This window comes from Bdellovibrio sp. KM01 (assembly GCF_013752535.1).
In the GTDB taxonomy this organism is placed as follows: Bacteria; Bdellovibrionota; Bdellovibrionia; order Bdellovibrionales; family Bdellovibrionaceae; genus Bdellovibrio.
Genome location: NZ_CP058348.1, coordinates 1,259,297 through 1,720,669 on the forward strand (window position 1 = coordinate 1,259,297; position 461,373 = coordinate 1,720,669).

Genomic DNA, 461,373 nt, shown 5'->3' on the forward strand with positions numbered 1-461,373 from the left:
TTGCGGCTTTAAGTGCGCAGGTGACATATTATTTAATTCATACAAAGCATTGGCCCACAGTGCGCGCATCCGCTTTGCCGACGTTGATATTCGTCGTGATTTTGCAACATTCTGGTATTAATTGGGACGGAGCTTTACAGGCCGCATTTTTCGGGGCCACCTTTGTCGGAATGACTGATAAATCCCGCCTGGGCTGGCGAAGAGTGCTAATTGCCAGTTTGATTTTTTCTATCGTGTTCACTTTCCTGATTCCTTACGCGAAAGGCATCGGTGGAGGTTTAGGAGCTGCGGCTTTTGCATCGTGCTCTGTGGTTTATTTTTTAACAAACGCTGTAAAGAAGATGGTGAAGTTCGTCATGCCTTAAGAGACGCTTAAGGCATGAGTAACAATTATTTTTCTTCACCATTTGCAGGCAAGTCTTTAAAAGAACAAACGACCAATCCTAATATTATCGTCGGCGAGTACAGTTACTATTCGGGCTATTACCATGGCCATTCCTTTGACGATTGTGCTTGGTATTTACCAAATGACCGCTCAGATGTGGATAAGCTTTATATCGGAAAGTTCTGTTCCATCGGATCGGGGGCAAGTTTTTTGATGGGTGGCAATCAAGGACATCGCAAAGAATGGGTTTCGACTTATCCCTTTGCCTTTATTACGCAGGATCCTACTTTTCAAAAAGCTCAAAATTCTTATCGTCCTGCTGGGGACACAGTTATTGGGAATGATGTTTGGATTGGTGCCGAAGCGATGATCATGCCGGGAGTTCGTGTAGGAAATGGCTGCGTAATCGGTGCTCGCACCATGGTTACTAAAAATATCGAACCCTATACGATTGTTGTCGGTGGCGGAGAAGTCGTGCGCAAAAGATTCTCGGATCCGGAGATTTCCATGCTGATGGAAATGAATTGGTGGGATTGGTCCAAAGAAGCCTTGGCTGATGCGATGCCACTGCTAACTAGCAATGACATCGTGGCCCTTTATCGCTTTTGGGAAAAACGTAAAACTCAGTCACCGGCGATTTTGTAGGCGCCTTTTCTTAAATTGATTCCATATTCCAGATAAGCCTTCATGGCGCAGATCATCTGCGACCATCCCATGCAGTTGCCATAGGAATTTTTGATGTCAGTTTCGTTTTCTTTCCAGCCTGTTTCAGAGACTTTTACTTTGGTTTCGTTGGCATTCAGGGCTTCAAATTGAAACTCTACCGTATTGTCGCCTTGGCCAGAAGGGTTTCCCCATTCAAAGATAATGGTTTGGTTGGTGATGACCTGTTTTGATTTAACAGGAAAAGGCCCTGGAAAATCGGCAAATTCCCATTGCACAGTGGTTCCTTCTTTCAAGGGAGCTGAAGCGCCGGCTGTTGTGAAGTACTTACTAATTTGGTTGTTGTCGTAAACCGCGTTGAAAACTTCCTGGATGGGTTTTTGAATGATGATCCAGACTTCAAATTTAGGAATCATGGTGGCCTCCCATTTTCGATTTAGAGCTGATTCGCGAGTGTTTCATGCTTTCATATTTAGCGGCATTTTAGATTCTTTAATGATTGATCGAAGTGCATTTCATTGTAAAGTGTTTGTATGACGTCATTTGAGAAACAAATTGAATGGATTGAAAAAAACTTTCGTGAAATCAAAGAATCCGAGCAGGTTTCTTTGGAGCTTAAGTACGCAACGGCTGATAACTTTATGAACTTTGATGTCTATCAAGGGTTCAATCGCTGTTTTGTTTCGCCTGTGGCTTATGAAATGTTCATGCGGGCTTGTGAAGAGTTGAAACGCAAACATCCACGTTTGAAATTTTTGATTTGGGACGCTCTTCGTCCGCGCTCGATTCAAGCTTTGTTTTACAAACATTTGGAAGGGACCCCCTTTCAAAATTACGTCGCGCCTCCAGTTCCGGGTTCTTTGCATAATTTCGGCATGGCGATGGATCTGACTTTGAAAGAACGTGACGGGGATTATTTGGACATGGGCACGGACTTTGATGATTTCAGGGATCTTGCTCAGCCAAAACTTGAATCTGAATTTTTGAAGTCCGGAGAATTGACTCAGCTTCAGTATAGCAATCGCATGATTTTGCGAACTTTACTTGAGGATCAGGGATTCAAGGTTCTTGAACACGAGTGGTGGCATTTCAATGCTCTTCCTAAAGACCAAGTCCATGGCAAGCATCCGATTTTGGAGTAGTTCGGCTGGCAGAGGGCCAGCTTAGAAAATTCCGTCAGCTAAAACGCAGGAAGTCCCCGCACGCCACCTCATTTCAGACTTCACCGAATTCGAATTTCCTCCGCGCTACCAGGGAAAGCTGTGTCATTTTAATTAATGTAACAGTGAATTTGTTTGACGTGATTTCGTGATTTCTTATGGGCTTTGTCAGAGCGTTTTATCGTTATCGCGAGACGCTTGGTAAATTCTGAAAAATATATTTCAGGAGAGGCTAATACGGCGAATACGAGTGCTTTTGAGTGCTTTTGTAAACTAAGGTAGCCCCTTCAATTTGCCGAAAAATTCGTTTTTAAAACCCATGCTATAAATCCTCAAGCAAAAGCAAAAGCAAAAGCAAAAGCAAAAGCAAAAGCAAAAGCAAAAGCAAAAGCAAAAGGAGGAAATTGTGGATTTAACTTCAGTATCAAATGTGGAGCTTTTGAATAGAGTTGAAAAGTTGGCTCAGAGTGAACGTAAGATCACCCATTTGATTTTGTGGCATCTAGTTGAAGTCGAAACTCGTCGATTGTATCTGGATTTGGGATTTACTTCTTTGTTTAAATATATGACCAGCCAATTACAATACTCCGAAGATGCAGCCTATCGTCGGATTCAGGCTGCGCGCCTTTTAAAGAAAGTTCCTCAGCTGAATCACGCGATTGAAAACGGCGATCTTAATTTGACTCAGCTTCACCGGGTGCAGAAGTGCCTAACCAAAGAGCTTGAAAATGGTAATCCCGTCTCATTGGAAAAAACTGAAGGTGTGCTTGAGTTGATTCAAAATAAATCCAGTATGGAAACTCAGAAAATTCTGGCAATTGAATTTAACCAGCCCATTCAAATGCATGAAACAATCAAACCACAACGTGATGATTCGATCCGCATGGAAATCAGTGTTTCGCCAGAGCAAATGGCTGATCTTGAACACGCCAAAGATTTGCTATCACACGCATTGCCGAACCCAACATGGGCAGAGTTATTTGCTTATTTGGCGAAAAAGCACATCCAAACGAAACTGGGTAAAGAGAATCGCAAGGACCTAAACTTCGTGAAACCTAATATTGCTAAGAAAAGCAGGCAACGCGATTCAGTGGCCTTAGCCACGAAAGATTCTAATTCCGCAGATTCCGTTCTTAAGAACAATGCAAACGAAGCCGAGAGAATTCATAAACGCAAGCACATCAAAACAACCCTTCGTCGAACGCTCTTAGTAAAATCAAATCATCATTGCGAATATCTGCAATCTGATGGGCGGCGCTGTTTAAGCACGTATCAACTTCAAGTTGATCACAAGCTGCCTCTGGCAATGGGAGGGGCAAATGATATACAGAATTTCCGCATTTTGTGCCGAACGCACAATCTGTCGGAGGCCCGTAGGCTAAGAATATCAAAATATTGATGCGGTATTTCTGGGTAGCGCGGAAAAATGGCCCTGGGAATGAAGGGTTTCACCAGGGCCTAGAGGGACTCTTTTTCTTAAGGAACTTGTATTTTTAAGGGAAGAGCGAAGGACCATAATTACTCAAGGTGCGCGGTAACACGAGTTAAAAGTCCGTAAGCTTTTGCCAAATATAATTAAAAATACGTCATCAAAATCGCTTTCCTAGGATTGAACCCAAAGGATATCATTGGCCATGCTTTTAAAATTTATCAGCAGCTTACTGCTGTTCTTCGCTGGAGCAGTGGCTGGAGCTGAAACACCTCCACCCACTAAAACCTTGGTGATATTGTTCGCGAACTCAGGCAATGCACTTATGGTGAAAGAAAATACGACTATGGTCGTTCGCGCTTTGAATGCCTTGGGTTACCAAGTAGAGTTCCGTTCTGTACCCTTGAGCCGCGGAACCGCTGTAATCTATAAAGAAGCCATCGACGGGGAACTCGTGCGAGTCCGCGAGTACGGTGACTTTCATCCTGAACTTGTTCGCGTGGAAGAGCCGATTGCGACAGCTAACTTTTCCATTTATTCAAAACCGGGAAAGAAAATTCCCTGCGCTTGGGATGAGTTGATTCGCTCCAATCTGCGTATCGATTATCAGAGAGGAGTTTTCTATTTGGAAATGAATCTGAAAAAGTATCTTTCGGATCGCATTCGAGGAATTGATTACCCAGAGCAGATGTTTCAACGTCTGCGCAGCAATCGATCGGATTTATTCTTGCTGGACAAGCAGAGCGCCGACAATATTCTCAACAATTCCAAAGAAAAATGGGACATGGAGCGAGTTTGCGACATTCACACAGCACCCACTTATATGTACTTGAAGGCCCAGCATGCTGAGTTGGCCAAAAAGTTACCTGCTGAATTGCGTCGCATTAAAAAGGAATCACCTGCAGTCAGAATGAAATGATGTTTTGCGTTAGAAGGTCTCTGCTCCTGGATGTGTGGCTAGGGCTGTCTACTAGCATTAAACGTGCAGTTTCTAAGTCATTGATTATACACGGCAAAAATAACTGATTCAGAGACTTGAAAAAAAGTAATCGGGTAGCTTGACGGAATGCCATCCGAACCCACATTTATCCTGTGTTATTCAAGCTTTAAACCACGGTTGCCTACAGCAGAAGAAGTTCCAAAGTAGGCTGTTATTCAAGGAGATTCAAACATGGGTAAAATCATTGGTATCGACTTAGGGACGACTAACTCATGCGTCGCTATTATGGAAGGCGGAGAAGCCAAAGTTCTTGTGAACGAAGAAGGCGCCCGCACGACTCCCTCAGTTGTCGCATACACTAAAGACGGTGATCGTCTTGTAGGTCAAATCGCTAAACGTCAGGCTGTGACGAATCCAGAGAACACAATCTACTCTGCGAAACGTTTCATCGGTCGTCGTTTCGAAGAAATCGCTGAAGAAATCAAACTTGTTCCATACACTGTTGTAGCTAAAGGCAATGACTGTGCATTCAAAGTTCAAGGGAAAAACGTATCTCCAGAGGAGATCGGTGCGGCAGTTCTTGCGAAACTTAAAAAAGTTGCGGAAGACTATTTGGGCGAGCCGGTAACTGAAGCAGTTGTCACTGTTCCAGCGTACTTCAACGATGCTCAACGCCAAGCTACTAAAGACGCGGGTCGTATCGCAGGTCTTGAAATTAAACGTATCATCAATGAGCCAACAGCGGCGGCATTGGCGTACGGTATGGATAAGAAAAAAGAAGAGAAAATCGCTATCTTCGACTTCGGTGGTGGTACATTCGATATCTCCATCCTAGAAGTCGGTGACGGTGTTGTCGAAGTTCGTTCTACGAACGGTGACACTCACTTGGGTGGTGACAACTTCGATACAGTTATCTTGGAATGGTTGATCACTGAGTTCAAAAAAGACCAAGGTATCGATTTGAAAAACGATAAAATGGCTCTTCAACGTTTGAAAGAAGCAGCTGAGAAAGCGAAAATCGAACTTTCATCTGCTCAAGAAACTGAAATCAATCTTCCGTTCATCACGGCAGACCAAACAGGTCCTAAGCATTTGCAAACGAAATTGTCTCGCGCAAAATTCGATCAAATGACTGAAGATCTGGTAAAACGCTCTATGGAGCCTTGCCGCAAAGCTTTGGCGGATGCTGGCTTGAAAGCTTCTGAAATCGATGAAGTTGTATTGGTGGGTGGTTCGACTCGTATTCCTTCTATCCAAAAAGCAGTTAAAGACTTCTTCGGTAAAGAGCCAAACCGCACAGTGAACCCGGATGAAGTTGTTGCGATCGGTGCAGCAGTTCAAGGGGGCGTCCTTGCAGGTGACGTGAAAGACGTATTGTTGCTAGACGTAACTCCGCTTTCACTTGGTATCGAAACTTTGGGTGGTGTGATGACTCCGCTTATCGAGCGCAACACAGCGATTCCTACTAAGAAATCACAAGTGTTCTCGACAGCAGCAGATAACCAACCAGCAGTGGACATCCACGTTCTTCAAGGTGAGCGTAAGATGGCTGGCGACAATAAAACACTAGGTCGTTTCGAACTAGTGGGTATTCCACCAGCTCCACGTGGCGTTCCTCAAGTCGAAGTAACATTCGACATGGACGCGAACGGTATCTTGCACGTATCTGCGAAAGATATGTCTTCTGGTAAAACTCAGCAGATCAAAATCACGGCACAAAGTGGTTTGTCTGAAGAGGAAATCAAAAAGGCCGTAGCAGATGCTGAAGGTCATGCTGACGAAGATAAAAAGAAAGCGGAAGCAGTGACTCACAGAAACAACTTGGACAACTTGGTTTACCAAACTGAGAAATTGATCAAGGATTCTGGATCTCAATTGCCTGAGGCTGAAGTTAAAACTGCGAACGATGCGATCGCTGATGCTAAAAAAGTTCTTGAGAACAAAGGTGCATCTGCTGACGAATTGAAAGCAGCTTTCGACAAGCTTCAATCTTTGACTCACACAATGACTTCTGAGCTTTACAAAAAGCAAGGAGCTCAAGGTGGTGATGCTGGTCAAGGTGGCGCAGCAGGTGCTGAAGCCGGTGGCGAGAAAAAAGCTGACGGCGACGACGTGATCGACGCTGATTACAAAGATGTGAACTAATCGTTCCTCCCGTAATTACTTGTAAAAAACCACTAAGCCCCCGGCGGAAACTCCGGGGGCTTTTTTTTGGTGCCAGGTCCTGTTTCTTGTTGCATCGCAAAGATATGTCCTTCCTTGCTTAGGTAAGTCCGTACCTTTTAAAATAGGTCTATGGAATTGATTCAGGTCTTTCAAGATGCTCGTGTTGAAAAATTCAAACGAGGCGATGTGATTTATAAGATGGGTGAAAATCCCCAAAACATCTATTTTTTGAAAGAAGGGTTGGTCGGCCTGGTAGTGTGGGGTGAGTCTGGTAAAGATCATCTGCTGCGCTTATTTAAGAAGAATCAAATTTTCGGACATCGTAGTTTTTTTGCACAAGAACCTTACCATGCTTCCGCGACAGTTCTGGACGATACCACCGTCTTGGTTTTTTCAAAGGATGAGATGCGCGCGCGTATGAAGGGAAACTGTGATCTGGCGGAGAAGCTGTTGCAAACGCTGGCCACAGAGCTTCGTCGTTCTGAAGAAAAACAAGTGGTATTGACTGAAAAAGATGTGACGGCACGGATTGCAGAGTCCGTGGTCTATTTCAAAGATCTTCATCCCACGCATTCATGGACTCGCCAGGAAATCGCCGACTTCTGTGGCACCACAGTCGCTACTGTCATTCGCACTCTGGCAAAATTTGTGGAAGACGGCCTCATTGAACAACGAGGCCGTGAAATTGTGATTTTGAAAAAAGAAGAGCTACTGTCTCAAGGGTAGCTTAATATAGCTGGTTCCGTTGTCTTCGGGGGCTGGCAAGTGACCTGCGCGAATGTTAATTTGAATACTTGGTAGCAATAGCTTTGGCGCACTTAACGTGGCGTCGCGCTTGGTTCTGAACTCTACAAATTGATCTTTTGTGGTCTCTGCTTTCAGTTGAATGTTCTTAGCTTTTTCCTCGCCCACGGTTGTTTGATACTGCAGCTCGCGACCTTGCGGTTGATAGTCGTGACAAACAAAAATGCGGGTTTCGTCAGGCAACGTGTAAATTTTCTTAGTGATCGAATCAAACAAAGCCTCGGCGCTGCCGGCTGGGAAGTCACAGCGGCCAGTTCCAGAGTCCGGCATAAAAAGCGCGTCCCCCGTGAACAATGCATCTTCTATCAAATAAGAAGCGCAGGCGGGAGTGTGGCCTGGAGTGAAAAATGTTTTGATGCGAATCGATCCGGCGTTTAAAACTTCATTCTCTTTCATCAAGATATCAAAGTCGGCCCCAAATACGTTAAAGTCTTTGGGCATGTTAAAGACCGGCTTAAATAGCTTTTGCACCTCAGTGATTCGTTCGCCAATCGCTACTTTGATTCCGGGAAAAATATTTTTAAACAGTTGGGAGCTGGACAGGTGATCCGCGTGTGCATGTGTTTCTAGCACGAAGTGGGGAGTCAGCTTATTTTCTTTAATATAAGCGACGACCTGATCCATGGATTGTGTGGAGAGCTTTGATGATGCAGGATCATAGTCCCATACGGGATCGATAATAACGGCATCTAGGGTGTTTGGGTCGTGAACGACATAGGTCAGTGTAAATGTCGCCGAGTCAAAGAAGTGTTGAATACGGATCTTGTTCATAATGAGACTCCTTTTTTGTGCCTTGGCTCAGATCCCACAATATTCCAAACCGAATGGGGTTCGTTATGTCGGTCATCATAATGGGTCTGCCAAGAATAGCTTTAGGATGTCTGCATGTGAAGGAGAAAAAATATGCGCGAAATCACATGTGAGGATCTGCATAAAATGCTCAAAAAGATCAGAATCATCGATGTGCGTACACCCGAGGAGTATCGGGGTGAGCTAGGGCATATCGCGGGCTCGGAGCTTGTCACGTTGGGGCCAGCATTGGAGACCTTTTTAAAGACTCAAAGACATGATCAGGAAATGGTGTTTGTGTGTCGCAGTGGGGCTCGCTCTGGACAGACGACTCTGGCAAGTGAAGAGTTAGGCTATAGAAACACCTACAACCTGGTCGGTGGGATGATTCGCTGGAATGAACTGGGTTACGAAAAGGAGAATCAATAACATGATGCAATCAATTCTTATGGCGCTTGCGGGCGGTGCTTTGATCGGACTCGCAGCTTCGTTGATGCTGATTTTAAATGGCCGAGTAACGGGAATCAGCGGTATTGCGAACGGGCTTTTAACTTTGCAAAAAGGCGACTACCTGTGGAGAGCCACCTTTATCATCGGCTTGATTCTGGGTGGTGTGATATTGGCGCATTTCCAACCTGAGTTGTTTGCGAACACCAGTGCGCGTACCGAGGTGATGATCGCAATCGCTGGCGTGATTGTGGGTTTCGGTACAGTGTTGGGAAGCGGCTGCACCAGCGGGCATGGCGTTTGTGGAATTTCCAGGTTATCCCCACGGTCGTTGGTCGCAACGATTATTTTTATGTTGGTGGGTATGGTTTCGGCGACGATTTTAAAGTCGCTCTTGGAGGTGTAAAGTGAAGCGACAACATGTTCAAGCGGGAGCTTCTTTTATCGTCGGATTGATTTTCGCATTGGGATTGGGAATCTCTGGCATGACTCAACCTCAAAAGGTCATCGGATTTCTGCAGTTAGGACAAGGCTGGGACCCCTCGTTGATGTTTGTGATGCTGGGAGCGATTCCGGTGAATGCGGTGGTGTATTTTTTAATCAGAAGAAAAACCTCTCCTTTGTTGGATACTCGATGGCATGTTCCGACCTCTCGTGAAATTACCAAGCCGTTGATGATCGGAAGTGCCTTGTTTGGTTTTGGCTGGGCCCTCGGTGGATATTGTCCTGGGCCCGCTCTGACATCGTTAGGTGCCGGCTCAAGGAGTGCGATTTTATTTGTCGTATTTATGTTTTTAGGAATGATTTTGCAGCGTGGATATCAGCGCTGGATCAAGTCTTAAGGTCAAGGGAGGTCCTCATGGAACTGCTCGGATACTTTGGCGCAACTCTTATTGGGGTGTCTTTAGGATTTCTTGGGGGTGGGGGCTCGATTTTGGCTGTTCCCTTGTTAGTGTATATGTTTAAACTGCCGGCTGCGACCGCCACATTGTATTCTCTTTTTATTGTCGGTTTGACAAGTTTAGTGGGCTTTGTGCGCGCGGCCCGTCTTAAACAAGTAAGCTTTGCTGCAATGATGAGTTTTGCGATTCCAAGTCTTGCGGGTGTTCTTTTAGTTCGTCGAGTGTTCCTTCCTCTTATGCCAGGTCTTTTGGATTTTGGCTTTATGACTCTCAGTAAAGACACGTTGATAATGACAGCCTTCGCGCTGGTCATGTTATTGGCGTCGATTGCGATGATTCGCCCCGGTAAAAAAGACGTGGAACAAAAACTTCAGGATCCTTGGTGGCTTTCCGCTTTGAAAGCATTAGGTGTCGGGGCAGTGACTGGATTTGTGGGGGCCGGCGGAGGATTTCTGATAGTGCCAGCCTTGGTCGTTATGAGTCGCTTGCCAATGAAGATTGCTGTCGGTACTTCGTTGGGCGTGATCGCCTTCAATTCACTGTTTGGATTCTTAAGCGACGCCATCAGTGGTGTGGCGATGGATTTTGTTTTTGTATTGAAGATTTCAGTCCTGGCAATTGCCGGAATCATCGTAGGATTAAAGTGGGGACAAAATACTTCTGATGCAAAATTAAAACCTCTCTTTGGGTACTTTGTTCTTATTGTCGGTGCGTTGATTTTTCTGTCGCAGTTTTCTTATTGACCTCACTCTCGAGGGGAATAGGATAAATATTCGAGAGGTTTCTATGCACAATGAAGTTTATCCCATCAATCCTTCTTTAGAAAAAAACGCGATCATCACACCAGAAAAATACAAAAGCATGTATCAGAAATCCGTTCAGGATCCTGAGGGCTTTTGGGCCGAGCAAGCCGAGCGTCTGCACTGGTTTAAAAAATGGGACAAAGTTAAAAACACTTCTTTCAAAAAGCCCGTTAGCATCAAGTGGTTCGAAGGTGGGAAACTGAATGTTGCCTACAACTGTATCGATCGTCATCTGGCAACCAAAGGCGACAAAGTCGCTTTGATCTGGGAAGCGGATGATATCAATACAGCCGCTAAAAAAATCACCTATAAACAACTCCATCAGGAAGTCTGCCGCTTTTCCAACGTCCTAAAAAAGATGGGCGTTAAAAAAGGTGATGTTGTCACGATCTACATGCCGATGATTTTGGAAACGGTTTACGCAATGCTAGCGTGCGCACGTATTGGTGCTGTTCACTCCGTGGTCTTTGGTGGTTTTGCACCAGATTCAATTAGCGATCGCCTGTTGGATGGAAAATCTAAATTCATCATCACGGCGGATTCTGGATTCCGCGGTGGTAAATCAGTTCCACTAAAAGACAACGTAGATAAAGCGGTGGCAAAAGCGGGGATCGTTGAAAAAGTTTTGGTGGTGAAGTACTCAAATGCTCCTGTGCAAATGAGTTCGGTGGATGTTTGGTATCACGACATGGTTCAAGGTGTGAGTGACCAGTGTGAAGCCGAACAAATGGATGCGGAAGATCCTCTGTTCATTCTTTATACTTCCGGCTCCACAGGCAAACCTAAAGGTGTGTTGCACACGACAGGTGGCTACTTGCTGTGGGCAAGCACCACTCACCAATACGTATTCGATTATCATGATAAAGATATTTACTGGTGCTCGGCCGATGTAGGTTGGGTGACGGGTCACAGCTATATTGTGTATGGGCCGCTCGCGAATGCCGCGACGACACTGTTCTTTGAAGGTGTTCCCAACTATCCAACACCGTCACGTTTTTGGCAGATCATTGAAAAACATAAAGTAAATTTATTCTATACTTCTCCAACAGCTCTTCGTTCTTTGATGCGCGAAGGAGATAAATGGGTGCAGGACTGTGATCGTTCGTCCTTAAGAATTTTAGGAACGGTGGGTGAGCCGATTAATCCCGAGGCTTGGATTTGGTATTACGAAGTGGTGGGTGACAAACGTTGCCCGATCATGGATACTTGGTGGCAAACGGAAACCGGTGGTTTCATGATCACACCGTTCCCGGGAGCAACGCCCCTAAAACCAGGTTCTGCAACTTTGCCATTCTTTGGTGTGCAGCCTCATCTGCTGACACCTGAAGGTAAAAAAATTGACGGTGCTGGCGAAGGTGTTTTAGCGATTGCTGATTCTTGGCCCGGTCAAATGCGTACGGTGTATGGCGATCATAAACGCTTTGAAGAAACTTATTTCTCGGCTTATCCAGGATACTATTTCACGGGTGATGGATGTCGTCGCGACGAAGATGGATATTACTGGATCACAGGACGCGTGGATGACGTGATCAATGTTTCGGGCCATCGCATGGGGACTGCGGAAGTTGAGTCCGCGTTGGTTGCCAATCATCATGTCGCAGAGGCTGCTGTTGTGGGGTATCCTCACGATATCAAAGGCCAAGGGATTTACGCTTTCGTGACCCTGAAAACTGGAATCACACCCTCAGAAGACTTGCGTAAAGAGCTGATTCAAACGGTTCGTAAAGAGATTGGACCCATCGCCACACCGGATTTAATCCAGTGGGCACCACGTTTGCCAAAGACCCGTTCGGGCAAAATCATGCGTCGAATTTTGCGAAAAATCGCGGAAAATCAACCAGATCAGCTAGGTGACATAACCACGCTTTCTGAGCCAGGAGTGGTTCAGGAGCTTGTAGACAACCGAATGAACAAGTGATAGGTTCCTGGGCATGACTACACGCATGATCACTCTTATCGTAATGGTTTTGGGCGCGGCATTTTCTCGTATTATCCCGCACCCGTGGAATTTCACTGCAATCGGGGCCATGGCTTTGTTCGGTGGCGCTTATTTCTCTGACAAAAGATTGTCGATGGCGGTTCCATTGGCAGCTTTGATGTTGAGCGATTTGTTCTTGGGTGGTTTTCACTCCACGACACTCTTTGTCTATGCCGCTTTCGCGTTGATCGTGATGATGGGCTGGTATTTGACCGAGAAAAAATCAGTGGCCCGCATTGGTGGTTTGTCTTTGGTGGCAAGCTCGGTATTTTTCCTGGTTTCAAACTTTGGTGTTTGGATCATGGATGGCATGTACGCTCCGACTTTCAAAGGTTTGGTTGAGTGCTACGTAGCTGCGATTCCATTCTTTGGTTATCAAGTGGCAGGGGACTTGTTCTTCTCTGCGGTGATGTTCGGTGGTTATGAGTTGGTGAAAAAGTACGCTTTCTCTCCAGCTGGAAAATTGGCGTAAAGCTGAGTTACCCAAATTCGAGTATTTTTTAAAGACTCCCGCTGGGGAGTCTTTTTGTTTGTGGCGGTTATGAGTTCTGTGAAATTAGGTCTGCATAGACCGATTCTAAATGGCAAAGTTAATTTCCCTCTGTGCTTGGCGCCGATGGTGGGACTGACTCACGTGGCATTACGTGAAGTGATGCGCGAGTATTTGCCCCAAGGTGCTTACACGATCTGGCCGACTGAAATGTTAAACTCCCGCCGTATTCCTGATGAAAATCTGGAAACAACTCCTGAAACCATGCGTGCAGCGCACGAGCCCGGCCTGGTTCCACAAATCCTGGGTAACGAAGAGCAAGCCATCGCCGACAGCGTTAAGCGTCTGATCGAGTGGGGTGCGGAAGCTATCGATATCAACATGGGTTGTCCCGTGCAGAAAGCTTTAAAGCATAATTACGGAGTGGCCCTGATGGGGGATCCAAATTATGCAGCCGAAGTCGTGCGCATGACTGTCAAAAATTCCACAGTTCCTGTCAGTGTGAAGCTTCGTGCTGTGGGTTCGACCAAAGAGTTGGATGAATTGCTAACCTTTGTGGGTGGCTTAAGAAATTCTGGCGCTTCGTGGGTGTGTTTGCATCCGCGCACGGCCGCGCAAAAGCGTCGTGGCTGGGCTGATTGGGATCAGATTAAACTTTTGCATGCAGCGGTGGATTTCCCCGTGATCGGCAACGGTGACGTGCAAACTGTTGAAGACGCCATCTTGATGTTAACTGAAACCGGCTGTGACATGGCGATGTCGGGGCGTGCATTGGCCGCTCGTCCGTGGATGTTGTGGCAATTGGGTGAGCAGCTGGGCTTTGCAGCTCCGGCTGGTAAAGAAGGCCTTAAAGCTCCGCGCACCGCTGAAGAAGAAGGTGCTGAATACGGTCGCGTGTTAGTGAAGTTGATCGAACGCAGTCGTCATTATTTTGGCGAAGAACGCGCGATGAGAAAAGTGCGCTTCTATGTGCGCACCACAAGTGTGTGGTTGGCGTTTGGTAATGCGTTAACCGGGGTGTGCGCGAAGGCACGTAATGTTGACGAGATGCTCGAAGGGGTGGCGAAGTTTTTCTCAGTCCCGCATGAGATGTCTTTAAGAACAGAACTCCGTCAGTAATTCCTGTCTCAAATTGAGATCTCACGTACCCTGAATTTGTATAACCTGAAAATCCCTTTTAAGCTTATCAAGCGGGGGATTGATGACATCTAATCGTTTCACTTTGTCTGATCAAGTATTCACTGCCAGAGCTTTTTTCGGCAGTGCTGTTTTACCTATTTTTCTTATATATTTCTCGGCTCTTTTTCTTTACGAGGTTATTCAAAAGCCCGATCTTGAGAGCATCTTGGTTTTCAGTGGTTTTCTCCTGGTGACTGGCTTTTCCATAGCAGTATTGAAGCGTAGTTTAGAGCCAACTGTTGCCGTTTTCGAAAACGACACTTTGAACATTCAAGCGCACAGGCTAAAAAGCTTTTCAATTGCAGTTCATTCAATTAAATCAGTTTCGTTTTTCCAAGGCTCCAATCTTCAGTTCAGATTAGAGAATGGAAGAAAATACTTGTTAGCTCGAATGCTTTATAGTCCGGAGGCGCTTGCATTTATGCAGGAGTTATTACGTCGCAACCCTTCCATTGACGCTGAAGAAGTAATGCGGAGACTTGTTGAGGCACAACCTAAGATTGCGCCGAAAGGGCAGTATTCCAAGCAAATAGCCAGTCTCACGCGCATGGTATCGGTGGTCTTTTTCGTCAACTTGGTTGCCTTCATTTTATTTTTTACTATTTTCCCTTTTACGGTCGGCGCGACGGTTGAAAAATTGCATCGGTTCACATCGTGTACTTGGGCGAAAATGCTTTTAGGAACTTGGGGTGCTTGCTTGATGGCCTGTACTGGCACAGTCATGTTAGGAATGATCACAGTCTCTTTAGAAGATATTCTGTATTGGCGCCGATCGTGGGCCGATAAGGCGCGCGCCATCGTTCAGCTCATATTGCAGCCAAAGAACTTCACTTATTTTTATATTGGCATCTTTTTCGTTAGCATGCTGACATTTCTTGCGCAGGTTGATTCGTCAAAACCGTCAAGAAACGTCGCGACTTCGTTTTCTGCATCTTCCTCTTCAACTGAGGTCTGCAAAAAATAATCTGTTGGGGTTTTGGAGCGGTCGAATTACTTCTTGAAGACCCAATAAGGGCTTTTCGCCTTCACCGTTTTTAAATTATATTTATGCGCTACCCACTGCATGGTCTTTTCAGAAAAGAACGACACGTGAGTCAGGTCACGGCGATAGTGCCAATCATGAAAGTGAGCTTCGCCTTTGTGGGCCGAGGTCATCACCGCCAGAATGCCGCCATTTTTTAACATGCGCAGTTGTTGCTCGATATCGATTTTAGGATTGTGCAGATGCTCCCACACTTCAGTGGAAGTCACGATGCTGTAGGATTTTTTTAAAGCGTCTTGGTCTGGCTGATAGTACAAGTCGTAGTTCGTGACTTGATAATCTTTGGAAACAAAATAAGCCCCCAGAAAAGCCGTGGGACCACAGCCGTAATCCAGAAGTTGCAGATCACTGGCCGATTTTCCAGATTTTGCGGTGTACTCTTCGACGTCTTTCATCAATGGTGACAGAAAAGCGCGATAACCAGCTTGGTCTTCATTTTGATGAAAATCGTATCGGGCTTTTTCCTCGATCGCAGTCATGCGTTCCTCAGGAGCCATAAATATCAAGTCGCAGAGCGCGCAATGATAATAGCTACGCTCAGGTTTTTTTATCACCTTGAAACGGGCTGAATCTGGGTTTTCGCAGAGAAGGCATTTCATCTCCAAGACCTTGTCCTTTTATGCAAATTATGTCAAAAAGAAACTGGAAAGAGGTGTCACATGGCTAAAGTGCTTATGTATAAAAAGAATCCCTGCCCATACTGTGATCGCGCAACAACCTTTATGACAAATAAAGGAATCGATTTCGAAGTGATCGACCTCACTGATAAACCTGAAGAAATTGATCGCATCAAAAATGAAACCGGTTGGAGAACCGTTCCAATCATCTTGATCAACGGCAAACTTGTCGGTGGCTACACGGATTTGAAAGCTCTCGATGAAGAGGGCAAGCTTGATGAAATGTTAAAAGGCTAATCTCATCCTACTTAAGACTGGGTTTCACTCGGGAGTCCTTACGATTCTCTTGTGAAACAAGTCTAGTTCCCATCTTCCTCTCAGTTAGATTTTCTCCAACTGAGACACCCGCGCTAAACTATAAAAGTGTCTAGAGTTTACATCAGTTGCAAAGTTCTTTCGCAACTGCCGCCAATCTAGAGCAGGTAGGACGGGTCCCTAACTTGCAGTACTTTGTTGAATGCTAAAGGGAAGATTTCTTATGAAGTCCATTCTAACGATTTTAGTTGCTATTTTTGCGGGTGAGTCTGCTTTGGCTCTTTGCCCGGGTAATATCGCGACCACAACTCTGTACAATATGGATGGGCTTTCACGTCAGGGTTGCAAAACTGGCAGAGGTAAAGCTGGGACCTGCATTATTCCCTTTATTTCTATTGCTGCCGATGAAGACTTTAACAGGATGGGGACTGTGATCTCTATGCCTGCAATGCACGGGAAAAAGGTGAAATTGCCCAATGGAAAAATCGTATCTCATCCAGGATATTTTCTGATCGAAGATACGGGGGGTGCTGTTCAGGGTCGCAATAAATTTGATTTCTTTGTCGGCAATCCTCCTGTCAATGCGACTTCCTTTGGTAACGTCGAAAATCAAGATGTTCCGTTGGTGGACAAAACAGTTTGTATCGATGCTAAAAAGTTTGTGAAAATTCCCAAGTATAAACCTTCTGAGATGAAAAAGAGAGAAGAGGACCGCGTGATCAATCCAGAATATAAAAGAGCTGTGCGCAAAATGGAGGTTTTCTGGAAAGCTGCCAAGCTGAAGCGCCCAGATCTGGAAGAAATCATTCAAAGTGGCGGTTCTGATGCGGCTCCAACTCAGTCGGGCCAAGGGGTGCAATAATGAAAAAGTTTATTAGCCTCATGATGATTTTGAATTTTAGTGTCATCGCCCACGCGGTCCCTCCCGCTGAAGAAGAAGGCGTTGAGCCTCAAGACGGTCCATTTTATGTGATGGATTATGATGAATTTAGAAATATCACAAAAGAACAAAAGGCTTATTACCTGGGAAAACTCATTGTCGAGATTCCAAAAGTTTCTGCGCTGAATGATATTTCCAAGGATGATATTTTGGCTGCAGGCAAAAGCCTGCAAAAGTGGAGTGATATGTCCCAGAAGATTGGCAAGGTATGCTATGGCAAATCGGCCCCAGCTTCGTGCCAAGGCCTCCGCAAAGCTCGTAACGATGCCTTCCACCAGGGTGAAAAGCGCTAGTTCTAGAACTGCGATTTTCTTTCCAGTACATACAAATAAGTTCCCGTACCAAAATCATCACCGCCACCGGTACAGATGCGGATATCTTCGTCCACATAAGTGTTAGCTAAAAATCCTTTTTTACCAATCGGACCCGGAGTTGGAATTTTATCGTAAGTTCCAACTTCCGCGCGCATTGCCAGCAAATAGGACTCGGTTCCCGCGGCTACCCATTTTGGTGAGCCCACAGATTTGGTGAATTCAATGTTCAGCTTGTCGGTATCAATTGCAAATTTCCCACGCAAAAATCCCATCGCTTCAATGCCAGCAAATTTATTTTTTGCTACATTCCAATAGTAACCGTCGGGAAAAACCACTTGGAAAACGGCATTTGCCAAAGCTCCGGCGCCAGGCACTCCTCCACCAGGGCCATCTGACCAAACTTGTTGCCACGATCCTACAACTTGTGGAAGTTTTTCTGTTTCTGTGCGCGCAGGGACAAGGCTCACAAGTTCTGTGACGAGTGGATCTAATTGCGCACGTACCTCGGCGCTGTTGTCGTCGCCATCGTACTCTCCTTGAGCCGCGTGGGAGATCTCGAGGATCTGTTGTTTGAGTTCAGTCACGCGATCGCGACTGCCGCCAGCCAAGGCGTGCGATGTGATTCCCCAGGAAAGGGGCAATAGGATCAGTGCAACAAAGCGTCTCATTTTCATACAGGACCTCCTGGAATTCTGAGTATGAAGTCTCTAATTGAGGCTGAAAAGTGAAGTTCAATTGTATTCCCGCACTCTGAACACATGTTTGGATTCGTATCAAAGAGTTTTGACAGTTTCCCTCTGAGAATCGCTATATTTCATCTCACAAATTGCCGATCAATATGTAATCAAAAAGTATTCAAGGAAGTTGATTGCAAGTGCGCGTTTTGGTCCTGATCTTCATAATTCTGTTCGGCAAGCATACGTCGGCTGTCGCCAACGTGGGTGTACTCGCTGCGTGCACAAACGTGACGTGCTCGTCACAATCCTCTTCGTCCAGTGTTCTTACACAATTTGCCAATCAGTGTGCGATTGAAAGTAAAGCGTTAAAATGTGATGAACTCGCGTTGGAAAACTCTGCGCACGTTGGATTGATCCGCAAGTGTGGTGTTTCTGAATTATGTGCGCAAGCGGAGGAAAACACAGCGACGGAAGAAATTAAATCTTGTCTTCGTGGTTACACAAACTCCTTGATCGACACGGGTGTGGCTTTGAAGGACATGGTCGTCGGACTTGGCAATCAGATTGACGCCGCATGGGAAAATATTAAAACCAACGAAAAACTTCGTTCGGAATTTGTCTCGCAGTGCAATCAGTCTTTGGCTTGTAAAAAGGATTTGGTAAAGGATGATCCACGTTACGCCTCGATGTCCGATGAGGAATTAGGAAGGATCTCTGCAACGGCTTTGTTTGTTCAAGTTCAGGATCGCAAGGCCTATTTGCAATCTATGCACAGAAGCGTGCCGAATTCGAAACCACCAGAAATGCATCCCAAGGACAATGAGCTAACCGAGTCGCAAAAGGCAAAGCTTGCAGATTTGTCTGCGATCATCAAAGCGAAGTTGAAAAAAGAATACCAGAAATTCAATTGCTATACTTCCAAGGCACAAGCCGAGATGGCCTGTTATGCTGTGGGGCAGGTGATTGATCCCACTTTGTTAGCGGGCGCTGCCTTCAAGGGTGCTCGAGCAGTTAAAGCTTTAAGCAAAATGGAAGCACTCGATGCGGAAGCTGTAAAAGTAAGTGCTTTGGCGGGTCGTACGGAGTTTATCAAAAAGTACGTGGACTATAATCCGACGACCGTTGCCCAGAATGAAAAATTCATCGCCTTGGCTGAAAAAGGCAAAGACGCCAACGCCTATTTCGTGAATATCGAAAACAGTCAGATGAAATATCTAAATGACAATCTGAAGGACAAGAATCTTGTGACCAGTTTAACGAACTATCACAAGGACCTCGTCTTAAAACGCATGGAAGAGCTGCAAAAAGAATTCCCGGATTTAAAAATTTCCGAGTATTCCGATTTCAAGTCTTTGCGCTTTGCCTTTGAGGGGAAAGTTCCTAAAGATTTGGAAAAGCGCCTGGCGACTGTTTTCAAAGAATCCAATGACGAGTTTTCGAAGTACATGAAGGACAACAACCTTTTGCGTTCAAGCGATAAGCCGCAGGACTATTTCAAAGCAGGTTTCGGCAAAACCGCAGATGAGGCCGGAATCGCCGCTCGCTATGCCAGAAAAACAGAACCGGGCGAGCTGGTTTCGTATAGTGATTCAAAATTGAAATCAGACTTAAACGCCAAAGTTCAAGCCGTTGAGCAAGACCGTGTTTCTTTGCAGCAGCAGCTGCGGCAGACGAAATTGGTGGAGGGTGATACCTTTAAGCCCGAGGTCTTTGATATCGTTCGTAAGAACATGGGGGACTCTGCGACAATTAAGTCAGCATTGTCAAATCGCTATAAGCTTGCAACTCTTTCCGATAAAACCGTTGAAGATCTGCAGCGCTATGTGAAAACCAGCGATGAATTTTCACCGGGCCTGATGATCGCCAAACGTGAAAATGCCAATTTGAACGATGCGGCTCAGGGCGGATTCACGATGGATTTTGTGGGCTTGGGTGCTTCCAATATGAAGGGCACCGCGGATGCGTTGGCTAAATCCAAGGATTTGGATACGGCGTTAAGCGAAGCACGTAAGGCCGAAAAAGCCGTGACCCATGACGTAAACACTCAAAAACAGTTTTTTACGAAAGTTGTTACCGAATCCGTTGAGCCAGGCAAAATCAAGTCCGTCTGTTCAGGGGATGACTGCGTTGCGATTGCTACGAAGCCTTTAAATGAGCAAGAAAAAGTCAAAGTCCTCAGTCGAGTGGCCGATAGCAAGTACGCCTCCAAGATGCGTTTTGCTTTTGTGAATGATGGTGTTAAGTCTGCAGAAACCAGAAGTTCACTCAGTACGCACGGGGAGTCGATTGAAAAGCTGCTGCGTAAAAATTTGGGATCGGTCATGGATCCAAATAAGCTCGAAGGTGTTACATTCGGCATCGATATGCGTACGGATACACTTAATCAGGGCTCCGTAAAACTGCTGATGGGGCAAAGCCCTGACCTTTATCTAACCAAGCTTGAGCAAAAGCGAATCAAAGAAGTCTTCCAGCAATCCGTCGCTGAGTTCAATAAGACCGCCTATAAAAAAGGACCTGCGGCTCGATACGAGGCGTCTCCTTAATCTTTACACAATTCTTCTATACTCTAACTATAAGCTTCGGAACACTGCGGGAAGTTTGACTTCCCCTCGTATTCCAGAGCTAATGGTAAGAGGAAAGAGGATCTGCTATGCGTACTTGCAGAGTGTTTTTCATCACGATTTCAATGACGGTCTGCTCGTCACTTGTGTGGGCGCAGCAACCTTTGACATATCAAGAGGCTCTTAATCTTGTTAAAAAGAATAACGCCGATTTGCAGTTTTCTGAAGAGTCTTTGAATGCCAGCAAGTACACCGTTGAAAGTAATAAGAGCGGATATTTCCCGCAACTTTCAGCGAATCTGGGGTATGCGCAAACGGGAACTACGGACAACAGCACTGGAGCAGATTCCTCTTCTGGAGGAGCTTACTCTGCCTATTTAAGTGCATCGCAAAATGTGTTTAAGGGATTTGCAGATTCATCTAAGGTTGAACAAGCTCGTGGACAAATGAAGGTTTCAGACGCCGCTTTGCGTACGACACGTTCGCAAGTGAGCTATGATCTTAAGTCTGCTTTTGCGTCTGCCATTTTCGCGACAGATTCCATTAAGATTTCTGAAGAAATCGTAAAGCGCCGTAACGACAATTTGCGTATTGTTCAACTGCGCTATGAAAGCGGTCGCGAGAACAAAGGTTCCTTGCTTTTATCGCAAGCGAACTACAAGCAAGCGCAATTGGATAATTTGAAAGCCAAGCATGACCGAGATACCAGCGAAGCGGATCTTAAAAAAGTGATCGGTTTCGATGGCGAGGAACCACTCAACATTAAAGAAGAAATTCCTTTGGCAAGTCCGCCTTCAAAAGAGCCGGATTTCAAATCGATCGCGGCGACAACGCCGGATCGTCAAACTTACCAAGCTCAAGTGGAAGTTTCAGAGGCTTCGGTTAAAAATGCGCGCTCAGGATTTTTCCCAAGCTTGGATCTGTCAGCAACAATGGGTGATTACGGTAATAACTTTTATCCGAACAACCAGGATCGTTGGACGTTGGGAGCAACTTTGACTTTGCCCTTGTTTAACGGTGGCCGTGATTACTATGCGACGAAAAGTCAGACGTCCCAGTTGTATGCTGCGAAAAGCAACCTGGCGGGTATTGATCGCACGCTGCTTTCCAGTTTAAAGAAAGCTTACAAAGACTATGTCGAAGCCGTTGAGCAATTGTCGGTCTATGAAGCTTTTGTGCAAGCGGCGCGTACGCGTGCTGATATTGCACGCGCCAAATACAATAACGGTCTGATGTCATTTGAAGACTGGGACAATATCGAAACAGATCTGATCAATAAAACCAAACTGTATCTAACCTCGAAACGCGATCGCATTGTTGCTGAAGCCGCGTGGGAAAGAGCTCAAGGTGTGGGAGCGTTGCTATGAAGAATCTAATAAGAAACAAAATCACCTGGGCAGTTGTCGCTGTGCTAGTTCTGGGCGGTGGTGGATACTACTACTGGAATCAAAGTAAGCAAAATGAAGTGACATACAAACGCCTGCCTCTAAAAAAAGGCAATATCGAAGTTACGATTTTGGCGACAGGAACGGTTCAACCCGAAAACCGTCTTGAGATCAAAGCTCCGGTGGCGGGGCGTATGGAGCAAGTCCTGGTTCGTGAGGGACAAAAGGTCGTGAAAGGTCAAACCATCGCGATCATGAGTTCGACGGAAAGAGCGGCGATGCTGGATGCGGCTCGAGCGAAAGGTGCTGAAGAATACAAGCGTTGGGCGGATCTTTATCTGGCCACTCCGATCATGGCGCCGATTTCAGGAACAATCATTTTAAGAAGTGTCGAGCCCGGTCAAACTTTCACCACGGCTGACGCGATTTTGACGATGTCAGATCGTTTAACCGTCAAAGCCCAGGTGGACGAGACGGATATTTCCCAAATCAAATTGAAAGAACAGGCCGAAATCGTTTTGGATGCTTATCCAGGCGAAAAAATCAAAGCGACGGCAGATCAAATCGCTTTTGATTCGAAAACCGTCAACAGTGTGACGACTTATATCGTTGATGCTTTGCCGGAAGGTAAAACGCCTGAGTTCATGCGCTCGGGGATGACTGCGAACGTCACTTTCTATGTGAAAAACAAAAAAGACATCCTGGTTGTGGCTAGCGAAGCCTTGCGTGTGCAAAGTGGAACTACTTACCTGATGATCCAAGGAGCTGACGGCAAACCGCAGAACCGCGAAGTTAAAGTCGGTATCACTGACGGAAAATTGACGGAAATCCTAGAGGGGGCAGAAGAGGGCGAGATTGCCATGGTTCAGGAAGTGAAATTGTCTTCCGGTGGCAAACAAGGTTCAAATCCCTTTTCACCATTCGGGAGCAAAGGTGGCGGCACTCGTAAATCCGGTGGTGCCGGCGGTCCTCCAAGATAGTTTTAAGCCATTAAACGTTTGATTGTGAGCAGATTATGATTGAAATCAGCGGCATAAAAAAATCATACAAAATGGGAGACAACATCGTCGAGGCTCTTCGCGATGTGACTTTGACCATTGAGGATGGCGACTTTGTGGCAATCATGGGGCCTTCGGGCTCTGGTAAGTCGACGTTGATGCATATTTTGGGTTTATTGGACGTGCCGACGGCGGGCTCCTATAAACTTCATGGGCGCGAGGTTTCAAAACTTTCTGAAGACGAGCTTGCGATCTTACGTCGCGATGAAATCGGATTTATTTTTCAGCAGTTCAATCTGCTGCCAAGAATGCCGGCGTGGCAAAACGTATCTTTGCCGCTTTTATACTCTGAAAAGAAATTTGATTTTTCAAAAGCTGAAGTGCTTTTGGGAAAGGTGGGCCTGGGGAGTCGTGGTGATCATAAACCGAACGAGTTGTCGGGTGGTCAGCAGCAACGTGTCGCCATCGCACGTTCGTTGATTAATAATCCGCGTATCGTTTTCGCCGATGAGCCCACGGGAAACTTGGACTCGAAAAGTGAAAAAGAGATCATGGATATTTTAAAATCCCTCAATGCTCAAGGTATCACGGTCGTGATCGTAACCCACGAAGAAGAAATTGGGGCACAAGCAAACCGTCTGATCCGTATGCGTGACGGTGTCGTGCAAAGTGACGAGCGTAAAGTGCCTTTGAATAAAAGCAACGCCCACTTGTCGGATCAGTCCTTGGATTCTGCTTTTCACTTTGGGGAGTTGATTGAGCACTTCCACCAGGGTTGGAAAACGTTGGCAGCGAACAAAGTTCGTTCAGGACTTTCCATGCTGGGTATTTTGATTGGTGTCGCAGCGGTCGTCACTATGCTGGCATTGGGGGCGGGAGCACAGCAGTCGATCGAAAAACAGTTGGCATCTATGGGCTCGAATCTTTTGATTTTGCGTGCGGGGAATGTGCGTGTGGCGGGGGTTGCCCAGGAATCGGGTGTAAGGATTCGTATCACCACCGATGACGTGGCAGCCTTGAAAGCCCAAATCCCTTCGATTAAAAATATCGTTTCGAATGTAAATGGCCGGGGCCAAGTTACTTACCTTAATAAAAACTGGAACACCTCAGTTGCAGGCGTATCGACGTCATTTGTCGAGGTCAGAAACGCAGAACCCGTGTTGGGCCGTTTCTTTTCTGATGATGAAAACCAACGCCGCGCCTTGGTGGCGGTCATCGGCAGAACTGTTTCCAGAGAGCTGTTCGGCGATAAATCCCCGATTGGCGAAGTGATCAAAATTAATAAAATCAATTTCACCGTGATCGGAATGCTCCCAGAAAAAGGCGCGCAGGGTCCGAATGACCAAGATGATCGCATCATCATTCCCGTGCAAACCGCAATGTATCGCATGTTTGGTAAGAACTACGTGGACTCTGTCGACGTTGAGGTCGCGCAAAAAGAACTGATCGACGAAACTCAAGACTCACTGAAAGAAGTTTTAAATAAACGCCATCGTGTGCCTTTGTCTGCTCAAGACGATGCATTCCAAATCTTCAACATGGCCGACCTTCAACAAGCAATCGAAAGCAGCAGTAAAACCATGTCGATGCTTTTAAGCTCCATTGCGGCGATCTCGTTGCTGGTCGGTGGTATCGGGATCATGAACATCATGCTGGTATCGGTTACAGAAAGAACCCGCGAGATCGGTCTGCGTAAAGCCATCGGTGGCCGTAAGATAGATATCTTAATGCAATTCCTGGCTGAATCCGTCGTGGTTTCCGTTATCGGCGGTTTGTTGGGTATTGCCCTTGCGTGGGGAGTCACCGCAGGCTTATCGGCCGCGATGGGTTGGCCGATGTCCATCTCCGCAAACGCCGTGGGCCTGTCGTTCTTTTTCTCTGCGTTCATCGGTATCGTCTTCGGACTTTACCCCGCCAAAAAGGCTTCAGAACTTCACCCCATCGATGCCCTTCGCTACGAGTAGTAAAAGGTGCCAGGTCCTATTTCTTGGTGCATTTCGCCAAGAAATAGGACCTGGCACCTTTTATTCGGTTACTTTTAAAAGTTGAGAGTGGAACTCTTGGGGTTTTTTCAGGATTTTGATCTGGTCGAAAACTTCTTTGGCTTCGATGTTTTTCAAAGACAAAGCCTTCAACCACTGCTTCGTGCGGGAAACCGCGAAATAGTCATTGATGTACTCTGTACTGGCAGCAAAGAATTGCGGAAGCAAAGGCTTCGCACGTTGCCAGGTCATTTCTTCGACAGTCTCTTGTTTTAAGCTCTGTTTGATCTGTTTAAAGATAAACGGGTTGCTCATCACTCCGCGGCCGATCATGTAATCTTCGCAGCCGGTGACTTCCACGCAGCGATGGAAATCATGAACATTCCAGATTTCGCCGTTCGCGATAATCTTGATCTTGGTTTTTTCTTTAATACGCGGGATCCATTCCCAATAAGCAGGTGGTTTGTAACCATCTGTTTTGGTACGGCAGTGGATTGTCAGCCACGAGGCGTTCGCAGCTTCAACGGCTTGAGCGATGTCGATACATTTTGTGGGATCATCAAAACCCAGACGGATTTTAGCAGTCACAGGCACATGCGCAGGAACCGCTTTACGAACTGTATCCACAATTGTATGAACACGGTCGCATGACTTTAGCAACGAAGCACCACCATCGTGACGATTCACAGTTTTAGCCGGGCAGCCGAAATTCAAATCGATACCCAAAGCTCCCAGTTTTACGGCGCGTTCAGCATTCAAAGCCAATGGCTCTGCTTGGCCCCCTAAAAGCTGAACGAACACCGGCGTGCCCCAGCGAGTGCGGGAGCCCGTGCGAAGTTCAGGACAGTTTTTTAGGAAAACGCTCTCGGGATGCAGGCGATCTGTTACGCGCAGGAATTCTGTCACGCACTGATCAACGCCACCGATCTGGGTCAGAGTATCTCTCATCACCCAGTCGACAACACCTTCCATCGGAGCCAAGAATAGCTTCATGACTAGATTCCGCCCATCTTTTTTACGATATCAAAATGCTTTTTATCCACGGGCTGTACGGAAAGGCGGGAACCTTTGGCTAAAACCAGCATGTCTGACAATTTCGGGTTGTCGCGAAGATCTTGCAAAGAAACGATCTCAGAAAACTTCTGAACGTATTCCACTTGCGTGCAATACCAGATGGGTTTTTCTTTGGTCGCTTTCGCATCAAAGTATTCAGATTTTTTATCAAATTGCGCTTTATCGGGTTCTGCCACGCGAGAAATACGGGCAAGTCCCGCCACACCAGGCGGTTCGGCGTTGGAGTGATAGAACAAAACCATATCGCCGACTTGCATATCTTTTTGCATAAAGTTGCGTGCTTGGTAATTGCGCACACCTTCCCACCAAGTCGTTGAATCTTTTTTCAACTGATCGATGGAGTAAACGTCAGGCTCAGATTTCATCAACCAATATTTCATGATTGCGCCTCTTTGGTTTCTTTCACTTTGCCAGATTTAAAGAACCATTGGCCCTCTTGACGGCGGAAAGTGGAAACTTCGTGATGAACGTATTCTTCGTCATCAACAGAATAGAAAGCTTTAAACTCAACGATACCTTTGTTGGCTTTTTCTTCAGCTTTTACGATTTCAAGCTTTAAGAATTTCGCGCGTTCCGCCCATTCTTGGTTCGCTTCATCATCGATGTCGCCCAAAGATTGAGGGTCGGTTGTATCGCGCAAGTACTGCATTTGATTTTTTGCAAAGGCAGCATAACGAGATCGCATCAAGGCTTCCGCCGTTGGAGCATTCGCTTTTCCAGAGTGGTAGATACCACAACATTCACTATAATTTTTGTCGGATCCGCATGGGCATTTCATAGCCAGCCACCCTAACACACCGCACCCCCAAAAGGTACGCCGTACCTCCGAAGAAACGCGCTGCATCCCCGAAAGGTACGGCGTACCTTTTATTTGGGGGTGGGGATAGAATTTATTTCATTGTGAGGTGCGTATGCAAAGATGGGCTCTGATTACGGGGGCAACGGCAGGTATTGGTTGGGCGACGGCGGAGGCTTTGGCGGCTCAACATTTTTCATTAATTATCACGGGTCGCCGTATGGACAGACTCGATGAATTGGAAGCCACTCTTCATAAAAAATTCCCTCAGATCAAAGTCATCAAAGCCAGCTTCGACGTTTCTGATCGTTTTGAAGTGAGTGAATTCATGAAAGCCCACCAAGCGGATTTGCAAAACGTCGAAGTGCTTGTGAACAATGCCGGTCTTGCGAAAGGCACCGACAAAATGCAAGACGGCTCCTTGGATGATTGGGAAACGATGATCGATACCAACATCAAAGGTTTGCTTTTCATCACCCGCGGTGTGGTTGAACACATGGTCAAAAAAAATTCCGGCCATATCGTAAACTTGGGATCTGTCGCTGGCCGATGGACATATCCAGGTGGGGGAGTGTATTGCGCAACAAAATTTGCAGTGCGTGCACTGTCAGAGGGCCTGCGTATGGATTTGCTGGGCACGAAAGTACGCGTGACCAACATTGAACCCGGCATGGTTCACACTGAGTTTTCATTTGTACGATTTGATGATCAAAAGAAGGCAGACAAAGTTTACGAAGGTATGATGCCACTTGAACCCAAGGACGTGGCCGAAACAATTGCTTGGTGCGTGGCTCGTCCTGCGCATGTGAACATACAAGAACTTGTGATTTACCCAACGGACCAAGCCCATGTTGGAATGGTCAACAGGAGGTCGTAAATGAGTTTCCGTACAGAGAAAGACACCATGGGGGACGTGCAAGTCCCAGCTGATAAATTTTGGGGAGCACAAACCCAACGTTCGACAGAAAATTTCAAGATCGGTGGCGATAGATTTCCGCGCGAGATGATTCGTGCCTTGGGTATCCTTAAAAAAAGTGCTGCCCTGACAAATCAAAAGCTGGGCATTTTGGATGCGAAGAAAGCGGACGTTATCGTCAAAGCCGCTGATGAAGTGATCTCTGGAAAACTCGATGCGCATTTTCCATTGGTCGTGTGGCAAACAGGTTCGGGCACTCAGACCAATATGAATGCCAATGAAGTTATCGCCAATCGCGCAATGGATATGATGGGCGTAAAACTTCCATCAAAAGATATCCACCCGAACGACGACGTGAACAAAGGCCAATCCTCGAATGATACTTTCCCAACAGCGATGCACATTGCGGTGGGAGAGCAGGTTTATCATCGTCTGATTCCGATGATGGAAAAACTTTATCTGGCTCTTTCGGCCAAACAAAAGGAATTCAATGACATCGTTAAGATCGGTCGCACGCATTTGATGGATGCAACTCCGCTTACGTTAGGACAAGAGTTTTCGGGCTACTCGACACAAATAAAGCACGGCATTCACCGAATCAAAAACACTCTGCCGCATCTTCATGAGCTGGCATTGGGTGGAACGGCCGTTGGAACGGGGCTTAATACTCATCCAAAATTCGCCGTCGAAGCCGCTGCCGAAATTGCGCGCGAGACGAAAATTCCATTCGTATCTGCAGAAAATAAATTTGAAGCCTTGGCAAGTCATGATGCCTTGGTTGAAGTGAGCGGGGCATTAAACACCATCGCCGTTTCATTGATGAAAATCGCGAATGACATTCGCTTGTTGGGTTCTGGACCGCGATGTGGTATTGGAGAGCTACATTTACCAGAAAACGAGCCTGGCAGTTCGATTATGCCGGGCAAAGTGAATCCCACTCAGTGCGAGGCCATGACTATGGTCTGTGCGCAGGTGATGGGAAATCACGTCGCTGTGACTATCGGAGGAGCGACGGGGCACTTTGAATTGAACGTGTTTAAGCCTGTGATCGTGTTTAACGTATTAAACTCAATACGTTTGATCTCAGATGCCTGTGAGTCGTTTGTCGATCACTGTGTCTCGGGAATTGAAGCGAATCAGAAGCAAATAAAAAAGCACCTCGACAATTCGTTGATGCTGGTAACGGCGCTGAATCCTAAGATTGGGTACGACAACTCGGCGAAAATCGCCAAAACTGCCCACAAAAATGGCACTACGCTGCGCGAAGAAGCCATCAATCTTGGACTCCTCAGCGGCGAAGAATTTGATAAACTAGTTAGACCTGAAGATATGGTCGGCCGATAGGCCCCCTAAGACCGGAGTACGTAGTTGATTAATGAGTTACTGAAGAAAGCAAGTTGGTTGAGCAATGAGGACATCCGTCCTTACGTGTTCGTGCGTGAAGAAAATGAAATTGCTCAGCCCGGCTCTTTTCATAAACTTGATTGGTTCAAACAAAGCCCGATCTTCAAAGATCCTCTCGATATCACCGAGATCGCTTTTGCCGATCGTATTTTATCCATCGAAGAGCGCGCATTTGGTCCTTCCAATATGGCGATGCCTCGTTGGGTTTTCTATGACTGCGCGGTGATGCCAGGGTTTGTTGCGGGCTTTGCGGCTCGTCCAAAGGTGCTTTCCAAGCTGGTTCGCGAGGTTTTGGATCCAAAAAAATACCCTGCGTCACTAAGTCCGATCAAAGCTTCCAAAGTTTTAAAGGAGATCGAATCCCTCGACGAGATGGATTGGGTCCCACTTTCATTGTTTATTATTATCCCCACTATGCACAAAGGGGAGTGGGTGGCTCACAACCTATGCTCGGTTAATTCGTTATTACCGAAGGAAGAGCAGTTTTACGGTCTGGGTTTCCTCTCGAAAGCTTTCGGTTTGTGGTATGCCAATGTCGAGCAGTGCTCTGGGATGACTCAATGGGGCAGCCCAGCATTGAAGCTTCATTCGCATTATGGACATTTAGAGGTGATTGGGGCTTACGCTCCGGTGCATTCTCATGCTAAAACTATAACTTACCGTGTTCGAGTCAATACTCATTGTTGGGAGAAGTTTTTCAATAAAGAGGAAGACTTGGCGTTTTTGGAACACTACGGACCTACGGGGACGTTCATTGACCCTAAAAACGAAGAAAGCATGTTGGAATTCCAACAACGTATCGAACGCGAAGAGGGTCCTTTCTTTTTAAGCGCCGGTGAAATTGCGCAGAAAAAGTTAGAGGACAAGCTAATGATTTATCAATTGAAACAACAATACTAGAATAGGAATAGAAATGACGATGAATACTCTGCCGCCAGTAGCGAAATCCTTTTTTGCATTCTGTAAAAAATGTGATGCTGATAGATACCATGTAGTCTTGGCGCATACGTCGGCAACTTCTGCAAAAATCAAATGTGAGATTTGCGGTTCTCAAAAAACATATTCTCTTCCTAAGGCTCAGACTAAAACTGGCAAACCTTTGACAGGTGCTGCCGCTAAAAAACGCGAACAAACTTTGAACTCGCGCAAATCTTCCCATAAAAACGAATACGAAATGTTGATGGCGAACGGTGGCTCCACTGCGACTTACAACATGAAGGGCAAATTCGAGAAAAACACGAAATTGCAACATCCTAAATTCGGTTTGGGTTTCATCAAAGATGCAGCTTCGGATAAAATCGAAGTAGTATTCGAAGATGAAGTTAGAACTCTTATTCACAACCGCGTATAGTCGTCGGCCGCGCGAAAAAGTCCATCCGACTGCGTTGTCGGCCCTGGTCCTCGCTCCGACGTGCCTGCAGCACGCCTGCGCTGCGGGCCAGAACCTCCGCGTGGGCCGTATCGGCCCCCTTCGGGTGACGGCTGAACCTTTTGGCGCAGCCTCATTGACAATCAGGGATCATTTTTTTATTTTTCTGATGCGTCGTACGGAAGTACGACGTTTTGTTTTTCTGAGATAGACTGGATTTCATGGATTGGTTGAAGGGGTTGAACCCTGAACAGCAAAAAGCTGTTAAACATAACTTCGGTCCCTTGCTGATTCTGGCGGGGGCGGGTTCCGGCAAAACGACGGTGTTGGTTTCACGTACAGGAAGAATGATTTCTGAACGTGTGGCGCAATCATCGGAGATCTGCGTTTTGACCTTCACCAATAAAGCCGCACGTGAATTAAAGCATCGTGTGAAACAAAAGTTGGGCGGAGCAGGGGACGGTCTGTGGGCTGGTACCTTCCACTCCTTTGGTTTGCAAATTCTGCGTCGCTTTCATAAACACGCAGGTCTTTCTCCACATTTCGGTATCGTCGATCAAACGGACTGCAATGCTGTTTTAAAAGAGCTCATCAAAAACATCGCAAATTCTGGCAAAGACAAATTCGACATCGATAAAATTTTATCGATGATCAATGATCGTCGTACGGGAGTGGCACACACTCACGAAGGCTTTGACGAGTACCACGAGATGGTGGAAATGCTGGCACCAAAATTCGAAAAACGCTTGGAGCATTTGGGCGTGGTGGATTTTGAAGGTTTGTTGATCAAGCCGTTGCAGCTTTTCAAACAGCATCCGGAAATTTTAGAAAAAGTCCAAAGTCAGTTCTCTCAAGTCATGGTCGATGAGTTTCAGGATACGAATCGCATGCAAATGGATTTGATCCAGCAAATCGTTAAGCCTCACAGCAACATTACGGTTGTGGGTGACGACGATCAATCGATCTATGGTTGGCGTGGAGCCGAGATCAAAAACATTTTGAATTTTCCGCATGAGCACAAAAAATGTGAAGTCATTATGCTGGAGCGTAATTACCGTTCGTCGGGGGAAATCCTGGCGGTAGCCAATGCGGCGATCTCTAAAAATAAAAATCGTCACGGTAAAGTTCTGCGCGCTGAAGCCGCTAAAGACACGGGTGTTTTGCCGGAGGTCTTTATTCTGGAGCGCGAGGAAGATGAATGTGAATTCGTCGTTCAGGAAATCCAGCACTTCCTAAAAGAGGGTTATAGGCTGAAAGACTTTGCGGTTTTGTATCGATCCAACACGCAAGGTGGTTTGATCGAGGCTTCCTTAAGACGTGCCAATATTTCGTATAATATTTCCGGTGGGACTTCGATCTTTGATCGTAAAGAGATTAAAGACATCATGGCTTACTTAAAACAGTCATTCTCTCCGAATGAAGTTTCCCTTCGTCGTATTATCAATGTCCCTAATCGCGGGGTGGGTGATACGACGATTGAAAAGCTGACGGAGTTTTCGCAAAAACGCAGAGTCAGTTTCCTGGACGCTTGTCGTCTGTGGAGAGATGCCGAAATCCCGGAAAAAACGGGAGAGGCGATCGAAGACCTTTTGGGGTTCATCGAATATCTGCCAACGCATATTTTGGATTTCAGTGTCGGCTCGTCCCCAGGTGGTAAGCTTGTCGAGTTGTTCGATCAACTGGGATATAAAGAATACGTGATGAATACGGCGGCAGATCCGGCTTCTGCCGAGAAAAAGTGGATTGTGGTCGAAATCCTGGGGCGTATTTTAGATGCGTACTTGGGGCGTCGTGCTCATGAAGTTGAATACATCAAATCTTTCGTCGATTCGATGATGCTTCGAGAAGACCACAACGAAGAAGAAGATCAAAACAAAGTTCAGCTAATGACATTGCACGCCTCCAAAGGTTTGGAATTCCCTGTTGTTATTTTGGCGGGGATTGAGGAAGACCTTCTTCCACATAAAAACCTGGGCTCTGATATCGACGAAGAACGTCGTTTGTTCTATGTCGGTGTTACGCGCGCGAAAAACCGTCTGGTGATGTCTCGCTGTCAGCAACGTAAAAAGAACGGTGTGGTTCGTCCCTCAGTTCCCTCGCGCTTCTTGTTGGAAATCCCGACGGAACTTTACAAAGAATACCCATTGGGTGCTCGCCCGGTGAGTGGCCAAGCCCGCGACGACTTAGTCGCAAGCTTCTTATCAAAATTAGATAGTAAAATTGGAAAATAGACACCTTTTAGAATTCGCGGGGCGCTTCGAAGGTGTGTTCTTTTCCACTGATGGAAATTTTTAGTTTTCCCGCGTGCAGGAACATTCTGTCGGTTTTGTAAATCTCGGCGATGCGCTTATTGAATTTTGGGTCGCCGTAACGGGTGTCACCTAAGATCGCGTGTTTGGCGATGGCGGCGTGTTTACGGATTTGATGTTGGCGGCCCGTGAATAATCGAACCTCAATCAACGATGTGTACTGATCTGATTTAATAACTTTAAAATCCGTCCGTGCTTCCACGCGGTCCTTGGCAAGTCCTTGGGGATTGTTGCGCCCCTCGGCCTTGTCGGAAATCGGCGTGTTCCAGTTTTGCCAGTCTTCAGAGAGGGGCATCGAACCACGCAACAAAGCATAGTAATATTTTTCACAGGTGCGGGCTTGAAACTGCTCGGCCAATTCTTTGGCCATGCGTGTGTTTAAGGCTAATAGCAACAAGCCGCTGGTTTCTTTATCCAGACGGTGAACCGGGTGAATGCCTTCAAAAGTTCCGGGAATTAATTGTTTTTCCAGTATGTGAACGACATCGCGAGGGTCGTTGTGCACGGAAACTCCGGGAGGTTTGTTGATCACCACCCAGCCTTCACCGCGAGCGATAATGTCTAAAGGTGTCACGCTTCGCAATCCTTTAGGATCACTTCGATTTCTGCGGCAGAAAGATTCTTGGTGCAAAGTTCAGAAGCAAAGATCTTTTGTTCAAAGCGGGAAATTGCCAGTTTGCGAGTCGACGCCAGAACGATCATGTTAAACATGAATCCCACCCAACTTAAAAACGCAAACAGTGAACCCATGATGTACAGACTGGTTTTAAAAGCCTCGTGATCTTGCGCTCGAGAGTTTTCTTCTAAGGGCAAAATGCGGCTTTGAGATTCACACCAGTACTTTTGCACGGTCGCCAGATTCTTTTGCAGTTGTTGGAATGCAGAGCTTTTTGTTTTCTTTTGATGAAACCAATAGTGCGCACCCGTCGTGGCCAAAGAGGGGAAGATTCCGATGATATAGCTTGCTGCCATTTCAGGAGCCATGGTTTTCCTTTGTAATAAAGAGTCCTCATTATAGGTCCTTGCAATGATTTTTGGCAAGATTGCCCAGAGAATCTCGAGACCAGGGCCCTGAAGTTTTAAAATAAGCCTCAGGAGGAAACATGAATTCGGATATTCAGGAGTTTTTGGTGTTTTTAAAGAATGAAGACGATTTGGACTATGGTGACTTCAAAAGAGAAGTGGATCTTCACCTGATGCGCCTAATTGAGAGCTTAAGGCCCCTTAGTCGGGAACAGCAGCTGCGCCTGGCCAGAGTTCGAGAAGAGCTTCTGTGGATGTATAACGACGATATCGAAGACATGAGAGCCTATTTGGCGGACGAAATCTCCCGCCTAGACCCAGAGCGAGTTCGTAGGGTAAGCGACGCGCCTTTTCAATTGTGACAGGGACTTCCCAAGCCCCGGTAAAAGGCGCTACGCTTAAAGAACGTCAGAGGAGGACTTATGTCCAAAAAGCACCATCATAAATCTTCGCATAAAAATTCTTCTCCATCGACACCAACTAACAGTGTGGGGCAAGAGATGCATCCATCCGAAGTGGAATATGATTCTGCAGTGGAAAATACTATCGAGAAAGCGGATGAGATCGCTGTTTCCCAGTCTGACGAAATTAATACAGAAGCCCAAAATGAGGGCGTCCCTCATCCAGTTCACGAGCCACATCATGACAGTGGCACTTTCAATGCTGGATCCGCTAATGATGAATTGGCTCCAGAGGAAATGTCCTATGAAGGCGGTCCTACGGAAGAGCCCCATGAAAAATCCCATGTGGAATTTTATGGGTCTGAAATTATTCGTATGAAAGCTCCAAAAGTTATGGAGATCGCGGACACGGTTGTGGACGAGTGGAAAAAAGACGGCGACTTTGAATCCCTGCCAGTGGGGCATCCACTGGCTGCGATGGCAGCAGGTCGTGCTCTTCGTAAAGCCAAAGAAGTGGAAAAGAAGCTGGAAGAAAAAGGTGTCTTTGCTATGGCGAAAATGGGCTTGGATTACGTAAAATCTGAAATTGAAAAACGTAAGAAGCAGTAATCCCCAGTGAATCGCGAAGCACGTATTTTCGATTTTTTGACAAAGGCCCTTGCCCCTTCGGTTCTAGAAATCGAAAACGAAAGTCATATGCACTCCGGTCCCGCGAGTGAATCGCATTATAAAGTTTTGATCGTCTCGGCTGCCTTCGAGGGAAAATCTCGTGTGGATCGTCAACGGAGTGTCAATGATGCTTTGAAACCTGAGTTTAGTGCGGGTTTGCATGCACTCACACAGAAAGCCCTGACTCCTGCGGAGTTCGAAGTGCAAAAAGACGCGCTTAATTTTATTTCTCCTGAGTGTCGCGGTGGTTCCAAAAGACTTCCCAAGTAGCATCTGCTCCTGATCTAATATTCCAGATGAAATTTATTTTTCTGTTTCTGGTTTTTTTCAGTCTGTCATCCCCAGCGCGAGAACTGCTAAGAGTGGCTGCAGTTCAGGGGCCGCCTCATGTGGTGAATGCGGAGGCGAATCCTCCACAAGGATCAGGCCCGGATTTCATGGTTAAATATATTTTTCCGGAGTTAAAAAAGAAGTTCAAAATCAATGTGGTGTGGAAAAGTTCTCCTTTTAAAAGAGAACTCCGCGATTTGGAAAACAATCAAATCGATGTTTTGTTTTTTATCGTCAAGACTCCAGAGCGAGAAAAGATTTTTGATTATTCAGCAGAACCATTCATTTCTGAGCACGCTGGAATCATCGTACATAAAGATTTTCATAAAGGTAAAAACTCTGCGTCGATGAGTGATTTCGCCGGTAAGACGGTGGGCCTGATGGCCGGGGCTTCAATGCCCCCAGAATTTAAACAATATAAAATAAAGACGATCACATTATCGGGAGTTGATCTCGGGGAGCGTCTTTCAAATCTAGTGGAAACGAATCGAATCGATGGCGTTTTTGTTCATCTTTCGTCGGTGACTCGGGAAATGGTTGAAACAAACAAGTACCCTAACTTAAAGAGTATCGAAATCACGGATATCCCTATGTACAAAGTGTACGTTGCTTTTAGTAAAAAGCTTTCCCCTGAAATCAAAAATGAAATTGATAGCCTGCTTAAGGCGAATCGCAAATATTACCGTGCAAAAAACTAAGCGCGGCCCCAGATAAAGATGCGTTTGAACGGATAAAAGAACGGTTTGTCGTCGGGAAGAATTTGAAACAGGCGTTCCCGGTACTCTTGCATAAAGGCCGCGAAATCCTCTTTACTCATATGTTTTTCAAAGTATGTCAGCATCGAGCCACGCACCCATTCAATTACGCCTTCGCGCGACTCCAGGACATGGCCGTACACTTTGAGCTCAACACGTTGTTCTTTAAAACCCAGGTTGAACATCAACAAGGCATAGTCCTCGACGGAAAGCATGGTCTTTGGTTTATCGTAAACCCTGCCACCCAGGGCCTTTTTCCAGCGAACTTCATGAGACATGGCACTGGAAAGAACATGAGTGGGGTAGTCGTGATTCATCGGCATTTGGATGGCCATCTGGCCGCCGCGGCGCAAAGAGCGATGCAATCTTGCAAAAAGATCTTTGTGTTGCGGGCTCCACTGAAGAGCTGCATTGGAGATGATCAGATCATAACCCTGGGGTTTTTCCCAAATATCAATGTCACCTTGAGCGAATTTTAAATTCTCGGTCAGAAATGCCGCCGTTCTTGCCAGCATCGCTTCCGAAGAATCCAAACCCGTCGTGGCGGCAGGCTTAAACCGATCGTGCATGATTCGGGTTAGCTCCCCGGTGCCGCAACCCAGATCGATCGCAGTTTCAAATTTTTCGGGTATGATGAATTCCAAAAGATCCAAAAAGGGTTGTGATCTTTCGCTTTTAAACTTCTCGTATTGGTTGGGATTCCATGAGTCGCTCATGGATTGATTTTAGCGCAATTGAATCAATTAGTCTTCAAATTGTGCGAGCTTGGCTTTGAGGTCGCCCAGGAGTTTTTTGACTTCCTGCAGCTGTTCCTGCTCGGGGGAGACTTTGTTGGTCATTGTCTCGGTGATAACATCCCACGTATCCAGAGCCTGTTTAAGGTCTGCATTGAGATTGCCAAAGAGGCTTTTTTTGCCTGTCTCTTTAGCAGTTGAAGCAGTCGTTGCCTCTTTCTCAGTTGTGTTAGCACGCGTCGTACGTGCTGTTTCAATGATGTCGTTACTCATGAACCAATTCTGTAAAAATTTAATGTATCGTACGTGCATCATGCACGAAGGCGATAGTGTTATCGTAGGAACTCCATTTGACAAGCATTTTCACTCTTAATAAATTGGCGCTTTCAAACGGGGTGACATCATGTCTCAAGAGATTATCTACACAATGAAAGGTGTAAGTAAAGTATATCCTCCAAATCGTTACGTTTTGAAGGACATTTACCTTTCTTACTTCTACGGAGCAAAAATCGGTGTTCTAGGTCTGAATGGATCTGGTAAATCCACTTTGCTTAGAATCATGGCAGGAACAGACAAAGACTTTTTAGGGGAAGCTTTCCCTTCTAAAACCATGAAAGTGGGGTACTTCGAACAAGAACCTCAATTGGATGATTCTTTGACTGTTAAAGAAAACATCTTTGCAGGCATGGGCGAACTTCCTAAGGTGATGGCGGAATACAACGCGATCAACGACAAATTCGCAGATCCAGATTTGGATCCAGATGAGATGAACAAACTCATCGATAAACAGGGTGCTCTTCAAGAAAAATTGGATGCTTTGGGCGCATGGGATGTCGATCAAAAGATCGAAATCGTGATGGATGCTCTTCGCTGTCCAGATGGTGATATGGGTGTGACAAAGCTTTCAGGTGGTGAAAAACGCCGCGTGGCTTTGGCTCGTTTGATCATGTCGGAGCCAGATATTTTGCTTTTGGATGAGCCAACGAATCACTTGGACGCAGAATCTGTGGCATGGCTTGAACAATATCTTTCCAAGTTCCCAGGAACGGTCATCGCCGTTACCCATGACCGTTATTTCTTGGATAACGTTGCTGGTTGGATTTTGGAGTTGGACCGTGGTGAGGGTATTCCTTGGAAAGGGAACTACACATCTTGGTTGGAGCAAAAAGATAAGCGCACAGCGAACGAACAAAAAGATCAGGCTCGCAAAGCTAAAACTTTGGAAAAAGAGTTGGATTGGATTCGTCAGGGAGCTAAGGCTCGTCAGGCGAAATCTAAAGCGCGCATTTCTAATTACGAAAACCTGCTGAAGGAAGCATCTCCAGAGAAAATTCAAGAGATGTCTATCTACATCCCGCCAGGGCCTCGTTTGGGTGATATCGTGGTTGAAGCCAAAGGTATTACCAAGGCTTATGATCACAAAGTTCTTTTGGATGACGTTAGCTTCACGATTCCCCGTGGTGCGATCGTGGGTGTTATCGGGCCGAACGGCGTCGGTAAATCCACTTTGTTCCGTATGATCACCGGCAAAGAGTCTCCAGATTCCGGAACTTTCAAAGTCGGTGAAACAGTGAAGATTTCATACGTGGACCAAACACGTGAGACCTTGGATCCGAACAAAACAATCTTTGAAGAGCTTTCGGGTGGCGCAGATGTGATCCAATTGGGAACACGTGAGATTCCATCTCGTCAGTACGTTTCATGGTTTAACTTCTCTGGTTCTGACCAACAAAAGAAAGTCGGTCAGTTGTCAGGTGGTGAGCGCAACCGTGTGAACATGGCGAAAATCCTTAAAGAGGGTGGAAACCTTTTGCTTCTGGATGAGCCGACGAATGATTTGGACGTGAATACAATGCGTGCCCTTGAGGAAGCTCTTTTAGAGTTTGGTGGATCTGTTGTGGTGATTTCGCATGATCGTTGGTTCTTGGACCGCGTCTGCACTCACATCATGGCGTTCGAAGGGGATTCAAAAATTGAATTCTACCCTGGAAACTTCACTGAATACGAAGAAGACCGCAAAAAACGCCTGGGCGAAAATGCAGGTCCAAAACGTATCAGATTTAAAATGGTTTAAATTAAGAACGAAGCTCTCACTCCGCGAGTGGGAGCTTCAGCGTGACTCTTGTTCCTTGGGGGTGAGAGTCGGTCACGGTCTCGGCGGATGTGACTATGATCGATCCGCCTAGCATTTGAATGTATTCTTTTACTAAAGGCATACCATAGCCAGTGCCTTTTTCTCCATGAGTTCCCGCGCGATTCGTCTGACTGGCAATATTGAACAGATTTTCCAGAATCTCCGGTGGGATGCCCACGCCATAATCTTGAATAACAATAGAAACGACTTGTTCCTCTGTAAACGCGCGAATATCGATACGATCCCCTGAATGAGAGAACTTAACGGCATTGCTGATGATGTTTAAAAGCACCACGTTCCCCAGAATCGTTTTTTCGGCGTTCACCAGCATCTTGTCTCGGGACATATCTAAAGAGAGCTTAATACCCTTTGGGGCCGCCAAGGCTTCGGCATTTTCATAGATGTCGTTCAGGATTTTTGCCAAAGACATCGGGCGCAGGGGAAGTTTCGCTTTTCCATCTTTGATAGATTTTAAGTGGCGCACTTGATTCAGGAGATTGTTGATCTCCTGAACTGCACGTTCCATCTTTTCCAGCTCATTACCGCCCGTAGACTGTTCCTCTTTGGCGCGAATCAACTGCAGGGTCATAGACGACAGGGTGTTAGCGATATCGTGCAAAAGCACGCGCAATAGGTTTTCCACATCGTTGTGTTTTTCGCGCAAATTTTGGGTGTAAGCTGCTTCGTTACGCAAATAGACATGGGTCGTAAAGCTGGTGAACCCAATAAAGACGATCAGATTCAGAATCAATTCTTCCCGGAACACCTCGGGGGAGGGAATCAGATTCGGGCCCGTTTGCATATTGTGGTTTAGCCAAAATACTGTGAAGGTGGCCGCGACACAAAAGTATCCCGAGATCGCACCACGTGTTCCAAAAAGAATGGCCGTCGCCAGTGGAACGACCGCCAACCAATAAATCCCCGGAGCAAACAGTCCCCCGGTCAGATGAATCAGCATAATCATAACGAACACTAAACAGAGCAACAGCAGGACAGCAGCGTGGGCATAGAGCTTAAAGCGGTACCACAGCAGTGGTGGTCCCAGCAGGATCGTCACAAACAGCGGAACCAGGATGTCATTATATTGAGGAGCGGCAAAAGCGTAAGAGAAACGATAGATATAGAACAAAGACATGAGGGAGCCCACGAAGTACATAATCTTCAAATAGAGCAGGCGTTTGCGATGGTCCTCGAATGGGAGTGAAGTAAATACCTTCATGTGTATTTAAAGTTTCGGATTAACGTAAGTTATTCTTAAGACTGGAAAACGGATCTAAGAGATTCGAAATGTTCCTTCAGCTCCATGAACTGCTGAGCGTTTCCGCCGTGGTCGGGGTGGAGTCTTAAAGCGGCCTGACGAAAGGCTTTTCTCAATTCAGTCTCAGTAAAACCCTCTGACAAACCATGGATCCAGCATTTGAAAAACTCAAAAGCTTGGCGTTGTGCCGGGGAGAAACAGTGAGGTTTACGCTGTGGACGAACTGCTGGGCGAGGATATTGTCCACGTGGAGTTTGCAGTTCTGTCTTATTAATCTGACCTAAAAGATAGGCTAAATGGATCGGATCGGAGTCCATGACAGAAGAGTAATTTGCTTGATTCGTAGGGGTCTCACCCATCTTTTCACGCAAAATTTGTTTGAAACTCGACTGAAAACTCATGCCTTTCTATTCGGAAAACCATGGATTTCAAGGAGTCTAGAGGTTTGAAGTGGATCAAAATTAGACCTTTTTCCCTCGAGAAAAGGCGGTTTCTCGAGGGAAAAAGGGTGTTTTCCGACGTGAAAAGGCCGTCTTCAGAGGGAAAAATGCGGTTTTTAGAGGGGGTGCGAAAAAAAATGGGGGTCCTGCATTTTTTTTTGGACAAACGCCTAGACTTGGATACACACTTAACTCATTCGAGATAAACAAGACAATAATCCTAACGGAGGAATTAACAATGGCAAAAGCTACTAAAAAAGCTACTACTAAGAAAGCTGCTCCAAAAAAAGCTGCAGCTAAAAAAGCAACTACTAAAAAAGCTGCTCCAAAAGCAAAAGCTACTACTAAAAAAGCAGCTCCTAAAGCTAAAGCAGCAAAAGCTCCTAAAGCTAAATCTGCTCGCAAACCAAATGCAGCATTCATGAAAGCTTTGACTCCATCTGCAGCTTTGGCAGCAGTTGTTGGTGCTTCTCCACTTCCACGTACTGAAGTTGTTAAAAAACTTTGGGCTTACATCAAGAAGAACAATCTTCAAGATTCTAAAAACAAACGTAACATCAATGCAGACGCAAAACTTAAAGAAGTTTTCGGTGGCAAAACTCAAGTTAGCATGTTCGACATGACTAAACTAGTTTCTAAGCATCTTAAATAGATCTTAGTTATCTAAGAGTGAAAAAAGCCTGGGGTGACCCAGGCTTTTTTTTTGCCTTCGTGTCGGAATGGTTGAAAAGCGGCCATCTGCTGCGTTGGAGCGGGCCGTCCTCGCTCCAGCGTACATTGAGTACGCCTGCGCTGCGGGCGGCCCGCTCCGCCTTGCAGCTGACCACTTTTGAACCATCCCTCGGGCCAGTGTTTTACGATCCCGGTGTTTTCTTGCTGGCTGGCCCTTTCGGGCGCCGCTGTTTTGGCTGGTCGTCGCCTTTGGCGACTTGGCGCCGCTGGTTTGGGGGCGGGCTCGGGTTTTGGTTTCGTTTGGGTAATCCTTGGCTTGGAAGTGGGAGGGGGGTGTGTTATACCTTTTTCCTATGGGAATTAAGCCTCTTTCTCTTGAAGAGATCAAAAAAATGACTGTGGCCTGCAGGATTGCGGCCGATACTCTGACTTATCTTGAAAAGTATGTGAAAATCGGGATCTCTACTCAGGAGATTGATGAGCTTGCTAATGATTTTATGCAAACTCGTGGGGCTAAGTCGGCGTGTTTGGGGTATCATGGGTATCCTAAGTATACTTGTACTTCTGTGAATGAAGTTGTTTGTCATGGTCTTCCAGATCCTGCGGTTGTTCTTAAGAATGGTGACATCATTAATGTGGATGTGACGGCTTGGATTGATGGATTCTTTGGGGATACTTCACGTATGTACATGATTGGTGATGTTTCTGATGAAGCTCGCGATCTTGTGGAGACGGCGCAGTTGGCTCGTGACAAGGGGATTGAGGCGATCACTCCTCGTGGATATACAGGTGATATTGGATTTGAAACTTATAAGTATGTGACTCGCAAAGGCTACACGGTTGTTAAAGAGATCGGTGGTCATGGTGTCGGTCGTACTTTCCACGATGAACCTTTTGTTCCTGCGTTTGGAAAAAAGGGTAAGGGCGAGCGCCTGGTGCCTTTCCACTGTATCACGGTGGAACCGATGGTGAATCAAGGTGTTGAGGATGTGGTGGAATTTGCTATTCCGGGCTCTTCTATCAAGTACTACAACACGGCGGATGGGAAATTGTCGGCTCAGTATGAGCATACAGTTTTGGTAACTGATACGGGTTACGAAATCCTGACTCTGCCATAAATTTATTTTTTAATATTTTTTTAATTAACAAAGGACGTTTCAAAATGGCTCTTACAACGACGAATGGAAAAGCGATGAAAAAGAACGCAAAAGCTGCTGTAGCGGTGAATTCTAAAACAACAACTTCTAAAAACAACCGTGACTTCATGGTTTGCAAAGAGGCTATGGAAAACCCAGAGGTTTTCGCTAAGCTTGCGAAATGGGGTCGTGAAGAGATCTCTATTGCTGAAACTGAAATGCCAGGTTTGATGGCCCTTCGTAAAGAGTACGGAAAACAAAAACCATTCAAAGGTGCAAAAATCGCTGGTTGCTTGCACATGACCATCCAAACTGCCGTGTTGATCGAAACACTTGTAGAGCTTGGTGCAGAAATCCGTTGGTCTTCTTGCAATATCTTCTCGACTCAAGATCACGCAGCCGTTGCGATCGCTGCCGCTGGTATCCCAGTATTTGCTTGGAAAGGTCTAACTGAGACTGAGTTCAACTGGTGTATCGAACAAACTATCACTGGCTGGGGTAAAGATGGTTTCAACTTGATCCTGGACGACGGTGGTGATTTGACGAACATGATGCATGAACCACGCTTCGCTAAAGAATTGAAGAAAATCATTGGTATCTCTGAAGAGACAACTACGGGCGTTCACAATCTTGAAGTTATGTTGAAAGCTGGCAAATTGAAAGTTCCAGCAATCAACATCAATGACTCTGTGACTAAATCCAAATTTGACAACTTGTACGGTTGCCGCGAATCACTTGCTGACGGTATCAAACGTGCGACTGACGTTATGATCGCTGGTAAAGTATGTGTGGTTGCTGGCTACGGTGACGTAGGTAAAGGTTCTGCGCACTCTATGCGTGGTTTGGGCGCTCGTGTTCTAGTAACTGAAATCGATCCTATCTGCGCATTGCAAGCAGCTATGGAAGGTTTCGAAGTTGTGACTATGGAAGAAGCAGCTCCATTGGGCGATATCTTTGTAACTGCAACTGGTTGCTGCGATATCATCACTGAAAAGCACTTCACTAAAATGAAAAACAACGCGATCGTTTGTAACATTGGTCACTTCGACATCGAAATCGATATGGCTTGGATGAATAAAAATTCAAAAATCCGCGAAGTTAAGCCACAAGTGGACATCCACACTTTGAAAAACGGCAACCAAATCATCATCCTTGCAAAAGGTCGTTTGGTGAATTTGGGCTGTGCTACTGGTCACCCAAGCTTCGTAATGTCGAACTCATTCACGAACCAAGTTTTGGCTCAGTTGGAACTTTACACAAATCGCGACAAATATCAGGAGATCGCTGTTTATCGTTTGCCTAAGCACTTGGACGAAAAAGTGGCAGCTCTTCACCTTGGTAAATTGGGTGTGAAGCTGACGAAGCTTTCTCAAAAACAAGCTAAGTACTTGCACATGAACCCATCGGGTCCATTCAAACCAGACCACTATCGTTACTAAGTTCTTTTTTATACAAAAGAATCAAAGCCTCGCTGGAAACAGCGGGGCTTTTTTAATTTAAGGGTTCGTATTCAAAGCGGGGCGGATGTTGGGATATTTGCTCAAATCACCGTGGAGGAGCACCTTAAGGGCCGCTTCAAATTTGGGAAGATCTTTTTCGAATTTCTTTTTCATAGAAACGTAAACAGGCACTTTTACAAAGGGCTTTTCCATTGCCAGGATGGTGCCCCTTGCTTCGGGGTTGGCGTTGACGGTGGCTTTGCCGACCTCTCTGATGGTAATGCAATAGTCGGCCTTTTTTTCGATGACGGTTTGAATGCAGTGAAATGGATTTGATGTTTGAATGAACTTCAAACTCTGTTTTTTTGCCTCACGAATAATGGCGGCATTGTTTTTAGAGATCGCACCACGATATTTACTGAGGTTTTTTTCTGTTATTGGGCGAACTTTGGAATAAAAGATGGCCCCTTCCGCTAACGCCACTGGAAATGACGTCGTAATGATGGCATCGCGACCATCTTGGTCGGCTAAGTCATCATAAGCGACCGTGTCCACACTTCCGGATTTCAGCATCTCGTAGGAGCTGTGAATCGGTATTGGAGTTATCACTACTTTATAACCGATATCGGAAAATGCCTGAATCAGAATGTCGTGATACTCCACCAAAGCTTGATTGCGCGTGTATTTGTATGGGGTGCCCATGGAGACCTCTTGCACAGGTTCCGCACTGGCAGCGAATGCCGTAGTCACAAATAGGGATAAGAGCCAATTCAAAATAGGCGCGCCTCTGAGTATGAAGTTTTAAGATATTTGGAATTTACTAAAGGAAGAGGCGTTTACAAGATTTTTTTGAATCTTAACCGAATCGTCATGAAGTGGGGAGAGAAATAAGGAACGGGCAGCCCGGCTCAACGAAGCTGCCCGCAGTGTGAAGGGAGTTTAGAGATTGACAGGGAAGGACAGGCTTACGATGTAGCTCTTGTTGTGTCCGTCGATGCCATCTAGGTTCCCAGAAAGGGGACCGGCTTTTTCAATTGTAGTTTTGTCATAAGTTGCGTCTTGATACTCAAGGTTGATGCTGACGCTTTTTACGTAAATACCAGCGCCAATGCGGTAACCTTTAAGATCAGAGAACTTCGCGTCAACGCTATTGATCTCTTCTGGATTCAAAGCGCCCGTCATGATGTAAGTACCCCAAACGCGGATACCAGCCAGTGGTGTTTGCACACCCAAAGTCAAACCAGCATCATAAGCATCTGAAGATCCATCTCCATTCAATGCTGAAGAGTCATATGTCGGTTTTGAATAACGACCATCTACACCCAAGAAAAGTGATTCATAGACATGCACACCAAAGCGCAGACCTAAACCGAACCCTTTAAGGTCTTCTTTGGATTCATTTAGTGGTGATGGCCATTTTACTGTCACGTCTCCAGTTTGGTATGTCAGCATTGGTTCGATGAACATGCCACCTGGTTTGATATCGCTTGAAGATGAAGATTCAGTCGTTGTTTCAGTGGTCGTTTTATCTTGAGCATATACGGAAGGGGTTGCCAAGATAGCGATCGCTGCAATGCTAAGTGCTCTTTTGAAATTCATGTTGTGCTCCTAAAAAAAGTCCTGAAAAAATTGAATCGGAAGCGAAACTAGTTCGCCATGTCTTTTACTTCTTCTTTAACTTCGCCGGCGCGATTTTTAAGCTTTTTGCCAGCGCATTCCATTTTTCCATTCACCATTTCGCAACCAGCTTCTTCAACGCGGTTGGCACCTTTTTTTATATTTTTCTTGGTGTCTTGCGCTGCTTCTTTTGCGGTGTCTTTGATGTCGTTCGCGAAGCTGTAAGATGTGCCAAACAACAAGCCAGCCATTACAAGTGAAGTGAAAAATTTCATAAACATTCTCCTTTATCTCAATTAAACGGGGATATTTTCCCGTGCATGTTTCATACAGAATGGATATTGCAACTGGGATGCCGAGTGTGAAATGCAAATTAAATCGATTTTAAACCCAGGATGCTAAATGACGGGGCAAGATTCCACAGTGCGAGGTAAAATTGTCGCTCCAAATAGGGCCTTGATGAATTCTGGGACTTTCATTTAGAATGTGTGCATATAAACATGTGGGGTGCATTGTGAGTGATGATGATTTCAAAGTTTCACCCGAAGACCAAATTCGTTATTTGCTTCGTCGCATAGGCGAGTTGTCCCGTATCGAAGAGGGTGGAGTGATTGATTTTGAATTGGCAAAAAAGCTGGGACATCAAATTAAAGGGAATGCTGATACGTTTGAATTTCCCAATTTGACGGCGACAGCGAAAGAGTTGGAAGCGATGGCTCTGAGCCAGAATGATTTAGGAGTTAAGAACGTAACTCGCACGCTTTTGAATTCTATGCGCGAACATTTGAAACAGCTTGCGCCTTAAAAAAGAAAAAGCCACGGTATCGAGTCTTCAGGTGACACCGTGGCTTTAAAAGTTTTGATCAATGATTAGTTCTTGCGATTTCCGCGCATCAATAAACCACCAATAAGTAGACCCAAGCCAGCGGCGCCAGCGGCAACGTAAAGTGGATTTTTCTTGGCAATTTTCACGGCTTTATCAGCATATTCCATCGCGGAATCTTTCAAATCAGCTGCGTAATCACTTGCAGCTTGTTTCGCATCATTGAAATCAACGCTATTCACTGCATCTTTAGTTTTATTAAATGTCGATTTACCTGTTGATACCATTTGGTCTGTAGTTTGTGCCATGTGGCCTCCTTGTTGAATCGTCATGGTTGAGAGAGAGACCGCCCCCTTGTTTTCTCGGCGGAGAAATCCAAAGGGGCGGCGGAGAACCCGTGACCGCTGAAGGATCCAGTCACGGCGAACAATAACTTTACTTAGTGATTGCGTTTGCGTTCTGCTTCGTCACGTCCTTGACGAAGTGAATCCTTGGTGGATTCCGCATATCGGCTCATCAATGTCGATACTTTTTCAGATGCATCTTCTTTCGCCAGGCCGTAACGTTGTTGTACGATACCAGCGATCGCTTGAGCATCACCTTTTGTTTTTTCAAATTCGTCGTCAGTGATATTGCCCCACGTTTTGCGAAGCTCACCTTTGATTTCGTTCCATTTTCCTTGGATGACGTCTTTATTCATAACTACCTCCTGGTTTGGTTATTCGTATTTTACTAGGACTACAGCTTTAGAAGCTTTGTTTCCTACCAATGCTTGGCGGTTGCCAACGTCATTTGGTGCAGCCCCGATGTTTTCAAATGTCGATTTTGTTTTGTTGTCCTCTGAATTTACTAGCTCAGAGAAAAAGCCTGGGCGTTTAGCCATATTGTGACCGTCGATATCAGCGTCTGATTGAAGATCTTTTTTAAAGAAATCTTTCACTGCCGCTACACGATCGTCTGCCAGCTTTTTGTCGTTGCTCGCAACTTTTTGCCCCTCAGCAGGGTATTCGCGGTCAGCCCAAGCCAAAACTTGGATCTCTTTCACTTCGCCGCGAGCATTTGCTACGCCAGCAAGCTGACGAAGTTTTTGCTTCTCAGTGTCTGTCACAGTGTTTTTGCCTTGCGGAAAATCGATCACTGTATAGTAAGTCGCGCCGACTTCAGCAGCTGCTTGAGAAACTTTAGATAGAGTTTCTTGTTTTGCTTCTTTAGGTTCCGATGTTGCGCAACCTACTGCGAATGCTGCTGTAGCTGCCAACGCCGCCGTTCCGAAAAGCACTTTTTTATGCAACATAATCGTTATCTCCTTCTTGTCATTTACAGGGCTTAACGCCCCGGACAAAATATCAATATGCATTTCGAGGGCCACTCGACTTTTCTGCTCAAATCAAAATTATCGATAACAGAATCTGTACAACATTACGTTTGGGGCAGAAACGGACTTTTGAGTTGTAGCTAAATGCCTCATGGGTTTTTAATTGGCTCATCAACTGGGGGTACAAAAGTTATGAATTCTCCAAAACATATTCTACTTATTGAAGACGATTTGGATCTTGCGGAACTGGCGGTTGCTTACTTTAGACAGAAAGATATTGCCGTTCATCATTGTTCTGAACCGCTTGAGGCACTTCAAAAAATTAAATCTGGCAAAGTCGCGCCCGATGCGATTATCACCGATTTAAATTTGCCACAAATGTCGGGTGTGGATTTCATTCGCCAGATGCGCAATGAAGGTTTGATGGTGCCGATTATTTTGGTCACCGTTTCAAACGACGTCGACACAGCCGTGTCAGCAATCGAAGCGGGCGCTTACGACTTCGTGGTAAAACCAATTCATTTCCCGCAATTATTGATCTCTGCCCAGCGCGCATTTAAGTATAACTATTTAAATCGCGAAAATAAAAACTTGCGTGATGCCATTGACCAATCGAAAGGTTTAAGTCCTGACGGTATCATCGGAAAAAGCGAAGGCATTCGTCGCATCATCGAGCTTTCAAAACGTGTCGCAAAAAGTACTGCGACAGTTTCTATTACGGGTGAGTCAGGTACAGGGAAAGAGGTCTTCGCAAAAGCCATCCATAAATGGAGCAATCGCGCTGACAAACCTTTTGTTGCAATCAACTGTTCGGCTATTCCTGAAAACTTGCTGGAATCTGAACTTTTTGGTCATGCCAAAGGTTCGTTCACCGGAGCTCACGATAAAAAGTTGGGCTTATTCGAAGAAGCTGATGGTGGAACTTTGTTCCTGGATGAAATCGGTGACTTAAATCTTTCACTTCAAGCAAAGCTTTTACGCGTGCTTCAGGAAAAAGAAATTAAAAGAGTCGGTGAAAATCAATCTCGTTCTATTGATGTGCGCGTAGTGACGGCCACTCACAAGGACTTACGGGCTGAAGTTCAAGCCAAACGTTTCCGCGAGGACTTGTTTTTCCGTTTGAATGTCATTCCCATCACGATTCCACCTTTGCGCGAGCGCCGCGAAGACATTTTGCCATTGGCCGAGTTTTTCCTGAAAAAATTTGCAGATCTAAATAACTCCGGCATCACTGGCTTTAAAAAATCTGCGAAGGAATTCCTGCTAACACAAAATTGGCGCGGGAATGTCCGTGAGCTGGAAAATGCGGTTGAACGTGCTGTGGTCCTAAGCTCCGGTCCCGAGATCGACGTTTCTGCCTTCCTATTATTTGATGACGGTCCGATTCAACAGGAAGATGAAGTGGATGATCGTAAAAATGCGTTTGTCTTCCGTTACGGTGAGACGGTGGCACCTTTGCAGGAGCTTGAGAAAAAGTACATTCAGTTCGTCTATGAAAAATGCGACCGAGTCAAAGACTTGACGGCAAAGACCTTGGGGATTGACCGGAAGACCTTGTATCGCAAACTTCAAGATGAAGTTGGCGCCGAGTTATCGCACTAAAAAAAAAGCCGGGGAGACCCGGCTTTTTTTATTTCGTATTTGCTTCTGACACTTGGGAGTTCAGCGTCCAGAAATCCCAAAGGGAACCGATTCCAAAAAGGCCTACGGTCAGTAACCAGATGATTCCAGTGACCCATTTGCCCAGGTAAAAGCGGTGAAGACCGAGATATCCCAAGAAGGTCAAAAGGATCCACGCAACGGTGTAATCATTTTTTCCGCTGCGATAATTTTTCGCCGCATCTTTGCTCATGCCGGGAATCAGAAAGATATCAATTAGCCAACCTATGCCTGCCAAACCTAACGTCAAAAACCAGATGGTTCCGGTGATCGGTCTGCCATAGTAAAAACGATGAGACCCGGTAAATCCAAAAATCCACAGAATATAACCGATGGTTTTAGAGTGAGTTGGGGTTGGCACCAGAAGCTCCTATCAAATTGAAGAAACTATTTTTTAAAACTTAAATTGTCGCAGTAATGACGAAGTTCTTGGATGCTTTCGCGGATATCATCCAAAGCGCGGTGGCTGTTCGTTTTTTGATAAACGTATTTGAACTTGTTATTGATGATCACTTTCCATGAAGACACATCGACCTGACGGTAGTGCAGGCGGCCCGCAAGATCTGGCATGTACTTATTAATAAACAGACGATCTTGCATGATCGAGTTACCGCCCATGACCGGGCGGTCTTTGGGATCTGGCCAATGTTTTTTCACTAAATCGACAAGCTTGGCTTCGGCTTGGTCCTCAGGCATTCCATTTGGAACCTTGGCAGTCAGGCCGGATTTCTTATGGTGCTCTGTATTCCAGGCATCCATGCTATCCAAGAATTTTTGCGGTTGCTTCACAACGGTTTCAAAAACATCCAGCTCTTTAAAGTTTAAGTCTGTGACGATTGCTGCGACTTCGATGATGCGCTCTTTCTCAACATCAAGTCCCGTCATCTCCATATCAAGCCAAAAAATTTTGTCCATTTGATTTCCCGTCGTTAAAACTTATTTTGGCGTAGCCGTGCCAGTTTGCAAAGCTGTTTCAACCGTCTTGATCAGCTTTTTCTCGTCCCAGGGTTTATCGATCAGTGCGAAGACACCCAGCTTTTGTGCCTCTTGCATGATGTCCTTTTGGCCGTATCCTGTGTGCATAATGAACGGCGTGTTCATACCGTTCTCACGCATCCATTTAAGGACCTCAAGTCCGCTTTTCTTAGGCATTTTTTCGTCAGATAAAACGGCATCGTAGTGGCCTGATTTCAGCTTTTCGATACCTTCAATGCCATTGGCTGCGGTATCGATGGATTGGGCTGAGTCTTCTAAAATAGCGGCCAGAACTTCGCGAAGATCTTCTTCGTCATCAATGATGAGGAGTTTGCCGGTACGTGCAGGTGCTTGAATAATCATGGGACAAGTATGTCTGAAATAAACGGGGGAGTCATCGGATGAGCCCCGCAAAATCGTGGTTATCAGCTGTATAGTTGCACAGAAAAGCCTGAGATTTCCTATGTTTGCACAAAAATGCAGCATCCAGCCCCGAATCGGTGTCTATTGTGCATCAGTGAAAGGGCAGAACCAAAAGAATCATTAAAATATTTAAAATTAATGTTGATCTGCTGGGGCCGAGTAGCTATAACAAGTCTTCCAAAACACCACTGGGGTGGTAGTTAAGTTGGTTATAACGTCCGCCTGTCACGCGGAAGGCCGCGGGTTCGAGTCCCGTCCACCCCGCCATTTTTTCTCTGAAAACATGGCCAAAATCACCGAAGCTGAGTCTTCGGTTTTTTTATGCCTTTCGCCAGGATCAAATTTCAAAGTTTTAGTCAGAAAGAATGAACTTACTAGTGGGGTCTTTTTTTGCTTCTGCAAATTTCACGTGCAGCAGCTTCATGGCAAGATCTAATTTTGCATATGCACCATGATCTCTGATACCCAAGTCGTTATTAAGAATGTGCCACGAGATAGATTCCCATTGTGTAAAATAGTATATTGAACATTCAGTTTGAGGGTCAATCTCTTGGAAATGCTGAATAGATTTTTCGATAGTATCCAGTAGAGCTCTAGCCTCGGATGAAATCTCCATTTTTTTACTTAATGAGATTGTCTGCATTTGCTTTTGAATCGATTTAATTTCTTCATAATAGATTCCAGATTCACACTTGTTATTGAGTTTTCTGAAATTATCGTTACAGCTGTAATACTTGATAGTTTGATCTGCATTGCCTATGTAGAGCGAGGTTTTTAGATTTCTTATTGCGTAGTAAGTGTACGGCAGAGCAATCTGGCGATATTCCTCGGTGAACTTTTCAGTGGAGTAGAGGGCCGTGGGAGAGCCTTTTTCAAATATCGTTTCATTCTCAAGAAGTACTGCTGCATGCACAAATGATTGTTCGAAATTTGAATTGGAGTTGGCGATGATCAGTATATCTCCGGGTACTGGATTCCCTTTGTTTTCGTGACAGGAGAGACTGAGATAGTACTTTAATTCCATCGTACTTGTTTGATAAAGATAGTCTGTAAAGCCTGTCACAAATGCCGTGGCGTTATAGCAGTTCGGCCCAGGATGAAATGTCTGATGCCCTTCTAGCGAATGAATCCTCCTGTTTTGCATATCACTCAGTGAAGCCGCAGAGTAATCAGGAGTTATGAAAACAAAGAACGAAATAGCCACTGTACAGGTTATAGACAGGGACGGAAATAGGGCTGCCATTATTGAAAATAACGCTCTCAAAATCAACGTATTGAGTCCCTGAGGTAAGTTTTTAAATAAATGAGCCATCAGTTGAGGTGTTACAAATGTCGTTCCAAGAATTGCGAAATCAGGTTAGTCGATGTAGGAGCTGCCGTATTTTCGAAATATGGCCTTCAATTTGCCCGAAGTTTTGATTTCGTTGATGGCTTTGTCCAAATCTGCTTTTTTTACACGACCTTTTCGACTGACAGAGCAGACTATAGGGTAATCGCGCAGGAAAAGCTCTTCTCTGTCCTTAGTGATGTTGGGATTATCCATGCGGAAATAATCGATAAATATTTGATCCGTAACGACGTACTGGATACGCCCACTCATAAGCTTCTTTAGATTGCCTTCTTCAGATACGTTGTCGTCACGTTTGATTTTACCGGATTCAAAATAAGGGTCCAGGGAGGGATAGACATATTGCAGGATCGTTCCGATGGTTTTGCCCTCTAAACCACTTACTTTTTTCGGCATTGGTGCGGGGCCTAAGATAATTTCTCTTTTAATAAAAAGCGTTTTTGAAAAATCATGCTTACCAACGGCATCATCCCACACTGTGCTTGTATAGCAGAGGATATCTAATTTGCCCTTGAGCAAATAGCTATTAAGTCGATAGTGAGTCACCATACTAAAACTTGCTTTGCGGTCCATGGCCTCGGCCAAGGCGTTGACATAATCGACAACAAGACCTTCGTACTTTCCTCTATTTGCAAATACCAAAGGAGGAGCAAGTCCCTCCGGAATTGCCGCACGAATTTCAGTCTTATCTTCCGCTAGCACTGTCTGTGAGTGCATCAGAAAGAAAAAAAACAACAGGAAAATATGTTTCATTTATGGTGTTCATTTTATGTGACTTCAAAATGAATCGCAACAAATGACAAAGTCGAGGCAAGTTTCCAAGCGCATTTGTAATTTTCGAGAAATGAAAGAGACAGTCTCAAGGCGATGGGGTCCTTATGAATTCAAGCAAGATATGTAATTTAAAATGTTAAGCCAGTAGTCGTATTACAAATGGGATTGATCTGATCGACTGTCTTTAGATGGGAAAAATGCTGTTGGAACAAATTGAAATCTTATATTCTATACCTCTGGTGTTGGTTTCGGTTTATATCACCTTAATTTTTTGGATGGCAGCGGCGATTGGAAAGTGGATCGGAAATAAAAGAAAGTCCGTGAAGGCGCCGGCTGATGGCTCCAATTTTGTTCCGACGACAATCCTGGGATTGATGGCGCTGGTCCTGGGGTTTACTTTTTCAATGGCAGTTTCTAGATTTGATCAAAGAAAAAACGCCTTGGTTCAAGAAGCGAATGCTATCGGCACCGCTTATTTGCGGGCGCAGCTTTTGCCACCACAGTTTGGAAACAATTTGCAAAGTCTGTTGAAAGAATACGTCGACGTGCGGATTTCGTTTCATCAGACAAAGGCAGACCGATTGAAGCAGAACGAAGTGGACGAACGAACTTCCCGGTTACAAGATCAAATATGGAAGTCGTTAATTCCCCTGACCAGCCAACATAAAGATCCTATTGTCGCTTTGACTGTGGCATCTGTAAATGACGTCTTCGATAGAACTTCTGAAAGGAAAAGTACATCACTCAACAGAATTCCGGAGTTGGTATACTTTATTTTGATATCCATCGGTGTGTTCGGTGTTTTCTCGATGGGTTATGTGGATGGCCGAAGCAAGAATGGGACAGTATTCAATATTATTGTTCTATCATTTCTTTTTTCATTGGTAATTAGTCTTGTCTTGGATATCGATCGACCTCAGCGAGGTCTTATCCAAAACGATCAACGCCCTTTATTGGAACTGAAGGAAAGTTTTCGTTAAGTCAATAGCCATAAGCAAAGGTTCAGGTAGTTGGTGCCAACGCCGCCAGAGCGTTCATTGCTTAGATTAACCCGCCCTCAGTTAGCAGCGCGGCTCCAGAAATCCCGGGCAGCTCTTCCGTCAGATTTTTTACCAAGAATTCAAAGCGTTCGATGGCTTGCTCTTTGCGAGCGGTATCGGTGCCTTCTAAGCCGTCTGCGAGCTCACGCCATTCAGGAGAGCGCAACAATACCTCTTGCAGGGATTTAGTAAATACATCAGCCCAGGTCGGTTGGCTGAAAGTAAAATTCAAAGACAAAGAGTCCTCTTCGGTTGTGGTTTCGTGCCAGTAACCGCGCGGAACGAATAAAACGCAGCCGGGTTTCATGACACAAGTCATGCTGTCATCCGGTAACTCTTCAATCAGATGGGCGTGACATTGCTTTTCAAGGGCCGCAGGCATTTCCAAGGAACCCGTGGTGAAGCGCTCGGTAGGGAAATCGACGGATTCATTCGGAGCCAAACGCCAAGTTTTTGTGCCCTGAATTTGAATCACGAAATTGGCATTGGCATCGAAATGCAGACGAGTTCCACAACCTGCTGGTGTTGCATAGGCGATCGAGCGCGCTTTGCACAGATCATTTTCCTCTCCGCCCGTGACCAATCCCAAATCCTGGCGGATTTGTTTTAACGAAGCGGCAATGGTCGCATCCTGACTTTGCATGGAATCAAAAACCAGGGTCATATTGTTGCGATAAGCCTTTAAAGCGTCGGAGGGCTCCAAGTGAATCGAACTGTATTCGTCATCAAAATCCGGCAGGCACGCACGAACTTTGCGTTGGCGGGCCGCGATTAACAGTTCCAGATCTTGCAATTGCGGCAGATCAAAGATGGTTTGAAGCTTGCCGGGAGTGGGTTGAAGGAACAAAGGCTCCAGGGGCCAGTTGGAGCTAAAGAATTCTTGAATACTAATAGGAGCTATAAGATCTGCCAGGCCGATTTTTTTCATGGACTGACTGTAGCAAATTGCTGATGGGGCTTCAATAAAAAGCCCATCCATTATAAAATCTGGTATGAGCTAATAACAAAGGACACCGACGATGGACGCCCACTACGGCAAAGTGATGCAAGCAAGAGATCAAATTAAAGATAACGGTAGCAGACTGTATTTTGCCTATTCGGGAGTATTGGATCGCGAAGCTTTTGAAGTTTGGCTGGAAGAACACAGCTATCAGTTTTTCAACCTACCTGAAGGCCAAGTGGCCGAAGCGAAGGGTGTCGATTTGATTTTTGACTTTCCCTCGCGCTGGTGGGGAGGGCGAGTTGCTGGCTTGGTCGAAAAAGAAGGCTCTTCTGTTTTTGGAAGGCTTTTTGAAATTCCCGCGAAAGAATGGCCTATTGTTCAACACAAAGAAGGTGTTGTGACGGGGATGTCCGTGGAAACGACTTTGCGGGTTTCAGTTAATGGGCAAGAGTTTGAAGCAACGGCCTTTGTCACTTCGCCAAATCGACGCAGTCTTGAGGGACCTGTTAGTGAACGCTATGTGGAAGCATTGGTGCGAGGCGCACGAGCTTCGGGATTGCCCGAAGAATACATAGCTTCATTACCTGGTAAAGCTCGATAACCCCTCCACGGCCGTCCGCATTTATTTAAGTGCGTTTTCGATCGCTTCGATCAGCATCGGATCATCAGGGGTTACATTGGGTGCAAAGCGGTCGATGATTTTGCCGTCACGACCGATCAAGAACTTTTCAAAATTCCACAGGATGTCGTTTTTGTTTTCCCGGTGAATGCCGTAACCTTTAAGAACTTCTTCAAAGTCTTCGCCAGCTTTCTTACGAGCATTGGGCTCGGTCTCCGTCAGAAATTTATAAAGCGGGTGCTGACCTTCGCCTTTTACCACGATCTTTTCAAACATCGGAAATTTGACGCCGAAGTTGGCACGACAGAATTCTTGAATCTCGGTGTTTGTGCCGGGCTCTTGCCCTTCGAATTCGTTCGCTGGAAAACCCAGAACCACAAAGTTTTGTGATTGATATTTTTGAAAAACTTTTTCCATAGCCTCATACTGAGGTGTGAGGCCGCATTGAGAAGCCACGTTTACCACTAACAAAACTTTGCCTTTGTATTCGCCCAGATTGGTATGGATACCGTTGATATTTTTTAACGAAAAATCATAGATAGAATTCATGGCCTAGCTCCTTAGGTCAGCGATGCGCGGATTTTCTATGATTATGCAGTACGATTTATTCCGTACAAGAACATGCTATGTCGCAGGCAGTTACCGAAGCGGAGAAGGACGCGTGCAAGAGTAGCCTCGTGTAATCTAATGTGCCGGGATTTATAAAGTATTTTTAAAGTTAGCGTACTTGTCTTTGATCTTTTTCCAGGTGCCATCGGCAACGACTTCATTCACGGCCTGAGTGATGGCGGCAAGGTCTTCAGACCTTATGCTGGAACGGTAGTAAATGACGATGTCATAATTTTTTGATTGATCCGCAATGCGTATGAAGTCTGATTTCATATCCAACGTATTTTGAAAGTATTGATTTACGAAATCGGTATGTATCACCGCCAAGTTCTTTGTCCGTTTCAAAAGTTGGAAAGTGTTTTGAATGGTGGGGGCCGTTACAAATCGCTGCTCGCGTTGCAGTTTTTCAGTTTCTTCTGGCGTAAAGTAGATTGTCACGGCGGGAAGTACAAGAAAGCGGATAGAGGGATCATTGATGGCCCCTTCAATACTCTTAATTTTATTCTTAAGAGAAGAAGAGATCAGCATTTCTCTGGGTATTGACTCAATTTTTATGGACTTGGCTGCTCGATCAAAGGTGGGATTTTTTACGGTCATAACCACCAAATCCACACGATGTGCTTTTAGCTCTATCAGCAGTCGGGAGCGGTTTAACGGGCTTGACGTAAATTTGCAATGTGTTCGTTTAACCAGTTCATCAAGGAATTCGACACTGACCCCAGTGTCCCGTCGGTTCGCGCTATCGCGCATATACAGAGGTTCTGATTCATTTAACGCCACTTTATAGGATCCGATACAAGAAGTCGGGGAGCCTTGAGCAAAACAACAGGTCAAAAATGATAGAACGAAGGCAAACCTCATGAGATCAGTCTATCATCCGTCCAACTTGGTTCTAACTGTCTTTCAACAACTCTTTCTTTTCTGATTCGAGTACTTTGGTCTTGGCAGGAATTTGGTCAGCAAAAAGCTCTGCCACTGCCGCAATCGTTAAGGAAGGATTCGTGCCCGTCGATGTGGGCAGAATACTTCCGTCGACGACATAAAGCCCTTCATAACCAAAAACCTCACCACGAGTATTAACCAAGCCTGTTTCCTCGCTGTCACCCATAGGGCAACCACCTAAAGGGTGAACGGCAATAACTTTATCCAAATGAGTCAGGGGGTTGTCCAGGAAAGTTCCTCCCAGATTTTCTGCGACCTTTTTCATTTCCTCGCGCATGCGATTGAAATGTAAAGAACTGGTTTTTATGTCCCAGTTGATGACGGTCTGGCCATCCTCTTGAAGGGAAACCACGCCATCGGAACGATCGCGACCCATTCCCAAAAGAACCATCGCTTTACGCGTAAATGATCCGCGATCCAAGGCCGATGCAAAATCATCACCGACATTGATTTCAGTGTTTGTTTTTAGACCCAGAATTTTGCGGAAATATTTTTTCAAAGTGCTTCCCATAAGGCAAAGCGCGCCGATCATACCAGAGATTTGCGGGACCTTGCCGGAAATATACCAAGCGATAGCATTGGGAAAGCCGGCGTCTTCCAGATACATTCCATGCGGAAATCCGTCTGGATAGTTCTTTAAAGAGTATTTGATGGCACCCGTGATAACCGGTCCGTTTGTGGGATCCAAGTTTTCTTTCGTGTTTAAGACCATCCCCAACAAATCACCATTGCCACACCACTTTTGACCCAACCAACGATTGAGTTTTGGAAGACTGCCGCTCTTTTTCATTTTCAGTAACAGGGACGTCGAGCCCACCGAGCCTGCAGACAACACCACCTTTTTGGCCGTCAAAACGATTTCCTGGGCAGGAAACTGCGGCACATGAAAGGTGATTTTATAGTGATCATTGATGTATTCGATCTTGCTAACCTCCGCCTGAGTTCTGACGTCAAGGCTGCCGGCATTCGACTTTAGATTTCGTGCGCGGAAAATATAGTTTAAGTCTAAAGTGTTTTTTGCGTGGATATTGCAACCCAGATCACATTCGCCACACTTGTTACATTTAGATTGAATAGCACCGTGGGAGTTCAAGGTCTGATGACCCGGGAATTCACCCTCAAAGCGCACAGCCAAAGGCGGCAATTGAAACTCTGCCGGAGTCAGCGCTGCGGGATTCTGCTGCATTTGCAGGGAGGCCTGTCGAAGGGCCGCGGTTTTTGGAGTGTCCTGATAATAGGGGTCACGGTTAAAAGGATAGGGGCGAGCTTCCATCATCGAAATGACTTTGTCGTAGTAGGGTTCTAGCTTCTGTCTGGTAAATCCACCAGGCCAGCCAGCGAAAAATTCTTCAGGCATGCGATACAGGACATTCGCGTAAATCAAACTGCCGCCGCCCAGGCCACTTGCCGTCAAGGTCATGACGTCACTGCCCGGAGTATCCCGAAACTCCATCAAACCGAATTTGCCGTCTTCGGGATCCCAAAACATATTTTCCTGAATTTCGTTCGGGCGACGTGGGAATTCGTGCATTTTCCATTGGCGACCACGTTCCAATAAGCAAACGTTGTATCCTTTTTCCACCAGACGACATGACATCACCGAGCCGCCAAAACCAGAACCAATCACCACATAGTCGAAATCAAGCTTCATATAGATAAATCCTTACGCGACACAAATTTGATATTTAGGCAAAACGTCATGCAGAACCGTAAAGCGATAGAATAACAAAGCATCATGCATCAGCTTCCAGTTTGATTTTAAAAAATCCTCTTTGTAGGGAACATTGGTAAATTCAAAATCGTCATTCAGCTCAAAGTCCTCAAAGGCTTCGGCGAGCCAACTTTCGGGACCTTCGGGAGAATACTTCCACGTGTCGGTGCCGAACTGAAAGCTTCCGCATTGAATATGCTCGCGCCATTTTTCCAGACGCTCATCACCTTCTTCGCTGTCGATGCTTTCAAGCAGTTCCTGCACTTTGCGAAGATCCTGATCAAAAATTTTTACGATGGGGAGATTGTTGGCCTTGCGCACTTCCTGATAAAATTCCAGAACGTGTTTTACGGCGAGCATATAGTCAGCAGGATTATTGCGTTGTACTGTATGCCCTTGCCAGTCTTGATAGCTCCAGCGCAAATAGGGGAGATCCGGATAGGAAAGTACCGTTCCGTGACCGATGGGATTGTACTCGCCCACAAAAAATGAACGAACCCAATCATAAAATCTGCGAAAAGGATTCCTGCGATAAAACTTTTTCCGATAGTTCATCATCCCTGTATCCAAAGCACCTTCACCATCATAGATATCGCCCACTTTGTTGATCTTATGGGTGATGCCTGCAAAGCCCTGGTGAGCCCAGGTATCAACAAAGGCATGGGTGGTGACACCCAACAGGTGATAACCGAAAGTCTTATTAAAATTTTGAACACAGCTTTTAACGACGTCCTGAGCAATCGCGCTGTTGGGGCGGCAGACTAATTTTTGCGCCAGGGGATCAACGCTGGAATCACGAACTTCATTGCCGGGTATAAAGTGAAAGGGAATCCACACGTGATGGTTGGCCAATTCTTTAAAATTTCGATAGTCCAGCATCTTGTGGGCACTGGCGCGAAATTCATAGGCGGAGCAGTTCTGAAATAAAATTGTGCCGGAATTGACGGCATCATCGACATACTGTGAACTGCTGGCGATGGTATTGGCTTCAAAAGGGGTAAAGCCACTCATTCGAGCCAAGATGTAAGTAACTCCCAGATGAAAATCGATTTGCATATTAGACCTTTTGTTTTTTTAAGAATGCCAGAATTTTTGGAAAGACTTCGATGTGGGCATACTGGCCCATGAAAGTATCTTGATGTCCATAACCTGGAACTTCGAAATACTCGACGGCGGCCTCGTTTCTGCCTTTCTTTAAAGCTTCATAGGTCATTTTGTTTGAGCCGGGAAAAATATTGTTCTCGGCTCCGCTGATAAATAGTGTCGGCGGCATGTCTCTTTTTTGACATTCTTGCAGATAGTTTTTCGACTTATCAAAAGAGACGGAAGCTTTCGCGAAAAGCATTTTTCGAATGTGTCGATAGTAGTGAAAGCTGGTACCACCAAATAAGTCCACCAAGCGACGGTGAGTCGTTGGATGGATATTTCGATGAACGTAGGCCGCTGGATATCCCCAGCCCCACATGAAGCTGACCAAATGACATGCGGGCTCTTTGCATTCATGACGAATCCCGCGCTCCATCCAGTAAAGCCATTTCCCAAATCCCGGTCCCGGGAAGTAAGCCATGCGCGGGCTGACGTAAGCATATCCAAAAACATACTCCAAAACTTCGGGCCCAAAGAGCATTTTGATAAATGCCTGCCAGCGAACTTTGGGGGTGAGGGACACGCTGTTTGAAACGATACTGGAAATACCTGTGACGTGTCCACCGGCCAAGGAAGCCATGAATGAAATTGAACCGACGCAGTGACAGACCACGTGAATCTTTGTGTCTTCGCCGACCTGTTTGCGGATAAATTCCACAGCAGTGGGGATGTCATTTTTAGCGATATCGTCGAGGTTATAGCGATGAGGGCCTAGATTATAAGTGAACCGACCGCTGCCTCGCCAATCCAGCGACCATACATCGGTAAAGCCATTGCTGTGGAGGTAGTTTACGAAGTTTTGATGCTCGGGCATGATGAACATATCTGTAGAGGTGGTCAGTCCATGCAGGAGGAGAACTATGTTTTTCGATTCTTTGACTTTAAAGCGCTGAACAGAAATCGTCAGGCCATCCGGAGTGTCTAACGGATAAAGATTTTTCTCTCCCATAACCACACCTTGAGTGGTGTTCATAGGATAAATGTGTTCATTCCACCTTGCTGCGGTCGTGGTGAAAATAAATGGCGCATAGGACTGCCAAAGGTTTTTCGCAAAAACATTCAGAAACTTTACCATGGCCTCTTGCTCTGCGAGAGCTGAGGGAGCGTTACTTTTAAAGGTCGTCAATTGCTTGATAAAGTCGCTGACTGAGATGCGCAGAATTCCCACGCCATTGACGTTCTTGGTTTCGCCTGGATTATAATCAGAGTGTCCTTCCCAGATATAATAATACAATGTCGTTGTTTGCGACCACATCTCGAAGGAATCCTCTTTGATCACTTCCTTAAAACCAAAGAATGTCCAAGGTTTCCCCTGTTTGTCTTTCAGGAAAAGCGTGTAGTGCATTTCTTTTGCCGTGTCCCTGTCTGAACTTGCCTCGGGGCGTACGAAAAGATTGAACAGTCCTTTTTCAATGTTGAAATCAGTAATCGTACCCATGGCTCCGGCTTGCAGCTGGGGATCGGCAATAAAAGAATCCACATCTGAAACTTGAATTGTCAGGGTGAATTCAAACGGTACTCGAGGCGAGGACTCTTCCAGAGTTTCAAAGTCAGATTTTTTTAAAGGGTTTTGAGTTGAGAGAACGAATGGTTTGGCCATGAAATGGCCAGCCATTCTCTCGGTGAATTCGAGAGTGGTTTTTGAAAGAGTCATCACAATCCTTTGTTTATGTCAGAATAGGGGGATTGGAATTTTCAGTAAATCAACAAAAGCGAATGAGGACCAATGGGCGGTGGGCGAAAGTTGCAGGCAAAAGTACGCATCGGGGGCTAGAGAAAAGTCGGTGCTGTTTACCTACGGTTTTGTAAGAAACTATACGGTGAGAGGAATTTTTACGACGACCTTGGTGCCACGAGGGTGATGAGGCACAGCTTCTTCCTGCGAAGTGATTACAATGCTTCCACCCATCATCGTCAGATATTCTTTTACCAGCGGCATTCCGTAACCAGTGCCTTTTTCTCCGTGAGTTCCTTCACGTGTTGTGGCGGCATCCAAATGGAAAATCTTATTCAGTAGATTTTCGGGCATACCGATTCCATAATCCTGAATCTCGATGACGGCCATTGATTCTGTGGAATACGCCCGTAAGTCAATGCGATCGCCTGGCAACGAAAACTTCACGGCGTTACTAAGGAGGTTCGCCAGGACGACGTTATTCAGAATCGTTTTTTCACTGTTGACGACCATTTTGTCGCGGCTTAAATCCAAAGCGATTTTGATTCCTTTTTGGGTCGCCAGAGCTTCTGATTTCTCCATGACTTCATTCAGCACAATCGCAATAGAGATTGGAGTTAGCGGCATGGATGCCTTGCCATCTTTAACCGATTTAAGGTGACGAACTTGATGTAAGAGATTGTTGATGTCGCTGACCGCTCTCTCCATTTTATCCAGTTGTTGTGCCATAGGAGCTTCTTGTTCTTGGTCTTCGCGGGCTTTGATAAGGTTGTATGTCATTGACGACAAAGTGTTGGCGACATCATGTAAAAGCACGCGCAACAGGTTTTCCACGTCCCAATGCTTTTCCTGCAGTCTTTTGGTATATTTTTGCTCGCCTTTTAAATAGAGGTGAGTCGTGATGCCTGCGAACATCAAAAAGGTGCAGACGTTAAAACTTTTTTCAAAATCATAATCCCCATAGGCTGCTATGATATTCACGCTGCCACCTTGAAGTTTTAAAATCCAGAACCACACCATGGTGGCAAAGACAATTGTGTACCCGATAAATGCGCCGGCGGTGCTTAACAGAACTCCAAAGCCGAAGGGAACGATTGCCAGCCAAAAGATCCCAGGTGCTGCGACTCCACCAGAGAGATAAAGCAGATATACCAAGACCGCTGTTGCGAGCAGACCGCAAGACAAAGCGGCGAGTCTATAGTTCTTGAAGCGATAAAGAATAATTGGGGGGACAAGGGCGGTTCCAATCCAAAATGAAAATAAGCCAGGATTGTAGGTAGACACGCGATACTCGAAATTAAACTTGAAGAGGTAAATAGCGGACATAGCCAGGCTGACGAAATAAATCATCTTTAAATAAAACAGTCGCTTTTGCTGGGCTTCCTCAGCTGTCTCTTTAGGCTCGAACATACCGGATAGTTTCTACCTCTTGATTTGTTTACTTGTCGGCCTAAGTACAAATGAACGGTAGGACACTACGCAAATGTAATAAACATACTAGACTTTACTACGGGGGCGCCTGTGTTCCCCTCTTACAATAGGCGTTAACATTATGAGAATGTCTCCCGCCGCACAAATTTTACGAGATATTTTTAGCTTAATAAGCAACCTATGCGATCCTAGGCCGATTTCTTCGAATCTTGTCGATTGGTAAGTAAACAAGGAGCTATTCTTCTTGCCCGGGAAAACCTTCCGTACTAAGCGTACCAAAAAAACAGGAGTATCCTATGAAACTATTGATCGCATTGGCTTTGGCTTTTCCGATGTTTGCATTCGCATATGGCGAAAAATATCAAAATCGTTCTCAAAATCCATTCGTACCTGAAAAAGGTATCGTAACTGCAAAGCAAATTTGCGTTGACGAAAAAAATGAAAAATTCCGCGTGTTCGTTCCTGCACACAAACAAGAGTTCTGCAAATCATACAAATGGGACCATTCAGACTCTCATTACCCGAAAAAAGTTTGCGTAGGTCGCACAGTTAAAGACATCCCAGCTCAAACTGTTTCTGTATCACCATTCTATCAACAACTTGTTTGCGTAAAATACGATCGCAAAGATTCAACACGTCCAACGTGTGTAAAATCTGAAGTTCGCACTTTGCAATACCCAACAAGCTACATCCAATACACTTACGAAGCTGCTGACTGGCGCCAAGAGCGTCCGATTCGTGTTCAAGAAAAACAGATCGAAAGCTGCAAATAATAAGAAAGGGACCGACAAGGTCCCTTTTTTTTATTAGTGAAGGACCCAGTCCCTGGCTTCTTCAAGTTGCGCAGGTTGAAAGACTTTGATTTCGGGTTTGAATAAAGGATCGATCGAGTCAGCAAGTACGCGAATCCATTTTTGATCAGCGACCACCGCACATTTCTCCAGACGATTGAATAAGCTCCAATTTTTTAAACCGAACTGGATATCTTTCATCAGTGCGGAGATTTCCACGCCGTCAAGATTCTCGATGACTTCAACTAAACGTATGCCTTTCCACTTTTCTAAGCGAGGTTGAATTTTTTCCGTGAAGGCCTCGAATTCTTCCCTGGTGACTTTTCCTGATACTTTAAATTCGATGAATTTCTGATTGTGGTCTTCGCGAGGGTGTTGAAATTTTCGAGCGGATTTGTTAAATTGGTAAGTGCAGTGGCGCTGCGGGCTTTAAAGTTCTTTTAGCTCTCCAAATTTATGCTCCTAACAGGTCAGGTAGACCTAACAAGGAGTATCTATGTCTGAAAATCGAAAAAATGCGCATAACGTTCAAGATGGTTACGACATCTGGGCCGCTCATTACGATCATTATCCCAATCCAACGGTGGCCACTGACGAAATGGGATTTCCAAACTTTTGGTGTCATCACTCTGGTAAGAAGGTGCTTGAGATTGGATGTGGAACAGGCCGACATACCAAGAAATGGTTAGAGGCTGGCAACTCAGTCACAGCGATCGATATCTCTCCAAAAATGCTTGCTGTCGCTCGCGGTAAAATACCATCTTCCCAGGTTAATTTTGTTGAGGGAGACTTCTTGCTTCAAAAAGATCTGCCTCATGATTTTGATATCTTGGTGGAAAGCCTGATGCTGGAACATATACAGGACCTCAGTGCATTTTTTAAGCAGTGTGTGTCTGTTTTAAAAACCGGTGGCGATCTTTATTTATCTGAGATTCATCCAGAACGAACGCAGGCTGGAATCGGAGCTCATTTTAAAGTTCAAGATTCCGAAATGGAAATTCATTTGGTGAGTTTCGCACATACTGAAAACGAAATTGTAAGTTGGGGAGATAAGACAGGATTCAAATTAGTAAACAGCAAAGATCTATTGGGTGATAAGAAACTCTCCGAATTAAATCCTAAATGGGAAAGACACATGAATCGTCCCATGGTGAGGATATGGCACTTTGTTAAGCGATAGTTTAATAGGACATTCTCTAATCATCGTTTAAAGCGAATATCTTGATTAAAATTATCGATTATTTCGATCAGTGCACTGCTGATAGTCTTTTTCCAGTGAAAGGAAGAGATTATGAAATGCCCACATTGCAAAGATAAAGATCTCGTCATGAGTGAACGCAAAGGTGTTGAAATTGATTATTGTCCCGAATGCCGTGGCATCTGGTTGGATAAAGGGGAGCTGGATAAAATTTTAGAAAGATCGCAGAAAGAAGAAATGAGCTCTGCAAATCCTCCACAGGATTTTTATTCCAATCCCTCGCACGGTGGAAATTACAGTCACAAACCCTATAAGAAAAGAAAATCTTTTTTCGAAGAGTTGTTTGATTAGCTTTCAAAAGAGCGCTCCTGAGGGGCGCTTTGAACTGTTCCCATAAGAGTTTTCAGAGTGAGTTACTGATTGCTGGTTCGTAGACCAAATCGACTGTTTCCTAAGTGTTAATGGGGAAACTACTGAGCAAGAGGTCTCGTTTTGACCATCGTTAAATGTCGGATGCTGAGTTCCTTTTTGTATCTGATATTCTGAATCAGATGAAATTCAGAACGTTTGCGATTCCATTTTTTTTGTTATCTGTGTTTACAGCTGTAAACGCTCGCGCCGATGAAAGTTGGACGGGTGTCACTAAAACACCGGGCGACTATACCTCGGCGGGAGTCGTCACTATCACGGGTGCCGTGACTCTGAATCCCGGCACCTATATCTTTACCTCATTGATCGTCAATTCCACTCTTACAATCAATGGCGACACGACCAACAACTCCGGCGTTATCATTACTTCACCGACCCTAACTGTGGGCGCCAGTGGAAGTATCAATGCCAATGCCAAGGGCTATGCCGGGAATGCTGGCATCGGCAAAGGTTCCGAATCGATGGGTGGTTGTCACGGTGGCTTCGGCGGCTGGGGCGGGACTCTGGGGGAGTTTTGCACTCCTTATGCGGCAACTCTCACGCCGACAACTTTAGGTTCCGGTGGAGGTATTGGTGGTTCCAATACTCCGGGTGCGGGCGGGGGAGCGATCAAGCTTGAAGTTTCAGGGACGTTGACTGTGACTGGAAGTATCACCGCCAATGGTGGTGCATCTTCTGGCTCGTCGGGCGCTACGAAGGCCGGAGGTGGTGCTGGTGGAAGTATTTGGATTGTGGCCGGCACCATCACTGGAGCAGGTCCGATCAGGGCCAACGGGGGAAATGGAACTTCTGGTTATTCTGGAGGCGGTGGTGGAGGCGCAATCTTAGTCTCATACGTCACAAGCACATATTCCGGAACCATTTCCGCGGTGGGTGGAACTGGAGGTGGCAGTTATAACGGTTACTCTGGATCGGCCTTATTAGTCGACTCATTGAACAACGATCTTTATGTAAATAGCATGGCGATGGTTGCAAACGGAACCTACTCCTTTCATGACATTACAATTGCCTCCACTGGAGGAATTACAGCTCAAGGCCTGGGCTCCAAAGCCAATAATGGAACTGGTAAAGGACTTTGTAACACCACTGTATGTGCGGGGGGAAGTTACGGGGGGCGCGGTGGGGGAGCTGGATCTGGTTTAACTCAGATAAATAGTTCTGCAGTCTATGGTTCAACGATTGAGCCCACGGACACGGGATCTGGTGCGGGAGTTTCCGGAAGCTATTCTGTCGGCGGTGAGGGCGGTGGTGCCATTAAACTTGTCGCTACTGGAACGATTACCATCAATGGACCGATTGATGCTGATGGTATGCCTGGGCAAATCAGTGCTGGTACAGCAGACCCGGGCGGAGGTTCCGGAGGCAGTGTTTGGATTGTGGCCGGCAACGTCGCCGGTAATTCAACTGTGCAAGCTGTCGGCGGAACGGGCGAGGGCGGAGCTGGTGGTGGTGGAAGAATCGCAATCCATTATTCTGGCACACTAAGTTCGTCGCTGACTTACGATGTGTCTGTCGGGGGCGGAACCTTCACTCAGAATTCGACGGTGGGTTCAGTGGCGATTGTCGATACCACAAATAACAATCTTTATTTCCCGGTGACGTCCTCAATAACCAGTGGAACGTATACCTACAACAATATAACCATCGCTGCTTCAGTCAAAGTGTCTGCGAATGATGGACCTTTAACCGGAGCCGGTGACAGGCCTGGCGGCAGTGCTGCGACAACAAGTGGTGGTGGCGGTGGTGGTCACGGTGGCGCCGGAGCTGCGGGTACTGGCGGAGCGGGTGGAGCCACGATCGGAACCAACCTTGAGCCGATCACCTCTGGATCTGGTGGTGGTACTAATACCGCTGGGCGTGGCTTTGGAGGTAATGGTGGTGGAGTTTTACGTCTGATCATCGCGAATAACCTGACTATTGGTACGGGCGGAAATCTAAATGCGGATGGCGGTCCCTTCGTCGTGCAATATGGTGGTGGCGGTTCGGGTGGAAGTATTTGGATCACAGCAAAAAACATTTCTTCAGTCACAACCGGTATTACTGCAAAAGGTGGTAATGGAGATTCCAGCGTCGGTGGTGGAGGCGGTGGTGGTCGTATTGCCGTTTACTGTTCTGGGTCTTACTCGGGTACACTGAGTGTGGCAGGCGGCACAGGAAAAAATCCCGCAGGTTCAGCCGGAACAACCTATGTCAAATGCACCGGTTCCCCTTGGTTTTTCCGCGGCTACTAAAAACTTAGTTTTTTTGCAGTCCTTATCAGGAAGTTTTGATTTGCATTCTAAATCCTCCTTCAATGAGTTCATAAGGGGGAAAGATGCTTAAATTATTTATTGCTCTTGGCTTGATGATTCCAGTTTATTCTTTTGCCGCTGATGAGGCGGATCATGTGATGATGACACCGGACCAGATGAAGTGGGTAGAGGCGCCACCGTCATTACCTAAAGGTGCCAAAGTGGCGATCATGTATGGTGATCCCTCGGTGGCCGGCCCATTCGGCATGCGTTTAAAGATGCCGGCAAAGTATATGATTCCACCGCATTTCCATCCGCAGGATGAGAATGTCACGGTTATCTCTGGGAAATTTTGGATGGGGACTGGTGATGATGCGAAGGCCAAGATGATGAAGCTTCCGCCAGGAAGTTTTGCGCGCATGAATGCGGGCACACATCACTTTGCTCGGGGTGATGGTGCCGTGGTGCAGATCAACGGCATTGGGCCTTGGGGGATTACTTATATCAACCCCGCAGACGATCCACGTAAAACAAAGGATCTGACTCAACGTTAAAGCAAAAAAAAGGGTCTCGTGAAGAGACCCTTTTTAATTCAAAATGTGAATTTAGAATTACAGCATTGAAGCGACTGCGTCTTTTTCTTCAGTCAATTCTTTCAATGTGTTGTTCATTTTCTCGCGAGAGAAAGCGTCGATTTCAAGACCTTTTACGATCTCGTACTCGCCGTTTTTGCAAGTAACTGGGAAGCCGTACATGATACCTTCTGGGATGTCGTAAGAACCGTCAGAAGGGATACCCATTGTAACCCACTCACCATTCGTTCCCAACCACCAGTCGTGCATGTGATCAACTGCTGCAGAGGCTGCAGAAGCTGCAGAAGACAAACCGCGTGCTTCGATGATCGCTGCACCACGTTTACCTACTGTAGGGATGAAAGTGTCTTTGTTCCAAGTGTCACCTTCAGCAGTTCCAAGTTTTAGCAACTCAGGAACTTTTGCGCCGTCAGCTGTTGCGAAGCGAACATCTGGGTACATCGTCGGGCTGTGGTTACCCCAAACCGCTACTTTCTTGAAAGAAGCAACCGGTTTGCCAGTTTTAGTAGCTAGTTGAGACAACGCACGGTTGTGGTCCAAACGAAGCATTGCTGTGAAGTTTTTCGCTTTTACGCGACCGTGCTTCATTGCCGATTTCATTGCGATGTAAGCGTTGGTGTTTGCGGGGTTACCAACAACCAAAACTTTTACATTTGGATTTGCGTATTTACCGATCGCTTCACCTTGAACAGTGAAGATTTGACCGTTTGCAGTTAGAAGATCTTTACGTTCCATACCCGGGCCACGAGGACGTGCGCCAACCAAAAGAGCCACGTCAGCATCTTTGAATGCCACAGCTGGATCGCCAGTCGCGATCATGGAGTGCAATAGAGGGAACGCACAGTCATCAAGCTCCATCATCACGCCTTTCAGCGCTTTTTGAGCTTTTTCGTCTGGGATCTCTAGAAGTTGAAGAATAACTGGTTGGTCTGCACCAAGCATCGCGCCACTTGCGATACGGAATAGAAGTGCGTAACCGATTTGTCCTGCAGCGCCTGTGACTGCAACACGTACTGGAGCTTTCATAGTTGGAATCCTTTCGAGTTGAGCTAACTCAAAGAATTTAGACCTCTCCGCAGACGTCGTCACGATTCAGTTCGATTTATTTGACTTTTGACTGGTGGCGAAAAATAGACAGGGGCTGCTTTGATATTGTTAAGTAATTGAAAATACTTGTGTTTAAAGGATTTTGAAAACTTTTTGAAAGAGAGGGCGGCGGTGCTGACATAAGCAAGCCCCTTCGTTATTCGTTGCCCTCAGAACTAATTTTAATTGGACAGTTCGTTACGCATTTCGTGCCAGAAGGATAAGGAACGCCATTTTGAAAGTGAGAAAGATCCAGCTCTCCGTTTTTGCCTTTTCTGATTTTCGCAAACTGAGGAACTGTTTTAACAGGCTTTGCTGAAGCGATCGTGCGAACTTTTGGCAAAGTTTTGCGACTTGCGACTGCCGCAGATTTTTTGCCAGTCGCGGAAGACGCGGCCGTGCCAGCGGGTGCAGCTGCGGGTTGTTGGAAGCTCATACGAAGCTTTTGAATCTGTTCTGATGTTAGTTGAGGTACATCAGCGTCGACTATCAGAGCAGGTCTTTTTTCTCCAAATCTGATTTTTCCAAAAGTGATAGCACCAATTAGCAAAACCACAAATGAAACCGAGAATATCTTTACAAAACTTGTGGCTGTCGATGGCTTCGGTTGTGGTGCGTGACGCATTTTCGGAAATTGATAAAAAGGCATCACGGCGATAGCCTCAGCTGGAGGCTTCGGCTTTGCTCCTAAACCCCACATGTCTGGCGCTGGTTTCATTACCGTTGACGGAACAGGGCAGGTGATATCAGTCAGTTTTTCCAGGGTAATCCCTGAATGGTAAGAGCCTTCCGCAATTTTAATTTCGAATTCATCAAGCTCGCCATATTGATCAGTGGTCGTAATGTCTGTGGCTGCAACAGCCATGGTTTTTTCATCTTCAGCTACCGAGGCGCGAATCTGTTCCATGTTGGCGTTATACTCTGCTGAAAAAACATCTCTTAAATAATCCGCCAAAGCGAGGGCCGAGAAATCGGGGTGAAGTGTCGACAACACGGTCCCAAGTAAGCGTGCTAGCTCGTTGGCATCACCGGCACGTTTAGCAAGATCCTGGTGCAGCATGATAGGTAAAATTCCTATCAATTCCTCAGAGCGATCTTCCATGTTGGCGTGGCTTAATTTGTCGATATCAAAATTTGAAACTGCTTGTTTAACGTCTTGGACTGTCGTTTGGGAATAGAAGCGGCGATTCGCCATCAACTCCCAAAGAATGACTCCCAAAGCAAAAATATCAGAAGCACTGTTAACGTCTTTACCCTGAACTTGCTCGGGACTCATATAGGCGACTTTGCCTTTTACTTGTCCGTTCTCCAAGTCCTTGTCTTTTGTCGCCGTCGCGATTCCGAAGTCGATGATTTTTACTTCACCTTCAAAGGAGATCAAAATGTTGTGGGGACTGATATCGCGATGAATGAGTTTTAACTGACGCCCTGTTTGCGGATCGACGGATTGATAGGCGTATGCCAGGCCCAAAGAGACCTGGTGAATTATATAAAGAATAAATGAGGAGCTTAGGCGCACTTGTTTTTCGTGCAGGTAAGTCATCAATTGGCGAAGTGTGACACCATTGATGTATTCCATCGCCATATAACCGCGATTGTTGAACTCACCAAAGTCATAGATCTTAACGATGTTCTGATGACTTAAATTCGCACTCATGCGGATTTCATTAAAGAACATCTCTTTAAGTTGTTCGGGATTTCCTGTTTGCAGAGTCGTCTTGATGGCAACAAGTTTGCTTACGCCAAAGCGGGCCTCAGTTTTTCCCAAAAAGACTTCTGCCATACCGCCTTCAGCGATACGTTTAATAATTTGATAAGGTCCAATTTTCTTTAGCGTGTCCATCTCGGTATTACTATTCGGCCTATTTCCCTAGACACATGATGGGCATTTTGTGTTTCATAATGAGTTTTCTAGAGGCAAATTCCTCGTATGCAAAGAGGGAGCAAGCATAACTTCGCGGCATTCAAGGGGAAAAACAACCCATTGTTGGTTTTTGAGGTAACCAGAGCGTTGATAATTAAAAAAATGCGGATTCTGAACTTCAAAAACTTTGAAAAACATTTCGACGAAATTCCCTCGGAAACTGTCATCAGAAAATTCAAAATTTCATTCTTTGGGAGCATCCCATTTGCGCGGGAAACTCCCAGTCTTTTTCTTTTTATAAATGGGGAACATCATCTGCCTGTTTTGTCATCAGTGATACATAACTGGTGGCTCTTCGTGGCGATCTTTTCGCTCGATGCGCTGCTGGATTTCTGCTTGTTCGTGGTCCATGGTCACGCCGACTTTGTGAATGCCGATCATCACCCAACCATAAAAGCCCGCTCCTAAAAGTGTCAGACAACCGACACCAGTGAGTACCAAAGAAGTTACGGATGCATAGGCCGGTGGTGCCTCCCAAGTGCCGTTAATGATCGTACCGTTGATAGCAAAAAATCCTAACGTCACCAGATTCAGCACCATGTGAATCAGGCCGTCGCGCTTTGCCGCAGTTTTGGTCGGAATGGCAAAGGCCCAGTCAATGAATCCCGGAATCGCGGCGATTAAAGCGGTTCCCACCGCAGCCACATTCGAAAAAAATCCCAGTCGATACCAAAAAGTATCGGCATTGCCATAGTTGTAAACCGCAAAAGCGATAAAGGTCACAAGATAAAAGGTGATAGGGAAGGCAACCAGCATCGGATGAAGGGGATGATTCTTGATACTTGCTTTACTGTACATGTTTCCTCCTCTGAACAGTTCAATTATAGAGCCTAATCCAGAGGCGGAAACCCTAATGAGCGAAACTTGTGCGCTCACATGAATTTAGTGATCAGTTTGGCTAAAGGTAGAGGGTATTTTTTAACAATGCTCTTTTGATACTCTCCGATTCTTTGTTGAGGATTGATAAAATAAAGCAAAACAATGCAGGGGAGATTTTCTATGAGCTCGCTGCTTATATATTTTGTCTTGTTTTTTTCTACGCCCTTATTCGCTGCGAAGTGGGGCCCCACGATGGGGACTAATGGCAAGACATTAGCAAAACCCGTGGTCTGTTCGGCACCCCAAGGCCAGGTTTGGGTCTTTGCAGTTCGAAGTAACAATTCACTTTATGATTCTGTCGTCTTTAGGTCGTTATCTGATACGTCAGAAAATCCTTGGGCCTTTGTGACTCGTATACGCAAGGGGACAGCTCCTGCTGCCGCATGCTGGAGTTCTTTTGATCTTCACGTGTTCTATTTGGAATTGGATGGCAGTGTTTGGCAGAAAAGCTGGGTGCCATATCAGGGATGGGGAGACTCCCACTCTGTGGCGGGTTATCGAATTCAAAGCATCGCGACGGCTGTTCGACCGGGCGGGCGTATCGACCTGTTTGCCCGAGGCAATGATAATTCTTTATGGTGGCGGGCCTACCATAGTGGACATTGGGACAGTTGGAAGACATTGGGAGGTCTAATGGATTCAGAACCTGCAGCGACGGGCCGAAAAAATTCCTCAACCGTCGATGTGTTTTACCGCGGACTCAACAATGGATTGTGGCAGTTGACGAATCGATTGGATCACTGGGGAGTCTGGCAGGGATTGTTAGGTTCCTTCGATACAGGTCCGGGAGCGTGCTCGTGGGGGGATAATCGGGTCGATCTTTTTTCAAGAACCTGGAATAAGACCATACAACACTCGTATTTCAATGGTGTGAGCTGGTCTGCTTGGGAAACTCTTACGCAGATGGTTTTTTCTGCACCCGCCGCAACAGCCATCGGCCCTGATCATATGTACTTATTTTTTAACGATGACCAGGGTGTTATTTTATACAAGGAATATCGTTGAGGCTTTACTTGGATTTTGCCGCCAGCAGGCAAATCTGCTCTGTCAGTTCGTAGGATTTTACGAATGAGTTGACAGGCAAAAATTCATATTTTGAATGAAAATTCAAAGCGCCGGTGAAATAATTTGGTGTCAAAATTCCCTTGGCGGAAAGAGCAGCACCGTCAGTTCCTCCGCGCATGGGGATGACCTTGGGCTCGACGCCGATTTTTTCTAGGCCTGCGAAAATCAAATCAATGGCGCGGCGATCTTTACCGATGGCGCTGCTGATATTGCTATAAGTGTCAGTGATTTTCAAAGAAACTTTCGCTGTTGGATACTTGGCGGTGATTGCTTGGGCCGCCGCTTCGATTCTCTTTTTTCGAGCCTCAAAACTTGTTAGATCAAAATCACGAATGGAGGCGGTAAGCTTTGCCTCCTGTTGAGTTGCCGTCATTCCATTAAACCAGATATAGCCTTCGCGACCCGCGGTGTTTTCGGGAGTTTCTGAGCGATCAAAAAGACTGATAAAATCTTGTGCCATCAAAATGGGATTTACTAAAACCCCTTTGGCAGACATCGGGTGAGCGGTAACTCCCGTGAACGTTAAATCAGCCGTCGCGGCATTGAAGTTTTCATAAACGACTTCACCGAGCTCGCAACAGTCAATGGTGTAGGCAAAATCCACATCAAAGCGCGAAAGGTCCAGGGCCTTTGCACCTAAAAGTCCGATTTCTTCGTCTGGCACAAAGGCCACGACGATATCGCCGTACTCTTGATCGGCGCGAAGATTTGCCAGCAAAGTCATAACGACCGTAACTGCGGATTTATTGTCGGCCCCTAAAACACTGGTGCCATCACTAAAGATAATCTCTTGTCCTTTGTAAGGCAGAATTTCAGGATGTTCGGATACTCGCAGCCAGATGTTTTCTTTTTTATTCAAGCATACGTCTTCGCCAGTGAAGGTAATAATTTGCGGATGAATGTGGGGGCTTAATCCCACGTCGACTGTGTCGATATGAGTGATAAAGCCAATGCGCGGTCCACCTTTTTTAGTTCCAGGTTTTACGGCAGTGACAGTGGCGTGTTGATCGAGCTGAATATTGTGAAGACCCAACGCTTTTAATTCTTCAGCTAACAACTCGGCCAGTTTTTGTTGGCCCGGCGTGCTGGGTAGCGCAGCAACCTCGTCATTGCTTTGCGAGCTTACGGACAAATATTTAAAGAAACGTTCTATCAGTTGTTTTTCAATTGCCTTCATGGAGTCAGCATACATGAAGGCAATTGAAAACGCATTGATAAGTTTTGCCGTCTTGTTTGTCATTTCCGTGGGTCTGTGACATTCAAACTTCCTCTTGGAGGACTTATGCGTTCATTTCAATTTGGAATTTTGTTTCTGTTTGTAGCTTTTTTCAGCTCTCAAGCTTTTGCGTCTTACAATGTTCAAGATGTCGGCGTGATTGGTTTGATGTCTCATGACGTGTTCTCCTGGGATCATAAAAAAGAAGTGAATGTGGAAAATGGACGTTTGGATCTAAGCACTATCTTTGATTATGAGGGCGGACACAGATGGTATTTGGGTGGTAATCCCAAGAACTCCGAAAACGCAGCTGTATACACAGTGGCGATGAAACTTGTGAATCACTACACGCAATTGATGTCAGAGGGGCTTTCGTCGCTGGAAGCAAGACAGCAGACTGTGGCCGAGTTTCATTCTATGATTCGTGAATTTTATGAACGTGCCTTGCAAGAAAGGTTTCCTGAAAGAGCTCTAAAAGCTCTTCCAACGAATATGGAGCAAGCAGCGATCCGTGGGTTTCATGATCTTCTTCCTGGCCGTATCAAACTATACGGTCGCGTTCGCAGTGAGCTAAAATTAACAAGTATCTTTACCGCAAAAACGGTTTTGAACGAGCGCGAGTTGGCTCAGCCCCTAAAACCATTCGATGGTGATTATGATCCTGAATACAAAGCGATCAAAATTCCATTCACGAAAGTTGTTTTGAATCTGAAAGAAATCGACAGAAAGTTTATCGAAAAATACAGCGACTTTAAACAAGCGGACATGCTGGCGCAGTTAGCGAAAGTTGGCAAAGGCGAGATGACAGTTCATGAGCTTTCCTTTGCAGCTCCGGTTCGTGAGCTTTTCAGAAAAGCAATGTGCGGTGAGGGCAATCGTTACATGTCACAAGAGATGGTCTGCGAATAGATAATAACGCGGGGCGCGACTGCATTGCGAGGCATCTTTTCGTTGCGCTTAGCGCGCCATCACTGGGCACTTATTGACAACACTTTAGCAAAGAATTAACCCGTGCGGATGCATAAAATACTACTGAATCTGTTTATTATTTCTCTTTCGATTCCTGCCTTTGCCTGCCCTGAATTAGCGGGTAATTTTGACTGCGTTTCTGACTCAGGCCCGGTGAATTCATTCATCATTAGTAAGGGTGTTGAGGCGAATCAGGTCATTTATCAAATCAACGGAACTAAGCTTGTTGCCAATGGAATTCCTGAAACTCGCTCGAAAGGCGATGGTTTCCCGACGACTTATACAACCAGCTGCGAAGGCGAAAGTTTGCGCGCCAGAATGCAGACCCATGTGTCTTCTGCGATCTGTCCTTCTTTGCCGTTGGATGTGGACTCCATCACTTTGTTCAGCAAATCTGGCAGCGATATCATCATGGATGACCAGACGATTTTGAATTGCCCGGATAAAGCTCCGATGAACATTCGTCACAAATACATTTGCAAAAAGAAATAAGGTATTGAAATGAAACTTCAAAGATTTTCGACTCTGATCGCAGTAGGTACTTTGTCTTTGTTTGCTACATCTGCAAACGCTGCAAAGTTTTTGATTTCTTTTAAAGATCAAAACCAGGCTCATGCTTTTAAAACTCAGGTGCAAACTCACCCAGCCCCAGGACTTCGTATTGCTGATGACTTGGCTGAAGTTAAAGTGATGATCATCGAAGCACAAAGCCAGGATCAAATTTTAAGCATGGTGGACGTCAAAGATTTGAACTTTATCGAAACGCAAAAGACGTATCCAACTCCGCGAGCGCAAGTCATGCCGACATTGACTTCAAATATGCCGCGCATGTCTTTGTTCAATGGCCAGCTTCCAGTGTCCCAAGGACTAAAAATGATCAGTGTTCCACAGGCGTGGACGATGACCAAAGGGGCCGGCGCCCGTGTGATGGTGATTGATTCTGGTATTGATAAAAATCATCCGGTATTTGCGGGTCGTATCGAAAAGGTACAAAACTTTACTGAAGATGGCGGTCCCCAGGACGTAACGGATACAGAAGGACATGGAACCCACGTAGCCGGCATTATCGCAGCTCAGGCAGCTTTGGAAGAGGTGGGTGTTGCACCCGAAGCCAAGCTTTTAATCGCCAAGGTGTGCGGCTCTAAGGGCTGCAATAATGATGCTGTTGCGAAAGCCTTGCTATGGGCTTTGCGTGAAAAAGTCGACGTCGTAAACATGTCATTGGGTGGTGGCGGAAGTGTCCCAGAGCAATTCATGATCAAGCAACTGGACGGGGAGCAAATCCCAGTGGTGGCCGCGATGGGTAACAACGGAATGGAAGCCACTCCCATGCCGGCAGGTTATATTTCTGTAACTGCTGTGGGTGCCGTGGATATGAATGGCAAACGCGCAGCCTTTTCTAACTGGAGTCCCGCACTGGACTTGATGGCACCGGGTGTAAGCATCCGTTCCTCTGTTCCTCGTGGTACGGGTCGAATCGCAGTTGCCAGTTTCCAAAATGCGGCGGGCGAGTTTAAAGCTTTGCCGGCAGTGACTTATGCAAATGTACCTGTGAAGTCATTAAATGAATCCGCGGTGTTTGGTGAATTCGGTGCGGTGGGTGACCTTGCAAACCTGGCAGTGACTGGAAAAGTTCTGGTGGTTAAGCGTGGCAACCTGCCACTTCTTGAAAAGATTAAAAATGCTCAGACGGCAGGGGCTGCGGCTTTGGTTATTTGTAATAACGACGGTGCCTTGGTGAGCGGTTCTTTAAGCGAAGACCCTAACGATATCAAAATCCCAGTGATCATGGTGGAAACAACTTCAGGTGAGGATTTGATTCTGAACCTGCTTAAGACAGAAACTTTGGTTGTTCGTATGGAAATCCAAGGTGCGGACTATGCTGAGTTCAGCGGAACTTCGATGTCATCTCCTTACGTAGCAGGCGTGGTGGCTTTAATGAGATCTGTGGTGCCGGGAATCACTGCGTGGAAGATTCGTGAAATCATGAATGGTTCAGCAACTCCAATCAAGACAGAGATTGCAAACCAAACGGGCAAAGGTCTGGTGAATGCTAAAGCGTCGGTTGACGGAGCTTATGCAGTTCGTAAGAAATATAAGAAGATCAAATAAAGTAAAAAGCCACTGAGAAGTCAGTGGCTTTTTACTTTGTATTTGCGATCTAAGTTTAAGAAGGATTTTGAATTTTGCTGCGAATTTTGTTCGCGCGAATTTCATCCTTAGTTAAGCCAGCTGCTTTTTTGTAAAGCTGCTGGGCTTTTTCAGTTTGTGATTGCATCGAGTAGGCATCAGCCAAATGCTCAGCAATGATGCTCGCGGAAGGTTGATATTCATAAGCTTTCTCCAGAACTTTGATGGCTTCAGAGAACTTCTTTTGTTTAAACAAGACCCAGCCAAATGTATCTAGGACGTAACCGTCTTTCGGGGATAACTCCGAAGCCCGACGAGCCATGTCTTCTGCTTCCGTCAGCTGTTGATTCATCTCTGCCAGGGAAAATGCCAGATAGCTCAGGCTTTGAACGTGAAAAGGTTCCTGCGCCAAAACTTTTTTCAGCTGAGTGATCATGGGTTCTTTTTTACCCATACGGTCCAACATGATCGCCTGTTGAAAGCGCATTTCTGTGTTTTCGGAATATTTAGTAAGACCTTTTTCAAGGACGTCAGCAGCCGTGGCATAGTCTTTCTTAGCTTCCAGCAGGGAAGCATGCATGATGTAGACTTGCGGATCTGAATTCTCATTCAGAACTTTAGTGGTCAAACTCAGGGCTTGTTTGATTTTTCCTTGGCCTTTTAAAAGGAAAGCCGCATGCACCATCGCTTCACCATAGTGTTCGCTCTTAGCTGGAATTTGCAGGTAATTTTGGATAGCATTTTTCGCATCACCCGATTCTTCGTTTACTGCCGCCAAATAATAGCGGGCAGAATCCTCTGTTGGGAATTTAGTGACAAGGTCATTTAGTTTTTCCGCAGCCAAAGAAAGCTTTTTGTTTTTGATCAGAATAAGAGCCATTTTAAGCTCAGCATCAAATGTGCTTTCAGCGTTGCTAGAGATATAGTCAAGCTGGCCATAGGCTTTATTCAAATCGCCATCATCGATGTAAATTTGCGCGATCATCTCGGACACTTTGGTGCTGAAGCGTTGATTCTTTTGGAAGTCCTCGCACACGGCCAGTGCTTTGCGGGTGTTGTTTTGTTGTAAATAAAGGTTTGCCAGGGAAATCAAAGCGTCTTCGAAATCAGGTTTAACTTTCAAAGATTTTTTGAATGCAGTTTCTGCCGCGAGTTCATACTTAGATGCTTTTTGATCAATACGCATCAAGCCCACATAGTAGTGAACCAGGTAAGGGATTTCGAACTTTGGATTTTTCAAAAGGGTGTCGAAGTACTGCTCCGCTTTTCTAAAGTCCTTTTGAATCGCATATAAAGATCCTACGTTAATGGCTGCATCACTGTTTGTAGGTTGCAGTCGAAGGACGGAATTGTATTGAGCGATCGCCTTATCGTAAGACTTTTCTGCTGAATACAGATCACCCAAAACGAAATGCGCTTCGATGTTTTTTGGATCTTTCTCGATGGCTTTCTCCGCGTTCAGCATCGCCTCTTTGGTTTTCTTTAGCTTTTTGTATTCCGCAGACAAGCGCATATAGACTGTCACTGCATTGGGATCAAGCTTTGCCACTTTTTCAAAGTGCTCAATCGCGCGCGCAGGTTTTCCTTCGCGGCTAAAGACGTCGCCTTGGATAAAATGGAAGTCAGCCTCGGCGCGCATATTCAATGGGTCGGAGACGGCGGAGGGAACGACGATGCTTTGCAATTGCTCAGGATTTGTTTTCTCTTTTGTTGCCTGACTTGCGCAGGCTGAGAGGGCTAGCAAAAGGCCAATACTTGTCGTTGTCTTTAGAAGCATCGAGTTCTCCTTGTCAGTCTGCATTGTAGAGAACTTTGCCAAGTTTTAATGAAATACTTGATGAATCCTAAAAGGACTCGTCCTTGATCTTAATTTCTTCAGGTCTTAGATGGAGTTCAAATCCTTTGCTGTCATGTGTTTGGGAGATTTGTTCAGATTTACTTTCACAAAGCTGAGAATACTTTGTTTGCAATTTGATGGCCTTGAGAGATTCTAAATACATGAGCAAGTGGCACGTTCGCGTTTGGACTTATTTTCTCTGCGTCATTTGCGCACACGGGACGGCCCAAGCTGCTTTTCAGTTACGAGACGTCGATGTGCAAAAAATGGCGAACTCCGTTGTCGCCCTGATGTCTTACTCGGCTATTCCTGATCTTGCTTCCAGTTCACTTTCGATTAATAACGCGCAAACTGGAAATCCCTCGATTGCGATGACTCAATTTGGTGGGGGATTTACGATTAGCAAATCCACACCTGTCTATCTCGAAGGCGCCGCTGCTTACAGCCGCTATGATCCCAAATTTATTGCCAGTGATGGAGCTCAAGAAAGATCGGTGCCTTTAAAGTGGAATGCAGGCACGGTGCAAGGTGGAGTGGGGTGGGATTTTGAAATCTACCGTCGCTGGGTGATCCGGCCTATTTTCAATTTCTCATTCAGCATGCTCTTTAGTGATACTGAAATCGGTGCCGCTCTTATAGCAGATTACAAGGATTTGGAAAATATTGATTTCCTGGATAACGGCAATATCAGTATCGGTGGATTGGGCAGCGCTTTGATGCTGGCTTATGAGTTTCATGACGACGTGATCGGAACAGATGTGGACTTGCAGTTGCGCTATTCCTTCATACATTTGCAAAGCATGGGCGGCAGTCGTTCCATCAGTGGCTATTCGGATTCAAGCACCGCGAATGTGTATTACCGATTCCGTGCGCCGATGGGGGATTTGCGAGCGTTGGGGGAGCCGTTTCGTTACGTGCTGGAGGGCTCGGCCTCCCAATACTTTGGTGATCAGGTGGGTGTTTTGGGATTTCATTATCTGGCGACAGCAGGCTTAGGAATTGAATTGGACTCATCGGACTATAACGTATGGGTCACACGCACCCGTCTTGTGGGACGCTACATGTTTGGGGATAACGTCAGTGGTTACTCTGTCGGTCTGGCTTGTTCTTTCTAATGTATCGTTGCACGGCCTTACCAATATTCTTTTGAATCGTCCACACAGAGCTAAAATGGCCTAAGGAGGACCCTATGGCTCAAAAGAATTCAATCAAGATACTATCCGTTTTAATTCTGAGTATGTTTGTCAGTTCGGCCCATGCGGGACGGCAGACGAAGGCACCACAGACGCCCCAAGAGGAGCTGATGGCCCTGAAGGAAGGCAATGAGAGATTTATGAGTGGCGAAAAAGCCGGGCACGATTTTCACTATCAAATAAATAAAACCAAAGACGGTCAGAAGCCCTATGCGGTGATCTTAAGCTGTCTTGATTCACGGGTGCCGCCGGAAATTGTTTTTGACCAAGGTATCGGTGAACTGTTTGTGGCTCGTGTCGCGGGAAATGTTGAAAACGATGATATTCTTGGCAGCATGGAGTTTGGTACCGCGGTGATGGGTGCAAAACTCGTGGTGGTGATGGGACATACCAAATGCGGCGCGATCAAGGGAGCCTGTCAGAATGTGAAGCTGGGTCATTTGACGGGAGTGCTGGATAAAATTCAACCAGCCGTGGCTCAAGTTAAAAAGTCTAATCCCAAATTCAATACTGAATCCTATGATGACCTTGATCATGTTTCGCAGGCGCACGTGATGCTGACTGTAGAAGAAATCAGAAAGAAAAGTAAAATCATTCGTGATCTGGAAGCTCAGAATAAAATTCGCCTGGTGGGAGCCATGTATGACATCTCTACTGGTAAAGTGACTTTCTTGGACGATGTGGCCTCTAAATCCGGAGTCGCTAAAAATTGGTAAACTGTTTTATCAGGCCCTGTCACCAGAAGTTATTGATGGGGCCATTGAGTTTCTGTTTTTAAATGAATCTCTTTTAAAACGGGTCCGGTCTTCATGGTAAATCCAATGGAATAACTTCCTTTTTCGGAAGTGGCGACGTTGGCCAGCTCTTCGATGATGCTTTGAATGTCAGGCCGTGTTTCGCCAATTCGGACTTGAGTTTTGCCGTCAAGCTCCCAACAAAATCGAATCAGCATGGCTTCTTCCAAAATCTTATCGGGGTTGATTCTGTGAGGGAAACCTTTTTGATCCATACGTTCATGACTTTGCAGAATCATCATTTTCATAGGTTCACTTAATGGAATTTTACGGGCCAGGCACTGATTCAAGCTATAGATGGGATGCTTTTGGTATTCCATAAGTTCTTCGCCGTGCATGGCTTCGATTTCATGGTTACGTAATTTTGCAGATGTTGAAGGCGAGAGTTCAAGATAACCAATATCAGAAAGAAGGGCTGCGATCATTACTTCTAAGGGCGTTCCAATCTTAGCTTCCTGGCTCAGCACCGCGGCATAGGCGGCGATAGCGGGAGCTCGTTCCAAAGACCCGAAGTCACCCACGGAGGAACTGTTGATTACATCAAAAGGATTTTTGACTTCGCCTAAAGAAGTGAGGAGTGATTTAGCAAAACTCTCGCATGTTCCATAGAGCTCTTTTCCCAAGGCAAACGATGCTGCTGAACTTTGATCACTGATCATAAGGGCCAGAGCTAAAAAGGACTGACTCATTTGTAAAAATTGAAGACGGCAGCGGCGCAGGGCACTCGCCTCATCGTTTGAATTAAAACTGCGACTGTACTCCACCCAGTTCTTTAAATCCTGCCTTCGCAAATAAAGCTCACCCATTTCGGAAAACTTTTTTAAGAAGGTGGAATTGAGCTTGGTTGCAGGTTTGGCGACCTTTAGGAATTTCTTGTTTGCAGGCATCATGTAAAATAACGGAAAGGCGGTTTCCGTATCAGGCATCAAATCATAGACTTTGATGGGTATAAATGCGGAACGAATCACCTGAGTGGTTACGAACTCTAGTTTGCTGGTGGAATAGAATTCATTTTCCATCAGGACCAAAGATGCTCCAGATGTTTTTACGATGCGGGCGTCTTCTGGTTTAAGTTTAGAGTTCACCGCCGCGATTATATAACTTTCAGCAGCCACCTGACAGGCGACTTGCACCATTCCGGCAGCTTCATTGGGTTTTTCAATTTTTGAACAATCCAATAAAATACAAGTGATGGATTTATAGGATTCGGTTTTTTCAAAGAAGGTGTCAGGACTATCGAAGCTTTCAAATTCAAACGAGAAAAGCTGCGCAAGCTCTGTGGCTCTTTTGGTGAATCTTGGATCTTGAGAGACCGCTGCTAAGTCGAGACTTCTCATTGTGAAGCCTCCCTCTGCTATAAGGGTCACTCTAACTTAAAGTCATTTCAATATGTCATTAGAAAGCGTCGGTATCGGCGTCCCAGTCGGCTGTTAGTCCAACTACGGCGACTTCTTTGGAGTAGGGATTCAGTTCAGAATCCTTCATAGCATTAGCAAAGTACTTTTGTGCTAAACGTACGTGTTGGCTGTAATAAAGGGGTACGAGTTCTTTCCCGCAGTTATCACAATCAATTAGCAACTCGTCTTCTTGTTTATGAGTCGTGCCGCAATGTTGGCAACGACGATAGTGTGTTTTTTGGCTCATGAACGTACCTACCTCTAAGTATGATACATCTATGATAATGCGAGCAAAGCTGACTCACAATTGACAGTCTCATTTAAAGCTAGCTAAATCGCTCAAGATTTCTTAAGAAGTGAGTTCCGAGAAATTCTTATGTGGTCATATTGGTGACCATCTCATATCTATTTTTAACTTTTCGTCGCTTATGGAGTGATCCCGACACATTATCAATTACTAATGAATCGGGACCTTTTACGATTGTTCTATTTTGAGAGAACCAGTGTCGTCACACTCATAGCTGGCATAGTGTAGTAAACATCAGAGCCCGAGACGGCGATGCTGCCTAATGATTTCGGCGTGGGGCTCCCGTCAGCAATCTGGTATGCGGCTCCTTGGGTATAACCACTACTGTTGGCAATGGCGATTTTAGTGGAAAGGGCCGTGGACGTTTTGTTTAAGATAACCAGATAAATCTTAGAAGAATCCTTCGAGGATTGCATCGCATACACAGACGTTTTTTCGTTATTCGTTGAAACAGCGCGAACCGAAATATCACCCACGCGGCCACCAGCGCCATCGTAATTCACGAAAAGCTTCATTGCGCCATATATGTAAGGGGAGTCTTCCCGGTCCCAATGAGTCGCAAAGAACACGTCCTCGCGACCAAAGATTCCCAAAACATCGGCTTCGGCGATACCCCCAGAAATTGTTTGGCCGCCGCCGTGATTGTATTCCGAGAACGAAATTTTAGTTCCTGGATAATACTTATTAATTCGATCTTTCAAGCGTGGGATCCATTGGATAGGTGCATTTAAATAGTCATCCGCAATCCAGCTGGTTTCTTTATAAGTCGGGTCCCACAAAGAGCGAGGCGCTTGCAAGCGAGCCGCAATCACCGCTGGTGTTTGCGGAGCTGTCTCGTCAAGCACGCGATAACCATCACCACGGGCTTCAGATCCCCAGTGCATGTCTATCACATCCACCAGACGCTTGCCGTATGATTTTTCAGCGGCCGCCATTTGTTGCAAGAACCACGACATGTATTCACCATTCGAGCGGTCCGGAGCATCCTGCAAGCTCATCATTTCATTAAAGCCGTATGCCACTGCACCAAACACCATAGAATCTGGCGCTTGCTCTTTGATCATACTCGCAAAGCGAATGGTTTTTTCTTTCATTTCCGCATAGGTCGTTTTTGCAGGATGGATCAAAGGGTGAGTCGATTTCCAAATGCCGGGTTCATTGTCCAAGCTATAGAAAATCTTGCGACCCGAAGACAAATCTGTTTTGAAAGTATCCTGGAAAAATTTAAGAGCTTCGTCTTGATAAACGTAATTGTCGGACAGGCTCGCAACGGCAGAGCTCACGCTGCTTGGTTTACGGTCCAAATTTTGACGGAAGCGGGTGTTCGTCGCACTAGCCGCCTGTGAGATCGTACCGTTTTTGTCGGCAGCGATGTAATCTACAATTGGAATTGTCACAAGTGGTGTCGCTTCGTATGAGTAAGCTAATTTGACACCCAGGCGAACGGCCTCTCCTGCAACCTCGCTGCGACTGCCGCAATTTACGAGGTCGCAAACACGGTTACCGCTTGTATTGTTATAGTCGGTACCACTATTCGTGGCGTTGTTTTCCCAGTTATAAGTCGTCCAGCGATTTCCGCCCATACGGAAAGATCCAATACCCTTCATCATGCTGGTCTCATAGTTCGTACCATAGATATAAGGCGAGATCGCATGACGATCCAAATTCACGTCAACATTGAATGTGACATCTGTCGCAGAAGGTGTGGGTGAAGGAGAAGGCGATGGCGATGGCGTCACCGTTGGCGACGGGTTCACTGTTGGTGATGGTGACACTGTCGGAGAAGGCGAAACTGTAGGTCTTGGTTTTGGACGGCGTTTGCCGCCGGCGAGATTGCTTTGAATTTCCAGATCACCACTGGTGGCCTGTGAAGAAAGGTCTGCCTGAGAGCAGTTTTGGAATAGCAGCATCATTAAAAGCGCAGATAGAACCGTCGCGATCTTTTTACGCTTACGCCAAAGTGTTTTCATATATCCCCCATCAACAATGATGCTAGCATTCTTGTTTTCAAGCACTGAATCCTAGGGAAACGGCTCACTTTTGTTCAAATTTCATTCGCGAAATCTGAACGAGCGGGCGGAATCGTCAAACTTTTTTTCGTCTGAATAATCGTCAAACAGTGATGAATTGCCAATGTGTCATAAAGCTGGACCTGTTCCCCGGAGAGTGATGAGATAGAATGATGGAAGGGGGTCGTATGGTGAAAATTCTTGGACTGATCTTAACAACGCTTATGTTTGCGGGCTCTTTATCGGCTAAAGAAGGCGACTATAAAAAACCCTCGGATGCTGAGTTAAAGAAAAGGCTGACTCCCATGCAGTATCAGTGCACGCAACAAGCTGCGACCGAAAGACCGTTTAATAATGCCTATTGGGATAATAAAAAAGAAGGGATCTATGTCGATATCGTCAGTGGTGAACCTCTTTTTAGTTCGACAGATAAGTATGATTCGGGCACCGGTTGGCCCAGCTTCACCAAAGCCATTGATGATAATGCGGTGGTGACTAAGCCCGATCATGAAATGTCTGTGGAAAGAACAGAGCTTCGTTCCAAAGGCGCAGACTCTCACTTAGGACATCTATTTGACGACGGCCCTGCGGATAAAGGCGGCAAACGCTATTGCATTAATTCTGCCGCCCTAAAATTTATCCCGAAAGAGGAAATGGAAGCTAAAGGATATGGCCGCTATCTAAAACTCTTTCCTAAAAAGTCCAAATAGATCAAAAAAACGTCAGTGAACTTTTGCTGTCTTTGTGGCAACACTGGTGAGAGTCGCTGACGTGCTTGCCTCAATCAATTTCACATCGAAATGTTTTTCCACCAAAATTTGTCGCAACTCTGCTTCGGAATAGAAGTGTGTTGTACCGGCACTGGTTGTCACTTCGCCGGCCCCCAGGGGAAGACTTAAAAATAAGGCTCCTTCTTCCGGCAGCATCAAGTGAATCAGTTCCAGATTGTGTTCTAATTGATCCTCGGGCATGTGTTCAAAGGCGGCTCCGCCCCAAATTCCTTGCAGGTTTTTTGGGACTTTGAGGGATGCGAGGTTTTTGACTGTGCCCTCGATCATTTCAATGCCTTCTTGTTTCCACTTTTTAACAAGGTCCGCATTTTCTTCGATGCAAACGACATTGAATCCATTCGTCTTAAATTTGCTTAAAAGCTCGGTTGCACCAGCTCCCAGAATCAATACTGTCGAGGCCGGTTCAAGTAGCGATAAAAATGTGGTCACGCTGTTTAGATACTCCGGCGGAATGATCGCGTTACTTACGAGTTCCATAGGTCCTCCGGCACCAGACGAACTTTTCCGTGATAGTTGCTTTCATATTTGATTTTTCTTTTCGGAAGTTCGATGGGCTTTTCTTTAATGTTTTTATAATCAATCTGACTCAGAATATGTTTGATGATATTCAGCCGAACGCTTTTTTTGTCCTCGGAAATCGCAAAATACCAAGGGGCCCAGGTGGAGTTGGTCTTTTTAAACATTTCATCGCGGGCTTTGGTATAATCATCCCACCGATCATAGGATTTCAAATCCATTTCGGAAAGCTTCCAGGTTTTTCGGCCGTCTTTAATTCGGTCCTTTAAACGGCGCTCTTGTTCCTTGGGGCTTACCTCCAACCAGTATTTCAGTAAAATGATCCCCGAATCCACCATGGTTTTTTCTAGTAGGGGAGCATTCTGTAAAAACACTTCCACTTGTTCCTCGGGGCACCAACCCATGACTCGTTCCACGCCGGCGCGGTTGTACCAGCTTCGGTCAAAGATCACGATCTCGCCAGCCGCCGGGAAGTGCGGAACATAGCGCTGCAGGTACATCTGACTTTTTTCCCTCTCCGTCGGAGCGGGCAGGGCAACGACGCGAAAGACTCGCGGGTTGACTCTCTCCGTAAGAGCTTTAATGGTACCTCCCTTTCCTGCGCCATCGCGGCCTTCAAAGACGATGCAGATCCGGAGGCCCTTGTGCACCACCCAACGTTGCAGTTTTACAAGCTCGACGTGTAATTTCCTAATTTCGGCCTTAAAGACTTTAGAGGTGAGAGGTTCTGAAGGGTGTTTGTTCAGAGCGGTCACATTTCGTTTTTTAGTCATTTACTTCTCCGAAGGTCAGTATTTTTAAGTTTAGGAATGATCCCGTTTGATGAAAACAAGGGAAGACCTTTTCTGCCAAGAATCGTCACTCGTCTGAAACTTACACTGGACTCCGCCTGTGAAGAGACACTTGATTTGAGTTCAGTCCGGTATGAAACTCGCATTTTTCCGAAGAAACTCTTCAGGAGAAATTCCAGTGTCTAATAATCATTCAGCACGTTTGTTGATTGGTGCCGCGCTTGTGGCCGGGGCAAGCCTTCTCGGCAACCCAGCCCGGGCGGCTCGCCGCTCTTGCATTGAAAGCCAGGCATTGGATAAAGTTTTGACGAATTTCATGTTTGTCCAAAATGATGACGAGCAAACGCCAATAAAGCGTTATTCCGCAAAAGATGCCTGTGATACGCGTGACTTTCGTGGTGTTGTCGATGCGATTCTTTTCATGAAGAATCTGCCTGCCTTTAAAAGTATTCCTGAAAAATTCAAAACTGTCCTCAGTGAACAAGGCCCCACAAGATTTTTGAAAACGCGAATTGAAAATATCGTTCTCGAGACCGAAAACAATCAAGTCTGTGCGGGTGGGGCTGGGGCCTATGTTAATCAAAGTGAACATGATACTAAAATTATGCACGTGTGCCCGGTGCTGGTTTCGGATCGATCGACACCTTTGATGGCGGCGGCTGGTCTTTTACATGAAGCTCGTCATATTGATGGATTTGAACATGTGGACTGTGACCACGGCGAATTTTTGGGCACGGCCTATCCCGCTTGCGACACCACCTTCGAAGAGCAGGGGTCCTATGGAATCGGTACGGCCTTTCATTTGTATGTCTATCTTGGCACTAAGAACGAGGCCCTACGAGATGAGGCTCGCGCCAATGTGGCGATCGAGTTGGTTAGACGCTTTAATAAGGCTCCGCTTGGAATCAAACAAGGTGCCCTGATTCAGTCGAATGATAATAAAATTTCATTTTATGATGGGACAAAAGTTTCCTTGCTGGTGGAGTTGCGCTTAGACGTCGCAGCTTCCACGGTGAAAAGGGGATTTCCCTATTTTTTCTTTAAAAATGGGCAAGTTGCGAAATACGATTTCACTTCCGACTGGCCGATGGTGGAAGGTCCCTTAGTGGATACCTATAATAAACTGAGTGAAGACGAAATAGCCGACGTTCGTGATATCACCGTGGGCTCGGTCTATTGTATTTTGCTTTCCAAAAGAGTCACCTGCTATGAAAAGGGTGGCATGTTTGGATTTAGGTTGTATCAAGTGAATCCCGTGAATTTTTATCTAAGGCCCGAGTGGGGGCCTGACTGGATCGCTGTTCGTGGCAGTGATGGAAAGATCAGTCGCTTGCCGGATGACCCATCGGAGTTTGCAAATACCAGTGAGGCAGATTTGGAAACCATTGAAAATCCTTATCCTGCTGTCAGTTCCTTCGCAAAGCTTGCAGGGAAGGTTGTAGGAGTCTCTCCGAAGGGCAACATCGTGGAATCCACGGACGGGACCAACTGGAGTCAAGTGAAACCGTACACTGGATTTAAGTTCAAAAAACTTTATCCATTCTATTGGTCAAAAAAACTGGAAGATTTATAGACTAAAAAAGCGCAGTCAGAAAACTGCGCTTTTTAGTTTTAGGCGGCCTTGTTCGATCCCGCTGAATCCTTCATCGAGCTTACCAGCTCTGTCAAAATCTGAGCATCTGACAAAAGCTGCGCGGAAGTTTCATTTAGGTTTTGGGCATAACCAGTGTTCTGTGCAGTCAGTGCTTCCACAGAATGAATCGTCTGAGTTACATTGCCGAGCTCTTGACCTTGGGCCACGCTGGAAGTCGCGATCTCTTTATTCAAAGTTTGCACTCGCTCAATGGAACTTAGGATTTCGCTTAAAGACTTATTGCTAAGGTCCGCGCTCTTTTCTCCGGCCTTAATCGTATCGACATTTCCTTTAACCAAAATCGAAATATCTTTGGCAGAGCTGGAACAACGTTGTGCCAGTGTACGCACTGCTTCTGCAACCACGCCGAAACCACGACCGTGCTCGCCAGCACGTGCCGCTTCTACGGAAGCATTCAAAGCCAGTAAGTTTGTTTGAAAAGCAATGTCTTCAATTACCGTCACGATGTTATTAATCTCGTTGGCACTTGAAGAGATCTTTTTAATTGAGTCGATAAGTTCCCGGATGTGTTTTGCACCATCGGTCGCAACTTCACGAGAAGTCGTGGAAAGCGACTCAGCTTCCTTCGCAGATGTCGTATTTAATGTCACCTGTGACGTCAGGTCTTGAAGCATTTTCAGAGAGTTTTCCAGACCACGACTGACACTGCCAGCGGACTCATCCAATTTTTTACCGGTGTCTTCAATGGTCGTACAGCCTTCAAAGTTTTTTCCGGAAATATTGGTTAACTGGGCGATCGTTGTATCTTGCAAAGAAATGAAGGCGCCGTAACGGCGAGCAATCAACATCAACGGAATTGCTTCCAGAATCACGAAAGTCGCATGCAAAAGCACGATGCCGAAGCCGGCTTCGTAATTAAAGACACTCTTAGGCAACCACATAAAGAAGGCCAAATGGTGAACTGCAATTGTTGCTGCCGCTGTTAGAATCGCACTCATCATACCAAAACTTAAACAGAAGGCCAGGGCGACAAATACGTGAAAGTGCATTTCAATCATGCCATTACCCAGATGGATCAACATTCCCGAAAAACACATGATCGTCATCGCCAGCAAATTTGGCAGAAGGGCAGAGGCATTACCCATTAAGTAAAGCGCCGTCGGCACAGATAAAATAAAAAGACTGCCACCCCAAGCAAGCCACTGACTGTGTCCATTGGTTGCAGCTAAGTACGAAAACACCGGAAGGTGCAAGTACAAGCTTATTAAAAACATCCATGAGCGACTGCGGGTAAATGATTGTCTAAAGTTCATCTTTAACCTGACCTGTGTATTTCATCGAAAAAGGATCAACAATTTTTTGAAGTTTACGGCTGACAGCGCATCCAAAAATTGGAAAGTTTGCAACGGTTCCCGTGCCTTGCAAACTGCGCAGAATTTCCAAGTCCCTGATGGGGCTGCCATCTTGAACTGATTTTTCGGAGTAACCACCGGCATAGACGGTGTCTCCTTTGGGAGTCGTAATTAATAAGAAGGGCACTCCCAATTTAGAAATGTCTTCTTTTAAATCATCGGGTTCCAGCGTACGGGTTTTAAAACCTTTTTGATGCAGCTCCGTGATTTGCGGAGGATGACCGATCACCAGAATTTCTTCGTTCACGTCTTTTTCGGGTCCACGCGCTACCAAATATTCCACAACTTTTGCGGAGCATTTGCAGGACTCACTTACGACGTGAGTCAGTGTCCACTGGCCGCCCTGACTCTGGGCCAAGGACGGGAGCGCAGAGAAGCTCATCAAGTGCCAGCCATAAAACTGCGACACCATGAAGAGGCTTCCTGTAGCCCAGAACATTAAAATGGAGGTCAAAAAAAACTTTTTGATCATTAAGGAGTGCTTCGGGTTTTCTTCACCATATTTTGATAAGTGCGAGGTCACGTTTTCATGAATTCTCAGCGAATTAGACAATGATCCTGCCGCGAAAGACCGGAAAACTGCGATAATAAGATAGCAATTCATTTATTAAAGGAGTTTTTATGCAAATCTCCCAACAGAAAAGCAACTCTCCCTCAGTTCATAAGCATTCCACCCCACAATCCAGACTCTTGATGCTGGATCGTGCGTTTGATGTTCCCGTCGCAGAACTATTTAAGGCTTTTAGCACCTCTGAAGCTTTAAAAGCCTGGTGGTGGCCTCAAGGCTTGTATGCAGATCGTGTTGATATTGATTTCCGCGTCGGCGGCCGGGTTTTCATTAACATGAAAGGGTACGAGAAAGGCGGCGGAGGAATGACCAGCACCTACGAAGAAATCGTCGAAAACAAACGCATCGTTATGACGGACCAGTTCGCAGATGAAACTGGGAAAGCCATTACTCCTCAAGAAGCGCAAATGCCGGGGGAATGGCCAGAAATGGGTTACATCACGCTGGAATTTTTAGCGGAAGGCGCAGATGACAGTCGCTTGGCCCTTTATCAAGAAGGTATGCCAAACGAACTACAAGAGGACTGCGTGCAGGGCTGGATGCAATCCTTCGATAAGCTCGAAAAATTCCTGCACGAGAAAAAACATTAGTGAAGGTTGCAGTATAAATCTGCAGTGGACTTACCGCCCTCGGCATCAGTCAGAACCAATTTGCTGTTGCCGTAGGATTGGTTCACCACCAGATAAAACTCATGATCAGCGCTTTCATAAGCCGTGTATCCATTGGCGTAAACGGAATGAACTTCTTTATCAGATTCGATGCGGTTGCCGCGACTGTCTGTGATGATGGTGTGCGCTGTTCGGGTGCCATCGTCAGTAATTGAAACTTGTAACCTTTTACTGCCATTTTGTGGGGAGCAGGTCACAAGAGTCGTGTCGGCGAAGGCGGGCAAAGTCATAGATACCAAAGCGATGGATAATAGGAATTTCATAAATTCTCCCGAAGAAGTTTCTGGATTTGCAGACGGGTATAGCAAAAACTCCGTCTTTTGTGAATGTCTTGAGCTTTAATAATCCGTAATGCATAACTTTTCAAAGTGATGATGCGGGCTGCATATCATCGGCTGGAACATAATGCGGCATCGTGCCTATATATAGAATTCAGGGGCTAGACTTGAATTATTTGAATGTGGAGCTTTGAAACACGACCTTGTACTTAAATTTTCTCCTTTTCTTGAGTCTGAATGCCATCGATTACAAAATGACGACTCAAGCAACTAAGGAGAAACACCATGCAAAAATATATCGTGGGCCTTTCAGCGGCTCTATTGGTTACAGGTTGTGTAACAAAATCTAAATACACAGCAGACATCAACGCGCGCGATGGCGCTTTGGCTCAAGAAAAAGCTGCGGTGACAGCTTTAACAACAGAAAAGCAACAACTGACAGGCGAAAAGCAACAGCTTGAACAAAAATTGATCGTGGTCACAAAAGACCGTGGTCAGTTGAAAACTTCTTTGGACGAAATGAAGCAGGCGATGGCTGAAATGAGAGCTCGCCAGGCTGAAGAAAGAAAACGTCTTAAAGAATTCGAAGACCTGACAAAGCGTTTCCAAAAGTTGGTCGACACAGGAAATATCTCGGTTAAAGTTATCGATGGCAAAATGGTTGTGAGCTTGGGCTCTGACGTTTTGTTCGGTTCTGGCTCTGCGAAACTTTCACCAGCAGGTTTGGAAGCGATCAAAGAAGTTACCAACCAACTTAAAACGATCCCAGGCAAGTCTTACCAAGTTGAAGGTCACACAGACAACTTGAAAATCGCGACAGCCGTTTTCCCTTCTAACTGGGAATTGGCTTCGGCTCGTGCCTTGAACGTAACTCGTGCGATGATCGACGCGGGAATGCCTGCTGCGAACGTCAGTGCGGCAAGCTTCGGTGATACTCACCCGGTGCAATCGAATGACACTCCAGAAGGTAAAGCAGCGAATCGTCGTATTGCGATCGTGGTCGTACCGGATCTTTCGACAATGCCAGGTTATGAAGAGCTTAATAAAATGAGCTCTAAACAAGAAGCGGCAGCAGCTGCTCCGGCGAAATAATCTGATCTGATTCAGAATCTAAAAAGGGAGCCCCTAGGCTCCCTTTTTTTAAGCTTCTTCTTGATTCAAAGCTTCCAGTAAGTTTGCGAAGCAACCACGAAGTTCGTCTTCAGAGTGCTGTTGACGGATCAATTCACTCAATATCACGTCGCTGTTCAGAGCTTCTTGCAGGGCGCTTTTAAATTTTTCAACGGAATGATTGCCTGGATTCAAAAGTTGTTTATCCATGACTTTGACTAGAACCGCCGTGCTTTTAGGGCTGGAGGGTTTTTTATGTTGTTTCACGAGTTCGATCAGACGAAGCACCAGGGGATTAGCAGTTGTACTCACAGGGTTCCTTTACGGGTTAAATAAAAAAATTAAGCAAATGCTCCGGCATCAGCTAAGGTTTGCAAGGACTTCAGATCCTGCTTCAGCGTTGCGCCTTTTAAGTAGCTGCTCACTGTACATGTCTTTCCATCATTGATTGCCTTGACCAATTTTAAAAGGCCGGCAGGCTTTGAAGTTTCAACTAAAGCGCCACCAAAGCTAAAATAGTATTTATCTTTGGCAGTCTGACTTTGTTGCCACAGGATGAGTGCGTTTGGATTGCGTAATTGAATACGAGACTTTGCAGACAATTTGAAATCAATCTGCGGAATGGATTTAAAGCCCTGCAATGAAATATGCTGCATCCAGGATTTCAAGAATGTCTCTTGAATTTCCGCAGCCGAAAGTTTCTGCAAAGATGCAATCGATTGCTGGTATGCTTCGGGAAGCTCACTCACTTCACCAGTCTTGCTGTGCAAAGTTTTAAACTTTGTCGTTGGCGCAGAAGCCAAGGCTCCACCCTTAGAATCCAAAAGATCTTTCAAAGAGTCCGAGAAAAGCTGTTTGTGGGGTTGATCTACCCACACACCCAAGCTCCAGGTGGCACTAAAGGATCCATCAGACTCCGCGATATGCCAATCGGCCGAGGGCCAATAAGTCATGTCGCCGGGACCCGCCTCAAGCAGGACAGAGGCTTTTTTGTGCTTATCGTATTTGAAAGCTCGATCCAAAGAGGGGTTCTTACGAACATAGTCCTGACTCCACAGGCGGAATTTTTTTATGCCCGCCACGGGAAAGCTAAAGACACCACAGGAATCCACGTGAACGCCAAATGGCGTCTTACGGTAGTTCCCAAGATAAAGTCCCATTTCAGAAAAGCGATTGGGGAAGCCCACGTGACGATACAGTTCGTCCGTAAAGTCGGTCAGCAGATGCTGCTTTTTAAGGTTCACTTTCAAAAGTTCATCGCAAACCAGGCAGTAATCGGGGAAGAGCTTTTTCATACGCTCATGATACCCCAGCAAAGACTGGTCCCTTTTTTCAGGTAAAACCTGCAGAACGTCTTCGGCATCCGCTTTAAAGCCATCGATATAGAATTTAAACCCGTCAGGATTGTTCAATTGTCGGCAGCGATCGCTATAAAGCACCAAAAGATCAAAGATCTCAGCAGCGCTGATTTCCTGTAAAGATGATTGGACGTTTTTCAGGGACAGGGCCTTTTTTTCCCAATGGTTTTTGGCGAAGTTTTTCCAAAACTTTTGATCGAGTTTTACGGGTGTCGCCAAGGAAGCTCCAATATTAGTAGATGCAGGAAATCAGGTTCCCGCAAGATTCGTTTAGAAACCATTTTGAGTCAAATAAACCACTCTAAAAACTGTCTGGGATCCGAGGGGCTTGTAAATTTATCAACGAGATCTGAAGGGGTGCATAAGGCCTTGTGGGCTATCGGGAATTAGCTTAAAAAAGACCATCTCTGGAGACCCTTAAATGAACCTAGCCGCCGTCACATTTCAAGATGAAATCAAAACTATTGAGCTTAAACGTGACGTGACCAAGCACATGAAGCAGGGGCACCGCTGGCTCTTTGCCAACTGCTTTGACGACGCCAAATCCATCAAATCAGGCATTCATCTTTTGAACTTTAAGGGCGAAACTTTGGCCCTGGGTATCTGGCAGGCTGATACTCAGCTGCGCTTCCGCGTGTTGGTTTTAGCAGACGAGCCTATTTTTCGTCGCAATAACATGAAACGCACATTAGAGCTTTATTTTGAAAGCCAGTGGCGTAAGGCCGTTGAAATCCGCAGAACCTTCGATTTGTCAGTTACGAACTCCTTTCGTTTGATCAACGGGGAGGGCGATGGTTTGCCAGGTTTGATCGTGGATATTTACAACGACACGGCGGTTATTAAGCATGACCACGCGATCATGGAAAAGACTTGGAATGCTCCTGTGATCGCTCAAAAAATCCAGGAGGCATTTCCGCAAATTAAATGCGTGTATCTAAAGCGCCGTAATGATGCTGAAGAGAAGGGGACCAACATCGTTGGAACATTGGCGCCTGAGACTCAGTTCTTGGAAAATGGCGTTCTTTTTGCCTCGAACATCCGTGATGCTGCAAAGACCGGGTTCTTTCTGGATCAACGTGATAACCGTAAGATGATCCAAAACTTTGCCGAAGGAAAAACAGTCCTCAATCTTTTTAGTTACACGGGTGGTTTTTCTATTTTCGCCGCTAAAGGTGGTGCGACAGAAGTGACCAGCGTAGATATCGCCAAAGTCGCTATTCAAGCCGTTGCTCGTAATTTCGAGATCAATGACCTAGCGACGATCCACCACGATGTGGCCACGGATGCCTTTGCCTATCTTGAGCAACTGAATGCTGAAAAGAAAAAATACGACATCGTGATCACCGATCCTCCAAGCTTTGCACCGAATGAAAAGTCCGTGGAGCAGGCGAAAGCGGCATATACCAAGGTCTTTTCGAATTCGATTAAACTGGTAAACCCTGAAGGACTTTTTGCTGCGAGCTCGTGTTCAAGCCATATTTCCACGAAAGAATTCATGGATATTTGCCAGGAGGCTTTTTCTCGCGCACGTAAAAAGGCGACATTGGTTTACATCGGTGGACAGCCGGTTGACCATCCTTATCCCTTGGCAATGGAAGAGCTTCGTTATCTGAAGTTCGCCCTGTTCCGTTTGGATTAGTCTTTAAAAGGATCAGAAATGAAAACAATTGCCAGCCTTCGCCAGGAAATTGATCAGGTTCATAAAGAGCTCCATGCACTGTTATTGCGTCGTCGTGAGTTGACCATGGCAGTTTGGGAGATCAAAAAGCAAGAAGGGCAGCCATTTTTTAATGCCGCTCGTGAAGAACAAATTCTCCATGACTTCTTAAACATGGATGGCAAGCAAGGACAAGATCCCCAATTTGATGAGCTTTTAAAAGGGGTGATGAGTTCGGTCTTGCGAGAGTACGAGAAATATTTGAAATTTCATTACGATAAATAAATAAAAACCGGCTCCAGGCCGGTTTTTATGACTTCCCCTCAACTCCGTCCAGTTAGCCAATTAAGAGTCGGTAAGGTAAGCAACAATTCAAAGTTTAGCCCTATAAGGAAACGCTGAGGCACCCGTTACATATGGTGTATCCAGAGATTAGTGTTTTAAATTTAGAGGTAACTATGACTATTGGGCGTAAATTGGTGAGTCTAGGAATCGGGATGAGTTTGGTGTCTGTCTGCGTGGCTGCTTTTGCATATTGGGGACAGGCCCGCACCCAGGACAAATATGAGAATGTGGCCCGGGGAGTTTTAGATGATGTCATTACCACGGACTCAGTCTTTTTGGGCTTTAAACAAGTTCGAATTTCGATCAGGACTTTAGGCCTTGAAGGCATTACCCCAGCTCAGGAAGAGCAAGCCATTAAAGAAACGATGGCCGCCATTAAAGATGTCGACACCGAATTAGCAAAGTTTGAAAGATCTAATCTTCTTCCGGGAGAGAAAGAACTTGTCACTCCGCTGTTGGCAAGATGGAAGGAATTCAAAGCCATTGGTGGTAACATTTTAAATTTCCAAAAGATAGGAACCGCAGAAGGTCGCAAGAATATGACGGCGATCTTCTATAAAGAGTGTCCCGAAAGTGCACAAGCGTTTATGAGCGCGGCGATTGAACTCAGGGCATTTCTAACTCATCAACAAAAGGTATGGGTGGATGACGCGCGCGAAACGGCCAAGGCAAACAACGTTATGCTGATGGTTATTTCGGCTGTGGGAATTTTTCTGGGTCTTGCGGTAAGTATTGGTTTCTCATCTAAACTTTCTAAAGATCTTTTGAGTGTCAGCGATGACCTGGCACAGGGATCTTCGCAAGTTTCTTCCGCGTCTCAACAAATCGCACAAACCGCAGCAACTTTATCCGAGGCTTCCAGTAAGCAAGCCGCCTCTTTAGAGGAGACCGTTGCGACAGTTGAGGAATTGACCTCGATGGTTCGTTTAAACATGGACAATGCGAAGCAAGCCGCAGCACTGGCCGGTTCAACTCGAGATATTGCCATCAAAGGCGAGCAAGAAATTAAGACTCTGATTTCCTCTATTCAAAGTATTACCGCGGATTCCAAAAAGATCGCAGAAATTACAACAGTCATTGATGATATCGCATTTCAGACGAATCTTTTGGCTTTGAACGCTGCGGTCGAAGCCGCCCGCGCGGGAGAGCAAGGTAAGGGATTCGCTGTTGTTGCAGAGGCAGTTCGTAACTTGGCACAACGAAGTTCGGAATCTGCCAAAGGAATTACGACACTTATTAGTGAAAGTGTTGAAAAAATAGAGCGCAGTTCTAAACAGGCTTCAATCGGAGGCAGTGTGCTGGCTGAAATCGTCTTGTCGGTGCGTAAGGTCTCGGAAATTAATGATGAGATCGCGCACGCAAGCGAAGAGCAGTCTTCTGGTATCGTGCAAATAGGTCAAGTGATGAACCAGTTGGATCAAGTGACTCAACAGAATGCGGCCTCTTCGGAAGAAGCAGCCGCTTCCGCCGAAGAGCTGTCTGCTCAATCAAAATCGCTGATGAGTGGAGTCGGCAATTTGACGGGGATGGTGTCGGGTAAACAGCAGGGTGACAGCGTTAAAGTTGCAGCCTAAAACGGATTAAATTTCGAATGGCTGTCCCGTGTTTCGGGGGACAGCTATTTTTTACGACTTTGATATTCTTTTTCTCTGCCGAAATGGCTTTCAGAAAGACCATAGCTTTCGACATTACCCAGGTCTTTAATCAAAGAGTCCAGATCTGTTTTCCCCTGGATGAAATCAAGATGTGCTTTGATCTTGGTGATCAATTCAGAACCGCGTTCTTTTAAAGCCTCGTAACGAATAAAGCCCAGACCGTGAGATTCCCATTCTTTGACGTAACGAGCAGCTGATTGAGATTTACCATTGTACATCGTATTACGGCACTCTTGATCTGGCTTGATTTGGTGCCAGTTGCCAAATTGGTCTTTCAATTTCACATCGTGCTTCTCACAAGGCTTGCCGCAGTCTTTAAAGCTCGTACCCTTACTTAGGAACGCAGCGAACACGCAGTGCTCCATGTGGAAACTTGGCATGTATTGATAAGCGGTTACTTCAAAGCGCTCTGCTTGACCAGCTTGAATCAATTCGCTGACCTGAACGTGGTTTAGGTCGTAACCCAAGCACACGCTAGAAAGGCCCTTGTCGAGCAAGTATTGCGCTGTCAAATGATTGGCAACGTTCAAGCTGAAATCACCCAGGATTTGACCTTGGAAGTTATTGGCTTGCAAGTATTGAACAGCCCCCAGGTTGCGAGCCAGGATGGCGTCAGGGTTTAGGTTCAACAAGTGTTTGATGTTACGTTGTTCGTTTGGCTTTAAAATACGAGTTGTGGCAACGCCGACTCTGACATTTTGAGCTCTTAAAACATTCAAGCTGGGTTCGAAATCCAAACCGAATTCAAAATCCAAGATCGCAAGGTTGATATCCGAGGCTTGCAGTTCTCCGTTTTTAACAGCATTCGCAACGTCCTCAACCTGACCCTTGTCACGAAGAAGCAAGTTTAGTTTAAGGCCTTCCACAGTGCGAGATGTGATTTTTTTGCTGGAAATCCATTCCATGACTTGAGCGTCAGGCGTGACAGCCGGAGCTGCGCCATTTTGAATGCGCAAGTCGGTTAATTCTTTGATTAGTTTTTGGCGAAGTTCTTTTACTTGTTTGTTTGGCAAGAACAGGGGAGTTGTTGAATCCAATTCAGATTCAAAACCCTCACCACGGAAAGGGCTTCCCATCAAAGCGAAAAGCTCTTCACGCAAATCAAGAGAGTTAAGTCCCTTGTTTTTTGCGGGCTCACAGATGTTTTCGGAAGTTCCGACCACGGTATACTTGCCATCAGAATATTGAACTTTCAAAGGCTGGCCTAAAGAGGCTTCCGCACGCACAGTCACGGGCAGGCGTTTTTTTCTTTGTTTGTCTTCAACACTCAAGGAGACATCTTTTTTAAGATCTTTATCGTGGTTATAGAAAACACGAGCGCCGTTATAGAAACTTTCCATCGCGATGTCTCTTGAAAACTCCAGCGCAAAACGGCGAGGGGAAAGCGATTTAACCGCGAATACAAAGCCGCCTTTTTCAGCGTCTTGACCATTGCGATCTTTATAAACCCACAAGATTCCGTCACCGGCTTGGATGAAGTCAGCTTTAAGACCCTGTTGAGCATTGTCTTCAGTGATTTCAACTTCCAAAGAGGTCGGGTTCACTTTTATGATTTTACCGAATTCAAAACCGCGATGGGCGCTGAATGTACCTTCAACCAGTTCCTGGTGATTCACACCATGGAACCAGCCGCTGTAAAAACCGCGGGAGAAAGCCGTCGCCATTTGTTTTTTAAGCAGAATCGGATTTTGAAGGGATTGGCCATTTTGTGCCGAAGTGATCGCTTCATCGAAGCTGCGGGCAGCGGTTGCCACGTATTCAGGAGTTTTTAGACGGCCTTCAACTTTGAAACAATCTACACCCGCTTCAAGCAAACTTGGAACTTCGTTGATACCGCAAAGATCTTGTGGAGAAACCAGGAAGGACTTGCCACCCAGGTCACGCTTTTCTCCATCGACATGCATTTCGTAAGTAAAGCGGCAGCTTTGCGCGCACTGACCACGATTGGCAGAACGACCACCGATACCTTCAGAAGTAAAGCATTGGCCCGAATAGCTTACGCACAAAGCACCATGCACGAAGACCTCAATTTCTTTCTTCGTGTTTTGTTTGATGGCGTGAATTTCTTTAAGAGAGTTTTCGCGGGCTAGAACAAAACGTTGAATGCCCAAGTCATCAAGCCAGGTGATAGCTTCAGCGTTGGTGACACTCATTTGCGTCGAACCATGTATGCGTTGCTCGGGAGCCATTTGACGAATCAAACGTATCAAACCCAAGTCTTGAACGATGAAAGCATCTGGTTTTAGGGGAAGGATTTTTTGCAGAACTTCAACGGCTCCGCGAAGCTCGTTTTGAAAAATCAGGATGTTGAAAGCCAGGTTTACCTTCACGCCATGAAGGTGGCAAGTATCGATGATGTCTTTGACCTCTTCGATTTGAAAGTCGTGACTTCTGCCGCGGGCATTAAAGCCGGGCACGCCCATAAAAATAGCGTCGGCACCGTTATGGATAGCGGCCAAAGCCATATCCTTTGTACCAACCGGAAGAAGCAGTTCGGGGCGTTTCAAATCTGTTATTTGCATGGGGGCGTTTTTACCAGATTTGGCCTTTTTAGCATAGGGGGGAAGTGCCTTTTGCGCAAAAAAGTACTGCTTCCAGCCCCTTAGAATGTATAGCCAATATGCAGTCGTAGGCCCATTGCCGTCGTATTGGTTACCAGAGGAATATTTACATCCCCCCACCCAGTCACCACCGAGCCCAGGTGAGATTCCCTGGGGCGATGCTTGTGGAATTTGCAGAGGATGTGACAATTTTCTTTAGTCCGACTTGATTTCCATTTGGGGAGCCCAAATTTGTCAGAGCTTCAAAACAATTACAGCACTCTGTTTTCACACTCATCTTTTTTGGTTTCCTGAAATAGGGTCGGCGAAGAAGGAGTTTCAAGATGAAGACGCTGAAGTTTCAATTGCCGACGATTTTCTTTTTATTGATCACATTTGCTTTTCAAACGCGAAGCCTTGCCGTTGTCGAGGGTGTGATTGGAAATGTACCGCTCGAGAAAAACGTCAATCTTGCTCTGCAATTGCCCGCGACCAATGCACCGGAGATTATCATTTCCAGAAAACAATATGTCATTTCATATAACAAACAGAATCGCTCGCTCAATTGGGCCGCTTGGGAATTGGATCCTTCGCGCTTGGGAAATGCCGATCGCACCAATGGCTTTTCTCAAGATTCAGAACTTGAAGCTTTTCTGGAAAAACAAGGCGGCAATTATCGGGCGGTGACTTCGACCGAATATCGCGGCACTTGTTTTGATCGGGGCCACCAGGTGCCCTCTGCCGACAGAACGGATAGTGCCCGGGACAATGAAGCGACATTTGCGATGAGTAATATGATTCCACAAACGGCGTTTTTAAATCGTGTGCTGTGGGAAAATTTGGAGCGCTATACCCGCGATCTTGTTTCCCTCAAAAAGAAAAAGGCCTACATCATGGCGGGTCCTATTTATGATCAAAATTTTGGCTCGATCGGACCGAATAATGACATTCCCGTGCCGTCTAAAAATTTTAAAATCATATTTTTATTGGAGCCTCACGAGACGGCGAAAGATATCACGAAAAACACACCGGCTTTGGCGGTAATTTTACCCAACACTCTTCCAGATGGAAGTGCCGCCCCTGTCGGGGAGTCGACTGATTGTGCAAAGGCCTCTGACATTTCTTCAGACAACGCGGATTGGAATCAGTACCGCTCGACTATTGATCAGGTAGAACACCTCACTGGACTTCGTATTCTTTAAATCACAAAGATGGAAACTACGGGTTTATGTGAGAATACTCTGAAATTTTATGAGTTAATTCATACTGTTAAATTGTGCTTAAGAATCTGTGGAAGAATCACGATACTCTATTACTCAAGAAATTTTGATGGAGATCTAGATGAATATTGCAATTTGGTTTAAAGGCATACGCGGACGCCTCTTATTTTCAACGATGCTGCCGGTATTGGCAGTAGGTATAATGACTTGGATCGGTTTTTCAGTGACGGACAATCTGGGTAAGAGATTGGATTCTGCGTATGAAAACACGATTCCAAATATGGATGCACTGAGTATCGCAATGGAAGCTCGCGCGAGCATGGGTTACCGAATCTGGATGGTCCTTGGGGTCGATTTGGCAGACACTGAATTCAGAAATACAAATATTCAGAACTTGGAAGGCCACTTAAAAGAATTCCGCGAAGGTCTAAAAAGATACGAAGCGGCTCCATTCTCTCCTGGTGAAATGGAACTTTATGCTCCGTTTAAAGAGAAAAGCGAAGCCTACTTTTCAATCAACGAGCAAATTATCAAAGACCTCAAGTTGGGGACGAAGGAAGGCAATGAACGCGTCATGAAGCAAATGCGTGGAGGCGAATGGCAAACCATAGGTGCTATCGCTAGAAAGTCTTTTGATAAAATCACAGATTTTTACTCAGAAAATAGCGCCAAGTTCAATGCTCAGCAAAAGCAGGAGCGCGCGGATGCTCGCATGTGGACTGGTATTGTGGGGGCGTCATCTTGCGGACTTTTATTCTTCGTGTTGATGTTTATTGCTCATAAGCTTGCTAGCTCCGTTGGTAGTATCTCAGGCAAAATCAGCGAAGCAGGTGCTCAAGTGACTGCGGCTATTGAACAGCTTTCAGCAGCGGGTCAATCTTTGTCTCAATCTTCAACTGAAGCTGCGGCAAGTTTAGAAGAAACAGTGGCAAGTCTTGAAGAAATGACTTCGATGGTGAATTTGAATGCTGATAACGCGAAACAAGCCGCAGGTCTTTCTACGGTTTCTCGCGAATCGGCAGAACGTGGCCAATCAGAAATTCATGTTCTGGTCAGCTCAATGTCTGATATCTCTGCGTCTTCCCGCAAGATCGAAGAAATTATTAACGTTATTGACGATATTGCATTCCAAACAAATCTTTTGGCCCTGAATGCGGCAGTTGAAGCTGCTCGTGCGGGTGAACAAGGTAAGGGATTTGCGGTTGTGGCCGAGGCAGTTCGTACTCTGGCACAAAGATCTGCTGAAGCGGCGAAAGATATCACAGGTCTGATCAAAGACTCTGTGGATAAAATTGAACGCGGAACTCAAGTTGCCGATAAATCTGGTGCCGTAATGGCGGATATCGTCACCTCGGTTAAAAAGGTTTCTGATCTGGCGGCAGAAATTTCTTCTGGTTCCGGTGAACAATCGACAGGTATTCAGCAGATTTCCAAAGCCATGAATCAACTGGATTCAAGTTCCCAGTCGAATGCGGCTTCATCTGAAGAAATCGCATCCACGGCAGAGGAAATTTCCGCTCAATCAACACAAATGCAAAGAATGATGGAAGACTTAAGCTTCTTGATTTCAGGTGAGCGTGCGGTGCCGGTTGCGGCCCCTGCAGCAACAGCAGTGGTTAAAAAAATCCACAGTTTGAAGCGCGGCCCATCAAAGTCCAAAGCCCAGGCTTCTGCAGAATTTCTGCCACTGGATGAAAATGAAGAAAGCGGACGCGGTACCCTGGGTAAAGCGTCAAGTTTCTAACAGTCAGGTAGCACATTGAATAGAACCCTGATCACTGAAAGTGACCGGGTTTTTTTATTTTCTCGCCGAGCGAGATTTTGGTTTTGGTGCTGATTTGGTCATCGGCTTTCCAGGTCGACTGCCTGGTTTGCTGAGCTTGTTGCCACCCGTTTTTTTCACAGAAGCTTTCACCGGCGGTTTCGCACGGGAATTGAATTTAGTTTTATCCCGGTCTTCCGGAAGTTTTCTGCCTTCAAGATCTGCGATAAAGCGTTCGTCACGTTCCGTCACAAAGTTAATCACCACACCTTTACGACCGGCACGGGCGGTGCGGCCTGCGCGGTGCAGATAATTTTCTTTTTGCTTCGGCAGATGATAGTTGATCACGCGATCCACATTTGGAATATCCAAACCCCGACCGGCTAGATCTGTTGCCACCAACAGCTTCACTTTGCCGTCAGTGAATTTTTTTAGATTCGAACGGCGTTCGGCCTTTTCCATTTCCCCGCGATAAATCACAGCGGCATAACCGTTATCAGAAAGCTCTTGGGCCAGTTTGTCGCATTGCTCACGAGTGTTGGCGAACAGAATCGTTCCGCCTTCAGCAGGTTCTTTCAAAATCTTTTCTAATAGAGGCCAGCGACGGCCGTCTTTCACAATACGATTTTGTGTCACTAAAGTTTTGACCGTTTTTCCGGCGCCCGCACTGCGGTAAAGTTCAGCTTTCGCGAACATCCCGTTAATCAGTTCTTGGACGGCGGGGGAGACAGTCGCTGAAAACAGAGCTAATTGAACCTCGGTCGGGCAGGCATAATAGATATTATTTGAGTCAGAAATAAATCCTTTATCCAGCATTTGATCGGCTTCGTCAAACACCAGCATGCGTACATCCGTCAAATCAATGTATTTAAGATTCATCATTTGAATCAGACGACCGGGAGTTGCAAGCAAGATCTCAAAGGGGCCGGAGGTGTTACGACGAGCTTGCTCCATCGCCATACCACCCAAAGCAGGGCGGACGCGCAAGCGAGTATCATGGGTCAAAGTTTTAAAAACTTTGGAAACCTGCTCCCCCAGTTCGCGCGTTGGGACCATTACTACGGCGCGCGGACGGGAGTTTTCTGTCACCTCTTGGCCTGCGTCCTCAAGGGACTTCAATGCGTGTAGCAAAGGCAGTGCATAAGCCAAGGTTTTACCGCTTCCAGTTTCGGCAACACCCACCACAGATTGTCCCCCCATCAAGGTGGGAATCGCGTTGCTTTGAATTTCCGTGGGATTCGTAATTTGATTCGATTTTAATGTCTTAACCAATGAGCCTAAGAGGCCATAATCAGAGAATTTCGCCATGGTGTTTGTCCTTATTGACAGCGTTGTTGAATGATAGATTTGATCACACGAAGTTTTTCAGTTGGATTTTTGACGTCCCAGATCCACTTGAAATCGCGACAGTCTTGCCAGCCTGGGAAAACCATCTTACCAAAAGTTTCGTCGCCATCATCCTTCATTAATCTCTTATAGACAATGTCTTGAATCTGCAAATATGAACTTTTTGGCAAGATATTGCGCGAGATCAAATCAATAACAACTTCAACACTCGTCACAAAACCGATTTGCCCTGGCATCGTAGGATGTTTGGATTCGCCACGACTGGAGTAAGCCTCACGAATGTAAGTAAGTGCAGGAATACGACTGAATTCTTTCGCCATCTGATCATAGACGATGGCGTCGAATTGACCGTTGTCGCCGAAGTATAAAACCAGCTCCGGCTTTTTATCCAATAAGAGCCGACGAATTACTTTTTGTTTTAATTCGGGGTCTTGCTTGATGCCCTTATTCATATGAAGTTCAGTGACCGGAAAGTGGTTTTCCTCGAGGAAATCTTCGTGCTGCTCGCCCATCAAAACCTGGGGAGCCAGGCTTACATAATGAAATTCTATATCACTATGTGAGGACTCAAGATCCTGAAAGATCTCGGCCATACCCACGAACTTACTGTCATCGTCAAAAGCGGAAGTTGCGGAGCCTAATTTAGACAGAATGTGGGAGACCTTTAAGGTGTCATCGATATCGGAAATAACCAGGATTTTGGCCTCTGACGTCGCTGTCAAAAACAGTACTAGGATCATTCCCATCAGATTTTTCATACATCACTCCTCGAAAGACACCACCGTCTAAAACATAAACAAGGCTGTAAAATTGCCCTGAAGTCCGAATTCAGCACTCATATGTTTAGTGTCAGTAAGTTCCTTCAGGAAATAGCAACATAGATGCCATGGTCTTGCCTGAGATATAACAAACCCGTCGCAAATCGCTTCACCCAATCCGTTCTCCAGAAAAGAATATTTTCTACAAGGAGAACTTATGAGCAGAAACCGAGCAACCTGGGACGCCAGCGAGTGTGCCCTTATATTGATTGATTATCAACCTGAGATGTTTAAAGGTATTGGTTCCAGCGATCCACATATGGTTGAAACTAATGTCTGTGCTCTTACAAAGGCCGCTGTGGCGTTTGATATTCCGGTGATACTAAGCACAGTGGGCGTAAAAATGGGAGTCAATCAACCGACTATCAAATCATTGCGCGCAGAACTTCCTGAGTTGCAAGAGATCGATCGCTCCAGCATGAATGCCTGGGAAGACGAATCTTTTCTGAAAGCAGTGAAAACCACGGGTCGCAAAAGACTGGTGTTTTGTGCCCTGTGGACTGAAATCTGTCTGGCTTACCCAGTTCTTGAAGCTTTGCGAGACGAGTATGAGGTGACTTTTGTTGCAGATGCTGTCGCTGGACAATCCAAAGAAGAACATGAAATGGCCATTGAGCGCATGATTCAAGCCGGAGCCATTCCAAATACTACGATTGCCATGGTCGCAGAGTGGTTCCGTGACTGGAAGTCACCGCTGGCAGCAAAAGGCCGCGAAGTGTTTTCGTCCCTGATTCGCGAGCATCGCGCGACTCACGCAAATTCTCGCTATCAGCCGGCACCAGATTCCTATTCCAGTCAGTCCGAAATGATGTAGTTCGAAAGCGAAAGTTGTCCAATATCGTGATTGAGGTCGCCGCGTGGGACAACTTTCTTATTTTAGTCACGGATATTCGCGGAATTATTTGCGCGAGAGTTGTCATTGCAGTTTGTGGAATTTGCAAAGCAGCCTCTGTACTCGAATCTGGTACCAGTACAGAATGAAAACGACAATTCACGCTGCGTTTTAAAAATAAATTTAGTGCCGCAGGAAAAAATCCCCACTCAAAAAAAACGGCGCTATAAAGCCACCACCAAAGCGAGTTTGGTAAAACAAATTCGAAAAACTAAATTTGGAAAAGGTGGTAATTATGAATTCCGTAAAATCTTTATCAGTGATCGCAGCAATCTCTTTCGCACTCGCTGCTTGTAGCTCTAGCAAAAGTGAAGATAAAAACAGTGAAGCCGTTGCCCAGGCAGAATCTTTGAACGGTGAAAACATTCACTGTGAAAACGTGGAGGTTATTTCCATTCCGGAAACCAAAGAGACTCCAGCAGTGAAGATGAAATATGAAACAATCATCGACTCTGTTCGTTCTGCCTCTAAAGACGGCGTGGTCGAAAAGATCTCCGATAAAGGTACGAAAGTATTCAAAGTCTATATGCAAAACAAGAACGGTGAATACGAATTGAGTTCTTCTCAAGACAGTACTTTCGAATCCGATGAAGCAAAAACTGTGACGACCTTGGAAAATGGTGATGTTAAGGAAGTTGGTACTTTGAAAGTATCTAGCGCTTCCGGGAGTGAACCCCAGCTCTCTGAAAATTCCTACGACCAGATCTCAAGATCAAAAGATGGCGTTAAGAAGATTGTTTATAAACTAGTAAACGGTGTTGAAGTTCCTGTTTATGACTTCGAAACGACTGAACAGGAAGTCGATGGCGTAAAAACGATCACGACTCTTTTGAAAACTCCTTATATTCAAGAATCTAATGGAGTTAAGTCCTCAATTGAAAGCTCCCAAAGCACTTGCACGATTTCCAAAAAATAGTTCTCCCCAGAACAAGCCGTGCAAACCCATAGTCCCTTGGGCATCCTCTGCGGAGGATGCCCATCTTTTATTTAAGCGCGAGCGACGGAGACCACGCGAATGCGTTTAACTTTACCGTCTGCCAACGGCCAGTCGATAGTTTGTCCCACACGAAGTCCGATCAGGGCCGCACCCACGGGGGCCAGGATCGAAACTTTGCCCATTTCCATGTTGGCATCATGGGGATAACTTAACGTCAAGGCCTGTTCCTTGCCGGAATCCAAATCAGTAAAGGTCACTGTGGAATTCATCGCTACAACATCGTTTTCAAGTTGGTCAGCCGAAACAAGTTGGGCACGGCCTAATTCTTCTTCCAGAAGTTCTGCCACTTCAATTTTTGCAAATGAAAGAATGGCGGATATTTTTTCGTAGTCCTCGCGTGAAATGACTAATGATGGAAGTTTCTCCATAAACGGTCTCCTTTAGTAAGGGTGTATTTAATTTTTATATTTTAAATGCGACTAGATAGCGATAGCAGCCACAGAGCAGACTCTGCGGCTTAAGAAATAAACTTCAAAACCAAACCACACTGAGGTGGCAGCATTTTGGAAAAAGAATGGCTGCTAATGATCGTAAATATCATGATTCCGGCAGGGTATCATAAGTTACAGATAAGTGCTACTGAGTTTTGCTTTCTGACATAGGCGCCTTTGATTTTAAGCATGCAAGTCAATCTTCATTCGAGATTTTCTCTTTTAGAGATTCAAATCATCACTCAGACGTAAGTCGAGAGAACGAGGATCATTCATAAACTGAAAGGAAACTACTATGGATCGTCATTTGGCGAAGCGAGTGTTAACGTCCGCGCTGCTACTGCAAGTTCCCATGCTGGCAAAAGCAGAAACATCAATCTTTAATTCATTTGAAAAGGTCTCTGTGTTAGCGACACAGAACAAATTCGAAGGAGCTGTTCGTATCAACGATATCTCCCGTAAAAACGGGGGAGACCTTTATGCTCTGGATTTAGCAAAACCCCTCCCACTGACTTTCATTAAAGCGAAACCAAAATCTGGCAAAGTGAAAATCATCAGCGTGAATCTGATCACGGATAAGAGCGAACGCATCATCGTAAAAGCTTTTAATGGCGTTACTATCAGTGACAATGACAAAGAGTTGTCCTCCGAAAATCTGAATTCCGCTTCTCTGATCTCAGCTATCGAAATTCAAGCCGAAGCCATGGGCGGAAGTGCCGTATTGGATTTCAATGCGATCTCCACTCAAGAAGCACCAAAGCTGGCACTGCGTGAAAGTGGTAACAGCCCTGTTCCTCCAGGTAACGACAACGGAAGCTCTTGTAATAAGAAATTCGATGCTGTTTTGAAAGAGAAACTGGATATCGTACAGCTTTGGGCTTCTCGTGCTGAAGGCAGTACGCAGGGATCTTGGCAGGAAAAATATGCGACGAAGGAGTTTAATAAATTCGTTGCTGATTTTATTGTGACATTGAAAGCTGATAAAACAACTTTCGCTTCGACTGATTATACTCTGACACTTTTGAATTTCTTTGCTGAGCGTCACAATTCCAGTCGTGCAGATGGGGCATTGGAGCAAGGGTATAAATTGATGGCAGACGAAACATTCGATGTGTTTATGCTATCTTTGCAAAGTGATCAAATCTGCCGTCCTGTGACGAGTGAATCTTTGATCAAGATTGCGTTGGATTTCCAAAAACGTCAGGAGGCCAACAAACCTGATAGCCGTGCGAGAAAGCTTTATGAGTCAATGATTGCCAAAATCGGTAAGCTGATTCCAACTCACTACCGCAGAGAATTGACAGCGAAAAATCTGTCTTTCCGCGCAGCCGACTCAGAAGGTTATAAAAATCACAAACTTTTCGTAACTAGCAAAGCCGAAAGCTTCCTAAAAGGAACTTACCAGGAAATGAGCTTGAGCGCTTATGGTATTGCAGAGCAGGCTTTGTTGCGTGAAGTGAAAGACCTCAATAACGAACAGACTTATCAGCTGATCGTGGAGTTCCAGACAAAGTACAATGATACGGCAAACTATCCTCAGGAAGTGATGCTGAAGTATCTAACGATTCTCTCAGAGCACAGCAATTTCTTGAAATTGAACCAACGAATGTAGTGATAAAAAAAAGCCAGTGGGAGTTAACTCACTGGCTTTTTGCTTTTTAGAATCCCACACCGGCCGAGATGGTATTTTGGACGTCGCTTTTATCCCAATCGTTGTCGCGAAAGACAACCGTCGAGCTCAAGTTAATAGAAACCGGTCCGAAGTTAACCCCGATGGAAGCACCCGCATAGGGATTGTATTGAATCGGGCGCTTATCTGTCGTCATCACACCACCGGACGTGGTTTCACGAATCGTTTGCGTGGCTTGCGCACCGGCGCGACCCGTCATATGAAACCATTCCACACGGTAGGTGGAGGAAATCCCGAGCTTTAAACGCTCATCATCGGTTTTAACTTTTTCAGGAGCTGTCGAGTAGTCTTCGGTATCAGAGGCTTTGGAGTATTCTGTTTCTAAAGAAAGCAAATCCACACCCAGGCTAAGTCGAAGACCGTACATGGATCTTGTTTGCAAATGGGCTGTAGGATAATCGCGGTAAACTGTTTCAATACCATAGACAGGCTCGATGCGATAACCCGTACCTTGAGCCAGAGTAAATCGTGCGGCCAGAGCTGAGTTAGTACCTATGCAAGTGCCAAGTACTACGATCCACTTCAGTGTAGATAACTTCATTAGTCCTCCATGAACCTTGTTAGTTTACACAAAAAATAAGGGGGATACCCAGGCCTTTTTAAAAAAAGAGATGTTTTGGACTAGTTTGAGTCATTGCTGCTATACTGATGTTATGAAAACTACAAAATCTGCTTTGACACTCTGGACCCTTATAACCTTTCTGGCATTTGGCGCTTTTGCAAAAACGGCAGAAAAAGCAAAGCCCAAGGCGAATGCTCCAACTGAAGTTTCCTACCTTGCCGGAGGATGTTTTTGGGGGATGGAAGAGTTGCTTCGCAAACTCCCGGGTGTGACACATATTGAAGTGGGTTACATGGGAGGTAAGATTCCGAATGCGAATTACAATATTGTGCATACGGGTACTTCCAATCATGCAGAGACCGTGAAAGTCGAATTCAATCCACAGCAGTTGAGTTATGAAAATTTGCTGCTTTATTTTTTCAAAATTCACGATCCCACCACTTTAAATCGTCAAGGCAATGACATCGGCACTCAGTATCGCAGCGCGATTTTTTACACGTCTGATCAGCAGAAAGAAACTGCTCACAAAGTGATCGCTCGGGTCGATAAATCCAAAGCGTGGGGTAAACCTGTCACCACGGTTCTGGAAAAAGCCGGGGAATTTTGGAAGGCCGAAGAAGAACACCAAGATTATCTGCAGAAAAATCCCGAAGGTTATACTTGTCACTTTGTGCGTAAGGTGGATTTCTAACGCCGCGTCCGGTGCAAAGTGTTTCTAAAATCTTCGGCACAGCAATTGCTATCTTTCTTCCTCAAGGAAGGTGAATGCCATGATTACTTCAGCACGGGTTAAGCAACGTCACATCGCATCTTTTTTCATTCTAACCGTTCTCTTGGGAGCTCACTCCGCCGAGGCGAAGTCCTGCGGTTCCCGTCAGAAAGTCGTCTGCTCGGGGATTGTGACAGGGGAGAGTTCCAGTGGGAATATAACCTATGTTTTAAATCGCGTGGTTTATAATTCTTGTGGCAAAGTGGTGTCAGATAAATTCCACCGGTTGATGGGTTCTCCTGCAGACGTGGAAAATGAACTGCGCAAAGCCCGTTGTCCTGCAGACAGTTTCTAAAGAAAAATTCCCCCTTTTTTAGGGGAGTTTTGGGACATTGCTTTCGTGTTTTGGCAACTTCTCGCTAATTCCGAACATATATGCTAGTGTTTTTAGGAAAGCCGGTTTTGCCGGCTTTTCCATTTAAGTGGCAAAGGTGGGCTAGTGCTCTATCGCTTTCAAATTGAACTTTCCGACATTGATCGTGGTGTGTACGAGTCCTTGGATTTTCGCGTGGCCCAGCATCCTTCGGAAACATATCCCTATATGTTAAGCCGGGTTCTGGCGTACTGCCTGTCCTATGAAGAACGTTTGGAGTTTACTCCAGGGGGCTTGGCCGATCCTGAAGCTCCCGCCTTGCGTAAGCTGGGACTTCAAAACTCTGTGAACCTGTGGATTGAAATTGGGAATCCTTCAGCACGCAAGCTGCATAAGGCTTCGAAAGTTGCAAAGCTTGTCAAAGTATATACTTATAAAAATCCCGAAGTTCTTTTGACGGAAGTTCGTGGCGGAGAAGTTCATCGCGCCCAGGAACTTGAAATGTTTGCCTTTGATCCTAAGTTTTTGGAAGCGGCCGCTGAAAAAATTGAAAAGAACAATCGTTGGACATTGTTGGTTCAACAGGGGACTTTAGATTTAACCATCGGTCAGGAAACTCTGACCGGTGAAGTAAAGCCCGCGATTTTATAGGTTCTCGGGATACTGTAGGCGCGGGAATGATTTCACAGCGCTTCCGCTAAAGCCATCATCGCAATTATACACGTTGTAGGTCGTCTGCAGGTCGCCACCGTCAACCAGTGACAAAGCGAATTGCTTGTGTGCGCATAGTCCATGCTCTTTGATTTTTACGTAACCTTCATAATTTAAACTAAAGATCACACTGTCAACCGTGGCTTTCGCTGTTTGACAGCGTTCTTTCGTGCAAACGGGGGATCCATCAAATTGAAAGACTTGTTTTTCCGGAGAGATCACGATCTCGCCCTTTTTGGTTGTAAAACCATTCCAGCGAATCAAACGAGTGCACTCATCACTTTGAAATTGAACCACAGCTCCCTCAGCCATTTGATAGAGACCTGTCAAATCAGGGCAATTGTTAGCAAAAGCAGTAGTGGAAGTCAGAAGTCCGAAGGTGAAAATTATATTTCGCATCATGAGTCCTCCGTTTAAGCCTGACACAGTGGAAATTCGCTGGCTACACTTATTATTTTAAGAAATGGGGGAGTCATGCGAAATATCTTGGTGTTAGCGGCATTGCTTTTCGTCGATGGAGCTGCAGAAGCTTGCGTTGGCTTTACGGGATCCTATTCCATGTTTCGTCCTGTTGCCGGGAAATATCATGTCTTGGTGCTTGATCAAAATGATTGCAAGGCGGTGGCGGCGGGTTCTTTTCAGTTAGACGAAAAAACCAGTGCCGTTACCGACGAAGTCGAACCCAAAGTATTTTATGTCGAAAAAAACCATACCAAGCTGTGTGAACTATCGGCTTGTCGAGTATTTACAACAACAGCAAGTGGTTTGGAGTTTGCGGAAAGCGCTTCGATATATATCGATGGAATAACGTGCCGATATGATCGTGTTTCCTGGTCGCGCCAAGATACTTGGGATTTAAAGGTCACTTACCGAATTACAGACTCCTCGTCAGCTTGTCGCAAATACCGGGGCGCTGCGAGTGTCATTCTAAAAGATATCAAACACTAGTTGAGCGGCAGATTTTTTAAGTTTGCAGAAATATTTTCGTAAAGCTTTGGCACCCAGGGTTTAAAAATTTTGGGTTCCGGCGCCGTTGTGACCTTTCTGAAGTCCACGGGCGATAAGATCACCTTCCAGTTTTTATAGTTACTTTGTGCCGCCAGAACGAAAAGTTCTTCGATGGCTTCATCACCTATTGCGATACATCCAATCGAAACACTTTTCCCATGGATCATAATGTCAGAACCAAGCTTTTTTCGACCTTCCTCTTTGGCCATCTGTTTATCGAAATCTGTCGGGTAGTTAATTCGCAATGCCAGGTGATAGGCGCTATTGGGGTTGAGACTTTCAATTCCATAAAGGCCTTCAGGAACTTGGTTATCGCCTTCCTGTAGTTTTGGTCCGGATTTTCCGCTGGCAGCATACACGGGATAGCTTTTAATGAATTTTGGATTTCCATTTTGATCGGTTGAAAATAAGGATAAATTTTTTTGCGCTTTAATATAAAGCAGAGTGATATCTTTGGGTGGGTAGATCACTCCCTTTGCGAGGAATAAAGGTTTCAGGTTCGCATTTACTTTGGGGCCGTATTCTTTTAGTCGTTTTTGCACGGTGGATTTGCCGAGCAGTTGGAGTTTGATGCTATTGAAGAGCGGCAATTCCAGCGTGATATAAGCGACGGTCAGCAAAGCGCAGCCGTAGAAAAGTCCCTTTGCGACATTCATTATTGAGACTTTTAAATTGAATTTCATGAAGCTCCCACCCCAATTCATTGTATAGACTCACATTAGGATTGGCGAGAGTAAATCAATGCGAACAATTGCTCGGGATCTGTTCCGCAATTTTTTTGGAGTCACTGCGCTCGTGAATACTCTGAATAAACCGCAAATGGTCGTTCATACTCCAAATGAAAGTCTTGAACTTCGAAAACGGATTAAAAGCTTATTGCGACCAATGTATTCGAATACAGGAATCGCAAGATCAAGGTAGTGCCTTTTCGATCTCTTAATGTCTTTTCGAGACAGCCGTAAAAGGCCGAGGAAAATTCCACATTTTGGATTCAATAATTGCTCAGCTTCTATCGCGAAATTTACTCCTAGGGCCGATAGGAAAGGCATGGGAACGCACGTACGTACTGGAAAACCATCGCTACTGCGCGCACGATCAAATACATGGATCGTGGCGATTTCCCTATTTCTATCCGCATGTTCTATGGATGCGGTGATTGGTGATTTCAATAAGATCTCCACCAACAGTATCACGGGTTACATCGCGAACTATTCTGCAAATTCCAGCCAAGCGTCGGCGCAAAGTCTAACGACTTGTACAACGCCCGTTGTGAATCTTTATAAATTGGATTCGAATGGGGAGAGAATTCAACCTGCCGCTGCCTCCACGGGAGTAGATGCATCCGGTGCCTATACAATTAATCTTCAAAGTGCGGGTTTTGAAACCGAGGCGTTAAAGTCAAATCCGATGCTTATTGAAGTGAATGGATGTGCGGCGGGAGTTTTCTTTAGACCCATCACGGGATACTCCGAGCAAAACGTCAATATGTCGTCGTCCCTGTTAGGCTTCATGGTTAACACGGATTACAAAGCAAAGCTTTCAGCTGCACTTCAGGATAATGCCGCTGATTTGCAATCGTTGATGCTGATTTTAGGTTCGCCAGATACAATGCAGAAGTCCTATGACATCTTGGTGGCGAACACCGAGGCCACTGATAAATTTACGCAGATCTTTGGCGTGGGGCCTGAGGCCTTGTTGGATGCCTCACCTGAAGTGACTTATGTGAATGTGCCATCTTTGCTGCAGGAGCGTGTCTCCTATCAGCTGGAAGCAGATTCGTCGCATTGGTCGCAAACGTATACCACGATATATGAATGGAAAAGGAATGCTTCAGTCCTTGGGGCCGGGAAGTCCTTTTCTTTTGCTCCGGGTGGAAATGCGCAAGGAAACCATACGGTGACATTGTTAGTGGGGCAGGATGATGGTTCCGGTCATGTGAATACGGCAAAGCCAAACAAAGTCTTTACTGTTCCACTGGAGATTACGAACAACATTCCTCCGCAGCCACCGAACTTTACGGTGACGTCTCCGTCGATCGCAGGTGGGCAACCTGTGAATACGCGCAATTTGGTGATTGGTATTCAAACGGGCGCTTCCCTTGCAAACTGCGATACTTTTAGTTCCTTGTTAATGACTGAAAGTTCAGCGATGCCAAGTGAATCTACGAACTTCCCGATTGTGTGTACTCAAAATGTCACGCAAAGTTTGAATTTTACTCTGTCCGCTGGTGAAGGTACAAAAACACTTTATTTATGGGCAAAAGACGCTTCAGGATTGATTTCGACAGTTCCAACCACATTGACGGGTGTTCTGGATACGGTAGCACCGACGGTTGCGATTTCAACTCAACCCTTGACGCAAAGTAAATCCAGCTCTCAAGTCTTTGCTTTCACGGGCAATGATGGCAGCGGCTCAATCGATCACTTTGAGTGCAAGCTCGATGCAGATGTCTGGGCTTCATGTTCAAGTCCTTTGTCGCTTGCGGGTTTAACGGAAGGCGATCACACCTTTAATGTCAGAGCGGTCGATACGGCGGGGAATATTTCCACTCCGGATTCTAAAACGTGGCATATCGATTTAACGGCACCGACTTTGATGCTGGCAGGACCTTCGGCAATTACTAATTCTTTGTCCTCGGTTTTCACTCTGACAGGAGTGGATACGGGGGGCTCTGGCATGGGCGGCTATCAATGCAGTTTGGATTCTGGTGCCTATGCAAGCTGTACTGCCGTGATTAACTATGTCTTGGCAGCAGGCAGTCACACGTTTAAAGCGCGAGCCTATGATGTCGCCGGAAATGTTTCTAACATTCTGACTCACTCGTGGACTATCGATACAACTCCACCGACTGTGACTATTACTTCGAAACCTTCAGCGACGACCAATGCCACAACGGCGGTTTTTGGTTTTGTCGGTACGGATTCGGGTGGTGCAAGTATATCGGGTTACGAGTGTGAACTTGATGCCGCGGGCTTTACAGCTTGTACAACAGGTAAAACTTATTCCGCATTGGCTGATGGCAGCCATACGTTTAAAGTTCGTGCAACAGACACTGCGGGAAATATGAGTGCTGTCACGACATATACGTGGGTAATTAATACTGTCACTCCGATGGCTTCCATTACGTCATCACCAGACAGTATTACGAATCAAACTTCAGCGACTTTCGCCTTCTTTGCCACTCCGCCATCGGGCGGTTCGATCGCAAGTTATCAGTGTAAATTGGATGGTGGTGCCTTCAGTGCTTGTACTTCTCCACACACTTATAATGGATTGGTGCAGGGAACTCATACCTTCACGGTTCACTCCGTGGATAATCTGGGTAATGACAGTGATGATACATCCTATACTTGGGTTATCGATACCACGAATCCGACTTTAACTATTACCGATCAACCTGCTTCAAGTACAAACTCTGCGACGGCGCAGTTTAAATTTACGGGTGTCGATACGGGTGGCGGCGCCATTGAGAAGTACTACTGTGATATCGATGGTGGTGGCTTTGCAGAATGCGCAAGCCCTAAGAATTTGACGTCATTGACTGAGGGCTCCCATACGTTCCAAGTGAAAGTCATGGATACGGCGGGTAATACGTCGGCAGTGGCAAGTTATACGTGGTCGGTGGATTTAACTCCGCCGACACTGACGCTGCTTACGAAACCAACCAGTTTAACGAATCAAACGACCGCGGCGTTTACGTTCAGTGGCGCTGATGCCGGAACTATTGCAGGCTATGAATGTAAAATTGACGGTGGAGCGGCGAGCTCATGCGTATCGGGTGTATCTTATTCTTCTTTGACCGCCGGCGCACACAGTTTTGAAGTGGTTGCGATTGATGATGCCGGAAATTATTCGTCTTCGATTTCCTATTCTTGGACGATTGACTTAACTCCACCGACAGTGACGATCACAGCGAAACCCGCAACTAATTCGAACTCGTCGACCGCGACATTCAGCTTCACGGGTATGGATACGGGTGGTGGTGCAGTTGCCGGCTTTAAATGTAAACTTGATGGTGGGGCTTATTCGTCTTGTCTGTCGGGTGGATCATACAACTCGCTTTCTGAAGGCAGCCATACTGTTTATATTTATGCGACAGACACTGCTGGTAACGACGGTACGCCACTTTCTTACACGTTCACGGTAGATACCGTTGTTCCGACGTTGACGATTACGACACCCGCAAGCAATGGCTATGTGATTCCGGTTGGAAATATTTCTGCTGTTACTTTCAGTGGTGCTTGTTCTGAAGAAGGACTTGCAGTTACTTTGACTGGCGTCAGTGTGGTCCCAGTTTTGTGCTCTGGTGGCGCCTACACGATTGTTGCCAATATGTCTTCGCTGCCAGATGGTACTTATACGATCGCCGCAGTCCAAGTCGATGCCGCTGGAAATAGTGGTGCATCTTCCAGCCGTACTGTTATCAAAGATGCGACAGCACCCACGATCACGGTGACAACTCCGAGTGTGGTTAAAGGCGGGGGAGTCATCTCTGCAACTTGGACGAACACAGAAGCGAATGTGGCTAGTGGTTCTTCGTTCACAGTGGAACTTTATGATGGCACCACATGGACAAGTGTGGGGACTAAAACTGCGACAGCAGGGGCAAACAGCTCTGTGAGCTATTCGCTGTCGGGAATTGTGGTTCCCGTTGTCAATACGGGTGTGGCAAAAATTCGTGTTTCTTTAACGGATGCTGCGGGCAATTCAAAAACTTCGACTTCGGGTTCTTTTGCTATCGACAGCAGTGCACCCACGCTTTCAAGTTTCACTGTAAACGGTGGGGCCGCATCAACAAGTAATAACAACGTCTTGATCGGTTTTAATGGTACGGACAGCTACAGTAATATCTCAAAAATCTGTATGCAAATATCTGCAACGGCGCCGACGGCCTCCAGCAGTTGCTGGATCCCGGTGAGCTCTTATGGTCTGACGGCAGCGAAAAGTCTGGTGACCTCTTCGATTTACTATAACGTGGGTTTAGTTTCTGGAACATATACCATCTATATCTGGTTAATGGATGCCGTAGGCAATATGTCGACGAATGCTTCCACCGCTGGTGTCGACAAGGGCACAGTGGTTTATAACTCACCAAACCCTCCGTCGATCAGTGCGATTCAATTAACTTCGACCGATACACCTAATTCACCTCCGTCAGGAGCTGATCTGGTAGTGGGTTCGGGTCAGGCAATTTACTTGAAATGGAATATTACAAGTACAACAGGACTCGCCACGAATCCAATCAAAGTGACTTATACTACGGACGACGCCACAGAGGGTGGAGTGCTTTCTTCAGGGCTGGCAAATGCCGGCAACGGTGGTTGTAACGTCACTGCAGGTTACACAGGTTGTGCTGTGTTCACTGCTCCGGTGGGTACATACTTCCGTTTAAAAATTCAGGCGACGGATTCTCAAGGTTTCTTTACGACGATTGCAAGCAATCCGCTGAATTCCGGTAAGATTAATTTCTTAGCGGGCAATACAGATTTGGGCCTTAACTCCAGTGCGAAATCCGCAATTATCAAGCCAACAGGGACTTTCTCTCTGGCAGTTCTTGATGATGGTCGCATCTTTGTGATCGATACACGCGGTCTTGCATGGGTAAATCCGACGACGGGTGTGTATGAGATTTTGGCGACGACGGCAGCCTCGTCTTCGGGTGACGGTGGTGCCTTGACCAGTGCCAAGTTCAAATCTCTGAATGGTATCTGGGTTGATAATAACAATGACGTGCTTGTTGCAGATAATAACTACATCAGAAAGATAAACACCAAAGTGAGTCCAATGACGATCTCTCGCTTTATCGGGGGCGGAACTGATACAAGTTCCTATGTCGCGGTGGCGACAAACTATAAAGCGAGTGTGATGAGACATCTGACCGTGGCTTCGAATGGTGATATCTATTTCACCGGTGAAAATGGCTTGAAAGTGCGCAAGTACACGGCGGCCACAGGTGCGATCAGTCTGATCACTCTGTCCGGTACTGGTAATAGCAGTTCCTCCACTCAGAATAATGCCCTTTGTACTTTCAGTAATTACTTTGTGAGTTTCGATTCTTCCGGTATTGCGGAAAGAATGGGTTGGTCAATGGCTTCGGGTAATGCCTCTTCATCTTGTCCATTGGGTTCAACATCAGAAACAAGAGCCTACGCCCAAGTGGACCCAACGACAGGTGTGTCGCAGCTGCCAGCCCCATCCCGCGTGAACTCTTCAACGGGTTACCGCGAGTATGTTGACTTCTATAATGATAAGAGCGGCAACCTGTATACCGGCTACTCCAATTCGACCAATGCGCAGGGCATTTTTAAGTTTGAGCCTGTTTCAATGACATGGACTCGTATCTATGGCAGCACCAATTTCGGAACTTGTGCTGATGGGACCGCTCATGAAAATTGTGGTATCGTAGCGGCTTCTATCGCCTTTAACAGTCAAGGACAGCTATTCTACATCGATGGTAAATCTAATGCGGTTCGGACTATTGACTATGAAGGCAAGGTCAGAACTCTGGTGGGGGACCGTCTGGGATCTGATGACGGAAAAAATGCCTTAGTCAGCCGTTTTGCAAATTTGACGGATGTGAAGGGTTGGACGTCATCTGGTACGAACTATATTACGATGTATGACTTTGATGACGTGCGCATCCGCGAGTTCACTCCTGGTGGATCTTTAACGACGCTTGCGGGCCTGCAGTATTCAAAAATGCCGACCAATGGATCGACCGCAGCCACGAATCCGCTAACGAATGTGTATGATGCCGCTCCGACGCGATTTGTGTTAGGCGCGAACGGAGACATTTACATGCCGAGAACCGCTGCGACTATCGCGAAGATTTCGCGTGCCACCGGTAATTGGGAAGACATCAATACGAATGGAGTTTACGGACCGGGTCCTGTGGCTCTGAGCGGAAACAAACTTCTGGTATCGACGTTTTCTTATAACGGAACTCTAAATGCCCTGGTGGATTCGCGTTTAAGTATCGTGGATACCGTTGCGAAAACAATTGGTCGTGCTGCTTATGACGGCAGTACAACGATTGGAAATACGATTTGCGCCGATGGTTCCCTTGTAAAGGGCGGATGTGCTGTTACCGGGCTTGCGAACGATAACGGTTATCAGGGCGCTTTCGACGTGGCCACGAACAGCTGGGTCGTCGCGGATACCAATGGCTACCGTATTGCCAGTTTTGCCTTAGATGCTTCAGGCAATATGGGCACCCTGTTTACGGCTCCGCGCGCGTTCTCCAAATTTGCGATCAACCGCACCTCCAACTTGTCTGTGAATCACGTCTATATCTGCTCTGGCGGTTCACTATATAAATACGACTTGAATAATGCCGGAGCCGAGACGTTGTTGGCACTGCCAAATTCGACATTTACCTGTGATGGACCGATCTCTTACGATAGCAACCGCAATAGCTTGCTTTTCGTCTATAAGCAAAATGGCCTTCAGGGTGTGGCTGAAGTCGTAAGCCCTTAGATCATTTTCTAAAGCGTAATTTTCTCGACTGAATCAGTACTTTTCAATGGCGCCTCTGGGGGTAGACTTAAGCTGCATCCATGTAAGGAGGTCTTATGAATGCCCAAGCACAACAGGACACCTTAGCTGTCGGTAAGAAACTCGTCGATTACTGTAAACGCAATAAAGTGGTCGAAGCCATTAACGACCTTTATGGAAAAGACATTGAAAGCCGGGAAGCATTCGAAACACCTGGCATGCCCGCGGAATCCCGAGGGATAGAAAATGCGCTTAAAAAAAACAAACAGTGGGAAGAAACTATGGAGGTTCATTCCTCCCAAATTGATGGGCCATTTCCTTTAGATGATCGATTCGCAGTCCATTTTAAATATGATGTTACAGATAAAAAAACTCAAAAAAAATGGGCAATGGAAGAAGTGGGAGTCTATACAGTGAAAGACGGAAAAATTGTGAAAGAGGAATTCTTTTACTCAATGTAGGTTTCTGATATTTAGAAATAAAAAAGGCTGCATTGAAAGGCAGCCTTTTTTTATTTCAAATTTTTCTTTGATTAATGGTGGTCAAGTCCACCCAGTTGAGTCGGCGTGTGAGTTTCTTCGCGAACGGTGCAATTTGAATAAAACAAGCAAATGAAGAGATAAATTGCAGATAGAGTTAGAAAACCTTTTACTCGGATTTTAGCCATTCCATAATCTCCCATGCGGCCAGTTCTTTAATATTCTCGTCTTTTTTGCGTCATTTAACGATAGCTAAAGATGCAAAACTGCTCCGTATTCTCAAACTGAAACGTACGAGTGTTAAATGCGATTTGCTTTCGAATTTCATTTAAGCAATTTCGCGTAGATAGAAAATACTTACGTGTCACAAAATTTTAGCAACGACGATTCGTGATGAGAATGCTTAGTGACATATTCCAGAGCAAGGTCCAGTTAATTTTTAGGAAAATGACGACGAATTTTACAGCTTCTTCATGAGAGCTGCGCGGGGAGCTGAAAAGCTGTCGGATGTTGCGTGTAACGAAATAAAAAAAAGCCGAGTGCAGGGACTCGGCTTTTTTATCTATTTATGGGGATAGAACAAAGTCTAGCGGCAGATCATTTTGGAAACAGTGTTGCTGTATTCGTAACCAGAGTCGTTCTCGTCGTACTCTAGAGTCGAATTAGCTTTTCCCAAATCGCCCAGAGAAAGTTTCGCCCATTTCTCGGCACGTGAACCTAAAGAACCCGTGATAGATTTGTCACCAGAAGATTCGCCCAGGTTGTAGGAGCCAACATCGGCAGTCCACACATCAGTGTAGTCTTCAGAATTTTTGGACTTCGTTTTCTCTGTTTTATAGTCGAAGGACACGCCGTTGTTTAAAGAAACTTGTACATTCACTTTGCTGCCATTTTTATCGATTCCCGTGCAAGAAATTGTTCTGGCTTGGGAAGTCGCTACGGCAAGGAGAGTTGTGGCAACTAAAAGAGATTTCATTTTCATATACACCTCGAAGAATAAGTTCGAAAAAGATGCGTTGTTATACTGCGAATTAAAAAAAAAGTGGGGGACGATAAGTGCCAAGTGAAAAACTGGTAGGAGTGTCGCAAAAATTGACACCTTTTCAGGGTGATCCCTAAGGCCTTATTAGTCCTATTTCTAGAAACGCCCTTTTTGGATCAGAACAAGACTCGACACTCACATCAGTAGTAAATAGCGTCTTGTTAAAGCACAATTGTTAATAGGGGATGCACACATATGAAATCTATCTGGAAAAAACGCCAACGTATAATGTCGTATACGGCACTTCTTGCGCTGATGCTCCTGTTCCAAAACTGCTCCAGTACAGGTTTCGAAACACCGGCTAGCACCACAGGCAGCCAATCAACGCCAGGGACAACTCCCAGCCCCTCTCCTACCGTAACCCCTTCGCCGACGGCAAGTGCTTCGCCAACGGTTTCTCCTACAGTAAGTCCTACTGTCAGCCCGACAGTGTCGCCAACCGTGAGTCCGTCACCAACGACAACACCGCTTCCAGCTGCCGATGTGACCTTTAATATTGATGTGAACTTAAATCGTCACACGATTTCTCCTTATATCTATGGTTCAAATTATGAAACCAGCTTGTTCAATAATATTGGTTCCTTCCGCATGGGGGGGAATCGATGGACGACTTATAACTGGGAGAATAACGCGACCAATGGTGGTACCGACTATAACAACTCCAGCGGTAACCGCGTTTGTGAACTTGTGAACTGCGGTAATAACAGTGAGGTTCCGGGTGAGGCTGTGCGCCTGGGTGTTTTGTTGGCCTATAAATATGGAGCCGCTCCGGTTGTGACGATTCCGATCGTTGACTATGTGGCTGCGGATAAAAATGGGACGATCACAGCGCCAGCCTCGGATACGAATACACGCTTTAGAAGAAATCTAGATCGTAAGCCTTCATCGGTGACGACTCCCGTAGCAAGCCTTAATGATAACTTCGTTTATCAAGACGAGGCCGTGACCTACTTTCAGAATGCTTTTAAAGCGGAGCTAGCGGCGGGCAAGAAAATCCACTATATGCTCGATAATGAACCGGCAATTTGGAAAACCACTCATCCGTTGATTCATCCGCAAAAAACTTCCTATGCGGAGATGAAAGAAAAGACGATTCGTTTTGCTAGCATGATTAAAGAAAAAGCCCCGAACGCGATGGTGTTTGGTCCTGTGGCTTATGGCTTTAACGAAATGATGAGCTTGCAAGACGCCGACGATCGCAGCAATGGCGAATACATGTCCTGGTACTTGCAACAATTGGCAGCAGCAGAGAAAACTTACGGCAAACGCCTGGTGGATGTTTTGGATATGCACTGGGGTTCTGAGGCTCGCGGTGATGGCAATCGAGTGCTTGATGAGACGGTCGCGCAGACGGCGGGCTTGATTGCGGCACGCTTGCAGGCTCCGCGTTCTTTGTGGGATCCCAACTATAAAGAGACTTCCTGGATTGTAGATGACTATTTAAAGGCGCCTCTCAAGTGGATTCCACGCTTAAAAGAGCGTATTGCAACTTATTACCCGGGCACAAAGATTTCTTTTTCTGAATACAATCACGGTGGTGGCGGCATCATCTCTGGTGGTATCGCGGAAGCTGATGTGTTGGGTATCTTTGGTCGTGAAGATGTATATCTTGCGACTCACTGGGACCGGGAAGATTCACCATACATTTACGGTGCGATGAGATTATTCGTGAATTACGACGGAGCGGGTGCCCGCGTTGGTGATATCTCGGTAAAAGCTGTTTCTACAAGTGATGACAAGTCTTCGGTGTATGCGATGCAGTCATCCACAGACAGCAAGAAGCTTTACATTGTGGCGATCAATAAAACATCCGCAGCGCTAAGTACGAATATCAGTATAGCGAACGCCGGCTCCTTTACCAAATACTCGCGCTATATGATCTATGACGGTGTCTCCACTCCTAAGAGCATGGGTGACACGCCAATCAGTGGCAGCGCTTTTAATTATTCGATGCCGGCGATGAGTGTGACGACGATGGTTCTGTCGGCACCGTAAAGACGGGTTTATCTGACATCCCTAAACGCCCGACAAATGGCAACTTCAAAGCCGGTCGGGCAAAGTCGATTCCAAAATTCATTCCTAAAAGATTGATTTCTATTCCCTCGGCGAGTCCCACCGTGGCTCCCAGCATTCCAAATAATGAAAGCTGCACACCCGTACCGGATTCGGTGATGCCCACCGGTTGGGCGCGACCGATCCAGTCCTTGCCAATCGCGTGCGGGGGCAAGTCGGTATAAATGCCCGGAGTATTTCTCATTACATAAGACACAAAGGTGTTGCTGTTGGGGCCGGGATAAACGCGGTAAGAGTCCGGGTAAGGATAGCTTTCCACGGCTTTCAAAATATTCGGAATCATCTCAGTCGCGGCGTCTCCACGGATATCCAAATGCAAAGTCGGCTCATTGCCAAACCATCTTTCGTCAGGTTGACGGTGAGTCAACCGCACCACAGGCCATCCACGATTCGCGTAGTAGCCAATGACCTCATAGATACTCCACTGACGGGCATCTTTTTCTTTATAGGCGATCCACGAGTGGACGGCGAGATTGCCTTTCCATCCATAAGTTCGTGCAGAATAGATCTGCACAACCGCGCGGGATTCTTGTTGTGGAGTCGGAGCTATGCCGATCGAGCTGCGATCTGCAGTACGCCAGTCGCTGGCAGCGGCTAAGAAAGATTTAAAAAACAAAATACTTACTAGTAACAGCGATTTTTTTTTCATGCTGATCAGAATAACTGATAACTGCGGAAAGGGACAGCCATGGAGTGCCATGGGACAGACCAAGGTAGGCTGCGAGATCCGCGCCCACCTTGAAAATCAAGTGATTCTATTGTTCCGGCATTATTCAGGGCGTGGAGTTTTTTGTAAATTGCAACCACCAACGAGTTGGTCATTCCAAACTCCTTCGTACTGATAAACAGTGTCTGACATACCATCACTGCCTTTTTTATTCAGTTGAATGCGAAGCTTCGCCTCTCCATTTATGGATTTGGCAGTTAGGAAATTTCCCATTTTGGTGTGAGTAGACGGCCAAGTCACAAGCTCCTCATTTGGACGAGTCAGAGCCAACTCATGCATCTCGGTGTCGTAAGTGACCTGTTGAAAGGGCTCCGTAAAATTACACCAATATGTGGTCGCAAAAGCTGTTGGTGCAAAGATGATGGTCATAAATCCGGCTAGGATATGCTTCATAGGTTCTCCTTTTTGTATTTGTTGTAGGAGGAGATTAAGGGCAGAGTCCTTGTTTGGTGTACTAACAACTCGGTAATCCGGTCTTTAAGTGCTGAGAATCATAGGGCCTCGTGGGGCATTTAATGGATGGCAAACAGGGGGTGCCTATTTTGTCGTTTGTTTTGGAAAGGATTTCCCGGTTTATGGGGGTGGAAACTGGTCAGCTCGAATTTAGACGGACAAGACCTCTCGGCATAGAAAATGGATAGTGGTCTCTATCAACCTTAATAAGGAACCATTTATGTCTAAACGTTATACAAAAATCTTTGCAGCTTCTGTTTTGATGATGATTATGGGTCTTTCCAATGCGCATGCGGCGATGGATAAAGACAATGCGATCGACGCTCAATCTGATGTTGAAAGCGCTTTTGCAAATCTAGATGAAGCTCAAGGTGGCTTTGATGAATCCGTATCTGAGCTTGGTACTGCGAAAGCTGATTTGGCGGATCGCACTCGTGAACATAAAGACACAACTCAACGCACTCGCCGCGAAATCAAACGCTTGCAAATGGAAGCAGATCGTAACTCCAAACAAACGACTCGTTTGATTAGTGAAGCGATCACTTTGCGTAAGCAAATTGAAAAAATGGACTCCCAAGAAAACGATGCTCGCAATAAATTGGCGCGTATCAATGAAAAATTGAATAAGGCCAAGGCCGATCGCGATCAGTCTCAAGACAGAAAAATGCAGATGACGGCTCAGATCAATGCAACTCGTAACGAAACAGCTCGTACGAATGCGGCTTTGAAAACAGAGCAAGCCAAATTGGCTCGTGCTAAAAATGAAGAGCGTCAATCAGCAGCGATGCTTAAGAAAACGGATGCTGATTTCTTGAAGGCTCGTGCAGCTTATGAACGTGAATCTAAAAAGCTTGAGCAACAAACGATGGCGGCTTTATCAAACGCTGACAAGCACAACAGAAAAGCTCAACAAAACATCGAAAAAAGAAAACAGCTACAAGATAAATTGAATCAAAAACGTCAGAAGTTGAGTGAAGCGAAACAAAAGCAAAAACAAGCTTTGGCCCGCTTAAGCACATTGAACTAAAACAAACTGGCCCCTCACTGTGTGGTGGCCAGACGTCTATTATGCTCCAAAGCATACAGCGCAATATGCCCGGCTAACTCGCCGGGCTTTTTCGTTGTGCACCACGTTTTTCTTATCAATCGATTAATATTTGCCCGCAACATTGCAAACGTATGATTTAGCGAGAATATCGGATCCCACTTTAACTTTTTCAATTCTCCCTGGCCAACTACTGCTCCTCGGCCACCCAAAACAGTTTCGTGTCTCGCATAGGGAAAGAATCTTTTTACATCTGCGGGATATGAAGGATTAGAATCCGATCTTATTACGGCGTATGGATGAACGAATTCTTGCACATCTTGAAAGAGCTTCGCCCTCGCTAGGGGGCGGTGATCCGTTCGAAGGCCGTACTTCTTTTTTGCGTAATGAACGATACGGCCCTTAGGGGGCATTTGGGCAACCTCGAATCCCAAAATTCTGCGCGTGGAATACTCCACTATTAAGGTTACTGAAAGAGGCTTGTACTTCGTGTGTTCGAAGGTTTCAAGATCGTCGAACTCCACCTCTGTGGAAGGCCCGAAATTTTTATTCCAGTTAGCGAGCTCGGTTTTTGCTGTGGCGGTCGCAAAACGAAATTTTCTAACAACCGTTTTCCGATTGATCTTCAGTACTCGCGCGATTTCACGTTGACTCATTTCGCCTGTTAAAAGATCGCGTATGAGCTTATTTAAATGTCGTTTTTTTTGCCATTTTGCTCGGCTCGTTGTAGCTGCAGAAAAGCTTTTGCCGCAGCGAACACACCAGAATCTGGTGAGGTATTGACCGTCGGACTTGCGATAATACTTTCCAAGTTTACGAATCGTCCGAACGGCGTTTTGAGGATCTCTTTGCAGATGGCAATGTGGGCATTTTAGTTTCATGCCTCTTGTCTAAGGCAATTCCAGGGCCACCAGAGAGCATCAACTAGACACAATTTGGTGGGCCAGGTTGATTTTTATTCGTAGTGGTGATATTTTTTGCGGAACTCAGATTCGATTTTTTGATAAGTTCCATTGGCAATGATGGTTTGCATACCCTTTTCAAAGACAGCTGCATATTTAGAACCGTCTTTGTGTTTTTTCGAGAAGTTTACGTACAAGGAATCTCGGGAAACTCTTCCCAAGGCTTTTACTTTCTGCCTTAGTTCTGGGTTCTTTTCCAGAATCGACTCTCCCGTTAAGCCCCACAGGACGGCGTATTGAATGCGACCGGCTGCTACTTTTTGCAGCTGGGATTTTTCATTCGGCCCGTTTTCCGTTTTGATGCTCTTGTTCGCGATAAATTCTGAAGGGTACGTGTAACCAATTGTGGTTCCAACCACTTTACCCTGAAGATCCGAAAGCTTTAAGCCAGCTTTTTCATTTTGGCGGCCATAAATAAGCATATCCGCTTGGAACAAGGGGGTCTCATGAAAGATATAATTATCTTTGGTGTTCTGATTGATAAGAGTGTCAAAGCAGCCAATAGAATTGCCTTTGTCGACTTCCATCATACAGCGAGTAAAAGGCATAGGGCGTATGATTGCCGTCACACCTTGTGACTTAAAAGCTGCACGCACGATGTCGGGAGCAAGGCCCTGAACATCTTTATAATCCTGAGTGGCAGAGGAATATGGTGCCCAGTCGTCTTCGCCCACCAGAGTGATGGTTTCGGCCTGGGAAGGTCCCGAAAAAAGCAATGCAAGAAGAAATATCCAACGAGAAGAGATCATCAAAATAAACTACCTCAAAAATAGAACTAATCATACTAGAATTTGTTCATGTCCAGTTATACGAGACATCATCATCTTTATAACTGATGTACAAGCGGTTGCCTTCGTAATAAGATGCCCCCATGGACACAGACAACTCCCAGAAACGACCGGTTTATATTCCTTATTCAGGAACTTTTCTTTTGGACATTTCTTTACTGAACAAAGGAAGCGCATTTTCTGAAGAAGAAAGAGGTAACCTCAATCTTCATGGACTTTTGCCTGAACACATCGAAACTATTGAAGAGCAGGCAGCTCGTGCTTACAGTCAATTTTCGCTGATCAAAAACAATCTTGATCGCCATGTTTTTCTACGACACTTGCAAGACACTAATGAAACTCTGTTCTATTACTTGGTTGTTAGGCACATCACTGAAATGTTGCCCGTGATTTACACTCCCGTGGTGGGGGAAGCCTGCGAGCACTTTTCAGAAATCTATCGTGCGCACCGCGGTTTATTTATTTCTTACTCACACCGGGATCGTATTGATGAAATGCTTCGCAACGTAACGAAGCAAAAAGTAAAAGTGATCGTGGTCACAGATGGTGAACGAATTTTAGGTCTAGGCGATCAAGGCATCGGCGGAATGGGAATTCCAATTGGAAAGTTATCCCTGTACACGGCGTGCGGCGGAATTAGTCCTGCGTACACTTTGCCTGTGGTTTTAGATGTCGGGACGAACAATCAAACATTAATCAACGATCCACTTTATATGGGTTGGAAACATCCACGTATTTCTGGTGATGAGTATTATCAGTTCGTGGATGAGTTCATTGAAGCCGTCAAACGTCGTTGGCCCGATGTGCTTTTGCAGTTCGAAGATTTCGCGCAGAAAAACGCTTCGCCACTTTTGAAAAGATATCGTGACGAGATTTGCTGCTTTAATGACGACATTCAAGGGACAGCCTCTGTTGTCGTGGGCAGTTTGATTGCTGCCAGTCGCGCAGCCGGTGGTCAACTTCGTGATCAAAAAGTAGTATTCCTGGGTGCCGGTTCCGCGGGATGCGGAATTGCGGAGCAAATCGTGGCACGCATGAAGCAAGAAGGACTTTCTGAACAAGAAGCCCGTGCCCGTGTCTTTATGGTGGATCGTTACGGTCTTTTGACAGACAAAATGCCAAATCTTTTAGAGTTCCAGGCTCCTTTGGTGCAACCAACTGAATCTCTGCAATCCTGGGGGCTTCCTGAGGGCGAGATTTCTTTATTGGAAACTGTACGTCATGCCAAACCGACTGTGTTGATCGGTGCCTCGGCTCAGCCGGGATTATTTACCGAAGAAATCATTCGCTTGATGCACAGTCATTGTGCTCGTCCGATCGTGATGCCTTTGTCGAATCCGACATCTCGTGTGGAGGCTTTGCCAGAAGATATTATTCGTTGGACCGAGGGGGCGGCATTGGTTGCAACCGGCAGTCCTTTTGCGCCAGTGGCTTTTAACGATAAAATCTATCCTATTGCTCAATGTAACAACTCATACATTTTCCCGGGAGTGGGGTTGGGGGTGATCGCTTCGGGGGCTCGTCGTGTGACGGATTCAATGATGATGGCGGCAAGCGAAGCTTTGGCAGATTGCTCTCCGATGGCTATTTCTGGAGAGGGTGTTTTATTGCCTGAACTGAAAGACATTTCTTCTGTTTCAGTTGAGATCGCTTTCCGAGTGGGTAAGGCTGCTCAAACCGATGGCGTTGCCGTTAAAATGACGGATGACGAGCTATTGGCAGCGATCCAGCATAACTTCTGGAAGCCGGAATACCGCATATACCGCCACAGAGCTGCTACTTAAGGGGATCAATTTAAATAGCTGTCTAAAAAATAGTCGAAAAACAGAATTCAGAAATTTCTGATAAGAACGAGTAAACTAAGTTCTATGATTCAGGAACTTTGGCACTCATTCCCCAGAACGTTAGTCGAAAGAATTAATTCCCTGCTGGACGAGGCTGAACCTAGCCAGGCCAAAGCATTTCAGCTCTATAAAAGCTGTCAAGCCGACGGCCTGTGGGACGAGTCGTTTGAAAAGTTTCAGAAAAAACTAAATGCCTTTTACTCACTGCCGAAACACGATCGTCGCAAAAGCGCCATGGATCAGGTCTTGAACGGCCCCCTGCCTTCAGCGACCTTTGCAGATTTTCATCTGAACTTTAGAAATGCCGCCATCGATAATCGTTCTTTGCAAACGCTGGCAAGTTGGACACATCATCTTTTGCGCGTGGGTGGCAAATATACCAGTGTCGTGATTGCCGAAGATATTATTTCCAAGACTTTGAATTATATCACTCAGCCGCCGGCGTTTGAAAAATCCTCGAACATTGATTTCGATGATTTTTGCGAAGCCTGGAGAAAAACGGTTTTTAAAAATTATGGAAAGTCTCATGACGCCGAGCTGACTCGGATTGTGGGGGAGTTGCGTTATTTAAACAGTCAGCTCTTGATTGAAGAACAGCAACGCCGGGACCGTCCGGTGATGATACCCACGATCTATCTGACTCAGACAGAAATCGATTGGACCATGGCCGTGATGGAGGCCGCGGAAGAAAACTTGGAAATGCCCAAGTATCCACTTTCAAAAGGTCCACAGAAGCCGCGTCTGATTGAGCTCTTGCGTGTGGTGCAGCTGTATAAAATCGTCCAAAACACGCAGCTTCCAGAGTTTGTGAAACACCGTGAAAGCATTCGAGCGACGATCCTGGATCGCTGTCAGCGACTGCTTGTCGACAAAGCAAGTTAGCGATTTCAATCCTCTAATCTATCCAATAGCACTTGGTAAACCTCGGGCCGTTGTCGCCTGAAGTCATGCCTATCTCTCCTCTAGAACCTGTGCTCTATTTTTGAGACCTGACTATCAGTTTCTCGAGGGGGAATCGTGACTAAAAAGTCCGCTCGTAAAAAGTTATCGCCACGCACGCAAGCCATTCATGGTGAGGCACTTTCAAAATCCTGGGAGTTCTCGCATCACTTGATTCCGCCAATGACGGCATCAACAACATTCCGCTTGGGTTCTTTAACTCGTGGTGCAGAAGGCTTTAGCACTTTCGCCGGACCACAAAATTCTGATCAGCCTATTTGGATTTACGATCGCCTGGAAGAGCCAACGACCAAAATGCTTGAAGACCAACTCGCTATTTTAGAAAAAGGTGATTGTGCCGTGACGTTTGGTAGCGGCATGGGCGCGATCTCTGCGACCTTGATGACTTTGATGAAAACGGGTCAGAAAGTGGTTTCTCATAAAACTCTTTATGGTTGCACGTACAGTTTGATCACGAACTGGTTGCCACGTTTTGGTATCGAACATTCCTTGATTGATGTGAATAACTTTAAAACTCTGGAACAAGAACTGAAAGATCCAAAAACGCGCGTGGTGTATTTTGAATCTGTTTCGAATCCTATTCTGGAAGTCGCTGATTTGGAAAAAATTGCGGAGCTGGTGAAAGCTGCCAATAAAAAACGGAAGGCCGACGATCGCATCTACACGGTGGTGGATAATACTTTCGCGACGCCGTGGTCTTTGCGTCCCATCGAATGGGGAATTGATTTCGTTATTCAAAGTTTGACTAAAAATATCTCGGGTTTCGGGACCGAGATGGGTGGGGCCGTGATCTGTCCTAAAGCTTTCGATGGCCAACTGCGTGTGGCTCGTAAAGACTTTGGCGCGATCATTCATCCATACTCTGCTTGGCATATCCTGGTTTACGGGATCTCGACGCAAGCGATTCGCTTTGAACAACAACAGGCGACAGCTTTGAAAGTCGCTCAGTTTCTGGAAAAACATCCAAAAGTTGAGAGCGTGACTTATCCGGGCTTAAAGTCTCATCCACAAAGCAAATTGGCTCGTAAATATCTGGTGTCTCCAGAAAACAACTTTGCTCCGGGCACGATGATCTCCTTTAGACTTAAAGGCGATATGAAGCGTTGTCAGAAGTTTGTCGACGATGTTGCGCAAAATTCTTATTCGATTACTTTGGCGGTTTCCTTGGGGCTTACGAAAACTTTGATCGAAGTTCCCGGATTCATGACTCATTCAGCGATTCCGGAAAACAAGCGTGGAGAAAGTAAAATTGACCCGCGTGCGATCCGCCTCAGTATCGGTCTTGAAAGTGTGAAGGATATTATTGGGGACCTTGAAGCCTCGTTGAAACAAGTCTAAGAAATCCTATTGACCTGACTTCCTGATTGCGACATAAAGCTCAGCACAACTAGGGGTGCTGCTATTCGTTGTTGAATGGCGGCTGAGAAATACCCTTTGAACCTGTTTGAGTTAGAACTCGCGTAGGGAAGTCACATGAAAATACCCGTTCTCTTGGTGTCCGCTATTCTTGGTGGATTAAGTTTTGAAGCCCGCGGGCAGGAATCCTCTGCCGCCATCCAATTACAAACCGTTTTAGTGAATGAGACTGCAGATACAGATGCTTCTGTGCTGGGGTTTCCTGGATTTTCTTTGCAGGAAATTCCACTGTCGGCCTCGAGTTACGATGAGGGTGAGCTTCAAAAAAATCGGATTCATCGTCTTTCGGATTTGACGACTTTAGACGCATCTCTGACGGATAGTTACAATGCCACGGGTTACTGGGACATGGTTTCTATTCGGGGTTACACCCTGGACAATCGCAATAACTTTCGCCGGGAAGGTTTGCCGATCAATGCCGAAACCTCCATCCCTTTGGACAATAAGGCTAACGTGCAAGTATTAAAAGGTCTTTCAGGAGTGCAGGCGGGCATCAGTGCTCCCGGCGGCATGATCAATTATCTGGTCAAGCGTCCCACGGAAAAAAGATTTATCAATCTGCGCTCTGATGTCAGTGATTCTGGAGATTTCCTGGTATCGGCTGATGCGGGCGGGGCGTCTGCAGAGAATTTAAGTTACCGGGTCAATGTCGCGCAGGAGTACCTGTCGCCACATTTAGATAACGCCAAGGGCTCAAGAACGTTGCTTGCCGGGGCGGTCAGCTATCGGCTTTTTAACGCAAGTTTATTGGACCTGGAATTAGAGTGGTCCCAGCGCTCGCAACCCAGTCAGGCCGGGATGAGTTTATTGGGGGCAAGTCTGCCAGCGGTGTCTGATCCAAATATCAACTTGAACAATCAGTCTTGGTCTCAACCGGTGGAGTTTACGGCACTCACAGGGACTTTGCGTTACAGTCAGACTTTCGCTGAAAATTTAAATTGGGTGACATCACTGGGTGGCCAGAGCCTGCTTAGCGGAGATCATTTGGCTTATCCATTCGGTTGCACGAAAGAGGGAAATTTTGATCGCTATTGTTCGGATGGAACTTTTGATTTCTATGACTTTCGCAGTGACGATGAAAAGCGCGATACTCTAGCTCTGCGCACATCCTTGGATGGAAAGCTACAAGCGGGCGCTTTGGTGCACTCTTGGAACTTGGGAATAATGGGATGGAAATCTAAAGAGCGGTATCAAAAACAAGCCTATAATTTTGTGGGCGAGGGGAAAGTTGATGGTTCGGCTGTCGTTCCTGCCGATCCATCCTTGACGGATGAAAGTACGAATCGTGACTCTGATAATCTTCAGATTTTTGTATCTGATTCGATTCAACGGGATAAGTGGACGGGATGGTTAGGGGGCAGTTGGAATGGCATCGAGCGCAGCACTGTGCGCACTGACGGTTCGCGCCCCACAAACTATTATCAAAGTTTTGTCCTGCCGTGGGCGGCCTTGTCTTATCAGTTTGAACAATTGATGGCTTACGCCAGTTATGCCGAAGGTATGGAGTCTTTTGTCACTCCAAACCGAAACACTTATACTCGTCCAGGTGAATTTTTGGCGGATGTGAAATCCCATCAATACGAAATTGGATTGCGCGGGGGACGAGATATTCGCTGGGGTTCGGTGCTATTTGAAATTCATCGGCCCGTCGTGATCGACCAGGCACCACTTTATCAAGTGGATGGAAGTGATGTCCATCGCGGGATTGAGGTGGATTTGCTGCAAGATCTGCAAAGATGGAGCTGGAATTTTAGCAGCCTACTTTTGGAAACGAAGCGCGAAGGCAGCGCTGTGAATCCTGTGCTGAATGGAAAAAAGGCCGTCAATGTTCCAGAGGCAACTGCGCGCCTAAGGGTGCAATATCATCTGGTAAGCGTGACCGGTATGTCCATAGGTGGGCGTATGGTTTATGAGGGTCCTCGAGCCGTCTTGCCCGATAACTCGATCATGTTGCCGGGCTGGGTGCGCTGGGATGCGGGGGTGAGCCTTCAGAAAAATTGGGGATCCATACCGGTGAAGGCGGAAGTCTTGGTCGAGAATTTGCTGGATCGGAAATATTGGAGAGAATCTCCCACGCAGTATGGCCACGTGTATTTGTATCCCGGAGCTGAAAGGCTTTTTACTTTGAGTTTTCTGGCGGAAATCTAAAAAAGGAAAGGACGGCGAGAACCGTCCTTTCTTGTATGAATTATTCGTTTACGTTCGCCATGCGATCGTCTTTGGTTGTTTTTTCTTCGACGGGGGTGACCAGATTGAAACCAGGGTCAAATGTGTCGAGCATGGCAACTAAATCGCCCATGGCCTTGGCTTGTCCGTCATACTTAACTCGTCCAGAGCGTTTTAATTCCTCCGTTGTTGTGAGCCCACCCAATAGAGACCCCAGATCTGCTGAACTCATCGAGTAAGAAGCATCCACCTTTTCACCGCTATTCATTTTACGAAGATGCAAAACGGAATTGTTAAGCTCCAGAACTTGCTTGTCTTTGGTTCCACTTACAGTAAGTCCAAGTTTCATGGATTTGCCTTGGGTTTTTTCTGGATTTAAGCGAAGGCCCGTATAGTCGATCAGCATCGCCAAAGGTAAAGATCTTGGATCCAGTAGTGGAGGTGTTGCGATACTATCACCGGTTCTAAGTTCAGCAGCGCCGGATAAATAAACATCACGCCATGGGCCGCTTTCGGCTTGAAATCCTAATTGTTCCAAAGCCGCGGCTTGCAGTTTTTTAGCCTCCTTGTTGCCAGGCTCTGCGTAAACCAGATGATTGACCAATTCAGCGGTCCAACGATAATCGCCCTTGTCGAAGGACTCGCGGCCCATTTTTAGGACCTTGCTTGCTCCACCCATTGCGGTGACATAGCGTTTGGAGGATTCAACGCGAGGATGTCGGTGAAGAGTTGCTGGATTTCCGTTATAAAATCCTAGATATAATTGAAAAGTCGCTTTCACATTGTGACTTAAAGTTCCGTAGTAGCCGCGATTATAAAATTCTTTGGCCAAAGTATCAGGCAGCTTCATTTTTTCCGCTATTTCCTCAGCATCGTAACCTTGATTGGCAAGACGCAAAGTTTGGTCATTAATGAATTTGTACATGTCGCGTTGCTTAGTCAGATGCTCCGTAACTTTTGCATTTCCCCATCTTGGCCAGTGATGAGAGGCAAAACTTACGTCAGTTTTATCTCCAAACATGTCCAAAGTTGTATTAAGCGCTGTCGACCAGACGAGGGGGCTGCGTACCTTTGCACCACGAAGCGTGTAGAGATTGTGCATCGTCGAGGTCGCATCTTCGGAAAGACACAATGCTTTCATCTGAGGGAAATAGAAAAGCATTTCGGATGGAGCTTCGGTACCAGGAGCCATTTGGAAGACAATGTCGATGCCGTCGACATTCATTTTTTCGCCGGTCTTAGTAATTATTTTGGTCGGAGGAATGAGATTTGAAGTTCCCAACGAAGTACCAGGCCCCAGCCCGGTGCCCAAATTGCCGATCGGAGAGTTTGTCATGACTCTGCCGTACATGTAGATCGCTCGGCGACCCATGGCGTTTCCTGCATACAGATTTTCGCTTGTCGCTTCCTCCATAAATCCATCAGGTGCTATGATTTGAGTTTTTTTTGCTTTGATATCTGCTTCCGAAGTCACTCCTAAAACTCCGCCAAAGTGATCGATGTGACTGTGGGTATAGATCACCGCTTTGACGGGTCGTTTGCCAAGTTTTTCGTTCGCTAATTTTAAGCCGGCGGCTGCGGTTTCAGAAGAGATCAGCGGATCGATAACAATCCAGCCGGATTTGCCTTCGATCAATGTCATGTTGGAAATATCAAAGCCGCGGATTTGATAGATTTTGTCTGTTACTTTAAACAATCCATGAATGCGCGTGAGTTGCGATTGTCTCCATAAACTTGGATTCGCAGTGTCGGGTGCTTCAGTGTCTTTAACAAAATTAAAGGCGTTCAGATTGTAAACTGTTTTGCCTTCGGCATCTTTGATCATTGGATTATCAAGTGTCGCAATGAAGCCTTTTTGCGCAAACTCGAAATCTTCTTTATTCGAAAAATCTAACATCTTACTATAGCTTTGGTTGATTCTTCTAGTAGTTTCAGTAGCTTTTCCTTCAGGTAAATCTGCTGCAGACGCGACAGAGGCCGTGAAAGCGAATACAGTCGCGCTGAGAGCAGTGCTGCTCAAAAAATTCTTCATAATTTCCTCCTGGATAATCAATTATGGTTTAGTGTCGGTCAGAGAGCCAATCTGCTATGGACAATGTGCGAAAAATCACCCATAATGTTCGATGCCCATTCAAGTGGTCATACTGACAAAGGACAAAGCGTGTTTCTTGCTCCTCTGAGTCTTCAAAATGTTGCTCAACTTCGCCATCCGAGTGAGCGTGTTCCCGTAGGTGAGCAGCGTGAATTCGCCGAAGGCTTGGAACTGATCGCCGATAATGGATTTGATGGTTATGAAATGCACCAAAGTCCCAGCGGTTCCATGCAGCTTAAAATCTTCATGGATGACAAAAAGGACGCGGGTCGTTGCACTGTCAAAGTTTTGCAGGACGAGACATCCGGCGTACTGGATTTTCGTTGTGACCAATGTGGCACCCGCGGCGATACTAAAATCACTTGTTCTCACCAATTTGCGGCCTATGTGATCTTGTGGCAGGCGCTGACTTTGGAAGAAGATGCTCCGGCAGATCCACGCATTGAAAAACTCGCCGAAGACCTAAGAGGCCCCAGTCAACGTTCGCGCCATGGCGTCACTCCCGGTTTGGAAGCGGAAGCGACGGGATTTCTTCAATCAATCACACTTTATTCCGAGGAAGCACCGGTTCTTCGCGGGGAGACTTTAAGTTCTCTGCTCAATGAGACCGAGAAACCACATCGCCTGATTGATGTTTCTAAGGAGCAAGAAAGCCTGGCGCCTTCTTTGTGGAATTTGCCAGATGTGTTTCGCAGAAAGCTGACAGCTTATTCTGAAAATTATTTTAACGAAGTAAATGAACAAAACCGCATTGCCGGGATGGTTCGTTATAACTTTAGCAATGGTGTGCAGATTTCTGCCAAAGATATCCTGCGCCATCCGCTGTATAAAAGTGTTCCCAAAGATTTATTGCCGCAACCGCGTAAGCCAGATTCTGCATTTGATAAATGGCCTCTGACGTTACAGCGTGACAGCCTTTTCATCAGTCAAGGCTTACGTGAAGTTGAAGAGATCATGCAAGTGGTTCTTTCTAATGTGGCGACGAAGCTGAATCAGGGACAGCTTGAAGTTTACATTCAAGGCAAGAACTCTCAAAAAACATTGCCGGTACGTTATATCGATTTCGATATGAGCCGGGAATTCGAGTGGCGCGTGGATTTTACCGACAAAGAAACGCTGACTGCTCGCTTTGCTTTGACCAGTCCCGAGCGCAAAAAGCCTTTTGCCTTTTTCGAGTCTTTTGCCTTTGAGGCAGAAGAGGGCGTTTTGGCCGTACATCCCTGGTACCGCGAGTGGAGTCAATTCGTTCAGGTTCTGACGGATATCTATGACGATGCTTTGCAATTTAGCCTGAGCTCTCAAGATTATCCACGGGTGGAGATCGAAGGGGAGCTTGAAGCGAAACGTATGGTGAAACACCTGCGTTCGCGCACGATCCCTTTGCATATCACCGGGGAAACAAAAGTTCTGCCGGAGTCGCAAAGTATCACAGGTATTTATTTAACTGAAAACGGTAGCTTTCATTTGCAACATGAAGCTCGTGTTGTGGGACAAAAGGATCTAGCCCGTGCGGGTTGGACAGCGCGTTCCTCTTTATACCTTCATGTCTTGTCTGAAGGCCTGCCATACTTTCTGGGTGCAGATGCCAAAGATGTGGCGACCCGTGCTCGTGGAAAAAGAGACTGGGATCTAAAACTTCTTCGTCACTTGGGTGTGCTTCAATATCTGACTTTGGAAACCTTGAACTGGCACTTTGCGGGTGAGCTGACCGATGGTCGTATCGTCGAGGAAGACGAAATCTTTAAAATGGTTCAAGACAACATCCAGGCCCTGTTAGTCAGTGGTACGGGCGTTGTTCTGGCTCGTGATATGTCTTTGCAGGAGCTTTGCTCGCGTAACGTTCTGGTTTATTTCGATGACTACGTTTCTAAAACTCTCGCAGCCTTAAAATCCAGCGAATCCTTTTATTCTGAATCCGGCGAAGTGATTTTAGAAGGCGCTGTCGAGCGCGAGTTCCGCCTGATCTATGAAATGCTGAAGCGTCTGGTGTCGACGACAAACGGGGATGCCTTTAAGAAATCTCGCACGTCATTCCTGTCAAAAATCTGGAATGGTGAACCCGAGAAGGATCCAACTTTGCGCACGGGATTGTTCCAATTCCCGAATGTGCGCAAAGAGGGATCTCATACGCATGATACTATTGAATCTCTTCAGGCACTTTTGCCATTCGGCTTTAAGATTTACTACAAAGGCCAGGCTCTTCAGGAATTGAATGAAGATGACTTCCAAGTGGATTTCCTTTTAACCAGCGATGCTTCCGAAAAGTATTTCAACTGGTTTGAACTTAATCCAAAGTTCTTCCTGAAAGGTCAGGAGATCGACGCTCAAGCCATGACCGGTTTCGGCGGCGGAGGAGTGATCGAGTACGACGGTAAGCTTTATCTGGTGCCTAAAAAACAAATGCCAAGCCTGCGTCGTCTGGAAAACTTCTGGCGCAAACTTCAGGGCGGCAAAACAGATGCAAAAGCCAAAGGTGGCATCGGAGAAAGAGTTTACAAACTGCCACGCCATCAGATTTTGGAACTGTTGGCATTGCGTGCTTCCGGTGTTGCAATTCGTGGGGATCACGAATGGAAAAAGATTTGCGATTTCTATGATGGATTGGGGCAGGGGCCTCGCCCGGTACATATTCCTAAGACGGTGAAGGCGGAGCTTAAACAGTATCAGGAATACGGCGTGCAGTGGTTGCAGGATCTTTATAATCTGCGCCTGGGAGCTTTGCTGGCAGACGATATGGGGTTGGGTAAAACATTGCAGACTCTGACCTTCCTGGAAGATCTGCGCGTTAAAGAAGAGCTGGGGCAGGTATTGATCGTTGTCCCATCATCCTTGATCTTTAACTGGCAAAGTGAAGTGCAAAAATTCGTTCCAGATTTGCCTTTGGAGGTCTTTACCAATAAAGACCGCGATCGCTTGGGTAAGAAACTTTTCACCAAGCAGGATTGTGTCCTGATCACAACTTACGGTCTTTTGATGGAGCACGAGGACTTCTTGTCCCAAGTTCACTGGAAGACTTTGATCTTCGATGAGGCGCAAAATCTTAAAAATATCACGACGAAACGCACCAGTGCGGCTCGTTCTTTGAATGCGCAATTTAAAGTCTGCCTGACTGGTACGCCGATGGAAAATCACTATGGCGAGTTCTATTCTTTGGTGGATATTCTGGTTCCGGGCAGCCTTGGTAAAATTGAAGACTTCCGTCGTCAGTTCGTAAATACCGAGATGGTCACGCGTGAAGAGATGGATGATCTGAAACTAAAGATCAAACCTTTGCTTCTTCGCCGTACTAAAAAAGAAATCCTGGATCAGCTTCCAGAAAAACAAGAAACTAAGATGAGCATCGCTTTTGAAGACAAGCAGATGGAAATCTATCGTGACATCGCACTGTCTTATAACCAAAAGGTTCAAGAGGCGATGACGACAAATGGTGAAGCAAGCGTGCAACTGCAAATGTTGACGGCTCTTCTTCGTTTACGTCAGGCGTGTTCGGATCCTGCAGGCTTGCCAAATGTTCGTTACGAAAAAGTCCCACCGAAATTGGAAACTTTACTGGAATCTATCAGTGAGATCGTGGAATCCGGCGAAAGTGCTTTGGTATTCACACAGTTCCTGCAAACCCTGGAACACACAGCCAGACTTCTGCATGAGGCAGGAATCCCAGTCTTTGTGCTTCACGGTGGAGTACCAACAGCACAGCGCCAAAAGATTTTGGCCGAGTTCAATGCGACGAAAGGTGGCGCCGTATTGGTGATGACTTTGAAAACGGGTGGTGTGGGTTTGAATTTGACCAAAGCCAGCTACGTCTTCCATTTAGAACCATGGTGGAATCCGTCAGTGGAAAACCAAGCAACGGACCGTGCGCACCGTTTAGGGCAAAGCAAAGCCGTTCAGGTCTTCCGCTATATCATGCATGAATCTTTAGAAGAAAAAATCGAAGTTCTGAAAAACCGCAAGGGCGTTAAATTCCAAAACCTGTTCGGCAATGCAGAATCAACAACAGATTTAGGCGGCAGCGCAAGCGGCGCTCTAAGCAAAGAGGATTTCGATATCTTATTAGGACTGAAATAATCAAAAGGTACGCCGTACCTTTTGGGGGTGCGGCGCAGAATCGAATTATACTATTTTACGATTTTAACTTGGAACTTTTGCGCTTTGATTTTGCCGTTGCGAAGGCTGTTTAAAGCGTGATTTGCTTGATCCGTTCGGATCGCAACGTATGTATAGGTATCGTACATTTCGATTTTGCCGATATCGCCGGCTTGCAAACCGCCGGAAGCACCGGTCAAGGCACCCAGAATATCTCCCGGACGGATTTTGTTCTTGCGACCGCCAGAAATCATCAGTGTTTGCATCGGGGCTTGTTTCCATTCCCAGTTCAAACCGAATTGGTTTTTGAAACCTAAGTTAGGTTTTTGGAATTTACGACCCGTGATGTTTTCAATTTCAATCAATTTCAAAGTATCGCGAGCTGATAGCAATGTCACAGCTACACCGGACTTACCAGCGCGACCCGTACGACCGACACGATGAACGTAGGTTTCTGGCTGCAGAGGGAAGTCATAATTCACCACCAGTTCAAGATTTTCAATATCCAATCCGCGGGCGGCAACATCGGTGGCTACCAAAATTTTGGCGCTGCCATTTTTAAACAAAGCCATAACGCGTTCGCGATCTTTTTGCTCAAGGTCGCCATGCAGGCAGGTGGCGCTGGCTTTTAGTTCCGCGAACTTCGTCATCAAATCATTGACGGTGTTTTTAGTATTACAAAAGACGATGCAAGACTCAGCTTGATGCTGTTGTAAAACGCGCATCAGGTTTCCGGCTTTGTCTTTTTCTTCCGAGTCATAAGTGACTTCTTCGATTTGTAAAGCCTCGGCGCCTTCTTCGATGGATACTTTTTGCGGATTTTTTTGATAGCGTTTGCTTAAATCTAAAACGGCATCGGTGAAAGTCGCTGAAAACAAAACTGTTTGGCGATTCACGGGAAGCTCTCGCATAAGATTTTTAATTTCGACAATAAAGCCCATATCAAACATCTTATCGGCTTCATCAAGCACGACAGTTTTGACATCATCCAAGAACAAGCGCTCCTTCGAGGCCAGATCTAAGATACGCCCTGGAGTTCCGACAGCGATCTGTACGCCTTTTTCAAGTTCAAGCTGTTGTTCGCGACCTGTTTGACCTCCGCCAGTCAGAGCAATCGTTTGTAAGCCAGGAAGCCCACGGCCCAACTTACGGACCTCGGCAAGTACCTGGATCGCCAGTTCGCGAGTCGGGCAGATGATGAGGGCTTGCAAAGTCTTTTGGTTGATTTCCAGTTGTTGCAAAATCGGCAATAAGAATGCCGCCGTTTTTCCACTGCCAGTTTTGGATTGGCCGATGACATCTTTGCCCGCCAGAAGCACCGGAATACTCTTTTCTTGAATAGGAGTCATAGAGCTAAAACCCAGTTCTTCGACGACAGTCAAAAGCTCAGGTTTTAAATTTAAAGCGGAAAAAGAATTCGTCGTATTCAATGAAGGCTCCCGGAATGGAGCCTAATATAGCAGAACTTAAGGGGAAATTCTAGTACGCACTAGTTTTGAAGGCCACTCAGGGCTTGCAGCCAAGGGCTCGTAATCTTTGACAATTGTACATTGCTCTCGACCGGGAGGTGAGGCGCAAGCTCCATTAATGCCAAAAGAGTGACGACTTTTTGAGGGAAATCCAGGGTTGTCCCGTCGCCATTCACGTAGAACTGCTCCTTGGTGCTAAAGAGCTGTTTGTTCATGGCATAATAGATTTCCTGGGCACTCCAAAGGTAAGCATCAATCTTAGTCAGCTTCCAGGCCGCCAAGAGCGCACGAATAGCATAAGCTTGCTCGTAAGCTCGGTAAGGAACCTCGGCAGAGCGCTTAAATTCTTTAAGCTTATATTGCGACTGAACCAAAGAGTCTTCGTTGATCAGTTGATTGGAAATAAAGTTCGCTAAAGACACAATCAAAAGTTTCAGGTCCCGACGGCCCTCAATTAAGTCATCCAAGTTCGAGCGACCGTTGCTGTCTTTTTCAAGCAGGATGCTGGACTTTGTTTTTTCAACTCCATCGGTCGCCACTAAGAACTCATTCAATGAAAGCAAAAACTTCGCGACATCGACAGATCGAACGATGTTGGATTTCACACCGTCTTTCATGTCGACAATGCCACCCATAATGGCAGTTTCATTGCTGGTGGAGTATTGGTCTGCCCAAATGATGTTATCATCCAAAGTCACCAAAAAGACCGGAGTGGCTTTCTTTGTAATGTCTTTCAAAAGAACCGCAACATCACCCACGTTCAAGGCAAAGAACATGTCTTTCGGAAACAGGGGACGCGCGAATTCTGAAGACTGAATGTCTTCGATTAATTCCTGGGCTTTAATATTTCCCAAGTACTTATCAAAGCTGCTGACTTTCCAGTCCGCAGTGATTTTCAGCATCTGACTTAAGCCATCGATCTGTTCGGCAAAGGATGCCGCTGAAAAATCTTTGGCGTAATCCATTCCAGGATTCACGTGGAAAGGATCCTGAAGAGTCACTTGATCAGGGATGCGGTACGAATACGGCATCTCGGAAAGTTTCATTATGTCCAAAGGATGTTTTACTTTCTCAACTGGAGAAAGCAACGCGGGCACCAAGCGGTCATTGATGTCACGGTACCCACCGATAGTGATAAGCTTATTTATTTGAGAAAGAGCCGTTTGCAGCCCCAGACTTGCGTCGTCGGTATTTTCCATCAGTAGGGATCGCGCCATCACTGAAGAACCCGCCGTATTGGCTCTTAGAGATGCCGGGGAGCCCACACCTTGAATTTGCAAAGGTGATTTCTTAGTCAGTTGCAGTTGAATAGAAGGCGTCTCAAAGCCCGCAACTTTACCGTCATAAGAGTTCATTTTCCTAACTGACCACTTATGCAAAAGATCTTTTACGTAAGGTTCATAGTTGTTTTGAACGTCACGAATATCCGCGGCTTTCTTTGTGATGCCGTTATCAATGTTATCAGCGAAGATACCTGGGATTTCATGTACGAAGCCCAAAGCAAAATTCTCAACCACGCCGATCAGAAATTTTAATGCCGTGTCGTTTAAAGTATCGCGGATTTTCAAAACACCGAATTTTTCGATCTTAGGAAGGATAAAGACTTTTTTAGTAATACCATCAATCAGGCCACCACGGCAGCCGGGTGTGCGCAGGCAATCCAGATCTTTTTCATTTTGCTTACGAAGAAAATCATAAAGCGTTTCATTAGCCGACCCATAGTACTTCTCTCGCTCTTCGGGGGTCAGTGTTCTCCATACATCCACCAGAACCGTCAAGGCGCCTTGAGCGTCACTAATGACTTCAATGCCATGACCGATTTGCAAACCTTGGTTCAGCTGTTTGCTGTACTCGTCAGGCAAAGTGACTTCGAACTCTTTAAGAAGTTGTTGAATCAGGCCTAAGTTTTTATAGAAGTTCGTGGATTCGTAAAAGGACTTGGTAAAAGCCGCCATTTTCGAAAAATAAGGCCTAGTCTGAGCCGAGATTTCACTGATCAGGCCTTCTTCCACAGGGGCGCTTAATCCCAACGAAGGAATTTGCGCGAGGAAAGTCTCGGTGAAGTTTTCGACTTCCTTAATTAAAATCTCCACGCGAACCTGACGAGTGGCCCACGGAAACTGCTTACCAATAGTCATCAATCTTTCGCGAAGTTGCACTTTGGCGCGGCTTAAATCACTTTGAATAGTTTCAAGGCTGGACGTGACTTCCGTCTTTGTCTGCGCAATTGCGAGTCCCGCATAGGGTGCGAGTGCCAATGCCTGATAGGACGTCGTTTTTGGTTGAGAATAAAATTTCTTAATCCAAGTCAGACCCTTTTGGCGCAAAGTAGGATTGTTCGTTAATAAACCCAAATTATAAACATTTTGGGCCTGGCGAAAGAAATTTGAAGTCGCAACTTCACCTTGCCAGGAGATGTCTAGTTTCGTGGCATCAGATTCACGCAAACCTTCGCGCAAATTCACATCTGAAAAACGGGGACCGAAATTTTGAGTTCCACCACCCAGGCTTGGCGATTGAACTTTAGGAGCGCACGCGGCTAAAAGCAGAGTCATCGCTAAGGAAAGGCATAATGTTTTTTTCATCAAACCCTCCTAAAAGAAAAGCATCAGGTTTAATTCCTGAGCCAGTTGACGTTCCACATTTACACCCGCGACATAATCAGAAATTTCCAAAGAAGCGATCATCGGGAGCAGAGATTTCTTTTTAAAATAAGATGAGACTGTCGAATACACAATCTGCGCTTTCACTTTATGAAAGTTCGATGCTGTGTATTTGGAAAGCATGTCGTAACGAAGACCGCGGGAACCACTGAAGGAATCGGCCTCTTTATTTCCGTACTCGTATCCTGTTCCTAGGCTTAGCTGATCATTCCAATCATAAAACAGATTGCTGCCCACGATTTGAGAATTTCCAATTTGACGATGAATGCGTTCTTTGTTGACTGCATCGGGCAACGTGTCGTCTTCATTTGAGGGAACACGCTCCGTGATTTGATCTGGAACGTTCAAGATATAACTTGCGAATGGAACGGCCGTCATTTTCCAGAACTTGTACGAGTAGGCAATGGTGTTATTGATATTCGTACGACCAAAGTTATTCAATGCCGCCAAGTCATCACAATCATATTGTGGACCTGTCGGTAAATTGATTTGCGCCTGATAGATCAAGGCGGTTCGAGAATCATCAAAGAATTTGTAGATGCTGACCAATTGAACGTCTCCCACAAAGGAATCGTTATGGTCTTCAAGTTTCTTATAGCCTTTTTGCGCTAAAGTATCGTTGGTCGCTTTTCCCAAATCTGTATTAAGAGCTTCATCCAGTTCCGGGCTTAAGCCAGAAAATTGACTGCGGTAATAATCGATATTTGAAAATTGCTGGGACAACTTAATACGATTTGTGTAGTTCACGAACGGAACACCGGCCGCCACGGTCCACTTGGACGTCACTCCACGGGCAAAAACGGGTGCGAAATAGTTCACATGGGGTTGAGTGTCGACGTGTAAGACACCCAGGTTAAATTTATCACCCAAACCAGAGGCACCGAATTTGTTTAAAGCCGTGATCAGCTTACGGGCATCGGCATTGAATTTTTGCAGGGTTTTCGCGTCGAAGTTAACAGACTTATAGTCACCCAAAGTGATAAGGCTGCCGTCGTCTGTATATCTTTCACCAATGCCGTCAAGATTGCCATAGCGGAAGGAGGGACTATTGATGCCCTCTGGGAGAGTCTCTGTCGATAGCAGAGCGAAGGCACGGGAGGCACCCAAGAAAAGGCTACTTGCTATGAGTAGAATGATCACTACTTTCACTTTTATCCTCACCAGAATGCGACTTGGGTGTTATAGCCGGATTGCATAAAAAAGTCTTGTAGAAAGGTATCTTTTTACAGAATGTAAACTATGAGTTCCCACTGTGCTGGCTTAAACGCAGAATTTCTGCTAGAGTCCGTACACTATGACGACACTTAAGGTATTTCTTTCCGACTCATTTCATCCGCAACTAAATCTTGCGACTGAGGAATGGATTTTCCATAACCTGGATCCTTCCAGTCAGATTTTATTTTTGTGGAGGAACGAAGAGACTGTCGTCATCGGTCGCAATCAAAATCCCTGGTCGGAGTGCAATCTGGCACAAATGAAAAACGATAATGTTCACTTGGCTCGTCGAACGACGGGCGGTGGCGCTGTATTCCATGATTTGGGAAACACTAACTTTACTTTTCTATCTCCCAAAGATGGCTACCGCCGCGAGAACAACATTCAGATTATCTTTGATGCTTTGAAAGAGTTCGGCATCCAGGCCGAGGCGTCAGGTCGTAACGACTTGACGGTACCTTTCCATGATGGCCCCCGTAAATTCAGCGGCAGTGCTTATCGTGAAAAGAAAGACCGCGCTTTCCATCATGGTACTTTGCTTTTGCATGCCGACCTCACGCGCCTGGGGAATTACCTGACCCCGAATCCTAAAAAGCTTCAGGCCAAGGGTAAAGAATCAGTTCGCGCGCGCGTGACGAATTTGAATGAGCTTTATAAAGACATCAACCATGACAAAGTGTCAGAGGCGATGATTCGTTCTTTTGAAAAGTTCTATGGCGCTAAAGCTGAAGTGATCATGCTGAACCTTGAAAGTCTGCCTAAGATTCCGGAATTGAAAGAGCAATATGATATTCTTTCTTCCTGGGAGTGGTTGTACGGATCGACTTTGGAGTTCACTCACAAAATGGATGAGTACCTGAGCCTGGGATTCTTTGATTTTCATTTTATCGTCGATGATGGTGTCATTAAAGATCTAAAGATTTATACGGATTGCCTGTATCCGGCACTTATCGAAAGCATGCAACACTCGCTGATTGCAAAACACTATTCCGGTAACAGCGTAAAAAACGCCTTCACAGAAGTCGTTCAAAAGTTTCCGGACCTTGAGCCACAGATCAATGAACTTGAATCGTGGCTTGTAAAGAATATTGAAATTTAAGGATGTCCCTGTGCAAGTTGATATTGGTAAACTAAATAAATTAAAAGCCGTAAAAAAAGCTGAATTCGGAATGTTTCTGGATGGCGGTGATGATGGGGAGATTCTATTGCCTCGTCGTTATGTCCCTGACGATTTGAAAGTCGACGATGAGATCGAAGTGTTTGTGCATTTCGATTCCGAGGACCGCCTTATTGCTACGACTGAAAAACCGAAAGCCATGGTGGGGGAGTTTGCCCATTTGATGGTAAAGTCCGTGGAAAATGTCGGTGCCTTCCTGGATTGGGGCTTGGGTAAAGATCTTTTTCTGCCTTATGCGGAAATGACCCGTGACCTTCGCGCGGGTCAAGCGGTGGTTGTGTTTGTTTATTTAGATAAATCAGATCGTATCGCTTCCTCCATGCGTCTGGATCGCTATATCTCCAAAGAGCCAGGTGATTACAAAGAAGGCCAACAGGTCGATTTATTCATCGGCGCAGAGACGGACCTGGGCTTTAAGGCCATCATAAATGGCAAGCACTGGGGTATGATCTATGCCAATGAAATCTTTGATCGTCTGGTGCATGGTCAAAAGCTCAAAGGTTATATCAAGAAAGTCCGTGAAGACGGAAAAATTGATTTAAGCCTGCAAAAGATGGGGCATCAAAGTTCTGAAGATATCGGTCCTTTGATTTTGCAACGCCTTCGTGAAGAGGGGGGATTTTTGCCGATCAATGATAAAACCGCAGCCGAACTTATTTATGACATGTTCGGCGTCAGCAAAAAGAAGTATAAAATGGCCTTGGGTGATCTCTATAAAAAACGTGTGATCACAGTGAAGGACGACGGAATCTATCTTAATAAATAGATTCCGAATCGACTTTGGCCAATGACGGTTGTTTCACCAATCCCGGTGGAAAATAGTTGCCTTTTACGACCTCCTTGGTGGGACCATAGAATCTGAAAGTTAGACTGTAATTACCGGCGGCTGGTGTCGGCAGCCAGTTCTCTTGTGGTACACCCTGCGGTAACTTGCTCGCAAAATACAACGTCACAGATCCATCCGAATTTGGTTTTACGTTCGTTTGATTGTTGATTACGAACTTGTTCGCGGGATTCGGGATCACCCTATAGTTTTTTGAATCCACATTGGTAATGCTCCAGAAATATTTCGCGCGAGTAGAGGGAAGTTTATCTTTGGGAAAAGTCACAGTGTAAACCGCACTGCCATCTAAAAGCTCTCCCTTGGCATCGTTTCGAGTCGCATAATAGACGGCCTCCTTATTGTTATTAGCCCAGATTCCACCATAGTTAACGAAAGCCCGAGCCTGATAGTCGTTTCCGTAGTTCCCAAATCGTCGCACCAAGGCCCAACCATTTTTCGTCCGTTCGACTTTTTCTCTGAGGCCAAAGAATGCTGGAATGGCTTTTTCCTTGATAATTTTCGCTGTGGCTTCACGGGAGTTCTCATGTTTAGCAGTCCTTTCCACAGCTAGAACTTTTATTTGCAGCCCCCCCATATTCGGATTTATGTCTTTTTCAGAAGCTAAAATCGATGCCGCGTTGTCAAAGATTTCAATGCCTGGAAGCTGATCGTGCTCAAAGTCAACGACCTTGGGGGAGTCGGTGATATCCGGTTTTCCAGTCGGGTACATTTTAATCTGTCGTTGCAGTCTCACTGCCTCCGTCGGATCTTTTCCCAGTTCCACGCGCGCCAGTACCCGAGATTTTTTCGATGGCAGAATCACCTTTTGTACATCAGGTGCCAAGGTCACTTGCGAGTCCTTTAAACACACAGCGAACTTTCCAAATGGATGCTGGGGATAAGTTCGTTCATTCAGATTGGCTGTGGTTTCACCCCAACCATTTAAAAATTGGACCGTGTAATAGCGGCCTTTGATTTCAGGAATTTCCACCATCGTGCAACTGTTTTCGTCAATTGCCACCCAGGCTTCACTGTAGGCGACGTCCAAATTAGGATTAGCCCACTGAACTCCTCCTACATCGCGATGTTTTATTTCATTCCACTGCATGTCCTCTTTGCTGAAATCCAAATTTTCCTGACGCAGCACTAGAACTCTGGTCATCAGATACTGATAGGCATCGATGACCTCTTTGTCGGTGATGTTTTTTACAGGACGAGCCAGGGATGGTGTGGTGAATAGCAATGATGAAGCGACAAAAATCATCGATACAGTTTTCATAAAAAAGGTCTCTCCTTAATTGATTACACCGTTTATTGTAAAAAATGATCTCGCATTTACCTACATGCTTATTGGCAACGCTAAACAGTTCTAAGTGCACTTGACGCGCAAAATTTATCATCATGTATTTCAGAATAAACGGGAGGATTTTATGAATCGCATTTTGCTGGTCGTCTGCATTTTTTTACAGGCTTGGTTCGCGATGGCCGAGGTCACCAGCGAAGATATGAATAAATCCAACAGTCCTTTGACGCCGTTGGCGGCTGTGAATCTTCATGATTATGTACAAAGCTCGGTCTACTCCACGGATGAGACACTGAATACAGCGTATCTGCGAATCGCTTCGCCATTAATGTTAGGAGGTCATGCGCAGTTGGCGCGCATGACAATTCCATATTCCGTTTCCGCTTTAGAAACTCCGACCACGACAACTTCGGGGGTGGGGGACGTCAGTATTTTTGACTTATTCTTACTTAAAGGAAGGGGCACCATGGAATTCGGTGTAGGGCCCTTGTTGGTTCTGCCTACGGCTTCGAAAGATGAGACCGGTGCTGGCAAATGGCAGATTGGGGCTGCGGGAGTCGTCATGGCTCCACAGTTTTGGGGCCTCTTAGGAGCTTTGATAACTTATCAACATGATTTCGCTGGGGACAGTGATCGTCCGACACAAAATCTGGCAACTGCCCAGCCCTTCGTGATTTGGAATATGCCCGCCGGGTTCTATTTAAGATCCGCGGGTATTATGCTCTTTAACTGGGAAACCGGGGATTACAATATACCGTTGGGTGCTGGGCTTGGTAAGGTTTGGAAGCTTCAGGGGGGAACTACTATAAATTTTTTCGCGGAACCTCAGTGGACGGTGGCTCATGTGGGAGATTATACCCCAAACTTTCAAACGTTTGTTGGTTTGAACTTCCAGTTCCCTTTGAAATAATCAGTAATTCACAGATGACGAATACATAAAACCCAAGGTGTCGGAGTTGCTCGCTCCGACTTCGTCATTTTTTGAGTACTTGTAATATAATCCGAAATTAGCTTCATAGGTTCTGTTGTTATAGTTGATACCTGTTGAAAACATCGAAATGGATTGATTCGACATTTGCGTAAAACTTCCTCCGCCCATGAAGCGAACACTTCTGAAGGGTATTTTAATTCCCGTCGAAATATTGAAGAGGCTAAGATCAGATTCTTGTTGAATCGGAGTCGAGGGCAGTGCGTATTGAGGTGCATAACTTAGATCCAACAGAAAAGTCTTATCATTGAAATGAAAGACCTGACCGACTGTCACTCCCAGTATAGGATCGGTATGGGGAGTGTAGCGGCCAAAAGTTTCTGTGGCTAGCGTGTCCCCCGTACTTAATTGATTCTGATAGAGGTCTCCTTCGGAATACAGATTCAAAGCACGCCATTGTACAGTTGCACCGATGCTATAGTCATCCCGGGCGCGCCAAACGAATCCGGGATTTAAAGCGATATAGTTTTGTTGCTCGAATCTTTTTTGATTTAAAGACGTGGTCGTTCCCGCCGAAACCGTATTGGTGATCGAATCCGATGTTAGTTCATTCCAGGTAAAGGCGATGGAAAATCCCCAGGCCAAGGACTCATCAATCAAGCCGCCATAGGAAAGCCCTCCTTGAGCAAACTGAAAGCGCACATCTTTGGCTGTCACTCCCCCTGAGGCATCTTGTATCCGAAAGGTGTTGTCGACATTGGCGGGATAGGAATAGAAAAACCCTGTTTTAATTTTTTCATCAACACTGAAGACAGCTGACGTCATTAAAGTCGAAGAAGTGAAGGAGCCCGTTTGATTGTGAAATGCCGGGTCCTGCATTTCTTGGTAGGCAATACCAGTGCCGGAAACAGTCAGGTTCAGTTCATATTCACAAAACCCCAAGCCTGCGGGATTATACAGGGGGCTGCCGGCAGAGCATAAAAGCCCCACGCCAGCATTTCCCAGAAAAGCTTCCTGACTGCCCACAGGGGAGAAAGAGTAAGAAGCCCGACTGAAAGCGGGACTTAGGAATAAAAAAAGTAAAATGAAATACTTCATTCCAAGTCCCGCATTCTTAAACTAATCCAGTGAGAACATCAGGTTAAGACCCACGGATTTATAATCAGCAAGTCCTTTTGCCATCGCTGAGTTGTTGGCATCAAAATAAAGATCCAATCCCCAGCGGGAATTGAATTTAAATGTTGAACCAAAAATGAACGGAAATGATGGCGTATCAATGCTTGATATTTTGCAGTTCGGATCCCCTGAACAAGAGCTGGCAATATTGATCGAGGCAATAAAGCCCAGATAGATTCCAAATTTTTCCTGTGGCTTAAACAGGATTGTGATTGGAATGTCCAGATAGTCCAAATTGAAATCAATCTTAGTTCCCGAGTCACTTTCCGTTTGCAGGGGTCTTTGTGTGTACAGAAGACCTGAGCGGAAGTGGGCGATATTTCCCTCTAAGGGCATGTGCACAAAGGCGCCAGCCTGCAAACCGGTGCGAGCATGTGTCGAGATGCCGGGACCATAGGCATAGCCGTTTTGTTGACGAGCCCCTAATTCAAGTCCGTAATCCAAAGCGGCTTGAGCCGTGGATGTAAATATGAAAGCAGCAACGAGCGAAATAAAATACTTTTGCATGAATGTTCTCCTTTGGTTAATTAACGACGAAAGCCACCACCGCCACCACGAAATCCACCGCTTGCACGCATGCCGCCACCTCCGTGCAGGGCTGGAGCACCACCAGTGCGTTGCATGTCAGCCGCTGGTTGGCGAGGCTGTGGTTGAGGCGCACGGCCTTCATGGGAACGTTCCAAATTTTGAATGTTGTCGGGTTTGCTGACGGGAGTCCAAGTGTCGGGACCATTGTATTTGGACCAGTCGCCTTTGCCATTTCGACGATATACGCTGCCATCATGTCCCGCATAGACCGTGTTACTATCAAGACCCCGGGCAAACTTGGTATTGCCGATCGTATTGATGGCAACTCCATGACCGCCGGAACCCGTGATCACCGTGCGTTTGCCCCAGTTGTGATAGGTGTTGTCGACATTGATGTTCACATAGGTCGGACCCCAGCAGCAGGATCCCCAACCCCACGGATACATCACGGCACCCATGGAAAAGCCCATGTAAAATCCTGCATCATATCCCCAGCCATATCCCACGCCAAATCCGTAAGTGTAGGGTGGAGGATACCAGGCAGACGAAGACGTATAGGCGCTATAAGCATAACCAGTTCCATACACGATTGTGCCATCAGCAGAGACGAACGTGCCGTGATAACCTGGCGTATAGCCAACAATCACATACTCTCCGTTCGTGCCGTAAACACGCACGTAAGTGACGTAATATAACGGTGATGACGGAGGAATTTGATAAATCTGATCAGGAACTGCGATTGAAACGTCCCAAGGTCCCTTCGCCGTCGTTGAGTTAAACCAAACACCATCTTGAACCACATAGAACAAACTTGGATTCAACATCAGCATCGGAGTGTTGCAATTTTCTGCATACTGCATTGAAGTCCCAGAAATCTTTTGCCATTTGATTTCGCCATCACACACCAAGTTCTTTGGTTTTAGCGTACGAGGCACCTGTGCTGTTTGGGGAATTTGGCTGGTAATCAAAGCTTCTTTGGCTTGCGGAGTTCCTGGTACTGAAACCAAAACCTCGGCGACCTGACTGGTCACAGGAATTTTCGCAAAATCCTTCGGCAGATCTTTGCCTGTCGCAAAACTCCAGGGTCCTTCCAGAGATTTCGCCGTGAACCAACGACCAGAAATCAAAGTGTAAAACTGTTGTGAAGAAGATTCCAGAAAGATGGAGTTAGGGGAGTTCGAAACATAAAGCAGGCCCGTGTTTTCAACCGCCGAATATTTTGGTGTGCCTTCGGACTGCAAAAGCTCCGTCGGGCGAGTCGCGATAAAGACTTTAGGAATGACTCCCGGTGGGAAGATCGAATTGCCATCCGCTGTTCTGCCTTCCAATGGATCAACGGTTTTTGCCTTTAGCAACTCCTCTTTTGCCAGCACAAATTTTGACGAGGGCTCAGACTTGGTCACATTAAAAGGACCGGTCGCACTCGGTGCAGAGAACCATTTCCCCAAAGCCCAGAGGTAATATTCCTTGTCGCTGTTTTTTAAAATCAGCGCGCTCGTATTTACCACACGCTGTACGTTTTTTTCTTTGCCAGCAGGCCCAATAACCGGCTCACCGGAAATCATGATTAAAAGGCTTGGCTGAGTCGCAAAAATCACCTGTGGTGGATCGTTTTTTAATTCTGGAGATTTTCTTTTTTTACTCGAAGAAAAGACTTCTAAATTTGAAACCACATTGTGATAGGGGATTACATAGTTTTTGCCGTTCAGTGATTTCTCAAGTCGTCCTTTAAGCTCCTCGCGTTTGGCGGCGTTATCGGGAAACTGCAGGTCCGTGACTTTGATCGTTTGCATCGTCAGGGTGTCGTCGCCCTTGTCGATCAGTGTGCTGGCCTTTAATTGGAAAGACCCATATGAATCTTTGCCGTCTTTTTGGTACTTAAAGGCAGCACGGGCAGTGATGACGTTGTTATCAAGGGATTCGACTTGCGGCTGAAAGACAGTGATTTTTTCTTTCGCTGCTGTCTCTACATCACGCGGCCAGGTGACCGTCGTCGCGGCAGGAGGCGTTTGTGCTTTGGTGTTTTTAGCTTCAGGAGCTGCACGAGTGGCCAGTCCAATTAAAAGTACAATGCAAACAGCAGCTGAAAACTCCAGTCTCATCGCGTCCTCCTGATCTTATTTCAATCAGGATAGGGGATCAGACCGGAATTAGGGCGGTCCTGTGGTAATAAACACATGAGTGTCGCCAGATAAGTTTTCTCTGCGTTGCTGCGTCTTCGCTGTACTGTTAGTACAGCTTCATCCTGGCGCCTTGATAAAACTTATCTGGCGACGCTCATGCTTAAGGGGACGGGGTTAGGAGATTTCTTCGAATGTGCCTTTTTCGCGGTTTTTGCGAACGTTCGGAACTTTGAAAATCTGATTATGGAAGGAGATATAGAATCCTGGCGGCAAAAGTTTGGCAGCTAGCATAGCTTCCGTCACATTTTGTGTGGCATCACTGTCATCAAAGCCCATCGGAATCATGGCGCCTGTGAAAACCACGGGAACTTTCGGTGTGCCGATTTCTTTAAAGCAGTATTCAGCTGACACATGCATCGTGTCTGTTCCGTGCAATAGAACGATCGGGCAGCCACGTTGCATTTGATCTTTGACTGTGACCGCAATCAGGGCGCGGTCTTCATCGTTCATGTAAAGTGAATCTTTGCTGAGTAGGGGGTAAACCAAAATATTGGTGTAAGGCAAACGCAGCTTGGAAAGAATGCGATTTTTGATGCTGGTGCCACGATTTTCCAACGAGCCATCAAACTCGTTGTAGGTTTTTTCAATCGTGCCACCGGTAGTGATAATGACGACGTCTTGTACTGGAGTTCCCATATGTCGGAGATCCTATGCTAAGATCTCCGAACTAGCTACTAATTTTCGCTAACTTGCTGACCACAAGCTTCGTCCAAGCTGATGGAATCTTTTTTAGGATTAAAGATACGACCCAATTTACCAGTCAAACCGCCAGTGCCCTTTTTGTAGACTTGGCATTTTTTGATCAAACCGAAGTGGTCAGAAATCATCATGCGGTGCAAACCAACACGCAATGTATCAAGGCTTGTTTGAGCTTTTACGCGATTAGTGTACGCTGCCGTCAAAGAGTTGCCCGCATTCAAAACGTGTAACAAATCTGTCATACCCATTTTGAATTTTTTAACTTCATTTTCGTACAAAGCTTCCAAGTTGGCCTCTGCCTGGCGAGCCAAGTTTAACTGCATTTGGCTTTCACGCAAAGAACCCACAGTCGTCTCTACGATCTTAATTTGATCCTGATCAATTTGCTTTTTCTGCAAACGAATCGCATCAAGTTCGCGGTTTCCGATTTTCAAAATCAAGAAGTTACCGAAGTTAAAGTTTGCAGAGCCTGCACCCTCAGCATCAGAGAATGCACCCGTTGGTCCACGAGAGGCACCCAAAGTTGCTCCCGTCAGGAAAGACCAGAACGCACTCCATTTCGCGGCTTCAGTTGCTTTCAACATGGAAGCCAGCTGACGCAGCTCTGGAGATTTGGCCAGGGATTGGTCGATCGTCGTTTGCATGGATTGTTCTTCTGCCGGAGAAGAACCAATATGGAAAGCTTCGATTTTGATATCCGTGGAAAGAGGCAACGCCAACATATCGCGAATCGCCGCTTTTTCCTGAAGAATCAAAACGTCCATTTGTGAAACTTGGATCTTAGACAATTGAGTTTGTGCCTCAGCCTGCAGAAGCTCTGCTTTTTCTCTCATCCCGGCATTCACTGCCATCCGGATCATGTCTTCAATACGTTTGTAGTTTTCATATTGGTATTGAATGATCGCGCGAAGTTCCATATCGCCCTGGATGGTGGAGTACAGTGCGTAAGCTGACGAATACGTATTCAACTGAGCGATGTAGTACGCTTCACCTTGAGCATTCAAAAGATGTTGGTTTTCACGAAGATCCAACCATTTGCTTGGAAGCAAGAATGGCAAAAGCATCGTTACAGACGCCAACGAAAAGCTGAATGTGCTGTCGATGGCCGCTCCAAGGTTGATCCCTGGAAGCAGATTTCTGCGGGCGCGGTCGACGCTGTCTTTCGCTTTGTAAACGTTGTTCAATTGAACAGCCAATTCGATATTGCTTTCGAGCAGGCGTGTTTTCAAGGTGCGTGGATTGATCGTGATTGTAGTTGGTGCAGGTGCAGCTTTTGGAGCGGCAACAGCTGTTGCGGTCATGATAGTTGCAAGAGCAAGCGCCGCCAAATTTCTCATTTTGAACTGAAACATTTGAGTTCCCCTTCGAATGGGTGAAAAATTATTCGGCGCCTAACTATAAGTCAAATCTTCTCTGAAAAATAAGAACTAAACGGCCCTAAACATCATAAGTCATTCGCGTTTACGTACCCCTTTGAGAACCGCTTCGGGGAAGACTTTTAAAGAGAAAATGAGCTGCTAAAATGACCTTAGGAAAACATCGATTTCGAGGAGCGGTACGTTGGAAGATCAGAAGTCGTTTAATTACAGTATAAGTCATAAAAACAAGATGCTTGTTGTTTCCTTTACCGGAGAAGAAATGAGTTCCGTCGTGGTCCCAGCTTTGGAGGCCGTACGAGCTGAAATTCTTGCTAAAGAGGAAGTCGTTCAGGTCGTGTTTTATTTTCAAAATATCGATCGCATATCAAACGAGGCGCTGGCCAGTTTTGCCCAACTACAAAGAGATGTGCGCGCCAAACCTGCAGATCTAAGGCTCTGTTCCCTTAAAGAGTCCTTGCGTGAAAAGCTGTTGAGAATGGGTGTGGTCCGCGGGCTTGAGGTTGCAGAAGATTTAAAGAGTGCCCTCTTGTCTTTCCCACGGTCAGCCTGATACTGTTGACTCCTTCCCTGAAGGAGTCAGCTGCTTATGAACGAAACTACCTATAGCTTTAGAAAGTACCAGCCTGCCAGCTTGCGCTGGTGGCATTGGTTGAATGCTTTGGCGATCCTGGCTTTGCTGGGAACGGTACTGTTGCGCAAAACCTTTTTAAGCTGGCGCACGAATGCCGCCTTCATTAAAGCCAAAGTTGAAGAAGGTGCGGGTTCCGTAACACCGGAAGTGGCAGAATCTATCGCCAAGGGGCTTCGCGATGTGATGTGGCAATGGCATTACTGGATCGGCTTCGCGTTGGGAGCTTTATTACTTGCCCGCATTCTGATTGGTTTGTTCGTCGTTAAAAAATGCCCAGCAACCCAAGCCGTGCAAAGTGCCGTGGGTCTTAAAGAGGTCCCAAAAACAAAGAGAATCGGCGCTGTTCACTATACGTTGGTGAAAACCGGTTACGCGCTTTTTTACCTGATCACTTTGTACATGGTGCTTTCAGGTATTCTTTTGTATTTCAAGAAAGACCTAGGGTTGGTTAAGGATCTAGCAGAATTCCTTAAAGAAGTGCATGAATGGCTGATGTGGTTCTTCGTGGCATTCGTGGTCGGTCATATCGCCGGCATCTTCATCGCAGAAAACCGCGGTGACAAAGGCCTCACCTCAGACATGATCAATGGTGGGGAATAAAGGGCTTCGCTGTATAACTTAAAGTGAAAGTTCAAATAAAAAAGGCTGTCTGGAAGACAGCCTTTTTTGCGTTTTAGAATCTGAGATTACTTATTTGGAGCGCAATAGTCGCGAATCGCGATTTTGATCAGACTGGCTCCATTAGCTTTGTTGGCGCGAATATGGCTGCGAAGCACCGTCGGAACTTGTTGCTTGGGTTTTGCGTTGTTTTGCAAAGTCTCCCAGTATGTTTCACCATTTCCCCTGTTTGGAAACAGCTTGTTGCTGATTTCAACGTAGCGGTTCAAAGTCGACAAAGTACATTGCATCATACGACCATTTTTTGGATTTGAATCGCCCGGTCGACAAACGCGGCCCTCATCGTAATCAGGCTCTTTACCTTTATGAAGTTGGAAAAATCCAAAAAGAGTTCCGTTCGGTCCTTGAGCTTTGACGTATTCGCGGCAAGTGCTTTCATAGAAAGCCATGCCCCCTAATATGACAGTGTACAGTTCTACTTTTTCGTCATTTCTCATTTGATCAAAGCGTGGGCACACTTTTCTTAAGTCAGCAGTACCTTTGAGTAAACTATCAAAGTTATTACCTTGGAAGGCACGTTTAATTTCCTCGCCATATTTACCCAGGCCATTTTGGGTGGCGAACTTGCTGCATGCCTTGTCAGCATCGAGGATCGCCAATGCATCAGCCACGTCTTGAGCTGCAGCTTCTTCTTCGCTGGTTTCAGTGCGTTCAAATTTACGATCCACGATCGTAGTCGCTTTGAAAGACGTCGCCTGAGCATAAGCCGTTGTTCCCAAAAGGGAAGTTAAAAGGGAAGCTGCCAGAATGATAGTTTTGGTGTTCAAACTTTTCATGTTTGGATTCATTTGCAGAGAAAATGCCACCCTAAACAGGTTTGTATGAGCCCGAGGATTGAGAAGGGCTGTCTAAGTTTGAGACACCGACAAACTTTGCGTTACCGGTCCCTTGGAGTCAAAAAACAAAGGGCCAGTGATTACTCACCGACCCTCGAAGTCGCCCACATAGTTGACTTGAAATATCTAATTAATCACGGAAACGACGGGGAGCTGAAGAGCCGCCACCTGGGCGAGATCTTTTGATCCCTGGGTGATCCGCGCGCTCAGAACGCTCAGGGCGGTTGCCACGATTTTCATCGCGGTCGCTGCTGAATGAACGTTTGCGGAAAGAACGTTCGCCGCCACCGTTGTCACCAGCAGGTGCGCGGTTACCACGGCCTTCTTCACGGTCATAACGTTCCGTGCGTGCGCTGCTACTGCGTTCTGCACGAACTTCACCACCAGCATCAGCACTGCGGAATGCACTGCTTGCGCCAGGAGCACGGCGCGGAGCCGAAGCACCTTTACCGTTGTTGTCATGTTGGTAACCACCGTCGTTAAAACGAGGACGGTCGCCATCATCACGACGGTTGCTACGGAAACCACCACGGTCACCACGGTAGCCGCCACCAGTGCGAGGACGGTCACGGTAACCACCACGATCACCACCACCGTCACGGTTAGAAGTGAAGCGGTTGTTGTTCGGGTCACGAGGCAACAATTCACGAGGGATGCGGTCGCCCATGTAATCAAGGATCAAATCTTTTTTAACAAATACGTCTGGGAAGTAAGCCACGATAAAGCGAGCTAGCAAATCCTCAGTTGAAAGATCCTTGAAGTTAATGTCATCAGCTTGAACCAAGTCCTGGATCAAATCCGCTGCTAAAAGCAAAGATGGATTGGCAACGTCCATTGAACCAACTTTGTCCAATACGTTTTTGATTTTAAGACCAGCAACTTCATCAGCAGAAGGTACAACACCCTTCGTGAAAGTCGCTTTCGTCGTATTCATGATACGGCGAAGAAGAGTCAATTGATCAGAGTTCACCAAAGTGATCGCTGTTCCTTTTTGACCGTTACGACCTGTACGACCGATACGGTGAACATAAGATTCAGCATCCCATGGCAAGTTGTAGTTTACCACGTGAGTAAGGTCTTTGATGTCCAAACCACGAGCGGCTACGTCTGTTGCAACGATGACTTTGACTTGTTTAGATTTGAATTTTTTCAAAGTCGCTTCGCGCTCTTGCTGGGATTTATCACCATGCAAAGAGTCTGTTGGAAATCCACGTTGAGCTAAAATGTCAGAAAGTTCAGCAACTTCCATTTTAGTTTGGCAGAAGATGATACCGTAGAATTCAGGCAAAGTTTGCAACAAGCGAGAGATAACCTCTGTTTTGTGCATGTTCTTAACCGTGTAGTAAACTTGGTCAATAGTGTCAGCCGTAGAGCCGACTTTGTTCACAGCCACTGTTTCTGGATTTTCCAAATACTTTTCAGTGATACGGCGAACTTCAGTGGACATCGTTGCAGAGAACAACCAAGTTCTGCATGCTGCGCGCTCATTTGAAGCAGCGTCGTCTGGATGTGTTGCAGACAAGATGAAATCCAAAGCGTCTTTGAAACCCATCGAAAGCATTTCGTCAGCTTCGTCAAGGATCACAGTTTGAACTTTAGAAAGTTTCAACATTTTTTGTTCAAGGAAATCAACCAAACGGCCTGGTGTCGCTACCACGATGTGGGCGCCACGTTTGATGCCATCGATCTGTGTGCGGTAGGAAGCACCACCGTAGATTGTGACTACGCGGATGCCTTTTTTCTTACCAAGCAAAGCCAATTGCTCTGCCACTTGCAGCGCCAACTCACGAGTTGGAGAAAGAACAAGAGCTTGAGTGTCTTTGATTGTAGCGTCTAGATTTTCGATAAGAGGAATACCGAACGCAGCAGTTTTACCAGTCCCTGTAGATGCAAGACCGATGAAATCGTTCGCACCGCCTAATAGCAAAGGAATAGCTTGTTTTTGAATGGGCGTCGGAGTTGAGAAGCCCATGTCTTTCATCGCGTCCATCAACGGAGCGCTAAGACCAAAGCTTTCAAATGTATCGACAGTAGTTAAAGGAGGAGTCACGAGTAGCCTTTCAGTTAGTGGAGCACTTAACCAAAGGGCCAAATTCGTTTGGGGTATTGGTATATGCTCTAGGAATGGCGCAAGATACACGATGTTAGGGGTAAAAGCTCAGGATATATTCCAGCTCTGTAAGAATAATGAACTATTTGCAGAAACTGAGAGTATTTCAGACACTTACATTGCTCTCGTCAATTATAGCGCTCCTCGGGGAATTCCAGTATCTAAGGGCCACTCGCGATAGGTGATTCCATTCTGGCACTCTCCTTCAAGGCTAGATCTGGCGCGACCTTCAGGGGGCTTGGACTTTAGAGTTCTAAAGAATCTCAAAATTTCAGATATACTTTTGGAGTTGCCTAAATTCCTGGCAGGGAGCCTGTGGTTGCCCCCTCGGTGTAAATAATTAAAAATTTTGGCGCATCTGGTGAAAAATCGCGATATACAGGGGACCATGATTCATTTATCCAACATCACAAAGCAGCAGGGGAACAAAGTTCTCTATCGTAACGGTTCATTCCAAATCAACGACGGCGAAAAAATCGGTCTGGTCGGTTTGAATGGTACTGGAAAAACCACTATCTTCCGCATCATCACAGGTGAGGAAGGTTACGATGGAACAGTTTCTAAATCCGATAAAACTGTGATCGGATACTTCTCTCAAAATATCGAAGATATGCGTGGCAGATCTGCCATCGAGGAAGTGAAATCTGCAATCGGCAATATCGGTAACATGCAGGTGAAAATGCAGGAGTACGAAGCAAAGCTTTCCGACCCTGATTTGGATCCAGATGAAATGATGAAGATCCTGGAAATTTATGGGGAGATGCAAGGGGAGTTCGAACGCCTGGGTGGCTACGATCTGGAATCCCGTGCCGCAGAGATCCTGACAGGTCTGGGGATCGGTCCTGAGGACTATCATCGTCCGACTGAGAGTTTCTCGGGCGGTTGGAAAATGCGTATCGCTTTGGCGAAAATCCTGGTGTTGAATCCGCAAGTCTTGCTGATGGACGAGCCGACGAATCACTTGGACGTGGAATCCATCATCTGGCTTGAAGAGTGGCTGGTGAATTTCAAAGGCGCGATTTTGATGACGTCGCATGACCGTGACTTTATGAATCGCATCGTTGGTAAAATCGTAGAGATCGCGAATAAAACGATCACAGTCTACGGTGGTAACTATGACTTCTATGAAAAGGAGCGCGACATCCGCAAAGAGCAGTTGATCGCAGCTGCAAAACGTCAGGAAGACATGTTGGCCAAGGAAGAAGAGTTCATCGCTCGCTTCGCAGCCCGTGCCTCCCATGCGGCACAAGTTCAATCCCGTGTTAAAAAACTAGAAAAAATTGATCGCATCGAAATTCCTGAAGAGGAATCTGAAATCAAGTTCGTATGGCCCGTGCCTCCACGTGGTGGGGATGAGGTTGTACGTTTTGAAGGCCTTTCCAAAGTTTGGAAACGCGATGATGGCAAAGAGAAACAAGTGTTCTCGGGGGCTCAGGCCTTGGTAAAACGCATGGACCGCATTGCGGTGGTCGGCGTGAATGGTGCGGGTAAATCGACATTGCTTAAAATTATCGCGGGTGAGGTTGAACCTACCGCTGGTACTTGCACTTTGGGGGCCTCCATCAATCTGGGGTACTTCTCTCAGAACTCTTTGGATGTCTTGGATCCTAAAATGACTATCGTGGACGAGGTGCATTCACGTATGCCGACAGCCGGTATGGGAACGGTGCGCTCGCTTTTGGGAGCATTTAAGTTTTCCGGCGAAGAAGCTGAAAAGAAAATCTCGATCCTTTCCGGTGGTGAGAAGTCCCGTGTTGTTTTGGCGACAATCCTGGCGCAACCCGTGAATCTTTTGATCCTGGATGAGCCGACGAATCACTTGGACATCGTTTCTCGTGAAGTTTTGCTGGACGCTATCAAGCAGTTCCCGGGAACTGTGATGATCGTATCGCATGATCGCCACTTTTTGCGTGAAGTGACGACTCGTGTATTCGAAGTTGATAAAAATCAACTGCGTATCTACGAAGGTGATTACGATTACTATATCCACAAAAAGAAATTAGAAGCAGCCGGAAAATAAGGCTGACAAGCAATGAAGCTCGCCTTTGATTTGCGCGATTTTAAAATTCCTGTGGACCGACTGGCTCCGCAGGAAGCTTTTCGCACCCGTCAAAAGGATGTCCTCTCCTATCGATTCTATCCCACGCGTTCTGAAAATTTGGTGATCTTGTATCATGGTGTTGGAGGTGACAGTCGCTATCTGTGTGCTTTGGCGAGTGCTATTGCCAAGGCGGGTATTGCCCAGGTGGTCACTCCCGATTTTCGCTGTCATGGGGTAAGTCTTGGCGCTTCTGACGTCATTGCTGCCAATCAACTTGAAATCGACCTCGAAGAACTCATTATACACTTGAAGATGAAGTTTTCGATTAAGAGCATGATTCTTTCCGGTCATTCCTTGGGTGGTGGTTTTGCATTAAGAGTTGCCGCATCGGATGTCGGCAGGCAGTTCTCTAAATTTGTGGCCTTAGCGCCTTATCTGCCGGAATCGTTCCATGCTCTGACGCCTGATTTGGGTGGCTGGATTTTTATGGATAAAGACGGCGAAGGCATTAACGTCAATTACCCCGAGATCTTTAAATCCGGTGAGGAAAAGACTCATTACAGTTCTGAATTTGTTCGGGCAGCTGTGGTTCCTGAGGATTTACTATTTCGTCTTCATAAAGAAAACGTTTCCCTTTGCATTGCGACCGGGGACAGAGACGAGGTGGTCATTGGGTCTCGACATGTAGAGATCTTTGAAGGAATCGCCTCTGGCGTCGTTTTAGAGAAGGGTTTGAACCATCTTACGATTGTCTCAAAACCATCAGTCATCTTGTCCCTGTATGAGTCGTAATTGCGACCGTAAATATGATTAATTTCACTTAAGCTGAGAAAAGTCCTGCCGATAAGTTCAACAGAAAATTGAAGATTACAGAACTTATATAACCAAATCTTGAACGTAGGCGGGGGTTATGAATTCTGAACTGGGAGTGTTCGCACTCCGTCAGATTGTTTCGTCCATGGTAGTGCTGGGGCCACTGATTGTGATTGCAGGGGCCTTTAGTTACGTCTTTAATCAAAATCGCAAAGCCGTGATAGCTTATGTCGTGATAGGTTGTATTCTGACCATCATCGGCGGTCTGAATCTCTATCATGATTTCGCTGCCAAGAAGACTGGTGAAATAGCACGCGAAAAAGAATAGTGGTGGGAAAAGGCTCGCAACGATGCGAGCCTTTTTTATGACACGATGTGGGTTCCCATTCGATAGCAAACTATGGTCTTCTTTTGTTATGGAAAATCGCAAAAAGAAAATCCTTAGTTGGGCCCTGTATGATTGGGCGAACAGCACCTACTCCACCACGGTGATGGCGGGATTTTTCCCGGTCTTTTTCAAAATGTATTGGAGCCAAGGCGTGGATGCGACGGTCTCCACGGCACGTCTGGGAACGGCAATTTCCATTTCCAGTCTGGTGATCGCATTTATGAGTCCTACTTTGGGAGTCGTGGCCGATCTTCGCGGGCTAAAAAAACTTTTCTGTCTTTCCTTTATGTTGATCGGGGTTATCGCTTGCGGGTGGATGACTTTCATTCCGTTGGGAGATTGGTGGAATGCGATCATGGCGTACAGTATCGCAATGATGGCCTTTAATGCGAGCTGCGTATTTTATGAATCCCTTATGCCTTTCGTCGCTGAACCCAAGGAAATGGATTACGTGTCCTCGTTAGGATATGCCCTGGGGTACCTGGGTGGCGGTATTTTATTTTTGATCAATGTTCTGATGCATCTTTTCCCGGAATGGTTTGGATTGCGAGACGGTGTTCAGGCCGTGCAGGTTTCCTTTATGACCGTGGCCGTGTGGTGGTTCGTGTTTTCGATTCCTCTCGCGCGGAATGTTCCAGAACCAGCGGTGCCAGTTTCCAAAGACAACATCTGGAAACTTACCAATCGCAGTATTCTGACGTTACAGGCGACCTTTAAGGAGCTGATGACGAAAGAGCGCAATCTGCTGATCTTTATGATCGCCTATTGGATGTATATCGATGGTGTTTACACGGTCATGACGATGGCAGTGGATTACGGAATGTCGATTGGCTTGGGCTCGAAAGATTTGATAGCGGCCCTTTTGATCACGCAGTTTATCGGATTTCCCTGTGCTTACTATTTTGGAACGGTGACCAAGCGTTTTGGCGCAAAGTTACCGGTCCTGGTGTGCATCGGAATTTACTCCGTCACGGTGGTTGCTGCCATGTGGATGAGCCAGGCTTGGCATTTCTATTTACTGGCGGTGATTATCGGAATGGTTCAAGGAGGCGTGCAGTCTTTGAGTCGTTCATTGTTTGGAAAGATGGCGCCGAAACATCAAAGTGGTGAGTACTTTGGTTTGTTCAATCTGGTGGGCCGATTTGCCTCGATCCTGGGGCCACTGATTGTTGCCTTTACGGTGACGATAACTGGGAATTCTCGTGTGGGAATGGTGGGCTTGCTATTGCTGTTTATAGTGGGGGGAGGACTCCTTATGAAAGTTAAGGAGCCTCAAGAGCACGGTTAGTGCTTATTGTTGGAATCAGCTTTGGATTCGTCTGAAGCTGAATGCTGCTCGGAAGGGGGAGATTGTTGCTCTTCGATGATTTTTTTGGCTTTTTTGCCAGTGATACCCATCCATTCCGGCAAAAAGACGGCAACGGCCACAAAAATCATGGTGATAATAACGAAGAAAATGCTCATGCTAAGAATGAGTTCCATGTGGGCCTCCAAAGAATGTATCTTTTCTAGTCCATTCGCGCCCAAAAGGGAATGTGAAATTTAATAATGGACTTTGCCCTCTGAACACGACATAAACCTTCGATATGACTTACAATCCACGCGATAGATACTTTAAAAAAGCAAAAGAAGAGGGCTTTGCGGCTCGTTCTGTTTTTAAGCTTGAAGAGATCGACAAGAAATACAAAATTTTTAAAGGCAGTGGCCAGACCGTTTTGGATTTGGGTGCTTCACCAGGCTCCTGGTCTCAGTATGCTTCCAAAGTGGTCGGTGCCAAGGGGCGCGTTTTGGGTGTGGATTTAAGCCCGGTGACAGTGAAATTGCCAAACGCGGTGTTCATTCAAGCCGATCTTCGTGACTTGAACCTTGAAGACACATTCAGAGATCATGGCTTTCATCCTCCGTTTGATATCGTCATGTCAGACATGGCGCCTAAAACTACGGGTATTCGCATGACTGACCAGGCTCGTTCGATGGAGTTGTGTGAACTGGCGTTGGACGTGGCTCGCAAATTCTTAAAAAAAGACGGGCACTTTGTCTGCAAGCTTTTCCATAGCGATGACTTTGCCAAGCTTCGTGATGAAATCAAAAAGTCCTTTGCTAAATGCGAAGTGATGAAACCTGATTCCACACGCAAAATTTCTAAAGAAATCTTTTTGATCGGTCTTAATAAAAAATGATTCGAATCGTTTTTGAAAATTCCCATTTCGTGATCTGCGATAAACCGGCAGGGGTGCTTTCCACTCCCAGCCGTATGGGAGCTGAAGACGAGCGCAATTGCCTGGGGATTGCCTTACAAAAGCAATTGGGTCTGCAAATCTATCCCGTGCATCGTCTGGATTTTGAAGTGTCAGGTTTGGTGATGTATGCGAAAACAGCGGAAGCACATCGTAAAGCCAATGCCTGGTTTGAACACAAGCAAGTCAGCAAAACTTATCGTGCTTTGACAACCTCTCAAGATTTTTCCCATATTCCGGTGAACGTTAAAAACTCCCGCGAAAAATTCTCGATAGTTGCCGGTCAGAAGTTTGCATGGAAGTCGCGCATCTTGCGTGGCAAGCGCCGTGCCTTTGAAAGCCCCGAGGGTAAAGACTCTTTGACCCTGGCAGAGTACTTAGGAACGAATGCTGACGGCTTGTTACAATGGGATCTGCAACCTGTGACGGGTCGTTCGCATCAATTGCGTTTTGATTTAAGCCGTCATGGTTTTCCGATTGTGGGCGATGCTTTGTATGGATCTAAAGTTCCAGGCGAAGGCAAAGACGCGATCGCCTTACGAGCGTATAAGATTGATTTTAGTAAAGCCCCGGGTCACCAGGAGCTTCAACTGCCCAACGTTATTCAATTGCCCTGAGAGATTGGCGCCACGGCTTTCTTAGGATGGCCGTCGACTCGGAACTGGAACAAGAAATACGGCGGAACACACGAACCGCGATTGCTTTCAAAACTTTCCGCACAAATATAATCATCACGGCAAGGGTTTAGTTGGTCACAACCACGAAGTCCCACACCCAAAGAGTACTCTTTTAAACAAGCATCAAAGTTTTTAGTCCCGATACAAGCATTGAACCCCGGGCGAGCGGCTGGCAAGGGGCCACAGCTGGCTTCCGCAGGCAAATTGTCGCAGCTAAGCGTTCTGACGTTCCCGTTCAAGAAGCCACCGGTGCGCGTGCCTGGCATTTGGCTTTGTGGCGAGCACATTGCGTTTGGAAGTGTCACAGTCAGTTTGTCAGAAGTACGGATGTACTTATCCTTACCGAAAGCGGACGTTACGATCTTACCCATTTCGCAAGGGTCACCGACTTGTTGAGTTTCAGCCAAGCAAATGCCTAAGCCTAAGCTGTCCTCTTTTTCCAAAAGTGTTTTGCACGTAAGTCCCTGGGCGCATGTCCAACCACTGAAGGATGGATCTTTACCTGTCGAACAATGTGCACCCCAACCGTTCATTAAGCCCGTGCCGATAAGTTTTTGAGAACGGCGCTCCTGAGGGCGGGCGGCAAAGCCGCGGGAGTAGTCGATCTTTTCGTTTCGCGCAAAAGCATCGACGATTTCGCGACGACGAGCCAAGTCCCCCATAAAATGGGCTGAACCGGGAAGGAAGACCGAGTTGCCAGCATATTTTCCTTGAGGGTCACGGCCGGTGAAATGAAAGCCACCAATGGCCCGTGTTTGATGGCAGCCCACGCAAGTGGATTCATTTAGACGGCGTAAAAGTGCGGTGCTGGATTTGATGTTCTCAAGATTTTGCGAATGAATTGAATCTGTTGCTGCAGATGGGAGCAAGCCATAGAACAGACGGTTGCCGGAACGGTTGATGCCACCTGGGGCAATGGAAATAGCGCTTTTTGCGAGGAATTTTTTAGGCAGAATCATCGTGCCGTCATCAATCGTTTTTAGATTTTGTGGGTCCTTGATCCAGGCCACAAGTTCGCTCATAAGGGAGGGCTCAGCTTGCAAACGAGCGCGGTCGATTTGGTTTTCCAAAGTCGTTTCTGCGAAACCTTTGCCAGTCCATTCGTAAGCTTTAAGCAGGTATTCTGCATGGCCACCAAAATCGGGACGCTCAGAAGCGGCCATTCGAGAGATCTGCATATTGATCTCTAGATCTTTTAACTGGGCAGGATTGAATACGGCCGGATTCAATGGGCCAGACGTCAAAATATCCTGAGCCGTGGATTCAGAAGTCACAGTCTGCCAACGTTGAGCGATACCCAAGCAACCTTGCTGAGAATTTCTGCTGCCTTGGTGAAGAAGCAAATTGATGGTGATCGGCAGACGAGAAGCGACGTTCACGCCTTGGCTTTCCACCATATAGGCCAAGCGATAGATGAAACGAATTTCGCCACAGTAGTTTGGATTTTTATAACCCACATCCATGCGATTGATCACGCCGACCAAAGCAAAACGGGCGCGAGCATGGGTGAGATAATTTAAATCAAAAAGTCTTTGTCCAAACGCCAAACCCACACCAGAGGTGGGGTTGTTTTTTTGATAGATATCCATTTCAGTTCTTAAACTATCCAAAATCACTTTGAAGTTGGTTTTAGAAAGAACTGAATTATCGACCACGCCTAATTTTTGACCTGGATTGACCAAATCAGCCAAAGCGAATCCTTGGGACTCGAGAGATTTTAAAACCTCGGGCTTAGAAATGCTGAGTGCATTTTCTAAATTTTCGGCGGCCTGAACCGTTGCCGAAAATAAAAGGATCGTAAAAAGGCGAAGAAGTGAGTGAGTCATATTACAAACCATCCGCTTGCAGGGCTCTGAATCCATTTAAAAGGTGCAAGTATTCCTGTGCCAACGTGCTGGAGTTTTTAGATACCCGGTTCGTCACTTGGCACGTGTGATCATCACAAGTCATCACCGACTGACAAGACTTCATGGAACAGCTTAACTGAGCATCGTTTACCACGAAGGAAATCAGCATATTGCCACGGCCCGCTTCGATTTCATCAAGGGCTTTGTAACACTCGTCCACAGTTTTTCTGGTTTTATAAACGGGGCACAACCACTCTTTGGCTACTTGGCTAAATTCAGCTGCACTGGAGTTGCGTTGCAGAGATCTTTCTGCCAGGAAACCGTAAAGGGATGCTGCCATCGCTTTTTGACAGTCTCTTTCGTTCAATTGGCAGAAGAATTTGTAATGGCTAAGCAGAGGGCCCTGGAAATTGCCCCATTTGCCAGCATAGTGTGAAAACATCGTCCGCATACGAAGGCAGCCACCTTCGGAACATTTCACATTAAAATCAGGATTGAAAGTGGCCCAGTCTTGATTGGGGGCGCGGTTTTCCTCGTCGACATAAAAATGACCGTCGCTGTGCAGGCGTTCAAAGCGAGTCCCGGTGAAAGACCCCGCGACGGCGATGTTCCATTTGTGTGAAAGATTCTGCGCATTCAGCCAACCGCTGTTGCAACCATGAATGATGGCAAAAGCATCAGGAGCAAAGTGGCTGGCAATGGATGCCACGATTGGCTCACGGAAATCAAAACGGAATCCCAAACCATCCGCTTGAGTGCCCAGTGAAGGGGAGTTGTGACCAAAGAATTCCAAGGAACGGATGTTATTGAACTTAAGAATCTCTTTCGAGCCTGATTGTGTTTCAAGTTTTACGTCATTGCTGATTACAAACGTCCAACCACTTTTTGAAAGGGCCGCGGCGTTGTAAGCATTTTCCAGAACTGAAATCAAAACGATTTGATCTTGCGGGAAGTTTCGTTTGTAAAGCTGGGCGCGTCCCAAAGCTGTTAATTGGGGCTGAATCCCTAAATCAGTTCCACGACCCGATAACAAAATTCTGACGCTTTTATTATAGTCGATGGAACCTTGCTGTGTCGGCACCGCTATAAAGTACGCTTGAGCCTGGGAAAGCGTCGTCAAAGAAATAATGAATGCGAAAAAAGCGAAGATGGTTTTCATATATGTTCCTTTGCCGCTTGTTTGCGAAGAGTTGCCAAAGTCATAGGGGAGGCCGAGATTATAAAGTTGTGCACGTAGTTTCCGCTCGCTGAGATCACGCGGATTTCGACATTTTTTTCACCAGCCGCAATAGCCAAAAGTTTGGCTTGGCTGATTTTGACATTGTGGGAATGAGTGCTCAGGGCTTTGGGATCCAAACGGGTTTGTTCAATAAAGGCTTTAAAGCCTTCAGCGTCATATGAATCCTGATCCACTGGAGTTGTCTTTAAAATGATTCCTTCAGCAGGTGGCTGGAGCAGTGTCTTGATCGGGATCGTCAAGGAATGGAAATGTTCAAAAAACGGGGAGTCTTGAGTCTCAAAAGAGAACTCACCCAAGTGAGCAACGCAAAGAGAACCCAATTCAGCCGAAAGGGCTGTGAAGTTGTTCCAACTAAGGAAGTCGCGACGTGAAAGACCCATATTATTTTCCTGCGCGACCGCGTTGGATTTTAACTTGGGCAGAGCGCGAGGCCGTAAAGTAGAAGTAGTGGGCAATATTGCCCTTCGGGGTCATGACGGTGATTTTGACTTCTTTTTCGCCGCTGGCGATGCGCTCAAGTTCATCCTTTGTGAAAATAACTGCGTGGGAGTGAACTCGAAGGCTGGCACCATCAAGCCCGGTTTCTTTGATAAATTCATTAAAGGCTTTTTCATCTAATGAAGCCTGATCAAGTACACTTGTACGTGTCGTGTAGCCATTTTCTGGCGGTGCAATCAAAACAGAAACCGGAATTGCCAGGATATGAAAATGTTCATAACGGGCAAAGTAAGTTGCTTCGGCCGTTACCTGGTCCATGCGAACGAGGCACGTGTCATCGGCTTTTGCTGCTTCCAACGCAAGTGACTTATTGGACAAGGCTAAGGCTGCGCCCGCCACTGTGGTATTTTTTAAAAAGTTACGTCTGTTCATAGGAAGGTTTTTACCAGACACCCTAGGAATCAGATAATTGTTTCAGTTTATAGTGGTGCCCAATGGTTACCACGAAAGAAGTACAAGGTGGTGACTAAGACTTTAACACTTAGATTTCGCGCTTTATCTGCGCCAGGTACGATTTGATAAAGGCCACCCGATGTTCGGCTTCTTTTTTTGCGGTGTCAGTGTTCAGGTGGTCCATCAGTTTAAATAGTTTTTGATAGAAGTGGTCGATGCCATAGTTCTTGTCATCCAGATCACGTTTTTCAGCCCAAGGGTCCTCTTCAGAATAGAAAGGGCGACTCATCAGGGAGCTCGTCGCAAAACAACGGGCAATTCCAATTGCTCCCAAGGAGTCCAGGCGGTCGGCATCTTGAACGATTTTAGCCTCGAGTGTTGTGGGCTTAATGTTAGCACTATAGCTGTGGGCTTCAATCGCATGACGAATGTCTTCGAGATACTGTTCAGGATATTCCACAGACTTTAGGTATTCGACAGTTGCTTCGGCGGAAAGGGCTGAGGCATAGGGTCTGCGCGGATCGCCTTTGGGCACATTGATAAAGTCATGAAAGAAAGCTGCCGGCATGACTATTTCCCAGCGACCTTTCTCGGCGTCGCACAAAGTTTTTGCGGTATTTACGACACGTTGAATGTGCAGGAAGTCGTGTGCAGGATCGGAATGGGGGTAAAGCACTCGGGCCTTATTTTTAAAGAGATGGAACCATTTATTTTCGTCAAAGTCTGAATGCTTTTGATTCATGATTTCCATCTCTTAAGTTTGAATTACGGATTCACACGTTTCACGGAAGGAGAGGTAAACTTGTCAAAATACGCGTACAGAGGTTGATCTGAGAACTCGTCGACATGGTCAAAAGTCACGTATCCGTAACCTCGGTCACCCCATTTTGGTCCCCACGAGTTTTTGAACATAAATGCGCGTCTTTCCGTGTTGTATCCAACTAGCAAGACAGCGTGACCCGCGCAAGCAATTTGGCCACTGGCGCATTGCTCAGCGATTTCTTTATTCATCGTGAATGTACCTTTGGTATCGTTGATATGAGGGATGGCAACGTTCAAAGTAATGACCACAGAACGGTTTTGTTTAATTTGTTCCATCGCCAGTTCGGACCATGAACGCGATGAGTGTCTTTTGGAAATTTCTTTGAACTTCAAACTTCGGTAACTGACCTTTGGAATTTTCTTTTGGCGCAAATCATAGAAGGACATTTGACCGGCACTGAATGGCTGGGTGAAATTCAGACTTTCTTTTTGATATGGCAATTGGTCTTCTTCATAAAGGTAAAGATCGTTTTGCAAGCTCGCCATAATGTCGTAAGTGTTTCCAAATTCAACTTCCGGGCGCCAGGCATTGATGATTTTATGACGGAAGATTTCGAACTCTTCGGAAATGTCATAGTCCTCACCCGTTAATGTTTTAAATGCACTTTCCACGGCCGCAGAGACAGCAAAGTAAGCGCAAGTATTACGTCTTTCCTGGTCCTTAACGGGAGTCTGCAAGTGAGTCAGAATAGTTTCTTCGGCTTTGGCGTCTTTGACATAAACCGAACACAGCAAAGCTGCCGTAAAAAAGAGAGTGCGAATCACAAATGTCATTTTAATTCCTTCGTATTAAATAATCGCCGAGTGATTTTGCAAACTTGCTGCCAGATGAAGGCGAATTGAGAGGGCTCTGACAAAGGAAATCACATTTGTGAAGATAATTATTACCTGTGTGTTTAAGGTTTCACCACGAGGGAAATTATTCGGCCTCCGGTAGATTGACCAGGCTTTGCGACTCATCCCATGGCTGCCACAGAGCGACTTTGTGTCCATCCGGATCATAAATCCACGCGAATTTTCCGCGTTCATTTTCGTCGACGTAGTCAATGATGCGAACACCAGCCTCTGCCAGGGAGCCGATCAGGGGAGCCAGGTTTTGAATGCGAAATATTGTAGTTTCGGGTAGGTCTTCATTCTCCTGAAAATGTTCTTCCATAAATCCGCCATTGAGATCACGATGAAGATGAAGTTTTTCTTCGTACCAACGATTCAATGCTTCGGGTCTTTGAATGAAGTTTTCCATATGGATCTATTTTCCGTCACGGATTTGTGGTGAACAAGACCAGTCTTTGCTGCATGCTTAGTGGCAAGATTAAGACCTAAAAATTGTGAAATGATCAAAGACTTGAGGCTCGTTTATTTCAGAAAGCCAAGGATGAGATTGAAAAATGCGGTGGCGAATATAACGTCCTCGTGCCACCACTTGAATGCTGCGTTTTTTAGCGATTTGCTTCAGATCTTCCAAAGTTTTGTCGACTGCTGGAGCGCTGCCAAAATCGAAAATAAAATAATAGTCTGCAAGGACCGGTACAAACTGGGGATCCGTCAGATCTTGGGTTTTAATAGCCGCGAGAGGGTAATTGAATTTTTTTAAGATTCGATTGCCTTCATCCACACGCTCGGCCACCAGTTCGTACCCGGTGAATTTTACGCCGGGATAATGTTTGCCCACCACAAAAGCCATGCGACCATACCCACATCCAAGATCCACGATGTGCTGGCCGTCTTGAGGTTTCAATAGTTCTAAAATCGTTCGTATTTCAGTGTAAGGTGTCTGCAGAGCCTGAACCGGAAGTCCTCGCCAAAAATTCACCGGGATGTTTTCATCCGCTTGAACATTGTAGTCCTGAGATTTCAGCAAAGCTTGTTCAATTTCTGCGGTTTTAAATCCCAACCACTCATCAACGACGACTGAATGTTCCTGAGCTTCTTGATAAGTGTGCTCGTCATCGGTGATCAGTGGGTAGGGCCCGTCAGGGTTGAAATCAATCTTGCTCAATAACTCCGTTATAGGCTTGAGATATCATTCTGTAAAGCGGTAATCCTGACGTTGGATTTCAGCTTGCCTGCCAAGGACCGATCGCGAATACCTTCTGTTTCTAATTTCAATTTAATCAATTCAGGATCGCGCAAAGTTGGGTTTTGCAACATGAGGGCGGCAGCAAGTCCGGTCACCCAAGCCGTCGCCTGCGAAGTTCCTGTCATCATCCCAAATTGGCCACCGGGCAGGGAAGAGTATACGTTCTTGCCCGGGGCCGCGATATCTACACTTTGCGAACCATAATTACTGCTGTCGATAAGATGACGATCCGAATCCATGGCTGCGACAGAGATAATATTTTTAAGCTTATAGCCAGCAGGATAGTAACCCAATTTATCGGTATCACGACCGTCATTACCGGCGGCAGCGACAAAGAGAATTCCTTTCTCTTGAGCTTCACGGATAGCCTGCTCTTCCAGAGCACTGCGTGTGTCCCCGCCGCCGGAGTAGTTGATAATATCGGCCTTCATTTTGATCGCATACCGAATTGCACGAACGGTATTGAGCAAGTTGACTCGGCCACTTTGTTCTGGATCGTAATATTTTAAGACCATGAATTTCACTCGCGAAGACAGGGTCCTTTGGCGAATAATACCCGCGATATGCGTGCCATGCCCGTGACTGTCACTGACATCGCTATTTTCAGAAACAAAATTCCATCCATGGAGGTCCCCGGCATATCCGTTGCCATCGTTATCTAAGCCATTGGTTTTTTCTTTGGGATTCACCCACAAGTTGTCTTTAATAAGTGGGTGATTGACATCGATTCCGGTGTCGATGATTGCGATGACGATGTCTTTATCAGGGTCGGTCGTGCGGGGTTGAGCAACGGAAGACCATAAAAATGGTGTTGCTGAGAGAATTCCAAAAAATGATTTCTGAAGTAAGTTAAGTGATCTCATGTCTGCCCCCGTGAATAGGGACATTGCATTTGGCGGGCCAGGTATAAGCAAATCTAATGCGGTCTCATCCGGAGATTTGTCACTTGTGTTTAGAAATCGCTATACAGGGTCTGAGGGCGTTTCAGGTGTCTAAAAGGCGACATACATAGACAACTTTTATACAGGGGTTCATAAGTTCGTCTTTTTCGACCCCTAGAATTGCTTATGATGGAACAGTCTTTATCGCGGGGATTGAAGTCCCCCTTGGATCTGTCTTAGTCCCATCCGCCTGGGGATGCTCACTTCGCGACACGCCATCCGGGCTCAGCCGTGGCCCGCCAGCGGCGGGTGCGCGCCATCGTGGCGCCCACGGAGGTCGCTTCGTGGGCATCCCCAGTCGGCTGTGCCTAAGCCAGCTCCAAGGGGGCCTTCAATTTCGTAATTGCGTTGTTCATTCTCTTGGAGATTGTGGTAGAACGGCTGGTATGGAAGCATCTACTGTTCGTATTTCTTATCAGGATAAAGTTAAGTTTTATAAAGAATTGAATTCTGAAGCTGCGGGTATTGCGGAGCGGGAGTGGTTTGTTAATTTGGCTAATTTTTCTGCGCTTTTGAATCAGCATTTGCCGGAGATTAATTGGGTTGGTTTTTACCTGAACCATAATGGGGAGCTTTTGCTTTCGTCATTTCAAGGCCTGCCGGCTTGTACTCGTATTAAGATGGGGAAGGGTGTTTGTGGGACTGCTGCGCAGACTTTACAAAGTCAGCTAGTGCCGGATGTTCATCAGTTTCCGGGGCATATAGCTTGTGATGCTCGGTCGCGTAGCGAGGTTGTGATTCCACTAGTCTTGGGGGATCGTCTGTTGGGTGTGCTTGATATTGATTCGCCTCATTTGAATCGTTTTGATTTGGAAGATGTGAAGGGACTTGAGGATTTTGCTCGCATCTTGCTTGAGAAGACGGTGTGGCCGATTTCGTTTGCTTAAATGTTGAAATAAAAAAGGCCGGTTTGTACCGGCCTTTTTTTTGAGTTATGCGACTCTTTTGATTCCTGGAGGGTTTGCGACAGTGTATTTGTTGCGGCCCGTTTGTTTCGAGGCATAAAGGGCCTCGTCGACTCTTTTATACCAGCCGTCGGGAGTTTCTCCGGCTTCAAGTTGGGCTATTCCTAAAGACACTGTAAAGCGGATTTCTAGGTTTCCGTGAACAAAAACTTCCTTGCGGATTCTTGCCATGCATTCATCGACCATTTTGATCGCTTGTTGGGTGTCACAGCCAGGAAGGATCACAGCGAATTCTTCACCGCCCAGGCGGGCTACGAAGTCTTCTTCGCGGGCGAAGCTTTCTTGTAGCAGGCGCACGCATTGTTGAAGAACGAAGTCTCCGATATCATGGCCATAGGCATCGTTAATTTTTTTAAAGAAGTCGATATCGAATAGCAGCATCGTCACCGGATCGTGGTCCAGCTGATTGATCTGGATGTAGCGTTTTACTTGCTCATCGAAACTTTTACGATTGTGGGCTCCTGTTAAATGGTCAGAGCGCATGGTGCGATTTGCTTCCATCAATTGCTTTTTTACTGTGGAAAGGCTTTTCTTAACCGTTTCCATACGTTTTGAACGGCGTTCGTTCGAAGACGTTTGATGCTTTAAATAAAAATCGATAAATTCGCGGGATTTTGCGCGCAAGTCTTCAATAGAATTTGATTCTACGGCCTCACGCAGTTGTGCCAGGCTGTTGTTCACTTGCCCTTCAGATGTGGCTTCGGCAGCGACCTCTTCACCAAGATTATCTGCGAAGTCCCAGATGATGCGCTTAAAATCATCAAAGGTGTTTTGCACGTAGGTCGTTTCATCAATACGATAGCTTGAAATGAACTGACGGAAACGGAAAAGAGCGCTTTCCAGTTCTTCACCTTCCAAAGTCATGAGCTCTTTGGCAACGGTATCCAGCTTCGCGCGCACTTTGCGAATCGAGTGATTTTGCACTTCGAATAAGTTTTTGTTATAGACATCCAAGATGTACAACAACGTCGCGCGATCTTCGGATAACGTTGGCTTATGGTCACTTTTGGTTTTAGCGTGACCCTCAGAGCCCCAGTCCATGTCCAACTGATCAACCAGCTTTTTCATCCACTGTTTCAACTTGCGCCTCCGCTTACACTCCGACTCCCGTCGGAATAAATATCATCATTTCTATTTCGGAAAATACGAGCCGAATATTAACGATTTCCCGACGCTGGTCCGGCAGATTCTCACAATGATACAGGTCTGGTTGGTGCTTTTTCGCAACGATGTGAAGCTTTGCTCAAGTCCTTACAACAAGAAGTCTAAAGTAATCTGGAACTGACAAAAAAGGAGTCACTTCATGGGAACAAGTGCGCAGGTTTCCGGCCCTGATTTTACCAAAGGTGTTTCAGCTGAAGTTCTGAAAGATGGAGAAACTCTGTTGGGACACGTTGGTGATAAGGCGGTTCTTTTAGTAAAGGTGGAGGGCGAGGTCTACGCCATCGGTGCTAACTGCACCCATTACGGAGGGCCGTTAAATCAAGGACTCCTTTACGGTCATCATATTCACTGTCCCTGGCATCATTCCAGCTTCAATGTGAAAACAGGCGAGGCTGAAAAAGCGCCTGCTCTTGTTCCGCTTTCATGTTGGAGCACGGAAGTCCGTGATGACAAGGTTTTTGTGACTGGCAAAAAAACCATTCCTCACCCGGTATTGCGGGGAACTGAAAGTCAGCACATCGTGATCATCGGTGCTGGTGCTGCTGGCACGGCTTGCGCAGTGATGCTTCGTCGTCAGGGATTTGCCGGGACCATTCAAATGGTCAGTCATGATGATTCACTTCCTTACGATCGTCCAAATTTATCCAAAGACTATTTGGCCGGCACGGCCCCTGAAGAGTGGTTGCCGATTATAAAGAGTTCGTTTTTTGATAAAAATAAAATTCAGCTCAATCTCAATGTTTCTGCCGTTGAGATTGATGTGGATCAAAAGGCGGTGCAGTTGTCAGATGGTCGCACGCTTTACTTTGATAAACTTTTGCTGGCAACAGGAGGGGAGCCTATTGCACCACCGATTGTGGGAATAGAAAGCAAGAATGTATTCATGCTTAGAACTTTGAAAGACTGCCGTCGCATTATTGAGAAATGTGGGGAATCAAAATCCGTGGCGGTGGTGGGAGCAGGATTCATTGGTCTGGAAGTTGCGGCTTCATTAAAGCAGCGGGGTATTGATGTTCATGTTATTGCTCCTGAAGAAATGCCTTTGATGAAAACTTTGGGAATTCACGTCGGAAGCTATCTGAAAAAAGCCCATGAATCCCATGGTGTGCATTTTCATTTGGGAAAAACTGTCAAGGAAGTCAAAGAAGACTCTGTGATATTGGATGATGGTTCGACTATTGCCTGTGATTTTGTTGTCGTGGGAGTGGGGATTAAACCCAATTTATCGTTGGCTCGACAAGCTGGATGTGAGATTGAGCAAGGTGTATTGGTGAATGAATATTTAGAAACCAGTGTTCCCGGAATCTATGCCGCCGGAGATATCGCGCGATGGCCGGACCCTCGCAGTCTGCGTCCCATCCGTGTGGAACATTGGGAGGTCGCTGAACGTCACGGTCAGGTTGTTGCCTCCAATATGCTGGGAGCTCGAAGTAAATATCTGGATGTGCCGTTTTTCTGGACTCAGCAGTATGACAAAATCGTCTGTTATATTGGTTTTTCTGATCGTTTTGATCGCATGGAACTTTTAGGTGATCCGGGCAAAGACGATTTTGCGGTGATTTACTATGAAGATGATCGGGTCGCAGCCTTTATGACCGTGGGGCGTGATTTGGAAAATCTCAAAGTCGAGCAAGCTTTGCAGCGGATTGACTATCGCAAGGTGGAAGAGCTTATCGCCGATTACGAACATCACCTGAAAAAACCACAAAAGCCTTTGCCCAACTATTTCGAGCCAAGTCCTTAAAGATGTTTCAGTTCCTTTTTAATTTTCGCCAGAGTTTTTCCGTCAAAGACTGGTAAGACCGGATTTAGTTTTTCCAGCCTTTCGAGCAAAATCGAGGAGATAATAAGATTTCTTAAATTCTTATCATCTGCCGGTACGATAAACCAGGGGCGGTCGGTGTGGTGAGTGTCCTGAATCACTTCACCGTAGGCTGTTTGATAATCGCTCCAATGGCGTCTTTCTGTTAAATCGCTCAGTTCAAACTTCCAGTGCTTTTCGGGGTTTTCGATTCGCTCGCGCAGCCGCAATGCCTGTTCCTTGCGGCTGATATGCAGAAAGAACTTTAAAATGGTGACACCTTCACGAACCAGCATTTTTTCAAAGGCATTCACATCGGAAATGCGATCTTTAACTTGTTTAAGTGGGATGGTTTTATGAACCAAAGGCACGATCAGGTCTTCGTAATGGCTGCGGTTAAAAATCACCATTTCCCCGCGCTCCGGAGTCTGTTTGTGAACGCGCCACAAATAGTCGTGGCGCATTTCGATTTCAGTCGGTCTTTTAAAGGACACAACACGCAATCCTTGAGGATTTGTGGCAGAAAAAACGTGCTTAACGGTGCCATCTTTACCCGACGTGTCCAGCCCCTGCAAAATGATCAAAACCTTGTGCTTTGATTCTGCAAAAATCAACTCCTGCACGCGTCCGAGTTTTTCACTGATCAATTCAAATTCTGACTTTAAAGCCTTGTTTGAAACTTCCTTGGCTTCCCCAGTCGAGACTTTGGCAAGATTTTTTGATGTCGGGTAAAAATGCTTTTCTTTTATCATTTATCTAGTGTGTGGCGCGCATTTCACCTTCGTCAAGTGTTGCATCTAAAGAGATTTCTGTATCAAGCAAACGGGAAACCGGGCAGTTGTTTTTGGCATCTTCGGCAATGGTTTTAAATTGGTTTTGATCGATACCCGGAATTTTAGCGCGCAACACTAGGTTGGAATGAGTGATCACCCAGTCGCTGCCATTTTTTTCGATGCTAACAGCGGCGTTGACGTTGATAGTCTCTGCGTTGAATCCTTTTTGGCCTAAAGCAGCACTAAACGCCATCGCAAAACAGGAGGAATGGGCGGCGGCGATCAATTCCTCGGGATTTGTCCCTTTTTCGGTTCCGAAACGACGACCGAAGGAATAGGGTGTTTTATTAAGAGCGCCACTTTCAGTGGAGATCTCACCCAGTCCCTGTTGAATATTACCCTTCCATTGAACCGATGCTTTTCTTTCCATATTAAACCTCCTGTTGTGATCCTCAAGAATAAAAGGGAAAGGGGGAGACGTTGACCGCTGCCTGAACTATTTGTTAAAGATCAATCCATGACAGGAACACCAAGAAAAATTGCAGTGATCGGAAATGCGGGAGCAGGTAAAACTGTATTGTCGCGTCGATTAGCACAGCTTTATCACATTCCAATCACGCATGTGGATTCTATCCAGTTTGTGGAGGGAATGAAGATTCGACCTCATAAGGAATCTATTGCTCTTTTGTCCGATATTCAAAATCAACTGACCTGGATCATCGATGGATATGGTCCTTTGGATATCATCGAAAAGCGTTTTCAGTTGGCTGATAAAATTGTTTTGATCGATTTTCCGTTGTGGCGTCATTATTGGTGGGCGACAAAACGCCAAATTCAAAACCTCTGGTCTCCACGTAAAGAATTGCCCCTGGGATGTTCAGAGCTTTCCTGGGAACACACCAAGAAACTTTATAAAACCATCGGTAACGTGCACCGCTTAATGCGACCCGAGCTTTTGCGAATTTTGAGTCGCGAGCAGCATCAAGGAAAAGTCGTGGTGATCCGTAATCTTTCTCAACTAAAACGTATTTCCCAATTCGGTTTTGTTGAGGGTGGCCTTTGACATCACTCCCTTAAGGAAGTTTGAATTCATTTGGGTAGGGAGTTTCTGACGCGTACACTGGTTGTATGAGCCCAAACTTATACATTGTTGTCCTGGTTTTTTCCGGCACCATGCTGGTGAATGTCTTAACCTCTGCCGCCCTCTGGTACATCCATGGGAATCGCATCTTTGGCTATATTACTTTAAGCTGGGTGATCACTTCGATTAACTTTTTCCTGCAAAGCCAGTTCGTGGGTTACGACTATAAAATGCTTTTAGCATTTAGTTTTTATTTATTGGCTAGTTGGGTCTATTACGAAATCACATCGGCTCTTTTAGTAAAACCCGATCGGCGCTCCTGGGTTTATACCATACCGGTGACACTGGTGATTCTGGGGCTTGTCACGTTACGCCTTACTCATTCCTTCCGTTTTGCTTCGATCTTTTCTGCCATTGCGATTGCAATGCCGCTTCTTTGTGCTGCGCTGAAAGCCCGTAACGCCAAGGAGTCCCGTGGGGACACCAAGGGGTTTAAAATTCTTGCTTTGCTTTTAGTCTTGCTGGCCATTCACTATCTGGACTATCCGTTCCTGCGACAAAGTGAAACCGGCGCGGTCTTTGGATTTACGTTTGCCTTTCTGTTAACTTTCGCGTTTTCCATCTTTTTTCCCAGTTTCCTTTTATGGCAGTTGGCGGCGGAGTACAGTGGTCGTTTACAAGGGGAAGTGACCAAGCAAACCAAAGAGCTGGTTGATTTGGATAATCGCAATAAGGCTCTGATTTCCATTTTAATTCACGATCTTGCGACTCCCGTCACCACGGCGATGATGTCGTTAAATAAAATTGAAGACGGCGATGCCCCGGTGATGCAAAGACTTAGCAAATCCTTGCGCTATATCATGACGACGATTGAAAAAGTTCGTGAACTTCAAGCGGTCACTTCAGGTAAAAAGAATTTGGATCTGAAAGTGGCAGATCCTGCGATTGCCGCCCACAACGCCGTTCAATATTATGCCGAGCAATTGGCTGCGCAAAATTTGACGGTGCGCTTTATGGATGAGCGCAAAAATCCACAATCAGCGGTGATGATTGACTCGCAGTTATTGCAGGCTCAGATTATTGGCAACCTGATCAGTAATGCGATCAAATTCTCTCCGCGCGGGGAAGAAATTGTCGTCAGATTCAGCGATGATTTTCGCTATGTCTATATCGAAGTTATAGATTTCGGTATTGGAATCCCAGCAAACATCGCCCCGAAAATATTCTCTTTCAGTGGGGCTACGACTCGTATTGGGCTTCATAACGAAAAAGGAACGGGTTTTGGCCTTCCTTTGGTGAAGGCCTATGTGGATATGATGAATGGGCGTATCGAATTTAAAACGAGCTACAAGGACCCATCGTTTTCGCGCACCGTGGGGGTTTGTATGCGTGTTAGATTTCCTTTGGTCGTGCAGCAACCGCTTCTTTCGGAACGACGGGAGAGGGAGTTGTAAAGATCGCGCGCTGTTTGTACCAGGACGTAAACATCAAATGGAACCACTCAAAAACCTCCAGCACAATCATGGCTGCAACTTTAGTCTCCTCTGGGGTTAAATCTAATTCATTTAGGTTTAACTGATGTGTCTCATCGATCCAGCTGCCTTGAGCATGGCTGGCTTCCTCAAAGAAGTGATGATCACCAAAGTATTTCAGTGCTTCCGGTGAATGTGAATCAGAGGCCCGAACTGCTTCAATAAATACCGCAAAGGCGAGCTCCAGGCATTCGATCATCAGGAGACGCACACCGGGGCTGGTTTTTTGAAACGTTAGTGACATTAGCTTATAAGTTGCCTGACGTACACGCCAATTGTCGTTGGACCAAATTTGCCGAAGAGCTGTGGTGGTCTTTGTACCCCAGGCACTTTGGCCGATATTCAAAGTTTCTAAGTCCTCTAAAAAAAGTTGCCAGTGTTCCAAGTCTTCTTTGCAGTGATGATTGACAGCTTTTTCCAAAGTTGTGGTGGCTTGGGGATATTCCAGATTTAAGAGCAAATCCTTGAATCCCAGGACGAAGAAACTCATCGCGGGCGCAAAGGAGAGAGGTGTCTGAGAAGAGCGTATCCAGTGTATCAATACATGCTCATTCAATTTACTTTTTTCCGCGAACAGCATTTTGTTAAAATCCATTTGTACTCCGGTTGCAAAGTGAAAGTGTTCAGATCAATCTAGTGTGTAACTCCTTAAAGGATGCAACATATGCCGCAGAAAATGAATCTCCTGGTGGTCGAGGATGATCGGGACCTGGGAGAGATGATCGTCGATTCTTTGAAGGACCTTTTTCAAAGGGTTGAATTCACAACGAACTTTGAAAAGGCTTTGGAGATCCTTATAGCCTTACAACCTGACGTCATTGTTACAGATCAAAATATCGAAGGCGGCTTTGGTATTGCCTTGGTTGCGCATGCGAAAGAAAAAAATATGAACACTGTTGCCATTATACAAACTGGGAACCCGTCTTTGGAATTGCAGTCGGAGGCGGCGCGCTTGGGAGGGGTTGAAATTATTGAAAAGCCTTTCGATGCGCAACTTTTACATCTGCGCGTTTCGCAATTGATTATGGTCGAAGGCATGCGTCGGGAAATGGAGAAATCTTCTGACAATGTGATCCGGGGATTTCAATAGAATGTGTAATTAAATTAAATAAGTGATTGTGTATTTTGTTAGGAGCCAGACATTGTAACTGGCGGGCGAAAAATTCCTCTGTCAATTTATATGACAGGAGACGATTCATGGAAACTAATAGAGAATCTGTTGCTCGCACCGAAAACATCAATTTCAAATCCGACAACACAAAATTCAATATTATCGTGGATTCGGTTCCTAACGGACTGATCGTTGTCGATATCCGTGGTGAAATTCTGATGTGTAATTCAGAGATGGAAAAAATGTTTGGTTATGACAATGGTGAATTGATTGGACAAAGCCTTGAGATTCTTGTGCCGCGCGAAGTGAGGACAAATCATGTTGGTTTGCGCAGCGGATTTTTTGAACATCCCTCGAAACGTCAAATGGGTGCCGGACGAGACCTTCGTGGCGTGCGCAAGGACGGAAGTGAGATTCCGGTTGAAATTGGTTTAAATCCTCTTGCGACCGAACAGGGAAATTTCGTCGTTGCGTCTGTCGTAGATATTACGGAACGAAAAAAATTAGATTTGATGTTGATTAAGGCTTACGAAGAGGTGCAGCAAAAAAATCTTGAGATGGAGCAATTTGTTTATACGGTTTCCCATGATCTGAAGGCACCTTTGGTCACAAGCAGTTCATATATTTCTTTTTTGCGAGAAGATCTTCAGGCGGGAAGATATAAAGACTTAATGGATTCATTGGAACGGGTTGAGAAAGCCAATAAAAAGATGCATGAATTGATTTACGACCTTTTACAGCTTTCACGCACCTCGCGCATGGAACTACGGGTATCCTCAATTAATTTGTCTCAATTAATCAATGAAATAAAAAAAGATTTGCGTGATCAACTTGCAGAAAGAATAACAGATTTAATTGTTCCCGAAAATCTACCAGTGGTTCAAGGGGATCCTAAACGTATTGCCCAGGTTTTTGAAAATCTGATTATTAATGGTTTAAAGTATGCAGCACTGAATGATCACAATGTGATCGAGATCCTTTATAAGGAAACGGAGAGTGAATGGCAGGTCGGCGTCAAAGACAATGGCCCCGGAATCCCTGCGCAATATCATAAAAAGATTTTTGCCCTCTTTCAGCGTTTAGATAATCAAAAGGAAGGGACGGGGGTTGGTTTGACGATTGTCTCTCGAATAATGGGTTTGCATGGGGGGCACGCCTGGGTTGAATCCGAACCCGGCCAGGGCGCAACATTTTGGGTGAGTTTTCCAAAAAATCCGACGTTCCCCAAGGAGAACCATGATGGAATCCACTGAGCACAATGAACCTAGATCCTTAGCAATTCACTTGATTGAAGATGATGATGATCATGCGGGAATTGTCGTACGCCTGCTGGCGAGGGCAGCTTCGAGCAGCAAGGTGGAACGTTCAAAAGATGGAGCCGAAGCTATTGAGTACCTGGAACAAAAAAAACAAGAGGAAACAAGAAAACTTCCGGATCTTATTTTGTTGGATCTAAAGCTTCCCAAAAAAGACGGGCATGAAGTTTTGCAGTATATAAAAGAAGATCCAATTCTGCATTCAATACCCGTGGTGATTTTGTCGACTTCGGATGCGGAGTCTGATCGGACCAAAGCTTATGAACTTTACGCCAATAGCTATTTAGTCAAACCGCTAGAGCTCAGCAGCTTTAAGGATTTGACAGATGAAATCATCAGATATTGGGGTTTTTGGAATATCCCAGCAACGGAAAAAAAAGATGCGTCTGTTCCGGCCAGGAGGTTGAGTGAGACCAGCCCCTAAACGACTTAGTATCTTATTGATCGAGGACAATGACGAGCACGCTGAAATAGTTGAGCGTCACTTGCGTCGTATTGATTCAATGAGCATTGTTGTTACGAGAGAGTCATTTCTTTCGAAGGGGCTAGAACAATTAGGCGAGAGAAAATTCGATGCAGTTTTGTTGGATTTGCATTTGCCGGACAGTAGTTTTATGGAGACCCTGCCACGAGTCAGTAAGGTCGCCAGTGAAACTCCGGTCATCGTTTTATCCGCTTTAGACGATCGCAGTAGTACCATTAAAGCGGCACAAGATGGGGCCTCTGATTTTTTGAATAAGGCGCACCTGTCATCTGAGCTTCTTGCGCGCACAATTTTAAGTTCCATAGAGCGCAAAGAGTCCGAAATAAAAATTAAACATCAGTTGCATCAAACCGCTTTGCTTTCCGAGCTCAGTCAATTCTCTTTGAAAGAAGTTAATATTGAAAAAGTGAAGCTGCGCTGTCGGGAAGTCCTGATCAATGCTTTGTTGGTCGATTACGTTCAATTTATGGAACCACCGGAAGGTGGAAAGGAATCGTTGGCGCAGCGACCGCGCGATGGAGTTCCGTTTTTGTTCAGTGAACTTGAATTTTTGGGCATGGAGAAGCAGAAGGAGAATTTACTTAGATCGGGATTGAAGTCCGGTATAAATGTCGTGATCACCACGAGGGATGTCGACAGTCCGCCCATTGTTATGATGATCTATGATCACCGCGAGAGAACCTTCAAATTCGATGAGATTGAATTTGTAAAAGCTGTCGCCAATATTTTGTCGTCAGTTGTGACCCACGCCTATTTGGAAAAGCTTCTTCAGCAGAAAATTGAAAGTTTAAAACAGGCTCACCAAAAGAAAGATGAGTTTTTGGCGACTCTTTCCCATGAGTTACGAACTCCATTGAATGTAATAGCGGGATATTTGGAAATACTTCGTGATGCCCAACCGGAGTCTGAAGAATATTTCAATGCATTGCAGATTATTGATGCCAATCTAAAAATCGAGACGCGGCTGATTGGCGAAATATTAGATATGTCCCGTATTATTACCGGAAAAATGAAATTGGATCTGAACTTTTATGCGTTGGATGAAATGATTGACTCAAGTATTGAATCGCTAAGCGTCGCCCTGGCAGCCAAAAAAATTAATTTGGAAATGCATGTGGCACCTCATCTGGGAAGAATGTGGGGCGATCGAGATCGTATGCGCCAGGTAATCTGGAATCTGGTTTCAAATGCCGTAAAGTTCACTCCTTTGGGTGGGACCATTAAGATTTTCGCAAGCAAAGTAAATGACGTCTTTGAATTTTCCATTGAAGACAATGGAGTGGGTATTGTTGCCGAAAATCAAGAGGATGTTTTTAATCGATTCTGGCAGGAAGATTCGGCTATCACGCGACAGCACATGGGATTGGGGCTGGGATTAGGAATTGTCAGACATATTGTTGAACTCCACGGCGGGACGGTGGAAGTTTTCAGTGCAGGAAGAAATAAAGGTGCTCGGTTCACGATTCACGTTCCTATTCAACAGGTTCGTGCGGTGGATTCACATCCGGTAGAAAAATCGGTTGAATCCGATAGACCTGTGGCAAATCAAAACTTGCAAGGAATGCATTTATTAGCAATCGATGACTCGGAAGACTCCCTCAATCTATTAAAACATCTGCTAAAAAAGTCAGGAGCTAACGTTGAAGGGACAAGTGACCCACAGCAAGGCTTGGATATGGCAAAAAGAGATGGATACGATGTCATCATTTGCGATATCGGAATGCCGGTTTTAGATGGATATGCCCTGATAAGTAAGCTCAGGGAGTGGGAAGAAGAAAAGGGCTTGCCTTTGACTTCTGCTATAGCCTTGACAGCTTATGTTGGCAAAGAAGATGTGGATAAAGCCCTGTCGGTCGGGTTTCAAGCTCACCTGCCTAAGCCTTTAGATCTGCCCTTATTAAAACAAAAAATAGTGGAATTGGCCCCGTCGGGCGATGAATCCTCCGTCGCTAGTATTTAATTGGATCTAAGTACATCCCCTGATCAAATAGAGTATCAAAAGGATCGGAACTGGAATTCCAATCAGCCACAGAAAGATCCATCCCATTTTACCAGCCGTGTCTTTTATTGATGGTTTCATGATGTCCTCCTCTTTACATATGATAACTATATGATGATTCTAAAAGCTTATTAGTTTCGAGTGGTCTTTGGTGTTTCTTTGCAGCCAGCGAGAGTTTTTTCTCTGGAGGAAAGTCGTATTTATTTCAAGTTAAGCAATGTTGGGATCCAGCTTGACCAGTGTAAAACGACAGTTGGATAATTTTCGAGGATGGCAAAGTTAGGAAGAGTTTTCATTCTGTGGGTGCTGGTTTTCCTGGCTTTTTCTGCTCGAGCCTCGTCATGGGATTTAACTTCCAATGTCAGGCTCGGGATGTCTTCTCCCGGCGTCAGCGATTTTTCGACCATCGAGTTTAATACTTTATCAACCGGTACTCTGACTCAGGTTTATTCCGATAAAGATCCCTGGTTTCAAATTCACATTCAAAATTCCAGTGACGAACCTTTACAAAAGATTTTGTATTTTGATTCACCTCAAATAGGACGCCTGACTTTGTGGCAAGATGGGAAGTATCGCCCCATTTATTCAGGACCGGGATATCCTTTGGAAGAAAGAGCTTATCCCTCACGCCTTGGAGCATTTCTAATTCAATTGGCACCTCAGGAAAATGGAGTCTTTTATATTAAGCGCGACATTCACCATGCGTTGAACTCCAAAGTCTTTTTGACAGATGAAAGTGATTTTTTAAAGCAGGAAAACTCCGCACGGATGATTTTCTTTTTCTATATAGGTGGAATTGTCGCCCTGGTTCTTTATAATTTTCTGCTGGGTGTGTTCACGACCGAAAAGGATTATCTGCTTTACTCCTTGTTTGCGGGAAGTTTTGGTGCCACAGCCTTGGTTCTGCACGGTGTGGTGGACACCTATCTTTTACCAAATCGTTTCATCGTTTTTTCGAATTATTTGATGTTCTTTTCCTCTCTGACACTGCTATCCGCCTGTTTTTTTGTCGAACGGTTTTTAGGAATCACCCGTGAGTTCAAACTGGGTTTTAATGGCATTCGGATTTTTAAATGTCTGGCTGCAGTTCCGCTGATCGGGAGTTTTGTGGTCCCCGAGCACCGCGAGCTGTTTTTCCTGGGATTCTGGATTGATATTGCCATTGCTGCGGCGATTTTATTTTTCATTTTTTGCGGCTTTTATATGTTGCTGCGGCACGCTCATCAATTGGCGACATATTTCCTATTTAGCTGGGTGGTGGTTTTGCTTGGAACCTTCGTTTGGCTTGCGGCATTCTATGGCATTATTCCCAACAGTACTTTCACGCAGTATTCGCTGCTATTTGCGAACCTTGGTGAAATGGTGGTGCTATCCCTGGGGCTTGCCTATAAAATTCGTGTCTTAGACGAGCAAAAGCGCCGTGCCTTGCGCGCGGCAGAGGATAAGGACCGATATCATCGCTTGGTTCGAGTGTTATCCCATGATGTGGCAAATACTGTATCGGGTCTTCTGTATCACTCAGAAATGCTAAAGTCCCACGTCGAATCAGGACCTGCTGATATTCATCTGGACCGTATTCATAATTCAACAGGACAGTTGATTCAGATTTTAAAAGCGGTTCGTCACGAAGAAGTCTTTCACATCTTCCGTGAGCATGCCGAGATGGAGTTGGTGGATCTTAAATCCGTCTGTGAAGAGTTGGTGAATCACTATTCTTGGCAGTTGCGTGAAAAGCATTTAACGGCGGAAGTGAATATTTCTGCCAATCTGAAGGTTCGCGCGGATCGTTCGGCGTTGTTGAATCAGGTGCTTTCAAATATATTCTCGAATGCCATTAAGTTCAGTGACGAACATAAAAAAGTGTCATTCGAGGTGTTGGAGGAAGGCGCCTTCCGCATCTTGCAGATCACTGACGAGGGTGTGGGCATTTTGCCAGAAGAAATTGATTTGATTTTCTTCAGTAAAAAAATTGTCAGCCATCGTGGTACAGTCAATGAATCGGGTACCGGTCTGGGAACTTCATTGATTTCAGAGTATATGAAACTATTTGGCGGCCGTATTGAAGTTCAATCTCGGCACCACAGTAAACACGACGTTTCTGGAACCACGGTGCGATTGCTTTTCCCAAATATTGAGTGACGCTGAGACTTGCGGGCGCTTCAGAATTACGATAACGTTTGTTCAATGAATTCTATTTCTATTGCTTCCTTCTATCATTATGTTTTCGTTTGTCTGGTGGCTTTGTTTCCACCGGTGAATCCCTTCGGTACTGCTTTTATCGTTGGACCCTTTCTAAAAGGACTTTCCACCAGGCGCCGTATGCAATCGGCGGCAGCCATTGCGATTTATTGCCTGGGAATTTGCATTACCTTTACCTTGCTGGGTGGGTTTTTCTTTAAGCTTTTCGGAATCTCGGTGCCTGTGGTGCAGATTGCCGGGGGCATGTTGATTGCGCGCATGGGTTTTTCAATTTTGTCAGCGACCGATCCCCAGGAGGATCAAGAAAAAGTCGTGGACAATGACAATGCCGCTCGTAATAAATCTTTGAAGTCAATGCTGTTTTATCCGCTGGCATTTCCAACGACTACGGGTGGTGGGACGATCTCTGTTCTGATGGCGTTAAGTGCGAATAGTTATCATGAAAATCACGCCATCCATATGTTCAACCTTCTTGCGACTTCCGTCGCGTGCGTGATTTTGGCTCTGATCATTTTTGCCTGTTATTCACTGACTCCAACTATTCTGGACCGTTTAAATCTGCAGGCACTTCAGGTGGCAAACAAATTCAGCGGATTTTTGACGTTTTGTGTGGGAATCCAGATTATGGTGGATGGCGTCTTGGGAGTCGCAAAAATTCTTATCAAAGGCTGAAATTAGGGCTATCGTTTTTCTTATGAAAAAAAGAACAACGACCCAGATTCTAGTAAGCACATTATTAACGGGAACTTTGCTTGGCTGCGCAGGGGGTGGTTCCACTTCGACTTCTTCCAATGCGCCCCAAAAAAAAATCCACGAAAGTATCGTTCTTAAAGGTGTGACCATCGTCAACACACAAAATGGTCAGTTGCTGCCGAATATGGCGGTGATGATTGACTCGGGAAAAATCTCAAAAATTATTTCTGTCGAAGCCGTGGGGGAACAGGGTAGCAAGCGTATCATCGATGCGACGGGAAAATATCTGGTTCCGGGATATTTGGATATGCATGCACATATCCTGGATGATTCCTCATCTGCCGAGATGGGGGCCATTATGCTCGCACACGGCATCACGGGTTATCGTCAGATGTCCGGAACTGACGAAATGCTTTTGCAACGTAAAGACGGTAAGTTGAAATTCTCCGAAGACTCTCCGGAGCTTTTAGGAATGCCAGGTCCGGTCCTTTTACGTTCGAATGCAAGCTCTCCAGATACGGCTGTGGAACTTGTTCGAAAACAGCGCTCTGAAGGTGCCGACTTTATTAAAGTTGTCGATGTGGCTCCAAATGTATTTTTTGCGGCTTTGGCGGAAGCTAAAAAAGAGGGGGAGTATTTCGCAGGTCATATCCCGGCAGGGGTTGATGCGGTTCAAGCATCGAAAGCAGGAATGCTTTCGATCGAGCATCTAGGGCCTGTTGATTCGGTGTTGATCAGTTGCTCCACTAATGAAGCCAGTGTTCGTAAAGCCATTGGTTCTGAAGCGACAGTGAACATGTCAGCAGAAGTCGGTAAGCTCACGGTCGCAAATCCCTTGTTGGTGCGTTTGATGGCCAATCAAAATGCCTTTTTGAAAACCCGCACGATCATTGATACCTATAGTGATTCAAAATGTAAAAAAGTTGCCGAGACATTTGCGAATTTCAAAACTTGGCATGTGCCGACGTTGATTCGTAACGTCACTATGCAACAGGCCGATAAAGCCGAATACACGAACTCTGCAAACCTTCAGTACGTATCCCGCGGGATGCGCGAATACTGGGATGGAGTTTCTAAGCAGTTTACTAAAACTGTAAAACCGGTGGCTCGCGAAACTCTTCGTCAGTTGGGTGCGATGGACATGAAGCTGGTAAAACTATTTGATCAGCAGGGTGTGAAAATGATGACGGGAACTGATGTGGGTGGCATGTGGGTCGTGCCTGGAGTTTCTTTGCATCAAGAGTTCGATCTTTTAGCGAAAGCCGGATTGTCGCCATTAAAAGTTTTGCAGATGACAACTTTAAATGGAGCAGAATTCTTGGGTAAGCGCTCCACAATGGGAACTGTGGAAGTCGGCAAAGATGCGAATTTGGTTTTGCTTGATGCAAACCCAATTGTCAGCGTTACGAATCTTCATAAAATCAACGCTGTTATCAGAGACGGGAAATACTATTCTGAAGCGATGCTAAATTCCCTTAAGCAAGAAGCGGCAAAAAAGCTTTCGACAGCTGAAAAGTCCAGCGATAGCGCCCACGTGTATTAATAATGTTCGAGGGAAAATGATTCTTAATTTGTCAGCAGCGATGGTTGCTGGCAAACTTTCGCTATGAATGAGCTTTTTCGCCAGGTTTCAAATAAAATTGCACATTGGGTAGGGACGCCCGGAGCGTTTGCTATCGCGGTTCTTGGTATTGTTGTGTGGGCGATGTGTGGACCGCTCTTTCATTTTTCAGACACCTGGCAGCTGGTGATAAACACGACAACCACGATCATCACTTTTCTTATGGTATTCTTAATTCAAAATACCCAAAATCGGGATGCTCGGGCCATTCACTTAAAGTTGGATGAATTGATTCGCGCCACAACGGGGGCTCGTAATTCCTTGATTGATTTGGAAGAAATGTCGGATGAGCTGTTAGATCAAGTACACGAAGACTTTAAAGCCTCGCACGAACACATTACATCTATTATTGAAGAAATCGAAAAGCAGAAGGAAAAACGGGCCCAGGATTAATTTTCATCGGAGACTTTTTGATGATCCAAAGCCCAACGATATAAAGAGTCCGGCGACAATCCCGGCGTCCCATCAAGGTCCCAATAATTTTTTGGCCAAACTTTTTTATTAAAGATCATCGGGTGAGTGGGGACATTTAAAAGTTTACCGATGATTTCAGAGCAATACATCGCGCTGTCATCCCAGGAATACCAAAAATCAAAAGGCAAACCCAAGTACTGCGTGATCTGCGTGGCATTCAATTCAGGTGTGACTTCGACGATCGCGGTGATCGTGCCGTGCTGATTTAAGCGCTCTTCGCTAATCACCGCGACGCCTTCGCCAGGATAAGCATTCAGCCAAAGGGGAGCTATATCATCAAATTGAATGGCCGTATGAGAGAAACGAGCGCCGGGCTCGTATTCAACTCGCTCACCGCGGGAGTTAAAAGTTTCCAGAAATGCGATGCGCGTAACTGCCTCAGCAGGAGGCTGCGATAAAAGAGAGATGAATAGTAAGGTTAAACTGAATCCCAAGCGCATGGTAGGGGTTGTCCTCCTTTGAGATGTGCCAGTCAAAATATTTCTGTTTGAAAAGTGACCGTGATCATTGTGTAGACTCCGGGGCCTTGCTATTTTTAATTGAGAATGCCGCATGGAGGCCGTTAGTGAATAAAAATCAATCAACACCCCTGGTATGCCTGCATGGGTTCCTATGTGATCCCAGACTGTGGCAAGATGTTATGGCCATTCATTCCTTTGCTGGTCCGGTGCATCTCATTGATTTTAAATTCTGCAAAACCCTGGAAGACATGCTCGGGCAAATTGAAAAATTGGCAGATTCTCGCTTCCATCTGGTGGGCTTTTCCATGGGCGGGTATATTGCCGAACTTTTTGCGACCAGATTTCCAGAGCGTATCGAGTCTCTGACTTTGATTGCCGCAAACGTGGGGGCGTTAAGTCAAAGAGACATCACCACGCGCATGAAAATGGCCGAGATGCTTTTAAATGTGCAGTACAAAGGCATGTCGGAAAAAGAAGTCGCCAAATTCATTCATCCCGAGTCAGCAAAAAATCTCCATGTTGTGGAGGCGATCATCGAAATGAGTCGCGCTTATACATCCGAGATGTATGTGAACCAAATGCGTGCGACCTTGCACCGCGAAGATCTAACTGAGGCTTTGGATGCTCTTGAATTTCCCATCTCCATTATTGCCGGCAGGGAAGATCGTGTGGTCTCTTATGACTCTCTTAAGACCTTTCACGAAGCGATCTCCCGCTCGGACTTTCAGGTGATAGAGGAGAGTGGACATTACCTTCCACTGGAGAAACCCGATGATGTTAGTCGAGCTATTTTGCGAGTAATTTCTAGATAACTCTTTTCGAAACGCAATAAATCGGGACTAAGGAAGGCATCGTATTTAGGACATTTGAATATCTGACAAAGAACATTTAGCATTTTTTGTATGACAACAATCAAATCTATGTTCGCGCTCGCTATCCTTTTGCTTTCTGCAAACCTCTCATTTGCTGCTAATGAAATACCTGTGAACGGAAGGCTGTTCATCGGTTCCACGGCAGTGTCACCTTCAGATTTAAATACCTCGCTTGAATCGCAAAACATGAAGAAAGTTGAAAACATCACTCAGTATGGTGTCGAAATAGTCTATCCAGCATTTCGTTATCTGGATGTGGGGATTCGCTATACTCACAGAACATTGAGTAACGATGAAAATCCATCGAACACAAGCACAGATTATTGGGCAAAGCTTGATCAGGACACGTACATGTTTCTGGCAAGATTCCCTTTCCTAAAAACCGATATTGTCAGACTTGATGCTTTTGCGGGGGCCGGAGGGAGTAACACCACTTACACCATTAAGTCCGCGACTGAAGATGGTTCTTTAACGAAAAAAGCCAGTGGGTCCTTCTTTGCCACGCCATACGCGGCCGCGGGAGCCTCGGTGGCTGTGGGTTTCAAGTGGATTTACTTTGTGATGGAGTTGGGTATGGAGAGCAATAAGCCTGATTCTTTCGATCGCGCTGGAACTGTCAGCAGCAATATCAATAATATCGATCTTTCTGGTTCCTATTTGACGATCGGAATTCTATTCACCGGAGTTCCCGGCACTCTTGGAAAATAATTCGGCTAAATTTAGGGCTCGCAGTGAAAACATTGCCTAAAAATTCATCTTTTTAGGGAGTGATATTGCGAGCTTAGCTATATTCCGCGCGGCTTTGCTGAGATCTTGTGCAAACTCTCGCCGCACCCCAAAAAACTCTTAAATATTTTTAAAATACTGCAAGATTTCGTATTGACTTTAACCCCCGCTTAGAACAAATTAGCACTTCCTCAAACGGACAGTGGTTCGCTAGCTCAGCTGGTAGAGCACTTCACTTTTAATGAAGGGGTCGATGGTTCGAATCCATCGCGAGCCACCATTTTTTGTTCATTTGATTTTCCCTGTACGTTCCCATCGTCTAGGGGCCTAGGACACCTCCCTTTCACGGAGGATACAGGGGTTCAAATCCCCTTGGGAACGCCAACTTTTCTCACTGATCATGCTTCGCTTTCGCTTCGCCTGATTTCGAAAAGTTCCTGATTCACTTCGGCTCCGCCGAAGTAGTATTAAAACCGATCTGACGATCGGTTTTTTTATTTTCTGCATCTGCTTTTTAAAGCATCAAACCTAGACAAAAAAACATCTGCAAATAAACTGTCCTCTTAGCAAAGGACATAAAATGAAACTACTTTCTCAAATCATCATCCTTATCGCCATTGCGGTTCCGGCTTTTGCATTAACTACGGGTGAAACGCTGCCTGCGTTCCAAATCCAAAATCAATTTGAAGAACCGGCGGAATTAAATAAAGAAACCAAATGGATTCTTTTTAGTAGTGATATGAACGCTGCTAAGATGCTATCAGAGTACTTAAATGAAAATGCATCAAAGCTCGATCTGACGAAAACCCTCATTATCTCTGACATTTCTAAAATGCCGGGGCTTGTTTCTAAGATGTTCGCGATTCCGAAAATGAAAAAGTATAATTTCAAATTAGCTTTAGACAAAACCGGGGAGACAACTAAAGAATGGCCTCGTAAAGAAGGCCATCTGGTCATCATCAAAATGTCGGAGTTGAAAATTGAATCAATAGAAGAGCTCAATTCCAAAGAAGCCATCGCCACTTTCTTCAAAGAAAAGATCCCTGCAAGGTAGCCTTAACAACTAGATTAAAAAAAACCTGTGATGAGCAGGGGAATTCTTTAGTTCTTTTCGCAAGACATCCGCGCGACTTTACAAAACGATATGACAGTCTGATCCTGACAGCGGGCGATTGCTTCCTCACGGGCCTCGGCTTCGCTCTTAGCTGTCGCATACACTCTCTTGCCATTTGAGCCCACCATCGTGCATGTATAGGTGCCCACAAGCTTCGGAGTGTCTCCGGACCAGTCTACCGCCAAAGTGCCTTTTGTATCTGGCTTGTTGGGATCGATGACCTTCATGCCTGCGCAACCCATAAGTAAATTAGACAGAATAAAAACAACCAGCGACGCTTTCACCATTCCGTGCCCCTTAATCCGTTGTTGGCGTGAAGTCCTAAGTATAGGGGAGTCTTGTGTGCTTCTCAAATGAAACGGCCCTGGATCCAGGGGGGGAAATTTAATGAGACGGTTATATAAAAAAAGCCCACGTTTAGGGTGGGCTTTTTGATTTAGATTTTTAAATAAACTCTAGTTGTTGAACAATGGTTTCACCCATAGAGTTTGCTCGCGACCCGGACCTACGGAGATCACATCGATCGGAGTGCCTAACTGCGACCCCACGTAATCGATAAAGTTCGTTGTTGGGCGAGGCAGGTCCGACAATGTCTTAACCTTCGTCAAATCTTCTTTCCAGCCGGTCATCCATTCAACCACAGGTTCTACTTTTTCCAGCTCATATGGAGAAGTCGGAAGCTCGTTGATGATTTCTCCATTGATTTTATAAGCCGTGCAAACACCGATGCGGTCATGACCCGACAAAACGTCGATCTTCATCATCGCCAGGTTTGTAATTCCGTTCACGCGGATCGCGTATTTCAAGGCAACCAGGTCCAACCAGCCACAACGGCGGGCACGGCCAGTGGTCGCACCGAACTCATGACCATCGGCCTGAATTTTTTGACCCACTTCATCGTGAAGTTCCGTTGGGAAAGGACCTGAACCCACACGAGTTGTGTAAGCTTTAAATACACCGATTACTTTTTGAATGTTGGTAGGACCCACACCCGCACTCACGCAAGCATTTGCGGAAAGTGTGGATGAAGAAGTCACGTAAGGGTAAGTACCGTGCAGGATATCCAACATCGTTCCTTGAGCACCTTCGAACATCACGCGTTTGTTGGCTTTCAAAGCTTTAGAAATAAACAGGGAGGTATCTTTCGCGCGGTAAGGCGCCAAGTCTTCAGCCACTTCTTTTAGCTGTGTCAGCAACTCATCCAATTTGAAAGTGGAAGATTTGTAGTAGTTCTCAAGCATGAAGTTTTTTTCACGCAGAGCCAGTTCCAATTTTTCTTTCAAAGATTTTAGATCAAAGATATCGCCGAACAAAACCGCACGGCGCGAAGCGCGGTCTTCGTAAGCAGGGCCGATACCTTTACCCGTTGTTCCGATTTTGCCACCCTGAAGAGCTGCTTCACGAGCTGAATCCAAGGCTTTGTGGTAAGGAAGGATGATCGTTGCGGTATCCGAAATCAAAAGCTGTTTTGGATTTTGCAAGTAACCGCCTGCGATCAGGCGTTTGATTTCATCGCGGATGCTGAACACGTCGATAACCACGCCTGAAGTGATCACGCAAGTCGTGTCTGGGCGTAAGATACCACTTGGAACCAAGTGCAAAACTGTTTTTTGGCCATTCACCACCAACGTGTGACCTGCATTGGCGCCGCCTTGATAGCGCACCACCATGTCTGCTTTTTCCGCAAACACGTCGACCAATTTACCTTTACCCTCGTCGCCCCATTGAGCGCCGACAACCACGATTCCTGACATACTTCGATCCCTTCAAAAGCGCGATGAGCGCCCGGGACATGACGATAGGAAGCCGGGGTTTAAATGTCAAATTTTCTATTTGTCAAAAGGCGTAGCCCCGTACCAAGGCGCTCTTGGCGGGAGAGTGTCAGAGGTGCTGCCGTCCACAAAAAAGGCCATGAGCTTATTTGCTGCAACCTGACTCGCTTTAAAGAACGCATCTTCCGTATTTGCTCCAATGTGCGGAGTCACCACCACTTTCGGGTAACCAAGCAAATTGGACGTCTTAGAAAGAGGCTCCTTCTCGAAGACATCCAAGCCTACCGAGCGCAACCAGCCGTTTCCTAAAGCCTCACACAGGTCATTCTCATTAATAACCGATCCGCGAGACGTGTTTACCAGAACAATGCCGCGGTGAATGTATTCAAAGTGTGAACGGTCCAGCATATGCTCAGTTTCCAAAGTTTTTGGAACGTGAAAGCTTATAACATCTGCTGACTTCAAAACTTCTTCATAGCTTAAACGCGGGATGTTCAAGCGCTCAAAATTTTCATCCGCAGCGTAAGGATCGAAAGCCACGACATTCATGCCGAAAGCTTGAGCAAACTCTGCAACGCGGGAGCCAATTCTTCCTAAGCCGATAATTCCATAGGTGCGACCAGAAAGTTCTATTCCTGTGATGAGATCGCGTTTCCATTCGCCATCTTTGACCATTTTTTGAGCAGGAATAAGGTTGTTCACACAAGCAAGCACCAAACCCCAAGTCAGTTGCGCTGCAGATTGAACGTTCGCAGTGGGAGTGTGCATCACGGTGATGCCCCATTTTTCGGTGGCAGCCAGATCGATATGATCAAAGCCGCTGGTGCAAGTGATGATCAGTTGCAGTTGACGGGCTTTTTGTAAAAGCTCGTCGTTAATAACAGTGCGACTGCGGATGATTAAAGCGTGGGCAGAAACCAAATGCTCCAAAGGCAGATGAATATGACTGTCGCTGCGAATGACTTCGAAGTTTTCATTCTGTTGTAAGTAAAGGAAGCTATCTTGAGCGAAGCGATCTGTGATTAAGATTTTTTTCTTCATGGATTTTGCTCCAACCACTGTTTGCCTTCATCCACCACGACGGAAATTTGTTCCAGAGTCAAAGAGCCTGGATCGAACTTACGTAAAACCTGTCCCAAATTGTCGATCAGCTTTAAAAGCTCGTGATCTTGAATATATCCCATGTGACCCACGCGAATAATTTTACCCTTCGCTTGATCTTGGCCACCCATGATCGTGATGTTGTGGGATTGCTCAAGCTCCAAGCGAATTTTTTGGCCATCCATGGATTGCGGAACGACCAGGGCCGTCACTGAATCACTTGGAGATTTTGCATACAGAGTGAAACCCAATTTCTGAGCGAAAATACGGGTAAATTCAGCTCTGCGGTGAATGGTGTGGAACAAACTTTCCAAGCCTTGCTTGTTGATCAAATTTAAAACCACATCCAAGGCACGAGTGATCGCCACATTCGAAGAAAAGAAAGTTTCGCCAGCCGCATTGGCCTTTTTTTCTTTGCGTACGTCATAGTAAAATCTGGGGCATTTTGCCGAATCAAAATAGCCTTGAGCTTTTTTAGAAAAAGAAATGAAAGCCATGCCTGTTGGAAGCATAAAGGCTTTTTGTGAGCCCGCGACCAAACCGTCAATTTTCCACGCATCCATCGGCAGGGGATAGGCTCCCAAAGCCGTGATCGCATCCACCAGGAACAGCGTTTGAGAATGCTGGGAAACGATTTCAGAAATTTCCTTGATCGGGTGAGCGACCGCTGTCGAGGTTTCGCAGGCCTGGCACAGAACCGCACGAGTCTCTGGGAAACGTTTCAAGTGATCGGCGACGGATTCAGGCTTTACAGCCTCGCCCCAGGGAACATTGATGATAGAAACTTCGGCGCCAAATGTTTTCGCCATTTCTGCCCAACGCTCACCAAATTTTCCAGACACGATTGCCAATACTTTATCACCCGGAGAGATCACGTTGACGAGCAGTGCTTCCATACCGCCAGAACCTGTGCAGCTTAAAAGATAAACATCTTCTTTCGTTTGGAAAATCTGGCGAATGCCCTCTAAAACGCGTTTCAAAATCACGTCAAATTCAGGAGTGCGATGATGAATCATCGGCAATGCCAAGGCTTTACGCACCTCAGGATGAAGGTTTACGGGACCCGGCGCCAACAAGCTGTATTCATCATTGAAAGTAGTCATTTTTCTTCCTTGATCTCTTCCTTAATTTATACTCAACTGGGTCGGTGGACGCAATATTTAAAGGCTCTCGCAGCATTCTGATTCTCTCTCTACTTTGCCTACAGCTTCTTTCGGGTTGTGCTTATCATTTGGGCGTGGCCAGCAGAACAATTCCGGGCGGGTACAAACAGATTTCTGTTCCAGTTTTCAAAAATAAATCTCAAGAACCGGGACTTGAAGTCGCGTTTACCAATGGTTTGATTCACGAATTTCAGCGCTCTCGTGTGGCACGTGTTGTGGACAACTCACTTTCAGAAGTGGCTGTGATGGGAACCATCGACAATGTCAGTTATTTGCCTGGCGCAAAACGAGTAGCTGGTGACTCTTCGACTTTTCTTCCTAAAGGAACAGTTGTCGCATCAGAGTATCGTATTCTTCTGACAGTAACTGTCAAAGTTGTGAGACAAGCTGATGGTACGCAGTTGTGGGCGGGAAGCTTCACGGGTGAGCGTACTTATGCAGCACCTCAGGTAACGCTTGCTGGCGTAAACTCGGTGGATCCTCTTTACAATCTGTCAGCCCGAAGGCAAAACATTGACCTTATGGCGAACGATCTCATGCTTGAAGCTCACGATCGTATTACAGAGAATTTTTAGACGATGGCATTAATTGATTCACAAAAATTTTATAAGGACTTGGAAAAGGGCAACCTTGCTCCAATGTACTTCTTGTTCGGTGAAGAACCGTATTTGTTGAATCAAAGTGTCGAACGTTTCAAATACGCTGTGCTGACTGAAGGCGCGATCGATTTCAATTACAGCCTGTTTTACGCAAGTGACGCTGATATCGTTCAAGTTCGTGACGCTGTTGAAACTCTGCCGATGATGGCGCCACGTCGTTTGGTGATCCTGAAGGAAGCGCAAGAACTCACCGACAAAGAATGGTCGCAACTGGAACCCTTGATCGAGGAGCCAGTGGATAGCACGTGCTTTGTGATCTTAGCTTCACGCGTGGATAAGCGTAAAAAACAAATCCGCCAACTTTTGGACAAAGCCGAATGTGTCGAGTTCAAGAAACCTTACGAAAACCAAGTTCCTTCGTGGATCAACTACATCGCTGAAACTTTGGGTTTGAAAATCTCCAACGACGCAATTCATTTGCTGCACAAATTGGTCGGACATCACCTGACTGAAATCGAAGCCGAGTTGAAAAAGCTGGGGGAGTTCGTCGAAGGTGCTCGCCGTATCGAAGTGCAAGATGTCGCGCAAGTGGTGTCTCGCTCTAAAGAAGAAAGTGTTTTTGATTTCACCAAAGCTGTGGGTCTGAATGATCGCGTGAAGGCACTCGAGTACCTGGTTCATCTTTTGGATCAAGGGCAAAACGAAATCGGTATTATCTCTTTGGTGGCCCGCCATATTCGTATTTTGCTTGCGGTTAAGAAGGGGATGGAGGAAGGCCTGCACGGAGCAAAGCTTGCTCACTATGCCCAGGTTCCTCCCTATTTCCTTGAGAACTACAGCGAGCAAGCTCGCCTGTGGACTGCAAAAAAATTAGAGCAAACCATGGTCGTTTTGTCTGAGACTGACAAGGCTCTAAAATCATCACCACTTTCCAGCCACATTTGGCTAGAGAATATGGTCCTAAAAACCTGCACGGCTTAATTTCAGTGAAAAAGGTCCAACTGCTGCGTTGTCGGGCGGCTTTCTCGCTTCAGCGTGCCTGGGGCACGCCTGCGCGGCGCGTGCCTTCTCCGCCTTGCATTTGGGCCTTTTTGACTGAAATTACCTTTTTAGTTTGTGCGGTGTAGACACCGAAGCGGTGTTTTGATTTATTCTCATTTTGAGACGTCAAATAACTAGTGGTCGCAGTGACACCTTTTGTTCTTCCATGAAGTTCTTCTGTTTATATTCATTCTGGTTTGATTAGCACGGCATAGCTCTTGAAATGAAGCCTCACTATATGGAGGCTTCTATGAAACAGGTTATTGCTGCTATCGTTATGGTTTTATCTGTACCGACAATCTCAATGGCAACGGCGATGTCTCCAGAAAGATCCAGATGCTGGTCGATGGAAACATCGTTAGATAGTTATAAGGCCTGGAGTAAATCCTACAGTAAGTTTAAGGCCGAGGAACTGAACCTTGATGAGGCGACGCGATTTGATCTAAAGCAAAAGGCCTTAACAAAGGTTGTGATGTTAACTGAAGACTTCGCTAAACAAGCCCAAGTGAAAGCGCCCGTGAATTTAATTACTCAAGCAAAAGATCTGATCACAGAGACCAAAGCTGGTCACATTCCGCGGGCTTCAGCCGTAAAAATTATGACTTCAGGCTTAGAGCGATTTGAAGAAAAAATGGGTGAGATGATCAATAGAGCTGAAACTGACAATCAAGAGTGTTTCATGAAAGAAAGAGTCATTTATACCGAAAAAGATTCTGCTATAAAGTCTTCCAAAGCTGTTAACTAGGATTAAAAGTTATTCTTAATTTAAAGTTATTCCTTTTATTGATTACATCAGTAGCGGTTTCCCACTCGGAAGCCGCAATGCCTATTTTAATAGATCAATCCGGCCTATTTCCCCAAATCGAATGCTCAATCCAAGAGATCCGTGGATTGTGCGCTCTGGATTTAGGAGCAGAAAACACTTTCATTTCAGCGAGAGCCGCCAAAGGCTTAAAAATCACCGGCGAGCAATCCATGCAAACCCTTGGCGGGATCGAAACATATCCCACAGTAGAAATTAAATCGTTAAAAATAGGCGGCGAACAGCTAGCCCAAAACTTTAAATCTTTAGTGCAACTAGAAATCCCAACAACCTCAGGCCAAGAACTGATCGGCACCATTGGAGCCGATGCCATCAAAGACAAAACCCTCATCATCGATAACGTTAGAATCCTGTCAACATCAGCAGCAATTTACATCAACCCAACCCAAGAACAATTGAAGCCTTTCAAAACCACAGGCAAATTGATCCCGGCAAAACGTCCCATCATAGAAATCAAAATAGGCAACAAAATCGCTAAAGCCTTAATAGACACCCACGCCCAAAGCGCAGTAACCGGTACCTTCGTAAAAAACAACCCCGAGCTATTCCAACTATTAGGCCGCGAGCAAAAAACCGACATAGCAGGCTTCACAAAGTCCTATATGATGGCCCAACCCACAGCACAAATCTGCATCCAAAACCAATGCACAAAAAACCTATGGCCCTACATGGTCATACCACCCCAAGAAAACATAGATATCATCCTAGGCATAGACTACATCCAACAATACACCTGGCTCCTATCTCCAAGGAACGCCACCTTTTCCGCAATCATAAAGAAAAAATAGATCCTCTTAATTCATTTCCCAAAAATTGAAATCAGAACTTCGAACCTAGCAAAGCAGCCGAAGTTCATTTCCACTTTGAACAAGAATCCTGTTCTTGGGCTTGGCTGTGGGGAGGGACGCGTGTGCAGCGACCTCCGTCGGCGCAGGATGCGCGAACCCGCCAAAGGCGGGCGACGGTGAGCCCGGATGGCGTGTCGCGGAACACGCGTCCCTCCCCACAGCCAAACCCAAGCACCGCGAACCACCGTCTCAAAGTGAGACAAAGAAACAAGACTGCATTGAAAGAGTCAAAATTCCGATAAGCACTCCATGGCAGCAGACTTTCAGAAAATCAACATTCCAACGATAGAGGACAAAGCCGGTGGCTTCCGCCGTCAGTATCCGCGTCGTGTGATGAAACGCAAAATAGGCGTCCTGTGTGACGGTTCCTATTTTATCGTGGAATCTGGAGAGATCGGTGAAGGTGGTATGTCGATTATTTCCGATTATCTGCTCAATGAAGGTGACGAAGTCGTCGTGAGCTTTCAAATCCCTCAGGGGGATTTCGTGTTTCTGCGTGGGGTGGTTCGTTCCACACAAAAAAAGCAGGGTGACGCGACGGTCACCCATGGTCTTAGCTTTAGCAATATTAACTTTGCTACTAAAAGACAAATTCGCGCCTTTGTATCAGCGCGAACTCATTCCTCTTCTCAAGCTGCTTAAATAGAAAAGGGCGACTCAAAGGTCACCCAATTTCTAACTCAAAATTTTAAGCCGGAATTACTTCGCAGTTGCGCGAGTAGAAAGACGGCTGATTTTGCGAGAAGCAGTTTCTTTTTTGATAACGCCAGTTTTAGCAGCTTTCATCACTTGAGAAGTGAAGTTTTTCAACAACTCAGGAAGAGCTTTCACGTCTTTAGCTTCGATAGCTTTAACTAGTTTTTTTTCAGCTGTTTTTACAGTGCTTTTACGAGCATTGTTTACTGCTGTTTTACGGATAGATTGACGAGCTCTTTTTGCTGCTGACTTATGATTTGCCAAGGTATAGCCTCCACTTAATCTTTATAAACGAACCAAAGGGATTAACATAGGGTGTCTGTGGAGGCAAGCGGATTAAAAGAAGATCGCAAAAAGGTCTTCAAAAGAGCCTTTTTCATGGCGGGCGGGACCCTAACGAGCCGCGTTTTGGGGTTATTCCGCGATATGGCCCTGGCAGCCCTCTTTGATCGTACGGTCACCGATGCGTGGACCGCGGCGTTTCGCTTGCCCAACCTTTTCCGTCGGCTTTTTGGCGAAGGCTCCCTCTCTGTGAGCTTTATTCCCGTTTTTATTGAAGCTCAGGCTGAAGATGTCTCCGGCAAAAGATCCCGAAATCTTATAAATGCCATTTACACGTTGTTACTGATCGTTCTGGGGGGACTGACCTTGTGGGGGATTATCAGCATGGAGCCGCTGTTAAAGCTGCTTTTAGCGGATAATTATGTGCTCGATGTTCAAAAATGGAATCTGACCGTGCGAATGGCGCGAATTATGTTTGGTTTCGTGTTCTTCGTTTGCTCCTACGCTTATTTCATGGGCATTTTGAATGCTCTGGGGAGCTTTGCTTTGCCGGCCTTGGCACCCGCTCTTTTGAATATTTCGATGCTGGTTTTTACCTTTATGCCGGGAACGTGGTTTCGTGACATGGGGGACGGCCTCGCTTGGGGTGTATTTATCGGTGGGTTGCTGCAAGCGGTGATTTTATGGTGGGCCCTGCGCGAGAAAAACTATCTGCCGCGGTTCACTCGCCAATTGTGGAGTTCGGATGTCCGCCTGGTTTTAAAAAACATGGTGCCGGGTCTTTTAGGGGCGGGACTGTTGCAACTAGCGACCTTAGTGAACTTGCATTTTGCGAGTGGCTTGGGTGAGGGGGCTCTATCTTATATTTACTGGGCCGATCGACTGCTTGAGCTTCCGTTGTCATTGGTGGCGGTGAGTATTGGAACCGCTTTGTTGCCGACATTAAGTGATCTCGCTCAACGAAAACAAAAAGAGCAGTTTCAGTCTGTTCTTCAGGAACACTTTTTAATGAATCTGTATTTGGCCTGGCCTGCGGCAGTGGGGTTGTTTTGTCTGGCTCAGCCGATTGTGGAAGTGCTTTTTTATCGCGGACATTTCAGTGCCGCTGATGCTGTGGCTACCACGATGGTTCTTAAAATTTATGCGATCAGTTTGATTTTGGTTTCCTCGGTCCGAGTTTTGGTTCCTGCATTTTATGCTGTGAAAAACACCTGGGTGCCGGCAGTGACTTCTTTGCTGGGCTTGGCTCTGCATATTGGGATGGCGCCGCTTTGGATTCAGTCTTTGGGACTGCAGGGGTTGGTGGTTTCAAGTTTGGTTGCCGCCGCAGTACAGCTCATCATGATTTTAGGTTTGATGAGGTTGTATTCAGTCGGGATGAATTGGTGGGCGATGGCTAAAGAGCTTGTGAAAATTCTGGTGGCGGGTTTGATGATGGCGGTCGTTGCTGGAAACCTGGGTGATACGGTAACGGCTACTTCATCAAGTTTGCTTAAGACGGTATTTTTGGTGGGTGTTATTTCCGTCTGTGTTCTGGTGTATGGCTACACGTCTATGAAAATGAAAGTCGAGCAGGGGAGGTTCCTGCTCGACTTTGTGAAATGTAAAAAATCTTAAGCTTCAATCATTGATTTATCGACACCCAATACCAATTTATTCAACTCCACAGTCAAACCCTGAGCCGTAGTAGCAAGACCATTGATCTCGGCACCTGTTGCTGCGATTTCTTCAGAAGAAGCGGCATTTGATTGAGAAGCCTGATCCAATTGGTTCATCGCTTTGCTGATTTGTTGAATGCCGGTTGTTTGCTCACCGCTGGCGGCGGCGATTTCATTGTTCAAGTCAGAAACCTTTTTGATCGAGTTTACGATGTTTGCAAGGACGGTTCCGCTTTGGTCAGCAATCTCACTTCCGCGCTCAATCTGAGAAACCGATTCCTTAATCAATGAAGAAATATCTTTTGCAGAGGAAGCACTTCTTTGCGCCAAAGCCCGAACGGCTTCTGCTACGACCGCAAAGCCTTTGCCTTGTTCGCCGGCACGAGCGGCTTCGACCGCTGCGTTTAAGGCCAGCAGATTCGTTTGAAAGGCAATATCATCGATAACTGAAATGATCTCTTCGATTTTTCTGGATGATTGGGAGATTTGGGTCATTGCTGTGATCAGATTCTTGATGTCCGTTTCGCCTTCTTCAGCGGCCTGTCGTGAAGAGCCGGAAAGACTTGCCGCTTGTTTGGCATTGTCAGAGTTCATTTGCACCATGGATGTCAATTCCTCAAGAGCCGCAACTGTTTCTTCAAGGGAAGCCGCAGCTTCTGTCGAGGAATGGGAAAGACTGTTACTGGCTTCGCTGAGTTGCTCGACCGAAGAAGCCACATTAGAGCTCGCATCTGTTAAGCGGCTCGCAATTGAAGCGACAGCTCCTGACATCCGCGCAGCGAACAGGCAAAGGATTGAAAAGATAGCGATACCGGCCACGACTGAGGTTGCAATGAGCATGTTCGCGGCTTCTTTTTGAAGAGCTTTAGCCTCGAGTTGCTGTTTTTCAGATGTTTCCTCATAAAGTTTTGCAACGTCACGATTGAAGTTACGAACGATACCGCCGAATTTCGTGTAGGGACCCTTTAAAAGTTTACGCGCTTCATTTATTTTTTCAGGATCGTTTGTTTTAACCAGTTCAAGGATAGAGTCCATGGCCTTATAGAAGTCGCCAATGACAACCTTAGCTGGCTCGAACATCTGAGCTTCCGTAGGCAAAAAGGGTGCTTCTGCGTAAGACTTGTAGTTGGATTTAAATTCTTCAACACCTTCCATCGCTGAAGCAATGGATTTTGCTCGATCTGTGTCGTTATCAGCATCCATCGCTGCAAGAGCTTGATAAGCGAACTTGTTGCGGGACTGGCGCATTTCGCCAATATACTGAAGATTCGGCACGATCGTGTTGCTATAGACTGTCAGCATGGCATTGTAACGGTTGACCGTCACCGTCGACACTCCAAACAAAATGGCAAACCCGATAATGGGGAGGATCGCCGTAAACATCAGACGACCTTTAATACCTCTGAACCAACTTGAAATACCCTGTGATTTCATATGAACCCTCTATGGTCTTTCGGGGAGTAGTCCCCACCTTAAGTTACGTATTAAAATCCGTCAGTGGTGCCTACTTTGCGATCTGATTCCTCATCAAAGGGGATCATATCAGATGCAGTTGACGGAGCTGGCGCACTCTTTTTGGAAGCGGCCATCGCCGTTGCGGGCTTTTTGAAAGGAATGACCTTTTTCGAAGCCGTTGCAGTAGTGGACTTTTTCACGGGACTCTCTGTATGAGTCATAACCGGAATGTCGGAATTTCCATAGATCACTTGGCCCAGTTCCACCGTCAGATTCTGAGTCGTCATTGCAAGATTATTAATCTCACCACTAGTTGCGGCTATTTCCTCTGCAGAAGCGGCATTAGACTGAGAAGACTGATCCAATTGATTCATGGCTTTACTGATTTGCTGAATTCCGGTTGTTTGCTCGGAACTTGCCGCTGCGATCTCGTTATTCAAATCGGAAACCTTTTTGATCGAGCTTACGATGTTTGAGAGGACGGCGCCGCTTTCATCAGCGATTCTGCTGCCATTTTCAATTTGCGAAACGGAGTCTTTGATTAATGAAGAGATGTCTTTGGCTGAAGAAGCACTTCTTTGTGCCAGAGCACGAACTGCTTCAGCAACTACGGCAAAACCTTTGCCTTGTTCACCGGCACGAGCTGCCTCAACCGCTGCATTCAGTGCCAACAAGTTTGTTTGGAAGGCGATGTCATCAATAACAGAGATAATTTCTTCAATTTTACGTGAAGATTGAGAGATCTCTGTCATAGCTGTGATCAAGCTCTTAATATCGTTTTCACCGGCTTCAGCATTTTGACGGGAAGTGGCTGAAAGACCGGCCGCTTGCTTCGCATTGTCTGAATTCATTTGTACCATCGACGTCAATTCTTCAAGAGCCGCAACGGTTTCTTCCAGGGATGCAGCAGCTTCAGTTGAGGATTGGGAAAGGCTGTTGCCGGCTTCATTGAGTTGTTCAACGGCGGTTGCGACCTGTGCCGAAGACTCTGACAAACTGGACGCAACGTGACCCACAGATTTTGAAAGTCGGATAGCAATGAATAAAAGGATTGAGAAAATCGCCAGGCAGGAAACACCTGTTGTCATTAGAATGATAGTACTGGACTTGGCAATAGTGCTTTTGGCTTCAGCAGAGTTTGCTTGCGCTGTTTTGTCATAGTACTTCATGGCAGAGCCTGCCATTTGATGCATGATTTTTCCAAGCTCCCACAGACGTCCATCCATCAGGTCTTGAACTTGTTTATGGTCTTCTGGTTTATTGGAGTCTGCTAAGTTTGCGACTTTATCCAAAAGGCCCAGATATTCATCAAGGACTGCATAGGCTTTCTTGTCAGTTTCTTGTAACTCTGGAGCGGCAGGAGCATTTTTGTAAAGCTCCATGTTCTCTTTAAATTCTTTGATACCCTCGCGGGCAAGCTTGATGCGCTCATGACGCTTTTCTTCAGTCTCCATGGCTAAGGCTGCAAAAATCTGATATCCGAATTTATTACGAGCTTGGCGCATTTCACCAACAGCTGTGAGGTTCGGAATTGTATCTCCGTTTGCGATATTCAGCAAAGTTCCTAAGCTATTCATGCTCGAGCTAGAAATGACGTAATTGATTGCAAATCCTACCATTGGCAGGCAGGCAGCGAATAACAGTTTACCTTTGATTCCACGGAACCACGATGACAGTGATGTCTGATTCATGTCAGCAATCCTTTAATTTTTTATGAAGTTGCACGAGGAGAAGGTGCCTGAGTGAAATTATTTTCGGCTTTATTCAAGGAAACTTGAAGTCTAGTTTCGCATGCCGAAGTAGATTTAATAAAAAAAGAGATGAAACGGGTGAGGTTTCATCTCTTTTTAAAGTTTATTTTAATTTGAATGACTAAAAGCCGTCAGTTGTTCCTACTTTACGGTCGTCTTCGTCGAAGGGAATCAGATCTGCAGAAGTGGAAGGTTGGGCTTTCGCGGCCGCTTTGGGAGCTGACTTTTTCATTGCGATCACCTTAGCTGACTTTGGCATCGGGGAGCTCTTGACAACTTTCTTGTGTGTCGTTGCTTGCGGTTCGTGATGGAATTCAGTTGTGCCATTTGATTTACCCATCACAACTTCCGTCAATTCGACAGTCAAAGCCTGAGTCGTTGTTGCCAAATTGTTGATTTCGCCACTTGTTGCTGCAATTTCTTCAGCAGAAGCAGCATTCGACTGGGACGATTGATCTAATTGATTCATGGCTTTGCTGATCTGCTGGATGCCTGTTGTTTGCTCGGAGCTTGCTGCCGCGATTTCATTATTTAGATCAGAAACCTTCTTAATTGAGTTCACAATATTCGATAGAACGGCGCCGCTTTGGTCTGCGATTTCGCTACCGTTTTCGATCTGAGAAACGGAGTCTTTGATAAGTGTGGAGATATCTTTGGCAGAAGCTGCACTTCTTTGTGCCAAGGCCCGAACGGCCTCAGCGACGACCGCGAAACCTTTACCTTGCTCACCGGCACGTGCTGCCTCGACGGCAGCGTTTAGTGCCAACAAATTCGTTTGGAAAGCGATATCGTCGATCACAGAGATAATCTCTTCGATTTTTTTAGAAGATTGGGATATTTCTGTCATTGCGGTGATTAAAGTTTTAATATCATTCTCACCAGCTTCAGCTGATTGACGGGAAGTTGATGCCAAGCTTGCGGCTTGTTTTGCATTGTCAGAATTCATTTGCACCATGGAAGTTAATTCTTCCAAAGCTGCTACAGTTTCCTCCAAAGAAGCCGCAGCTTCAGTCGAAGATTGGGAAAGGTTATTGCCGGCGCTGTTCAATTGAACTACAGCCGCAGAAACTTGATGGCTGGATTCAGTCAGACGAGAAGCGACCCCACCGATAGTTTTAGAAAGTCGGATGGCGATGAACATCAGCAAAGAAAAAATGATCAAGCAGGTAGCCGTTGTCGTTGCGACGATGATTGTTGTTGCTTGTGACATTTTTGCTGTAGCAATTTTCGTATCGTTGATAGATTGATTCTCGAAGTATTTTACCGCGGCCGTTGTCATGGCTCTTAGAACTTTGGCATGCTCTTTCACGGGACCATGAAGTAGAACAATAGCTGCCTTATCAGATTCAGGTGTGTTTTTTTCCAACAGCGCGACGGTCTCTTGCATAGCGGCCTTGAAGAGAGGAGCTGCTTTGTCACCAGCATCATCGGTTGCTGCGATTTCTTGTGGGCTTGGAAGTTTGGTATAGTTTGTAAAGGCCTCGAAATACTCTGTGATGGATTTGCGGGCTTCTTCGATGTCTTCCTGGCGTTCTTTGGCGTCGGCGGAATAGATTGCTGCAAGAACCATATAATTGAATTTATTGCGAGCCTGGCGCATTTCACCGACTTCAATCAGATTAGGTGTGGTTTCCGTGTTTGCCTTTTTCAACATGCCACCGATGGTATGGAGGCTGCTGAAAGCAATGACAAAGATGATACTAAAACCGACAAGGGGCAGAAACGCTGCGAAAAGAAGTTTGCCTTTAATGCCGCGGAACCAAGAGCTCGTAGATGCGTCGTTCATAGGAAGTTTCCTGTTTATTCATTTGCTGACGGGGAGCCAGCGATGTTGTTTGTCTTCTTTTCGGCTGACATGTGTAGGGTATAAAGGACTCTTAACAGGTTATATGAGGCTTAGACAAATCTGGACGTAAACAGAAATAAAAAGAGATCAAGCCGGGGGACCTGATCTCTTAATGTTTCTTACGAAACTTTATTTAAATATGAATTAACTCGGAACTACTTCACTTCGGCTAAAGAGTTGTAAGAGTCGCTGATCTTTTGTTGGCGCTCTACTTCCTTAGTCCAGCGATTCACTTCGCCTTTGTATCCTTGCTCTTTGCCTTTCCATTCTTTTTCTTCGGAAGCAAGCTCACGGATTTTTTTGTTCACACTGTCGTATTGCTCTTTCAGAGTGTCACGACGGGACTGCCATACCTTTTTCTCTTCGCCCAATTGGGACAATTGGTTTTGGTAGTCTTGAACGTTGTTTTCGCGTTTCTTTTGGTTTTCTTTGATCTTAGCGATCATCGCTTCCAATTCAGCGATTTTTTGGTTCTCTGCGGTTGTTTTGGATTGTTCGTCTTTGATCAAGCCTTGCAGCTCCATTTCCTGCTTACCCAGCTTTTGCATAGACTTCGTGTTTTCTTCAGCTTGGGCAGCTACTTCTTTTTGCTGACTTTCTACTGAAGATTTAGCCTTGGCAACTTCGTTCAAGTTACCTTCCACTGTTTTTAGATTCTTTTGGTACTCAGACAAATTTGATTTTGAATTGTTCAAGTTTGTTTTTATGCGCTCCAAGCCGTCTTTCGCTGTATTTTGTGCGAATGCAGCAGTGGAGAAGCTTAAAAGTACCGTCATTGTTGTTAATTTAAGAGATGTTTTCATAAGTATTTCCTTCCTTAGTGCTCATTCATGCCAGCAACAGAGTTATCCTGAGGGCATACGTTTTTCAAAGATGAACGGTAGTGACCAACTTCGTCTTCCCAGATTTCACCTTTAAATTTCCAATTGAGGCTCTTTTCTTTTGCTACTTTCAGTTCTGGACGTTCTTTTTCGTTCACTTCGCCACCAGCCATTTGATAGCGGATGTGCTCTCCCGCGCCCGAATATAATTCGTATTGAAGAACGTCATTTTGATCCAGAACGCGGTTCAAGTTGGCAACCATGTTTTTATAGTTGTCTTGAAGGGCTTTACCCGCATCGACGCGAAGCACGTCTTTTTCTTTCTCAATACGTGCGATACCTTGAGTACGCAGGTTTTTGATCGAGGTACGGGCTTTGTTAGCAATGTGGTACTGAATCGAATAGCTCAAAAGTTTTTTATCGGCGTCAATCACAGCAGATGATGGAGCCGCACCGGGCTTCATTTTAGCTTTCGCTGCCGCTAAAGCTTTGTTGGCTTCATTTTTCTTAGTCAGGAAATCTTTTTCCATCTTGATCAAGGTGAAAGAGATCTTGTTGAACTTGGTAATTTCGTCTTCATAGTTATTGATCTGTTTTTGAACAGATACGAAACCAGGGTGACGAGCCAGCTCCACGATGAAGGCACGAGGCAAACCATCAACTTCTTTCAAGTCGGAGTTTTTTGCCCAGTTTTTCACAGTGTCATAGTAGTCCAAAGATTTCTTGTGGGAAGTTTTATACTCTTCCAATTTCTTTTTCCATGGGCCGTATTTGCCACGCATCTCTTCAAGGACTTGAACACCGTCACCATATTGGCAAAGATTCAAGTAGCCCACCGTACGAACCACGAAGGATTCTGGGTTGAAAGCATTTTTAAAGAAGTCCGTGTGCAACGAGAACATGTTACCGGCAGCACCTTCATAGTCCTCAGACAAGATCTGAGTCCAGGCGCTTTCCGTCATAGCTTGCAACCAAAGTGGGCTGGAACGGTCTACCTTCAGGTAAGACTGGAACGCCTCTTTGTACATGCTTTTTTGGAACTGGATACGAGCCATAGTGATCGCACCCACGTTTCTGATTTGAGATTTTTTGTCGTCTTCAGTCGCTTTCAACAATTTCTCGATGTTGATAACAGCTTCGTCAACTTTGTTTTGACGATAATTGAATAGACCTGAAAGCAACAAAGCCTCTGGATACTTTTTGGATTTTTCATCGATGTACATCAATGCGTCTTCCATCAGACCCAGATTACCGATTGAAGAGTAGTACTTCGCACGAGTAATTTGGTACTCATCGTTTTTAGTCACATCGATTTCATATTTAGCAACCAAAGGATCGATCAAAGAGATGTCAGTCAGCTCCAGAACCTTGATTCCTTCAACCAGGGCTTTTGTTGCTCTTTCCTGCCATTCTTTGTTCTTAGTCTCCTGGGAAACTTTGATCATATAAGTTCTGAACTCTGTATTTAGCCCCATGCCTTTTGCCGTCATCGCATAGTTATAAAGAGCTTCCAAACGGTGCTCTTTATCGTCCATCAATTCAGCAAACAGACCCATTGCCAACTCATAGTTCTGTTGGATCTCAAGGAAGATCAAAGCTTGAAGTAATTTATAATCATTTGGACCCATTTCATCCATTTTCTGCAACGTCACTTGTGGTTCCGTCGTCGATGGATCTTTAACTGGGCTCAACATTTTAACATCCGGGATTTTTGTAAATGCCTCGGGAGTTGTTAAAATCTTAGGAGGATTGACCACGGCAGTGTAAGGCGGAACCTTAATCTGCATCGGGTCAATGGAAGGAGATTTTTTGATTTCCTTCACGACCAATTCACGAGAAGCGGGCAGGCGAAGAGGGCTGAGTGGAATCGCTTCCACCTGGCGCTCCATGCCGATATTCAACTCTGGAATGGCTTTGACTTTGAAAGTTTCCGTTTTCCCTTTAACTACTTTCTTTTGATAGATTTCGTAGGTCGGAACCAGACTGGATTTCACGCGCAGATTTGCAGCTGCGGGTGCACCCTGATTTTTTACGTTCAGCGCCTTATGCTGAACTTCCTGTGCGAAAGCGGCACTGCACAGAAAGGGCAGTACCATCATTGCTTTCATTGGCTTTTTCATAAAGACCCCCCGGCCTTGGAAGACGGTAAACTAAATTAATGCCAATAAGTTAAACCGAACATCAACGACGTATCGTTGACCATTTTATCACCCAATACGCGCGGGCTGTTCGCTGTGTATGGTTTTTGCGATTCACTAGCCCATGTGTTGATCAAATCTGCGCGCAAGGCAAAGTGCTCAGAGAAAAAGATCTGCTGGAAAACACCCAGTTTGTAACCGATCGAAGATTTCGCTTCGTTGCCAGTTGATCTTGCAATCTCATAATTTACGTTACCTAGACCTACCGACACACCCATGTCGAAATAGATGATGGCTTTATCCAGAGCAGACATTTTCGCATAGAACGGAACCCAGATCGCAGAAGCGAAATACGATGATTTCAAAATATTGTGATCGGGCATTGCACCGTTCTGAGTATGGAACTGCTCAGTACTGTCATTTTCTGAAAGGTTTGCGTTGTTGTAAGAAACTTCCACGCCCCAACGTTCGTTGAAGAAGTAACCTACGTCAGCACCCATGATCGTACCTTCACTGAAGGCGTCGTTCACTGGGATACCTGCGCGAGCCGTCAAATAAAAGCGCTCTGCTTTTACGTAACGACGATTTTGTACCACGCCAAAGTCTTCGTCCTTAGCGGCCCAGTACTTGTTTTCTAGTTTTTTGATGTCAAGCTTGTCGCTGCCACGTTGTTCTGTTGGTGCAGATGGTGCAGGCGCTGGCTGTTTTGCTGTTTGTGCAAAAGCTTGAGCTGTCATCAAGATGAAAATTAATAGTGATTTCTTAAACATTTCGGTCCCCCGTCCTAGTTGGTACTTTTAAACAAAAATGGATATGTAACTAGCACGCGCGTTCCGCCTTGTGGGGCAGGGAACTTCCATGCGGCTACACGATTCAAAATACAGCCTTCAACAGTTGAGTTTTTCAAAGTTGTATCGCCAATGATCTGTTGTTCAACTTGACCAGTACCACCGATCGTAAATTTAACAGCGACCTTACCGAACAAATCTGGATTCGCACTCAACTGTCTTTCATAACAGTAAAGGATCTGACCTAATTTGGATTTGATATACTGAGCGATGACCTCACGGTCTAAACCACCCGTAATTTCAGATTCCTCTTCGATCAAACCAACACCGGCATTACCAGTGCCACCAGCGGCCATCCCACCCATGCCGGAAGCGTTTTTACCGCCACCTTTACCATTTGTGGAAATCAACACGCCACTGCCGTTACCTGCAGCACCCCAGTCACGACCAGAGCGTTCGATGTTGCCGACAGCTGCCAAGCCACGACCGGATGGACCGGAACCAGCTTTTACACCTTGAGCAAACATAACGTTCGCACTTTTCGCGCCTTGCGCTGAGACCTTACCAATCAATTTAGAAATACGACCGTCAGAGATCGATTTCATCATGTTGGCAAGTTTGCCTCCGCCACCAGCAGCAGGCGTATCGTTTTTCGGAGTAGCGGCAGCCGGAGCTGCTGCAACTTGCTGCTGTTTAGCTGTTTCGGATTTTTTGCGCTTTGGTTTAATCTCTGTTTTAACAATGATCTTTTGCGCGACTTTAGGCTGTTCCGCCGCCATCGAGTGAACATCCGTTTTAGGTCCGAACAAAGCGGCTGTTACAAACAGGGCCGCAGCACCCAGCATCAAGATCACACCTTTTTTGGAGTCTTCGTCCACCAGGGAAGAAGTGCTGAAGCGGCCCATAGCCGCGGCATCGTCCATAGAAAGCGTTCTTTGCGATACTTCGACATCACCCAGCAACTGACGGTGCCAATCCTGAGATGGCACGCAGGCCACTTTGGTGTTGCTGAAATCCGGTTTGAATGCTTTGTTCAAGGGCTGGATTTTAGTCTGTAACACGCGGCCATGTTGTTTTACCATGAACAATTGGAATTTCTTACCAACAGATTCATCACGGCCGGCTTTATCCAGGCGGGTGTATAGATCTACTTCTTTTTTGATTGGATCAAATTGCAATGTGCATTCATCCAAAGTCACAGTCGTGTCTTTGTTCAAGGCGATGGCTGGGGATTGTTTCAATCCGCTGGAGGTAGCCATATCCATATCGACATAGAACCATTGACCGTTACGATATTCAAATACACCTTGAATACCTTTTGTCTTTGGAGAAATGGAAATAATATCCGCAAGGCGGGAAGAACCAAACGTCTGAGTTTCATTCGTTGGTCTTAATTTCCAGGTTTTTGCAGTCCCATCTTTTAGAGACTGACGTACAATCAACGTGAGCATAATACACCTCTAAGTAAAAATAATCTTAGTTATTCAAATACAGCGCTGATTCCCTGATACGGCCGTCCATATCTTTTTGTACGTCATACAACGGCATAAATTTAATACCGCGTTTTTGTACTAGATATGCGCCATCAGGGTTACGAACTGTACCCTTGAGGTTCATGTCACCGAAATTTACTTCCTGGACTTTACGAACTGTTCTTTGCTTAGCAAAGGCAGTCGATGACCCCAGAAGAAGAAAAACTGTCATCAATTGGATGAAAGCTTTCACTTGTACCCTCCATACTACAAGTCTCCCGAAGTTACGTGCTGACCGACTTTGTTTTGATTTTTGATAAATTGAATTTTCTTGCTTAACCATTCACGCAAATCTGCTTGCGCGCTGCTGGCTTTGAATGCCTTTTCATAGGAATCCAACGCTAGCGTGGGGCTTCCTTTGAAAGTCTCAAGGATATGAGCTTGTTCCAGAAGGTAGTCGATATTGTCTTTTTTGTTCGCAGCGATCAAATCTTTGATCATTGCTAGAGCTTTATCGACCTGACCCTTTTGAGCATAAGATTCACTCAAAAGCGTTCCCACGTTTAAAGTATACAACTGATCTTTTTGGAGTGTAGAAAATTTTTCGACAGCGCGAGAGAAATCTCCCTCTGAGAAAGCTTTCACTCCAGCGAAAGTTTCCATTTCTGTCGAAGGCATTTGCATGTTCAAAACCTTCTCAAAATACTGCATCGCGGATTTGATGCCATCTTCTTTATAAGTTAAACGGGCCTTTTGATATACAAAAGGAGACGCTTCAGGTTGAGCCTTCAATGCCGCATCAATTAACCACATCGCTTTGTCGCTATAGCCTTTACCTTCGCTTCCTACGCTCGCATAGAAAAGACCAAGGGCTCTTGTTTCTTTGCTCTTAGCGAGTTCCAAGCCCAGTTTTTCCACGATATCGAACTGTCTAGAACCATAACAATTTCCAGCAACTTCGAACGTGTTTACTTTTGAAATATCACCAGTCATTACAGCAGTTTTGTTACATGTCTTATTGGGACGAATCTCATAACGAGACACTTTACCAATCGTCATGTCCGAAGAAGCCGGCAGGAATACTCCCAGTTTTTCCGGAGCAGGGAATTGAGCAATCGGCGTGATCGTTTTATCAGCGCCAATGCTTGTGTAAGAGCGTGTCGTCGTCGCAGATTGACCAACTGTTGCTGCCAAAGCTTTTAACTTCGCGTCGTTGTCGTTCTTTTTATCCTGGATAGGATTCGTCAGCTTCGCAAGCTCTCCACGCAGTTGTTTTTGGTCATCCGGACTCAAAGAAGCGGGAAGTGGCATAGAAGTTAAGCTATCAATGTAGTTGCCATAGACACGGTCGATACCGCGCAAAGCATCCAACTGTTGATATGGATCTTTGGACATTTTCAAAGCAGTGACATAAGCCGTTTGCGCTTTATCAAGTTTCTCCGTCTTGATTGCCAGAACCGTCGCGAATTTTTCTTCACGAGCTTTTACGCTTTGAGCGATGAATTCTCTTTCCAAAACTGCCGCTTGAATCAGGCGGGCAGCGGCACGAGTTTCAGCAGGGACAGAGCGACCGTTCGCTTTCATTGAAAGATCAAACGCCGCCGTCATTTTACCCGCATCAAGCAAGGCTTGAGCTTTTTCAATCATCGCTTCAGTTGTGTAAGGTTCGATTCCTTTGGCAGAGATTTGATTTAAAAGCTTATCGTACTCCGGGGACTTCTTGTCATTCTTAAATGAATCAAGAAGTTTACCGTAAATACGCTCCGTCGTTTTGCTGTCAGCTGCAGACAGAATTCCCATATAAGAGGCGCGAGCGTCTTTCACGCGTTTTTCCATCAGATAAATATCAGCTGCCGCTTCCAGATATTGGTTGCGACCTTTTTTATCCAGGTCCGCCACTTTTGCCAATGTATCAGCGGCTTTTGCCGTCTGACCGATGTCAGCGTAAGCTTTTGCGGAGTCTTTCAAAGCATCCAGGTTCTTTTTATCGTCTGGATATTTTTGCACGTATTTCAAAGACATCTCAGCGGCATCATAGACTTTGCCTTCAGTATAAAGAATACCGATAGCCTGCCACAACGCATCTTGAGAAAGCTTGGAGTTGTCATGCTCCTTTGCGTAAGCAATCAACTTTTGCGCTGCTTGGTCTTTGTCACCAGTTTTTGCAAACTCCTGAATTTCAGTGAAGTGAGCTTCTTCCTGGATCTTGTTCATGTTTTTCTTACGAGAAGCATCTGTTGTTGAATTCGCGATTTGTTTCGAAAACTCTTTGATACCCACGAAGTCTTTTTTGATGTTAAGCATATCCAAAACCAGGTCTTCTGATTTTCTGCGGATTTCGTCGTTGCCTTTCAACGTCGTCAAAGGCTTCAACCATTTTTCGGCTTCAGGGTAGTTGTTTTCTTCGTAAGCGATGTGACCAATTTTGAATTTAACCGCAATAGCGTATTTCCCAGTCGGGTGTTTCGCGAGATAGTTTGCCGCCAATTCTTTACGCTCAGATTCCTTCAAAGGCTCTGATTTTTTCTCGATAGATTTTTCTTTCGAGAATAGAGCAGCGTAGTTTGCATCATGGCGAAGGATATCATCAGTGGATTTGTCACCCACGATTTTATACTGCGTCGAGGCCTCATCGAATTTACCCAATTGGAAAAGAAGTTCAGCATAAGCAAAACGAGTTTTCAAATCCGGTTTCGCAGGATCCTCGATATCAAGCATCAATTTAAACAGTTGCTGAGTCAGGTTAGAGAACTCAGTGTTTTGTTTGTTCTTAAGCCAGATCTCCCACCATTTTTTCGCCATATCCAGGCTGGTGCGGCGGAAACCTTCATCACATGAAGTGATAACGGCGTCTTTTTTCTGTTCTTTTTTCCAAGACGAATCAGCACGGCAAAGATCCGAAGCAAATTGCATGTGCTTCAAAACCAAATCACGTTTTTTCAACGTCTCATTGGCTTCAACCAGCAAAAGGTGGGATTTAACCACATCGGGACCGGTTGGATGTTTGTCGATGTATTCTTCCAGGAAAACGTTCATTTCTTTTTGACGGCTGTGCGATTCGTAAAGTTTCGCCAGGTTCATCATCGACTCGCCCAACTCTTCAGTTGTCGTGATGTCTTCAAAGAAAGAATAAAGTTTGTTTGCAGGGTAGGAGTCACCAATAAAGATTGTCAAATCGCGCAAAGCCTCTTTGCGAAGATTGTGGCGGTTTGTTGGAACTTCTCCATCTTGAAGTGGAGGATTGTTTTTTACGACCTGCACCAGTTTCTTGATGCCGCATTCGCTATCACGCATGTTATAGCAGGCCCAAGCGGCTTTATACATACCGTAAGAATAAACACGGCTGTTTGGGAATTTTTCAAGTCTTTCAAACTGCTCTAATGCCGCAGCGAATTTACCTTGGTCATAAAGCAATTCACCCAAAGCCAAAGTTCCATCTGGAACCAAAGGTGATTTTGGGAAGTTCGTCAAAAGACGTTGGTAAAGTTCGTTCGAGCCTTTCATTTGACCCACTTGTTGGTGAGCGAAGGCGTTGTTGAACAGAACTTCGTCCATGAAACGGAATCTTGGAAAGTCCGATTCGATTTTTGAGTAGATCTTCATCGCGCGTTTAACTGACTCAGTTCCTTTTTCATTTGGAATCGGGAACGGGGAGAGCTTCATCATTGGATTGTCACGGTTCAAGTCAAAGAAACGACCGGACTTAGAACGGCGCATGTAAAGCTCCGCAAGGCGGTACCATAAGTCCGCCTCGTTTGAAGAGCCTTTTTGTTTTTTGATAACAGCTTGAAGAGAGTCGATCGCTTTATTTTCCGAGCGAGTGATCATCAACTCGGAACGAAGAGCTTTCTTTTCGTTCTCACCTTCATCGTTAGACATACGGACTTCTGGGATCAGTCCTTTTTCATTCTTTTCTGCAAAGCACAACAACGAGAATAAATGTATTGCCAGAATTAGTGTTAGCGTCTGCAGTTTCATAGGGCTATTCTCCGACCATTGTCACCAATTTCAACTGAGGAAAGCCTGCCATAGATGCTGTATACATCACTTTGCGAAGAGTCGCATAAGGAAGGTCTTTGTCAGCCTGTAAAAGAATTTTTCCTTCTTTTACCCACTTTTCCTTTTCGGTTGAATTTTTGGCCATGTGGTCCAGTTTTTCAAACAGAGGTTTAATAAAGTTCGCATCAGTAGACTCAAGGTCCTGGGCCAGGAAGTCTTCATTTCTAACATCTGCAATTTTGTCTTTATCGATTTTTAACGCTTCCTTCGATAATGAAATTTTAACTGCTTCTACGGGATTTGCAGTTGTAGCCGAAGTAGGCAAACGCAAACCGGATTCAGGAAGAATTTCAACTTGCGAAGTTGAATAGGATTGAAGCAAGAATACCAGCAGGATCGTGAACATGTCAGTCATGGAAGTAATGTTCAGTGTGAACGTGGAATTCTTTTTAATATTAGGATCAAAACGACGACGGCGTGACATAGTCTAGCCCTCCATCATGTTCGAGAAGACAACTTCTGGAAACATATATTTGGTTTCGACGGTCTTACCTTGTTTTGTATCGAAAACAGGGAAAGTGACCTTCGTATCATGCGCCTGACGAGCTTCATCCATCACTTTGACGATGTCATTGTAAGGAACTTTCGAATCAGGGCTCAGTTCAATTTTGAAAACTTCCGGGTTGGCCTTTTTCACTTCCACAAGTTTTTGGTGCAGAGATGAAAGGTCAAACTTTCCATCCTTAAGAGGGATAGTTTCCGAGTTTTCCTTACCGGCTTTGTTAACCACGATCGTGAAGCCTTCTTTCAGGTCCACTTCAAGGTTTACCACCGTCGGAGTTTTTTCTTGATCGTTACGTTGAATGGCTTCGGAAACCACTTGAGGCAGTTCCGTTTCAATCACCATCATTTGCACGAATGCGGATGATAACAGTAGTACTGGAACCAGTTTTACCATCACGGCAAGCAGGGGTGCTAAATCCAGCTCGAACTCACTGTTGTGATTGATTTTGATTTTTTTAGCGCGTCTCATATACCCACCCAATAAGAATTAAAGTTCCATCTTGGAAAATGCCCGAAGGCTTCAATTAAGAAGCCTTACCTGGAGCTGATGGAGGAGTTACAGTCGGAGCTGCAACGTGATCAGGGAATACATTTTGACGAGAAAGATTTGGAATGTGTGCGCTTGTCAGCAACTCTGCCAATTTACCGCATTTTTCCATCATCTCTTCCATCAATTCATTTTGACGGGAAGTCAGGATTGAGAAGAACACCATCGCAGGGATCGCAACCGCAAGACCCAGCGCTGTTGTATACATGGATACTGAGATACCTTGCGCCAACAATTGTTGTTTCATCGCAGGGTCAGCAGATGCGACCGCTTGGAACGACAAGATAAGACCGTGGATCGTACCCAAAAGACCCATCAACGTAGCAACGTTGGCTAGCATTGAAAGATAGTGAAGGCGTTTTGTGTACAAAGGTACGTTTTCAGACAAGGCGATATCGTGTGCTTGGAAGATTGTGTCGTCATCACGATCCGCTTTTTCAAGGATCGTTTTGAATGCCGCAGCTAGAGGTTTTTTCTCCAGTTGAGCACAAAGCAACAATGCTTCATCAAGTTTTTTAGCTAATACAAGAGTTTGGACTTTGCCCATGAACTCGTCCACATTCATGCCATACTCTTTGTAAAGCATTTTTGCGCGTTCTGCGACAAGTACTAATGAACCGATACCTGTTAGAAGAATCAACCAGCCTACGACGCCAGATTCATTCATGAACTTTAAGAATGCCATTTGTTTCCCCCTTGGAGCCGCCACCGCGAGCCCATTTAGTTAATTGAACCGAACCAGCTTCTGGCACTTGGAGGAAACGAACAGCATAGTGCAAGCCGGATTTCACGTTAAGTCTTTGTTTCGAATAATTCTTTCGGACGATTTCGCATAGAACATTAAATTCTACAGGATTTACATCCGAACTTCTGAAATGAAGCATAATTTTTTGACCTAAGTAGAGGAGGGGATCGTTCAACAGAACTAAAGCCCCGTTCTCACTTACGGACAAGGTGTGACCATCAAAAAATGAATGATCATTGTGTGCGTAGATAGGAGTTTTCAAATCTCTACGCGGAAATTTTCTTTCAATGAAAGCGCCAGATAAGTGATCCTTCGTTTGGATCAGACGCGCCAAGCGGTCTTTCGAGAATTCTGGAAGCTCGCCAACGAGTGTCCAGTTTTCAAGATGCGGAGCCCAAGCATAGTTATAATCTTGAAGCTCAGCGTTTTGGATCATTGAGATCATGGATCTGTATTCGTAGGGACCGTATTTCATGTCCCCGCGAAGTATGTACCATTGCTCAAGATTTGCTGCTGCAGATTGTTCCCCACCCATTACACAATCCTTTTCTTAGATCTTGATCGATTTCGGATCGAAGTTGATTTTCACGTTAGAGTTCGCGTTCGGTACAGAGCTGCCGTGGAAAGTGATTGTCAAAGTTGCGGCATCATAAGTCCAACCGTTAACGGAGTCTTGTGGAACCACTGTGCCATCAACTGTCACAACGATCGATTCTGGAATCGGTTCGCGAGTCAGTTTGAAAGAGCTCGACAACTGGATGATTGAATCAGAGATCAACTCAAGAGTTGTACCGAAGTTTGAGCACAAGGAACCGTTGATACCACCAGTTTTGTTAGTGATTTCATGGTAACGAGTCGGGAACTTGTCAGTTTTCAATTGGTCGCGGCAAGCTGTGTCTTGGATCGCGATGTTGGAAACAGAATAGTTTCTGCCACCAGCTGTACCACCCGTATAAGTATCCAAGAAGTCGATGTAGTTTTGTACTGGATACAATTTACTGTTCGTGTAGCTTTCGCTGAAAGTGCTTACTGACTGAGAGAAGTCCTCTTCGTCAGATACGATGATGATTGCAAGTGTTGCGTCTGGACGACGGAAGCCAGCGTTGAATGGATCTTGAAGAATCTGTTTGATACTTTCAAAAGCGCGTTCGTCACCGTTACCATTGATGCCTTGTTTTACGTTAGTAATGAAGACATTGCTTAGGTTAGGAGTGTTTTTATCCATAACAAACACACCCGAGTGAGTGGAATCAACACCATCTCTAAGTCTGGCTTTAAGTGAGTTTGAGTTGAATTGTTTTTCCCAAGCATCAGTCGTACCCACAGCCATGTGGAAGTCACTGTTGTTTTGGTTAAAGCGAGAGATGAAGGACTGGAAGTTCGCAGCCAAGTTGTCTTGAGATGTTTTCATGGAACCAGAGTTGTCGATCACCCAAAGGATATCGATTTTCTTTGGAACGTAGACAGCTTCCTGCTTATACGAATCTGAATCAGCGAGGATCGAGTATGTTCCTCCACTTTTTCCGCAACCAGCTAGCATTGTTAGCGCTGAAGCAACTACTACTGATTTGCGAGCGATTTGATTGATCATACGGTTTGCCCTCCTGAGCCCCACCATGTTCGTGATGGATTCAGTTTCGTTTAATTAGTGACAAAACTGAAATTGACCGCAACCTAGTGATTTTATTTTTTTATTCAAAAACGGTTTCAATATGAGACGCGGTAAAGTATTGAAATCATAGATGGTGATCGCGAACACCACGGCAAAAATATTTTTCAGTCGTCAACATTTTGGACGTTTTGCGGGAAATATTTCTTGAGAACTCGGGGTAAGTCTGTGTTTTTTTAGGAAGTTCCTCGAATATGACGAACTTTTTGACGAATTTCACTTACATTTTTTGAGGTGGGTTGCGGGTAACGGCGATGTATTTTTGCTGAAAACGGTCGACCTTGTTTTCACTCGTACGGAATGTGGACGTAAATTTCCGCGGAAGTGGAAAGTCTTTCTGCATGTGTTCAGTTTGTTGATGTGGAGTTTTTGTGTTCTTCGGACAAAGAGTTCGACAGAAATTGGATTTTGTTTTTAGTGTCGAATGGGATCATTATATTTCATTTTGTGGGTTTTATTTTTTTGCAGATTGTGAGATGGAGAACTCACTCACTCACTCACCCTATATACTATTTTTGAAATAATCGATCTTCGTTCTATTCGGTTGTCTGTCAGTAAGTTCTATTTTCAATTTGTAGTCGTCGCTTGAACGTTCTGATGAGTGCGATCTGCATCTTTCTATTTCGTAGCTCTCTTGGCTGTATTTGTTTATGTCTTTATATTTGAAATATTTTTTGTAAGCCGCCGGGGCGGGAGAGGATTAATACCGAAACGGTGTCTACACGATGTCATTGAAAAAGTTGTAACATAAATATTGTTGACGGGATTTTCCTCATTCGAGGATTGGCTTGTTCGTTCGATTTCTTTGTTGAATTTGAAAAACACAAAATGCCTGTTTATCCCTCTAGGAAAGGCTTTTAACGCTTTTTATGGCCGGTTTAAATTTGATCTCAAGGCCACTGTAAAATTCCTCCGAAAAACCCGTGCTATAAGAATCTCATCGAAAGGACTTACATGAACAAACTTTCTAAGATGAATAATGATGAGCTCGAAGCTAGCTTTAAAACATTCGTAAAGAATGAGCGTAAGATTTTGCACATCATTCTTGAGCACGTAAAAGAAATCGATTCCCGCCGATTGTTCCTTGACCGTGGTTTTGATTCTACATTGAGCTATCTGATTCACACGCATGGTTACAGTAAAACTGCCGCTGAAAAAAGGCTGTATGCTGCTCGCTTATTAAGAGACGTACCAGAAATGGCGGGAAAGGTCGAAGAGGGCCGATTGAATCTGTCACAATTGTGCCAGGTCTCAAGCGCTATTAAACAAAAGGAACGGGTTCAGAAAACGGGTGTCTCCATTGAAGAAAAAGCTTCCTTGCTTGCCTTGGTCGATGGCAAGAATTGTTGGGATACGCAGAAGGAGCTTTCATCTGCATTAGATTTACCTTTAAAGCCAACCGATAAGCAGATGGTTCAAAAAGATGAATCGGTTCATTTACAATTAACGCTTTCCAAAGAGCAGTACGAACTGTTGATGAAGTCTCAGCATCTTGGATTTCATTTGCTGCAGCAGAATCATGATCATTCACTTGCGGGCTTGATCGAAATCCTTTGCACCCAATTCATCAGATTGAAAGAGGTGGGTGTGAAAGGAGCAGCTGAAATGAAGGATATTGTCACGAAGAAACAGTATGATGGCTTATCAACTTACAACGAGGGGTTCCGGGATGTTCAGGTAGCGGCGAATCGCAAAAACACCGCAGCGGTGTCTATGGTGAGTCAAAATACAACGCTAACACCAAAAACGCGTCGATTTGTTTTAATGCGTGATCGCTGTTGCCAGTATGTCGATAAAAAGACGGGTTTGATTTGTGAAAGCAAAACCGGTTTGCAGGTTGATCATATTATCCCTCGCTGGGCAGGAGGAGATAATTCGGAAGCAAACTTGCAGGTACTCTGCGGTCAGCATAATCGACTTCGCTATCGACACCAGGCCGGTGTTGTTGTTAGCTAATATTGGATTCTGCGCTTTTATATGGAGCGCAGAGTCCCGGAGAATTTATACTGTAAACGTTAGAGTAGAGATTGCCTTGAATATTGAGGAATGAGAACCGATAAGGGTTGAATTAAGAATAAAGAATTAAGTGATGTGAACGAGAAGCATTTAGAAAATGCTCTCGATAAATCTACTTTTTAAGAGCCGCCTTAGCTTTCAACCAAAACTGCTCTTTCTCTTCGACATTCAAGGCGCCCCAGTCTTTGCCATCTGCCGAAGCGAATTTAACCATCTTATTAAAGCGCTCCTCAAAGCGAGCGTTGCCTTTACGAAGAACCTGCTCGGGTTCCATACCCAAATGGCGGCCCAGCTGCGCTAAAGAGAATAAAACATCCCCGAGCTCGTGCTCGATTTCAGAATCCACGTCATTATCCAAAGCTTCACGCAATTCATCGAATTCTTCTTCGACCTTCAACATCACGCCTTCGACATTTTCCCAGTCGAATTTGTATTTCTCAGTGCGTTTGCCTATTTTATAGGCGCGCTGCAAAGCGGGAAGGGGGGGGACTTTTAATGCGTAATCCGGTGTTGCGCCGCTAACGCCATCACCGCCAATACCAGATTCCTTCTTTTTAATCTCGTCCCAGTTTTTAACGACCTCAGCGGAATCAGCAACCTTCACATCGCCAAACACATGGGGATGGCGGCGCACCAATTTTTCTGCCACATTTTCAATCACGTCAGCCAGAGTAAATGCTCCACGTTCGGAAGCTAATTGTGAGTGAAGAACCACTTGGAAAAGCACATCCCCCAATTCATCTTTCATCTTGCGATCGCGCTGGGCAGGAGCACTCTCAATAGCTTCCACCAATTCAAAAGTTTCCTCGATTGCATACTGGGTCAAAGACTCATGAGTCTGCTCTTTGTCCCAAGGACAGCCGTCGGGGCCGCGAAGACTTGCGACGATCTCGACCAAGGACTCAATATTACGTAATTCAGCAGGAGTTTTTGCCATACAGCGCCTCGACTTTTTGATGGAATCCGCTCTATCTTAGCGCAAACACAGAGTGATTTCGACAATTAAGTTAATTAGCGATACGCTAATCGGGATAAGGACAACAGTCTGTAATATGCCTCAGCGTGGTAAAGGTTCAAAAAAAAATGAGAGTCATGCGACTCGGGTTAATTACGAAGATCACAGTCTAAAGTTTTTGGACTGGGTTGATTCCATTGGCCTCGAAAAAACTTTCTTCGGGCGTGCATTGCATATGCTGGAAGAAAAGCTTTTCGTGCGCAGAGCGGCCTTTATTTTCCTGTACTGTGTTCTTTTGTCTTACACCATCTTTTATCAATTCGATGTGCCTTATAACTTCAATGTCGGGGATGTCGCAAAATACGACGTAACATCTCCTATCGGTTTCGAAATGACCGACGAAGTAACGACAGAAGAAAAGCGCATGAAGGCCGAGTACGCCGTCCCGGTCGTTTATGATTTTGATACGAGTGTTTTCGAAAGAGTCTCCCTGGGGCTGATTCATTCATTCCGCACCATGCGAAACTATCAGCGCGAAGTGGTCTGGCCCAAACAGCCCGCAGCCCAAAGAGCCAAAGTAAAAGAATTTTTCCAATACAAAAAAGAATTTGAATCAGAGCTCGGGGTGAGTGTTTCTGATTTCATGTACGAGTGGCTGATCGATAACAAGTTCAGCGCCCGTATCGAAGCGATCATGATTCGTAATCTGGAAAACTGGTACGAACAAAAAATCGCCGAAGCCCCAGATCGCTTTATCCCCGCAGGGCAGTCCACAGTGGTGGCTCGCGTCGTTCATCGTAATAATCTGGGCCGTGAATTTAATATCTCTCGTGGCGAAATCGTGGATATCCAGGATCCCGATCACTTCACTCTGGAAGATCGCAAAGAGCTGGATCGTTTTCAAGAAGGGGATCGCGCAAATATTCTGTATTTTGCAAGATCGCTTCTGGTACCAAACCTCACGCTGAACAAACAAGAAACAGCCAGCCGCAAACAAGCCTCCCGCGATGCCGTGATTCCAGTGAATATCACGATCAAAAAGAATCAAGTGATCGTGGCTCAGGGCTCCGTCGTCCAGCCTTTCCATATGGCGGTTGTTAAGCAAATCGAAAACATCCGTTCTGATAAACGTAAGGATCTGACGGCGCTCGCAATGGCGTTGATGCTTTCCATGGCCATCATCGTTTTCTTTTCGTACTTAAAACGTTTCAGCCTCAACAGAGTGAAAGTGGACTTCAAAGACCTGATGGTCATGATGCTGATCACTTTCGGCACGATCCTTTTCACCAAAGTCTATCTGTTCGTGATAGACGCGGCCTTCGTTTCAAAACTAGGACATCTTTTGCCGGCAACATTCTTCCTTTATGCAGCTCCGATTGCGGCGGGGCCCATGCTTGTTGGTCTTCTAATTACATCTGGCGAGATCGTTTGGTTGTACACGGCTTTCGTGTCCCTGTGTCTGGGAATCATGGTCGATTACAACTATGCCCTGATGCTTTTCAGTATGATCGGCGGTATCGCCGCCGCCCGGGGCGTGTTTAATTGTAAAACGAGGAATGATATTTACTTTGCCGGGGTCAGAACCGGGGTCGTGAATGCCTTGGTGATCGCCTTCGTTTTAACGATGACTCGTTTTGATCAAGAGGGTGCTTTAAGAGAAATTCTTTTCGCCATTCCAGCAGGTTTCATCGGTGGTATCTTAAGTTCTTTGTGCGCGATGATGTTCATTCCGCTTTTGGAGTCCATCTTCAATTATACGACAGACGTAAAACTCCTGGAGCTTTCAAACCTCAATCATCCTCTTTTAAAAGACATGATCGTAAAAGCACCCGGAACATACCACCATTCCATGATGGTGGGTTCCATGGTGGAGGCTGCAGCCGAGGAAATCGGTGCGAACTCGCTCCTGGGTAAAGTTATGTGCTATTACCACGACATCGGTAAAATGGAGCACGCGAACTACTTTATTGAAAATCAAAAACCAGGCAATAACCCGCACGATCATATCTCGCCATTTATGAGCAAAACACTCCTGATCGCCCACGTAAAAGACGGGGTGGAGATGGGTGTGGCTTATAAGCTGGGTAAGCCTATTATCGACGGTATTATTCAGCATCACGGAACAACGTTGATCTCTTATTTCTATAATAAAGCTTTGGATCTTAAAAAAGAAGAAGACCCAGAAATCAGCGATCAAGACTTCCGTTACCCAGGTCCGAAACCGCAATTTCGTGAGGCCGCCTTGTGTATGTTGGCGGATTCCATCGAGGCGGCGGCAAGATCTTTGGATGAGCCAACTCCAGCGCGCCTGCAAAATATCGTTAGAAATATTGTGCAAAGAAAATTCTCCGACGGGCAGTTGGATGAGTGTAATTTGACCCTGAAAGATATTTCCAAAGTTGAAGCCGCTTTCATTCGCATTCTTTTGGGTATATACCATCAGCGTATTGATTACCCACGCTCTGCCGGTGGCCAGTTGGGTGAATCCACGCCAACGACAAAACAAGGATAGTATGCAGGTTCTGATTATCAATGAGTCGAAACACACGGTGCCTCGCAAGTTCATTCAGGAATGGATGGATCAAGTGGTGGCGGAGCTTAAAAAGCGTAAAGTACTAAACGCTGAAAAAGCCCGTCGTGAATTGACGTTGGTGTTCTTAGATAAAAAACCCGCACAAAAGATCAATAACGAATTCCGTGGGAAAGACTATGCCACGGATGTTTTGTCATTTGACTCGATGGATCCCTCCAGTTTTGGCGAACTTATTTTGTGCCCTGAAGTGCTGAAAAAACAAGCGAAGGAACACAAGCTGACTTTCCAAAAAGAGCTGGGTTACATGCTGTTGCACGGAACACTGCATCTCTTGGGGTACGATCACGAGACGAATGAAAAAGACGCGAAAAAGATGTTCGATCTGCAAGATGCGATCTTTGAGCGTTTGCTGCGTAGCCCCACTTGACACCCTGACATTTAGAAATAACTATAATCGGGTCCAGGATCACTGGATCAGAAGTAGGAATATAAATGTCGATTATTACTGAATCCTCAGACGTTAAAAAACGTATCAACGAACTCGAAAGCTTCGCCAAGGAGCTTCGGGGGTATCTTTGACCTAGATAAAAAGAAAAAGCGCCTTGATGAGCTGGCAATTCAGGCGGAAAACCCCGCATTGTGGGGGAAGCCCGATGAAATGCAAAAGCTCAATAAGGAAAAAAGCCTGCTGGATAAAGCCGTGGGTGAGTTTGATTCTTTTACGAGTCGTTTGAGTGATGCTTCAGTCCTACTGGAAATGGCAGCAGAAGCCACCGATGAGGGCAGTTTTACCGAAGTTAAAACTGAAGTCTCTTCCTTGGAAAAATTAGCTCAAGAATTAGAATTGAAACGAGTTCTTAACGGAGAACTTGATGGCAATAGCACGTACCTTTCCATTAACTCGGGTGCCGGTGGGACCGAGTCTTGCGATTGGGCGGAAATGCTTTTGCGTATGTACACGCGTTACGCGGATAAACACGGTTATAAAACTCAAGTGATCGAGATGACCGAGGGCGAGGGTGCTGGGATTAAATCCTGCACGCTTTTGATTGAAGGCCCGTATGCTTATGGATATTTAAAAGCGGAATCAGGCGTGCATCGTCTGGTGCGAATTTCTCCATTTGATTCGAATGCTCGTCGTCACACATCGTTTTCGTCTGTGTTTGCGTGGGCGGAAGTTGATGACGATATCAATATCGAAATTCGTCCAGAAGATTTGAAAGTAGATACCTATCGCTCCAGCGGCGCCGGTGGTCAGCACGTCAATAAAACGGACTCTGCAGTTCGTATGACCCACATCCCGACGGGTGTGATCGTATCTTGCCAAATTGAACGTTCCCAAGTGCAAAATCGTGAAAAAGCTTTGAAGATGTTGAAAGCAAAACTTTACGAAATTGAACTTGAAAAACGCAATGCCGAAAAAGATGCGATGAACTCCTCTAAAAAAGCCAATGAATGGGGCTCGCAAATTCGTTCTTACGTGATGCACCCTTATCAAATGGTGAAAGATCACCGTACAGATTATGAAACCAATCAGGTCGATGACGTGATGGACGGTGATTTGGATGGCTTTATCATGGCTTACCTAAAAGAACAGGTGAACCAGGAAGTGAAGCCCTCGTGAATAGAAACTCCCTGGTCTGGATTGCCTGGAAATTGCTGAATTCAAAAAGAACCTTGTTCGGGGGGGCTGCTCCCTTGGCATTATTTGGTTTGGTTTTGGGTGTGGCATCTTTGGTTGTGTCCATGGCCGTGATGAGTGGTTTTGAAACGACTTTGCAAAAAGCCATGACCGATGTTTCGGGTTATGTGCAAGTGGTAAAGCGTTCGCGCTTTCCGGATGACTGGCGTGAACTTGAAGAAAAAATCCGTAAAGCCGATCCCAAATTGGTGAGTGCTGCACGCTTTGTTTTCGTAGAAGGCATCATGGCCCACAACGGGCAAATTTCCGGTGTGCTTTTAGAGGGAATCGATAAAGACAGAGTGAACGAAACATTGAATCTGGGAAGCCGGGTGAAAGAGGGCTCTGCTGATTTGTCAGCACCATCCGACGTCCCCCTGGCTTTGATTGGTTCCGGCCTTGCTAAAAAAATGGGTCTTAACATTGGCGATCAATTTCGCGTGGTTTTACCCATTGCAGATTCCTCTGATCCATCAAGCTTTAACAGAAAAGTCGGGACATTTAAGCTGCAAGGTGTGGTGGAGCTAGGAAAATACGAGTGGAATGAACGCTTTATTATGATCGATCTGAAGGTCGCTCAGGATGTGGCTGCCATCGGTGATCGTTATACAGGCTTGATGTTGAAATTTGATGACGCCGCCTATGCTCGCGAGGCGGGCTTTCGCATTAGTACGGCATTGGGCTCGCCGTATTGGGTTCGCGACTGGCGTGATTCGAATGAAAACCTTTTCGATGCAGTGGCGGTCGAAAGACCCGTCATTTTCTTTGTCGTTTCCATCATTATTTTCGTGGCAGCCTTTAATATCTCGTCCTCGTTATTTGTGAATGTGATGCAAAGATTTAAAGACATCGCGATTTTAAAAACCGTGGGTGTCAGTCGTAAAGACGTGATTAAAATTTTCGCGGCCCAAGGACTTATCCTGGGGGCTGCGGGCTTGATCCTGGGTTTTATTTTGGGTTTGATATTGTGCGTACTCTTCAATTGGGCTCAAGGTCGCCTGGGTTTGATCTCCGGCGCGGTTTACCGAGTTGATTCTATCCAAGTTAATATCCGCTTTTTAGATACAATTGCTATTTGTGTCGCAACGATGTTGATTTGTTTTCTGGCGACACTGGCTCCGGCAAAACGTGGGGCTGATCTCAATCCTATGGAAGGACTGCGAAATGAATAATCCAACCAGCCATTTTCTTTCCGTTCGCAATATTCACAAGTCATATCCCAGTGGTAATGGCGAATTAGAAATCCTTCGCGGTGTTAGCATGGACATTCATGGCGGTGAAGCTTTAGCGATCTTAGGTTCGTCCGGAGCGGGGAAAAGTACGCTTTTGCAGATCATGGGAACTCTGGATCGTCCGACGATGGGTGAGGTGACTTTTGAAGGTCGTAATTTGCTCGCGATGAATGATGAAGAGCTTTCAAAGTTTCGTAATGCAGAAATGGGCTTCGTTTTTCAATTCCATCACTTGTTAAGTGAATTCAATGCGGTGGAAAATGTGATGATTCCGTGCCGAGTGGCAGGCGAAGCACCCAAGGCCGCGAAAGAAAAGGCTTTGCATTTGTTAGAGTTCATGGGGCTTGCGGATCGTGCTGAGCACTATCCGAATCAATTATCAGGTGGGGAGCTGCAGCGTGTGGCGATTGCTCGGGCCCTGGTTCGTCACCCTAAAATTCTGTTTGCGGATGAGCCGACGGGGAACTTGGATTCAAATACCAGCGGAAAAATTCAGGAATTGTTTTTCCGCTTGAAAGAAGAAATGAAATTGGCGTTGGTTATCGTGACTCATGATTTGACATTTGCGACACGCTTTCCAAAAGTCTACAGAATGAAAGACGGTCTTTGGGTCTAAAGGAAACGGCGCTTATCGATTTAAAAGCGGCTTGTTTTTTTCGATCCAAGGAATAAAATCTGGAACATACATCGCTTTCACGATGCCGTGACAAAATGTCATCGCATCGGGACCAAAAGTGGTGGAGATCACGGCTGCTAATTGAACCTGCTTGTTTACTTCGTAAAACACCGGTCCACCGGAATCACCTTCGCAAGCGCCCTTAACGTCACCATTGGTTAAATACATCGCGCCCTTTTCGCCTTTGTAGTTCACTAAAACATCTTTGATGCTTTTTGTGGTAAAGCGCAGATAGCTGGAATCGCGGGATGTCTCACTTGTTCGGCCGTAACCTGCCAATGTGACTTCCTGACTCGAAAGTTTTGCTTTGCCATCATACAATGGAATCGGTTCATAATCGCCGGGGACGGGTCTTTCCAATTTCAACAGAGCGACGTCATTGAATTGTTTATTTCCCTCGTCGACATAGTCTTCATGGGTGATCCACTTCGTAACTAAAATGGAATCTCTGACGCGGTCATAGCCTGATTCTGGAGACATATCGATATGTGGAATGACGTAGTATTTGACGATTGCGGGATTGATACAATGAGCAGCGGTGAGGATAACGTCTTTGTCGATAACGATGCCCGTGCAATATCCTCTGCCACCCATTTGAGTTGTGCCTAAAATTAGGACAACTTTCTTTGCCAGCAAGTGATCAGCTGAGACCTCAGTTCCGCCTACAATGTTTGGATAGCGATCGATGTTTTTAAGAGACACTGAGCTGCAGGCCCCAAGACATGCAAAGAAAACTAATGCTGATAGTCGTGCCATAAATGTCATCAAATCACCTCTGACGGATTAACTTTTTATCGGTATAAGAGGCGGTGTTTTGAAGTGATTAATTGTCCTCAAGTCAGTTAGCGTTAATTAGCTTCAAGATCTCGACCACTGTGCCGCCGCTAGTCACTCGGTCGCTTTTTTATGTACTAGACTTCGGTCGTGGGCTACGATTTTCGAGTTTAAAAGGTAACTATCGAGAAATCTTTGAGATTTTTGAAAATTGAGACCGTGAAAGGTCCCTCTCGGTTGGAGATTCGAACTTGATTAAGCTTCTGTGTACTTTGTTATTAGTTACTGCCACATCGACTGCGATGGCGGCTCCCAAGAAAAAAACTCCCAAGAAGAATGGGCCGACGGCGTCTGCGCCAGCTCAACCCGCGTCTTCTGGTATCACGATTAAATCCATCGAAGTAGCGGGCAATCGCAAAATCGAAAAAGATGCCATTCTGACTAAGATCGCTTCAAAAGCGGGAGCGGAATATAGCGCGGCAACTGTTCGTGCAGATGTAGAAGCTCTTTTCAAACTTGGTTTTTTCAATAACATCGAAGTTGATCGTCAAGTCACAGGCAAAGAAGCCGTGTTGACGTATAAAGTTTTGGAAAAACCATCCATCACTGAAATCACTTACGAAGGTAACAGTGAAATCAAATCCGAAGATATCGCAGATGCCACAGGTATCAAAGCATACCAGCTGTTAAACATGTCTAAAGTAAAAGAAGCCGTCGAGAAAGTTCAAAAACTTTACGAAGACAAAGGTTTCTTCCTGGCTCGTGTGGAAGCCGAAGTTCAAAACATCACTCAAGATGAAACAGTGCGCCTGGTTTTCAAAATTCGTGAAAATGACAAGGTAAAAGTTCGCAAGGTGACATTCCTTGGAGCTAAAAATCTGACAGAGGCCGAGCTTAAAAGCAAAATGATCACTCAAGAGGGTGGTTTCTTCTCGGCGATGTCGGGCTCGGGTCAATATAAGCAAGAAGCTTTCGACCGTGACGTTCAGATCATTCGTTTCATGTACTACAACCAAGGTTACGTACAGGCGAAAGTCGATCGTCCCCAAGTGACAGTGACTCCGGATAAGAAAAATATCTATATCACTTTCCACGTGGAAGAGGGTGAACAGTATTCCGTCGGTGATGTTGATTTCGCGGGCGACTTGTTGTTCCCTAAAGCTGAACTTTTCGAAGCCATCAAGATCGATAAAAACGGCGTTTTCTCTTATGAAGTTTTGCAAAAAGACATCAGCGAGTTGACGGCGAAATACGGTGACTTGGGTTACGCTTTTGCCAACGTCATCCCGCGCACGCGGGCTAATGATAAAGAACGCAAGATGGACTTGGTCTTCGAGTTCGACAAAGGCTCCAAAGTTTACTTCGGTAAAATCAACGTTGTTGGGAACTCCAAAACCCGTGACAAGGTGGTTCGTCGTGAGTTGAAAGTTCACGAGGGTGAGCTTTACAACGAAACTCGTCGTCGTCAGTCCTTGGAAAATATCCAACGTCTGGGCTTCTTTGAGGATGTGAACTTTAAAACATCTGTGGATCCAGAAAAAACAGACGTGATGAATGTCGATATCGCCGTTAAAGAACGTAATACAGGACAAATTCAATTGGGTGCTGGTTACGGAACGTCTCAAGGTTTCACGTTGCAAGGTTCGGTTCAGCAATCGAATTTCTTGGGCCGTGGTCAAAACTTGGGTGCGAATGTTAACTTAAGCGGAACGGGCAGCTACTATAGCTTGTCTTTCACAGAACCCTACTTCAATGACACTGAATGGTCTTTGGGTGGCGATCTCTATCGAAGCCAAAATACGGGTCGTGTGGACTACGATGAGGCTCACACGGGTATGTCGCTTCGTATGGGACATCCCATTGCGGAATTCACTCGTGGCTTCTTGCGCGCAAAATACGATAAGTCAGAATTGACGGAACGTAAGGATTCAACTGGTAAAGTGATCACGGACGAAGACTTGTTCCCATTGGCGACAGCCTCGGGTGAAACGATTTCTTTGACGGGGACTTTGGAATACGACACACGTAATGACCGATTCTCTCCAACAAAAGGTATCTTTGCTTCGGCATCTTATGAATATGCGGGTTTCGGTCAGCTGAAGTACAACCGTGCCAGCACAAGATTCAACTATTTCAAAAACATCTTCTGGGATGTGGTTTGGAGAAATGATCTTCAGTACGCACGTATCGATGGAATTGATGGTCAGGATGTTCCTTTCAATGAATTGTACTTATTGGGTGGACCGTACTCACTACGTGGTTTCCGTTCTTACCGTGTTGGTAAAATGAAAAGATCTCAAAAAATCTATAACGATTTAACGAATCCGGCTGTGACTAATCCGCCACTATCTGCTGAACAAGCCGAAATTCAGGCGATGCGTTTCTATGGTGGTACTCAGCAGGCAATGGCTCGTACTGAATTGCAGTTCCCTTTGGTGAAAGATGCTGGCATCATGGGTGCAGGATTCTTTGACGTGGGTGCCGCTGATGACGTCTTGACCAGTGACAGCTGGTTTGCAGACGTGGGCTTCGGTCTTCGTTGGTATTCACCGATCGGGGTGTTGAGATTCGAGTGGGGCTTCCCGCTGAACCGCGATCCGAATTACCACGACGCTTCGGTGTTCGAGTTCTCGATTGGTCCAAGTTTCTAATTTGATTTTGAATGTTTAAAATTTTATGGAGGAATTTTTTATGAGAAAAATGATTATCGCAGCGACTGTGTTCATGATGACAGTGGCGGCTCAAGCGGCTGAAAACAGCAAAGTAGGCTTCGTAGACATGCAGAAAGCTATCCAAGCAACTTCTGCAGGTAAAAAAGCCAAAGCTGAACTTGAATCTGAGTTCAACAAAAAGAAAAAAGATCTTGAGAAAAAAGAAGCTGATCTGAAAAAGATGGGTGAAGATCTTGAAAAGAAAAAATCAGTTCTTTCTGAAGATGCTCTTGGTAAAAAACAAGCAGAATTTCAGGAAGAAATGATCAAGTACCGTGATATCGTAGGCAAAAGCCAGATGGAAATTCAAAAGAAAGAGCGCGAGCTAACGGCTCCAATTTTGACTAAAATGAAAACAGTTATTGGAAAATTGGCAAAGGACAAAGGTTACACTTTGGTTCTTGAGAACAACCAAGGTGTTTTGTACTCCACTCCGGACTCTGACCTTACAGACGAAGTGATTAAGGCCTACGAGAAAGAAAAATAGTTTTGAAAAACTCAAAGGGCCCTCAACGGGGCCCTTTTTAAATTCAAGCATAGCAAAGTTGCATTTAGGATACAGTTTACATGGCAAATTATAAAGTACACCCTACAAGCGTCCTTTCCCCAGATGTTGAGTTAGCCGATGATGTTGAAATCGGACCTTACTGCCTTATTCAAGGTAAAGTAAAAATCGGAAAGGGTACCTATGTAGAAGGTCACGTCACTTTGGGATCTCGTTACGGGATTTTGGAAATCGGCGAGAACAATCATTTCTGTCCAGGTGCCGTTATCGGTGGTGCTCCTCAAGACGTTTCTTATAAAAATGAACCGACATATCTTATCATTGGGAACAACAATATGTTCCGTGAATTCACGACTGTGAATTTGGCGACCTCTAAAGGTGATAAGAAAACTGAAATCGGTAACAACTGTTACTTTATGGCGTACACTCACGTGGGTCATGATTGCAAGTTGGGCAATAATGTCATCATGGCGAATAACACTCATTTGGGTGGCCACTGTGAAATTGCTGACGGCGTTTTCATCGGTGGTATGAGCGCTCTTAATCAATTTACTAAAGTCGGCAAAATGGCCTTCATCGCAGGCAGCAGTATCGTCAACAAAGACATTCTGCCGTTCTGTCGTGCTCAAGGGACTTATGCGACGATTCGTGCGACCAACAAAATTGGTTTGGCACGTAAAGGTTACGACCGTGCCGAAATCACCAACGTGCATAAAGCGATTCGTATCTTGATCATGGGTTCCCACACTGTGGAAGAAGGCATTCAACGTATTCAGGAAGAATGCACGATGAGCCCGAACATTGAATATTTCATTAACTTTATCCGTTCTTCTAAACGCGGTATCGCGGTGAACAGAACTCCTAAAGGCTGGCAAGAAGATGAGTAAGAAATTGCGTGGCGCCGTAGTGGGCGTGGGTTACCTGGGTAACTTTCATGCTCAAAAATACAAAAATAATCCCCATGTTGAACTGGTGGGAGTTTGTGATCATTTCCCGGCGCAAGCTGATAAAATCGCAGCAGAACTTGGTGTACAAAGTTTCCACCGTCCTCAGGACCTTATCGGTCAAGTGGACCTGGTGACGATTGCAGCCAGCACTCAAAGCCACTATGAAGTGGCCAAATTGTTTTTGCAAAACGGTATTCACGTCAATGTTGAAAAGCCAATCACGGCGACGGTTCCTCAAGCTGAAGAATTGTTGACCTTGGCTGAAAAACACAAAGTGAAATTGGCTGTGGGGCATATCGAAAGATTCAACCCGTCAGTGAATGAACTTAAAAAGCATATGAAGAATGTCAGCACGATTGAGCTGATCAGAACGGCTCCTTACAAAGCGCGCGGTGCTGATGTCAGCGTTCTTCATGATCTGGCCATTCACGATATGGATTTGCTGTTCTGGTTGACGGGCAGTGAAATCGAATCCTTCGTGGCTTCTGGTTCGAAACTGGTTTCTCCGGAACTGGACACAGCTTCGATTTCTTTCAAAATGAAAAATGGTATTCACGCGATTATCACGGTCAGCCGTATTGCGCCGGTGGCTCAACGCTCGGTTCGCGTCGTTCAAGACGACTGCACTCTGTTTGCGAACACTGGCATCCATGAACTTGAAAAAGTTGAAAAGGGTCCTGGCGGCGATGAGCTGACGAAAGTGACAAAGTGGACTGTTGAAAAAGCCGATGCTCTTCAGAAAGAAACTGACGCTTTCGTCGACGCTGTTTTGAACGATAAAGCTCCTGTAGTGACAGGACTTGATGGTTTGAAAGCCTTGCGTGCGATTGAAGACATTCAAAAAATGATTGGTAAATAAATGGATCAAGTATTGTTCGTGGCCGCCGAGGCCTCCAGCGTCACTTATGCTCAAAGAATTCTTGAGACCTGGAAAAAGCAGGGTCGTAAGATCCATGCTTTTGGTGTCGGCAGTCAGGACATGGAAAACCTGGGCTTTGAACGCCTGGGTAAATCCGAAGAGATGGCCGTGGTGGGTGCTGCTGAAATTATCGCAGCCTACAAGCCTCTGAAAGCGGTTTTTGACAGCTTGGTTCGCGAAGCTGAAAAGCGTCGCCCTAAAGTGGCCGTGGTTATGGATTATCCGGAATTCAATCTGATGCTTGCTAAGAAATTGCACGCCATGGGGATTCCGGTTGTTTATTATATTTCTCCACAAGTCTGGGCATGGCGTAAAGGCCGTGTTCACACGATTAAAAAATACTGCAAAAAAGTTTTCGTTCTTTTCCCGTTCGAAGTTCCTTTTTACGAAGAGCATGGTGTACCGGTGGATTTCGTGGGCCATCCATTATTGGATGAGTTGGACGAACGCCTGATTGATGATCCGTCTTATCTTAAGATTCATCGCAATCAAGTTGGTATCCGTGACGATGAAATCGTTTTGGGTCTGATGCCGGGCAGCCGTCGTCTGGAACTTAAACAGCATTTCCAAATTCAATTGGATGCCGCACGTATTTTATCCAAGAAACATCCGAATTTAAAAATTGTCATCCTGACAGCTCCGACGTTCTCGAAAGAGAAAATGCAGGACTATCTGGAAGACTTCCGCCTGCCATACATTCTTTTGAAGGATGAACCCTTCCGCATGATCCATTTGGTGGATATGATGCTTGTTGCTTCGGGAACAGCGACGTTGCAGGTCGGACTTTTGCAAAAACCGATGGTCATCATGTACAAAATGAAGTGGTTGACCGGAATCTTTGCACGTCTTTTGGTTCGTGGAACCAAGTACTATGGTCTTGTGAATTTGATTTTGGGCAAAGAAGCAGTTCCGGAACGATTCCAGGGTGATGTGACTGCGGAAAATATGGCGGCCTTATTGGATCGTTATATTACCGATGCAGCTTACAAAGCTTCTGTAAAAAAAGATCTCGCGTCCCTGCGCTCTCATTTGGGTGATAAAGGTGCCACCAACCGCGTGGTCAAAGCATTGGATGAGTATCTGACAGTATGAAGCCCTATTTGAAACCGCTTTCTTATCTTTACGAACGAGTCGTGAGTATTAAGAACTCAATGTACGATCGTGGAATGATCGGTGCATACAAAGCGCCGGTGAAAGTGATCAGTATTGGAAATTTGACAGTGGGCGGGACGGGGAAAACTCCGATCACGGATTTCTGTTTAAAAGCTTTGGTGCGAGATGGAAAAAGAGTCGCCGTGGTCAGTCGTTCTTATCGCGCAGATGCCTCGGCTTCTGTGCGTGTGGATGTCACTCATCCCCATGCGGCCCGCTATTACGGTGATGAGCCGGTATTGCTTGCACAGGCCAATCCCGAAGTGACAGTCTTTGTTGGAGACAGCAAGTGGCGTACGGCAGAGTACTCAACCAGAAATCATGGGCCTTTTGATGTGATCGTGGTCGATGATGGTTTTCAGCATCGTAAACTTCACCGTGATTTTAATATCGTGATTCTGGATGCAACAGAACCTTGGGCGAACTATCAAGTTGTTCCTGAAGGTCGCGGTCGTGAATCCTGGGATGGGTTGCAACGTGCCGATTTAATTTTGTTCACAAAGTGCAATCTTGCAGACGAGCAGAGTTTAAAGCAGGTGCAAAGTCATTTGCCTCCGGGTAAAGAAGTTTTGTATTTCGGTTATGACATTGTCGATATCCATAACGGAGAGCTGACTCTGCCGACGGAAACTTTGCGTGGAAAAAAACTTTTCCTGGTCTCTGCCATCGCTCGCCCCGACGTGTTTGAAAAGATGATGCGTACTTACGGTGAGATCTCAAAAAAGAGTCTGCATTATCGTGACCATCACCAGTATTCAAATGAAGATGCACAAAAGATTGCCGCTGAATTTGGCAAGTCCGGCTGCGACTACTTAGTGACGACTTCCAAAGATGCCGTCAAACTTCGTCGACTTTTGCAGGATCCTAAACTGCTTTGGAGCACCAATCTTCAGGTGGAAGAATTCGGAGACAAAGGACGTCTGCATGAGATTATTGGTCAGCTTTTTAGCTAAAATCGGAATATTCTTTAGCAGTATTTTGCCGCGGAAAGTTCAAAGACTTTCGGGTTCTTGGATTGGCTTTCTGTGGTGGGACGTCTTTGGATTTCGCAAAAAAATCGTGCTCGGTAATTTGCACATTGCCTATCCTGAGTGGACCGAGGAACAACGCAAAAAAGTCGGTCGCGAATCAGTTTACCAATTGGGTTATAACTTTGGGGAATTCTTTTTTATTCCCAACATGACCCGCCAATGGGTTGATCAGAATGTGGTTTTTGAAGGTCTGGAAAACTATGAAAAGGCCAAAGCCCTGGGTAAAGGATTCTTTTATCTGACTTTGCATCTGGGGAACGGGGATTTGGCGGCGAACGCATTATCCGTTATCGGCCAGGATATCAGCATTATTACCAAACGTTTTAAAACCCAGTGGTTCAATGACCTTTGGTTTTCCATTCGCGGTGCGGGTGGTGTGAAGTACATAGATGCCCATGGGCCAACGAATGCTTTTGATATTCTGAAAGCACTTAAACGCAACTCAGGCCTTGTATTCGTTCTAGATCAATACATGGGAAAACCCTTTGGTGTAGCAACGACGTTTTTTGGGAAGCGCACGGGTACAGCCTATGGTCTGGCTTTGTTTGCGCAGAAAACCAAAGCACCGGTTCTGCCTATCTACACCTACGAGGGAAATGATGGGAAAGTTCATGTCGTCATCGAGCCAGCTATGGACTTGAGCGTCTCTATCGTTGAAGATAAGGACCAGAGCATTGTGAATCTGACACAGTCTTTTTCTGATAAATTGGAAGAGATCGTGCGAAAACATCCTGAACAATGGATGTGGGTTCATAGACGATGGAAGGACTTTTAGTGAATAAGTGTTCGTTGCTTGCAGGCATTGTTGTACTTTCTCTTTTGACTGCGTGTTCGACTTCGTTTTTGAAGTACGAAAAGCAAGATCAATTAAAAAAGATCGACGAATTCGAAAAAGCCGTAAAAATTGAAGAGCCTTCTGCGCCGGCTGAAACTAGCGAAGCGACTTCTGCGACAAAACCTGCCGAAGTTGCAAAACGTGAATCGGCAGCACCGGCGAAATCTTCCAAAGACTCTAAGTCTGCGAAAGTGACAGCACCTTCGCCTTTAATTAAAGACGCAAAAAAGGCTCCAGCCAAAACCAAAAAAGGTTCTAAGGTGGCAGCGGCACCAGCGGCTGTTGAATCCACTCGTCGTCAGCCGGAAATCGAAGACGATGCAGGATTTAATGGTCGTCGTCCTGTGGTCGATCCGTTCCGCGTGGGTGAGGAAGTTGTTCATAACGTTTCTTACTTTAAAATGTCAGCGGGGGAGTTGCGTTTTAAAACTTTACCGATGGCCACAGTAAACGGTCGTAAATCTTATAAGCACAATATCGCGATTAAAACTATCTCTTTGTTCGCATCCGTTTATACAGTGGAAGATAGCGTGGATATTTTCATGGATTACGAAACTGTGACACCAACAGTGTTTGAGCTTCACGTGAAAGAATCCGGTCAGTTGCGCGAAGCTAAGATGCTTTTTGATAGCGTTAATAAGATGGCGACTTACTGGGAAAAGAAAGTCACCAAGCAAGACGGCGAAGAAGAAAAAAGAGAACAGTGGGAGCTTGAGGAGTACGCGCAAAACGTTTACAGCGCGATCTTTTATATGCGCATGTTCCAATGGGAAATCGGTAAAGAGTACGCTTTCCGTGTTTCCAACGATAAAGAAAACCTGGTCTTCTCTGGTAAAGCTATTCGTAAAGAAGTTTTGGATACAGAGTTAGGTCCGATGAAAGCCATCGTGATGCAGCCAAATATCACTCTTAAAGGAAAGTTTAAACCGATCGGTGAAAACTTGATCTGGCTTTCTGATGACGAGCACAAGTACATCTTGCGTATCGAAGCTAAAATCAAAATCGGAACTTTAGTTTCTGAAGTCGTTTCAATTAAACCAGGAAAGGCTCCTTAGAGCTTTTCCCGCATTCAGGTAAAGTCCTTAGAGTCATGAAACTCCAAATTCGCAAAGCTGTAAAATCTGACGTTCCAGCAATTTTAAATTTCATCAAACTGTTGGCGGAATATGAAAAGCTGTCCCACGAAGTTATCGCGACACTAAAACTTCTTGAAGAACAAATCTTTGGTGATAAATCTCCAGTACAAGTTCTGATTGCAGAACTTGATGCTAAGCCTGTGGGCTTCGCCCTGTATTTCTATAACTTCAGCACCTTCTTGGGTCGCAAAGGAATTTATCTGGAGGATCTGTTTGTTCTGCCAGATACACGCGGGCAGGGTGTGGGTAAAAGCCTGCTTCAAGCTCTGGCGGCACAAGCCGTGGCTGAAGGCTGTGGACGTGTCGAATGGTCCGTCCTTGATTGGAACAAGCCTGCCATTGATTTCTATAAATCTATCGGTGCAGGTCCCATGGATGAATGGACCGTGTATCGCCTGACCGGCGAAAACCTAAAAGCCTTTGCAAGTGGAGCCAAATAATCACTTCGCCTGCTGATCGCGGGCGATGCGTTGAGCTGCCAGGGTCTCGATGACTTTGGCTAAAACCAGGTTCTGCGCCAAAGTTTTATAAAACGCATTTTGTTCAATTTCTAAAAGCACTGTGTCTCTTTGTGTGGTCACGGTCGCTGTTCTGACTCCGCCTGAAACTAAAAGTGAAATCTCGCCAAAACAAGTTCCTTGATTTAGAACGTTGATGTTTTGACCTTTTTGACTGATGACCACGGAACCTTGGATCACGATGTAACAAGTATTTCCCGTTTGTCCTTCATGGAAAAGAACCTGATTGGCCGGAGCCTGTACCAAGCGACCTGTGAAAATCAAAGCATCCAAACTGTCTGTGGGAAGATCTTTGAAGAAAGGCGAAGACAATAGTGCCTGCATCACCCAAAAGCGATGTTGCAGGGCTTGGGCCTTATCAGACTTAATCAAGTTATCGTATTCGGGCAGGTGATGAACGCGCAACACTTCACAAGCGGAATTGGTGATGACGTCTGCATTGCGCGGTTGATTTAACAGGAATCCGCGCTCACCAAAAAGTGCGCCAGATCCAAGAGTCGCGACCAATTGTCTGCGTGTTTCGGAAGTCACTTTGTAAATAGAGGCCTGACCTTTTAGTAAAACAAAAAGATCGCGGGAGTTTTGCCCTGAATGAGTGATGCGAATATTTGGGGGCACCGTAAACACTTCCGCTTTTTGCAAAAGGTACGAAGCCAAGCTTGGTTCTAAAGAGCGAAAAAAGGGCAGAGTTGAAGGGTCTGGCTTCACCTGACGACCACTCATCACATCGATAGAACTAAACACCAACGGTGAATCGTCAGAGTTTACTTTTTTGAAGTAATCGATGACATTTGGATTTGAAATCAATCGTTCGTTAACCAGAAACTGAATCAAACTGTAAAGCTCCCGAAAGCTGACAAGCCAACCTTGTCCCAGGAAAAACTGCACCAGGCCTTCAATAGATGATCCCGATTTGAAAACTTCAAGATAGGAAAACTGTAAGGCATTCAGCTCAAAACTGCCTAAACCTGAAGGCAGAAATACAGTGCCGCCCCCAGCGTGTTTCTGGGTTTTTACGGCTTTAAGTTGAAGTGTTTCCCGTTCGATCTTCATTCCACCGTCTTATCGGAAAAAAGCGCCTCGTTTTTGCCGAGTCCTTAGTCCTGAATTTGCCAGGCCAGACTCTGTCATTATGAGTGCCAGCTGGGGGATGCTCTACAATAATGTCATGGCGCAAACAAATTGTCGGAACTTCTCTGGATATAAACCCTGTATGAAAAGTCAGACCTGTGACTCTCAGTGCGCTTCTTTTGACGCTCCAAAGATGTCCGTTCTTATAGTACACCTAGGGGCCTTAGGTGCCGTGGTTCGTAGCACCAGTTTATTGAAGGCCATCAAACGTAAATATCCTTCTTCAATGATTACCTGGGTCACCGATGCTCCGGCTCATGTTCTGTTGCAAAATCATCCTGTAATTGATCGCGTTTTGACCACGAAGGAAGCAGACCTTCTGCAATTGGGAGCTTTGCAATTCGATGTGGGAATGGTGATTGATAAATCACTAAAAGCCGTGGGCGTGCTTCGTCATACGCAGGTTGATCAGATTTTTGGTTTCATGGCAAACCCCGTAACCGGAGCCATTGTGCCAGCGACTCCTGCGGCAGAAGAGTTGTGGGAGCTGGGCCTTAATAATCAAAAAAAGTTTTTTGAAAATAAAAAACCTGAAACTCAGTTAATGATTGAGGCTTTGGAGTTAGGGCCATTTAAGCGTGATCCTTATTGGTTACCACTATCTGAATCCGAGAATGCAGAACTTCATTTCCGTCGTCAGAGTTTTCTGACTGTCGGCAAAAAATGGGTTTTGGGTTTTAACACCGGCTGTAGCACTGTGATTGCCGCAAAAAAACTCACCGTGGAGTTTCATCGTTTGATGATCAAATCCCTCCAAAGTCGCTATCCCGAGGCGCAACTCGTGTTGCTCGGGGGCCCCGAGGACACAGAGCGAAATGCGGAAATTGCGAAGGGCCTTTCTGTTATTTCAACGGCGACCCAAAGCGGTTTGCGTGACGGTTTGATCAGTGTCGCGGCTTGTGATGTTGTCATCACGGGCGACAGTTTAGGAATGCATATGGCCATTTCTCAAGGGAAACAAGTTGTCGCGTGGTTCGGTCCGACATGTGCCCATGAAATAGATCTTTATGACCGGGGAGTGTCGATTCTCTCGAAAAGCCCGTGCAGTCCTTGCTGGAAGAGAGCTTGTGAAAAAAGCATAATGTGCTACGATCAGGTCTCTTTGCAGGAGATCGTTCATGCCGTTGAATCTTGTCGTACAAACAGCCTTTCTGGGGGACTTGCTTTTGGCAATTCCGCTCCTAAAACGCTGTCGTCAGATTTGGCCTGATCATCAACTGGGCCTGGTCTGTCGCAAAGGTTTTGGCGATTTTTTCCTGAAAACTCATCTGGTTGATCAAGTTTTTGAAATTAAAAAGGGTGATGCCGAGTCCTACAACCAGGCCTTGAACGGAATCGCGCAACATCAGGTGAATTACCTTGTGTCTCCGCACGAGTCATTGCGCACGATTTTCTTTTGTCGCAAAATCAAAGCTCAACATAAAATCGGTTTTAAAAAATTCTGGAGCTTTTTGGCTTTTTCGCAAACGGTGAAAAAACCGATGCTCTTGCCAGATCCTTTGCGCCAGATGAGTCTGTTGCAAGAAGTGGATCCTAAACTTAAAGACCTTCTGACCTCTTACGCACAAACAGAAAAGCCTTACGCCACTGATTTCAAGGGAAAGCTTTCGGCTCCGCCGGAATGGTCTTCCATGAGTGTGCGTGCTGAAGTTTTAAAGTGCGTCGATACTTACCGTGATTTGGAAAAGCGTTATGACCTTAAAGGTTTGAATGATGATCGCGCGGTTTTGATGTTTCCGGGCTCGGTGTGGGCGACGAAACGTTGGACCAAAGAGGGCTTTGTTGAAACAGGAAAGTCTTTGCAGTCGCAGGGATATCAAGTCTATGTCATGGGTGGCCCTGGTGAAGAAACTCTTGCAGAGGAAGTCTCTCAGGCGATTCCGGGCTCTTTGTGTATTGCCGGTAAAACTTCAATCTTGGAATCGACACAGATTATTGCTCGAGCTCGCTTATTGGTAGGGAACGACAGCGCGGCATCACACATGGCCGCGGCCTGCGAAACGCCGCTGATTTCAGTTTTTGGGCCCACAGTTTTAAGATTTGGATTTAGACCGTGGTCTGCCAGCACCTATATTGCGCAGAAAGAAAATCTGCCGTGCCGTCCCTGTGGCAAGCACGGGCACCAGAAGTGCCCGATTAAAACCCATGTTTGCATGACTCACCTGCCAGCTGAGCAGGTGGTGCAAAAAGCCGAATTTATTCTTCGCTCGTAAAATCTTTGACGTTGATGCCGTATTTACGGATTTTGCGCAGCAAAGTATTCTTAGGAATATTTGCTTGAGCCACCGTTTGATTGATACGACCGTGATTGGCTTTCAATGCACTCACGATAAATTCTTTTTCCATACCTTCTTTGAAGACATCGAAATCCAACGGACCATTATAGCCCACGTTCGCTGTTTTTTCCGGAGCTTCTTTCGGAGCTAATTTCAAAGACTCGGGCAAAGACTCCAAAGTGATCTGCTGGGAGTTTTCTACAATGAACGCGCGCTCAACCACATTTTCAAGCTCGCGAATATTTCCTGGCCAGCGATATGCTTTCAACATTTCCAAGGCTTCGGCATCGATACCATTGATCACACGTGCGTGTTGCCGAGAGAATTTTTTGATAAAGTGTTGTGCCAAAGCCAGGATGTCATCTGTACGCTCACGCAAAGGTGGCAAGAAGATTGGCATAACGTTCAAGCGATAGAACAAGTCTTCGCGGAATGTGCCATCGGCCATCATTTTTTCTAAGTTACGATTTGTCGCTGCGATAATGCGGGTGTTCGATTTCACTTCACGGTTGCTGCCGACAGGAGTGAATTTCTTTTCCTGAAGAACGCGCAGAAGTTTAACCTGCATATCCGGACGAAGCTCACCGATTTCATCCAGGAACAAAGTTCCGTTGTTCGCCATTTGGAATTTACCGATTTTACGTTCAATCGCACCGGTGAAGGCTCCTTTTTCGTGACCGAAAAGTTCGCTCTCCATCAAGTTTTCAGGAATCGCACCACAGTTGATCGCCACAAAGCTTCCCGCTTTACGAGGGGAGTTGAAGTGAATCGCGCGTGCGACCAATTCTTTACCTGTACCGTTTTCACCACGAATTAAAACTGTCGTATCGACTTTGCACAGACGATAGATCAGGTTGAACACGTCCTTCATCTTTTGTGATGAACCCACGAATTCAGATTCCACGTCGTCGTCAAAGATTGGATTCGACAAAGCCAGAGAAGAAACCAGATCGCGGGCCTCTTGGCTTTTGCGAACGATTTCAGTCAGCGTCTGTGGATTGACTGGTTTTTCAACGTAGTCATAAGCGCCTTCTTTGATCGCGAGAACCGCATCGTGCAAGTTCGAGTGAGCCGTCATTAATACCACAAAGGTACGAGGATCGTGCTCTTTGATGGCTGTCAATGCTTCGATACCATTCATCTCTGGCATCTTTACGTCCATCAAAACCAAGTCCCAAGACTGTTGTTTTACTTTTTCAAATGCTTCTTTGCCTGTGGCTGCTTCATCGATGACGAATTCAATTTCCGGCATCGTGGATTTAAGGATTGAGATAACGGAACGACGCAATTCTGCTTCGTCGTCCACGATCAGGGTGTTCAATTGGTTGATCATAAGATCTCCTCGATTACGTCTTCTGATTCAAGTGGCAGAGTGAAGGATACAGTTGTTCCTTGACCCACTTTGCTTTCCATTTCCACTTTACCGCCATGAAGTTCAATAAAATATTTAACTAAGTAAAGACCCAAACCCGTTCCCTTGGTTTTAAGATCCTGATCACTCCCACGAGTGAATTTACCCCAGACTTTGTCCATGTCTTCGGGCTTAATTCCATCACCGGTGTCTTTAACGATCACCTTGATATCTTGTTCTGTTTCGGTTGAAGTGACCTCAATCAGTCCCTGAGAAGGCGTGTACTTGATTGCGTTCTCAACCAGATTGATTACCACCTCTTTGATCAGGGTGGTATCGAACTCAACCGAGAACATCGGTTCCAAGTGAGTCTGAATGCGAATGCCTTTTTCAAAAGCCAAAGGACGCAAAGTGACCAGAGCTTCTTCGATCACTTCGTTGATGTCGGCTGCATCTTTGTTGATTTTAAATTCACGGGATTCCACGCGCAGGACTTTTAAAATCGACTGGATATAACGATTCAGTTCATCACCGAACATGCGCAATGATTTCAAATCCGTTTGCAGTTCCTGATCCTGATTTTGCGTCAACAAACGATCCACGATAGCTTGAATCTTGGCGATCGGCGTTTTTAAGTCATGGGAGATCAAGCTGACGAAATTGTTTTTAAGCTGTTCCAATTCTGCCAGGTATTGTTGTTCCTGTTGCAGGGCAAAGTTCTTTCTTTCGATCTTTGTCGCCTGGTAACCGATAAAGATCGTCCAGGTTGCAGCCAGTAATACAAAGGGCGCAAAGGCCGGGGACCAGAAATAGAAACTATCAAAAACCCAGGCGGAAAGAGCCGCAAGCAACGTCGCAATCCACAAAATAAAGAAAAAGGCCACCGACTGCGGATAAGTCAGAATGATGAAAACTGCAAAACCCATCAGGACGAAAAAGCCAACGGCATACCACCAGAAATTCAGACGCTGAATCCATTTGTTGCCCAAAAGAGTATCCGTTGCATGGGCCATAATTTCTGAACGGGACAATGTACCCAGCGGAGTCAGATAAACTGGCGTGGCAGAGGTCTCGGCCCCGATCAAAATGATTTTGCCTTTAAAGGTATCCGGTGGAAGTTCGTCGTAAAGGATCTCGCTTAAACCATACTGAGTGAAATTATAGATCGAACCGCGATAGTTGATGGGAAGACCGGCTTGCGTCGTCGGAAAGCGCTTGCCCGTGATTTTCTCAACCAGGTGAGGCATTTCGGAACGTGAAGGAAACACCCGGCGAACCAGGCCGTCTTCGTCGCGACGAATTTCATTGGAACCCAGATTGCTGTTTTCGCGGTTGCTGAACGCTGGAGTTAGAACTCGCTCCAACGAATTTGTCGTGGAGGCCCAAAACACACGGGGATCGAAAAAGTTTTTCTGTTCTTCGTTGTTCAGGTGAACAGCCCCAATGTTGTCACCAAAGTAAAGGGTGACACCGATGGCGCGGGGATCTTGTTTTAAGATTTTGGAAAGCAACTGATTCCAGATTTTTTTATTCCAAAAAAAGCTGTCAGTGATGTCCGTGGCTTCATCCAAATCCATCATCGAAGAGGAGCGGTCGCTGTAAACGCCGACAAAGTCAGATTGACGGATGGTGATTAAAACGATTTGCGAAGAGACCTTTTGGTCGCCGCGAACTTGAAAACGCTGGTCGTAAGACGTGGTCTCGTCAGCAGAAAGTGCCAGGCAACCAATGGCCCAACATAAAAGGCAGCGAAGCAGAAAACCGCGGTGGCGCATAAAGTAGCGAAGCAGGACCTCGCTGCGATATAAAACGCGATTAAAATACTGGGAAAACGAACCTTTTTGCACGCGTCGCAACATAGCAAATTTATTAAAAATATCAACTACTAAAAGCCCTTACCGCCGGGCGCAGAATTAGGTATATTGAAAAATATGCATATCTATCAAGGCGTCGGGCAGATGAGCTCCGTTTTAGAGTCTTCTGTCGTCACAATTGGCAATTTTGACGGTGTCCATCTGGGGCATCAGCAACTCATCGAAACAGTCACTCGCGAGGCACAACATTATGGCGTGCCTTCGGTTGTGTATACTTTCCATCCTCACCCCGTAAAAGTACTGTTTCCAGAGCGCCAAACGCAAAGAATGTTCGATCTGCGTGATCAGCAAGAACAGTTCGAAGCCCGGGGCATCGAGTGTGTGATCCTGGAGAATTTCACGCGTGAATTTTCACAAGTCACGGCTCAGGATTTCCTTCAAAACTATGTGATGAACAAGCTTCATCCAAAAACCCTGGTGGTGGGGCATGATTTTAATTTCGGCGCCAATCGTACGGGTAATATTTCTTTTCTTGAAGGCTTCTGCGCGCAGCATGGTATCCGCCTGATCGTGATTCCTCCGTTTCAACTAGATGGTCAGGTGGTTTCGAGCACCCGCATCCGAGAGGCCCTGCAAGGCGGGGAAATTGAAAAAGCTGAAAGACTTTTAGGTCGCCCGTACTATTTGCGGGGTACAGTGGAAAAAGGTTTTCAACGGGGGCGTACGATCGGTGTGCCCACGGCTAATGTGCATCCTGACGTGGAGTTTGTTCCGCGCAAAGGAGTGTATTTCACGTACACTCGCATCAATGGTCACAATCATCCTTCAATCACCAACATTGGTGTCAATCCTACTTTTCAACAAGACAATAAAGGCCCGGTGAAAATCGAAAGTCATATTTTTGATTTGGATGCTCAACTTTACGGCGTTGAAGTTGAAGTGGAGCTTTTGCATTTCCAACGGGATGAAATGAAGTTTTCTGGTATCGATACTTTGAAAGAGCAAATCTATAACGACATGGCCGCGGCCCGAAAGTACTTCAATGAGTAAAATTCTTGAGTTCCGCGAGGGGAATCCCAGCATGTTGTTTCGTTTTCTGCAGTTTCTTGCAGGAAAAAAGCCGGATCTTTTCCAGCTGCAACAGCATCAAAGTTACTCTGCCGAACTTTTGAAAGATGCCAATGCTGCCTTTTTCTCTTTTGAGCAGGCCCGTTTGATTTATCCTTCTTTGCAAATTCTGCCAGCCCAAGTGCGCATGCTGGAATGTTTTGATTTTTATTTTCCCGAAGATGGGAAGTGGTATCCTCGCTTGCTTTATTATGAAGCTATTCATCGCGTGCTGGTGGGGCGGGCTCGTGATTTGAATATTCGCGTGCCAGCCTTTGTGGTCGGTGAGGGGGAGTGTTTAAGGATTGCAGCGGCCGTTTGTACGGAGCTTGGTTTTTCGGAAATCTATCTGATTGGTGAAAACACCACGCAGCTTCACCGCGAAGCGCGCATTCTGTCCCGTAGTAATTTAGGAATTAAGTTTAAAGTGTTACCCATCGAGGAGCTTACAATTCAGGCAGTCAGTGCCTCTTTGATCATCAACACGGTTCATTTAAAGCATGAAAGCGAATTGTTAAAAGACTTGTCGTACTTTAATTTTATGAACACCGGTGGTTATGCCTTTGACTGCAACCTTGGCAACTTGCAAAGCGAGTTGATGGAAGAGGCGGAGCGTGCGGAACTGAAGGTTCTGCAGCCGTCAGAACTGTTGCAGGCTTTGGTCGAGATAGTTTTTGAAAAACTCAAACAAAGCGAACTTCTTGAGGGCACCGACCTCACTGCATGGGTGAGGGAGTTCAAGGAGCAAAACTCTTCTTCCGTCTAGTTACAAAAAACGGCACCCTGGTATAAAGTAATATTTGGGGAGCCACAATGTCTTCAATCAAAATAGGTGAAATATTAGTTAAGCAGGGTCTGCTCAAGTCGGACCAGTTAGCTCATGCTGTTGAAGAACAAAAAAAATCAGGCGCACGTCTGACCGGTGTTATCACTCAACTTGGATATCTTAAAGAAAATCAAATCCTTCGCGCGATGGAAAAGCATTTTGCAGTTCCAGGTGTGGAGGTCTCATCGTTTGAAATTGATCCCTCCGTTATTCAGCTGATTCCACGTGATGTTTGTGATCGTAATCAATTGATTCCGTTGCAGAAAGCGGGATCCACACTGGTTGTTGCCTTCGCCGATCCAAGCAATATCATGGTGAAAGAAGACTTGCGCTTCATCACCCGTTGTAAAATTCAGGCGGTCGTTGCGACCGAAACTGCGATCGCTGCAAGTATCGAGAAGTACTACGGCGGTAACATCAACGTAAAGAATTTGAATACGATCGCGGAAAGCATGGAAGAGGAATATGCTGCCAATGCCACTGCGACCGAAGTTATCGACTCGGATGCGGGCGGTGAGGAAGCTCCGATCGTTAAGTTCGTGAATCAAATTCTGGGTGAAGCGATCATCAAAAAAGTATCCGATATCCACTTTGAACCCTATGAAAAAAGATACCGCGTGCGCTTTCGTATCGACGGTAATTTAATTGAAGCGACGCAACCTCCGCAAGGAACGGGTGCCGCGATCGCGTCTCGTATCAAGATCATGTCTAAGCTCGACATCGCCGAAAAACGCCGTCCTCAAGACGGCCGTTTGAAAGTTCGTACGAAAAAAGGCCGCGAGATGGATTTTCGTGTCAGCGTTCTGCCAACTATTTGGGGCGAAAAAGTCGTTCTGCGTTTGCTTGATAAATCCAATCTTCAATTGGACATGACCAAACTTGGTTTCGAGGAAGATGACTTAAAACTTTTTAAATCCATGATCAATCTTCCGCAAGGGATGGTCCTGATCACGGGTCCTACGGGATCTGGTAAAACCACGACGATTTATTCTGCCTTGGCGGAATTAAATCAGCCTGACGTGAATATCTCCACGGCAGAGGACCCGGTGGAGTTTAACTTGGAAGGTATCAATCAGGTTCAAATGAATCCTGATATCGATTTGAATTTCTCGAGTGCTTTGAAATCATTCCTTCGTCAAGACCCGGATATCGTAATGGTGGGGGAGATTCGTGACCTTGAAACGGCAGAGATCGCCTTTAAAGCGGCCTCCACGGGTCACTTGGTCGTAAGTACGCTGCATACGAATGATGCCCCAGGTACGGTTATTCGTCTGACTGAAATGGGCGTGGCAAACTATATCATCACTTCATGCGTGAACTTGATCGTGGCGCAACGTCTGGTGGGTAAAAACTGTGAATCTTGTAAAGCTCCTATCGAAGTGCCTGCGCAAACTCTTTTGAATTTGGGTGTACCGCAGGCAGAAATCGGTGATTACAAGCTGATGCGTGGTAAAGGTTGTTCGAACTGCAACAACTCGGGCATCAAAGGTCGTCTGGCCGTTTACGAATTGCTGGCGATGACCGAAAAAATGAAGGAAGCGATTTTAAAAGGTGCTTCTACCGGGCAGCTGCGCTTCCTGGCTCGTGAACAGGGGATGAAAACTCTCCGTCGTTCTGCTTTGTTGAAATTAAAAAGAGGCCAAACAACGATTGAAGAAGTCTTGAATGCATCTGTGAAGGATACATAATGAGTTTGACAGAATTGTTAATGCAAGCGAAGGCTAAAAAATCTCAAGAGTTCCTATTTGTCGTGGGCAGTGAGCCCCGTGCTCGCAGCATGACGGGCTGGGAAAGCTTGCGCCCTTCTCCGGGGTTGATGACAGAGTGGAAGCTTTTACAACAAAGCTTCCTGGATGATCAGCAAAAAGCGATGCTTGAAACCACAGGCGTGGTGGTCGGCGAAACGGCCCTGGAAAATACACGTATTGGATTCTCGTTTTTTCAACATGAAAGTACGATGAAGGCCATCATCGATTTGGATCTTGATGGTTCCAGATTTGATATGCCACTTCCGGGCAGCTATATGGAAACTTGCTTGCGCATGAAAGGTCTTGTGATCGTTTCGGGCGCAGGGGAGTCCGGGCAAACCGGAACTCTGTATAAAACAATGCAAAAGATGGGCGAAGAAAGATCGTTCATGGGCGTGGTTTTCTCGACAAAACCCTTCCCGCAAGTGCGTGAAGCAAAATCCTGCTTCCTTTATCACAATGGAATTTTCGAAAGCCAAAGTGAACGTGACAGTTTGCTAAATGGTGTTGATGTTGTGGTTTACGATGGCGCTTCTGACGATGCCAGCTTCCTTGAAGCTATGGCTTTGGCAGAGCGTGGTGTCTTTGTGATTTACTCTATGCGTGCACCTTCTTTGATGAATGCTCTTCGTCGTTGTCTGTCGGTGATGACCGATCGTTTTGGTCAGCATGGTTCTTCGCGTTTTGCGGAAGTGTTTTCGATGGGACTTGGTCAATATGCAATGGCTGGCCTGGGAAATGACCGCGTGTTCGCGCATGAATTGCTTTTGGTGAAACCACAGATTCGTGAGTTCATCGAGCGTCAGGAAATGAGTTCTTTGCAAGCCGTATTGATGACGGCTCCAGAGCATTCTGGCATTTTGACTTTGAATCAATCATTGCTTCAACATTTGATCCGCCGTCGTGTGGATTTGAAAACAGCATTTGAAACATCTCGTGATCCAGACAATTTAGATCAGTTGCTCAAAAAGGTGGGCATCTAGATGGCTAAGTTTCAATACCAGGCTCGCGCCGCCACTGGAAATATAGTTCAGGGGGAAATCGAAGCAGCGACTCAGCAAGAGGCGATCATTCGCCTTCGTGCTCAGCAGTTGATGCCGACGAAACTGGTAGCGATGGCCCGTGCCACGGGAAAAAAAGCAAGCACTCCGGCACCGATGTTTGGTGGCCGTGTTAAGGGTAAAGATCTGCAGATCTTCACTCGTCAGTTTGCGACCCTGATCAATGCCGGTATCCCGGTGGTGGATTGTTTGAAAATTCTTTCCGAAGGTTTGCGCCCAGGTCCCTTGCGTGAAGCGGCGGGTACGGTGAAATCTTCGATTGAAAGTGGTCGTCGTCTGGCCGACTCCATGGGGCAGGTGCCTTTGGTGTTTGATAAACTTTATGTGAATATGATCCAGGCCGGGGAAGAAGCCGGTATCCTGGATGGTATCTTGAATCGTCTGGCTCTTTATATGGAGAAGTCAGAAAAACTAAAAAGTCAGGTGAAGGGTGCCTTGGTGTATCCCGCTGTGATCCTGGTTGTGGCCTTTGCGGTTATCACCGGTATCCTGGTTTTCATCCTTCCGAAGTTCATGGAGTTCTTTAACTCCGCAGGTAAAGAACCACCGGCACTGACTCAAATGGTTATCGCACTTTCTAATTCTATGATTCATAAGTGGTATCTATATTTGTTTGCAGTGGTGGGGATTCCCTTCGCGATTCTTCAATACTACCGTACCGATGAAGGCCGCGACACCATGGATAGATTGTTCTTTAATGTCCCGGTATTTGGTGAAGTTATCCAAAAGTCCGCGATCGCGCGTTTGACTCGTACCTTGTCGACGTTGTTGTCTTCGGGCGTGGGTTTGATTGAAGCGATTGATATTTCGGCAAAGACCGCCGGTAATATCGTGATCGAGCAAGCTTTGCTTCGTTGTAAAGCCTCTGTAACGGAAGGTCGTACGTTTGCTTCTCCGCTCCTTAAGGAAAAGGTTTTTCCAGAGATGGTTGTGCAAATGATCTCGATCGGTGAGCAGTCGGGTACGATGGATATCATGCTGGGTAAGATCGCCGACTTCTATGAAGACGAAGTTGAAACGGCGGTTAAAGCGATGACGTCATTGCTTGAGCCACTGATGATGGTTTTCTTGGGTGGTATCATCGCGATCCTGGTTATTGCCATGTATCTTCCGATCTTCTCTATGGCAGACGTTGTCGGCGGGGGCTAATGCGCTTAAGTTACGCCCTTCAGAATAATAAAAATCAAGGACTGACGGTCGAATTCGCTCGAGTCAGTCTCTTTGTTATTGTTCTTGTAGTCAGTGTTATTTCCACAATGACTCAGGGAAGTTTTGTGAACTGGTCGGTGCAAGCACCGTTTTATCTGGTTCTGACTTTGGCGCTGGGGCTGCACGTAGTGTGGATTTCTGAATGGGATCAACTTCTGCAGCATCCAAAGGCTTTGTTCTTCGGTTTCGTTTTAGATTCGGTTTTTATTTCTTTGCTGATTTATTATTTCGGTTTGAATCAGTCGCTATTCTTGTTCCTGCACTTGGTAAATATCTTGCTTGCCGGGATCGCATGCCGGGGAGTAGGCGCTTTAACGCTGGCTCTTTTCACTAGCATAACTTTCACTATCGCGGCGTTATTTTCGCCGGAGATGAAGGCGCTGAATTTCTTTTTCTTGTTGGCACTGAACAACATCGCGTTCTTTTCGGTGGCAGGTCTTTCCGGCTATTTGAGTGAACAGCTGCAGTCCGTTGGCAAAGAGCTTAAGAAAACAGGCTTAAGTCTTCGTTCAGCGCAGGAATTAAATCAGTTCATCATGGAGAATATTCCGTCAGGAATGTTGTCCTTTACGGCTGAAGGCCAAGTTTTGACCGCGAATAATTCAGCTTTGGAAATTCTGGGTAAGTCGGCACCTTCAGAAATCAACTGGTACCGAATTTTCCCAGAAACAGAGCGTGCGGCGGATAATTTCCGCGGGGATTTAAAGTATGTCGAAAGCAGTGACCAAACTGCTAAAATTTTAGGCGTTACACTTTCAAAAGTGTACAGCCCCGACCTGCAAGGTCCCCTTTCGATCGCATTGATTGATGATTTGACCAAGGTTCGTCAGTTGGAATTTGCGGCTCGCCAGAATGAAAAGCTTGCGGCCGTGGGTGGTTTGGCGGCTGGTATTGCTCATGAAATCCGCAATCCATTGGCTGGTATCAGTGGCAGTATCGAGATGCTGACTCAAACAGTGACGAATGATGACGATCGCAAGCTGATGAAAATCGTTTTGCGCGAGATCGATCGCCTGAATAACTTGATCACAGAGTTCCTGGAGTATGCTCGTCCTGAAAAGCCACCGACAGATGTGGTGGATATGGCGTTTTTGTTGAACGAAGTTTTTGACGCTATAAAAACAGACACGAAAGTGCGCGCCGATGTTCAACAGGTTCGGGAAATCGGAGCGGAACTCAGAATTCTGGGGCACAAAGACAAGTTGAAGCAGGTTTTCTTAAACATCGTTTTGAACTCGTATCAAGCGATGCAGGATTCTGCAAAAGCGCAAGTGACGGTGAAAGCTGTTGCGAATGAAAAATCGATCGTGGTCAGCATTCGCGATACTGGTTGCGGAATGAGCGAAGCCACTCGTAAGAAGATGTTTGAACCCTTTCATACGACGAAACCCAAGGGCACAGGCCTTGGTCTAGCTGTGACTCATAAAATTTTGGAAGGTCATAGTGCTCAAGTCTTCGTTGAGAGTGAGCAGGGTGTAGGTACAGAGTTTGTTTTGACTTTCCCGAAAGCAAACTAAAGAATAGGTAATATATCACAGGATGTGGGAGCGAGGAACATGAAGCCGAGAATTCTTGTTGTCGACGACGAAGAATCAATACGCGAATTTCTAGAGATCATGCTGAAAAAAGAAGGCTATGAGATCACTTTGGCTGAAGACGGCCAAAAAGCAAAAGACCTTCTGACGAAAAAATCGTTCGACATGATCATCTCCGATTTGCAGATGCCCCATGTAACAGGTATTGAGCTTCTTAAACACGTTAAAGAATCATACCCAGACACAGTGTTCATGTTGATCACAGCTTTCGGTACAACGGAAACTGCTGTTGAAGCCATGAAGATGGGTGCTTACGACTATTTGACGAAACCTTTCAAAATCGATGAAGTTCGTTTGAACATTCAAAACGCTCTTCGTTCGCGCAATTTGGAAGTTGAGAATAGAACACTTAAGAAAGAGTTAACGAAAGAATACTCTTTCCAAAGCATGGTCGGAAATTCACCGGCAATGCATGCGATCTTTGACATGGTTAAACGTGTTTCTCAGACGCCAACCAACGTTCTTATCACGGGGGAATCTGGTACGGGTAAAGAGGTTGTGGCGAAGGCGATTCACTACAACGGTCCCTTGAAAGATCGTCCGTTCGTAACCGTGAACTGCGGTGCGATTCCTGAGAATTTGATGGAATCCGAAATGTTCGGTCATAAGAAAGGTTCCTTTACAGGAGCTGTGGCTGATAAATCGGGTCTTTTCGAAGTGGCTGATACCGGAACGTTGTTTCTGGATGAGGTCGGTGAGTTGCCATTGACGATTCAGGTAAAATTACTTCGTGCGATTCAAGAGCGTGTGGTTCGTCGCGTGGGTGCAACTGAAGACGTTAAAGTGGAAGTTCGTATTATCGCGGCGACAAATCGTAATCTTGAAGAGATGGTGGCTAAGGGCACTTTCCGTCAAGATTTGTTCTATCGCTTGAATGTTATTAATATCAAAACGCCAAGCTTGCGTGAGCGTCGTGAAGATGTTCCGTTGTTGGCGAACCATTTCTTGAAAAAGTACAACGAGCGCCTGAATAAAAATATCGGTGCGATCAGTGCTGAAGCGATGGAAATCCTTAAAAAGTACGACTATCCAGGTAACGTGCGTGAGCTTGAAAATATGATCGAGCGCACTGTGGCTTTGGAGGGTGGTGCGACGATCCTGCCTGAGTCATTGCCGCCAATGGTTAACACAGCTTCTGGCCGCAAAATGGCGTCTTCCAATGAAATTGAGATGGGAGATGACGGGGTTGACTTGGATAAGGTCATGGGCCAAATTGAAAAAGAACTTTTGGTCAAAGCGATCCATTCTGCTGGTGGCGTTAAGAAGAGAGCGGCAAAATTGCTTCATATCTCTTTCCGCTCGATGCGATATCGCATTGAAAAGTACAATCTCGGCGTCGTGGGTGACGACGAGCTTGATGATGAATAGTCCACTTTAGAGTGACTAAAAGCCCCGCAAGGGGCTTTCATCATTTTAACGCAGTAACAAAATAAGGAGCGGGTCATGACAGTGCAGGAAGATAAAAAGAAAATTGTAGAGCTACTGAACGAAATCATCGAGATGGAAATTTCGGCGGTGATTCGTTATCTGCATTATGCGTTGATGATCAAAGGCCCCAATCGTATCCCCATCGTTAAATGGTTCCACGATCAAGCGAACGAGGGTTATGCCCATGCTTCCATGATTGGTGAAAAGATCACGGCATTTGGCGGTCATCCTTCGTTGAAAGTTTCCCCGGTTCCAGAGACGAACACGCACAAAGTTTTGGATATCTTGGCTGAGAGCCTGGATTTCGAATTGAAAGCTTTGGCGAAGTACAAAGAGCTTTTAAAGCACGTGGGTGACGACGTTGCTCTTGAGGAGTTGGTTCGTGGTCAAATCCGTTTGGAGACAGAGCACGTTGAAGAAGTGCGTAAGATGTTGGATGTAAATCATTAATATCTAAAAGATTATAAGAAATAAAAAAAGCCAGGAGGGATCCTGGCTTTTTCTTTTTAGCACCTAAGCTTTTAGAGGCTACTTAGAAACCCACACTGGGATTTCAAGGTGTTGAGCTTGGCCGTTCAAATTGAAATCAATACGAACATTCCATTGGCCCGGCATAACAAACCAGGCGTTTGTTACCAAGTAAACGCCGTTCGCGTTTTCAACGATGTCCACCGGCGAAGATCCATGGCCGTGGTGTCCCATGTTCATCCAAAGATCGACTTTAAAGTTTTGCAGGGGAGCTCCGTCAAAACCTTGAATCAAAACCTGAAATTGCCCTTCAGTTGAAGCGGTTACGTCCGTTTTATAAAGCAACTGTGCGCACAAAGACTCCACAGTTTGTGAGCAAACGATTGTGCTTAGGTCGCCAGCTTTTGGTGAAGCAGGGGCTCCGTAAGTCTGCGCCGAGGCAGCAGAAGTTAAAGTAATGGATACAATCAGTGTGATAACTGACATAAGCAATTTCATAAACTCTCCTTAATAGGTGCTTGATATAGCAAGGAATCTTGGGATTGCCATCACATATTTCTGAGCGCAACAATGAGCTGCATCTGCTATCTGTTGACTGCGGCCGGATAGTTTTAGATCTAATGTTTCATGTAAGGAGTTCAAATGGCTTACGAGAAAAGAAGCGTCTCTACCACCGATGGTACGATGACGGTTCATATCACCAATCCTGACAAAGTCGATGCCAGGAAGCCTGCACTGATCGTTTTGCAGGAAGCCTTTGGAGTGAATCATCATATTTTGAATGTCTGCAAAAAACTTGCGGATCATGGTTACGTCGTTTTGGCTCCAGAGCTATTTCATCGCGCTGGTGACGGTGTTGTCGTCGAGTACTCCAACTTTCAAGCAGCGCGCCCTATTCTGGGGGAGCTTACGAACGCCCGCATGATCGATGATATGACTCAAACTTTTAACCTCGCTCAAAGTTTACCATTTGTTGATGCCTCTAAGGTCGGAACAATTGGTTTTTGTATGGGTGGATTTGCTGCTCTTTTGGCGGCTTGTCATATTGACCTTGCGGCGGCCATTTCATTTTATGGAGGCGGCATGACACAAGAGCGTCCTGGCTTCGCTTTCACGCCTTTTTTGCACGATCTCAGCTCAATTAAATGCCCTGTGTTTTTGGGGTTCGGGGCTGAGGATCAGAGTATTCCTCCGGCGCAAATCGATCAGATTCGAGCTCAGCTTAAACAAGCTCATGTTCAGGCCCAAATAACGGTGTATCCTGAGGCGCAACATGGCTTTTTATGCGACGAGAGAGCTTCTTTTAACCCCAAAATGGCTGATAAAGGATGGAAGGATATCTTTAATTGGCTTCAACAATATGGTAGGATGACACTATGAAAATCAGCCAAATTAGCAAAATCTCTAAAGATACCGGTTTGAGTCCTGAAAAATTGGCCGTCTATTTTCAAGTGTCTAACATGACACTTCGTCGTTGGTTAAAGAAAGGCGGCACAGCCCGCGTTCCTTCCCAATACGACACGAATATCTATCAAGGTATTCTGGCAATGGTTAAAGACGGTGCGATCGATAAAGACCACGAATGCGTGAAAGAAGCTTACGAGTTCACACAAGTCTTGTTCGCTAATAACTCTTTCATGATGATGGACTTGCAAGCCGCTCAATTCGAAAATACCGGCAACGATGAAGACGGATTGATGGACCTTTGTTTGCGCCTTGGCCAACGTGATGACAGTTTGTCATACGTTCAAAGAAACGAACAAACCCTTCAAGACCTTGAAAAGAAAAGCCCCAGCATCCGCGAAAAAGTCACAGCACTTTGGAACGTCCTCAAAGACGGCGAATTGCAAAAGACTTCCAAATACGTAGCAGTTGGAGCTTTGTTCTATTTGGTCTTCCCATTCGACTTCATCCCAGACTCCGTTCCTGGGGTCGGTTTGCTGGACGACTATGCAATCCTGTCGATCGCAATGGATCACTACTTGCGAATCAAAAATCTAAAAGGCTAAAACCTTCGAAAAGCATCTCCCAAAGAGATGCTTTTTTTATTTCTTCTTGGAGTAACGGCGACGTCCCGTCCAAGCGCATCTGCCTTGGTCCCATCGGTCTCACGCTTACTTCTCCGCGACACGCCATCCGGGCTCAACCGTGGCTCGCCTTCGGCGAGTGCGCGCCATCGTGGCGCCCACGGAGGTCGCTGCGTAGCAAGCATGCGCCCGCTGTGCCCAAGGCAGCTGCGCTTGGACGGGCCGAAGTGTTGCTTTAGTAGAAATTAAAAAAACCAGATCTTTTGGATCTGGTTTTTTGTTGGTGCGTTTTATTTTTTTGCTGCTTCGTAGAGTGGGGTTACTTTGGGAAGTAGCGAAGAGATGTGATTCAAGCGGGTTGAGTCGGCGGGGTGGGTAGAGAGAAATTCTGGTGGTTTGTTGCCGCCGCCGGCTCCCATTTTTCTCCATAAGGACATGGCTTCTTTTGGATCGTAGCCAGCTCTTGCCATTAACTCTACGCCGATGGTGTCGGCTTCGGATTCTTGGCCTCGGCCGTGGGGTAGGGAGACCATCAGGTCACCGAGTGTGCTCGCGGCTCCGGCGTAGCTGGAGCTAAGTGTGTCGGTGGCGACCAGGATGTTGAGAAGATTTTGTTTTACCATTTCCTCAGAGACTCTTTCTCTGCCGTGTTCACGGAGGGCGTGGGCTATTTCGTGGCCCATGACGGCGGCGATTTCTCCGTCGGTCATGTTTAGTTTTTCGATGATGCCGGTGTAGAAGACGATTTTTCCGCCGGGCATGCAGTAGGCGTTGATGTCAGGGCTGGTGATCACGTGGACTTCCCATTGCCATGATGGAGCGTCTTTGCGGAAGATGCCAGTTTGAGGGATGAGTTTGTTGGCGATGGTTTGCACTCGTTTTAGTTGAGCCGGATTGACGTCCAGGGCGCCTTTCTTTTTGGCTTCGTCTTTGGTTTGTTGAAAACTTAAGGCGGCGGCTTGATTGATTTCTGCGGAACTGACCATCATCAGCTGTTTGCGTTTTACTCCCACGGCGCCTTCGTCAGTGGTGCTGGCGCAGCCTGCGATGATTGAACTAATAAGAAGAATTAAAAGTGAGTTTTTCATGGCATTAGCATGGCAAAGTCCGTTGGTCCTTGTCAAAGTCGAGTGTGTTATTCGGCGGAGTGACAGGATCTTGGCAAAGAACAATCGGTTTTACTGGTTGCGACTATTCTTCCAGGCAAAATAAATCAATGTGCCTGCGGATGTTGCCAGTGCCAGATAAAGGAAAATGTGATTTTCAGTTGAAGGATCGCTGGAGGAGCGAATACCGAAATAATAAACGGCGGTTTTTAAAATAATTCCCGATTGAATCACAGCCCAAACATAAGGAAACATTTCGCGAAAAGTTTTTTGTTCCTGAGTTAATACCTTGGGGCGTTTTTCAAAAGTGGGTTCAAAGTTCCAATAATTGTTGTGATGGAAATCTGTCACCACAGTATTCCAGGCGCGACGTAACTCTGTGCTGTTGATTTCCGCAGTGCCGGTTTTTGCCAATTCCTGATCCAATTTTTCCAATGCCATCGCACGCAGAGCAGTTTCGTCCGCTTCAGTGAAGAAACCACGATTTGTGGTGAAATCTTGTTTGAATTGGGTCTGAGTTTCCGTCAGGGCTTTTTGTGCTTCAGCGTCCAGTGTGGCTTTCATGGCTGATAAATTATGACGGAGGTCTTGTCTTTGTCAAAAGGCTTATTGTCTTGAGTCGCTGCTAAATAGAACCTAAATAAATGAAAAAGCTGGAGGGATTCATGCGCTTGAATCAACTGGTAATAACGCTTTTATCCTGTTTACTGTTAAGCTGTGCAAATTCCCAAGCGAACAATGCCCGGGTCCCTCCGACGAATGGTGATGGGATCAAGCAGATTGCGGCAGATGCCTATATCTATGCTTATCCGATGGTCGTCATGGCAACGGCGCGCGAGGTAATGACCGCCGTTCCCCGTGCGGGACGCGAGAAAGCCCCTTTAAATCAAATCGCCAACCAACGAACTTTGCCCACACCTGATACGACTCGGCCTTTTGCTGAAACTGATATTTTAAGCAGTCTCTCGTGGATTGATGTCTCTAAAGAGCCCGTCGTCATAAGTTTGCCGGATGCCGGGAAAAGATTTGTGATGTTTTCCCTGGTCAGTGCCTGGGGCGAAGTGTTTGCAACTCCCGGAAGTCGAACCTCGGGAAATCAGAAAAAAGACTTTGTCCTGACTGGGCCTGATTGGAAGGGAGCGGTTCCAACGAATATGCAAAGAATTGTCGCGCCAACAAATTCAGTGTGGATGGTGGGGCGAGCGCAATTGAAAGATACTGCAGACTATGACCGTCTTTATCGATATCAGGATAAAATTGCGGTGAATACTCTTTCAGAGTTCGGTAGCAAAGCCGCTAAGCCAATGTCTGTTGTTTTTAATATCGATGTCGACAATCGCACGCCGATCTTTGATCAGGTGGAAGGCATGGATGCGCGAGTTTTCTTTGAAGTCTTTGCTAAAGAACTAAAAAAGAATCCCCCGGCACAAACTGACGGGGCGATGGTTACCCGTTTGGCGGCGCTGGGAATTTTTCCGGATAAAGAATTTAACTATGATGCTCTTCCAGAGCATGTAAAAGAGGGCATCAATTCAGGATACTTTGCGGGGCAAGATCAGTTTGCAGAGTTTCAGCGAGGCACGCCGAACTTGAAAATGGTGAACGGTTGGGGCACTCCCATTCTGTCTGGCAAATACGGCACAAATTATAAAGTCCGGGCCTTGATGAAAAAAATGGGATTTGAGACCGCAGCCCCGCAAGACATGTCTTTCGCCAGAGCTGTGGTTGACGGCAGGGGGGAACGCTTAAATGGGGGCTTTAAGTATCTTTTGAAGTTTCCGAAAAACCAAACGCCACCAGTTTATGGTTTTTGGTCGGTGTCGCTGTACAACTCCAGAAAATTCTTTGTGCCAAATCCGCTCGAAAGGTATTCGTTGGGAAGCAGTCAGCACTTGAAAATGAATCCCGATGGGTCCCTTGATATATACGTGCAGGCGGTTTCTCCCGGAAAAAACCTGGAGTCCAACTGGCTGCCAGCCCCGGCCGGGGAGGATTTCAATTTGGTGATGCGAATGTATTGGCCAAATCAATCGGTCATTGATGGCACGTGGAAAATTCCGGCACTTGAAAAAATACCGGAGTTTAAAAATCTGTCTGAAAATTTGAATTAGAATTACTTGGATTTTTTTTGTAAGGCGACGTTAAGATCTTTAGCTAGATCCTGGAAATAGTCGCCTTCGCGAAGTTTAATTTCCACAACTTCAGCAGATTCCTCGTGGCGAGTCGCTTTATTGATAATGCGACGGATATTAAATAGAGGACCCACGATTTTCGAAGTCACACGGTTTGTCAGGTAGAACCCGGCAACTAAACAGACCGCCACCACGATGAATTCGTTCATTAAAAACATAACTTTGTGGCGAGCGATAAATTCAGCAATCGACATTGAGCCATATTCACCGGCCAAGGCTTTTTCTTCAAGTTTGCTTACCAAAACCCAGCCCGCAATCACTTGGGCCAGGAAAATCCCGGTCACAAAAAGACCTACAAACATCAGAGCGTCGTATTGAACCTCGCGGTTGACGATCAATTTGCGACGATGTTTTAAGATTCCCATTTTTCATTCCTTGCCTTGCGTTTCTTTAAATATATCGTGATGCAGATGCAGTTGCTGGTATTTCTAAGGATCTGCAGCGGCATTCTCAAATTAAGACGCCGCTGTCAGTTCCCTATCCATTTATTTTGGGAATAAATAGAATGCTTCGTCGACCATTTCATTCACTCTGTTGAACTTGTTTTCGTCCGGTGTCTTGAAGTGATCAAGGCCCACTTTGCCTAAAATCTTAAACGGTGAAATGTTCTGCTGAGACAGGATCTCAAACTCAGAAGAAAATGGCGTAGAAAGCGTCGGGGACACAGTCTTTTTGTTCACTTTCACAAAGTAAATTCCTCCACCCAATCCATCTGCTAAGAACGGAATGTTAGGGGCTGTCCCAGCTCCGATATAAGCGAAGTAAAGGTCCGTCGATGTGGACAGGGAAATATGATCTTTTAAAGGTGAATCCAAAGCATGGGTATAGTGGTCGACGAATTCGCGGGCGAATTCGTCGGCAATACCACGTCGGTCATAGCGACTGTCGTTCAAAGCTTTACGAATACGATTTGCCAGAGTATCGAAACCAGGAAGCATCTTGCGCAGTTGCGCCTCTAAGAATTTTGGTTGATATGTTGGGTCCTCATGATGCTTGCTGACCTCGTTAATCCAGGCTTTGAAAGACTCATAACCCGGCAAGGCTTTCGCCAAATTGATATAAGACTGATTTGAAATAAAGCCCGTCTTTTCCACTGACGCCATGTCACTGCGTAAAAGAACGATATCTGCGTCGCCACGAGCTGCAATGGCTTCCTTCAAGGTCGGGTAGGCCAAGTTCGTATAGGAGATGTATTTTTCGAGGAATGTCACGCGCGGAGCTTTTTTGATCGTGATCTGGATCGCTGAAGGGGCGCTTTCAATCTGCTTTTGTCCTTCAGCGAGCAAAGCCTTGGCCGCTTGGAAGTACTTCTCACGGCTGACCATGATCTTGTTTAACATCGCCGTGTTATTCACTTCGAATGCATATTCAGTGTACTGTTGGAACTTCAATTCCATGAACTGATACTGGGCTACGATGTCTGATAACGAAGCTCCGGAGCGAGTTTCAAAGCTCTTTTCAAAGTCTGTGTGCCAGCCACGAGTCTGCGCCAGGATCGCCATCGGGTCCGTGTCTTTGATCGTGATTGCGTTTTCGAAAACGCGTACTTGCCAAGGATGCAAATAGATTTTGCCTTTCTCATTGGCGTCTTTAATGACTTTATAGTCAACGATCTCGATGTCTTTAGGATCGATCTTTTGAGCCTGGACATCCAGGACATATTGCATGTGATCTCTAAAGATATTTCGGTGCGCCAACGTCAAACTGCGACGAGCAAACGTGTGGGGAGCCAGGTCGCCACCTTCACCATAGAGAAGATACGTACGGTCTGCAATCGGATAAAGTTTGCCGTTAAAAAGCGCATGGGGAATACCCATTTGGTTATAAAAGAAACCATCCGTCAGCATGGTGTAATTGGTGTTGCCGATTTTAACGAACTTATTTCTCGAGGAAATCGTGTCGTTCATCCACTTGAATTTCTTTTTCATGGCTTTATCAAGCTCTATGCGCTTGGCTTCTTTGCCGTATGTTGTTGTGGTCGGCAAAATCGCTGTGCGCGGGCTCGAGTCACGGTTGATGTTATTCACCGTGGGTACTGAAGGATCTGTGAAAGTCACTTCGCGAACCATTTCGCCGAACTCAGCAACACTGTTTCTGAATAGCTGCTTCCAAGTGGGCAGATCATAATAAATATCATAGCCTGGGAAGGTATTCATCACGCCAGGATAGCCAGCCTCCTGCAAAATGCGGTTCGCAAAAAGCATGGAGGTTCGGCCATTGCCATCAATAAATGGATGGATCGAAACAAAGCGATATTGAAACTCTGCCGCTAGATCAATCGGATCCATCGTGTTTTTATTTTGGTAATACCAGGTTGAAAGTTCACTGATGGCTTTGCCCACAGTTTTATAGTCTCCGTACACAATCCAACCGCGGCGCTTGTCTTTGCGACTTAGAGGATAAGGGAGTTCAATAAATTTCTTAATCCAAGGGTTCGCTTTCAAAGCCAGATACTGGGATTCTTTTAAAGGATGCAGAATAGGATCGCCGCCCACGTTTTGACGGACCTTAAATCCTGTGGTGTTGCCGATAGACATGTTCTTCGGCATGATTTTTCCCATCAGGCTTGCTTCTTTTTTCAAGCCTTCGGAACCCAACTCATGGATGCGCATGATAAGACTGCGGCTGATATCCAAGCGTCCTACAGGGATGGCATTCAAGTGATCACGGGCATTGGCGTAAGCTTTGTAATTTTCAAGTCCCCAGATTTCAGTGCCGTGCTTGCCATCTTCCTGACCGCGTTTCAAAGAACGGTTTGAATAAAAGCGCAGGAAATCAATTTCAGCATCGAGCCATTTGTCCCAACTTAATTTCTGATTGATCGTTGTAAACGTTGCTGGTGCTGCAGGATCCAAAAGAGGCGGAGTAAGATCCGTGTCCACGAAAACAGCGGAACAACTTAAACCTTCTGACGCAGGGCCTCGAGGATCCACGCAAGCCTCATTCACCGCAACAAGTGAAGGTGACTGACAAGATGTGAGAACCAGAGAAAGTGCCGAAATTGTTGTGAAAAATCTGTTTTTCATATGCATCTAAAATCGGAACTAATGTGAATAACCTTGAGGGGCATATTATTGTTGCAATCCTCTGTTTTCCCGACAAAGGTAGAGCCCTGTTTATTTCTGGAGGGGAAATATGAAGTGGGCATTTTTTGCCGGGTTGATGCTGTCAGCATCCCTAAGCCAAGCTATTTGCATTCAGACTTTCAACACTTATGGTCCGCTTTACGCGCCCAACATTGCGTCTCGATCTGAAGCGCTTTCCAAGGAAATTTTAACCTCTCCTTGCGATGTAATTCACTTTCAAGAGGTGTGGAATTCCGGGCAACAAAATGTAATCGTGGACATTTTGCAACCTCGTTACAACATTAGCGCTCCCAATATGGATTTGAAAATTGGTCTCATGGCTTTGACCAAGGGCCAAATCAACTACACCGACGTTTACACATTCGTGCTGAATTCAGACAGCTTCATGGATTCTTTAAAAGATATCATGGGTGTTAAAAAAGGTTTCATGAACATGGTGGTACAATTGCCCGGAGTGGCGACGCCGATTCTTGCAACCAATGTTCACACGCATCCTTTGTCAGGGGCTGTGCGCATTACGCAGATGCTGGATATTTACCAATGGCGTTTACGTCACTTGGATTATCCCTGGGTGATGACCGGGGACTTTAATTTCACGGCAGAGTCTTTCGAGTGGAAATTTTTTAAACTCTTGATGGGTGTGCGCGATGTGCAGGAAGAAACTGTAGGTTACAACGGTCAGTGTACATTCTGCGGGTCACAAAATCCTTTGTCGGATGAAAAAGGCAACTGGGTTCTGGATTATATCTTTGTTTCCAACATCACGAAAAACATGAATTGGAAATGGCAGATGATTGATTCCCAAATCAATCTGCGCGGTGGTCAAAGATCGCCTCTTTCTGATCACTATGGCGTGCGTGCTCAGTTAAACCTTGAACAAGGTTCTATTGCATCGGATTGGAAAACAGTTCCGGAAAGAGCTTCTGCGTTTAAAAATATGCTCGAAACTGCACGCAAACATTTGCAAGCGGCCGAAAATTCTGATTATGACTACTACATCTCGCTGATAGATAAAATCAACGCGCAGCTGGATAGACAGTCCGGACCGGTTTGGGACTATTTGACTCAGTATAACTAGGGACTAAATGAAGGTTTTCGCTTTTTTCGCAATCTTAATTTCATTGGCGCCAGCGGCCCAGGCGGCTCGCTATATCGTCATGATGAAGGACGAAGCTCCGCTGTTTGCGGCTCGCCCTTCGTTTGAGCGCGAAATTGCGGGGCGTGTGGAATCCAGTCTGCATCAGATTGGCACTTACATCGTTCAAACAGAAGATCCCTCGGATGTTGAACGTCTGAAACAGAATCCTGATGTGGTTTTGGTCGAAGAAGATCAAATCATTCCTTATGAATTAGAAATTCCCCTGTATCTGCAACGTGCAGAACTCAACATCAGCGGACGTGCTCCTGCAGATACTCCCGTAGCTGGTGTGCCCTGGGGAGTTGCCGCAATCAAGGCACCGGCCGCCTGGTCGCTTTCCCGTCAGGGGGAGGGCGCTCGTGTTTTGTTGATCGATAGCGGTCTTGATAAAACTCATCCTTCACTAAAAGATAACTTTGAAAAAGGTCGCGACTTTACTGGTGAAAGCGACGGCAGCGATATTACAGATATTCGCGGTCACGGAACTCACGTGGCGGGCATTATCGCTGCCAAACAAGACGTGAACGGCTTTACAGGTGTGGCACCGAAAGCAAAACTGTTAATGGCTCGTGCCTGTTTTGAAAAAGGTTGCTCAACTGCTGCCATGATTGCGGCGATTAACTGGGGTGTGACTCAAAAAGTTGACGTAATGAATATTTCTATTTCAGGAATTTCTTCCACGGCAGCTCAGGACGAAGCAATCAAACGTGCTGACCAGGCAGGTATCGCGGTTGTGGCCTCCAGTGGTAACTGGGGTTCAAATCGTGTGTTCTTTCCAGCGGCTCTGCCGACTGTGATTGCTGTGGGTGCAGTGGATCCAAGCATGCTTCGTGCGACGTTTTCCCAATATGGCCCGGAGCTCGCCCTGGTGGCACCTGGCGTGGATGTGTATTCAACATTCCCGGCAACTCGCGGGAAAGTTCACTCCGTCAAAATTGAAACATCGACCGGCTTTTCTGTAAAATATCTGGCCAGCACTTTCGGTGGCACACGTGAAGTTCGCAACTCCTTAAAAGGGGAACTGGTGAACGTGGGCGAGGGGGACTCGATAGCGGACTATGACGGGAAAAACGTCAAAGGTCGCTTTGTCCTGGTTCGTCGAGGCAAAGGCAAGTTCATGAATAAAATCAATAACGCCATCAAAGCCGGCGCCACTGCGATTATCTTTGTTAACAATCGCCCAGGCTTGGAAGTGGGCAGGTTCACGGAAAAGGATAAAACCTTGCCGATAGCGATTTTCATGATCGGAAACGGCAACTCGAAAGTGATCGAAGACCGCCTGGCTCGCGGGGAAACCGTGATGGCTACCTTGCAGGCTGCATCTTCAGGTTTCCAGGTTCTTAGTGGCACTTCCATGGCAGCCCCGCATGTGACTGGCGTTGTGGCCTTGATGAAGGCAGCCAACAAGAAGCTTAAATCCGCCCAAATTAAAAAAATATTGATGGCGACGGCCACGCCGCCAACCGCCGACAATCTAAAAAATCAGTACGGTAAAGGCGTTCTCGACGCCGAAAAGGCCGTCCAATTTTCGACGCGCGTTGGCTCGACCGCCAAAACTGAATTGCTGCAGCCCGAGTTCTCCGTAACGCATTAAAAATGGCTTGGCCGTTAAATTTGCCTTTATTATAATCAATTGTTAATTCCCGGGAGCGATCCTATAGCTCAACTGGATAGAGCTTACGTTTCCTAAACGTCAGATCCCCGTTCAAGTCGGGGTAGGATCACCAATCACTACCTTCATGGGTTTCTATGGACTCACTTTTTTACCTTTGCGAAACAGTAATTAGCACATTTTGAAGTGCTAACATAAAGTGCGACCCATGTTGGAAATCAAAAAAACCGGATTACTTTTAGCGACTGCACTTTGCTTTGCCTTGCCGGCACAAGCAAAGAAGGTTTTCCGCGTTTTGATGGAAGATAACTGGCCTCCTTATGCTTACGTTAAGGATGGTCAACCCGCAGGTCTTTCTATAGACCTGGTTAAAGCAGCAATGCGGCTGGAAGGGGCTGAGGTTCAAATTCAGCAAGTTCCTTATCTGCGTTGCATGGCCCTGACTGAGCCCGAAGGCAAAGAAGTGGCTTGCGCCAATACTGCCAAAAATGAAGAGCTGGCGGCAAAATATGTTTTCCCCAACAACTACCTTTTCCGCAGCCGCGGTCTGATCGTTGCGAATAAACGCTACGTGAAAGAAGCCCTTAAAAAACCTAAAAAGATTTCTGATCTTGAGTATAAAACCGTGGCTTTGCCAAGTGGCTTTACTTTCGGTCCCGAGTTCGATGACAACACCCGTATTGTTCGCTATTACACAGTGAATGATATGACAGCGCTTCGCCTCGTGGAGTCGGGTCGTGTGAAGTTTGCCGCGATTGATGAAATGGTTTTGTACTATTACCTGAATCATCATCCAGAACTTAAAGAGGCGTTGGCCACGGTGATTGATCTCTCTAATGAGCCGATCTACATGCAGCTTTCAAAAACGCAGCCTGAAGCCATCGAACTTCGCGAGAAGTTTGAACGTGGAATGGCTGCTCTTAAAGCCTCTCCTGAATACGATGCACTTTTGCAAAAGTACCTGGGTAAGGGAATTCCGGTCGATAAATTTAAATAAATTAAATTCTAAGGGACTTTGAGTTTTTCACTCATCGGTTTACTTGCATCAAACAAGGCGTGGATCTTATTCCATTTCTCACACGTCGGTGATTCAATGAAAACACGCTCGCCCGTCCACGGGTGTGTGAACTCGATGCTTCGCGCCTTCAAACACAAGCCTTCGATGCCCAATTCATTTCTGAAAAAGCGATTGTGATGGGAGTCCCCGTGATAAGCGTCGCCCAACAGGGGATGAGAAATACGATTAAAATGACGACGAATTTGGTGATAGCGACCCGAGTGCGGTTTTACTTCCATCAAGGAATAGCGAGCTGCGGGAAACTTTTTTCCCACGGCAACCGGAATTTCGATTGTCGCCTGACGGATGAAAGAGGTATGAGCATCCACCAAATTTCCCGTGGAATCGAGCTCCAATGGAACTTTGATATCGCCAGATTCAGGGACGAAGCCGCGAGCTACTGCCCAATAGGTTTTTTGCGGAGAACGCTCCGCAAACATTTTGCAGATCATGCCCGCCGCCTGGGATGAAAGAGCGAAAAGCAAAACACCACTGGTCGCCGCATCTAAGCGATGCACCGGATACACATGTTGCTTCATCATATTGCGCACCAGGTACAGGCAGATTTTATCGCGAGGAATTTTGTACTGCGAATCCTCCGGAGGATGGACGTGAAAACCCGAGGGTTTGTCGACGGCGATAAAATGAGGGTCTTGGTACAAAAGCTTCATGGGCTCCAGAACCTAGGGGGCTAGCCTCCTTTTGTCCAGTGAATCCTCTGTACGTTTGCAAAAGCTTTTAAAAAAATGGTTCTTGTCCCGGTGATAACGGATTCTAAAGACACTGGGGAGGTTTCCATGAAATCGAAGAAGGTTCTATTCGTTGCAACCAACTGCAACCGCCTGGGTGATACGGGGTTAAGAACGGGAGCCTTTTTGTCGGAACTGACTCATCCTTATCAAGAAATTCAAGCCGCAGGATATGAGATCGACATTGCCAGTCCTTTGGGGGGAGAGATTCCTTTGGATGGTGTGAAGATGGATGATCCCATCAATGCCGTGTGGATGAATGATGAAGATTTTCTGGAGAAAGTTGCTGGCAGTTTATCTGCAGAGGAAGTTCGCCCTGAAAACTATTGCGCGATTTTCTTTGCCGGGGGCCACGGAGCGATGTTCGATCTTCCACAAAATAAAAAGCTGCAGGAAATCACTTCCGAAATTTGGGAACACGACGGCGTGGTCGCGGCTGTCTGCCATGGCGCTGCTGGATTGGTGAATGTCAAAACCTCCCAGGGAGTTTATTTGATCAAGGATCATGAAGTCGCTGCCTTTAGTAATTCCGAAGAAGAGGCTGTAGGAATGGAAAACGTCGTGCCGTTCTTACTTCAGGATAAAATTCAATTCCGCGGAGCCACTTACACGCATGCCTCAAAGTTTGCCGCTCACGTGGTTAAAAGTGGACGCCTGGTCACGGGTCAAAATCCTGCCTCGGCGATGGGTGTCGGTCAAAGTGTCGTTGAGGTTTTGGAATTCATTGAAGACGGTCGCGAAGTCCCAGCCGTCAACTGGTGTGAATGGCATGTGAGCCCCTAGCCGGATCAATGTGCACTTGCGGGAGCTCTTTGGGGGCTTTGTGTTTTTAAAAGCAATTGCAGGGACTCATTTTGTTTTTTGAGAAGTTCATTTTGTTCACGAATCACAGCAAGCTCTGCTTCGACTTTCGTTAAACGCTCCTCGTGAGAGGCGAATTTTGCGGTGATCTCTTTATAAAGGTCTTTGATGGCATTGACGACGGCCCAGTGAATCGGATCGACATTCAACTCTAGATATCCATCTTTGCGTGTCGTGACGGCATCAGGAATTACTTTTTGAACTTCTTGCGCAATGAAGCCGGTCTTTTTGAAATCGGAGGGCAGTTGTAGAGGATTATCTTTTTTGTAGGAATAGCGGACAGTGTGAAGTTTCAATACTTCGTTTAAGCCGTATTCATAATCTCCGTGAATGTCTTTTAGGCGGGCATCGGAAGCATTGGTCCAAGCTGTTCCGGTCGACAAACCCGCTGTGCCGACGACATGCAATCTGTAAGAGGGGCTCGTTGTACCCATGCCAACATAACCTGTTGTGCGGGCAATGGAGATTCCTGGTACTTCAGTCCCCCCACTGAGCATTGTTAAGTCCAAGGTGTTATTCGTACTTTGATAGCGAACGATGGCACCGTTTTCAATCGTGTCTTCTGTTAGTTTAATAGTGGGGCCGATGGCATCGTTACTAGCGCTTTGTATTCTCATGGTCGGGTTCGTCGCTCCATAAAGATCAAAGAGATAACTTGGAGCTGTTCCGATACCAACCATGCCGCCCGCGGTAATTCTGACACGCTCAATGGCATTCGTGCCGGCGTCAGGACGAGTGGCCAATGACATATCAGATCCGCGATTGTTAGCGGTTGTAGTTGAAGTCGACATGGAAATGTACCCCGCGCGGCGGATGCTCGTGTTATTAGCACTATCAAGCCATTCGATATTTCCCAGGTTCACACCTAAGGCATCGGACGCATTTGAAGTTAATTGCAGATTTCCGGAGCCATTGGCAGCAGTCGTTGCCGTACCTTTCAGAGTCAGATAATTTCTGCCCGAGTAGATGGAATCCATACCTGGAGAGCTCGTACCAATGCCGACATCGCCATATTCATTGATACGCATGCGTTCGGAGAGGGTGTTGGTGTTGAAAGTATCGCCCCCAGTATCGCCAATCGCTGTATAGAAAACCATTTGGCCGCTGGATTCCCCATGGGCAGTGTTGTGATCTTTTCCGACTTTAACTGCGATACGTCCCTGCGGATTTGTGGGGCTGGTCGTGTTGCCATCAAACATCGCGAAGTCAACACTCACGGCAGTGAGATCAGTAACGTCTGTCGTTGCGACATTGTTTCCGGATTTCAAATAAAGTGCCGTTGTATTTCCAGAGACATCAGGGCCAGTGATTTGGAATAAAGGAACGCCATTGGTAAATGTACCGACGTTCAAGACATATTTAGAAGCATCAAAATTCATTGCTAAAGGTGTGGCACCCGTATCGTCATAAGAATTGAGGTAAAGGCCACTTGAACCTTGTATATAAAGGTCGCCGCGATAACGGGTCGTCTGACTGCGCAATCTTAAATTAGCAGTTGTTCCATTGTCAGAGCCGTTGTCAACCGTGAGTTTTTGTGCAGGCGAAGCGGTGCCGATACCGACGTTCCCGCTGCTTGTGTATATCGGCGAATTCGCTAGGGTCGCACTTGCGCTGTAATAAGGGATATACCCAGCGGCGCCTGAGCCAGAGAGTGTTCCCGAAGGCAAATCAGCTAAAACCAAAGATCTAAATGTCGGAGTCGCCGTCGAACTTGTAGGTCCCGCAAATACTAAGTTCGCAGATTGCGACGCAAAGTTAGAACCTGTGATCGTGATTGTCGTACATACGAATGAGTCCGAAGCTGAACTCCAGATGACGGCTTGGCCTGCCAAGCAAGTTGTTGATGGCCAAGGGCTGACGGAAGATGAGTTCAAAAGATCCGTATATGTTAGTTTAGTCGCCAACCAAGCAGCACCACTCCATCTTAAAGTTTGGCCTGTTGCTGAACCATTGGAAATAGAGATAACTGGAGTGGAAGTTCCCGTTGCGACACTTAAAGGAGCCGAAGCCGTAACGCTTGTGACAGTTCCATTGGTTGGAGTCACCCATTTCAAGCCACTAGTCTGAGCGCTATCCGCGGCTAAGACTTGTCCATCGGTTCCCACAGCCAAGCGAACATTATTAGTTCCATCGCGGGTGATTAAATCACCTTTGGTTGTTACCGGGCTGAGGGCATTGAAGCCTGCCGTGTTCGTACTTTGTCCTGTACCACCTTTAGTAATTGGCACCACAGCAGACAAATTTGCAGGTGATATATTAGTTAAGGCCGAACCATCGACTGCAGGAAGTTTTGCTGAAGAATCCAATTGAACGATTTGGCTTGCACCAGTTCCAACGTTGACTGCCAAAGTGACTGTTCCCGATGTTCCGCCACCAGTTAAGCCTGTGCTTGCTGTCACGCCGGTGATGGTGCCTGAGTTCGAGGAGTCTGCAGCAGGGGCCCACATTGTCCCATTGTATTTTAAGACCTGCCCCGTGGTTGGTGCCGTCGTGTCGACGCTGACACCTTTAATTTTATCAACGGAGGTGGTGCTTTGGGTGCCACTCACATCTCCGCTTAAGGACCCGGTAAATCCCGCCGCATTTCCAGAAATATTGCCACTGATTTTTGCAGCAGATATTGTTCCAGAAATTTGCGACTCCGTGATTGAAATCGTATAACAATCAAATCTATTTGCTGGGGTTATAAACGACAACGACTGACCGGCAGTACAAGTTGTTGGGAACATCGTTGAATCAACTTTATTTGAGAGCTGAGTACTCAATCCTGAAATATCAGAGATTGCTAAAGTCGCTGCCAACCAGGCACTGCTGCCATCGTATCGTAATACTTGCCCTGATGTCGGCGCTGTTGAGCTGACATTGACACCTTGAACTTTCGTTGCGTTGCCAAAGCGTGAGTCGTTACCGGCAGCCACAGTTCCCACGGCTGTGCCTATGCTGATTCCGATGACCGGAATAGAGCTTGTCCCAGATTTCGTCAGAGGCGAAGTCACGTTAACGTCACTGACTGTGCCGCTGCCTCCGGAGTCATTTTGACAAGAGAATGTTGAACCGTCATAGGTCAAATATTGACCGAGTGTACAAGTGGCTACATTCGTTTTCAAAACGAAATCTGTTGGTAAGTTATTTCCCAATCGAGCAGAGGAATAAGAAAATGTAGCAAAGGGCACTGAGCGAATTTCTGAATTTGGTGTGATGGCATTCCAGCCATTGCCGTCGTGGAATTGAACTTTCAAAAGGCGTGTTTCATTTTCAGCGGCAGTATAGGTGCCGCCTCCGGCGCAATCTAAAGCCACGGAGTTTTTAAAAGCATCACGAATATCAGCGGTGGGACCGATAGGGAAAAGGCGGGTGCCGACTCCGATTGGAACGTCAAAGACACCTTTCGTTCCTTGCATATTCACGTGATCTTTTTGCTCGCGATAGAACACGCAATTACCAGTGGCATTTGTAATTTCAAAGGCAAAGCTCACGTTATTGTATTCAAGGGGGTTGCCATCTGAACGAAGAATCCGTCCCTGATAGTTAAATGAATCTGGAGAGGCAGACGCAATGCTGCCTACAAAGGAAATCAAAATGAGAAATAAGGACGTACATGATCTCATATTAAATTCATCGGCGTGTTCGCTCGTGTTCCGTAGAATCCTATGGAACACGCGAGTAATATTTCACAGATATAACCAAACCGTTTCAATTTGAATCAGTTTAGTTGTGAGGAATGGTCGTAGGTCTTATTCTGCTGGGAGAAAATACTTTTTTAAAACCTGCTCCGTGGGTTCTTTTCCCAAAGGGGAGAACCCACCATTTACGGAAGTATCCGTGTCTTCATCCACCAAGACCTGCCAAATTCCGACGCTTCTCAGCCAGTGGCTTTGGGAATTCCATAGCGACATCAAAAGTGCGTCCCACGCAGCTGCTTGATGTTGATAATTGATCGGCGTGTGACCGTCTTCGTACAAATAGGGCGAAACAAAACATTTCTCAACACTGCGATAGCCGACTTCTTGAATGGCCAGATACTTGTCAGTGACGGCTGAATGATTTATCTGTGTCAAAGCATTTTGCAGATTCAAAGCGTACTGAAAAGAAAACGGTGTTAAAACTTTGATCAGGCTGTCATAAGCGGTGGGATAATCTGTTTCTGCTTCGCCGAGGGCGCGATAGTAATCAAGGCCTATGAAATCCAGCATGTTCCAAAAGTTACGAAGGTATTGCTGATGGCGAATCTCGGCGTCCGTGCGAGCAGCAAAGGTAAGATCGTGGCGCCACTGTTCAAATTCTCCACCCCAGGTTCTTACGCCACCTTCTAAAACGTATTGATCAGTGTAGTTCGCACCATAAGTCATTTTCACCCGGGGACCCAGGACATCCCGGGCCTGGTAAGCGAGGTGCAACCACAGATCCGGCCTGCCAAATCGGCGAGGAGGATTGCGACTGCCCAGTCCCGAGGTCAAGGAGTGCATCTCGGCTCCGATGGAATACCAGGCCGCATCGGTGCGCGCGGCAATTTTCATATAGCGCTCATGGTATTCAAAAAAACTTTTGAACCATTTTTCAGGATTGTCGGGTTGAATCACGCCATGCCACCATAAAGTTCCGTCTTCATCTTCATAAGGGAATTCTCCGTGAGGTCCAACCACCAACAAAATCGGGCGAAAGGCGACTTTTAACCCCAGAGACTTTGCATAGTGGATGGTCGCTTCCAGGTGATACTCTTCTTGGCGTTGCAGATCATCGGGCACGACGGAAGTCACAGTGTTTGATTTTCCGCCAATCATCTTGCCGCGAAAATTAAAGATCACTGTATCTATGCCCAGATTTTTAATCTTTGATAAAAGTCTCTGCACCCGCTGACCTTGCGTCGACTCGTCGACGCGAAAGCCTGTTGGCCAATAGGTAATGATATTCACCGCAGCTTCTCGGTCTGCGGAAACGGCCTGAGCAGAGGACCACAACGTGGTCAGGACAACAAGCAGGGGGAGTAAAACTCTCATTCATTTATTTTTGACTAGATTCAAAAGATTACAAGCTGACTGGCAACAGTGTCTAGAGGCCTAAATCCAGTGTTGAAGTTCAAATTTACTCTGCCGGAAATCAAAGCCAGGATGAAGAAGCAGACGGTGAGGGGTCAAAATGCGGGTGCTGTTGATTTTATTGTTTTCACTTTTGCCGATGCCAAGTAAGGCTTCCTCGGTGGCTCCGCCGATGTATGAAAGTGTTTTATTTATTGGTGATGATCATGTGGCCGGGGCGTTTGGAAATGCCGTGGATGCTTATCTTCGCACTATATCTATAGAGGTAAATACGATTGCGGAATGTGGATCTACTCCCGCAAATTGGATTGGAGTCAGGACTGAATTCCAGTCGTCAGTATGTGGATTCTGGCAACGCGATGAAAAACGTCGCGAGCGCAAAAGCAAAGAATTTAAATCCCGTTCATTTTCAGAGGAGCTCGCAAAATCCGATCCGGATCTGACCATCATCGCACTGGGTACTTATATGTTAAAGAATGAACGGGATATGCAAAATGAACAGTCCTCTATCGAGAAAATGGTGAGTGAAATCGAACGAATTCAAAGTCGCTGCGTGTGGATTGGCCCTCCGCAACTTAGTAAAGAACCGTATGCTTCCAATTTGGATTCCGGAGTCAGGACCTTAAAAAAGATTTTGAGTAAGCTTCACTGCGACTTTATCGATAGCAGTAAGCTCACTCGTTACAAAGGCAAAGATGGTCTTGAATATCAAGTCGCGGCAGCAACCAGTTGGGGTGCGAAAATTTCAAGAGAGCTTGATAAATTAGGTCGTCCTTCTCCTCAGGAAGAGCAGTCTTTGAACCTTGAACCTGCATTCGTGAACCCCTCATCTCCGTCGGGGACGGCTCCTCGTTAGCCCTCTTTGTTTTCTTGAAAAAACATTCTCGGAAAATTAGGATTTCACTCTAAAAACCGCCTCAAACTGGCGCTTATTAAGCCCCCAAAAACCGACGAAATTCTAGCGAACTCAGAGTGAAAATTTGAAGTCGAACGAATGATTTGAAGATCTCTTAGTCAAAAACCCCCTGATGCAAAAAACTTCTCCAGTATCAAGTTGAGATTGCAAGAGTTTTTTATCGTTTAACTGTCATTTGTGCGTGAAAATTGTCGATAAGGCCTGGGGGGGCGAAATGCGATTCTTACTATTACCACTTATTATACTAGGAATGGGAACAGGTACTAACTCTGCGAATGCGCAGGTTAAACCGGTTCTTACTGCAGCAGATCCTTCCGCAATGGAACTGAAAGCCAGAAAAATTTATGAACGTTTAACAGGAACTAAACTTCCTGCTGACAGTCCCGTAGTTGCGCAGATGGTGACATTCTTGAACAGAGGAGATGTCGAAGGTGCCGCAAAAATTGCGACCGCTGACGACAATTTTCTAAACATTACCGTCAAGTTGATGGCACTTAAGCTTTCGACACGTGATGAAACGATCAAAACAGATTTGAACGATATGGTGGCTGCGGTTATTGGTGTCACTCGTGATCAAAGAGATGCGCGTGAGCTATTGAACGGTAACTTCTATTACAGAGGCGCTGACAATCTGACTGGTGTTCGCTCCAATCTGGTTGCAGATATTCTGCTGACTAATAACCACTATATCGACCTTGAAGACAAACGCGTGAACCTTGCTAAAAACTTGGTGCGTGTTAATGGCCAGGTTATTGCGGTAGGCGATGCCGCAACGGTTGCCAATCCGGACCCCGCAGGTGTTCTGACGTCTCGTGCCTTTCAATCAGCGCACACGGTGATGGGAACAAACCGTCGTTTGGTGGAATATACGTTCCGCGAATTTATGTGTGTCCCTTTAAGCGAGTGGGCTGACACGGGGGCATCTGATTTGCGAATCGGTCGCGATATTGACCGTTTTCCAGGTGGAGACCATAACAAGTTTCTGACATCCTGTAAGGGTTGCCACACTGTTATGGATGGATTCCGCGGAGCTTTTGCCAAATGGGAAGTTAACAACAACCCAGCGGGCATTAAACACGTCGATGCAAATCCTCACTCTAATACATCGGATGCATATACTATCATCGTGGATAATTCGACGGGCGTAATCCAAAAGTATAACAAGAATGCAAACGTTTTCCCTGCTGGATATATTACGAGAGATGATTCATGGGTGAACAATGCAATTCGTGAGAAAAATGCCAACTTTTTCGAATGGCGTGGCAATGCTTTGTCAGGTAATGGTGCGAAAAGTTTTGGCACAACAGTCGCAAACTCCCGTCGTTTTAGTCAGTGTATGGCGAAGCGAGCTTACGAAACTGTTTGTCGTAAGACTTTCGATGAAGCTAAAGACCTCGATAAGCTAAAAACTTGGGGCGTTGAGTTTGAAAACAGCGGTTACAAATTGAAAAGTTTGTTTGAAAAAGTCGCTGCTAAACCAGGCTGCTTGGAATAGTCGGAGGAAGTCATGAATAAGAAATATACTAAGTTTTTATTTTATGTTCTGCCTTCAATGTTCTTTGTGACGCTCAGTTTTAATAACTGCGGTCGTTATGGTGAAATGCAAGGAGCGTCTGATCTGTCTTCGACAAGTTCCAGTGGGACGCCTGCAGAAACGACAGACTCAGAAGCGCTAGGGATGCCCTTTGCACTTTTGTCAGCAGAGCAGACGTTTGAGTCAATGTTAAGAGTTGCAAACGTATCCACAGTCAGTGGGGCGCTCTCTACGGAATATGCAAATCGTTATGGTGCTTTGGCTGCAGGTAATGACCTTACTATGGCTAATGGACCATTGATGCTAAGTGCGACAAGTTTAGGTGGCGAAGTTTGCAATTCAGTTCTGGCTACAGAAAAAGCTGAAGCTGCTGGCTCTCGTGATTTCTTCGGGAGCATCAACTTCGCTGCAGGCGTATCGTCAGTGACGGATGCTCAGTTCAACGCCAGTGTGCGAGGTATGGCCCGATCTTACTGGGGCCGTAACGAAACAGCTGAGGAACTGGCATTGCTTCAGAGTTTTAAAAGTGAATTTATAGCAGCTTTGGCGGCGAATGCTCGCACTCAAGCTGCCTCGACTAGCAACTTGATGCTGGCAACTTGTGCGGCAATGATTTCAAGCTTCGACGCACTTTCTTATTAGTTTTGTTTTGATTTTAGGTTTAGTTCTCTGGGGGAGAATATGGCAAAAGATAAAAAAGAAATCCCGTTTTGGGCAGCTACCGGACATAAGAAGCCAGTTACTCGCCGCGATTTCCTTTCTGCGGGAATCATACCATTCGCTGCGAACTTGTTCGTTCCGAATTGGGTATCAATGATTTTAGGCAATCAGGCTCACGCAGCTGATAACTGTCCTGTTCCTTTGTCATTAATTCCGATGGTGACAGTAAACCTAAGCGGCGGTGCTGCTATGGCGGCAAACTATGTCCCACAAAATGCAGCTCGCCAACCCCTGGCTTCATACAACAAGATGGGCCTAGGTAATAATCAAGTACCTATTGAACGAGCTTTTGGAAATGCGCCTTTTGCAGGCAATGGCATCAGCAAATTTTTGACGGGAATAAAATCAAAAGCCTCCGCTGCCACCATGGGCAAGACAGCTTTTATTGGTTTTTGCGTCGATTCTCAAAATGATACGAATCAGAATAAATTTGATGTGTCGGGTGCAGTGACTAAGGCTGGATTGGTAGGGACTAATCTGCCAAACATCGGCAATCGAAACACTCGCACGGGAATGAATCAATCAGCTGGATTTGCGGTTCCACCAGCACCATTAGTCGTGCAAAACTATTCTGCTCTGTTGTCATCAATTGGCTACACAGCTTCATTGTCGACGGCTTTGAATGCCAATCAAAAGAACTCATTGGTAAAGCTGATGAGTAATTTGACTCAGACTCAATCTCGTAAAATCGCGACATTAGATGGCGGGGAAACTGTAAAAACGGTTTTGGATTGCGCTGGAATTAAAAACGTGGATGTGATGGCGAAGGGTGCTTCGATCGTCGATCCGCGATCGAATGCGACGTTTGCGAATGTTTGGGGTATTGCCGCAAACACCGCTAACAACAACCGCGAACTTTTATTCGGATCCATGATTTATAATACTTTATTGGGACAAGCAGGTTCTGCAAACATTGAACTTGGTGGTTATGATTACCATGATGGATCACGCACGACGGGAGATACAAGAGATCTTGATGCCGGTACTGAAGTGGGGCGCATTCTTGAGAGCGCTTCTGTGTTAGGGAAACCGGTCATGATCATGGTGGTATCTGATGGTTCCGTATATAGCAATGCTTCAGACGATCGCGCTGCTGGTTGGGCTGGAGACCGTGGCCACGGCGTCGCTTACTTGTTTTACTTCGATCCTAAAGGTCGTCCTGCAACCAGCGACTTCCAAGTTGGTCAATTCAACGACAATCAAGCTTCGGATCCGACGTTTGTAACTGGTTCCAATCCTGAATTAGTCGCGGCAGCTGTATTTGCGAATTGGTGCCAAGCGAATAAACGAATGGACCTGTTTGATAGAGTAGCTAATCGTATCTTAGATACGTCTCAGCTTTCTCAGGTGATCAAGGTTGCTTAAGTGTTCTGGCTTCTGCATTGCGGAAGCCGTTTGTCGCCTGCTGGGGAGTGAGCGATAAATAGTTAAATGCGTGTTTGTATGTGTTTGGGGGAATGAGTGGGAAGCTCTAAAGTTGTTCAAAAAATTCTCTGGGCCGTGGGTGCTGTTATCACAGTTGTTGCTTTCAACAACTGTGGTGAGGGATTCACTATGGCAAACCTTAGCTCTGTAGCCGGTGGCAGCACCGAGTTTTCTACAGTCGGCGGGGAGTCTTGTGAAGAAGCGATCGTAAAGGTCTATGCTGCAACTTTCCATCCATTTTTAAATCAAACTTGCGGCGGCTGTCACGTTTCTGGTGGTATCGGTCTGGGAGTGTTTGGTAGCCCGGATGTTGTGCCGTCTTATGCGGCTTTCTCCAGCGTGGGTGCAGCTAAAATTTCAAGTCAGGCCGTGAATGGTTCTCATAAACCTCCCTACACAGGTCCACAAAACCAAGCTCGCATCACGGAGATCAATTCCTATTGGGGTGCAGCTCAGGACAAGTATGCTCAATGTTTGGTTGATACGGGGCAAGCTCAAGTTTCTGCAAAAGTTAAATCAGCGGCGGTCAAAGTCCCTGCGAATCTTGCTACGACATTCGTAACGATGACATGGGATTTGGCTGGTGCAACACCCTCGGCTCCTTTAACTGCCACAATCGATATTCGTCGAGCAGTGATCAGTGGTGTGACTCAAGGTTACGAGTTTAGAAATCCGACTTTGCGTCTGAAAAATGTTTCTTCTGGAAGCTACCAGGTGAACACAGTGAATCTTTACGTTAATATGGCGAAAGCTGTTGAGGCGACCACCTATCAAAACGTGTCTGCTGTAATTTCTACGACAACAGCCACGAATCTTTCTCCGGGCACCGCTAATGCGATTGTGGTTATGACTCCAAACGCGAACGATGTAATCGCCTTGGAATATGAAACTTTGAAATCGACGACGGCCACGTCTCCAACGCCGACTCCAACAGCGACGGCAACAGCCACTGCGACTCCAACGAACGTGACTTATTCACAGTTGATTGCCGTGGGTGGAGTGTTTGCGAACAGCTGTGTGAGCTGTCATAGTGCAAGCAATGCGCGTGGTGGATTGGATTTGACAAAATATGCGAGCGCCAAAGTTGCCGCTACCAATATTCAAGCGCGTATGAATAACTCCAATAATCCGATGCCAACAAGTGGTATCCTTTCTGAAGCTCAACGTACTCTGGTGGACGTGTGGGTTGCTAATGGTGCTCCTCAGTAAGGAGCGCCGCAAAAACTCCGAGCATTTGTAAGCTTTTTGATTTGCGCCTCATTCGTTGGAACCATAGACTTAAACTCGAAATAAGTCTTGTCCATCAAATGAGGTTGCAGCGTGATTTTACTTCTTCCATTTTTGCTTCTTGCAGGAATATTAATTCCACAAGTCAGCCAAGCGTATCCGGATTTTATTTCTTACGGGTACAACACATGCATTACATGTCATTATAACGGACAGGGCAACGGTCCTCTGACTGATTACGGCCGCGCGCTTTTTACGACGGAGATCGCCGCTCGTGACCTGGTATTCAATAAAAACTTACCCGAGGAAGAGATCGCCGCGAAGTCAGGCTTTTTGGGTTCGACTCAACTGCCATGGTGGATTCGTCCCGGCATCAAGTATCGCGGACTTTACTTCCAGCAAAATCCAGGCGGACCGGCTGCGGTTACGAAATACATCACCATGCAAGCCGACGCCAACGTGGCAATTCAATTTGATCGTGGCGCGAAGTACTTGATGGTTTTGTCAGGCGGCTACCAGCTCACGCCAGCGGCCCGTGCCAATATGAATGATCCGGATAACAAAAATTTTATTTCCCGTGAACACTACTTCCGTTGGCAAGTGAATAAGAAATTCTACACGTACGTTGGAACGATGGATAAAGTCTTCGGTATCCGTACCGCAGACCATACCTCCTATAGTCGTTTGGTGACGGACGTTGCGCAGAATGACCAATCCACGGGTGTGATCACGCAATACTACGGTGACAACTGGGAAATCACGGGTGATCTATTTATTGGGAATGTCTTGCAGGAAGATGAAGACGTCCGCCAAAAGGGTCTTTCGGTGATGATGGAATTTGACGTGGCAGATAAGAACCGATTGGGTTTTGCAGTCATGCAATCAAAAAATGACTACGTGGAAAAAACCCGTTTGGAATTTCACCAAAAGTTAGGCTTTGAAAAAGGCGACAGTCTTTTGACTGAAGTGGGATTTGTCAAAGACAGCCCTCTGGCAAATCCAAGCGATAAGGTCGGTGGATACCTGATGTTGCAAAGCTTACTGGGGATCACACGTGGTTATAATATTCTCAGTCAAATTGAATACTACAATGCCACAATGTCATCAGAGTCAGCCGATGAATTTAAATGGTCTTTCGGTCTTTTGGCCTTCCCGATGCCTCGGGTGGAATTCCGCGCAGGTTTCGTAAATGGTCGCAAATTAAATGATACATCTGTGAATGCGGATGCTTGGATGTTGCAGTCACAACTGCATCTGTCCCTGTAGGAGGCGAACGTGAAACAGCTATTGATTATCTCTTCGATCGTATTGCTTTCAGTTTCTGGTTGGGCGCAAAAAAATGGTGCTCCCACAAAATCAGTTGCGACCGCAGCACCAGCGACTGCTCCGCGCGCTTTGGAGCGCTGGTTGTTAACGGGCGAGTACAACTCTTGGGTAGAGAAACTTTCCATTACCAATACCACTTCCGGTAACTCTCAAGACTCCAAAGCCTCTTACTATGGTTTCGGTGTCGGTGTTGAAAAAAACTTTTATTATCCTAAATGGGGTTGGGGTGTCGGCGGTGGTATCGCTGGTGGCAGCGCTGTCGGTGGTGATAAAAACACCGGCCTTAATTACTTCCAAGCCCGCGTGCCCTGGACAGCTTTGAGAATTACTCCGCGTATCTTTTATCGACTGGGGCCGAAGGTAGATTTCGGATTCGATATCTCGTCGTACTTTAAGAATGTAGATTGGCCAACAGGCAGCAGTGCTGACACAACTGTGCAGTCAGGCTCAAAAATGATCTCCGGCGGCTTCTTAGACCTCAGAGCGCGCGTAGGTCAATCCTTTGAATACATCCAAAGCTTCGGAATGGTCTATAAAGACGAGACGATGTATTGGAGAGTAGGGTTAGCCTACAGACTCTAAAACGAAAAAAGCCTGGTTTTTGCCTGGCTTTTTTTATTGGATGTTTAGGATCCAGGTTTCTAGAGTTTGCAGTTGGTCGGAGGTGAGGTTGCCTCCAGAGGGTGGCATGTTTCCGGCGATACCTGTGCTGTTGCCAGAGATTTTAGTATAAAGCTGAGAGCCTGAAAGGCTTCCTGGGGTCACCAGGTTTTGAGCTACGAATTGAGCTTCAGAGATATTACCCCAAGTTTGATGGCTCGCTTGAGTATGGCAAGTCGCACAGTTGTCACGAAGGATGGCTTGAGCGGCCTGGAATGCCGGCGTTCCGCCGCCGCCTTCGCCATAAATATCAGCATCATAACTGGAAGAATTGTAGGCTTTGCCACAGCTCAATGGAGTTAAAAGGGCTAAGCCCAATATAGCTGAAAGTACCAGTTTTGTAGTCGTTCTAAGTCCCATGTCTTTATTAAGCCATGGCTAAAGGAAACTGAAAAGCAAACAAAGGTCCAAGTCTTGTTCCCGAACACTCAAAAAGCAGGAGTTGCGACTCCAAATTTCACCGTTCAACTTTGGGTCGGTCGTTGGAGGCTTTTTCTGGTTTTGAAGAAGGAGGATTGGTCTTTGCGAACAAAGAAATGGGGTTCATTTTCTTGGTTGTGATTTCGGGGGCTACATTGATTTTAGAAAGTGTTTTAGTAGCTTTCTCTAATGTGGAGACGGTAGCAAGTTGCGGCTGCGCACCAGCAGATAGACAGCTAACAAACAAAAGACCTATCAAAAGAGCCTTCATACAAAACACCTCGTCGCTGATTCAATTCTATCAAAAAATAAGGCGCTTTGTATAATCGTCACTCAGTCTTTCGAAAAACAAGACTGCACTTAGCTTAGCGCCAGGAGTTCGCTGCCGGCGGCAGTGAACGACAAAAACAAAGGCTTCGATCTGAGTGGTATTAATCTTCAGGAAATACTCCGACGAAGTCGGAGTGCATAAGGCAAAAATTAAAAAACCGCCAAAAGGCGGTTGTTTAATTTTGGTGCGGGTGGAGGGACTTGAACCCCCATGCTTTCGCGGAAGATTTTGAATCTTCTGTGTCTACCATTTCACCACACCCGCAGTGAGGTGATCTTTTTAATATTAGAAGGCCCTCATCCTCAACATCTTTTTTCAAAAAGCCTGATTTTTCTGAGTTTTTGCCTGCTTTTTCAGCGGGTTTTGTGCTCCAGGCCAATTTGACCCCAGTTTGAAAGAAGTTCAGGAAGCGTTCGAAGAGTTGTCACTCTTTTATGCCGCCACCCGAAATAGGCAGGGTTCCTTAGGACTGCTTAAGCTCGCAAATTCAAGGGTTTACACGGTGGGGACGAAAATCGTCCCAGTTGGCACTGGCTTTGCTCTAGAGGGATTCGATTAAAAAAGGTTTTAGAAAACCACACTGAGGAGACTTTATGAAAAAGTATTACTATATCCTTGCGGCTTTGAGCATGGCGCCGGTATTCGCGTTGGCTCAATCCCTTGAGAGTGATGTTGATGCTGAATTGGACGCTATGTATGCCAAGCAAGCACCAAAACAAGCTGTTGGGACAAACACAACAGTTCTTCCTGCTGCAGCTCAAGGTGAAGTGCAGTCTGTGAAGCCACAACCTATCTATATTATTAACTCACCAGCGCAGGCAGCTCAGGCTACTGCAGCAACTCAGCAAGTTCAAAAACAGCCAACAACTGTTATTGAAGCTTCGCCTTTGGCTGAATCTCGTGCGGAAGCGATCCGTAAGAGCCGTCAAGATGCTGAGGTTCAAACTGAACAAAAGATCGTTGAAAAACTTGAGCAATCTCGTATGGAAGACGAAAAACGTCGTGCTGACGTTTTGTTCGGTGATAAATTTAACAACTTAAATAATCAACAACAGGTTCCAGTTCAACAACCCGTAGCAGCTCCAGTAGTTGTTGCTCCAGTTGCGGCTCCGGCTCCAGTTATCATTGAAAAGCAAGTTAACGACGACGCAGCAACTCGCGAGTTGATCCGTCAGGAAATGGCTGCTTCTCTTGAGAAAAACAAACCAGTCGAACAACGCACTAAATACGTAGCGGGTTTGCTGGGTATGGGTGATTATCCAGACGTTTCTAACGTTAAAGGTAACTATGCTCTGGGTGTGTCTTTCGGTAATAAAGTTGACGGTTTCATCATTGAAGGTTCGTTCCTTTACTCGAACTACACTGTAAGTCCAAATCAATGGACTATGAACAACCCGTACTACAACAATGTTGATATCAACCAATACACAGGTTCTTTGGCAACTAAGATCCAGTTCTTTGATGGTATCGTTAAACCAGTTATCGGTGGTTTGGTTGCTTACTCGTATAGAACGTATGATTTGAAATCGAATAACTATACTTACAACTATAACTACAACAATAACAACATGAAGTCTGATGCAAACTCACACGCAGTAGACTTGGGTGCGTTGGTTGGTGCTGATTTGGAATTCTCTCCAAAATACTCTATTGGTTTGGATTTCAGATATATGTGGAACCTTTCCAGCCGTATCAACTACGGAAGCAACTACAACGCGAACTACAACCAATGGATGAACACAAATCCAATCGAAAAACTGCAATACTATGTAATGACAGTTTCTGGTCGCATGAATTTCTAATTGTTTCCAAAATCTCTCAGTCCCAATTTCTCAGTGGTAGCGGAGTTCTGTAATGGAGCTCCGCTTTTTTTTTGGACAACGCCGGGAACTCCGGTACACAATAGACCCATGCGTATCCTGATTCTTTCCTTATTTATGACTTTCCATGCTTCGGCAGCCACAGTGGTTTCAGAAACTGTCGGGCAGGTGGGTGACTATGTGATCACCAGCCGCGAAGTTCAAATCACTTCTGTCATAGACGCGGTTTTATTTCCACCCAAAGATGCCAAGAAAAACACTCTGCAGGAAACGTCTCCGGGATCTAAGGAATTCCGCAGTCACGTGACTGCTGTTTTATTGGAGGCCGTGGTCGCGATGGAGGCGGAAGCTTTTAACGTGGGCACAGTTTCAGATGCGGAACTTAACGAAGCGGTCGGCAAAATCGAAAGAGCCGCAGCCGGAAAAACTTATTGGAGCCAGCTGCAGCCGACGACGGTTGAGGTGAATAAGTTCACCACTCGTAAATTGGTCGCAAAAAGCTTTATTAAGTTTAAAACCAGTTCTATGGCAGGAATCGTGTCAGATATCGATGCCTTTGCTTATTACGAAAAAAATAAGGCCAAATTCGGAAGCACTTCGTTTGCCTCTATCAAAGACAACATTAAGTCATTCCTTGCGCAACAACAGCTTGAAGAGCGTCTGCGCTCGTGGTTTGAAGTGATGAAGCGCAAATACAAGGTGCGAAATTTTCTTTAGGTCCATATGAGAATCGAATCCCTCTATTCACCCCATAAACCCGCGATGCGTGAACTTGTCGAGGCCATCCACCAGCAAGGTGGAATGCTTCCGCAATTTTATTGGCCGGCAGAAATGCTGGGTGCAGAGATGGCGACGGCGGAAGGCGTGGGGATTTTTGAAGGGGATGATCTGGCGGGCTTTGTGCTTTATCGTGAAGTTCCTGATGCCTGGGAGATTTCCTTGGTGGCGACGCATCCGCGATTTCAGCGCCGGGGTCTGATGGAGATCTTGATTAGGCATTTGATTGCTGCAAAGGGTCAAGATCGCGAGTTGTGGCTAGAAGTGCACGAAAGCAATGAATCGGCCCAAAAACTCTATGAAAAGCTCGGATTTAAGCTCACAGGTCGCAGACCGCGCTATTATAAGGATGGGGCCACGGCGCTCTTGTACTCCTGTCCCTAGGGCTAGATAAGTCCTTGCGCTTCTTTGATAATTTTGCTAGATTAAGGACGTTCGATGGGCCTTAGACAGGCCCATTTTTTTTTGCCACTGAATTCTCTTTTGAGTTCCTCGGACAAAACGGGATGTGTCGGCCAGATACGTTGATTCTTATGAAATCGATGTTTGAGCCCACACACGCTGCAGGCCCTAGTTGGAAATTTGCCAACGGCTTTTAGCAGGAGTCACTTCATTAGTAAGCTGAAACCACCCGTATCGGGGTTGGTGGGCTGAAGTCGCACAGATGGTGCGTAAAGGAAGTGAAGAGATGTCTGAGAGACCCTCTTGGTTAGATAAAGTAGAAAAAATCGCAACTGACGCCGCTGAATCACAGGGATGTCTGCTTTACGATATCGAATTCGTAGGCATGGGCAAGGGTCGTACTTTGCGCTTGTTCATCGATAAAGATGACGAGGGCGGTATCAGCCTTGAAGATTGTTCGAATGTTTCCAAAGCGTTGAATGAAGTTTTGGAAAAGGACGAAGATATCATTCCAGGCGCGGCGTATGCTCTGGAAGTTTCAAGTCCGGGTTTGGAGCGCCACTTGGTAAAACCATGGCACTTTCAAAAAGCGGTTGGCAAGAAAGTGTATCTGAAAACATCCAAGTCCCTGGAGAGCATGGGTGTGACGGACAAAAAATGGAAAGCTGCTAAGACCGTCGAAGAGGTTATTGAATCTGCCGACGATCAAGGTGTGCGATTCGTGGTCAAAGACGTCGAGATTAAAATCCCGTACGGCATGATCGAAAAAGCTAAAGTTTTATTTGAAATTAATAAAGGTCAAAAAAAGTAGAGAGGATGAGCCATGGCTGAAAATATGTTTTCAGATCTTTCCAAAGTGATTGAGCAAGTTGGTAAAGACAAAGGTATCGACAAACAAGTCGTTATCGATGCAATCACTCAAGGCATGCTTGTAGCTGCCCGTAAAAAATACGGTACTTACCGTGAAATTGAAGCGGCCTACAACGAAGAAACTGGCGAAGTTGAATTGTTTGAGTTCAAAGAAGTTGTACCTCGCGAAAAATTCGTCGACGAAGAAGTTGAAATCACTTACGACGACGCTGTTAAATTGGATCCAAATGTTCAAATGGACGACTCTATTGGTATCAAGTTGGAAGCGACTGACTTGGGCCGTATCGCAGCACAAACTGCAAAACAAATCATCATGCAAAAAGTGCGTGATGCTGAACGCTCTATCATCTTCACTGAATTCGAAGAACGTAAAGGTGAAATCGCATCTGGTATCGCTCGTCGCGTAGAAAAAGGCGCGATCGTTGTCGATTTGGGTCGTACGGAAGCGTACATCCCACCTCGTGAGCAAATCCCTGGTGAGCAATACAAACCAGGCGACCGTATTCAAGGTTACCTGTCTGAAGTTCGCCAAACAACTCGTGGTCCACAAATCATCATGTCGCGCGCTGATGAACGTTATTTGATGAAACTTTTCGAAATGGAAGTTCCAGAAATCTATGACGGTGTGGTTGAGATTATGGCAGCGGCTCGTGAGCCAGGACAACGTGCTAAAATCGCGGTTCGTTCTAACGACCAGACTGTTGATCCAGTAGGGGCTTGCGTTGGTATGAAGGGTTCTCGTGTACAAAACATCGTACAAGAACTTCGTGGCGAAAAAATCGATATCGTTCCTTGGGATGAAGACATCACTCGTTTTGCGGTGAACGCTTTGGCTCCGGCTGAAATTTCTCGCGTATTCCTGGATGATACAAACCGTGAAATGGAAATCGTTGTTCCAGATTCTCAATTGTCTTTGGCTATCGGTAAACGCGGTCAAAACGTTCGCTTGGCAGCTAAATTGACGACTTGGAAATTGGATATTATTTCTGAATCTTCAGCGGCGTCTCGTACTGCGGAATCCATCTTCAATTTGATGTTGATCCCAGGCATGAACGAAACTATGGCACAAAACATCTTCCAATCTGGCTTCGGTTCATTCCAATCTGTAGCTCAAGCAAGCGTACAGGAATTGATGACGATCCCAGGTTATGACGATCCAGAAAAGGCAGAGAAACTTTCTAACGAAGCGAAAGCTTTGCTTACTAAGTATGAAGCAGAAGGTACTCCAGTACCAACAGCTCCAACTGTTGCCAAAGAAAGCAAAGCGGGTGGCTCAGCGAAAGCTCAGGCCGATGCATTGTTGAAACAAGAGTTGCAAAAATTGAACTCTCAAGAAGCTGAAGAAGAATAGATTTATAAAGTTTAAGTTACAGTTACTACACAGGGAGACTGAGTGAGTAATCCAAAAGTTTTTGAATTTGCGAAAGAAATCGGGATGACCCCGCTGGCTTTAATGGACAAAATCCGTGAATGGAATTTGCCTGTTAAGAGCCATATGGCGGAGTTAGATCCTCAGGTTCTTGAGCAGATTAAAATTAAGTTGGGTGGTGGCGATAAGCCGGCTGAAGAAGCAAAACCCAAAAAAGCGGCAACTCGCAAGGCACCAGCTAAAAAAGTAGCGGCGCCTGCAGCGGCTGAAACAGACGCAGCAGCGGCAGCAGCCTCTGGTGCAGCGAAGCCTTCGGTTATTCGTCGTAAGACGAAAGAGGAAGCGGCTCCGGTTGAAGCAAAAGCAAAAGTAATTTCCAAACCCGAAGTTGAAGAAGAAGCGGAAGCTCCTAAAACAACTCGTGTTGTAGTTAAAAAGCCAGCAGCTGCGGCTGCTCCGAAGGAAGAGGTTGAAGAACCAACTCCAGCGGTGGTTGAAGAAAAGCTTGTTGCGAAACCAGAACCAACACCTGTGGCGGCGGCTCCAGCAGCTCCAGTGGTGGAAGCCAAAGTTGAAGCTCCGGCTCCTGTGAAAACAGAAGCTCCAGCAGCGCCAGCGGCATCCGCTCCGGTTCAGGCTCGTAAGAAAGAAGTTGTTGTTGGAACTAGCGGTATCGCAAGCTCGTCGACTCCGGCTTCTGCTCCGAAAAGAAATATCATTGGACGCATGGATCTTTCCCGCGTTCAGACACAAGCTCCGCAGCGCTCACAAGGTGAGCGTCCACAAGGTGGAGGTTTTCAACCTCGCACAGGTGGCGGTGCAAGTGCTTCTTTCACAGGACCTCGCCCGGGTGGTTTCAATCGCCCCGCAGGTGGTGCGCCAACGCGTAACATCCGTCCTGGCTTCGTAGCGCAGCAAGCTCCTCCAGAGATACCAACTGAAGGTGGCGATCACCACCACAACAAAGAGTTTGATAAACGCAAACGCTTTGGTGCAGCTCCGGCTGTGGCTCCAAGTGCATTCAATGCGGGGCCAAGCGCTCGTGAAAAAGAAAAAGAAGAAGAAGTTAAAACGTTCAACCCCGTTGAGTTCCGTAAGCGTGAGATGGTGTTCCAGCCTAAAAAGAAAAAAGGCGTATTGGATCGCGATGCTCAGAAAACTCAAATCACAACAGCGGCAGCTCATAAACGTATCGTTAAAGTTAATGGCACAATGAAGCTGACGGATTTGGCAATGGAGATGGGCTTGAAAGCTCCTCAATTGGTCAAAGTTTTGATGTCGAACGGTGTTATGGCCAACATGAATACTTCGCTGGATTTCGATACGATCGCTTTGATCGTTCCTGAATTTGGTTGGGAAGCTCAAAACGTATTCAAAACTGCTGATGACGTAGCGTCGGAAACTGCATTCGGTGATATGGATGCAGAAAAAATCACTCGTCCACCAGTTGTTACAATCATGGGTCACGTTGACCATGGTAAGACTTCCTTGTTGGATGCTATCCGTAATGCTGACGTTGCCAAAGGCGAAGCCGGCGGTATCACGCAGCACATCGGTGCTTACTCTGTTAAATTGGAAGACGGTTCATTGATCACGTTCCTAGACACTCCGGGTCACGAAGCCTTCACGGCGATGCGTACTCGTGGTGCGAACGCGACTGATATCGCGGTTATCGTGGTAGCAGCTGATGACGGTATGATGCCGCAAACGCAAGAATCTATTAACCATGCGAAAGCAGCTGGCGTACCTATTATCGTGGCTGTGAATAAGATGGATAAACCCGGTGCGAATCCGGACCGTATCAAACAACAATTAACTGAACTTGAAATCGTCCCAGAAGAATGGGGTGGTAACACGATCTTCGTGGAAGTTTCAGCTCTTAAGAAAACAGGCTTGAAAGAGCTTCTTGAGCAAATCAAATTGTTGGCTGAAATCGGTGAGCTTAAAGCCAATCCTAAACGTTCGGGCACAGGTCTTGTGATCGAAGCGAAAATGGAAAAAGGCAAAGGACCTGTTGCAACACTTCTGGTTAAAGACGGAACTGTTGCTGTTGGTCAGTACATCGTAGCAGGTACAATGAAAGGCCGCGTTCGTTCTTTGACGAATGATAAAGGTCAAAGAGTTGAATCTGTGGGTCCAGGTCTTCCAGTGGAAGTTTTGGGTCTGGATGGTGTTCCAGCTGCCGGTGATAAGTTCGATATCGTTAAAGACGAAAAAACAGCTGAAGAGATGTCTACTTTGAGAAAAGAACAAGCGGCGAAAGCTGCGGCAACTCCAGCGTCGAAAATGTCTTTGGACGAAATCTTCTCTAAAGTTAAATCTGGCGATGTGAAAGAGCTTGCGATCATCTTGAAAGCAGACGTTCATGGTTCTCTTGAGGCCATCAACGGAATGCTTTCTAAATTGGTGACTCCGGAAGTGAAAGTGCGTGTGATCCACGCCGCTGTCGGTGGTATCAATGAGAATGACGTGACTTTGGCGAACACTTCTAAAGGTATCGTTTTGGGCTTCAACGTTCGTCCTGACTTGGGCGCACAAGCTAAAGCGAAACAATTGGGTGTCGACATCAGAACTTACTCGATCGTTTACGAATTGATCGATCAAATGAAAGCTGCGATGTCCGGTCTTCTTACTCCAGATATGGTTGAAGAAGTTATGGGTCGCGTGGAAGTTCGTAACGTGTTCAACGTACCAAAAGTTGGAACGATTGCGGGTTGCTTCGTTATCGATGGTAAAGTTCAGCGTAACAATTCGATCCGTCTTCTTCGTGAAGATAAGATCATTTACGAAGGCAAGATCGCATCGCTTAAACGTTTCAAAGACGACGCCAAAGAAGTGGCTTCTGGCTACGAGTGCGGTATCGGCATTGAAAACTACAACGACGTTAAAGTCGGTGATATGATGGAAGCTTTTGTTAAAAAAGAAGTTGCTAGAGAATTGGGTCTATAATGAAAAACATGGGTGATGGGCGCCGAGTCGCTCGCGTAGAACGTGAAATTCAAGCTACCATCGCTCAGTTTTTGATCCGTGGTTTCAAAGTACCGTTGCCAGGTTTGGTGACGGTGGCTTCAGTTAAGATGCCAGCGGATTTGCGTGCCGCAAAAGTCTATGTCAGTGTTCTGGGGTCCGATAAAGATCAAGAATTGGCATTGGAGTTGTTGCAAGAGCGCGCTTTCGAAATTCAAAACTTTATCGGCAAAGAACTTAAAATGCGTTATTGCCCAAAACTGACTTTCTATGTGGATCACGCCACAGAGCAGGTTTTGAAAGTGGAACGCATTCTTTCTGATCTTGAGTTGGAAAGAAAATCCAAAGAGCCTAAAGAAGACTCAGAGTCTGATGACGAATAATTCTGAAAATTCAAAAACGCCTCCGGCTAAACGGATCAGCGTCGATTTCAATGGTTTGTTACTTGTTGATAAACCATCCGGCATTTCCAGCCATGACGTGGTTTCGCGTTTGCGTCGTATTATGGGCACAAAGTCTGTCGGTCACTCCGGCACCTTGGATCCTATGGCGTCAGGCTTGATGGCCTGCCTGATCAATGAAGCGACCAAGCTTTCTCAATACATTCTGGAAGGTGACAAGGGTTACCGCGTGCGAATTCAATTTGGGATTCGCACCGACACCCTGGATACCACCGGAGAAACTTTGGAAACCAAGCCCGTCAATTTGGTGCAGGAAACTTTGCTTGCGGAAGCTATGAAGCTTCAAGGTGAGATGGAAGTGGAAGTTCCGATTTACTCGGCCATCAAAGTTCAGGGTAAAAAGCTATACGAATATGCCCGCCAGGATAAAGACGTTGTGATCCCTAAAAAGGTCATGAACTTCTGGGATGTTCAATTCCTGGGAATGGGGGAGGATTGGGCTGAGTTCGATCTTCGTTGCTCTAAAGGCAGCTACATTCGTACATGGGTGGATCTTTTGGGGCAGGCTCTTGGCTGTGGTGCGGCGATGAGTGCTCTGCGCAGAACTTATTCAGCCCCCTATCATTTGCAGCAGGGGCAAACCCTGGAGGCCATTGAGGAGTGTGTAAAAAAGAGCACTTTTTCACCGGCTTTTGTGGCGATGGATGCCGCTTTACCGATGGTGAAGCGTATCCGCGTGAAGGGACAGGATCAGGTGCTTTTGGGGAATGGCCAGATCAGCCATGACCTGCGTAGCCAGCTTATAGCTGTTTTTAAGCCCGATGAAGACCAATACGTGCAGATTCTTGCCTTGGAGGGTGGGAAGCTTTTGGCCATTGTTGGCCTCGAGCCAGGACGAGGATTTGTCCTGAAGCGCGTATTCAAATACTAATTATTTTCACTACTTGACCCCGCTTGCGGGCTCAGATAGAACCTTACAAAACCTGCCTAGGATCGACAGCCATGACGACTAAGGTGGGGAGTTTACAAACCGGCGGTAACGCCAACACAGGAGACGCTAATGGCAGTCACTAAAGAACAAAAAGCACAGATCGTTAACAAGTTCAAAACTGCAGGCCTAGATACTGGTTCAGCACAAGTACAAGTTGCTTTGCTTACAGCACGTATCAACGACCTTACAGTTCACTTCACTACTCACAAAAAAGATTTCCACGGTCGTCGTGGTCTTGTGACTCTAGTAAATCAACGTCGTAAGCTTTTGGATTACTTGCACCGCAAAGACGTTAAAGGTTATCAAACTCTTATCAAAGAACTTGATATCCGTAAGTAATCTCCATTTAAATAAGATACTAAAGAAGGGGCTGAATAGCCCCTTCGAACTTTAAAAAACAGGAAGCCAGCTGAGAAATCGCGCTGACTTCGAAAACAAGCAAAGATGGCTTGTTGAATGTCTCAGAATGATTTTTGAGATGGCTTCCACAAACGGATGGCGAAAACGATTTTTCGCTAAATAAGGAGATTTAATGAAAACGACTGTAACTACTTCTGTAGGTGGAAAACAGATCACAATCGAAACAGGCCGTATGGCAAAACAAGCTGATGGATCAGTACTTGTTTCTTCTGGTAACAACATGGTTATCGTTACTGCTGTTTCTTCTAAAAAACCTTCAGAGATGGACTTCTTCCCTCTGACTGTTGAATACATCGAAAAATACTATGCAACTGGTAAAATTCCAGGTGGTTACTTCAAACGTGAAGCTAAACCAACAAACGACGCGGTTCTAATTGCTCGCTTGATCGACCGTCCAATCCGTCCTTCTTTCCCAGAAGGCTACCGCTATGAAACTCAAGTTGTGGCGACTGTTCTTTCTGCTGACGGTTCATTCCCTCTTGAAATCTTGGCAAGTTTGGGTGCTTCTGCAGCCCTTCACGTATCTGATATTCCATTCAACGGCCCAACGGCAGCAGTTCAAATCGCTCGCGTTGACGGTCAATTCATCGCCAACCCAACTCCACAACAAATGGAAAAATCCGACATGGATATGATCGTTGCGGGTACTCGCAATGGTTTGTTGATGGTTGAAGGTGAAACGAAATTCATCTCTGAAGCAGATGCTTTGGCAGCGTTGAAATTCGGTCACCAAGCATTGATCCCTCTTTTGAATGCGCAAGATGAATTGCGTGAAAAAACGGGTTCTGTAGCTAAACGCGCTTACACAGCTCCTTCTATTGATGCAGATTTTAAATCTTCTGCTGAAGCTTTCTTGCAGCCTAAAATCGCAGCAGCGCTTGCGATCAAAGAAAAACAAGATCGTTACGCAGCATCTGCAGCAGCAGCTTCTGAAGCTGAAAAAACTTTGTTGGCTTCCATCACTGACAAAGATCTTTTGAAACAACGTAAAAAAGAACTCAACACAATCATCGAAGATCTTAAATACAAAGAAGCTCGTTCGATGATCTTGGATCGCAAAGTTCGTATCGACGGTCGTAATACGACAACTGTACGTCCTGTAGCGAACGAAGTTGGTATCTTGCCACGTGCTCACGGTTCAGGTCTATTCACTCGTGGTGAAACTCAAGTTTTGGGCACGGTGACTTTGGGTACTGGTGACGATGAACAAATGGTTGATTCATTGTTGGGCGTTCAAAAACGCAAATTTATGCTTCACTACAACTTCCCTCCATACTCTGTAGGTGAAGTAGGTCGTATGAGCGGTACTTCTCGTCGTGAAATCGGTCACGGTAACTTGGCTGAACGCGCTCTTAAAGCGGTTCTTCCTGACCATGAGAAATTCCCATACACAATCCGTATCGTATCTGAAGTTTTGGAGTCTAACGGTTCTTCTTCAATGGGTACTGTATGTTCTGGTTTGATGGCTCTTCTTGATGCGGGTGTACCTGTTAAAGGAAACGTTGCCGGTGTGGCAATGGGTCTAATCAAAGAGGGCGACCGCGTAGCAGTCTTGACGGACATCTTGGGTGATGAAGATCACTTGGGTGACATGGACTTTAAAGTTGCAGGTACTGCTCAAGGTATCACAGCTGTTCAAATGGATATCAAAATTGACTCTGTATCTTTCGAAGTTATGGAACAAGCGTTGTCTCAAGCTAAAGACGGCCGTATCCACATCTTGAACGAAATGGAAAAAGTGATGAAAACTCCTCGTGGTCAAATCTCTGAATTTGCTCCACGTATCGAGACTATCAAAATCCGTCCAGACAAAATCCGCGAAGTTATCGGATCTGGTGGTAAAGTTATCCGTGGTATCACTGAAGCGACTGGCGTTAAGATCGAAATCGAAGACGACGGTACAATCCACATTGCATCCGCTGATCCTGAAGCAACTAAAAAAGCTATCGGCATGATCAACGACATCGTGGCAGAAGCTGAAGTTGGTAAAACGTATAAAGGCCGCGTAGTAAAAATCGCTGAATTCGGAGCTTTCGTTGAAATCCTTCCGAACACTCAAGGTTTGTTACACATCTCTGAGATCTCTAACGAGCGCGTTCGCGCCGTAACAGACGTTCTTAAAGAAGGCGAAACTATCGACGTAAAAGTTCTTGAAGTTGACCGTGCAGGTCGCGTGAAACTTTCTCGCAAAGCTTTGTTGCAACAACAGTAGACTCTGATGGCGCGCCAAAGTCGTAAGACCTCGGCGCATAGGAGCAGGTTATAAATACTTTGTTCAAAAAATCTGAACTTTCTAACGGGATCCGAGTGATGAGCGAATTTCATCCAGGGTCCCGTGCCGTTTCTATCGGTATCTGGGTTTTAACGGGGACTCGGGACGAGACTCCAGCCATTGCCGGCATGTCTCACTTGCTGGAGCATCTGGTATTCAAAGGCACTAAAACCCGCAATACTTATCAAATCGCAAAATCATTGGAATCCGTGGGTGGTGAGCTGAATGCTTACACGACTCGCGAGTACACGTGCTATCATGCGCTGGTATTAAAGGATCATTGGGAAAAGGCTTTAGACGTTTTGTCGGACCTGGTTTCCAATATGAATTTGCTTAAAAAAGAATTCGCCTTGGAAAAAGGCGTGATCTTACAAGAAATCGCGATGTCGGAAGACTCTCACGAAGACGTTATTTATGACGTTCTTTATGATGAGGCTTACGGCAAGCATCCATTGGGTCGTCCCATCTTGGGAACGCCTGCTTCGATTGCTTTGATGAAGCAAAAGCAGGTGATGGATTACTATAAGAAAAACTATACCGGCAAAAATATCATCGTGAGCGCGGCAGGTTGCCTGGATCACGACGAGTTTATGGCGGGTGTGCACAAGCACCTGGGTAAGAAAGCTAAATCCACACTTAAGAATACGCGCAAAAAACCAAATTGGTTGCGTCGTCGTCGTGTGATGGAAAAGCAATCAGAACAAGTGCATATGCTTTTGGGGCTGCCGACAGCGAGTTTCCGTGATCGTCATCGTTTTGAAGCGGTGATCACGAACACTCTTTTGGGTGGCGGCATGACTTCAAAGCTTTACCAAAGTGTGCGTGAAAAGCGCGGCTTGGTTTATTCGATTTTCTCAGGATTAAATACCAACATCGATTCTGGGATGCTGAATATCTATGCGGCTTCCGAGTTAAAGAGTGTCAAGAAAGTCGGCGAGTTGATTTCCAAAGAATTCCAAAAGATCCGTAAAAAGGGTGCGACTCGTTCGGATGTGGAGATGTTCAAGACGCAGGTGAAGGGCAGTATTTTGCTGGGCTCCGACGATATTGAAAATCGCATGACATCTTTGGCAGTCAATGAAATGGTATTTGGCCAATACAAGTCAGTGGATTCGGTGATCGAAGAGATCAACGAAGTGACGGTGGATTCGGTGAACGACTATATCCGCAATGAACTGACGACTGATAAAACATCCGGCGTTTTGCTGGGCACTGGTGTTGACGATCTCAAAGACTGGTGGGAGGAGTTTGAACTATGAATAAAGTAACTGTGAAAATTAAAACCCTTGAGAACTTTAAAGGTGAGCTTCCTCAGTATCAATCTGCAGGGGCTTCTGGAGTGGATGTTCGTGCCCAACTTGATGGCCCGGTTGTTTTGGAACCAGGTCAACGTGCGATGATCCCAACAGGTTTGAGCTTTGAAATTCCTTTGGGTTTTGAAATCCAAGCGCGTCCACGCAGTGGCTGGGCGGCAAAAAACGGTCTGACTGTTTTGAACACGCCAGGAACAATCGATGCGGACTATCGCGGTGAAGTTAAAATCATCGTGATCAATCTGGGCGATGCTGCGGTCACTATCGGTGATCAAGAGCGCTGCGCTCAATTGGTCGTGGCTCCGGTTTATCAAGCCAACTTTGTTATGGCTCACGAACTGAGCGAAACAGAACGCGGTGCCGGTGGGTTTGGTTCCACAGGCAGAGCCTAGTTTACAAAATTACCGACATTCTGGTCGTAGTACAAAGCCATGGTTGATAAAGCCGTGGCTTTTTTTGTTTATAAAGCTTTGGCTTTTGTGTTTATAAAGCCACGGATTTTATATCTATAGCGCCGTGGCTTTTTTATTGAGAGTGCGCAGGGTCAGTTTTTCAAGTTGCCAAGGTCAGGGGAATGAGAAAGGCTTACTTATCTAGAGGAGTTTTTATGAAAAATTTGATGATGATTTTGAGCGCGATGTTGGTTGTATCTGCGGCGAAAGCAGCCGACAGCAAAGTGGGTTTCGTGGATATGCAAAAAGCCGTTCAAGCAACAGCGGCTGGTAAAAAAGCCAAAGCCGAACTAGAGGCTGATTTCGGTAAAAAGAAAAAAGACATCGAGAAAAAAGAAGCCGAGCTTAAGAAATTGGGCGAAGAGATGGAAAAGAAAAAAGCGGTTTTGTCTGAAGATGCTTTGGGCAAAAAACAAGCGGAGTTCCAAGCTCAAATGATGAAATACCGTGAAGAAGTTCAAAAAAGCCAAATGGATTTGCAAAAAAAGCAAAACGAACTGACTGCTCCCATCGTAACTAAAATGAAAGAAGTGATTTCAAAAATCGCTAAAGAAAAAGGCTACACGATCGTGATGGAAAGCAATAACGGCGTTTTGTTCTCGACACCAGATTCAGATTTGACGGACGAGACGATCAAAGCTTTCGATAAGCTGTAAAAGGTACGGACTTACTTTCTCCAGTGATTTAAAAGCCGTAGAAAGTGATGGAAAAAAGTCCTATCGACATCCTGCAAATAATAATAAAAAAGGCATCCCCAGAGATGCCTTTTTTTATTGTGAAGTTCGCTTTTCGGTTGAGGATATTCTGATTCGGAGTAACGCAATCAGTTACCGCAGCGGAGGTGAAAGTTACATTCTTGCGACTTCGATGCGGTTGTAAAGCCATAGGAAGAAGACGCAGGCGAATAGGATTGTCACCAATCGCAAAGCGCGGCGCTTTTCCATTTGAAAGTTTTCACTTAAACCCACGGCCATTAACATTGCTGTGAAAGCGAAACCCACCAAGGTAATGGGTGGAATCAATTCCGAACCGGCTTGGAAAATAAAGAACGGGATGTTCGAGAAAAGGACCAGAGTAAAAATCAGGCGAAGCGAGCAGGTTCTTTTTTCGAAGACCTGGAAGTAGTAATAAATAAACACAGCTCCAAGCCAAGCCATGACGACTGCGATAAATGGAGCAAAAATCAAACCGGAGCCGATGCGGTAGATGTTCGGCGGAATCAAACCGGAAATCACACCCGAGATCATCGAGATCACAATGATCGTGATCAGCAAAGTCGACCATTTCCAGTCAGGAAGGTGCTTAATCTTCTGAACAGGATGGCGAAGATAATCAATCACGTAATTGAAAACTTCTTTTGCGGTTTGCATTTTTGTTTCTTTGCCAGGTGTCACATCACGATAGTCAGTCATATTCCCATTGCATCATGGGCCTTAGTAACAGGCAAGCAAGTTCAGCTAACAATGCCTAGAGGCCCTCGCTAGGGCTTTGGCCACTGCTTACCCCAAACTCCGCGACACGCCATCCGTGGCTCACCGTCGCCGGCTTCGCCGGTTCGCGCATCGTGCGCCGACGGAGGTCGCTGCGTGTAGGGTAAGCAGTGGCCAAAGCCCTAGCGAGGGCCTCGGCATTGAAGTTGTTTAATTGCCGTCTCTTAGATCCATTTCTGCTAGGGATTGTGACCTCTCTAGAAGAAGGCGGGCGTTTTGTAGTTGGGTGGCTTCGATCGCTCCTAGGGTGCTTAGAGTGGGGAGGTTGCGGCCGAATAGTAAAAGGCGATGGAGGTCGTAGGACCACTTTATGAAGAAACTGCCTTTTTTGGAGGGGAGGGTTTCTATAGTGGCTTGGGGAATGATCGGGGTTGCTAAAGAGGCAGTTGTGGGTTTGTTTTCCGTGCCGCTGATTTCGGTAATGCTCATCACGCAGTCGGGGCGAAGTTCGCGTAAGACGGAGTCGAACTCTTGGAGGGTGGTTGAGTCCATGATCATGTGGAATTTTCTTTTGGCTTCGTCTTGGGATTTTAGAAACTCTATCAGGCGGGATTGGCGCAGCAGAGGATTGCTCCATGGCAGTCTGAGGTGGAAGACTTCGTAGCCATGCTCTGCCAGGTACGAGGGATAGATGTTCCAATAGTTTGAGAAATAGAAAAAGCTGCGTTGGCCGGTGACGAATAACAGGGGCCAGCGGGTCAGTAGGCAGTTCGGTTGGAGTTCTTGATCGTAGTGTTTTTGGGCGCGCGCTTTGTTGGTCAAAACGGCTAAGGCGACTAAGAAAACGAAGAGGCTAAGAAGTAGGGCGAGTGTATCCACTCGCCCAGTATTGCGAATTAAAGAGAAGTGTTCAAGCGAAACGCGAAATCAAACGAGTCTTTGTCAGAAGGTTTGTTAACCAGGGCTGTGCGCGCGCTGGCTTCAACACCGACAGAGATGTTTTGGTGGATTTGTGCGAACAAGCCGCTGGCGATAACCAAAGAAGGCGTGGTTTCATCAACATGCAAATCTTGAATGGCATTGTCGTACTTCATCATGCGTGCAGAAAGACCTGTGCTTAAAGAGTAATTCCAAACGCCCTGGATCGCATTGGTGTAACCAAATTTACCTTCCAGCTCACGCAATGAGAATGAATCGCTGGAGCTGTCGTTCGAACCATAATTGCGGAAGATCACTTCGCCATAAAGATTGCGAGAGCTTAGATCGCGACCCGCAGAAAGTTGAACCCCTGTGGTGCGGCGATTGAAATTCGCACCACTTGTCGACACATTTGTAAAACCATTGACGTAACCAATACCGATGTGTGACTGAGGGCCATCAGCATCTTTTTTGATTTGTTCGTAGCTGGATTTTTTTTGGCTCAATTCATTCACCAAGTCGTCATAGCTGACTTCCTGATAATCCGCGCCAGAAGCGGCCCAGACCATTGTAGAGGAGCAAATTGTAAAAAGGGAAACTACAGCGAATTGGATCGTTTTTAGTTTAGTCATAAGGTGATTCTAGCAAGGCTTTGTCATTTCTCAAAAATTGATCTTTCTTTCTAGACCTTGTTTCCGGCAGACTAGGTATATGTTTTCTTTTTTCAAATCCAAGCACAATTGTTACTGCGCCTTTTGCAAAACTCCCCGCAATATTTATCGTAAGAAAAATATCGGGTTGATGAATATCTTTGCAGCAGCGATGGCCTCGATCGTGGTGATGTTCGCGATCTGGCAGGAATACGATCCGCGTGTGATGATTGCTTTTGTGGTGTGCTTGGCGATCTCGGAAGTGTTTGTGCAAATCCGCTGGCGCTTGTCGGTGGTGTGTCGCACTTGTGGCTTCGATCCGATTCTTTATGTTAAAGATTCCGCTGCTGCGGCAGAAAAGGTGAAATTCCAATTGGATCTGCGTAAGCAAGATCCCAAGTATCTGCTGACGAAACCTTTGAATTTGCCGACCATCACACCTAAGAAGGTGGAAGCTTTGGAAACCAAGGGTAAAGGCAAGCTCGTTTCGCGATCTATTTAATGAAATAGCCCCATTTTACGCTTCATGGCCCTGCCGGAGTTGTTGCCAGCCGCAGAGGTTTATGCCAATTTAGGGGCATGAAAACTCTGATTGTGATCCCTACATACAATGAAAAAGAAAATGTGCAGACTATCGTGCCTGCAGTCTTTGCTCAAAATTTGGGCGTTGATATTTTAGTTGTCGATGACAACTCTCCGGATGGAACAGGTTCCATCGTTCGCGAGATGCAAAAAACTCTGCCTCAATTGAATCTTCTTTCTCGCCCGGGCAAACAAGGCTTGGGGAAGGCCTATATCGCTGGTTTTCGCTGGGGTATTGATCAGGGGTATGAGGCCATCGTGGAGATGGATGCAGACTTCTCGCACCGCCCAGAAGACTTGGGTCCTCTGTTGAACACTTTGAAAAACAATGATTTTGCGGTGGGTTCTCGTTATGTCGAGGGTGGTCGCACCGTCAACTGGGGTCTCATGCGCAAGATTATTTCTCGCGGTGGTGGTATCTATTCTCGTCTGATCCTGGGGTTCCCATTGAATGATTGGACGGGTGGTTTCAATGCCTGGAAAAAGGAAACTTTGATCGGCATTGATCTGGCAACTGTTGAATCCAACGGTTACAGCTTCCAAATTGAATTAAAATACAAAGCCATGAAAAAAGGCTTCAAGGGAGCTGAATCTCCGATCGTTTTTGAAGACCGTCGCGTGGGACAAAGTAAAATGTCTTTGAAAATCGTGCTTGAGGCTTTCTGGCGTGTTTGGCTTATGCGCTTTAAGTAAGACCGTTTCACTTCGAATTTTTCGAAGTGCGGCGGCTTTGCTTTTCTTATTCTGTCTGGTTCCTATGATAGTGCTTGCGCAGGCACAAAAAGGAACTGTCATTGCCGATGAGGCTCAAGTTTATAAAGACCCTGATTTTGATGCTCCCGTGATGGCAGTTTTAAAACAGGGCCAGGTCTTACAAATCTCCAAAGGAAAAAAAGGGCCTTTCTATAAGGTTCGTCTGAAGCCGGGAAAAACGGGTTGGGTTTCTGATGCGGAAATTCGTCCTGGCGTGATCACAAAACAAGACATGCATGAAGCCGCACAAGAGGCCGAGGAAGCGGAAGAAGCCTCGGCTCGAGGCAAAAGACCTTTCTTTGCCAGTCGCTATCGTGGGCTTTCGTTGGATTTTATCGACTATGCGGAAGACACGATGGGTGGTCGTCGCAATGCTCAAACGATGTTCTTCGGTTTGAAGTTCAATGGTTACAACACGCTTTTTTCAGGCGACATGTATACTGAAAGCAATATCCTGTTTCACTCGGGTGCGCCGTCTTACTACAAAGACTATACAGGTTATGACGGTAGCGGTTACATCGTGATTTTGGATTTCTTGTTTCAAACGGTTTTACCCAAAGGAAGAGATCTGATTTTCTTTTACGGCTTTGGACCAATGTTTAAGTACTCGCACTTTGATCTGACTTTAACGGGCTCTCAAGATCCGTACTCCGCAGACGATATGACTCTGGGAGTTCTGTTTAATGTGGGGGCTGCGTATCGAATCAAGCGCGTGTCGATCCGTCCCGATCTTAAGTATTACTGGGAAAAATCCAGTTATTGGGGTTACGGAATCAACTTAGGCCTCGACTTCTAAAAATGGATTCACATTAAGTTTAGCTTTTGCCGCGCGTTAAGGGTGACGAGTTGGACGCAGGTGGGTTACAACGCCGTTCATGTTTAAGTCTATTTATCTTATCGGTTTGGTTTCGGTTCTTTTCTCTTCTTTGGCATTTGCTGGCGATATCAATGCGGCATTTGATTCTATCAAAAATACCGGAGCTAATTTTGATCCCGATGGCGCTGTTTGCGAAGAGCTTGAACGTGTTCGTTTGTCTCAGCAGTATCCTTCCGATAAGTTTTTGATTTCAGGCGATATTGAGTACAGCACAGGTGGTCAGACCGTGGGTGAGCTTGATACGGTTGTGATAGACCGCGCTACAGGCAAAGTCGTTTTGTTGGGTGAAGTAAAATGCTGGAAGAATTTTGATGGAGCTTTGCTTAAAGCCAAATCTCAGTTGCAGCGTTTCTTCTGGAACCTTCAACAAAACCCAGCAGCGATGGCTTTTACGTCATATGACGGTATTCAGTACTCTGCAGCCCAATTTCCATTAGACACCCCTGTTTACACAGTGGGTCCTCAAGGGGCCGTGGCTAAGGGCTTTACCTATGAGTTTGATCTGACACTAAAGGAAACTCATCAGCTCAGAATGATGCTTCTAAAGTGCCAACAAAATAACGAGTGCCCGGGTCCTCAGCACTAAAATTACGCGTCGCACATGCAAAAACCGGCAGGCACCTTTTTGGTGATTTAATCAGTCCTGTAGGGCATCTTTTCGCCCATGTCTATTCAAGTTTTATCTCCGGAAGTTGTCGATCAAATTGCCGCTGGCGAGGTGGTCGAGCGTCCTGCGCATCTTGTGAAAGAGCTGGTTGAAAACTCCATCGATGCGGGTGCCACTCGCGTGCATGTGGAGTTCTTTGATGGCGGTCGTATTGTTAAAGTCATCGATAACGGGAAGGGCATGTCTCCTGAAGATTTGCCGAAAGCCTTGGATCGCTTTGCGACCAGTAAAATTTCAAAATCAGATGATCTGTGGAGCTTAAAAACCTTTGGTTTCCGCGGGGAAGCTTTGGCGAGTATTTCCTCGGTTAGCAAAATGACTTTGACCACTCGTCGCGAAGGTGATGAGCAAGCTTTCCAACTGGTAAGTTTGTACGGAAAAAAGCAACCGATCGATCGCGTGGGTGGTTCCCAAGGCACGACCGTGCTGATGGAAAATCTTTTCGAAAACATGCCGGCACGGTTGAAGTTTTTAAAATCAGATGCAGCAGAGCACACGGCGATCAAAACGACTTTGAAAGCGATGGCGCTGGCTCACTTTGATGTGGAATTCCGTATTCAGGAAAATAGCAAGCTGGTTAATTTCTGGCCGGCCTGCAAAGACCGTAAAGAGCGCGCCGAGCAAATTCTTGAAATCAAGCCTTTGTTCGTGGGTGAAGCTTCTCGTGAGTATGTGAAGGCCTATGCGGTATTCGCAGATCCTCATAATGTCGCTAAGACTGCTAAAAATATCTGGTTGTTTGCGCAGAACCGTTGGATTCAAGATCGCAGCCTTCAAGCTGCAGTGAACGAAGCTTACCGCAGTCTATTGATGCACGGTGAATTTCCGATCGCAGCTGTTTGGGTGGAAACAGATCCTGAATACATCGACGTGAATATTCACCCGACAAAATCTCAAGTGAAATTCCATGATCCTTCGCTGGCGTTCCGTGCTGTGGCCGGAGCTTTGCGGGGCACTTTGGAAAAAGCTCCTTGGATTCAGCAAAGCGGACAGCTTCGTTCGCAAGCGCAATTTGGTTCAGCTGGTGGAGCTGTTGATTATTCAGATCCTGCAGCGACTTATCCTTCAGCAAAAGGTCTGCCGAATTTTGCGACGAGCGAAAATGGAGCAAAGGTTGCTCAGCCTGAGATGCCAAAAGAAAATCTGGCCTTCCAGGATTCTACTTTCAAAACCACTCAGTTCCAGAAAAAGGACTTCAGTTTTCCGACGACATCAGTTCAGCAACCTCAAATGAGTTATCAAACTTTGGCCGAGGCTGCAGAGTCTCGTCAGAATTTTGAAATGCCTGCGAAAGCCGAAGTAAATTCATTGAATACTGAAACTGTGGCTCCGGTGAGCGGCGGTTACTGGTCATCCCTGGAAGTTTTGGGACAAGCGAATCTAACATACATCGTGACTCAGCATCGCGATAAAATGGTTTTCGTTGATCAACATGCGGCCCACGAACGTGTGGCTTATGAAAAACTGATGAATGCCTGGAAAGGTGGGAAAATTGATATTCAAGATTTCCTTTTTCCTTTAGCGATCGACATGTCTCCCGAAAAAGTCGAAGGTCTTTTGTTATTAGCAAAAGACATCGAACGCCTGGGTGTATTCATTGAAGCCTTAGGGCCCGGCACTGTGGGCGTAAAAGCCGCTCCGTTGTTCATTAAAGAATCTGTACTAGGTAAAGTCCTGGATCGCATGGCCACAGAAGTGGTGGATCAAGGTGGCAGTTACTCTTTGGAGCGAGCTGTGGGCGATATCTGCGCAACCATGGCCTGTCATTCCGTGGTGCGTGCGGGACAAGCGTTAAGCATCGATCAAATGAAAAATCTTTTGCGCGAAATGGATCACTTCCCACTTTCAAGTTTTTGCCCTCATGGTCGACCGGTGAGTGTGGAATATCCTTTCTATAAACTTGAAAAGGACTTTGGACGAATCGTTTGATGAATATCAATAAGCCCGTCATTTTCGTTGTAGGTTCAACGGCCACTGGCAAAAGCGAGTGGGCGCTTAAACTTGCGCAGGAATTTAAGGGCGTCATCATCAATTGCGATTCGGTTCAGTGTTATACCAAAGTTCAAATTGGTGCGGCAAAACCTACGGCCGAAGAGCTGCAGTTGGTGCCTCACCATCTGGTTAGCTATGTCGATTCTCCGAATGAAAGCACCGCTGGCAGCTATTGTCGCGACTTTGCTGAGGTGATGAAGAATCTTCCTGAAGGCGTTCCTGCATTTGTGGTGGGCGGCACCGGTTTTTATTTTATGGCCATTGAAAAGGGCATGTACCCGGTGACGGAAGTTTCGGAAGAAATGAAAGCCCAGGTCGCCAAGGAAATGGCAGAAACTGGTGGGGCGGCAAGACTTCATGCCGAATTAAGTGCTGTCGATCCGGAGTATGCCGCGAAAGTAAATATCGCCGATCACTATCGCATTGGTCGTGGTATTGAACTTATTCGCACTCAAGGTAAAGGCGTGACCCAAATTCAAAAAGAATTTGATGAAAACAAAGAGCCCTTTGCTTATCCACTTTTGAAAATCGGTCCTGATTGGGAGCGTGAACGTTTGCGCGAGCGCATTGCTTTGCGCACTCACAAAATGCTGAAGGACGGTTTGATTGATGAAGTGGAAAAACTCCTCGACCAAGGTTTGGAGGGGTGGGCGCCTATGAGTAGCGTTGGTTATAAAGAAACCATTGATTTCATCAAAGGTCGCATCAACGAGGATGAGCTTTTAGAACAAATTACGACAAATACTCGCCAGCTGGCGAAGCGCCAAAAAACCTGGTTCCAACGAGACAAAGACATCCACTGGTTCGATGGCGCCCGGGGGTATTTGGAAGCTCGGGGCGTGGTCGAGAAATTCTTGAACTCTTTGACCACAAATAGCGCTCCCGACAAGAATGGAATTATATGAAAAGTATGACTGGTTACGGAACTGCGAAAGTTCAATCAAAAGATGTTTCTGTGGAAGTTAGCATTCGTGCTGTGAACGGACGTTTTTTGGAAACGCGCTTTCATTTGCCGCGTGAATTCGTAGCCCTCGAGGGGGAGCTTAAAAAGACTTTGAGCGCTTCTTTGTCACGCGGGACCGTTGATATTTTTGTTTCCCGTAAAGTCAAAGCTTCGGCTTCGGGTAAAGCGCAAATGACCGTCAACGATGCCTTGGTTAAAAAATACGTTTCAGCTTATAAACACCTGGCAAAAGAATTGGGTATTTCCTACCAAGTTCACTTGGAAGCGATGGCTCGTTTGCCAGATGTGATTAAGGTTGAGGAAAGCTATGAGCTTTTCACTGGCGAAGAAAAGGTTTTGAAAAAGGCCTTTGCTGAAGCCTGTGCAAATTGTGATAAAGAGCGTGTGCGCGAAGGGAAGTCCCTTCGTAAAGACCTGGAAAAGCTTTTGGTGGCTTTGGATAAAGAGATCAAAGTCATCACGGATCTTCGTGAGGAAGCCAATGCGCAACTTCAGGAACGTTACGAAACTAAGATTCGCTCTCGTATGAAGGGGAACGAAATTGATCCGGCACGTCTGTCTCAGGAAATCGTGATTCAGCTGGAAAAAGCCGACATCAACGAGGAATTAAGCCGCTTGACTGAGCATATTAAGAATTATCGCCAACTGATTGCCTCTCAGGATGCTGAAGGTAAGAAGCTTGATTTTTACACTCAGGAATTGCTGCGCGAGGTGAATACGATCGGTTCTAAGTCTCAAGTAGCCAAGATCACTCAAAGCGTGGTACAAGCGAAAACCCTCATCGAAAGATTAAGAGAACAGGTTCAAAACGTTCAATAATATGAAGACGCGAATGATTATTGTCGCTGCCCCGAGCGGCGCAGGAAAAAGTAGTTTCGTAGCAAAGGCGATTGAAGAGCTTCCAAAGCTCGTGGATATCGTCACGTTCACGACTCGCAACATTCGCAAAGGGGAGAAAGATGGCCTTCAGTACCATTTTATCTCTCACGATGAGTTCAAACAAAAAATCGAACAAAACTTCTTTGTGGAGTGGGCGAAAGTTCACACCAATTTCTACGGAACGTCCTACGAGTCCCTAGAATCCACGTGGAAGGCCGATAAGTGCGCCATCATGGATATCGACATCCAGGGCGTGCAAACGTTCAAATCCAAATATCCCGATGCTAAGACCATCTTTATCCTTCCGCCCTCAATTGATGAGCTGCGTCGTAGAATTGAGAAAAGGGACGGGGGCATGCCTGCGGATATCGAAGTTCGCATGGCCAATGCGGAAAAAGAGATCGCCGAGGCCGAGAAGTTCGACTTTCAGATCGTGAACGACAACTTCGAGCATTCCTATGCCGAATTTAAGAAAATCATTGAAAAGTTACTAGCTTAAGGGTAATTTCCTCGTTTGAATCGATGAATTATTTGCGCCCGGAGGCATTAAATGGCTCGTGTAACCGTTGAAGATTGCTTGGAAAAAGTTCCTAACAGATTTGCTCTTGTATTGATGGTTGCTAAAAGAGCGAAGCAACTTCTTAAAGGTGCTGAAGCGACAGTTTCCACTCGTTCAAACAAATACATCGTATCTGCGCTTCGTGAAGTTGCGATCGGTAACGTTGGTTATGAAGTTGCGATGGATCCGAAAGACGCTCTTCTTCAAATCGAAAAAGACTTGAATAAATAGTCTAGGACGAAGGTCCTAAGTTCCTAAAAATACTAATAAATTCCGATTATAAAGCGAATCTATTTGGAGCCCATATTCTTGTCAGGTAAACTGACTAGAATATGGCGGAACCCCAAAAAGAGACTGGTCTCTCTCATAAACCAGTCAAAACAGTTGATGATCTTCTTAATCGCATTCGCAGCTACTGGCCGAATGCCGATCTTAAATTCATTGAAAAAGCATACTACTTTTCTGAAAAACATCACGAGGGTCAAATCCGTCGCAGTGGTGAACCGTACATTTCTCATCCACTTTCCGTTGCAGCTATTCTTGCTGATCTTCGACTTGATCTAGATACAATCGCCACAGGTCTTTTGCACGATACTGTTGAAGACACCGATGCCACGCTTGAGGATATCCGCCGTGAGTTTGGTGATGCGGTCGCTCATCTGGTAGATGGTGTAACTAAGATCGGTCAGATGAAGTTTAAAAACTCCCACGAAAAACAAGGCGAAAACATCCGTAAGATGATCGTGGCGATGGGTAAAGACGTTCGTGTCGTTCTGGTGAAGTTAGCAGACCGTCTGCATAACATGCGCACACTGAATTTCATGCCATTTGATAAGCAGGAAAAAATCGCTCTCGAGACATTGGAAATTTACTGTCCACTTGCAGGTCGTATGGGTATCAGTGCTCTGAAAATCGAGCTCGAAGATTTGTGCTTCAGATACTATCGTCCTGACATGTACTATGAACTTATTCAACAAGTGAAGAAAACCGAAGCAGAGCAGAATCGTTATATCGAGGATGTGAAGCATTTGATTTCCAAAGAGCTGAGCAAAGTCGGTTTCAAATTTGAAGTCTATGGACGTTCAAAGCATTTGTGGTCCGTTTATCGTAAGATGCAAAGTCGTAACCTTGATTACGATCAGGTTTATGACGTTCTTGCATTCCGTGTAATCGTGGAAAGCGTGGCGGAATGTTATGCCGCCTTGGGTTTGGTGCATTCTTTGTGGAAACCGGTTCCGGGTCGTTTTAAAGACTTCATCGCCATGCCGAAAACCAATAACTATCAGTCGTTGCATACGACGGTGGTGGGTCCGGGTGGGGAGCGTATTGAAATTCAGATTCGTACGAGTGAAATGCATTTGATCGCCGAGATGGGGATCGCGGCTCACTGGAAGTACAAAGAGCGTGGAAAAATGGAATCCGATGAGATGCAACAGGCAAACTGGTTGCGTGATTTGGTTTCCTGGCACCAGCAAGTGCGCAGTCCCGACGAATTCCTTGATACAGTAAAAACCGATTTATTTGAAACTGAAATTTACGTCTTTACTCCGACTGGGGAAGTGCGTGAGTTTCCTGAGGGTGCAACTCCGGTCGACTTTGCTTATGCTGTTCATACCGAGCTCGGCAATAAATGTGTCGGCGCCCGCGTCAATGGTAAGATGGTGCCTTTAAAGCATCAGTTAAGTAACGGGGATACAGTTGAAATCATCACAGGTAAGGGACAAGAGCCATCGAAAGATTGGTTGAAGTTCGTTGTTACCAATAAAGCCAAGGCGAAAATTCGTGCCTTCGTGAAAGAGGAGCAGCGTCGTCGCTCCATTTTACTGGGTAAAGAGTTGGTGGAAAAAGAATTCCGTAAATTCGGCATGGCTGCAGTGAAATATCTGAAGGGCCCGGCATTTGAACAATACTTAAAAGATTTTGGATTGAAAGATGTTGAAGAGCTTTATGTGACTGTTGGTTACGGCAAGCTTGAGACCCGTGTCCTGGTGGAAAGACTTTCCCCCGAAAATATCGCCAAAGAAGCAGCAAAAACCGAAGACTCGACATTCATGGAACGAGTCATGCGGGCTGCGACACATAAAACGCGTAAAACCAACTCCCTGGTTTCTGTGGATGGCATGGATGACATGCTGGTGCACTATGCGAAGTGCTGTCATCCAATTCCTGGTGATCCGATTGTGGGCTTTATCAGTCGCGGTCGCGGTATCACAATTCATCGCAGTGATTGCAGCAAAGCCTTTGAATTTGATCAGCTGCGCAAAGTAGATGTCGCTTGGAATGTTAAAGTGGCAGGTGAAGGACAGGAGCGCATCGTACGCCTGAAAATCATCTCACAAGACAACCCGGGTTTGTTGAAATCAATGTCTGAGGCTTTTGCTCAGCAGGGGATCAATATTCAGTCCGCGCAAATTCGCACGACAAAGGATAAGAAAGCCGTTTGTAATTTTGAAGTCTCTGTAAAGGATGCCTTGCAGTTAAACCAGGCGATTTACGAGATTCAAAAGATCAAAGGCATTATCGGTGTCACGCGTGTCATTCAATAAGTATCTACCTAAACTTCACAACGCCTTTGCCTTTGTCGTATTGACAGTGGCGGTGGTGGTGATGCTTGGTTGGATTCTGCAAAATCCCAATGCCATTCGTTTTAGCACCCATTTGACTCCTATGGCGTTTAATACGGCATTTCTGTTGTGTTTTCTAAGTATTGGAGTTCTTTTTTCTGATCGGGATCATTTCAAAATTGGGCGCGTCTGTGCCATTGTGGTTATGTTTTTTTCGGCCCTTATTTTTTCCCAGTATCCTTTGGGCGTGGATACGGGACTTGATTCCTTCTTTGTAAACTATTTTATCGAACCGGAGATGCTTTACCCGGGACGCATGGCTGCCAGCACGTGTATTGCACTTTTTCTATTGGGACTGGCGCTGTTCTTTAATAAAAGTTCATTGCTCTGTCAGTTTGTTCGCGTCACCTCAGCGGCGACAGTCAGTTGTTTGGGCCTGGTTGGCGTTGCGGGTTATGTTTTTAAAATCAACTCCCAGTACGGTTGGGGCAGTTTTTCGCGAATGGCTCTTCACACAGCTATTTGTGTGATTGTTCTGGCTTTAGCCCTCATTGCGCAGTTGTGGTCACGTATGGGTCGCTGGGGAGGGCACCGCAGGCGCTTTGCACCCTTCTATGTTTTGACCGCGGGGATCTTTTTCACCGTCGGTTTGATGCAGTTACTGTATATTCAGGATTATCAAAAAAATCGTTCGATCACTGAAATTCGTACGGCTGCTATCTTGGAAAATTTTGATAACATCTTTCGCCCCTTAACCCGTTCTCTTGGGCGTATGGCTCACCGCTTTGTCTTGAATGACTATAAGAATAGCCAAGCCTGGGAAGTCGATGCTGACATATATTCTTCAGATTTCAAAGGTGTACGACGAATCATCTGGTCGGAAAAAGACCTTGTTGCCAAGTGGGTTTATCCCTTGAATCGCAATGCCGAGCAGGTGATTGGGGCGAAGATGACCCGTCAACGGGCGACCGAGGGGATCCTGGAGCAAATTCAAAAAACTCGCAAGCCTGCCATCTCAGGTGTTTTACCGTTATTGACGGGTGGTGATGGAGTTGTACTGTATTACCCTGTTTTCAGGGGGGATGATTTTCTGGGGATTTTAAGCGTCGCCCTGGATGCAGATGTTTTTTTTGCGGAAGCAGCGGTTGCCCCAGGTTATTTCGTTGAAATTAAAGACAACGATGGCCACGAGTTTTTAAATACAGGAAATGCCGGTCTTGTTTACAAGCGCGATTGGGGCAACACGGTGGTCTATCGGGCGCTGAATGCCAATTGGGTGTTTACGGTGACTCCCAAGCCGGATGTGGTGCAAAAAAATTCATCCTATTTGCCGGGCGTCGTCGGAGTCTTTGGTATCAGTGTTTCTTTGCTCTTAGCGATCAGTCTGGTTTTTTATTCTCGATCACGTGAATCTGAGCGCCGTATGAAAGACTCCTTTGATTGGCACAAGGCCGGGCGCGACAGTATTTCTCTTTTGCTCCTTCAGCTTGATAAATACGGAAACGTTTCCAGTATCAATAAAGCCGCCGAAGTTCTTTTAGGTTATACCGAACCTGAAATAGTCGGGAAGCCCGTGTTTATTTTAGGTGAGTATTCTGAACTGATGATGCATCGGGGACGAATGGAGGCTCAACTGCAAAAATCTTTGGCCTCTGGTGATGATTATCTGGAAGCGATTTTTGAAATTGGTGAAAATCCCAGCTTTGAACGTACGCTCGTATCAAAATTTGGAAAGCCTTTTCACATGGCTATGTCATTGCACCGGGTGACGAATGATCTGGGAGAGATCAATGGTTATCTGGTTGTCGCCGAAGATATCACTCAACGTAAAGAGCGTGAGCGTTTGTTAAAAGAGCGCGAGGAAAAAGTCCTGGTGTCTTCGCGTTTAGCGACATTGGGTGAGATGGCGGCGGGGATTGCACACGAGATCAACAATCCGCTGGCAGTGATTGGTGGCTATTTAAGTATGCTTCGTAAGAACCTGGGCCAAAAAGGCATGGGACAAGACGTCGAAATCAATCGCCGTATTGATTCTGTGGAATCTATGGTGGGTAGAATCGCTAAGATTGTCAGGGGACTTCGCAGTTACGCTCATGAATCCGTTGTGGATGACATGGAAGAAGTTGAAATCGCGATGATCATCGATGACACGCTGGCATTCTGCCACGAGAAATTTAAATTGAACGACATTCAACTGTCAGCCTCTATTGAGCCTGGCCTGACTGTTAAATGCCGTCCGTATCAGATTTCTCAAGTCCTTTTGAATCTTTTAAACAATGCCTATGATGCTGTCGGGTCAGCGCCCGTTAAGAAGGTGCGCATAGAAGCTTCTTATCAGGCCGGTGGAATTGAAATCAGCGTGACAGACTCCGGGCCAGGTGTGCCTTTAGAGTTAAGAGAAAAGATCATGCAGCCGTTCTTTACTACAAAAGAAGTGGGTAAAGGTGTGGGGCTGGGACTTAGTATCAGTATGGGCATCATCCAGGCTCACAACGGAAAATTCTTTTTGGATAATGAATCACTCCAGACCAAGTTTACAGTCTGGCTTCCTCATGCACCTCATCTATCCACTTAGCAAAATAGGAGACCTTCATTGCTGTGGAACGGCCCTTCGTGCAAGTCACGTGGCCTGCGAATTTTTTTTCGCCCGTTACAAATGAAGTCACACCAATCAAACGAGGCACTCCGTTCACGTTAATGAATTGGCCAGAACCAGAGTCGCCGCTGCAGATGAATTGAGTGTTGCCGTTGCTTAGAATCGCGTAGCGATCTTGCATAAGGCCATAGCCGCCATTTACTTTGACGACGGCTTTATGAAGCTCTCCAGCGCTGCCGTAACCGATAGCGAAAATTTCGGCAGAGTCTTTGGTTTTACCGTAGCCATAGATGTTTAAGAATTGGTTTTGATAGTTCCTATTTTGATCTCTCTCAATTTCGATCGGTTCAAAGCCCGCGGGTATGCCGCCTGCGAAAAAGCCAATGGCCATATCATTTAGTATGCCCACCTTTGAATAGCGAAATTCAGGATGAATCACGATCTGCGAGCCGCTGCGTGTATGTTCGCGAGGATTGAAAAGCCCTTTTTCATTTGCAAATACGATCTTAAATCTGGAAAGAGTCGGGGATTTCTTTTTATCGAAGCAATGCGCAGCAGTCAGGAAGCTGTGGTTGCTGAGTAACGTGGCTGTGCAGATACCGACGGTCATTCCTAAGCTGTTTACAGGAAGAAAAAGCACCACGCCTCGAGAGCCATCATCGCGGCGAGCTGTGACTTTAGTGCCATTGATAACGCCTGAGGAGTCGTCATTTAAACTGACAGTGGAATCACCTGATCCCGGCGCACAAGCGGATAAGGTGATTGCAATGGACGTAACCCAAGTTAAAAGCACAGAAGGTTTTTTCATGGGATCTGTATACTCGATTTTTATATGAAAAAGAGGCAAAAAAGATTTTATTTTTAATTCTTAATAGTATGAATAATTAAATTTGAATGGAGTCAGCTGCTAAGTTCGTGGAATCTCACAGCGTGAAGAAAGAGTCATTTATTGGGTACTTCTGTAATTATTGCCAGCCGTAACCCACGCGAAACAAGATGGCGTTCGCTGTGACGGTATCGGAAGGGGGGAAGTATACGTACTCCACACTAAATGGAATGAACGTTTTGCGATTCAGTTGGTATTCGCCACCGACAGAGATCGTCAAAACCTGGTTGGTCGCGATTTGGTTTTCATCAAGTGCCGTTGCTGATTTGGACATCGCGATCAAAAAACCGCCACCTAAGCCGGCCCAAGTGCGCAGTTGGTTGGTGGTGAAGTAGTATTTTGCGAGAGCATAACCTGATAGGTAGGTGATGTTGGCACTACAATTTGTTGAGCCTTTACAACCCACGTTTTTGTTGGTCTGTCCGGAAACATTGTATTGCTCTAGCATGCCGAGTCCGCGCAAGGTGATGTTGCGAGTTAGCACCCACTCATAAAATCCACCAGCGCCCAATCCTGTGCCTTTAAGCTCTGGTTGCTCTGGGGGATTGATGGCTGGATTTTCTTTGATCGTCGGCTTCATGGTGTCCATGCCGTACTGACCTAAAACTCCGTAAGAATTTTTAAGCGTTCTAAGGAAACTCATGTCGCGGGCTTTATCAAAGACTGAAGCTTCTTCGTCTGGAGTGGCGGCGCGATTCAAAGCTTCTTGTTGGCGAGTCGTGTCGGCCTTTGGGGCCGCCTTGGTTTTCGCGGCAGAAGTAGCAGCGCCGGAACCTTTTGCTTGCAGAGTATTCCCAGAAGCACCACGGCCTTTAATAATGTCAGCCACAGCGCGATCATCTTTAGTTTGCTTGATACGAATGATGCCGATTTTTTTGTGAGTAGCAGAATCAATCAAAAAGAATTCATCGCCAGGTTGAACTTCAGCACCTTGAAGTTTCACCATCACTTTGCCATTTTTAACAGCCGTCACCTCCGCCGCGAAAGCAGAAAGACTGAAAATAAAACTAAGGCAAAGCAGTGCTAAGGATTTTCTCATTCGCTGATCATCAAGTTGTTTTCAAGTTCCCGAACAAACTGCTCTTTATAAAGATCCCAAACCGCAAGGCTCGAAAATTCATAAGAACAAGCCTGAACATTTTTATCACTGCGCTGAATAGCTTTCACTTCCACAGTGCCGGGACGAGTGGTGCGCCAAATTTCCAAATCATTTTCCATCACCACAAGCTCATAATTCGCACGAGGAAATTCATCATTAAACCAAGTCTCAAGACGACTCTGATTTTTACAGCCAGTAAGAGTATAAATTTCCGAAGAAGATGATGAAGAAGGAGAAACTAACGAAGCCCCATTAATTTTAGCAGGAGCCGCGGCCTCAAATTGGTTGCGACCATCGGAACGGTAAACCGAACAACCTTCGAGAAACATTAAAGAAATAACAATCAAAGTGGCTAGCTTCATATCTAAAAGTATAAAGTTCTGGGACTGGAAACACAAAAAGGGCTTCGACAATCTAGGCCTTCGCCCAACCGGCGGGAGCGAGCCTGCCTTGGTCACCGTGTCCTGCCTCCTGCGCATTCCTCGACACGCCATCCGGGCTCAACCGTGGCTCGCCTTCGGCGAGTGCGCGCCATCGTGGCGCCCACGGAGGTCGCTGCATGCGCGGGAGGCAGGCCCCAGCGCCCAAGTCAGTCTCACTCCCGCCGGTTGAACAAGTTCAACCTCGCGAACCCTTTTTGTTTGAGAGGCGACATAATTCTTCTTCGAAATTGAATCGCAGTAGCGATTCAATTTCTCATTGCTCCTCGCGCGGTCAGAGAAGGGGAGGAACCACGATTTTAAAGGGGAAAAAGTAAGAATTTTTACTTTGAAGTAGCGAAAGCCATCTCCCAAGGGAGGCTTAATGACGAAATTCATTTCTAGGATTTTGTGTGAATGATTACTTCGGGATTTTCCCTGTGTGGGAGAGCCCTGTGGAGCGAACCTCCGGGCCCGCAGGATGCGGTACCCAAGCCCGGCAAGGCCAGGAAGGCCGGGTGAGTGGAAAAGGGCTCTCCCAAACAGGGAAAAGCCCGTACCGTAAACAAAGAACGAAGAAATCCTAGAAAGGAATTTCGTCGTTTGAGTTGAAGCTTGGTTCTGGGCCGAAGTCGTTGAAATTGAAATCGTCACCGCCACCCGAGTTGTTGTTAGAGCGAGAACCAGCCTCGGCACCAGCAGCACCCAAGAATTGAACAGTGTTAGCCACGATTTCAGTCGCGTAGCGTTTTTGTCCTTGTTGGTCTTCCCATGAGCGAGTTTGAAGTTTACCTTCAACGTAAACTTGGCGACCTTTAGAAAGGTGTTTGCCGCAGATTTCTGCCAATTTGCCCCATACAGTTACACGGTGCCATTCAGTTTTTTCCTGACGTTGACCGTCTTTAACCCATGATTCGCTTGTTGCGATGTTAAGGCGAGCTACAGTGCTCCCACTTCCGATTGCTTTCACTTCTGGATCAGCACCAAGACGACCTACGATAATAACTTTATTTACTCCAGACATTGTCCCTCCAAAATATTAACCCCTATGGTTTTTTGTCAGATCGGGAGCTATGTCAACACTCGACAACTCCCGTATTTTATTTGGATTTGGAGCTGAGCAACATTTAAGCACAGCTCTGTGTCAGCTTAATTCAATAAGAGATGGGGAAGTGTTTGGGCTGCGGACTAGCGCGCAGCGCCAAAGCTTGGCGGCATCATAGGATTTGATGCTGAAAGTTTGAACTTATACTGAGCGCCATCGGCCGTCGGGGACTTGAAGTTATCAATGAAAGTCAGGAACAAGCCGGCTTTGTCTTGAAAACTCTTTTTCGCGCGCAAATCGATATCAAAATTGTAGGCACCGATCTGTTGTCCGAAAGCGCCGCCACGATTCACGATCGTAAGGCCAATGTCGCCTTTTACAGTGCCTTGAAGCTCATCACCCGGTTTACCAATAGTTCCGCTCTCGATTACCAGTCTTCCGGCTGCCAGGCGCCCTTTAAGCTCAATAGAGCTTAATTTTAATTCTGGCACAGTCAAAGGACCCATCGGTGTGTTCACGTTTGCTGGGGGAAGTTCAAACTGATTGATCGTCAGATTAATTTCCACATCAGGTTGCTCTTGGAAAGTTAAGTCTGCCAAAGCAGTTGTTTCTAAGTTCAACTGACCTTTTAAAAGCACCGGAAGATTTGCAAATTCACGGATATCATTCAAAGCCACTTTTTTAGCACTCACTTCAATGCGGTGTCTTTCGACGCCATTGTCGCTGCGGTTGCCTTTACCCATGGAGACATTCACGTCACCTTTTAAAAGACCTTTCGCAGAAACCGATCCATAGGGTTTTTGCTGAATCAAACCCGTGATTGACGGAGTGATTACTAATTCCTGAGCAGATATAGCGGGAGTGCGCAGGGACTCAATATAGACGTGATCCATTTGCACACCCGGTTGCGGGAATAAGCTCATTTTCAAACGGTCGAATTGAACATAGACCGAGTTGTTAGTGACTTTCGCCACCTGTGAAGAAATTAAGTCACTCAAGTCATCAAAAGGGAATAGGACGAAAAGAAAGATGAAGGCCGAAACCACCATCACAAAGAGTTTTCCCTTGTTTTCTTTAAGCCATTTGAAAAACTTAGAGATATTTTCCATTACTCTTCCGATTCCGCTCTGGATTTTTTATTGCGATTGAAACCTTTTTTCGGAGTCTCTGGCTCAGCCTGAATCACCGGTGGAGCAGGAACGGCCAAGGCAACGAGCTTATAAACCACGTCGAAGTAACGATTGTCTTCACGGTTTGCTGTCATCATCATGTCGCTCATTTTTACGCTGGATGAAATATTGCTGAACTTATAACCCAGATCCACAACCTGGCGCAGATTCAATTTTGCCAGTTGAATTTGCAAGCCACCTTCACTCAAATTAGAAGGGATTAAATTTGATCCCATCGTCGTTTGCGTGCCTTTGATTTGTTCAGGCAAAAGATTCGCTGATTTGATTGTTGAATCAATATTCGCACGAAGCATATCCATAGAGGGGGCCGGGGGAATGGCTGGCACCTCGGCCGCTTCGCGTGAAACTTTTAAAAGCTCGCGAATCGTCATGCGTTTTCCTTCGAATTCTCCCACAGCTTCCGAAGAGCCGTTGAAATAACCGTAAGGAACAGACAGAACCATCAAAGTCACAACGGCAATACCACCATACATCGTCAACTGCTGCATGGCCGGAGTCATGTTTTCATAGCGGTCACGCAATTGGTTGTATGTACCACTTTCCTGGATGCGATCCCAAGTGGCGCGAAGTTCAGTTGATAACTTGTCTTTTAAATCATCTAAATTCATCTCGTCACCTTCTGAATACCGCGGTCTACGTTAAAGCTAAAGGAGAAGGCCTGGCGTCCTGGGAGTGCTCCCAGGGTCGGCGTTTGGCTTTTAATTTGTCCATCGGCTGTGATGTTGGATAGAGACTTTTGCAACAGGCTTAATTGTTGGGGATTGTTCACGTACCCTTCAAGAACGACATGAGCATCCTTGATGTTGAAAGTGCGCACATCCAGCGTGACTGCATTTTTAGCAGGAGCGGCATCCGTGACTTTCTTCATGATATCCAGGGCGGAGTTCATATTCGCCACACTTGCCAACGTTTTTAAATCAGAGGCACGTTTTTTATTGTCGCGGATGTATTTTTTGATTCCCGCTTCAGAGGCATTTTTACCTTTAAGGTTTGCCACGTTCTTAGCTTGAGTCTTCAAAACTTCCTGAGAACGTTCCGCCAAACTTAACGCGAAATCTTCACGCAAGTATGAGTATACGAAAAGCACCAGCAACGCTGCCGTCGCAAGTTTCGCTGTATGGCCCCATTTTTCCCAAATCACTTTGAACTGGTGATTTTGACGGGCGAATTCACCGCGAAGGAAATTGATTGGGGGATTGCGGGGTTTCTTGAAGCCTTCAATCGCAAGACCAATTGCCACGCCCAATTTTGCGGAATTTGCTTGCGAACGTTCGAAAGCCACATTTGGAATAGTATCCAGAATAGCCAGGCGATTCGCCGGAATTTCCAGTGCTTGAGTCATAAAAGGACCCAAGTTTTGAATTTGCGAAGTGCCGCCGGTCAAACCGATGTTCATGATTTCAACGTTGAACTCGGATTTGATTTCTAGAATGGAAAGTTGCAGGTCGCGAGTCATCTCGCGAACACATTTGGCAATCGTCTCTGAGAACGTCACTTGGTCAAACGTAGCACCTTGTTTGTTCGTCAGAATAAAGGCTTTTGTTTGTAGTTCGCGCAAAGCCTCGACGTAAGGAATTTCATACTTCTTAGCGATGGCTTCAGCGATATTTTTTCCACCCCATAGCAAAGAGCGGATGCCAATCACAGAGCTTCCCTCGACGGCACATACCAACGTGCGCGTGTGGCCGATGTTCAATACCAGACGGATATGACGAAGAGGTTTATATTCCGAGATGTCATAGTTTTGCGGATTGCTGATTTGAGACGGTGGGGCTTCATTCCAGCGCTCAAAAATATTGCTGAAAGCGGCGCCCTCTGTGGAAATCAAATAGGGTTCAACGCCGATGTCTTTGGCACGATCTACCAGATTTTGTACGTGCACTTTGGGGGCTGCACAGGCCAAGACTTCAGCACCTCCGCCAACGGTGCGGATGATTTTTGCATCAAAGACCGCATTGTCAGAGGAGAAGGGAAGATCTTCCTCAAGTTCAAAAGCCAAGCTTTTAAAAATCTTAATACGATCACTGAAGGGGAAAAACTTGTTGCGAACGGCTACGCGATCCTGGCGAAGGCCAAGGATGAAGCGGGTTTGCGAGTGATCATAGCGGGGAAGTAGGTCACGAAGATATTCGATGATCTCCAACTCGGAATCACTCTGAGGATTTGTGCTGAGAACATGCTCAAAGAACTGAACGACTTGAAAGCCCTTCGTCGTTGATTGCATTTCGACAACTTTAATACTGCTTGACCCGATGTCGATACCAAGTGATTTCAAAGACCGTTCCTCCATGAACGAGATATTGGTCTAAGTATATGTTGCCTTTGGACTTAAGTAAAATCTTTCCTCAGTCGAGGGACTCGACTAAGGGCTATCTTTCTGACCAATAAACGATGCGGGGAGGACCCTTGGAGATGGCATCGGCTTTTTGTTGTTGGTTGCCACTTTGATTGCCAGGCTGCTGACCGATCTGTCCTTTATTTTGGTTGGCAGGATCATTCGGGTCATTGGCATTCGGGTTTTGGGCCTTTTTGTCTTTATCCACGTAGTCTTTGATTTTCGCGACAGTCTTGTTGAAGTCCATCGTAATAACCGTAATCTCGCTCGTTGAACGAGCGAACTCACCCGTGCTGCGGATGCGGAAGTTAAAGACGGAATCAAATACTAAAGGAATTTCGTCGGTTTTACCTTCCAGACGGGCATTTTTAGACTGCACGAAGTTCCAAAAGTCAGCGGCATCTTTGAACGGACCACCTTGGTTCTTGTCATCACGGCGTTTGATAATTTCCGTCACAACTTCTTCAGTCATGCCTGGATCCAAAGATTTCAAAACCTCTTTGCTTGCGATGTTGGGATTGATGCCCTTCATGCCGTAAATCGTGATACGGGGCTCAATGAGTTCAAACAGGTCATCCGTCATCTCGGGAACGAAATGCAGTTCTGAAAGAGTGCGGAAGGCGCGATTCGGTGGGAAATAGTCTGATTGCGCTTCGGAATTCAAATTCGCGTAGTTCGCGCGCTTATCGCCACCATTCGCAGACGTGGCTTTGTCACTCATATAGTCGGCGATGTTGTTGATGATTTTTTCAAAATTTGTATTTGAATGTTCGCGACCCCAGGCTTCATCTTCCTTCATTTTTTGTTGGAAGATATTTAGAAGCTGTTGCTTTGTTACCTTACGCAAAGTTTCAGAGGGGGAGGTCAGGTCATTGATGTCGATCTTGGAGCCTTCGTCTTCAATCGTCGTGATGTAACTTGCGTCCATCGCGGATTCTTTGGTCAATTTCTTAAAGGCGTCTTTATCGATGGCCGTGAGTTCATCAGGAACCGGCAATGGCCAGGCAAACGGGAATTGCCAGATCATATTTAATAAAGGACTGTTGCTGCCAAGCTGTGCGCCAAACTTGCTTTGGGCCTGCTGATAGATTTTCACACGCAAAAGTGCCAACTGCATTCCGGATTTCGCGGCATAATAAGCTTTGATACGATTTAAGCCCGCAGAGTTCACTTCGTACTCGATACGCGTTTCAGACACCAGTTCCGTCGCAAAGTACATAATGAACATTAAGCAGGCAGTGACCACGATCAAAGCCATGCCGCGTCTGTTGCGAAGGGGTTTAAAAATATTCATTATTGAAACCCTCCCGGTTGTTGCTGACCTTGTTGCTGTTGACCTTGCTGAGTTGCTTGACCCGTTGAAGAGTCATCAGGATTGTTTGTGAAGTGTATTGGAACGATCACTTGCATCGAGTACTTGCGATCTTTGCCGCCGGTTTTTTTAGTCACGGTGACAGAGAGCTCCACCGCTTGAGGAAATTTTCCTTTGGTCGCGCCGTCACCAGCTTGATCAGTTCTCCAGTCAGTGACCCAATCCTGTTTTCCCTTACCCATATAGCGGAATTTAAACTCGGTGACGTTTTCAAGCAGAACCGTTTCCGTTCCACCTTTCGTAACATCCAAATCCACCCAAGGGGAAGACCTGCGCCACACGCATTTGGAAGTGCCGCCATTTGGATCCAAGCTTTTGCATTCTTTTAGTTCGTAACCGACTTCGATAAAGTCTGCTTGCTGGGTGTTACGAACCGTGCGGGCATTATTCATAGTCACAAAATTCAAAGTTTCAGCATTGCCGATAAATTGAGTTTCTGGATCTTTGCGCGGAACTTCGCGATTTTGTTGTTGCTGTTGAAAAGCGCTGGGCTGCTGGCCCATATTTGGATTCACAAATCCGGGTTGACCCAAGCCTGGGTTTAATTGTCCTTGGTTCTGATTGCTTTTTTTGGCCAGAAGTTCCGCGATTTCTTTTTCGACATCGCGATAGTGATAGGCCATGTTGATGTCTTTTTGAATCAAACGAACGGCATCACGCAGGTGAGACACTTCGTCGATCTGAGTCGTCACCTTGGTTTTCATTTTAATACTTTGCTGAATGGATTGCGCCACCAGGATGATCATCACGCTCAAGATCGAGATCGTGATCATCATTTCAATCAAAGTAAAACCGCGGTTTAACTTTTTCATTATTGACCGGCCCCACCAGGAACTCCTGGCATTGGAATTTCACGGTCATAATCGACGAAGTATTGAGTGGCAGAAAAATTCATCGGTTTTTTGCCACCTTTATAAAACACAGTTACTTTGACTTCTTTGATGGATTTTGAAAGATGCTGAGTCAGTGTCTTCATGAGGGTCAGTGACATTTCATCAGCCCCACCATCACGGGCAGTTAAGGTTGAGGAGATATCAGGGACTTCAAATTCTTTGGATTCCATTTTCCACGAGTACTGGGGAAATTCGGAACCAAAATCGTCTTCTTTTTCTTCAGGAATAGAATCTAAGGATTTGCCGGTGTATTCGATTTCGATCTCCGCCATTTTACGCTCAAGGAGGGCGGTGACTTCGGTTGCGAACTGCGCTTTACGCACGAACATAAAGCTTCCGCCCCAGGAGTTCGCTAACAGAACCAAACCTGAAGAAAGGATGACCAGTGCAAGCACGGTCTCGATCAATGTGAAGCCTTTATTTTTCACCGCTGAATATCCTTTAACGATTGAGCTTTCTCTATGATATCAGCTTGACCCGTTAAAGGATTAAAAACAAGTGTCCAAACTAAATTATTTCCGCCGGAAATCTGCACAGCAGCGGCTTCAACAAAGCCTTCGGCGAAAAAGTGAATGTAAGCGGCACCCGTCGTAATGGGTTCCTTGGCAGAGGAAGTTTCAACTTGAGTGAAACGGAATCCATCGGGAAGGTGAGCTTCCTTTTTTAAGACAGAAGTATCTATCGCATACTTAGGCGGTGGAGCTTCATCGTCTTTAGATTTATTCTTTTGTCTTTCGCGCTCTTTTTCCGCGGCATCAGGATCGACGGGCAAAGGACCATTGGCTCTTTCGACCCAATAAGTGCCGGCGTTGTCGCCATCCAGATTTAAAACCAAGCGGTAAGTGGAATTATAGATCCGTGCTTTGTTGCGCACGGTTTTAGTCAGAGACATGAATTGACGAGTTGTCGCTCTGATATTGGTCTGTTTCTTAAACAGACGAGGGGCTCCGATAACAACCAATCCAGCGATAATTGCTAGAACGATCATCACCTCAATGAGGGTGAAGCCCCTGCGATTCACGATTAGTTCAAATCTTCCAACGTGATGTCAGTGTCGTAACCAGAGCCGCCTTCGCGACCATCTTTACCCAAAGACTTCAAGTGGTATTCGCCACCGTTGACTTCGTAAACATATTCGTGATCCCAACGATCTTTGATAACTTTGATGTAGGGTTCTGGGCCCCAGTTGCTGCAATTAGGATCAGCCTTCGTTAGACCTTCTAACGTTTGCGGATATTTGTTGCAATCTGTGTAGTACATTTGCAAAGCGTTGGAAAGCTGACCCATATGGATCTTAGTTTCTTTTACTTTTGCTTTATCTGTAGCACCTTGCATACGAGGAAGAAGAAGAGCTGAGATACCGGCGATGATAGCAAGTACGATCATGATCTCGATCAAAGTCATACCCTTGCGATTGCTAATGAACATTCGAAACTCCTTGTTAACAGTTAGAAATCATAACAGAAACCGGTATCACGGTAAAGCTTCGGTTCTGACTTGGCACATTCTTTTGTCTTGTTGTCTTACAGGGGTTCGGTCCTCCGTTTGGTGTTGGGGAGGAAGGCTCGCTTACCTCGGACACATCCTCGCTCGTTTTTTCTTTTTGGTTATTTGGATTTGGTGTGGCTCGATTTTTGTTTGGTGGCTTCGTGTGTTTCAGAATGGCCTGCGGAACTCGGACGCGAGCCTTCCTCCCCAACACCAAACGGAGAAGAAGTGCTGAGGCAACAAGACAAAAGAATGTGCCAATTCGGAATCGAAACAACAAGATACGACTTTTTGTTAAATTCCACTTTAACTCGTGTTCGAAGTCCGATGAGCTGAAGAAGGCAGGAGCTTGAAGTTTCTCTTTAACTTTTGTGATCAGCCCTGCGAACGAAAAAAGGGACCTTACGGTCCCTGTATTTCCAATTCCGAAACTTCTATTTTCGATTTTCGACTTATCGATTTTCGGGATAGGCGCCGTGCGCCTATCCTGCCATGTTGGTCATTTCGAACATTGGGATCATGACGGCGAATACGATCATGGCGATGGCCATACCCATTAGAACCGTAACGACCGGGCCCATAAGGGAGGTCATGGATTCTAGTTTGTTTTTTACCTGAAAGTCGAAGGCGTCGGAGACTTGCGTGAGCATGTTTTCCAGGTCGCCGGTTTTTTCACCGATGTTGACCATGTGGATCACGATCGGGGGGAATTGGCCGGATTTTTTTAATGGACCTGCAATGGATTCACCCTCTGCGATGTTGCTGCGAGCTTCATCGATCGCGACTGCTAAAACGTGGTTGTCGACGACGTTTTTAACGATGTCTAAGGCAGTTAGCATGGGGACACCACCAGTTAGTAGTGTCGCGAGAGTTCTGGTAAAGCGGGAAACTGCGACCATTCTGACTGCGGGACCGGCGATAGGAAGTTTCAAAGAGATAGCGTCCCATTGATTTCTTCCGGATGGAGTGGATTTCCAGTTTCTAAACATCACGATAGCCACAGCGAGGATACCAAAGATGATGTACCAATAGTTCACCATGAATTGTGACGAGTTGATCAAGGCGATCGTGTACCACGGTAATACCAGGTTGGGAGTGGACTCGAAAACTGTCACCATTTTTGGAATCAGGAATATGAAAAGGAATGAAAGCAAAGCGGTGGTTACGACCAACATGATCACCGGGTAGGTCATTGCGCTGGAAACTTTGGCGCGAAGATCGGCTTGGGCCTCAGTGAACTCTGCCAGACGCATTAAGATCACGTCCAAAGAACCCGACATTTCACCGGCTTCAACCATAGAAACATAGATCTTCGTAAAAATCGTGGGGTATTTTTGCAGGGCTTTTGCGAAGGGCGAACCTTCGTTAACCATGTTCTTACAGTCTGCAATTGCCTCTGATAAAGTTGGATTTTCAACTTGTTCAGCGATCGCGGCCAGGGCATCCACCAAAGGGATGTTGGCTTTTACCAGAGTCGCCAGCTGACGAGTCATCAAAGACAAGTCTTTTACGCCAACGGCTTTAGTGGCTTTTGGACCTTTTGATTTCTTGGTGTCGATTTTCTTTTTATCGCGAATATCGACAACGAAGATATTGTCCTTTTTCAGGCGAGCACGGGCTGCGCGCAGATTTTCTGCGTCGATGATACCCTTGGTGTTTTTTCCGTCGCGGGTAAGGCCCTTGTACTCAAAAATTGGCATATTATAGATCCAGTTGCGTATTCGTAGTTAGCTGTTCAATTGTAGTCACACCAGCTAGTACTTTGGCAATACCATGGTCACGGAAAGTTTTCATTCCGTTGGCCAAGGCTTGTTTCTTGAGCGTTGCGCCGTCTTTTCGCTGCATGATCAAAGAGCGAATATCATCGGTCACAACCATCAGTTCACTGATCGTCGTACGACCTGAATATCCTTTTTGCCCACACTCTGTGCAGCCCATGGCTTTACAGATGTGGCTGTTGCGAGCGACTTCGCGAGTCACTCCCAATAGCGACAATTCGAAATCAGACGGTTCGTGCGGAGCTTTACAATGTGGGCAAAGGACACGTACGAGACGTTGAGCGACGACACCCATAACGGAAGTGGCGATCAAGAATGGCTCAACCCCGAAGTCAATCAAACGCGGGAAGGCACCGGCAGAGTCATTTGTATGCAGAGTAGATAAAACCAAGTGACCTGTAAGGGAGGCTTGGATCGCAAGTTCGGCCGTTTCCAAGTCACGAATCTCACCGACCATGATGATGTCGGGGTCTTGACGAAGGAAAGATCTTAAACCAGCCGCGAAGGTCAAACCGATTTTAGCGTTGGTTTGTACCTGACCAATCCCATGGATACGTTGCTCCACCGGGTCTTCAACTGTCAGGATATTCACGTCAGGTTTATTTAGTTTCGTCAAAGCACCGTACAGAGTTGTGGACTTACCAGAACCCGTCGGACCCGTCACCAGCATGATGCCGTCATTACGTGAAAGCAAATCATCCAAGCGATCCAAGTTTTCTCTCGAAAAACCCAATTGTTCAAGTTCCAGGATGACTGTCGATCTATCTTGAATACGCATGACCAGACGCTCGCCATGGGCTGTTGGAACAGTGGAGAGACGAATGTCGATGTCTTTACCGCCGACTTTCAAAGGGATACGACCATCTTGAGGAAGACGTTTTTCCGCAATGTTTAAGTTCGCCATAACTTTGATACGGGAAGTAACGGCGTTTTGCAGTTTTTTAGGTGGCTTAAAGACGTCCATCAAAACACCGTCCGTACGGAAACGCACGACCATGTCTTTTTCATAGGGCTCGATATGGATATCTGACGCTTTTTCCTTCACCGCGCGGAACAAAAGGCTGTTCACCATTTTGATCACGGGCGCATCGTCTTCGCCAGCTTCCAAAAGATCCACGATCGGATCATCCAGATCGTAATCTTCTTCGTCGATTTCATCGAGGCCTGAAAGATTCGCCGTCGATTTCTCGTATACTTTATTGATTGCATCCTGGATGCGGATCACTGTTGTTACAAGTGGGCGAACTTTTTTACCAAACAAAACTTTCAAGTCATCCAGGGCTCTTAGGTTTACCGGATTGCTGGTCAATGCGATCAGCTGATCTGGTTCATCCTTGTAGGGGAGGACTTGGTGTTGTTTTGCATAGTTGATCGGAATATCACGGATCAAGTCAGCATTGATGTCTGCCACCGGGATGTCGCGGATAAAATCCAATCCCAACTCTTTGCAAAGATCACTGACGACTTCATCCGCTGTGGAGAATTCTTTCGAGTTTAAAGCTTCGCCGACTGTGACGGGTCTCACCACAGAGGGGTTTGCAAGCACAGAACGCAGTTGATCCTGTGATAACGAAGTTGCTTTTGAAAGAATTGTCAGAACATCCACAGTGGCCATTAAAGTTCCTTCTTGGTATCGAAAAGGCAGTTCCGGTTTAAAGGGAACTGCCGCAAAAAACTACTCTTGAACGTCTTCAGACGGAGCGGCGGCTCCCTGAGCTTTTCTGTAAATTGGATCTATCTTAGCACCATATGGGTCTTTTCCGCCCTGGCCTTTGATATATTCAATACGTTCTTCAAGACGTTTCGAGACAACCTCATTTACGTCGCCTGAGTTGCGAATAATTTTGGGAGTCAGGAATGAAACCATGTTCGTTTTTGTTTTATTCAAGCTGCGGGATTTGAACAACCAGCCCAAGATAGGGATGTCGCCCAAGAGAGGAACCTTCACAACTGTTTCAACATCGTCTTCCTTAATCAAACCACCCAGGATCGCTGTGTCGCCGTTTTTCACGTTGATCATTGTGTTGATGGAACGTTTTGCTAGCGGTTGCGTATTGTTCTGGAAGTCTTTAGGAGCTTGAACAGAAGAAAGCTGCGTCACACTTTGCTTGATTTCCATACGGATCGAATTTGAAGACGGGCTGATGAATGGTTTGATGTGAAGTTTGATCGTCGCATCTTCCATTGTTGGCGTCGTCGTCACCGTACCGCTCGTACCGGAAACGTTTTGCTGCATGCTGGTTACAACTTTATCACCCACTTCGATCTCAGCTTCATTGTTATCCAATGCGATGATCGTAGGAGTGGAAAGGATGTTGGCTTTTTTCGTTTGTTTCAAAAAGTTGATGAAACCCACAAGGCTTGGGATCGTGATTTCAGAGCCGCCCGGAGGAGTGACTTTGATCATTTTTCCAGAGCCGAAGCCCAAGATCGCACCCGTACCGCCGACTGGATTTAACATCTCTTGAAGATTGATACCACCGTTGAAGCCGACTTTACCATAACCGTTTTCGCCGTATTGGTAATAGCCGACACCCCAAGAATCAAGATCCGAAGCACTCATCTCCATGATGATCGCTTCTACGTAAACCTGATCGCGGGCGATATCGATTTTATTTAAGATATTCATCACAACTTCATAGTCTTGTTTGCTCGCTGTGATGACCAAGCTGTTCGTCGCTTTGTCGGCTGTGATTTTCACATCACCACCAAAGATTTCCTGAGGCGCTTGCATTTGACCACCAATAGGGGATAGCAAGCTTGGGCCTGTGCTTGGTTTTGGAGCGGCATCTTTTGTTACGCCAGACAATGTTTGTGCGATTTTCTCGGCATCACCATTTTTAACGTAATAAACGTACACTCCACCAGAATCTTCAGCGCGGATTTTAAAGTCCAACTGGGAGATCAATTTTTTAATACGAACGATACCAGATTTATTACCCACCACGATGATGGAGTTTGTTCTGTCATCTGGGATCGCCATAAAGAAGCTTGCGCCCTGTTGAGCAGAAGTTCCAGAAGAACGAGAGAATCTTGGAACGCCCGCGGTAAATGTTCCTGGAGCGGAGCCAGATGATTTACTGCCTTTGTTCACGATTTTATCTACCAGGTCTGCCAAGTCTTTAGCTTTCGCGAACTTAATAGGGATAACTTCAAGTTGTTCTTCAAATCCTGGAACGTCCAACTGGCTGATGATTCTCATCACACGGTCAATGTTTGAGCCGTAGTCAGAGATGATGATCGAGTTCGTGGGTTCGTAAATATTCATCTCGCCGTCTTTAGAAGGCAAGATACGCAGATCACGATTCACTTGTGCTGCAGAGATGTGCTTTAAGTGAATGATACGAGTGATCATTTGATCTGTATTCGGGTAGTAGGCACCAGAATAAACTTCGATATTGTCACGTTGGGCATTTCTTGCAGACTTAACTTTCAAGAAGCCACCAGACGGAACAACCGTGAAGCCATTGATCGCCAAAGCTGACAAGAATGCATTGTACGCTTCTGCCACTGTAATTTTGGATGGAGCGCTGATTGTGATTTTACCACGAACACCCGGGTCGACGATAAAGTTTTTACCGGTCAATTCACCCATCGCTTTAACCAGCTCAGAAATTTCCACGTTCGGATAATCGAAAGATTCGATTGTCTGAGGGAAGTTTGCGCTGTTGATGTCTTCAGTAGGGGCTTTGGCGAATTTTTGCTTTTGGTTCTTGTTCAGAACCTGACCTTCATCACCAGAAGAGTGTGAGCCACCGCGAGTGCCACCAGCTGCTGCTGGTGCATCCGGAGTTGCAAAGCCACTGTTATCCGAATTACCAAAATCCGGAGGTGGCGGTGGTGGAGGGAAATTTTCAAATTGAGCATGCGCAGTGGTTCCTACCAACTGAGATGCAGTCATCAATGAAGCAATTCCTATGCTGACGGGCTTGATGGGTTTTTTCATCTCTCTCCTCCTGAGGGAGTTTATTGAATATTATAAGTCATGTTTTCAGTTTTACCGTTGCGCTCAACTTGAAGAACAACTTTCGGGTTGTTTTTCAAAGTTTGGTACAACTCCATCGCCTTGGCAGGGCTGTCGACAGGATTTCCGTCGACGGATTTAATAACATCCATTCTTTGGATGCCAAGCTGTTCATAAATACTGCCAGGTTGCATATCTAAGATACGGAAGCCATTGATGTTGCCAGTGCCGGGTTCGCGATTTGGAACGGCGCGGGCTTGCATCAGGATGCTGGAAAGATCATTCGTGTACTTCAACAAGTCAGCACGTTTGATTGCGAAAGTGTTGTCGCCAGTCTTTTTAACTTCTTGGCCAGATGTTGTCGTAGAAGGTTTGCTGGCTGCAAAGCTAACTTTGGCACCTTCTTTTTTGATCTCGATGAACTCCAGGCGGTTGGTGTTCAGATTTCTGAAAACTACTTTTTGTCTTTCGATGCGAACGACATTGGCCATGTTTTCGATTTCTTTTCCTGGAGAGTAAGAAATCACCTGGTTTTTGCCGCGGATTTCAATCGAAGCGATGGATTTTTCAGGAATAGAATGCACCAGCGTGCCGATCAGATTCAGAGGCAATTGCGACGGAACCGGATCTGCTTCTTTTTCTTCGACGCCCTTGTTTTTGTCTACAAGCTGATCCGGGATGATGCCGTTGGAAGCGAAGATATTTCTGGAAGCGATATTGTTGTAGTAACCCGGATTCACGCTTGTCGTGACTGGCGGTGCTTTCGGGTGAGCGGGTGGTGCAGATTGTGGAAGCATGCGATCGCGATATGAAAGAATTGCCAGGTCAGCAAGGCAGTAACCGATAAAGATGAATAATATATACGCATACCATTTTTCGAATGGTGGACGCTGATTTTTCTGGTTACGTGAAATCACAGTTGCAAATCCTTTGTTTTTTCCAGCACCTAGTCCTTGGGCCTCAGACTATCGTACCAAAAAGGTAGGGCAGCTGCATCAAAAAATACATGCTGGACCATAGTCCTAACGCTCTGATTTTCATTTTAAAAACGGAAAGATAAGCCATGATAGAGTTATGAGAATTCTCTACTTCACGGATGGAGCAGGAATTGATCTATTAGGGATTCGCGAATCAGTTTTGCGTATTCCCGAAGTGCTTACCTCGCTACGTCGCGGCCAGGAGCAGGCTCGCTATGTAGACTTGATGCAGGTAATGTCACTGTCTGATGATGAATTTCGTCAGATACCGAGTGTGTTACGCACTCTTTTGATCAACCTTGTGCAAAGAGGCTTACACCAACGCTGGGTCAATCGAGATCAGCGTGCGGATTTGATTCTGAGAAGAATCAATCACCGTTCTTTAGATGAACTAAAGAACGTCGTGCACAATTTTATCAATGCCAAAGTGGCGGGTGCTTCCGTTGCTACCAAAGATCTTCATTTATTGCATTTTATGGACAAAGTCGAAATCACGGTGATCGGACCGGGTTACGATGAAGTTGAGTTCTGGTTGCGCAAGCAAGTGGCAACTCGCAAAGACATCGAAGTGCAAATCAAAGACGTTATCGCAGCTGATCCAAATCTGGAATGGTTCTGGCCCCAGGTGAAAGATAGCTTTATCGAATTCCAACAAGCAGTTATCTAACTATGAAAATTCTAAGTTTGTGCGGCAGCATCAGAGAGGGCTCTTCCAGTGGGCTCTTGTTGAATGCTTTTCGCTCACTGCTTCCCGCTGAAACCCAGTGGAATTCCGTCGAATTAAAAGCCCTGCCTTATTTCGATCCAAGTCATCAGTTTGAGAGTGTTCCTGAGCTGATTGCAGAAATTCGTGAAATCACTCAATCATCCGACTATATTGTTATTGCCACTCCAGAGTATGCCCACGGTATTCCCGGAATTCTCAAAAACGGGTTGGAGTGGTTGATCTGCGAAGAAACGATGAAGAAAAAGGTCGTTCTATTCATAGTTTCCCCAAGTGGCGGCGAATATGTTTTGCAATATCTAACCGAAACTTTGCGAACCATGGATTTGCTACCTTCTGATGAATTAACCATGGTCATCAATAACGCCCGAAGCCAATTATCAGCCGACGGCTCCATCGACTTAAATTTGAAAAACTCCCTCATCGAACTATCTCAACGCCTTCGCATATAATCTGACTAAAAACAGCCGATTTATGGTCGTTCATTTGTCTCACTTAGTTGATCCATTGAGTTGTCCGAGGTGAGTTTTCGAGATGAATTTCAGCCTGCATCACCGCATACATTTTAACCCCATTCTGTTGCCTTCAGCTATGTTATGAGTTCGGCATAAAACTCTTAGGTTGTGATCGCCATCACTTCCACCTAGAGCAACGGGTTGAATATGATCAAATTGAAGTTGAAACTTCGAACCACATTTAACTCCCGAGATGGGATGTTCATATTCGCAACAATATCCTGCCGAAATCAAAATCTCACGTTTCGACGTGACTTTAATATGCCCGCGTTTTCGCGCTACCAAGAAGCTTCGCGTTGATTTTTTAGTAGCAATTTGATTTGGCTTAGTACTCAAAGACTTTGTTTCAGTTGGTGGATTTCTATAAGTATTTTTTGCGCCTTGTTCTTTATTCAATGTGACTGGGCGGCTATTAGATTTCGAACAGGCCTCTTTACCCAAAATCTTTTGAATTTGCTTCTGTGCTAGTAAAGTCAAAAGTTCTGCCCAGTTTCCATCTGGAAGAACGTGTGACATAAGGTCGCGCGCAGTTTCCAATGTTTTTAGTTGTTCAGTGGTTAAGGTGATTTCCAGGCGAACAGAATCATCACGCTGAGGAATCATGTTTTCAATAGTGACGATAGGAAAATTAAATTCCTGTGCCAATGTTTTCTTAGTTTCGAATGAAGACTTGGATTCGATTTTCTTCAAAATCTGTGGAACGATCGCTGAAAGCGACTTAGAGTCTTCGCCAGACTTTTTAATTTCCTGACGAAGTGCTGACTGAACCTGCGTTAGTTGAGTCAAAGTCAAGCGACCATCTTCAAGTCGTTCTGCAATCTCAGGGGATTTCTTTAGTAAGCGAGCCGCGCTCAATCTGCGATAAGCGGCATCCTCGCTGTATTTCAAATGTGTCGTTAAATAGCGAAACATTGAATCAAACCCAAGTTCCGCATAAAGGCGACGAGATTCCATTTCGTTGATATGGCATAAAATAAGATGCGTCAGTTTACGTTCACTTTGCGCGAGTTTTTCAAGTCTTCCGATCAATTCAAGATTACAAATGCCAGTCAAATTCATACAAATCTCCTTTGTGAGATTCTTATAGCACGGGTTTTAAAACCTCAAATTCCCCATTTTTTAATTTTGAGGCTGCAAGTGGAATGTGTAGAAGAACGATACTTTATCGTCTTGAAAATCGTTTGTATGCGGAGTTTGTAGTCAGAATGAGTCCGGTCGCGAGTGAGAAAAAATCAATCGATAGAGACGCTTTTAAGAATGCAAAAAACCTGGCAAGAATAAAATCCTTAGAATTTTGCAAGTGAAGCGCTGCTTCTTGGTAGCGCAAAAATAGGAAGTTTTTCGCAGCATTCGTTTAGAAATCATAGCCAACAAACAGATAGATGCAGTTAGTCCGGTCTGGAATAAACGCGCATTCCGAATCTCTTATACAACCCATAAAAATTAATAAGCTGACTTTCCTCCTCAAATCCGAAATCCTAATCTGAGGGAGTTGCCATGAGAATTTCAAACGAGAACGTCATCACCAAGAAAAACAAAGCAGTTACTTTAAGATCACCGGATTTGGAAGACGCGGAATCCCTCATTCACACCATGATCGAAGTCGCGGCAACGTCTCCACATATCATTATGACCGGAGCGGACTTTCAGGCGAAAACCATCGAAGAAGAGCAAGCTTGGATTCGCAAGTATAACGAGGCAGAGCGTGGCCTCACTATACTTGCTGAATTTGAAAACAAAATTGTCGGCATCCTGGATTTCATGGGAGGTCAGCGGGCAAAAACCCGTCATCGCGGCACTCTGGGGATTTCTCTTCATTCCTCCATGCGTGGGGAGGGACTTGGGCAATTGTTATTCGAAAAACTCCTGACGGAAGTAAAAAACATTGAAGGCTTCATGCAAATTGAACTCAGTCTTATGAGCGAAAATCACACGGCCTTTCATTTATATAAAAAAGTGGGATTCCGAGAAATTGGCAGACGCCCCAATGCCTATCGAATGGCGGACGGTACCTTTAACGATGAAATCATGATGCTATTGCCGCTGACTTAGGAAGATAGAATGCAAATTTCCACCGACGTTGTTCAAACAAAAAAGAATAAAACTGTCATTCTGCGTTCTGCTCATGTCAGCGATGCGCCCGGTCTGCGCGCTGTTTTGACGGAAATTGCGGAAGCGTCTCCTTATATTCTGAGCACAGCAGACGACTTTCGTAGTCGTCCTGAAAATGCAGAATTGTTGTGGGTTGAAAAGTACGTTTCAAATCCACGGGATTTATTGATGTTCGTGGAGTACGAGAATCAAGTTGTTGGTTTCATGGATTTTAGTTGCGGAACTAGAAATAAAACCTTTCATCGAGGTCATTTGGGTATGTCCGTTCATCCAAATCTTCGAGGTGAAGGGATTGGTGAGCAGATGCTGAAGAAGTTATTCAAAGAAGCGTCCAGTATTCAAGGCCTGACTCAAATCGAACTCAGTGTTATGCACGTGAATACACCAGCCATCCAACTTTATAAAAAGATGGGGTTCGTGGAATGTGGTCGAACACCCAACGCATTCAAAATGCAGGACGGATCATTTGCCGATCAAATTGGGATGTATGCGACGGTTTGATCTCTGAGTGATCTGCAAGTGGAAAGACGGCGTGCTGATGCGACTCCACTTGTAACTCCATCAGTGTTCCGCAAATGCACCCGCGAACTTTCGCGCAACCAAGAAACATTGCGTTGAATTGTCAGGATTGTGTTAGGGGTATTGACCAAACTTTGTCAGAGTCGATAGCCTCGACAGCATTTCAAGGAACAAGTAAATGCTGATGGATAGACTCAAAAGAGTAAATTTCTCGTCGCGTTTCCGACTGAAGAAGTGGGAATCGGGGGACTCATACCCGTGCTGCCACCAAAATCTGGGCCGTACTCCCTTCGTGTCACCAAAAAATCTTCAATCAAAACTTAATATTTGTATCAATAAAGGCGTCCATGTAGGCGCCTTTTTTATTTTTAAAGTGGCATCATTGACGATGCCACAGCTTTAGGAGCCATCGATGTGTGGAGTTGTCGGGTTGATTGGAGAGGATAAGGCAGGGGAGAAATTGTTCCCGGCCTTATTCGCCCTTCAGCACCGTGGGCAAGATGCCGCGGGTATTTTAAGTTTCGATTTCTCCCGAGGAGAATTTCACCTCGAAAAAGATCTCGGCCTCGTATCGCAAGTTTTCCCGATGGAAAAGCTTGAGAAAATCAAAGGCAGCATGGCTTTGGGGCACACCCGTTATTCGACGATTGGAACCGTCGATAAGGCAGATCTTCAGCCGCTGATCGTAAGTTATCCCAATGGCATTGGTATGGCCCACAACGGGAACGTGACCAATTATAATGAGATTGTTGAATACGTTCGCAAGCGTCGCAGCCGTTGGACGTTCACCCGCAATGACCTGGAACTTCTATTACATATGATGTCGATCGGAGTTTCCGATCAGTTGGAAGCCGGTAAAACGCTTTCTGCCGAGGTCATGGCCAAAGCAGCACAACAGGTCGTTGAAAAAGTCCAGGGGGCCTACAGTGTTGTCGGCATGATGGCTGACGAGGGCATGTTTGCCTTCAATGACACGCAGGGAATTCGTCCGCTATTAATTGGACGAAAAATAAGTGATACCCCTGAAAACAGTCGTGCCGCTAGGACTGATAGTAATATTAAATACAGCTATTGTTTTGCCTCTGAAAAACAGGTGTTTTTCGCTCTGGGCTTCGAGTACTTCCGTGATCTGAAGCCCGGAGAATTTGTTTTTGTCGACAAAGACCAAAACTTTCATTCTTTCCCACTATCGGAAAAACAAGCTCGTCCTTGTATGTTTGAGTGGATCTATTTTGCGGGAGCAGAAACAGAATGGCACGGCAGACCGGTCTATGACGTGCGTTTGCGTTTGGGCGAAGTTCTGGCGACAGAAATTTTGCGCAAGATGCAAGAGCAAGACATAGCAATTGATGTCGTGGCGCCGGTCCCTGACACAGCCAGGGCTGCAGCACTTCGCTTGGCCGAAGTTTTAAAAACTCCCTACCGCGAAGTTCTAATCAAAAATCGCTATGTACAAAGAAGCTTCATCGTCAATGAACCCGCAGTTCGCAAAGCTATGGTGAATTTAAAGCTTTTACCCGTGGAAAGTGAAATTCGCGGCAAAAACATCCTCTTAGTAGATGACAGCATCGTGCGTGGAACAACTTCAGCTCGTATCATTCAATTATTAAGAGAATCCGGGGCTAATAAAGTGTATCTGGCCAGCACATGCCCACCAATTCGCAACCCGTGTTTCTACGGTATCGACTTCCCAGAAGGGGAAGCGTTGGTCGCCCACCAAAGAAGCGAAGATCAAGTGGCGGAACTTTTGGGAGTGGATGGATTGATTTATCTGCCACTTTCCGAACTTAAAGATGCTATCGGCATTCCAAGCATGTGTAGTGCCTGTTTGGATGGCGATTATCCCGTTTCAGTTTCAAAAGCAGATTTCATCAACACTCGCAGCCACAATATCGGTGGCGGTGGCAAAAATGAGGTGAACCCATGAGAATTCAAGTTCTTTTCGGAAGTCAAAGTGACGAGCGTGTCTACGCTCCTTTATGTCAATCCCTGGAAAACGTCGGTAACGTGAAAATGGAAGTGGCATCAGCCCATCGCCATCCGGAACGTGTGCGCGAAGTGGTCACAACTTGTGAAGCCAACGCATTCGTGGCGGGAGCAGGTTTGGCAGCTCATCTTCCGGGTGTGGTTGCGTCCCTGACCAAGAAACCTGTTTTTGGTGTGGCAATCAATGGTGCCTTCGGTGGAATGGATGCGTTTCTTTCGATCGCGCAAATGCCTAAAGATATTCCCGTGGCAGCAGTCATGGAAAACCAAATCGAAATTCTTCCGGAGATCCTGAGAAAGGCAAAATCCTTTAATCCAGGCAAAATCGAGATTTCCTGGAATCCGTATCGCAGTGAAGTCCCGGTGCTTGCTAAAACTTTGCAGGACCTTCGTGAGAAAGCGGGAATGGAAATTACTTGGGTTGATCCAAACAGCCCGCAATGCCAAGGCGAGATCGTGATGGTTGGCGAAAAACCCCAAGGAAAAAACGTCAGCATGTACATCTGTGAAAAAGAAGAACTAAAAAACACGGATCTGGCGAACGAATTCTTTGCAGTGGCTAAAACGGGCGGTGCCTGGGTTGGTGTTAACAATATCGTGAACTTCCTATTGCAAATCAAAAAGATGAAAGAGGCTTTGGCATGAACCTGCTTTACCGTGGATCCGTAAAAGACATTTATAAAACCAATGAAGGCTTGCTCTTTAAATACAGCAATCGCTATTCGGTTTTTGACTGGGGCGAAATGCCAAACGAAATTCCTCGCAAAGGGGCGGCTCTAGCTGCTATGGCAGGACTGTTCTTTGATCACTTAAAAGACAAAGGCATTTCTTCTCACTATATGAAACCTCACAGCGAAGATTCCATTTTGGTAAACGAAGTGGCTGTCATTCGTCCCGAGTGGGAAAATGGTGTCTACGATTATTCGGTTTATTCAGACAAACCTACGAACTGCCTGGTTCCGTTGGAAGTGATCTTTCGTATCTTACTTGGTAAAGGAAACTCTCTGGAAGATCGTTTGAAAAAGAACCCGGCGTATATGGCGGAGCTTGGCTTGACGCAAATTCCAGATTCTACAATGTCTTTTAGTCCACCGATTGTTGAGTTCTCGACGAAATTGGAAACCACGGATCGTTATCTGACTCGTCAGGAAATCAAAGACCTTAACGTGATCGAATCCTGGGAGCTAGAGCAAGTTAGAAAACTAACAGCGGACATCGCGGATCACTTACAGAAGCTGTTTGCTTCTTTCGGTGTGAAGTTGTGGGATGGTAAGTTTGAATATGCGTTCGGTTCACTAACTCCCAACGGTCGTTCTTTGTTCCTGGTGGACTCTATCGGTCCAGACGAGCTTCGTTTGACTTACGAAAATGCTCCGCTCTCCAAGGAATTCCTGCGCCAAATCTATGCGCCGACTTCCTGGTATCAAGCCGTAGGAAAAGCCAAAGATATCGCCAAAGAGCGCGGCACAAATAACTGGAAAGAGATTTGTGCAAATGAACTTGGTGAAAAGCCGCAGGTTTTGAATAACGAACAAGTTAAAGTTGCGACGATGCTTTATACGTCCTTGGCCAATGAAATGGCTTGGGCTTTGGGCAAAACCGCACCCTTTGAAAAGGAAGCAAGTCTTAAAAACTGGAGACAGCAATGCGCGTCCTGGTTGTAGGCAAGGGTGGTCGCGAACACGCGATCGCACAGAAAATTTCTGAATCCAAAATGCTTGATACCTTGTGGGTTGCTCCGGGCAATCCCGGTATGAGCAAGACCGGATTGAAATGTGCGAGCGTAGAAAAAACGCCTGACATTCTTGCATTCTGTAAAATCAATCGCGTGGACCTGGTGATCCTGGGTCCTGAAGCGGCAATTCTGTCTGATTTAAAGGAAGTCCTTGAAAAAAACGACATCGCCTGTCTGGCACCGTCACGTGAGGCAGGACATTTAGAAGCCTCCAAATATTTCTGTAAAGAGATCCTGCAAGATGCAGGTCTTTTAACGGCGGCTTTTAAATTGGCAAACTCAGTGAGTGAGGCTGAAGCGTTTATCGCACAACATGACTTTAAAAATCCGATCGTCGTGAAAGCAGATGGCTTGGCGCAAGGAAAAGGCGTGGCGGTCTGTGAAAACGCGGAAACGGCACTGGCAGCGATCAAAGATTTGTCGGCGGTCTATGGATTCCCGATTCTTGTCGAGGAATGTCTCATCGGTCGAGAGCTTTCCGCTTTCGCTTTGTGCGATGGTGAAGACTTTGTCGTTCTAGGCACGGCTTGTGACTATAAACGAATCACTCCAGATCCCTTCAGCGCCAACACAGGTGGCATGGGGGCTTTCAGTCCTTGTGACTTTATTTCTAAGGAAGATGAAGCCGAAATCGATAATATCTTTAAGAAATCTTTGAAATCTTTAAAGCAAAAAGGAAAGCCCTTTGTCGGATTCCTTTTTGCGGGTTTGATGAAGACGGAAAGCGGCCTGTATGTTTTAGAGTTCAACGTGCGTCTGGGCGATCCAGAAACGCAAGCCTTGCTTCCAAGAATCAAAAGCGATCTTTTGGATTTGTCGGTAAAAGCCGTTCAGGGGCGTTTGCAAAAGCAAAAAACGGAGTTCCACGATTTTCGTTCCGTTCACGTGGTGGCGGTGAGTGCCGGTTACCCTGGAAATTCGATGGATTTGGGTCATACAATCCAAGTTCCTGCTAAAACGGCAGATGGCACTCGTATTTACTTTGCTGGTGTGTCAGCGAAAAATGAATCCTTGGTAAATACAGGCGGCAGAGTCTTGGGAGTGACGGCACTGGCTAAAACTCGCGACGAAGCTCGGTCGCTTGCTTACCAGGAAATGCGCAAGGTGCAATTCCAAGGCTTGTATTTCCGCGAGGACATTGCTCAATGATGAAATCGGTTCGTGTTGCCATTTTCGCCTCGGGGACGGGATCCAATGCCGAAGCATTGATAAAAAAAATGCAGTCTTTGGGGGGCTCCATTGAGTTTGTCTTGAGTGACAAACCCACAGCCGGTGTATTGGCAAAAGCCCATGCTTTAGACACGAAAACTTACGTGATTGAAAAATTTCAGGACCGTGCTCATCACGAACAAGAAGTCTTAAAGCTTTTAGTTCAACACCGGATCGATTGGGTTTTGCTCGCGGGATACATGCGTTTGTTGTCTGCTGACTTCCTTCAATCTTTGGCGGATCGTCACAACGGTCATCCGCAAGTGGTGAACATTCATCCAAGTCTGTTGCCAGCTTATCCAGGCAAAGACTCTTTGGAGCGGGCTTTTGCTGACAAAGTCGAACAAAGTGGCGTGACCTTGCATCTGGTTGACGAGGGCATGGACACGGGCGCGGTTTTGAAACAAGTCGCTCAGTCCCTTAAAGGCTTTAATGCCTTTAATGATTTCAAAGCCAGCATCCATCGGCTGGAGCATCAAATTTATACTGAATTTTTAGAACAAATTGTGACGGGGCAGATTGCCACTCAATTTTTTAAGGAAACTATAGAATGTTAAAGCAACGAGTTGCCATTCGCAGTCGCATTGAAAATTCTCAGGAAGAACATCTTAAAAAGCTGTTCAATCCATCGGCTCCCACTCAAGACCTGAAGCTTTCCCGAGTTTTTTGGTTGATGGAGAAAACACCGGGGGCTTTTAAGCAGTGGGATCTAAAAAAAGATCTGCACAAGGTGTTTTGTGATGCGATTACTGAAGACATGGATTTTGGCTTTCCGGAATACCATGACGACAAAATTTATGTCGAAGTTCGCTATTTGGCAGGTGTCACGGATAACTGGGCTCGTTCGGCGACAGAGGCTCTTTCTTTGGTTTCCGGCGGGGCGACCAAGTCCTGGCAGGATTTTGATTTCGAAGTTCACAGTGGCTGGCAAATCGAAATGGGACAGGATCTTTCGCAATCGCAAGTTGAAAAAGTCCTGTTCCAATCCCTGGCAAATCCTTTGCTTCAAAAAGTTCAGGTAAAACGCGGGGGAGAACTTAAAGGAACTAATTCTTTCGCAGACTTCCACGAGTATTGGAAAGTGGAAGCTGAACACAAGCCGGAATTAAAGTTATTCCCTCTGACAGCAGATGTTCTTGAAAATTTGAATCAAGAGCGTGGCTTGGCGCTTTCCGCTGTGGAAATCCAAACGATCATCGAGCACTTTTCCTCTCCAAAGCAAATGAAGGCTCGTGCCCCCCTGGGCTGGGCTGGTTTTGTCACAGAAGTAGAAGTCGAGTGTTTGGCGCAAACGTGGAGTGAGCACTGCAAGCATAAAATCTTTGCTGCTAATGTTGAATATTCCGAAGCGGAAGTTAAAGGCGTTCCGATGCTAGGGGCGCAAACTATTAAAAGTCTTTATAAGTCCTATATTCAAGCGGCGACCAACAAGCTGCAAGATTGTGGATACCTGGTTTCTGTCTTTAAAGATAATGCTGGAATTGTTGATTTCGACAAAAACGTCAATGTCTGCGTGAAAGTGGAAACTCATAACAGTCCTTCTGCTCTCGATCCCTTTGGTGGCGCAATCACGGGGATTTTGGGTGTAAATCGCGATATTTTAGGTTGCGGTGTGGGTGCAAAGCCCATCGCGAACATGGATGTGTTCTGTCTTTCAAAATCTGACCTGTTCCCAAAAGCCGATGATCCAAAACGTCCTGATCTATTAAAAGATCCCGGCGTTATTTTCCGCGGAGTCCATCAAGGTGTCGAAGAAGGCGGCAATCAAAGTGGCATTCCCACTGTGAATGGTTCTTTTTGCTTTGCGAGTGAATTCGCAGCGAAGCCTTTGATCTTTGTAGGATCTTTGGGTGTGATGCCGAAACTGGTTCACGGTAAAAACAGTGAACTTAAAGAAATCCGTCCGGGTGACCTAATCGTCGTGGCGGGTGGTCGTTTGGGTAAAGACGGTGTGCATGGAGCGACATTTAGTTCTTTAGAGCTCAATGATAAAGTCGCATCAAATGTTGTGCAAATTGGTGACAGTATCACGCAAAAACGTCTTTTAGATTTCACGATCATGGCTCGCGATAAGAATCTGATTCAAGCCATCACGGATAATGGTGCGGGCGGAGTCAGTTCCTCGATCGGCGAGATGGCGTCACTTTCCGGTGGCGCACGTATGGATCTTTCAAAACATCCGGTAAAATACCACGGATTGGAATTCTGGGAGATGCTGGTCAGTGAATCCCAGGAGCGTATGTCCTTTGCGGTGGCTCCTGAAAATCTTCAAGGCTTTTTGGATCTGGCAACTAAAATGGGAGTAGAAGCTTCCTGCCTGGGTGAGTTCACGAATTCAGGAACTTTTGAAGTTTATTACGCTGATAAAGCCCTGGCCAAACTGGAACTTGAGTTCCTGCATGACGGCCTTAGTAAAATGGAATTGAAAGCCCGTTTTGAAGGACCTAAAGAATACACGGAGTACTTCCGTGCGACTCCTAAAAAGAAAGTTTCTCCGACTTCTGCAAATATCGCTGAAGTTTTAAAAACCGTCTTAGCAAACCCCAATGTAGCTTCTCGTGAACCATTGGTTCGTTATTACGACCACGAAGTTCAAGGAGCCACCCGTGTTAAACCCTATGGGGGAAAAACTCAGCAGGGCGCAAATAATTCTGGCGTCATTGATTTATCGGTTCACGGTGGCACAGAGAATAATGCCGTCGCGGTATCGAACGGTCTATGCCCGCAACTTTCTTATTACGACACCTACCTGATGGCCCAACGTGCAGTGGATGAATCCGTTCGTAACTTGGTTGCGACAGGTGCTGACCCCGACAAGATGGCCTTGGTGGATAATTTCTGCTGGCCGGATCCTACTCCGAAAAAATCAAATCCAGATGCGGAACACAAGATGGCGCAATTGGTTCGTGCATGTGCGGGAATCTATGATGCCGCCTTGGCATACCGAGCACCTTTGGTAAGTGGTAAAGACAGCATGAAGAATGATTTCATCGGGAAAGTAAAATCCGGAGAGACTGTTAAGATTTCTGTGCCTCCAACATTATTGATGACAGCGATTGGACAAGTGCCAGATGCGCGTAAGACGGTGAATGGCTTCTTTGCGAACAGCGGGGATCAAGTTTACCTGTTGGGTCAGCCAACGCAGTCTTTGATTGGTTCAGTTTTCTCGCAAGAGTATGAAACCATATCTGCTTACCCGGAATATCCAAATCTTGCAAAGAATCGCGATTTGTACCGCTTAGTCTTTGGAGCGATTCAACACGATCTTTTAAATTCCTGCCACGATATTTCCGAGGGGGGCTTGATGTCAGCTTTGGCTGAAGGCTGCTTTGGAAATCAATTGGGCTTGGAAGTAAATCTGCGTGATCTTTCATGGGAAAATATTTGGTCTGAAATGGGCTCTCAGTTCGTTGTGAGTGTTCCTGCAGCTAAGATTCCACTGTTTGAAAGATACTTTGATCGTTGTTCGATCAAGCTTGGGCAAGTCACGGACAAAGACGAATTCAAATGGACTTTCAACAGCGAAACGAATTCGGTCAAAGTCACGGAACTTCAATCCCTTTGGTCTAAAGGAGTTTTAAATGTCTACAACGCCTAATTTTATGATTTTATGGGGTGATGGCATTAACTGTGAAAACGAAACGGCACGGGCGGTGGAGTTAGCAGGTGGTAAGGCTGAAAAAGTGCACATCAATGATCTGGTTCAAAAACCAGAGATGCTGCGCGATTTTCAAGGCCTGGTGATTCCCGGTGGGTTTTCTTTCGGAGACCACTTGGGCAGCGGCCAGATCCTGGCGTTAAAACTGGAGCGTTTCGTAAAAAAAGAATTAGAAACATTTGTTAAAAAGTTTCCGGTGATGGGGATTTGTAATGGATTTCAAACTCTGGTGCGTTTGGGGCTTTTGCCGGATGCAAACTTTCGAAAGTCTTGCTCGTTAGTGAAAAACGAACAAGGTCACTTTCAAAACCAGTGGGTGGAGCTTGAGCGCAACGCCAAGTCGCCTTGTGTATGGACCAAAAATCTTCCTGAGAATTTTACTTTGCCGGCTCGCCATGGTGAAGGTCGCTTTCTTTGCGAAAGCGACGAAGTTCTAAAGAACTTGCAAAAAAATCAGCAGATCGTTCTTCGTTATAAGGAAAACTTTAACGGCGCCGTCGATCGAATCGCAGGGGTTTGTGATTCTTCGGGATTGGTCTTCGCGTTGATGCCCCATCCGGAAGCAGCGATCCACGATTGGCATCTGCCTTTCGCGGGACAAGCGTGGGGTTTGGAATTTTTTAAAAGTGCTTTGCAATATTTGAAAGGTCGTCATGAAAATTAAAAGAGCTCTACTGAGTGTTTCAGATAAAACGGGTTTGATAGAACTTGCGCAAACTTTGCATAAACACAATGTAGAATTAATCGCAAGCGGTGGTACGGCCAAAGCCCTTGAACAAGTTGGTTTGCCCGTGACAGCGGTGGAGGAAATCAGCGGTAACCCGGAAGCCTTCCAAGGTCGCATGAAGACTTTAAGCTTTGAGATTTCGTCGTCTCTTTTGTTCCGTCGTAACGACGAAGCAGATGTGGCGAAAGCTCAAGAATTAAAAATCAAACCGATCGATTTGGTGGTGGTGAATCTTTATCCTTTCCACCAAACAGTGGAAAAAGGCAGTGAGTTCACAGAGTGTGTTGAAAACATCGATATCGGCGGTCCTACAATGCTAAGAGCGGGGGCAAAGAATCACGAGTCTGTTACTGTACTTTGTGAGCCTTCTCAGTATCAGGGGTTCGTGGCAAATATGCTTGAGAATGGTGGCAATACTTCATTGGATTACCGCAAACAGTGTGCTGCCAAAGTTTACACCATGACTGCGTTTTATGATATGGCCATTGCGAGCTATTTAACTCAAAGTACAGGTCAGCAGCTTCGCTACGGAGAAAATCCTCATCAAAAAGCTGTGCTGTTGAAAGATCCATTTTCTGAGGGATTGGCGCACAAAGTGTCTCTGCAGGGCAAAGAGATGTCCTACAATAACTTCCTGGATGCTGACTTTGCCGCTCAGTCTTTGAAAGATCTTTGGGCATGGCAAGGGAAGTATGCTCATCCCTCCGCTGTCGTTGTGAAACATAACACTCCTTGTGGGCTCGCGATTGCGGAAACGCCGATGCGTGCTTTGGAGCTTGCATGGAAGGGTGACGAGAAAAGTTCCTTTGGTGGCGTGCTGGCCTTGAGTTTCTCGGTGGATGCTGAAGTGGCGTCTTTCTTTACCGACAAATTCGTAGAAGTGATTATGGCACCCTCTTTTACTAAGGAGGCTCAAGCCATTCTTAAGAAAAACTGCCGTCTGGTTCCGTTAACTTTAGAGCAAAAATCCAGCTGGCAGATCCGAACGATCGAAGGCGGAGCTTTGGTGCAAGAAAAAGACCATTTCTCGACTGAAAATTTCAAAAGTGTGACGACGAATACCTTTCCAGCTGAAAAGCAAAAGCTCGCTGCCTTTGCTTTCCTGTGCGTGAAAAACTTAAAAAGCAATGCCATCGCAGTCTGTGCCCAGCGCGGACCTGAATTTGAAATGGTGACTTTGGGTTCGGGGCAAACCAATCGTGTGGACTGTATTGAAAAACTGGTGATTCCTCGACTGCAGGAAAAAGGTGTCAGGAATGCTTCGGACATGGTTCTTGCTTCCGATGCGTTCTTTCCTTTCCCAGATTCTATCGAGGTGGCCGCCAAGGTCGGTGTGAAGTACATCGTCCAACCAGGTGGTTCCATCAAGGACAATGACGTGATCGCAGAAGCGAACAATCGCGGTATCTCCATGATCTTCACAGGCCGTCGCCATTTTTTACACTAGGAGTTTAAAATGTCAGAAGTAATTGATTACGCAAAATCCGGTGTAGATATTCAAAAAGGTGACGCCTTCGTCGAGCGCATCAAGATGCTGGTCCCAACAACTCACAACGATCAGGTCCTGCAAGGAATCGGGGGGTTCGCGGCGCTTTACAAAGTCAGCGAAGATCGTATTATCGCCAGCAGTACGGATGGAGTGGGTACAAAGCTTAAGCTCGCTCAACAAATGAACAGACATCACGGCGTCGGAATTGACCTGGTCGCGATGTGTGTGAATGACTTATTATGTGTGGGTGCAAAACCATTGTTCTTTCTGGATTACATGGCCTTCGGTAAACTTGATACGCGCGTGAGTGAAGAATTAATCGCAGGCATGGTCGATGGTTGCAAACAATCCGGCATGGCTTTGATCGGTGGTGAAACGGCGGAAATGCCTGGCATGTATCAAAACGATGAATACGATGTGGCAGGTTTCAGCGTCGGTGATGTTCATCCCAAAGACATGTTCCAAGAGGAAAACATGGAAGAGGGTGACGTGCTACTGGGAATCGCTTCCAGCGGTTTTCATTCCAACGGTTATTCTTTGCTTAGAAAGCTAGTGAAAGATGATGAGACAGAATTGATCAATCAGTTGTTGGTTCCTACAAAAATCTACGTAAAAACCGTGAATTCCATTCGTAACAATGCTCCTTCGGCATTGCTCGCGATGGCGCATATCACGGGTGGGGGAATTCACAATATCCCACGCATGAGTGAAAAGTTTGATTACGTCTTGAACGGCTGGCCTTCATTGGATGAAACTGCACCGGTGATCAAAACAATTGCGACAAGATCGGGACTTTCGAATGAAAAGCTTTATGAGACTTTCAATATGGGAATCGGCTTGGTTTTATTGGTTAAAAAGGCCTTTGTTGAGACCATCAAAGACCATCTAAAATCCCAGGACGAAAAGTTCTGGGAAATCGGTTATATCAAAAAAGGCACCGGCCAAATCAACGTTCCAAAATAAAAAAAGGCTCCTCGCGGAGCCTTTTTTATTTAGTGTCTGTTTTTATTTTTCGGAAGAGACTTTGCTCTTTCGTTTTTCGGTGAACTGGGTTCCCGATCACCAGCGCCTGAAAACTTCACGTCCTGGCTGCGATAAAAGCTTCCAGACGGGGATGCGGTGAAGCTGCGGATATCCAGGTTCAACTTATAACCATCGCCTTGAGCCAGCTTTTTTATGACATAGGAAAGTTTCTCAAAAGAGTCCGGATCTGATTTTGGAATTTGCACAAAGAACATTGTGTCTTTGCCTTCAAAATTAGCACCAAGTTTCAACTCATACTTGTCTTGAGAGTATTTGATATCCAAAAGACTCACGTTGTTCACTTGAGCTGCAGAAGCTGTCGCGCCGGACATAAAAAACAAAGCTAAAATTAGGTTTTTCATTTTTAATACTTTCATTACTGAGTCCCTTTTCTTAAGCGAGTCGGTCCTGCGCCACTTTGTACTGTTATCATACTATCTTCTAATCTATCAATTGAAGCGGTTTCTTTAAAAGAGCAGTTGGAGCAGTGATAACGCATGTCTTTGTAATAGCCCGCGTAGGGGTAGATGAAGTCTTCGAAATTGAAATCTGCAATCCCTTTGTTATAGGCCACGACATTGCAGTTCCCATTCAGAGCGCCCTTAATACTTTGGTAGACGCAAGCGCCTCCATTTGCACCCGTAATCAAAAGAGTTCCAATGTTATTTTTCTGAACATAAGCGATAAGCTGATCGCGGTACTTATTGTTCCGGTCAAACATGCCATCTGTGTCTTTCAAAAACGTATGAGTTTTTTCATAAGAAAAGGCGGCTTGCTTTAGATTTGGATTTGTTGGACTGGATTCGGGATCAAGATCATATTCGATAAATATAATGGGTATTCCACTTTGCCTAGCTTTGGTGATGGCATCCATTTGCTGCTGCTGAAGATCTTTGATTTTCTTTTTGTTTTCTGGTGTTTCATATGCGCCATTTCGTTCAGCAAAGTAGGCCTGCATATCAATGACCACTAAGGCCGCATTGCCGCTATTTTGTTTGCATATTTCTTCTGCCCAACCGGGCATCGATATAACGGTAGAAAAAAGAAGTGTGATAAATAATTTCATTGCTATCTAATCGGTATTCTATTTGCGAGTCTTAAGTCGACATATGTCGGGGCGGTTGCATTTGGTTGCATGGATGCGTCAGGTCCAGGTGTTTGACAGTGCTGGTGATTGGATGCAAGTCTTCAAATTCATTCAGGAGGATATGGTGCTTAAAAAAATCTTAATGTTGGTAACTTTGGTGTTAACGTTTTCTGGTTGCCAGACAGTGAAACCAATCGTCGGACCCGACGGATCAACACACCAGTTGATCGGTTGTTACTATGTTGAATCCTGCTATGAAAAAGCGCGTGAAGTGTGCGGTGGGAATTATAAGATCATCAACACTTCGACGGAAACTTCTGGCGATGCAAACTCCACAAACAGCTCGATCAGTCTTTTAGTTAAGTGCGAAAACCAAAAATAACCGACCATGATCGAGTTTAAAAAAGCCCAATTAACCAATTTGAAAGAGATCAACGAATTGATCGTGGAATCACGTTCCGTTTGGAATTATCCAGCGTAATACGCGAAAGCCTCTTTACCTCTAGTCGTCGCTAATGAAGCCGTTTTAAACACTGAAATTTGTTACGAGATTCATAATCCTGAACTAGTGGGTTTTTTTGCCTTTGAGAATAGCGAAGACGGCATTTACTTGGAATCTTTGTGGATTAAAAAGTCCGCTTTGAAACAAGGGATTGGCGCAGCCACATCCAAATTTATTGATCAACTTGCTATCGAAAACGGCTGGTCCAAAATCAAAGTCTTCCCAGATCCACCCGTCGAAGGATTCTATCTAAAATGTGGTTACACCAACACGGGTGAAAAATTTCCGTCCCGTATCGCCGGTGGACCGACATTCAGCCTTTTTGAAAAAGTTTATTAGATTTTCGCGTTACCAAGAAAAGCTGCGTTATTAGCGCAGCTTACTTGTAGTCCTTCATGTTAAAATTAAAAGGGTAAGCTTCGACAATTGTCACTTTGCCAGAGGGGCTTGCTGGGAACTTCCACTGCTTAACTGTTTCCGCAACACAGGTTTTCACGCCTTCATTTTTCAAGGTCGTAGATTTCTCGACGATCCAGGATTTTGAAACGTTTCCGTCTTTATCGATTTCAAAGCCCGCGACAACTTTGCCTTCAATCTTTTCGTCGGCAGCTTTGTTTTTCAAAGCAGTTTTGTAGCAATCTGTGACCCCGTGTAGTTGAGTACGAATCACCCTGCGGATATCAGACTTATTAGAATTGGATTCCGCATTCGCGATAAAGGGAGTTGTTATCAATAGTGCTGCAATAAGTTTCAACATATAAGTTCCAATCCAAAGATCAATCATTCAGCAATAGTAAATTACTGGAGAAAGTGTGTCCGTACCTTTTAAAAAGTAAAAAATGGCTCCATCTCAATCGGACGTTCATTCGATGGATGCATAAACTCAGGCGGCTCCGTATCCGGCGGCATCATCAAATAAACGCCGAATGGAATTTTCGCTGAAACCCAATTCATAGGGCGGCGGTAAACGTATTCAGAACGCATTTGATTATAAACCAGGAATTCATTCTCTTGAGCATCGTCAAAGGCTTTCCAAAGCAAAGCCTCGAAGATATCGCCATTATCTGCATGCAAGAAGTTCAAATATTTGAAATTTAAACTCGCTTCGATTTTCAGACGAGAAAAAGGCTTCGTCATCGTGCGAGTCCAGCCCAGCATTTTTCCGAACTTTAGAAACTGACGGAAATTGTGGGCCTTCAAGTTGTAAGTCATCGGAATAAAGTCTTGCATGCCCTCGGCAGACCAAGGTGCACAGCAACCTACGATATTATCGTTCTTATCAATCGCGATAATAAAGTTTTCTAATTTTAAACCTTCCCAGCGATCCAATTTGTCGTGGAAACTTTGCGCATCCCAAACAGTCGCCAAATCCTTAGAACGAGATTTTTGTGAGATATAATAAATCAAAGCATCCACATTGGCAGGGCTTCCGTGGCGCATACGCAAGTGTGGCAATGGATTTTTCGCCCAGGGAAAACGTCCATGGACCGAAACCATGTTTAAACGACGGAACAAGTAATAACGAGGCAAGGGACGTTTCAAAGTTCTTTGGCGAACGAAAGCATTCATCGACTTCGCTTCGTTTAAGCTCATCACCGTAAAGAAATACTTCGCATCCAACACTGAGGAGACTTCATTCATTACCGGCAAAAAGTGCTGACCCCATTCCAAGATCGCTTTACGATTCGAAGAAATACGTAAGTCACGGCCAAAGGCCACCGTGCGAACTTTATTGTCCAGCAAAACATCACGAACCACAAAGCTCGCCATGCCTTCCAGTTTCCCTTCGTCTTTCAACATATAAGTTAAAGACTTTTCCCCGTGGATTTCATAGGGCTGAAAAAAATTACCATCACGATCAATTTTGATCTGCAAGGGACCATCTAGGGGAAAGCTTTTATAATATTCAACTAACGCAGCCGAATCATCAGGCGAGGCAATCTCAAGTTTCATTAAGTCTTTTTCCAAAGGACTTCAGATTGTCCCATTTTAAGGTTGGCCCAACGAGCAGCAACGAACAAGAAATCGCTCAAGCGATTTAAATACTGCAAACACATGGAATAGCGTTCATCTTTCACGGCGATTTCAGCAGATCTGCGCTCGCTGCGACGGCAACAAGTGCGTGCCACATGTAAGTGTGATGCGGCAATGTGACCCGCTGGCAAAATGAAATTGCGCAGTTCAGGTAGCTCCGCCGTCAATTCATCAATTTTTATTTCCACCACGCGGATTTGCTCTGCCGTGATCGGTGGCAGCATCTGAAAAACTTCGTCTTTTTCAGTCGCAAGCAAGCTTCCGATATTGAACAGCTCGTTTTGTATTTTCTCAAGAATTTCATCCAAAGCGAGCAGGGTGGGATAGGCATACAAAGTAGAACGACAAACACCGATATAACTATTTAATTCATCCACGGTGCCATAGGCCTCAACGCGCGGGTTGAATTTTTCAACGCAAGAACCATCCACCAATCGTGTGGTCCCCTTGTCGCCAGTGCGAGTGTAGATCTTTGCTTTGGGAGGTGTCGTCATAACTTTTGCCCTTTTCAATTTAAGTGTCGCGTTTTACTCTGATGGGGTCAAGAGAGGTTCCTATGGAAATCACAGCTCCGTTAATGGTCACAATTCCACATTCCGGTGAGAAAATCCCACCCCAAACTCCGTGGTTAAACACGTTGCCTGAAGAAATCGTCATGTGCGATGTGGACCGTTATGTAGACTTCCTGTACGAACCGACACTTCACAAACTGCAAATCCCATTTGTTAAGACCGAGTGGCATCGTTATGCCGCCGACATGAACCGTGTTCCAGAAGATGTGGATTCCAGCTCCGTGATCGGTAATAAAAATCCAGCAGGGATGCACAACCGTGGGTTTCATTGGGTGATCACGACTTACAAACATCAGTTGATGAAAGAACCGATGACTGCACAAGCTCATGACGAATTGGTGAAATTGATTTATGAGCCTTTCCATAATAATATCCGCGACCTTTACGCGAAACTTCACGAGAAAGGTTATAAAAAAACCTTTCACATTGACGCCCATAGCATGCCGTCGGTGGGAACAAGCGAACATCGCGATCCGGGAGAGCGCCGAGCTGATATCGTGGTCAGCGACAGCAAGGGTAAAAGCTGTGATCCGCGCTTCAAAGACTTGGTCATCGCTGCTTATGTGACCGCAGGATTTAAAGTTGGATACAATTGGCCGTATTTTGGCGGTCGCGTCACAGAGCAGTACGGAGATCCTTCTCGCGAAATGCATACTTTGCAGGTTGAAATGAACCGCGAGCTTTACATGGACGAGAAAACAAAGAAGTTGAAACCGGAAGAAGCGAAGAAGGTTCAGGAGAAAATCGCCTTCGCTTTAAGCTATATCCGCAACAATTTACAGCAGCTAGCCTAGGGCGTCGAAGACCGAAAAGCATAGTCATAGGGCGGGGTTTCATCTAATGATATTCGCTCTATGGCAGAATCTTCGAAAAAATCTTTCCTGAAACGCATCAATAAACCTCTCGCAAGTTTGAAGCTTGCGGTTTTCATTATTCTTGCAATTGCAACTTTGACCGCTGTCGGAACTTTCGTTGAAGCAAAGTACGACGCGTACGCCGCTAAAAAACTCGTTTACGACACTTGGTACATGTACACAATCATGGGCATGCTCGTGTTGAACTTGGTCGCGGTGATGGTGGATCGTCTCCCGTGGAAAAGACGTCATGCCTCTTTTGTACTGGCACATATCGGTATCATCATTTTGCTTTTCGGTGGATTGCTGACCATGAAATACGGCTTGGATGGATCCATGCGTATCGAAATTGGGCAGAAAAACAATCTGGTGCAAACTCCAGAAACAGATCTGGTGGTTTACAGCTCTTTTGACGGCGACCGGTATTCAAAAACTTTCGAGCAGGAAGTAGATTTTTTCAAATATCCACCCTCAAAAGAAAAACCGACAGATGTGCCGGTTTATGTGGGCGAGATCAAAGTTGTCGACTACAAAAAATACGTCCTGCCTTCTCGTAAGGTCGTAGCGGATGAGAGCGGTAAAGCGGGATCAGCTTTGCGTTTCCAAATCCAAAATCCCAACGTGAATGTGATCGAATGGTTGGTGCAAAAGAAAGCCAATTCCATTCAGACGCATGATTTTGGCCCGGCCCAGGTTCACATCGGTCCTATTCCTGAAAAGGGACAAGGTCGCAACGAGATCTATTTACAGCCCGATAAAGATAAAGGCGGACTTCGTTACGCCGTTTTTTATAAGGAATCCGAAAAACCTGGCAAAACAGGTTTCGTAAAAGAAGGCGATGTCTTTAATCCCGGCTTTAAAATGGCTATGGATTTCCGTATCCTTAGGTTCATTCCGGCAGCTTTGGAAGATTGGGATCTGCAAGACATGCCAGCACCCACTCCACTGACGACATCTGCGATTCAAATTCTGTTTGAGGGCAAGCTTCACTGGGTTTTGTTGAACGATATGGTGAAACTTTTCACCAAAGACGCCGTTTACCTTTTCACGTACGGCAATCGCCGTATCGATATCGGTTTTCCGATTCAGCTTAAATCCTTTGCGGTGGATCGCTATCAAGGAACAATGAGGGCGGCCGCTTACAAAAGTGTCGTGGAAGTTCCAGAATTGGGCGAGCGTGAGATTTCCATGAATGAACCGATGAAACACAAGGGCCTTACGGTTTATCAGGCAAGTTTCCAGGAAGAAAACGGTCACCCCGTGGCTTCAATTTTCTCGGTGAATGCGGACCCAGGGCGTATGTGGAAATACATGGGCTCACTGATTTTATCAATCGGCGTGGTTTTATTGATGTGGTTTAAACATTTGGATTTCAAAATAGCTAAAAAGAAAGATGACGGGAAAGAATAGATGAAAAAGCTTTTGCTAGTTTTGACAACAGTTTTGCTTTCATTCTCCACAGTGGTGGCGTTCGCAAAGCCCGGTGACCAGCTAAAATATCTGCCGGTGCAAGATGGCGGTCGTATTAAACCTTACGACAGTTTCTCTAAAGAGATGCTGGAGATCGTTTACGGAAAAAGCACTTATGAAGGCCGTAAAGCGACGGAAATCATTCTAACTTGGATGCTTTCACCGCAAGCTTGGGCTGACAAGAAAATCTTTGAAGTGCGCAATCACCAGGTTTTGGAGGCTTTGAAGCTTCCTAAAGACCAAAGATATTTCAACGGCCAGGAACTTTTCGGCAGTGAGCGTTTCACGCTGCTTCGTCAAGAGCTTCAAGCCAAGCGTGAAACCAAAGAAAAATTGAATCCTTACTTTCAGGCTTTGCAACGTCTGGAAAATCAATTCTTCGTGTTTCAAGAGGTTGCCGCGGGACGCATGATGAAAGTACTTCCTCCCAAAGAGGGCAGCAACTGGATTGCAGTGGCGGATCTTCCCGAGGCGTTTCAACAAAAATTCGTAGGTATCACGACGGCATTTGTGACTTATATCGGTCAGGTGGCGAGTGGAGCGAATGCGGCAGACATAGAATCTTCAGCGGCTAAACTTGATGAATCTGTTGTCGCATTTGAAACGGCGGCGCGTGCGGAAAATCCAACGGCTTACGATCATGACACAAAAATCAAAGCAGAAGTGCACTACAACGACTTCCATCCCTTCCGGTGGGCTTACGTATTCTATATCCTGGCGGCAATTGTTTTGTTGTTGGTATGGGCTCTTTCCAAAGAGTCTATGATGAAGGCTTCGTGGGTCTTGTTGGGCTTGGGTTTTATTCTGCACACGTATGGTTTTGGTCTGCGCATGTATATTATGGAGAGAGCGCCTGTCTCTAATATGTATGAGACGGTGATTTGGGTATCTTGGGGCGTGATCTTGTTCGCGTCGATTTTGGAACTTATCTATAAATTCCGTATGATCTTGTTTGCAGGAACATTGGTTTCGGCATTTGCGCTTGTTATTGCTGACTTCGCGCCCGCTGTTTTGGATCCGACTTTGCAGCCATTGGAGCCAGTGCTGCGCAGCAATTATTGGTTAACGATCCATGTGATGACAATCACTATCAGTTACGCCGCATTTTTCTTGGCGTTCGGTTTGGGCGACCTTGGTTTGTTTTACTATTTAAAAGGAGAAGAAAAGAATCACGAAAAAATTCGCGCGATCGTGACAGCCATTTACAGATCGATGCAAATTGGCGTGGCATTCTTGGCTCCCGGAATTATTTTGGGTGGTATCTGGGCGGACTATTCTTGGGGTCGTTTCTGGGGCTGGGATCCAAAAGAAACTTGGGCTTTGATTGCGCTTCTTGGTTATTTGGCAGTCCTCCACGCAAGATACGCGGGGATGATTAAAAATTTCGGCATGGTAGTGACAGCGATTATCACTTTCTCTTTAGTGATCATGGCTTGGTACGGGGTGAACTTCGTTCTTGGTGCGGGGCTTCATTCTTACGGTTTCGGTGCTGGTGGTATTGAGTATGTGTCTGCTTTTGTGGCTGCACATATGTTGATGGTGCTCTACGTATGGGTTATCCGTCAGGGCCGCACAAAAAAATCTGCAAAATCGTAGCAGACTCTTCGCGTAGGAAGTGGCGTCGCTATGCTCCGATGCGAAAAGCTTTTGCACAAAAAGTAAGCGAAAGGGTTAAAACTCTTTCGCTTTTTCAATATGCTTGCAAAAAGAATATGGACAACTGGACTTTTAAGTCATTAAATAAGGGCAAAATAAATATAGGACAGCGTTGTTGGCCTCAATCCTCAATGTCATTAAGAGGATACGAGTTTGGCAAAAGGATGATTATGCATCGGGTATTTAGAAGTACGACGGCGGGCGTGTTAGCTTGTTTGAGCGCGCTCATGATTTTTTCAACACTTCTCACGGGTTGTAAATTCCAAACCGGTTGGGGATACAACAAAGGCTACGCTCCAGAGCAACCAATTGCCTTTGATCACCAATTGCATGCGGGAACCAACAAAATTCAGTGTCAATACTGCCACAATCAAGTGGAAAGAACGAAACACTCGAATATTCCGGCTCTCTCAACTTGCATGAATTGTCACTTGCAAGTAGCGACAGATAAACCAGATATTCAAAAACTGCGTGATGCATACGACAGCGGCGGCTCTATTGAGTGGGTTCGCGTTCACATGCTTCCAGATTTTGTTCACTTCAACCACAACGCTCACATTGCGAAAGGCGTGAACTGTCAAACGTGTCACGGTCCTATCGAAACGATGAAGCGTGTGGAGCAATTCTCTGACCTTTCCATGGGCTGGTGTGTGAACTGTCACCGCCAACCAGAGAACAAAGCTCCTCTTAACTGCTCAACTTGTCACTACTAAGGGTTTCGGAAGGTATTATGTCTGAAATGCATACTGATAATGAATTAGAGATGAAAAAAGCGTTGCGCCCGAAGATCGTGCGCGACACGAAATTCTGGGAAACGATCGAAGAAAAGATCGGTGACTCTGAATTTCAAAAAATGGCAGAGACTGAGTTTAAATCCTCTCCACTTCGTGAAAGCGACGGGGAAGACGGTTGGGCACGTCGTGAGTTCTTGAAACTTATGGGTGCATCTTTGGCTATGGCGACAGCGTCTTGCGTGCGTCGTCCTGTGCAAAAGATCGTTCCGTACAACAAAATGCCTGAAGAGGTTACTCTTGGTCAGGCGAACTACTATTCTTCTGCATTCTTCGACGGTAACGATGCGATGGGCTTGCTTATTAAGACTCGCGAAGGCCGTCCTATTCACATTGAATCAAATCCTTCTCATCCGTTCAGTGCGGGTGGTTTGAGCGCTCGTTCTCAAGCGATTTTGATGTCCCTGTACGATCCAGAAAGATTGCAAGGACCAAAACGCAACTTGTTCAATGAGAAAAAATCAAACTCTCAATTGATCGATGTTAAATGGGAAGAGCTGGATAAAAAAGTTTCTGAGCAATTGGTAAAAGGCGGCGTTGTTGTTCTTTCTGCGCCAATTTCTTCTCCTTCAACTCGCGCTGTAATCTCTGACTTCGCACAAGGCTTCAAAGCTAAGACAGTGGTTTGGGATGCTTTCGCTCACGAAGAAATCCGTGACGGTCAAAAAGCTTCTTACGGTGAAGATGTTGTACCTCAGTACTGGTTCGATAAAGCGAAAATGATCGTTTCTATCGATGCAGACTTCTTGGGTACATGGTTGAATCCGACTGCTTACACGCATCAGTTCACTCAAGGTCGCAAAGACATCAAAAACATGAGCCGTATGGTTTCCTTCGATTCCAACTACTCATTGACGGGTGCAAACGCGGATATCCGTTTCAAAATCAAACCTTCCCAGCAACTTGATGTGGTGATGGGTCTTCTTCACGAAATCATCGTGAAAAAAGGTCAATCTTCATACGCAGGTAACAGTGCTGTGAAATCTGCTCTTGAGCCATTCGCAAATACAGCTGCGAAATTGGGTCTTGATGCTGAAATGTTCGCAAAAGTAGCTTCTGATCTTTGGTCAAACAAAGGGACTTCACTGGTAGTTGCTGGTGGTATCACGACTTTGACAAACAAAGCGACGGAACTGCAAATTGCTGTGAACATGTTGAACTCTGTTTTAGATAACGACGGTAAAACTGTTGATGCTAAAGCGGGTAACGTTGCATTGTCTGCTTCATACGCTGAAATGGCGCAATTGATTCAAGATATGAAAGACGGCAAAGTTCAAACTCTTATCATGCACAAAGTGAACCCTGGTTACTCTTTGCCTGCAGCGATGGGTTTTGCTGAAGCTGTTAAAAAAGTTAAAATGGTAATCTACACAGGTGACCGTATTGACGAAACAGGTGTGTTCGCAGACTTCATCACTCCGGACAACCACGTGTTGGAATCTTGGAATGATTTGGAAATTGGTAAAGGCGTTATCTCTATCTGCCAACCAGCGATCCGCCCTATGTATGACACTCGCTCGTTCCAGTTGTCTTTGATGACTTGGGCATTCATGGCGAAACAAGGTCCAGCACGTCTTCGTGATTACGAAACATTCTATGACTACTTAAGAGTTTACTGGAAATCAGACATCCACCCGAAATACGGTAAAGGCGCGGCCTTTGAAGATTTCTGGTTGGAAGGTCTGCAAAAAGGTTATGTTGGTGAATTGAGCCGCGGTTCTTCTGCGCGCTCATTTAAAACGGACGCCTTCGCGAATATCAAACCTGCGGCAGCCCAAGAAGGTATGGAACTTGTTCTTTACCCTAAAGTGGCGATCATGGATGGGTCTTTGGCGAATGTGGCTTGGTTGCAGGAACTTCCAGATCCAGTTACCAAATTGACTTGGGATAACTACGCGATGATTTCTATCGGCACAGCCGAGAAAAATCATTTGAAAACGGGTTCTATGATCACTCTTAAAGTGGGTGACAAATCTGTTGAGCTTCCAGTTTACATCCAACCAGGTCTTCATGACGATGTTGTGGCAGTAGCTGTTGGTTACGGTCGCACTCGCGCTGGTAAAGTGGCGAACGGCGTTGGTAAAAACATGACTGAGTTCGTGTCAGTTGATAAAGCGGGCAAAGCTATCTTTGCTGGCCAAACAGCGACATTCACTAAGCTTGGCAAACACTATGACCTAGCTGGTACGTCTGGTAACTTCTCGATGGAAGGCCGTCAAATCGCTGCGGAAGCGAATTTGAAAGACTACGTAAAAAATAAATCTGCTGGTATCCATAGACACGAAACTTGGTCTATCTGGTCAGGTCACGAATACTCTGGTCACAAATGGGGTATGGCTGTTGATCTTCACACTTGCACAGGCTGTTCGGCTTGTGTGATTGCGTGCCAATCTGAAAACAATATTACAGTTGTTGGTAAGAAGTACGTTCTTGAAGGTCGTATCATGCACTGGTTGCGTATTGACCGTTACTATCAAGGCGATATCGCAAATGCGGAAGCGGTTTTCCAACCGGTTATGTGTCAACACTGTGACAACGCTCCTTGTGAAACTGTTTGTCCGGTATTGGCGACAACTCACTCAGATGAAGGTCTGAATGACATGGTTTACAACCGTTGCGTGGGTACTCGTTACTGCGCGAATAACTGCCCGTACAAAGTGCGCCGCTTTAACTGGTTCAACTACGCGAAGTTGATTGAAAAACCAATGCACATGGCTTTGAACCCATCTGTTGGTGTTCGTACCCGTGGGGTAATGGAAAAATGTACGTTCTGCGTGCAAAGAATCCAGGACGCGAAAACTGTGGCTCGTAACGAAAAACGCCAGTTGAAAGACGGCGACGTTAAAGTAGCTTGCCAAACATCGTGCCCAGCCGGCGGTATCGTGTTCGGTGATCTAAATGATCCAAACAGTGAAGTAGCTAAAATTTGGAAAGCGGAAGAGAAAGAGCGTGGTTATGCATTGCTTGAAGAATGGCATGCTAAACCATCTGTTCGCTACCTTTCTAAAATCCGTAACAATGATAAAGAATCAACTGGTGGCCACGATGGTCACGGTACTGCAAAACAAGGTGAGCACTCATGATTAAGCGTAGCCCATTAGTCCTTGGTAACAAGACTTTGAAAGATGTCAGCGATGACATCTGTGCTCCAGTGGAAAGATTCCCATCCAAAGGTTGGATCGGGATGTTCCTTGGCGCCAAAACATTGCTTCTATTTTACATCGTTATTCTTGCGTGCGTAGTCGGTATCGGTATCGGTTTGCTGGGTGTTACTCATCCGGTTTTCTGGGGTACGATGATCGTTACGTTCGTATTCTGGATCGGTATCGGTCACGCCGGTACGCTGATCTCTGCGGTTCTTTTCTTGTTCCGCCAAAAATGGAGAACATCAGTTGCTCGTACAGCTGAGGCGATGACGGTTTTCGCCGTTATGACTGCGGGTCTTTTCCCGTTGCTGCATACAGGTCGTCCTTGGTTGGATTACTGGTTGTTCCCGTATCCGAATCAACGTGGTCCATTGTGGGTGAACTTCCGTTCGCCACTTCTTTGGGACGTTTTCGCCGTATCTACATACGCGACTGTTTCCATGGTATTCTGGTACATCGGCTTGGTTCCTGACTTTGCAACTATCAAAGACCGTGCGAAGAATAAACTTCGTCGCGCAGTTTACGGTGCGTTGTCTCTAGGTTGGAGAGGTACTGCGAAAAACTGGTCACACTACGAAATGTTGTACTTGTTGCTAGCGGGGCTTTCGACGCCACTGGTTCTTTCCGTACATACGATCGTATCCTTCGACTTCGCGGTTTCCAACTTGCCAGGTTGGCATACAACGATCTTCCCTCCATACTTCGTTGCCGGTGCGATCTTCTCCGGTTTCGCGATGGTTGTGACGTTGATGACTTTGGTTCGTATCGGTTTCCCTGAATTCAAAAACTACGTAACTCTAGATCATATGGAAGTGATGAATAAAATCATTATGACGACAGGTATGCTGGTTGGTTACGCGTACGCTTCAGAGTTCTTCATTGCTTGGTACTCTGGTAACCCGTATGAGCGTTTTGCCTTCGTAAACCGTGCATTCGGTCCTTACGCTTGGTCCTACTGGATCATGGTTTCTTGTAACGTATTGTCTCCGCAAGTTTTCTGGTTCAAGAAACTTCGTCGTTCGATTCCTGTGATGTTCGTGGTTTCTATCTTCGTTAACATCGGTATGTGGTTCGAGCGTTTCGTGATCACTGTGACATCTCTTCACCGTGACTTCTTGCCAGCCAACTGGGGTATGTACCAATGGTCATGGTTCGATACGGGCGTTTTGGTAGGCTCGTTCGGTATGTTCCTGACATTGTTCTTGTTGTACTTACGCTTGTTCCCTGCGGTTTCTATCGCGGAAGTTAAGCCGGTTCTGCACGTTGGTTATGACACTGAAGGAGGGCACCACTAATGGCTGCTCAATATACTAAAGGTATTGCTGGTATCTGGCTTGAGGAATCAAAAATTCTTAAAGCCGCTACAAAAATGCGTGAATCTGGTTCTGATAAATTTGAAGCCATCTCTGCATACCCAATTCACGGTATGGAAGAAGCTTGCGGTATCAAACGCTCTTGGATTCCATACGTAACTTTCGTTGCGGGACTTGTTGGTTTATCCGGCGGCTTGGCGCTAACTTATTGGACTTCAGCAGTAGACTGGGCAGTGAACGTGGGTGGTAAACCCTTCTTCTCACTTCCTGCATTCGTACCTATCATGTTCGAATTGACGGTTTTGTTTGCAGCTCTTTCTTCCGTGGGCGCTTTGTTCTATGCGTGCAAAATGCCTCGTATCGATCCGCCGGTGATCGATCCAGACTTGAGCTGTCACAAGTTCGCGATTTTTGTTCCACACAACGACGTTACATATGACGAGACAAAGCTTACGAACATGTTCAAAGAGCTTGGCGCCGTTGAAGTGAAGAAGACGGAGTACTAGAAATGAAAAGTCTTGTTAATATGACTCTAGGTGTAGCAGCAGCAGGCTTGGTGGCGATGGCGCTAACAAGCTGTGGTCCTCGCGGCAACAAACCTAACGTTGAAATCATTCAAGATATGATGGAGTCTCCGGCGATCAAAGCTCAGGAGTACGACGAAAATTCTCCTCACCACAGTGGTATGCGCGTACCTCCGGAACACACAGTTCCTCAAGGTTTCGAGCCGTACCGCTACGCAACGGATGTTGAAGGGGCTTCTAAGAACCTTAAAAATCCTCTTGCTGGTAAAATGGATGACGAGACTCTTTTGACGGGTCAAAAATACTACGAAACAAACTGCGCAGTTTGCCATGGTTATAAAGGTGAAGGCGGAGATAAATCTGGTTCAGTAGTGTCTGCCAAAATGGCTTTGAAACCACCTGCACTTTTGACTGACAAAGTTAAAGGTTGGACAGATGGTCACTTGTACCACGTGATTACGATGGGACAAGGTGTGATGGGCCCTTATGCTTCTCACATTCCGCAAAAATACCGTTGGCAGGTTGTTAACTACATTCGTTTCCTTGAGAAGCGGGATGGTAAATAGATATGGGCGAACATAAACACGTAGATCTACATTTGGGTAAATTCGAAGCTCCGCAGTGGATGAAAACATTAAGCTTCGTTTTGATGGCGATCGGTTTGATCACATTCGCAGTGGGCTTGATTAAAAATCAAGACCGCTTGTGGACTTCCTACCTGGTTTCTTTCTTTTTCTTCTCTTGCTTGGGCTTGAGCGGTCTTTTCTGGGTAGCTTTGAACAATGTTGCGAAAGCAGGCTGGTCAGTTTCTATCCGCCGTTTTGCTGAAGCGACGACAGCATTCATTCCATTCATCCTGGTGTTTGGTTTGATCTTGTTATTCGGTTTCAAAAAACTTTTCATCTGGGCGGATCCAAAAATCATCGCTGAAAATCCAGTGATCGCGGCAAAAACAGCTTACTTGAACCCGACATTCTTCGTGGTTCGTTTGTTGGTCTTCGTTGTCGGTTGCATGATCTTCAAATGGGTGATGGTTGGTAACTCTTTGAAACAAGATAAATCAGGTGATGACAACTTGACTCACAAAAACGTGGGTCCGGCAGTAGGCTTCATCGCATTCTTCGCGTTGTTGTTCTCGTTCTTCTCTGTAGATTTGATCATGTCATTGCTTCCAACTTGGTACTCTACAATCTTCGGGATCTATTGCTTCTCTGGATTGTTCCAAGCGGGTCTTGCGTTCTTGGCGATCACGATCGTGTTCATGAGACGTTCTGGCTTGGTAAAAGGTTACGTAACTGTTGAGCACCAACATGACGTGGTAAAATACCTTAAAGGTTTCTCGATCTTCTGGGCTTACATCGCTTTCTCTCAATTTATGTTGATGTGGTACGCGAATTTGCCAGAGGAAACTGAGTACTACATCATGAGATCTTTGGGCGGCTGGATGCAAATCTCCGTAGCTCTTTTGGTCTTCCGTTTCGTAGTTCCTTTCTTGGCTTTGCTTCCGCGTGATGCAAAAAGAAACGATGCGAACGTGTTGTTGATCTCTACAATCGTATTGATCATGCAATATGTAGATATCTACTGGATGGTATATCCAAACTTCAACGATGGAGCGATCGTATTCGGTTTCTGGGAAATCGGTATCTTCGCGGGCTTTGCTGGTTTGTTCCTTCTTTGCATCATGAACTTCTGGAGCAAAAACAACTTGGTTCCAGTTAAAGATCCACGTATGCACGAGGCTTTAAACCACCACGTTGCGTACTAATTCCGAACGGAATTTAGAATTTAGCGAGTGACATTGCGTCAATAACGCTGGACTCTTCACAAAAGCCACCCCAAAGGTGGCTTTTGTCGTTTAGACTATGATTAGATTTTTCATCCATTCCAGTAATGGGTGAGCTGGGGAGTCTTATGAGATTTCTATTGGGAACATTGATGGCGGCAACTTTTCTTGTTGGCTGCGATTTTAAATTTGATTCTTTGGAGGCAACCAAAGAAGTGAAAGCCGTCAAAGCAGAGATGGCCTTTCTAAACAATCTTCAAGAGCCGCAAACGGCGACAGTCTATTCCTTGGATCCGGCTCAAAAGGGTGAGGGTGCTACAGACTTTCACGGCTTTAAAGTTTTGGGTGAGATTAAGCTCAACCCTGAAGACGTGACCGAAGCGGCCTTGGAATTTAAAGACGCGGCAGAATCTTTTAAGGATGGATTGGCGCTGCCGGGTTGTTTCAACCCACGTTACGGTATTCGTGTCACTAAGGGCGGAAAAACTTACGACTATGCTTTAAGTTATGAGTGCAATCACTTACGTGGTTACGATGGTGGCAAAGTGTATGATTTTGATGCCGCAGGAAATCCTCGTGTGCTTAAAGACTTGTTCACGAATGCAAATATTCCTCAAGCTACGCCGCCTGTGATGACTCCAGCACCAACGTCCAGCGTAACTGAGGCAAAATAACTCCCAAGTCATTCGATAGACTGACTTTTCCTCTCAAATGGAGACTCATTGTGACCGATGAGTTTCCAGATGAGCCTGTCTAAATTTCTGATTTCATTTTATATTTTCGTTCACGCCGCACTTGTGAGTGCAGGTCCGCTGGAAGCTTTGTCAGAGAAAGCCTTTAAGATCACGGGCCATACTTGCGAGCCCACGGCGGCGCAGATCGGATCCGTAAATGACTGCGATTCAAAGGATTCTGAACTTCAGCGCAACAGTAAAGATGTTAAGAAAATTACGGAGATAGCGGGACAATCTGAAGAAGATCGTTACTTTGCTTTATTGGCGCAGCAGCAAGTGCGTGAACTTCAATGTGCCGGCGATTTTGCGCGAAATATTGTCGCAGAAAATACCCACGATTTTGCCAATTCAGATCTCAAGCAGAAGTTAACTCTTGCGCGACAAGTGCGCGCAAAGACTTCGGAACTGGCGAAAAAAATCGTTTCCGATCCGATGCTGGCGACACCTGTTTGCCCTTTGAATTTTGAAGCACTTGAGCAACAAGTAAAAGGCTTTAAAAAGAAAGCTCGATATAATGCCTGTAAGGAGCTGATCTCTCTTCAGAATTCTTACAAGGTGATCGTCAGTGCGATTCCCTTGTCGGGTGCACCAGAAGTTAATGGCTTGATCGAAAAGTATTCCAGTTCTTCCGGCGAAATTTCTGATCAGGACATGATCGAAAATTTGAACGAGGCTTATTCCAAAACTCAAAAAGCGTTGGATGAGAATCGCAGCAATCTGAACCAAGTACTTGTGGGTCAGGGGGGAGCGGGCCTTGATCGCACGGCTCGCCACGATTTGTTGGCTGATCCGGGTTTGAGTGCTTCGGTCGTTAAAAGCGATCCAAAACTCAGTGGGGTATCTTGCCTGGCAAACGCTCGTTATGGTCTGGGTGCTGACAATTTAAATAACGGGGTGATGATTGGTTCTTTGTTTTTAGGGGCGGGAGTTTCGGTTGTCGGTAAGGTCGGAGCTTTCACGGCCAAGGCCTTTTCGACGGCTCAATCTGCCAGAACTTTGGGAATGGTTTCTTACAATGCTATGAACATGATGAAGTATGCGGTGATGGCCACAGACTTTACAAGTATGGCAGCCGTGACTGATCAAGCTTGTTTTAAAACAAAAATCGCAGATCTAAAAACCAGTGGTGCCTGTGTCAGTGCTCCCACTGCGGAACGAATCGAGCAGGATAACTGTATCATGGCGGCCGCTTTGACTGCCCTGGGGGTGGTTCCGCAAAAAGCCATCTCGGCGGTGACGGCAAAGGTTAAGAAAGCGATCAAAGAGGAAAACGCCAGCCAAGCCCGTCGTATCGCGGATGCTGACGCCTTCATGGATACGCGAGCTTCTGTTAAAAGAAATAACGCGACTTCGACGGCTGCGGCATCCAGTGCTTCGACAGAATTAAGACCTGGCGCCACGGCGTCTTCGGCTGCGGTTGAAAAGAAGTTGGTCGAGGGAAATATCGTTTCTGACAAACGAGTCGGGCAAGGGGTTTATGGCGCCAGATTCGTTCGCTATGAGGATGGTTCTGAAGGGGTGTGGAAACCGCGCACAACAGTTGATGAGATCGACACTGCAAAAAGTGAAGTGGCTGCTTATAATATCGATAAATACCTGGGGCTTAACTCCGTTCCGATCACTGTCATGAAAGAATACAAGGGCGAAATTGGAACAGTTCAATACCGAGTGAAAAACTTAAAAGATCAAGCCCCGAACGAAGTTTTCGCAGATGATCCGGATCAACTTGGATTCTTTGATTATCTGGTCGCAAACGGGGACCGTCATGGTTTCAATTACCTGCAAAAAGAAGACGGAAAACTGGTGGCTATCGATCACGGATTGTCATTTGGCGGCGGCAAAGGCAAAGACCCTTTTGTCACATTTCAGGGAAACGTGGGTGCTTTGGATAAGAACTTACGAGCCCAAGAAAAAATGACTAAATCCATCGAAACCGGCGGTCGCAATAGCGCTTCAATGAAAGAGCAACTGGCAGAACTCAAACGGCAGGAATCAGCATTGCAATCGGCTATCAAGGCCTTTGCTCCGCAAAAAGAAGTTGTCGAGAAATTGAAATCTACGGCGTTCGAAGACTGGAAAAAAGTGACTGACGGCAAATTAACAGATTATCAAATACAAGACATGCAAAAGCGTCAGCAAACACTTTTACGCGCGATTGAAATGGCCGAGAAAAAAATCGGTGCTGAAAGACTTTACCCAAGTGGTGATTCTTCGCCACTCATCAAGAAAAACCGTCTGCAGTTTTATTCTGAGTAATTGGTTTTTGCCAAATTCTTAAGCCCCCGTTTGTGAGTCATAGCCCCCTCTGTTGAAATAGAATCCTAGGGGGAAGCGATGACTTTGATCAAGGCAGCAGCACTTGTTCTCGTTTTTGTTTTTGGTAGAGGTCCACAATTCGCACAGGCCTCAGACGCTGGCAGCAGACCTATTCAGGCGAATTATCAAAAATTCCAACTTTATGAGCAGATCATGCGCGGGGAACTTCCCCCGCCGTTGCCATTGCCCGATGAGCCGGGTGATGGGCCAGAGGAGCCCCCCAAGCCTACTCCGCAACCACCAAGCCATCCGCCGCGACCACCGAAGCCGCCATCGAGTTGCGACCCTCGTCAAAATGTCGGGTGTGTTCGTGCCGTCTGTGATCAGCTGCCAAACATGAATTGCAGCAGCGATCAAAAAGTGAAAGATATTGCCTGTCAATGCGACGGCGTGAATGGCGAATGTGTTACTGCCGTCTGTAATCAGCTGGATCGTTTTGATTGCGATGAAAAGCGCGAGCTTTTTGCCATCACGAACATGTGTCGTGGTGTTTACGATGCCAGATGTATTGATCGCATCTGTGGCCAACTGGGAAGATTTGAATGTGATGACATGAACGACATGAGAAGAGTGACTGAATTGTGCCGATAAAAGCCTTCGTCCTCTTTAGGTGCCAGGTCCTACTTGCGTATGCGCTGCGTCATCGCCTGCGGGATCTTGTTCCGCGACCGAGAATACTTGACCCCCTTAAGCCACAGGATTAGTAATAATGTGATGCAAAATTTCCCGTTTTATTCATCACTTATCTCTCTTAAAAATGGCTCGTTCACGAGCACGCAATCATAATGTCACAAATTACAATTATTCTGCCGGATAACTCGACGAAGGTTTTTGACCATGAACCGACAGCGCTAGAAGTGGCGCAGTCTATTGGCCCTCGCTTGGCTAAAGAAACTCTTGGTGCGAAACTAAATGGTTCAACTGAAATTTCTGATCTTCGCACTGTGTTGAAAGATCAAACAAAAGTGGCGCTTGTCACCACCAAATCTCCGGAGTCAGTTGAAGTGGTTCGTCACTCGTGTGCGCATATCATGGCGCAAGCGATTCAAGATATCTGGCCGGAAGTTAAAGTGACGATCGGTCCTGTGATCGACAATGGTTTTTACTACGACTTCGATTCTCCGTTTGCTTTCACTGAAGAGCACTTCGAAAAAATCGAAAAGAAAATGACGGAGATCGTCTCTAAAGATCTTGCGATTCACCGTGAAGACTGGCCGATTGCCAAAGCAATTGAAACATTCAAAGGAATGGGCGAGCGCTTTAAAGTTGAATTGATCGAAGACCTTGCGAAAAAAGGCGAGATAACAGTTGGTATCTACTTCAATGGAACTAACTGGTTTGACCTTTGCCGTGGTCCACACATTCAGTCCACAGGTCAAATCAAAGCCTTCAAATTATTGTCGGTCGCTGGTGCATACTGGAGAGGTGACGAGAAAAACGCCATGCTTCAACGTGTGTACGCGACGGCGTTCAACGACAAGAAAGACCTGGATCTTTACCTACACAATATCGAGGAAGCGAAAAAACGCGACCACCGTAAATTGGGTAAAGAACTTGGCATGTTCTATTTTAACGAGCTAGCTCCAGGTTCACCGTTCTTCACGGGTAAGGGCGCAACGGTTTACAACTCTTTGCAAACATACCTTCGTGAATTGTATTTCGAAACGGGTTACCAGGAAGTGATCACGCCGCAAATCTTCGACGTGAACTTGTTCCATACTTCTGGTCACTATCAGAACTACAAAGAAAACATGTTCTTCACGAAAGTGGACGAGCGTGATTTCGCGTCTAAACCAATGAACTGTCCTTCTCACTGTTTGCTTTATAACTCTGAGAAGTATTCTTACCGTGATCTTCCGATCAAAATGGCAGACTTCGGTCGCCTGCATCGCTATGAAAAATCAGGGGCGATGCACGGTTTGACTCGTGTTCGTACATTCTGTCAGGACGATGCACACATTTTCTGCCGTATGGATCAGTTACAGGAAGAGATCGCAAAATTCATGGGCTTGCTGAATCGCGTTTACGACAAGCTTGGTATGAGCAACTACAAGATCTTCCTTTCCACACGTCCAGACAACAGAATGGGCAGTGAAGAGTATTGGGATATGGCCGAAGGTGCTTTGGCTGAAGCCTTGAAATCTTTGAATTTGCCATTTGAATTGAACCCTGGCGACGGTGCCTTCTATGGACCAAAGTTAGATATCATGTTTGTTGATGCCTTGAATCGTCCATGGCAATTGGGAACACTTCAGGTGGATCCGAACCTGCCAACAGCGTTCGATTTGAAGTACACAGGTGAAGACAATAAGGAGCATCGCCCAGTGATGCTACATCGTGCGATCTTGGGCTCATTAGAGCGTTTCATCGGTGTTTATTTGGAGCACACTGCGGGCCATTTGCCGCCGTGGATGATGCCGGTCCAGGTAGCGATCCTGAACGTTACGGATCGTGTAAACACGTTCTGCGAGGAATTGATGAAATCCCTCAAAGATCAAAAGGTGCGCGTGGAGTTTGACCGCCGCAACGAAAAATTGAATTATAAAATCCGTGAGGCTCAACTTCAAAAAATCCCATACATGATTATTGTGGGGGATAAAGAGGCGGAAAGCCGTACGGTTTCATTGCGATTGAGAGACGGTTCAGAACATAAAGGGATGACCGTAGATCAGGTGATGAATTTGATTAATACAGATATTAGTACAAGAAGTTTGCAGAGCTCTCTTGCGAAGTCTGCAACAGTAAACTAGTCGTCGCATTTTCGTGACGCTGGTATTTAACGAAACCCCGGAGGTTTACCATTAGCAAGTTTTCAGGAAATTTTGGAGGCGGTGGCGGTCGCTTTGATCGCAACAAGAAGGACTCTAAAGACTCATTGAGAGTGAATCGTGAGATTCGCGCCCAGCAAATTCGCGTTATCGATGATGAAGGTAACATGTTGGGTGTTATGACTGTACCTGAGGCAGTTCGTATCGCTGAAGAACGTGGATTGGATCTACTTGAGATTGCTCCAACAGCAACTCCTCCTACTTGTAAAATCATGGATTACGGCAAGTGGAAGTACGAGAAAAAGAAACAAGCAACAGCAGCTCGTAAAAAGCAAACTGTTGTGACGATCAAAGAGGTGCAAATGCGCCCTCGTACAGATCAACATGACTTTGAAACTAAGATGAATCACGCTCGTCGTTTCTTGCTAGATGGCGATAAAGTGAAAGTATCTTTGCGCTTTATGGGTCGTGAATTGGCCCATCAAGAAATCGGTATGGATGTTATCAAGAAAGCCATCGCTTTTGTTGACGATTTGGCCATGGTCGAATCTCAACCGAAAATGGAAGGTAAGCAAATGTTCTTGATGCTGGCTCCAGATCCTTTGAAAATCAAAGAGTATCAAAAAGCTCATCCGAACAAGTCTAAACAAGACTCTAAAGAGCTCGACGAACTTAAAGAAGTCGAAACAGACGACGAAGACTAGTCCCAAAAGGTACGCCGTACCTTTTGGGGGTGCGGCGCAACAAGTACGGAAACAGGTATGGACTTACTTCGATCCATTTTAAAAAAGGCAGCGCACCAGCTGCCTTTTTTAATTTCGCCAAGCATTCCCAAAAGGTGCCTGGCAATTTTGGGGCTTGGTGTGCGTTAATCAGCGAAGAGAAAACAATGACCTCAATTTCGTTTAGCTCAGTTAAAAATTCTTGGGATGTCTTTATGCTATTCGCAGTCCCGATTGGCGGAGGCATTCCCGCAGGCGTGATCTTGGCAAAGAGTCGTGGTATTGGGTGGCTTGCGATGTCTGCGCTCTACCTTATTTCTGATTTGCTGCTGGCAATCGTATTTGAACCGATGATGTTCGTGATTTTGTGGCTCGCGCGGCATCTGCCTTTTCTGCAAAGAACGATCGATATATCTCGGGATATCACGGCTAAAACGATTGCGCGTTACGGAGCGAAGCCGGGGCCCATCGTTTTGATCATGATTGCCTTTGGCGTGGATCCTATGACGGGGAGGGCGGCGGCTTTGTCTCAAGGTCATGGTTTTTTTGGAGGTTGGGCCATTGCTATTGCGGGTGATATGCTTTTCTTTTGGGTGGTGATGTCGTCGACGTTGTTCTTGAATAACTTATTGGGCGATGGCACCTGGGCTGCCGTCATCATCATGGTCTTGATGATTTTAATACCCACGCTTGTTCGGAAGTGGAAAGACAGGAATCAACCAGTTTAAAAGGTGAAAAGGCAGCTGAAGGGCTGCCTTTTTTGTTTTTGGACAACTTAGTCAGCGATGCAAGGGCCTTCGCGATCCGGTCCTGTCACATCACGGTGAGTGATGATCGCAGAATACACCGATTGAGAGCTGTTGTTTAAGATATCCATTTGAATAGTATAGTTTGTGGCATTCATAGTGCTTTTCACAGTTCTGTGGCCAGGTCTTGTGGTCGTGATCACTTCGCAGCGTTCACGATTGTAGTCGTCATGGCGTTCGCGATCGCCGTTGTGATCGTGAGGACCTCTGTCATCATGACGATCATAATCGTATTCGGGGCGACGGCATTCACGGGTCGTGTATTCAACTGTGCAGGATTGGCTGTGTTCATAGTTATAGGAAGGTTCTGATTTCACTTCCATGACACGGAACTTGATTCCCAAGTTTTGACCAGAAGAATTTTGCAGAATTTGAACCTGTGGAAAATCTTTGGCATCACGGATCTGTTCGACGGAGCTCGCAATTTTAAATGCTGCTTGTTTTCCTTGAGTCGTGTGAGCTATCAGGTAGTTGCCTTTTTTCTTATCCAGTGAAAAAGACAGATGATCGATTTCGGCACTGACGGTTTTTGAAGGTTTTTGGCCTACCAATGCCATGCCCAGGACTTGCAAAGACTCCATAAAAACTTCGCAGCGTGGAGTTTTGCGGATCAGAGCGATTTCGCGACTCGTAAGCTCACGTCGTTCAAGTTGAATTTGGCTTGCGATGATCAGAATGTCGGATTGGCGCATCAATGAAGGTCGTCCCGATCGGCAAAGGCTTTGATCAGCGCCAGAAGCGGGTGGCAAGTATTTTAAATAATTGATCACAACAGGTGAGTTGAATTGAATGCGACTGCCATCAGTCGCTGTCAACGCAAAGGATGCGTGAACTTGCGCTTCTTCAATAATTTCGTCCTGAATAAAAGGAATGCGTTTTCCCATTGCGTGGGATTGTTGTGCGCAACACAAAGCGATCAAAGACAGAGAAAATAAAATAACAGATTTCATGGTTTGGCCCCTCCCCAGTGGCGAGATGGGCCTATTGCAATTGCTTTGCCAAACTTAAAAGGTCAACTTGGCACCGTGAAAAAAGAGGATGTTGCATAGTTTAGCAACGCTTGTATTTACCGTCGTGCAGAGTAATCAATCCCGCCGCGTTCATTTCCGTAATCAACAAACCGGGATCAGGAAAAATCTCCTGCAGAAGTTCTTTAAGATCCCCGTGAGTGTAGGATTTATTCCCACAAGCTGTCTTGTGGTCTCTGGCCTTTTAAGGACTGTTCGATATTTTCCAAAGCACGAAAGCCCATGGCATCCCGAGTTTCCCGAGTGGCACTACCCATATGCGGAGTCAAAAAGACATTGTGGAACTCTTTAAGGCGCAAATCATAAGCCGGTTCGTTTTCAAAAACATCCAAACCTGCGGCAAAAAGTTTTCCTGATTGCAGTGCGCGCATCAAAGCATCTTCCTGAACCAGGCTTCCACGAGCAACATTCACCAAGACCGCATCGTCGGGCAAAAGCGCCAAGGTCTGGTCATTGATGATATGTCTGGTGTCAGCATTTCCGGGCGCATTTAAGGAAAGAATCTGGCAATGCGGAAGCATGTCTTCCAGTTTTGCAAAGTACGTCGCACCTTTTTCCAACTCTGGGGAAAGACGACGGCGATTGCAATACACGATCTTCATTCCGAAACCGCGGGCTCGATCAGCCACCGCTTGACCGATGCGTCCCATACCATAAATTCCCAAAGTTTTGCCGCTGACTTTCACTCCCAGCATTTCAGATTGGCTGAAAGGTTTTCTCCAGCCAGCTTCCATGATCTCCAGATACTCGCGCCCACGGCGGCAGGCATTCAAAAGTAAAAGCATGGCAATGTCGGCTGTGCATTCAGTTAAAACGTCCGGGGTGTTTGTCAGTTGAATACCGCGTTCTTTCGCTGCAGCAATATCCAGATGATCAAAGCCCACACTCGAGGTGGCGATGATCCTCAAACTGTCAGGAAGTTTTGCAATGATATCTTTTGTGAACTTTTGTTTTGGTACAATAATCATTCCCTGAGGCTTTTTCTCGTTCGCCAGCTGCACGATTTCCTCTGTCGTCAATTCACGATCTGAGACGAAAGCATCAAATTTTTCTTTTGCGAGGGCGGCCACATTTTTGGGAGCAATGTAGGGAAGAAGGATCGTATTTTTCATAAAGACAGTTTTATCCTTTGTGTTTTGAGTCGCAAGAAATTTTAGGCTTTTCTCACGTGACAGATTGTGAGATGCTAACCTCATCTAAAGCATCCTCTCTGGGTGCGACTTGGGATATAAAAGTCTCCCTCCAGTAACGACTTAATATAAAATTGAATAGGTTTTTCCTAGAAAAGGAGCTGAGTTATGACAACTACAACAGCTTGGATTTTATTAGTTATTGCAGGAGTTCTGGAGTTTATCTGGGCGACAGGTCTTAAATATTCTGAAGGCTTTACAAAACTAGTGCCGTCTGTTTTTACTTTGGTCACCATGGGGATCAGTTTTTACTTACTTTCCTTAAGCATGCGCGTTTTACCCGTAGGTGTATCGTACACGGTGTGGACGGGGATTGGTGCCGTGGGTGCCGTCATCGTTGGTACTTTGGTATTCAAAGAGCCCCTGTCGTTGATGAAGCTTTTGTTTTTGGGAATGATCATTGCGGGCATACTTGGCCTAAAGTTCGTAGAATAGTCCTCTCTCGGGAAATCATTGGATAATAGTCCCAAGGCACGTCATCCTTAAAGCATGCGTTTCAGTGCGATTTTCCTTTCCACACTGTTCTTAAGTGCTTCCAATGCGTTTGCGGTTATACCGTTAAAAATTCCGCGTGGTATCGCCAGTATCGGTGCCAGCGCCGTTCAATGCTTAACCGCAAAAAAAATGGAAGTCCACGGTCACCGTGGAATGAATGGTTATCCCGATAATACGCTGGCTTCATTCAAAGCGGCATTCGAGGCGGGAGTGGATGTTGTCGAGCTCGATTTGCAAGTGACTGACGATAACCACCTGTTGGTTGCTCATGATGCTATTCCGAACGTGGGAACGGAGAAATGTGGCATTGATCGCAAATCATTGCTAAAGACTGCGTTGCGAGATCTTGATTTCAAAACTGCACAAAAAGTACGTTGTGGGATTAAAAAGTTTGATGAAGAAAAATTAGAACCTATCCCTGAACTGAAACAAGTCTTCGCTGAATTCAAAGATCGTAAAAGTGCCGCGGGGAAGCCCGCTCGTCTGAACATCGAAGTGAAATACTTCATGGATCAAATCCAGTTTTATCCACCTGAAAATGAATACGTGGATCTTATCTTAAAGGTCCTTCGGGAGAGTGGCTGGACGAAGGATCGTTTCTTTGTTCAGTCTTTCAATGTCGAGTTCTTAAAGAAATTCAAAGCCAAGGCCCCGGATATCGAAGTCGTTCCACTGGTGGGTGATGCGCGTGCTGCGGAAAAGATCGCCATTGAATTAGGATCGAAAAAGGTGACTCCCGGTTTTTGGCACGTGAACCCCGAATTAGTGTTTAACATGCAAAAACAGGGAATTAAGGTCATCGTGTGGACACCGAATCTTGAGGGCGAGATTCGCCAAGTCATTGAATCCGGTGCCGATGGCATCATCACTGATTATCCTGAATTGTTTTACAAAATTCGTGACGAGCTTTGCGGGATTTAATCCTTTGGATAAATTACTTTCTCCAATAAGTCGTAAGCCACTTCCAAACTTCAGGGCGGCGCTCTCCTATGTCAAAATGATTTCCATCAAATTCGACATAGTCATGAGCAATACCCATTCCAGTTAAGACTGCCGAGATCTGACGGGCTCCGTACTGCAAATGGAAGTTGTCTTTGGTGCCTACGTCTAAATACAACGCGTGGAGCTTGCGTAAGGCATCGCGACGTTTTGGCAAAAAGTGGACAGGATCTTTTTCTAACCAGTGTTCCCAAATTTCAACAATCTTATTCCCAGTGCGCGGATCCAATGGGAAATGAAAATCACCGGAGGAGCCTTTTGGTGAATAGCAAGCTGACATTCCAAAGGCATTTAATAATGAATGCCAATTGCGAAATTTGGTAAGCTTGCCATTGCGAAGTTCTTCTAAAACGCGCAATCCCGATTGGCCGTATTTTTCCCAAACAGGAAGTGCCTGGTATAGATCGTTGATGATGCTCGCATCGAAAAATGAATCCGGTGCAATCGCGGCACATAAACCAAAGGTCTCAGGGAAAAGACTTGCCAGTTGCAATGCTCCGTAACCGCCACTGGATCCGCCCATCACACACCATTCTTTGGGATCTTTCGAAACGGGATAGTGTGAAAGTGCGGGCACGATCTCTGTCATAATATAATCTTGATAATTTCCCACCGCAGAAGAGTTTAAAAACTGCGCTCCTCCCCATGTGGTGAGTGCATCCACAAATACATACAAAGCTTCCGGAGCCTCACCGCGGGAGCACGCTTGATCAATCACTTGAATCGTATTTTGTTCGTTGAATTTCGCATTGAAATAAAAAGGCGCATTCCCACTGAAACCGCCCAAGACCAAAACCACAGGCCAAGGTCCTTTGTTCTTCGGCAAAAGCAGGGGGTTAAAGCGAGTGGCAGAGTCATTCAATGGATTGTCTTTTAAACACTGACTGCGGATTTGCAGTGTCTCGATTTGAAAGTTATGAACTTCATAAGCGCGATAATTAGTGAGTGTGTCGAAGTGTTTCATATTGAGAATGCTATCAGGCCTTTTAGATTAAAAGCAATAATCTCGATTTAAGAAAGCAGCGTCATGATGTGGGACTTAAGTGTTAAATCTTCATCTCGCCCTTACAAAACCCTCTGAAAAATCCGAAAATAGTAAGAGCACTATTGCAGTGGAGCCTCAATGAAACATCAATTCTGTGGCCTTCTTATGGGGGCGTTTATTCCGTTGTTTGCAATGACTGCTGAGGCAGCTTTGGGCGACCAACTTGTGACGACATCTTCAACTTCTTCAGCTCGCAAAGCCACATCATCAGGCTCCAGTTATTCCGTTTCGGAAGCAACAACAGATGACGGTGTGAAGGTTCGTCAGTACGTCGACTCCCAAGGTCGCGTCTTTGCAATTTCCTGGAAGGGTGCAACGCTTCCGCCATTGAGTGAGCTTTTGGGGGCATATCTGCCTGAATATAAAAAAGAAGTGAAATCCCGAGGTCGTCAATTTGGCCGCCGCTCTTTAAAAGTTTCCACCGACAATATCGTGGTCGAAGGTTCCAGTCGTCAGACGGATCAACGCGGTCGCGCCTATATTCCTGCAAGTTTACCGCAGGGCTTTGACCTAAAGGAAATTAACTTCAATGAATAACATCAAAGCAGCTCTTATTCTGATCGGTGGACTCATTGTCAGTTTCAACCAAGTGGCCTGCACAGCCAGCGGCACCAGTTCGCGCTCTTTGGCAGCAGCCGTTTATTTTCCAACGACCTTAACCGGAGACAATGTTGTTCCAATGTCTGTGGGAGCTTGTGGTGTGAATGGCTATGAAAATGAGCCCTGTATTAGCATCACTCTGTGTGCGCCAGGTACGACAACTTGCCAGACGATTGATAACATCCTGGTCGATACGGGCAGTTATGGTCTGAAAGTATTTAAATCTTTAATCACGATTCCATTGACGCAAATTTCTGTTAGCGGAGGAGGCTCCCTGGCAAGTTGTACCGGATACCTTGATGGTTCAGGTCACTGGGGCGAAGTTGTGCGTGCGGATGTGAAGCTGGGTGGCCTTAGCACTCAAGCGACAGTGACTGCGGGTATTCCGATTGTGACTTTGAATGCGAGTTATGCAAATGCTTCGGGTTGCAGTGATGAGCCTGATACGACTCCTGCAGTGGCCGGGTTTAACGGGATCATTGGTGTGGGTCCCTTCGTTGAAGACTGCAGTGTTAATGACACGGGCACAAATCCTTGCGTAGTGGCTGCTAAATCACTTTATTGGAAATGTACCGGTAACAACTGTCAGAAAACGGCGGTGCCAGCTTCTGATCAGGTGGCCAATCCCGTGGCTAAACTCGCGGCTCCATATAATACTGGAGTCGTCTTAAAGCTTCCTTCGGTCAGTTCGACAGGGGCGGGCGCAGCTTATGGCTATATGGTCCTGGGTATTGGCTCTGATTCCAATAATACTGCGACGGGTACAACGATCTTTCCTGTGGAAAATGATGCGACCTTCGTGACGACGTATAACGGAACTTCGAATCCAAGTGGTGGATCCGACTATGATTATGCCTTTATTGATAGCGGAACGAACTTCAATGGTTTCCCTCGTCTGGGGGGCTCACCCACATTGTGTTCCGGTGGTTCAGGGTTTTATTGCCCAGCCTCTGAAATCAATGTTTATGCAATTATGAAATCCGGATCCGTAACCCAACAGGTTACTTTCAAAGTGGGGAACATGTTCACCCTGGCTTCGGCAGACCCACAAAGTAAGGTCTTTAATAATATCGCCTTCGATACCTCTGATATGGGTAGTACCGTGGCTGATATCCCTTTTGACTGGGGATTGCCGTTTTTCTTAGGGAGATCGGTCTATGTGGGAATCAAAGGAACCTCGCCAACGATCAATGGATCTGCGACGGCGGGACCGTTTTGGGCATTCTAAGTTGCTGAAATCATAAGATTATTAAAAGGACGCCGGGGCGTCCTTTTTTCGTTTGAAAGTGCCCTTAAAGTGCTTGCTTTTCCCCCGTATTCGACCTAAAACCATGAGTCCGTATTTATGACTGACTAGGGCACTACTAAGAGTCTTCCCCATCGGGAGGAACGCCTTATCGGAGACAAGGGAATACCTATGAAAATGCGTACTCACTCAGGCGCTAAAAAACGCATGAAAGTTACAGCGAGCGGCAAAGTTAAGAAAAAAAGCACTCGCATGCGTCACTTGAACTCTCACATGAGCTCAAAAACAAAAAGACAACTTGGTAAAACATCTTACGTAGAAGACGCGAACATGCTTCAAGCACGTCGCTGCCTAGTATTCTAATTCGGTTTTTAAGTTTAAATAAATTTTCTCTCTTAAGCCGTAACAATTAGGCAGTAGAGATTGCTACTCCGACGAAGTCGGAGTGAATAAAACATAGAGGTTCAAAATGGCTCGTGTAAAATCTGGTAAAACAAATCGTGCTCGTCACAAAAAAGTTCTTAAAAGAGCAAAAGGTTACTACAGCGCTGGTTCTCGTGCATACATCCACGCGGTAGAAAAAAATGACCGTGGTATGGCTTTCGCTTACCGCGATCGTAAAGCTAAAAAACGCAACTTCCGCACTTTGTGGAATCAACGTATCAATGCAGCTGCTCGTGCAAACGGCACTACATACTCTCGTTTGATTGGTGGCTTGATTAAAGCTGGCATCCAAGTTGACCGTAAAGTTTTGGCGAACTTGGCTATCACAGACGCAGCAGGCTTCACAGCACTTTGCAAACACGCTTTGGCATAGCGCCAACTGGCGCTTGAGGCGAACCGCCCCGGCGCTCATAGGGAGCAACGGCGATGAGCGAATCCAATACGCAGTTTGAAAACAGAAAGCGCGATCACATAAGAATCGCGCTGGACCCAAGGTCTCAGACCGAGGGACAAACCGGATTGGATTCGATCGAATTAATTCATGAGGCTCTGCCTGATTTGAATTTTAAAGAGGTCGATATTTCGACCTCTTTTTCTTTTTCTAAAGGGATGTCTTCTCAGACACTCTCACTTTCTTCTCCGATTTTTATCTCATCGATGACTGCAGGCCATGAACATGGTCGTGAAATCAATATGGCTTTGGCTCGCTTAAGCGATCGTCGTCAGATTTTGATGGGTGTCGGATCACAACGTCGTGAATTGAATGATACCAATGCTGCCGAGGAATGGACTCAGGTGCGCAAAGTCGCACCGAAAGCCCGTTTGCTGGGAAATATTGGTATTGCACAATTGATCAAAACACCTCTGGATGGCATCCGTCGTCTGGTAGATGCCACAGAAGCTGTGGCGTTGTTTGTCCATGTAAACCCTCTGCAAGAAGTTTTGCAGCCAGAGGGCACGACAGACTTTAAGAACTCCTTACAAGCCATTGAAAACCTCGTGAAATTCGCAGAGGTTCCTGTGATAGTGAAGGAAGTTGGCTGTGGGTTTTCGACAAGTACTTTGAAGCGCTTAGAAGGCACGGGCATAGCTGCTGTCGACGTCGCTGGCAAAGGTGGAACTCACTGGGGCCGTGTAGAAGGCTATCGTTCTGAAGAGACCGAAATGCTTTATCACGCAGCTCAAACTTACGCGAACTGGGGAATCAGCACGGTAGAGTCTTTACTTAATGCTGAGGAAGCCAGAGTAAGCTTTGAGATTTGGGCATCGGGCGGCGTGCGTACGGGCCTTGATGTCGCTAAACTGTGTGCGTTGGGAGCAAAAAAGGTCGGCATCGCAAAGCCATTTTTGGAAGCGGCCTTATCAGAGGCTCAAGATGCTGACATGGCACTTGAGAATTTACTCAACCGTTTAGAAACTGAACTTAAGATCGCGCTATTTTGTACAGGCAGCAAAACAATCGCTGAACTGGCAACGAAGAAGGTGATTCGATGAAAAAACAACTGCAAGAAATCTTCAAAGGTTTCTCAAAACTTACTCGCCAGGAACGTCTGGATTCATTGGTGGAAGTTGGTGCTTTACAACAAGCAGACGTGGACTACATCTCTAAGGGTGGTTTGCGTGACACGACTCTGGGTGAGAAGTTCATTGAAAACGTGATTGGTTATTTCCAGATGCCATTGGGAGTTGCAACGAACTTCCGTATCGATGGCAAAGACTTTGTTATTCCTATGGCGGTGGAGGAAACTTCTATCGTAGCGGCTGTATGTAAATCCGCTAAATGGATCCGTGAATCCGGTTCTATCACAACGGAAGTTGTGGGAGCTGAGATCATCGGTCAAATTCAAATCGCGAAAGTGAAAGACTTTGCGACTTTCGAAAAACAATTATTAGCACAAAAAAACTACATGATCGAAATCTCTAACCGCGAAGTGGCTTTCGGCCTGGTTCGACGCGGTGGTGGTGTTCGTGATATTCAAGTTCGCCGTGTCCCTCGTGGTGACGGCACGGATATGGCTGTGGTTCACGTCCTGATGGATCCTTGTGATGCCATGGGTGCGAACATCATGAATCAAGTGTGCGAATACTTAAAAGAGCCGATCGAACAATTCACAGGTGAAAAAGTGACGATGTGTATCCTATCAAACTTGGTAGACACTAAAATCACTCGCGCTGTGGTTCATATCAAAGACATTGATCCTGCTTTGGCCGAAAAAATTGAAGAAGCATCTTTGTTTGCGCAAATGGATCCGTACCGTGCGGCGACGAACAACAAGGGTGTACTTAACGGTATCGACCCCGTGTTAGTGGCGACAGGTAACGACTGGCGCGCAGTGGAAGCTGGCATTCATGCTTACGCTTGCCGTGACGGTCAGTACCGTTCGATCACAAAATGGTACCGTGATAACGGCGGCCTGACAGGGGTGTTTGAGGCTCCCTTGGTTGTGGGCACTGTGGGTGGGGTTACCACTCTTCATCCAACAGCGATGATGTGTATGAAGATGCTGGGCACTCAGTCTGCAAATGAACTTTCTCGTGTGATTGCAGCTGTGGGCTTGGTGCAGAACCTGGGTGCTTTGAAGGCTCTAACGACTGTTGGAATCATCGAAGGTCACATGAAACTTCATACAAAAAATCTGGCCTTGGGTGCGGGCGCTGAAGAGCGCGAAATCCCAGCTGTTCAGAAAAAACTTGAAGAGATTTTGACGATTCGTAAGCGTATTTCCCTTAGCAATGCGATTGAAGTTCTTAAGGAACTTCGTGCGGGTCAGGCGACAAGCTCGACTCAGCACCCTCATTAGAGGAGGCCTTTTGGCATTGTCGTGCACGATTCCTGGTAAGACTTTTTTGGTGGGCGAGTATTTAGCCCTCCATGGTGGACCGACCTTGTCGGCTCTGACAAAGCCATGCTTTGAATTGATCGCACGCAAAGCCAACTACTCCGTCGAAGCCGGAGGGCAGGCAGGATCTTTGGGGAGCATTCATCCTGAATCTCCCGCTGGGAAATTCATTCTAGATCATTCCGATTATTTCAATAAATTCGACCTCCAATTCTCTGATCCTTATCAAGGCATGGGTGGCTTTGGTGCATCAACAGCTCAGTTTTTGGGAGCCTATGCTCTTTGGATGTATCAGGAATCTCATCAGATCGGGATGGAAGCTCCTTTTGATTTTAAGCATCTGCTTTCCGTATATCAAAAATATGCTTGGAACGGTCAGGGGACTCCACCAAGTGGAGCGGATCTGATTGCGCAAATGAAGGGGAGCATGTGCTTCTTTGAAAAGCGCAAAGGCTTGGTGTCGATCGCGGGTTGGCCGTTTGAGGATATGGAATTCCATTTGATCCATACGGGCAATAAAGTGGCGACGCATGAGCATTTGAAGAATTTAAAAGAATTTGATTCCAGTGCTCTGGAAAAAGCCGCGTATCAAGTTCAGGATGCCTTTGGCACGGCAAATTCGACTGAATTGCTTGTAGGGGTGAATGCCTATGCGAAAGCTTTGCAGGCTTTGGGATTCACTTGTGAACCGACGTTAAGGCTTTTGGCGGGCATTCGTGCTGTGCCAGGAGTTTTGGCGGCTAAAGGTTGCGGCGCTTTAGGTGCTGACGTTTTGTTTGTCTTTACTGAAAAAAATAAATCTGCTGCCTTGGAACAGTATTGTCATTCGGTGAATGTAAAGCTGGTGGCTTCGCACCGAAGTATTTCCCTGGGTCTTCAAGTTGCAGAACGCGCTGATGCTGTCGGTGTGGTTTAAGGAAAATTAGTCATGAATCAAGTTTTAGTCTCTGCTCCCTCAAATATCGCGCTGATCAAGTACATGGGTAAAATCGAAGGCACTGGTAATCAGCCGACGAATGCCTCTTTGTCTTATACCTTGGAAAACTTGCGCACGTTTGTGCGTTTGACCGAGATCGACGGTGGCGCGGATTTGTGGAAGCCTTTGATTCGTGAAGATCTTGAAAAAATCGATCTTTCAGAAAAAGGTCAGCAGCGCTTTCTAAAACATTTTGCGAATTTGAAATCAAGATGGGGAGTTCAAAAAAACTTCCTGGTGGAATCTGCGAATAACTTTCCCTCGGACTGTGGTCTGGCGAGTTCTGCTTCGAGCTTTGCCGCTTTGACTTTGGCGGCGGCAGAGATGTTTCAAAAACTAAATCCACAACCGTGGGGAGCTGATCTGAAAACTTTGTCAGAGCTTTCCCGTCAGGGGTCTGGTTCTTCTTGTCGTTCTTTGTTTTCTCCGTGGGCATTGTGGAAGCATGAATATGCTCAACCGATGAATTTGCCTGTTAAAAACATGCATCACATTTGTGTGGTGGTGGAGGCTTCTAAAAAAGAGGTGTCTTCGTCTGAGGCTCACAAGCTTGTTACCACAAGTCCTCGTTTTGCAGGCCGTGTGGAGCGTGCAGAACTTCGTTTGGCTGATTTAAGTCAGGCTTTGCAATCGACGGATTGGCACATGGCCCGTCAAATCGTGTGGGATGAATTCATCGATATGCACCGCTTATTTGAAACAAGTCAGCCGTCATTTAGCTATATGACGGATGCTTCGAAGCAAGTTTTGGAAGAATGCCAAAAGCTTTGGAATCGCTGGCAGGATGGACCGCTCGTGACAATGGATGCCGGTGCCAATGTGCACATGCTTTTCCGTCACGATCAGATCAAACGCTATTCTGAATACCGCGAACATTTCGGCAAACAGTTTAAGATTTTAGCTTTTGAAGGTGTGATTCCAGATGTCCACTAACTTTCAGTGTACTGCTTATGGAAAATGGATTTTGGCTGGCGAACACTCGGTGATTCGCGGCTATCCTTCATTGGTATTTCCAATTCCGTCACGAACTTTGGAATTGGAGTACAAAGCGGGTGATCATGCTTTGCAATTGGAGCTTCGTGGCGATCACGGGCAGGAGTTGCAATTATTGATTTGGGGAGTGCTGGAAAGAGCTTTCCAGTTAAAAGGTATTTCTCGTCAAAATTTGACAGGCACTTTGTATATGGATTCTTCGTTGCCTGTGGGCGCGGGCATGGGGGCTTCGGCCGCTTTGTGCGTGGCTTTGACTCGTTGGTTGGGGCACCTGGGGTATGTCCAGGAAGCTGAATATTTTGATTTCGCACGCAATCTGGAAGATCTTTTCCACGGTGAAAGCAGTGGGATTGATATCGCTGTCGCTTTGTCGGGGGAGGGTTTGCGTTTTGTTCGTAACGGTGAACGTAAGCAAATCACGCCGAAATGGAAACCTCGTTGGTATATTTCCTATTCCGGTAAGCGTGGTGTGACGGTGGATGCCGTCAATAAGGTGAAAGAACTTTTGGCGAAGCAACCTCCGAAAGGTCAGCAAATTGATTTGCATATGGCGAAAGCAGTCGAGACGGCTCAGGAGGCGCTGATGATGGATGAAGAGCAAGGACGTAAGGTCTTGGTTCAAGCCATTGAAATGGGTGCAGACTGCTTTGAGCAATGGGGTCTTAATGATGGGGCTCCGGCAAATCATATTCAGTGGTTGCGCAATCAAGGTGCGATTGCGGTGAAGCCTACGGGTTCAGGTGGCGGAGGCTATGTGATTTCTTTGTGGGACAAAGAGCCAACAGCGGAAACTCTTAAAGAGCTTATTCCCTGTTAGTAGTTTAAATTTATATTCTCAATAAAAAAAAGCCTCTCGTTTTGCGAGAGGCTTTTTAGTTTTAACGGGAATGAGTTGTTGGTTATTTGCAGATCGAAATGGCTTTCGTCGCTGCAACTATTTTTGCGTAAGGTGCATTTGTGGAACGTAGCACTGCCCAATAGCGTGCGCCACCTTTCCAGCTGCCGCTGACTTGCCCAGCGATGCGAGCATCTTTGCCCATCCAGCGATTCAAGATGCGAATACCGCAGCTCAAATTTTTGTAAGGGTCGTGCAAGTCAGAAGTCGACTTCAATCCGCAGCCGTAGGCATTGCCACTTTCAACCGAAAGTTGTAAAAGGCCGGCGCTGATCACGTTGTTGCCTGAGCTGTCGTTAAAGTTTTCAGTGTAGTTCAGGTTCGTATTGAAACTGCTTTCGTACTTAGTCATCTGCGACAACAAGTAAACCCAGAAGTTTTTACGCTGATCGCGAGTCAAAGTATTGTATTTCGGGCAGAATGTCGTGCCATCTGCTGGAATAACATCCAGAAGATCGTCGCCCAAAACTTCAAGCTGAGTCATCACGTGAGCTGTCCAAAGCTTGCCATCTGTTTTTGCAGCTTCCCAAATAGGAGCTACCGCTAATGCACCCGGAGTCGGACTTGTCGTCGGCGTCGGCGTTACCGTTGGTGACGGTGACGGTGAAGGGGTTGGTGTTGGATCAGGGGTCGAAATTCCGGAAGATGAATTATCATCGCCGGTCGTGCTAGAAAGTTGACTGGAGCTGAGGGAACCATTGTTTCCGCAGGCAACCAGAAATCCCGAGATCAAAATAAAAATTGTTGTTTTTAGTTTCAATCTTGCCATGGCAAACAGATCGGTCGCGGCCCGAAAAACCTTTACAGTTGCGGAAACTGTAAAAAATGTGAACGGCAATGAGTGGATTTTGAGACTAAAAATTAGACGCTAGTCGCGTGAAAAGCACGACTGGAGCGGGCTTCAGAGTGTTGACTCAGAGTGAATGCTCTAGTGAATATTCCGCAACGTCGAGTGAATATCCTGACGGAAAAGTCTCCAGACGGGAGGAAGGCTTGCAATCATCACGGCGAAAATTGCGAAGGCTCCTGTCACTAAAATCATCCACCACGGCCAATTGCTCGCAGTCGGAGCTGGCAGATTGCCTCCTGCTGTCGAGAGAATAATCGGATTCAGTATGAATTCTAACAGGGCTGCCAGTATGATGGCAGAAAAGCCCATCATCAGTCCTTCTGTTATTAATAGACCGGTTAGTTCTGCGCGAGAACGGCCCAGGGCGCGCAGGACTGCGAGCTCTACGGTACGACCTTCCATGCGCGTGTAAAACACCGCCAGCACCGTGAGAGTGCTTGTTAAAAGTAAAATGCCCACAATCAAAAGCTGCAGAGTTTGATTTGAGCCTGACAGTTCTTGAAGACGAGTTTTTTCTTGTTCGACAAAGGCTATTTGCGAGACGGTTCGTTGATTGATCAGGCTCGCTAACGAATCCTGTCCATCAGGCGAGATGTTTAATATGAAATAACTAAGAACTCGGGGTCCCCAGATGGTTTGATACCCCGGGGTGGCAGCAACAGCTGCCTGCGCTGTTGTCAAATTCGTAAAGATTCCTTTGTCCCAGGATTTACCCGTAGGTTTTAGGATGCCGGTGATTTTTAAAGGAAACGCGGCACTGGCAATATTCGATCCATAGATTTCGGCGTGAGTGTAAATATTCTGCCCAACCGTGAGTGACTGAGAGTGCGCGACTTGCGAGCCGATCAATGCTTCTCCGGGATTTTGTGGAAACTGACCATCCTGAAGCTGAGGAGCGGAATCAGAAGGCGTCATCGAAAGTAAAGATTCATCAGTCCCGACCAATTTAAAATCTTTGTATTTCCCAAAAAACAACAGGGGCGTGATGTGAGATACGGTGAATCCATTTTGAAACTTTGATTGGTCTTCGAAAGAAATATCTTTCTTCGCCTTCAAAGTTTCGTAAAGATTTTGGGGAATATAATTTGGAACCTCGCCCTCAAAATTAAGAGCTCCCAAAAGAATATCAATTCCCCCGGATTTCGCACCCACGATGGCATCGCCTTGTGGTGCCAAAGTATCAAAACGCGAGTGAGAGAGAACTTCGAGTTTCAGCAGGACCGTAACCGCTGCAATGGCAATGGCCAAGGATAAGACTGTGATCGCCGAAGTTAGAAGGTGCCGTTTGAGATAAAGATAGGAAAGTCGCAATAAACTCATTTCACGATCTCCCTCATATCTAGAATGCGGGTGAAGTATTTTTCGACGCGGTGATCATGGCTGACCATAATCACGGACGGATGGTGCGAGCCCTCGATTAAAAGCTTCATTACTTGTTCAGCGTTTTTATCATCCAGACTGGAAGTGGGTTCGTCGGCCAAGATATTCGCGGGTTTTAAACCCAAGGCACGGGCGACGGCGATTCTTTGTTGTTCACCCAGGCTCATGCTTTGTGTGCGGCTAAAGGATTTGTCTTTCAAGCCTACGGCGCTGAGCATTTCCAAAGCGGCGTTTTTATTTAAGCCTACCAGTTCCAAATTTTCTGTCGCAGTTAAATAGGGCAGGAGATTTAGATTCTGAAAAATTAGCGACATGTTCTCTTTGCGAAGTTGGCTGATTTTACTTTCTGAAAGTTTCGCCAGGGATTCTCCATCCCAAAAAATCTCACCGAAGTGGGGAGTGTAAAGTCCCGCCAGCAGATGCAAAAGTGTTGTCTTGCCAGTACCACTGGGACCTTTGATCAAAACTCTCTCGTGACTCGCGATGGTCAGTTCAGGCAGTTTGAAAAATGGCGTGATGATATTCTGCAGACGAATTTCCATAGCCCTATGCTATGCGTGGGTTACTTCAAGTTCAAATAATACTTACGCTCTTTCTCGGGGAATTTTTCAATAGCATAACGAAGCATCGTGCGCGGCATTTGGGTCGCGTATTTATCCAAGAATTTTCTCTCGGCTTTGGCGTCACGATTTCCCACTTCACGTAGCATCCAGCCGACTGCTTTGTGAATCAGATCGTGTTCATCGTGTAAAAGGACTTCCGCGATTTTGAAAGTGTCGGCAAAGTCTTTTTGGCGCAGGAAATAGAACGTCGACATGATCGCAATTCTTCGCTCCCACAGATTTTTTGATTTCGCGTATTTGAACAGAATCGCGCGGTCTCTTTCAAACAAGTAAGGCCCCAAAACAGCCGGGGCAATGGTGTCCACCAAGTCCCAGTTATTGATGCCTTTCCTATGTTTAATTAAGAACTTAAAAATGCGGGTTTGGCCGGTGGCATTTTCCTTAGGAAACCTCTGTGACAGAACTAGTAAGGAAATGAGTCGCTCCTCATGAATCGGGGATTGGAGTAGCGTTGCAAGCTCTGAGAAAGGTAAGTCCTTGAAAGTCTTGGCAAGATTGCGGCTTTGGCCCACAGTAAGCCCCAAAAAGACGTCGCCTTCAGCATATTGTCCCGGGCCGGTTTTAAAGAATCTCTGTAATACAGGCACCCGTGTTTTGCTTTGCAGGCGCCGAATTTCTTTTTGTATTGTCATGATTTGATCATAATCCATTTTAATCACCCGCGTCGATGGCGTTTTGATAAACAACAACGCTTGATTGGAGTCATGGTCTTCATTAGGATGCGCCTCTATTCTTTAACAAATTTGAATACTAAAAAACAGGAGAACAAAATGAAAAAGTTTATGATGATGCTTTTGTCTTTGAGCTTTGTTGGTACGACAGCAATGGCGTTCGAAGGTGCATTCGTTCCTAATGAAGATGGCGCAACAGTTCAACCATTGAGAGGCATTTGCCCGGCTAAACCAGTTAAAAATGGTAACTACTGTAAACCAGTTGGCAACTCTTGCCCATCTGGCTACGACCAATTTGCAAAACTTTGCTGGGGTGGTTGGAAAAAAGGATTCTACAAATGTGGTATCTCTTGTAAACCTAAAGAACAATGCGGTTGGAACCCACACGGTGACTACCGTTGCGGTAACCCAGGTTACGGTCCAAACCCTGGTCATCACTTCTCTGCGATCTCTGGCGTTTTGAAATTGAATGAAGAAGGCGCAGTTGAATTGAAAGCTGCTAAAAACATCTGTGAAGTTCAAGGTTCTGTTCATGGTGACAACGATCATTGGACAGTTTGCCGTCCCGCTGACGGTGTGAACTGTGCTCCGGGTTACAAACGTATGAATAAATACTGCATTGGTAACTGGAAAAAACCTTTGTACCGTTGTGGTTATGTTTGCGAAAAATCTCGCAATGCTAACGACGATGGCAACGGTGGCGGCATTAACTAGTTAGTTGAATTTTTAAGGCTCCCATTCTGGGGGCCTTTTTGTTTTTTCGGAGAAGATATGAAAAAAATGATGATGATGATTTTGTCTTTGGGATTTGTCGGTACAACAGCAATGGCTTTTGAAGGTGCTTTTGTTCCAGCTCTTGATGGCAACGCGAGCGTTCAACCTTTGAAAGGTACTTGCTCTGCGGAACCAACTCCAGGTGGCAACTATTGTAAACCAGTTGGCAACTCTTGCCCTGCAGGTTACGACCAGTTCGCAAAACTTTGCTGGGGTGGTTTGAAGAAGGGTTTCCACAAATGTGGTATCTCTTGTAAGCCAACATCCCAATGTTCATGGAACCACACTGGTGACTACAGATGTTCTCGCAGTCTAGAACATGCTGGCGATCGCGCTCACAACTTGTCTGCCGTTTCAGGTGCTTTGCAATTGAATGCAGAAGGTGGCGTGGATCTTTTGAAAGCTAAAAGAACTTGTGAAGACATGGATCCAAGCGAAGCCTACGAAGGTCAAACTTGTACTCCAGCTGATGGCAACACTTGCTACGCTCCCTACAAGCGCATGGCTAAATACTGCTTTGGTGGTTGGAAACGCCCGTTGTACAAATGCGGTATCGTTTGCTCGGTTCCTCGTAAACCAACTCAAAACTAAGATCGTTTGATCTTTAGTTTAAAGGCTCCGTTCCCGGAGTCCATGAAGCCTGTTCAGAAATGAATGGGCTTTTTAAATTTCGCAAGGGCACGGAGTGTGGCCCTTTGAACAAACTCACCTAATAGAACGAATCTAATGACTGCGTCTATTTACAAAAAACTTCTTTTGGATCCACGCCGTCTTAATAACGGCCATCGTGTTCTCTCGGCGGTGGACGTGGAGCAGGATTTGCATCTTTTGCTTTGTGCGCTGGAGAGCGCTTACCCCGCAAAATGGATTATGCGTCCTGAGCAGTGGGCGGAGGTTCTTCAAAAAATAAAAGCGGTTCAGTTAGGGGCGAGCGTATACAATGATGTATTCGGTTCTGTTCTTGCGGATATTCTTTGGCAGATTCCCGATGGCCATTTGGCCGTAAAACTTGACGGTCAAATCCTGGGCAAAGAGTTTCACCGACAAACAAGGCAGCCCACGACGGGTCGCAATCTTAACGATTCCACTTCATGCACAGCGTGGAAAATTGAACAGAGAAGGACCGCGAAGGGCACTGTTTCAATTCTTGCAATTTCCCATTTTCCGCCCGCCTCGGATTCTCAGTGGTTGGGATTTTCTGAAGCTGTTTGTAGGACCTTGGATTCATCTGCTGTTATCGTCGACTTGCGCGGAAATAGGGGTGGCGATGATGCCAAAGGCTTCGAGCTCGCTTCGATTCTTCTGGGGCGAGAGCTGGAGATGGATTGGGTCCGTGAAGTTGCGTGCGAGACGGCGGAGTCTTTAGCTCTTCAGATAAATACTTACGAGCTGATTATTTGGAACAACTATGATTCTAAAGATAGAGTTGCTCCTGTCGAGCTAACGAAACATCTTGAATCATTAAAAAGTAAAGCGAGTGTGCTGGCGATCAATCCATTGGGTGACGGAAAAGTTGTTGTTGAGCAGATAGTGGGAGATGCATCTGAAACTTCATTGGCATTCAATAAAAAGATTTTCGTTTTGGTCGACGCCGTGACGGCTTCAAGTGGCGAGTGGACGGCGCTTTATTTAAAACGGCATCCGAATACAGTGATTGTTGGCGAGAATACTCATGGTATGATTCACTTCGGGAACTCGGGTTCGCTTTATTTGCCACAGAGTGGTCTGAGCATAACGTTGTGTATGAAAATCAATGAGCTGATGGATGGGCGCTTTTTTGAAAAAACGGGGATTAGTCCCGATATTCATGTCTCGAATAAAGATTCTCTCGGCCATGTTTTGGATTTGGGTGTGGAATGACTATTAAAAACTTTATTTACGGTTTTTGGCTTATTGCCTATACCGCACTCTCTTATTTCTTCTTTGTAGAGGGCGATTATAAAGTATCGTTATACGGTTGGCTGGGGCTGATGGTTTTGGTTACAACAGTAAAGCCTTTGCGGGAACATGCAGTTTTTTTGTTTGTGGTGGGCGCTTGTTTTGCAGTGGTGAATCTGATTCACCGCTTTGTTCCTTGGCTGGGTTGGCCTCTTGATTTTTATTTGGCTGCCATTGTTGGTTTTTTGATTTTGCGCTTTGGTTTCCGTAAGCCCACGGAAAAGCTGAAATGGTCGTTTTCATTTTCAAAGGCGGAGTTGCTTTCGATTTTACTAATCAATATTCCCTCCGTGGCTATTTTGATTTGGTATTATCAAGCTCACCCGGAAGTGGCTGAGATGTGGCCGAAACTTTATCTGCCATGGTGGTCTTTGCCGTTTGTGGTTTTGTTGATTGCGGCAATGAATGGTTTGCGCGAAGAGATTTTCTATCGCGGGTTATTACAGCCAGCATCCTCGAAAAATTCACCCATCTGGTATGTCATTGGCCTGCAAGCAGTACTGTTTGGATTCTTGCACTTTGCGGGATCATTTCCTCAGGGCTGGCTGGGGGTTGGAATGACCGCGGTCTGGGGCGCGGCCATCGCTATTCAGTACCAAATTTTTAAGTCGATTTCGCTTTCTTGGGTTACACATGCGATAGCCGATGCAATCATGTTCAGTATTATCCTTTACGTGCGGACGTGACGCAAAAAATGAAGGATTACAGAATAAATGAGTGACAAGAACGGCGTGTCAGATCTTATTCTCTGTGAACTCAAAAAATATTTAGGAGGTCATTGTGAAGTTTTTGTCGACACTCGTGTTGATGGTCGCATTCCTTGGGTCTGCAGCCCATGCCTATGAAGGAACTATGCATTTTGCTGCGGATGGTTCCGTAGTTATCAAGCCTTTGGCTGTGAAATGTACGCCAGATATCGCAGATCAGGACAATGCGCCTAGTTCTTGTGTGCCTACTTCAAAAGACTGTCCAGAGCATTACACATACTCAAGAAAATACTGCTGGGGCGGTTGGAAACGTGGATTCTATCACTGTGGATACGCTTGCAATCGTAAAGCTGAGTGTGAGTGGGGCCCCCATGGCGACTACAAGTGTGGTAACCCAGGCAGCGGCCACAATCATGGCAGCAACGCAGGTCGCGGTTAGTTTTAAGAATGTTTCTGAGCGTAGCTAAATAGCGCGATGGACGCCGCCACAGTGGCGTTGAGAGATTCAACGCCGTCTGTGGGTACCGACAGACGATTAAGGCCTTTGATGCCGCTAAAGCCGGGGCCTTCTTCGCCAATCACCAGGCGCAAGTTTTTTGGCCAGTTGAACTTCGCAACATTTTCGCCCTTCATATCCAGAGCATAAAGATCGCTGTTCGTTTGGATGAGTTCCAAAAATTTACCAGCTTTGAATAAAGGAAGTTTCAATAGAGCTCCCGCTGAAGCTTTGATGGCTTTCGGATGATACGGGGAAGAGCTTTCTTCAGTCAGAATAATCTTACTAACTTTAAAAGCCACTGCGGAACGCGCTAAAGCGCCCAGATTGGAAGGATCTCCGAGGGGAGCGATAACTTCCAAGCCTTCTACTTTTGCGGCAGCATTCAAAGGCTCAATTACTTTTGGCTCCAAGACCAAAAGATTGAAGTGAGTACCCACGACGTCCACTTCGTTAAACATTGCTTTCGGAAGTTTATAAACAGGGATGCGCTGAGTTTTTGAAACGGCGTGAGTTAACGTCACGGATTTCAAATCTTCATGCACGATTTCGGCTTTGATTTTATAATTTGGATTGACTAAGAATTCTTGAATCAGCTTTTCGCCCATCAAGATAAATTCACCGTGTTTTTTGATTCCACGTGACGAAGCTAAATCCGTCCAGCGACGAAAGTGTTCGTTGGTTTTAGAAGAAATCTCGATCATTTGTAAACCGCCCAACGTTTTTTCTCTTCAGGGGAAAGTTCTTCAAATAACATTTCTTCGCCTTCGTCGTATTCCGGCAAAGCCATGTGTTTGATTTTTTCATAAACTACCATACGGCGTTCATGGGGAGTGTGAGGTAAAGAGTACGCTGTGTCTTCAACCAGTTTGAAATATTCAGACCAGTTTTCTTTCGCCATTTTGATTTCAGGGTCCACACCAGGGCCCTTCATGAAATACACGCGGCCACCGATATTCAGGCAGTTGATAACATTGCCCAAGGTGTTGCCGATATCTTCCACAGCGCGAGTGATCGCACCATTCACAGGGTACACGCAATGCTTGTTGATATTACGACCCAGGATATCCAGTTTTGGAAGTTTCATTTCTGTGCGCACATGCTTCAGGAATTCCACACGGCGTTGCACGCCTTCGCCCAAAAGAATTTGTTCGTTCGGGTACATGATTTTAAGAGGAATGCCAGGGAAGCCCGGGCCCGTGCCGACATCCAAAAGCGGAAACTGAAGTTTAGTGTGCTTCATGATGATGATGGAGTCGATAAAGTGCTTAATCGCAATGTCTTTTAGTTTTAACAAACGCGTGAAGTTTTCTTTTTCTTGGTTGAGCATCAACAGGCGATAGAATTGTGCCAGCTGCATGCGCTGCTGATGGTTGACCAAATCGAAATCATGATTGCGAAAGATATCAGCCAAGCGATCGTTGGCTTCATTCACTTCAAAAATAGATTCTGGTTTTTTATGGCGTCCCTTTTGTTCAGAAGGAGCGGCGGCCGCAAACTTTGCGCCGATCGCTTGGGCGCGGGCTTCTTGGCGGGCTTTATAGGGACTGTAATTGGTTTTATTTTTATGTGCCATGCAGGGTCGCAGTTATACCCCTTTTTCCCATAAGATAGAAGGACTTAGCTGGTTTTATGGGGAATTCATAGGGGAGAGGAAAACTCCCCTGTAAAAAGCCCCTGGCGGCTCGGCGATTTGTCGTCAAATTAGACACTATTGAGGGGTGGCAATGCTTTTTCCGGCTTAATAATAAATGCTACCCCGTCGTCAATATGAGGTTCATGATGAACCTATATTTTGAGGGGATTCATCTATGGCAAAAGCAAACGACATCTCTAAAACCAGTCATCTGGAAAAAATGGCCTCTGGGGTAACGAATTGGGCAGAAAAGTGGTTTCCAGATTCTTATATTTTCGCGGTCCTTGCCATTGTCGTCGTAAGCCTGGGGGCTTTTGTGGCTGGGGTTTCCCCTAAAGCCGTGGCCACTTCCTTTGGGGATGGCTATTGGAGTTTGATCCCTTTCACGATGCAAATGGCGATCGTAACTATTTCTGGATACATCGTGGCGTCATCGCCTCCCGCGGGAAAACTGATCAATAGGCTGGCAAAACTTCCTAAGACGGAACGGCAGGCGGTGGCTTATGTGGCCTTCTTTACGATCTTAGCCTCTCTTTTAAATTGGGCGTTCAGTTTAGTATTTGGTGGCCTTTATGTCAGAGCGATCGCTCGTCGCAAGGATTTACGTGTCGATTATCGTGCGGCAGGGGCCGCGGGATATTTGGGCTTGGGAGCGACTTGGGCCTTGGGGCTTAGTTCTTCGGCAGCACAGTTGCAGGCCAATGTTGATAGTATTCCGAAATCATTGCTGCCAATTACCGGTGTGATTCCTTTTGCGGAAACGATCTTTTTGCCGCAGTCCCTGATTATGTTGGCAGTGCTCTTGATCGTATCGGTCGTAATTGCATACTTGTCAGCGCCAACTCGCGAGCGCGCGGTGACGGCGCAGGATCTGGGGATCGATGTGCAAGATGACGTCGAGAAATCCATCGCTCCACCGAAACAGCCCGGTGAATGGTTGGAGTATTCTCCGATTCTTACAATCTTAGTTGTGGCTTTGGGCTTTTGGTGGCTCGCGCAGGAATTTGCAAATAAAGATGTGATCCTCGCGATCTCAAATCTGAATACGTACAACTTTTTATTCCTGATGCTGGGCATGCTGTTGACCTGGAGACCGAAACGCTTTTTGCATTCGGTGGCAAAGTCAGTTCCTTCGGTGGCGGGTATTTTGATTCAGTTCCCGCTGTACGGAAGTATCGCTTATATTCTGACCAAGGCACCGGGTGCTGATGGTCAGACGTTGTCACATCATATTTCTAATTTCTTTGTTTCCATTTCTACCAAAGATACTTTTTCGGCGTTGATGGGTGTGTACTCGGCAATCCTGGGATTCTTTGTGCCCTCAGGTGGCGGTAAGTGGATCATTGAAGCACCTTACCTGATGCAGGCTGCGAATGAGCTTAAAGTGCATTTGGGTTGGACGGTGATGGTTTACAATGCGGCCGAGGCTTTGCCGAATCTGATCAATCCGTTCTTTATGATGGCGCTACTTGGAGTGTTGGGGTTAAAAGCGCGCGATATCGTGGGTTACACTGTGACACAGTTGGTGGTGCATGCCCCATTGGTGATATTCATGTTGTGGGCGCTCGGGGAGACATTGACCTATCATCCGCCGATGATTCCTTAAAAAGAAAAAGGCAGCTCAGAGGCTGCCTTTTTTTATTTTCCGTAAGGAGAGGATCCGCCTTCGGAGCTGACACCGCGGTAAACACGGCTGCCATCGGCGCGAGCTCTTTCATTATAGGATTCTTTTTGTTTTGCCTTGGCTGCTGCGTAAGCAGCGTCACGTTGAGCTTTCAAGGCTTGCTCTTTCGCTTCACGAGTCCACTTGGCAATGTTGTTGCCGTCTTCGTTTAAACGATCCAGCTCTTTCAATGAGGCATCTCTTTTAGCTCTGTATTCGCCAGCCACTTTTTTATAGTGTTCAGCTTCGGCCTTAGAGAACTCCATTTGTTTTTGAGCTTTGGCTTTGCGCTCTTCGTTCATTTTGATTTGGCGTTGGTATTCTTTTACTTGCACAGTCAGCTGTTCTTTTTCAACACGTGTGCGTTGCGCTTCACGAGCCGCAGCGGCTTCCATGTTTTTTGCTTCTTGAGCAGACTTTAGCGCCTGCTGCTTCATTTGCTCTTTGCGAATCTTCTCACGAGCCAAGAAGTTCTTTTGTTCTTGGGCGTCGATCTTAGCTTCTTCTGATTGGCCCATGGACATTTCGGCTTCGATGTCGGCATCGAGTTGAGCAAAACTTTGGTGTGAATATGTCATCATCGCAAGAGCGATCAACAAGTACTTCATAAAAACTCCCATAGGAATTATATCGGCGTCGAGGGTACTCGACTGAACGTCCTGAAGTCTGTTTCTCATGGTACAAATGCTCTTTTCCGAGGGGAAATCTCACTTCGATACAGGCCTCGACTCGTGGATTTTTCGGTGAATTTTGGGTGATTTGCTTAATTCCTTAGCAAGGCGCCATTGCTGCCATGAGCTAATTAGGGCCAAATCCTTGAATTTAGTGGGTTTTGGCGGGATATTTGGTGCCTATGAGCACAAGCAAACTCGACTCCATCAAAGAAGCAGCGCTGGCGGCCTTCAAGGCAGCACCAGGCTCGAAGGAACTTTACGATCTCAAGGTTCAATACCTTGGGAAAAGTGGTTCATTGACTGAAATCATGAAAGAAATGGCTTCGTTGCCTAAAGAGGAAAAACCTCTTTTTGGTAAGAAGGTCAATGAAGTGAAAGCGGTTCTTGAAGCTGCTTACACAGAAGCAGAAGAAGCACTTAAAAAATCTGAGATCGGTGCAAAGATGGCAGCGGAAGAGCTGGATCTGACTTTGCCAAGTGCTTCTCGCGCCAAAGGCTCGCAACATCCTGTGAACATGGTGATCGAAGAGATCTTTACGATCATGTCGCGCTTGGGGTACTCCGTGCGCACAGGCCCGGTGATCGAAAAAGATTACTATAACTTTGAAGCCTTGAATATTCCTGCAGATCATCCTGCTCGTGATATGCAAGATACTTTCTTTATCGATAAAACTCACGTGCTGAGAACTCACACCAGTCCTATCCAGATCCACACAATGGAAACTGAAAAACTTCCGTTGCGTGTGATCGGTACGGGCCCCGTGTTCCGTTGCGATAGCGACATCTCTCACTTGCCGAACTTCCATCAGATTGAAGCATTGTGCGTGGATGAGAAAGTTTCTATGGCGGACCTTAAAGGCACGATCAGTTTCTTCGTTCGTGAATACTTTGGTCCGGGCTTGAAAACTCGTTTCCGTCCCAGCTTTTTTCCCTTCACAGAACCTTCTGCCGAAGTGGATTGCTCGTGCCCAATTTGTAAGGGCAAAGGTTGCAGCTTGTGTAAGCAAACTGGTTGGATCGAAATCGGTGGCTGTGGATTGGTAAATCCAAAAGTTTTCCAAATGGCGAAAATTGAATATCCAAAATATCAAGGTTTCGCTTTCGGCTTTGGTGTTGAGCGTATGGCCATCATCAAGTACGGCATCGAAGACATCCGTTTGTTCCCTGAAAATGACGTTCGTTTCTTAAGGCAGTTTGTAAAATGAAGATCAGTTTAAAATGGCTCCAAGAATATGTGGATGTGAAAGAGTTTTTCTCTAAACCAGAGGAACTTGCTGAAACGTTGACTCGCGCAGGTCTTGAGGTTGAAGAGATCACAAACCTGGCGAAAGATTTCAATCACGTGGTGATTGGTCACATCCTTGAAAAAGACAAACATCCGAATGCTGACAAGCTTTCTTTGTGCCGTGTTTCTACGGGCGATGTGGTTCACCAGATCGTTTGCGGAGCGCAAAATCACAAAGCGGGTGACCGTGTGATCGTGGCTTTGCCAGGGGCTGTTTTGCCAGGCAATTTCGCAATCAAAAAATCTGCGGTTCGCGGTGTGGATTCTGCCGGCATGCTTTGCTCTTTAAAAGAGCTGGGCTTGGCGAAAGAATCAGACGGCATTGAAATTCTTCCTAGCGACGCGCCAATTGGTAAATCCTATGCTGAGTACGGCGGTTATGACGACATCACGTTCGAATTGAAGGTGACTCCCAACCGTGCGGACTGCTTGAGTCACTTTGGTTTGGCTCGTGAAGTGGCTTGTTTGCTGTCGAAAGAATTGAAAGCACCCAAAGCAGAACCTAAATTGGGAACTAAATCTTCTAAGAGCGAAATCGCTTTGGAAGTGAAAGCCTTTGATCTTTGCCCTCGTTACACGGCACGTGTGATCAAAGGGGTTAAAGTAGGTCCATCTCCAGCCTGGTTGAAACACCGTTTGGAATCCGTGGGTATGAACTCGATCAATAACATCGTCGACGTAACAAACTTCGTGATGATGGAGTTGGGTCAGCCGCTTCATGCTTTCGATGCTAAATTCATCGGTGGCAAAAAAGTGATTGTAGATCGTGCAACAGCGGGTGAGAAATTCACAACACTGGATGGCACTGAAAAAACTTTGACGGGTGATGAATTGACGATCCGTGATGGCTCCCATCCAATGTGTTTGGCGGGTGTTATCGGTGGCAAGAACTCTGGCGTATCTGAAGTGACGACGGAAGTATTCTTGGAATCGGCATACTTTGTTCCCATGAGTGCGCGTAAAACATCTCGTACTCACGGCGTGGATACAGATTCTGCTTACCGCTTTTCTCGCGGTGTGGATCCAGACGGGGCTTTGCGTGGTTTGAACCGAGCGACAGCTTTGATCTTGGAAGTCGCTGGTGGCGAAGCTTACGCTGATCACCATGATTTCTATCCAAATCCAGTTAAGAAGAATCCAATTTCTATCACAGTGAAAACTGTTTCGGATCGCTTGGGGTACACAGCTATTGAGGCGCAATTCGTGGATTACATGAAGCGCCTGGGCTGCGGAATTGAAAAAAATGGCGAGACTTTCAAAGTTTTGCCTCCCACATTCCGTTTCGACCTAGAGCAGGACATGGACTTGGTTGAAGAGTACGCGCGCTTGAATGGTTACGACCATATTCCTGAAGCATTGCCAGTCTTCACAAATCCACCGGCACACCACGATAAAGGTTTCTTGCTAAATAAATCAGTCAGCGAACTGGTGCGTGCGGATGGTTTCCAACAAGCGTTCAATTTTGCTTTTGTTGGTTCCAAAGCTGAAAAAGCTTTCTTGGGCGATGTTTCGACAATGAAAGCTGCTGGCCTAAATGCCACGGCGAAAGAAATTCGCATCATGAATCCACTCAATGAAGAGATGGATGTGATGAGATCTTCTTTGAGTTTTGGTTTGTTCAGAAATCTTACGACGAACTTCCATTATGGCAACATGATGGGTCGTTTGTTTGAAATCGGTAGCACGTTCTTTACCGGTGATGATGGTTCTTACGGTGAAAACCCCCGTTTGGGTTTTGCTTTGTGGGGCCGCAATGAAAACCTTTGGAATAAATCTTTGGATTATCCAATCGTGTTTGAATTGAAAGCGACGGTTGAGACTCTTTTGAAATCTTTGAATATTTCTTCTTATACTTGGGTGACTCCGGCTAACAAAGCCGAGGTTCCAGCTTTCATGCACTCTGGTCAATTTGCTCAGTTGTTGGTGGAAGGTAAGAAGGTGGGCTTTATCGGAACTCTTCATCCAGTTTTGCTTGATGATGCTAAGATCCGTGTGCCAGCAGCGGTAGGCGAATTCGACCTGGATCAATTGTACAAAGGTCAGCCTCGTCCATTCCGTATTCAAAGTGTTTCTAAGTTCCAGGTTGTTGAACGTGACTTTGCTTTCGTCATGCCAAAAGCATTGAAAGTGGGTGATGTTCTGAAAGATATCCGCAAAGCTGCGGGTGCGCTTCTTGTGAATGTAGACGTGTTTGATTTGTATGAAGGCGATAAAATGGAGGCGGGTAAGAAGTCCGTGGCCATTCGATTGTGGCTTCAAGACAAAAATGGCACACTGCAGGAGGAGCAGATCTCCGGAGTGACTTTGAGGGTTCTAGAGTCTTTGAAAAAGAATTTTGATCTTTCCGTGAGATAAATTCTTGATTGTTTTCAGATGCTTGTTACGCTTTAGTTAATTAAGCCCGCGAAGATATTCGCGGCAGGAAAAGTGAAGGATCACAATGGCTGGCCAAAACTTGGGTAAATCAACTGTGACGAAGGCCGATATCGTCGAAAACGTCTACCAGAAGATCGGTTTCTCTAAAAAGGAAGCTTCTGAACTGGTTGAACTGTGCTTCGATACCTTGAAGCATGTTTTGCAAAATGGCGATAAAGTTAAGATTTCTGGATTTGGAAATTTCGTCGTGCGTGGGAAAAACGAACGTATCGGTCGTAATCCGCAAACGGGCGAACAAATCAAAATCTCTGCTCGTCGCGTTCTAACATTCCGTCCTTCACAAGTGTTGAAGGCAATGTTGAATGGTGAAGAGTACGAACATCTCAAGGATGATGAAGATGACGATGACGACTACGGCGACGATGAATAGTCCTGAAGCTGATACGACAACGGCATCACACAGTGAGCGTATGGAGTATCCGATGACTCCGATCGTGGATCAGTCCGACGAACAACAAATGAGCTTTGATAGTTCTGAGTTGTCTTTGGGTGATCAACATCTAGAGTTCGTCGAAGCGGAATCTACAGCGGTTTCTGCGGAGACTGCACAAACTCAGCAAATCTCAATCCCTGCGATGCTTTGTGATGATAAGCTGATGGATGAGATCAAAGCGATTCCCAATAAAATGGCTTTTAAAATCGGCGATGTGGCCGAGATTTTAGGAATTAAACAGTATGTTCTTCGGTACTGGGAAACTGAGTTTGATGTTCTAAAACCCAAAAAAGCTTCCAACAACCAACGCATGTACACGCGTAAAGATGTTGAGAATGCTCTTCTGATTCGTAAACTTTTGCACCGTGATCGTTTCTCGATCGAAGGCGCAAGAAATGCGATGAAGGAATTGAAAGCTCATGTTCGTAAAGAAAAAGACATGAGTCAGGTCTATCACAAGCTCGACAATGTAAATGAAATGGTCGAGGGATTGTTGATGGATATCCGCAAACTCCGCGGAATGTTTATGTAAATCAAAAAAAGGGCTTCGGAAACGAAGCCCTTTTTCTTTTCTGAATTCGCACTTAAATCACACCCGGAGAGTTTGTGAATAACTGGCTTATATATGCAATAGGCTCTGCTGTGTTTGCGGCACTAACGGCGATCTTGGGTAAGATCGGCGTCGAGGGCGTAAATTCAAATCTGGCGACTTTCATTCGTACAATTGTGATCTTGTTGGTTGCGGCTGCTTTGATCAGTTTTCGTGGAGAATGGCAGCGGGCGGATTCTATTTCTACTAAGACTTATGTGTTCTTGATCTTATCTGGAATCGCAACCGGGCTTTCTTGGCTTTGTTATTATCGTGCTTTGCAATTGGGGCCAGCCTCGAAGGTTGCTCCGATAGATAAGCTCAGTGTGGTGTTTGTGATTATCCTGGCTTTGATTTTCTTGGGTGAAAAACTGACGTTGAAAACAGCCGTAGGTGCCGGGATGATTGCTATAGGCTCTTTGGTTTTAGCTTTTTAAAACTGCCCCCTTATGATGTGCCGGGATGAGCAGATCATCCTGGCTTATAGCTTGCTCACCATATAGGGCATGAAATTCAAATGCCCTTATTGCCATCAACAAAGAGACCCTAAAAACGCCGCTCGGACTATTCGTAAGATCGGAACTTACTATCGCAAATCAGACGGCCAATATCTTTCCAGACTCTGGTGCTTTCGTTGCGGAAAAAGTTTTTCTGCCGCCACCAGCAGTCGTGCGAAGGGACAAAAGAAACGACACCTCAACACACTTATCAAAGATCTTCTTACCGGGGAAATGAGTCAGCGCGAGATCGCTCGCGTCCTGAAAATCAATCGTAAGACAGTTGTGCGAAAGTTTCGCTTTGCTGCGGCGACAGCTAAACAAGAACTCCGTGCTTGGAATAAGAAATTTCCTAAAAGCGCTGAAGTTGAGTTCGATGACCTAGAAACCTTTGAACACACCAAATGCAAACCTCTTTCGGTGACATTAATGGTGGAGTACAAAACCAGGAGGATTCTGGGATTTGAGGTGGCCCAAATGCCTGCGAAAGGCCTCATTGCAGCTTATTCGAGGAAGAAATATGGTCACCGATCCGATCATCGACCTGATTCACGGAAGAAGTTGCTGTCAGAAATGACAGAGTTCGTTCAGTCTTGTGCGGTGATTCGCTCCGACTCAAACCCGTCTTATCCGGCTGATGTGAAAAGATATTTTCCAAATGCGCGACATGATACCGTGTTGGGAGGTCGAGGTGCGGTTGTCGGTCAGGGTGAGCTTAAGAAATTAAAATGGGATCCGATTTTTTCATTGAACCATACTTGTGCGATGTTGCGGGCAAATATAAATCGATTGATTCGAAAGACTTGGTGTACAACGAAAAAGCCCGGCGAGCTTGCCGGGCATATTGCTCTGTATGCTTTGAGGCATAATAAAAGGTTAGCCGCCACACAGTGAGGGGCCAGTTTCTGACTCTTACAGGTCGTGATCTTTGTATTTTAGGTTTATTTTTTGATAGTCGGTTGAAGCCTTCACTTTGTCGAGGGCCTTTTGCCATCGCTGTATTTCCTGATCGGGAATGTCCAAACTTGCAGCGATATAAAGCGGAGAACTACTGATTTTTACGGAAGTTTTTTGCAAGGCGTCCGGCGGGAGATTGGATTTTTTAAGCCAGTAAGCCACACCCCAAGAATCTTCGCCAATCGATAGGTCGCAGCGGCCGTGGATTGTTTTCAGATAGATCCCTTCAGGATTTACTCCCACATCGAGATTTTTAAAGCCGGAACTTTTTAGAAAATTAAATACAAATCCTTGGTCACGGCAGCAAATTCGGCGGACTTTTTTTGCGTCTTCCAAGGTTTCAATTATTATTGGATTGCCTTTCTTTTTGAAAAAATAAATGGATTGTTCTCCAAAGGGCCCGATCCATTTAAACTTGTGTTTACGGTCCGGAGTTTGGATGAAAGAAAAAAACATCACGTTGCTTCGATTTTCGAAGGTATTCATTCCACGGGCTGAAGGATATAGCTCGACGACGTAATTGGTGTTGAGTTCTTTCTGAATCAGTTTTACGACTTCCGTAGCAAAGCCTTTAAGTTCACCTTTTTCGGTGTAGTTAAAGGGTGGCCATTCTTCAGTTAAAAGTGTTAAAGGTGGAGTCGCTACGGCACCAGCTGTTGTTTCATGAATCAGAGACACAGCAAATAAAATCAGCAGAAACGAAAAGTTGTTGAGCCGCACTTTATATCCTTCTTAGGGGGCGTTATAACACGAATCATTCGATCTTTGCAGGAACTGAATGTCAATGCCGAGAGCAATGATTAATTGTGTCCCTGAGTTTGTACAATAAAAGCAGCTTTTGTTTCAGTATAAGACGTCTAATTTGAGTGCACTGCATATCCTCTTGCTCAGATCAGTCAGTTCAATTAACTCAAGGAACGAAACACAACATGCAGGTTCGCTATTTTCAAGGACCTCGTATCTTTATTGCTTTGCAGGTTTTTTGGCGACCCGCCTCTATGCATTATGAGCCTTGTGATTCCACAGGTGGCTGGTCGATTGTTCCTGCGGAACTCCTATCCCATTAAATCCCCATCCAGTTGATTAACAATTGGATTGGACATCCAGCGTCTCTAGGCGAATAATCTAGAGGTGCTTTACGGTAATGAATCGATTTCCCATTATACTCGCAGTAATATCCTGACTTGGATGCTGATGGCATTTCAAGCAGGCGTGTTGAATATGGGCGGCTTTATGGCCTGCCATCGCTTTGTGTCCCATGTGACGGGCTTTGCGACTTTCTTTGGTTATGAATACAGTCAGAAAGATCGTGGTCACGCGTGGGGGATGTTAATCGTTCCTCTGTTCTTTCTGTTCGGCGCCATGGTGAGTGGATATCTGGTCGACATTCGCCTAAAGCTTCATAAAAAACCTAAATATTATATCGCCTATGCCGTGATGCTGGTATTGATTTTGATCGCCACATTGGGTGGTTGGTTGGGGTGGTTTGGCCCCTTTGGCGCTTCCCTCGAGGAATCGCGTAACGGTTATTTGCTTTTGATTTTGTTGTGCTTTACCTGCGGCGTTCAGAACGGCACGATCACCAGTGTATCACGCTCGGTGGTGCGCACGACTCACTTAACCGGTATCACCACTGATCTTGGAATCGGTTTGGTTCGAATTTTCAATAAAAGTACTCTGGGTTCTGAACATACCGAATTCGTTGAAAATGAATACAAAGCGACTTCTATGCGCTTGGGAATCATCACGATGTTCGTGTTGGGCTCGGTTTTGGCAGGATTCGTTTATCCAGTCGCAGGCTTTTGGGGGTTCTTGATTCCTGCATTCACGACAGGGATTTTGCTTGTTTCCATGATCTATTTTCAGATCATCACTCCACGAAAACGACAGGCTGCCGCTTAGACAACCTGTTTCTGTTATAAACTACTCAATCACGCATTTCATCGCGATATTTGTTGAAGACCCATTTTCACAAGTTCTGTTTACAAAACCTGTAAAGACAGTTCCTTCCGGAAGTGTTGCCAGCTGTTTTGGAAGAAACGGTGAGTACCAGCACCAAGCGTCCTCTAAGGCACTAAAGCGTGTGTAGTCTTGATAGCGAGGGCTTTTAGAGGTGAAGCCCGTGTCTGGAGTCGACGTACCTGCAGAGGTCAAAACAGCGCCGGAAAGTTTTGCAGAGGCCAATTCGTTATTTGCAGAGACCGTCGCTGTCAAAAGAGCGAAATCATGAGTGGCAGTGCCTTTCCATCCGTCAATTGCCTGGAAAGACTGACAAGTTAAAGATTTGGCTTCGCTGATCGATGCGAAAGACAAAGTAAAGATAATAGCAGAAATAAATATTTTCATGAGGGCACCTTTAAGTTGAATGTGTGTTTCGAATTCGTGGTCTTATAGAAAAATGAGACGGCGACGTCCAATAGGCACTTATCAAGTTACTATGCTCATTTTGAATAGTATTTTCTTCATGATCGGTAATTCTTAAATCAGAGGCGATATCTCGCGGGAGCGCGGTTCTATTTTATTATTGGTGCCGTGATTGATAAGAATCGCGAGTGAGCTCATAGAGATTTAATAGAACATCTTTTTGTAAGACTTTGTCGAACTGCGAGTACTGCTTTACAAAGCCGAATCCTGATTTTTGCAACACACGGATGGACTGATTATTTTCAGCATCCGTGACCGCACTCAGTCCCGGATAGTTCAACTCCACGAGCGCCAGGTGAATCAGTCTTTGGCAGGCTTCGGCCGTGTATCCTTGCCCCCAATGTCTTTGCACGATCATAAACCCCAGCTCCACGAACGGCAGATCCCGTTGCAGAAGCATAAACCAACCGACAAAGTCAGAACCCTCAGTCAGTTCCGCGGCCCAGATTCCTAGCGGAGCGCGGGAGGGTTCATTGTTGATCATCGCCTGCAGTCGTTCCTGGATTCTTTCATCAGTTAGCGGAAAGCGGTGAGGGCTATTGCACATCACATCGGGATTGGCTTCTAGCTCCCGCATATTGGCAAAATCATTTAAATTGAAGCGGCGAAGATTTAACCGGGGCGTTTTCATAGATATGCAGGAGAGTCCGGTGGACGAATGATATTTAAAAGGAATGTTCTTTGGCGCAGGTACATTTTATTACCCTCCCAAGGAGTGAAGTATGGCGGATTGCGCCCGATAATAACCAAACCTGCAAGTTGCTCTATATTCAACTCTTGCAGACTCTTTTTGAAATAATAAGGGCTCGCGTTTTGATAACCACTTAATTCCTTACCTTCAATCATTCCAAAGGAATAACGATTGATCAATTGTTCAATCTGATCGTTATAACTGTACTTTAAAAATAAACGGATGAAAGCCAATTGATCTTCATACATTTTGATGAAGCTTCCCTGACTACCTGCCGGCATCAGAATTTTGATCAACTCCCAAGTCAGGGCACAGTCAGGGTGCAATTGGGGAGTGTCTGAAAAAGTGCGCTCGAGTCCCGACCACTCGTTACACATCGCGGACTGAGGGTATTCCACCTCATTGATAATTTTTACGAGAACGGGTGGCAACTGGGCATAAGAGACGTAGGGATGAGGCTTGAATGCCATCGCGCGGTCCAAATTTTTACTGACCCGACGGTATTCTATCAGCGCAAAAAAGGACATTGCTGCCGCCAGAAACAGGGAACCAACTAAAAAAAATGTCACCGTGAACTTAAGTGATCTCATGTTGTAAGCACGCTCCGAGATAAGAGGAGAATAGCAAAGCAACCGGGAAATATATAGCCTTTAAGAAAAATAATTTCCTATGAAACACCTCGCTGTCGTTGGGCGAGAAGAATCAACGACAGGAGAGGCTAACGTGAGTTTTCTAGAGTTAGAAACCTACATTGAGGATCGGAGAGACTTTGAAAACGCCGGTGTTATTGAAGTTAACTAGACCAATTTGCAACCCATGAAGATTGTCAGTGATGTTTACCAACCCTAACTGAATGCCATAAACTGATTTTGCACGATTATACACGCCCAGCTGAGCACCATAAACCGAAGTGTTCGTGCTAAGGTTCGTGACCGCTAACTGCACGCCATAGACATTACTTTCAGCGACGTTGATGTTACTGATGATAGCAGCCTGCAACCCCACGACATTTGTCTTTTGTTGATTATAGTTTCCCAAACCCGCCAATTGGAGCCCTATGATATTTGTTGAGCCATAAGTGGCATTGAAACCACCTGCTATACCAATACCAACGAAGTCTTGATCAGTGATATTGCCCAGTACCCCAAAATCCAAACCATATACATCACGATGGTGGCCCCACAGAGCACTCAAGCGAATCCCGGTAATGGAAAAATCCTGAGGAGGAAATTGAACGGGTGGCGCAATTGCCACGGAAATCGGAGTTACCGCGGCAAAGCTTACAGAGGCGGAGCAAACGATAGCGAAAATGAGGGAGAGAAGGATATTTTTTTTCATATCCACCATTCTAGAAACAGAGTGTGCATTGCCGCAAATATTCGACAAAGATCAAGACTTTGGTATCTGGACAATTGCCAGTGTTGTGGAAACCACTGGAGCATTTGAGGTCACTACTCGAGGGAAAGTTTCATTTCAATATTGCATCTCTCATAATCGGGATGGGCGCCTAAATGCACCGTTTGAAATCCGTGCTTTTTATAAAGTGAAATCGCAGGCTCAAGAACCGTATTCGACAGCAAACTGATTTCCGCAGCACCTCGCTGGTGGGATCTTAGGGTTCTATTTTTTCTTTTTAAGCAAAGCTGCGGATTCTGTTTTTATCCACGAGCGATACGACACGATATTCGTGTAGACGGTCGATGTCGCACAACCCATTTCGCTGCGGCTGGTAAGTCCCCATACAAAATAGTCAGAGCCGGATTTGATAAAGGCAGGTCCCCCGGAGTCACCAGAGCAAGGACCGTGCTGTTTGTCGTGAAGCAAGATCGCCTCAAAGGCATTGGGAAAACTTCCGATATTCACAGAAGTGGATTTTAAAACTGCGGGGCCATCCATTTCTTCAGTGAAGCAACGAGTTTCCTTAAGCTCCATATCAAAATCACAAATAACCACGCCGTCATTCACCAGAGCTTGCAGCTCATCAGGGGGCGTTTGTTTCGTATCGACTTCCACCAGGTTGTCTGTCTCAACTCCATAGCCAGCAATCAAAGTCGCGGATCCTTCTTTTAATAAAGTGGCGTTATTCAGAATCTGCGCTGGCATATAACCTTTGGGGATGGTGCCATTGAATTTCAAAAGCGCGATGTCGTGAGTGGGTTGGTTCGGCTCTGCAAGTTCAGAAACATTTTTGTATTTGTCATTGATAACGCCTGCACTTGCTCTGCGAGTCAGAGGAGATTTGCGGATCTTATCGTAGTCCGTCAGCAGAGACTCCATGTCAGGAGAAAATACGATGAAGGTTTCTCTGACATCATCGGGTTGCACGCAGTGAGCTGCGGTAACGACGATATTGTTCTCTAAAAGGATGCCCGTACAGACGGCCCCGATATTTACATCATAAATACCGACGGTGCTTTTGGCGATGCGGGAGTCCTTTTTAACCAGAGTCCCACCGATGATAGCATCGCCCGTGGCTTTCAATTCGCGATCTTTCGCGGGTGTGCAAGCCACAGCTGAAATCATAATTGTGAACGCCAATATTCCGGCAAGCTTCATAAGAAACATTCCTTCGGTAAAGTGGTATTTTAGCGTTAATTCAGGTGTTTACCAGCCCCCCAAAAATTTTACTAAGGACGCACGAAAACTGTCGAATGCCTCAACAGGGGGAGTAGAAAACCGTGTTAATACTGTTAGTTAGGCTGGGAATGGCAGGCTTCGTTACAAAGGGTTTGCCCCTCGTTCCCGGATGCTCGAGAATCAAAAAAGTAGTGAGGAGTCCCTATGAAAACAGCTATAAGCCTCTTTGCAATCGTTTTTATGTTGATGAGCACATCGGGAGCGCAGGATCCCGGGCCGTATTTTGAAAACACCATCGTACCCCGACAGGGCCGTTTGTTTGCCATCGATTTTGATGCGGGTTCAAGAACGGTGCGAGTCTCTGCTGTTGGTAAGACCTTAAAAGGTCTGAGCTCGTCTCGTTACACGGTTTCAGCTGAAACAACGGATGCCGAAGGGATGGCGCGACAGTTGGATTTGGTGTCGGTCGCGAGCGGTGGATATCAGTTTAAAGATAAACTAGAACCAAAGAAAGACGTGAAAATTAAGGTGCAAGATAAGCAGAGTAAAGAGACTGAAATTTTCCTGTTAAAACCTTAAGAAGCATATTCCAACAAAAGAAAAGGCGGCTCGTGAGCCGCCTTTTTTATTTCACTCCAAAAGATTTTGCAGTGTCTTTGATCCAAGTCGCATAGTGCAGGATGTTCATGTAAATGATGTCGTTATTGCAGCCAATGCCGCTACGGCTTGTGACACCCCAAAGTTGAACTTCGTCGCCTACTTGAATGTAAGCCGGGCCGCCAGAGTCACCAGAGCAAGCCGCTTTGCCGTCGGTTTGATCCAGAATCACTTCGCCATCATTCGGGCTGTACTTGATTTTCACAGTCACTGCTTTCAAAATCGCTGGACCGCTCAACTCTTCACGAATGCAGGTAGTAGCTTTACGTGCGTCGTCGTTGTTGCAGAAAACTTCGCCTTTATCGATCAGGTCTTGAAGGTTTTTAGTTTTCTTTGGATCAACAGGGATCACTTCTGCGTAGTCAACACCATAACCAGCAAGAATTGTTGTCGCGCCCGTTTTCAAAGCGGCAGGGTCCGTAAGGATCTTTGCAGTTTGGTAGCCTTTCGGAGTTTCCCCTTCGTACATCATAAGACCGACGTCGTTACCAGGGAAGGCTGCGTTGGCTTGGCCTGGATTCCAGTCATCGTTGGCTTGCATCTTTACAACTTGGCGGACGGCCGGGGAGTTTTTGAAATTATTACCCATGTTCAGGATGGATTCCATGTCAGGGTGGAAGACGATGTAAACGCCGGACGTTTTTTTACCGATGCAATGAGCGGCTGTTAGAACCAGATTTCCGGGAAGTAAAGAGCCGGTGCAAGTGTAACCTTCGTTATCGTCATAAATACCAACAACGCTTTGAGCGAGAGCAGTGCCCTCTTTCACCAATTGACCACCGATGATTGAGTTGCTGTTTTTAGCAGTCAAATTGTTAGAATTTACAGATGATCCGCAACCAGCAGTGATCAATGCAACAGTCAAAAATAGAGAGCTTAAAACTTTCAACTCAGTGTCCTCGCAATAAAAAAGTATGGGGGCTCCTTTTATAGAACCCCCACGCATTTGCAAGAAAAATTAAAGACCCGCAATAAATTATTTTTTATCGTTTTCGATTAGGATTCAGTATCCAAAATCGGGAAGGCTTTGACGAGGTCATCGATCGCTTTCATCTGTTGCAGGAATGGCTCCGCTTTAGCCAAAGGCAATGCCGAAGGGCCATCGCATTTGGCTTTTGCTGGATCTGGATGAGCTTCAATGAATAGACCCGCAAGACCCACTGCCAGGCCTGCGCGAGAAAGTTCGGCCACCTGACCACGGCGACCCGCAGAGGCAGCACCACCTGGGTCACGGAACTGAAGTGCGTGGGTTGCATCCAGAATAACGGGTGCACCTTTAGAAACTTTCTTCATGATATTAAAGCCCAAAGTGTCGACAACCAAATTGTCGTAACCAAAACAAGAGCCGCGCTCGCACAGGATCACTTTGTCGTTACCGCACTCTTCGATTTTTTCAACGATGTTGCCCATTTGTGAGGGGCTTAGGAATTGGGGTTTTTTCACGTTGATGACTGCACCCGTGCGAGCCATCGCTTCCACCAAATCTGTTTGGCGAGCTAGGAACGCTGGCAATTGAATCACATCCGCGACTTCAGCCACTGTTTTTGCCTGGGCCACTTCATGAACGTCAGTGATCACCTTCACGCCGAAAGTGCTTTTAAGTTCAGCGAAAATTTTAAGGCCTTCTTCCATTCCTGGTCCACGGTAAGAATGGATGGAAGAGCGGTTGGCTTTATCGAAAGAGGATTTAAATACATAAGGTATGTGCAGACGGTCTGTCAGCTTTACGAAATGCTCACAAACTTGCATCGCCAAATCGCGGCTTTCAAGAACGTTCATGCCTGCGAAAAGCACGAAAGGTTTGTTGTTGCCGACTTCAATATTGCCAATTTTTACGATTTTATTTTGCATGAAGATGCCTTCTGGAAGTGATTTTCCACGGATTTTAACACCATTTTTGAAAACGGCGCAAATCAACAAACCTGAGGGTTTTGCAAGGCGTCTTTAAAAGATGCGCGAGCAGGGCTCTCCTTTGTCTTTGAACTCTTTGTGGAATATCCAATTGCTGAATATACGGCACTTTTTATCGATGGCAGGGGACTTTAAAGCCGCCTCTTGGTCGACTTGCTCGTAAAGTTTAAAATACTGAACGATATTGTCCCGGGTTTGATCACCGACCCAGCCGGGAGGGCGCCGTGCAACCAAAACATCCATATACGGCTGGTCCAGGGTGTTCATCGGGGCATTTATATTTTGTGGCGTGGTATTTACGGCCGGGAATCGCAGGGCTTCAAAAAAATCCGCATAACTTTTAGTATCTGTCTGCATTAAATTTGCAGCAGCTGGGGGATGTTCATGCAAGGTCAAAGGGTGGTCGCCCTTGCTGCAGACTAAGCTATAGAAATTAAACTGTAGATAAAACATATCACAATGTTTAAACAGGTCTTGAGATGTCTGGAGAAGAATGTTTACGCTTTCCAGGCTGAGCTCCCCATCCAGCCACTGGGCGAAGATGCCATCGTCTGCCAAAGAGTTGTAGACACTTTCAAGGGCTTCTCGGCTCCACAGTTTTGCTGCCGCAAAGTAAACCGGAGACGGAACGTTGTTGATTATAAGATCATAGCTCAGTTTCCGTGTACGTAGAAAAGTCAGTCCATCTGCTTCTGTGAATTTAACGTTCTTAGATTTAACTTTTTCAGCGACCAGAGGCATGAAGTCCAAAACCTTTAGCATCGTTGGATCCAAGTCGACAACATCCACGTGCGAGAACAGTTCCGCAGCACCCATAACCGTAGTCCCTGTTCCTAAGCCAATGACGAGTGCATTGCCGTGTTTGTTTATATAAGATAAAGGGGTGAGGCCCATGAAGGTATCCGCGGGGGAGTATGATCTCCATGACGGAAGGTTGATCGAATGGTGGCCATTCATAATCATAAGTTTATGCGAATGATCCAATTCGACAAAATTTACTTCACTGGAGTTGTGCTTGAAAACTTTGACATCAGTCACGCTGCGGCTGTCTTTAACCCAACGGGAGAGACTTCTATGGGAATAACTGCCTAAAGACCACGAGAAGTTCGTGGTTAAAAAGTAAGTCAGCGTGCACAAAACAAGGCTAACCCCTGCAGTCAGAAAGCGCATTTTTTTTTCTTTGTTTGCAAAGATCAAGCAAAGCAAACCTAATAAGGTCCACAACTGAAATATACCTGTTGCCTCGAACAGGATCGAAATAAACAACAAGATCCCCACGGCATTTCCACTGCAGTTCACGGCAAGATACGTTCCCAGTGGAATTTGGTTATTCTCCCTTTTAATCAAAGGAAGAAGGCTGCCAAAGAAAAAGCCCGTGGGAAGTATTAAGCCCACGCAAAACAAAGACCTTTGGAGGAACGTGGCGGCTGCGCTGTCAGGCCACGGAATGAGTTCCATAAAGGCGGCCCAAAATACGGGCCACGAAAGACTCCAGACAAGTAACGACAGGATTAGAATTGCCGAATGTTTTTTAAAACTATTCCAATTTAATAGTTCGTATCCGCTCTTGCCGCGAAACCACAGGCTGGCCATGGCCCAACTTAAGATTAAGGCCGCCAGGTAAAGGGAATAGTGAAATGCCAACGGAGCCAGAACATTCTGAATTTGGCGATAGAGTATGGATTGTATTATTCCGCTCACCACCGAAAAAGCAAACAGCGGCAATAATAGCGACGGGAAGTGTTGCAAATCATCTTTGATAGAACCCGCGGAAAATTTTGAAACGGGAGCGTTGGAATGCTTCCACCAATACATGGCCCAAATCCACTCCATGGCAGCTAAAGACAGTAAAATCTTGCTGAGTCCCCAGGTATGCAAAATACCTAGTTCCATGAAAACCAATGCGGCAACTACCAATAAATGAAAATAGAAATAGATTTTATTAAAAGCTGAGACCTCTTCGGCGCCTCTGTTTCTTTGTTCTTCGAAATAAAGTGGCAACAAGAGGGAGGAAATAAAAGAGATCGCAAAAAATAAAATAAATCCAAAAATAAGGCTGATGGCAGGGAAGCTTAAAAGTTCCGAGCTTGCCTGGTCGAATCCTATAAGGATCAAAATGAGCCCGAACATAAGGCTGTGGCTCTTTGCAAGGTTCAGTTTTAAACGAAGACTTAAGTAAGAACCTAAAGCCGTTCCTAAGTAAGCCACTGCAATTAAAAAGAGCTGAATAAAAAACAGACTGCCAAAAACTTGAGTCAAAATCCTCGAGATAAGAATTTGATAAAGTAAGACGGGAACGCCAAACCATATTAAATAAAGAAATTCTATTTGAGCATTACGCAGTTTTATCATTTGATTCCTTCACCCATTCTGGAAGCGCGAAAAGATACAACACTACAAATAGATGCAGGAAGTATCGATACCCAAAAATTTCTTCGATGCCGATGTGAAACCCGATAAGTCCTAGTATCCAAATACGTCGCAGCCAGCGGGGGCCGAATAGTAAGAAAGAACCGCACTCTAATAATAAAATTCCTGCCTGCAGAAATCGCGCGACGTCAACATTCTGTAAAATCAGATCGCGCAGCAAGGACTTCCCGCGGCCGGTGTAATGGACAAATATCTGAAGACTCGTGCCGTTAACCCACGATAGCCCTGAAAAAAATATTTTTTCCCAACCCGCTAAAAAATAAAATGAAACTGTGATGGATGCAGCCACCTGAAAAAAATAGTTCACTAACAGTCGATATTCACGGGCAGCAAGAGCCATCAGGAGTAAGCAAAATACCGACTGGCGATGATCGCCAAAGGGTTCGTTTTGCAAATAAAGGGATGTCGAGAAGATGAAAAGAATGATTGTTAATACTGAGGCAAGTCGGGGTTTAAACTTAAACAGCCATAGTATTGCGCTAAGAATAGCGGCCAGGGTGATGGCTTGAAATAGAGGGTGAGAACTCATGATGTTCTCTGGCAACCATCCTGCGAAGGAGACAACGCGTATTTCGCCATCTGAACGCCAAGGAATGAAAAGTTGATCAAACAAAAGAGCGATCGCTGATAGGATCGTTAGAACGCGAAAGCCTTCAAAATACTTTTCATTGGTGGGCCACTTCATTATTCTCCTCCAGCGCTTTGGCCGCACATGGATTTAACCATATTCTGATCTGCAGTAAGCTGCTGGTTTGCCCAGGTTAAACTTTCTGTGGAGACTGCGCCAAAAGTTTTGTCAGGTTGAGTGCCCCAGATTGTGCGGGTTATGCAAAGGACCGGAAATTGCGAGATCACTCCCGAACGAGGTGATTTGAAGTGCTCCTGAAGTTCGGCAACACTTAAGATGTGACTCCATTTATATGCTGTGGTGGGGTGTCGACCCACTGAATAAGTTGGATCACCATCGTAAGTGTTTTGCAGATTGAATGATTGAGGTAGAAGTTCAAGGCCTTCTGGAGTCGTGATCAAGTACGTCTCGTAGGATAAAGGTGCATCAGCAAAGAGCGGATATCGCTGTACTGGAAATAACGGATGCACAGAAAAACAGATAAAAAAAATTGCCGTGCAAGATAAAATAATAGTGAGTTCGGCTCTTTTAGTCATCGCACTTTTCCATAGAAATAAGGCTAGACCATTGATAGCATCTTTGACAAGTAAACAAGGAGGAGATTCTGAAATCAAAAATATTCAGACTGGGTATGATTGCCATGTTCCTGACTGGTTTTTCGGGACTTCTTTATCAGGTTCTTTGGATTCGCCTGTTTTCTTCCTTGTTAGGGGGGACCACGCTCTCGATTTCCTGCGTGATCGCTCATTTTATGCTGGGTCTTGGATTGGGCACGGCGGCTGCTCCAAAATTTTTGCAGCGAGATTCTAAAAAACAGATCCCTCTGTATTCTCTTTGTGAAATTGCGATTGTCGTGGTGATCGGGGTTGGAGCGCTGTTTTTATTTGGCGCCCATGAAGGGTTGGCGCATGTCTTGAAAAGCAGTCCTTTGCCGAAACTTCTGAATCATTTTATTATGTCTGGAATTTTTATTTTTCCGGCGACTTTCTTGATGGGACTTTCTTACCCGTTCATGAGTTATAAATTTTCATCCCCTAAAGAACATCAATGGCTTTATGCAGCGAATTGTCTGGGGGGAGCCTTTGGGGCATTGAGCTCATATGTTATTCTTATTTATAATTTCGGACTTTCTGGAACTTTGATTTTTGGATTTGTTCTCAATCTTCTTGCGGCCGTTTTATTTTTTAAAGAAAAGTACACTTTTACTTCGAGGGCGGAAAATAAAATAGATGGAAACATGCCATCAGCTGAAACCGGGGCGTTTTCTCCGGGCAAACTAAAAGTTTGGGCCATGTCATTGAGTGCTTTAAGTGGTTTTTTTGTTTTGAGTTTAGAGCAAATTTGGTTTCGACTGGCACATTTGTTTTTGGGTGGTCGTGTGTATGTGCACACGCTGGTCCTTGCAGTCCTTTTGTTGACCTTGGCTGCCGGAGCATTCCTGAGTCCTAAGCTTTCGAAACTCTCTTCTGAGATGCAGTTGAAAGCGGTCTTGTTTATTCTGCGCTTAACCGGTGTGTTTGCAGCCCTGGGATTCATTTTTTTACCTTCAGGGATTGCTCAGGGAGTTGATTTAGACCATCCCTATGCGAAAACAATCAAAGCTGTTTATTTTGCAGTTTTGATATTTATTGCCGTTCTTCCTGGTTTTGTTCTGGGGCTTTGTTTTCCGTTGTCGCTTAAGGTGATTCAAACGGGAATGAAAACAGCTTTACAAAAAACGCGCAGTCTGTCGCACGCGGTTTATATCAATACATTTGCATCTGTGTTGGGCAGTCTTTTGACGACCTATCTTTTGTTTTCCTGGTTGGGAACGATTGGAAGTTTAAAACTGCTTTATATAACGCTATTGAGTTTAGGCTTGATTGGAACATTATTGTTTGTACGTGGACCCGCGCGGATTTCTTCAGTCATTGTTTCAATTTTGTTGATAGGTTTTATTGGGACTCGTTCCACAAGTCTAAATCCGACAAGCACGGCACTGTTTGAGTCCGAGGATGAGTTTGGGTATTTGAATGTCATTCCTTTAATTCAGAATGAAAAAAACAAAATGGATCGCTGGGCCATGTTTCACAACTATACATCCTTAGTGGCTCCTTATGGATTTGGTGAGACCTCAACAGTACAGCGAAGTTTGGCGTTATTTCCGACGGCTTTTGCGAAAGATATAAATGACGTTCTGGTTGTAGGCATGGGGTACGGAATTACAACTGAAGCATTCAGTCGTATTCCGGATATCAAAAAAATAACCAGTGTTGATATCCTGCCTTTGGTGATGAGGGCCCAAAGTGCCTTGACGTTTAAAGATAATTCTTATCTGCAAGACCCTCGGGTAGAGAACGTCGCTGATGATGGCCGAAGTTTTATCGCTCTCTCAGACAGAAAATGGGATATCATCACTGTGAATGTTGATCCCTATGGGCCGGGTACCACATATTTGATGTCTCGGGAATTTTACAAGATCGTGCGTGGACATTTAAAACCTGGGGGTATTTATGCCCAGCTTATTTTTGGGGCGAATCGAGATCTAGTTTCCCTGCTTCATACCTTGAGCTCTTCATTTCCTTATTACCGGATTATGCCAGGATATTCCTATGATGGCTTGATCGTCATCGCAAGCGAAACTCCGTTGCCGGAGTGGTCTGAGGCCTCATTGCAAAGAGTGAAGCCCTTGTTGCCGATTGGGAGCTGGGATGGGGCTTCTCTAGAGAAAAACTCTGACTTCGCATTAGCTGAATCGGTGGCTCGTGGTTGGGTGGAATACGTGCAGCGTGAAGTGCCTGGTCCTTGGAAGTTAATAACGGATGATAATCTTTTGGTTGAATCCAGTCGGACTCGTTTTTCGGATCTCTTATTAACTTATCCGAAGGATTATTAAAAACATTCTTGGGAGCGGGGTAGGCCTGAGTATTCCGCAAATATATATTCGTCTCGTTGGTAGATATTTTGAATAATATTACGGATCGAAGTCGCTTCCAAAACGGCACGATCCAGAGTGTTCATCTTGCCACCTACGTAAAGTGGAATGTCTCGGTAAATTGTATTGCACTTAAGATTGAAAATGGGTTTTTTCTTTAAAGTTTCATTGTAAAAATGGGCATCACCTTCACGAAGAAACGATTCCATGGGGCCCGCAGTTAAGGTGCGGTTTTCATTGTAGGCAATCAGGATGGGGTAGTATCCCGCGATAATGTCGATATGTTTAAAGTGAGCTTGAATGGGAGCTAGGAAGTCCGCCAATTGTTCAGTGTTGTGAACGGTTGAGCCGTCGAAATAGGTTTGATAGACACCATTTGGCTTCAGGCAGTTTTTCACCAGTTCGATAAATTCAAGAGTATACAGTTTCGCTGCATTGAAGTTTCCTGGGTAGGTTGCCGTGTTGACTATTAAATCATAGCTTTCAACAGGGCAGTTTCTTAAATACGACATTCCATCGATCAGATGAATGGATGTGTGGGCATTGTTTGCAAGATCATTATTGTATTCTTTAAAGACCTTCAGATTTCTCAAAACAGTCGGGGATATTTCAATCAAATCTGTGTGCTCGCTGATTGCAGTGACACCCCAGGAAGTCTGTCCGGTGCCTACTCCGATGACGGCGGATTTTTTTAAAGTATCGGGAAAGTATCTTCGTGCATACAGTCCGATTAAATTTTCTGTGCCCCTGTCGATAATGTGTGAACGATGTCCATCAATGATGTAGTGATGTGATACTTGGTCATCCGTAACGGGGTCTTCCATCACGGCAATCGATGAAAAGGCTTCCGAGAATATCTGTGAATTGATAGTGGCCGGTCTGATTTGCTTAACGAAGCGATTGTTGAATAATCCCGAAGCCTGGTCTTTTTGAAATGCGAAGAATGCAAAAACAATAAGAGCCGCGAAGCCCCAGGATGTCGAGACGTACTTTTTGTCGAAATAGGTAAGAATCATAATGGCGACAATCGCTATCGATAAAGCGATGGAAAAATAGAAATTCGTCCATAGGTACGGGGCCATAAAGGCAGCAAGCACCATCCCCAAAATATTCCCCAGGCACGCGATCGCATTCAAGTATCCGCTAGCCTGATCGACTGCAAAATGAACAGATAATTCTTGAGTGCTTTTGATGAAAACCAGACTGGATGCGAAAACAGGGAGTGTTAAGCAAAGTGCCTGAACGGAAGACCAAATAAAATAGTTGGGCAGCTCGCCCGTAAAATTCTCGCTAATAAAGGGGGGGAGTGTTGAAAAGCTTGCCTGCAGAACTAGTATTGCCGCTGCCCAGGCAAAAAACCAGAACGTCCGGGAGGCATTTTGCAGATGTTTTTCGCTGAATCCAGCAATCGTCATCCAAAAGAACACGGCTGCCGAAATTAAAGTGGCGTGCAGGCGAAATGCTTCAGTTAAAAACACTTGGGTTTTTAATGCCCAAAAAACTTGATATGAGCTCAATATGGAAATTAGAAAGACCGAGATCGGAATAACCAGGAATTTTTTGGATAGAAGTTTTTTCCACGCTCCTGCGGGACTCTGATCAAGGTGAAATATATCGTGATTCAACAAGAACACCAAGACCGCTCCGAGGCCGATTTGAGCTAACGAGAGCGCCAATAAGGAAGCTTTAACAGAGAGCCCGTAAGTAAAATAAATTTCAAAAGCCAACAGACCTATGATGGCTCCGCCATGATAAAGGCCATAGATAAAATTAAAGCGGATTTGGCGTAGGTAGTAACTGTAAAGAGGAAGTTGGATGCCCAGTGATATCGCCGGTATCAATAGCCCCAGAACAACCACGTATTGTGGAAGTTGGATTTTGTAAAAGTCTAAAGAAAGTGCCAGGAATAAACAGAGGTTGTAAATCCCCGTCAGAATTTCAACCCAAGGTAAAAAGCGACGGACTTTCGCACTAAGCAGGCTTCCCAGTGCAGTTCCGGTAATGAAAGTCAGGGTGACTAATAAGAATGTAATATAAAGATCGCCCAAGGTCATTGAGACGATCTTTTGATAAAGGATTTGAGATGATAAATTGAGTAGCCCTGAGACCAGGGCTACGAAACTCAAAAACATTACTTATTAGAACCTGATGATGAAGAGCAGACCCTTTTCCCAGCAACGCAACCAGAACTTGATCTGCCTGGTGCAGAGAATGAGTACAAACTGTTGCCATTCGTGCAGGCGTAATATCTTGTAGACGTTGTATAACCTGAGTTCTTAGTCGTTTGCACGTAATTACTTTCCGTACAAGTCGGCGTCGCTGAACATCCTGAGCAAGTCGGATTTCTTTTTTCCTCTTCCTCTTTTTTCCTTTTCTCCTCAGCGATTCGCGCCGCTTCCGCTTCTTCAGCTTTACGTTTTTCTTCGGCGAGTCTTGCAGCTTCCTCGGCTTTGCGTTTTTCCTCGGCTAGTCTCGCTTCTTCTTCCGCGCGGGCTTGGGCCGCGGTTTTGGCAACACAATTCGCAGATTCAAGGATAGTCGTACCATTTACGCATCGTATATTCAGGGTGCCAGCTGTCGTGGGATATCCGTCCATATTTCTCATGGTTGGTTGGGCAGCCGTGCAATCGAAATTGGCTGCTTGGCCATTGTTCAAGCGACCCACTGTCAAACGAGATTTCCCTAAGTCGTTAGGGCTATCAAACACGGTGTTCAGCAACAGTACGGAGTCGCGACAGTTAGCATTACCACTACCAGTGTTCACTGGGGAAGTCGGTGCCACCGGCTCATTTTTCGTTGTTGAAGACGTCGTTGCCGGAGTGTCTTGTTGGTAGCGATATTCATACCGGTTTCCCGATTTTACCCGTGAAAAACCTGTTTCTGAAATCACTGCAATTACGAATAACAGCAAAACACCGGATGCTAATTTAAAATGAGTTTGCCTTTTCATGGAATCCTCCCAGAAAAAATGCTATCTCAATTAGGGAACAATTTTAAGAAAAATATCCCAGACGCGGCCTTTCTTAATGTCGCCTTTTTTATTTCGGTAAGTAAACTCGCCCGGGCCGACCACCTTAGCATGATTGTTTAGGTCCTGCGTGGTGTTTTCGTACTTTAAGGAAATGGATTCTACGCCCATGTCTTTAAGAGTTTTTATTTCCTTTGCAGCGCTTTTGCCGTCGTGATTGGAGTCTCTCCAAAGGCGGAGATGAGCCCAGATCGGATCTTTCACGTCAATGACTCCATCGTTATTGCTGTCATAAGCCTGAAGGTTTTTGAAGCCATCCTGGTAGTTATTGATGTCGCCAAAGAGCTCCGACCCAGCGTCAACTTTTCCATTTTTATTCGCGTCATACACTAATAGATAGGTCTCGCTCTTAAATGACGGCCAAGAGATCTTATGAGGAGTCCCTTCAAACAGCGGGAAATAAGAAGTCTTATCCACAACGGGAAGGCTGTCGTCCTCGAACTTCAGTACGATAGGGGAGAAATAACCGCCACAGAACTTGTTTTCACCAGGAAAAGACGCAAGCATAGTTAACGTTTTTCCGTTTTCAGAGACATACCATTGATTGGAAGCAGTAACTGGACCATTAAAGGCCATGAATTGAGAAGGAGTGGTTGCCACTTCCTGTCTGAAACTGACGTCTTTAATGAACTCAGATTTAACTGCAAACTCTGAAAGTTTGGTGAAATCGGTTCCCGAAGCCAAAACGTCAACGGGGATGGTTTTTGCTTCGGATAGGTTGATACGAATCAGGTTGCCTTTTAGTGACGCATTCAAGTGAACCTTTGCATCGCCATTGACTACCGTATTATCTGTTATGTTTTGCGCGGCACCAGCGCCATACGTATTCATGGTCGCCGTCGCTGGAAATTTGATCTCAACTTGTTTGTAAGCGCCACTCACGGTCAAGTATTTGAGATTCGCAAACAGCTGTGAATATTCAGAGATTGGATTCGGCACGGAACGAAGATTGGTCCCGAAGCAGCTGACATAAATATCGAGTGTAGTAATGGCCCCGCTGGAGCCGTTTACTACCAATTGCGAATCCAAGACCACGTCATTTAGATTCGGACCCGTAAAAGGCAGAACACTTGTCGTGGCAGCTTTAGTATCCGCGGCAAACGCAGTTGAACTTATCAAGGAACTCATCGTAAGGAGTGCAGTTAGGAATCTAGGTGTCATCTGATGACCTCCATGCTAATAAGCGGAAGTGTCACTGATTTACGAACGAAAGTGGCAGACTTCAGGTCTGAGAGGAGCACATTTTTATCAACATATTGTCCTTGTTGATATATTTGAAAAACCAATTCATTTTTACTAGTCTGCGCATTAAGTCTAATCGTCAATCGTGATAAGTTGACTGGCTCAACTTTGACAAAGGGAGCCGCACCACCCACTGGAGGAAGCGTTCTCAGAAAAATGTCAGCATTGTTATAGCTTGCGTTTGTAACTGGATGCGTATTTTGAAAGTTCACCGAGGCGAGAGCTGTCGTCATAGGAATCAAATCGTCGCCTGCAACGCGCCCCAGATAAGATGCAAAACGAGGTGCCGTTAGAATATTAATTCCCCCAGCACTGTTTAGCGGACGCAGGTAAGTCGGACAGGAGAGCAAGAATAGTTTTCCGTCTGCCCAGCGGTTTGAGAAAACCTTGGTCATTGTACCAGCGTTAGGGCCGCCGGCAGTACCGGTTACATTAGCAACGGAATTCAAACCTACATATTGAATAGATCCGTTGTTCATTAGATCAGGGGAATTCCCTGCATTTTTATAAGCAAACATAGGGTCAAAGACCAAAGAGTCGAACTGGTCTTCTTCTGTCTGCAGCAGGTAGAAATATTTGCCTGCGGTTAAAGTTAACTTTCTTTCTGCGATATTCGCTTTGCTTAAAGTGGAGAATGGCACATCAGGATAGTAGTCATAAAAGTTTTTGCCGGTATCGTCGGTCAAGGAAAGCTTGTTAAAGCTCGCCGCGGATTTCTTAAGAATGTTGACGGTTGCGATATTTAAAGTTGAAAGATCGGCTTCGCCTTCAGAGCGTGCAGTTTGTTTTTTCAATGCCGTCGTAAAGTCAGCAATAAATTTGGCATTGCCCAGGGCCACAACGCCAATTAAGCCAACGACAACCATTAATTCCGTAACAGTCATCCCACGCTTATTGAGAAGAGGATTGTGCTTCGCTATTTTACAGTGATGAAATAAGTGTACTTTTTCCACTGATCCTCCTTCCATTTGTTAGCAAGGATGTTCTGACTTGCCAGGGTAATTTTAATGTCGACCTGATAAAGATTACGTACGAACAAACTCGGGATGATAACGTAACCAAAATAGGCCTGACAGCCATCTTTTGCACATTGAGCTCTTGGAATTAAATTACCATTCGAAATTCCGTAGGGAAGTTTGTCTGCTGCCAGCAAAGCCTCTTCCTTTTTGACATTGGTTTCGAAGGTCACTTGATACATAGAAAGATTAAAGCGAATGCTTTCAACGATCGCCTGAACATTGTCGTTCGCAACACGCGATAGTTTTAGTTGTGATGTCATACCCGCAATGTAGCTGATATAGTAATAAGTCGAGTAGCTGACGATAATACCGATTGCGACAGCCGCTAACAACTCTATCATTGTGAAACCGCGATTACCGAGCTTCATACTATAAACCCTTTCCGCGGCTAACTTCTTTGATTAAGAAGCGATTGGTTTGTTTTTTACATTTTACTATAGAGTCTTTAGCAGAAACGATTCCGCAATCCGGGTCTACCGTTGTCCACTTGAATGGATCCGAAGTTCTTAAGCTCACGGGGTTACAGATCCAATGCTGATATCGGTCGTTAATACCAATATTCGACTGCCACAGAGGGGCAAGTGTCGCATTAGAACAACCTAAGTAGTTACCAGCTTTATCCTGGCCCAGGATCTTTGCATTAATAAGTTCTTGGACGGCTTGTGGCTGATAGATACTGCTCCAACGAATTCCTGCGGTGTAGGCAGTCGGGTGGATATTTAGCTGATTCGTGATAATTGTACCAATGATACGCAGTGGCTGCGTACGCTGGTTGATTGTCAGTCTTTCACAGACAAAAAAGCCCGTGATAAAAGTTTGATCCTGGGTAATCACACAGTTTGCTACCAATGAATCCGTGCGGAATTTACCGCCCGAAAGGTTCACGGTTCCTTCATTGTATCCCGGATCATTGTTGTTCGCATAGGCGGGGTTGAACTTCCAAGCATGGCGCGCCTGTTCAGAGAAATCCGTATTCCATTTTGCCGCGGGAAAAGCTGAATAGTCTGATCCAGCGTCGCCCGGATCAGGCGATGCAAAACAGCGATCATCAAATTCGGCCAAATTCTGCGCAGCTTCTGGAGGGCGGTGCAGTTGGTCGTACCCAGCTTCATTCGGCATCGGGTATTGCGGATCGTCCGCTCCAGCCATGCCCGAATAGTTCACCCATTTCGCAGGGGTGGAACCATCTGGAAGTGTACCAGTCAGTACCATGGCACTTCCGACCTTGGTAAAATTCACGCCATTTGTTTTTTTATAGAATTCACTGGTGGTATTTTGGCGCAGGTTTTTTCCGTCCAGATAACCATAATCGTAAGCTTCAAAAAGAAATTTAATACTTGGGGCAGATTTAACGTTATTGTTTGCGGCGCCATTTGAATAAGGTGCCAGGTTCACTTCACCATTGAATGTGAACTTAAGGTCTACTTGGTTGAACTGCTGACGACCCGCTACAACCAGAGGAGTGGATTGAATGACAATCGATGCACCACCCATGCCGGAAGGATAGAGAGTCACTTGTCCCTCGCGGTGAATGTAAAACTCAGTATAGTAAATCCCACGACTTCCCGTCGGACCTTGCAAACCATTGTAATAAACTTTGGCCTTCATGATGGGAGTACCTTGTGCCACTGTCACCGCAGCATTTGCAAGAACGCCCGGGACGTTGGTTACCGAGCTATAACCATCAACATCACCCTGTTCGATGAAGTTATCAATGTTACCTAGGTTAAATTGAACAACGGCAGAGTTCGTTTGCGATAGCGTCGGTCGCACCCATAATTGAGCCGAGGCTGTTTGATTCAAGTCATAGGATGCCATGATACGCTTGCGACACATTTTCTGAACATCGAAGATGCTTTCGCTGGCCTTAATGATATTAAATAAGTAATCAAGACCCGTATCACGTGTAGCATCCAGCTCAAATCCACCCAACATACCTGAAAAATTAGGCATGCTATAATTGTACATATACCCATCACCACCGGCAGTTTTAACGATGTAGGGGGCGTTGTCCATTTTGATAGTTCCGCCACCCAGAACAACTTTGTCGACAAAGACAATGTTATTCATCGCAGGCGTGGTATTGCTTGGAGGAAGGCTTAGATCGCCATTGATAAAGACGGGACTTTCAAAGCGAAGTCCGCCGTTGGAATTTTGAACATTGATATTATCAAGACGAATATTGCCCGTACCCGCATCGTTCGTCCCAGAGGCTAAATTCAAGTTGTTTGAAACTATCAAAGCGAAGTAAGTAAGCTCACGCGGGTAGACGATATTTCTGGAAGTCAAAGTTTGATTCAACTCGGGGTTCGTCTTGTGTTTTAAGAACACAGTAATTCGCAACGGCACTTCGCGACCGCGTACAGCGGAGATCGCCGTCGAATCACGATCGATGGTGATTTTTGCGGATTCAAACTCATCAATAATCGGTGTGACAACCGAATAAAGCGGATGGCTGTTCGTCAAAGTGCTGAAATTAATATTTCCCGTGATATTCATCAGGCGAGTGCTTGCCAATGGTTCAGGATGTGGAGTCTCTGAGTTTTTAATGAATAAAAGAGTTTCATCTGAAAGCAACAGACGTTGCGTATATCCCGAGCTCGTCAGATTGCAGTTCATATCCTGCGACCAGTTAGGCGATAAGCACCAGCTCTGTTTAATCGCATTCACTGTATAAGAGTAAACCCCGTCCAACACGACACGGTGATCCGTTTTAGTAGCCGCCTTGTTTAGAACTTTTGCCTGACTTTCGATATAAGCGATGGAGGCGAAGAACATAATGCAAATCACCACCCCACCAATCAATGTGGTGAGGAGCACGGAGCCCTGTTGCGAGCGCAACAATCGCTTATGAAACGCACTTTGCTGGTTCAAACAATCCCCTTTGTTCCATATTAATATCGGCAGAATTGTTCCCTTATGTGAGTAAACGCTGCCAAAAAAAATTGACGGTCTTGTCTGAGATTGAGACATAATATTTTCAGGTGTGCCATATGCCATCTGAGGATTGCGAATAAGTATTCATATTCCGGTCTTGAGGTCGGTTCCTCGAGAGAGCTTCCTTGGTAGTCTAAAGAAACCATACAAAAGGGAGGTCCCTATGTCTCGCCATAACAAAGGAAAAGGATTTAGTCAGACCAGCAAACGTTATGATGGAAACATCAAGGAACAGCGAAGAGCTGCGCATAACAAACAGATGGATCACTCATCAGATGTTCAAGGGGAAACACACAGTGAAAATCAGTCCAGCGGGGAGAAGAACCCTAGCACGAGCCGCCGACAATAATTCTGTATAAATAAACTTTATGGAGAGCCTTGGCCGGTGACAGAACCAGTGCCAGGGCTTTTCTTTTTCGTGGATTTCGCTTTTTTTCCGGTCGATTTTTTCACGCTGGCACTGGAGCGATTCTTCTTTTTGGAAGCTGTTTTGCTATGCGATTTTTTGGATTTTTTGCGGGATTTTTCGGCGCCGTATTTCTTTTTCGCTTCTTTGCGGATCGCGGCGTTTTCCTGAATGTAGGGAAGCATTCCTTGGTAGCCCGTGACAGGTTCTGTTGGTGAGGCGGATGCAGATTCTGCTGGTGGAGTTGCAGGAGGCGTAGTTTCTTGCGCCAAAGCCGTCACGCAAAATAATGCTGAAAATGAAATCACCAAGGTGTTTTTCAAGAGTTGTTTTATGTTCATGAGCAAAGACTAACGTGAATTATCTGTAAGCTCAACTACTTCCACACAGCTAATTCATCCCACGCGCTGCGATTTTCAATCTGGCTGAAGTCATACACATCAATATGTGGAACATTTTTTGAGATGACCTGCAAACTTTGTTGAAACTCCTCCAGATTCGGAGTGACGGTGCTGTGTTGCCCGCGCCAAGGCGAGATTTCAATGTGAATGATGGAATCACTTCGGCCCGCTACAAGAGCTTCGAAATCTTTCGAGGCCGGTAAAGTCCATTCTGGAGTAAATACGGGAGTTCCATATTCCGCGCGCCACTGCTGCCACAGCAGTTCACCCACGATGAAATCAATTTTCTGCTGATTTTTTAAACTCAAGATTTCATCCAAATCAAAACCCACTGCATCGCGCATTTTTTCAGAAGTAAAAAGATGTCCTGCGGATTCTGCAGGCCAAGTTTGCACCACGCCGGCCTGGATATTTTGTGCATGGCTGATATCAGCCATCATTCCTAAAAGTTCAGTGACACCTAAGGCACGCACCTTTTTCCAGTTATCATCACCTAATTTCCCATAGGGAAATCGCGCAAAATATGCTTTATTCGCTTCAGAATTAAAGTCGGCTTCCCCTCGCCAGTAGCAATCGACAGTGGGTTCGACGGCCTCGACAGCATACAGCCCAGGAAAACGTGCAACGAGATCCTGCAAAAATCCTTTCAGCCACGCGCGGTACTCGGGATGCCAGGCCGAAAGAAAATACGTTTGCGGCATCGGTTTATAATCGTGACCCAAACTGTTTTTTGAGCGCCACTCGGGGCGAGCCTCCCAAACAGTTTGATAGTCGGTAAGAGAAACGACGGCGACGACGTTAAAGTGATTGGCACGAGCCAAGCTGTACAGTTCCTGAAAAATATTTTTTTCGCCAAAATGAGTTTCAACTTCCGTCAAAGGATACTCGGTCGGATAGAAGGCTCCATGATTTGAAACATAGGCATAGACGAACAATGTATTTACATGGGCTTCTTGCGCTCGAGAAATCACTTTTTGCGCAATTTCGGCAGCTGAAAGATGGGGATACAATTCGTAAAAGTAGGAGGGATCGACACGCAGGCCACGCAAAGATTCGCCGGCCCATAAGAAAGAAGGCAGAAAAAAGAGTAAGAGGGCAGAGATCCATCTCGTCATCATGAGCTCCTAAAAGGGTCATGGTAACGAGGCTTAGTTTAGGAATCTACCGGCGATGCTATGGTATTTGACAAGCGCGACGAAGCAGCTCTGCTTCACGCCAAGTTTGTAGGTCGCGAAGCGCGCCTTTTAAGTACCACATGATTTTAAATTGTTCATTAAATGGAAGCTGACAAAAACCTGTGTCCACATAGCAGCTCACATGATCATCAATGGCTTTGGTTTTAATGTCGCCACACTGCAAGCCCTCAACAGTGTCACGAAGTCGTTCCTGCAAACACAAGCGAACATCTTGCAGCCACAACTGACTTGAAATTTTAAATTTGGATTCATCTTTCACGAAAAGTTCGCAGTAAGGAATTCCAAAATTCTGCCAATAACCTTTTTTACCACAAGGCTGTTCCTGTTCCATGCAACGATAAAACTCACAGGAGTTATTAGAAATCGGGCAGTCCAAGCCGCTTGCTTTGGCAGCAAAGGGCAGGGTCAGGCTAGAAATAAGAATAAGGATCCAATTTTTAAATATTTTCATGAGATTCCCCGGACTTTCTCAAAGAAGGGGGCTTTTAGCAATTTCGGAGAGCCTGAAGGGAAATAAGTATCGAAAATCCTAGGTTTTTGACAGGTAAAAGTTACTCCCCGAGCTTCATTCCCGGGGGGAGCTGTGGTAAGAAAGCCCCCTATGAAAATCACAGACCTCGTTTTTACATACCCCGAAGAGCTGGTGGCGACCAGTCCACAACGTCCGTCCCGGGTGATGTGGGTCGAAAACAATCAGCCCCGCGAGATTACACTTGGGGAGCTGTTGGGTAAAATGAGCGCCGGCGATGTGTTGGTGGTGAATAACACCCGTGTGCTTAAACGTCGTGTGTTTTCCGGTGATGTTGAAATTCTATTTTTAAAACAAAACTCTGAACTCGAGTGGGAAGTTCTGTTTCCTTCCAAAAAATATAAAATCGGACAGTCCCTGGAGCTTCCTTTGGGAGTCACCATGACTTTGAAAGAAAAGGGCCGTCCACAAACGGTGACTTTGAATCAAGCCGTCACGGAAGATTATTTCCAGAGGGTCGCAGAATTGCCGTTGCCTCCGTATATTCAAAAAGCTCGTAACGAACGTCACACAGTGGATGCAGACGAATCGTGGTATCAAACGGCATGGGCTAAAGAGCCGGGAAGCTTTGCAGCTCCCACGGCAAGTCTCCATTTTTCGAAATCTGATATCGATCAATTGCGCACTCAAGGTGTGCAAATTGTCGAAGTGACTCTGCATGTGGGTTTAGGCACATTTCTGCCGGTGACGGCTGAAGATTTAAACGATCACGACATGCATGAAGAGTACGTCGAGATCTCGGCGCAAAGCTGGCAAAAAATTCAAGCCGCGCGCGAAGCGGGAAATCTTATCTGGTCCCTGGGGACCACCACGACACGCTCATTAGAAAGCGCTGCCGGGGGACTGCTTCAAGGTTCAGCGGCCGAAGGCTTTCGCGGCTTTACCAAGCTTTTGATTCAGCCAGGATACAAATTTAAAGTCGTGCAGCGTCTTCTTACGAATTTCCATCAACCAGAGTCGACGTTGCTTGCGTTGGTTTCGGGATTTTCGTCTTTAGAAACAGTAAAAACTTGCTACTTATGGGCTATTGAGAGAAAGTTCCGACTCTTTTCTTATGGCGATCTCACGGTTTGGGTGGATTGATTATGCTAGATGGTAAAACGATGACTGAAACAAAAAATGAAATGAAATTGGGCGAGTTCACAGTTCACAAGACTGAAGGTAACGCTCGTCGCGCCACCTTGATGACCGCACACGGTCCCGTACAAACTCCCGTGTTCATGGCCGTGGGAACTAAAGCCACAGTAAAAGCTATGACTCCGGAAGAGTTGAAAGAGTGCGGCACTCAAGTTGTCTTGGGTAACACTTACCATTTGCATCTTCGCCCGGGCGAAAAGACCGTTAAAAAAATGGGCGGTCTTCATAAATTCATGAACTGGCACGGGCCTATTCTTACGGATTCCGGTGGTTTCCAGGTTTTCTCTTTGTCTAAACTTCGCAACATGAGCGAGGAAGGGGTGGAGTTCCGCTCGCATCTGGATGGCGCGAAACATTTCATTTCTCCTGAAAAGAGTATGGAAATCCAAATGGATTTGGGTTCGGATATCATCATGGCTTTTGATGAATGCCTTCAATATCCGGCAACTGATGAGCAAATCGATAAATCCATGGCTTTGACTTACCGCTGGTTGCTTCGCTCTAAAGAAGCAATGACTCGTAAAGAAAGTCTTCTTTTCGGGATCATCCAGGGTGGTCTGAGCTTGGAGCACCGTTTGAAATCTCTGGAACAAATCACCTCTGTTGATTTGCCGGGATATGCATTGGGTGGTTTTTCAGTCGGTGAGCCGATTCATTTGATGCATGAACTTTTGCCGCACGTCGCACCCAAAATGCCGGCCAATAAGCCGCGTTATTTGATGGGTGTGGGAACGCCAACAGATTTAATTATTGCAATCGATTCGGGCATCGACATGTTTGACTGCGTCATGCCTACGCGAGTAGCACGTAATGGGACGATCTTCACGTGGCAGGGTAAAGTCAGCATCAAGCGCAGCGAGTACAAAGAAGACCCTTCTCCGCTGGATCCAGAGTGTGATTGCTACACATGCACGAACTATACGAAAGCGTATCTTCGTCACATGTTCTTAAGTGGTGAAATATTAGGCTCTCGTTTGAACACGATTCACAACATCCATTTCTATATGAAATTGATGGAAAAGGCTCGTGAGGCGATCGCAGAAGGCCGTTGGGCAGCGTTCCGTGACGACTGCTTAACGCGTTTCGTAAAGAAAGCGTAACTGACATAACTATTGATTCTTCCATGGAATAATGCTGAATTTTAGCGTCATCATTGGAGGAATCATGTTATTCAGACTACTAGTTAATGCAGCATTCGCGCAATCTGCTCCAGCAGCAGGCGGCCAACCATCTACTCTTGAGATGTTTGTACCATTCATCTTTATCTTCGTTATTTTCTATTTCCTTATTATCCGCCCTCAATCAAAACGCCAAAAAGAACATCAGAAGTTTTTGACTGAACTTAAACGCGGTGACGAAGTCATCACGTCTTCTGGTATTTTGGGTCGTCTTGAAGGCATCACTGACCAATTCGTGACTGTAGAGATCGCGGATGGCGTGAAAGTTAAAATGCTTCGTACACAAATCGCGACAACTCAGAAAGCAGCAACAGAGGAAAAGAAATAATGGAAGGACTACGTTGGAGAACCATCGGCGCGGCCGCTGGTATCGTATTGGCTCTCGTATGGTTTATGCCGAATATCGTTAGTTTCGGCAATTCATGGTGGCCATCTAAGCAAAAAATGAACTATGGCTTGGACATTCAAGGTGGTTTGCATCTTGTAATGGGTGTTGACGTTGATGGCGTGGTGAAAGAATCCACGACTCGTTTGATGGCATCAATTAAAGCAGACACTGCGAAAGATAACATCGCATTGACTGATGTTAAATCTGAAAAGCCTGAATCAGGCGAGTTGACTCTGCATTTTGCAGCGGGAGACAAAGCTAAAGTCCTTAAATACATGGCTGATAAACATCCTGCAGACCTGCAAGAGGTTGGTACGACGGATACAACAGCGACTTATCGTTATTTCGATGCGTATTTGAATGACTATAAAAATCGCGTGATCCAGCAGGCGATTGAAACGATCCGTAACCGTATCGATGAGTTCGGTGTAGCGGAGCCTTCAATCTCTCAACAAGGTGCAAATCGTATCCTGGTTCAGTTGCCAGGTATGGCCGATGCTGAAAAAGCAAAACAGTTGATCAATACAACTGCGAAACTTGATTTCATGATCGTGTCTCACGAAAAAACTCCACAAGAACTTCAAGTTTTGATTGCTGAAGCTGAAAAAGCTGGCGGTTATAAATTGGAAGGCATGAAGTATTCTGACTACGTAACTCGTATCAATAACGACCTTAAAGGCAAATTGCCTGAAAAGTCTGTGGTGTACTTCGAAAAATCTTCGAATGCAGCAACAATGGAAGCTGGTGCGGTTCCGTATCTTCTAAAAACAGATACGGATCTAACGGGTTCAGCTTTGGATGACGCTTCTGTTGGTTATGACCAATACGGCGCTCCGATGGTTACTCTTCGTTTCAACTCTGCGGGTGCAACTAAGTTCAGTGACCTGACGGGTGCAAACGCGGGCAAACAAATGGCGATCGTTTTGGATAAAGTCATCAAATCAGCTCCAAGTATTCGTGAGCGTATTGGTGGTGGATCTGCGACTATCACATTGGGTGGCGGTCGTGACCGCAACCAAATGATGGATGAAGCGAAAATGATTTCAACAGCTCTTCGTGCCGGTGCATTGCCTGCATCTTTGGAGCAGTTGGAAGAACGTCGTGTAGGTCCTACTTTGGGAGCTGACTCCATCAATAAAGCTAAATTGGGTGCCTATATTGGTGCGGCTTTGATCATTCTATTTATGCTTATGTATTATAAAGGAATGGGCGTTGTGGCGACCGTTGCTTTGGCAGTGAACGTATTGGGTGTTTTGGCACTGCTTACTTCATTCGGCGCAACTTTGACTCTTCCGGGTATTGCTGCGATTGCCTTGACGGTGGGTTTTGCGGTGGATGCGAACGTTCTGATCAACGAACGTATCAAAGAAGAATTGGCGGCGGGACACAGTTTGAAAGTGGCGATTAAAGAAGGCTACAACCGTGCGATGTCTGCGATCATCGACTCCAACGTAACGACTGGTGCAACTGCGGTTGTTCTTTTGTATTTCGGTACGGGGCCAGTGCGTGGTTTCGCGGTGAACTTGTTGATTGGTATCGTGACAACATTGTTTGCAAACGTATTCTTCTCCAAAGTGATCGTGGATCAATTGGTTTACAAATTTAACGTGAAAAAGTTGTCAATCTAGGATCGGTAGTAAAATGGCTAATAATAATACAAAAACAATGGCAACTGAATCTTCTGGCAAATACGACTTTATCGGTAAAGTAAACCTGTTCGCGGGTATCTCAGTTTTGTTGGTGGTTCTTTCTTTGGTTTACTTGGGCGTAAAAGGCATCAACTACGGTATCGACTTTAAGGGCGGTACCGAGTTCCAGGTCAAATTCGATAAAGGTGTGACTATCGATCAGGTTCGTAAATCTGTAGATGAATTGCACCTGGGTGAAGTCGGTGTTCAATCTTTCGGTGATAACGACGAATACATCATCCGTTTCCAAGGTAAGCAGGGTGCTTCCGATAAAGAGACGAATGAAATCTTGAATGCAGATATCGCGAAAATTAAGGATATCGTCCTTAAAACTTTTGCTGCAAACAATCCTGAAATCCGACGTGTTGATACAGTAGGTCCTCAGGTGGGTGCGGAGTTGAAACGTAACGGATTGCTGGCGGTATTCTATTGCTTGCTTGTGATCTTGATCTATGTTGGTCTTCGCTTTGACTATAAATACGCACCAGGTGCCGTATTCTGCTTGTTCCATGATGCAGTGATCACTTTGGCGATCTTCGTAGCTGTGGGTAAAGAAGTGAACGTACCTATCTTGGCGGCAATTCTAACATTGATCGGTTACTCGCTGAATGACACGATCGTCGTGTTTGACCGTATTCGTGAAACAGATTCGCATTACCATGACAAAGGCTACGGCTTCATCATCAATAAAGCGATTAACGACATGTTACACCGTACATTGATGACTTCCGGAACAGTATTCACATCAGCATTGTGCTTGTGGTTGTTCTCGGGTGGTACAGTTGGTGATATCGCATTTGCGATCTGTGTGGGTATCGTGTTCGGTACTTACTCATCTATTTACGTGGCAGCTCCAATTGTCTTGATGATGGATAAATTGACGGGGAAGAAAACAGCTAAAGCTTAAAAACTTAAAGGCCCCCAAAAGGGGCCTTTGTGCTTGGAGAATTTGTGAATCCATTGTGGAAGTTAAGAGAGTCAGATACCGAGGTGGCAACACCTTCAAAAGTCGAGGGGCAATGGCCGTCCTTGATTGGTAAGCTCTTGGCTGCGCGTGGATTCACTCAACCCCAAGAGGTTGAAAAGCTGTTATTTCCAAAGCTCGTGGATTTGAAAGATCCTCTTTTGTTAAAGGGGATGTCTCAAGCACTGGAGCGTCTGGGCCAAGCTTATCTGAATAAGGAAAAAATCTGCATTTATGCGGATTTTGATTTGGATGGTACTTCAGGGCTCGCGCTTTTAAAAACCGGGATGCAGGCTTTAGGTTTTACTGAAGTTTTGCATTATCAGCCCAAACGTTTGTCTGAAGGTTACGGCTTTCATGCGGCAGCGGTTGAGGAGCTAAAGTCCCAGGGTGTGTCTTTGATTATCACCGTTGACGTGGGTATCACGGCTCATGCGGCGATCGATAAGGCTCGCGAGCTAGGTGTGGATGTGATCCTAACGGACCATCACTTGCCGGCGGAGACTTTACCTCAAGCCTACGTCATCATTAATCCCAATCAGGGAACTTGTGAAAGTGGTTTAGGTTATTTGTGTGGCGCGGGTGTTGCTTTTTATCTGCTTCGTGGATTAAAAAGATACTTTCACGATCACGCAGAACTACCTAAAAGCAAATGGGATTTAAAAGAAGTCTTAGATTACTTTACGATCGGTACTTTGACCGACATGGTCCCATTGGTTGACGATAATCGCGTGTTGGTAAAACACGGTCTGGTTAAACTTGCCGAGACGAAAAGAGCCGGACTTCGAGCACTACTTGAAGAGTTGGATTTGCAAGATCGTGCATTAACCAGCCAAGATGTGGCAATCCGTTTTGCTCCCAAATTAAATGCTCTTTCCAGAATGGAATCGGGGATTCTTCCGATTGATATCTTTCTATTAGACGACGTTTCTAAAGCTCGCGACATGGTTCGTCAGGTGATGAAGAACAACTCGACGCGGGTTCAGCTCCAAAGTGATGCGGAAACAGAAGCTCAAGAATTACTTAAAGAGTGGCCACATAAAGACTTTGTATTTGTGGCATCTCCAAACTTCCATCGCGGGGTGGTGGGTTTGATCGCAACGAAGCTGACTCAAGTTTATAACAAGCCAGCTTTTGTCGGTTCAGTGGGGACAGACGGTATGATCGTCGGATCCGCTCGTTTGCCACAAGGCCAGGAAGCTTGTCTGGTCGAAGCGATGGGTTCGGCTGCAGAGTTGATGAGTCGTTTTGGTGGTCACTCGGCGGCTGCGGGGTTTGAAATCGCAGAGACGAAAGTCGCTCAGTTTGTAGATCGCTTGAGTGGGCATTTTTCGGATCTTCGCGAAAAGCCGAAGCCATTAGAAATCTTTTACGATGTTCAAGCAAGTCTTCCGGAAGTCAGCGCTAGCCTGATGAAGTGGTATGATTTTGTCGGTCCTTTTGGGGCGGGGTTTGCGATCCCATTAATTCATTTTTCGAATATTCAGATTTTATCTAAGCGTGAGCTTAAGGGTGGTCATCTGCGCTTAAAGTTGTTTGATCCTGATAGCAACGCGACGATGGAAGCCCTGTTATTTACACCGACTCCTCGTCAGGTGGAAACTTTGCACACGGTGCCGGGTTTTTATGATATCTTAGGGGAGCTTCAGTGGAATTACTTTGCTGGGCAAAAAACAATTCAAATCCTGATTCGTGATCTGAAGGCCATGTCATGAAGAATAAGAAAAAAGTCGTTGTCCTTTTGTCGTCGGGCTTAGACTCGACTGTTAATATTTTTGAAGCGATCAAGCACCATCACGAAGTGGTGCTGGCTTTGACTTTTAATTATGGTCAAAAGGCTGCAAAGAAAGAAATCGAACAGTCTGCTAAAATTGCGAAATTCTTAGGTGTGCCCCATAAAGTTTTGGATGTGACTTGGTTTAAGGAATTTAACAAGTCCTCTTTGTTGGTTGAAGATCAAAAAGTTCCCACGGGCAGTGATGTTGAAATCGATAATATGGAAAAATCAGCCGAATCTGCAAAGTCCGTCTGGGTTCCAAATCGCAACGGGATTTTTCTGAATATTGCCGCGGCCTACGCGGAAGCTTTGGGAGCAGACTCTGTGATTCCGGGATTCAATGCTGAAGAAGCCGCGACATTCCCTGATAACTCTATTGATTTCCTAAAAGCTTCTACTCATGCCTTTTCGTTTTCCACTTCCAATAAAGTCACAGTGGGTTGTTACACGGCTCACTTAAATAAACCTGCGATCGTCCTTTTAGGGCAGGGACTGGATGTTCCTTGGGAATTGACGTGGCCATGTTATTTCGCCGGCGACGAGTGGTGCGGGCAGTGTGAATCTTGTAAGCGTGCAAAGCGCGCCTTTGCCTCGGCAAATGTTGACGTGAAAAACCTCTTTAAGGAGTAATTGCCATGGAAATGCATTTTATTGAAAAAAAATTCGCTTACGATGGCAGTCAGCTTCATTCCTTGTTCGCTTATCTGGACCACGGTGTTTTGGGGCCCTCCATTATTTCCTGGATGGGGCGTTGTGATATTCCCTTTTCACACATGGTAGACGGTGAGGATTTACTTGCGAATGCCGTGATTGCTGGCGATGAGATGCTTCACTTTATTATTGAAGTATTCGATCGTGATCTGTTCAGCGGAGTGGCGTTGCAACGACTGTTTGCATCGATTGCCCGCGATTATATGCAGGCCCATGCGGGGAGTGCCTTAAAAACTGAAACACTTATCCGTGATGGTGACGACATCTATTGGGGAGATCGCAAACTTTCCATCAGTATCGCCACACGCTCACCGGTTTCCACGATGGTTCATTTTGCGATGAACATCACGAATGAAGGCACGCCGGTGAAAACAGCTTGCCTGAATGACTGGAAAGTCGATCCCCGCAGAACTGCGGAAGATCTCATGACTTTGTTCAAAAAAGAATACGAGACGATTGTTACGGCGACTCAAAAAGTTCGCCCCGTTCCTTAGTGTCGAGAATGATCTACCGCTGGGACACCCGTGGTCTTGGTGAATTTTTTTAAAGGTAGATCATAGACGACTTCATTACCCACAGCATTTTCACGAACAGCTTTGATTTTAAGCTGGCCTTTGCCTGAGATTTTTCCTTGTGGCACGCAATGAAAATGGTTCCCACCCATGATTCCGCATTTGTAATCGATCACTTTTGCGCTTCCTTTTTCATGGAACTTCGCAGTTACAGAGGAGTTTTGAATCGTAGGATTTTTAAACTCCATGTCTAATAGAAAAATATGCGCGCCTTGTACTGAGTCGATTTCAAGTTCGGTGTGAAAAGGCCCTGGCATTTTAAGATGCCCGCCATTGGGCCCAGGATTCTCTTCGCCGTGGGCAAGGACTAAAAGAGGGGAGAAGGCTAAGGCAATTGTAAGAAGGGTTTTATAAATCATGGCAGGCTCCTTATCCAATATTAGGAATCAGGAGCTGGTTTTGTGACAAAGAATTTCTATTTTTCCGGACTTGCAGCTGCAGGTGTTTGAGGTACCGCGGGAGCTGTGACTGCCGGAGTTGACTTTGGAGCTTCTGCGGTCGGAACCATTGGCGCGGGTGCTGTTACGCTGGCTGGAGTTTTGTTCGGAACAATGGCAACTGTCGGAGATGGGGATGGCGGCTTAGGTGGCTCGGTTTGAACCAAGTGAGGCGGTGTCGAAGAAGTCACCTGACTTGCTAAAGCTGCGGCCTTATCTTTTGGCATCGAGCGCAGTGTGCCAGCGATAATCATGTTCAAAGTGTTTTTCATCGGGATGAAAGCCTCTGAGCTGATTTTTTTTCCGGCAATAGCTTTATCAATATACCGTAAAGACTTTTGCGCCGTCATTGGATTGAAATCGATCATGGCTCTGGCAAAATATACCTCTGCCAATCCCTTCAGACATTTTTCATTGTCAGGGGAGTGAGACAGACCCTTGGCAAAAAGTTGTTCAGCCGTATCTAAAGACTTCGCTTGATCCAGGGGATTCTTAGCCGCTTGCGTGCGGATATTTGTACCTTTGCCGGCATAGGCGTCGGCTAAAGATTTCTTCGCCATGCCGTATGGATTTGTTTTTACAACTTCTTCGCCCACGGAAATGGCATCATCCCATCGGCCGAGTTGTTGGATATAGGCCGTGAAGTTACCGGCAAGCCAAGAATTACCCGGGTCTGCCTTGATCGCGTATTTATAAAATGCGATCCCATTTTCGACTTTACCTTGTTGAATTAACAACTCACCCAAGGCCGCGCCCGCACGGGCTTTGTCAGCATTGTTGTGGGCAATCTCTAGCGCTTTATTGTAAGAGCCAATTGCCGCCTGATTTTGATTTAGTTCTTCCAGAACCTTTCCGCCCAGGAAATATAAATCAAAGTCTTTTTGAGAGGCCTTGTAAGTCTGATTGAAAGTATTCGAAAGACTGGATTTGTCGTCACGAGACAAAAGAATCCACGTTTTCTGTTGCAGAATTTTTGGATCATTCGGGTAGGCACTATTCAGCTTTTCCACAATTTGTGACGCCAGGTCCAGGTATTCTTTTCTATCCACACCGTTATGGATGTAGTTGATGCGTCTTAAGGCGCGAGCCTTCACCAGCAAAGCGTCTTTGTTTTCAGGATCTCTGTCTAAAATTTGGTTGGCGATGTGATACGCATCGTGGGCGCCTTGAATTGATTTTGGTCCACCGATGTCGAGTTTTTCATTGGCCTTCACGATTGTGTAGTCGTCCAGACGGCTTTGCAGAGTTGCTGCAGGCGCAATGGGGTTGATCAAAACCTGACGGCCCTTAAAGCACTCAGGGATATCTCCCGTCATATATTGGAATTTGTCTGAATTTAAATCCTTGGCAGAGATGCGCACTTCATTGAAGGCAATATCATCGACGATTTTGAATCCACCATCTTCTTTGATAAAGTCGCGGGAAATCGTGTACCACGGGGTGAAAATCGAACAACCTTCTTGATAGCCAACAAAATCGAATCCTTTGACGTGAGTGATAGTTTTTTCCGAGTAACGTGCGATAAGGTTCGCATCTGTCACGCGGTAACCCATAAGCGCCATGGTATATAAAACTGTCTGCGGGAATCCGGTGTCCAGATAAAGCTTTTGATCATGCCAAGTGGTGAGTTCTTCACCAATGGTCTTCTGGGTCCCAGAGATTTTGTTGACGATGCGGTTCCTGAAGTTAACCCCTTCGTACATACCTTTGGAGTTTTCAGGGTTCGAGCGCAAGTAAGTCATGATGGTTTTCTTACCTGCATCTTCGCTTTTTGCTAAGGAAGCTTCGATCATGTATTTTGCGTACTCGCCCGTCGCTTCAAATTTTGTTGTCGTGTCGGAGGTATTGTCTTGGTTGATTTTGATTGTTTTATCAAAAGTCAGCAGGGACTCGCCGGATTTTGGATACGGCAGGTATTCCAAAGCTTTGGCCTGGTCGCTGACTTCAATTGCATGTGAACCCGCGATATCTGCAAACACGTAGCCGGAGTTACTCACCATATTGGTCGGATCCACCCAAAGTATGTTGTCTCCATCTTTAACTTTTACGATCGCATGATTGAAAAGAGAAGGATTAACCAGCTCCGGAGCCGATAGTTCTGGTTTTAAACGAGACAATTCTTCCAGGCCAGAGCGTTTAACCAGAGCCACCTTCGCATCCAAACCCAGAGCTCTTAACATTGCCGTCGTCGCTAAAGAGAAGTCTTTGCAGTCTCCGGTTTTAGTGCGGGCAATATCTTTTAACGGTTGCGCGATGTACATTTTCTCAAGACTTGTCCAGTTGCCAGAATAAGTCATGACGTTGGCAAGTTCTGACGTCACGATATCGATTTTCTCTGTCGTGGTCGCGGCCTTTTTGGCTTTATTAACAATGCGAGTGAAAGGAGCCGGCAATGTTTTTACAGCCAGGATCTTTTCCCATTTTTGAGAAACGGGAGTGATAAACTCCGCCCAGTTATTCATCGTGCTGACGTCGACCCGAGAGATTTGGTCTTTACGAAGGATTGCCAAAGCTTCTTCAGGAACTTTAAACAAAGGCTTTACTTGTTTAAATTCGAAAACGTAGTATTCGCCTTCTTTACTTTCCTTGGTTTCCAAAACTTTCCAAGGGTCATTGATGTTAACGTACAGGGGCAGCAAGGACTTGATTTTTGCACGGCCAGCCCATTCCGGAGCGTGCACACCCATAACATAGGTTTGCTGAAAAAGTCCTTTTACCAGGTTCTTTTTGGTTTTTATTTTAACCGTGTATTTAGTGATGGAGCCGATCTTGATGTTGTTAAATGGAATGACCATTTCGCGAAGGTGGTTGATACCTTGTTGGGGGCCCTTGGCACTTCTTGTTGTGACATCTTTAGGGTTTACCGGTGACTCAATACCATCTGTGAAAGTCGAGCCTTTGACAAAGGTGACGGTGGCTGCATCCGGAGCAAAGGGAATGGTTTGTAAAACCAACTCGTTACGACCTTTTTCATTCATCACTTTCATTTCCGATTCCAAAGTGGATTCGGCAAAACCATTTTTGTCGATGATGGCTTCATGAGAGCTGTTCACGATGGTGAAGGGCATTTCTTGTTCTTGCATCCAGTCAGCATGGGCAGAAAATGACATAGACAAGAAAGCTAGCGATGTTAGTGAAATCAGTCGTGTTTTCATAGTATCTTTTTCGGATTTTAAAGGCCCAACTTAATTAGTTATCTGTTTATATTGTTCCTGGACCTACCATTCCCAATTTGATTCGCTGAATTTTCTGTTTTTTGTATAGGAATCTGTCACAAAGCTCGACCTTGTGCCCTAATACTACGGCAGGGAGATTTTATGAAATCGCAGCAATCAGAACATTCAAATTCAGTGACGGATCTTCAATTGGTGGGAATGTCTTGCGTAAACTGTGCTGCAAAAATTGAGAAGACCCTCAATGCCATTCCTGGAGCCGTGGCCACGGTGAATTTTGCGACTGAAAAAGCACATATTGAGCATTCAAGATCTGTGGATCCAGAGGATTTGATTAAAGCGGTCCAAAATGTTGGTTATCAAGCATTTCAAATGAATTCGCCAACAGATATTCAGGCTTTTAAAAATGAAGCCGCTGCAGAATATCGTCGTGATCTGATTCATTTTACCGTTTCAGCGGTCTTAACAGCTCCATTTTTGCTTGAAATGGCAATGATGTTTTCTGGTCATCATGAGTTTGTTCCTCGGCAGTTACAATTGATCCTCGCGACACCCGTACAATTCTGGATTGGTTGGCGCTTTTACCGGGGATCCTATTTTGCCTTAAAAAATAAAAGTGCCAATATGGATGTCCTGGTCGCATTGGGCACCACGATGGCCTATTTGTTAAGCGCCGTCGTGACTGTTTTAAATTGGCACCAGCAGCATGTGTATTTCGAAGCAAGTACTGCTGTAATCACTCTGATTCTTTTAGGAAAATTGATGGAGTCCCGCGCGAAAGGAAAAACTTCTGAGGCTGTAGAAAGCTTGATTCGTCTGCAGCCAAAGTCAGCGATGGTCAAAAAGGGCGTTGAGTGGGTCGCAACGTCTATTGAGCATGTTTTAGTTGGAGATGTAGTCCTGATTAAAAACGCGGAATCTATTCCTGTAGATGGTGTGGTCGTCCAGGGTTCATCAACCGTCGATGAATCTATGTTGACCGGTGAAAGCATGCCCGTGGAAAAAAGGATTCAGGATCATGTTTTCGCGGCCACTCTAAATCAAGATGGAGTTTTACAGGTTCGAGCTACGAGTGTGGGTTCTAAAACACAGCTCGAACAAATTATTAAAATCGTTTCAGCAGCTCAAGGATCCAAGGCCCCCATTCAACGGCTCGCAGATAAAATATCAGGAGTGTTTGTGCCCGTCGTGGTTGCAATCAGCATTGTAACTTTCTTTGCAACTTGGTTGATTGTGGGTGATTTGCAGGCGGCATTTATCTCATCGGTATCAGTTCTGGTCATTGCTTGTCCGTGTGCATTAGGGTTGGCAACACCCACGGCGGTGGTGGTGGGAATCGGGAAGGCTGCTCCTTTAGGGGTCTTATTCAAAGATGCGAAAGCTTTGGAGCAAGCGGAGAAAATTGATTTCGTGGTTTTAGATAAAACCGGAACCATCACTGAAGGACATCCCGTTGTAACGGCGCACACCTCCGAAGAAGTTTTAAAGCTCGCGGCGAGTCTCGAGCGAGGCTCCTCGCATCCATTAGCTCATGCGATTATCTCTGAAGCGCAACATAAGGGCTTCGGATTGTATGAGGTGAAAGACTTCGAATCTGTGACCGGTCTTGGCGTCGAAGGTTTGATTGGTGGGGTAAAGTATCGTCTGGGGCGTCCTCATTGGGTCTTGAACGGTCAGGGGATTTCGCCGGAAATGATAGAAGCCGAAGGCAAAGGACAAACAGTGATGGTTCTGGCAAGCGAGACGAACGTGTTAGGATTTATCGCCGTAGCCGATAAAGTCCGTGAAACCTCGAAGCAGGCTATTGCCGCGTTAAAAGACCTGGGTATCACTGTGATAATGTTAACCGGGGATAACGAAGGAACTGCAAAAGAAATCGCAAGGCAGGTTGGTATCACCGAGTTCAGGTATGGTGTAAAACCATCCGACAAAGCCAATGTCATCGTATCCCTGAAGCGCAAAAAACACGTGGTCGCTATGGTGGGTGATGGAATCAATGATGCCCCGGCATTGGCGATGGCAGACGTAAGTTTTTCTATGTCGTCAGGAACGGATATTGCCATTGAAACCTCGGATGTTACTTTGATGAATAACGATTTGATGTCCATTGTTCACGCCGTGAAGCTGTCGCAAGGCACTTTAAAAAAGATTCGGCAGAATCTATTCTTTGCGTTTATTTATAATACGCTGGGTATTCCGCTCGCCGCATTGGGAATGTTAAATCCAGTAATCGCAGGCGCCGCGATGGCAATGAGCTCAGTTTCTGTCGTCAGCAATTCTCTATTGCTTAAGAAAACAAAAGTTTAAGCAGAGTCTTTTTCTTTGGATTTAATATAGGCGTCCACCAACCACAGGCGAATGTGTTTAAGGTAGGCGTCCTTCATTCCAAAAAAGACGAAATGATTTAAATAACCTTCATCGGTTTTGTTCTCTTCAGAGTAATTGACCGTCGCAATGATCTCAGGATTTTGATGTTCTTCCATGCGCCATAGGATGAATTCGCGGAAAGCGCCAGTGCTGATTGCCCGGTGATATTTCATTACCACACCAGCTTCAGAGATTTGCGTGATTTCAACGGGATTCGCCACTTTCGCATCAAACACGGCTTTAACATACGGAAGTGTTGTTGGTTCCACGGTGGTGATCGCAAAGTTCGTGATAAGTTTCTTTGCGATATACATTTTATCAAGCGGCGTGAAGTAAATGTCCTTACACCAGCGACTCATATCAGCCACTTCTGGCGGTGTAATTTTAGTACGAGAAATAATAATCAACGGGGGAGTTTCTTTCCACTCAGTGCTATGTTTTTTCGCGCGTTCTTTCATTTTCTCAACCAGCGCGTTCCAGGTTTTCTCTTTCTCGATATCCAGCATGTGATAGTTGATAATTATCAAATCAGGATTGATGGGAGGATTTTGGCGCTCTTTGCTGTCCAAATCCTGCAGGTCTGAAAGAAGCTGTCCCTGGCTTTTATAGCTAAAGACTTCCACATTTTGAAAACGCTGATTTAGCATGGTTTTAAACTCGATATCCAGGGGCTCGTCATCATTCAAAAGAATAATGCGAGTTTTTAAGTTCCCCAGGGGAGTTTGTAAATCCAAGGTTTGGTGACTTTTATTTTGTAAAATGTCCCGGCGGATCTTGGCGATTTGTGCCGGATCAGCAGCGACGAATTGGAATGTGCACAGATACTCTTTGATAGAGATTTCTTTGCAAGCGACACAAACGGCGAGCAAGCTTTTCTTGTTATCAGAAGAAAAGGACTCGCTATAGTACTTGGTGATCGCACCGATTTTAATTTCGTGATTGTTCAAGCTTGTAAAACCAATCTCAGACAATGACTGCAGCTGTATATCTTTAAGCATTTCAATAGTGGCTGATATCTTCGCAGCGGTTAGTGTCGAGCTTGTTACAGGGTGGTGACCCGTCAAAGCGTATTGCAGATGCTCTTTGATGATTAATTTATCAAAGGGCTTATAGAGTACGTTATTGATAATGCGATCTTCCGCAAGCTTGATATCAAAAGTAGGACTTTCAAAAGCCGTCAAAATCAATGCGGTGGGTTCTTGTTCAGAACACATTTTTTTACGAATGAAAAAATCACGGGCGCGTCGAACAAGGCCCAAATTTTTTGTGCCTAGGAATTCATCTTTTGCAATGACCAGACGAAGCTCATCGGCAATAGAAGGCTCTGTTAAATCGGAAAGGTCTGAGGGGTGTTTACTGCCGGCATGGGCCAAGGCTTTAGCGCCTTCGTGGACGGCGATTTTCAGGAATTCATGAAAGCTTGCAAGATCCTTGAAGAAGCGAATATGAAGCTGAGGATCTATACTTTTAAGGCTGTCATATAGATCCTGACTTGTTCTCTCATCATCTTCGAGTATCAGGATAAACTTCATAGTACTATTGTATCTTGAAATGGGACTAAAAACTAGATGGCTGGATTTTAGTCTCGAAATGAGAGCTTAGCGAAACAGGAAGTACACCGCTCCAACAAGGCAAAGTCCCGCATAGAGATAATCCATCTTAAGTGGTTGGCCCATATACCAATAAGAAAATCCCGCAAAGACCACCATCGTAATAACCTCTTGGATGATCTTTAGTTGTGGCAAAGTATAAACTTGGGAACCCAATCTGTTAGCCGGAACCTGGAAGATATATTCAAACAGTGCAATACCCCAGCTGATTGCGATGGCAATCCAAAGGGCTGAGCTCTTAAGGCTTTTCAAATGCCCATACCAAGCAAAGGTCATAAAGATATTTGAAATCAATAGTAGAACAACGGGACTCACGTACTGAAGCATTACTTATGCGTCCTTTGATTGTAGGCGTGATTGCACAGAAGACTTGCGATGCGACGATACTCACTCAATAAATCCAAATGGATCGAGCTGGTATTGATTGAAGTATTCAGGCCGCGATTCAAGCGGCTGATGTGATTTTCACGCAAAGAAATTTCAAGTTTCGCCAAATCACGTTTTAGCTGAATGGCTTCCTCGCAAAGATCACGGTTTTGGTAAGCGTTGACCGCCATCGCAGCAACCTTCACAACTTGTTCGTGCATTTCGCGAATTTCCGCCCAACCCTCGCCCGAAAATTCAAGCTTTAGGGCGTTCTTCTTGATAGCCAAGGCCAGAATGTTGATGTCAATGGCATCTGCCGCACGTTCCGCATCGCTCAGGAACATGATCATGTTCATGATGTTTTGATGAACCACGGTGCTGGATTTATTGGCGTGATCCAATAAGAACATTTTGGTTTCGCGGTAAAGGAAGTCGACCTTGTTGTCGCGATCCTTGATCGAATCAAAAACTTTGGGATCATTGGTTTCAAATAGCTTGATCGAATCCTTGATCATGCCGATCACGATGTCGGCCGTGCGCATGATTTCGCGGTTCGCATAAGACACCGCCAGAGCAGAACTCTGGTAGTTGTTCATGTTTACGAACTCAGTACCAAATTCCTCAGAGGCGGCTTTCGGGAACATTTTCTCAATCCACTGAGCCCCTTTATCGATGAACGGATAAAAGAGGATCGCTGAAATAATATTGAAAATCAAATGGGCATTCGCGATAGAGCGCGCCACTGTCGTATCAAAGGTCATTAAGAAATCAATAAAGAGCTGCGTAAAGGGGTAAAAGATCACGACACTGATGGTTTTGTAAAAGAAATGGGCCCATGCGACCTGACGCCCGATGTAGTTGCCGCCCGCTGCGGAAATCAATGCAACGGACGTCGTTCCGATATTAGCTCCGTAAACCCAGATCATGGCATCATAAAAAGTGATCGCTTTCACTGCCGCCAAGCTCATCGCCAGACCGATCGTGATCGCAGAGCTTTGCACAAAGGCGCAGAACACGATGGAAATCATCAAAGAGTATCCCGGATTGTCGCGAACACTTTGGAAGAACTCCGTTAGCATCGGATTTTCTGCAAAGTGATGAGAGGCCGTGGAGACCAGCTTAAGACCTAGAAACAGTAATCCAAAACCCATGCACGCCAGTGCCAGATTTTTAAAAACTGTTTTTTTGGCTTTAAAATAAAAAGCAAAAGAAATCGCAAAAACGGGAAGTGCATACTGAGTCAGATCAAAAGAGATCAACTGCACCGTCAAAGTGGTACCAATTGCGGTACCAATGATAACGCCCATCACTTGGCGCAAATTAATCACGCGCGCTGAACCCAACCCCACAAGCATGGACGTTGCCGCTCCTGAGCTTTGCATCAAAGTGGTTAAGCCCACTCCCGTCAAGATTGCCAAAAGTTTGCTTTGAGAAAGGTGATTTAAAAGACTTGTGATCTTTCCGGCCATCAACTTTTCAAGTGACGAGCTGGTTATGGACATTCCGTATAGGAAGAGTGCTACACCGCTGACAAGTAAAATAAAGAAGGAATTCTGTGTATCAATCATAAAGAATCATCTTAGCAGCATTTTTTTAGTTTTAGGAAGCAGCAATTCTGATTTATGCTGAGTCTTCCTCGAAGGAGTTTTCGATGTCGGATCTGAAAAAGCCTGTTTTGGTAGTAGCCGCAGTCATTCGTAAAGAAAATGACCCGGATAAGCGCATTTTGCTGGTGCGTCGAGGCCCTGACCAGAGCGGTGCGGGATTTTGGGAGTTCCCCGGGGGGAAAGTTGAGCTGTCGGAGTCTCCCGAACAAGCTCTTCGCCGGGAAATAGATGAAGAACTTGGTATTGCTATCACGGTAGGCACGCTTATTGGTGAAAAGGATTTTGCTTACCCGTCAAAAACTATTCGCCTCAGAGTTTACGAAGCTTTGACCAGAACTGCGGAAATTACGTTAACAGAGCATGACGACTTAAAGTGGTTAAAGGCTGAGGAAATCATCAAAGATGAGCTTTCGGCAGCGGATCGGCCTTTTGTGGAAATGCTTCAAGGTAAAAGATAAGTTCTTTCATTTGGAGTGGGAAGGCGGCAAAAGTCTCTTTTCCCAAACCACGAATAACGATTTTTTGCGACAAGTTTATAGAGATTGTCTCGGATAAATCCAGGGAAGATCCACCCAAGTCGAGACAGACCATAGACTCCACCCAAACCCGAAAGAATTTTAAGAACCGCTGCAGATCGGTGATAGATCTTACCTGACTCATAGTAGATCACTGTATCCAGGTTTTCACGATCTTGAGCGGGAAGAAGCGCCTCCGCCGTTGAACCTTGGAGTGGAGCGAACAAAAAACGATGCTGTGGATCGCGAGTAATGACAGCGTCCACGAAGCCATTACAAAGATGGCAGACGCCGTCGAAAAACACCACATTTCTCATTTTAACATCTACCTTTTCCATAGCAATCCCAGGCTACAATCATTATACTACTTAAACAAGCTGTGGGGGCCTCACGAATGGAAGTATTTTTGTTTCCTTTGGTCAATGTGACGTTGTTTCCGCATACGACCAAACCCCTGAATATTTTTGAACCTCGATATCTGACCATGGTGAAAAACGCCGTGGCCAATAATATGCCCATTGCGATGGGTTATATCGAGGACCCGTCCAAAGTTGCTCCGGTTCCTCCGGGTGAGCCAGTGCCTTTTGTCCGTGAAATCGCTGGCTACGGTTATGCCCAGATTATCGAAGAACGAGTGAATGGAACTCTTCTGGTCTTTTTGCAGGGCCAAGGCAAGTTACGTTTAAAACATACTGTGGATTACAAAACGCCTTATATCGTTTGTCAGTCTGAAATCATCCCGGAGCAAACGATCGTTGATCCACAGCACCTGGTGCGCTTGCACGCGCTTAATAAAGTGCTTATTCGTTGGATTCATACGCACATCCCAGATCCTGCTCAGCGGGACATGTTTTTACGAAATTTAAATCGCCCGGAAGAAGTTGTGGGAGCGTTTGCCTCTTACATGGTGCGCGATTATGATTTGCAGCAGATGGTGCTCGAGTATAACGACATTAACGAGAAGGTGGATTTTCTCCACCGTCTGACTGAATCAAATGAACTGACAACTTGAGGACTTAACTCGCGGATTTCGCAGGATTACGCGTAAAGAAAACCCATTGCAGTAAAACTACCCAAATCACTTGAGCCAAGCAAAGGTGCGTGATCTTCATCCAGGTAGGCGCGTGTAAAAAGAGCGTGCTGAAGCCAAACAGAATTTGCACAATTAAAATCACACTCATTTGCACAGATTTCTTCTGAAGCAAGACGTTTTCCGTGGTCTGCGCTTTAAGCCAGAAAAACAAAGCAAGGCTTCCAGCCCCCAGAACCGCAAGAACCGGGTGAAGTCCGCGCAGGCGAATCAGATAGTGAGAGTCTGAAGATAAATCTGCTAGCAAGCCTTCCATGATATTATCAGTCGGGAACAGGGAATTTGAAAGGGCCGCCCAAGCACCCGTCGTCCCAAGAACTACGATAATCCACGGAAGCAGTTTGTACTTTTTGTAGTTTGCAAGGGGAGTCGGTGTTGTGTCATTCAAAGCGGCCGCTGCATAAGCCAAAGCCACAGCTCCGGTTAACATAAATGAATTCACCTGATGCAAAGCCATCACGAAGGCACGATACGGTGTATCGTTTGTTGTCACCAGTTTAAAAAGGACCAGTTTGGCTCCCAAGAGCGCTTCTGTGATCATGAAAATCAGTGTTGCTACAGCGGCTTTACGTGCAAAGTGACCGATGGGATAAAGTTTTCGCGCCATCCAGAAAAAGTAAATCACGACAAAACCATAAATACCCGACATCAGGCGATGACCGTACTCCACCCAGGTTTTTCCGCGCTGGGCTTCAGGAATCAGCTGGCCGTGGCAAAGTGGCCAAGTGTCGCCACACCCGTCGCCAGAGTGAGAGATACGCACCCAAGCGCCCCACAAAATCACCAGGATCGTGTAAATCAAAAGCCCAAATGCAAGTTTCTTGTATTGAGTTCGTGTCATCATGGGCAAAGGGCTATCATGGGCTTGAAACTCGGTCAATAAACGGCTCTAATAGACCGCATGAGTAATCAACATCACCATCATCACCACAGTCATAGCTCAGGCCATCATCACCATCACAGCCATGGAGCTGCCATTGGGCGTATGCGCTTTGCATTTATCCTCAACCTGGGGTTTGCCCTGGTGGAGTTGGTGGGTGGCTATTTGACGAACTCCGTTGCGATCATGAGTGATGCTCTTCATGATTTTGGGGATGCGCTAGCGATGATTATTGCTATTGTGATGGAGAAAGTTTCTCACAAAACCAGTGATCAGAAATTTTCCTATGGTTACCGCCGTTTTTCTGTCTTAGGCGCTGTTATTACGGGCATGGTGTTGATCATTGGCTCCGTTTTTATCTTGATTGAAGCAGTTCCTCGTCTTTTAAACCCGCAGCAAGTCCATGCTGATGGGATGTTGATTCTTGCGGTGTTCGGTGTGGCAATCAATGGTTTTGCAGCACTGCGAGTTTCCAAAGGCACTTCCTTGAATGAACGCATGCTAATGTGGCACATGATCGAAGACGTTTTGGGTTGGGTTTTGGTTTTGATCGGCGCATTGGTGATGAAGTTTTGGGATGTTCCTCAGGTGGATGCGGGGCTTGCCGTCGCATTGTCGCTGTGGATTTTATTTAACGTCTTTAAAAACCTGCGTGAAGCGATGAAGGTTTTTCTGATGGCTTCTCCAACGGGGGCCTCTGTTGAATCTGTTTCTGAGAACATCAAAAAGAACCCGCTTGTCGTGGATGTTCATCACGCGCATCTTTGGTCTTTAGATGGCGAGAATCACGTTTTTACCGCTCATATAGTTCTAAAAGGGGATGCAACCCCGGCGGATATGGAAGCTGTGAAACACCAGATTAAAAAACAAGTTAAAGAATTTGGGATCATAGAAGCGACTATTGAAACAGAACTTATGGGCGTTTCCTGCGTCGATCCTCATCACGCCTAAGCTGAAACATTGTTCTCATTGTATTCGGAATATTCTATAAGGATCTGAAAAATCACGATAACTCGCGGATGTTCGTGGTGTCTTGTTTGTTTTACTCCGATAAGGAGCGATCAAACGAGGCTTCTATGTCGGTGAAAAACAAGTCAGGGAACGCTATTTTGCAGGTGCTTGCCGCACTAGTGGTTATGGGCATTAGTTTCTATTTCTTGTCGGCCTACGTAATCGCTCAACGAAAACAAATCGTAAAAACTAAAAATGTGGTGACGTTGAAATTCGCAGTGAACAGTGCGATGGACTATGTCGTATTTGGTGTTCGTCAAAAGTATTGCTTTGATAACGGCACGATTCTGCAAAATATTGATGCCTGTAATTGGAAGCACGCAGGCAACGTTGAGCGCCTGGTGATGTCAGATGAGCAACTTCAATCTTTAAGAGAGATGGTTGCAGCGGGTGCGAACATCGGACCGCATGACACTGATATGAATAAGCTGCGCCTGGATAAGATTGACCTGATGTTAAACTTTCCAGTCTCTCCAGCGCATCCCTTGTTTCCGATCGTTGATGCTTTAAAAACAGTAGTGAATGAAACCAATGGCCAAGTGATCAAGGTTAAAGGAATTCACATCGTACTTAATCGTCCTGAAAACAGTGGTTATCTTCCCAAAGCAGGACGCGAAGTCTACATCATGGCCGAAGCCTCGCTGTTAGATGATAGTGGTGATGTGATTCAGGTGGGGCGCGTGCCTTTAAGCGTTCGCTCGCAGATTGCCATTTACCCTCGGGAAATGGGCTCCTTCGCTTTGGTTCTGCCTAAAGATCTTCATATGGATAAGTCGTGGAATGCTTCAGCCACTGACGGAGATGTGAATCTTCACAAGTTCGACGACAGAGCCTCTCTTGGTACAAGTATGGGTCTTGTTTTTAACAGTCCGGTCTTTGTGAACGGCAATATCTATTTACCAAATGACACGGGAGACGCGGGTACCTCCAATTATGCAGCCGTTACATTTGCTGATCGTGTTTACATGGGTAATGGGTGGATTTTGAAATCCGACGGCAATCCCTATGCTCCTGCGACATTGGGAGGTTTGCCGGATCGCTATTGGTCGGACTCTCGCGTGTTCGGTGGTTTTTTAAATGGAATTGAAAATGACGGAAGTTCCGATGCCGGGTTGGAAGTAATGTCGGGGCAGGTGAGTAATTTGCCCGCTGGAGATTTTGATTGGAATCGTATTTGTGCCGATTACAATAAAAAGACTGTCGACATTGGCACCATGAAAGTTTCTAAGATCAAAGCCAAGATGGTCGATGATTCAACGAATGGTTCAACGCAAAATTCTAAATATAAGATTACTCTCAGTAACTACAATCAGTACTATCCGCAGAAAAACACCATTCCGGCTCCGAACGTTGAAAAATGGAAGCCGGGTACGATTTCGGTTAGTAACATCAATAAATGGGGTGACTCCACGACCACGGGTGCAGTGACGTCTCTCATTCTTGCGTATGGAACTGGTTCTGATTATCGCGAAGTTGTCTTTGATATGACCAAATATGGAACCGCTATTTTACTACCCCAGGTTATAAATGAAGATCGCCGAAAAAATTTGGAGGCGGCTCTTAAAGAGGCCAACGACACCATTAATAAATCGTCCGATAAAACCAATGCTCTGCAATCGGATCTGAATAAATCTATGACGGATTTAGCGGCCGCAAATACGGAATTGGCAAAAAAGAAAGATGAGTTGAATACCGAGTTGGCGAAACCTGTCTATGCAAGTCCTTCCCCAAGTCCCTCGGTAAGTCCAAGCCCCAGTCCCAGCGCAAGTCCCACTGTGAGTCCTTCGCCGACAGTGTCGCCTTCTCCCACGGCCTCTCCGACTGTTTCGCCTTCAGTGTCGCCAACGGTGTCACCGTCTGTATCTCCAACAGTTTCGCCAACGGCGTCAGCCAGCGTAACTCCTTCGCCATCGGCGACGACAAGTCCTTCGCCGACACCCGCACCCACTGTTGGTGATCCAACGCTTTATCAAAATCCTGATACAATAGCCAAGTTGAATCAGGAGATCGAAGCATTGAACAAAAAGATCAGTGATCTTCAGGCGCACATCGCAGATCTTAAAAATGTGCAGATCCCTGCCAATGATAAAAACAATTCGGACGCTAAAGCCACGGTGTCTTCTGCGACAGCGGCCTTGGCAGACTATCAACAAATGATCGACAACCCTCCAAAATTTACGATTGAAATGGATGCGATGAAAACGGGGAGCGGTCGTGAATATCTGGATCGTGCTTACCTGTCCGTCAATCTTACCAATGCAGCTAATCTAAGAGACATAGACGGAAACAAAATTACCGTTTTCTCCGTTCGCTTTAAAGCTTACGACGGCACCTATTGGAATAGTGCGCCGGTGTGGCCGGATGAAAACAGTGACAAGCATCTCATGGGCTATCTTAACTATTCGATTGATAGTGGCGGGAATCTGATTAGACCGTCTGGACTTTCAGCGACAGCAAATACTTCAGGGGCAGAGGAAGACGAATCTGGAAATTCCACTGATATCGCTCAAGCCTGTGAAGATTTTTACGACAATATGAATTCTCAATCTTTTGGCGCTGCCAACTGGGGGACAAGTTTTGCAGGAGGCACGCGCTCTTCTTGGAATTTTGCAGGGGTTGACAGTTCAGTTCCTAAAGAAAAGGGACATGAAAGTGAACCTATATTGGAGGAAAGAATCTTTAGCGCTGACAGCACGGACTTTATGGTAAATTCAATTGTAGGTAATTGTGTTATTAAAGCAGGCGCAACTTTTGTCACGGGTTTTTATACTTGTGACAATCTGACTATTGAAGGCGGGCGCACGAAACCTTTAACCATTGTCGGGACCTTTATCATCGGTAAGACTTTAAAAATCAACGAACAGGCTATTCGCACCGGCATTCAGTGGAACAGCATTTATCACCCACAATCCACACGGATTTTGCGTTCACGAAAAATCTTAAAACCTATGACCGAGCCAGACAATGTGGCTAAGTGTGATAAATTGCCTTCTCCGATTTGGCATCCAATCCCATCTATTCAAGAAACTGCAGATCGCATGGCCTGCAACGTGATCAGTCTGCGTGCGAAAGCAGATCCATTTAAGTGGACGGCTGTGGATCCAGACTGTGGTGTGGATCCCGCCAAGAAACAAACGGTTCCAACATGCAAACGTCGTATTATTCGTTACTTCGTGGTTGAACAATCCCGGGAAGGGTTGGGGATGTGATGAAAAAGCTAAACACTCGTGGGCAAACAATTGTCGAATCATTGGTGGCATTGGGACTCATTTCCTTTATCGGTTTGATTTTTTTTGGTGGTTTGGTTCAGCTTCGTAAAACCACATCTGATAGCTTGCTTGATTCTGCAACCGACAGACAGATTTCCGACATTGCCGAAAACATTAAGGCCGGTGTGCAAAAGTATCAGGTGAATTTCAATCTCGACAAAGCGGCACTGGAAACTTTGCTTAAACCTGAAAATCTACCCATGGTTTGGGATGTTGGTGTGGTGGCGGAAAAAGGTCAGTGCGATCGCTGTCAGGGGACTTATGGTTATGTGATTCAGCCCTTTGATAAGTATCGTGGGCTTTACATGGTGACTTTGCGTCTTTCTCATAAGAGCTGGCTTCCTTCTGAGACGTACCGTGACTATAACTTTATTGTGAGTGCAAAATAATGTTGAAAAACCAAAAGGGTTTAACCTTAGTAGAAATGATGCTCGGGATCGGATTATTCGCGATCGTGATTTCTATTGTTGTTGCTGTCCAGGTGAAAATGTCGCAACAGCAGGTGGAGATGATTAGAAAGCTGGATGATTCCGTGGACCAGCATTTGGCTGAAAGGATTCTTTTTAAAGATCTAAGCGGGATCGATATTTCCTATAACAATCTTTTGGTTAAAGATGACCATGGGAACAACTTTTATGATTTTTATCCTGACATCACAGAGAATATTTTAAAAGTTCGAACTGATCGCGAGCTGAATTTAACTCTCGCAGGGAAGGATGCATTTTACGTTTTTTCGCAAAATTCTGCAGCCGGTCCGCTTTTAACCTTTGATCCTATGTGGGCCTATGATGTGGGACCTGAGCCCGCAGATCCCAATACGCCTGCTTCACTCGAGTTTAACGGTGAAAAAAATCGCAAGTGGATTTCTAATGAGAGTAACGGCGGGCGGCCCGGATTTTGGAAAGTTGGACATCTTCTTTTTTATGATACTCCAAGCCGGATTCGACCCAGTGTCGGTGATGTCATAGATAAAACCATTCCCCCACGGAGTTCATTTTTTCTGGGCGCGGTGATCTCTGGAAGTGACCTACTTCAAAAGGTGTCCGGTGATGCCGCTGGGTTGTTTAATATGACCGAGCCCGATACGGGCGACGCGATCAACAGTCTTGATGATTTTCTAAGAAAAGTTCCTGCTGTCGGAGGCGGACAAACCGTTGTTCGCGTGCGCGCTGCCAGATTGGTTAAATATTATATTGAACCAGATACCAAAAAAAATGCAGAACTTTATAAAATAGCTCCTGCCAACTTTTTTATGGCGGAGTACCGCAATGGCCAGTTCGAACAGCCGACGTTATTGGCCGATGGAGTGGGCAGAGTGTTGTTTCGTCGCGATTCAGTAGTTAAGAAAATGATTTATTTTAAAATCGAAAAAGCCGAGTTGAAATAGTTTATTCAGTAAATGTTCAGTGCGTATTTTTTGTACAAGGGGAGCGTTATGAAAGACTTAAATTTCTTGATAGCAGCAGTCTTGGGGTTATCGGCACCTGCTCATGCCGATCAGGAGTCTGTGGTGACCGTCAGCAAAGATGTCCCAATGGCCGTCAATTCTGTTTCGGCTGGAGAGTCTATTTCGGGAGCGCCGGCTTCAGGAACGGTCACTCGTTCGGGAAAAAGTACCATGACAGTTCGGTTGATCAATTCGTGTTTTGCCACGAATTTGCGTGCAGTTTCCAATCCCTTGGCAAAGAGCTCTTTAATTAATGCCGATATTGAACTCAAAGTCGGAGGCGTCACATATAAACTCTTTGCTGAATATCCTGCGGCTCTTGTGGGTGCCGGAGGCAGTGGCGTGCCAGCTTCGGGGACGGTCTCAAACTTTACCGCCTCTAAAGCGAGTGTGGAGCCGGTCGGGGGAACTGTTGCAGCGTTTGGTAATATCGTCGAGTTCAAAACAAAAATTCCGACATCTGTGACGGTCGATAATGAAGCTACGATCACCATCTCCAAAGATTCTGTTTCTTTAGGAAAGATGTCCTTTCTGCAAAGCGTGCAAGATTGCAGCACGGGACCTGTCTTCGGTGATTATGGTTGGTCCTCAAAAATGCCCACTTATAAATGCGGCAATTTTATGGGAAAGGACGGTGATATCACCGCGACATTTGGTGGCTTTAACGTCGCTCCCGATCGCTCCTTGGTTGAACTTTTCATCAGTTTTCCGGGTGAAACAGGTTTCTGTGGGGGATTTTGGTCACCGTTGATGGTTTTCTTTGATGATAAACTTCCAAAGTTTAATACACTCTCTGATTTTCCTTTGAACCCAGGGGGAAAAGTCTATTGGCCAGATGCCAAGAGTCCTGGATTTTTTCTGGCGATGGACCGCGATCGCAATGGCAAAATTGATCAGAAGGATGAACTTTTTGGAGATAACAACTCCGCCATCAATGGCTTTGAAGCGTTAAAGAAGCTCGACACCAATCATGACGGCCTCATCGACGCCAAAGATAAAGATTTTAAAAGGTTGGTGTTATGGAATGACAAGAATGCTGATGGTATCAGTCAGTCGAAGGAACTAACGGATGCAGGGCTGAAGCTCAGCAAAATTTCATTGAAGTATCGAATGAGCGCCGAAAGTTTAGGAAACGCAGAAATTCGCGAGCGGGCAAAGTTCTGGTACACCGATGCGAAAGGAAAGCAGCGCTCAGGAAATATTTATGACATTTGGCTAGCACCTCATATTCCGACCCAACTTGCGGAATCGAAATAATGAGTTCACAGATCTCAAGTAGATACGTTTCCGAGATTGAGATTTCAGGGCTTGGTTGGATATGTTTTTAATTGAGACGGAAGGATTACTTGATTGATACAAAAGTAAGCCGTTAGTTAGCGTAATTACCTAAAATCGTTTGAAAAGTCCCGTTGTTCCATAAGGTTTGTCGGGATCTTTACCGATAAGTTCTCACAGGAGCCATCGGTATGTTTATGAAAACGAGTAAACAAAAAGGTAACGCAATTCTGCAGGTCCTTACCGCCATCGCGGTGATGAGCATCAGTTTCTATTTTTTATCTGCATACGTTATCTCTCAACGAAGACAAGTAGTTAAAACCAAGAACGTGGTGAATCTTAAGTTCGCAGTGAACAGTGCGATGGACTACGTTGTCTTTGGTATCCGTCAAAAGTACTGCTTTGATAATGGATCACTTCTTCAAAACACAACAAGCTGTGATTGGAACAACCCAGGTAACGTCGAACGTTTGGTGATGTCAGATGAGCAGTTGGCCTCCCTTAAGGGAATGGTGGCTGCTGGTGCGAATATTGGTCCTCATGATTCCAATTTGGATAAATTACGTCTTGATTTCATCGATATGACATTGAATTTTCCGGTGTCGTCAGCCCATCCTTTATTTCCTGTCGTGAATAATTTGAAACGCGTGGTGGACGAGCAAACGGGTAAAGAGATTCCGGTTCAAGGTATTCGTATGTATCTAAGTCGTCCAGCGAACTCGGGTTACTTGCCGAAAGCAGGACGTGAAGTATATGTCTCGGCACAGATTTCATTAATTGATAAAAATAAAAATGTCATCCAGATCGGAAGTGCGCCTCTTGAAGTGCGTGCTCAAATCGCTATTTATCCACGCGAGCTAGGTTCCTTTGCGCTGGTGCTTCCCGGCGACCTTCGCATGGACCGTACGTGGGATTCAGTACCACCGAAAAATGGCGACGTTATTTTCCATAAATTTGCAAACAAAGCGACCATGGGCACAAGCCCCGGCATGATTTTTAAAAGCCCCGTTTTCGTAAACGGTAACATCAATTTACCTGTGGATAGCGGCAATGCTTCTAACTCGAACTATGCTGGCGTAACCTTTGCGGATCGCGTGTACATGGGGAATGGTTGGATTTTAAAACCGGACAACTCTCCTTATAATCCTCCAACTCAGGGTGCACTTCCTGATCGTTATTGGTCAGATTCCCGCGTGTTTGGAGGATTCTTAAGAGGTATAGAAAACGATGGTATGCGTGACTTGGGTCTTGATGTTATGTCGGGGACCGCGAGTGGCTCTTCTGGTACCGAATTCGACCTTAATAAAATTTGCGCTGAACTTAATCAGAAAAGCACGCAACTTGAATCAATGGAGGCGTCTAATATCAAGGCCACGCCTGGAAAGAATCCAGACGACCCTTATCGTGTTGTCCTTACTAATTACAATACGTTTTATCCTCAAAAAAATCAGTTACCAGCTCCAACGACATCAGGGGACTGGAGTACGGGTAAGTGGTCCATTGATAATAAAAATAAAATAACGGGCGCCATCATGAATGTTGAATTTTCATATGGTACAGGTGCTGATGCCCGTTCATTTAGTGTCGACCTTGTTAAGGACGGGAATGTTACAATTTTCCCTCCGGTTCTAAATCCTGCAAGAAAAGCGGCAATTGTTGCGAACTTAAATCAGGCAAATACCGATTATAAGAATGCTAAAAATTCAGACACATCGAATACGGACAGCTTAACTAAACTAAAAAAGAAGTTAAACACCGCAGAATCAGAACTCAGTGATTTGGAAGATCAATTGGATGCAGAACTAGCGAAGCCGGTCGAGCCGGTGGCAGCGCCGTCTCCTTCACCGACGGCCACGGCAACAGTTTCTCCAAGTCCGACGGCGACAGCTACGGCAAGTGCATCACCGACGGCCACTGCGTCAGCGACTGCTTCACCGACTGCTACGGCTACGGCATCGGCGTCTCCGACAGCTACAGCTTCTCCAACTGTAACAGCAACTACAACTGCTACGGTATCACCAACAGTTTCTCCGACCGTGACTCCGCCTCCTGGGGGGTACCAGGATGCTGATAAGATCAAAGACTTAAAGGCACAAATTTCAGCCAAAAAGTCTGAAATTTCTGATTTAAAAAATCAGATCACCGCTGCTGAAACAAATTCGACGAATTATACTAAGGCGATGGCAGACGCCCAGAATAATATTGCGAAGTACACGGCACAGCTTGATGCCTATACGGCATTGGAGAAAAATCCTCCATCATTTGAAATTGACTTGGACAAAGCTTACAGCTGGACAGGAAAAGAATATAAAGACCGTTTGGATGTTTTAATCGGTATCAATAACGGCTTGTACCTTATGAATGCTGCGGGTGTCCGTATTGCTGATTTCTCAATTCGTTTAAAAGGTTACGACGGCACTTACTACAACAGTATCCCGGTCCGTTCAACGGCGGATCCAGCCCATCTGCGTGGTTATTTGAACTACCATATCGGAGCGAGTGGCAATATCACTCGTCCTACCGGTCTTTCATCAACGTCTTCAACGGGTGATACTTCTGAAGATACGGCGGACATGGCTGCGAAGTGTGAAGACTACTATAATATGATTAACTCCCAGTCTTTCGGGGCTGCGAACTGGGGTGTGAGCTTCTCTCCAGGGACAAGAAAGTCATGGAACTTTGCGGGTGATCTAAACGCGACAGCTGCAGATCCAGTGGTTCCAAGCAGAACTTGGACGATGGATGACCAGGACTTCTATGTTCGTTCTATCGTGAAAGACTGTGTGATCACTCCAAAAGCCAACTTCGTTGCGGGTTTCTATACGTGTGACAACTTAACGATCCAGGGTGGTCGTACAAAACCATTGCGCATCATCGGTACCTTTATCATTGGTAAAACTTTGAAAATTGATGAGCAAGCAATTCGAACGGGTATCGTTTGGAGCAGTATCTATTATCCTCAGGCGACACAAGAGCTCAGAGAGCGTGGAATTTTGCATCCTTTGTCCGAGCCTAGTAATATAACGAAATGTGATAATTTGCCGTCACCAATCTGGCATCCAATGCCCTCGATTCAAGAGACAGCGGATCGCATGGCTTGTAACGTGATCAGTTTGCGCGCGAAAGCAGATCCATTTAAGTGGACAGCGGTGGATCCGGATTGTGGTATCCCAGTGGGGGCAACACAAACTGTTCCGACTTGTAAGCGTCGTATTTACCACTACTTCGTTGTCGAGCAGTCTAGGGAAGGTTCAGGACTATGATTAAAAAATCATTTCTCCAACAATCAAAAGGTCAATCCATCGTTGAAGCACTGGTGGCTTTAGGTCTGATCTCAGTGATCGGTCTTGCTTTCACAGGCGGACTGGTGCAGTTACGTAATACTTCGAAATCGAGCTTGCTGGCATCTGCGACAGATCGTCAGGTGTCAGATATTTCCGAGAACATCAAGGCCGGCGTTCAAGACTATCAAGTGAACTTTGACTATGATCCTTCACAGATTGATACGTATCTGGCTTTGAACAATCTGCCCATGCAATGGGATGTGGGCAGAGTTGCAGCAAAAGGGCAGTGTGATACTTGTCAGGGAACTTATGGCTATTTGATTCAACCCTATGAAAAGTATCGTGGTCTTTATTTAGTGACCTTGCGTATGACTCATAAAAGCTGGTTGCCTGAGAAATTTAGAGACTACACATTCGTGGTGAGTGCAAAATGATGATTCGAAATCAAAAGGGTCTATCACTAGCAGAGCTTCTGGTCGGGATAGGGTTATCCGCGGTGGTCATTTCTGTGGTCGTTGCAGTTCAGGTCCAAATCACGAAAGAGCAAACAAAACTGACAAGACAACTGGACGATTCCATTGACCAGAATCTTGCCGAGCGTATTACATTTAAAAATCTGAATGGTGTGGAAGCTTCCTATAACAACATCGTTGTTAAAGACGATAACGGGAACAACTTTTACGACTATTACCCTGACGTTACGGAAAATGTTCTAACAGGCAAGACCGACCGTGATTTCACGTTGATCTATTCTGGCAAAAGAGCATTTTACGTTGTGACCCAGGATATGGGAGCAGGGCCTCTTTTAACTTACGATCCGGTATGGGCGTATATCATCGGTACGGATCCTGGGGATCCTAATAAACCAGCGTCTCTTACTTTTAGTCCCGCGAATAACAGAAAATGGATTTCTAACGAAGCCAATGGCGGACGCCCGGGCTTTTGGAAAGATGGAAATCTATTGATGTACGATACTCCAAGTCGTATTCGTCCTGCACCTGGGGGCGTGATAGATATGAAGATTCCACCACGCAGCCCCATCTATGTAGGTTCAGTTTCCACGGCGGCGGGTGATTCGTTGCAGGGGTTGAATAATGAAGCGGCAAGCTTATTTAAGAATACACAACCGTATAATGGTAAAGTGATTGATAGTTTAGATACGTTTTTGCGTACACTTCCATCCGTGGGTGGGGGGCAAACCATTGTACGTACAAGAGTTATTAAAATCGCAAAATACTATGTTGAAATCGATACCAAGAAAAAGGCCAGTGAATATAAAACAACACCTTTGAATTTATATGTTGCTGACTACAGAAATGGAAAATTCGACAACCCAACGTTGCTTGCAGACGGGGTGGAAAAAATGATTTTCCGCCGCGACTCAGTTTTGAAAAGAATGATTTATTTTAAAATATATAAAGCGGAAAGATTAGACGGACAAAACTAGTATCCGCTTTAGGGGGACGTTATGAAAACAATAGCTATTTTGGGAGGCGCGCTGGTCTTGTTGACTTCCAGTGCTTTCGCAGACCAAAACAACGTTGTGACGGTCAGTAAGGACGTGCCGATGGCCGTCAACTCGGTAAGCGCCGGGGAATCTGTCGTGGGAGCTCCGGCTTCTGGCACAGTCACTCGTTCTGGCCGAGATACGATGACTGTTCGTCTGGTGAATTCATGTTTTGGTACGAATCTTCGTGCTGTGACAAATCCACTGGCTAAAAGCTCTCTTATCACTGCTGATATAAATATCCTGGTCGGTGCCACAAACTATAATCTGGGTGTTGAGTATCCAGCAGTTATCGTAACTCCGGAAGGTACGGGGAATGTCGGTAACGGTAGCGTGGGCAACATTAAAGCCTCTAAGGTAAGAATGAACCCTGCCGGTGGTACAGCCGCGGTTTACGGGAATATCGTTGAATTTAAAACGAAAATCCCAACGGGTGTGACAGTTGATAACCAAGCAAACATCTCCGTTTCAAAATCAAATGTTTCTTTGGGGAATATGAGTTTTGAACAAGAGATCTTGGATTGTAAAACGGGCCCGGTTTTCGGGGACTACGGTTGGTCATCCAAAATGCCAACCTATGGCTGCGGCGACTTCATGGGTAAGGATGGCGCCGTGACTGCCACAATCGGTGGTTTTAACGTTTCTCCAGACCGCTCCACAGTTGAAATCTTCATCAGCTTCCCAGGTGAAACGGGCTTCTGTGGTGGTTACTGGTCGCCACTTATGGTGTTCTTTGATGACAATTTGCCAACGTTTGAAAACGTAAGTTCTTTTCCTCTAAATCCAGGTGGAAAAGTGTATTGGCCGAATGCCAATCACCCGGGATATTTCTTAGCTCTTGACCGCGATAAAAACGGAATGATCGATAAGAAAGACGAGCTTTTTGGTGACAACAACACGGCGATCAATGGTTTTGAATCCTTGAAGAAATTCGATTCCAATAAAGACGGCGTGATCGATGCCAAAGACAAGGAATTTAAACGCTTAGTTCTTTGGAAAGATATCAACGGTGACGGCGTTTCGCAAAAAGGTGAAATGACCAAGGCTGCTTTGAAGTTGGACAAGATTTCTTTGAACTATGAAAATTACGAGGAAGCTCGCGGTAAAAACGCTGAGATCCGCCAACGTGCGAAGTTCTGGTACACCGATGCCAAAGGTAAAAAGAAAACCGGAAACGTTTACGATATTTGGTTCGCACCTTATATCCAAACGAACCTAGCTGATACCAAATAGTTATTTCGCGTTCAGCAAGTCCTGAACGGTTTTCTCTAAAGCCTGTGCTTTCTTAGCGTCAAAGCCGCGAACGAAAGTCACAGGCTTTGTGTTTTTATCGAACACGAAAACTGTGGGAATCGCCACGACATCAAAGGAATTCATAAATTTTCGATCGGGATCTGTAAAGACAGGAAACGGGTAGGGAGATTTCTTTAAATAAGCATCTCGTTCCTTTTCGTTGTCGTCTTCATTCACTGCCAAAACCACTAAGCCTTGGTTCTTATACTTCTTATAAAGAGCTGAATAGTGTGGCAGAGCCTCTTTGCAGGGCTCACACCAAGTCGCCCAGAAATCCACCAGAACGACTTTGCCCTTTAAATCCTCAAAGCGAATCTTGTGTTCGTTAATTGAATGGCCTGGAAGCTTATTGAAGGAAATGTTCAAAGCCGTATCAGCAGCAAAAACTTGAATCGAAATCAAAGAACATAACACCAGGGCTAAGGCACGTAACATAAAACACTAATCCATTTTGTTTAGGTACTTAAGAAGCAGGTCGCGGCCGCGCATTTTTGCTTTTAAGATTGATAGGAAAATAAAGACACCACCGGTTTTGCGATCCAGAAAAATAATTTCCCGTGGTGGAGTTCTAAATGAAAACTGACGGGCAATCTGAAAAACTTTTTTTGACAAGCGTTGCGGCAGATCCGTATTTTTCCAGTCGTAATTACCCTGTTGGTCAATGACTCCCAAAGTGTTGCGAGGATCATTAAACTCAATAAAGGGCTCGACCGTCTCAAAGCAGAAAGCTTCGAACACTGATTTCAATTCAGCACTATCGCCTTCTTTGATAAAGCCCAGTTTTAAAGCTGCTTCCGTGAACATATCCCGATGATTGAACAAGGAGCCTTTCACCATTTGGCGATAAGGAATCAAAAAGGAAGCGTCGTAAACGCGGGTTGCACCGAAATCCAAAAGGATCAGTTGATCATGTCCCTGGGGATCAATGCGAATACGATAGTTACCGCTGTGTGGATCGGTTTGTACCACACCCCATTCAAAAATCTCTTTAAAATACAGATCCAGGAAATTCGTCGCCAAGCGATTCCGACGTTCCTGAGGTAAAGATTGAATCACAGGATCGTCAGCACGAAGTCCGCGCTCAAACGAGGTCGCTAAAATTTTCGGCCCCGAAAATTCACGGAAAACTTTAGGGACGACAAAACGTTTATCTCCCTCCAGGCGGCGGTGATAGTCTTCCGTGGCATCGGCTTCTTGAAGGTAGTCCGTTTCCTGCAGAAGCATCTCGCGAATTTCAGCAAACAAAGAATCCGTATTAAAGTCCTTAGGAATCAGCTTTAAAGTGGACAGCAAGGTTTTAATCGCGCGTAAGTCGCTATCGATGGCTTTATCCACATTGGGATACTGAATTTTTAAAACAATCAGTTCCCCGGTGGCTTTGATTTTTGCGCGATGAACCTGGCCCATGGATGCTGAAG

General features: G+C 45.8%; 431 protein-coding genes, 5 tRNA genes and 1 riboswitch (2 of these 437 only partly in view). Of the genes, 251 read left to right on the plus strand and 185 right to left on the minus strand.

Annotated features, from left to right (window positions below; translation table 11 throughout):
• On the plus strand, nt 1-365 hold the 3' portion of the coding sequence (locus HW988_RS06210) for a hypothetical protein (RefSeq protein WP_181606687.1). The gene continues 25 nt to the left of window position 1, outside the view; only the last 365 of its 390 coding nucleotides appear in the window; its start codon lies off the left edge, out of view; its stop codon occupies nt 363-365.
• A 14-nt stretch (nt 366-379) separates the two neighbouring features.
• On the plus strand, nt 380-1,030 hold the full coding sequence (locus tag HW988_RS06215; RefSeq protein WP_181606688.1) for a CatB-related O-acetyltransferase: 651 nt from the start codon (nt 380-382) through the stop codon (nt 1,028-1,030).
• Here the strand turns inward: HW988_RS06215 and HW988_RS06220 are convergent.
• Complete coding sequence (locus tag HW988_RS06220) at nt 1,009-1,464, minus strand: SRPBCC domain-containing protein (protein WP_181606689.1); 456 nt, start codon at nt 1,462-1,464, stop codon at nt 1,009-1,011. The genes HW988_RS06215 and HW988_RS06220 overlap by 22 nt on opposite strands.
• A gap of 117 nt (nt 1,465-1,581) precedes the next feature.
• Between HW988_RS06220 and HW988_RS06225 the strand changes: the two genes are divergently transcribed.
• From HW988_RS06225 to HW988_RS06245, 5 genes are all read left to right on the plus strand, one after another.
• On the plus strand, nt 1,582-2,190 hold the full coding sequence (locus tag HW988_RS06225; RefSeq protein WP_181606690.1) for a M15 family metallopeptidase: 609 nt from the start codon (nt 1,582-1,584) through the stop codon (nt 2,188-2,190).
• A gap of 424 nt (nt 2,191-2,614) precedes the next feature.
• Nucleotides 2,615-3,607 carry an HNH endonuclease gene (locus HW988_RS06230; RefSeq protein ID WP_181606691.1) on the plus strand — a complete coding sequence of 331 codons (993 nt, stop codon included), beginning with the start codon at nt 2,615-2,617 and terminating at the stop codon, nt 3,605-3,607.
• A 235-nt stretch (nt 3,608-3,842) separates the two neighbouring features.
• Complete coding sequence (locus tag HW988_RS06235; RefSeq protein WP_181606692.1) at nt 3,843-4,556, plus strand: hypothetical protein; 714 nt, start codon at nt 3,843-3,845, stop codon at nt 4,554-4,556.
• 252 nt (nt 4,557-4,808) lie between these two features.
• Nucleotides 4,809-6,722 (plus strand): molecular chaperone DnaK, encoded by a 1,914-nt coding sequence (dnaK, locus tag HW988_RS06240; RefSeq protein WP_181606693.1) that lies wholly within the window; start codon nt 4,809-4,811, stop codon nt 6,720-6,722.
• Nucleotides 6,723-6,872: 150 nt separating this feature from the next.
• Nucleotides 6,873-7,469: a Crp/Fnr family transcriptional regulator gene (locus tag HW988_RS06245; RefSeq protein WP_181606694.1), complete on the plus strand. Its 597-nt coding sequence runs from the start codon at nt 6,873-6,875 to the stop codon at nt 7,467-7,469.
• Here the strand turns inward: HW988_RS06245 and HW988_RS06250 are convergent.
• A complete protein-coding gene (locus HW988_RS06250) occupies nt 7,452-8,318 on the minus strand; it encodes an MBL fold metallo-hydrolase (protein ID WP_181606695.1) in 867 nt (288 codons plus the stop codon). The genes HW988_RS06245 and HW988_RS06250 overlap by 18 nt on opposite strands.
• A 132-nt stretch (nt 8,319-8,450) precedes the next feature.
• On the opposite strand from HW988_RS06250, the gene HW988_RS06255 reads away from it, so the two are divergent.
• From HW988_RS06255 to HW988_RS06290, 8 genes are all read left to right on the plus strand, one after another.
• Entirely contained in the window at nt 8,451-8,765 is a 315-nt protein-coding gene (locus HW988_RS06255; protein WP_181606696.1) for a rhodanese-like domain-containing protein, read from the plus strand.
• Between the two features lies 1 nt (nt 8,766).
• The gene (locus tag HW988_RS06260; RefSeq protein WP_255490228.1) at nt 8,767-9,189 is read left to right on the plus strand and encodes a YeeE/YedE family protein; all 423 of its coding nucleotides are present in this window, start codon (nt 8,767-8,769) and stop codon (nt 9,187-9,189) included.
• Nucleotide 9,190: 1 nt separating this feature from the next.
• Nucleotides 9,191-9,625 carry a YeeE/YedE family protein gene (locus HW988_RS06265; RefSeq protein ID WP_255490230.1) on the plus strand — a complete coding sequence of 145 codons (435 nt, stop codon included), beginning with the start codon at nt 9,191-9,193 and terminating at the stop codon, nt 9,623-9,625.
• Nucleotides 9,626-9,642: 17 nt separating this feature from the next.
• Entirely contained in the window at nt 9,643-10,428 is a 786-nt protein-coding gene (locus HW988_RS06270) for a sulfite exporter TauE/SafE family protein (RefSeq protein WP_181606698.1), read from the plus strand.
• A gap of 43 nt (nt 10,429-10,471) precedes the next feature.
• Nucleotides 10,472-12,406, plus strand: a complete 1,935-nt coding sequence (acs, locus tag HW988_RS06275; RefSeq protein ID WP_181606699.1) for an acetate--CoA ligase — start codon at nt 10,472-10,474, stop codon at nt 12,404-12,406.
• Between the two features lie 13 nt (nt 12,407-12,419).
• On the plus strand, nt 12,420-12,938 hold the full coding sequence (locus HW988_RS06280) for a DUF6580 family putative transport protein (RefSeq protein WP_181606700.1): 519 nt from the start codon (nt 12,420-12,422) through the stop codon (nt 12,936-12,938).
• Nucleotides 12,939-13,007: 69 nt separating this feature from the next.
• Entirely contained in the window at nt 13,008-14,075 is a 1,068-nt protein-coding gene (locus HW988_RS06285; protein WP_255490231.1) for a tRNA-dihydrouridine synthase family protein, read from the plus strand.
• Nucleotides 14,076-14,157: 82 nt separating this feature from the next.
• Entirely contained in the window at nt 14,158-15,099 is a 942-nt protein-coding gene (locus tag HW988_RS06290) for a hypothetical protein (RefSeq protein ID WP_181606701.1), read from the plus strand.
• A gap of 26 nt (nt 15,100-15,125) precedes the next feature.
• Here HW988_RS06290 and HW988_RS06295 read toward each other — a convergent pair whose 3' ends face one another.
• On the minus strand, nt 15,126-15,656 hold the full coding sequence (locus HW988_RS06295) for a class I SAM-dependent methyltransferase (protein ID WP_255490233.1): 531 nt from the start codon (nt 15,654-15,656) through the stop codon (nt 15,126-15,128).
• 180 nt (nt 15,657-15,836) lie between these two features.
• Between HW988_RS06295 and HW988_RS06300 the strand changes: the two genes are divergently transcribed.
• The 3 genes from HW988_RS06300 to HW988_RS06310 all read left to right on the plus strand — a co-directional run bounded on the left by HW988_RS06300 (nt 15,837) and on the right by HW988_RS06310 (nt 17,342).
• Nucleotides 15,837-16,091, plus strand: coding sequence for a glutaredoxin domain-containing protein (locus tag HW988_RS06300; protein WP_142699643.1), 255 nt, complete (start codon nt 15,837-15,839; stop codon nt 16,089-16,091).
• A gap of 241 nt (nt 16,092-16,332) precedes the next feature.
• Nucleotides 16,333-16,971, plus strand: a complete 639-nt coding sequence (locus HW988_RS06305) for a 3D domain-containing protein (RefSeq protein WP_181606703.1) — start codon at nt 16,333-16,335, stop codon at nt 16,969-16,971.
• On the plus strand, nt 16,971-17,342 hold the full coding sequence (locus tag HW988_RS06310; RefSeq protein WP_181606704.1) for a hypothetical protein: 372 nt from the start codon (nt 16,971-16,973) through the stop codon (nt 17,340-17,342). Before HW988_RS06305 ends, HW988_RS06310 begins: the two co-directional genes overlap by 1 nt.
• Before the next feature lie 2 nt (nt 17,343-17,344).
• Here HW988_RS06310 and HW988_RS06315 read toward each other — a convergent pair whose 3' ends face one another.
• The gene (locus HW988_RS06315) at nt 17,345-18,037 is read right to left on the minus strand and encodes a PAP/fibrillin family protein (protein WP_181606705.1); all 693 of its coding nucleotides are present in this window, start codon (nt 18,035-18,037) and stop codon (nt 17,345-17,347) included.
• A gap of 200 nt (nt 18,038-18,237) precedes the next feature.
• On the opposite strand from HW988_RS06315, the gene HW988_RS06320 reads away from it, so the two are divergent.
• The 4 genes from HW988_RS06320 (at nt 18,238) to HW988_RS06335 (ending at nt 24,948) form a co-directional block, all read left to right on the plus strand.
• The gene (locus HW988_RS06320; RefSeq protein WP_181606706.1) at nt 18,238-20,583 is read left to right on the plus strand and encodes a hypothetical protein; all 2,346 of its coding nucleotides are present in this window, start codon (nt 18,238-18,240) and stop codon (nt 20,581-20,583) included.
• Between the two features lie 107 nt (nt 20,584-20,690).
• On the plus strand, nt 20,691-21,968 hold the full coding sequence (locus HW988_RS06325; RefSeq protein WP_181606707.1) for a TolC family protein: 1,278 nt from the start codon (nt 20,691-20,693) through the stop codon (nt 21,966-21,968).
• Nucleotides 21,965-22,966 (plus strand): efflux RND transporter periplasmic adaptor subunit, encoded by a 1,002-nt coding sequence (locus HW988_RS06330; protein WP_181606708.1) that lies wholly within the window; start codon nt 21,965-21,967, stop codon nt 22,964-22,966. Before HW988_RS06325 ends, HW988_RS06330 begins: the two co-directional genes overlap by 4 nt.
• 35 nt (nt 22,967-23,001) lie before the next feature.
• Entirely contained in the window at nt 23,002-24,948 is a 1,947-nt protein-coding gene (locus HW988_RS06335; protein ID WP_181606709.1) for an ABC transporter permease, read from the plus strand.
• Between the two features lie 60 nt (nt 24,949-25,008).
• On the opposite strand, the gene HW988_RS06340 is transcribed toward HW988_RS06335, so the two are convergent.
• The 3 genes from HW988_RS06340 to HW988_RS06350 are packed head-to-tail and all read right to left on the minus strand — an operon-like array spanning nt 25,009 to nt 26,818.
• Complete coding sequence (locus HW988_RS06340) at nt 25,009-25,959, minus strand: tRNA-dihydrouridine synthase (protein WP_181606710.1); 951 nt, start codon at nt 25,957-25,959, stop codon at nt 25,009-25,011.
• A gap of 2 nt (nt 25,960-25,961) precedes the next feature.
• On the minus strand, nt 25,962-26,420 hold the full coding sequence (locus HW988_RS06345; RefSeq protein ID WP_181606711.1) for an EVE domain-containing protein: 459 nt from the start codon (nt 26,418-26,420) through the stop codon (nt 25,962-25,964).
• The gene (locus tag HW988_RS06350; RefSeq protein ID WP_181606712.1) at nt 26,417-26,818 is read right to left on the minus strand and encodes a YchJ family protein; all 402 of its coding nucleotides are present in this window, start codon (nt 26,816-26,818) and stop codon (nt 26,417-26,419) included. Before HW988_RS06350 ends, HW988_RS06345 begins: the two co-directional genes overlap by 4 nt.
• 133 nt (nt 26,819-26,951) lie before the next feature.
• Here HW988_RS06350 and HW988_RS06355 point away from each other — a divergent pair, with 133 nt between their 5' ends.
• The 5 genes from HW988_RS06355 to HW988_RS06375 all read left to right on the plus strand — a co-directional run bounded on the left by HW988_RS06355 (nt 26,952) and on the right by HW988_RS06375 (nt 32,756).
• Nucleotides 26,952-27,713, plus strand: coding sequence for an SDR family NAD(P)-dependent oxidoreductase (locus HW988_RS06355; RefSeq protein WP_181606713.1), 762 nt, complete (start codon nt 26,952-26,954; stop codon nt 27,711-27,713).
• The gene (fumC, locus tag HW988_RS06360) at nt 27,714-29,096 is read left to right on the plus strand and encodes a class II fumarate hydratase (protein ID WP_181606714.1); all 1,383 of its coding nucleotides are present in this window, start codon (nt 27,714-27,716) and stop codon (nt 29,094-29,096) included.
• 24 nt (nt 29,097-29,120) lie between these two features.
• Nucleotides 29,121-30,056 carry a hypothetical protein gene (locus HW988_RS06365; RefSeq protein WP_255490236.1) on the plus strand — a complete coding sequence of 312 codons (936 nt, stop codon included), beginning with the start codon at nt 29,121-29,123 and terminating at the stop codon, nt 30,054-30,056.
• Between the two features lie 13 nt (nt 30,057-30,069).
• Nucleotides 30,070-30,507 (plus strand): hypothetical protein, encoded by a 438-nt coding sequence (locus HW988_RS06370; RefSeq protein ID WP_142699656.1) that lies wholly within the window; start codon nt 30,070-30,072, stop codon nt 30,505-30,507.
• 239 nt (nt 30,508-30,746) lie between these two features.
• Nucleotides 30,747-32,756 (plus strand): ATP-dependent helicase, encoded by a 2,010-nt coding sequence (locus tag HW988_RS06375; RefSeq protein WP_181606715.1) that lies wholly within the window; start codon nt 30,747-30,749, stop codon nt 32,754-32,756.
• Between the two features lie 7 nt (nt 32,757-32,763).
• Here the strand turns inward: HW988_RS06375 and HW988_RS06380 are convergent, their stop codons facing one another.
• A complete protein-coding gene (locus HW988_RS06380) occupies nt 32,764-33,408 on the minus strand; it encodes an RluA family pseudouridine synthase (RefSeq protein WP_181606716.1) in 645 nt (214 codons plus the stop codon).
• The gene (locus HW988_RS06385; RefSeq protein ID WP_181606717.1) at nt 33,405-33,818 is read right to left on the minus strand and encodes a hypothetical protein; all 414 of its coding nucleotides are present in this window, start codon (nt 33,816-33,818) and stop codon (nt 33,405-33,407) included. Before HW988_RS06385 ends, HW988_RS06380 begins: the two co-directional genes overlap by 4 nt.
• A gap of 119 nt (nt 33,819-33,937) precedes the next feature.
• Here HW988_RS06385 and HW988_RS06390 point away from each other — a divergent pair, with 119 nt between their 5' ends.
• The 4 genes from HW988_RS06390 to HW988_RS06405 are packed head-to-tail and all read left to right on the plus strand — an operon-like array spanning nt 33,938 to nt 35,955.
• Nucleotides 33,938-34,219 carry a hypothetical protein gene (locus HW988_RS06390; RefSeq protein WP_181606718.1) on the plus strand — a complete coding sequence of 94 codons (282 nt, stop codon included), beginning with the start codon at nt 33,938-33,940 and terminating at the stop codon, nt 34,217-34,219.
• A 60-nt stretch (nt 34,220-34,279) separates the two neighbouring features.
• Nucleotides 34,280-34,867, plus strand: a complete 588-nt coding sequence (locus tag HW988_RS06395; protein ID WP_181606719.1) for a hypothetical protein — start codon at nt 34,280-34,282, stop codon at nt 34,865-34,867.
• Nucleotides 34,868-34,873: 6 nt separating this feature from the next.
• A complete protein-coding gene (locus HW988_RS06400; protein WP_181606720.1) occupies nt 34,874-35,197 on the plus strand; it encodes a BolA family transcriptional regulator in 324 nt (107 codons plus the stop codon).
• A 26-nt stretch (nt 35,198-35,223) separates the two neighbouring features.
• On the plus strand, nt 35,224-35,955 hold the full coding sequence (locus HW988_RS06405) for an ABC transporter substrate-binding protein (protein WP_181606721.1): 732 nt from the start codon (nt 35,224-35,226) through the stop codon (nt 35,953-35,955).
• On the opposite strand, the gene HW988_RS06410 is transcribed toward HW988_RS06405, so the two are convergent.
• Both HW988_RS06410 and HW988_RS06415 read right to left on the minus strand, forming a co-directional pair.
• On the minus strand, nt 35,952-36,728 hold the full coding sequence (locus tag HW988_RS06410) for a methyltransferase domain-containing protein (protein WP_181606722.1): 777 nt from the start codon (nt 36,726-36,728) through the stop codon (nt 35,952-35,954). The two genes, HW988_RS06405 and HW988_RS06410, sit on opposite strands and share 4 nt — an antisense overlap.
• 27 nt (nt 36,729-36,755) lie before the next feature.
• A complete protein-coding gene (locus tag HW988_RS06415) occupies nt 36,756-37,019 on the minus strand; it encodes a hypothetical protein (protein ID WP_181606723.1) in 264 nt (87 codons plus the stop codon).
• Between the two features lie 130 nt (nt 37,020-37,149).
• Between HW988_RS06415 and ettA the strand changes: the two genes are divergently transcribed.
• Nucleotides 37,150-38,820: an energy-dependent translational throttle protein EttA gene (gene ettA / locus HW988_RS06420; RefSeq protein ID WP_181606724.1), complete on the plus strand. Its 1,671-nt coding sequence runs from the start codon at nt 37,150-37,152 to the stop codon at nt 38,818-38,820.
• Between the two features lie 16 nt (nt 38,821-38,836).
• Here ettA and HW988_RS06425 read toward each other — a convergent pair whose 3' ends face one another.
• On the minus strand, nt 38,837-40,099 hold the full coding sequence (locus HW988_RS06425; RefSeq protein ID WP_255490237.1) for a HAMP domain-containing sensor histidine kinase: 1,263 nt from the start codon (nt 40,097-40,099) through the stop codon (nt 38,837-38,839).
• Between the two features lie 35 nt (nt 40,100-40,134).
• Nucleotides 40,135-40,539 carry a J domain-containing protein gene (locus HW988_RS06430; RefSeq protein ID WP_181606725.1) on the minus strand — a complete coding sequence of 135 codons (405 nt, stop codon included), beginning with the start codon at nt 40,537-40,539 and terminating at the stop codon, nt 40,135-40,137.
• A gap of 277 nt (nt 40,540-40,816) precedes the next feature.
• Here HW988_RS06430 and HW988_RS06435 point away from each other — a divergent pair, with 277 nt between their 5' ends.
• From HW988_RS06435 to ahcY, 3 genes are all read left to right on the plus strand, one after another.
• The gene (locus HW988_RS06435; RefSeq protein WP_142699667.1) at nt 40,817-41,230 is read left to right on the plus strand and encodes an SWIB/MDM2 domain-containing protein; all 414 of its coding nucleotides are present in this window, start codon (nt 40,817-40,819) and stop codon (nt 41,228-41,230) included.
• A 355-nt stretch (nt 41,231-41,585) separates the two neighbouring features.
• Entirely contained in the window at nt 41,586-42,368 is a 783-nt protein-coding gene (gene map, locus HW988_RS06440; RefSeq protein ID WP_255490238.1) for a type I methionyl aminopeptidase, read from the plus strand.
• A 44-nt stretch (nt 42,369-42,412) separates the two neighbouring features.
• The gene (ahcY, locus tag HW988_RS06445) at nt 42,413-43,825 is read left to right on the plus strand and encodes an adenosylhomocysteinase (RefSeq protein ID WP_181606726.1); all 1,413 of its coding nucleotides are present in this window, start codon (nt 42,413-42,415) and stop codon (nt 43,823-43,825) included.
• A gap of 57 nt (nt 43,826-43,882) precedes the next feature.
• Here the strand turns inward: ahcY and HW988_RS06450 are convergent, their stop codons facing one another.
• From HW988_RS06450 to HW988_RS06460, 3 genes are all read right to left on the minus strand, one after another.
• Nucleotides 43,883-44,527 (minus strand): transporter substrate-binding domain-containing protein, encoded by a 645-nt coding sequence (locus HW988_RS06450; protein ID WP_181606727.1) that lies wholly within the window; start codon nt 44,525-44,527, stop codon nt 43,883-43,885.
• A 237-nt stretch (nt 44,528-44,764) separates the two neighbouring features.
• Nucleotides 44,765-45,424 (minus strand): hypothetical protein, encoded by a 660-nt coding sequence (locus tag HW988_RS06455; protein WP_181606728.1) that lies wholly within the window; start codon nt 45,422-45,424, stop codon nt 44,765-44,767.
• A gap of 47 nt (nt 45,425-45,471) precedes the next feature.
• Nucleotides 45,472-45,717: a hypothetical protein gene (locus tag HW988_RS06460; RefSeq protein ID WP_181606729.1), complete on the minus strand. Its 246-nt coding sequence runs from the start codon at nt 45,715-45,717 to the stop codon at nt 45,472-45,474.
• A gap of 239 nt (nt 45,718-45,956) precedes the next feature.
• Between HW988_RS06460 and HW988_RS06465 the strand changes: the two genes are divergently transcribed.
• Nucleotides 45,957-46,247, plus strand: coding sequence for an Hpt domain-containing protein (locus HW988_RS06465; RefSeq protein WP_181606730.1), 291 nt, complete (start codon nt 45,957-45,959; stop codon nt 46,245-46,247).
• A 65-nt stretch (nt 46,248-46,312) separates the two neighbouring features.
• Here the strand turns inward: HW988_RS06465 and HW988_RS06470 are convergent, their stop codons facing one another.
• The 3 genes from HW988_RS06470 to HW988_RS06480 all read right to left on the minus strand — a co-directional run bounded on the left by HW988_RS06470 (nt 46,313) and on the right by HW988_RS06480 (nt 47,559).
• Nucleotides 46,313-46,573 (minus strand): hypothetical protein, encoded by a 261-nt coding sequence (locus HW988_RS06470; protein WP_181606731.1) that lies wholly within the window; start codon nt 46,571-46,573, stop codon nt 46,313-46,315.
• Nucleotides 46,574-46,704: 131 nt separating this feature from the next.
• On the minus strand, nt 46,705-46,965 hold the full coding sequence (locus HW988_RS06475; RefSeq protein WP_181606732.1) for a CsbD family protein: 261 nt from the start codon (nt 46,963-46,965) through the stop codon (nt 46,705-46,707).
• Nucleotides 46,966-46,983: 18 nt separating this feature from the next.
• Nucleotides 46,984-47,559: a hypothetical protein gene (locus tag HW988_RS06480; protein WP_181606733.1), complete on the minus strand. Its 576-nt coding sequence runs from the start codon at nt 47,557-47,559 to the stop codon at nt 46,984-46,986.
• Between the two features lie 213 nt (nt 47,560-47,772).
• Between HW988_RS06480 and HW988_RS06485 the strand changes: the two genes are divergently transcribed.
• Nucleotides 47,773-49,182 carry a sigma-54 dependent transcriptional regulator gene (locus HW988_RS06485; RefSeq protein WP_181606734.1) on the plus strand — a complete coding sequence of 470 codons (1,410 nt, stop codon included), beginning with the start codon at nt 47,773-47,775 and terminating at the stop codon, nt 49,180-49,182.
• Between the two features lie 28 nt (nt 49,183-49,210).
• Here HW988_RS06485 and HW988_RS06490 read toward each other — a convergent pair whose 3' ends face one another.
• From HW988_RS06490 to HW988_RS06500, 3 genes are read right to left on the minus strand one after another with little or no spacing between them, the layout of a single operon-like run.
• Nucleotides 49,211-49,603 (minus strand): TM2 domain-containing protein, encoded by a 393-nt coding sequence (locus HW988_RS06490; protein WP_181607632.1) that lies wholly within the window; start codon nt 49,601-49,603, stop codon nt 49,211-49,213.
• Nucleotides 49,604-49,626: 23 nt separating this feature from the next.
• Nucleotides 49,627-50,154 carry an oligoribonuclease gene (gene orn / locus HW988_RS06495; protein ID WP_142699679.1) on the minus strand — a complete coding sequence of 176 codons (528 nt, stop codon included), beginning with the start codon at nt 50,152-50,154 and terminating at the stop codon, nt 49,627-49,629.
• Nucleotides 50,155-50,175: 21 nt separating this feature from the next.
• Complete coding sequence (locus tag HW988_RS06500; RefSeq protein WP_181606735.1) at nt 50,176-50,577, minus strand: response regulator; 402 nt, start codon at nt 50,575-50,577, stop codon at nt 50,176-50,178.
• 250 nt (nt 50,578-50,827) lie between these two features.
• On the opposite strand from HW988_RS06500, the gene HW988_RS06505 reads away from it, so the two are divergent.
• Nucleotides 50,828-50,904 (plus strand) — tRNA-Asp (locus HW988_RS06505).
• 85 nt (nt 50,905-50,989) lie between these two features.
• Here the strand turns inward: HW988_RS06505 and HW988_RS06510 are convergent.
• Both HW988_RS06510 and HW988_RS06515 read right to left on the minus strand, forming a co-directional pair.
• Complete coding sequence (locus HW988_RS06510) at nt 50,990-51,880, minus strand: hypothetical protein (protein WP_220128813.1); 891 nt, start codon at nt 51,878-51,880, stop codon at nt 50,990-50,992.
• A gap of 114 nt (nt 51,881-51,994) precedes the next feature.
• On the minus strand, nt 51,995-52,738 hold the full coding sequence (locus tag HW988_RS06515; RefSeq protein ID WP_181606737.1) for an ABC transporter substrate-binding protein: 744 nt from the start codon (nt 52,736-52,738) through the stop codon (nt 51,995-51,997).
• 218 nt (nt 52,739-52,956) lie between these two features.
• Here HW988_RS06515 and HW988_RS06520 point away from each other — a divergent pair, with 218 nt between their 5' ends.
• Nucleotides 52,957-53,739 carry a hypothetical protein gene (locus tag HW988_RS06520; RefSeq protein ID WP_220128814.1) on the plus strand — a complete coding sequence of 261 codons (783 nt, stop codon included), beginning with the start codon at nt 52,957-52,959 and terminating at the stop codon, nt 53,737-53,739.
• 61 nt (nt 53,740-53,800) lie between these two features.
• On the opposite strand, the gene HW988_RS06525 is transcribed toward HW988_RS06520, so the two are convergent.
• Nucleotides 53,801-54,727 carry a JmjC domain-containing protein gene (locus tag HW988_RS06525; RefSeq protein WP_181606739.1) on the minus strand — a complete coding sequence of 309 codons (927 nt, stop codon included), beginning with the start codon at nt 54,725-54,727 and terminating at the stop codon, nt 53,801-53,803.
• Between the two features lie 91 nt (nt 54,728-54,818).
• Here HW988_RS06525 and HW988_RS06530 point away from each other — a divergent pair, with 91 nt between their 5' ends.
• Nucleotides 54,819-55,343 (plus strand): gamma-glutamylcyclotransferase, encoded by a 525-nt coding sequence (locus HW988_RS06530; RefSeq protein ID WP_181606740.1) that lies wholly within the window; start codon nt 54,819-54,821, stop codon nt 55,341-55,343.
• 21 nt (nt 55,344-55,364) lie between these two features.
• Here HW988_RS06530 and HW988_RS06535 read toward each other — a convergent pair whose 3' ends face one another.
• The 6 genes from HW988_RS06535 to HW988_RS06560 form a co-directional block, all read right to left on the minus strand.
• Entirely contained in the window at nt 55,365-55,910 is a 546-nt protein-coding gene (locus HW988_RS06535) for a glutathione peroxidase (protein WP_181606741.1), read from the minus strand.
• Nucleotides 55,911-56,060: 150 nt separating this feature from the next.
• The gene (locus HW988_RS06540; RefSeq protein WP_220128815.1) at nt 56,061-56,750 is read right to left on the minus strand and encodes a transporter substrate-binding domain-containing protein; all 690 of its coding nucleotides are present in this window, start codon (nt 56,748-56,750) and stop codon (nt 56,061-56,063) included.
• 112 nt (nt 56,751-56,862) lie between these two features.
• Nucleotides 56,863-58,563, minus strand: a complete 1,701-nt coding sequence (locus HW988_RS06545; RefSeq protein WP_181606743.1) for a GMC oxidoreductase — start codon at nt 58,561-58,563, stop codon at nt 56,863-56,865.
• Between the two features lie 12 nt (nt 58,564-58,575).
• Nucleotides 58,576-59,679, minus strand: coding sequence for a DUF6765 family protein (locus HW988_RS06550; protein WP_181606744.1), 1,104 nt, complete (start codon nt 59,677-59,679; stop codon nt 58,576-58,578).
• A 1-nt stretch (nt 59,680) separates the two neighbouring features.
• Nucleotides 59,681-61,384: an alpha/beta fold hydrolase gene (locus tag HW988_RS06555; RefSeq protein ID WP_255490239.1), complete on the minus strand. Its 1,704-nt coding sequence runs from the start codon at nt 61,382-61,384 to the stop codon at nt 59,681-59,683.
• Nucleotides 61,385-61,582: 198 nt separating this feature from the next.
• Nucleotides 61,583-62,854 (minus strand): sensor histidine kinase KdpD, encoded by a 1,272-nt coding sequence (locus tag HW988_RS06560; RefSeq protein WP_255490240.1) that lies wholly within the window; start codon nt 62,852-62,854, stop codon nt 61,583-61,585.
• 317 nt (nt 62,855-63,171) lie between these two features.
• On the opposite strand from HW988_RS06560, the gene HW988_RS06565 reads away from it, so the two are divergent.
• On the plus strand, nt 63,172-63,648 hold the full coding sequence (locus HW988_RS06565) for a hypothetical protein (protein WP_181606745.1): 477 nt from the start codon (nt 63,172-63,174) through the stop codon (nt 63,646-63,648).
• Between the two features lie 33 nt (nt 63,649-63,681).
• Here HW988_RS06565 and HW988_RS06570 read toward each other — a convergent pair whose 3' ends face one another.
• Nucleotides 63,682-64,011 carry an STAS/SEC14 domain-containing protein gene (locus HW988_RS06570; protein WP_181607635.1) on the minus strand — a complete coding sequence of 110 codons (330 nt, stop codon included), beginning with the start codon at nt 64,009-64,011 and terminating at the stop codon, nt 63,682-63,684.
• A gap of 151 nt (nt 64,012-64,162) precedes the next feature.
• Between HW988_RS06570 and HW988_RS06575 the strand changes: the two genes are divergently transcribed.
• The 4 genes from HW988_RS06575 to HW988_RS06590 all read left to right on the plus strand — a co-directional run bounded on the left by HW988_RS06575 (nt 64,163) and on the right by HW988_RS06590 (nt 68,078).
• Nucleotides 64,163-64,846 carry a bifunctional 2-polyprenyl-6-hydroxyphenol methylase/3-demethylubiquinol 3-O-methyltransferase UbiG gene (locus HW988_RS06575; RefSeq protein ID WP_181606746.1) on the plus strand — a complete coding sequence of 228 codons (684 nt, stop codon included), beginning with the start codon at nt 64,163-64,165 and terminating at the stop codon, nt 64,844-64,846.
• Nucleotides 64,847-64,957: 111 nt separating this feature from the next.
• On the plus strand, nt 64,958-65,215 hold the full coding sequence (locus HW988_RS06580; RefSeq protein WP_181606747.1) for a zf-TFIIB domain-containing protein: 258 nt from the start codon (nt 64,958-64,960) through the stop codon (nt 65,213-65,215).
• 200 nt (nt 65,216-65,415) lie between these two features.
• Entirely contained in the window at nt 65,416-67,524 is a 2,109-nt protein-coding gene (locus HW988_RS06585) for a hypothetical protein (RefSeq protein ID WP_181606748.1), read from the plus strand.
• Between the two features lie 83 nt (nt 67,525-67,607).
• On the plus strand, nt 67,608-68,078 hold the full coding sequence (locus HW988_RS06590) for a cupin domain-containing protein (RefSeq protein ID WP_181606749.1): 471 nt from the start codon (nt 67,608-67,610) through the stop codon (nt 68,076-68,078).
• Nucleotides 68,079-68,135: 57 nt separating this feature from the next.
• Here the strand turns inward: HW988_RS06590 and HW988_RS06595 are convergent, their stop codons facing one another.
• The 3 genes from HW988_RS06595 to HW988_RS06605 form a co-directional block, all read right to left on the minus strand.
• Nucleotides 68,136-69,143 (minus strand): malate dehydrogenase, encoded by a 1,008-nt coding sequence (locus tag HW988_RS06595; protein ID WP_181606750.1) that lies wholly within the window; start codon nt 69,141-69,143, stop codon nt 68,136-68,138.
• Nucleotides 69,144-69,360: 217 nt separating this feature from the next.
• Complete coding sequence (locus HW988_RS06600) at nt 69,361-71,046, minus strand: serine/threonine-protein kinase (RefSeq protein WP_181606751.1); 1,686 nt, start codon at nt 71,044-71,046, stop codon at nt 69,361-69,363.
• A gap of 351 nt (nt 71,047-71,397) precedes the next feature.
• Nucleotides 71,398-71,925 (minus strand): DUF2231 domain-containing protein, encoded by a 528-nt coding sequence (locus tag HW988_RS06605; protein ID WP_181606752.1) that lies wholly within the window; start codon nt 71,923-71,925, stop codon nt 71,398-71,400.
• A 201-nt stretch (nt 71,926-72,126) separates the two neighbouring features.
• Here HW988_RS06605 and HW988_RS06610 point away from each other — a divergent pair, with 201 nt between their 5' ends.
• A complete protein-coding gene (locus HW988_RS06610; protein ID WP_181606753.1) occupies nt 72,127-73,011 on the plus strand; it encodes a hypothetical protein in 885 nt (294 codons plus the stop codon).
• A gap of 4 nt (nt 73,012-73,015) precedes the next feature.
• Here the strand turns inward: HW988_RS06610 and pepT are convergent, their stop codons facing one another.
• Nucleotides 73,016-74,248, minus strand: coding sequence for a peptidase T (gene pepT / locus HW988_RS06615; protein WP_181607636.1), 1,233 nt, complete (start codon nt 74,246-74,248; stop codon nt 73,016-73,018).
• A 105-nt stretch (nt 74,249-74,353) separates the two neighbouring features.
• Here pepT and HW988_RS06620 point away from each other — a divergent pair, with 105 nt between their 5' ends.
• From HW988_RS06620 to HW988_RS06630, 3 genes are all read left to right on the plus strand, one after another.
• A complete protein-coding gene (locus HW988_RS06620) occupies nt 74,354-75,196 on the plus strand; it encodes a hypothetical protein (protein ID WP_181606754.1) in 843 nt (280 codons plus the stop codon).
• A 108-nt stretch (nt 75,197-75,304) separates the two neighbouring features.
• A complete protein-coding gene (locus HW988_RS06625) occupies nt 75,305-75,748 on the plus strand; it encodes a hypothetical protein (RefSeq protein WP_181606755.1) in 444 nt (147 codons plus the stop codon).
• 9 nt (nt 75,749-75,757) lie between these two features.
• Complete coding sequence (locus HW988_RS06630; RefSeq protein ID WP_181606756.1) at nt 75,758-77,368, plus strand: S8 family serine peptidase; 1,611 nt, start codon at nt 75,758-75,760, stop codon at nt 77,366-77,368.
• 55 nt (nt 77,369-77,423) lie between these two features.
• Here HW988_RS06630 and HW988_RS06635 read toward each other — a convergent pair whose 3' ends face one another.
• Nucleotides 77,424-79,163 (minus strand): tetratricopeptide repeat protein, encoded by a 1,740-nt coding sequence (locus tag HW988_RS06635; RefSeq protein WP_181606757.1) that lies wholly within the window; start codon nt 79,161-79,163, stop codon nt 77,424-77,426.
• A 221-nt stretch (nt 79,164-79,384) separates the two neighbouring features.
• Between HW988_RS06635 and HW988_RS06640 the strand changes: the two genes are divergently transcribed.
• Complete coding sequence (locus tag HW988_RS06640) at nt 79,385-80,338, plus strand: autotransporter outer membrane beta-barrel domain-containing protein (protein WP_220128816.1); 954 nt, start codon at nt 79,385-79,387, stop codon at nt 80,336-80,338.
• Between the two features lie 74 nt (nt 80,339-80,412).
• Nucleotides 80,413-81,132, plus strand: coding sequence for a carbonic anhydrase family protein (locus HW988_RS06645; RefSeq protein WP_220128817.1), 720 nt, complete (start codon nt 80,413-80,415; stop codon nt 81,130-81,132).
• Between the two features lie 29 nt (nt 81,133-81,161).
• On the opposite strand, the gene HW988_RS06650 is transcribed toward HW988_RS06645, so the two are convergent.
• From HW988_RS06650 to HW988_RS06660, 3 genes are all read right to left on the minus strand, one after another.
• The gene (locus HW988_RS06650) at nt 81,162-82,547 is read right to left on the minus strand and encodes an HD domain-containing phosphohydrolase (RefSeq protein WP_181606758.1); all 1,386 of its coding nucleotides are present in this window, start codon (nt 82,545-82,547) and stop codon (nt 81,162-81,164) included.
• 58 nt (nt 82,548-82,605) lie between these two features.
• Complete coding sequence (locus HW988_RS06655) at nt 82,606-82,854, minus strand: hypothetical protein (protein ID WP_181606759.1); 249 nt, start codon at nt 82,852-82,854, stop codon at nt 82,606-82,608.
• 239 nt (nt 82,855-83,093) lie between these two features.
• Nucleotides 83,094-84,884, minus strand: coding sequence for a glycoside hydrolase family 44 protein (locus HW988_RS06660; RefSeq protein ID WP_181606760.1), 1,791 nt, complete (start codon nt 84,882-84,884; stop codon nt 83,094-83,096).
• A gap of 227 nt (nt 84,885-85,111) precedes the next feature.
• Between HW988_RS06660 and msrB the strand changes: the two genes are divergently transcribed.
• Entirely contained in the window at nt 85,112-85,633 is a 522-nt protein-coding gene (gene msrB / locus HW988_RS06665) for a peptide-methionine (R)-S-oxide reductase MsrB (RefSeq protein WP_181606761.1), read from the plus strand.
• 12 nt (nt 85,634-85,645) lie between these two features.
• Here msrB and HW988_RS06670 read toward each other — a convergent pair whose 3' ends face one another.
• Complete coding sequence (locus tag HW988_RS06670) at nt 85,646-86,191, minus strand: hypothetical protein (protein WP_181606762.1); 546 nt, start codon at nt 86,189-86,191, stop codon at nt 85,646-85,648.
• Nucleotides 86,179-87,003 (minus strand): polyphosphate kinase 2, encoded by an 825-nt coding sequence (ppk2, locus tag HW988_RS06675; protein ID WP_181606763.1) that lies wholly within the window; start codon nt 87,001-87,003, stop codon nt 86,179-86,181. Before ppk2 ends, HW988_RS06670 begins: the two co-directional genes overlap by 13 nt.
• Nucleotides 87,004-87,199: 196 nt before the next feature.
• On the opposite strand from ppk2, the gene HW988_RS06680 reads away from it, so the two are divergent.
• Nucleotides 87,200-88,594: a hypothetical protein gene (locus HW988_RS06680; RefSeq protein WP_181606764.1), complete on the plus strand. Its 1,395-nt coding sequence runs from the start codon at nt 87,200-87,202 to the stop codon at nt 88,592-88,594.
• A gap of 38 nt (nt 88,595-88,632) precedes the next feature.
• Here HW988_RS06680 and HW988_RS19200 read toward each other — a convergent pair whose 3' ends face one another.
• Nucleotides 88,633-89,928, minus strand: coding sequence for a methyl-accepting chemotaxis protein (locus HW988_RS19200; RefSeq protein WP_181606765.1), 1,296 nt, complete (start codon nt 89,926-89,928; stop codon nt 88,633-88,635).
• A complete protein-coding gene (locus HW988_RS06690; protein ID WP_181606766.1) occupies nt 89,918-90,439 on the minus strand; it encodes a hypothetical protein in 522 nt (173 codons plus the stop codon). Before HW988_RS06690 ends, HW988_RS19200 begins: the two co-directional genes overlap by 11 nt.
• Nucleotides 90,440-90,648: 209 nt before the next feature.
• Here HW988_RS06690 and HW988_RS06695 point away from each other — a divergent pair, with 209 nt between their 5' ends.
• Nucleotides 90,649-91,185, plus strand: a complete 537-nt coding sequence (locus HW988_RS06695; RefSeq protein ID WP_181606767.1) for an SRPBCC domain-containing protein — start codon at nt 90,649-90,651, stop codon at nt 91,183-91,185.
• Here the strand turns inward: HW988_RS06695 and HW988_RS06700 are convergent.
• Nucleotides 91,182-91,526, minus strand: coding sequence for a hypothetical protein (locus tag HW988_RS06700; RefSeq protein WP_181606768.1), 345 nt, complete (start codon nt 91,524-91,526; stop codon nt 91,182-91,184). The genes HW988_RS06695 and HW988_RS06700 overlap by 4 nt on opposite strands.
• Nucleotides 91,527-91,826: 300 nt before the next feature.
• On the opposite strand from HW988_RS06700, the gene HW988_RS06705 reads away from it, so the two are divergent.
• Nucleotides 91,827-92,633 (plus strand): OmpA family protein, encoded by an 807-nt coding sequence (locus HW988_RS06705; protein WP_181606769.1) that lies wholly within the window; start codon nt 91,827-91,829, stop codon nt 92,631-92,633.
• 48 nt (nt 92,634-92,681) lie between these two features.
• Here the strand turns inward: HW988_RS06705 and HW988_RS06710 are convergent, their stop codons facing one another.
• Together HW988_RS06710 and HW988_RS06715 are read right to left on the minus strand one after the other, a co-directional pair.
• On the minus strand, nt 92,682-92,963 hold the full coding sequence (locus HW988_RS06710) for a hypothetical protein (RefSeq protein WP_181606770.1): 282 nt from the start codon (nt 92,961-92,963) through the stop codon (nt 92,682-92,684).
• Between the two features lie 29 nt (nt 92,964-92,992).
• The gene (locus HW988_RS06715) at nt 92,993-94,228 is read right to left on the minus strand and encodes a JmjC domain-containing protein (protein ID WP_255490242.1); all 1,236 of its coding nucleotides are present in this window, start codon (nt 94,226-94,228) and stop codon (nt 92,993-92,995) included.
• A gap of 202 nt (nt 94,229-94,430) precedes the next feature.
• Here HW988_RS06715 and HW988_RS06720 point away from each other — a divergent pair, with 202 nt between their 5' ends.
• The 3 genes from HW988_RS06720 (at nt 94,431) to HW988_RS06730 (ending at nt 97,585) form a co-directional block, all read left to right on the plus strand.
• Nucleotides 94,431-95,648, plus strand: a complete 1,218-nt coding sequence (locus tag HW988_RS06720; protein WP_181606771.1) for a class I SAM-dependent rRNA methyltransferase — start codon at nt 94,431-94,433, stop codon at nt 95,646-95,648.
• 18 nt (nt 95,649-95,666) lie between these two features.
• Entirely contained in the window at nt 95,667-95,951 is a 285-nt protein-coding gene (locus HW988_RS06725) for a chorismate mutase (protein ID WP_181606772.1), read from the plus strand.
• 173 nt (nt 95,952-96,124) lie between these two features.
• Nucleotides 96,125-97,585 (plus strand): methyl-accepting chemotaxis protein, encoded by a 1,461-nt coding sequence (locus tag HW988_RS06730; RefSeq protein ID WP_255490243.1) that lies wholly within the window; start codon nt 96,125-96,127, stop codon nt 97,583-97,585.
• A gap of 44 nt (nt 97,586-97,629) precedes the next feature.
• Here HW988_RS06730 and HW988_RS06735 read toward each other — a convergent pair whose 3' ends face one another.
• Nucleotides 97,630-100,188: a U32 family peptidase gene (locus tag HW988_RS06735; RefSeq protein WP_255490244.1), complete on the minus strand. Its 2,559-nt coding sequence runs from the start codon at nt 100,186-100,188 to the stop codon at nt 97,630-97,632.
• 362 nt (nt 100,189-100,550) lie between these two features.
• Here HW988_RS06735 and HW988_RS06740 point away from each other — a divergent pair, with 362 nt between their 5' ends.
• Together HW988_RS06740 and HW988_RS06745 are read left to right on the plus strand one after the other, a co-directional pair.
• Nucleotides 100,551-101,408 (plus strand): DNA/RNA non-specific endonuclease, encoded by an 858-nt coding sequence (locus tag HW988_RS06740; protein ID WP_181606774.1) that lies wholly within the window; start codon nt 100,551-100,553, stop codon nt 101,406-101,408.
• A gap of 139 nt (nt 101,409-101,547) precedes the next feature.
• Nucleotides 101,548-103,170: a methyl-accepting chemotaxis protein gene (locus tag HW988_RS06745; RefSeq protein WP_181606775.1), complete on the plus strand. Its 1,623-nt coding sequence runs from the start codon at nt 101,548-101,550 to the stop codon at nt 103,168-103,170.
• 54 nt (nt 103,171-103,224) lie between these two features.
• Here HW988_RS06745 and HW988_RS06750 read toward each other — a convergent pair whose 3' ends face one another.
• Both HW988_RS06750 and HW988_RS06755 read right to left on the minus strand, forming a co-directional pair.
• Nucleotides 103,225-104,496: a DEAD/DEAH box helicase gene (locus HW988_RS06750; protein ID WP_181606776.1), complete on the minus strand. Its 1,272-nt coding sequence runs from the start codon at nt 104,494-104,496 to the stop codon at nt 103,225-103,227.
• An 11-nt stretch (nt 104,497-104,507) separates the two neighbouring features.
• On the minus strand, nt 104,508-105,293 hold the full coding sequence (locus HW988_RS06755) for a phosphatase domain-containing protein (RefSeq protein WP_181606777.1): 786 nt from the start codon (nt 105,291-105,293) through the stop codon (nt 104,508-104,510).
• A 217-nt stretch (nt 105,294-105,510) separates the two neighbouring features.
• Between HW988_RS06755 and HW988_RS06760 the strand changes: the two genes are divergently transcribed.
• The gene (locus HW988_RS06760; RefSeq protein WP_181606778.1) at nt 105,511-106,167 is read left to right on the plus strand and encodes an isochorismatase family protein; all 657 of its coding nucleotides are present in this window, start codon (nt 105,511-105,513) and stop codon (nt 106,165-106,167) included.
• A 313-nt stretch (nt 106,168-106,480) separates the two neighbouring features.
• Nucleotides 106,481-107,161, plus strand: a complete 681-nt coding sequence (locus HW988_RS06765) for a hypothetical protein (RefSeq protein ID WP_181606779.1) — start codon at nt 106,481-106,483, stop codon at nt 107,159-107,161.
• 71 nt (nt 107,162-107,232) lie between these two features.
• Here HW988_RS06765 and rnk read toward each other — a convergent pair whose 3' ends face one another.
• Nucleotides 107,233-107,610 carry a nucleoside diphosphate kinase regulator gene (gene rnk / locus HW988_RS06770; RefSeq protein ID WP_181606780.1) on the minus strand — a complete coding sequence of 126 codons (378 nt, stop codon included), beginning with the start codon at nt 107,608-107,610 and terminating at the stop codon, nt 107,233-107,235.
• Between the two features lie 358 nt (nt 107,611-107,968).
• On the opposite strand from rnk, the gene HW988_RS06775 reads away from it, so the two are divergent.
• On the plus strand, nt 107,969-109,285 hold the full coding sequence (locus tag HW988_RS06775) for a beta-sandwich domain-containing protein (protein ID WP_181606781.1): 1,317 nt from the start codon (nt 107,969-107,971) through the stop codon (nt 109,283-109,285).
• A gap of 46 nt (nt 109,286-109,331) precedes the next feature.
• Here HW988_RS06775 and HW988_RS06780 read toward each other — a convergent pair whose 3' ends face one another.
• Nucleotides 109,332-109,904 (minus strand): hypothetical protein, encoded by a 573-nt coding sequence (locus tag HW988_RS06780; RefSeq protein WP_181606782.1) that lies wholly within the window; start codon nt 109,902-109,904, stop codon nt 109,332-109,334.
• Between the two features lie 112 nt (nt 109,905-110,016).
• Here HW988_RS06780 and msrA point away from each other — a divergent pair, with 112 nt between their 5' ends.
• From msrA to HW988_RS06795, 3 genes are all read left to right on the plus strand, one after another.
• Nucleotides 110,017-110,616 (plus strand): peptide-methionine (S)-S-oxide reductase MsrA, encoded by a 600-nt coding sequence (gene msrA / locus HW988_RS06785; protein WP_181606783.1) that lies wholly within the window; start codon nt 110,017-110,019, stop codon nt 110,614-110,616.
• Nucleotides 110,617-110,695: 79 nt separating this feature from the next.
• Nucleotides 110,696-110,989: a hypothetical protein gene (locus tag HW988_RS06790; RefSeq protein ID WP_181606784.1), complete on the plus strand. Its 294-nt coding sequence runs from the start codon at nt 110,696-110,698 to the stop codon at nt 110,987-110,989.
• A gap of 144 nt (nt 110,990-111,133) precedes the next feature.
• The gene (locus HW988_RS06795) at nt 111,134-111,658 is read left to right on the plus strand and encodes a YaeQ family protein (RefSeq protein ID WP_181606785.1); all 525 of its coding nucleotides are present in this window, start codon (nt 111,134-111,136) and stop codon (nt 111,656-111,658) included.
• Here the strand turns inward: HW988_RS06795 and HW988_RS06800 are convergent.
• Complete coding sequence (locus HW988_RS06800; protein WP_181606786.1) at nt 111,653-112,120, minus strand: hypothetical protein; 468 nt, start codon at nt 112,118-112,120, stop codon at nt 111,653-111,655. The two genes, HW988_RS06795 and HW988_RS06800, sit on opposite strands and share 6 nt — an antisense overlap.
• Nucleotides 112,121-112,192: 72 nt before the next feature.
• Between HW988_RS06800 and HW988_RS06805 the strand changes: the two genes are divergently transcribed.
• Nucleotides 112,193-112,666, plus strand: a complete 474-nt coding sequence (locus HW988_RS06805; protein ID WP_181606787.1) for a hypothetical protein — start codon at nt 112,193-112,195, stop codon at nt 112,664-112,666.
• Here the strand turns inward: HW988_RS06805 and HW988_RS06810 are convergent.
• Nucleotides 112,663-113,409, minus strand: a complete 747-nt coding sequence (locus tag HW988_RS06810; RefSeq protein ID WP_181606788.1) for a murein L,D-transpeptidase family protein — start codon at nt 113,407-113,409, stop codon at nt 112,663-112,665. The two genes, HW988_RS06805 and HW988_RS06810, sit on opposite strands and share 4 nt — an antisense overlap.
• Before the next feature lie 364 nt (nt 113,410-113,773).
• Between HW988_RS06810 and HW988_RS06815 the strand changes: the two genes are divergently transcribed.
• Together HW988_RS06815 and HW988_RS06820 are read left to right on the plus strand one after the other, a co-directional pair.
• Complete coding sequence (locus tag HW988_RS06815) at nt 113,774-120,202, plus strand: Ig-like domain-containing protein (RefSeq protein WP_181606789.1); 6,429 nt, start codon at nt 113,774-113,776, stop codon at nt 120,200-120,202.
• Between the two features lie 95 nt (nt 120,203-120,297).
• A complete protein-coding gene (locus HW988_RS06820) occupies nt 120,298-120,681 on the plus strand; it encodes a nuclear transport factor 2 family protein (RefSeq protein WP_181606790.1) in 384 nt (127 codons plus the stop codon).
• Nucleotides 120,682-121,285: 604 nt separating this feature from the next.
• Here the strand turns inward: HW988_RS06820 and HW988_RS06825 are convergent.
• Nucleotides 121,286-121,681 carry a hypothetical protein gene (locus HW988_RS06825; RefSeq protein WP_220128818.1) on the minus strand — a complete coding sequence of 132 codons (396 nt, stop codon included), beginning with the start codon at nt 121,679-121,681 and terminating at the stop codon, nt 121,286-121,288.
• Nucleotides 121,682-121,936: 255 nt separating this feature from the next.
• Between HW988_RS06825 and HW988_RS06830 the strand changes: the two genes are divergently transcribed.
• Nucleotides 121,937-123,736, plus strand: coding sequence for a glycoside hydrolase family 44 protein (locus tag HW988_RS06830; protein WP_181606792.1), 1,800 nt, complete (start codon nt 121,937-121,939; stop codon nt 123,734-123,736).
• Here HW988_RS06830 and HW988_RS06835 read toward each other — a convergent pair.
• The gene (locus tag HW988_RS06835; RefSeq protein WP_181606793.1) at nt 123,681-124,463 is read right to left on the minus strand and encodes a DUF3750 domain-containing protein; all 783 of its coding nucleotides are present in this window, start codon (nt 124,461-124,463) and stop codon (nt 123,681-123,683) included. The two genes, HW988_RS06830 and HW988_RS06835, sit on opposite strands and share 56 nt — an antisense overlap.
• 120 nt (nt 124,464-124,583) lie before the next feature.
• The gene (locus tag HW988_RS06840; RefSeq protein ID WP_181606794.1) at nt 124,584-124,934 is read right to left on the minus strand and encodes a hypothetical protein; all 351 of its coding nucleotides are present in this window, start codon (nt 124,932-124,934) and stop codon (nt 124,584-124,586) included.
• Nucleotides 124,935-125,214: 280 nt separating this feature from the next.
• On the opposite strand from HW988_RS06840, the gene HW988_RS06845 reads away from it, so the two are divergent.
• Nucleotides 125,215-126,021, plus strand: coding sequence for a hypothetical protein (locus HW988_RS06845; protein ID WP_181606795.1), 807 nt, complete (start codon nt 125,215-125,217; stop codon nt 126,019-126,021).
• 14 nt (nt 126,022-126,035) lie between these two features.
• Here the strand turns inward: HW988_RS06845 and HW988_RS06850 are convergent, their stop codons facing one another.
• Nucleotides 126,036-126,920: an IS1 family transposase gene (locus tag HW988_RS06850; RefSeq protein ID WP_181606796.1), complete on the minus strand. Its 885-nt coding sequence runs from the start codon at nt 126,918-126,920 to the stop codon at nt 126,036-126,038.
• A 74-nt stretch (nt 126,921-126,994) separates the two neighbouring features.
• The gene (locus tag HW988_RS06855) at nt 126,995-127,750 is read right to left on the minus strand and encodes an ABC transporter substrate-binding protein (protein WP_181606797.1); all 756 of its coding nucleotides are present in this window, start codon (nt 127,748-127,750) and stop codon (nt 126,995-126,997) included.
• A gap of 122 nt (nt 127,751-127,872) precedes the next feature.
• Between HW988_RS06855 and HW988_RS06860 the strand changes: the two genes are divergently transcribed.
• The 4 genes from HW988_RS06860 to HW988_RS06875 all read left to right on the plus strand — a co-directional run bounded on the left by HW988_RS06860 (nt 127,873) and on the right by HW988_RS06875 (nt 134,157).
• The gene (locus HW988_RS06860; protein ID WP_181606798.1) at nt 127,873-129,573 is read left to right on the plus strand and encodes an NAD-dependent malic enzyme; all 1,701 of its coding nucleotides are present in this window, start codon (nt 127,873-127,875) and stop codon (nt 129,571-129,573) included.
• An 84-nt stretch (nt 129,574-129,657) separates the two neighbouring features.
• Entirely contained in the window at nt 129,658-130,515 is an 858-nt protein-coding gene (locus HW988_RS06865; RefSeq protein ID WP_181606799.1) for a hypothetical protein, read from the plus strand.
• A 135-nt stretch (nt 130,516-130,650) separates the two neighbouring features.
• On the plus strand, nt 130,651-131,931 hold the full coding sequence (locus HW988_RS06870; protein ID WP_181606800.1) for a PLP-dependent aspartate aminotransferase family protein: 1,281 nt from the start codon (nt 130,651-130,653) through the stop codon (nt 131,929-131,931).
• A 41-nt stretch (nt 131,932-131,972) separates the two neighbouring features.
• A riboswitch (TPP riboswitch) is annotated at nt 131,973-132,077 on the plus strand.
• Entirely contained in the window at nt 132,067-134,157 is a 2,091-nt protein-coding gene (locus tag HW988_RS06875) for a TonB-dependent siderophore receptor (RefSeq protein WP_181606801.1), read from the plus strand. It overlaps the preceding riboswitch by 11 nt.
• A 40-nt stretch (nt 134,158-134,197) precedes the next feature.
• Here the strand turns inward: HW988_RS06875 and HW988_RS06880 are convergent, their stop codons facing one another.
• Nucleotides 134,198-136,207 (minus strand): alkyl/aryl-sulfatase, encoded by a 2,010-nt coding sequence (locus tag HW988_RS06880; protein ID WP_181606802.1) that lies wholly within the window; start codon nt 136,205-136,207, stop codon nt 134,198-134,200.
• Nucleotides 136,208-136,336: 129 nt separating this feature from the next.
• Between HW988_RS06880 and HW988_RS06885 the strand changes: the two genes are divergently transcribed.
• Nucleotides 136,337-140,335: a DEAD/DEAH box helicase gene (locus tag HW988_RS06885; protein ID WP_220128819.1), complete on the plus strand. Its 3,999-nt coding sequence runs from the start codon at nt 136,337-136,339 to the stop codon at nt 140,333-140,335.
• A 50-nt stretch (nt 140,336-140,385) separates the two neighbouring features.
• Here HW988_RS06885 and dbpA read toward each other — a convergent pair whose 3' ends face one another.
• The 3 genes from dbpA to HW988_RS06900 are packed head-to-tail and all read right to left on the minus strand — an operon-like array spanning nt 140,386 to nt 145,634.
• The gene (gene dbpA / locus HW988_RS06890) at nt 140,386-141,783 is read right to left on the minus strand and encodes an ATP-dependent RNA helicase DbpA (RefSeq protein WP_181606804.1); all 1,398 of its coding nucleotides are present in this window, start codon (nt 141,781-141,783) and stop codon (nt 140,386-140,388) included.
• A gap of 59 nt (nt 141,784-141,842) precedes the next feature.
• On the minus strand, nt 141,843-144,407 hold the full coding sequence (locus tag HW988_RS06895) for a hypothetical protein (protein ID WP_181606805.1): 2,565 nt from the start codon (nt 144,405-144,407) through the stop codon (nt 141,843-141,845).
• Between the two features lie 9 nt (nt 144,408-144,416).
• Entirely contained in the window at nt 144,417-145,634 is a 1,218-nt protein-coding gene (locus tag HW988_RS06900; RefSeq protein ID WP_255490248.1) for a hypothetical protein, read from the minus strand.
• Between the two features lie 145 nt (nt 145,635-145,779).
• Here HW988_RS06900 and HW988_RS06905 point away from each other — a divergent pair, with 145 nt between their 5' ends.
• Both HW988_RS06905 and HW988_RS06910 read left to right on the plus strand, forming a co-directional pair.
• Complete coding sequence (locus HW988_RS06905) at nt 145,780-146,799, plus strand: lipoate--protein ligase (protein ID WP_181606806.1); 1,020 nt, start codon at nt 145,780-145,782, stop codon at nt 146,797-146,799.
• A gap of 10 nt (nt 146,800-146,809) precedes the next feature.
• The gene (locus tag HW988_RS06910) at nt 146,810-147,643 is read left to right on the plus strand and encodes a S1 RNA-binding domain-containing protein (RefSeq protein ID WP_255490249.1); all 834 of its coding nucleotides are present in this window, start codon (nt 146,810-146,812) and stop codon (nt 147,641-147,643) included.
• Here the strand turns inward: HW988_RS06910 and HW988_RS06915 are convergent.
• Nucleotides 147,633-148,979, minus strand: coding sequence for a DUF1214 domain-containing protein (locus HW988_RS06915; RefSeq protein ID WP_181606807.1), 1,347 nt, complete (start codon nt 148,977-148,979; stop codon nt 147,633-147,635). The genes HW988_RS06910 and HW988_RS06915 overlap by 11 nt on opposite strands.
• 151 nt (nt 148,980-149,130) lie before the next feature.
• Here HW988_RS06915 and HW988_RS06920 point away from each other — a divergent pair, with 151 nt between their 5' ends.
• Nucleotides 149,131-149,913, plus strand: coding sequence for a hypothetical protein (locus HW988_RS06920; protein WP_255490250.1), 783 nt, complete (start codon nt 149,131-149,133; stop codon nt 149,911-149,913).
• On the opposite strand, the gene HW988_RS06925 is transcribed toward HW988_RS06920, so the two are convergent.
• The 5 genes from HW988_RS06925 to HW988_RS06945 all read right to left on the minus strand — a co-directional run bounded on the left by HW988_RS06925 (nt 149,914) and on the right by HW988_RS06945 (nt 155,869).
• Nucleotides 149,914-151,029: a hypothetical protein gene (locus tag HW988_RS06925; protein WP_181606808.1), complete on the minus strand. Its 1,116-nt coding sequence runs from the start codon at nt 151,027-151,029 to the stop codon at nt 149,914-149,916.
• Between the two features lie 21 nt (nt 151,030-151,050).
• Nucleotides 151,051-151,614: an outer membrane beta-barrel protein gene (locus HW988_RS06930; RefSeq protein ID WP_181606809.1), complete on the minus strand. Its 564-nt coding sequence runs from the start codon at nt 151,612-151,614 to the stop codon at nt 151,051-151,053.
• Between the two features lie 20 nt (nt 151,615-151,634).
• Nucleotides 151,635-153,737: a hypothetical protein gene (locus HW988_RS06935; RefSeq protein WP_181606810.1), complete on the minus strand. Its 2,103-nt coding sequence runs from the start codon at nt 153,735-153,737 to the stop codon at nt 151,635-151,637.
• A 195-nt stretch (nt 153,738-153,932) separates the two neighbouring features.
• Nucleotides 153,933-154,454, minus strand: coding sequence for an asparaginase domain-containing protein (locus tag HW988_RS06940; RefSeq protein WP_181606811.1), 522 nt, complete (start codon nt 154,452-154,454; stop codon nt 153,933-153,935).
• A gap of 38 nt (nt 154,455-154,492) precedes the next feature.
• Nucleotides 154,493-155,869: a TolC family protein gene (locus HW988_RS06945; RefSeq protein WP_255490251.1), complete on the minus strand. Its 1,377-nt coding sequence runs from the start codon at nt 155,867-155,869 to the stop codon at nt 154,493-154,495.
• 208 nt (nt 155,870-156,077) lie between these two features.
• On the opposite strand from HW988_RS06945, the gene HW988_RS06950 reads away from it, so the two are divergent.
• Together HW988_RS06950 and HW988_RS06955 are read left to right on the plus strand one after the other, a co-directional pair.
• Nucleotides 156,078-156,446: an STAS domain-containing protein gene (locus HW988_RS06950; protein ID WP_255490252.1), complete on the plus strand. Its 369-nt coding sequence runs from the start codon at nt 156,078-156,080 to the stop codon at nt 156,444-156,446.
• A gap of 36 nt (nt 156,447-156,482) precedes the next feature.
• Nucleotides 156,483-157,127 carry a cytochrome b/b6 domain-containing protein gene (locus HW988_RS06955; RefSeq protein WP_181606812.1) on the plus strand — a complete coding sequence of 215 codons (645 nt, stop codon included), beginning with the start codon at nt 156,483-156,485 and terminating at the stop codon, nt 157,125-157,127.
• 86 nt (nt 157,128-157,213) lie between these two features.
• Here HW988_RS06955 and HW988_RS06960 read toward each other — a convergent pair whose 3' ends face one another.
• The gene (locus HW988_RS06960; RefSeq protein WP_220128820.1) at nt 157,214-157,981 is read right to left on the minus strand and encodes a hypothetical protein; all 768 of its coding nucleotides are present in this window, start codon (nt 157,979-157,981) and stop codon (nt 157,214-157,216) included.
• Nucleotides 157,982-158,171: 190 nt separating this feature from the next.
• The gene (locus HW988_RS06965; protein WP_255490253.1) at nt 158,172-160,091 is read right to left on the minus strand and encodes a DEAD/DEAH box helicase; all 1,920 of its coding nucleotides are present in this window, start codon (nt 160,089-160,091) and stop codon (nt 158,172-158,174) included.
• A gap of 448 nt (nt 160,092-160,539) precedes the next feature.
• Between HW988_RS06965 and HW988_RS06970 the strand changes: the two genes are divergently transcribed.
• The 4 genes from HW988_RS06970 to HW988_RS06985 all read left to right on the plus strand — a co-directional run bounded on the left by HW988_RS06970 (nt 160,540) and on the right by HW988_RS06985 (nt 164,681).
• Nucleotides 160,540-162,171 carry an ABC-F family ATP-binding cassette domain-containing protein gene (locus HW988_RS06970; RefSeq protein ID WP_181606814.1) on the plus strand — a complete coding sequence of 544 codons (1,632 nt, stop codon included), beginning with the start codon at nt 160,540-160,542 and terminating at the stop codon, nt 162,169-162,171.
• Nucleotides 162,172-162,183: 12 nt separating this feature from the next.
• Nucleotides 162,184-162,984 carry an alpha/beta hydrolase gene (locus tag HW988_RS06975; protein WP_181606815.1) on the plus strand — a complete coding sequence of 267 codons (801 nt, stop codon included), beginning with the start codon at nt 162,184-162,186 and terminating at the stop codon, nt 162,982-162,984.
• A gap of 118 nt (nt 162,985-163,102) precedes the next feature.
• Nucleotides 163,103-163,333 carry a hypothetical protein gene (locus HW988_RS06980; RefSeq protein WP_181606816.1) on the plus strand — a complete coding sequence of 77 codons (231 nt, stop codon included), beginning with the start codon at nt 163,103-163,105 and terminating at the stop codon, nt 163,331-163,333.
• A 37-nt stretch (nt 163,334-163,370) separates the two neighbouring features.
• The gene (locus HW988_RS06985) at nt 163,371-164,681 is read left to right on the plus strand and encodes an MFS transporter (RefSeq protein WP_255490254.1); all 1,311 of its coding nucleotides are present in this window, start codon (nt 163,371-163,373) and stop codon (nt 164,679-164,681) included.
• On the opposite strand, the gene HW988_RS06990 is transcribed toward HW988_RS06985, so the two are convergent.
• Nucleotides 164,678-164,875: a hypothetical protein gene (locus HW988_RS06990; RefSeq protein WP_181606817.1), complete on the minus strand. Its 198-nt coding sequence runs from the start codon at nt 164,873-164,875 to the stop codon at nt 164,678-164,680. The two genes, HW988_RS06985 and HW988_RS06990, sit on opposite strands and share 4 nt — an antisense overlap.
• A gap of 104 nt (nt 164,876-164,979) precedes the next feature.
• Here HW988_RS06990 and HW988_RS06995 point away from each other — a divergent pair, with 104 nt between their 5' ends.
• A complete protein-coding gene (locus tag HW988_RS06995; protein WP_181606818.1) occupies nt 164,980-165,573 on the plus strand; it encodes an RlmE family RNA methyltransferase in 594 nt (197 codons plus the stop codon).
• Complete coding sequence (locus HW988_RS07000; RefSeq protein ID WP_181606819.1) at nt 165,570-166,247, plus strand: RluA family pseudouridine synthase; 678 nt, start codon at nt 165,570-165,572, stop codon at nt 166,245-166,247. The genes HW988_RS06995 and HW988_RS07000 overlap by 4 nt, the downstream gene beginning before the upstream one ends.
• Here the strand turns inward: HW988_RS07000 and HW988_RS07005 are convergent.
• From HW988_RS07005 to HW988_RS07045, 9 genes are all read right to left on the minus strand, one after another.
• On the minus strand, nt 166,235-168,133 hold the full coding sequence (locus HW988_RS07005) for a hypothetical protein (RefSeq protein WP_181606820.1): 1,899 nt from the start codon (nt 168,131-168,133) through the stop codon (nt 166,235-166,237). The two genes, HW988_RS07000 and HW988_RS07005, sit on opposite strands and share 13 nt — an antisense overlap.
• Nucleotide 168,134: 1 nt before the next feature.
• A complete protein-coding gene (locus HW988_RS07010; RefSeq protein WP_181606821.1) occupies nt 168,135-169,313 on the minus strand; it encodes a hypothetical protein in 1,179 nt (392 codons plus the stop codon).
• Nucleotides 169,310-169,774 carry a hypothetical protein gene (locus tag HW988_RS07015; RefSeq protein ID WP_181606822.1) on the minus strand — a complete coding sequence of 155 codons (465 nt, stop codon included), beginning with the start codon at nt 169,772-169,774 and terminating at the stop codon, nt 169,310-169,312. Before HW988_RS07015 ends, HW988_RS07010 begins: the two co-directional genes overlap by 4 nt.
• Before the next feature lies 1 nt (nt 169,775).
• The gene (locus HW988_RS07020; protein ID WP_181606823.1) at nt 169,776-170,264 is read right to left on the minus strand and encodes a twin-arginine translocation signal domain-containing protein; all 489 of its coding nucleotides are present in this window, start codon (nt 170,262-170,264) and stop codon (nt 169,776-169,778) included.
• Between the two features lie 109 nt (nt 170,265-170,373).
• Nucleotides 170,374-171,027, minus strand: coding sequence for an HD domain-containing protein (locus tag HW988_RS07025; protein WP_181607654.1), 654 nt, complete (start codon nt 171,025-171,027; stop codon nt 170,374-170,376).
• Between the two features lie 23 nt (nt 171,028-171,050).
• Nucleotides 171,051-171,881 (minus strand): C1 family peptidase, encoded by an 831-nt coding sequence (locus HW988_RS07030; protein WP_181606824.1) that lies wholly within the window; start codon nt 171,879-171,881, stop codon nt 171,051-171,053.
• A gap of 145 nt (nt 171,882-172,026) precedes the next feature.
• Nucleotides 172,027-172,350 carry a VOC family protein gene (locus HW988_RS07035; protein ID WP_181606825.1) on the minus strand — a complete coding sequence of 108 codons (324 nt, stop codon included), beginning with the start codon at nt 172,348-172,350 and terminating at the stop codon, nt 172,027-172,029.
• Between the two features lie 69 nt (nt 172,351-172,419).
• Complete coding sequence (locus tag HW988_RS07040) at nt 172,420-173,106, minus strand: class I SAM-dependent methyltransferase (protein WP_181606826.1); 687 nt, start codon at nt 173,104-173,106, stop codon at nt 172,420-172,422.
• Between the two features lie 8 nt (nt 173,107-173,114).
• Complete coding sequence (locus HW988_RS07045) at nt 173,115-174,050, minus strand: S8 family peptidase (protein ID WP_181606827.1); 936 nt, start codon at nt 174,048-174,050, stop codon at nt 173,115-173,117.
• Nucleotides 174,051-174,514: 464 nt separating this feature from the next.
• On the opposite strand from HW988_RS07045, the gene HW988_RS07050 reads away from it, so the two are divergent.
• Nucleotides 174,515-175,015 carry a GAF domain-containing protein gene (locus HW988_RS07050; protein WP_181606828.1) on the plus strand — a complete coding sequence of 167 codons (501 nt, stop codon included), beginning with the start codon at nt 174,515-174,517 and terminating at the stop codon, nt 175,013-175,015.
• Nucleotides 175,016-175,060: 45 nt separating this feature from the next.
• Here the strand turns inward: HW988_RS07050 and HW988_RS07055 are convergent, their stop codons facing one another.
• Nucleotides 175,061-176,173, minus strand: coding sequence for a GGDEF domain-containing protein (locus HW988_RS07055; protein WP_181606829.1), 1,113 nt, complete (start codon nt 176,171-176,173; stop codon nt 175,061-175,063).
• Nucleotides 176,174-176,396: 223 nt separating this feature from the next.
• On the opposite strand from HW988_RS07055, the gene HW988_RS07060 reads away from it, so the two are divergent.
• Entirely contained in the window at nt 176,397-178,001 is a 1,605-nt protein-coding gene (locus tag HW988_RS07060; protein WP_181606830.1) for an apoptosis inducing factor family protein, read from the plus strand.
• Here the strand turns inward: HW988_RS07060 and HW988_RS07065 are convergent.
• On the minus strand, nt 177,998-178,810 hold the full coding sequence (locus tag HW988_RS07065) for a PPK2 family polyphosphate kinase (protein ID WP_181606831.1): 813 nt from the start codon (nt 178,808-178,810) through the stop codon (nt 177,998-178,000). The two genes, HW988_RS07060 and HW988_RS07065, sit on opposite strands and share 4 nt — an antisense overlap.
• Before the next feature lie 4 nt (nt 178,811-178,814).
• Complete coding sequence (locus HW988_RS07070; protein WP_181606832.1) at nt 178,815-179,261, minus strand: OsmC family protein; 447 nt, start codon at nt 179,259-179,261, stop codon at nt 178,815-178,817.
• Between the two features lie 87 nt (nt 179,262-179,348).
• Between HW988_RS07070 and HW988_RS07075 the strand changes: the two genes are divergently transcribed.
• Nucleotides 179,349-179,894, plus strand: a complete 546-nt coding sequence (locus HW988_RS07075; protein ID WP_181606833.1) for a hypothetical protein — start codon at nt 179,349-179,351, stop codon at nt 179,892-179,894.
• 65 nt (nt 179,895-179,959) lie between these two features.
• Nucleotides 179,960-181,366 (plus strand): sensor histidine kinase KdpD, encoded by a 1,407-nt coding sequence (locus HW988_RS07080; protein ID WP_181606834.1) that lies wholly within the window; start codon nt 179,960-179,962, stop codon nt 181,364-181,366.
• On the opposite strand, the gene HW988_RS07085 is transcribed toward HW988_RS07080, so the two are convergent.
• On the minus strand, nt 181,305-182,039 hold the full coding sequence (locus HW988_RS07085) for a hypothetical protein (protein WP_181606835.1): 735 nt from the start codon (nt 182,037-182,039) through the stop codon (nt 181,305-181,307). The genes HW988_RS07080 and HW988_RS07085 overlap by 62 nt on opposite strands.
• 69 nt (nt 182,040-182,108) lie before the next feature.
• On the opposite strand from HW988_RS07085, the gene HW988_RS07090 reads away from it, so the two are divergent.
• From HW988_RS07090 to HW988_RS07125, 8 genes are all read left to right on the plus strand, one after another.
• Nucleotides 182,109-182,534, plus strand: a complete 426-nt coding sequence (locus HW988_RS07090; protein WP_181606836.1) for a response regulator — start codon at nt 182,109-182,111, stop codon at nt 182,532-182,534.
• A 107-nt stretch (nt 182,535-182,641) separates the two neighbouring features.
• On the plus strand, nt 182,642-183,808 hold the full coding sequence (locus HW988_RS07095; protein WP_181607655.1) for an ATP-binding protein: 1,167 nt from the start codon (nt 182,642-182,644) through the stop codon (nt 183,806-183,808).
• A 31-nt stretch (nt 183,809-183,839) separates the two neighbouring features.
• On the plus strand, nt 183,840-184,295 hold the full coding sequence (locus tag HW988_RS07100) for a response regulator (protein WP_181606837.1): 456 nt from the start codon (nt 183,840-183,842) through the stop codon (nt 184,293-184,295).
• Nucleotides 184,279-186,315 (plus strand): response regulator, encoded by a 2,037-nt coding sequence (locus HW988_RS07105; RefSeq protein WP_181606838.1) that lies wholly within the window; start codon nt 184,279-184,281, stop codon nt 186,313-186,315. Before HW988_RS07100 ends, HW988_RS07105 begins: the two co-directional genes overlap by 17 nt.
• Nucleotides 186,316-186,624: 309 nt before the next feature.
• Nucleotides 186,625-188,493: a sensor histidine kinase gene (locus HW988_RS07110; protein WP_181606839.1), complete on the plus strand. Its 1,869-nt coding sequence runs from the start codon at nt 186,625-186,627 to the stop codon at nt 188,491-188,493.
• 45 nt (nt 188,494-188,538) lie between these two features.
• On the plus strand, nt 188,539-189,225 hold the full coding sequence (locus HW988_RS07115; protein WP_181606840.1) for a MarC family protein: 687 nt from the start codon (nt 188,539-188,541) through the stop codon (nt 189,223-189,225).
• A 22-nt stretch (nt 189,226-189,247) separates the two neighbouring features.
• Entirely contained in the window at nt 189,248-190,789 is a 1,542-nt protein-coding gene (locus HW988_RS07120; protein WP_181606841.1) for an amidohydrolase family protein, read from the plus strand.
• Nucleotides 190,790-190,852: 63 nt separating this feature from the next.
• Nucleotides 190,853-191,260, plus strand: a complete 408-nt coding sequence (locus HW988_RS07125; RefSeq protein WP_181606842.1) for a low affinity iron permease family protein — start codon at nt 190,853-190,855, stop codon at nt 191,258-191,260.
• On the opposite strand, the gene HW988_RS07130 is transcribed toward HW988_RS07125, so the two are convergent.
• Complete coding sequence (locus HW988_RS07130) at nt 191,257-191,781, minus strand: YiiX/YebB-like N1pC/P60 family cysteine hydrolase (RefSeq protein WP_181606843.1); 525 nt, start codon at nt 191,779-191,781, stop codon at nt 191,257-191,259. The two genes, HW988_RS07125 and HW988_RS07130, sit on opposite strands and share 4 nt — an antisense overlap.
• Before the next feature lie 125 nt (nt 191,782-191,906).
• Here HW988_RS07130 and HW988_RS07135 point away from each other — a divergent pair, with 125 nt between their 5' ends.
• The 5 genes from HW988_RS07135 to HW988_RS07155 all read left to right on the plus strand — a co-directional run bounded on the left by HW988_RS07135 (nt 191,907) and on the right by HW988_RS07155 (nt 194,454).
• On the plus strand, nt 191,907-192,614 hold the full coding sequence (locus HW988_RS07135; protein WP_181606844.1) for an alpha/beta fold hydrolase: 708 nt from the start codon (nt 191,907-191,909) through the stop codon (nt 192,612-192,614).
• A gap of 90 nt (nt 192,615-192,704) precedes the next feature.
• A complete protein-coding gene (locus HW988_RS07140) occupies nt 192,705-193,382 on the plus strand; it encodes a hypothetical protein (protein ID WP_181606845.1) in 678 nt (225 codons plus the stop codon).
• Nucleotides 193,383-193,604: 222 nt separating this feature from the next.
• Nucleotides 193,605-193,680 (plus strand) — tRNA-Lys (locus HW988_RS07145).
• 28 nt (nt 193,681-193,708) lie between these two features.
• Nucleotides 193,709-193,784 (plus strand) — tRNA-Glu (locus tag HW988_RS07150).
• Between the two features lie 196 nt (nt 193,785-193,980).
• Nucleotides 193,981-194,454, plus strand: a complete 474-nt coding sequence (locus HW988_RS07155) for a hypothetical protein (RefSeq protein WP_181606846.1) — start codon at nt 193,981-193,983, stop codon at nt 194,452-194,454.
• 47 nt (nt 194,455-194,501) lie between these two features.
• Here HW988_RS07155 and HW988_RS07160 read toward each other — a convergent pair whose 3' ends face one another.
• The 4 genes from HW988_RS07160 to HW988_RS07175 all read right to left on the minus strand — a co-directional run bounded on the left by HW988_RS07160 (nt 194,502) and on the right by HW988_RS07175 (nt 198,490).
• Nucleotides 194,502-194,801, minus strand: a complete 300-nt coding sequence (locus HW988_RS07160) for a hypothetical protein (protein WP_255490255.1) — start codon at nt 194,799-194,801, stop codon at nt 194,502-194,504.
• Nucleotides 194,802-194,969: 168 nt separating this feature from the next.
• Nucleotides 194,970-196,268 carry an adenylosuccinate synthase gene (locus HW988_RS07165; RefSeq protein ID WP_181606847.1) on the minus strand — a complete coding sequence of 433 codons (1,299 nt, stop codon included), beginning with the start codon at nt 196,266-196,268 and terminating at the stop codon, nt 194,970-194,972.
• Nucleotides 196,269-196,343: 75 nt separating this feature from the next.
• On the minus strand, nt 196,344-197,327 hold the full coding sequence (locus HW988_RS07170; protein ID WP_181606848.1) for a D-2-hydroxyacid dehydrogenase: 984 nt from the start codon (nt 197,325-197,327) through the stop codon (nt 196,344-196,346).
• Nucleotides 197,324-198,490 carry an alanine--glyoxylate aminotransferase family protein gene (locus tag HW988_RS07175; RefSeq protein WP_181606849.1) on the minus strand — a complete coding sequence of 389 codons (1,167 nt, stop codon included), beginning with the start codon at nt 198,488-198,490 and terminating at the stop codon, nt 197,324-197,326. The genes HW988_RS07170 and HW988_RS07175 overlap by 4 nt, the downstream gene beginning before the upstream one ends.
• A 44-nt stretch (nt 198,491-198,534) precedes the next feature.
• Here HW988_RS07175 and HW988_RS07180 point away from each other — a divergent pair, with 44 nt between their 5' ends.
• The 5 genes from HW988_RS07180 (at nt 198,535) to HW988_RS07200 (ending at nt 202,503) form a co-directional block, all read left to right on the plus strand.
• Nucleotides 198,535-199,125 (plus strand): LptE family protein, encoded by a 591-nt coding sequence (locus HW988_RS07180; RefSeq protein ID WP_181606850.1) that lies wholly within the window; start codon nt 198,535-198,537, stop codon nt 199,123-199,125.
• A gap of 3 nt (nt 199,126-199,128) precedes the next feature.
• On the plus strand, nt 199,129-200,130 hold the full coding sequence (holA, locus tag HW988_RS07185; protein WP_181606851.1) for a DNA polymerase III subunit delta: 1,002 nt from the start codon (nt 199,129-199,131) through the stop codon (nt 200,128-200,130).
• A gap of 310 nt (nt 200,131-200,440) precedes the next feature.
• Complete coding sequence (locus HW988_RS07190) at nt 200,441-200,935, plus strand: hypothetical protein (RefSeq protein WP_181606852.1); 495 nt, start codon at nt 200,441-200,443, stop codon at nt 200,933-200,935.
• A 77-nt stretch (nt 200,936-201,012) separates the two neighbouring features.
• On the plus strand, nt 201,013-201,801 hold the full coding sequence (locus HW988_RS07195) for an aspartyl protease family protein (RefSeq protein WP_220128821.1): 789 nt from the start codon (nt 201,013-201,015) through the stop codon (nt 201,799-201,801).
• A 309-nt stretch (nt 201,802-202,110) separates the two neighbouring features.
• Nucleotides 202,111-202,503: a PilZ domain-containing protein gene (locus HW988_RS07200; protein ID WP_181606854.1), complete on the plus strand. Its 393-nt coding sequence runs from the start codon at nt 202,111-202,113 to the stop codon at nt 202,501-202,503.
• Between the two features lie 57 nt (nt 202,504-202,560).
• On the opposite strand, the gene rpsT is transcribed toward HW988_RS07200, so the two are convergent.
• Nucleotides 202,561-202,821: a 30S ribosomal protein S20 gene (gene rpsT, locus HW988_RS07205; protein ID WP_142699808.1), complete on the minus strand. Its 261-nt coding sequence runs from the start codon at nt 202,819-202,821 to the stop codon at nt 202,561-202,563.
• A gap of 57 nt (nt 202,822-202,878) precedes the next feature.
• Here rpsT and murJ point away from each other — a divergent pair, with 57 nt between their 5' ends.
• Nucleotides 202,879-204,456 carry a murein biosynthesis integral membrane protein MurJ gene (murJ, locus tag HW988_RS07210; protein ID WP_255490314.1) on the plus strand — a complete coding sequence of 526 codons (1,578 nt, stop codon included), beginning with the start codon at nt 202,879-202,881 and terminating at the stop codon, nt 204,454-204,456.
• Here the strand turns inward: murJ and HW988_RS07215 are convergent.
• The 14 genes from HW988_RS07215 to HW988_RS07280 form a co-directional block, all read right to left on the minus strand.
• Nucleotides 204,453-205,931 carry a methyl-accepting chemotaxis protein gene (locus HW988_RS07215; RefSeq protein WP_181606856.1) on the minus strand — a complete coding sequence of 493 codons (1,479 nt, stop codon included), beginning with the start codon at nt 205,929-205,931 and terminating at the stop codon, nt 204,453-204,455. The genes murJ and HW988_RS07215 overlap by 4 nt on opposite strands.
• Nucleotides 205,932-205,981: 50 nt before the next feature.
• The gene (locus tag HW988_RS07220) at nt 205,982-207,643 is read right to left on the minus strand and encodes a methyl-accepting chemotaxis protein (RefSeq protein WP_181606857.1); all 1,662 of its coding nucleotides are present in this window, start codon (nt 207,641-207,643) and stop codon (nt 205,982-205,984) included.
• A gap of 181 nt (nt 207,644-207,824) precedes the next feature.
• On the minus strand, nt 207,825-209,489 hold the full coding sequence (locus HW988_RS07225) for a methyl-accepting chemotaxis protein (RefSeq protein WP_181606858.1): 1,665 nt from the start codon (nt 209,487-209,489) through the stop codon (nt 207,825-207,827).
• A gap of 215 nt (nt 209,490-209,704) precedes the next feature.
• Nucleotides 209,705-210,352, minus strand: coding sequence for a hypothetical protein (locus HW988_RS07230; RefSeq protein WP_181606859.1), 648 nt, complete (start codon nt 210,350-210,352; stop codon nt 209,705-209,707).
• A gap of 14 nt (nt 210,353-210,366) precedes the next feature.
• Nucleotides 210,367-212,490: a hypothetical protein gene (locus tag HW988_RS07235; protein WP_181606860.1), complete on the minus strand. Its 2,124-nt coding sequence runs from the start codon at nt 212,488-212,490 to the stop codon at nt 210,367-210,369.
• Nucleotides 212,491-212,525: 35 nt separating this feature from the next.
• Entirely contained in the window at nt 212,526-213,278 is a 753-nt protein-coding gene (locus HW988_RS07240; protein ID WP_181606861.1) for an outer membrane beta-barrel domain-containing protein, read from the minus strand.
• A gap of 14 nt (nt 213,279-213,292) precedes the next feature.
• Nucleotides 213,293-214,747 carry an AgmX/PglI C-terminal domain-containing protein gene (locus HW988_RS07245; RefSeq protein WP_181606863.1) on the minus strand — a complete coding sequence of 485 codons (1,455 nt, stop codon included), beginning with the start codon at nt 214,745-214,747 and terminating at the stop codon, nt 213,293-213,295.
• 25 nt (nt 214,748-214,772) lie between these two features.
• Entirely contained in the window at nt 214,773-215,021 is a 249-nt protein-coding gene (locus HW988_RS07250; RefSeq protein ID WP_181606864.1) for a hypothetical protein, read from the minus strand.
• A 14-nt stretch (nt 215,022-215,035) separates the two neighbouring features.
• Nucleotides 215,036-218,746 (minus strand): tetratricopeptide repeat protein, encoded by a 3,711-nt coding sequence (locus tag HW988_RS07255; protein ID WP_181606865.1) that lies wholly within the window; start codon nt 218,744-218,746, stop codon nt 215,036-215,038.
• A 4-nt stretch (nt 218,747-218,750) separates the two neighbouring features.
• A complete protein-coding gene (locus HW988_RS07260) occupies nt 218,751-219,251 on the minus strand; it encodes a biopolymer transporter ExbD (RefSeq protein WP_181606866.1) in 501 nt (166 codons plus the stop codon).
• A gap of 3 nt (nt 219,252-219,254) precedes the next feature.
• Nucleotides 219,255-219,800, minus strand: coding sequence for a biopolymer transporter ExbD (locus tag HW988_RS07265; protein WP_181606867.1), 546 nt, complete (start codon nt 219,798-219,800; stop codon nt 219,255-219,257).
• A gap of 55 nt (nt 219,801-219,855) precedes the next feature.
• The gene (locus tag HW988_RS07270) at nt 219,856-220,563 is read right to left on the minus strand and encodes a MotA/TolQ/ExbB proton channel family protein (RefSeq protein ID WP_181606869.1); all 708 of its coding nucleotides are present in this window, start codon (nt 220,561-220,563) and stop codon (nt 219,856-219,858) included.
• Nucleotides 220,538-221,158: a PilZ domain-containing protein gene (locus tag HW988_RS07275; protein ID WP_142699821.1), complete on the minus strand. Its 621-nt coding sequence runs from the start codon at nt 221,156-221,158 to the stop codon at nt 220,538-220,540. The genes HW988_RS07270 and HW988_RS07275 overlap by 26 nt, the downstream gene beginning before the upstream one ends.
• A gap of 15 nt (nt 221,159-221,173) precedes the next feature.
• A complete protein-coding gene (locus HW988_RS07280) occupies nt 221,174-222,214 on the minus strand; it encodes a VWA domain-containing protein (RefSeq protein ID WP_181606870.1) in 1,041 nt (346 codons plus the stop codon).
• Nucleotides 222,215-223,246: 1,032 nt separating this feature from the next.
• On the opposite strand from HW988_RS07280, the gene HW988_RS19065 reads away from it, so the two are divergent.
• Nucleotides 223,247-224,248, plus strand: coding sequence for an HNH endonuclease (locus HW988_RS19065; protein ID WP_220128822.1), 1,002 nt, complete (start codon nt 223,247-223,249; stop codon nt 224,246-224,248).
• Nucleotides 224,249-224,420: 172 nt separating this feature from the next.
• On the opposite strand, the gene mazG is transcribed toward HW988_RS19065, so the two are convergent.
• Nucleotides 224,421-225,245 (minus strand): nucleoside triphosphate pyrophosphohydrolase, encoded by an 825-nt coding sequence (mazG, locus tag HW988_RS07290; protein ID WP_181606871.1) that lies wholly within the window; start codon nt 225,243-225,245, stop codon nt 224,421-224,423.
• 115 nt (nt 225,246-225,360) lie between these two features.
• Between mazG and HW988_RS07295 the strand changes: the two genes are divergently transcribed.
• From HW988_RS07295 to HW988_RS07315, 5 genes are all read left to right on the plus strand, one after another.
• Nucleotides 225,361-227,775 (plus strand): HD family phosphohydrolase, encoded by a 2,415-nt coding sequence (locus HW988_RS07295; protein ID WP_181606872.1) that lies wholly within the window; start codon nt 225,361-225,363, stop codon nt 227,773-227,775.
• Nucleotide 227,776: 1 nt separating this feature from the next.
• Nucleotides 227,777-228,223 carry an rRNA maturation RNase YbeY gene (gene ybeY / locus HW988_RS07300; protein WP_142699826.1) on the plus strand — a complete coding sequence of 149 codons (447 nt, stop codon included), beginning with the start codon at nt 227,777-227,779 and terminating at the stop codon, nt 228,221-228,223.
• Between the two features lie 65 nt (nt 228,224-228,288).
• Nucleotides 228,289-229,420, plus strand: a protein-coding gene (gene prfB / locus HW988_RS07305) for a peptide chain release factor 2 (protein WP_370468154.1) whose coding sequence is annotated in 2 segments (ribosomal slippage) — nt 228,289-228,369 and nt 228,371-229,420 — 1,131 coding nt in all. Because the reading frame shifts where the segments join, the coding sequence is not laid out codon by codon here.
• 74 nt (nt 229,421-229,494) lie between these two features.
• Nucleotides 229,495-230,649: an ABC transporter permease gene (locus HW988_RS07310; RefSeq protein WP_255490256.1), complete on the plus strand. Its 1,155-nt coding sequence runs from the start codon at nt 229,495-229,497 to the stop codon at nt 230,647-230,649.
• Nucleotides 230,642-231,325 carry an ABC transporter ATP-binding protein gene (locus HW988_RS07315; protein WP_181606873.1) on the plus strand — a complete coding sequence of 228 codons (684 nt, stop codon included), beginning with the start codon at nt 230,642-230,644 and terminating at the stop codon, nt 231,323-231,325. Before HW988_RS07310 ends, HW988_RS07315 begins: the two co-directional genes overlap by 8 nt.
• A gap of 12 nt (nt 231,326-231,337) precedes the next feature.
• Here HW988_RS07315 and HW988_RS07320 read toward each other — a convergent pair whose 3' ends face one another.
• Nucleotides 231,338-232,141, minus strand: a complete 804-nt coding sequence (locus tag HW988_RS07320) for a trypsin-like serine protease (protein ID WP_181606874.1) — start codon at nt 232,139-232,141, stop codon at nt 231,338-231,340.
• Nucleotides 232,142-232,410: 269 nt separating this feature from the next.
• Between HW988_RS07320 and bamA the strand changes: the two genes are divergently transcribed.
• The 9 genes from bamA to HW988_RS07365 all read left to right on the plus strand — a co-directional run bounded on the left by bamA (nt 232,411) and on the right by HW988_RS07365 (nt 241,835).
• Nucleotides 232,411-234,810 (plus strand): outer membrane protein assembly factor BamA, encoded by a 2,400-nt coding sequence (gene bamA, locus HW988_RS07325; RefSeq protein ID WP_255490257.1) that lies wholly within the window; start codon nt 232,411-232,413, stop codon nt 234,808-234,810.
• Nucleotides 234,811-234,850: 40 nt separating this feature from the next.
• Complete coding sequence (locus HW988_RS07330) at nt 234,851-235,357, plus strand: OmpH family outer membrane protein (protein WP_181606875.1); 507 nt, start codon at nt 234,851-234,853, stop codon at nt 235,355-235,357.
• An 80-nt stretch (nt 235,358-235,437) separates the two neighbouring features.
• Complete coding sequence (gene lpxA / locus HW988_RS07335) at nt 235,438-236,262, plus strand: acyl-ACP--UDP-N-acetylglucosamine O-acyltransferase (protein WP_181606876.1); 825 nt, start codon at nt 235,438-235,440, stop codon at nt 236,260-236,262.
• Complete coding sequence (locus HW988_RS07340; protein WP_181606877.1) at nt 236,255-237,181, plus strand: Gfo/Idh/MocA family protein; 927 nt, start codon at nt 236,255-236,257, stop codon at nt 237,179-237,181. Before lpxA ends, HW988_RS07340 begins: the two co-directional genes overlap by 8 nt.
• The gene (gene lpxB, locus HW988_RS07345) at nt 237,182-238,333 is read left to right on the plus strand and encodes a lipid-A-disaccharide synthase (RefSeq protein WP_181606879.1); all 1,152 of its coding nucleotides are present in this window, start codon (nt 237,182-237,184) and stop codon (nt 238,331-238,333) included.
• On the plus strand, nt 238,330-239,346 hold the full coding sequence (gene lpxK, locus HW988_RS07350) for a tetraacyldisaccharide 4'-kinase (RefSeq protein ID WP_181606880.1): 1,017 nt from the start codon (nt 238,330-238,332) through the stop codon (nt 239,344-239,346). The genes lpxB and lpxK overlap by 4 nt, the downstream gene beginning before the upstream one ends.
• Nucleotides 239,318-240,199 carry a lysophospholipid acyltransferase family protein gene (locus tag HW988_RS07355; RefSeq protein WP_181606881.1) on the plus strand — a complete coding sequence of 294 codons (882 nt, stop codon included), beginning with the start codon at nt 239,318-239,320 and terminating at the stop codon, nt 240,197-240,199. Before lpxK ends, HW988_RS07355 begins: the two co-directional genes overlap by 29 nt.
• The gene (locus HW988_RS07360; RefSeq protein ID WP_255490258.1) at nt 240,184-241,314 is read left to right on the plus strand and encodes a DUF3108 domain-containing protein; all 1,131 of its coding nucleotides are present in this window, start codon (nt 240,184-240,186) and stop codon (nt 241,312-241,314) included. Before HW988_RS07355 ends, HW988_RS07360 begins: the two co-directional genes overlap by 16 nt.
• 35 nt (nt 241,315-241,349) lie before the next feature.
• Nucleotides 241,350-241,835, plus strand: a complete 486-nt coding sequence (locus HW988_RS07365) for a GNAT family N-acetyltransferase (protein WP_181606882.1) — start codon at nt 241,350-241,352, stop codon at nt 241,833-241,835.
• Here the strand turns inward: HW988_RS07365 and HW988_RS07370 are convergent, their stop codons facing one another.
• Entirely contained in the window at nt 241,836-242,966 is a 1,131-nt protein-coding gene (locus HW988_RS07370) for a cyclic nucleotide-binding domain-containing protein (RefSeq protein WP_181606884.1), read from the minus strand.
• 160 nt (nt 242,967-243,126) lie between these two features.
• Here HW988_RS07370 and HW988_RS07375 point away from each other — a divergent pair, with 160 nt between their 5' ends.
• Together HW988_RS07375 and HW988_RS07380 are read left to right on the plus strand one after the other, a co-directional pair.
• Nucleotides 243,127-244,254 carry a glycosyltransferase family 9 protein gene (locus tag HW988_RS07375; RefSeq protein ID WP_255490259.1) on the plus strand — a complete coding sequence of 376 codons (1,128 nt, stop codon included), beginning with the start codon at nt 243,127-243,129 and terminating at the stop codon, nt 244,252-244,254.
• Nucleotides 244,163-245,257 (plus strand): glycosyltransferase family 9 protein, encoded by a 1,095-nt coding sequence (locus HW988_RS07380; RefSeq protein WP_181606887.1) that lies wholly within the window; start codon nt 244,163-244,165, stop codon nt 245,255-245,257. Before HW988_RS07375 ends, HW988_RS07380 begins: the two co-directional genes overlap by 92 nt.
• On the opposite strand, the gene HW988_RS07385 is transcribed toward HW988_RS07380, so the two are convergent.
• Both HW988_RS07385 and HW988_RS07390 read right to left on the minus strand, forming a co-directional pair.
• Complete coding sequence (locus HW988_RS07385; protein WP_181606888.1) at nt 245,241-246,653, minus strand: sigma-54 dependent transcriptional regulator; 1,413 nt, start codon at nt 246,651-246,653, stop codon at nt 245,241-245,243. The two genes, HW988_RS07380 and HW988_RS07385, sit on opposite strands and share 17 nt — an antisense overlap.
• A complete protein-coding gene (locus HW988_RS07390) occupies nt 246,650-248,530 on the minus strand; it encodes an ATP-binding protein (protein WP_181606890.1) in 1,881 nt (626 codons plus the stop codon). Before HW988_RS07390 ends, HW988_RS07385 begins: the two co-directional genes overlap by 4 nt.
• A 72-nt stretch (nt 248,531-248,602) precedes the next feature.
• Between HW988_RS07390 and HW988_RS07395 the strand changes: the two genes are divergently transcribed.
• The 8 genes from HW988_RS07395 to HW988_RS07430 all read left to right on the plus strand — a co-directional run bounded on the left by HW988_RS07395 (nt 248,603) and on the right by HW988_RS07430 (nt 257,909).
• Complete coding sequence (locus HW988_RS07395; RefSeq protein ID WP_181606891.1) at nt 248,603-249,535, plus strand: bifunctional riboflavin kinase/FAD synthetase; 933 nt, start codon at nt 248,603-248,605, stop codon at nt 249,533-249,535.
• Entirely contained in the window at nt 249,528-250,358 is an 831-nt protein-coding gene (locus tag HW988_RS07400; protein ID WP_181606893.1) for a hypothetical protein, read from the plus strand. The genes HW988_RS07395 and HW988_RS07400 overlap by 8 nt, the downstream gene beginning before the upstream one ends.
• Nucleotides 250,359-250,405: 47 nt before the next feature.
• The gene (pilB, locus tag HW988_RS07405; protein WP_181606894.1) at nt 250,406-252,106 is read left to right on the plus strand and encodes a type IV-A pilus assembly ATPase PilB; all 1,701 of its coding nucleotides are present in this window, start codon (nt 250,406-250,408) and stop codon (nt 252,104-252,106) included.
• Nucleotides 252,106-253,149 (plus strand): twitching motility protein PilT, encoded by a 1,044-nt coding sequence (locus HW988_RS07410; RefSeq protein ID WP_181606895.1) that lies wholly within the window; start codon nt 252,106-252,108, stop codon nt 253,147-253,149. Before pilB ends, HW988_RS07410 begins: the two co-directional genes overlap by 1 nt.
• Nucleotides 253,150-254,376 (plus strand): type II secretion system F family protein, encoded by a 1,227-nt coding sequence (locus tag HW988_RS07415; RefSeq protein WP_181606896.1) that lies wholly within the window; start codon nt 253,150-253,152, stop codon nt 254,374-254,376. It begins immediately after the preceding gene.
• Nucleotides 254,376-255,953, plus strand: a complete 1,578-nt coding sequence (locus HW988_RS07420) for a nitrogen regulation protein NR(II) (RefSeq protein ID WP_181606898.1) — start codon at nt 254,376-254,378, stop codon at nt 255,951-255,953. Before HW988_RS07415 ends, HW988_RS07420 begins: the two co-directional genes overlap by 1 nt.
• A 39-nt stretch (nt 255,954-255,992) precedes the next feature.
• Nucleotides 255,993-257,399, plus strand: a complete 1,407-nt coding sequence (locus HW988_RS07425) for a sigma-54 dependent transcriptional regulator (protein ID WP_142699849.1) — start codon at nt 255,993-255,995, stop codon at nt 257,397-257,399.
• Nucleotides 257,400-257,474: 75 nt separating this feature from the next.
• Nucleotides 257,475-257,909, plus strand: coding sequence for a bacterioferritin (locus HW988_RS07430; RefSeq protein WP_181606899.1), 435 nt, complete (start codon nt 257,475-257,477; stop codon nt 257,907-257,909).
• A gap of 78 nt (nt 257,910-257,987) precedes the next feature.
• On the opposite strand, the gene HW988_RS07435 is transcribed toward HW988_RS07430, so the two are convergent.
• Complete coding sequence (locus tag HW988_RS07435) at nt 257,988-258,425, minus strand: FixH family protein (RefSeq protein WP_181606900.1); 438 nt, start codon at nt 258,423-258,425, stop codon at nt 257,988-257,990.
• A gap of 144 nt (nt 258,426-258,569) precedes the next feature.
• Between HW988_RS07435 and HW988_RS07440 the strand changes: the two genes are divergently transcribed.
• Together HW988_RS07440 and HW988_RS19070 are read left to right on the plus strand one after the other, a co-directional pair.
• Nucleotides 258,570-259,307 carry a dienelactone hydrolase family protein gene (locus HW988_RS07440; protein ID WP_181606901.1) on the plus strand — a complete coding sequence of 246 codons (738 nt, stop codon included), beginning with the start codon at nt 258,570-258,572 and terminating at the stop codon, nt 259,305-259,307.
• A complete protein-coding gene (locus tag HW988_RS19070; protein WP_142699851.1) occupies nt 259,304-259,936 on the plus strand; it encodes a YkvA family protein in 633 nt (210 codons plus the stop codon). Before HW988_RS07440 ends, HW988_RS19070 begins: the two co-directional genes overlap by 4 nt.
• 308 nt (nt 259,937-260,244) lie before the next feature.
• Here the strand turns inward: HW988_RS19070 and HW988_RS07450 are convergent, their stop codons facing one another.
• Both HW988_RS07450 and HW988_RS07455 read right to left on the minus strand, forming a co-directional pair.
• Complete coding sequence (locus HW988_RS07450) at nt 260,245-261,042, minus strand: M48 family metallopeptidase (RefSeq protein ID WP_181606902.1); 798 nt, start codon at nt 261,040-261,042, stop codon at nt 260,245-260,247.
• 90 nt (nt 261,043-261,132) lie between these two features.
• Nucleotides 261,133-261,624, minus strand: coding sequence for a hypothetical protein (locus HW988_RS07455; protein WP_181606903.1), 492 nt, complete (start codon nt 261,622-261,624; stop codon nt 261,133-261,135).
• 101 nt (nt 261,625-261,725) lie between these two features.
• Here HW988_RS07455 and HW988_RS07460 point away from each other — a divergent pair, with 101 nt between their 5' ends.
• Complete coding sequence (locus HW988_RS07460; protein ID WP_220128823.1) at nt 261,726-263,171, plus strand: DUF1254 domain-containing protein; 1,446 nt, start codon at nt 261,726-261,728, stop codon at nt 263,169-263,171.
• Nucleotides 263,172-263,173: 2 nt separating this feature from the next.
• On the opposite strand, the gene HW988_RS07465 is transcribed toward HW988_RS07460, so the two are convergent.
• Both HW988_RS07465 and HW988_RS07470 read right to left on the minus strand, forming a co-directional pair.
• Complete coding sequence (locus HW988_RS07465; protein WP_181606905.1) at nt 263,174-263,617, minus strand: HAMP domain-containing protein; 444 nt, start codon at nt 263,615-263,617, stop codon at nt 263,174-263,176.
• Nucleotides 263,618-263,737: 120 nt separating this feature from the next.
• Entirely contained in the window at nt 263,738-266,278 is a 2,541-nt protein-coding gene (locus tag HW988_RS07470; RefSeq protein WP_220128824.1) for a Fic family protein, read from the minus strand.
• A 109-nt stretch (nt 266,279-266,387) separates the two neighbouring features.
• On the opposite strand from HW988_RS07470, the gene HW988_RS07475 reads away from it, so the two are divergent.
• The 4 genes from HW988_RS07475 to HW988_RS07490 all read left to right on the plus strand — a co-directional run bounded on the left by HW988_RS07475 (nt 266,388) and on the right by HW988_RS07490 (nt 270,085).
• Nucleotides 266,388-267,416 (plus strand): endonuclease/exonuclease/phosphatase family protein, encoded by a 1,029-nt coding sequence (locus HW988_RS07475; protein WP_181606908.1) that lies wholly within the window; start codon nt 266,388-266,390, stop codon nt 267,414-267,416.
• 7 nt (nt 267,417-267,423) lie between these two features.
• Complete coding sequence (locus HW988_RS07480) at nt 267,424-269,070, plus strand: S8 family serine peptidase (protein ID WP_181606910.1); 1,647 nt, start codon at nt 267,424-267,426, stop codon at nt 269,068-269,070.
• 57 nt (nt 269,071-269,127) lie between these two features.
• Nucleotides 269,128-269,203, plus strand: a tRNA-Arg gene (locus HW988_RS07485).
• A 93-nt stretch (nt 269,204-269,296) separates the two neighbouring features.
• Nucleotides 269,297-270,085: an ABC transporter substrate-binding protein gene (locus HW988_RS07490; protein ID WP_181606912.1), complete on the plus strand. Its 789-nt coding sequence runs from the start codon at nt 269,297-269,299 to the stop codon at nt 270,083-270,085.
• A gap of 8 nt (nt 270,086-270,093) precedes the next feature.
• Here the strand turns inward: HW988_RS07490 and HW988_RS07495 are convergent, their stop codons facing one another.
• Nucleotides 270,094-270,816, minus strand: coding sequence for a pseudouridine synthase (locus HW988_RS07495; RefSeq protein ID WP_181606914.1), 723 nt, complete (start codon nt 270,814-270,816; stop codon nt 270,094-270,096).
• Nucleotides 270,817-270,942: 126 nt separating this feature from the next.
• Between HW988_RS07495 and HW988_RS07500 the strand changes: the two genes are divergently transcribed.
• Entirely contained in the window at nt 270,943-271,677 is a 735-nt protein-coding gene (locus HW988_RS07500) for a type 1 glutamine amidotransferase domain-containing protein (RefSeq protein WP_181606916.1), read from the plus strand.
• 5 nt (nt 271,678-271,682) lie between these two features.
• Here the strand turns inward: HW988_RS07500 and HW988_RS07505 are convergent, their stop codons facing one another.
• Both HW988_RS07505 and HW988_RS07510 read right to left on the minus strand, forming a co-directional pair.
• Nucleotides 271,683-275,363, minus strand: a complete 3,681-nt coding sequence (locus HW988_RS07505) for a tail fiber domain-containing protein (protein ID WP_181606917.1) — start codon at nt 275,361-275,363, stop codon at nt 271,683-271,685.
• Nucleotides 275,364-275,489: 126 nt separating this feature from the next.
• The gene (locus tag HW988_RS07510) at nt 275,490-276,752 is read right to left on the minus strand and encodes a hypothetical protein (RefSeq protein ID WP_181606919.1); all 1,263 of its coding nucleotides are present in this window, start codon (nt 276,750-276,752) and stop codon (nt 275,490-275,492) included.
• A gap of 139 nt (nt 276,753-276,891) precedes the next feature.
• On the opposite strand from HW988_RS07510, the gene HW988_RS07515 reads away from it, so the two are divergent.
• From HW988_RS07515 to HW988_RS07545, 7 genes are all read left to right on the plus strand, one after another.
• Nucleotides 276,892-277,647: a hypothetical protein gene (locus tag HW988_RS07515; RefSeq protein ID WP_181606921.1), complete on the plus strand. Its 756-nt coding sequence runs from the start codon at nt 276,892-276,894 to the stop codon at nt 277,645-277,647.
• A gap of 274 nt (nt 277,648-277,921) precedes the next feature.
• A complete protein-coding gene (locus HW988_RS07520) occupies nt 277,922-279,202 on the plus strand; it encodes a hypothetical protein (protein WP_220128825.1) in 1,281 nt (426 codons plus the stop codon).
• 12 nt (nt 279,203-279,214) lie between these two features.
• Nucleotides 279,215-279,883, plus strand: coding sequence for a hypothetical protein (locus HW988_RS07525; protein ID WP_181606924.1), 669 nt, complete (start codon nt 279,215-279,217; stop codon nt 279,881-279,883).
• 39 nt (nt 279,884-279,922) lie between these two features.
• Nucleotides 279,923-281,326 carry a hypothetical protein gene (locus HW988_RS07530; RefSeq protein WP_181606926.1) on the plus strand — a complete coding sequence of 468 codons (1,404 nt, stop codon included), beginning with the start codon at nt 279,923-279,925 and terminating at the stop codon, nt 281,324-281,326.
• Between the two features lie 96 nt (nt 281,327-281,422).
• On the plus strand, nt 281,423-282,595 hold the full coding sequence (locus HW988_RS07535; protein ID WP_181606927.1) for a hypothetical protein: 1,173 nt from the start codon (nt 281,423-281,425) through the stop codon (nt 282,593-282,595).
• A gap of 111 nt (nt 282,596-282,706) precedes the next feature.
• Complete coding sequence (locus HW988_RS07540; protein ID WP_181606929.1) at nt 282,707-283,879, plus strand: hypothetical protein; 1,173 nt, start codon at nt 282,707-282,709, stop codon at nt 283,877-283,879.
• Between the two features lie 9 nt (nt 283,880-283,888).
• Complete coding sequence (locus HW988_RS07545) at nt 283,889-284,521, plus strand: hypothetical protein (protein WP_181606931.1); 633 nt, start codon at nt 283,889-283,891, stop codon at nt 284,519-284,521.
• A 33-nt stretch (nt 284,522-284,554) separates the two neighbouring features.
• On the opposite strand, the gene HW988_RS07550 is transcribed toward HW988_RS07545, so the two are convergent.
• The 3 genes from HW988_RS07550 to HW988_RS07560 form a co-directional block, all read right to left on the minus strand.
• Nucleotides 284,555-284,959, minus strand: a complete 405-nt coding sequence (locus HW988_RS07550) for a hypothetical protein (RefSeq protein ID WP_181606934.1) — start codon at nt 284,957-284,959, stop codon at nt 284,555-284,557.
• Nucleotides 284,960-285,056: 97 nt separating this feature from the next.
• A complete protein-coding gene (locus HW988_RS07555) occupies nt 285,057-285,290 on the minus strand; it encodes a hypothetical protein (RefSeq protein ID WP_181606936.1) in 234 nt (77 codons plus the stop codon).
• A gap of 242 nt (nt 285,291-285,532) precedes the next feature.
• Nucleotides 285,533-285,614 (minus strand) — tRNA-Leu (locus tag HW988_RS07560).
• Between the two features lie 329 nt (nt 285,615-285,943).
• Here HW988_RS07560 and HW988_RS07565 point away from each other — a divergent pair.
• The 13 genes from HW988_RS07565 (at nt 285,944) to HW988_RS07625 (ending at nt 300,060) form a co-directional block, all read left to right on the plus strand.
• Nucleotides 285,944-287,152 carry a hypothetical protein gene (locus tag HW988_RS07565; protein ID WP_181606937.1) on the plus strand — a complete coding sequence of 403 codons (1,209 nt, stop codon included), beginning with the start codon at nt 285,944-285,946 and terminating at the stop codon, nt 287,150-287,152.
• A 108-nt stretch (nt 287,153-287,260) separates the two neighbouring features.
• Nucleotides 287,261-287,887: a hypothetical protein gene (locus HW988_RS07570; protein ID WP_181606938.1), complete on the plus strand. Its 627-nt coding sequence runs from the start codon at nt 287,261-287,263 to the stop codon at nt 287,885-287,887.
• Nucleotides 287,888-287,893: 6 nt separating this feature from the next.
• Nucleotides 287,894-288,331 carry a GNAT family N-acetyltransferase gene (locus HW988_RS07575; RefSeq protein ID WP_181606940.1) on the plus strand — a complete coding sequence of 146 codons (438 nt, stop codon included), beginning with the start codon at nt 287,894-287,896 and terminating at the stop codon, nt 288,329-288,331.
• 304 nt (nt 288,332-288,635) lie between these two features.
• Nucleotides 288,636-289,160, plus strand: coding sequence for a ribosome maturation factor RimP (rimP, locus tag HW988_RS07580; RefSeq protein ID WP_142699875.1), 525 nt, complete (start codon nt 288,636-288,638; stop codon nt 289,158-289,160).
• 12 nt (nt 289,161-289,172) lie between these two features.
• The gene (nusA, locus tag HW988_RS07585) at nt 289,173-290,570 is read left to right on the plus strand and encodes a transcription termination factor NusA (RefSeq protein ID WP_142699876.1); all 1,398 of its coding nucleotides are present in this window, start codon (nt 289,173-289,175) and stop codon (nt 290,568-290,570) included.
• 42 nt (nt 290,571-290,612) lie between these two features.
• Nucleotides 290,613-293,537, plus strand: a complete 2,925-nt coding sequence (infB, locus tag HW988_RS07590; RefSeq protein ID WP_181606941.1) for a translation initiation factor IF-2 — start codon at nt 290,613-290,615, stop codon at nt 293,535-293,537.
• Nucleotides 293,537-293,938: a 30S ribosome-binding factor RbfA gene (gene rbfA / locus HW988_RS07595; protein ID WP_181606943.1), complete on the plus strand. Its 402-nt coding sequence runs from the start codon at nt 293,537-293,539 to the stop codon at nt 293,936-293,938. The genes infB and rbfA overlap by 1 nt, the downstream gene beginning before the upstream one ends.
• Nucleotides 293,928-294,887 (plus strand): tRNA pseudouridine(55) synthase TruB, encoded by a 960-nt coding sequence (gene truB / locus HW988_RS07600; protein ID WP_181606944.1) that lies wholly within the window; start codon nt 293,928-293,930, stop codon nt 294,885-294,887. Before rbfA ends, truB begins: the two co-directional genes overlap by 11 nt.
• A 129-nt stretch (nt 294,888-295,016) precedes the next feature.
• Nucleotides 295,017-295,286: a 30S ribosomal protein S15 gene (rpsO, locus tag HW988_RS07605; RefSeq protein WP_088614323.1), complete on the plus strand. Its 270-nt coding sequence runs from the start codon at nt 295,017-295,019 to the stop codon at nt 295,284-295,286.
• A 193-nt stretch (nt 295,287-295,479) separates the two neighbouring features.
• Entirely contained in the window at nt 295,480-297,579 is a 2,100-nt protein-coding gene (gene pnp, locus HW988_RS07610; protein WP_142699880.1) for a polyribonucleotide nucleotidyltransferase, read from the plus strand.
• 98 nt (nt 297,580-297,677) lie between these two features.
• A complete protein-coding gene (locus HW988_RS07615) occupies nt 297,678-298,898 on the plus strand; it encodes a pitrilysin family protein (protein ID WP_255490263.1) in 1,221 nt (406 codons plus the stop codon).
• Entirely contained in the window at nt 298,895-299,344 is a 450-nt protein-coding gene (dut, locus tag HW988_RS07620; RefSeq protein WP_142699882.1) for a dUTP diphosphatase, read from the plus strand. Before HW988_RS07615 ends, dut begins: the two co-directional genes overlap by 4 nt.
• A gap of 215 nt (nt 299,345-299,559) precedes the next feature.
• Entirely contained in the window at nt 299,560-300,060 is a 501-nt protein-coding gene (locus HW988_RS07625; RefSeq protein ID WP_181606946.1) for an OmpH family outer membrane protein, read from the plus strand.
• A 192-nt stretch (nt 300,061-300,252) separates the two neighbouring features.
• Here the strand turns inward: HW988_RS07625 and HW988_RS07630 are convergent, their stop codons facing one another.
• The 3 genes from HW988_RS07630 to HW988_RS07640 all read right to left on the minus strand — a co-directional run bounded on the left by HW988_RS07630 (nt 300,253) and on the right by HW988_RS07640 (nt 302,384).
• Nucleotides 300,253-300,816: a Yip1 family protein gene (locus tag HW988_RS07630; protein ID WP_181606948.1), complete on the minus strand. Its 564-nt coding sequence runs from the start codon at nt 300,814-300,816 to the stop codon at nt 300,253-300,255.
• A 228-nt stretch (nt 300,817-301,044) separates the two neighbouring features.
• Nucleotides 301,045-301,713: a hypothetical protein gene (locus HW988_RS07635; RefSeq protein WP_181606950.1), complete on the minus strand. Its 669-nt coding sequence runs from the start codon at nt 301,711-301,713 to the stop codon at nt 301,045-301,047.
• A 17-nt stretch (nt 301,714-301,730) separates the two neighbouring features.
• Entirely contained in the window at nt 301,731-302,384 is a 654-nt protein-coding gene (locus tag HW988_RS07640; protein WP_181606952.1) for a hypothetical protein, read from the minus strand.
• 79 nt (nt 302,385-302,463) lie between these two features.
• Here HW988_RS07640 and HW988_RS07645 point away from each other — a divergent pair, with 79 nt between their 5' ends.
• The 11 genes from HW988_RS07645 (at nt 302,464) to HW988_RS07695 (ending at nt 314,814) form a co-directional block, all read left to right on the plus strand.
• On the plus strand, nt 302,464-302,904 hold the full coding sequence (locus HW988_RS07645; protein WP_142699887.1) for a hypothetical protein: 441 nt from the start codon (nt 302,464-302,466) through the stop codon (nt 302,902-302,904).
• A 77-nt stretch (nt 302,905-302,981) separates the two neighbouring features.
• Nucleotides 302,982-303,677 (plus strand): polyprenol monophosphomannose synthase, encoded by a 696-nt coding sequence (locus HW988_RS07650; RefSeq protein ID WP_181606954.1) that lies wholly within the window; start codon nt 302,982-302,984, stop codon nt 303,675-303,677.
• Nucleotides 303,678-303,741: 64 nt separating this feature from the next.
• Nucleotides 303,742-304,533: an SH3 domain-containing protein gene (locus tag HW988_RS07655; RefSeq protein WP_220128826.1), complete on the plus strand. Its 792-nt coding sequence runs from the start codon at nt 303,742-303,744 to the stop codon at nt 304,531-304,533.
• A gap of 79 nt (nt 304,534-304,612) precedes the next feature.
• Nucleotides 304,613-305,200: a hypothetical protein gene (locus HW988_RS07660; RefSeq protein ID WP_181606956.1), complete on the plus strand. Its 588-nt coding sequence runs from the start codon at nt 304,613-304,615 to the stop codon at nt 305,198-305,200.
• Between the two features lie 78 nt (nt 305,201-305,278).
• Entirely contained in the window at nt 305,279-307,210 is a 1,932-nt protein-coding gene (gene mutL / locus HW988_RS07665) for a DNA mismatch repair endonuclease MutL (RefSeq protein ID WP_181606957.1), read from the plus strand.
• Nucleotides 307,210-308,178: a tRNA (adenosine(37)-N6)-dimethylallyltransferase MiaA gene (gene miaA / locus HW988_RS07670; protein WP_181606959.1), complete on the plus strand. Its 969-nt coding sequence runs from the start codon at nt 307,210-307,212 to the stop codon at nt 308,176-308,178. The genes mutL and miaA overlap by 1 nt, the downstream gene beginning before the upstream one ends.
• Nucleotides 308,175-309,056, plus strand: coding sequence for a YicC/YloC family endoribonuclease (locus tag HW988_RS07675; protein ID WP_181606960.1), 882 nt, complete (start codon nt 308,175-308,177; stop codon nt 309,054-309,056). Before miaA ends, HW988_RS07675 begins: the two co-directional genes overlap by 4 nt.
• Before the next feature lie 13 nt (nt 309,057-309,069).
• A complete protein-coding gene (gmk, locus tag HW988_RS07680; protein WP_246845901.1) occupies nt 309,070-309,615 on the plus strand; it encodes a guanylate kinase in 546 nt (181 codons plus the stop codon).
• A gap of 51 nt (nt 309,616-309,666) precedes the next feature.
• Entirely contained in the window at nt 309,667-309,906 is a 240-nt protein-coding gene (gene rpoZ, locus HW988_RS07685) for a DNA-directed RNA polymerase subunit omega (RefSeq protein ID WP_088614336.1), read from the plus strand.
• A 101-nt stretch (nt 309,907-310,007) separates the two neighbouring features.
• Nucleotides 310,008-312,221 (plus strand): bifunctional (p)ppGpp synthetase/guanosine-3',5'-bis(diphosphate) 3'-pyrophosphohydrolase, encoded by a 2,214-nt coding sequence (locus tag HW988_RS07690; protein ID WP_181606962.1) that lies wholly within the window; start codon nt 310,008-310,010, stop codon nt 312,219-312,221.
• Nucleotides 312,208-314,814 carry an ATP-binding protein gene (locus tag HW988_RS07695; protein ID WP_181606963.1) on the plus strand — a complete coding sequence of 869 codons (2,607 nt, stop codon included), beginning with the start codon at nt 312,208-312,210 and terminating at the stop codon, nt 314,812-314,814. The genes HW988_RS07690 and HW988_RS07695 overlap by 14 nt, the downstream gene beginning before the upstream one ends.
• Here HW988_RS07695 and HW988_RS07700 read toward each other — a convergent pair.
• The 16 genes from HW988_RS07700 to gspC form a co-directional block, all read right to left on the minus strand.
• A complete protein-coding gene (locus HW988_RS07700) occupies nt 314,774-315,643 on the minus strand; it encodes a trypsin-like serine protease (protein ID WP_181606965.1) in 870 nt (289 codons plus the stop codon). The two genes, HW988_RS07695 and HW988_RS07700, sit on opposite strands and share 41 nt — an antisense overlap.
• A gap of 157 nt (nt 315,644-315,800) precedes the next feature.
• Nucleotides 315,801-316,760 (minus strand): hypothetical protein, encoded by a 960-nt coding sequence (locus tag HW988_RS07705; RefSeq protein WP_181606967.1) that lies wholly within the window; start codon nt 316,758-316,760, stop codon nt 315,801-315,803.
• The gene (locus HW988_RS07710) at nt 316,757-317,182 is read right to left on the minus strand and encodes a hypothetical protein (protein WP_181606968.1); all 426 of its coding nucleotides are present in this window, start codon (nt 317,180-317,182) and stop codon (nt 316,757-316,759) included. The genes HW988_RS07705 and HW988_RS07710 overlap by 4 nt, the downstream gene beginning before the upstream one ends.
• Nucleotides 317,183-317,822: 640 nt before the next feature.
• Nucleotides 317,823-318,263: a single-stranded DNA-binding protein gene (locus HW988_RS07715; protein WP_142699899.1), complete on the minus strand. Its 441-nt coding sequence runs from the start codon at nt 318,261-318,263 to the stop codon at nt 317,823-317,825.
• A 164-nt stretch (nt 318,264-318,427) separates the two neighbouring features.
• Nucleotides 318,428-319,393 (minus strand): type II secretion system protein GspN, encoded by a 966-nt coding sequence (gspN, locus tag HW988_RS07720; protein WP_142699900.1) that lies wholly within the window; start codon nt 319,391-319,393, stop codon nt 318,428-318,430.
• Entirely contained in the window at nt 319,393-320,082 is a 690-nt protein-coding gene (locus HW988_RS07725) for a hypothetical protein (RefSeq protein WP_181606969.1), read from the minus strand. Before HW988_RS07725 ends, gspN begins: the two co-directional genes overlap by 1 nt.
• Nucleotides 320,079-321,749, minus strand: coding sequence for a pilus assembly protein PilM (pilM, locus tag HW988_RS07730; protein ID WP_181606970.1), 1,671 nt, complete (start codon nt 321,747-321,749; stop codon nt 320,079-320,081). Before pilM ends, HW988_RS07725 begins: the two co-directional genes overlap by 4 nt.
• 94 nt (nt 321,750-321,843) lie before the next feature.
• Nucleotides 321,844-323,103: a general secretion pathway protein GspK gene (locus HW988_RS07735; RefSeq protein ID WP_255490266.1), complete on the minus strand. Its 1,260-nt coding sequence runs from the start codon at nt 323,101-323,103 to the stop codon at nt 321,844-321,846.
• On the minus strand, nt 323,103-323,993 hold the full coding sequence (locus HW988_RS07740) for a type II secretion system protein GspJ (protein ID WP_181606972.1): 891 nt from the start codon (nt 323,991-323,993) through the stop codon (nt 323,103-323,105). The genes HW988_RS07735 and HW988_RS07740 overlap by 1 nt, the downstream gene beginning before the upstream one ends.
• Nucleotides 323,993-324,502: a prepilin-type N-terminal cleavage/methylation domain-containing protein gene (locus tag HW988_RS07745; protein WP_181606973.1), complete on the minus strand. Its 510-nt coding sequence runs from the start codon at nt 324,500-324,502 to the stop codon at nt 323,993-323,995. The genes HW988_RS07740 and HW988_RS07745 overlap by 1 nt, the downstream gene beginning before the upstream one ends.
• Entirely contained in the window at nt 324,499-325,095 is a 597-nt protein-coding gene (locus HW988_RS07750; protein ID WP_255490267.1) for a Tfp pilus assembly protein FimT/FimU, read from the minus strand. Before HW988_RS07750 ends, HW988_RS07745 begins: the two co-directional genes overlap by 4 nt.
• Before the next feature lie 2 nt (nt 325,096-325,097).
• Nucleotides 325,098-325,502, minus strand: coding sequence for a type II secretion system major pseudopilin GspG (gene gspG, locus HW988_RS07755; protein ID WP_181606975.1), 405 nt, complete (start codon nt 325,500-325,502; stop codon nt 325,098-325,100).
• 542 nt (nt 325,503-326,044) lie between these two features.
• Entirely contained in the window at nt 326,045-327,262 is a 1,218-nt protein-coding gene (gene gspF / locus HW988_RS07760) for a type II secretion system inner membrane protein GspF (RefSeq protein ID WP_181606977.1), read from the minus strand.
• Between the two features lies 1 nt (nt 327,263).
• Complete coding sequence (gene gspE, locus HW988_RS07765) at nt 327,264-328,955, minus strand: type II secretion system ATPase GspE (RefSeq protein WP_181606979.1); 1,692 nt, start codon at nt 328,953-328,955, stop codon at nt 327,264-327,266.
• A gap of 60 nt (nt 328,956-329,015) precedes the next feature.
• Entirely contained in the window at nt 329,016-331,286 is a 2,271-nt protein-coding gene (gene gspD / locus HW988_RS07770) for a type II secretion system secretin GspD (protein WP_181606981.1), read from the minus strand.
• A gap of 20 nt (nt 331,287-331,306) precedes the next feature.
• Nucleotides 331,307-332,221: a type II secretion system protein GspC gene (gene gspC / locus HW988_RS07775; RefSeq protein WP_181606982.1), complete on the minus strand. Its 915-nt coding sequence runs from the start codon at nt 332,219-332,221 to the stop codon at nt 331,307-331,309.
• A 157-nt stretch (nt 332,222-332,378) separates the two neighbouring features.
• Here gspC and HW988_RS07780 point away from each other — a divergent pair, with 157 nt between their 5' ends.
• Nucleotides 332,379-332,948, plus strand: coding sequence for a hypothetical protein (locus tag HW988_RS07780; RefSeq protein WP_181606984.1), 570 nt, complete (start codon nt 332,379-332,381; stop codon nt 332,946-332,948).
• Nucleotides 332,949-332,950: 2 nt separating this feature from the next.
• Nucleotides 332,951-333,457 (plus strand): NADPH-dependent FMN reductase, encoded by a 507-nt coding sequence (locus HW988_RS07785; RefSeq protein ID WP_181606986.1) that lies wholly within the window; start codon nt 332,951-332,953, stop codon nt 333,455-333,457.
• Nucleotides 333,458-333,556: 99 nt separating this feature from the next.
• Here HW988_RS07785 and HW988_RS07790 read toward each other — a convergent pair whose 3' ends face one another.
• Entirely contained in the window at nt 333,557-334,579 is a 1,023-nt protein-coding gene (locus HW988_RS07790; RefSeq protein ID WP_181606988.1) for an HNH endonuclease, read from the minus strand.
• 438 nt (nt 334,580-335,017) lie between these two features.
• Here HW988_RS07790 and HW988_RS07795 point away from each other — a divergent pair, with 438 nt between their 5' ends.
• The 11 genes from HW988_RS07795 to purM all read left to right on the plus strand — a co-directional run bounded on the left by HW988_RS07795 (nt 335,018) and on the right by purM (nt 347,918).
• On the plus strand, nt 335,018-335,572 hold the full coding sequence (locus HW988_RS07795) for a GNAT family N-acetyltransferase (RefSeq protein WP_181606990.1): 555 nt from the start codon (nt 335,018-335,020) through the stop codon (nt 335,570-335,572).
• Between the two features lie 9 nt (nt 335,573-335,581).
• Nucleotides 335,582-336,133 (plus strand): GNAT family N-acetyltransferase, encoded by a 552-nt coding sequence (locus HW988_RS07800; protein ID WP_181606992.1) that lies wholly within the window; start codon nt 335,582-335,584, stop codon nt 336,131-336,133.
• Nucleotides 336,134-336,563: 430 nt separating this feature from the next.
• Nucleotides 336,564-338,078, plus strand: a complete 1,515-nt coding sequence (gene purF / locus HW988_RS07805) for an amidophosphoribosyltransferase (protein WP_181606994.1) — start codon at nt 336,564-336,566, stop codon at nt 338,076-338,078.
• A complete protein-coding gene (locus HW988_RS07810; RefSeq protein ID WP_181606996.1) occupies nt 338,075-338,782 on the plus strand; it encodes an AIR carboxylase family protein in 708 nt (235 codons plus the stop codon). The genes purF and HW988_RS07810 overlap by 4 nt, the downstream gene beginning before the upstream one ends.
• Nucleotides 338,779-339,801, plus strand: a complete 1,023-nt coding sequence (locus tag HW988_RS07815; protein WP_181606997.1) for a phosphoribosylaminoimidazolesuccinocarboxamide synthase — start codon at nt 338,779-338,781, stop codon at nt 339,799-339,801. Before HW988_RS07810 ends, HW988_RS07815 begins: the two co-directional genes overlap by 4 nt.
• The gene (gene purD / locus HW988_RS07820; protein WP_181606998.1) at nt 339,783-341,021 is read left to right on the plus strand and encodes a phosphoribosylamine--glycine ligase; all 1,239 of its coding nucleotides are present in this window, start codon (nt 339,783-339,785) and stop codon (nt 341,019-341,021) included. The genes HW988_RS07815 and purD overlap by 19 nt, the downstream gene beginning before the upstream one ends.
• Nucleotides 341,018-341,638, plus strand: a complete 621-nt coding sequence (locus HW988_RS07825; protein WP_255490268.1) for a phosphoribosylglycinamide formyltransferase — start codon at nt 341,018-341,020, stop codon at nt 341,636-341,638. The genes purD and HW988_RS07825 overlap by 4 nt, the downstream gene beginning before the upstream one ends.
• Nucleotides 341,632-344,679 carry an AIR synthase-related protein gene (locus HW988_RS07830; RefSeq protein WP_181607000.1) on the plus strand — a complete coding sequence of 1,016 codons (3,048 nt, stop codon included), beginning with the start codon at nt 341,632-341,634 and terminating at the stop codon, nt 344,677-344,679. The genes HW988_RS07825 and HW988_RS07830 overlap by 7 nt, the downstream gene beginning before the upstream one ends.
• The gene (locus HW988_RS07835) at nt 344,663-345,403 is read left to right on the plus strand and encodes a phosphoribosylformylglycinamidine synthase subunit PurQ (protein ID WP_181607002.1); all 741 of its coding nucleotides are present in this window, start codon (nt 344,663-344,665) and stop codon (nt 345,401-345,403) included. Before HW988_RS07830 ends, HW988_RS07835 begins: the two co-directional genes overlap by 17 nt.
• Nucleotides 345,393-346,913 carry a bifunctional phosphoribosylaminoimidazolecarboxamide formyltransferase/IMP cyclohydrolase gene (purH, locus tag HW988_RS07840; RefSeq protein ID WP_181607003.1) on the plus strand — a complete coding sequence of 507 codons (1,521 nt, stop codon included), beginning with the start codon at nt 345,393-345,395 and terminating at the stop codon, nt 346,911-346,913. The genes HW988_RS07835 and purH overlap by 11 nt, the downstream gene beginning before the upstream one ends.
• 9 nt (nt 346,914-346,922) lie before the next feature.
• Complete coding sequence (gene purM / locus HW988_RS07845) at nt 346,923-347,918, plus strand: phosphoribosylformylglycinamidine cyclo-ligase (protein ID WP_181607005.1); 996 nt, start codon at nt 346,923-346,925, stop codon at nt 347,916-347,918.
• Nucleotides 347,919-347,947: 29 nt separating this feature from the next.
• Here the strand turns inward: purM and HW988_RS07850 are convergent, their stop codons facing one another.
• Nucleotides 347,948-348,355 carry a hypothetical protein gene (locus HW988_RS07850; RefSeq protein ID WP_220128827.1) on the minus strand — a complete coding sequence of 136 codons (408 nt, stop codon included), beginning with the start codon at nt 348,353-348,355 and terminating at the stop codon, nt 347,948-347,950.
• Nucleotides 348,355-349,044 (minus strand): isochorismatase family protein, encoded by a 690-nt coding sequence (locus HW988_RS07855; protein ID WP_181607007.1) that lies wholly within the window; start codon nt 349,042-349,044, stop codon nt 348,355-348,357. Before HW988_RS07855 ends, HW988_RS07850 begins: the two co-directional genes overlap by 1 nt.
• A gap of 61 nt (nt 349,045-349,105) precedes the next feature.
• Between HW988_RS07855 and HW988_RS07860 the strand changes: the two genes are divergently transcribed.
• Complete coding sequence (locus HW988_RS07860; protein ID WP_181607009.1) at nt 349,106-349,447, plus strand: hypothetical protein; 342 nt, start codon at nt 349,106-349,108, stop codon at nt 349,445-349,447.
• 168 nt (nt 349,448-349,615) lie between these two features.
• Entirely contained in the window at nt 349,616-349,906 is a 291-nt protein-coding gene (locus HW988_RS07865) for a GNAT family N-acetyltransferase (protein WP_255490315.1), read from the plus strand.
• A 40-nt stretch (nt 349,907-349,946) separates the two neighbouring features.
• On the opposite strand, the gene HW988_RS07870 is transcribed toward HW988_RS07865, so the two are convergent.
• The 3 genes from HW988_RS07870 to HW988_RS07880 all read right to left on the minus strand — a co-directional run bounded on the left by HW988_RS07870 (nt 349,947) and on the right by HW988_RS07880 (nt 352,095).
• Nucleotides 349,947-350,324 (minus strand): AgmX/PglI C-terminal domain-containing protein, encoded by a 378-nt coding sequence (locus HW988_RS07870; RefSeq protein ID WP_220128828.1) that lies wholly within the window; start codon nt 350,322-350,324, stop codon nt 349,947-349,949.
• 68 nt (nt 350,325-350,392) lie between these two features.
• The gene (locus HW988_RS07875) at nt 350,393-351,520 is read right to left on the minus strand and encodes a hypothetical protein (RefSeq protein WP_181607014.1); all 1,128 of its coding nucleotides are present in this window, start codon (nt 351,518-351,520) and stop codon (nt 350,393-350,395) included.
• Complete coding sequence (locus HW988_RS07880) at nt 351,520-352,095, minus strand: cob(I)yrinic acid a,c-diamide adenosyltransferase (protein WP_181607015.1); 576 nt, start codon at nt 352,093-352,095, stop codon at nt 351,520-351,522. Before HW988_RS07880 ends, HW988_RS07875 begins: the two co-directional genes overlap by 1 nt.
• A 62-nt stretch (nt 352,096-352,157) precedes the next feature.
• On the opposite strand from HW988_RS07880, the gene HW988_RS07885 reads away from it, so the two are divergent.
• The 15 genes from HW988_RS07885 to HW988_RS07955 all read left to right on the plus strand — a co-directional run bounded on the left by HW988_RS07885 (nt 352,158) and on the right by HW988_RS07955 (nt 370,981).
• On the plus strand, nt 352,158-352,967 hold the full coding sequence (locus HW988_RS07885) for an N-formylglutamate amidohydrolase (protein ID WP_181607016.1): 810 nt from the start codon (nt 352,158-352,160) through the stop codon (nt 352,965-352,967).
• A 60-nt stretch (nt 352,968-353,027) separates the two neighbouring features.
• Nucleotides 353,028-354,437 (plus strand): cytochrome c biogenesis protein ResB, encoded by a 1,410-nt coding sequence (locus tag HW988_RS07890; protein WP_181607018.1) that lies wholly within the window; start codon nt 353,028-353,030, stop codon nt 354,435-354,437.
• Entirely contained in the window at nt 354,438-356,093 is a 1,656-nt protein-coding gene (locus tag HW988_RS07895; protein WP_181607024.1) for a cytochrome c biogenesis protein, read from the plus strand. It abuts the gene before it with no gap.
• A 287-nt stretch (nt 356,094-356,380) separates the two neighbouring features.
• The gene (locus HW988_RS07900; RefSeq protein WP_255490269.1) at nt 356,381-356,866 is read left to right on the plus strand and encodes a cytochrome c3 family protein; all 486 of its coding nucleotides are present in this window, start codon (nt 356,381-356,383) and stop codon (nt 356,864-356,866) included.
• Between the two features lie 17 nt (nt 356,867-356,883).
• Nucleotides 356,884-360,027, plus strand: coding sequence for a TAT-variant-translocated molybdopterin oxidoreductase (locus HW988_RS07905; protein WP_255490270.1), 3,144 nt, complete (start codon nt 356,884-356,886; stop codon nt 360,025-360,027).
• Nucleotides 360,024-361,385 carry an NrfD/PsrC family molybdoenzyme membrane anchor subunit gene (gene nrfD / locus HW988_RS07910; protein WP_142699933.1) on the plus strand — a complete coding sequence of 454 codons (1,362 nt, stop codon included), beginning with the start codon at nt 360,024-360,026 and terminating at the stop codon, nt 361,383-361,385. The genes HW988_RS07905 and nrfD overlap by 4 nt, the downstream gene beginning before the upstream one ends.
• Nucleotides 361,385-361,909 carry a DUF3341 domain-containing protein gene (locus HW988_RS07915; RefSeq protein WP_181607027.1) on the plus strand — a complete coding sequence of 175 codons (525 nt, stop codon included), beginning with the start codon at nt 361,385-361,387 and terminating at the stop codon, nt 361,907-361,909. The genes nrfD and HW988_RS07915 overlap by 1 nt, the downstream gene beginning before the upstream one ends.
• A gap of 2 nt (nt 361,910-361,911) precedes the next feature.
• Nucleotides 361,912-362,493: a cytochrome c gene (locus HW988_RS07920; RefSeq protein ID WP_181607029.1), complete on the plus strand. Its 582-nt coding sequence runs from the start codon at nt 361,912-361,914 to the stop codon at nt 362,491-362,493.
• 2 nt (nt 362,494-362,495) lie between these two features.
• Entirely contained in the window at nt 362,496-363,695 is a 1,200-nt protein-coding gene (locus tag HW988_RS07925) for a molybdopterin oxidoreductase (RefSeq protein WP_181607031.1), read from the plus strand.
• Between the two features lie 146 nt (nt 363,696-363,841).
• On the plus strand, nt 363,842-364,387 hold the full coding sequence (locus HW988_RS07930) for a hypothetical protein (protein ID WP_181607032.1): 546 nt from the start codon (nt 363,842-363,844) through the stop codon (nt 364,385-364,387).
• Between the two features lie 69 nt (nt 364,388-364,456).
• Nucleotides 364,457-366,703, plus strand: a complete 2,247-nt coding sequence (locus HW988_RS07935) for a hypothetical protein (RefSeq protein ID WP_181607034.1) — start codon at nt 364,457-364,459, stop codon at nt 366,701-366,703.
• A 78-nt stretch (nt 366,704-366,781) separates the two neighbouring features.
• Complete coding sequence (locus HW988_RS07940; protein WP_181607036.1) at nt 366,782-367,354, plus strand: hypothetical protein; 573 nt, start codon at nt 366,782-366,784, stop codon at nt 367,352-367,354.
• 194 nt (nt 367,355-367,548) lie between these two features.
• Entirely contained in the window at nt 367,549-369,513 is a 1,965-nt protein-coding gene (gene thrS, locus HW988_RS07945) for a threonine--tRNA ligase (RefSeq protein WP_181607038.1), read from the plus strand.
• Nucleotides 369,514-369,644: 131 nt separating this feature from the next.
• Nucleotides 369,645-370,235 carry a translation initiation factor IF-3 gene (infC, locus tag HW988_RS07950; protein ID WP_246845942.1) on the plus strand — a complete coding sequence of 197 codons (591 nt, stop codon included), beginning with the start codon at nt 369,645-369,647 and terminating at the stop codon, nt 370,233-370,235.
• Nucleotides 370,236-370,468: 233 nt separating this feature from the next.
• A complete protein-coding gene (locus HW988_RS07955; protein WP_220128830.1) occupies nt 370,469-370,981 on the plus strand; it encodes a hypothetical protein in 513 nt (170 codons plus the stop codon).
• A 47-nt stretch (nt 370,982-371,028) separates the two neighbouring features.
• On the opposite strand, the gene HW988_RS07960 is transcribed toward HW988_RS07955, so the two are convergent.
• Both HW988_RS07960 and HW988_RS07965 read right to left on the minus strand, forming a co-directional pair.
• Nucleotides 371,029-372,009: a hypothetical protein gene (locus tag HW988_RS07960; protein WP_181607040.1), complete on the minus strand. Its 981-nt coding sequence runs from the start codon at nt 372,007-372,009 to the stop codon at nt 371,029-371,031.
• Nucleotides 372,010-372,236: 227 nt separating this feature from the next.
• A complete protein-coding gene (locus HW988_RS07965; protein WP_181607042.1) occupies nt 372,237-373,199 on the minus strand; it encodes a D-glycerate dehydrogenase in 963 nt (320 codons plus the stop codon).
• 186 nt (nt 373,200-373,385) lie between these two features.
• Between HW988_RS07965 and HW988_RS07970 the strand changes: the two genes are divergently transcribed.
• Complete coding sequence (locus HW988_RS07970; RefSeq protein WP_142699949.1) at nt 373,386-373,712, plus strand: multidrug efflux SMR transporter; 327 nt, start codon at nt 373,386-373,388, stop codon at nt 373,710-373,712.
• Nucleotides 373,713-373,766: 54 nt separating this feature from the next.
• Nucleotides 373,767-374,693, plus strand: a complete 927-nt coding sequence (locus HW988_RS07975) for a glycerophosphodiester phosphodiesterase family protein (RefSeq protein ID WP_181607044.1) — start codon at nt 373,767-373,769, stop codon at nt 374,691-374,693.
• Nucleotides 374,694-374,706: 13 nt separating this feature from the next.
• On the opposite strand, the gene HW988_RS07980 is transcribed toward HW988_RS07975, so the two are convergent.
• On the minus strand, nt 374,707-375,735 hold the full coding sequence (locus HW988_RS07980; protein WP_181607046.1) for an esterase family protein: 1,029 nt from the start codon (nt 375,733-375,735) through the stop codon (nt 374,707-374,709).
• Between the two features lie 159 nt (nt 375,736-375,894).
• Between HW988_RS07980 and HW988_RS07985 the strand changes: the two genes are divergently transcribed.
• From HW988_RS07985 to HW988_RS08025, 9 genes are all read left to right on the plus strand, one after another.
• Nucleotides 375,895-376,353, plus strand: a complete 459-nt coding sequence (locus tag HW988_RS07985) for a DUF2844 domain-containing protein (protein ID WP_181607048.1) — start codon at nt 375,895-375,897, stop codon at nt 376,351-376,353.
• Nucleotides 376,346-377,644 carry a DUF3443 family protein gene (locus HW988_RS07990; RefSeq protein WP_181607050.1) on the plus strand — a complete coding sequence of 433 codons (1,299 nt, stop codon included), beginning with the start codon at nt 376,346-376,348 and terminating at the stop codon, nt 377,642-377,644. Before HW988_RS07985 ends, HW988_RS07990 begins: the two co-directional genes overlap by 8 nt.
• A 189-nt stretch (nt 377,645-377,833) precedes the next feature.
• Nucleotides 377,834-378,025: a 50S ribosomal protein L35 gene (gene rpmI, locus HW988_RS07995; protein ID WP_088614378.1), complete on the plus strand. Its 192-nt coding sequence runs from the start codon at nt 377,834-377,836 to the stop codon at nt 378,023-378,025.
• A gap of 106 nt (nt 378,026-378,131) precedes the next feature.
• Entirely contained in the window at nt 378,132-378,479 is a 348-nt protein-coding gene (gene rplT / locus HW988_RS08000; protein ID WP_181607052.1) for a 50S ribosomal protein L20, read from the plus strand.
• Nucleotides 378,480-378,532: 53 nt separating this feature from the next.
• Nucleotides 378,533-379,600, plus strand: coding sequence for a type 2 isopentenyl-diphosphate Delta-isomerase (gene fni, locus HW988_RS08005; RefSeq protein WP_181607053.1), 1,068 nt, complete (start codon nt 378,533-378,535; stop codon nt 379,598-379,600).
• Complete coding sequence (locus tag HW988_RS08010) at nt 379,597-380,907, plus strand: hydroxymethylglutaryl-CoA reductase, degradative (RefSeq protein ID WP_142699957.1); 1,311 nt, start codon at nt 379,597-379,599, stop codon at nt 380,905-380,907. Before fni ends, HW988_RS08010 begins: the two co-directional genes overlap by 4 nt.
• 10 nt (nt 380,908-380,917) lie before the next feature.
• Nucleotides 380,918-381,862, plus strand: coding sequence for a hypothetical protein (locus tag HW988_RS08015; RefSeq protein WP_181607054.1), 945 nt, complete (start codon nt 380,918-380,920; stop codon nt 381,860-381,862).
• A 12-nt stretch (nt 381,863-381,874) separates the two neighbouring features.
• Nucleotides 381,875-382,855 carry a diphosphomevalonate decarboxylase gene (gene mvaD / locus HW988_RS08020; RefSeq protein WP_181607056.1) on the plus strand — a complete coding sequence of 327 codons (981 nt, stop codon included), beginning with the start codon at nt 381,875-381,877 and terminating at the stop codon, nt 382,853-382,855.
• Nucleotides 382,845-383,732 carry a mevalonate kinase gene (locus tag HW988_RS08025; RefSeq protein WP_181607057.1) on the plus strand — a complete coding sequence of 296 codons (888 nt, stop codon included), beginning with the start codon at nt 382,845-382,847 and terminating at the stop codon, nt 383,730-383,732. The genes mvaD and HW988_RS08025 overlap by 11 nt, the downstream gene beginning before the upstream one ends.
• An 82-nt stretch (nt 383,733-383,814) precedes the next feature.
• Here HW988_RS08025 and HW988_RS08030 read toward each other — a convergent pair whose 3' ends face one another.
• The 4 genes from HW988_RS08030 to HW988_RS08045 form a co-directional block, all read right to left on the minus strand.
• Nucleotides 383,815-384,579, minus strand: coding sequence for a transglycosylase SLT domain-containing protein (locus HW988_RS08030; protein ID WP_181607059.1), 765 nt, complete (start codon nt 384,577-384,579; stop codon nt 383,815-383,817).
• Nucleotides 384,580-384,738: 159 nt separating this feature from the next.
• Nucleotides 384,739-385,980, minus strand: coding sequence for an ABC transporter permease (locus HW988_RS08035; protein ID WP_181607061.1), 1,242 nt, complete (start codon nt 385,978-385,980; stop codon nt 384,739-384,741).
• Nucleotides 385,977-386,582 carry an ABC transporter ATP-binding protein gene (locus tag HW988_RS08040; RefSeq protein ID WP_181607063.1) on the minus strand — a complete coding sequence of 202 codons (606 nt, stop codon included), beginning with the start codon at nt 386,580-386,582 and terminating at the stop codon, nt 385,977-385,979. The genes HW988_RS08035 and HW988_RS08040 overlap by 4 nt, the downstream gene beginning before the upstream one ends.
• Nucleotides 386,583-386,602: 20 nt before the next feature.
• The gene (locus HW988_RS08045) at nt 386,603-387,295 is read right to left on the minus strand and encodes a DNA alkylation repair protein (protein WP_181607065.1); all 693 of its coding nucleotides are present in this window, start codon (nt 387,293-387,295) and stop codon (nt 386,603-386,605) included.
• A gap of 138 nt (nt 387,296-387,433) precedes the next feature.
• Here HW988_RS08045 and HW988_RS08050 point away from each other — a divergent pair, with 138 nt between their 5' ends.
• The 5 genes from HW988_RS08050 to HW988_RS08070 all read left to right on the plus strand — a co-directional run bounded on the left by HW988_RS08050 (nt 387,434) and on the right by HW988_RS08070 (nt 391,192).
• Complete coding sequence (locus tag HW988_RS08050) at nt 387,434-388,048, plus strand: hypothetical protein (RefSeq protein ID WP_181607067.1); 615 nt, start codon at nt 387,434-387,436, stop codon at nt 388,046-388,048.
• Between the two features lie 57 nt (nt 388,049-388,105).
• Nucleotides 388,106-388,699: a hypothetical protein gene (locus tag HW988_RS08055; RefSeq protein ID WP_181607068.1), complete on the plus strand. Its 594-nt coding sequence runs from the start codon at nt 388,106-388,108 to the stop codon at nt 388,697-388,699.
• A 135-nt stretch (nt 388,700-388,834) separates the two neighbouring features.
• Nucleotides 388,835-389,968 (plus strand): S41 family peptidase, encoded by a 1,134-nt coding sequence (locus HW988_RS08060; RefSeq protein WP_181607069.1) that lies wholly within the window; start codon nt 388,835-388,837, stop codon nt 389,966-389,968.
• On the plus strand, nt 389,965-390,732 hold the full coding sequence (locus HW988_RS08065) for a CPBP family intramembrane glutamic endopeptidase (RefSeq protein ID WP_181607071.1): 768 nt from the start codon (nt 389,965-389,967) through the stop codon (nt 390,730-390,732). Before HW988_RS08060 ends, HW988_RS08065 begins: the two co-directional genes overlap by 4 nt.
• A 94-nt stretch (nt 390,733-390,826) precedes the next feature.
• On the plus strand, nt 390,827-391,192 hold the full coding sequence (locus HW988_RS08070; protein WP_181607073.1) for a hypothetical protein: 366 nt from the start codon (nt 390,827-390,829) through the stop codon (nt 391,190-391,192).
• Nucleotides 391,193-391,194: 2 nt separating this feature from the next.
• Here the strand turns inward: HW988_RS08070 and HW988_RS08075 are convergent, their stop codons facing one another.
• The gene (locus tag HW988_RS08075; RefSeq protein ID WP_181607074.1) at nt 391,195-391,953 is read right to left on the minus strand and encodes an RNA methyltransferase; all 759 of its coding nucleotides are present in this window, start codon (nt 391,951-391,953) and stop codon (nt 391,195-391,197) included.
• Entirely contained in the window at nt 391,950-392,825 is an 876-nt protein-coding gene (locus tag HW988_RS08080) for a 16S rRNA (guanine(527)-N(7))-methyltransferase RsmG (RefSeq protein WP_181607076.1), read from the minus strand. The genes HW988_RS08075 and HW988_RS08080 overlap by 4 nt, the downstream gene beginning before the upstream one ends.
• A gap of 235 nt (nt 392,826-393,060) precedes the next feature.
• Between HW988_RS08080 and HW988_RS08085 the strand changes: the two genes are divergently transcribed.
• Complete coding sequence (locus tag HW988_RS08085) at nt 393,061-394,491, plus strand: short-chain fatty acid transporter (protein ID WP_181607078.1); 1,431 nt, start codon at nt 393,061-393,063, stop codon at nt 394,489-394,491.
• 32 nt (nt 394,492-394,523) lie between these two features.
• Here the strand turns inward: HW988_RS08085 and HW988_RS08090 are convergent, their stop codons facing one another.
• Nucleotides 394,524-395,156: a hypothetical protein gene (locus HW988_RS08090; protein WP_181607080.1), complete on the minus strand. Its 633-nt coding sequence runs from the start codon at nt 395,154-395,156 to the stop codon at nt 394,524-394,526.
• Between the two features lie 245 nt (nt 395,157-395,401).
• Between HW988_RS08090 and pheS the strand changes: the two genes are divergently transcribed.
• The 6 genes from pheS (at nt 395,402) to HW988_RS08120 (ending at nt 401,356) form a co-directional block, all read left to right on the plus strand.
• On the plus strand, nt 395,402-396,427 hold the full coding sequence (gene pheS, locus HW988_RS08095) for a phenylalanine--tRNA ligase subunit alpha (protein ID WP_181607082.1): 1,026 nt from the start codon (nt 395,402-395,404) through the stop codon (nt 396,425-396,427).
• Nucleotides 396,424-398,862, plus strand: coding sequence for a phenylalanine--tRNA ligase subunit beta (gene pheT, locus HW988_RS08100; RefSeq protein ID WP_181607084.1), 2,439 nt, complete (start codon nt 396,424-396,426; stop codon nt 398,860-398,862). Before pheS ends, pheT begins: the two co-directional genes overlap by 4 nt.
• Nucleotides 398,863-398,977: 115 nt before the next feature.
• On the plus strand, nt 398,978-399,313 hold the full coding sequence (locus tag HW988_RS08105) for an integration host factor subunit alpha (protein ID WP_142702159.1): 336 nt from the start codon (nt 398,978-398,980) through the stop codon (nt 399,311-399,313).
• Nucleotides 399,282-399,908 carry a MerR family transcriptional regulator gene (locus HW988_RS08110; protein WP_255490273.1) on the plus strand — a complete coding sequence of 209 codons (627 nt, stop codon included), beginning with the start codon at nt 399,282-399,284 and terminating at the stop codon, nt 399,906-399,908. The genes HW988_RS08105 and HW988_RS08110 overlap by 32 nt, the downstream gene beginning before the upstream one ends.
• Before the next feature lie 74 nt (nt 399,909-399,982).
• Entirely contained in the window at nt 399,983-400,402 is a 420-nt protein-coding gene (locus HW988_RS08115; protein ID WP_181607085.1) for an EamA family transporter, read from the plus strand.
• A gap of 69 nt (nt 400,403-400,471) precedes the next feature.
• On the plus strand, nt 400,472-401,356 hold the full coding sequence (locus HW988_RS08120) for an IS1 family transposase (RefSeq protein WP_181607087.1): 885 nt from the start codon (nt 400,472-400,474) through the stop codon (nt 401,354-401,356).
• Between the two features lie 18 nt (nt 401,357-401,374).
• Here HW988_RS08120 and HW988_RS08125 read toward each other — a convergent pair whose 3' ends face one another.
• On the minus strand, nt 401,375-402,139 hold the full coding sequence (locus tag HW988_RS08125; RefSeq protein WP_220128832.1) for an ABC transporter substrate-binding protein: 765 nt from the start codon (nt 402,137-402,139) through the stop codon (nt 401,375-401,377).
• Nucleotides 402,140-402,613: 474 nt separating this feature from the next.
• On the opposite strand from HW988_RS08125, the gene HW988_RS08130 reads away from it, so the two are divergent.
• Nucleotides 402,614-403,321, plus strand: coding sequence for a YoaK family protein (locus tag HW988_RS08130; RefSeq protein WP_255490274.1), 708 nt, complete (start codon nt 402,614-402,616; stop codon nt 403,319-403,321).
• A gap of 21 nt (nt 403,322-403,342) precedes the next feature.
• Here HW988_RS08130 and HW988_RS08135 read toward each other — a convergent pair whose 3' ends face one another.
• The 5 genes from HW988_RS08135 to HW988_RS08155 form a co-directional block, all read right to left on the minus strand.
• On the minus strand, nt 403,343-403,765 hold the full coding sequence (locus tag HW988_RS08135; protein ID WP_181607093.1) for a hypothetical protein: 423 nt from the start codon (nt 403,763-403,765) through the stop codon (nt 403,343-403,345).
• 175 nt (nt 403,766-403,940) lie between these two features.
• The gene (locus HW988_RS08140; RefSeq protein WP_181607094.1) at nt 403,941-404,474 is read right to left on the minus strand and encodes a GNAT family N-acetyltransferase; all 534 of its coding nucleotides are present in this window, start codon (nt 404,472-404,474) and stop codon (nt 403,941-403,943) included.
• Complete coding sequence (locus HW988_RS08145; RefSeq protein ID WP_181607095.1) at nt 404,471-405,124, minus strand: transglycosylase domain-containing protein; 654 nt, start codon at nt 405,122-405,124, stop codon at nt 404,471-404,473. Before HW988_RS08145 ends, HW988_RS08140 begins: the two co-directional genes overlap by 4 nt.
• Before the next feature lie 148 nt (nt 405,125-405,272).
• On the minus strand, nt 405,273-405,872 hold the full coding sequence (locus HW988_RS08150) for an LA_2272 family surface repeat-containing protein (RefSeq protein WP_181607096.1): 600 nt from the start codon (nt 405,870-405,872) through the stop codon (nt 405,273-405,275).
• A 282-nt stretch (nt 405,873-406,154) separates the two neighbouring features.
• Nucleotides 406,155-407,090, minus strand: a complete 936-nt coding sequence (locus tag HW988_RS08155; protein ID WP_181607098.1) for a trypsin-like serine protease — start codon at nt 407,088-407,090, stop codon at nt 406,155-406,157.
• Nucleotides 407,091-407,315: 225 nt separating this feature from the next.
• Here HW988_RS08155 and HW988_RS08160 point away from each other — a divergent pair, with 225 nt between their 5' ends.
• Nucleotides 407,316-407,690 (plus strand): hypothetical protein, encoded by a 375-nt coding sequence (locus HW988_RS08160; protein ID WP_181607099.1) that lies wholly within the window; start codon nt 407,316-407,318, stop codon nt 407,688-407,690.
• A gap of 46 nt (nt 407,691-407,736) precedes the next feature.
• Here the strand turns inward: HW988_RS08160 and HW988_RS08165 are convergent, their stop codons facing one another.
• From HW988_RS08165 to HW988_RS08185, 5 genes are all read right to left on the minus strand, one after another.
• Nucleotides 407,737-408,657 (minus strand): trypsin-like serine protease, encoded by a 921-nt coding sequence (locus HW988_RS08165; RefSeq protein WP_181607100.1) that lies wholly within the window; start codon nt 408,655-408,657, stop codon nt 407,737-407,739.
• 107 nt (nt 408,658-408,764) lie between these two features.
• On the minus strand, nt 408,765-409,619 hold the full coding sequence (gene kdsA, locus HW988_RS08170) for a 3-deoxy-8-phosphooctulonate synthase (RefSeq protein ID WP_181607102.1): 855 nt from the start codon (nt 409,617-409,619) through the stop codon (nt 408,765-408,767).
• Nucleotides 409,620-409,712: 93 nt separating this feature from the next.
• Complete coding sequence (locus HW988_RS08175; protein ID WP_181607104.1) at nt 409,713-411,938, minus strand: hypothetical protein; 2,226 nt, start codon at nt 411,936-411,938, stop codon at nt 409,713-409,715.
• Between the two features lie 76 nt (nt 411,939-412,014).
• Nucleotides 412,015-412,794: a hypothetical protein gene (locus tag HW988_RS08180; protein ID WP_181607106.1), complete on the minus strand. Its 780-nt coding sequence runs from the start codon at nt 412,792-412,794 to the stop codon at nt 412,015-412,017.
• Entirely contained in the window at nt 412,794-413,273 is a 480-nt protein-coding gene (locus HW988_RS08185; RefSeq protein ID WP_181607107.1) for a hypothetical protein, read from the minus strand. The genes HW988_RS08180 and HW988_RS08185 overlap by 1 nt, the downstream gene beginning before the upstream one ends.
• Nucleotides 413,274-413,368: 95 nt before the next feature.
• On the opposite strand from HW988_RS08185, the gene HW988_RS08190 reads away from it, so the two are divergent.
• Entirely contained in the window at nt 413,369-415,612 is a 2,244-nt protein-coding gene (locus tag HW988_RS08190; protein WP_181607109.1) for a fused MFS/spermidine synthase, read from the plus strand.
• On the opposite strand, the gene HW988_RS08195 is transcribed toward HW988_RS08190, so the two are convergent.
• From HW988_RS08195 to HW988_RS08220, 6 genes are all read right to left on the minus strand, one after another.
• The gene (locus tag HW988_RS08195) at nt 415,609-417,705 is read right to left on the minus strand and encodes a hypothetical protein (RefSeq protein WP_181607110.1); all 2,097 of its coding nucleotides are present in this window, start codon (nt 417,703-417,705) and stop codon (nt 415,609-415,611) included. The genes HW988_RS08190 and HW988_RS08195 overlap by 4 nt on opposite strands.
• Nucleotides 417,706-417,782: 77 nt before the next feature.
• The gene (locus HW988_RS08200; RefSeq protein WP_181607112.1) at nt 417,783-418,601 is read right to left on the minus strand and encodes a hypothetical protein; all 819 of its coding nucleotides are present in this window, start codon (nt 418,599-418,601) and stop codon (nt 417,783-417,785) included.
• Nucleotides 418,602-418,631: 30 nt separating this feature from the next.
• Nucleotides 418,632-419,840, minus strand: coding sequence for a hypothetical protein (locus HW988_RS08205; RefSeq protein ID WP_181607113.1), 1,209 nt, complete (start codon nt 419,838-419,840; stop codon nt 418,632-418,634).
• Nucleotides 419,837-420,874: a type II secretion system protein gene (locus HW988_RS08210; protein ID WP_181607115.1), complete on the minus strand. Its 1,038-nt coding sequence runs from the start codon at nt 420,872-420,874 to the stop codon at nt 419,837-419,839. Before HW988_RS08210 ends, HW988_RS08205 begins: the two co-directional genes overlap by 4 nt.
• Nucleotides 420,838-421,308 carry a prepilin-type N-terminal cleavage/methylation domain-containing protein gene (locus HW988_RS08215; RefSeq protein WP_181607117.1) on the minus strand — a complete coding sequence of 157 codons (471 nt, stop codon included), beginning with the start codon at nt 421,306-421,308 and terminating at the stop codon, nt 420,838-420,840. Before HW988_RS08215 ends, HW988_RS08210 begins: the two co-directional genes overlap by 37 nt.
• A 1-nt stretch (nt 421,309) precedes the next feature.
• On the minus strand, nt 421,310-423,814 hold the full coding sequence (locus HW988_RS08220) for a hypothetical protein (protein WP_181607118.1): 2,505 nt from the start codon (nt 423,812-423,814) through the stop codon (nt 421,310-421,312).
• Nucleotides 423,815-424,040: 226 nt separating this feature from the next.
• Between HW988_RS08220 and HW988_RS08225 the strand changes: the two genes are divergently transcribed.
• The gene (locus tag HW988_RS08225) at nt 424,041-424,226 is read left to right on the plus strand and encodes a hypothetical protein (RefSeq protein ID WP_181607120.1); all 186 of its coding nucleotides are present in this window, start codon (nt 424,041-424,043) and stop codon (nt 424,224-424,226) included.
• A gap of 17 nt (nt 424,227-424,243) precedes the next feature.
• Here the strand turns inward: HW988_RS08225 and HW988_RS08230 are convergent, their stop codons facing one another.
• The 3 genes from HW988_RS08230 to HW988_RS08240 are packed head-to-tail and all read right to left on the minus strand — an operon-like array spanning nt 424,244 to nt 426,331.
• Complete coding sequence (locus HW988_RS08230; protein ID WP_181607121.1) at nt 424,244-424,624, minus strand: hypothetical protein; 381 nt, start codon at nt 424,622-424,624, stop codon at nt 424,244-424,246.
• 35 nt (nt 424,625-424,659) lie between these two features.
• On the minus strand, nt 424,660-425,799 hold the full coding sequence (locus HW988_RS08235; RefSeq protein ID WP_181607122.1) for a hypothetical protein: 1,140 nt from the start codon (nt 425,797-425,799) through the stop codon (nt 424,660-424,662).
• Between the two features lie 58 nt (nt 425,800-425,857).
• Nucleotides 425,858-426,331 carry a hypothetical protein gene (locus HW988_RS08240; protein WP_181607124.1) on the minus strand — a complete coding sequence of 158 codons (474 nt, stop codon included), beginning with the start codon at nt 426,329-426,331 and terminating at the stop codon, nt 425,858-425,860.
• A 150-nt stretch (nt 426,332-426,481) separates the two neighbouring features.
• Between HW988_RS08240 and queA the strand changes: the two genes are divergently transcribed.
• The 8 genes from queA (at nt 426,482) to HW988_RS08280 (ending at nt 434,746) form a co-directional block, all read left to right on the plus strand.
• Nucleotides 426,482-427,492, plus strand: a complete 1,011-nt coding sequence (gene queA / locus HW988_RS08245) for a tRNA preQ1(34) S-adenosylmethionine ribosyltransferase-isomerase QueA (RefSeq protein WP_181607125.1) — start codon at nt 426,482-426,484, stop codon at nt 427,490-427,492.
• 2 nt (nt 427,493-427,494) lie between these two features.
• Nucleotides 427,495-428,646 (plus strand): tRNA guanosine(34) transglycosylase Tgt, encoded by a 1,152-nt coding sequence (tgt, locus tag HW988_RS08250; RefSeq protein WP_255490276.1) that lies wholly within the window; start codon nt 427,495-427,497, stop codon nt 428,644-428,646.
• Nucleotides 428,647-428,710: 64 nt separating this feature from the next.
• Nucleotides 428,711-429,052: a preprotein translocase subunit YajC gene (yajC, locus tag HW988_RS08255; RefSeq protein ID WP_168196612.1), complete on the plus strand. Its 342-nt coding sequence runs from the start codon at nt 428,711-428,713 to the stop codon at nt 429,050-429,052.
• Nucleotides 429,052-430,740 (plus strand): protein translocase subunit SecD, encoded by a 1,689-nt coding sequence (secD, locus tag HW988_RS08260; protein WP_181607127.1) that lies wholly within the window; start codon nt 429,052-429,054, stop codon nt 430,738-430,740. Before yajC ends, secD begins: the two co-directional genes overlap by 1 nt.
• A 13-nt stretch (nt 430,741-430,753) precedes the next feature.
• A complete protein-coding gene (secF, locus tag HW988_RS08265) occupies nt 430,754-431,707 on the plus strand; it encodes a protein translocase subunit SecF (RefSeq protein WP_181607129.1) in 954 nt (317 codons plus the stop codon).
• A 44-nt stretch (nt 431,708-431,751) separates the two neighbouring features.
• The gene (recJ, locus tag HW988_RS08270; protein ID WP_181607676.1) at nt 431,752-433,479 is read left to right on the plus strand and encodes a single-stranded-DNA-specific exonuclease RecJ; all 1,728 of its coding nucleotides are present in this window, start codon (nt 431,752-431,754) and stop codon (nt 433,477-433,479) included.
• Entirely contained in the window at nt 433,476-434,171 is a 696-nt protein-coding gene (gene queC / locus HW988_RS08275; protein ID WP_181607130.1) for a 7-cyano-7-deazaguanine synthase QueC, read from the plus strand. Before recJ ends, queC begins: the two co-directional genes overlap by 4 nt.
• Before the next feature lie 5 nt (nt 434,172-434,176).
• On the plus strand, nt 434,177-434,746 hold the full coding sequence (locus HW988_RS08280) for a DUF366 family protein (protein ID WP_181607132.1): 570 nt from the start codon (nt 434,177-434,179) through the stop codon (nt 434,744-434,746).
• Here the strand turns inward: HW988_RS08280 and HW988_RS08285 are convergent.
• Together HW988_RS08285 and HW988_RS08290 are read right to left on the minus strand one after the other, a co-directional pair.
• The gene (locus HW988_RS08285; protein WP_181607134.1) at nt 434,743-435,183 is read right to left on the minus strand and encodes a hypothetical protein; all 441 of its coding nucleotides are present in this window, start codon (nt 435,181-435,183) and stop codon (nt 434,743-434,745) included. The two genes, HW988_RS08280 and HW988_RS08285, sit on opposite strands and share 4 nt — an antisense overlap.
• A gap of 56 nt (nt 435,184-435,239) precedes the next feature.
• Nucleotides 435,240-438,416 carry a DUF3857 domain-containing protein gene (locus HW988_RS08290; RefSeq protein WP_181607135.1) on the minus strand — a complete coding sequence of 1,059 codons (3,177 nt, stop codon included), beginning with the start codon at nt 438,414-438,416 and terminating at the stop codon, nt 435,240-435,242.
• 162 nt (nt 438,417-438,578) lie between these two features.
• On the opposite strand from HW988_RS08290, the gene HW988_RS08295 reads away from it, so the two are divergent.
• The gene (locus HW988_RS08295) at nt 438,579-440,741 is read left to right on the plus strand and encodes a cation-translocating P-type ATPase (RefSeq protein WP_181607138.1); all 2,163 of its coding nucleotides are present in this window, start codon (nt 438,579-438,581) and stop codon (nt 440,739-440,741) included.
• Here HW988_RS08295 and HW988_RS08300 read toward each other — a convergent pair.
• From HW988_RS08300 to HW988_RS08310, 3 genes are all read right to left on the minus strand, one after another.
• On the minus strand, nt 440,738-442,333 hold the full coding sequence (locus tag HW988_RS08300) for a hypothetical protein (protein ID WP_181607140.1): 1,596 nt from the start codon (nt 442,331-442,333) through the stop codon (nt 440,738-440,740). The two genes, HW988_RS08295 and HW988_RS08300, sit on opposite strands and share 4 nt — an antisense overlap.
• 66 nt (nt 442,334-442,399) lie before the next feature.
• Nucleotides 442,400-442,738, minus strand: a complete 339-nt coding sequence (locus HW988_RS08305) for a DMT family protein (RefSeq protein ID WP_181607141.1) — start codon at nt 442,736-442,738, stop codon at nt 442,400-442,402.
• Nucleotides 442,738-444,345 (minus strand): Na/Pi cotransporter family protein, encoded by a 1,608-nt coding sequence (locus HW988_RS08310; RefSeq protein WP_181607143.1) that lies wholly within the window; start codon nt 444,343-444,345, stop codon nt 442,738-442,740. Before HW988_RS08310 ends, HW988_RS08305 begins: the two co-directional genes overlap by 1 nt.
• Before the next feature lie 83 nt (nt 444,346-444,428).
• Between HW988_RS08310 and HW988_RS08315 the strand changes: the two genes are divergently transcribed.
• Nucleotides 444,429-444,842 carry a (deoxy)nucleoside triphosphate pyrophosphohydrolase gene (locus HW988_RS08315; RefSeq protein WP_181607145.1) on the plus strand — a complete coding sequence of 138 codons (414 nt, stop codon included), beginning with the start codon at nt 444,429-444,431 and terminating at the stop codon, nt 444,840-444,842.
• Here HW988_RS08315 and HW988_RS08320 read toward each other — a convergent pair.
• Nucleotides 444,827-445,237, minus strand: coding sequence for a thiol-disulfide oxidoreductase DCC family protein (locus HW988_RS08320; protein ID WP_181607147.1), 411 nt, complete (start codon nt 445,235-445,237; stop codon nt 444,827-444,829). The genes HW988_RS08315 and HW988_RS08320 overlap by 16 nt on opposite strands.
• 56 nt (nt 445,238-445,293) lie before the next feature.
• Here HW988_RS08320 and HW988_RS08325 point away from each other — a divergent pair, with 56 nt between their 5' ends.
• Nucleotides 445,294-445,911 carry an LON peptidase substrate-binding domain-containing protein gene (locus HW988_RS08325; protein ID WP_181607148.1) on the plus strand — a complete coding sequence of 206 codons (618 nt, stop codon included), beginning with the start codon at nt 445,294-445,296 and terminating at the stop codon, nt 445,909-445,911.
• A gap of 4 nt (nt 445,912-445,915) precedes the next feature.
• Here the strand turns inward: HW988_RS08325 and HW988_RS08330 are convergent, their stop codons facing one another.
• The gene (locus HW988_RS08330) at nt 445,916-446,833 is read right to left on the minus strand and encodes a heme A synthase (protein ID WP_255490277.1); all 918 of its coding nucleotides are present in this window, start codon (nt 446,831-446,833) and stop codon (nt 445,916-445,918) included.
• Nucleotides 446,834-446,890: 57 nt separating this feature from the next.
• Here HW988_RS08330 and HW988_RS08335 point away from each other — a divergent pair, with 57 nt between their 5' ends.
• The 9 genes from HW988_RS08335 to HW988_RS08375 all read left to right on the plus strand — a co-directional run bounded on the left by HW988_RS08335 (nt 446,891) and on the right by HW988_RS08375 (nt 459,895).
• Nucleotides 446,891-447,820 carry a cation diffusion facilitator family transporter gene (locus tag HW988_RS08335; protein ID WP_181607150.1) on the plus strand — a complete coding sequence of 310 codons (930 nt, stop codon included), beginning with the start codon at nt 446,891-446,893 and terminating at the stop codon, nt 447,818-447,820.
• 125 nt (nt 447,821-447,945) lie between these two features.
• Nucleotides 447,946-451,089: a PT domain-containing protein gene (locus tag HW988_RS08340; protein WP_181607152.1), complete on the plus strand. Its 3,144-nt coding sequence runs from the start codon at nt 447,946-447,948 to the stop codon at nt 451,087-451,089.
• Nucleotides 451,089-451,538, plus strand: coding sequence for a hypothetical protein (locus HW988_RS08345; RefSeq protein ID WP_181607153.1), 450 nt, complete (start codon nt 451,089-451,091; stop codon nt 451,536-451,538). The genes HW988_RS08340 and HW988_RS08345 overlap by 1 nt, the downstream gene beginning before the upstream one ends.
• Nucleotides 451,538-452,536 carry a type II secretion system protein J gene (locus HW988_RS08350; RefSeq protein ID WP_181607155.1) on the plus strand — a complete coding sequence of 333 codons (999 nt, stop codon included), beginning with the start codon at nt 451,538-451,540 and terminating at the stop codon, nt 452,534-452,536. The genes HW988_RS08345 and HW988_RS08350 overlap by 1 nt, the downstream gene beginning before the upstream one ends.
• Before the next feature lie 48 nt (nt 452,537-452,584).
• Nucleotides 452,585-453,853 (plus strand): EF-hand domain-containing protein, encoded by a 1,269-nt coding sequence (locus HW988_RS08355; protein ID WP_181607157.1) that lies wholly within the window; start codon nt 452,585-452,587, stop codon nt 453,851-453,853.
• A gap of 215 nt (nt 453,854-454,068) precedes the next feature.
• A complete protein-coding gene (locus HW988_RS08360) occupies nt 454,069-457,134 on the plus strand; it encodes a hypothetical protein (protein ID WP_181607159.1) in 3,066 nt (1,021 codons plus the stop codon).
• The gene (locus HW988_RS08365; protein WP_181607161.1) at nt 457,131-457,589 is read left to right on the plus strand and encodes a hypothetical protein; all 459 of its coding nucleotides are present in this window, start codon (nt 457,131-457,133) and stop codon (nt 457,587-457,589) included. Before HW988_RS08360 ends, HW988_RS08365 begins: the two co-directional genes overlap by 4 nt.
• Nucleotides 457,586-458,602, plus strand: a complete 1,017-nt coding sequence (locus HW988_RS08370; protein ID WP_181607163.1) for a hypothetical protein — start codon at nt 457,586-457,588, stop codon at nt 458,600-458,602. The genes HW988_RS08365 and HW988_RS08370 overlap by 4 nt, the downstream gene beginning before the upstream one ends.
• 21 nt (nt 458,603-458,623) lie before the next feature.
• Complete coding sequence (locus tag HW988_RS08375) at nt 458,624-459,895, plus strand: EF-hand domain-containing protein (protein ID WP_181607165.1); 1,272 nt, start codon at nt 458,624-458,626, stop codon at nt 459,893-459,895.
• On the opposite strand, the gene HW988_RS08380 is transcribed toward HW988_RS08375, so the two are convergent.
• Both HW988_RS08380 and HW988_RS08385 read right to left on the minus strand, forming a co-directional pair.
• Entirely contained in the window at nt 459,896-460,390 is a 495-nt protein-coding gene (locus tag HW988_RS08380; RefSeq protein ID WP_181607167.1) for a TlpA disulfide reductase family protein, read from the minus strand.
• A 6-nt stretch (nt 460,391-460,396) separates the two neighbouring features.
• A protein-coding gene (locus HW988_RS08385) for an AarF/ABC1/UbiB kinase family protein (protein ID WP_181607168.1) crosses the window boundary here: on the minus strand, nt 460,397-461,373 show its 3' portion. Its footprint extends 454 nt past the window's final position; only the last 977 of its 1,431 coding nucleotides appear in the window; its start codon lies beyond the right edge, outside the window — the gene reads right to left on this strand; the stop codon is at nt 460,397-460,399.

What these genes read in the sequence shown, in the direction of transcription:
- HW988_RS06215 (WP_181606688.1), top strand. Translation starts at nt 380, where the DNA reads ATGAGTAACAATTATTTTTCTTCACCATTTGCAGGCAAGTCTTTAAAA.
- HW988_RS06220 (WP_181606689.1), bottom strand. Translation starts at nt 1,464, where the DNA reads ATGATTCCTAAATTTGAAGTCTGGATCATCATTCAAAAACCCATCCAG.
- HW988_RS06225 (WP_181606690.1), top strand. Translation starts at nt 1,582, where the DNA reads ATGACGTCATTTGAGAAACAAATTGAATGGATTGAAAAAAACTTTCGT.
- HW988_RS06235 (WP_181606692.1), top strand. Translation starts at nt 3,843, where the DNA reads ATGCTTTTAAAATTTATCAGCAGCTTACTGCTGTTCTTCGCTGGAGCA.
- dnaK (WP_181606693.1), top strand. Translation starts at nt 4,809, where the DNA reads ATGGGTAAAATCATTGGTATCGACTTAGGGACGACTAACTCATGCGTC.
- HW988_RS06245 (WP_181606694.1), top strand. Translation starts at nt 6,873, where the DNA reads ATGGAATTGATTCAGGTCTTTCAAGATGCTCGTGTTGAAAAATTCAAA.
- HW988_RS06250 (WP_181606695.1), bottom strand. Translation starts at nt 8,318, where the DNA reads ATGAACAAGATCCGTATTCAACACTTCTTTGACTCGGCGACATTTACA.
- HW988_RS06255 (WP_181606696.1), top strand. Translation starts at nt 8,451, where the DNA reads ATGCGCGAAATCACATGTGAGGATCTGCATAAAATGCTCAAAAAGATC.
- HW988_RS06260 (WP_255490228.1), top strand. Translation starts at nt 8,767, where the DNA reads ATGATGCAATCAATTCTTATGGCGCTTGCGGGCGGTGCTTTGATCGGA.
- HW988_RS06270 (WP_181606698.1), top strand. Translation starts at nt 9,643, where the DNA reads ATGGAACTGCTCGGATACTTTGGCGCAACTCTTATTGGGGTGTCTTTA.
- acs (WP_181606699.1), top strand. Translation starts at nt 10,472, where the DNA reads ATGCACAATGAAGTTTATCCCATCAATCCTTCTTTAGAAAAAAACGCG.
- HW988_RS06280 (WP_181606700.1), top strand. Translation starts at nt 12,420, where the DNA reads ATGACTACACGCATGATCACTCTTATCGTAATGGTTTTGGGCGCGGCA.
- HW988_RS06285 (WP_255490231.1), top strand. Translation starts at nt 13,008, where the DNA reads ATGAGTTCTGTGAAATTAGGTCTGCATAGACCGATTCTAAATGGCAAA.
- HW988_RS06290 (WP_181606701.1), top strand. Translation starts at nt 14,158, where the DNA reads ATGACATCTAATCGTTTCACTTTGTCTGATCAAGTATTCACTGCCAGA.
- HW988_RS06295 (WP_255490233.1), bottom strand. Translation starts at nt 15,656, where the DNA reads ATGACTGCGATCGAGGAAAAAGCCCGATACGATTTTCATCAAAATGAA.
- HW988_RS06300 (WP_142699643.1), top strand. Translation starts at nt 15,837, where the DNA reads ATGGCTAAAGTGCTTATGTATAAAAAGAATCCCTGCCCATACTGTGAT.
- HW988_RS06305 (WP_181606703.1), top strand. Translation starts at nt 16,333, where the DNA reads ATGAAGTCCATTCTAACGATTTTAGTTGCTATTTTTGCGGGTGAGTCT.
- HW988_RS06310 (WP_181606704.1), top strand. Translation starts at nt 16,971, where the DNA reads ATGAAAAAGTTTATTAGCCTCATGATGATTTTGAATTTTAGTGTCATC.
- HW988_RS06315 (WP_181606705.1), bottom strand. Translation starts at nt 18,037, where the DNA reads ATGAAAATGAGACGCTTTGTTGCACTGATCCTATTGCCCCTTTCCTGG.
- HW988_RS06325 (WP_181606707.1), top strand. Translation starts at nt 20,691, where the DNA reads ATGCGTACTTGCAGAGTGTTTTTCATCACGATTTCAATGACGGTCTGC.
- HW988_RS06330 (WP_181606708.1), top strand. Translation starts at nt 21,965, where the DNA reads ATGAAGAATCTAATAAGAAACAAAATCACCTGGGCAGTTGTCGCTGTG.
- HW988_RS06335 (WP_181606709.1), top strand. Translation starts at nt 23,002, where the DNA reads ATGATTGAAATCAGCGGCATAAAAAAATCATACAAAATGGGAGACAAC.
- HW988_RS06340 (WP_181606710.1), bottom strand. Translation starts at nt 25,959, where the DNA reads ATGAAGCTATTCTTGGCTCCGATGGAAGGTGTTGTCGACTGGGTGATG.
- HW988_RS06345 (WP_181606711.1), bottom strand. Translation starts at nt 26,420, where the DNA reads ATGAAATATTGGTTGATGAAATCTGAGCCTGACGTTTACTCCATCGAT.
- HW988_RS06350 (WP_181606712.1), bottom strand. Translation starts at nt 26,818, where the DNA reads ATGAAATGCCCATGCGGATCCGACAAAAATTATAGTGAATGTTGTGGT.
- HW988_RS06355 (WP_181606713.1), top strand. Translation starts at nt 26,952, where the DNA reads ATGCAAAGATGGGCTCTGATTACGGGGGCAACGGCAGGTATTGGTTGG.
- fumC (WP_181606714.1), top strand. Translation starts at nt 27,714, where the DNA reads ATGAGTTTCCGTACAGAGAAAGACACCATGGGGGACGTGCAAGTCCCA.
- HW988_RS06370 (WP_142699656.1), top strand. Translation starts at nt 30,070, where the DNA reads ATGACGATGAATACTCTGCCGCCAGTAGCGAAATCCTTTTTTGCATTC.
- HW988_RS06375 (WP_181606715.1), top strand. Translation starts at nt 30,747, where the DNA reads ATGGATTGGTTGAAGGGGTTGAACCCTGAACAGCAAAAAGCTGTTAAA.
- HW988_RS06385 (WP_181606717.1), bottom strand. Translation starts at nt 33,818, where the DNA reads ATGGCTCCTGAAATGGCAGCAAGCTATATCATCGGAATCTTCCCCTCT.
- HW988_RS06390 (WP_181606718.1), top strand. Translation starts at nt 33,938, where the DNA reads ATGAATTCGGATATTCAGGAGTTTTTGGTGTTTTTAAAGAATGAAGAC.
- HW988_RS06395 (WP_181606719.1), top strand. Translation starts at nt 34,280, where the DNA reads ATGTCCAAAAAGCACCATCATAAATCTTCGCATAAAAATTCTTCTCCA.
- HW988_RS06405 (WP_181606721.1), top strand. Translation starts at nt 35,224, where the DNA reads ATGAAATTTATTTTTCTGTTTCTGGTTTTTTTCAGTCTGTCATCCCCA.
- HW988_RS06410 (WP_181606722.1), bottom strand. Translation starts at nt 36,728, where the DNA reads ATGAGCGACTCATGGAATCCCAACCAATACGAGAAGTTTAAAAGCGAA.
- HW988_RS06415 (WP_181606723.1), bottom strand. Translation starts at nt 37,019, where the DNA reads ATGAGTAACGACATCATTGAAACAGCACGTACGACGCGTGCTAACACA.
- ettA (WP_181606724.1), top strand. Translation starts at nt 37,150, where the DNA reads ATGTCTCAAGAGATTATCTACACAATGAAAGGTGTAAGTAAAGTATAT.
- HW988_RS06425 (WP_255490237.1), bottom strand. Translation starts at nt 40,099, where the DNA reads ATGAAGGTATTTACTTCACTCCCATTCGAGGACCATCGCAAACGCCTG.
- HW988_RS06430 (WP_181606725.1), bottom strand. Translation starts at nt 40,539, where the DNA reads ATGAGTTTTCAGTCGAGTTTCAAACAAATTTTGCGTGAAAAGATGGGT.
- HW988_RS06435 (WP_142699667.1), top strand. Translation starts at nt 40,817, where the DNA reads ATGGCAAAAGCTACTAAAAAAGCTACTACTAAGAAAGCTGCTCCAAAA.
- ahcY (WP_181606726.1), top strand. Translation starts at nt 42,413, where the DNA reads ATGGCTCTTACAACGACGAATGGAAAAGCGATGAAAAAGAACGCAAAA.
- HW988_RS06450 (WP_181606727.1), bottom strand. Translation starts at nt 44,527, where the DNA reads ATGGGCACCCCATACAAATACACGCGCAATCAAGCTTTGGTGGAGTAT.
- HW988_RS06455 (WP_181606728.1), bottom strand. Translation starts at nt 45,424, where the DNA reads ATGAATTTCAAAAGAGCACTTAGCATTGCAGCGATCGCTATCTTGGCA.
- HW988_RS06460 (WP_181606729.1), bottom strand. Translation starts at nt 45,717, where the DNA reads ATGAAATTTTTCACTTCACTTGTAATGGCTGGCTTGTTGTTTGGCACA.
- HW988_RS06470 (WP_181606731.1), bottom strand. Translation starts at nt 46,573, where the DNA reads ATGGCACAAACTACAGACCAAATGGTATCAACAGGTAAATCGACATTT.
- HW988_RS06475 (WP_181606732.1), bottom strand. Translation starts at nt 46,965, where the DNA reads ATGAATAAAGACGTCATCCAAGGAAAATGGAACGAAATCAAAGGTGAG.
- HW988_RS06480 (WP_181606733.1), bottom strand. Translation starts at nt 47,559, where the DNA reads ATGTTGCATAAAAAAGTGCTTTTCGGAACGGCGGCGTTGGCAGCTACA.
- HW988_RS06485 (WP_181606734.1), top strand. Translation starts at nt 47,773, where the DNA reads ATGAATTCTCCAAAACATATTCTACTTATTGAAGACGATTTGGATCTT.
- orn (WP_142699679.1), bottom strand. Translation starts at nt 50,154, where the DNA reads ATGGACAAAATTTTTTGGCTTGATATGGAGATGACGGGACTTGATGTT.
- HW988_RS06500 (WP_181606735.1), bottom strand. Translation starts at nt 50,577, where the DNA reads ATGATTATTCAAGCACCTGCACGTACCGGCAAACTCCTCATCATTGAT.
- HW988_RS06510 (WP_220128813.1), bottom strand. Translation starts at nt 51,880, where the DNA reads ATGGCAGCCCTATTTCCGTCCCTGTCTATAACCTGTACAGTGGCTATT.
- HW988_RS06515 (WP_181606737.1), bottom strand. Translation starts at nt 52,738, where the DNA reads ATGAAACATATTTTCCTGTTGTTTTTTTTCTTTCTGATGCACTCACAG.
- HW988_RS06520 (WP_220128814.1), top strand. Translation starts at nt 52,957, where the DNA reads ATGCTGTTGGAACAAATTGAAATCTTATATTCTATACCTCTGGTGTTG.
- HW988_RS06525 (WP_181606739.1), bottom strand. Translation starts at nt 54,727, where the DNA reads ATGAAAAAAATCGGCCTGGCAGATCTTATAGCTCCTATTAGTATTCAA.
- HW988_RS06530 (WP_181606740.1), top strand. Translation starts at nt 54,819, where the DNA reads ATGGACGCCCACTACGGCAAAGTGATGCAAGCAAGAGATCAAATTAAA.
- HW988_RS06535 (WP_181606741.1), bottom strand. Translation starts at nt 55,910, where the DNA reads ATGAATTCTATCTATGATTTTTCGTTAAAAAATATCAACGGTATCCAT.
- HW988_RS06545 (WP_181606743.1), bottom strand. Translation starts at nt 58,563, where the DNA reads ATGAAGCTTGATTTCGACTATGTGGTGATTGGTTCTGGTTTTGGCGGC.
- HW988_RS06550 (WP_181606744.1), bottom strand. Translation starts at nt 59,679, where the DNA reads ATGCAAATCGATTTTCATCTGGGAGTTACTTACATCTTGGCTCGAATG.
- HW988_RS06555 (WP_255490239.1), bottom strand. Translation starts at nt 61,384, where the DNA reads ATGGCTGGCCATTTCATGGCCAAACCATTCGTTCTCTCAACTCAAAAC.
- HW988_RS06560 (WP_255490240.1), bottom strand. Translation starts at nt 62,854, where the DNA reads ATGTTCGAGCCTAAAGAGACAGCTGAGGAAGCCCAGCAAAAGCGACTG.
- HW988_RS06565 (WP_181606745.1), top strand. Translation starts at nt 63,172, where the DNA reads ATGAAACTATTGATCGCATTGGCTTTGGCTTTTCCGATGTTTGCATTC.
- HW988_RS06575 (WP_181606746.1), top strand. Translation starts at nt 64,163, where the DNA reads ATGTCTGAAAATCGAAAAAATGCGCATAACGTTCAAGATGGTTACGAC.
- HW988_RS06580 (WP_181606747.1), top strand. Translation starts at nt 64,958, where the DNA reads ATGAAATGCCCACATTGCAAAGATAAAGATCTCGTCATGAGTGAACGC.
- HW988_RS06585 (WP_181606748.1), top strand. Translation starts at nt 65,416, where the DNA reads ATGAAATTCAGAACGTTTGCGATTCCATTTTTTTTGTTATCTGTGTTT.
- HW988_RS06590 (WP_181606749.1), top strand. Translation starts at nt 67,608, where the DNA reads ATGCTTAAATTATTTATTGCTCTTGGCTTGATGATTCCAGTTTATTCT.
- HW988_RS06595 (WP_181606750.1), bottom strand. Translation starts at nt 69,143, where the DNA reads ATGAAAGCTCCAGTACGTGTTGCAGTCACAGGCGCTGCAGGACAAATC.
- HW988_RS06600 (WP_181606751.1), bottom strand. Translation starts at nt 71,046, where the DNA reads ATGGACACGCTAAAGAAAATTGGACCTTATCAAATTATTAAACGTATC.
- HW988_RS06605 (WP_181606752.1), bottom strand. Translation starts at nt 71,925, where the DNA reads ATGTACAGTAAAGCAAGTATCAAGAATCATCCCCTTCATCCGATGCTG.
- HW988_RS06610 (WP_181606753.1), top strand. Translation starts at nt 72,127, where the DNA reads ATGAGCTCGCTGCTTATATATTTTGTCTTGTTTTTTTCTACGCCCTTA.
- pepT (WP_181607636.1), bottom strand. Translation starts at nt 74,248, where the DNA reads ATGAAGGCAATTGAAAAACAACTGATAGAACGTTTCTTTAAATATTTG.
- HW988_RS06620 (WP_181606754.1), top strand. Translation starts at nt 74,354, where the DNA reads ATGCGTTCATTTCAATTTGGAATTTTGTTTCTGTTTGTAGCTTTTTTC.
- HW988_RS06625 (WP_181606755.1), top strand. Translation starts at nt 75,305, where the DNA reads ATGCATAAAATACTACTGAATCTGTTTATTATTTCTCTTTCGATTCCT.
- HW988_RS06630 (WP_181606756.1), top strand. Translation starts at nt 75,758, where the DNA reads ATGAAACTTCAAAGATTTTCGACTCTGATCGCAGTAGGTACTTTGTCT.
- HW988_RS06635 (WP_181606757.1), bottom strand. Translation starts at nt 79,163, where the DNA reads ATGCTTCTAAAGACAACGACAAGTATTGGCCTTTTGCTAGCCCTCTCA.
- HW988_RS06640 (WP_220128816.1), top strand. Translation starts at nt 79,385, where the DNA reads ATGAGCAAGTGGCACGTTCGCGTTTGGACTTATTTTCTCTGCGTCATT.
- HW988_RS06645 (WP_220128817.1), top strand. Translation starts at nt 80,413, where the DNA reads ATGGCTCAAAAGAATTCAATCAAGATACTATCCGTTTTAATTCTGAGT.
- HW988_RS06650 (WP_181606758.1), bottom strand. Translation starts at nt 82,547, where the DNA reads ATGAGAAGTCTCGACTTAGCAGCGGTCTCTCAAGATCCAAGATTCACC.
- HW988_RS06655 (WP_181606759.1), bottom strand. Translation starts at nt 82,854, where the DNA reads ATGAGCCAAAAAACACACTATCGTCGTTGCCAACATTGCGGCACGACT.
- HW988_RS06660 (WP_181606760.1), bottom strand. Translation starts at nt 84,884, where the DNA reads ATGAAAACACTTTGGCGTAAGCGTAAAAAGATCGCGACGGTTCTATCT.
- msrB (WP_181606761.1), top strand. Translation starts at nt 85,112, where the DNA reads ATGGTGAAAATTCTTGGACTGATCTTAACAACGCTTATGTTTGCGGGC.
- HW988_RS06670 (WP_181606762.1), bottom strand. Translation starts at nt 86,191, where the DNA reads ATGGAACTCGTAAGTAACGCGATCATTCCGCCGGAGTATCTAAACAGC.
- ppk2 (WP_181606763.1), bottom strand. Translation starts at nt 87,003, where the DNA reads ATGACTAAAAAACGAAATGTGACCGCTCTGAACAAACACCCTTCAGAA.
- HW988_RS19200 (WP_181606765.1), bottom strand. Translation starts at nt 89,928, where the DNA reads ATGAACTTTAGACAATCATTTACCCGCAGTCGCTCATGGATGTTTTTA.
- HW988_RS06690 (WP_181606766.1), bottom strand. Translation starts at nt 90,439, where the DNA reads ATGGTGTCGCAGTTTTATGGCTGGCACTTGATGAGCTTCTCTGCGCTC.
- HW988_RS06695 (WP_181606767.1), top strand. Translation starts at nt 90,649, where the DNA reads ATGCAAATCTCCCAACAGAAAAGCAACTCTCCCTCAGTTCATAAGCAT.
- HW988_RS06700 (WP_181606768.1), bottom strand. Translation starts at nt 91,526, where the DNA reads ATGAAATTCCTATTATCCATCGCTTTGGTATCTATGACTTTGCCCGCC.
- HW988_RS06705 (WP_181606769.1), top strand. Translation starts at nt 91,827, where the DNA reads ATGCAAAAATATATCGTGGGCCTTTCAGCGGCTCTATTGGTTACAGGT.
- HW988_RS06720 (WP_181606771.1), top strand. Translation starts at nt 94,431, where the DNA reads ATGAACCTAGCCGCCGTCACATTTCAAGATGAAATCAAAACTATTGAG.
- HW988_RS06725 (WP_181606772.1), top strand. Translation starts at nt 95,667, where the DNA reads ATGAAAACAATTGCCAGCCTTCGCCAGGAAATTGATCAGGTTCATAAA.
- HW988_RS06730 (WP_255490243.1), top strand. Translation starts at nt 96,125, where the DNA reads ATGACTATTGGGCGTAAATTGGTGAGTCTAGGAATCGGGATGAGTTTG.
- HW988_RS06735 (WP_255490244.1), bottom strand. Translation starts at nt 100,188, where the DNA reads ATGCAAATAACAGATTTGAAACGCCCCGAACTGCTTCTTCCGGTTGGT.
- HW988_RS06740 (WP_181606774.1), top strand. Translation starts at nt 100,551, where the DNA reads ATGAAGACGCTGAAGTTTCAATTGCCGACGATTTTCTTTTTATTGATC.
- HW988_RS06745 (WP_181606775.1), top strand. Translation starts at nt 101,548, where the DNA reads ATGAATATTGCAATTTGGTTTAAAGGCATACGCGGACGCCTCTTATTT.
- HW988_RS06750 (WP_181606776.1), bottom strand. Translation starts at nt 104,496, where the DNA reads ATGGCGAAATTCTCTGATTATGGCCTCTTAGGCTCATTGGTTAAGACA.
- HW988_RS06755 (WP_181606777.1), bottom strand. Translation starts at nt 105,293, where the DNA reads ATGAAAAATCTGATGGGAATGATCCTAGTACTGTTTTTGACAGCGACG.
- HW988_RS06760 (WP_181606778.1), top strand. Translation starts at nt 105,511, where the DNA reads ATGAGCAGAAACCGAGCAACCTGGGACGCCAGCGAGTGTGCCCTTATA.
- HW988_RS06765 (WP_181606779.1), top strand. Translation starts at nt 106,481, where the DNA reads ATGAATTCCGTAAAATCTTTATCAGTGATCGCAGCAATCTCTTTCGCA.
- rnk (WP_181606780.1), bottom strand. Translation starts at nt 107,610, where the DNA reads ATGGAGAAACTTCCATCATTAGTCATTTCACGCGAGGACTACGAAAAA.
- HW988_RS06775 (WP_181606781.1), top strand. Translation starts at nt 107,969, where the DNA reads ATGGATCGTCATTTGGCGAAGCGAGTGTTAACGTCCGCGCTGCTACTG.
- HW988_RS06780 (WP_181606782.1), bottom strand. Translation starts at nt 109,904, where the DNA reads ATGAAGTTATCTACACTGAAGTGGATCGTAGTACTTGGCACTTGCATA.
- msrA (WP_181606783.1), top strand. Translation starts at nt 110,017, where the DNA reads ATGAAAACTACAAAATCTGCTTTGACACTCTGGACCCTTATAACCTTT.
- HW988_RS06790 (WP_181606784.1), top strand. Translation starts at nt 110,696, where the DNA reads ATGATTACTTCAGCACGGGTTAAGCAACGTCACATCGCATCTTTTTTC.
- HW988_RS06800 (WP_181606786.1), bottom strand. Translation starts at nt 112,120, where the DNA reads ATGATGCGAAATATAATTTTCACCTTCGGACTTCTGACTTCCACTACT.
- HW988_RS06805 (WP_181606787.1), top strand. Translation starts at nt 112,193, where the DNA reads ATGCGAAATATCTTGGTGTTAGCGGCATTGCTTTTCGTCGATGGAGCT.
- HW988_RS06810 (WP_181606788.1), bottom strand. Translation starts at nt 113,409, where the DNA reads ATGAAATTCAATTTAAAAGTCTCAATAATGAATGTCGCAAAGGGACTT.
- HW988_RS06815 (WP_181606789.1), top strand. Translation starts at nt 113,774, where the DNA reads ATGGGAACGCACGTACGTACTGGAAAACCATCGCTACTGCGCGCACGA.
- HW988_RS06820 (WP_181606790.1), top strand. Translation starts at nt 120,298, where the DNA reads ATGAATGCCCAAGCACAACAGGACACCTTAGCTGTCGGTAAGAAACTC.
- HW988_RS06825 (WP_220128818.1), bottom strand. Translation starts at nt 121,681, where the DNA reads ATGAAAATGAAATCTCTTTTAGTTGCCACAACTCTCCTTGCCGTAGCG.
- HW988_RS06830 (WP_181606792.1), top strand. Translation starts at nt 121,937, where the DNA reads ATGAAATCTATCTGGAAAAAACGCCAACGTATAATGTCGTATACGGCA.
- HW988_RS06835 (WP_181606793.1), bottom strand. Translation starts at nt 124,463, where the DNA reads ATGAAAAAAAAATCGCTGTTACTAGTAAGTATTTTGTTTTTTAAATCT.
- HW988_RS06840 (WP_181606794.1), bottom strand. Translation starts at nt 124,934, where the DNA reads ATGAAGCATATCCTAGCCGGATTTATGACCATCATCTTTGCACCAACA.
- HW988_RS06845 (WP_181606795.1), top strand. Translation starts at nt 125,215, where the DNA reads ATGTCTAAACGTTATACAAAAATCTTTGCAGCTTCTGTTTTGATGATG.
- HW988_RS06850 (WP_181606796.1), bottom strand. Translation starts at nt 126,920, where the DNA reads ATGAAACTAAAATGCCCACATTGCCATCTGCAAAGAGATCCTCAAAAC.
- HW988_RS06855 (WP_181606797.1), bottom strand. Translation starts at nt 127,750, where the DNA reads ATGATCTCTTCTCGTTGGATATTTCTTCTTGCATTGCTTTTTTCGGGA.
- HW988_RS06860 (WP_181606798.1), top strand. Translation starts at nt 127,873, where the DNA reads ATGGACACAGACAACTCCCAGAAACGACCGGTTTATATTCCTTATTCA.
- HW988_RS06865 (WP_181606799.1), top strand. Translation starts at nt 129,658, where the DNA reads ATGATTCAGGAACTTTGGCACTCATTCCCCAGAACGTTAGTCGAAAGA.
- HW988_RS06875 (WP_181606801.1), top strand. Translation starts at nt 132,067, where the DNA reads ATGAAAATACCCGTTCTCTTGGTGTCCGCTATTCTTGGTGGATTAAGT.
- HW988_RS06880 (WP_181606802.1), bottom strand. Translation starts at nt 136,207, where the DNA reads ATGAAGAATTTTTTGAGCAGCACTGCTCTCAGCGCGACTGTATTCGCT.
- HW988_RS06895 (WP_181606805.1), bottom strand. Translation starts at nt 144,407, where the DNA reads ATGAAAAAAACATTATGCCTTTCCTTAGCGATGACTCTGCTTTTAGCC.
- HW988_RS06905 (WP_181606806.1), top strand. Translation starts at nt 145,780, where the DNA reads ATGACGACACTTAAGGTATTTCTTTCCGACTCATTTCATCCGCAACTA.
- HW988_RS06915 (WP_181606807.1), bottom strand. Translation starts at nt 148,979, where the DNA reads ATGAAAACTGTATCGATGATTTTTGTCGCTTCATCATTGCTATTCACC.
- HW988_RS06920 (WP_255490250.1), top strand. Translation starts at nt 149,131, where the DNA reads ATGAATCGCATTTTGCTGGTCGTCTGCATTTTTTTACAGGCTTGGTTC.
- HW988_RS06925 (WP_181606808.1), bottom strand. Translation starts at nt 151,029, where the DNA reads ATGAAGTATTTCATTTTACTTTTTTTATTCCTAAGTCCCGCTTTCAGT.
- HW988_RS06930 (WP_181606809.1), bottom strand. Translation starts at nt 151,614, where the DNA reads ATGCAAAAGTATTTTATTTCGCTCGTTGCTGCTTTCATATTTACATCC.
- HW988_RS06935 (WP_181606810.1), bottom strand. Translation starts at nt 153,737, where the DNA reads ATGAGACTGGAGTTTTCAGCTGCTGTTTGCATTGTACTTTTAATTGGA.
- HW988_RS06940 (WP_181606811.1), bottom strand. Translation starts at nt 154,454, where the DNA reads ATGGGAACTCCAGTACAAGACGTCGTCATTATCACTACCGGTGGCACG.
- HW988_RS06945 (WP_255490251.1), bottom strand. Translation starts at nt 155,869, where the DNA reads ATGTTTCAGTTCAAAATGAGAAATTTGGCGGCGCTTGCTCTTGCAACT.
- HW988_RS06955 (WP_181606812.1), top strand. Translation starts at nt 156,483, where the DNA reads ATGAACGAAACTACCTATAGCTTTAGAAAGTACCAGCCTGCCAGCTTG.
- HW988_RS06960 (WP_220128820.1), bottom strand. Translation starts at nt 157,981, where the DNA reads ATGAAAAGTTTGAACACCAAAACTATCATTCTGGCAGCTTCCCTTTTA.
- HW988_RS06970 (WP_181606814.1), top strand. Translation starts at nt 160,540, where the DNA reads ATGATTCATTTATCCAACATCACAAAGCAGCAGGGGAACAAAGTTCTC.
- HW988_RS06975 (WP_181606815.1), top strand. Translation starts at nt 162,184, where the DNA reads ATGAAGCTCGCCTTTGATTTGCGCGATTTTAAAATTCCTGTGGACCGA.
- HW988_RS06980 (WP_181606816.1), top strand. Translation starts at nt 163,103, where the DNA reads ATGAATTCTGAACTGGGAGTGTTCGCACTCCGTCAGATTGTTTCGTCC.
- HW988_RS06985 (WP_255490254.1), top strand. Translation starts at nt 163,371, where the DNA reads ATGACACGATGTGGGTTCCCATTCGATAGCAAACTATGGTCTTCTTTT.
- HW988_RS06990 (WP_181606817.1), bottom strand. Translation starts at nt 164,875, where the DNA reads ATGGAACTCATTCTTAGCATGAGCATTTTCTTCGTTATTATCACCATG.
- HW988_RS06995 (WP_181606818.1), top strand. Translation starts at nt 164,980, where the DNA reads ATGACTTACAATCCACGCGATAGATACTTTAAAAAAGCAAAAGAAGAG.
- HW988_RS07000 (WP_181606819.1), top strand. Translation starts at nt 165,570, where the DNA reads ATGATTCGAATCGTTTTTGAAAATTCCCATTTCGTGATCTGCGATAAA.
- HW988_RS07005 (WP_181606820.1), bottom strand. Translation starts at nt 168,133, where the DNA reads ATGACTCACTCACTTCTTCGCCTTTTTACGATCCTTTTATTTTCGGCA.
- HW988_RS07010 (WP_181606821.1), bottom strand. Translation starts at nt 169,313, where the DNA reads ATGAAAACCATCTTCGCTTTTTTCGCATTCATTATTTCTTTGACGACG.
- HW988_RS07015 (WP_181606822.1), bottom strand. Translation starts at nt 169,774, where the DNA reads ATGGGTCTTTCACGTCGCGACTTCCTTAGTTGGAACAACTTCACAGCC.
- HW988_RS07020 (WP_181606823.1), bottom strand. Translation starts at nt 170,264, where the DNA reads ATGAACAGACGTAACTTTTTAAAAAATACCACAGTGGCGGGCGCAGCC.
- HW988_RS07025 (WP_181607654.1), bottom strand. Translation starts at nt 171,027, where the DNA reads ATGAATCAAAAGCATTCAGACTTTGACGAAAATAAATGGTTCCATCTC.
- HW988_RS07030 (WP_181606824.1), bottom strand. Translation starts at nt 171,881, where the DNA reads ATGACATTTGTGATTCGCACTCTCTTTTTTACGGCAGCTTTGCTGTGT.
- HW988_RS07035 (WP_181606825.1), bottom strand. Translation starts at nt 172,350, where the DNA reads ATGGAAAACTTCATTCAAAGACCCGAAGCATTGAATCGTTGGTACGAA.
- HW988_RS07045 (WP_181606827.1), bottom strand. Translation starts at nt 174,050, where the DNA reads ATGAGATCACTTAACTTACTTCAGAAATCATTTTTTGGAATTCTCTCA.
- HW988_RS07050 (WP_181606828.1), top strand. Translation starts at nt 174,515, where the DNA reads ATGGAAGCATCTACTGTTCGTATTTCTTATCAGGATAAAGTTAAGTTT.
- HW988_RS07060 (WP_181606830.1), top strand. Translation starts at nt 176,397, where the DNA reads ATGGGAACAAGTGCGCAGGTTTCCGGCCCTGATTTTACCAAAGGTGTT.
- HW988_RS07065 (WP_181606831.1), bottom strand. Translation starts at nt 178,810, where the DNA reads ATGATAAAAGAAAAGCATTTTTACCCGACATCAAAAAATCTTGCCAAA.
- HW988_RS07070 (WP_181606832.1), bottom strand. Translation starts at nt 179,261, where the DNA reads ATGGAAAGAAAAGCATCGGTTCAATGGAAGGGTAATATTCAACAGGGA.
- HW988_RS07075 (WP_181606833.1), top strand. Translation starts at nt 179,349, where the DNA reads ATGACAGGAACACCAAGAAAAATTGCAGTGATCGGAAATGCGGGAGCA.
- HW988_RS07080 (WP_181606834.1), top strand. Translation starts at nt 179,960, where the DNA reads ATGAGCCCAAACTTATACATTGTTGTCCTGGTTTTTTCCGGCACCATG.
- HW988_RS07085 (WP_181606835.1), bottom strand. Translation starts at nt 182,039, where the DNA reads ATGGATTTTAACAAAATGCTGTTCGCGGAAAAAAGTAAATTGAATGAG.
- HW988_RS07090 (WP_181606836.1), top strand. Translation starts at nt 182,109, where the DNA reads ATGCCGCAGAAAATGAATCTCCTGGTGGTCGAGGATGATCGGGACCTG.
- HW988_RS07095 (WP_181607655.1), top strand. Translation starts at nt 182,642, where the DNA reads ATGGAAACTAATAGAGAATCTGTTGCTCGCACCGAAAACATCAATTTC.
- HW988_RS07110 (WP_181606839.1), top strand. Translation starts at nt 186,625, where the DNA reads ATGGCAAAGTTAGGAAGAGTTTTCATTCTGTGGGTGCTGGTTTTCCTG.
- HW988_RS07115 (WP_181606840.1), top strand. Translation starts at nt 188,539, where the DNA reads ATGAATTCTATTTCTATTGCTTCCTTCTATCATTATGTTTTCGTTTGT.
- HW988_RS07120 (WP_181606841.1), top strand. Translation starts at nt 189,248, where the DNA reads ATGAAAAAAAGAACAACGACCCAGATTCTAGTAAGCACATTATTAACG.
- HW988_RS07125 (WP_181606842.1), top strand. Translation starts at nt 190,853, where the DNA reads ATGAATGAGCTTTTTCGCCAGGTTTCAAATAAAATTGCACATTGGGTA.
- HW988_RS07130 (WP_181606843.1), bottom strand. Translation starts at nt 191,781, where the DNA reads ATGCGCTTGGGATTCAGTTTAACCTTACTATTCATCTCTCTTTTATCG.
- HW988_RS07140 (WP_181606845.1), top strand. Translation starts at nt 192,705, where the DNA reads ATGACAACAATCAAATCTATGTTCGCGCTCGCTATCCTTTTGCTTTCT.
- HW988_RS07155 (WP_181606846.1), top strand. Translation starts at nt 193,981, where the DNA reads ATGAAACTACTTTCTCAAATCATCATCCTTATCGCCATTGCGGTTCCG.
- HW988_RS07160 (WP_255490255.1), bottom strand. Translation starts at nt 194,801, where the DNA reads ATGGTGAAAGCGTCGCTGGTTGTTTTTATTCTGTCTAATTTACTTATG.
- HW988_RS07165 (WP_181606847.1), bottom strand. Translation starts at nt 196,268, where the DNA reads ATGTCAGGAATCGTGGTTGTCGGCGCTCAATGGGGCGACGAGGGTAAA.
- HW988_RS07170 (WP_181606848.1), bottom strand. Translation starts at nt 197,327, where the DNA reads ATGAAGAAAAAAATCTTAATCACAGATCGCTTCGCTCAAGATAGCTTC.
- HW988_RS07175 (WP_181606849.1), bottom strand. Translation starts at nt 198,490, where the DNA reads ATGACTACTTTCAATGATGAATACAGCTTGTTGGCGCCGGGTCCCGTA.
- holA (WP_181606851.1), top strand. Translation starts at nt 199,129, where the DNA reads ATGGCATTAATTGATTCACAAAAATTTTATAAGGACTTGGAAAAGGGC.
- HW988_RS07190 (WP_181606852.1), top strand. Translation starts at nt 200,441, where the DNA reads ATGAAACAGGTTATTGCTGCTATCGTTATGGTTTTATCTGTACCGACA.
- HW988_RS07195 (WP_220128821.1), top strand. Translation starts at nt 201,013, where the DNA reads ATGCCTATTTTAATAGATCAATCCGGCCTATTTCCCCAAATCGAATGC.
- HW988_RS07200 (WP_181606854.1), top strand. Translation starts at nt 202,111, where the DNA reads ATGGCAGCAGACTTTCAGAAAATCAACATTCCAACGATAGAGGACAAA.
- HW988_RS07215 (WP_181606856.1), bottom strand. Translation starts at nt 205,931, where the DNA reads ATGAAATCACAGGGTATTTCAAGTTGGTTCAGAGGTATTAAAGGTCGT.
- HW988_RS07220 (WP_181606857.1), bottom strand. Translation starts at nt 207,643, where the DNA reads ATGAATCAGACATCACTGTCATCGTGGTTCCGTGGAATCAAAGGTAAA.
- HW988_RS07225 (WP_181606858.1), bottom strand. Translation starts at nt 209,489, where the DNA reads ATGAACGACGCATCTACGAGCTCTTGGTTCCGCGGCATTAAAGGCAAA.
- HW988_RS07230 (WP_181606859.1), bottom strand. Translation starts at nt 210,352, where the DNA reads ATGAAAACATCTCTTAAATTAACAACAATGACGGTACTTTTAAGCTTC.
- HW988_RS07235 (WP_181606860.1), bottom strand. Translation starts at nt 212,490, where the DNA reads ATGAAAAAGCCAATGAAAGCAATGATGGTACTGCCCTTTCTGTGCAGT.
- HW988_RS07240 (WP_181606861.1), bottom strand. Translation starts at nt 213,278, where the DNA reads ATGTTTAAGAAATCACTATTAATTTTCATCTTGATGACAGCTCAAGCT.
- HW988_RS07245 (WP_181606863.1), bottom strand. Translation starts at nt 214,747, where the DNA reads ATGCTCACGTTGATTGTACGTCAGTCTCTAAAAGATGGGACTGCAAAA.
- HW988_RS07255 (WP_181606865.1), bottom strand. Translation starts at nt 218,746, where the DNA reads ATGAAACTGCAGACGCTAACACTAATTCTGGCAATACATTTATTCTCG.
- HW988_RS07260 (WP_181606866.1), bottom strand. Translation starts at nt 219,251, where the DNA reads ATGTCACGCCGTCGTCGTTTTGATCCTAATATTAAAAAGAATTCCACG.
- HW988_RS07265 (WP_181606867.1), bottom strand. Translation starts at nt 219,800, where the DNA reads ATGAGACGCGCTAAAAAAATCAAAATCAATCACAACAGTGAGTTCGAG.
- HW988_RS07270 (WP_181606869.1), bottom strand. Translation starts at nt 220,563, where the DNA reads ATGGCATTCTTAAAGTTCATGAATGAATCTGGCGTCGTAGGCTGGTTG.
- HW988_RS07275 (WP_142699821.1), bottom strand. Translation starts at nt 221,158, where the DNA reads ATGGGTGGGGAACAATCTGCAGCAGCAAATCTTGAGCAATGGTACATA.
- HW988_RS07280 (WP_181606870.1), bottom strand. Translation starts at nt 222,214, where the DNA reads ATGATCAATCAAATCGCTCGCAAATCAGTAGTAGTTGCTTCAGCGCTA.
- HW988_RS19065 (WP_220128822.1), top strand. Translation starts at nt 223,247, where the DNA reads ATGAACAAACTTTCTAAGATGAATAATGATGAGCTCGAAGCTAGCTTT.
- mazG (WP_181606871.1), bottom strand. Translation starts at nt 225,245, where the DNA reads ATGGCAAAAACTCCTGCTGAATTACGTAATATTGAGTCCTTGGTCGAG.
- HW988_RS07295 (WP_181606872.1), top strand. Translation starts at nt 225,361, where the DNA reads ATGCCTCAGCGTGGTAAAGGTTCAAAAAAAAATGAGAGTCATGCGACT.
- ybeY (WP_142699826.1), top strand. Translation starts at nt 227,777, where the DNA reads ATGCAGGTTCTGATTATCAATGAGTCGAAACACACGGTGCCTCGCAAG.
- HW988_RS07315 (WP_181606873.1), top strand. Translation starts at nt 230,642, where the DNA reads ATGAATAATCCAACCAGCCATTTTCTTTCCGTTCGCAATATTCACAAG.
- HW988_RS07320 (WP_181606874.1), bottom strand. Translation starts at nt 232,141, where the DNA reads ATGGCACGACTATCAGCATTAGTTTTCTTTGCATGTCTTGGGGCCTGC.
- HW988_RS07330 (WP_181606875.1), top strand. Translation starts at nt 234,851, where the DNA reads ATGAGAAAAATGATTATCGCAGCGACTGTGTTCATGATGACAGTGGCG.
- lpxA (WP_181606876.1), top strand. Translation starts at nt 235,438, where the DNA reads ATGGCAAATTATAAAGTACACCCTACAAGCGTCCTTTCCCCAGATGTT.
- HW988_RS07340 (WP_181606877.1), top strand. Translation starts at nt 236,255, where the DNA reads ATGAGTAAGAAATTGCGTGGCGCCGTAGTGGGCGTGGGTTACCTGGGT.
- lpxB (WP_181606879.1), top strand. Translation starts at nt 237,182, where the DNA reads ATGGATCAAGTATTGTTCGTGGCCGCCGAGGCCTCCAGCGTCACTTAT.
- lpxK (WP_181606880.1), top strand. Translation starts at nt 238,330, where the DNA reads ATGAAGCCCTATTTGAAACCGCTTTCTTATCTTTACGAACGAGTCGTG.
- HW988_RS07355 (WP_181606881.1), top strand. Translation starts at nt 239,318, where the DNA reads ATGAGATTATTGGTCAGCTTTTTAGCTAAAATCGGAATATTCTTTAGC.
- HW988_RS07360 (WP_255490258.1), top strand. Translation starts at nt 240,184, where the DNA reads ATGGAAGGACTTTTAGTGAATAAGTGTTCGTTGCTTGCAGGCATTGTT.
- HW988_RS07365 (WP_181606882.1), top strand. Translation starts at nt 241,350, where the DNA reads ATGAAACTCCAAATTCGCAAAGCTGTAAAATCTGACGTTCCAGCAATT.
- HW988_RS07370 (WP_181606884.1), bottom strand. Translation starts at nt 242,966, where the DNA reads ATGAAGATCGAACGGGAAACACTTCAACTTAAAGCCGTAAAAACCCAG.
- HW988_RS07375 (WP_255490259.1), top strand. Translation starts at nt 243,127, where the DNA reads ATGAAAAGTCAGACCTGTGACTCTCAGTGCGCTTCTTTTGACGCTCCA.
- HW988_RS07380 (WP_181606887.1), top strand. Translation starts at nt 244,163, where the DNA reads ATGCCGTTGAATCTTGTCGTACAAACAGCCTTTCTGGGGGACTTGCTT.
- HW988_RS07385 (WP_181606888.1), bottom strand. Translation starts at nt 246,653, where the DNA reads ATGATCAACCAATTGAACACCCTGATCGTGGACGACGAAGCAGAATTG.
- HW988_RS07390 (WP_181606890.1), bottom strand. Translation starts at nt 248,530, where the DNA reads ATGTTGCGACGCGTGCAAAAAGGTTCGTTTTCCCAGTATTTTAATCGC.
- HW988_RS07395 (WP_181606891.1), top strand. Translation starts at nt 248,603, where the DNA reads ATGCATATCTATCAAGGCGTCGGGCAGATGAGCTCCGTTTTAGAGTCT.
- HW988_RS07400 (WP_181606893.1), top strand. Translation starts at nt 249,528, where the DNA reads ATGAGTAAAATTCTTGAGTTCCGCGAGGGGAATCCCAGCATGTTGTTT.
- pilB (WP_181606894.1), top strand. Translation starts at nt 250,406, where the DNA reads ATGTCTTCAATCAAAATAGGTGAAATATTAGTTAAGCAGGGTCTGCTC.
- HW988_RS07410 (WP_181606895.1), top strand. Translation starts at nt 252,106, where the DNA reads ATGAGTTTGACAGAATTGTTAATGCAAGCGAAGGCTAAAAAATCTCAA.
- HW988_RS07415 (WP_181606896.1), top strand. Translation starts at nt 253,150, where the DNA reads ATGGCTAAGTTTCAATACCAGGCTCGCGCCGCCACTGGAAATATAGTT.
- HW988_RS07420 (WP_181606898.1), top strand. Translation starts at nt 254,376, where the DNA reads ATGCGCTTAAGTTACGCCCTTCAGAATAATAAAAATCAAGGACTGACG.
- HW988_RS07425 (WP_142699849.1), top strand. Translation starts at nt 255,993, where the DNA reads ATGAAGCCGAGAATTCTTGTTGTCGACGACGAAGAATCAATACGCGAA.
- HW988_RS07430 (WP_181606899.1), top strand. Translation starts at nt 257,475, where the DNA reads ATGACAGTGCAGGAAGATAAAAAGAAAATTGTAGAGCTACTGAACGAA.
- HW988_RS07435 (WP_181606900.1), bottom strand. Translation starts at nt 258,425, where the DNA reads ATGAAATTGCTTATGTCAGTTATCACACTGATTGTATCCATTACTTTA.
- HW988_RS07440 (WP_181606901.1), top strand. Translation starts at nt 258,570, where the DNA reads ATGGCTTACGAGAAAAGAAGCGTCTCTACCACCGATGGTACGATGACG.
- HW988_RS19070 (WP_142699851.1), top strand. Translation starts at nt 259,304, where the DNA reads ATGAAAATCAGCCAAATTAGCAAAATCTCTAAAGATACCGGTTTGAGT.
- HW988_RS07450 (WP_181606902.1), bottom strand. Translation starts at nt 261,042, where the DNA reads ATGAAAAACTCACTTTTAATTCTTCTTATTAGTTCAATCATCGCAGGC.
- HW988_RS07455 (WP_181606903.1), bottom strand. Translation starts at nt 261,624, where the DNA reads ATGAAAGCCACACTGGACGCTGAAGCACAAAAAGCCCTGACGGAAACT.
- HW988_RS07460 (WP_220128823.1), top strand. Translation starts at nt 261,726, where the DNA reads ATGCGCTTGAATCAACTGGTAATAACGCTTTTATCCTGTTTACTGTTA.
- HW988_RS07465 (WP_181606905.1), bottom strand. Translation starts at nt 263,617, where the DNA reads ATGGGAATCTTAAAACATCGTCGCAAATTGATCGTCAACCGCGAGGTT.
- HW988_RS07470 (WP_220128824.1), bottom strand. Translation starts at nt 266,278, where the DNA reads ATGAAAAACAGATTTTTCACAACAATTTCGGCACTTTCTCTGGTTCTC.
- HW988_RS07475 (WP_181606908.1), top strand. Translation starts at nt 266,388, where the DNA reads ATGAAGTGGGCATTTTTTGCCGGGTTGATGCTGTCAGCATCCCTAAGC.
- HW988_RS07480 (WP_181606910.1), top strand. Translation starts at nt 267,424, where the DNA reads ATGAAGGTTTTCGCTTTTTTCGCAATCTTAATTTCATTGGCGCCAGCG.
- HW988_RS07490 (WP_181606912.1), top strand. Translation starts at nt 269,297, where the DNA reads ATGTTGGAAATCAAAAAAACCGGATTACTTTTAGCGACTGCACTTTGC.
- HW988_RS07495 (WP_181606914.1), bottom strand. Translation starts at nt 270,816, where the DNA reads ATGAAGCTTTTGTACCAAGACCCTCATTTTATCGCCGTCGACAAACCC.
- HW988_RS07500 (WP_181606916.1), top strand. Translation starts at nt 270,943, where the DNA reads ATGAAATCGAAGAAGGTTCTATTCGTTGCAACCAACTGCAACCGCCTG.
- HW988_RS07505 (WP_181606917.1), bottom strand. Translation starts at nt 275,363, where the DNA reads ATGAGATCATGTACGTCCTTATTTCTCATTTTGATTTCCTTTGTAGGC.
- HW988_RS07510 (WP_181606919.1), bottom strand. Translation starts at nt 276,752, where the DNA reads ATGAGAGTTTTACTCCCCCTGCTTGTTGTCCTGACCACGTTGTGGTCC.
- HW988_RS07515 (WP_181606921.1), top strand. Translation starts at nt 276,892, where the DNA reads ATGCGGGTGCTGTTGATTTTATTGTTTTCACTTTTGCCGATGCCAAGT.
- HW988_RS07520 (WP_220128825.1), top strand. Translation starts at nt 277,922, where the DNA reads ATGCGATTCTTACTATTACCACTTATTATACTAGGAATGGGAACAGGT.
- HW988_RS07525 (WP_181606924.1), top strand. Translation starts at nt 279,215, where the DNA reads ATGAATAAGAAATATACTAAGTTTTTATTTTATGTTCTGCCTTCAATG.
- HW988_RS07530 (WP_181606926.1), top strand. Translation starts at nt 279,923, where the DNA reads ATGGCAAAAGATAAAAAAGAAATCCCGTTTTGGGCAGCTACCGGACAT.
- HW988_RS07550 (WP_181606934.1), bottom strand. Translation starts at nt 284,959, where the DNA reads ATGGGACTTAGAACGACTACAAAACTGGTACTTTCAGCTATATTGGGC.
- HW988_RS07555 (WP_181606936.1), bottom strand. Translation starts at nt 285,290, where the DNA reads ATGAAGGCTCTTTTGATAGGTCTTTTGTTTGTTAGCTGTCTATCTGCT.
- HW988_RS07565 (WP_181606937.1), top strand. Translation starts at nt 285,944, where the DNA reads ATGAAAAAGTATTACTATATCCTTGCGGCTTTGAGCATGGCGCCGGTA.
- HW988_RS07570 (WP_181606938.1), top strand. Translation starts at nt 287,261, where the DNA reads ATGCGTATCCTGATTCTTTCCTTATTTATGACTTTCCATGCTTCGGCA.
- HW988_RS07575 (WP_181606940.1), top strand. Translation starts at nt 287,894, where the DNA reads ATGAGAATCGAATCCCTCTATTCACCCCATAAACCCGCGATGCGTGAA.
- rimP (WP_142699875.1), top strand. Translation starts at nt 288,636, where the DNA reads ATGTCTGAGAGACCCTCTTGGTTAGATAAAGTAGAAAAAATCGCAACT.
- nusA (WP_142699876.1), top strand. Translation starts at nt 289,173, where the DNA reads ATGGCTGAAAATATGTTTTCAGATCTTTCCAAAGTGATTGAGCAAGTT.
- rbfA (WP_181606943.1), top strand. Translation starts at nt 293,537, where the DNA reads ATGAAAAACATGGGTGATGGGCGCCGAGTCGCTCGCGTAGAACGTGAA.
- truB (WP_181606944.1), top strand. Translation starts at nt 293,928, where the DNA reads ATGACGAATAATTCTGAAAATTCAAAAACGCCTCCGGCTAAACGGATC.
- rpsO (WP_088614323.1), top strand. Translation starts at nt 295,017, where the DNA reads ATGGCAGTCACTAAAGAACAAAAAGCACAGATCGTTAACAAGTTCAAA.
- pnp (WP_142699880.1), top strand. Translation starts at nt 295,480, where the DNA reads ATGAAAACGACTGTAACTACTTCTGTAGGTGGAAAACAGATCACAATC.
- HW988_RS07615 (WP_255490263.1), top strand. Translation starts at nt 297,678, where the DNA reads ATGAGCGAATTTCATCCAGGGTCCCGTGCCGTTTCTATCGGTATCTGG.
- dut (WP_142699882.1), top strand. Translation starts at nt 298,895, where the DNA reads ATGAATAAAGTAACTGTGAAAATTAAAACCCTTGAGAACTTTAAAGGT.
- HW988_RS07625 (WP_181606946.1), top strand. Translation starts at nt 299,560, where the DNA reads ATGAAAAATTTGATGATGATTTTGAGCGCGATGTTGGTTGTATCTGCG.
- HW988_RS07630 (WP_181606948.1), bottom strand. Translation starts at nt 300,816, where the DNA reads ATGACTGACTATCGTGATGTGACACCTGGCAAAGAAACAAAAATGCAA.
- HW988_RS07640 (WP_181606952.1), bottom strand. Translation starts at nt 302,384, where the DNA reads ATGACTAAACTAAAAACGATCCAATTCGCTGTAGTTTCCCTTTTTACA.
- HW988_RS07645 (WP_142699887.1), top strand. Translation starts at nt 302,464, where the DNA reads ATGTTTTCTTTTTTCAAATCCAAGCACAATTGTTACTGCGCCTTTTGC.
- HW988_RS07650 (WP_181606954.1), top strand. Translation starts at nt 302,982, where the DNA reads ATGAAAACTCTGATTGTGATCCCTACATACAATGAAAAAGAAAATGTG.
- HW988_RS07655 (WP_220128826.1), top strand. Translation starts at nt 303,742, where the DNA reads ATGATAGTGCTTGCGCAGGCACAAAAAGGAACTGTCATTGCCGATGAG.
- HW988_RS07660 (WP_181606956.1), top strand. Translation starts at nt 304,613, where the DNA reads ATGTTTAAGTCTATTTATCTTATCGGTTTGGTTTCGGTTCTTTTCTCT.
- mutL (WP_181606957.1), top strand. Translation starts at nt 305,279, where the DNA reads ATGTCTATTCAAGTTTTATCTCCGGAAGTTGTCGATCAAATTGCCGCT.
- miaA (WP_181606959.1), top strand. Translation starts at nt 307,210, where the DNA reads ATGAATATCAATAAGCCCGTCATTTTCGTTGTAGGTTCAACGGCCACT.
- HW988_RS07675 (WP_181606960.1), top strand. Translation starts at nt 308,175, where the DNA reads ATGAAAAGTATGACTGGTTACGGAACTGCGAAAGTTCAATCAAAAGAT.
- gmk (WP_246845901.1), top strand. Translation starts at nt 309,070, where the DNA reads ATGATTATTGTCGCTGCCCCGAGCGGCGCAGGAAAAAGTAGTTTCGTA.
- rpoZ (WP_088614336.1), top strand. Translation starts at nt 309,667, where the DNA reads ATGGCTCGTGTAACCGTTGAAGATTGCTTGGAAAAAGTTCCTAACAGA.
- HW988_RS07690 (WP_181606962.1), top strand. Translation starts at nt 310,008, where the DNA reads ATGGCGGAACCCCAAAAAGAGACTGGTCTCTCTCATAAACCAGTCAAA.
- HW988_RS07700 (WP_181606965.1), bottom strand. Translation starts at nt 315,643, where the DNA reads ATGAAAAAACCTTCTGTGCTTTTAACTTGGGTTACGTCCATTGCAATC.
- HW988_RS07705 (WP_181606967.1), bottom strand. Translation starts at nt 316,760, where the DNA reads ATGAGAAAATCCTTAGCACTGCTTTGCCTTAGTTTTATTTTCAGTCTT.
- HW988_RS07710 (WP_181606968.1), bottom strand. Translation starts at nt 317,182, where the DNA reads ATGAAGCTAGCCACTTTGATTGTTATTTCTTTAATGTTTCTCGAAGGT.
- HW988_RS07715 (WP_142699899.1), bottom strand. Translation starts at nt 318,263, where the DNA reads ATGTCTGGAGTAAATAAAGTTATTATCGTAGGTCGTCTTGGTGCTGAT.
- gspN (WP_142699900.1), bottom strand. Translation starts at nt 319,393, where the DNA reads ATGGAAAATATCTCTAAGTTTTTCAAATGGCTTAAAGAAAACAAGGGA.
- HW988_RS07725 (WP_181606969.1), bottom strand. Translation starts at nt 320,082, where the DNA reads ATGAATTTAGATGATTTAAAAGACAAGTTATCAACTGAACTTCGCGCC.
- HW988_RS07735 (WP_255490266.1), bottom strand. Translation starts at nt 323,103, where the DNA reads ATGAATATTTTTAAACCCCTTCGCAACAGACGCGGCATGGCTTTGATC.
- HW988_RS07740 (WP_181606972.1), bottom strand. Translation starts at nt 323,993, where the DNA reads ATGAAAAAGTTAAACCGCGGTTTTACTTTGATTGAAATGATGATCACG.
- gspG (WP_181606975.1), bottom strand. Translation starts at nt 325,502, where the DNA reads ATGTTCATTAGCAATCGCAAGGGTATGACTTTGATCGAGATCATGATC.
- gspF (WP_181606977.1), bottom strand. Translation starts at nt 327,262, where the DNA reads ATGCCAATTTTTGAGTACAAGGGCCTTACCCGCGACGGAAAAAACACC.
- gspE (WP_181606979.1), bottom strand. Translation starts at nt 328,955, where the DNA reads ATGGCCACTGTGGATGTTCTGACAATTCTTTCAAAAGCAACTTCGTTA.
- gspD (WP_181606981.1), bottom strand. Translation starts at nt 331,286, where the DNA reads ATGAAAAAACCCATCAAGCCCGTCAGCATAGGAATTGCTTCATTGATG.
- HW988_RS07780 (WP_181606984.1), top strand. Translation starts at nt 332,379, where the DNA reads ATGAGAATTCTCTACTTCACGGATGGAGCAGGAATTGATCTATTAGGG.
- HW988_RS07785 (WP_181606986.1), top strand. Translation starts at nt 332,951, where the DNA reads ATGAAAATTCTAAGTTTGTGCGGCAGCATCAGAGAGGGCTCTTCCAGT.
- HW988_RS07790 (WP_181606988.1), bottom strand. Translation starts at nt 334,579, where the DNA reads ATGAATTTGACTGGCATTTGTAATCTTGAATTGATCGGAAGACTTGAA.
- HW988_RS07795 (WP_181606990.1), top strand. Translation starts at nt 335,018, where the DNA reads ATGAGAATTTCAAACGAGAACGTCATCACCAAGAAAAACAAAGCAGTT.
- HW988_RS07800 (WP_181606992.1), top strand. Translation starts at nt 335,582, where the DNA reads ATGCAAATTTCCACCGACGTTGTTCAAACAAAAAAGAATAAAACTGTC.
- purF (WP_181606994.1), top strand. Translation starts at nt 336,564, where the DNA reads ATGTGTGGAGTTGTCGGGTTGATTGGAGAGGATAAGGCAGGGGAGAAA.
- HW988_RS07810 (WP_181606996.1), top strand. Translation starts at nt 338,075, where the DNA reads ATGAGAATTCAAGTTCTTTTCGGAAGTCAAAGTGACGAGCGTGTCTAC.
- HW988_RS07815 (WP_181606997.1), top strand. Translation starts at nt 338,779, where the DNA reads ATGAACCTGCTTTACCGTGGATCCGTAAAAGACATTTATAAAACCAAT.
- purD (WP_181606998.1), top strand. Translation starts at nt 339,783, where the DNA reads ATGCGCGTCCTGGTTGTAGGCAAGGGTGGTCGCGAACACGCGATCGCA.
- HW988_RS07825 (WP_255490268.1), top strand. Translation starts at nt 341,018, where the DNA reads ATGATGAAATCGGTTCGTGTTGCCATTTTCGCCTCGGGGACGGGATCC.
- HW988_RS07830 (WP_181607000.1), top strand. Translation starts at nt 341,632, where the DNA reads ATGTTAAAGCAACGAGTTGCCATTCGCAGTCGCATTGAAAATTCTCAG.
- HW988_RS07835 (WP_181607002.1), top strand. Translation starts at nt 344,663, where the DNA reads ATGTCTACAACGCCTAATTTTATGATTTTATGGGGTGATGGCATTAAC.
- purH (WP_181607003.1), top strand. Translation starts at nt 345,393, where the DNA reads ATGAAAATTAAAAGAGCTCTACTGAGTGTTTCAGATAAAACGGGTTTG.
- purM (WP_181607005.1), top strand. Translation starts at nt 346,923, where the DNA reads ATGTCAGAAGTAATTGATTACGCAAAATCCGGTGTAGATATTCAAAAA.
- HW988_RS07850 (WP_220128827.1), bottom strand. Translation starts at nt 348,355, where the DNA reads ATGAAAGTATTAAAAATGAAAAACCTAATTTTAGCTTTGTTTTTTATG.
- HW988_RS07855 (WP_181607007.1), bottom strand. Translation starts at nt 349,044, where the DNA reads ATGAAATTATTTATCACACTTCTTTTTTCTACCGTTATATCGATGCCC.
- HW988_RS07870 (WP_220128828.1), bottom strand. Translation starts at nt 350,324, where the DNA reads ATGTTGAAACTTATTGCAGCACTATTGATAACAACTCCCTTTATCGCG.
- HW988_RS07875 (WP_181607014.1), bottom strand. Translation starts at nt 351,520, where the DNA reads ATGAAACTTGAGATTGCCTCGCCTGATGATTCGGCTGCGTTAGTTGAA.
- HW988_RS07880 (WP_181607015.1), bottom strand. Translation starts at nt 352,095, where the DNA reads ATGACGACACCTCCCAAAGCAAAGATCTACACTCGCACTGGCGACAAG.
- HW988_RS07885 (WP_181607016.1), top strand. Translation starts at nt 352,158, where the DNA reads ATGGAAATCACAGCTCCGTTAATGGTCACAATTCCACATTCCGGTGAG.
- HW988_RS07890 (WP_181607018.1), top strand. Translation starts at nt 353,028, where the DNA reads ATGGCAGAATCTTCGAAAAAATCTTTCCTGAAACGCATCAATAAACCT.
- HW988_RS07895 (WP_181607024.1), top strand. Translation starts at nt 354,438, where the DNA reads ATGAAAAAGCTTTTGCTAGTTTTGACAACAGTTTTGCTTTCATTCTCC.
- HW988_RS07900 (WP_255490269.1), top strand. Translation starts at nt 356,381, where the DNA reads ATGATTTTTTCAACACTTCTCACGGGTTGTAAATTCCAAACCGGTTGG.
- HW988_RS07905 (WP_255490270.1), top strand. Translation starts at nt 356,884, where the DNA reads ATGTCTGAAATGCATACTGATAATGAATTAGAGATGAAAAAAGCGTTG.
- nrfD (WP_142699933.1), top strand. Translation starts at nt 360,024, where the DNA reads ATGATTAAGCGTAGCCCATTAGTCCTTGGTAACAAGACTTTGAAAGAT.
- HW988_RS07915 (WP_181607027.1), top strand. Translation starts at nt 361,385, where the DNA reads ATGGCTGCTCAATATACTAAAGGTATTGCTGGTATCTGGCTTGAGGAA.
- HW988_RS07920 (WP_181607029.1), top strand. Translation starts at nt 361,912, where the DNA reads ATGAAAAGTCTTGTTAATATGACTCTAGGTGTAGCAGCAGCAGGCTTG.
- HW988_RS07925 (WP_181607031.1), top strand. Translation starts at nt 362,496, where the DNA reads ATGGGCGAACATAAACACGTAGATCTACATTTGGGTAAATTCGAAGCT.
- HW988_RS07930 (WP_181607032.1), top strand. Translation starts at nt 363,842, where the DNA reads ATGAGATTTCTATTGGGAACATTGATGGCGGCAACTTTTCTTGTTGGC.
- HW988_RS07935 (WP_181607034.1), top strand. Translation starts at nt 364,457, where the DNA reads ATGAGCCTGTCTAAATTTCTGATTTCATTTTATATTTTCGTTCACGCC.
- HW988_RS07940 (WP_181607036.1), top strand. Translation starts at nt 366,782, where the DNA reads ATGACTTTGATCAAGGCAGCAGCACTTGTTCTCGTTTTTGTTTTTGGT.
- thrS (WP_181607038.1), top strand. Translation starts at nt 367,549, where the DNA reads ATGTCACAAATTACAATTATTCTGCCGGATAACTCGACGAAGGTTTTT.
- HW988_RS07955 (WP_220128830.1), top strand. Translation starts at nt 370,469, where the DNA reads ATGCTATTCGCAGTCCCGATTGGCGGAGGCATTCCCGCAGGCGTGATC.
- HW988_RS07960 (WP_181607040.1), bottom strand. Translation starts at nt 372,009, where the DNA reads ATGAAATCTGTTATTTTATTTTCTCTGTCTTTGATCGCTTTGTGTTGC.
- HW988_RS07965 (WP_181607042.1), bottom strand. Translation starts at nt 373,199, where the DNA reads ATGAAAAATACGATCCTTCTTCCCTACATTGCTCCCAAAAATGTGGCC.
- HW988_RS07970 (WP_142699949.1), top strand. Translation starts at nt 373,386, where the DNA reads ATGACAACTACAACAGCTTGGATTTTATTAGTTATTGCAGGAGTTCTG.
- HW988_RS07975 (WP_181607044.1), top strand. Translation starts at nt 373,767, where the DNA reads ATGCGTTTCAGTGCGATTTTCCTTTCCACACTGTTCTTAAGTGCTTCC.
- HW988_RS07980 (WP_181607046.1), bottom strand. Translation starts at nt 375,735, where the DNA reads ATGAAACACTTCGACACACTCACTAATTATCGCGCTTATGAAGTTCAT.
- HW988_RS07985 (WP_181607048.1), top strand. Translation starts at nt 375,895, where the DNA reads ATGAAACATCAATTCTGTGGCCTTCTTATGGGGGCGTTTATTCCGTTG.
- HW988_RS07990 (WP_181607050.1), top strand. Translation starts at nt 376,346, where the DNA reads ATGAATAACATCAAAGCAGCTCTTATTCTGATCGGTGGACTCATTGTC.
- rpmI (WP_088614378.1), top strand. Translation starts at nt 377,834, where the DNA reads ATGAAAATGCGTACTCACTCAGGCGCTAAAAAACGCATGAAAGTTACA.
- rplT (WP_181607052.1), top strand. Translation starts at nt 378,132, where the DNA reads ATGGCTCGTGTAAAATCTGGTAAAACAAATCGTGCTCGTCACAAAAAA.
- fni (WP_181607053.1), top strand. Translation starts at nt 378,533, where the DNA reads ATGAGCGAATCCAATACGCAGTTTGAAAACAGAAAGCGCGATCACATA.
- HW988_RS08010 (WP_142699957.1), top strand. Translation starts at nt 379,597, where the DNA reads ATGAAAAAACAACTGCAAGAAATCTTCAAAGGTTTCTCAAAACTTACT.
- mvaD (WP_181607056.1), top strand. Translation starts at nt 381,875, where the DNA reads ATGAATCAAGTTTTAGTCTCTGCTCCCTCAAATATCGCGCTGATCAAG.
- HW988_RS08025 (WP_181607057.1), top strand. Translation starts at nt 382,845, where the DNA reads ATGTCCACTAACTTTCAGTGTACTGCTTATGGAAAATGGATTTTGGCT.
- HW988_RS08030 (WP_181607059.1), bottom strand. Translation starts at nt 384,579, where the DNA reads ATGGCAAGATTGAAACTAAAAACAACAATTTTTATTTTGATCTCGGGA.
- HW988_RS08035 (WP_181607061.1), bottom strand. Translation starts at nt 385,980, where the DNA reads ATGAGTTTATTGCGACTTTCCTATCTTTATCTCAAACGGCACCTTCTA.
- HW988_RS08040 (WP_181607063.1), bottom strand. Translation starts at nt 386,582, where the DNA reads ATGGAAATTCGTCTGCAGAATATCATCACGCCATTTTTCAAACTGCCT.
- HW988_RS08045 (WP_181607065.1), bottom strand. Translation starts at nt 387,295, where the DNA reads ATGACAATACAAAAAGAAATTCGGCGCCTGCAAAGCAAAACACGGGTG.
- HW988_RS08050 (WP_181607067.1), top strand. Translation starts at nt 387,434, where the DNA reads ATGAAAAAGTTTATGATGATGCTTTTGTCTTTGAGCTTTGTTGGTACG.
- HW988_RS08055 (WP_181607068.1), top strand. Translation starts at nt 388,106, where the DNA reads ATGAAAAAAATGATGATGATGATTTTGTCTTTGGGATTTGTCGGTACA.
- HW988_RS08060 (WP_181607069.1), top strand. Translation starts at nt 388,835, where the DNA reads ATGACTGCGTCTATTTACAAAAAACTTCTTTTGGATCCACGCCGTCTT.
- HW988_RS08065 (WP_181607071.1), top strand. Translation starts at nt 389,965, where the DNA reads ATGACTATTAAAAACTTTATTTACGGTTTTTGGCTTATTGCCTATACC.
- HW988_RS08075 (WP_181607074.1), bottom strand. Translation starts at nt 391,953, where the DNA reads ATGATCGAGATTTCTTCTAAAACCAACGAACACTTTCGTCGCTGGACG.
- HW988_RS08080 (WP_181607076.1), bottom strand. Translation starts at nt 392,825, where the DNA reads ATGGCACATAAAAATAAAACCAATTACAGTCCCTATAAAGCCCGCCAA.
- HW988_RS08085 (WP_181607078.1), top strand. Translation starts at nt 393,061, where the DNA reads ATGGCAAAAGCAAACGACATCTCTAAAACCAGTCATCTGGAAAAAATG.
- HW988_RS08090 (WP_181607080.1), bottom strand. Translation starts at nt 395,156, where the DNA reads ATGAAGTACTTGTTGATCGCTCTTGCGATGATGACATATTCACACCAA.
- pheS (WP_181607082.1), top strand. Translation starts at nt 395,402, where the DNA reads ATGAGCACAAGCAAACTCGACTCCATCAAAGAAGCAGCGCTGGCGGCC.
- pheT (WP_181607084.1), top strand. Translation starts at nt 396,424, where the DNA reads ATGAAGATCAGTTTAAAATGGCTCCAAGAATATGTGGATGTGAAAGAG.
- HW988_RS08110 (WP_255490273.1), top strand. Translation starts at nt 399,282, where the DNA reads ATGACGATGACGACTACGGCGACGATGAATAGTCCTGAAGCTGATACG.
- HW988_RS08120 (WP_181607087.1), top strand. Translation starts at nt 400,472, where the DNA reads ATGAAATTCAAATGCCCTTATTGCCATCAACAAAGAGACCCTAAAAAC.
- HW988_RS08130 (WP_255490274.1), top strand. Translation starts at nt 402,614, where the DNA reads ATGGCATTTCAAGCAGGCGTGTTGAATATGGGCGGCTTTATGGCCTGC.
- HW988_RS08135 (WP_181607093.1), bottom strand. Translation starts at nt 403,765, where the DNA reads ATGAAAATATTTATTTCTGCTATTATCTTTACTTTGTCTTTCGCATCG.
- HW988_RS08140 (WP_181607094.1), bottom strand. Translation starts at nt 404,474, where the DNA reads ATGAAAACGCCCCGGTTAAATCTTCGCCGCTTCAATTTAAATGATTTT.
- HW988_RS08145 (WP_181607095.1), bottom strand. Translation starts at nt 405,124, where the DNA reads ATGAGATCACTTAAGTTCACGGTGACATTTTTTTTAGTTGGTTCCCTG.
- HW988_RS08150 (WP_181607096.1), bottom strand. Translation starts at nt 405,872, where the DNA reads ATGAAAAAAAATATCCTTCTCTCCCTCATTTTCGCTATCGTTTGCTCC.
- HW988_RS08155 (WP_181607098.1), bottom strand. Translation starts at nt 407,090, where the DNA reads ATGAAGCTTGCCGGAATATTGGCGTTCACAATTATGATTTCAGCTGTG.
- HW988_RS08160 (WP_181607099.1), top strand. Translation starts at nt 407,316, where the DNA reads ATGAAAACAGCTATAAGCCTCTTTGCAATCGTTTTTATGTTGATGAGC.
- kdsA (WP_181607102.1), bottom strand. Translation starts at nt 409,619, where the DNA reads ATGCAAAATAAAATCGTAAAAATTGGCAATATTGAAGTCGGCAACAAC.
- HW988_RS08180 (WP_181607106.1), bottom strand. Translation starts at nt 412,794, where the DNA reads ATGAAGTGGCCCACCAATGAAAAGTATTTTGAAGGCTTTCGCGTTCTA.
- HW988_RS08185 (WP_181607107.1), bottom strand. Translation starts at nt 413,273, where the DNA reads ATGACTAAAAGAGCCGAACTCACTATTATTTTATCTTGCACGGCAATT.
- HW988_RS08190 (WP_181607109.1), top strand. Translation starts at nt 413,369, where the DNA reads ATGATTGCCATGTTCCTGACTGGTTTTTCGGGACTTCTTTATCAGGTT.
- HW988_RS08195 (WP_181607110.1), bottom strand. Translation starts at nt 417,705, where the DNA reads ATGACCTTGGGCGATCTTTATATTACATTCTTATTAGTCACCCTGACT.
- HW988_RS08200 (WP_181607112.1), bottom strand. Translation starts at nt 418,601, where the DNA reads ATGAAAAGGCAAACTCATTTTAAATTAGCATCCGGTGTTTTGCTGTTA.
- HW988_RS08205 (WP_181607113.1), bottom strand. Translation starts at nt 419,840, where the DNA reads ATGACACCTAGATTCCTAACTGCACTCCTTACGATGAGTTCCTTGATA.
- HW988_RS08215 (WP_181607117.1), bottom strand. Translation starts at nt 421,308, where the DNA reads ATGAAGCTCGGTAATCGCGGTTTCACAATGATAGAGTTGTTAGCGGCT.
- HW988_RS08225 (WP_181607120.1), top strand. Translation starts at nt 424,041, where the DNA reads ATGTCTCGCCATAACAAAGGAAAAGGATTTAGTCAGACCAGCAAACGT.
- HW988_RS08230 (WP_181607121.1), bottom strand. Translation starts at nt 424,624, where the DNA reads ATGAACATAAAACAACTCTTGAAAAACACCTTGGTGATTTCATTTTCA.
- HW988_RS08235 (WP_181607122.1), bottom strand. Translation starts at nt 425,799, where the DNA reads ATGACGAGATGGATCTCTGCCCTCTTACTCTTTTTTCTGCCTTCTTTC.
- HW988_RS08240 (WP_181607124.1), bottom strand. Translation starts at nt 426,331, where the DNA reads ATGAAAATATTTAAAAATTGGATCCTTATTCTTATTTCTAGCCTGACC.
- queA (WP_181607125.1), top strand. Translation starts at nt 426,482, where the DNA reads ATGAAAATCACAGACCTCGTTTTTACATACCCCGAAGAGCTGGTGGCG.
- tgt (WP_255490276.1), top strand. Translation starts at nt 427,495, where the DNA reads ATGCTAGATGGTAAAACGATGACTGAAACAAAAAATGAAATGAAATTG.
- yajC (WP_168196612.1), top strand. Translation starts at nt 428,711, where the DNA reads ATGTTATTCAGACTACTAGTTAATGCAGCATTCGCGCAATCTGCTCCA.
- secD (WP_181607127.1), top strand. Translation starts at nt 429,052, where the DNA reads ATGGAAGGACTACGTTGGAGAACCATCGGCGCGGCCGCTGGTATCGTA.
- secF (WP_181607129.1), top strand. Translation starts at nt 430,754, where the DNA reads ATGGCTAATAATAATACAAAAACAATGGCAACTGAATCTTCTGGCAAA.
- queC (WP_181607130.1), top strand. Translation starts at nt 433,476, where the DNA reads ATGAAGAATAAGAAAAAAGTCGTTGTCCTTTTGTCGTCGGGCTTAGAC.
- HW988_RS08280 (WP_181607132.1), top strand. Translation starts at nt 434,177, where the DNA reads ATGGAAATGCATTTTATTGAAAAAAAATTCGCTTACGATGGCAGTCAG.
- HW988_RS08285 (WP_181607134.1), bottom strand. Translation starts at nt 435,183, where the DNA reads ATGATTTATAAAACCCTTCTTACAATTGCCTTAGCCTTCTCCCCTCTT.
- HW988_RS08290 (WP_181607135.1), bottom strand. Translation starts at nt 438,416, where the DNA reads ATGAAAACACGACTGATTTCACTAACATCGCTAGCTTTCTTGTCTATG.
- HW988_RS08295 (WP_181607138.1), top strand. Translation starts at nt 438,579, where the DNA reads ATGAAATCGCAGCAATCAGAACATTCAAATTCAGTGACGGATCTTCAA.
- HW988_RS08300 (WP_181607140.1), bottom strand. Translation starts at nt 442,333, where the DNA reads ATGAAGTTTATCCTGATACTCGAAGATGATGAGAGAACAAGTCAGGAT.
- HW988_RS08305 (WP_181607141.1), bottom strand. Translation starts at nt 442,738, where the DNA reads ATGCTTCAGTACGTGAGTCCCGTTGTTCTACTATTGATTTCAAATATC.
- HW988_RS08310 (WP_181607143.1), bottom strand. Translation starts at nt 444,345, where the DNA reads ATGATTGATACACAGAATTCCTTCTTTATTTTACTTGTCAGCGGTGTA.
- HW988_RS08315 (WP_181607145.1), top strand. Translation starts at nt 444,429, where the DNA reads ATGTCGGATCTGAAAAAGCCTGTTTTGGTAGTAGCCGCAGTCATTCGT.
- HW988_RS08320 (WP_181607147.1), bottom strand. Translation starts at nt 445,237, where the DNA reads ATGGAAAAGGTAGATGTTAAAATGAGAAATGTGGTGTTTTTCGACGGC.
- HW988_RS08325 (WP_181607148.1), top strand. Translation starts at nt 445,294, where the DNA reads ATGGAAGTATTTTTGTTTCCTTTGGTCAATGTGACGTTGTTTCCGCAT.
- HW988_RS08330 (WP_255490277.1), bottom strand. Translation starts at nt 446,833, where the DNA reads ATGATGACACGAACTCAATACAAGAAACTTGCATTTGGGCTTTTGATT.
- HW988_RS08335 (WP_181607150.1), top strand. Translation starts at nt 446,891, where the DNA reads ATGAGTAATCAACATCACCATCATCACCACAGTCATAGCTCAGGCCAT.
- HW988_RS08340 (WP_181607152.1), top strand. Translation starts at nt 447,946, where the DNA reads ATGTCGGTGAAAAACAAGTCAGGGAACGCTATTTTGCAGGTGCTTGCC.
- HW988_RS08345 (WP_181607153.1), top strand. Translation starts at nt 451,089, where the DNA reads ATGAAAAAGCTAAACACTCGTGGGCAAACAATTGTCGAATCATTGGTG.
- HW988_RS08350 (WP_181607155.1), top strand. Translation starts at nt 451,538, where the DNA reads ATGTTGAAAAACCAAAAGGGTTTAACCTTAGTAGAAATGATGCTCGGG.
- HW988_RS08355 (WP_181607157.1), top strand. Translation starts at nt 452,585, where the DNA reads ATGAAAGACTTAAATTTCTTGATAGCAGCAGTCTTGGGGTTATCGGCA.
- HW988_RS08360 (WP_181607159.1), top strand. Translation starts at nt 454,069, where the DNA reads ATGAAAACGAGTAAACAAAAAGGTAACGCAATTCTGCAGGTCCTTACC.
- HW988_RS08365 (WP_181607161.1), top strand. Translation starts at nt 457,131, where the DNA reads ATGATTAAAAAATCATTTCTCCAACAATCAAAAGGTCAATCCATCGTT.
- HW988_RS08370 (WP_181607163.1), top strand. Translation starts at nt 457,586, where the DNA reads ATGATGATTCGAAATCAAAAGGGTCTATCACTAGCAGAGCTTCTGGTC.
- HW988_RS08375 (WP_181607165.1), top strand. Translation starts at nt 458,624, where the DNA reads ATGAAAACAATAGCTATTTTGGGAGGCGCGCTGGTCTTGTTGACTTCC.
- HW988_RS08380 (WP_181607167.1), bottom strand. Translation starts at nt 460,390, where the DNA reads ATGTTACGTGCCTTAGCCCTGGTGTTATGTTCTTTGATTTCGATTCAA.